Here is a 341,068-nt window from a genome sequence, read left to right on the forward strand (position 1 = left end):
CGCTCTTTCACATTATAATGCGTCACGGCATCACGCCCACCAGGCAGCACGGTCATTTTTACACGGTCAACAGGGTGACGTTTAATCGGTTCATCAATCGTGCCACCTGCAATAATGTTGCCATACACCACAAGGTCATAGACACGATAGACTGACTTGTCACCGAGTTGCTTGGTCAATGAAAACTGTGCTTCCAGATTTTTCGCAACTACCAGCAAACCACTGGTGTCTTTATCGATTCGATGTACCAGTCCTGCACGCGACAACTCTGCCGATTTTGGATAGTGATACAGTAAGGCATTGACCAGTGTTCCCGAGCCATTGCCCGCACCAGGATGCACCACCATACCAACGGGTTTATTAATGACAAGAATATCGTCATCTTCATAAACAATATCTAAAGGAATATTTTCAGGCTGGTTGTGCGTTTGTACCTCAAGCTCAACATCAAGCGTGAGCAATTCATGCCCTTCACAGCGATATTTCGGTTTAATTTTGTTACCGTCAACCAGCAGATGCCCATCTTTCATCCATTGTTTGAGTTTTTCTCGTGAAAAATCAGCCCAAACGGTTGCTGCAACCTGATCAATCCGCAGCCCAAGATATTGTTCATCCACCTGAAATTGCAACGATAAATGTGTTGCAGTTACGCTCGAAGTATGATTATCTGCATCCTCAGCATCTTCAAGTAAATTGAAATCTGTTTCAGTGGAATTAGAATGAGAAGATTGTGTTGAAGTCATTTGGCTCATTAAGACAATAATGGTTTAATAATGCCATTGTAGCTCATTGCCCGTATTAACTGAGGAATTTTTATGTCGCTACCACGTTATAAAGTTACTATGCTTGTGCTTTGTTTAGGCATTGCTGGTACATTTGTGGGCTGTAGCAGCAATCCATCAAAAAAAGAAGTTGTCGATCTTGGACCACAAAATAGCGAACAAGCCTACTTTGATTCGGCTGAACAAGCGCTCAATAAAGGTCAATATAATGAAGCGGCAAAAAATCTCCAAGCGATTGATACTTACTTTCCAACAGGCACACATGCTCAAAAAGCGCAGTTGGATTTAATTTATGTCAAATTCCAACAAAAAGACTATCCTGGAGTTGTCACAGCGGCTGATCGCTTTATTCGTTTAAACCCAGACCATCCAAATGTTGCTTATGCTTACTATGCACGTGGCGTTGCCAACATGGAACAAAATTATGATGGTCTTGTGCGTTATACTTCACTTAAGCAGTCACACCGTGATATCAACTACTTAAAATTGGCCTATCAGAACTTTGTTGATTTGATCCGTCGTTTCCCATCTAGCCAATATTCTGTCGATGCTGCACAGCGTATGAAATATATTGGTCAGGAACTGGCAGAACACGAAATGACCGCGGCTCGCTTCAACGTTGAACGTAAAGCATGGGTTGCTGCGATTGAACGTAGTCAATGGGTAGTTGAACATTATCCAAACACGCCACAAATTCCAGAAGCATTAGCAACGATTGCCTACAGCTATAACCAGTTGGGTGATCAGCAAAGCGCTCAGCAATATACCAATGTGCTAAAACTAAATTATCCAAATTTAGTCAAAGCCAATGGCAGTGTGAACCTTGCAGCAGCACGTAAAGAAGGCAGCTGGTGGAACAAGGCGACTTTAGGTATTTTTGGTCGTAGCTCAGAAAACAATGTGCGTGAGCAGAAAGCTAGCCATGATAATGCTACAGAAGAAAAACGTAGCTGGACCAATCGTCTAAGCTTCGGCATGCTCGACAAACCTGAAACAGAAGCGACTGCGACGCCGACTACTGCAACACCTTCGCCAGTGATCGCTTCTGAACCTGTTGCAACGCCTGTTAGCAATTCAAATGAAAAACCAAAACGCAGTTGGACAAACCGCTTAAGTTTTGGCTTGCTCGACAAACCTGAAAGCAACTAATTCAATCACCTCTTAATAAAAGGCAAGCCATATGCTTGCCTTTTATATTTTGTGTACCTTGAAAATTTGTTACACTGGTCAGCCAGCATTGTATTTGTACATCCCTGATTATGGCGATTCCACAACAGACCATTGACCAAATTCTTGACCGTACAGATCTCGTCGATCTGATCAGTCAACGTGTCAAACTAAAAAAAACGGGACGTACATACTCTGGCTGTTGCCCATTTCATCAGGAAAAAAGCCCGTCTTTTCACGTCTATAGAGACAAACAGTATTATCATTGCTTTGGTTGCCAAGCTAATGGGAATGCCATTAAATTCTTAATGGACATCGACAACCGCAGTTTTATCGATGTCATGAAAGACTTAGCCAGTCAGACAGGCATCGAACTTCCGAAAGACAATCAGGATAGTAAAAAACTTACCTATAAAAAAACAATTACGCCAGCACCAAGCATCAGTACTCCACCTGTTGCTCCCGCACCTACACCAGACCATATTCAGGACTTTGAACCCTACCCATTCCCACAGGATGATCCGTTTTTATTTGCAGACCAGCAGTTTACCGAGATTACCCAAGAAGGGAATTTGTATGATTTACTGGAAAATATTACCCAGTTTTATCAGCAGCAACTCCCCAAAAGTGCCTCTGCACAACGTTATTTTAAACAGCGCGGTTTAAGTCCTACAACCATTCAAGACTGGCGTTTGGGTTATGCACCCGAAGACTGGCAGCATCTGGAACAAGCATTTCCTCAAGATATTGATGGTTTAAAACAACTCGGTCTGATTCGCACCAGTGACAGCGGACGAGACTTTGACTTATTGCGTGATCGGGTGATTTTCCCGATTCGTGATCCGAAAGGTCGTGTTGTCGGTTTTGGTGGTCGTGCGCTAAATGATGAAATTAAACCCAAATACATCAACTCACCTGATTCTGAAGTCTTCCATAAAAACCAGTTGCTCTATGGGCTGTATGAAGGCACCAAATTTAAAGCCCAAGACTGGCTATTGGTCGAAGGTTATATGGATGTAATTGCCTTACATCAGGCAGGTATACATGGTGCCGTCGCGACACTCGGAACCGCCAGTAACACCGAACACCTCAACATTTTATTCAAACGCAATCATCGGATTACCATCGCTTTTGACGGCGATAGCGCAGGACAAAAAGCTGCACAGCGCACCTTAGAAATAGCCCTGCCCCTTCTCAATGATGGTCGCGAACTGAAATTCTTTATTTTACCCAATGACCATGACCCTGACTCTTTAATTCGCCAAGAAGGTGTAGAGAAATTCCAGCAGCTCTGGCAACAAGCACCGTTGCTGTCTGATTTTTTATTTGCTCTGCTGACCCAGCAGCACGATGTCAGTACACCCGAAGGAAAAAGTCAGGTGATGGGCGAACTGAAAAATATGACGCAATTACTGCCACCACAAGGCTCTTATCGTTATTTGCTCAATCAGGCTTTTCGGGAAAAACTGGGGCTAGGTAAACGCTTCACTCCTAAAATCAGCCATGATGCTTCACTCTCTTTCAATATTCGCACGCGTGATGAAGACTTTGCAGTTGCCTTGCTCATGAGTAATCCGTTTTTATATACACACTTTGAGCAATTACGCGCCTATATTCAGCAAGATGACTTATTGGCAGAAATTCTAGCGGTTCTCGATCAGGTCTTTGACAAACTGCCTGAAGATCAGGAGCGCGCAATTTATTATGTTTTAGGCGCTTGCTATGCGTATCGAAATGAAATTGCCGAATTATTACAACGCACCAACGTTTTAGATATTTTAAATTCGCCAGAACAGGCTTTTAATTTTGCCAAAGAAAATGCTTTAGCTTTACAAGAAAAGTTGCTGCGACAGCGTATGAAACGCCCTGCATCATTACAGGAATCGCAAAATTTACGAATGCAACTCAATGAACTGACCAAGAAAATCAGTTTAAGATTATTACACTAATCAAAACAGCAGGTGGAATTTATCTCACCTGCTTTGCATCACAACAATTAATTAAAAAATAAATGCTGATAAGCAGATTGAAAACACTTATGTACGCCAAGCTGCTGTAATTGTTGCTGGCGTGTCTGGGCATTTTCAAATTCACCATCAAAGACCCCAATCGAGATACTTTTTAAATCAGGGCAATACTGTGCAATTTGGCGCTTACCAAACTGCCACGGATGTAAACATACCTGTGGTAACCGAATATGTGACGATGCAGAACTCATACGATATTTCATGTCAATCTCCTACCGCTAAAAATGAAATGCGAGCAGTGAAAATCAACCAATATCCTTTTCGGAGATTTTACAGCGGAGACAGTATAATGCTTCTAAAGCCTAATAGAACAATGTTAAAATTTCTCAGTATCAGTTAAAAAATACACGACTTGACAACCAAGTACGCGTTAATCTTTTGAAGAATAATCATTATTTTTTTAATATCTGAATGGTTTCAAGCAAATGACTTTATAGTCATCAAATCTAAAATATTGCACACTCACGATGCAGAACACAAAAAACTAACTTTTGGGTTTTCGGCGATGCTGCAACACACGGTGTAAATGATCTTGAATCCATTCCAAATATTCAGGATCTTCAGTTTGAGCAGCTTCACGCAACAACATAGAGGTCGGGTGAAGTAGTTTATGTGTTAAACGATGTGCAAGTTCCTGAATCACTTTTTCAGGTGTTTCACCTTCTTTTAAGCATTGCAAAGCATGCTCAACTTCCTCTTGTTGCATCTGCTGTCCAGCTTCACGATAAGCACAAATTGAATGCCCTGCTTGCTTGACTTTTTCTTGAGTAAGTAACTGAGTTGCCAGCTGATTGACCATGACTTCAGCTTCAACCGCCGCTTGACGGCGCTGAGCCAGATTTTCATCAATCACGCTTTGTAAATCATCAACACCGTATAAATACACACCATCCAAACTTTCAACTTTTGGGTCTATATCGCGAGGAACAGCCAAATCCACCAGCAACATTTGCTGATAACGGCGCTTCTTTAAGGCTGCTTTGACATCCTGATAAGCAATGACTTGATGCAAACTGCCTGTACAGCTTGAAATCACATCGGCACGATGCAAATGCTGTGACAGTTCTTCAAATGGAATAATTTCAACTTCTACAAATGGTGTAATTTCATTGGCGAGCTTTTCAGCACGCTCGCGACCGCGGTTACAGATCAGGATTTTTGCCACACCTAGATCTGCCATATGCTTTGCAACAAGGCTGTTCATTTCCCCTGCTGCAACCATGAGCACCACCAGTTTTTCAGGATGGCTAAAAACTTGCTGTGCTAACTGAGCTACAGCATACCCCATAGATACAGCATGACTGCCGACGGCGGTTTCTGAGCGCACACGTTTAGCAGCATAGAACGCATATTCGAAGACACGGTTTAAATTTCCCGACACCGTGCCCGATTCTTTAGCTAGCGACAATGCCGATTTTACCTGCCCCAAAATTTGGGGTTCACCAAGCATCAGTGAATCAAGGCCGCTCGCAACCCGCATCAGGTGAGAAACTGCCTGAATATCCTCATAGCGATATACATGATTAAACAATTGGTTAACATCAATACCATTGGCTTGAGCGAGCCAATTTAATAGCATATCTGCTTCATCAGTCATCGCATAGACTTCTGTACGATTACAGGTTGACACCACCACTAAGTCATTGAATTGACTCTGATGACTTTGTTCAGTCAATAAAGTACGCAGTCGTTCTGCATTGAACGCAACACGTTCACGCAACTCAACTGAGGCTGTTTGATGGTTGACACCTAAAGCAATGAACGCCATGTCAGATCATCATTTCACTAAAATTATGCATGTGTTATTGTGCATCATCGGTGTCATAATAAGCATAAATATTTGGATAAAGAAATTTTGCAGCAAACAATTCGCCAACAATCATGTATGTTGATACGACGCTATTCTAGCACAATCTTATTGCTAGGAAGCATCACCTTATGTGCCTATAATTACACTTACGCGCAAAATACAGTGGCACACTATAATCCACTTCCGTTACAACAAACCATGATTGCAGAATTTGCTTTGCAATATCAACAAACTGCCACAGCATTACACAACTATACAGTTCTGGCAATTCATAACAGTTCCACCGCAGTTAAACAACGTGCGCTCGACATCGCGCTTGATGAAAATGACTTGCCCTCTGCACTCGATATTGCGACACACTGGGTCAATCAAGACCCAACAGATGTACCTGCTCTATTCTATTTAGCACACATTGCACTAAAAACACATAAATATGAGTTAACAGCTCAAACACTTGATAAAATTTTAAACATCGACCCCGATGCCGATCTGGCTGAAATTGTTGCGGGGATTGCACCAGATTCACAAGAAGATCGAACCACGTTGCTCAAAACTTTACGCAGTAGTAAAGCCCGAAGTAATCCATCCATTTTGGTCATGATTGCAAGCTTGGAAGCTCAAGATAACCAATTAGATCAAGCGTTAAAAGACATCCAGCGTGCTTTGCGTAAACGCCAAAATGTCACCAGTTTTATTTTACTTAAAGCAAATATCCTGGATGCATCGGGTAATCAGGATGCCACCATAAAATGGTATGCGAAATCGAGTCGTCAGCATCCTTACAATCTGGAAGTACGTCTTGCTGAAGCAAAATATCTAATCAAGATTGGTCAATCTGAACTTGGCTTAAAAAAGCTTGAAAGTGTTATTCGTAAATGGCCTTCTGCCGATGAACCTATTTTTATTGCAGGCTTAACCAGTATTGACTTAAAACGTTATGATCAAGCTGAAGGTTTCTTATTGCAACTTAAAAATTCTTCACAATATCAAAATGATGCATATTATTACCTCGCGATTAATGCTGAGCGTAAACAGCATTATGAAACGGCAAAAGCCTATTATCGCCTAGTCGATGGCAGCCTATACACGGTATCACGCCGAAGCCTCGTCACCATTTATGATAAAGAAAATAAGCTCAGCGATGCATTACGCTTTTTGACACAAGAACGAGTCAATTATCCGCAACACGCCAGTTTTTTATATCAACTGCAAGCAGAAATCCTGAAGAAACTTAACCATAAACTGGCAGCGATTGAACTGCTCGATGAAGCAATTCACAATTTGCCCGATGATCCTGATTTGATTTACGCACAAGTCTTATTGCTTGATCCTTATCAGGATAAAGACCGTTTAGAACAAGATTTAAACAAGTTACTGAGTATTGAACCCAATAGCCCTACATATCTGAATGCCTATGCCTATACACTGGCATTACAAAACCGCCGCTTGGGCGATGCACGCAAATATGTCGAACATGCTTTGGAGTACGCACCCGATCAAGCCTCCATTCTCGACACTTATGGCCTCATTACCTTTTTACAAAATGATCTTGCCACTGCGATCCCTGCCTTAGAAAATGCCTACCTGCTCAATGAAAATGTAGGTACAGGCGTTCGCCTAGCCAAGGCATTATATTTACGAGGGAACATGCAGAAATTTGCAGATTTGCTACAAGAACTCAAACAAAAACATCCGAACAATCCACAAGTAATTCAATTAAATTCCTTGTTATTATCACAACAGCAAAAAATGAGTTTAGTTCACCATGCATCTGTTCACTAAAATTGGTTTAGGACTACTGACTAGCAGTAGTTTAATTTTGACAGGCTGTCAGCAGTACAGAAAGCCCCAAGCGATGACCAATCAGCTGCCTACAACCAATACAATCGCACCGATACAAGAAACCAATTTTTCTCTGCAAGGTAAAATTGGAGTGCGTACACCAAAACAATCTGGCAGTGCTTTTTTTACATGGGAACAACAGCAGGACAATTTTAACATTGAGCTAAGTGGCGCACTGGGTATGGGCAAAACCCATATTCAAGGAATACCAGGACAAGTCACCCTCAATAGTGCAAAAACAGGCTTGATTCATGCAGAAACACCAGAAGAGCTTTTAGAAAAAGCGACCGGCTGGCAAGCTCCTATTACCGATTTGGTTCACTGGATTTTAGCGCAGCCCGCAACAGCTTCAGTTCAAATCGAAAAAGACCGACAGCAGCGCCCAACTCAATTTATTGAAGATGGCTGGATTGTCCATCTCAGTTACAACAACGCTGCAACCCTACCTAACAAATTAATTTTAAAACAACAGCTTGATGATGGTCAGGAAAATCGTATTACAATGATCATTCAAGACCGCTAACTAGATTCCAATTTATGATTCGCGTTCCTTCCCCAGCAAAACTTAATCTTTTTTTACATATCACTGGTCGACGAGCTGATGGTTACCATGAATTGCAAACCATTTTCCAACTCATCGATTTATATGACTGGCTTGAGTTTGAACCTAATGGTAATCAAAACATTTGCCTCGACGGGTTATCCAATGTTGAACAAACAGACAATCTGATTTTCAAGGCTGCTGAAAAACTCAAGCCTTTTGCTCAGCGCTTTTGTGGATTAAATATCCATTTAGACAAGCATATTCCTATGGGTGCAGGTCTAGGTGGTGGTTCATCCAACGCAGCAACGACGCTTTTGGTACTCAATCAGCTTTGGCAATGTAGCTTAAATATCCAGCAACTGGCAGAAATTGGGCAAAGCTTAGGTGCCGATGTACCTGTCTTTGTCTATGGTCACAATGCATGGGCAGAAGGCATCGGTGAACAAATTACATTCATCAATTTGCCTAAAAAACAGTTCATTGTGCTTAAACCTGATTGTTTTATCAGCACTCAACTGCTTTTTTCACAAAAAACATTGACAAGAGATTCCAAGACCTCTAAATTTTGCGCCTATCAGCGAAAGCCATCGGATTTCGGAAATAACTTTGAGCCAATCGCAAGAAGCCTATATCCAGAAGTTAATGAAGCAATGCAATATCTCGATCAGTTCGGCATTGCAAAGCTTACAGGAACAGGTGCCTGTGTTTTTGTTGAAGTAACTCCTGATATGCAAACAGAGCAGATTGTTCGCAATGCACCATGTAATGCTTACTTGGTACAAAGCTTGGATAAATCTCCTTTGTGTGACATACAGGTAGTGCTATAGGGGCGTCGCCAAGTGGTAAGGCAGCGGGTTTTGATCTCGCCATCCGTTGGTTCGAATCCAGCCGCCCCTGCCATTGCAATCATCGAATTTAGGGGCGTCGCCAAGTGGTAAGGCAGCGGGTTTTGATCTCGCCATCCGTTGGTTCGAATCCAGCCGCCCCTGCCATTGTTTGAAAAGACAGAAATTAAAGCCAAAGCTCTTGTCATTTTTCCTTGACAAAACAGAGTAAAAACTTTAAAGTTCTGCCACATATTAGGGGCGTCGCCAAGTGGTAAGGCAGCGGGTTTTGATCTCGCCATCCGTTGGTTCGAATCCAGCCGCCCCTGCCAGATTCTTCTAAACAACACATCAACCGCCAAGGGTGCTTCATGCCCAATCTTGTCGTTTTTAGTGGAAATGCTCATCCACAATTCGCTCAAAAAGTCGTAAGCCATTTACACATTCCTTTAGGCTCTGCTTCAATTAACCGCTTTTCTGATGGTGAAATTGCTGTAGAAATTACTGAAAATGTACGTGGTAAGGACGTTTTCATCGTTCAGCCTACTTGTGCCCCAACCAATGATAACCTGATGGAAATCTTGGTCATGGCTGACGCGCTTCGTCGTGCTAGTGCTGGACGTATTACTGCTGTTATTCCTTACTTTGGCTATGCTCGCCAAGACCGTCGCCCACGTTCTGCGCGTGTGCCGATTACAGCTAAAGTCGTTGCTGACATGCTCACTACCGTTGGTATTGACCGTGTTGTAATGATCGATTTGCATGCTGACCAAATTCAAGGTTTCTTCGATATTCCTGTCGACAACATTTATGGTACACCTGCTTTGCTTGCGGACTTACGTCAACAACAACATGACAACCTGATGGTCGTATCACCAGATGTTGGTGGTGTTGTTCGTGCACGTGCCGTTGCAAAACAGATGGGCGATATCGATTTAGCAATCATTGATAAACGTCGTCAAAAAGCGAATGAATCTCAAGTGATGCACTTGATCGGTGATGTCAAAAATCGTGACTGCGTCATCGTAGATGATATGGTCGATACAGCTGGTACTTTATGTAAAGCAGCCGATGCGCTTAAACAATTTGGTGCACGCCGTGTTGTTGCTTATGCAACTCACCCTGTACTTTCAGGTAAAGCGCTTGAAAATCTACGCAACTCTGTGATTGATGAATTGGTTGTAACTGACACCATTCCTTTATCACAAGAAGCGATTGATTTAGGTAAAATTCGTCAGGTTTCTGTTGCAAGCATGGTTGCTGAAACCATTCGTCGTATTAACAACGAAGAATCTATCAGCGCGATGTTTGACAGCTATTTATAATATAGCTGCACAATTTTCCTAAAGCCCTGCTATAATGCGGGGCTTTCTATTAGCCAGATTGGTCGCAAATCTGGCTGTTTCGTAACTTAATGAGGATATCTCATGGCTAATTTCGTATTAAACGCTCAAGCACGTGCTGAAGACAAACAAGGGAAAGGTTCGAGCCGCCGCCTTCGTCGTGAAGCATTAGTTCCTGCTATCATCTACGGTGGTGAAGCAGAACCTGTATCTGTAACTTTACAACTTCGTGAACTTGTTAAAGCTCTAGAAAGCAATGCTTTCTTTGCTGAAGTTGTAGAAATCAAAATTGGTGACAAAACTGAAAGCGTTAAAATCCAAGCGCTTCAACGTCACCCTGCAAAAAACACTCCTATGCACGCTGACTTCAAACGCGCGTAATGGTAAGTGAGAGCGTAGTTTCGTGACTAAAATTTCGCTCATTGTCGGTTTGGGCAATCCTGGTAAAGAATATGCCCAAACCCGACACAATGCTGGCTTTTGGTTTGTTGAGCAACTCGCAGACCATTATGGCATTAGTTTAAAACCAGATCCCAAATTTTACGGTATCAGCGGTCGAGGTAACATTGAAGGTCATGATGTCCGTTTGTTACTCCCTACCACATTCATGAACCGTTCTGGGCAAAGTGTCGTTCCTTTCACCAAATTTTATCAAATCCAGCCTGAAGCAATATTAATTGCACATGATGAACTGGATATGAATCCTGGTGTGATCCGCCTCAAAACAGGTGGTGGTCATGGTGGCCACAATGGTCTACGTGACATTGTTCCGCATATTGGTGCCAATTTTCATCGTTTACGTATTGGTATTGGACACCCTGGTGCTAAAGAACGTGTTTCTGGTCATGTTTTAGGTAAAGCACCTAAAAGTGAACAGGATCTTATAGATGCAGCAATTGATCACGCATTGTCGAAGACCCAACTTTTGGTTGACGGTCAGGTTTCGCAAGCCATGAATCAAATCAATGCCTATAAACCGTAAATTCAATCTCTGATGGCATCTTTATGCACATCTCTTAAGTCTTTGAATGCCTTTTTTCTAGCAAACTGAGCAAATCGAGGAGATATTTGCATGTTATCACGTTTATTAAAATGCAAAATCCATCGCGCAATTGTCACGCATGCTGAGCTTCACTATGAAGGTTCTTGTGCAATTGACGGCATTTTAATGGATTTGGCAGGCATTCGTGAATATGAAGAAATTCATGTTTGGAATGTCACCAATGGTAAGCGTTTTACAACTTATGCTATCCGTGGTGAAGATCATTCAGGCATCATTTCCGTCAATGGTGGCGCTGCGCATCAGGCTGAAGTGGGTGATATCGTGATTATTGCAACATTTGGTGACTTCAATGAGCAAGAAGCCAATGCTCATAAACCACGCCTTGTCTATGCCAATCCTGACAATACAGTTAACCACACAGCTAACTGTATTCCTGTACAGGTTGCTTAACTTTTTTGAGTTTGGTCATGAGCATATTTCGATATGCTCAGATTACTGTACATAGCAGATTATTTAATATTTATAGTACGAATCATTCTATAGAAAGGATGATTTTTCACAAAAAATAACGCTATAATTTTGTCACATCGCTTCAGGGCGGGGCGCAACTCCCCACCGGCGGTAAGCTCACTCTCGAGCAAGCCCGCGAGCCAATGACTGGTGTCATTTGCAGATTTGGTGCAAATCCAAAGCCGACGGTATAGTCCGGATGAAAGAAGTCGACGTTTCAGAAGATTCACTTTTCAAGCTTTTGTCACGACCCCATTTTTTCGATCAGTCCTGAAATGTTCCTGTATCTAAATTACGTGAGCGTTTCATTATGTCTATTTTAATTCAGCCCGAATTATTTTTTTCCAGCCTGTCCCCTGCTGAACAACGCATTCAACAAGCCTTAGAAGACATCCGTCAAGGCAAACCTGTTTTGGTCATGGATGATTTTGACCGTGAAAATGAGGCAGATTTAGTTGTTGCCGCAGAAACTCTCAATGTAGAAACCATGGCACGTATGATTCGTGATGGCTCAGGTATTGTATGTTTATGTTTAACTGAACAGCTTGCTGACCACCTTGAACTTCCACCCATGGTGAGCAACAACTCTAGTCATTTCCATACCGCATTTACTGTCACCATTGAAGCAGCTGAAGGTGTGACAACAGGCGTATCGGCAAAAGACCGTGTAACCACCATTCGTGCTGCAACCAAAGACGGTGCTGTGGCCAGCGACTTAAATCGCCCTGGACACGTATTTCCATTACGCGCGCGTGAAGGTGGCGTTTTAACTCGCCGTGGTCACACTGAAGCTACGATTGATTTGGCTCGACTTGCAGGTTTAAAAGCAGCAGGTGTGTTGTGTGAATTAACCAACCCAGACGGCACAATGGCAGCAGGCATTCAGGTGTTATCTTATGCTCAAACTCATCATTTAACAGTCATTACCATTGAAGAATTGGTTCAATATCGTTTAGCTCAACACGTTTAATTTTTTAGCATCATCATCACAACGATGGTGATGCATTTTTCTCGCCGTATTTCTCAAATCTTTGCTGCAAAACATGCATCAATTGAGCAATCACAACTAAAATAACCGCACCAGTCAGCACAGGGAAAATCAGAAAACCCCAGTTATAATGCACCGATGATGCACTCAGCAGAATTAATAATGGATTTGCCCCTGCAGGCGGATGTACACACCCCAAAAGTTGCATCGATACAATCGCCAAGCCCACTGCAAATGCTATCGTAGCAATGTTAATCGGAATGTAATGCGCAAATGCTAGGCCTATAGCCGCCGATACCATATGCCCGATAATCACATTTTTAGGCTGTGCCAAAGGTGACTGTGCCGCAGCATACAGCAGGACGCAACTTGCACCGAACGGCGCCATAATCCACAACTGATGAGAAAGCTGAGTCAAATACAATAAAATGGCAATACTCAAACTTGCCCCCACCAATGCCTTCATTAAATCGGACATTGAATACTGCAATGATTTCAACATCACGTTCCCCCTGAATTGATTTTTGTCGATTTGCACGTTAAAATCAAAATAGTACAGATCTGTACTATTTACAAGAGCAAAAAGCATGTCAAAATCCGCAGCCAAAATTTTAAGTACCGCAGAGCAGTTATTTAATCAGCACAGTTTTAACGCAGTTGGGGTAGATTTAATTCGGGATGAATCAGGCTGTTCCAAAACAACGCTGTACACATATTTTAAAAATAAACAGCAACTTGTTGCTTCCGTACTGAAAAAGCGAGATGTTCAGTTTCGACAAAGTTTGTGTGATTTTGTTGGAGAGGCTCAAGGTTTAGCCGCACTTGAACAGATTTTTGACTGGCACATTCAGTGGTTTCAGCAAGATCATTTTAAAGGTTGCCTATTTGTACGGGCCGCTGGAGAGTCTTCACAGCAAGATACTGAAATTCTTGATCTTGCTAAGCAGCATAAGCACTGGTTATACGGATTTATTGCGCAGTACGCACAACATCTCAAGCAACCTCAGGCCGTCACTGAATTGTGTTATAACTTTTTAGAAGGATTGATAAGCCGATTTTTGGTTGAAGGTTTTCACGCAAAAATTGCCGAACAGAACAAACAACTCATGATCAACCTGATAAAAAATTTACAGGCTTAATCATCTGCCATTTGTAACAAGCTATGATGAATCCCGTCGGCACGCATCCAGGCGAATTCATAACTGGCTTTAGCCAGTGCCAATACACGTCGCTCAAATTCATCCCACAATGGCTTGACTTGTGCCTGCTGAATACCCAACCCACTTTCTTCGGCAAACTGGCGATGTTTTTCACAAATTTTAAGCGCATGATACAGCTTGCGCCCAATAGAGGCATCAGGTAACAAGCGTGTACGTTTTGAAACAATAAAACCCTCAACGTGTTGCAGATTGGCATGAGGCAGCATCGGCACTAAAATTTGATCTAACTGGGAATCCAGACGCTTCCAAACAATATGTTGCTGTTCAAGTGTATAAGTATTCCATTGAATCACTTCATGATTAAAACGTCGGCAGCCTAGACAGACATGATCACCAAATACAGTGGAACAACGCCCTGCACATGGGGTGAGTGTCGCAATGCGACGATCTTTACTCAAACCAACTCTCCTTCACAAGAACCATTCTCGCTTAATTTTCAAAATCACGCTAAAATACGCGCCTTATTTTTCTATCTTAATACATTTGGAGTCCCGCATGAACGCTACTGTAGAACAGCTTGCACCTGTAGAACAGCAAGCGACCGCTGATTGGGTTGTTGCCGCACTATATCAATTCAAAGAAATTCAAGACCCTGTTGATTTGCAGCAACGTCTACTTGACTTGGTTAAAACCATCAACCTATGCGGAACTCTAATTGTAGCTGATGAAGGCATTAATGGTACAGTTGCTGGAGATCGTCAAGCGATTGATACGATTCATCAATTTTTGCTCAATGAAGGCTTTAACGCAATGGAATATAAAGAGTCTCATAGCTCTGACAAACCATTTCGTAAAATGAAAATCAAGCTAAAAAAAGAAATTGTAACTTTGGGTGTCAAAGTAAAACCACGTGATTTGGTGGGTCATTATTTAGATCCTAAAGAATGGAATGAACTGATTGCGCGTGATGATGTCATTCTCATCGACACTCGTAATGATTACGAATACAAGGCTGGCACATTCAAAGGTGCGATTGACCCTAAAACTGAAACTTTCCGCGAATTTCCAGAATACGTCAAAAAAGAACTTGAGCAGCATAAAGACAAGAAAATTGCCATGTTCTGTACAGGTGGTATTCGCTGTGAAAAATCAACCTCTTTGCTTTTACAAGAAGGTTTTGAAGAAGTTTATCACCTCAAAGGCGGTATCTTGAAATATCTTGAAGAAACCCCTGCAGAAGAAAGCATGTGGGAAGGCGAATGCTTCGTGTTTGATGGCCGTACTGCCGTAACACATGGTGTTGAAGAAGGTCAAAATATTAAATGTCACGCTTGCGGCTGGCCACTTACCCCTGAAGAATCAGCATTGCCAAGCTATGAACATGGCGTATCTTGTGTGTACTGCATCAACAAAACCACTGAAAAACAAAAAGCGGGATTCCGTATGCGCCAATCTCAAATTGCCGCAGCAAAAAGAAAACGCCTATAAAATTCAGCTTTATTCAAGATTAAGCCATCAACAAGATGGCTTTTTTATTACGAAGAATCTTAATTTTTGACTAAAATTTCTTTTAATCTGTATGCAAAATCCGCTAATGTTTTGCAAAATCAAGTAAGAATAAGGTTGCATCATGCAAGAACAATTTTGGCTAGATAAATGGAAAAACAATCAGATTGGTTTTCATCAACAGCAAGTAAATGAATTTTTAGCAAAATATATCGACAAATTATCCTTACAAAAAAATGCTCGGATTTTTGTTCCGCTTTGTGGCAAAAGTCTGGATATGCATTGGCTGCTGGATCAGGGATTTCGCGTGGTCGCGGTTGAGTTAAGTGAGTTGGCAGTTGAAGAATTAATCAAAAGCCTAAACTTGCCTTTTGAAGAAATACCAAATCAACACCTTCGACATTTTCATCATCCACAAATCGACATTTTTAATGGCGATATTTTTCAACTTACCCAGCCGCTACTCGGCGATGTCGATGCAATATATGATCGGGCAGCATTAGTCGCCTTACCTGAAAACATGCGAGTTCAGTATGCGCAGCATCTCAAGCAAGTGACAAACAATGCTCCGCAGCTTCTGATTAGCTATGAATATGATCAGGATACTTTTTCAGGCCCACCCTTTTCAGTTCCCGAAGCAAAAATCAAAGGTTTGTATGATGATGTTTACGATATTGAGCCATTGATTCGCATTGAAAGATCCGGAGCATTCCAACAACAGGATGCGATTGAAACTGCATGGTATCTGGCAAAAAAAGATTAATGATTAACGCACTGAACTCGCAGAAGTTTTATCGTCTCACAAAAAAGCCTGACCATTGCGACAATGATCAGGCTTTTGCTACAGCAACAATAATTGACTATGACACGCAGAATGCCATCACGGCATCGCCTGTCATATCATCATGATTGTGTATGATACATCAAGAAAAGTTCATTTAGATTATCTGGAATTTCTTCTGCGAGTTCATCCATTAACTGACCGTTGCGACGGAAAGATTCCATTTGTGCATCTTCTTCATCAACGCCGCTAAAGATCATCATTGGCAAAGTCAGATCAACCAATTGTTCTTCAAACTCAGGCGTAAACCATGCTTCTTCGTTCAGGAACATGGCATCGACAAAACCAACACTCCAGTCACCCAAACTTGAGTCTACATCGGCTTCTTCAATTTCAAAAGGAAACTCGATTCCTTCTTCATTGGCAAGGCTTTGACGTAACTGTTCAAGCCATAATTTGACCTGCACCACAATTTCACTCGGCACTTTATTTGGGTTTCCATCAAACAAAGCATCAAGCCAAGTATCAAATTTTGGTCCAACAGCAATGGCACATAAAAATCCATGAGTTGCCGCAAAATCTAGACCATATTCGTTTTGGTCACCATCTAAATAATCACTTAACTGATCTAAATTCAAAGAACTCATTTTGATTCCATCATTGGTTACTAGAGTATGAGCATAGCATTGATAGGGCTGATATTCTAAATGCTTTTATGCATCATCATCGCCCGCGTCATCATCGTCGAAATCATAATCAAAGTCTTTTAACTCGCGCTCCAAACGACGTTGCGCAAGTAAGTCATCAATTAAACGACGTTTTTCTAATGACTCTTTGGCACTGATTTTATTCGATGCCTCATCAAAGCTAACGTCATCATCGTAGTTATCATCTAGTTCAAAATCTGTAGAAGACACTCAAACTACCTCAACATAAAAATATAAATGTTTTACGCGCTATTTAGCGTAGTTATTTATTTTTGTCAAGATTTTTATGCATTTATATTTTTAGGATTCTGACTAAAATCTGCTTTTTTTCCGCGTTTTTTTTGTGTATTTATTAAGAATCTGGAGTTTTTCATCACAAAATTGCACGGACTTGAAAAAATTAAAAATGACACAATATTCATTCTACTTTAACAACACCAAAGATGTCATGAATTCGGCGCCTGCCCCATGATTTCTGAATTTTTTACACAAATTGTGCTATCATGCACGGTTTTTCACTGCCACAGATTCAACAAAGAGTAAGCAAAAGATGAGCGATATGCATTCCCCTACTTCTCAAGTAGCGGCTCTGATTAGCCGAGGCAAAGAGCAAGGTTACTTAACTTACGCTGAGGTTAACGATCATCTCCCAGACTCAATCACGGAAAGCGAACAGATTGAAGACATTATTCAAATGCTTCAAGATGTGGGTATTCCTGTTCATGAACGCGCGCCTGAATCTGACGATACTATGTTTGGCGAATCAACCGAAGCAGCCGATGAAGTTGCCGAAGAAGAAGCCGCTGCGGTACTTGCTTCAGTTGAAAACGAACCTGGTCGTACTACTGACCCAGTTCGTATGTATATGCGTGAAATGGGAACCGTTGAGCTGCTCACTCGCGAAGGTGAAATTAGCATTGCAAAACGAATCGAAGAAGGGATTCGTGATGTATTAAATGCGATTGCTTACTGGCCAAATGCGGTTGAAGTTGTCCTCCAAGAATATGAAGACTTTAACACGGGTGAACGCCGTTTAGCCGATATTTTATCAGGGTACCTTGACCCTGAAACCGACGATGACATTCCAGAAGTCCTCGAGGAAGAAGAAACCGAATTGGTCGATGACGAAGAAGATACATCGAAACCAGCCAAAGAGGTCAAACTTGACGACGACGACGAGGAAGAAGAGTCGGAAGGTGATGACGATTCTGAAGGCGATTCAGGCCCAGATCCAGAAGTTGCAAAAGTTCGTTTTGCAGAGCTAGAGCAAGCTTGGAGCAAAACCAAAGCAGCGATTCAACAACATGGTCGTAACTCGAAAGAAGCCGATGAAGCGTTGGTCACTCTTGCAACCGTGTTTATGATGTTCAAATTTACGCCTCGTTTGTTTGATATCATTTCTGAAATGATTCGTGGTACGCATGACCGTATTCGTACTGCTGAACGAGAAATTATGCGTTATGCTGTACGCCGTGGCCGTATGGATCGTAACCAGTTCCGCACTACATTCCCTAAACAGGAATCTAACCCTGCATGGCTTGATGCTCAGCTTGCTAAAGTTTCTCCAGACGTTAAACCGTATTTGGAAAAAGTTCGTCCAGATGTCTTGGCATTCCAGCAAAAAATTGCAGATATTGAAAATGAACTCGGTCTAAATGTTCAGGAAATCAAAGATATTTCTAAACGTATGGCGATTGGTGAAGCTAAAGCACGCCGCGCTAAAAAAGAAATGGTTGAAGCCAACTTACGTCTAGTAATTTCGATTGCGAAAAAATACACCAACCGTGGTTTGCAATTCCTTGACTTGATTCAAGAAGGTAACATCGGCTTGATGAAAGCGGTCGATAAGTTTGAGTATCGCCGCGGTTATAAATTCTCGACGTATGCAACGTGGTGGATTCGTCAGGCGATTACCCGTTCGATTGCTGACCAAGCACGTACCATTCGTATTCCAGTCCACATGATTGAAACGATCAACAAGATCAATCGTGTATCTCGCCAGCTTCTTCAAGAAATGGGTCGTGAACCAACGCCTGAAGAGTTAGGTGAACGTCTGGAAATGGATGAAGTTAAAGTTCGTAAAGTGCTGAAAATTGCCAAAGAACCGATTTCGATGGAAACTCCGATTGGTGATGATGAAGATTCGCATCTTGGTGACTTTATTGAAGATCAAAACATCACTTCACCAGTAGATGCAGCGACTTCAGAAGGCTTGAAAGAAGCAACTCGTGAAGTGCTTGAAAACTTGACTGAACGTGAAGCCAAAGTCTTGAAAATGCGTTTTGGTATTGATATGCCAACTGACCATACGCTTGAAGAAGTAGGTAAACAGTTTGATGTAACACGTGAACGTATCCGTCAGATTGAAGCCAAAGCGCTACGTAAATTGCGCCATCCTTCACGCTCAGAACACTTACGTTCATTCTTGGAAAATGATTAATCGGGATTCTTGATTTTTCAGGAAACTACCCCATTTTATCTTTAAAGAATTAAAAAACGCCTGCTCTTGCAGGCGTTTCAACTGCTGAGAGCACCTATGTTAGATCGCACACCTTCTCGTGAACTTCGTGAAGACCTTTGGGTATTCCCAATGGAATATCCTATTAAACTCATTGGCAATGCAGGTACAGAACTGCGCATTGCTGTGGTAGAAATCTTGATCAAACATTTCCCTGAGTTTGATGAAGCCACTTTGGCTGTACAACCTTCGCGTACAGGAAAATACCATTCGATTACTGCCCAGTTGCGTTTTGAGGAACTTGAGCAAGTTCACGCATTGTATGCAGACTTGGCAGCTTGCCCTCATATCCGAACTGCGCTTTAATCCTAAACCAGATGCCTAAAACATCTGGTTTTGTTTTTTATATAAGGTTTTTCATTCCATGGATGCATCTACTCTCCAGCAGTCACCGAAACTGATTATTCGTATTTTCGATAACTTACAAGATTATCAAGCCAAGTTTTCAGAAATGAAAACCTTCACTGAAACACGTGAAGCAGATACTCACGATGAGTTGTGGCTGTTGCAGCATCAAGATGTACTCACTCAAGGACAATCTGGAAAACCCGAACATATTTTGGTTAGCAGCGATATTCCCGTGGTACAGTCAGATCGCGGTGGTCAGGTGACATGGCATGGCCCAGGGCAAATGATTGCTTACTTCCTGTTTGACCTCAACCGCTTAAAATGGCATGTGCGTACACTGGTCAGCTTTGCCGAGCAACTGATGATAGACCTGCTCAATAAATACCAAATCGAAGCGTATGCCAAACCTGATGCACCAGGTGTCTATGTGGATGGTCGTAAAATCGGTTCTTTAGGTTTTAAAATTCGTCGTGGTCGCAGCTATCATGGTTTATCCCTGAATATTGACTGTGACCTGCACGGTTTTCAGACCATTAATCCATGTGGCTACGCTGGTTTGGAAATGGTGCGTATTCAGGATCTTGTCGAAAATCATCCTAAATTTACACAACTTAGCCAAGACGTGATTGAATATTTAACACAAACTCAGTACTTTAAAGAAATTGAGGTCATTCTGGAAAAATAACCTTTTTCTGGCTCTCTCTTTCAGATCAATAAATACAAAAAAGGACAAGTACGTGTTCACTAAGCCGTTAAAACCAGCAATGCAGCAAGCTTACGTCAAGCTCATGATGAGTGTTATTGGCAACGGCTTGGTGATTGCCAGCCAAGTTGACTCCGAAATTCAGCAAGAAATTGCTAAATTCCCTGAAAATTTCACGCTATCCATGAAAGTTTTTCCACATGGCCCAGCATTTACTGCGAGAGTCAATCAGCTTAAACAACTTGAATTGGTTGATGAACCAAGTGGTAAACCTGATCTATGCATTATCTTTAAGCATTTGGAACATGCTTTTCTGGTTTTTTCATTTCAGGAAAGTACCGCGCGTGCCTTTGCCAATGACCGCATGATTGCCGATGGTGACGTTTCTTATGCGATTCGCCTTGTGCGCTGTTTAAACAAAATGGAATCTCTGATTTTACCCAAACTGATCGCCTCACTTGCGGTCAAACAATACCCAGAACAACTTGGCTTTAAAGAAAAATTATCCAACGCCAGCCTGATCTATTTAAAACTTGCACAATCCTTTCTAAAACGGAGCGCATAAGCACATGACAAAAGCGTATTATGAATTTTTCTGTCCAGTCAAAGTCATTGCAGGTCACGCGGCTTTAGAACATATTCCTTTTGAACTCGCTACTTTAGGTGCAAAACGTCCACTGATTATTACTGATAAAGGCGTACGCACCAATGGTTTGCTTGAACCGATTGAAACAGCATTTAGCTCAACCGATGCTGAAATCGGCTTTATTTTTGATGAAGTGCCACCCGATTCAAGCTTAGAAACTGTAAAAAAAGCAGCAGCTTTTTATCGTGAACATCAATGTGATGCGCTTCTTGCAGTCGGTGGTGGCTCGGTGATTGATACGGCCAAAGCCACCAATATTTTAGTCACTGAAGGCGGTGATGATTTACTCAAATATTCAGGTGCACATAATTTACCTAAACCACTTAAACCTTTTTTTGTGATTCCAACCACATCAGGTACAGGCTCTGAAGTCACCATGGTGGCTGTGGTTTCTGATCCTGTCAAAAATGTCAAAATGGCATTTGCTTCTTACTACCTGATGCCACATGCTGCGATTCTTGATCCACGCATGACACAAACCTTACCTGCGCACCTGACTGCCATGACCGCCATGGATGCCATGACGCATGCCATTGAAGCTTATACGTGTATGGCAGCAAATCCACTGAGCGATGCTTATGCCACCGCAGCAATCAAGAAAATCAGCCAGAACCTGTTTAAAGTTCTGGATAATCCTAAAGATGCAGAGGCACGTTTAGAACTGGCACAAGCATCGACCATGGCAGGTATCGCCTTCTCTAACTCTATGGTTGGCTTGGTACATTCTCTTGGGCATGCGCTGGGTGCAGTTACACATTTACCTCATGGTCTATGCATGAACCTGTTCTTGCCTTATGTGCTTGAATACAATAAGTCAGTCAATGGCGATAAAATTGCAGAGCTGTTGTTACCTTTGGCGGGTGCAGATATTTATGCACAAACCCCAGCCGATCAACGTACTGACAAAACCATTGAAACCATCTACAGCATTCGTGACCATTTGTATGAACTTACCAAATTGCCACGTAATTTGCGCGAAACAGGCAAAGTCAGCGAAAGCCAGTTAGATGAGGTTGCAGAAAAAGCCTTAAATGATGGCTCGATTATTTATAACCCGAAAGAAGCCTCTTTAGCTCAGTTACGAGAAATCTTGCAAAAGGCGTGGTAAACCGACGAAATAAAAAAACGCCCATTGTCACTGGTACATTGGGCGTTTTTTGTTATATAAGAATTAACTACAATGCAAAGATCGTTGAATTGGCAGAAAAATTGCTAAAGGAATACTGCAATTAATTGCTGACAACAGATATCTATTTACGATAAAGTTGCGCTCTTTGTTAAAAATATGGGGGGATCGTTCGTCCTAAACGATCCTAAAAATTGATAGCTGATCCTTGATCAACGATTATGAGGATAACGCCGTTGACACATTCTCCTGGGACTCAATCGGCAGCAAAACTGCAAAAATCACTTCTGCTGGGACATGTCATTGTTATAGGTCTTGCCTATATTCAACCCATGACCTTGTTCGATACCTTCGGTATGGTATCTGAAGCCAGTGCCCAACATGTACCAACATCTTATTTCTTTGCCTTGCTGGCAGTGCTGTTCACTGCACTGAGCTATGGCTATATGATCAAACGTTATCCATCTTCAGGATCAGCATATACTTATGTGCAACGTGCGATTCATCCCAATGCAGGCTTTATGGTTGGCTGGTCTTCCCTGCTCGACTATATTCTTAGCCCGATGGTGAATATTTTACTTGCAGTCATCTATCTAACTAGTATGTTCCCCAGCGTGAATCAGTGGGTATGGGTCATTGGCCTGACTGGACTTATGACATGGGTCAACCTGCGCGGCATCAGATTTGTAGCCAACCTGAATGGCTTGATCGTATTTTTCCAGATGCTGGTGATTGCGATTTTTGTCTTTTTAATTATTAAAGACTTGGCACTTGGTCATACTGCACAAACTGCGATGGGTTTATCGACAGAAAATAATGGCACCTTGCTTTCATCTGCGCCGTTCTGGAGTGATCAAGCCAAACTAGGTGCCTTAATTTCCGGGGCAACCATTTTGTGCTTCTCTTTTACAGGTTTTGATGCCCTCAGTTCACTGGCAGAAGAAACCCATGAAACCGATAAAGTCTTACCCAAAGCTATTTTCCTGACTGCACTGATTGCGGGCGTTGTGTTTATTGCTGCGACCTACTTTATGCAACTGTATTTTCCAGGAAACCCTGCACAGTATTTCAAACACGTCGATGCTACCCAGCCTGATATTTTACGCATCGTTGGTGGTGAGATGTTCAAGTCTGTGATCTTGGCATTTGCGATTGTCACCGTCATGGCATCGGGTATTTCTGCACATGCGGGAGTGTCGCGCCTGATGTATGTCATGGGTCGTGATGGAGTATTTAACAAAAAATATTTTGGGCATCTGAGCTCACAAACTCATGCGCCCACTTTTAACATTATTTTAGTTGGTATCATTGCACTCTCTGCGGGTTTTACCGATCTTGAACACGTCATTAACCTGATTAGCTTCGGGGCGCTGACTGCATTTAGTTTTGTGAACCTGTGTGTGGTTTCACAATATGTATTGCGTGAAGGACGTACCAAAACCCCCGCAGATATTTTCCGCTACTTGGTGATTCCAATGCTCGGCTTTATCTCGATTGGTGCACTGTGGCTTCAAATTAACCACACCGCGTTGCAATGGGGAATTGTCTGGGCTGTGATTGGAGTTTTATTCCTTGGCTATAAAACCAAAGGCTTTAAAATTCCACCACCACAGTACAAACACGACTAAAGCACGCTCAATAAAAAAACCAGCGCGATGCTGGTTTTTTATTGCTTGTGTTTGCCAACTCAAGCTTTAAATTAGCCTGCCAATTTTTCAGTAATCGCTAGAACACGTTTTGCATAGGCTTTAGCCGTATCTAAATCACCTGATGGAATCTCATCGACACTTGCATCGGCAGGAGACTGTACCAACAGACCGACTGATCCGCCCAAGTTATTAATATCTTGGCGAGTCGCTGCTTTTGTATTCGCAGGCAATAATCCCAAGCTCACCCAGAGACCACCATGTTGTGAGGCCAAAGTTTGCAACTGAATGAGTGTTACCTGTTTGTCACCGTTAAAACTTGCGCTGTTGGTAAAACCTGCAAACACTTTATCTTTCCATGCTTGAGTGAACCATGCTTTTGAAGTTGCATCAGCAAATTTCTTAAATTGCCAAGGCGCTGTACCCATGTAAGTTGGTGCACCAAATACAATTGCATCAGCCTGATTTAAGGTTTCCCAATCAGCTTCTTGAATATCGCCATTTTGGTCAATTGCAATCAGTTGTGCTGCAATTTCATTTGCAAACGTCTCTGCAATCACTTTGGTATGACCATATCCAGAAAAATATACCACTGCTACTTTTGCCATGTTGAAACCCTATTTTTTCGTTTTAGAAAGGAATTGTTATATAATATATTTTAGAAACTAACTGTCAATTAGTTACCAAAAGGTAACTACGGGCATTTGATCAAACATAGCACGGAATATATTTCAAATATGACATCGTTACCGTCTTACAACATTTACAATCTGTATTGTCCAGCGCGCCTGTTTTTTGAAACACTTGCCAATAAATGGGTGTTACTGATCATGAATGTACTGGAATGTTCTCCACAACATTTCAATCTTTTGAAAAAAAACATTGAAGGTATTTCTCCCAAAGTCCTATCACAAACACTTAAAAACTTAGAACGTGATGGCTTTGTGAAAAGAACCGTGATCGATAGTAGCCCAATCCGAGTAGAATATGCTTTAACTCCACTCGGAACAGATTTCTCAAAAACAGCATATTTATTAAAAGAATGGGCAGAACAGAATATTGATCGTGTTTTAGATGCACAAAATGCTTATGATGCAAATCTGAAAAAAATACCAACTGACTAAGTCTTTGAATAATTTATGAATGATTAGTTGATAAGAAAATATATTTCAAGAAAGTACAAGAAAAATGAAATTGGCTGATGATCAAGCTCTATTTATAAAATAAAAAAAGTGCCCCCATAACGAGGACACTTTTTTTATGCGACTCTAATCATTACAGCACTTTAAAACCTTGTTGGCGCCAAGCTTCATACACGATGACTGCTGTAGCATTCGACAAATTCAAGCTGCGGGAGTTTTCTGCCATTGGCAGACGAATCCATTGTTCTTTTGGAAACATAAGGCGCACATGTTCTGGCAAGCCACGTGTTTCAGGCCCCATCAGCAATGCCACAGGGCGATTTAAATCAACAGTATGTGGAATTGCCGAACCTTTGGTCGTCAATGGAAAAATATGCTCAACGCCCTGACTTGCCAAGTTCTCAAGGCACTGCTCAAAATTGTCCCAGATTTTCATACGCGCATATTCGTGATAGTCCAACCCTGCACGCTTGAGCTTTTTGTCATCCAGTTCAAAACCTAAAGGCTTGATCAAATGTAACTGAGCGCCTGTATTGGCACATAAACGAATGATATTTCCCGTATTGCTTGGAATTTCAGGCTCGTACAAAACCACATGAATCACAACTTTTCTCGACTTTTTCTACAGAAGTTACCGCAACTACTGCCACTGTAACTGTTCACGTAAATGCACGACTTCACCAATAATGGTCAAAGTTGGTGCTTGAATTTGATATTCGGTGACTTTACTGGCAATATCCGCCAATGTTCCCACAACGACTTTCTGATCGGGGGTTGTTCCCTTAGAAATGAGTGCTACAGGCATATCTGGGCGCTGACCATGGGCAATCAGTTGCTGGCTAATTTTTTCCAATCCTACCAAGCCCATATACAGCACCAGCGTCTGGTTTTCATAGACCAGTTCATCCCAAGGCAATTCAGGCGAACCCTCCTTAAGATGTCCTGTCAGAAAACGTACACTTTGAGCATAGTCACGATGTGTTAATGGAATACCTGCATAAGCTGAACAGCCAGATGCCGCGGTAATCCCTGGTACAACCTGAAAAGGTACACCCGCTGCAAATAATTCCTGAATTTCTTCGCCACCACGTCCAAAAATAAACGGATCACCACCTTTTAGGCGACATACCCGTTTGCCCTGTTGTGCATATTCAACCAGTAAGGCATTGATACCATCTTGAGGGACACTATGATTGGAACGTGCTTTACCCACATACACCTTTTCAGCATCACGGCGGCATAAATCTAAAATAGGTGGAGAGACTAAACGGTCATAAATCACCACATCCGCCTGTTGCATGAGGCGTAAGGCCTTGAGCGTCAATAGTTCAGGATCACCTGGCCCTGCTCCGACCAAATACACTTCGCCTTTGGGTGCTGTCCACTCTGCCAATGCCTGTTGTAGCATCTGATTGGCTTTTTCCAAGTTGTCATTAAACACTTGTTCTTTGAGAGGACTTGCATAAAGCTCTTCCCAAAACACCCGACGCTGATCGGGATTGGGAATTTTTTCTTTCACAGCTTTGCGCCAATGCCCCGAAAATTGTGCCAGCTTGCCTAGACTATGCGGCAGCAAACTTTCAATCTGAGTACGTAACTGGCGGGACAGTACTGGAGATGTGCCATTTGAAGCAACAGAAACCACCAAAGGCGAACGATCAATAATCGCAGGCACCATAAAACGACAGTGCGGAATATCATCTACACTATTGACCAACAGGTTACGCTGCTCACACAAATCAAAAACCAGATGATTGACTTTAGGCTGATTTGTTGCGGCAATGACGAGACGATAAGGGTGCTCTAAATCAGTTTCAACAAATGCATGTTGCAGGAATTTCCCCGTTGATTTATGCACAATCTCAAGCAAATTTTCATCAATTTCAGGTGCAACCACATCAATGATTGCCCCTGCTTTATGTAACAAAATCGCTTTGCGGTAGGCAATATGCCCACCACCAACGATCAAACAACGCTGCTGCTGCAACTTGAGCGAGATTGGAAAAATTTCCACAACAACTCCCTAACTTTCAATCTGATCGTCTTTAAGCAAAAATCGTGCACAAAATTAATCGATGTACTCTAAACCACCCATATATGGGCGTAATACTTCAGGAATGGCGATTTTGCCATCTTTTTGCTGATAGTTTTCCATGACAGCAAGCAAGGTACGACCCACAGCCAAACCTGAACCATTTAAAGTATGTACCAGTTCAAGTTTCTTTTGATCAACGCGATAACGTGCTTTCATACGGCGCGCTTGGAAGTCACCCATATTTGAGCAGCTTGAAATTTCGCGATAAGTATTTTGGCTTGGCACCCAAACTTCCAAATCGTAAGTTTTGGTTGCACCAAAGCCCATGTCACCACCACAAAGGATAATCTTGCGGTATGGCAAACCCAGTGCCTGCAAAATGCCTTCTGCATGTGATGTCAACTCTTCCAAAGCCTGCATCGAGTCTTCAGGCTTCACGATTTGCACCATCTCAACCTTGTCGAACTGGTGCTGACGAATCAAACCACGCGTATCGCGTCCATAAGACCCAGCTTCACTACGGAAACATGGTGTATGTGCGGTGTATTTGAGTGGTAAACGATCCGCATCAATAATTTCATCACGCACAAAGTTAGTGATTGGCACTTCTGCTGTTGGAATCAGGTAATACTCTTTCTCGCCTTTTAATTTGAATAAATCTTCTTCAAATTTAGGAAGTTGACCTGTTCCACGCAAAGTATCGGCATTCACCAGATACGGTACGTACGCTTCGGTATAACCATTTTTCAATGTGTGCGTATCAAGCATGAATTGCGTAATTGCACGTTGTAAACGCGCAAGTGGGCCTTTTAAAACACTAAAGCGTGAACCTGTCAGTTTGGTTGCAGTTTCAAACTCCAAACCACCCATCCACTCGCCAAGGTCCGTATGATCTTTGATTTCAAAGTCAAATTCACGAGGCGTACCCCATTTGTACACTTCAACATTATCACTTTCATCTTTGCCATTCGGTACAGATTCATCTGGCAAGTTTGGAATCGACAAATATTTTTGTTCAATTTCGTTTTGCAATTCAGCCAGTTCAAGTTCTGCCGCTTTAATTTCATCGGCAATGGCTTGCATACGGGTCATAATTTCGGAGGCATCGCCACCTGCTTTTTTGATTTGCCCAACCTGTTTCGCTCCAGCATTACGTTCTGCTTGGAGATTTTCAGTTTTAGACTGAATTTCTTTACGACGAGATTCTAAAGCTGCCCATTCTTCAACGTTCAGTTGTACACCACGTTTGGCAAGCGCTGCATTTACCGCCTCAATATTATTTCTCAGTAATTTCGGGTCAATCATAACCAATCAAATTGCATAAAAAAGACTGGGTATAGTGTAAGCGCTTCATTCTAAAAAATACAGTCACCTGTGATGAATCCTGCAGCTGAGCTACAGGATCCACGACTATTTCGGCAAATATTCAGCACGAATCAAACCTTTTGCCATCGAATATGGCAAGGTCAGTTCTGTCATACCCTCAGCGTAAGAGGCCATTTCATATAGTGGGTACACAAAAACAATGCCATTTGCGCCATAATAAAAATTATCGGTAATCTCCAGTTTTTCTTTGGCAAATTGATGCTGCGTAAACCAGTTCTGATTGGCTTCATACAAGGCATTCAGAAGTTTTTGCTGCACTTGGGTTTGTAAAAGATCATCCACCATAATACGTTTCTTGGTTTTTAGATCAAAAATCACATATTCCTTATGGTACATGCCATGCGCCGCACCCTGATTATAAGTTTCCGACTCAATCACAAATGAGGCCAGATTGGCATTTTGCCCTAAATAACGCACCAGAGCGCTATTTGAACTTTGAGTTAAATGCTGTGCCTGACTGGCTGTTGGTTCAGATGCAGGCGGGTTAAATGCCAGTGGAAAATCTTTCTTGAAACGTTTCAAGAAGAATCCATCAATCCAGTCCACATTGGTTTGTACCGTTGCCAATTGATAAGATGTGCATTCGTCTTTTTCACAAACTTCAACTTTTGGCAAAATAATAGGCTGAGTTTTTGCCTGAATTAATGGAATACTTGCTGTTTGCGACAGGCTTTGGCTGGCTGACGAGGTTTCCTGAGTATGTTGAGATTGCTGGTTGTCATGGCAGGCACTTAATACGCTTACTAAGACTGCCCCAACACAGCAATTGAGTATTTTATGCTTATAATTCAACATATAATTCCCTTGGGTTCAGTAATATTTTTACTATAGGCGATTTGATTGCTCAACTATGTTGCATTATTGCTAAACAAAAAAAAGCCTGCATATCGCAGGCTCTTCGGATCAAAAAATCATTACTGATCAATAATATCTGTGCCTTTAGGCGGGGTAAAATTAAAAATCGATGCAGGAATGCTGACATTTTTTGCCGCATTGCTAAAACGTACTGTTGTGGTTTGCCCTAAAGAATCATTTAAGATCATAAACGTTGGCGTACCATTTGCAGAAAAACTGATACTCAAATTCTGAAATGCGCTGTCTTTGGCTTTTGGCGTCAAGGTATAGTAAGTTTTACTGTGGTCTGGCTGACTTACACGATAAGACTGCATAATCTGACTGGTGTTACCTGAAAGTAATAACGCAGGTGTATTCGCCACTTGGTCACTCAAACTTTGACGTACGGCTTGCTGCAAGTCAGGATCGTAAATCCATACTGTTTTACCTGTCGTCACGATGGTTTGTTTTGATGGTGCCGTTGTTTCCCAGAAGAATTTCCCTGGACGAGCGACTTTCATCACACCGCGGAATGTCTGGTTCAGGTGCTGTGCTGTTAACCCTTTCTTCTGTACTGTTTTTTTACCATTACTTTTAGTGGTCTGTTCAAAGTTCGCACTCAAGCTATGTAAATTGGTTAACTGTCTGACTAAATTTTGAGTCGCTTGCTGTTCTGAAGCGGCAACTGGCGCTGCGAAAACTGTTGTACTTACGACTGGAGCCAAAGTCACAGCACCAAGTACCGCAGCACAAAATGTTTTACGAAGCATATTCATTGATTCACCTTTTTCTTTATAAATGCAGTTGCATTGTTTGCCATACTACTCTAGATGAGAAAATCTAAGAATAGAGAATATAAGCCATTTTGTATTTGTTATAGCGGCAATTTGTGAGCATTTTCGCGATTCATGAATAAAATATGAAAATTTAAAGCATAAAAAAGCCTGCAAAAGCAGGCTTTCTCAAATCAAAACTTATACAGCTTCAATTTTTACGTAGCGACGGCCAAATTGACCTTTCACTTCGAATTTTACTACGCCGTCAGCAGTAGCAAATAGAGTATGGTCGCGGCCCATACCAACATTTGCACCAGCGTGGAATTCTGTACCACGTTGACGAACGATGATGCTTCCAGCAGTTACAGTTTGACCACCGTAAGCTTTAACACCTAGCATTTTTGGGTTTGAATCACGACCGTTACGTGTCGAACCACCGGCTTTCTTGTGAGCCATGTCTCTTACTCCTCGTGATTAGCCTGAAATACCAGTAATTTTCAACTCGGTAAACCATTGACGGTGACCTTGTTGTTTACGGTAATGTTTACGACGACGCATTTTTACAATACGGATTTTGTCGTGACGACCATGACCAACCACTTCTGCAGTTACTTTAGCGCCAGCAACAACTGGAGCACCGATTTGAATGCTTTCGCCGTTTACAACCATTAATACATCATCAAATGTAATAGTTGAACCAGTTTCAGCTTTTAACAATTCTACTTTAAGGGTTTCGCCCTCAACCACACGGTGCTGTTTACCACCGCTTTGGATTACTGCGTACATAATGTACTCCAAACCAAGCCCGTGTCGTCGTGTCGATAAAGGGATATATCGATCTTAAAACGAACGCCACTGGGGATATAAAGGGCTAGTATTTTAAGTAAAAAACATACAAACAACAAGTAGGCATATTTATTTTTACACATTAAAAGCAAAACAAATTTAAGTATTTGTTTTTTATTATTTTTTAATTATTACTCGCAAATAAAAAACCAAGAACTAAGAAAAACATCTATTTTATGGTATAAAACATGCTTTCAGTCACAATGCATTTGCTTGTGGCAGGCAGTATAAAAACGTTTTAAATAGATTTTAGGTTTTATGTTTATGGCCATCGATTTTAAGCAAGATATTCTCGCCCCTGTTGCTGCAGACTTTGCTGCAATGGATAAATTTATCAATGAAGGAATTAGCTCTAAAGTCGCACTGGTTATGTCTGTGAGCAAACATGTGGTTGAGGCAGGTGGCAAACGTATGCGCCCAATCATGTGTCTACTGGCTGCACAAGCCTGTGGTGAAAATGATCTCACCCAGACTCAGCGCTTAGCAGCTGTTATCGAGATGTTGCATACGGCAACATTGGTTCATGATGATGTGGTGGATGAGTCTAATTTACGTCGGGGTCGACCTACTGCCAATGCCACATGGAACAATCAAACTGCCGTTTTGGTGGGTGACTTCCTGATTGCTCGCTCTTTCGATTTGTTGGTTGATCTCAACAATATGACCTTGTTAAAAGAGTTTTCAACAGGAACTTGCGAGATCGCCGAGGGCGAAGTGTTACAGCTTCAGGCGCAGCATCAACCAGATACCACAGAAGAGACTTATCTCAGCATTATTCATGGTAAAACGTCACGCTTATTTCAGCTCGCGACTGAAGGTGCTGCAATTTTAGTCGGTAAACCTGAATATCGTCAGGCGCTGCAACAATATGCGGGACACTTTGGCAACGCCTTCCAGATTATTGATGATATTTTGGACTATACCTCGGACGCTGAGACATTGGGTAAAAATATTGGCGATGATCTAATGGAAGGTAAACCGACCTTGCCATTAATCTCGGCATTAAGTAAGACCTCAGGTACAGATCACGAGATTATCCGTAAAAGTATTGCCACAGGCGGCTTGACTGAACTTGATGACGTCATTCGTATCGTACAAAATTCCGGGGCTTTGGATTATTGTCGTTTACGTGCCCAACAAGAAACTCAGCTTGCAATTGATGCTTTAGCAATTTTACCAGAGAGTATTGCCCGTCAGGGATTATACAATTTAGCCATGCTGGCTCTGGATCGTATTCAATAATAGACCGTGGTGAGATGACTCAACAATCTATCAGCCAAATTCTGATTCATATCCAACAGCAGCTTGAATATCCTTCAACTGCTGTCGATGAACAAATCCTGATTGATCTCGTTCAGCAACTTCGTCCAGAAAATCCACGCAATGTGGAAGAAACCAGAAGCAAGTTTCATTGCCTGTTGCAAGCATTACGACAAACTCCGCATAGTATTGTGAGCTTGCAACAGTATCTGTTGTGCCTCATCACCCAATATCAGCAAACAAAACTGTATGCAGACATTGGGATTTTGTCTCTGGATGGTTTCTGGAATCAATTGGGACAGCGCTTTATGTCCCATATCTTGCCTCCGATTAATGACCAGACTCAGTTGCAAAACCTGCTGGAAAAAGTCTTTTTTTTACCGACCGACCATTACTGGCTTGAACAGATTGAGCTTGCTGAATGGCGAGCCCTATTTCAATTATTTTATCAAAGTCAAAATCAGAAGCAGCAAAAAAATCTGCTCAAACAAGATGTCATTAAAGCAATTAATGTTTTGAGTTATCGCATCAGTGGAATTGGTTTATTTCCAGAGCTGATTTATGCCGAACCAAAGCTCACCGAATACGAATCTCCATTTATCGCACAGAACCGCGAAATTATTGGTTTTATTCATAAATTCAATAACCTATTACTAAACAATCATCAGCCGAGCATCGAGCAGCCGCTGGATGCTGCACAGGCGTTTGTGATGATTGAACAATGTCAAACCATTGTCGGTAATATTCGCAAATCCACCAAACGGATTGGCGTCAGTTTGAATCTGACCTATTTGCTGACTGTTTTAGAACAGAGTCTTGAGCGGTTAGAGCTGCTATTGAAATTATTACAGGAATCTAAAGAGATTCGTGCCAATAGTATTCATAAACTGATCTGTGATTTGGTCACTGCCAACCATAATGAAAAAAGTGTTGGAGCATTACTTTCTGCCAACAGCGAATTGCTGGCTTTTCAAGTCACAGAAAATGCGAGCAAGACTGGCGAAAATTATGTCAGTACTGACAAACAAGGTTTTTTTAGTATGTACTGGGCAGCCGCAGGTGCAGGTTGCATTATTGCGTTGATGGCAACCCTGAAGATTCTGCTGTCTCGCCTAACACTTGCTCCATTTGCTCATGCATTAAGCTATAGCCTGAACTATGCTTTCGGGTTCGTATTTATTCACATCCTGCATTTCACGGTTGCAACCAAACAACCCGCCATGACGGCTGCAGCATTGGCCGCTACGGTTCAGCATCGTAAGGGCTCACGTACAGCACAGCTTGCAGAGCTGGCCGAGCTGATTGTCAATATTATACGTACACAGTTTATTGCGATTTTAGGTAATATTTCGATTGCTATTCCCACTGCTGCAATCATCACTTTTTTATGGGAAAGGATAACCAGTGAGCCCTTACTGAAGCACGCTAAGGCTTCAGACTTGCTACACAGTCTTGATCCGTTTACTTCTCTAGCAATTCCCCATGCCGCAATTGCAGGGGTATGTTTGTTTTTATCGGGCTTAATCGCAGGTTACTTCGACAACATGGCGGTTTACCGAAAAATTGGCCCACGTCTCAAAGCACATCAGCGCTTACGCGACTGGCTTGGAGAAAAAAGGCAAATTCAACTTGCTGATTATATTGAACGTAATTTAGGTGCTTTAGCAGGTAACTTCTTGTTTGGTTTTATGCTTGGCAGCATGGGAACAATTGGGTTTATCCTAGGATTACCGTTAGATATTCGGCATATTGCTTTTGCTTCTGCCAATCTCATCCAAGGGTTAATGTCAATCAATGAATCCCCTGATTTGGGGTTAATTCTCGTGTCTAGTTTTGGCGTCTTACTCATTGGGCTCACTAACCTGTTTGTCAGTTTTTCATTGACCATTCTTGTGGCATTACGCGCTCGACGAGTTCGTTTTGAACAATGGAAACCTTTGGCCAAGTTGGTACTCACCCATTTTGTAACACGACCAAGTGACTTTTTCTGGCCACCTGAAACAACATCTGAAACTTCTGAACATCCTGAAAAATAACATCAAATACAATGTCATAGCGATATGAAATCGAATGTATCCACAATAAAAACCATGCGGTTTTTTGTTATGTTTGTTTACTTAGTGTTAAAAAAAACTTGAAATAAAATTACTATAAATTTTCAGACTTGAAAAAAAGTGTACTGGAAAGTACACTTTACCTTCTTAAAAATACCGTTGTTCGGTGACCTAAATTACAAGGTTTATGCATGCCGTATCTAATGCTTTGTATTGGCTGTGTTTTTTTGATTTTCAGTGTCAGTCTACTGAATTTAATGAGCACTCAAATCTTAGATGAGCAAATTGTCAGAATATTGAGCCTGCATCGAATTGAGTGGTTAGATCTTGTTGCAAAAGGCTTATCTGATCTTGGTAGCATGCCTTTTGTATTGATATTTACGACACTTTGGTGTGTTTACTGGCTACGTATTCGACAGTATGTGATCGTCACAACCATTATTTTAGCAGTGAGTGGAAGCAGTATTATTGGCTGGAGTTTAAAGTGGTTTTTTAATCGTCCCCGCCCTGCCTCTATCTATCATATGGTCAATAGTTATGGTGCATCCTTTCCTAGTGGTCATAGTGTTTCTGCAGCAACGCTGGCATGCCTTGTAATCATGATTTACCGACGACACCCGCATTTCCGCAGCATTGCACCAATAGCATGTATCTGGTTCATATTGATGGGAATTTCTCGAGTATATCTAGGTGTACATTACCCAACAGATGTATTGGCAGGTTGGGGGATCGGCCTTTTATGGGTAGCCCTGATTTGGCTCGGATTCACGCGAATTCATATGAGTAAACAACAATTTAATTTTTAGAAAAAATCTAAAAGAGGTGTAAGAATGATGGCAGCTAAGCTTTGGGTTCCAACCCTTACTGCTTGCGCATTGGCAACAAGTATCGCACTTGTTGGTTGTAGCAATGACAAAAAGGATGCGCAGCAAGCTGCCGCTTCCCAGCAAGCACCTATGGTTGAAGTCGGTGTAATTGTTGCTCAGCCACAAAATGTGGAGAAAACAGTTGAACTCGCAGGTAGAACATCGCCTTATGAAGTCTCTGAGGTTCGCCCTCAGACAAGCGGTGTGATTTTAAAGCGTCTATTTGCTGAAGGTAGCTATGTCAAAGCAGGGCAACCTTTGTATCAAATCGACTCTCGTGCTAACCGTGCTAGTGTTGAAAATGCCCAAGCAAGTTTGTTACAGCAAGAAGCCAATCTCAATAGTTTAACCACCAAAATGAATCGTTATAACCAGCTGGTCGGCATTAATGCTGTCGCCAAGCAGGACTATGATGATTTGGTTGGCCAAGTCAAAGTTGCAAAAGCTCAGGTTGAAGCAGCACGCGCCGCATTAAACTCTGCACAAATCAATTTAGGCTACTCTACAATTCGTGCGCCTATTTCAGGTCAAACTGATCGTTCATCATTTACCGCAGGTGCTTTAGTCACTTCGGGACAAGCCGATGCACTGGTTAAAATTCAACGTTTAGATCCGATTTATGTCGATATTACCCAGTCAAGCAGTGACCTGTTGCGTTTGAGACAGGAACTGAAAAAAGGCAGTTTAGATAACAGCAACAATGCAAAAGTCAAACTTAAACTCGAAGATGGAAGCACATATGGCAATCAGGGTAACCTTGCCTTTGCCGATGCCAGTGTAGACACCAGTACAGGAAGTATTACCATTCGTGCTGTGTTCTCTAACCCAGATCGCTTGCTCCTTCCTGGTATGTACGTCACTGCTCAAATTGTGGAAGGTGTTGTTCCAAATGCTTATCTAGTGCCACAAATTGCTGTGTCTCGCACACCGACAGGTCAAGCAACGGTATTTATTGTTAACGCAAAAGGTATCGTAGAAACCCGTAATGTTCAGACTGCTGCTGCTCAAGGTCAAAACTGGATTGTAACCAGTGGTTTAAAACCAGGTGATAAAGTCATTGCCGATGGTGTTGCTAAAGTAAAAGAAGGCCAACAGGTGAAAACCACACCGTATCAGCCTGCTCCTGCTCAAGCAGCAACGCCAGCAAACCCTGTTGCTCCTGTCGCAAAACCAAATGCATCAGCACCTGCTCAAAGCTCATCTAAACAGCAAGCACAGCAACATGCTTAAGGGGTAGATTGAATGGCTCGCTTTTTTATTCATCGCCCGATTTTTGCATGGGTGATTGCATTGGTGATCATGTTGGCGGGGGTTATTACGCTGACACAGATGCCAATTGCACAATATCCAACAGTTGCCCCACCGAAAATTACAATTTCGGCGATGTATCCAGGGGCATCTGCTGAAACTGTTGAAAATACCGTTACACAGGTGATTGAACAACAATTAAATGGCTTGGATGGTTTGCGCTATATCAGCTCACAAAGCGCAGCCAACGGTTCTGTGTCGATTGCCGTGAACTTCAAGCAAGGGGTTGACCCGAACATGGCACAGGTTCAGGTGCAAAATAAGTTGCAGACCGCAACAGCATCTTTACCTCAAGCCGTACAGCGTCAAGGCGTAACCGTTAAAAAATCGGGTGCTAGCTTCTTGCAAGTCGTCGCATTCTATTCGCCTGATGACAGCTTAAGCGGTGCATACATCAAGGACTATGTGAACTCACATATTTCTGAACCGCTCAGCCGTGTTGCGGGTGTAGGTGAAGTTCAGGTCTTCGGTGGTCAATATGCGATGCGTATCTGGCTCGATCCTGCGAAACTGACCAATTATCAGCTCACACCAAGTGATGTGAGTAGTGCAATTCAAGCACAAAACACTCAGGTTTCTGTCGGTCAGCTCGGGGGATCACCTGCGGTCAATGGTCAGATGATCAATGCGACAGTCAATGCGCAAAGCTTATTGCAAACACCAGAGCAGTTTAAAAACATTATTCTGAAAAACACGACATCGGGCGCTCAAGTCCGCTTGGGTGATGTGGCGCGTGTAGAGCTTGGTGCTGAAGACTATCAGTATGATACTAAATATAATGGTAAAGCTGCTGGCGGTGTCGCGATTCGTCTGGCAACAGGCGCCAATGCACTCGATACTGCCAACAATGTACAGGCTGCTCTTGCAAAATTGCGTCCAAACTACCCTGCAGGGATGAAAGATACGATTGCATTTGACAGTACACCATTTATTAAACTATCGATTGAAAACGTGGTACATACTCTCGTTGAAGCAATCGTACTGGTGTTTATTGTCATGTTCCTGTTCTTGCAGAACTGGCGTGCAACCATCATTCCAACACTTGCAGTTCCTGTGGTGGTTTTAGGTACATTTGCAATCATTAACCTGTTCGGCTTCTCGATTAACACCTTAACCATGTTTGCGATGGTACTTGCAATTGGTTTGCTGGTAGACGATGCAATTGTGGTGGTAGAAAACGTCGAGCGACTGATGCAGCAAGAACACCTTGACCCTGTCACGGCCACCGAAAAATCGATGGGGCAAATTACAGGGGCATTGATTGGTATTACCAGTGTATTAACTGCCGTGTTTATTCCAATGTCATTTTTTAGCGGGACAACCGGGGTTATTTATCGACAATTCTCGATTACACTGGTCACTGCGATGGTCTTGTCATTGATTATTGCCCTGACCTTTACGCCTGCCCTTTGTGCCACCATTTTAAAACAGCATGATCCAAATAAAGCGCCAAGTAACCATGTTTTTGCGCGCTTCTTTAGAGGATTTAACAGCGGTTTCGACAAGTTATCTCAACGCTATCAAAACGGCGTCAATCGCATGACACACAATAAAGTGTTCTCTGCAACATTTTATGTGATCGTGATTGGTCTGTTAGGTTTCTTGTTTAAATCACTGCCAACGGCGTTCTTGCCCGATGAAGACCAAGGTGTGGTCATGGCATTGGTACAATTACCAACCAATGCTTCTTTGGAACGTACAGGCAAAACCCTAGACACCATGACCGATTATTTCATGAATAAAGAAAAATCGAGTGTTGCATCCGTGTTTAGTGTGGCGGGCTTCTCGTTCACAGGTGTTGGTCAAAACCAAGGTATTCAGTTCGTCAAACTCAAAGACTGGAGTGAACGTAAAACACCAGAAACCCAAATCGGCGCTCTGGTTGGGCGTGCAATGGCACTCAATGGCATGATCAAAGATGCGTCAATGATCTTCCCGTTACAATTACCATCTATGCCTGAACTAGGTACAAGTTCTGGTTTTGACTTCATGCTTAAAGATGTGAATGGTCAAGGACATGCCAAACTGCTTGAAGCACGTAATGCGATTTTGGGCATGGCCTCTCAAGACAAGCGCTTGATGGCTGTGCGTCCAAACGGCATGCAAGATACTTCACAGTATCAAATTCAGATTGACCAAGCCAAAGCAGGCGCTATGGGCATTAACCTGTCAGACATTAACAACACCATGAGTATTGCTTGGGGTGGTAGTTATGTAAATGACTTCCTTGATCATGGTCGTATTAAGAAAGTCTATGTACAAAGTGATGCACCAAGCCGTATGATGCCTGAAGACCTAAATAAATGGTATGTTCGTAACTCAACAGGTACGATGGTTCCATTCTCTAGTTTTGCTACAGGTTCTTGGACATATGGTTCACCGCGCTTAGAGCGTTATAATGGTGTATCGTCGATTAACATTCAGGGTGCGCCAGCACCGGGTGTGAGTTCAGGTGAAGCCATCAAGGCCATGCAGGAAATCATGCAAAAATTACCTGCGATGGGCTTAAAAGGCTTCGACTATGAATGGACAGGTCTGTCACTTGAAGAACAGGATTCAGGTAAACAAGGTCCTTACCTGTATGCCCTTTCGTTAATGATTGTCTTCTTGTGCTTGGCAGCATTATATGAAAGCTGGTCAGTTCCTTTCTCTGTATTGTTGGTTGTACCACTCGGTGTACTCGGTGCATTAGCACTCACCTTTGTTGGCTTGATGATCTTGAAGAATCCAAATCTTGCCAATAACATCTACTTCCAGGTGGCGATTATTGCGGTGATTGGTCTTTCGGCGAAAAACGCGATCTTGATTGTCGAATTCGCAAAAGAACTGCAAGAAAAAGGTGAAGAACTGTTTGAGGCCACCATGCATGCAGCAAAACTGCGGTTACGACCAATTATCATGACCACACTGGCATTTGGTTTTGGTGTATTGCCACTGGCGATTTCAACAGGCGCAGGTGCAGGTAGTCAGCACTCTGTTGGTTATGGTGTATTGGGTGGCGTACTCAGCTCAACATTACTTGGTATTTTCTTTATTCCTGTATTCTTTGTTTGGATTCGTAGTATCTTTAAATACAAACCAAAGAATACTCAAATTCAGGAGCATAAATCGTGATGCAAAACATATGGTCTCTTACAGGTCGTAGCATTGCCGTCTCCACACTTGCGCTTGCTTTGGCTGCCTGCCAAAGCATGCGCGGTCCAGAGCCTGTTGCAAAACCCGATATTCCAAATCAGTTTGCATCGCAAAATACTGCTGGATCTTCTGTTGCAGAGCAAGGTTACAAAGACTATTTCTCAGACCCACGTTTGTTAAAAGTCATTGAAATGAGTCTGGACAATAATCGTGATTTGCGTACTGCGGCATTGAATATTCAAAAAGCACAGTTGCAATATCATGTGACTGAACTTGATCAACTGCCTACTGTTGGTACACAAGCCGATTACGCTCGTGCCCAAACAGCCAGCTCCAACTGGAAACCATATTCTGCCTATCAGGTTTCTCTTGGGGTAACGTCTTATGAATTAGACTTCTGGGGACGTGTGCGCAGCCTAAAAGATGCAGCACTCGATAGTTACCTGTCGACACGTGCAGCGAAAGACTCAACTCAAATTAGTTTGATTAGTCAGGTGGCTGAGGCATGGGTGAGTTATTCTTATGCAAATGCAAACTTGCATCTGGCACAGCAAACGCTTAAAGCACAGCAAGAATCGTACAATCTCAACAAAAAACGCTTTGATGTCGGTATTGACAGTGAAGTTCCACTACGCCAATCGCAAATTTCTGTAGAAACTGCACGTAGTGACGTTGCCAATTATCAGACTAAACTTGAACAAGCCAAAAACCTGCTTGATCTTTTAGTCGGTAAAACTGTTCCAGCAGAGTTGCTACCAAAGGACACTGTGAAGCAGATTACCTCACAAAAAGTATTGGCAGCAGGCTTACCAAGTGACTTGCTCAACAACCGTCCAGATATTGTGTCGGCTGAATATCAGTTAAGTGCAGCAGGCGCTAATATTGGTGCAGCGAAAGCAGCCATGTTCCCAACCATTAGCTTAACTGCAAACGCAGGTTTTGCCAGCTACCAGTTGAGTGATCTGTTTAAATCGGGTTCAACTGTTTGGCAATTTGCACCGTCGATCAATCTGCCAATTTTTGACTGGGGAACACGTAAAACCAACGTCAAAATTTCAAAAGTTGATCAACAACTGTCTTTAACTACATATGAAAAGACGATTCAAACGGCTTTCCGTGAAGTCAATGACGTATTGGCAACCCGCGCTCATATCAATGAACGTTTGGCAGCACAACGTAGTTTGGTACAGGCAACCAACAAAAACTATCAACTATCAACTGCCCGTTTCCGCGCAGGAATTGATAATTACTTGACAGTTTTGGATGCACAGCGCTCAAACTACGCTGCAGCACAAGGTTTACTGACGCTTGAACAAACCAATCTGAACAACCAGATTGAATTGTATAAGACCTTAGGTGGTGGCGTGAAAGCCAACACTTCAGACCAAGTGCAGTACCCTGCCTCAAGTGCTGAACGCAATCAGAAAAAATAGACCAGACAAGAAAAAGCCCACTTCGGTGGGCTTTTTTTATTACTTCACTTGAGCTTTACGAATCTGTTTATACAGTATGGATGGTGACAAACGTGACAGCATTACACCCAGTTTTTCTTTGCGTCCACCAATCACAATATATTCCTGATTTTGCAGCAAGGCTTTGACTGTCTGCTGAGCAAATTCATCTGCATCCAAACCTTGTTCAATCGCTTCATCTTGGAAACCTTGTGCTTCGCCATTTCCTGTTAAAGCATTTAGCGACACATTGGTTTTGACAAAACCTGGGAATACGACTGCAACATGAATTCCCTGTGCGGCAACCTCGGCACGCAAACTGTTTGCCCACATATGAATCGCAGCTTTGGCAGCCGAATACGTGGCCCGATACTGAGTTCCGATCAGCCCTGCAACACTGGAAATAAACACCACACGTCCCGATTTTTGCTTGAGCAACGTTGGTAAAACAGCTTTGGTCATAGCGACTTGAGCAAAATAATCCACTTCCATAATCTTGCGTTCAGTGTCCATGGACGTGTCTTGAATTAAAGCACGCTGACTTAGACCTGCATTATTGATCAACCAGTCGATTCTGCCTTTTTCTGTCAAAACCTGCTGTAGCGCCTGCTCGATCTGCACGGCATTGGTAATATCCAGTGGAATACAAATATGCTTCTCTTGGTTTGCCAGCAAGGCTTTTACCCGTTGCAACTCACTGTCGCGACGTGCAGACAAAATCAGGTGCATACCTAACTCGGCAAAGACAATCGCCAAAGCCTGCCCAATTCCCGAAGACGCCCCTGTAATCCAAACCACCTGATCTTGCAAATTTTGTGTTTTCATAAACTGCCTTATTGTGTATGCCCATCACGAATCAAAAATTTCAGGAAATGATCGATATAATAAGGCGCAACGTGCAAATCAACTTCCTTGCCTAAGCCCTGTAAACGCTTATACCCCATATGAGTAGTCATTTGTATGACGCCATTTAAAGTTTTATCCACCACAAAATTAAAATGCAGCATTTCTTTGGGAACACGAATTAAATGCGTCACACCTTGATCAATAATTTCGGTCAATGCATGAAATGCAGGGCTAATCTGACTGGCATCGCCTGCCTGAATCTTTTGAACCAATGTTAAAATTTGATCAACCAAGGTATCACTTACAGGATAACGTAAAAATACCTGATCTTGTTCCAAGACAATACATTTCGCAAAATAATTAACAATACCAACCAAGCGCGTATTACTCAGCAATGCAACTGACCACGGCAAATATTTTTTTAAGGCATCCAGCACATGCTGTACGACTTTTTCGGACTCTTCAGCAATTTTATGCCCTTCAGGGCGTTGCACACGCTGCTTTTGTTGAACCAATAAATCGACAAACACTTGCTGAATAATTTGCACCGCAACATCAGCAAGTAATTGCCCCAATTCATGTGCCAGTTTTTGCTTGGTTGCGGCATTAAGTTGCTGTTGTAACGTTAAAAATTGTGCATAACTTTGCGGGTTGACCTGCAAACTGACCACATACCCCATAAAAAATCCTGCTTCAGGCATCCAATTTATCGCTTAACTGGATATTGTCGCATGATATGCCACAGATTGCCGACGCTTTGTAGCTTAATCTTGTGGATTTTTTTGCTACAATGGAGCCAATTTTTTTGCACTTTTGATCTGTTAACTATGACTGACGCAACTGCGAATTCCGCTCAGAATATTGCTACAACCTACGATCCTACCGAGATCGAGAAAAAATGGTATCAAACTTGGGAAGAGAAAGGCTACTTTAAGCCATCGGGTCAAGGTGACTCTTTCTGTATCGTGATTCCACCACCAAACGTCACAGGTAGTTTGCACATGGGGCATGGCTTTAACAACGCCATTATGGATGCCCTCACCCGTTACAATCGTATGATGGGTAAAAACACTTTGTGGCAACCAGGGACTGACCATGCAGGTATTGCAACGCAAATGGTGGTTGAACGTCAACTTGCCGCGCAAAACATTAGCCGCCATGACTTGGGTCGTGAACAGTTCATCGACAAAGTCTGGGAATGGAAAGAACAGTCTGGCGGTAACATTACCCGTCAAATCCGTCGTTTGGGTTCTTCTGTAGACTGGTCACGCGAACGCTTCACCATGGATGAAGGTTTGTCGAATGCGGTGAAAGAAGTGTTTGTTCAGTTACACGAACAAGGTCTGATTTACCGTGGCAAACGCTTGGTGAACTGGGATCCAAAACTTCAAACAGCATTGTCTGACCTTGAAGTTGAAAACCATGAAGAAAAAGGTTCATTGTGGCACTTCAAATACTTCTTTGAAGACAAAACCCTGAAAACCAAAGACGGTTTAGATTACTTGGTGGTGGCAACCACGCGTCCAGAAACCTTACTTGGCGATACCGCGGTTGCCGTTCACCCTGAAGATGAACGTTATGCACACCTGATTGGCAAAAACATCATTCTGCCAATTACAGGTCGTTTAGTGCCAGTGGTTGCTGACGAATACGTTGAAAAAGACTTCGGTACTGGGTGTGTAAAAATCACCCCTGCTCACGACTTCAACGACTATGAAGTGGGTAAACGCTGCAACTTGCCAATCATCAACATTTTCAACAAGAATGCAGAAGTGTTGGCTGAGTTTGAATACATTGCTAAAGCAGGCGAACAGATTTCTCAAACTATTGCTGCTCCTGCGGACTACGTTGGTTTAGAGCGTTTTGCTGCACGTAAAAAACTGGTTGCTCAGGCAGAAGCGGAAGGCTGGTTAGACCAAATCCAACCGTATGACTTGAAAGCACCACGCGGTGACCGTTCAGGCGTGATCGTTGAGCCATTATTGACCGATCAATGGTATGTAAAAATTGCACCATTGGCTGAACCTGCGATTGAAGCCGTGAAAGATGGTCGCATCAAGTTTGTGCCAGAGCAGTACACCAACATGTACATGGCGTGGATGAACAACATCCAAGACTGGTGTATTTCACGTCAGTTGTGGTGGGGTCACCGTATTCCAGCTTGGTACGATGCTGAAGGCAATGTCTATGTGGGTCGTGACGAAGAAGAAGTTCGTGCAAAACACAACATCGCAGACAGCATCAGCCTACAACAAGACGAAGACGTGCTTGATACATGGTTCTCGTCAGGTCTTTGGACATTCTCGACTTTAGGCTGGACTGGCGATGCGGCAAAAGATGCGGCAAATGACATTCTCAAAACTTTCCACCCAACTGATGTGTTAGTGACTGGTTTTGACATCATTTTCTTCTGGGTTGCCCGTATGATCATGATGACCATGCACTTCATGAAAAATGAAGATGGCACGCCACAAGTTCCGTTCAAAACTGTGTATGTACATGGTTTGGTACGTGATGGCGAAGGTCAGAAAATGTCGAAATCGAAAGGTAACGTGCTTGACCCACTGGACTTGATCGACGGTATTGATCTTGAAAGTCTGGTTGCAAAACGTACTTTTGGTTTGATGAACCCGAAACAAGCTGACAAGATCGAAAAAGCAACGCGCAAAGAATTCCCTGAAGGCATTAGCTCTTACGGCACTGACGCAGTACGTTTCACCTTCTGTGCGCTTGCCAATACAGGTCGTGACATTAAGTTCGATTTAAAACGTGTTGAAGGTTACCGTAACTTCTGTAACAAGATCTGGAACGCAACCCGTTTCGTGTTGATGAATGTTGAAGGTCAAGACGTTGCACAAGTGGCAAATCCTGAACTTTGGGAACTTCCAGAACAATGGATCATCAGCCGTTTACAAAAAGCAGAACAAGCGGTTCATCAAGCATTTGAAACCTATCGTTTAGACCTTGCAGCGCAAGCGATTTACGACTTCATCTGGAATGAATACTGTGACTGGTATGTTGAGCTGACTAAGCCTGTTCTGAACGATGCCAATGTATCAAATGAACGTAAAGCTGAAGTTCGTCGCGTATTACTTGCAGTCATGGAAGCGTCTTTACGTTTGGCGCATCCGCTTATGCCGTATTTGACTGAAGAAATCTGGCAAACCCTTGCGCCAATGGTTGGCAAAGGTGGCGACACGATTATGACGGCGCAGTACCCTGTGCCAGAAGCCGCGAAAATCAACGATCAAGCTGAAGCAGACATGCAGTGGTTGCAAGGTTTGATTGGTGCGGTACGTAACATTCGTGGTGAAATGGGCTTAGGTAATGCGCGTTTGTTGCCTGTTCTACTTCAAAACACTACCGATGCTGAAAAAGCACAAATCACACGTATTGAGGCATTGTTTAAAGCTTTGGCAAAAGTGGAAAGCATTACCTTCTTGGCAGATGCTGAGCAACCACCATTATCATCTTCTTCTGTTGTGGGCCATGTGTCTGTATTTGTTCCTATGAAAGGTTTGATCGACCCGAAAGCAGAGCTAGGTCGTTTGCAAAAAGACTTGGACAAAGTGCAAAAGCAGCATGACCAGATTGCCACTAAACTTGGCAATGAAGGTTTTGTGGCGAAAGCACCTGCGGCTGTGGTTGAAGGTGAACGTGCGAAGTTGGCTGAGTTTGCTGACCAGTTAGCGAAGATTAAAGCGAATATGGAGCAGATTGCAGCGCTTTAATGCTGTAATCTGACTACTATTTAATCTAAAATCCTCTTCAACCTTGAAGGGGATTTTTTATGAGTTTAAAACCAAGTAAAAATAAAATAATTGAATCTAATGATATTCAATGGGTATTAATCGAAGAAATTGCTAAAGGTGGAAATGGATCAATTTGGACAGCTTATGAACAGTCTACTCCGTCTAATATATGTGTATTTAAATTTTTACCTAAAACAAACCGTCAAATTGAATTTTCACGATTAAGAAGAGAATTTGAAGTCCATACCACTCTCTACCAATCTCAAGAAAAATATAGTGTATTGCCCATTTTTGATTATTCATTAAATGAAAATGATTACTCTTGGGTACGATTACCTTTAGCAAAAACATTTGATGAAGGTATTTCTGAAACAGCATTTTTACAAAAAATTCAGTTTCTTATTAAAATATGTAACGATATTAAAAACTTACATTCTAATAATTATTGTCACCGTGATATAAAGCCTAATAATCTTTTATTTTTAAACAATACATTATATTTAGCTGATTTTGGTTTAGTTACTGATCCACAGGAAACTACAGGGATTACTCCTCATGGAACACGTATGGGGAACTACCAAACAATTGCCCCTGAAATGCGAAAAACAGGTAAGGACTTAGAAACAGAAGATTATAAGAAATCAGACATCTATTCGCTTGGTGTAACAATTTGGATGATTTTAACCCAAGATGAACATGGATTTGATGGTGAGTATTCAATATCCCAACAAGAAAAATTAGAACAGATTTTATTTAAAGAAAAAATTATTCTAAATGATGTTCATACAATTATAGAAGGATGTACCAAAACTAATCCGACAGATCGAATAACATTAGATGAAATTATTTTTACACTAAACCAAGTAGAATCCTCACTACAAAATTATTCAAAGTACATAAATAGTAAATGGGAAGATGTATGTAATAAATTAAACCCTTACCAAGCTTCTAAAATCGAACTTACAGATATTCGAGCTATATATAATTTTCTGAATACATTTTATAGTTTTGAACCTGATTTACATCATGCTTTTTTCCCCGATGGTGGTGGACTTGATATTCATGGTATTGAACTACATGAGGTACAAGAACAAGAATTTATTATTATGAATATGAGTGGCTTTAAAACATGGATTAAGCCAAAAAGACTAATCTATCGAAATTTCTCAGCAGATATTTCGAATAATTACATATACTTGGAAAACCAAACAACACCCAATATTGAAAGTTATTCTCAATCAGAAACGTCTGAATACACTCTTATAAACAATCATTTTTTAACTGATTACAAACATTGGGAGTATAATTTATTCGAAGAACAACCGCTTTCGGAAAATTCATCAAGAATAACCTTTGTTCATAAAGGTAGTTTTTTATTTGTAAAAAATGATAGTTGGTATAATAAAATTAGCGCAACGTACGATGGTCGCCACAGTAAAAAATTTGTATGCTTTGAAGAATTTGATAATTATTTTTGTAGAAATTTCTTGAACTACTCAGAAATTCCTCAAACAAACACATTACCTTTTGAATTTAAATATGAACGATTAAATATTTCCCCCAAAGTAGACTTTTTATATCTAAATATACAAGAAATTCGTACCATTATTGATGGACTAAAATTTGAAAAATCCAATGATGAATTTGGAATAATTCCAAGCTCTGCCATTTTTGAACTTATGTTAAAACAAAACGAATTAGAAGCTAAAAATCAAATATTTTTACAAAATTATAGTATTGAAAAAATTAGAGAGTTTTGGTGCTTATTTAATTTAGGTAAAAAATATGGATGGACAATAGAAATGAGTGCTCAGTTCTATCATCAGTTTTATGAAAACTATGTCTCATATAATTGGGATAAGTTATCAGATAAAATTTCCTCAAGAAGTACAAGTGCACTTATCAACTTTATTAACAAAGCATTAAAAAACCTTAAACACACAGAGTTTTTGCCAGAGTTAATGCCTAATCCCATTCCTTAATTCGATAGTCTGAAATGCCCTCTCCTTTCAGGAGAGGGTTAGGGAGAGGTTATTTTTCCCATCAAAGCGCCCCATGCCCCAACAACATCTCCACCCCACTCACTTTTTTCATGTGTTTTAAACGCTCCTTTTCCCACTTCAACTGCTGCTTTAACTCAGCACAATCCGCATCTATGGCTTTATACACATCACTCATATGCACATGCTCGGCTTTCACCGTCTTCGCTAAATGAAAAGACTCTAAAATCTCACTAATTTGACTTTCAAGCTGCTGACTTTGTGCATCCAAAGCCAGTTGATAAAACTTTACTTGCTCAGGTGTGAGTTCTTTTGAAGTTACACCCTTGTTCTGCTCAAGCTGTAACTGCATTTTCAGCAAATAAAACAAATCCTGCTGTTCATAGGCATGACTTGCTTGCTGAAACAATTCAGTTTTCTGGGCTTTCTTAGTTTCATCTTGCTCACGGTCAGGGTGAATCATCGCGGCAATTTTTAAATACACGGTTTTGAGCGACTGTGCTGCCATTTGCTCGGCTTGCTCACGTTTTTGTTGCAGTCGTTGCTGCTTGGCTTGTTCGCGCGCCTGTTGCTGCTCGGCGGCATATTGCTCAAAGTCCTGCTCTATCTCAAACTCATCTTGTTGGGGAGTTTGCTGATTTTCTAGGCTGACATTCTGCGACTTTTTGCTTTTTTTAGCGTTCGATTGCGCTACAACTTGCTGATAAAACGTATTGATTTTAGCAACCTGAGTTTGCTGCTCAGCAGACAATGATTTGGAATGTTTTAATATTTTGTCCAGACTGGCAATTTTCTCATCGAGTTGCTGTATTTCGGCTTTGGAAAATTCGTGGCTGTGTAGCATGTTCCAAAGCTGCTGCATTTGCTGAAACAACACAGTATGTAGTTCGGCATAGACAGGGAAAAGTTTTTGGCGGGTATGCTGCTGAATCTCGGCTTGTGCATTTTTCCAACGAACAATGCTGATTTTTTGCTGTTCAATTTTGTCGATCAGTCGATTGAGCTTTTTCTGCTGCGGGGAAAATTCAGCTTTTTTCTGTATAGTTACTTTTAGATCAGAAGTCATCGCCAATCAAACTTGCAAAACCAGAACTATAGCAAGATTGCCAAGACAACGCAGTAGTATGACTCATTGTATTGGTTCATATCATTTCTTTATGGACGCTTCAAATGTCCCGATTACGATACCATTTTACGTCGTTTTAAGAGAAGATTTAAAATCCGTGAACACATTAACAATAAAAGTGCAATTCAGCATACCCAGCCATCGCTATACGAAAAAAATCACAAAGAGCATCGCTGCACATAAGATGTTAATCAAGCCTAACATTACGGGTAAATCTGTTCGATAACCAACAATCATTTCCGAAGGGTTTAACGACTTCAAAGCAACTTTATATTGGCGTATTGAAAAAAGGCTGATCACTACTGCCAAGAGGACAATCAATACAGAAAACCATTTGCTTAATGCAACTTTAGGCGAGTTTTGGGTCGATTCAAGCACGTGTATCAGCAAACTTGAGCGCTCCAATAAAAAACCAAACGCAATTAACCCCAAACTGCTTCTATTCCAAGCCAGTAAGGTGCGTTCTAAAGCTAAAAGCACACGTGGATCTTTTAAATCAGACATTTTATCCTTTGTTATATCTATAATTATGACTTATTTCACTTTATTCATTTCTAATATTCTTGTAAAGCGCCGCCGCCCTTTTCGCGAAGCATCTTCAATAAAGCACTATTTTTGTGCTTTTTTTCTGTTTTAGTGCAAAAACTGCTTTATATCGAGTCTTGGCTACTTTTGCATTGTTATCATTAGAATTTCCATCCAATCATTTCTATATTGGTGCAACAGGCATCGCTATACTTGTGCATATTTCCAAATTAGCACTATTTTTAAGCGATCATGATGCAAAATTTCGATATTTTATTTTTATTGCTCGGTGCTGTTCTGGTTCTTGCCATGCACGCTGGCTTTGCATTTCTAGAATTGGGTACAGTTCGACATAAAAATCAGGTCAATGCACTGAGTAAAATCTTGTCTGATTTTGCCATTTCTGCAATTGCTTATTTTTTTGTAGGTTACTACATCGCGTATGGTCAACATTTTTTCCATTCGGGTCAAATACTTGCAGAACAACATGGCTACAACCTAATGCGCTGTTTCTTTCTGCTGACATTTGCCGCTGCCATTCCAGCTATTATTTCAGGTGGGATTGCAGAGCGTGCAAAAATGCGCACACAAGCAATCGCCACTTTATTATTAGTCGGCTTAGTCTATCCATTTTTTGAAGGGCTCATCTGGAACGGCAATCTAGGCTTCCAAAACTGGTTACAACATACTTTTGGTGCGAGTTTTCATGACTTTGCAGGTTCAGTTGTTGTTCATGCCATGGGCGGCTGGATTGCCTTAGCTGCCGTGATTTTACTGGGCGCTCGTTATGGTCGCTACCGCAAAGATGGCGCGATTGCAGCTCACCCACCGTCTTCGATTCCATTTTTAGCACTCGGTTCATGGGTTTTAATGGTTGGCTGGTTTGGCTTTAACGTCATGAGCGCTCAGCGTTTAGATGCCATTTCAGGATTGGTTGCCATCAATTCACTCATGGCAATGGTTGGTGGCACAATTACCGCGAACTATATGGGTAAAAATGACCCGGGCTTCTTGCATAATGGTCCATTGGCAGGATTGGTTGCGATCTGTGCAGGGTCAGACATCGTGCATCCTGTCGGGGCACTATTGATTGGTGGGATTGCGGGAATAGTCTTTGTACAGCTATTTACCTATACCCAAAACAAACTCAGAGTCGATGATGTACTCGGTGTTTGGCCAATGCATGGTGTTTGTGGTGCACTTGGCGGCATTGCTGCAGGTGTTTTTGGGCAAACTGCTCTTGGTGGATTAGGTGGCGTATCTTTTATCGCACAGGTGATCGGTACACTACTGGCGATTGTGATTGCGCTGGCGGGTGGTTTTGGCGTCTATGGTTTACTTAAAGTCACCATGGGAATTCGCTTGACCCAAGAAGATGAATACCGCGGTGCGGATTTATCAATTCATAAAATTTCGGCAAATGCTGAAGAAAGTAAATTCTAAGTGTTTGGCAGGATGAACTTATTTTTAGGTTTATCCTGCCCTTTATTGTCAATCTAAAACAGAATATTTTAAAAGATATTCCTATACTTATTTTGCAAACTGAGCTACATTTTCATTCCAATTTGTTTTCGTATATCACCTAAATCAGGTGTCGTTTTTTGCATGCACAAATATCAAGAGTTCTTAGAGCATACTGCACCCACACAAAGTCAATCGATTCAACCCTATGTGATTGATGGTTTAAAAGTATGGCTCAAGAAGGCATCAAAACGTCATCCTTGGTGGCTCTACTTACCCGTGCAATGGCTTTCCAAATTGCTCAATATACAAATTTTAGCACCTGTGCCGAACTATGGTGGTGCAGATGCCATTCATTGTGAAGCAAAGCGTATTCGCCAACTCGAAAAAATTGGCGTTGCGGTTCCCAAAGTCCTTGCCGAATCCAATGCTGGATTGCTGATTCAAGATATTGCTAATCACGATCAGCAACTGATGCAACTTGATCACGCTCTGGCACGCGAATCTGACTTTAAAAAACGCAAGTCTTTGTTTGAAGTGACAATTCATGCTTTGAAACAGATCCACGCGCAAAATGGTTATTTAAGTGAGGCCTTCGCTCGTAATATTCTGATTGATAGCCAGCAAAATATTTCTTTTATTGACTTTGAAACTGACCCACGTACCATACTTGACCTTGAAATTTGTCAGGCGCGTGACTGGCTCTGCCTACTCTTTTCTACGGCATTTCGCTTCAATGAACAGGAACGCCCTGTGATGGAACAGTTGGTCAAGCAAGCACTCAAAGACCGTCAGGACATTTTATATCAACTCAGTAAAGTTGGGCGTCGTTTTGGATGGCTGAACAGCATCGGTGTAGAAAGAACAGGAAACGATGGTAAGCGCATGAAAATATTTTTGATTTTCTTAAAAAATCTCAACCCAAATTTATCATGAGTTCAGTGTTGGAAGGCGAATAGGCAGCTTGACCAAAACTCTTAAGCCGCCCAATTCTAAACTTTTGTCAAAGCTCAACGTTCCACCTACATGCTGAATCGCTTTTTGTACAATCGATAATCCTAGCCCACTCCCCACTTCCAGATGATGATGTACTCGATAAAATCGTTTGAGTACGTCTTCATACTGCTCTTGTGGAATCCCAGGGCCACTGTCTTCGATACAAATATACGCAACTTGCTGCTGCGGATCTGGATATACAGCAATATTAATCACGCCTTGTGTTGGAGTGTACTTAATGGCGTTATCAATCAGGTTATAAATAATCGAATGCACTGTCGGCTCATAACTTTGCAGAATAACTTCATCATTGCGTTCAAAGCCCAGATCAATGTCTTTTTCCATCGCCAGATTCATCAGCTGTTCGACACAATTTAATGCCACATCGTTTAAGCGAAATTTCTTCGACATTTCCAAAATATTGAGTGAGGCGTCCTGTTTGGCAAGTGCCAGTAACTGACTGACCAAATGTTGAATTCGCGCCAAGCCCTTACTTAAATTCAGCAATGCTGTATTTTCAGGAAAATCACGCAATAGAATTTTGGTTTGCAAATTCAATGCTGTAATCGGGGTGCGCAGTTCATGCGCAGCATCGGCAATAAACTGTTTCTGTTCCTGCTGAGTTTTAGAAATACGGTCAAACAAATAGTTAATTTCATGAATTGCAGGTAACAGTTCTATTGGATACTGTTCTTCCTGAATGTGAGTAAGCTCATTGGAATCGCGCTGTGCCAGTTCACTTTTCAAATCATCCAGTGGTTTCAAACTCCCCCGAATAATCCAGAAAATAATAAACAGCACAAATGGCATAATCAGAATATAAGGCAATACCATACTGCCCGCCAACTCTAACGCCAGAACCTGTCGGGTACGCTCATGCTGACTAACCTGAATTTGAAATTTCGGCGTTGGCAACACATAGGTATACCATGTGCCATTATCCGTTTCATGCTGATAAAAACCCGCCTTGCTAACTCGAGGGACAAGTAGCTGATTTGTTTTAGGTTGATTCACATCATCATACGACCAAATATCCATAAACAGCTCTTGACGCTCATATTCATGGTCAAGATTAAAACTGCTATGGGTACTTTTTAAATTAAATGTCGTCGCACGCGTTGCCAAGAACTGCATTTGGGTATCAAGTATTCGAGTCAGTTCTTTAATCGCAATATGATAAGTCGAAAACATCAAAATACATGCCATCACCACGCTCAGCAGCGATGTGAGAACAACCAGTTTTGACCCTAAAGACTTAGCTTTTTGCATTCTTGTATTTGAACTCAGTTATGCCCTAAACGGTAGCCCAAGCCACGGATCGTACGAATAAAATCTTTCCCGAGTTTGGCACGCAAATGGTGAATATAAACCTCAATGGTATTGCTAGAGACTTCACTATCAAAGTCATACAGCTTATCTTCCAAATTAGACTTGGAAAAGATCTTATTTGGATGGGTCATGAGTGGGGTTAAAATTGCCCATTCACGATTCGATAATTCAATGATTTGCCCATTGAGCTTGGCAATGTGCTGCTCGAGATCGAGCACCAAATCACCATTAATCAACACTTTATCATTGGTGTTTGTTTTTACACCAATACCCGCACGGCGCAATAACGCCTGAATACGCGCAAATAGCTCCTCAAATTCATAGGGCTTCACCAAATAATCGTCTGCACCTTGATTCAAACCATCCACACGATTTTCTAACTGATCCCGTGCCGAGATAATCAAAACTGGAATTTGTGTACGTTGGCGAATCTGCTTGAGAACCTGCATGCCATCCATCATCGGCAAGCCAAGATCAAGCAACACGATATCAAACGCTTGCTTAGACAATTCTGTCAGACCATCAACACCATTATTGACCCATTCAACATCAAAACCATGATATTTCAACAGGGTAATGGTGGACTCTGCGATCATAAAATCATCTTCAATTATTAAGATCTTCGACATTCGATGCACTCTAATTACAATTTACAGGTTGGCACACGACACCAACATATTTAATTCGGGGTGGATGACATAGCTGTCAATATCCAGCGACTTCAACAAAGTGGGAAGCATATGATCATGCTCACTTTTTGTTGCCGCTGTTATCACAAGCACACGACGTTGTTTCTGTGCCACTCTAGAAAAACCACATCATCCCGAAAATATGAATTTGCAGGAATGGCTCTAAAGTATATCGCGCACCATGCATATACAAACATTTTCAGCTGTGGCTCACTATAGTTCGATAATACCAAAAACCTGTTTGATACTTATCGCGATTAACGACAACATCAATCACTTCAAATATGATGAATATAAACAATACTATTATCATCACTATTGAGCAATTTTTCTCATTCACACTTCTACATCACCAGAATATTGCAATTTGAACTTATGTTGGGCAATCACTTCAATATGACTTGAAGCTCTATCTATATCTAATCGTTTGCATCCTGCGCCAAACCCGTTATTCAGAATAGAGGCTTAACTTCCGAGACTCACAAAACAATAAGTAAAGTGAAGATCATTTCAATCAACCACACTGCCTGCAATAATCAAGCCGATTACAATCCTTGTCTTTCTCCAGTCGACATCAAGTCTTTTTTCTTAATACATCATCGAAAATTATACCTATAGGTATAATCATCATAAAACTGAGTCACAGCAAATATATCCAAGAATAAGACAGTCGAGCATTTTCTATTCTACTATCCTAAAAATTTTTACTCCCTGCGGAATAATCAATCCTTAAAACGCAAACCAGCACGACTTCAAGCAGTTTAAGCTGATTGGCGAGAATTTGGCTTTAAACTGACCTGCAAATCAGCTTAGTTATTCTTCCGTATGGAAATTGCAATGTATAAGGACTAACTTAAAAAACACTTAAACAATAACTGTTAACATCTACCCTCGCTAAAGCAACAGAACTCTTCTTGTAAAATCTACACTCTCAGAAAAATATCTTTTCATCAAAATACTATCGCGCTGTGTTGATATTTCCATCGTGGAATGTAATAAATACGATACATCGTCATGTTCTTCTTCTAAAATCTGCTCTGCATTTGGAACTAGGCTATTAATTATTTTCAGCAGCATAAATACCAGTGAATGATATAAGTTTCATTAACTCCTTCGCCGCACGATCTCGTATTTCCACTAGAACACTGTTATTTATACCCAAAATATATATTCAAAACGGGTTTTACATTTTGATTGATAGCAGTTGCTTGGCACATAAATCAGTTAACAATAAATCAATACTGTATGATTCATCCACTGAGAACACTCGAATACAATGGGGCTTTTAAAATTAATTCAATTTTTGATTTTTATTCTTACTTCGAATATTTTCACACTTAAAATAGATCTGGTCTTTATTATCCAATACCTAGAAATGCAGGATCTAAAACCATGATTAAAACTATGCATAATTTTTTTGAATTTTAAAATACAAATTGTAGAGTTTCAGGGTAAAAGCAATCATGTAACCTAAAGTGACCATTTCAAACCTTGTGAATAGTCTAAAAAATCAAGTTACGTTCTGATTGGAAAATAGATTATGAGGTAATGCTGTATGCCCAACTCGCTATTTTTCTTCAAGTTATAGCGTATATAAGACCATAAGTTCAGTCACAAGAAATATATCCTTCAAACCAAGACCAGTCACTTATACCTTTGAGGCTAAACCAATAAATTTATGCACCCGAAAATAAAAAACCGCAGCCTTTCGGCTACGGTTTTAAAGCGTTACATCGTGTTCGTTAAATTAGAAGTTATAACGAGCCATCAAGCCTACACGAGAGTAATCACCCTTGTTGTCTACAAGCGCAGTTTTGCTTGCAAAAGTTTCACGTTGACCATAAGTGTATTCAACACCCAAATCTACGTCTTTAACAGGTGAGTAGAAGCTGTTAACAATAATGTTATACAAGTTCTTGTTCAAAGTTTGAGAAGCAGTTGTTTTTGCGTAGTTTGCATAAGTATTATCATTCTTATACCAGATTGCGCCAGCTGCTACAGTTGAACGGAATTTTGGTGACCATTTATGCGAGTAACCAAGCAAACCAGAATCGAACTCAGCTTCACCAATATAAAGATCTGTACCAACACGAGAAGCAACATATGCATCATTTTGGAAGAACATATAGCGGTTATCACCTTTTACGTGATAATAGTTCGCAAATACAGTATCGTTTGGTGTAAAGCTATATTTACCACCTACACCAACACCCCAACCCAACTTGGTTTCGTCAATGTTATAACCAGCATTAGTTGCTGCTGTTGCAGCAGAAATACGATTTTCATGCAACATACCATGAACTTGCAACAAACCTTTTTTATCAGCAGTAGCAATGTCATAACGTGCAGTTAACGCAGGTAAACGGTTACCGCCTGAAGATGTAGTAGTTGTTCCTGAAGCAAGTGCAGTACCAGCAGTACTTAACTTATCAACATCACCACCTTCCAACGCAACTAACACTTTTTGGTTAGCAGTGATTGGTTGAGTATAACGTACTTGAACATTACGTTTTGTACCACCACCCATTGCACCATTGTAGTCAACAGTTTCAGGCATAGTATCAACATTGACAAATGGAGATGTAGTTTGACCGACTAACCATTTACCCAAAGAAAGGTAAGCATGACGCACACGGAATGAACCATCGCCATTTGTGCTGCTGCTGCCCATAAAGTCAGCTTCGAGTTTACCAGTTAAGTCGCCATATTGTGTTGGACGAACAACATCAACTCCAAGACGTGAAGTTGCAGCAGTCACGTTCAGGTTATTTCGAGTACCATTTGCAGAATTTAAAGGTACTTTGTTGGTATTGTTGGTAATACTTGTAGTATCAGAGTTTCCACCTTTAGTGTCATAAGTGCTGTCTGCACGAACGCTACCATAAACTCTAAGCTGAGTTTGACCATCTGCAAGTGTGATCCAACCTGGTTTAGTGCTTGATGCTGTTGGTGCAACTGGCGCTGGTTTAGCTGCAGCAATTTGAGCTTGTTGTTGCAATTGAACTGCTTGTTGCTGTTGTTGGCTAGAAAGGCTTTGAACCATTTGCTGAAGTTCTGCAACTTGTGCTTTTAAGTCAGCAACTTGTTGTGTTGTTGTTGCTGCTTGAGCAGAACCCATTGCGCCCCACGCTAAAGCTGCGCTTACTGAAAGTGCTAATGTTTTTACCTTAACCACAGTATTCTCCATCCAATAAAAAACTTGTTGTTTTGAAAAGTATCGCTACTATTCCAAACTAAAGTAACAAAATTATGACAATCCCTTAATAAATTTAATCTTCCTTGCTTATTCAATATATTTCTATACAGCTTAAGTCGTAGAATTACACAAAAAATAACTTTAAATACTTTTTTTTCCAATACTCTGATCAAAAGAAAAATGTAATTTTTTAATTTTTTGTACATTTTTTAAACACTTACTCGTAATTAAAATCTTACCCCTGATTAATAAATGACAAATCCATCTAAAAAATCAATAATCATATTCTCGATACAACTCTACATATCACACTAAAACACTGCAAAAAAAGTAACAGCTACGCCTATGATTGAGAAAAATCATGACTAAAATGCATAAGGTGAAACTCTCTCAAGCTCCCCTGTCGTTAAAAATGCGCAAGTGAACGATTATTTTTCAACCGATCTACTACATATACCAAATGCTACGTGTAGTGGGATTAAAGGTAAAATTTACAATTTGTAAAACCATGATGGGCACATCAGTTTACAATGCGTTCTTGTCAAAATGGCATTCAACGATCAATATGCAAGCCAAAAATTTTCCGAATCTACCGCCCCAATTACCTGCACGTGGTACAGCACATAGTCGTGCTTGGTTTCGCCAATTGTTATTTTTACAAGGCTGGAGTTTTGAAGGAGAAATTCCTGACCTGCCCAAAGGGGTTGCGATTCTCATGCCGCATACCTCAAATTATGATGCTTGGTATGCTCTGATCGGGATTTTGGGTTTAGGGGTTAAAATATCAGTTTTAGGCAAGGCATCATTATTTAAAACACCGCTCAAACCATTACTTGAGCAAGTTGATGTCATTCCTATTCAGCGTAACAGCAAGAGTGGTTTTACTGAACAAGCTATTCAGATTATGCAATCCAGAGAAAAAATCTGGATTGGTCTGGCACCTGAAGGCACGCGTAAACACGCCCAAGACCTTAAAACTGGGTTTTACCGTATTGCTACAGGTGCAAATGTGCCGATTGTTATGTTTGCACTTGATTATCAAAAGAAAGTTTTACGCTGTTTGGGTGCGCTGCAACCAAGTGGTGACTACGAGCAGGATTTAGACAAAATATTAACTCACTACCAAGGGCAATTTTATCCAAAACGCCTTGAATGGCTGTCTGAACCCTTACGCAAACTTTTGTAAAAATACTGGTCAATATCTAAAAAATTTGCTGATATAAGCGCTCCCATTTTTTCATGCACATAACATTTGATTATATGATACTTAAAATAACACGCTGGTCCTGCATTGCCTTACTGGGTGCAGGACTACTGGGATGTGACACAACAGGTTCTAAAAAAACACTTCCAACACTTAAACCACGCGAACCCGTTATTGCAATTGCCCTAGGCGGTGGTGGAGCCAAGGGTTTTTCACATATTGGCGTGATTAAAGTACTCGAATCACACGGGATTAGACCCAAAATTGTCACAGGAACCAGTGCAGGCAGTTTTGTAGGTAGCCTATATGCCAGCGGCAAAACACCTTATCAATTACAACAACTGGCTTTTCAGCTCAAAGAGTCTGACTTACGTGATCTGACCTTTAACCGCCAAGGCGTGGTACTGGGACAAAAACTACAAGATTACGTTAATGCCAATGCTGGCAATAAGCCCATCCAGCAATTCCCGATCCGTTTTGCAGCCGTGGCAACACGTCTGGACAATGGCAAAAAAACCGAGTTTATTCGGGGCAATGTCGGTCAGGCTGTTCGCGCCTCTTGTAGTATTCCCAACGTATTTGTACCCGCAACCATTGCAGGCGTGAAATATGTCGACGGCGGATTAGTCAGCCCTATTCCCGTCAGTACCGCAAAAAGCATGGGCGCAGATATTGTGATTGCAGTTGATATTTCTGCACGCCCAAGTAAAACTGGTGCAGGTAACATGTTTGGCCTACTTGATCAAACCATTAACATTATGGGTCAACAAAGCATTCAACAGGAATTACAACAAGCGACTGTGGTGATTCAGCCTAAAGTCGGCAATTTGGGTGTGCTTGATTTGAGCTCCAGCCAAAATGCGATTTTAGAAGGCGAACAAGCGGCACAAGCGAAGATTCCTGCCATAGAAGCAGCAATTGCCAACTTTAAAAAATCACCTGCCGCTCTAAGGCCTGCTCCGCACCCGCGTTTCTAAAAACACCCAATAAACATATTTTTTAGCAATATCATCTGCTACATTAGTGAGTAACTAATGTGATTTTTGCACATAAAACCAATAAATAGAGACAACTTATGCAGATTGTGTTGGAACCTTGGCACTGGTTTGTTTTGGGCATTGGCTTGATGCTGATTGAACTGGTTATACCCACTTTTGCAGCGATTTGGTTTGGTCTCGCTGCGATCATGGTCAGTATTTTATATTGGATTTTTCCATGGATGGGCTTTGCTACCCAAGTCGTGACATGGACCATTTTATCAATTTTATGCACCATACTCTGGTTTAAATTTATTAAACCGTTATCGATTGATAAAACCAAGGCTGGCCTACCCCGTGAGGCGACCATTGGGCAAATTGGCATGGTCATTCAGACTGGACTTAATCATGAGCAAATCAAAGTCCGGTTTTCTTTACCAATACTCGGTGCAGATGAATGGGTATGCCGCACTGCATCCAGTGTACAGGTTGGTGATCGCGTGATTGTGACTGATATTTTAGGCAATGACCTGCTGGTACAACGCTATTCTTCAAATCCTTCTTCTCCACAACAAGGAAAATAATAATGAGCGCAAGTATTATTGTTTTAGCACTTCTTGCTTTTGTTGCAGTCACTATTTTTAAAGGTGTACGTATTGTTCCACAAGGCAACAAATGGATCGTGCAACGTTTAGGTAAATACCATACGACTCTTGGGCCAGGTTTAAGTATTATTATTCCGTATATTGATGATATTGCTTATAAAGTCACAACCAAAGATATTGTTCTCAACATTCCTTCTCAAGAAGTTATTACCCGTGACAATGCCGTTTTATTGATGAATGCTGTGGCATACATTAACCTGACCACGCCTGAAAAAGCAGTCTATGGTATTGAAAATTTTAATATCGCAATTCAAAACTTGGTGCAAACTTCCTTGCGTTCAATTGTTGGTGAAATGGATCTGGACGATGCCTTGTCGTCACGTGATCATATTAAAGCCAAGTTGAAAGCTGCAATTTCCGATGATATTGCCGACTGGGGCATTACCTTAAAAACGGTAGAAATTCAGGATATTCAACCATCTACGACGATGCAGGCTGCTATGGAAGCACAAGCTGCGGCAGAACGTCAGCGCCGTGCAACCGTCACCAAAGCCGATGGTGAAAAACAGGCTGCTATTTTAGAGGCGGATGGACGTTTAGAAGCGTCACGCCGTGATGCCGAAGCGCAAGTGGTTTTGGCAGAGGCTTCGCAAAAAGCGATTGCCATGGTGAGTTCAGCAATCGGCGATCAGGAAATTCCTGTATCTTATTTACTTGGTGAACAGTACATTAAAGCCATGCAGGATATGGCAAAATCCAACAATGCAAAAACTGTGGTACTACCAGCCGATGTGCTCAATACCATTCGTGGCATTATGGGACGTAATTTAAAGTAATTGATTTAAAAATAAAAAAAGCGGCTAAGCCGCTTTTTTTAATGTTGCCGCGCCAGTAAAAACTGGGTAATCGCATGCAATTGCTGTGCATCTTCCCCAAAATAACTCAAAGCTTGTAATGCCTGATCATGCAATTGCTGTGCATACGCTTGTGCGGCATCTAAACCTAAAAGCGCAGGATACGTTGATTTTTCAACTTCTAGATCTTTACCCGCCGTTTTACCCAAGACTTCAGTTTCAGCCGTGACATCTAAAATATCATCCTGTACCTGAAATGCCAGACCAATTGACTGTCCAAACTGACGTAACTGTGGAATAGCAGGATCTGTACCTTTAAAAATCGTCACCGCCGCCATCATGATTGCAGCCTGAATCAATGCACCTGTTTTGTTACGGTGAATATTTTCCAAGGCTTCTTGATTCACTTTTTTGCCTTCGGCTTGTAAATCAAGTACCTGACCGCAAACCATTTTCGAGCTAGCTGTTGCTAAAATCTGCATTTGCTTTAACACAATACCAGACTCAATCGCTACACCTGTATCAAACAAACGGCTGCCCAGCACTTCATATGCCATTGACTGCAACACATCACCTGCCAGTAAAGCCGTATCTTCCCCAAATGCAACATGGCACGTCGGTTGTCCACGGCGCAAAGAATCATTGTCCATACACGGCAAATCATCATGTGCCAACGAGTAACAATGGATCAATTCAACTGCAACTGCCGCACGACGTACTGCTGCCACATGCCTATGTGGTTGTAATGCCGCAGTTGCATAACAGAGTGCAGGTCGTACACGCTTCCCCCCCAACATCACAGCATGATATACCGCACCTTTTAAAGGCTCAGGCAGTGCAAAAGCATCTAATGCTTGTGTTAAATCCTGTTGAATTTGTTGCTGTGCAGATTTTAAAACGTCTGCAGATATTGATGCGATTATTGACACATCTGCCTCGAATATATTGAAATTACGCTTTTTTAACAAATTCTGATTTAAGCTTCATTGCGCCAATACCATTGATTTTACAGTCGATATTGTGACCATCACTCGCATCAGCAAGCAAACGGATGCCTTTCACTTTGGTACCCACTTTAACGACTAATGATGAGCCTTTGACTTTTAGATCTTTAATTACAGTGACGCTGTCACCATCTTGCAAGACTTGACCATGTGCATCGACAACTTGCTCAGCTTGTTCAGTGGCTACCTCGCCTTCTTTCCATTCATAAGAACATTCTGGGCAAATCAATAATTCACCATCGGCATAGGTATATTCAGATTGGCACTTTGGACAAGCAGGAATTGTCATATTAATCATCTCAAAATAAAAAGCATTATCACCTGATTGTTGTTTTTTTTCAAAAATATCTGAACGATCTCAGCAAAATACATCAGCCCGATTGAAAATCGAATAATTTTTAATCAAAAAATATTTATTATTTTCAAAAAGTTATCATACAAAAGTTGCACATCAACCAGTCATTCATAAGGCTAGGCTAAATTATAGCAATCTATTACAATACACAATCTTGTGGATTTACTGAGCATACCATTTTGAGTAACGAGTCATCGAAATTACAGCGTGGCTTAAAAAACAGACATATCCAACTGATTGCAATGGGTGGTGCAATTGGTACGGGTCTGTTTCTAGGTTCCGCACAAGTCATCCAATCTGCTGGGCCATCGATTATTTTAGGCTATGCAATTGGTGGTTTAATTGCATTTTTAATTATGCGTCAACTCGGGGAAATGATTGTTCATGAACCAACGACAGGTTCATTCAGTCATTTTGCGTATAAGTATTGGGGAAATTTTCCAGGGTTTTTAACAGGCTGGAATTACTGGATTTTATATATTTTAGTGGCAATGTCTGAATTAACGGCCGTTGCAAAATATATTAACTACTGGTGGCCATTTATTCCTGCGTGGGTGTCTGTGCTTTTCTTCTTTATTGTCATTACCTTAGTCAACTTAGGCAATGTCAAATTCTATGGCGAATCTGAGTTCTGGCTTGCAATTATTAAAGTTACAGCCGTAATTGCCATGATTATTTTCGGAATTGTATTATTAGTCACGGCTGACCCAAGCTCAGGTTCAACGATTACCAATCTATGGACACATGGTGGTTTCTTCCCGAAAGGCTTTAGTGGTCTATTTTACATGCTTGCCTTTATCATGTTTGCCTTCGGTGGAATTGAACTGATCGGTATGGCAGCGGCAGAAGCTGAGCAACCAGAAAAAACCATTCCGAAAGCGATTAATCAGGTGGTTTTTCGTGTTCTGATTTTCTATGTCGGTTCGCTCACGATTTTATTATCACTTGTGCCTTGGGACAAACTACAACTCGGTGGTTTAGATAAAAGCCCATTCGTAATGATTTTCAGTCAGTTAGGTATTGGCTGGGCTGCGAGTATTCTGAACTTCATTATTTTAACAGCGGCACTCTCTGTATATAATAGTGGAATGTATGCCAACAGCCGTATGTTGTTTGGTTTGGCAGAACAAGGCAATGCACCAAAAGTGTTCCTGAAAGTCAATAAACAAGGCACACCAATTCCTGCGGTGTTATTTTCAGCGCTACTGATTTTTGCCTGTGTATTATTGAACTACTTTGTCCCTGAAGGTGCTTTAGGTCATCTCATGTATATTGTCGTTGGGGCTTTGGTTCTGAACTGGGCAATGATTGCACTGACCCATTTGAACTTTAAAAAGGCAATGATTAGCGAAGGAATTAAAACTAAATATCCTTCATTGCTATACCCGATCACCAACTATATTGTTTTAGTTTTTATTGTGGTTGTGCTTTACATCATGTGGATGCAAGGCTTTAAAGAGTCTGTGATCATGATTCCAATTTGGATTGCACTGATGTTTATGCTCTTTAAAATGCTTGCTGCTAAAAAATCTTAAGGAGAATGGGTTAGAGATCATATTATCTGATCAAAACCTGATTTTCTGAGTATTTTTAAAAAGTTATTGCCCCGCAATAACTTTTTTTTTATGAATGTTTGAGGTAGAGTAACGCCTAAGCTGCGGTCTTAGCTTAACTGGATAGAGCAGTTGCCTCCTAAGCGACCGACGTGGGTTCGAGTCCCGCAGACCGCACCAATTTATAGTTTATTTTTAGCTTTTAGAGTCCAAACAAGATCTTAATTAAAAATAAAATCAGCAACTTAAATAAAAACACTATCTATCCAAGTATAAAATATCCTATTGGAATTTAGATTTTTTTGCGGTATTTTTTACGGTAAGACTACTGATCGCAAAAAGCTATACCGCAAAAATGCCAAAAATCGTCATTCCACTTACAGATACAAAGATTAAGACCCTCAAAGCTGATCCTGCAAAAGTTCAGAAATTAGCTGACGGTCATGGTCTATTCCTAATTATTTCTAAAACTGGTGAAAAAACTTGGCGGTTTGATTATTCACGCCCCTATAGTAAAAAAAGAAATTCCTTAAGCTTTGGCTCCTACCCTACAGTTACATTGGCTGAAGCACGAAGTCGACGTGAAGATGCTCGTACCTTACTTGCCCAAAATATTGATCCTTATTCTGAGAAAGTTAGAATTGAGAATGAGATTTTAAGTGCAAATAAGAATATCTTCTCAGAAATTGCAGCAGAATGGTTTGCCAAACAAGATTTTGCTGAATCCACAGTAAAGGGACAACAACGACTATTGGAAGTGATTAACCAACATATTGGGAAAATGCCCGTTCATGAGATTAAGCCAATGGATGTGCTCAAGGTTTGTCAGCTTTATGAAAAAGAAGGAAAGCTAGAAACTGCCAAGAAAGTTAAAGTGAAATGCGGTCAAATTCTACGTTACGCCGTATCCATTGGTTTATGTGAACGTGATCCAACTCAAGATTTACGAGGTGCTCTTAAAACACCCCGTGCGAAGCATATGGCAGCTCTGGTTGAACCGAAAGACTTTGCCTTACTTCTGCAAGATATTGATCACTATGAGGGCTCAGCAATTACACGCTATGCATTAAGAATTGCGCCGTTAGTGTTTGTACGACCGGGAGAGCTACGCCATGCCAAATGGCAAGATATTGATCTTGAAAAGGGTTTATGGTGCTATACCCCACCCAAAACAAAATTAAAGACAGGCGTACAACATATTGTTCCGCTATCTACGCAAGTAATTCATTTACTTTCTGAACTCTCTCAAATTACTCGGCATAAAAGTGAATATGTTTTTCCAGCAACAACATCCAACCTAAAACCAATGTCTGAGAACACGATTAATCAGGCTTTACGTCGCTTAGGCTATACCAGTGAACAAGCCTGTGGACATGGCTTTCGTGCTTCTGCACGTACAATTTTAGAAGAGGTTTTAGACTTTCCAATTGAACTGATTGAGCAGCAGCTTGCCCATCAGGTTAAAGACATGCATGGTCGCGCCTATAACCGTACCAAGCACTTAGAAAAGCGAAAGGTAATGATGCAAACATGGGCAGATTACTGTGATGAGCTAAAAAGCTCATCACAGTAATTGATATATGCTTAAAATTAAGATTCAGTTATGATTTACTTTAGATTTTTATAGTATTGCAGCAGAGCTATGTTTGAAGATATTGATATTTTAAAACAAAAATTGGATCAACATCGTCCTCTAGCCCCTTCTATTGTCAAAAATTTGCAGGAAGATCTAATCTTACGTTGGACATATCACTCTAATGCTATTGAAGGCAATACACTGACTTTGCTTGAGACTAAAGTTGTTCTAGAAGGTATTACTGTTGGTGGCAAAGCTCTACGTGAGCACTTTGAAGCCATCAATCATCGTGATGCAATTTACTACGTGGAAGATATCATCCGTAAAGATGAACCTTTTTCAGAGTGGCAAATTAGAAACATTCATCAACTCATTTTAAAAAATATTGATGATGACAATGCTGGGCGTTATAGACAGCAGAATGTGTTGATTTCAGGCGCAACATCAAATCCTCCTGACTATACTCTACTGAATGACAAAATGGCTCAGTTTGTAGACTGGTATAACGCTGAAGCCAATCAGCTACATCCAATTGAACGTGCTGCTAAAGTACATGCTGACTTTGTGGGAATCCATCCTTTCATTGATGGTAATGGACGTACTTCTCGGCTACTTATGAACTTAGAGCTAATGAAAGCAGGCTACCCACCATGCGTGATTACTGTTGAGAATCGCCTTGCCTACTATGAAGCACTAGATCAATGGATGGCTTTTGGTCAAACGGAAAAGTTCGTTCAATTGGTTGCAAATGCGGTACTAGAAGGTTTTAAGCCTTATCAGGTGGTTTTGGGGATTTAACAAAGATAAACTCCAAATTACCCATCTCACTGTATTTAGCAGCTCATTATTATTAGTTTATTTATCAATTTTTCAAAGCATTGTATTATATTCACAATAATTACAACCTATCACAATCATGCTTCTAAGAAACGAAAACTTTTATCATATTGAATACCTAGGTGAAAAAGGCATTACACAGAGATGCTTAGTTAGTCTCGGCAATTTGATTCAAACCAATCCCAACCTTACCTATGCCTTATTACTGACTAACAATCAAAGTCATGCATTAATTATTAAAGATATTTTTGAATCTTATTTTGTTATACGTTCAGGTTTTGCATCTGGTTACTCAGGCGAAGGAGCCAAAGGCTTAGCTACAGCTCTCAGCCTTTTAGAAAAACATCAAATTGAAACTGAAGAAATCTTAGTTAGTTCAAAAATCCTCAATAAATTAAACCATTCTTCACTTAGTGATGTAAATATTGACTCATTATTTAGTCAAGAAATTATTCGCCCAATACGTCTACACGACTATATTTATCCCTTCAGAACGGAAGTGTCAGAAGTTTATAATCCTAAACGCTACTATCCTCTCGAACTACCGTACTCAATCATTGATGACAGAATTTTTGATCTTGCTTTACTCTTTAAACAAGATCCAGACTCTGCTCTTCTAAAAGCTTATAAACGGCTAGAAGATATAGTGAGAACAAGAACTGGAATCAATGTGAATAGTAGTAGATTATTCTCTCAAGCACTACTTCCACCTAAAGGGTGTCTTACTTGGGATTTACCAGATAATTCAGAAATTGATGGTCGAGCCAATTTATTTATAAATACCTATAAAGCTTTTAGGAATGCACGCGCTCATCGAGAAAAAGATGAAAATTTTATTCACCAATATCGGGAGTTTTTACTAATTAACGAATTATATTTACTTGAAAGTGAAGCTATTCCCCTTAAAACAGAACAATAATTCTAAAGTCCGAGTTCAACTTCCAAAGCTTTATAAGTATACTTTGTTAAAATATAGATACTTATAAAGGGTAAACATGTCTCCAGAAGATAAAGCTCGGGTTATCATTGATCAAAAACTAGAATCTTCTGGCTGGCTTGTTGTCGATAAAAAAGATTTTAACCCTAGTGCAGCTTTAGGTATTGCTGTCCGTGAATTTCAAACCCAAACTGGTCCCGCCGATTACATTCTCTTTGTGAATCGCACTCCTGTCGGTGTGATAGAAGCGAAGCGTGATGAAGAAGGTGAAAATATCACCACACACGAACGCCAAACTAAAAGGTATGCAACATCGGGCTTTAAATCAAAGAAACCATATGATGACCTTCCCTTCCTTTTCCAAGCAACATCAAAAATTACTCGCTTTACAGATAGACGAGATCCTGAACCTCGCTCACGTGAACTTTTTTGGTTTTATAAACCTGAGTTTTTAAATGAGTTATTTAAAAAAGAGAAGACTTTACGCCAACGGCTTCTAGAGATGCCATCTTTGAATATTGACAACCTAAGGGAATGTCAAATCGATGCAATTACAGGACTCGAAAAGTCATTAGCTGTACAGCAACCTCGTTCACTCATTCATATGGCAACAGGTGCTGGCAAAACGTTCACGGCTATTTCCTCTGTCTATCGCCTGCTTAAATTTGCAAAAGCCAAACGTATTTTATTCTTAGTTGATACCCGAAACTTAGGTAAACAGGCTCATCAAGAATTTATGGCATTCACACCACCTGATGATAAGCGTAAATTCACTGAGCTCTATAATGTTCAACGTCTAATGTCTTCTACATTAGACACTAAAGCTGATGTATGCATTTCTACCATTCAACGCATGTACTCGATTTTGTCGGGTGAGAAGTTAGATGAGCAAGATGAAGACATAAATCTAAATGAACTGAATACAATAGAAGAAAATGCTCGCTTATCTAAAAAGCATATTCAGTACAACCCTAATGTACCTCTCGAATCATTTGATTTCATTATTATCGATGAGTGTCATCGCAGTATTTATAATTTATGGAAACAGGTCCTCGACTACTTTGATGCTTTTCTTATTGGCCTCAGTGCAACACCTGATAAACGTACCTACGGCTTCTTTAATGAAAATATTGTCGCTCAATATAGTTATGAGCAATCTGTGATCGATGGTGTCAATGTCGGCTATGACATTTATGAAATCGAAACCAAAATTACCAAGAAGGGTCAAACGATTCGAGCAAAGCAATTCATTGATCGCCGTAGTCGCCAAACACGTGCAAAACGTTTAGTCGAGGCTGATCAAGATATTGTTTATACACATAAAGACCTCGATAAGGATGTGGTAAACCCAAGTCAAATTCGTAACATTATTCGTGAAATGAAGCGAGCTGTTTGCCAAGAAATTTTCCCAGATCGTCAGGAAGTCCCTAAAACGTTAATCTTTGCCAAGTCAGATAGTCATGCAGATGACATTATTAATATCGTTCGTGAAGAGTATGGTAAAGGCAATGAGTTTTGTGAAAAAGTAACCTATAGCGCCAAAGATCCTGATGGTGTACTCAGCGATTTCCGTAACGAATATAACCCTCGTATTGCAGTGACTGTGGACATGATTGCCACGGGAACTGATGTAAAACCTTTAGAAGTTTTACTCTTTATGCGGGATGTTCGTTCTAAAGGCTATTACGAACAGATGAAAGGTCGTGGTGTTCGTAGTTTAGACGAAGATGGCTTAAAGAAAGTCTCACAAAGTGCTAGCGGAGCCAAAACTCGATTTGTGATCATCGATGCTGTGGGTGTAGAAAAATCACAAAAGACCGAGAGTCGCCAATTAGAGCGTAAACCAACCACAACCTTAAAGCAGCTTATGGATGGCATCATTATTGGTGATGTTGACGAAGATACAGCGCTGAGCTTAGCAAACCGACTCATTCGCCTGAATAAAAATTTAGACGCTGAAACTCAATCTAAAATTAGCCAAATCACAGACGGTAAAAGCCTAAAACAGATTACTGAATCGATTTTGAATGCGGTTGATCCTGATACGATTAATCAAGCCATTATCACTGATGCTACGTCCCAAGGTCTTGTTGTTGATGAAGATTCAATTGCAGAACAGCAATATTTAGACAAGATGAGTGAACTACTTGAGCAAGCTTACCGTGTATTTGATGATCCTGAACTTAGAAATTTACTGATAGAAAAGAAAGATGCTGAACAAATCATCGACACCGTAAATATTGATCAAGTCATTCATCGTGGTTTCTCTGCCAATGTCGAACAAAAAGCTCAGGAAGATATTGAGAAGTTTGAAGCATATTTAAAAGAACATCGTGAAGAAATTGAAGCCTTAAGTTTCTTTTATGATCAACCCTATCAACGCCGTGAACTGACTTTAAGCATGATTCAAGAGCTTCATGATAAACTCAGCCGTCCTCCGCTATTGCTTACAACTGAACGTCTTTGGTCTGCTTATGAAAGAGTGAAAGGCAGTCAAGTTAAAGGGGTAAATACTCAGCGTAAATTAACTGACTTATTGTCGTTAGTTCGTTTTGCTACTGGCTTAGATCAAGAGCTTTCACCTTTTAACGAAGACGTCGATAAACGATTTAAAAAGTGGGTCTTCAGACATAATGCTCAGAATGCAACGGCATTTACTGAAGAGCAAATGACTTGGTTGCGTTTGATGAAAGATCATATTGCAAATAGCTGTCAACTGACACCGAATGATTTTAAGTTAGGTTCATTGGCGAGTCATGGTGGGGCATTTAAAGCGGCAGAAGTTTTTGGTCGAGAAAAACTTATGCCATTAATGAAAGAATTAAATGAAGAGTTAGTGGCATGAGCAAAAGTTTACCTAAAGGTTGGTGTTGGGCAACAATTAACGATACAGGAACATATATTAATGGTTTTGCATTTAAACCATCTCATCGCACTGACTCTGGACGACCTATTATTCGTATCCAAAACTTAACAGATCCAAGTAAGCCCTTCAACTATACAGAATTAGAACTTCCTGACGATTACAAAGTTATCACAAACGATATTTTAGTAAGTTGGTCTGCAACCTTAGATGTTTTTTTATGGCATGGTCCAGATGCACTACTAAATCAACATATTTTTAAAGTTGTTCCTAATGAATCTTTAGTAGATAAGACTTTCTTGAGATACTCTTTAAAAAAATCTATTGAGGAATTATTAAATACGGAACATCTTCATGGAAGTACCATGAAGCATATTAATAGAGGCCCCTTTCTAGCACATCAAATTCCATTACCCCCTTTGAATGAGCAAATCCGTATCGCTGATAAAATCGATGAATTATTTAGCGAACTCGATAATGGTATTGAAGAACTTGAAACAGCTCAGAAAAAATTAGAACTTTATCGTCAGTCATTATTAAAATCAGCTGTTGATGGTGAACTCAGTAAAGAATGGCGTGAAACTCAAGCCGAAGTTTCTGAAACTGGCGAACAGCTATTAGCACGTATTTTAAAAGAGCGCCGTGAACGCTGGGAACAAGAGAAACTTAAAGAATTTGCAGAAAAAGGGAAAAATCCTCCTAAAGATTGGCAGGAAAAATATCCTGAGCCTGTTCAACCTGATACCGAAAATCTGCCTGAATTGCCTGAAGGTTGGGTGTGGTCAACTATCGACCAACTAACAATAGAACAGCGCTACGGCTCTTCTGCTAAAACCAATGATGATCAAAATGGAATTCCTGTTCTTAGAATGGGTAATATTCAAAATGGTGATATTGATTTTAATAATCTCAAATATTTACCTAAGACTCACGATGAATTTCCAGCTTTATTCCTTGAAAAAGGCGATCTTCTTTTTAATCGAACAAACAGTAGAGAATTAGTTGGTAAGACTGCAATATATAATGGTGAGCATACCCGTTGTTCTTATGCATCATACTTAATCAAAGTGAAATTTCATTCTGATTTTAATTCAAATCTTGCAGCTTATTATATTAATTCAGTTTTTGGGAAAATTTGGATCAATGATGTTGCTGTCCAACAAACAGGACAAGCTAATGTTAATGGTACTAAGCTCAGTCAATTATGTATTCCTTTAATGAATCAAGCAGAGCAAAGCTATATTGTTGAAAGATTCAACGAATTAAAAGATGCCTGTGAATGCTCTTTTATACAGATTGGAAATAATATTAAGCTTCTAACTATGCAAAAGCAAAATATTCTAAAAGATGCATTCACTGGTGTTTTAGTTCATCAAGATCCAAATGATGAACCAGCTCAAGTATTGTTAGAACGCATTCAACAGCAACGAGAAGCTGAAGCTTTAACAAAAAAAGCTACCCCAAAAAAACGCTCAACCCCAAAGGCAAAAAAGGAAGTTGGTATGTCTCAGACTATCCTCGAAATTTTACAACAACAGTCAGATTGGATTTCAGGTCAAGACTTGGCAACAGCTTTCGGACTAAATGCTAACAGTAGCATTGAGGATATTGAACAATTTTACGAGCAGCTTCGTACACTGAGTCTAGATGACAAAATCATGGTAAAACCAGACAAACAAAACAATAAAGAACAAGATCTAATTAAGCTAAAGGATAAAACTGATGCGTCTTGATTACTTAAAGATTGGTAGTGCTAAGGATAGCCCTACCCATCAATTTAAAAATTTAAAGAATGTCTGTATCGACTTCGATGAACATCAATCAATTACTATTGTTATCGGCTGGAATGGGACAGGAAAATCGAATGTATTAGAAGCACTTGCTATTATTTTCAGAGATTTAATCCAACCACCTAAAGATAAAATACCAGCTTTTGCTTATGAACTTAGATATGAAATTGGATCAGGTATAACCAAAAAATACGTCACTATTCAAGCCGATCCAGATTTAGAAAAAGATGAATATATTTTTTCGTATGTCCCTTTTCAACCAATTCTAGAACCATCAAATATAGATAAATCCCCTATCAATTTATTCGAGCTAAAACAATCTGATTTATTCTCAGAAAAAACAATCCCTAACACTGAAAATAAAGATGATGCTTCTGAATCAACTAAACCTATAAATGTCTCTTTTGCAAAATTTACAGCTGATAATAGTGAGTTTTTACCAAAATTTGTCTTTAGTTACTATTCTGGTTTAAGTACTAGAATGCAGGATATTTTTACACCATATATCGAACAATATGACAAAAAACTAAGGGGTGGTAAAACTTCAGAGGAAGTCGGTTTCAAACGCATGTTTTATGCACTTCCTATTCATAGTCAATTTGTCCTTTTAGCTTTTCTATTTAAACAAGATGAAACCATTCAATCTTTTTTAGAAAACCAGTTAGGTATCGATGCTAAGTCTGGAATCGAATCAATTCTCTTTGAGCTACGCCAACCATCTTGGACAAATAAAAATGAGGATGGTGATCCAAGACTTTGGGATGCAAAGGGAGTGGTTAAAGAGTTTCTCAGTGAACTGTACAACCTTTCGTTAGCACCGATTAGACTGACAAAAAGTTCAAAAAGCAGCTTGTGGAATAAGAAAACTCGTGAATATCAATATCTATTCCTTAAAGATATGGCGTCTTTTCAAAGACTCATGGAGCATAAAGAACCGCGAATTCTATTTCGTGATTTAGAAAGTACTTATGTTTCTGAATTAATTGAAGCTGTGCATATCCGCGTTAAATTAAAAAAGAATAATGGCACGGTCACTTTTAAAGAGTTAAGTGAAGGCGAGCAACAACTACTGACGGTTTTGGGTTTACTACGCTTTACAAATGAAGAGGAAAGTCTCTATCTGCTCGATGAACCTGACACACACCTAAATCCTAAGTGGTCTGTTGAATATTTAAAATATTTAGAAGCTTTCATGAAAGGTGAGACTAATGGGTCGAGAACAAATAGTCATGTTGTCTTAACTACTCATAACCCTATTGCGATTGCAGAGCTCAAAAAAGAACAAATTCAGATTTTGCATCGAGATTTAGATCAATCAATTAAATCCAAAGAACCTGATATCGATCCACGAGGTATGGGTTATGCCGGAATTATTACAAGTGATATGTTTGGCTTAAATTCTAGCCTAGATACATATACACAGAAATTACTCGAACGTAAAAATGTGTTTACAGTAAAAGATACCCCTTTAACCAATGCTGAAAGAACTGATTTGATGCAAATCAATAATGAACTTGAAGATCTCGGCTTTAGATTTTCTATGCGTGATTCACAATATGAACGATATCTCAAAGCGCTTCATAATCACGAAAAAAATAAATTAAATCAGAATAGTCAATCTTATAGTGATACGTCAGAGCAGCTTAAAATCGCTGAAGAAATAATTCAGACTCTATTAAAACAAAACAACGAGGATCAATCATGAGATGGATTGATCTGACAAAACTAAATGTATCAACTGAATGGAAAAACAAGGCTACTGCCGCACAAACAACAATAGATAGTGATCCTGATTTGAATTCATCAGAATACCCTAATATTTGGAGTGAATTAAAAGAAGAACTCAAAACATTATCTTATAATAAATGTTGGTATTGTGAAGCTCGAGAAAATCGATCGGATAATGCTGTGGATCACTTTAGACCAAAATCAAAATATAAATGGCTCACGTACAATCCTAATAATTTCAGATTTGCATGCACTTTTTGTAATTCAAGAAGAACTGACCATGCTACTGGCCAAACAGGTGGTAAAGGAAATTATTTCCCACTCCTTGACCCTACGACTGAGGCTAAAGATGATGCTGGATTAAGATCAGAAAAATATGTTCTTTTAGATCCTTGCGATCCATTAACTCCCTCTATCATTATTTACGATGATGAAGGAATACCAAAACCTAGCCTTCTAGCATCAGCGATAGACAAACAGCGATTGGAAACATCCATTCAATATTATCATCTAAACCATTCAGAATTAGTTGAAATGCGTAGACAACTTGGATTACAAATTAATGAGTGGGTCAATGAAGCAAATGATTATTTTTTAACAATAAATGAACCATCATCTAAGACTGCTTTCACAAATAAACTCAAAGACTTATGTAGACTAATTAAACCAGAAAGCCAATTATCAACCTTTGCTAGATGTATTATTCAAGGGCATAAGGACAAAGCTTGGATAGACTCTTTATTTCAAATGATGTGAGCAAAGCATTACTAATATCTATACAATACTGTAGCTTTTAAAACTGTGCTTGTAATTCATGAACGCAACAACTCTCATCTCTAAAATTTGGAATTTCTGTCATACCTTACGTGATGATGGTGTGGGCTATGGTGATTACCTAGAACAACTGACGTTCTTACTTTTCTTAAAAATGGCTCATGAACAAAAAACACTAAATCCATTTGAGTCAGTCGATGTTGGTATTCCAGCTGGTTACGACTGGGAAAGCCTGATTGTCCTGAAAGGCGCTGAATTAGAAGAACATTACCTCAAAGTATTGAATAAACTTGGTACGATGTCGGGCATGTTAGGTGCTATTTTCTTTAAAGCACAAAATAAAATTCAAGACCCTGCAAAACTGCATCGTTTAGTATCCCTGATCAACGAAGACACATGGAGTGGTATTGGTGCTGATGTAAAAGGTGACATGTATGAAGGTCTTTTACAAAAAAATGCAGAAGATACCAAAAGTGGTGCTGGTCAGTACTTCACCCCTCGCCCTGTGATTGATGCAATTGTTGAATGTGTACGACCAAAACCAATGAAAACAATTGCAGATCCTGCATGTGGTACAGGTGGTTTTTTCCTTGGTGCGCATAAATATTTACTATCCCAAAAACTAGATAACAAACAGGCTGAATTCTTAAAAGAAAAAACCTTCTTTGGTAATGAGATTGTCGCAAGTACACGCCGTTTATGTTTGATGAACTTGTATCTACATAACGTTGGTCATCTTACAGATGAACCACATATTGCCCGTGCCGATGCCTTAATCAGTGAACCTTCAGTAAAAGTAGATTACGTTTTAGCCAATCCTCCTTTTGGTAAAAAAAGTAGTATGACTTTGACCAATGAAGAAGGTGAAGAAGATAAAGAGTCCCTTACTTACGAGCGTCCTGACTTTTGGGTGACCACATCTAATAAACAATTAAATTTCTTACAACACATTGTCAGTATGCTGAAAGCAGACGGTAAAGCTGCTGTAGTTTTACCTGATAATGTACTGTTTGAAGGTGGTGTCGGTGAACGTGTACGTAAAAAGTTATTAACAGGATGTGATGTTCATACGATTTTGCGCTTACCTACTGGTATCTTCTATGCAAATGGCGTAAAAGCAAATGTGATTTTCTTTGATAACAAACCTAAATCAGAGCAAATCCAGACTAAAGGTATTTGGTTCTATGATCTTAGAACGAATAAGCGTTTTACACTGAAAACTCGCCAACTTCGTAAAGCTGATTTAGATGATTTCATCAAATGCTATAACCCTGAAAATCGTTTTGAACGTCAGGAAACAGAACGTTTTAAATATTTCAGCTTTGATGAAATTATTGCCCGCGATAAAACTAGCCTAGATATCTTCTGGTTAAAGGACAATAGCTTAGATAATCTCGATGACTTACCTTCACCAGATGTACTTCAGCAAGAAATCATTGAGCATTTAGAAGCAGCATTAGATGCTTTTAAATCAGTATCTTTAAGTTTGAAAAATTAATTATAAAGCTAGGCCAATTCTACTAGCCTAGCTTTAATTTCTTTCGCCTTTGATGAATAATTACCATAACTACTTTCTACTCCTTTAAACCATCAGCTGAACTGGGAAAACTTCTCTTAGCCATGGATACCGAATTTGATCCGAAATTATTGGTGATATAATTCAACAGACTTTTTACTCTTTACATAATCGACAATTACCTTTCAAATTAGGATATGACGAAAGTTATGAAAAAATAAAAAATGATCAAGAAAACTATTATATCGCTCACCGTTTAAATGGGATAACTGAATATTATTCAATCGAAGAAGTATTAGTATGATCAAGTTCAACTCAACAAGTAAATCAACCTCTAACCCAAGAAAATTTCAAACAAAACAGTCAAACTGGAATTAATGAAAAAAAGAGAACCAAAACTCCCATCTAAGTTAGCGGTTTGCTAACTTAGATTCAATCCATTGATTGATTTCCAATGCAGACCAACCAACACGTCCAACCGTTAAGTTCACTTGCTTCGGAAAAGTTGGATCGTATTGCTTATGTTTTTCATTCATGATGTTATAAATCGTTGCTCGACTCAAACCTGTGATCTGAATAACTTCTTTTAAGTTAATGATTTGATTCATGGTAAAAGTTTGACCAATAAATGTAGTCATGACGGGCGCTCCTAATATCAATAAAGCGAGCTGTGTGTTTCGCTCAAATGATGGGGCATCCTGTAAAAAGTTATTTTTAGAATACCCATTCACCTGCTCATGTCTAATTCACCACCCGAACACTGTGCTGCAAACCTTGTTGAATTTGCTGAAGCCCACTGATGTTCTGATTTAGATCAGCTGAGGATGTCTCAGTCGACGCTTCAGGATAAAACTCCTCTACAACATCCATTCCATCTCCTCCCTCATCCCGATCAAACACTGCATTGGCATAACCCTGCCGCGCCACCTGATCCAGTGACTCCTGTTGAAAGCCACAGGCTTGAGCCTCCTGCTGTAATTGCTTTGCTTCGACAATCGCTTGCTGCAAACTGATTCCTTCCCTGAGCGTTAGATCAACATAGTAGATCGGTGTGCCATAACTTTGACTGGTGCTTTTACCTCTTAAAGTGAGTTGTAAAGGCAGACAGGACAGTAAGCCATTCACTGCAGCATGGTAATAACGCAGGCGTGCGATCAAAGTGCGAATGCTGTTAAAGCTTGTGGTTCGGAGAACAAAGCTGCCGAGTTCATCCTGCTCATCCAGATTGACGTATAAACGGGCATAGGGCTTGCACTGTCCACCTTGGGCCAGTGGACACAGATCAGGCGATGGACAGGGATGCTGTTCAACCCCGTTGCCTGTGCGACGCTGACAGCTTTCACCATCACCAATACACACAGGTCGTCCCGTCTGACGGTCAAATAGAGTGTATTCAGCACGGAGATTAAGATCAGGGTCATCAAATAGCATCCGCACTGGAATGCTTCGGAGTTTCTGATTCGGGGCTTTGGCGCGAAGTTGCTCATCTAAAGGATGTTTCACCCAACCCTCTTTACTGTGAATCTGACTGGTAATGGTGAATTGATCATCTTTTTCTGGTAGGCGTTTGCCATTCTTTTCGACTACCTTGCCGATGCTAATGCGACCGAGTACGGGTGGAGTAATCACTAAACCTTTGATCATGTTGATATCCTCTTCATTAAATGGAATAAAAGTGCAATAAAAAATCCCATGGTATAAGTATGGGATTTCTTAAATTTGTTGAATGTGAATGCGGTCGAGCAAACCCACTCAGTTCAATCGTGATAAATCTGAAAACGTCGACTGCCCTGCTTGCTTTGTGGAAACTGCTGTAAATATTCAGGATGTTGTTTGAGTAGCGCCTTACTATCTAAACTGATTGAATCTTTGGAACGCTTCCACGTGACCGAGCCACCCTGAAATACCGCGCGTTCCGCATCCTGCATCTTGGCTTGTAGCTGATGTTTGAGTAGGTCAAATTGCTCCTGATGCTTCTCGATGTGCTGACGGGTTTGAATCAATTGCTCAAACTGTTGATTGGCTTCAGTATCTTCAGAGAGATCAGCAGTCATTAGGGGCACATGCTCGGGATAGAGCAGTTGTAGGGCTTTAGCAGCCGAGGCACTGGCATCGACTGAAGGCGGAATATCCTGCTCGACACAGTCCCAGAACTGACGCTCGGCTTGAATGATGTGACGAATCACCGATTCACTACGGGTGACTTTAAAGATTTTGGTCTCATGCCCACATAGCAACACACAGACATGCGCGGCTTGTTTGCCTGTCACCGCCAGTTGATGTTGTACCTGACAAAGTACATATAACGGTACGCCATCACGCCAGAGCTTTGCACCATGTTCCCCTGCGGTTTTACATTCCAGAATCTGCACTTCAGGAGTGCCCACCACTGCGTAATCCAAATTGGCGAGCATAAAATGCTTATCTGGATCAGGGTGCTGCAATACTGCATTCACGCGTCTGACTTTATGCTGGGTATGCAGGCTGTAGTATTCCGCCACCAGTGGTTCTAGCTGTTTGCCCCAATACAAAGGTGCATGCCCTTGATGATTATCTTCAAGGTTTTGCTGAATCCGTCCAGTTTTAATCATCCATAGCTCCAACATTGACATGTAGGGATTCAACCCACATGCTGCAGCACAATCACTGCTACCAATACCTTGCCGACGTACTTCCAGCCATTCGGCTTGGCTGAGTTTTTTGGTATCGACAAAGCGTTTGGCTGTAAACAGTTTCGGACGTTGCTTATTTATGGCAGCTTGAGTTGATGCCGATGGATTTAAAATTGAGAGTGCTGTATTCATAAGAATTTCCTGTAGGTGTTAAATTTTTGGCATAAAAAAAGCCGTGTCCGAAGACACAGCTTTGAATGCAATTTCATGTGTAAAAGAGCTTGAAGATCAGGATTGAAGAACTTGTACGCTAACTTGAGCGGTCGCTTGTACGGTGGGTAGCGATCAAGCTTAAGCAATCAGACGTAAAGCCTGCTCCAGTCCACGTTGTTTCAGGGCTGCACCTGCACCAAACCATGCCGAGTCCAGACGATGATCCTGACTCATGGCACGACGCTCATGGTCGGCAAACTCCGTGATACTGCACAGCAAGCCATAAGCCGTGTCTTTGGCAGAACTTAGTTCCGCACCACGTCCCTGACCGTTAAACATACTCATGACTTTGGACATGGCTCGTCCATTCGGTTCGGTTTTGGTCTCGGCTTTGTTCGTCGCAACATTGCGGTAGAACTGAATGATGCTGTCGTCCTGATCGGCAATGCTGAGACTGGTATTGTTAAACACGGCATCAAAATAAGCCGCTGCTTCAGTTTGGCTGACCTTACGTTGGCTGAGCTGTTTCATTTCGTACATATGCTCACCCCATGCACGGACTGAAATACCCAATTGCTGTTTCACCTTCTCGGCATCGAACTTAGTGCTATGTGGCACTTTGACCACCCCAGCACTGCTGCTTTGTCCTTTCAGGGCAATCGCCAAAGTGTTATTACACACTACACGAATGGAAGTGAATTGTGCCGTAGTGGCAAGCGTTCCATCACATGCGGTGGCGAGTAAGATATAGCCATTGCTGACATCCTTGCCTTTCAGGGCTGAGCTTTGCCTAGTCTTGGCGAGTGCCCAGAACTTCTTACCGCCTTTAAGTACCCCAGCGGTTTCCAGCTCAAAGCCTGCCTGTTCGGTTAAGTCACGGTAAAACTCCAAAATTTCAAGTGGCTGGACTTCCTGATAGCGTTGACTCACGACGGATAAGGGTGCATGAGTATCCGAACGATATAACACCCGTTGTTCCTCGAATGGCAAGATCAGGCTTTGCCCACGTTCATTCTGTGCCATATAGCTGACATTGGAGGATTCAATCCGCCAGTCCATCCCCGCCTGTTGTGCCCAGACTTCAATCGGTTGATTGGGTGTCAGTGGATTCCCCAGACCATGCCAAGGGGTTGCACCGACATAGGCCATATTTTCAATCAGATGTGCCATGGTTGTGTCCTCGCTTAGTTGTGGGAATGGGTAGATTTAGAAAATGGTGGAGTTTGTGGATGCTGTTGATGATCAATGATGGCGAGAACCACGCCACCAATCGCTGCACCCGCAACTGCGCCCACCCATGGGGAATAGCCCAAAGAGCGCGAGACATAGACCCCGAGCATGGCAAGGTTGTTCGGTGAAAGCAGCATTAACGGTTGGGGTGGTGTGAAAGATTGATCTTCGTAGAATGTGTTGGCATCTTCATGTTGTTGATATGGCATCGTGAGTACTCCCGAGATGAAATCCTAAAAATTAGAATAAGTCTGTGGAATGACCTGTATGCGCTGTGCCACAGGTCTGGTTTCATCTGGGTGATATGTATCTGAAAATGATTGGGATGAGATGCTAATCAATTGAATTTGACAGCAATTGACCTTTACAGATGTGCAGATTATCATGCAAGGGCTGACCTACATTGTCAGTCGGTTTTGACAGACCGAAGCGTATAGCACATCAGGTTAAGCTCGTTCTGAGCATGACCCGTATGTGAAACCTTCTCGTCCCCCTTTGCGGTAGAACGGGAGGGGGACGCGTTCGCGCGTGCTGGTTCTATATGCCCAGTCTGTCAACCCCTTTTCGTTCTGCCACCATAATCAATTGACAGTGATTCGGCAGAACTTCTTATGCATATAGGAGTCGCTATGACTGTTTCTCATTTTCTCTATTCTTCTTCTGTGCAGCTCAGGCATGGCGCGTCTTCGCTTGCTTTGATTTTGTCCCCGATCTAAATCGATTCATCTTTTTTGTTTTTTATGCACATTCAGACATCCCCTGTCTGAAACGTGTGCGATAAGGAGCATCTGCATGAAGGTTTTTGCACGCCTGATTTTAATCATTGGGCTGGTGATCTGGTTAGGCCCTGCCATTCTAGGCTTCTTTGCCCTCATGGTTGTGCTGTGGGCATTGCTGTCTTTAGCTGGCTGGGACAAACCCGATGATCGTTTCTAATCACACAATACATCATAAGGAAAAGCGCCATGTCGAAGTATGCAGGCTTTTCGGTTCTCGTCTTGCTGTTCTCAGGTCTGTTGTCTGGCTGTGAAAGTAAGTCCAAGCGTGATTTCAATGCAGGCTGTCAGTCTGGTGGACAGGATCGTTCGACCTGTTCATGTGTCTATGACCGCCTAGAAAAACACTATTCCCCTGAGTTTATGGAAAAGCTGGGAGAAATGACTCCAAGCACAATGCAGTTACCTGCGGATTTCAGTGATGCCATGGTCAGTGCCGTTCAGCATTGTCAGGCACGCTAAGGAGTACAGCATGAAGAATTATCTGATTGGGTTTTATTTGATGGTGATGTTGCTGTTTTCTTTTTACCTGAAAGGATGCAGTGCCACCGCAGATCGGAGCTATATGTACAACCTCGGTAAAGCCTTGGTTTGGCCGATTTCCATGTTTAATTAATGTGAACTACAGCAGAACAAACAGGATCATCATAATGAAAAAACTATTACTTGCCTTGAGCTGTACCCTATGCAGCTTGCCTGTACTGGCAAAAACTGAACATGTCACCGTCACCATCAAAAAGATCGAAGGTTATGGAGAATCTGGGGATGCCTATACCTTTAAAGCCACTTCGGGCAAACGCTATATGGTCTATAACGCAGGAGGCAGTCAGCCGATTACTGGAGAACGCCTGATCACCCAAGCAGTCAAGACCAAACAACCGATTTGCTTACAACTCGCTGCTGATGCTTCACAGCCACGCATGGTCGATGCAGTACATGCAGGGCGTTGCAAATAAATAATTTCAACATGATTCAACTTGCTGCTGACTAATGCAATCACCCTATCCAGACCAAGATTAGGAATGAAAGGAAACAGTGGCAAGTTGATCCACCCATTAAAATGAGAATAACAATATGCCGATTACACGTCTGAGCCTGATGACAGGCTTGCTCTGCTTGATCAGCCTCACGGGTTGCCAAGAGAAAAATGCTTCTCCAACATCATCCAATCCTGAAACTGCAAGTGATGCGGCTGAAGCTTCTGCCATGGTCAATAGCAGTGTTAATGATCTGGATCAGTTTAGCCATCCAGCATCTGAGGCCACAACAACACCATCAGCACAGGAGAATCAACAAGCCTCACCATCCGACGATAACACTCAAACAGAAACTGAATCCGTTCCTGAACAGTTTGATATTCGAGTCTATCGTGCAGAATCCCAAGGGACGATGAGTGGATATATCGACAAGATCGACATTACTTCACTGAATGATCCAGCCACCACTATTACTGGGATTAAAATCAATCGTGGTAATTGTGCTCTGGTGCGCCTGTATGATGCCAAGAATATGCGTTATGGTTCAGTGGCTTTAGCCTACCCACGTTGTAAAGCAGAATCCATTCGTGAAATCAGTATTAGTACAGTGAATGGAACATCCACTTATCAGATTCGTTAATGATGATTCTGATGAAAGAAATGCCCTAAAGCCTGAATCTTTAGGGCTTCCAACTAATGTATACCTCGGCGTCGAGTCACATCAAACTGTGCTGTTCTGAAGGTATGCATTGGGTATTTTCACCCTTATTTCTTGAGATCTTAAAAAATAATCAGCAGGCTTATTTAATCGGAATCATTAAATGTTGATAAGGTGTTCCAGACCACATCACATATGGAACCGAAGTATCGGGTTGTTTATGTTTAGGATACATATCGTAAAAGCTTTGAGGTGCACCAACAATCATGATATGTGGGCCCGTTTTAATCCAATGATTGCCAGCTGTTGGTTTAGTTGCATAAGGATCAACATTACTCGCATCTGTTCCACCTGCAAGCATATACATCAACCCCACTTTTCCTGTTGGAGGAATCTTGTGCATCATCCATGCTTCTGCCCATTCCATTGAAGCTGGATCCATACACATTGGATCTGGTCCAGGTGTTGTTGGGTTATCTGGCATACAAATAAAATTATTCTGTCCCTTACGCAAAGTCTGCATATGACCTTGAGCATCAATATAAACAATAGTTGCCATTGCACTGACTTTTTTGGGTGCGGCACTCATCGCACTCGCAATCATATGCTTTTTCTGCATTGAAGCTTTCCAACTCGACATATGTTTACTATGCATTGTTTCATCTGCATAAGTCACTGATGTTGCCAGCATCACACTAGCCGCAATAATCAATACTCTGGAAAAATTCATCACACACTCCTTGTATTGTGAATAGAACCACTTCATCAATAGCGTTAAATTGACAAAACATTGAATATGCAACAATCAAATTCCATATATAGCTGCATAAAACCTGTTGAGAACAGCGAATTCTACTTTTTATTTATGACCAAAAATAAATGCGATAGAAACGCCATATTCTGATTATTTTTTATTCTTTTTTATTTTCTCGTCAACTAAATGGACGATAAAACGTAACATCTATAACAAATAAAATTATTAACACACAATAGCTTACAAACCCCAATAAGCCTTATACTTCAAAAGTTAAGTGATATATAACTTAATATTTTTGCGATATAAAAAATGATTTAAAGATTTTATATGTATTTAACGGTCTTAAAATACGATTTTCTCTTCGATTTAAACACGTTAACTCTCTTTTAAATCATCCTTAAAATTTTAATCAACCACGTGACTTTATTAGTCAAATTTATATCCAATGAGATATAAATTTTAGATGCTTGGATCCTCACAAGCCACTTTCACCTTCTTTTTTCCGAGCCCACTTCATTTCACTTAAAATCACAACGAATACCACACACAATCCACCAAGTAATGTGATAATGCCCAAACGTACTTGCCAATCGCCCAAATAGCCAGCCCAGACAGGTGTAGCTTGAGCAGAGTCAACTGAACGTTGTGCCCAATTCATGGTGAGCTGAATCGCAGCACTTGCCAAGCCCATGCCAATAGCCGTAAGGCATAACGTCCAGCTAAAAGCAGGAATATACGGTTGAGTTTATGGAAAAGCTGGGAGAAATGACTCCAAGTACAATTAGTACAGTGAATGGAACACACACTTATCAGATTCGTTAATTGGTACATAGGATGTGTAATTCCGCAAAGAAATACACATCTCTCATCGCACTAATCACCTAACTGACAACGTCTTGATCAATCGAAGACTCCGTTAGCCCTCTACGCTTAGTATTTGCAAACAATCCACGTCCAAAGCTACGCATACCCGACACACTAACTCGAAGATATTGCCTATCCTTTTCAGGATTGACCAAGTACATAGCTGCTTGTATCGCATTTTGCACTTGCTCAGGCTGATTCCGATGAATCATTCCAATCCCTAGCGTACCTTGATCTTCGAACTTCTTCTTATACTCAGGCGCATTTGAAACAAAAGCATAGCCTTTCTGATCTGTTAATGCAGACCAACAATCCCTGACCTGTAAGCCAATCCAAAAGTCATTTTGACGCTGATGCCCATTGTAAATAAGTAAAACATGGCAGTGATAACCTTTCTCCTCACCTTGTTCAATTGCCCATGTATAACCCTCTAAGTCTTTAAAACAAGTATCCTGATTCTGAACTCGGCTTAAGAAGCATTGTACATATTGATTGAATTGCTGAATGTCGACTTGATGCTGATCTTTCATCTGAATCGCTAAATCGACACGAACGAACAATAGCTTTGCATAGTGCTGGGTAAGTTGCTGTAAGTACGACTGAAGGCTACGCTGATTTCGTTTTTCCTGAGCCTTAAACCTAATGAATTGAAGTGAAGCATTCAGCTTTAAAGCGGATAGAGTATCTGCCAACCTGATGAGTTGGCTATGATCAAAGTCTTGTATTAAAACAATGTCCTGACCATTCAACATTTCATCAACAACCTTTGCTAAAGAGTAAAATATCTGAATGCATTCAGAGTATTGCAGTGTGGGTTGATAAACTGCCTTGAATTGAGGGATGAGCTGAATTAATCCATGTTTAAAGCTTTCTTCAGTGTATGCTTCATAACACATGGAGATGATGAAGTTGTCTATATCAGTCAGTACCTTAGACTCATTGAGTATTGTAATCAAACTCGTCATTAGAATTTCCTTGTTGATGATTGAACTCATATCACTAGGAAATAATTCAAGTTTTACATAGAACACTTATGTTATGTAATAAACTGATTTATATATATTTACTTAAATAAATTCATTATATTAATAACCCATTAACCAACGTTCAAAACATCCCTGTACCACATACACAAAAAATTCAGCAACTTCCCCCAGACAAGAAGATTCATGCAGAAAACCATCAAGCTAAAGTTACGTTAGCGAGTAAGTTCATTTCATGTGAGATTTTTTACTCACTGTCCCCTTACTAAAAAGCTTGACCTTTTTGTCCTGCTGATCATACAACTTAGGTAAGTAGAAATGCCGATAGGTAAAATAAGGAAGCAACTTATCCAGTAACACCTTTTTCAACTTCTTATTTTTCTTTTCAAAAACTACAAATGTTGATCTCAAGGATTCTTCAGAATTCATGAGAACATCACTTTCAAAACCCCGAGTACAAAATGGATTTGGTTCTTCACCTATTAAAGATTTCTTACCTTGATATTTTTTCCATGCATTAAGGACATCTTTTTCGAATGATTGATAGCTGAATCCATACACAAACTGCATCACAAAAATCACATCCACATATGGTGTGGGCGATTTTCTCTCCCGAATACCTTTCCGGTGTCTTTCATCCAACCAAATTAAAAAGTAGCCATTTAAGTCCTTTAAGAAGCGACTTCTTTTGTGAATTCTTAAGAACTCAGTAAAATGTTGTGAGAAGACTTCCCTTTTATTTAGAAAAGATTCGCCCTCGACATCTGCATAAAATTTAAATCTACATATCAATTGATTACCCTGAAGCAACCTATCAAAATATTTATAGGCATCTGCTGTTCTTCTTTCAAATGCGACAAAGTCATCAGGAGTATATGGAGCGATATCTTCTCCATTAAATTCTGATATACGAGCACCTATGGGGTTTACTCGATAGTGACCACGTAGCTGGTCAAGACCATATAAAACACCTACATCTTCGATTGCAGTACTGCCTCTCTGTACTAAATTTTCTCGTATGATTTTCCATAACGAGCTATTCAAAAGTTTACTGAAGCGTTGATCTAGTCTTTGATCAAGCTCTTGGATTTCATTAATCAGTTCGGGTTGTTGAAGCAATAAGTTATAGAGATAGATTAGCTGACGACCTAATCGACTTGGCTTGATCCCAATGACGATATCTTTAAATTTCTCAATGTGAAAAAACGGTTCATGATCCAGCTCCAAGAATGTATAAAAAACTTGCAAACAATAAAGGATTCCACTCTTGCATGTATGCTCATAGTTAAGTTCATAAGGAAGTTCACACAGCATCGTTTTATCGATGATCAATCTCTTTTGAATATCTTGCGACAATATATTTGTAGACCACACTTCATCAACATCAGATATAGACGACATTAATTCAGAATAGATCCTACTCATGTCCTTACCCTGTATGCCCTTTGCAGATGCTTGCAAGCCTAAAGTCCAAGGAGTTGAAACTTGCTCATGGATGAACTTTTCATAATGTTCTAATGGATAGTGATAACAAAAAAATTCATCATGTCGATAAAATGCTCCCATCGCCCAATAACAGAAATTTTCCAACTTTTTAGTGTTATCAATACGTCCGACAACTTCTGTCTCGGAAATTTGCTTAAGCACACTCCCAAAATTTTTAAAGTTAATCTGGATGCCACTAGCACTAGCTTCTGAAATACCCTGCAACTGTGTTAAGCATTGATTAACATTTGAAAGGGCTTGAATGGGATAAATTAAAATACAATTTAATAAGCAGCCGTGAAGACCATCATCTTCGAGGTTAAAAAAAACTTTAACTAAACGACCATCCGATACAATTTTTTCTTCTATTACACGCAATTCCTGAAAGAATCTACAGATATCATCTTTAGAAGTAAGGTCTCTAGGTAGCTTCAGCTGATACATTACATTCAAGGTGTACAAATGCCCATATCGCTTGAAAAGCTCAAATACCTCTTTTTGTGCTTCAAAAAGTAATTGCTGATTTTGTGTCGAGTACGAGTAGTTCAGCCCTACGTCTTTTAAACGCAACTGTTCAGTAAAAATTGAACAGAAAAGTAAACATGCCTGAATAGGAAATGATGTTATCCCAAATTCTTTATAATTTCTTAATGCTCGAAAAAACTGATTTCTTTCACGTCCTACTACTCGTTGATCGTAGATTTCTAGGCTGCGTTGATAAATTTGGAACAGCTCAAAATGAATTTGATGTTTGTAAGAAAAAATTCTCTCATCGGTCAGCCATAGAGAAAGAAATAATTCACGCATCCGTTCTGAATGGTAAGAGTCTCCTTTGAAATCACTTTCATCAATTTGTCGCTCTGCCTGACAAAACTTCTCTAACTCACATAAAGAAGTAAACAACTCAATCCAATCTTTAAAAATTGAAGTTTCCTTATTTTTCTCTTCACCCAACTCATCAACAGCGTAGGGATACTTCTTTTTCAGAATTAAAAATAAATTCTTATTACTAATAATCATTGAATCATGCATAAATACACCATAAGTAGCTGTAATTTAATTGATTAAAAATTAAATTTCTTATTTTAAAAACATATTATTCCACAAATTTCAACATATTAATATAAACATAAAATTATAAAATTCAGCAAATAAAAATGTATTAATCCAATACCGAATTAGTCTATTTTTTAACCGAATTAGGATTTTAAGTGCTGAGCTAAATTAGCTATTCAGTACAGCTATTAAGATAGACATGGCTGGCTTCTGTAACACCATAAAAGTGACAAACACAAATGAGCTACCAATTTGAGTAGTAAATTTTGAAGAGGGGTGCTTGATGATCAACCATTATTGAAATGGTCAAAGATGGTTTTATTGCAAAATGCTAGACAGCAGCAAGTTTACTTATATGAAAAAATTCAGAGAGACTCCTATAATTACTAGGACTACTTAATAGCTGTCAGATGGCTCGACTTATCCTCCAACAGAGTGCATTTTTGTAAAACCTACAACTCAAAAAATCATACCCTAGCAACATTCTGTTTTAAGGAATTACAGCTAAAATATGAGCCAAACAAAGAACACATTCAACTCAAATAATGAGCCGAATATACATTTTATTTGACTCCCACCAATAGCTTTATCAGCAGAGTTCAAAATAAATGAATGGATTTGTCAGGCAAATAATTGGACAAATTTCACATCGGAAGATGAGATCATCTCACCCGAGACCCGAAAGATTCGTCAAAAATTGGAATTCTTCTTGGGCAAGGTCAACATAATTTAGCAAAAGAACTGTTCACACTAAACACCCTAAATGACAGCCTCGACACAACATTAAAACAAATTCAACGAACATTACTCAAAAGTCAATTTTGGTAAAGACTTTCAAACCTAGATTTGCATGAAGGACAGCGTAAGGTCTTGAACCGTTTATTAGACGGTGGTGCGAATGGTTTTGAACATGGCATTAGTGCGTCTCAATATCAGAAAGTTGCTAAAGTCAGTAAAGCAACTGCCACACGCCACCTAAGAGATTTGCTAGAAAAAGAGTGTATAATTAAACTAGATGGCGGAGGACGAAATACTCGCTATCAAATCAATACCAAATTTAAAAATACCAATTAGATAGCACTTTTCTTTTTTACGGTACATTATGCGGTACAAAAATTTGTAAATTTATTTATTTCGTTATACTTCAATAACATAAATAAAAAATTCGAGTCCCGCAGACCCGCACCAATTTATAATTTATTTTGATCTTCAATTATCCAAATAACTATAAAAATAACATTAAATTCAAAAATATAGAAAACACTAAATCTATATTCGTCTTATGAACGAATACGTTTACATTACAAACCTTAAAGACTGCACCATACATGCTAACTCCCTTGCGGGAATTCAAAGCAATTGTAACAACCATTCACTAGTCAAAATTAAAGTCTGGCACTCGCTACAAATAGAAGTGAATTCAACATTAATTAATTCACTTCTATTTGCCCACTGCGTTGATAGCCATCAACATAGCACTCCAGTTGTGTGAGTGCCCAATTGACATCCTGTTCAGTCGCTTTAATTTTTTCTAGAGATTTAAAGATCGGTTGCAATTCATCTAAAGGGAAATCTTTTTCAAAAGAGCGTAAAATTCGACTATGTTCAGTCACTTCAGTATCATCCTGATCAATCAATAGCTCTTCATAGAGTTTCTCACCAGGTCTTAGTCCTGTATAATGAATCTCAATATCACCGTATGTACTTCCAGCTTCCCTAATCTGTAAACCACTCAACATCACCATCTGCCGAGCAAGATCCTGAATTCGTACTGCATCCCCCATATCCAGTAAAAATACATCTCCTCCAGTACCTAGTGCTCCCGCCTGAATCACCAATTGTGATGCTTCTGGAATCGTCATAAAGTAACGTGTCACTTCTGGATGAGTAACCGTAATTGGGCCGCCTTTACTAATTTGCTGTTTAAATAAAGGAACGACTGAACCAGATGATCCGAGAACATTACCAAAACGGACAATACTAATCTGAGTTTGATGCTGTACTTTTGCCATGGCTTGACAGTAAAGTTCAGCCATACGTTTTGAAGCTCCCATCACATTGGTTGGGCGTACTGCCTTATCAGTTGAAATCAGTACAAAGGTTTCTACCCCTTTTTTCACAGCTGCATTTACACTAAACGCTGTTCCCAATGCATTATTTTTCAAACCGGCAATCGGATTACATTCTACCAAAGGTACATGTTTGTAAGCAGCAGCATGATAAACTGTTTGCACAGCATATTGTTCAATCACCCGTTCCAGTTTACCCTGTTCTAGTACACTACCCAAAATCGGGATAATGTCACAATCACTATTTAAACGTAGCTCTTTATCAATACTATAAAGTGCAAACTCGGTTAGTTCATAAATAATCAGTTGTTTCGGCTGGTTTTTCACAATCTGACGGCACAATTCAGAACCAATTGATCCACCAGCTCCAGTTACCATCACGACTTTATCTCGGATATTTTTGGTCAGTAATGGCTGAATTGGTGGAATCGGATCACGCCCCAACAGATCAATAATATCCACTTCTCGGATATCAGTAATTTTAATATCACCATCAACCAGTTGAGTCAGGCCTGGAAGCTCAGTTATTTTTAAATGTGCTGGTTCAAGAATGTGGATAATTTCACTTTTACGCGCACGACCTACCGACGGTAATGCAATTAAAATTTCATCAATTGCATATTTTTTAAAGGTACGAGCCAATGCTTCCTGAATCGAATAAACTTTTAAACCGCCTATGATCTGTTTCTGCAAAGTACTTTTATCATCAACAAAAAACAGGGGGATATGCTCATCTGAATGCAGTAAGGCTGCCATGATTTGCTGCCCAGCAAGACCAGCACCATATATAGCAACACGTTTTTTATTCATTTTGGATTTTAGTGCCATCTGCACAATACAACGGATCAATGCACGGCTAAACCACACCCAGCCAAACATGAAAAAACCATACATCAGCGGAATAGACATGGGAATAAAGGCTGAAGTGCTATAAGCTAAAATATATAAAATGACCACCATCAAACTTACTGCAAGAGCCAACTTGGCAATAAACAGCTCACTAAAGGTACGTACAATGAAATGGTACACGCCCATGAGCAACAGACTCATAACTGAAAGTACACTGACTAGAGCCCAACTAAACGCCATACCCGGCATGACTTCGATGTTCCAATCAAAGAGCCGGATGCCATAACACATCCATAACAGAATAGGAAAAACCAATAAATCCAACAGCAATAAACCTGACTGTTTGACCTTTCTAGAAATAGATGACAACTGAATAATCGTACGTTTCACGGAAATTCCTCAACTGACTTTATGTCATTTGCTAAATAACGACATAAAGAAAATCAGTTTTTCTAATTTTATGTATTGTTATGAATGTGGGTCATTACATAATGATTTACCCACAAAATTCAAAAAAATATAAATACTATACTTGCATAGCATAAATTACCTTCTGGATAGCACTTAAGGTCTTCTCTATATTCTCAGGGCTCAAAGTCGGATGTACCAAAAACATCAGACTACTTTCACCCAACTGCTTGGCATTGATCAAACGTTGCGCTGGACGCCAAGGTGTCCCATCAAACGCATGTTCCAAGTACACTTCTGAACAAGAACCACTAAAGCAAGGCACACCTTGAGCATTAATCTCTTGCATCACACGATCACGTGACCAACCATCTGGTAATGCTTCCAAATTAATCTGAACATAGCATTTATAATATGCATGTACATAATCATCTGAAGGGATGTGAGCTTTAAAAAAAGATGATTCTTCAAATATTTTTAAAATCTTTTCTGCATTTTGAGTACGTTTTACCGTCCATTCATGCATACGGGTGAGCTGAATCCGTCCAATCACCGCCTGCATTTCTATCATGCGCCAGTTTGTACCAAAAGAGTCGTGCAGCCAGCGAAACCCTGGTGGGTGCTGCTTGTTGTAGATATTGTCATAATTCTTGCCGTGGTCTTTATACGACCACATTTTTTTCCAAAGGCTTTCGTCATTGGTCGTGACCATTCCACCTTCACCACCAGTACTCATGATCTTATCCTGACAAAACGACCATGCACCAATATGCCCGATTGAACCCGCTGATTTTCCTTTATACTTTGCTCCATGAGCCTGAGCACAATCTTCAATCACATACACCCCTTTTTCTTCGGCCAGCTGCATAATCGGATCCATATCACACATCCAACCTGCCAGATGCACACAAAGAATCGCTTTGGTATTTGGGGTTAAGACTGCTTCAATAGTGCGGCGAGAAATATTTTGCGAGTCTAGCTCAACATCGGCAAATACTGGGTTGGCACCAGCCATAACAATCGAACTCGCCGAAGCCAAAAAGGTGCGTGAAGTGACGATCACGTCATCTCCAGCTCCAATACCTAGCGCTTTCAGTGCAACATCTAGCGCTACAGTACCATTGGCCAAAGCTACCGCATATCGAGTCCCAATAAAATCGGCAAATTCTTTTTCAAACTCACGGCACTCTTGCCCAGTCCAATAATTGACTTTATTTGAAAGTAGGACTTGGGAAACGGCATCAGCTTCTTGCTGAGTAAAGCTTGGCCATGGCTCAAATGCAGTGTTTAACATCATATTTCCTAAACTAAAATTGAAGTTTATCTTTTTTCTAAAATTCGTGCGGGATTACCCACCACAGTCACACCCGGTGGCACGCTTTTGGTGACTACTGCCCCCATACCCACGATAGCACCTTTTCCAATCACTAGCGGTTTATCTGGAGTACCTTGTTTAATAACTGCACCAGTACCAATATAAGCATGATCTTCAATATGAATATTGCCGTTGCATTTTACACTCGGTGCAAAAGTCACATAATCCCCAATCACGCAATCATGCTCGACATAGCTGTATAAATTAGCATGAAAACATTTACCAATTTTAATGTTTGAGGTTATGGTGACAAAAGGGCTCAATGCAGCACCTTCCGCCATGTCAACATGATCCATAATTATGGTGTTATTGGCCTGTACTGACCATAAATGCACACCATCATTTTCTAAGCGATGTGCTATTTTTTCACGAATTTGGCTATTGGCAATAGCAATCAACACAAACTTATTAGTATATGGCAGAGCTTTAAACATATGATAATTCACAGCCGGATGCCCATTCAGTTCAGTAACTTCAGTCAAACGATCATCAATAAAGTAAATACGTGACTGAATACCTAAACGAGTAAGGTGTTCTCTAGCAACAGGCATTAAACTACGACCGCAGCCTGAAGCTCCATAAATGGCATAGATCTTAGTCATTGGTTTTGTCTACTTTTGAACCTGTGAACTTACTCATAGTTGCTTCACCTTCAGCACTGATACCATCTTTTACAACCACTTTTTTTACTGTTTGTAATAAAATTTTAATATCTAACCAAAATGACTGATGCTCAACATACCATGTATCAAGTTTAAATTTGTCTTCCCAACCAATTGTATTGCGTCCGTTGACTTGAGCATACCCTGTGATACCAGGACGGACGTTATGACGCTTTGCTTGCTCGATACTGTAAAGCGGTAAATATTCCATGAGGAGTGGACGTGGTCCAACCAAACTCATATCACCTTTGAGTACATTCCATAGCTCAGGTAACTCGTCAAGACTGGTCGCTCGTAGCTTTTTACCGAAATCGGTCAAGCGCTCACTGTCGGGCAATTGGTTACCATCGTTATCAATAGCATCCTTCATGGTACGAAACTTAATCATTTCAAACGGCTGACCACGCAAACCTGGACGAGTTTGGCGAAATAGTACAGGTGAGCCGAGATTTTTTTTGACCTTATAGGCAATCATCGCATACACAGGCGCAAGGATAATTAAAGCGAAAGCCGAAGCAATGATATCAAAGGTGCGTTTTAGCATAAATAATTACCTACTATTTTTAAGCTAAAATACTTCGATAGTAATTTAATAAATATTGTGAAGATAAATCAGCATCAAATTTTTCTTTAATTCTTTGTAGACCAAACGAAGAAATTTTTTTGAGTTCATCAGGATGATCAATACAATAAATCATTTTGTATGCTAAATCTTCTGAATTACCAACTTGAAATAAATAACCACTTTTACCATCATCAATAGCATCTGTAATACCATAGATATTAGAGCCAATAGTTGGAGTACCACAGGCAGATGCTTCTACAATCACTGTACCAAACCCTTCTCTATATGAGGGTAAACACATAATATCTGCCATTGTCATGTAGTCTTCAGGAGACTTAGTGAATCCTTGGTAAAAAATAGCGCTATCGAACAGCTTATTCTCTTGTATCATAGGTAACAGATTCTCTTCATCAGGGCCTACGATGAGTAATTTGGCTCTTGGTCGTTGATTATGAACCATATCAAAACTTTTTAATAAGTCTTTGATGCCTTTATCAGCATTTAAACGACCAATGAATAGAAATACAAAATCACCTTCTACAAAACCCAGTTTTCTTCTTAGGGTCTCTGTATTTTTTGGATAGAATTTTTGGGTATTGACACCTGAAATTGACCCTTCTCCTAATACTTGAATTTTAGATTTCACAGGAATATTCTCAGAAATCAAAAAATCCATTTGGGATTTACTATCAGCCAATAAATGCGTTGATAATCTTGCGATTGTTCTATCAATTAATTTTAATACATCTTTTTTTATACCAGTCTTATTTGCCCATATTTGCCCAGTAAAAGTATGCAATCGGATTTTTCTACCCGATAAAAAACCTGCAATCTGAGTCACAAACCCTGCTTTGGGTGTAGTTGAGTGAACAATATCAAAGTTTTCTTCTTTGAATATAGCGGTTAATTTCATGAGATTTTTAAAATCATCTATAAGAGATGGTTTTCTGTCTAAATCTAACGAAATATGTTTAACATCAGGTAAAATTATTTCATTTTTTGCAAAGTTAGCAATCAAGGTAACATCATATAATGTTTTTAAAAATTTGATATGATTTAAGTAAAATGCATTAAATGTTCCAGGCGCTGATACAATTAGAGCAATTTTAGGTTTCAAGTGTTATCTCCTTGCGCAAGGTAAGATAGGTCTCTTTGCAATTGTTGAATGTAAACATTAGGTGTTTTGGATTGAACTCGTCTTTTATGTAGCAGGCCTTCTCGCTTAATCAAAAACAATATTCTTACTATTATTTTTTTTACCAAAAACTTATTAATAAATTTTCGTTTCGTTCGCTTATCGATATATTTGCTTGGTACTTTAGATATGATATCAACTTGACTATCATAAGCTGTTAGCAATTTTTTTAACTGAATGCTTTGATCTTCACGGTAGTAATATAAAGGCTTCTCGATAAATCCAACTTTTAAATCATTTTTTAGATAAGCCATTAGCCATAATTCATAATCTTCAGCAAGTCGATTGTTCTCATTATAAGGGTTTCTGAGGAACCAATCTTTTTTTGCCATAACTGAAGCATGGATAATGCCAGTTGTACCCATAATAGCATCAGCTATACTGATGGTCTTAGGGTTTATTGTTCCACGATAGCCTACTAGAGTTAAATCGTTTTTAAGCGATAGAATTCCCGTTGAAACAAGATCTATTTCAGGATGTGCTTTTAAAAAATCAACCTGTAACTCAAGTCTTTGTGGGCTTACTATATCATCAGCATCCATACGAGCAATATATTCACCAGAAGCTTCCTTAACAATTTGATTAAGTCTAGCTGGTAATCTTTTATTTTGACCGTCAGATATTACATGAATCCTACTATCTTTTTGAGCAAATGATTTAGCAATCGCTAATGATTTATCAATTGATCCATCATCTATTAAAATAAGTTCCCAATCTTGGTAACTTTGAACTAAAATTGAATTAATAGCATCAGCTAGATATGCTTGAGCATTTAAAAAAGGAATGCCAATCGAAATTCTCATTTCTCATCACTTATATACAGAAATAAAAGCAGGGTTAATATAACTAATTATTTAATTACACACGAAAAACCTTCTGAAAAAGATATTTAACTAAGCCAAAATAATTATGCAGTATGGTTTTTTAGAATTTAGCTGCATTTATCCTACAAAATGCCTCTAGAGCATACGCACGCTTTTATCTAATTTTTGAATTAGCCAAAACGTTTAAATCATAGGATTGTAACTTCTTAACTTTTGACTAATACAAGATCTTCAGCCGGTAATTATATTTCACAAATGCTAGTATTCCAATACGTTAAACAACTTCTTTTAGAAAAAGAAGATATTTGTTAGCAATCTGACTAGCGTCTAGATCATAAATTAGAGGTGTTGTATTTTTTGATAAATAGTCTCTTAATTCACTTGAGGTCATCAACTGCTTTAAACTTTCACTAAAGGCATCAACATCATAAGTATCAATAAGCAACCCATTAATTCTACTTACTATTAAATCTTTTGGCCCAGCAGTACAATCAAAACTTACACATGGAAGACCCGCAACCAATGCTTCTGCCAAAGCATTCGGAAAACCCTCTGAAATTGATGGAAATGCAAAAATAGATGACTTGTTTAACCAATAATCAACTTCTTTTGTAGCACCTTTAAAATCCACATATGCTTTTAGATTTAGAGATTCTACCAATTTCTCTAGTTCATCTCTTAAATAACCATCTCCAAGAATAACAATCCGCCAATCTCGTTTATCTTCAATTTTAGCGAAGGCTTGAAGCAAAAAAGACTGCCCTTTTTCCTTAATCAATCTACCAACATTTAAGATTATTTGTTCTTTTTCTACATCATATTTTTGTATTTCTCTGATAGGATTTGGAATAACAAGAACATTTTCATTTCCTATCTCCTGCATAATAAATTGTTTATATTCATGAGTTTGAGCAATAATTCCCGCGGCTTTTTTATATGTATACTTTCTAAGAAAGCTATAGATTTTAGAAATATTGGCATTTGGGCTATCTCTTTCAGAAATCACTACTTTAGTGTTGGTACGATTACATGCTAATAACGTAAAAATATTGGCTTCTCGTATAAAGGTCAACACTACATCAGGTTTCTCCCTAATTATTAATTGCTGTAATTTGATTATAGTCTTAAATAGGCCAATGCTCTTTTTCACAAGACCTAAACCACCTTCATAGTTTAATCTATAAATTTTTATTGAATTATCAATAGAGTAAAAATCTTCAGATTTATTTAACAATGTAATAGATAAGTCTAAATCTTTTTCATTTACCCATATATTAGCTAATGTAGATACAACTCTTTCAGCACCGCCAGACCCTAAAGTTGGAATTACAATCATTAATTTCATTTAATCACCTTTTAAATCTATAGATTTTACCTAGTAACAGATTATTAAGTAATAATAAAAATAATATCATCACAATAGCTTTAGTTCCTTCAAGGACAAATGACCTCGATATGTATATAGCATTCGAGAAATAAACTAAAGCTATAGTTAGCCATACAGTTGAAATCGATGATTTACCGTACATTTTCTCATCAACCACCCTCATAAAATAACCAAAGAATAACATCCCCAAAAAAACACCTAGAATACCAAACCCAAGATAAAAATCAGCAACTATTGATGCACCATTACCATAGGTAGAATTATCACCTTGAGCAATCCATGTAATAAATTCAGCAATTCCATTATATTTAGTATTATTATAGTTAATGAGTCCTAGCCTTCCAAAAATCGTTCCAGAAAATGGAATAGCATCTATCAATTGTCGTATTTGAAACATTCCATAAAAATAATCATGATTTTTATGGATATAACTAACAACATAATGAACTGTATTAACAGAACCTGAAAGTTCCTTTGTCATAGGAAATATTGAAGAAGATGCATTATCATTAAAAGCATTAACCCCCAGTTTCAATTTCTCAACAAGAGAATCTTCGGTAATCATCTTTCTTGCAAAACCAAGTAGGGTAAGAACTAGAGCGATGCTGACAGAATAAATAATGATAGTTAGAGAACTATACTTAGGTTTGTTAATGAATAGATACGAACCAAAAATGAGCATTGAATATGTTATGATTGGCCCTCTATCACCACTAAGTAAAACACTTATTAAATAGATGGTTACTAATAAAAATGACAGTAGACCAACATGTTTTATGAAATCATAAAAATTTTTAATTTTTATTTTATTATTAATTATATTTCTACTTTCCTGCACATAAATAGCAAAAATTGATGCATTGAATGCTAGTGCTAAATATTTAGCACTAGCACCCATATCAAAAAGAGCATACCCACCTTTTAAATATGCGGGATTAACAAAATAAAAATACAGCACAAGAAAGAATAATGACAATAATTTTAGAAATTTTGTTGGATAACAATAAATTTTAAAATTTCTTTCTGGAAAAGGTATAATTCTTTTTACAGAATAACCCAACAAAAAAGACAACAACCCAACAGAAGAAATGATTGCAGATTCATTTATAATAGTAATATCAACCCAAAGGTCAATATCATTTATAGATACTTTTTCGAAGATTAAATCAATATAAGCTTGAAAGTTAACGATTAAAAAACCAATAACAAAAATATAAGATGCTCTTATTTTTTGATTTTTTAGATTTTTATTTGTTTCAGGTTTCGAGAAAAATATCAATAATGAAACACCCATACCTATTAGCAAAATAGCAAGTGTATTAATATCCACCACATTAGGAACAAAAGCATATGCAACAATATAACCGCATAGCATAAATAATAAAAGAATGATTTGTTCCATAAAATTACACCATCAATGAGTTAATTTTAAAAATTAAAAGCATGGTAATTTGTTTCCTCAAAATTTTCGCCTCTTTAATAAAAATAGAATACTATTTAAAAGGTTTTTAAAAATCTTAAGCTCTCTATAACCAAGTAGCATCAAAAATAAACTATACAACCCCATCACAAGTAGTGAATTTAAAAACAACCTTATTACAGCAGATAAGAATGAAAAATTTGATGGTATAAATAATGAATTTTCAACAATATGCACAATAAAAATTGTAAGTAATGCACTACATAGTGGTTTTATAATTGATAAAAAAAATTGTATGACTTTAATTTTCAAAGCTTTACTTATAAGCAACAAGTATATCACAACATTTATCAGAGAAGCTAAGACCAACCCAAGCAAAATAAATTTTAATGATTGTAATAAAAATCCACATATACATAAAACAATCACAAGTAACAAAATCTTCAAAAAACCATAAAATAAAATAATATTTGATTTACCTTGTGATTTTAAAAAATTCCTCAATACAATTTCTATTATTTGACTAAAACCACAAAATGCAATAAGTTGTAAAATCCATGAAGATTCCACCCAATTAACACCCAACACGATTCTGACAATGCTATCTGATGATGTAATTAAAATAGCCAACATAAGATAAGAGAATAAACTTAGTAGCGTCAACAATTTAATTGATATAACCTTTAACTGATTCAAATCATGACTATATTGAACAAAAGTAGGTAGGGCGGCTTTATCAACTGTCATCATGATAACCCCCAAAAACAATTCATTAATACGAGAAACTTGTGTATATTTACCAACTATTGTAATGCCATTATTTCTCGTGATCTGATTGATAACAAAATTATTTGATAAAGAGTCAAGAAATGATGACAGAGTCAATTTAACACCAAAATCAAGGTGCTCTTTTAAAATATCAAAAGAAAAATTATATTTAACAATAAACGTTTGAGTATAAAATTTAACAAGAAAAAAAATTAAAATAGCTTCAATTATTTGCTGTGCAACCAAAGCATAATATTTAAAATCATAAATTGCTAGTACAATAGCAATAATACTAGATATAATAGTTGCAAATAAGTAAATAGCAGCTTGTTTTTTAAATTGCATATTTTTTATCATATAAGCAATATAAATTACACTTAAAGATCTAAAAAACAAACAAATAAGCATTAACTTCAGAATAATTATCAAACTAAGATCATTATAATAATTTGAGATAAGTGCGCCAAGTACAAATAAAATAGATATAACAACAATTGAACTTATTATCTGAAAAACATTAATGGTCGAGTAATCAATATTTTTAATATTTTTTTTTCTAATGATTGACCCTCCCAAACCAGAATCAATAACAACTGTAGCAGTGATAATAATATAATTGATAATAGCAAAACTACCAAAATCTTTTGGAAGTATAAATCTTGCCATTATTGCAGTAGTTATAAATTTTACTAGAATAACACTAAATTTCTCTACGAATACCCAAACATAATTTTTCATTACTAACAGCCAGTCTTTTTAATTAATTCTAAATGAGGTAAGAGTTAGTAGACTGTATATACCTCCTGAAAATAAAAATTGGTTAATAATCTAGCAAGTTTTTAATTTTACTCACATCTCACGATCGATATACAAAATCACCACACCATTATCTATTAAAACTAACTTAAATTAATTAAAACAAATCATTCAATAGATTGAATTACTACAACATTGTAGACTTGATTTTTTGCTCTCTCATTCTGAATGGTTGCAACCAAAATGTTGGCTTTACAGTATTTCAGATATAACAAAAATCAAGAGTAGCCACACCATCATTAATGGCAAATACATCATCATCTACATATAATTCACAATCACTCTCGCATAAGCCTTAAACTCCAAAATTTAATAAAAAATAATTTAAAACATAGCCTTTTGTTTGAACTTTAAAAACATCCAGTAAATTTGGACAAATTATAACTAGCCAAATTTTAGGACTTTACTATAGTTATTCACATATGTTTGCATTGGCTCAAACATTATTACTCTAAAAATTGATTAATAGTTTGGCAATTATAAGCGTAGGTCTGACTCTAACTGATCCCAAACATACTTCAAATCATACAGTACATGTTGATCTTTACCCAAAGCACGAATCTGAACCGTGTCCATATCTTTAAACTGCTGATGAGCAACGGCTAACACCACCGCATCATAGTAATGATTTTTCGGCTGCTCGGTTAGTTCCAAACCATATTCATGCTGCACTTCGGCAGCATCAACCCACGGATCATACACATCGGCCTGAATGTGGTATTCCTGCAATTCATGAATAATATCAATGATGCGGGTATTACGAATGTCAGGACAGTTTTCTTTAAAGCTTAAACCCAGTACCAAGACCTTAGCACCTTCAACTTGAATTTTCTTTTTTATCATCCCTTTTACAAGTTGAGTCACAACATAAGCACCCATACTGTCATTGAGACGGCGACCCGCCAAAATAATTTCAGGATGATAGCCAATCGCCTGCGCCTTATGGGTTAAATAGTACGGATCTACCCCGATACAGTGCCCACCCACCAGACCCGGACGGAATGGTAAGAAATTCCACTTGGTGCCTGCGGCTTTGAGCACATCTTCAGTGTCGATGCCCATTTTATTGAAAATCAACGCCAATTCATTGATGAGTGCAATATTCACATCACGCTGGGTATTTTCAATGACTTTTGCCGCTTCAGCGACTTTAATGCTTGGGGCTTTGTGCGTACCTGCGGTAATAATCAGGTTATAGACTTCATCGACATAATCGGCGATTTCAGGGGTTGAACCCGAAGTGATTTTTAAAATATTGGTAACGCGGTGTTCTTTGTCACCTGGGTTAATCCGCTCTGGGCTATAGCCTGCATAGAAATCCTGATTGAAAGTCAGACCTGAAACTTTTTCCAGTACAGGAATACAGACTTCTTCGGTCGCACCCGGATACACAGTCGACTCGTACACCACGATATCGCCTTTTTTCAGCACTCGACCAATGCTTTCCGAGGCTTTCACCAACGGGGTCAGGTCAGGCTGTTTATACTGGTCGATCGGGGTCGGGACTGTCACGATAAAGAAGTTACAATCCTGTAAATCATCAATCTGGGTGGTATAGCTTAAATGGCTTGCCTGTTGTAATTCTTCTGGCGAGGTTTCTAAAGTATGATCCTGACCGCTTCGAAGTTCATCAATACGCTTTTGCTGAATATCGAACCCGACTGTTGCGACCGTTTTACCAAATTCGACAGCCAGTGGCAGTCCCACATAGCCCAAGCCAATCACAGCAACTTTCAAATTGCATAAATGAAACACGATTATTCCTTATTTTTTGAGTGACCCTAGAGACAGTGCAAGTCTAACAGTGAAAATCTCATGTTTTAATGAAAATTATCTTGTTTGGTTAAAACTAGACCAAATTATAACAAATAGTATAACTTTAAATTTTGAAATGTTGATCTCCAACCAATATCCTTTGTACTAAAATCATTGCAGGTTATAGAATATAACGTGTAGAATTCGGGGCAATAAATATTTTTAACTGCATTTAAGTGTTTCAAAAAACATCTTAATTGTGATGAAAATAGGTATATATTACAAAAACGAATAAGGGTAAAACGTGAAATTTCGTTCAATTTTTGCAGTTACATCATTCAGTCTTGCAATCACGGGTTGTACAGTTATTTCTGGTTTACAAACCTATGACCTTCCTCGTCAAGGCGCATATACAACAAACTTGGGCGTACCAGTAAACATTATTGCTTTAAATCAGGATACACTTCCTGCAACACAAGATGCACAAGAGTTTTCACCGCAATATTACAACGCATTATTCCAATCAACAAAAAATACTTATAACTTAACATCAGGTGATATCTTATCGATTCAGCTATGGAACTATCCTGAAATTGCACCGCCTATTAGTAACATTACTTCTGATCAGTCAGCATTAGCAAGTGGTTATCACATCGACCAACAAGGCTATATTCAACTTCCTTTAGTAGGTCGATATAAAGCTTCTGGTAAAACTTTATCTCAAGTCAATACGGAATTAAAATCAGTTTTTTCGCGTTATCTAAAACAGCCTGATTTAGTCGTACGGATTATTTCTTATCAAGGTCAACGTTACTATGTGCAAGGCAATGTAACTAAAGGCGGTCAGTTTTTTTTAACAGACCAACCGACCAGTTTATATACAGCCTTAGGTATGGCAGGTGGTGTCACACAACTGGGCGATCCAACTTCGATTCAATTGATTCGTCACGGAAAAACCTTTAATATCAACACCATAGAGTTGGAAAAGCAAGGATTATCTTTACATAAATTGATGATTCAGCCGAACGATACAATTTATATCAATGCACGTGAAAACCAAAAGATCTATGTCATGGGAGAAGCTGGTAAAAACCAAGCTATACCTATGCGAGATCAAGGTATGAGTTTAAGTGATGTGATTGGTGAAAGCTTAGGAATTAACCCACTCTCAGCAAGTGCCGCACGTATTTACGTTCTGCGAAGCAATAATACCGATCATACAACTGCCATTTACCATCTCAATCTCAGCAGTATTGGTAATTTTGGTCTTGCTAACCAGTTTAAAATGCATAGCAATGATATTGTGTATTTCGATCCAACAGGCTTAACTCGCTGGCAACGTGTAGTCAATCAAATTCTACCTTTCTCAAATGTACTCTATAGCACTAAACAGTTAGGACAGTAACTCAACGATGAAGTTTCAAAAGCTTTTAGTGGTTTGTATCGGAAATATCTGCCGTAGCCCAATGGTCGAATATTTGCTTAAACGAGAGTTTCCTACGCTGGAGGTATCATCTGCAGGTATTCATGCGATGGTTGGACACCCTGCTGATGAAAAAGCCATACATGCTATGCAGCGCCTTACACAGATCGATATTTCCACTCATGTTGCTCGGCAACTTGACTCAACTATGCTTAAGCAGGCAGATTTAGTCTTAGTAATGACAATGAGCCAGCAACAACATATCGAAAAGACTTGGGCCTTTAGTAAAGGAAAAGTGTTCCGGCTTGGGCACTGGCAAAATAAAGATATTCTTGATCCTTATCAACAAGACCAAGCCTTTTTTGACCAAACTTGTAGCAGCGTTCAACACTGCTTAGCAGACTGGCACGAATATTTGTAATTTTAGAATGTGAAGATAATGAATACAACTCAACAGACCGATGATACCACTGATTTAAAAGAATTATTTTTTTCCTTGATTGCACAATGGAAGCTAATTGCTGTATGTGTACTACTCAGTCTTATTTGTGCAATACTTTACCTGCGTGTAACACCAGCAACTTATGCTGTAGATGGTCTAGTGCAAGTTGAATCAGGTAAAGGTGGTGCTTCTGCCGCACTTTTAGGTCAGCAGTTATCAAGTATCATGGATACAACAGGTCTCGGGCAGCAGCAGGCCCAAGCTGAGATCCAAATTTTACAATCACGTTTAGTCTTAGGCACAACTATTCAAACTTTAAACTTGGACATTCAAGTTAAGCCAACACAAAACTCTTTATTACAACGCATTATTACAAAACCAGATTTTCAAACCCAGTATTCTGCTGAAGGTATTGCGATACATAATGATAGCGATAATTTCACCATTCAAGAGTTAAAAGTTCCAGAAAGCTTTGAAGATAAAGCCCTCATTTTGCACATTTCTGGTGATCAGTTGACTCTCACGGATAAAAAAACAGATCTTGAAGTATTTAAAGGCAAACTGAATAAAAATAATATCATGTCAAATCCTTATGGTACATGGCGTATAGCAATCTTTAGCAAAGCTCCACTTCATCAGGATTATATTTTAACGAAGCAAGCATTACCGAGTGCTGTAAAATCTGTTTTAGATAACTTTTCAGCCACCGAAGCTGGTAAGCAAACAGGCGTTATTAATATTACATACCAAGGGGAAGATAGCTTACATATCACCCATGTACTTAATACTATTTTATCGACCTATAAAGCTCAAAATGTACAACAAAGTTCCGCAGAAAAAGAACAAACTTTAGCATTTTTAAATAAGCAGCTTCCTACACTTAAAGCAGATTTAGATGATGCTGAAAGAAAATTTAATGCATTCCGCGAAGCCAATAATACAGTAGATGTTAATCAAGAATCTGAGCTGTATTTAAAGCAAAGTATTGACCTTGAAACACAAAAAATTCAATTACAACAAAAACAAGCTGAACTGGCTGCTAAATATACCTCTGAACATCCAATGATGCAGGAGGTCAATGCACAGTTAGGTGCAATTAATAAAAAAATTGGTGAACTCGATACAACATTAAAACGTTTACCCGACATTCAGCGCAGATATTTGCAATTTTACCGTGATGTTGAAGTCAAAAATCAACTATATACCAACCTTTTAAACACTTACCAAACCATGAGTGTTGCAAAAGCTGGTGAAATTGGAAATGTTCGTATTGTCGATATGGCAATCGAGCCAGTAAAACCGATTCACCCCAAAAAACTAAATATTTTAATCTTATCGTTATTTTTAGGCGGCTTTATTGGGGTATTATTAGCGCTGCTTCGGAATATGATGCAAAGTGGTATTAAAGATGCATCACAAATTGAAGATGAATTTAATATCTCTGTTTATGCAACTGTACCTCGTTCAGACTTGCAATTGCGTCGCACTCATTTGCTGAAGAAAAAGCGTCAGTTACCAATTTTAGCAGTCAAAGACAGTGAAGATGGAGCAGTAGAAAGTTTAAGAAGTTTACGTACTGCAATTTATTTTGCACTGGGTAAAGAACATGGTAATCAGGTCATTCTCATTTCAGGGACTTCACCTGAAATTGGTAAATCCTTTATTTCGATTAACCTTGCCACAATTTTGGCGCAAAGTGGTAAACGTGTATTACTGATTGATGCAGATATGCGTCGTGGCTACTTACAACAGTATTTTGCTACCTCCAATAATCTTGGTCTTTCAAATTTACTCACTGATAATGTTACCGAACTAAATCAAGTCATTCAAAATACTCATGTTGAAAACTTAGCATTTATTAGTCGTGGTAAATCACCTAAAAACCCTGCTGAGCTACTCAATACAGGGAAATTCGTTGCTATTATTGAGCAACTAAAACAACAATATGACCATATTGTGATTGATACACCACCACTTCTTGCAGTGACCGATGCTGCGATCATTTCGCAATCTGTAGATTTAAACTTATTGGTGGTTCGTTTTGCAAAGTCTCACTTAAAAGAAGTTGATATCACCATCAACCGCTTTAAACAAAGTGGTCGTGAAGTACATGGTGTTATTCTTAACGATATTCATAAAACCAGCGGGGCTTACGGCTATGGTTATGACTATCAATATAGTTATGATTATAAATCCCGTAAATAACCAATTTGAGGAGCTTCGGCTCCTCTTTTTTATTCATTGCATGTCAGCACTCTGATATAGAATAATCTCAAGACGCCAATAGCCAGTACAAAACAGCTTAAAAATCCTCTAAAAAAGCTAAAAACACTTGTGGACAACATTTGATAAGAAAACCAGAAAACAGTTTCATAAGCATGATTTTCTACTAATTTTTCAACCTGTATTACGCCACAGATCATTGCACTTATAACACACAATATGATGAATAGTGAACATATCGACCTTGTCTGAAGCACATCTTTATGATTTTGATAATAGCGATGTAACATGTAAAAAATGATCGGAAGAGGAACTATCGAAAATAAAACCTGCATTAATATAGAAACTTTAGTCTGTATATTTAAAAATATAATTGGCTGACTCAAAAACTCCTTGAAAGCGATATTTTTAGCATCATCATGGCTAAAACCATCCCACAATAAATGGGTAATTGCCCCTAAAATAATTGCTATGGATAATTTAAGAAAGAAATCACAATAACCATCTATACCGACGATCTGTAACGGATCTCTAATTCTAAAATAGTCGTAAAATATAGGACGCCAAATCCAATACCAGACTGCTGCAAAGAATAAACCAACCAACAAATCGGGAAAAATCAGACTAGACCATTGGTGTGATTGCACGTTCGCACTGAATAGCCACGCAAGATCAGGCGCCATACATCCTATTGCAAGACCTGCCATAGACAGCTGATGTTTAAATAGTTTTGCAAGTGGTAAGGCAAGCACGGCATGTGAAATAGTAAATGGCATAACGAATAAAATCCAAACTTTAACCACTGAACAATTACAAAGATTACGACAATCAAAGCTGATGCTGCAAAAATTCAAAAACCAGCATAATCATGATGTATTTTTAATCATTTATAGATCAGCCAAATAAGCCGCTATTTCATCAACTGTTGCTTTTGCTGTCCTCGACCCACCAATTAATGTTGCTGAGGCTGTTCCCACCCATTCACCATAGCCAACCAGCCATAAGTTATTCACTTTTAAAGAATGTGTGCCTATGACTTTGACTGTATTATCTGGTTCCACGACGTTCAGGCTTTTTAAATGATTGAGAGATGCTTTAAATCCAGTACACCAAATCACAGCATCAACTTCTTCGCTTGTACCATCCGACCAGATCACTGCATTTGTTGTAAAAGATACAAAAGGAGCCCGACTCTTCAAAATGCCCCTACCCCTTGCCTCTTTAACACTGTCAATCATCACGATGTCACCCAATCCACCAATCGGCTGATCGATGACCCGACCTTCCTGTTGTGCTTTGAGCCGTTCTGTTGCTCTTAAAAAGAGTACACGACCATCGACATCGTCAGGTAAAAATTGTGGTGGATGGGGTGTGACCCAAATTGTTTTTGCAACTTTAGAGACCTCGGCCAGAATTTGTGCACCTGAATTCCCACCACCAACCACAATGACTTTTTTATTTTTAAATGAATCTGCGTTGATGTAATGAGCCGAATGCAACTGAATGCCCTGAAAGTTTTCATGACCAGCATAATCAGGAATATACGGTTGACTCCATGTCCCCGTTGCACTGACTACAGCTCGGGCTCTCCAATATTTTTCTCCCGCATAAACATCTAAATATGCGCCATTCGATTCAATATGATCCACATGTACTGGACGAATAATTGGGAATTGATAACGTTGTTCATACGCAGCCAAATATTGTATGACTTCATCACGTGTAGGATAGACCTCTGCGGTTTTGGGCATTAGCCAACCAGACAGCGAACTCCATGTATTGGGAGAAAAAAGGTGCAATGATTGCCAAGTATGCTGCCATGCCCCACCAGCCTGATTTTGATCATCTAGAATCACGAATGAAATTTTCTTACGGTTTAAAAAGTAAGCAGTAGAAAGAGCCGCTTGCCCACCCCCAATAATGACCACATCAATCTCAGCCTGTAGTTGAGTCAAAGCCTTTCTCCTCTATTGAATTATTCGTTTTATAATTAAAACCACAACAGTGCAATCATATTCAGGATTGCTTCTAAACAATCTAACCCACCACTAAAAATCAAGCTTAACAACCTGAATTATTAAGCTTGTTCTCTCTATTTTTAACAGCAGAAGCTTTTCAAAAATTGAATCGCCTTTACGTTGCTAGAGTTTACAAACTCCGCTGATTTACCCGCTTTGAAAGTTCTTCTGCAGATTCTTTACGTTCTGAGTAACGGTCGGTGAAGTAGTTCACCTGTCCACGAGTCAGTAAAGTGAACTTAAACAACTCTTCCATCACATCAACGATACGGTCATAGTAAGGCGATGGTTTCATTCGTCCATCCTCTTCAAACTCTAAAAATGCTTTAGGAATTGAGGACTGGTTTGGAATTGTAATCATCCGCATCCAGCGACCAAGAATTCGCATTTGATTTACGCTATTAAATGATTGTGAACCACCACTCACCTGCATCAGCGCCAGCGTTTTTCCTTGAGTTGCTCGAATCGCACCACTTGCAAGTGGAATCCAGTCAATCTGTGACTTAAAGATCGAACTCATCGCGCCATGGCGTTCTGGTGAACACCACACCATGCCTTCAGACCATGCCAATAATGCATGTAACTCTTTTACTTTTGGATGTTCAGCATCTGTATCTTCAGGTAAAGGGAGTCCTTTCGGGTGAAATATTTTTACTTCAGCACCAAAGTGTTCCAAAATTCGACCTGCCTCAAGTACTGCTAAACGACTGTATGATCGTTCACGATTTGAGCCATACAACAGTAAAATACGCGGCGGGTGATCCAATTCTTTCGCTTGAACCTTTTCCAAAGTTGGTTGTTCAAGCAGATTCATATCTACATTCGGGAGAGTCATCGTGTCTTGTTGCATCAGCATGCTCAAATTAAAGAATTCGTATTGCTATCAAGTTTAAGATATAAATTGAATATAAAGTCTGTCTAATGTCATAAATTTATTCAATACGATGCATCAAACATCCAGCTCATTCATATGACTTTTTAAATATCTCATAGAGAACTTATCTCCAGATAACTTTATGTAATGCATCTTCATTTCGACCAACTGTGTAAAACTCTGCAAAAGTCCGAGAGCATACTGAGTCGATCAAAATAAAATTTTAAGCATTCACAGCCCTGAATGCAGTATCTGAAAAATACAAGAAAAGCCTCAATTGAGGCTTTTCATTTAAACATTTTGGGAAATCGCTCCAACCGAAGCGTTATATTTAACGGAAGGATTCAAGCAAGGTTTGCTGAGCGTTATACAGTGGCTCACCTTGTTTTGGATGCGCACGTACCCAAGCCCCATCACCTTGCAACAACCACGCCTGCTGATTATCTTGTAAATAATTAAGCAAACCAAACTGATAAATACGTTTACGTAGTGCAGGATCTTCGATCGGGAAACAGGCTTCTACACGATTAAACAAGTTGCGGTTCATCCAGTCAGCACTTGAACAGTAAATGCGTGCATTGCCCTGATTGGCAAAATAATACACTCGCGTATGTTCAAGAAAACGTCCAACAATTGACCGTACCCGAATATTTTCTGACAAACCAGGTAGTCCTGGGCGTAAGCAACAAATTGAACGAATAATCAAGTCAATCTGTACACCTGCTTGTGAAGCTTCATACAGTTTGTTAATGAGCTGAACTTCAGTCAAAGCATTCACTTTAATGATGATTCTTGCTTCTTTACCCGCTTTTACAGCTGCAATTTCATCATCAATACAACTAACAAGATGGCTATGTAAGGTAAATGGCGCATGTAACAGCTTTTTCAGCTTTGCCATTTTCCCCATACCTGTCAACTCTTGGAAAATGCGATGCACATCTTCGCAAAGTTCTTTCTCTGTCGTCAGCAAGCCATAGTCGGTATAAATTCGTGCATTACCCGCATGATAGTTACCTGTACCCAAATGTGCATAACGTACCAATTTATTGTTTTCACGGCGTACGACCAAAATCATTTTGGCGTGGGTTTTATAACCCACAATGCCGTACACCACGACTGCTCCTGCCTCTTGCAACACATTAGCAACTTCGATATTAGACTCTTCATCAAAGCGGGCACGCAACTCAATTACCGCAGTCACTTCCTTGCCATTACGAGCGGCTTCTGCCAACACCTGTACAATCTCTGAGTTTGCTCCACTACGGTACAAAGTTTGCTTGATCGCCAAGACCTGTGGGTCACGCGCAGCTTCACGCAGAAATGAAATCACTGGCGCAAAAGATTCAAACGGATGGTGCAGTAAAATATCTTGCTTACGCATTGCAGCAAAGATATTTTCAGACTTGGTCAGCACTTTTGGAATCACTGGCGTAAACGCATCATATTTTAAATGTGGGCGTTTGAAATTCGACAACAAGCGTGCCAGATTAACAGGGCCATCAACTTTATAAAGCTGGTCTTCATCCAGCTCAAATTCGTTCAGCAAATACCCGTAAATTTGTTTCGGGCAGTTTTCTGTCACTTCCAAACGCACTGCACGACCAAAACGGCGCGAGCTAAGTTCACCTTTGAGCGCTTTTGCTAAATCATCAACATCTTCATTTAAAGCCAAGTCCGCATTTCGTGTGACACGGAACTGGTAACATCCCGTTGCAGTCATACCAGGGAATAAATCAGAAACGTGTTCATGAATAATCGCTGATAGCATGACATGGTGTTCTTTACCATCGGTCAATTCATCAGGCAAGCGAACTACTCTCGGCAATGAACGTGGCGCAGGTACAACCGCCAGATCGATTTGACGGCCAAAGGCATCTTTGCCTTCTAAAGTGACAATAAAGTTTAAGCTTTTATTGACCAAACGCGGAAATGGGTGCGCTGGGTCTAAACTAATTGGCGTGAGTACAGGCGCAACCTGTTCTTGAAAATATTTTTTCACCCATGCCGTTTGTGCAGGAGTTAACTCCCCACGGCGCAAGAAGCAAATATCCTCTTCACGTAAGCGTGCTAGAATTTCCTGATTTAAAATACGGTACTGACGTTCAATCGCGATATGCGCAGTTTTTGAAATCTGCTCTAAAACTTGCTTGGGAGTCAAACCATCTGGACTATGGCTTTCATTACCCAAAGTCAGTTGTTCCATGACACCCGCGACACGAATCTCAAAAAATTCATCGAGATTGCGTGAAAAAATGAGTAAAAAATTTAAGCATTCAAGTAATGGGTGTAATGGATCTACAGCTTGTTCAAGCACCCGTAAATGGAAATCTAAAATCGAGAGTTCACGATTAATATAACGGTCGTTATAAGCATAATCTGCGGCAGTCACATTTTTAGCAACAGGTGCTGGCGTCGGCGCAGGAGATACTTCGGTATTCATATGTCGTTCCATACGTATTTTTCATGTTATTTAAGCAGTATGCTGCATATTTATGACAATTTCATAAAGTTTGAACATAAACTATGCAAATGAATATGTCTATGTTGGAATTTGGCTATATCGAATGTATTTGGCAATAAAACGCTTACGGAATCTAAATTTTTCATCTTCAGGATGTTGTTGATAATAACGTGGATTCGGCAATAAAGCCGCCAAGAAGATCGCCTGTTCACGCGTCAGATTTTTGCTGCTTTTATGAAAATAATGACGTGATGCCGCTTCGACACCATAAATGTTAGCACCCAGTTCTACCGAGTTCATATACACTTCAAGGATACGCTGTTTTGACCACATACGTTCCATCATCCATGTAGCAATCGCTTCTTGCCCTTTGCGGACGAAAGAACGCTGATTAAACAAAAACAGGTTTTTAGCCAGTTGCTGAGAAATGGTCGAGCCGCCCGCCACAATTCCATCTGCTTTTTCGTTACGTTGTAAGGCAACCTGCATGCCTTCAAAGTCAAAACCATGATGGTGCAAAAACTTGCCATCTTCCGCGGCCACCACGGCGTGTTTAAACTGATTACTGATTTCATCATAATCGCGCCACTTATGTTGTAGCGTTTCATCAGGATACTGAAATGCATCGATACGCATAAACATGCTGCGGTCTACAGGGTGCGTTCGCCACCACAACAAACTGGCAAAGATCCAGAGTTGAACCACCATAAACAAAGTCATTAAAATCAAAAAAATACGCATGAACAATGTTTTCATGATGTGCAACTACTCCCAATCTCACCCGATATGTTAAGCTGAGTTTTTAAAAAATCGACACAGCATACCATGTCTGAGATGCAACAACCTCCGTTTTATCGCAGCAACCTTGATGTTCAGCTTTGGTGGGTGACAGCCGCCTTAATCAGTATCAATGTTGGGTTGTATTTATGGCAAATTGCAGTCGGTGTCAATCCAAGTCAGCCGGGCATTGATGCTGCATTGGCTTGGGGAGCAGACTTTGCACCATTGACCTTTTTGTCTGAGCCAGTGCGATTATTTACCAGCATGTTTTTTCATTTTGGTTTTCTGCATTTGGCACTCAACATGTGGGCGCTGTATATTTTTGGCAGTCTTGCCGAGCAAATTTTCGGACGTTTTTATTTTCTAGGTATGTATATCTGCTGTGGTTTAGCAGGCAGCTTGCTGAGTAGCTGGCTAAATATCCATCATAGTTACTTGTACTTAGAAACCGCCAATACTGCCCTGCTACCCAGCGTCAATGCGGGTGCATCGGGTGCAATTATGGGCTTGGGCAGTGCCCTGACTGTCTTGTCATTATTTCCTAACCTACCCAATGTGCCTTTTGTACTGGTGAAACGTAGTTTGTTGCTCATTATGGGCATTAACCTTACTCTGGGCATGCTGATTCCCAACATTAACAATGCCGCACATTTAGGCGGTGCAATCATGGGCGTCGTGCAAAGCCTGATCTGGTATCGCTGTACGGTTCACGGGCGCAATACCCTTGGCAGTTTGCTCGGACTGAGTGTAGGGATTGCGCTGTTAATTGCCAGTTATCTCTATTGTCAGCATCTTGTCCAAGCAGGCTTGCTCCCCTTATGGAACCTGATCCTGAAACAGTTTGATATGCCTGTCTAGCTTTGCTCGCGCAGGCTTTTTAATGGGCTAATCCGTGTCAGATAAGTTAGACGATAACGCCCGACCAATGCACACAAAATCACCATACCGACAGGCAAACTCAGCCATAAACCCACATGAAGTTGCAGGCTTAACTGCAACTTAGAACTGGCAATGGCACTGATGACCTCGGCAAACAAACAGGCAACCAGACCCGATAGCAGCCCCATCATGGCAAATTCACGGGTCAGCATATTTTTGATTTGTGCCTGAGAACTACCAAAAGCACGCATTAACGCCACTTCTTTCTTGCGTTCATCCATGAGTAAGTTCAGACACGCCAGCAACACCAAGATCCCAGACACCGCCACCAAAACTGCCAGTAGCGTAACAATTTGCACCATGACATTGAGCAGATGTTTAATTTGCTCCAAAATCATGCCGACATCAATAAATACGGTCGTATTATGTTGCTGAATTAACTGTAATAACTTGGCTTTGTCTTGGTCTGGCACATAAAAACTGGCAAGGTAGCTGCCTGCATTTTCATCCAAAGTTTTCGGTGCAAAAATAAAGAAAAAATTCGGACTGAAACTTTGCCAGTCAACCTGACGCAAATTCACCACTTTGGCATGTAGTTCACCTTCGGGCAATGCAAAAGTTAAGCGATCACCGACCCGAATGCCCAAACTTTCTGCTGTCTTTTCTTCTACGGAAACTTCACCAGCTTTTTGCAATTGCGCTGTGCCTTGCGTAATAACATTATCAGCAGGATAGCTCGCAGACTGGGTCAGATTAAGCTCACGGCGTAAACTGTTATTTTGTTCAATTTGCTGTGGGGTAAATGCCTGATCATTATGGGCAATCAAGCGACCACGCACATTGGGATACAGTGGTGTATTGCCCCAGCCATAGCGTTGCAGTTGTTGTTCAAAACTCGGCTTGTCCATGGGTGGCAAACCATAAATAAACTGGTTTGGCGTATTTGCGGGAAGCTGCTGCTGCCAACGCGATAACAAGTCTGTACGCAGTACCATCAACACCGAAATCAGACTAATTCCTAGTGCCAACGCTGTCATTTGCAACGCTGTTTGCGATGGTACACGCACATATATCGCCCAATTGCTCTGACTACGTTTGATCGCACGCAAAACCAGCCATAACATGCCATACATCAACAACCCTACGACACAAACACTGAGCAGTACGAGCAAGGTCAGTTGAATGGCATGTGTCAACAACACACTAAATAAAATCAGACTGGTTAGACCTGTAAAAAATGTCCAGACATAAACCCGCCCAAAAGCAGGCACTTGGCGAATCACCCGAATTGGAGGTGTCCGCAAGAGCTGGTAAATATTGGGGAAAATAAACCCAAGTAAGACGATCGCACTGGTCAGAAAACCAATCGGTAAAGGCTGTAAAATACTACCGAGAACTTCAATTTGAATCTGAAGACTCGGCACAAATTGCAGCATCAGTTGTAACAACCCGATCCCCAATAATCCACCTAGAACACCCCCAATGCCTGAAGCAATCAACATGACGATCAACAGTAAAATCATGATTGCACCAATAATCTGGCGTTGGCTTGCACCTAGACAACGCAATAGTGCAATCTGATCTTGCGTTTGTTGTACATAACGGCGACTGGACAAGGCAATCGCCACACCACACAGTAAAATGGTCAGCAAATTGGTGAGTTGCAGGAAAGTATCCAGATTTTCTAGCGGCTTGAGTAAACGAGTATTGCCCTGTTTTGCCGTACGTAATTGCAGATTATTATCGGCATTGGCAGGATCACGCTGTGCGTCACTGGCATGCGGATTTTTCAAGTTAAACCAGTGCTGATAATCCTGTGCTGCCTGAGGCTGACCTGCCAGTAACAAGCGGTATTCGATCCGACTGCCCGCCTGAATCGCATGCGTGCGTGCCACATCTTGCTGATTGATAATCACTGTTGGAGAGAAGCCCGAAAAGCCTGTTTCCTGATTGCTATCTTGCTCAATTATTCCTGTAAATTTAAATTCAGCATCGGCAATAAACACCGCATCGCCCAGTTTGACGTGCAACAAGTCTTGGGCACGCTGACTCAACCAGACCTCTCCCACCTGAATCTGTCGCGTAGCAGGGCGAATTTTTAAATTACCTCGCAACGGAAATGCTTGATCAATTGCTTTGACCGAGACCATCACAAACTGATCTTGTGTATGTACCATACTGCTAAAGACCGTCACCTGCGCTTGTTGCAACTGCTGTTGTCTTGCCTGCTGGGCATATTCGGCAGCAATCGGCTTGGTATCCGTGATCGCCATATCCCCACCCAGCAATTGTGCTGCCTGCAATAAAATCGCTTGCTGAATTTGTCCGTTACTAAACTTCAAGGCAGTTGTGGCACAAATCGCCAGACTGAGCGCCACAATCAACAGCCACACGCCTTGACTGCGAAAACTCTGCTGCAATAAGGGTTTAATCAAATGATTCATCGTTACCCCTGTTGTTCACAAAGCTGTCCATCGTGCAAAATAAAATGTCGCTGACATTGCGATGCCAAATTCATATCATGCGTCACCAGTACCAGTGTGACACCCATTTCCTGATTGAGATGAAACAGCAGTTGTTCCACTTCTAGCGCCGTTTGTTCATCCAGATTTCCTGTAGGTTCATCCGCAAAGATAATTTTCGGTTCTGCCACCAGTGCCCGAGCAATCGCAACACGCTGCTGCTCCCCACCCGACAAAACTTGCGGAGTTTGTTCAATCTGGCGTTCCAAGCCCACCTGTTGCAGCAGTTTTTTAGCTTTGGCAACTGCGCTGGCATAATGGAAATTGGGCTGTAGGCGTAAGGGTAACAGCACATTTTCCAGTGCTGACAAATGACTGAGTAACTGAAAAGACTGAAAAACAAACCCTGTGTATTGCAAGCGCAATTTTGCCCGCTGTTCTTCATTTAGCTCATGTACAGGTTGTTCACATAACCAGAGCTGCCCCGAACTGGCTTGATCCAGCGTTGCCAACAAACCCAATAAAGTTGACTTGCCTGAACCCGAACGCCCCGTAATCGCGACCTGCTCTCCTGCAAAAATTTCAAGCTGAATATCTTGTAAGATTTGCAGGGTTTTGTTTTGAACCTGAATTTGCTGGCTTAAATGCTGGGCGCGAAGAATCGGTTGTGGCATGATGCGAAACATCCATAAAAAATCATAGGACAAGCCAGATGCAAAATAACAAACACGCTCTCTATGTTTCAGTGCTTGCATTGATTGGCACAGGTATGTTGAGTATACATACAGCCACAGCAAAAACTGTGATGGTCTATGGTGATAGTATTAGTGCTGGTTATGGTTTGAACCCCGAACAAGGCTGGGTTCATTTATTACAGAAACGTCTTGAACAACAGTATCCGAAAAAACACAACGTGGTCAATGCCAGTGTCAGTGGTGAAACCACTTCAGGCGGTCTGGCACGTTTCCCTTTAGCCTTAAAAACTCATCATCCCGATGTTGTAGTTTTGGAGCTGGGTGGCAATGATGGTTTACGTGGCCAACCGCCACAAATGTTGCAGCAGAATTTGGCAAAAATGATTCAACTGAGCCAGCAGGCTCATGCCAAAGTCATTGTACTGGGCATGAAGATTCCACCCAACTATGGCACGGCGTACAGTAAAGCTTTTGAACAAAGTTACCGTACGGTGAGTCAACAATATAAAGTTCAGCTATTGCCATTTTTCATGCAAGGCATTGCAGGCAATAATCAACTCATGCAAAAAGATCTGGTTCATCCCAATGCAAAAGCACAGGGTATATTGCTGAACAATGTCTATCCACTGATTCAATCTGCTCTTAAATAAAAAATACAGATTGCCATGAATGTTCCATAGATTTTCTCTCATACATTTGATTTCTGTTGCGCTTTATTGAAATGAATTTCAATGTTACTCAGAGAGAATAACGGCGAGTAAAAATGATGAAAGAAGCCGCTGGTTTTAATAGCAAAATAATTTGGACTCAATCAAATGATCTACAACTGCTATACAGCCCTACTAAGTGCAGAGTCCTTAAAACAGCTTAATTTGTCGAACTATCGCAATATAAAACAACAATCCAGTTTGCCATCACATAGATGGTTTAAAATGCGATCACTCAATTTTAAATATCGTGGTGCAACAGTATTTTCATAAAATATTTCATAAGGTTTTTCGTGTGATACTGAATTCAATGATCCGCGATATTAGCTATGATCTTCATAAGCAACTTTAGAAGGCTTCTTTTTCCGACTCCACTTCATTTCACTTAAGATCACTCCAAAAACCACACATAATCCACCCAGCAATGCCATTGCTCCCAGACGCTCACCTGCCAAGCGTCCAAAGACACCAGCCCAAACAGGTTCACCCGCATAAATAATCGCAGCTTGTGAAGGGTCAACAGAACGTTGCGCCCAGTTCATGGTTAACTGAATCAGCGCACTGGCAAACCCTAATCCAGTGACCGTGAAGAATAAAGTCCAGCTAAAATGTGGAATGCTCATTTCCCCGACCATTGGCATACTGACAAATGCACAAAGTGAAGCAATCAATAACTGAATAACCGTGACGCATTGCGTATTGACCCGTTCTGCGAAGTAACCGATCAGAATAATTTCCATGGCAATCGCAATCGCCCCAAATAAAGTAATCATTTGCCCTGCATTCAACTGAATCTGTGAAAAACTATGATTTCCAGTCAATAAAATTAAGCCAATAAATGCAAAAGCTGCTGCACACCACATCATCGGTTTGGGTACTTTTTTAAAGATCAACAACTGTAAAATGGGAACCATCGGGACATAAAGCGCGGTTAAAAAGGCAGACTCACTACTCGAAATCGTTTGTAGACCAATGGTTTGTGCACCATAGCCAATTGCAATCATGATTCCGATACATCCTCCTGCGATAACATCATAGCGCGATATGCCAGCCAGCACTTTCCAAGACAATATCATCATAATGCCCGCCGCTGCTGCAAAGCGGCAACCCACAAAAAACATCGGCGAACTGGCACTCAATGCATGCTGGACGATGAGAAATGTACTGCCCCAAATCAAGGTGATCAAGATTAAGGAGAGCTGCGGCGCATAAGTATGCAAGAAAGTTTTAGGCATGATTTCTGGAGAATTGTGCAATATACTGCACATCATATAATCATTAAGTTTTGTGCGCAATATATTGCACAAATATGCTAATCTTCCCCACGATTAATTCGCAGTTTTATGGTGTTCATGCATGACTCAACAGGGAATTTTAGAATATGTCAGTGACAACCTGAAACGCTTACGCGAACACCATCAACTTAGCCAGCAACAATTGGCAGATCAGTCAGGGGTCAGTCGGCGTACAATTGCAGGCTTGGAATCAGGCGAAATGAATATTAGCCTAACTAAACTGGCCGCGGTTGCCAGTGTTTTACAGGTTTCTTTTGCCGAGTTAGTCAGTTCGCCTACTGCAAAAAATCCACATATTCATCGGGTTAAAACCTGGCAAAGTACAAATGGCAATAGCTTTGCCGAGCTACACTGCTCTGCCCCTGCCCAGCAACAGGTTGAATTATGGACATGGTCACTTGCCAGTGGTGATGTCTATCAGGCAGAAGCTGATCCCGAAGGCTGGAGCGAGCTGCTGTATGTTGTGCAAGGTTCATTGACCCTGACGCTAGATGGTGTGCAACATCAGCTCAGTGCGGGTTCATCTTTTGTCTATGCCAGCTCAGTTCCCTACAGCTATGCCAATCTCGGAACTGAACCGTTACTATTTACCCGTACAGTTGCTTATTAATTAATGTCGTGATTTTGGCATAAAATCAGGTCGTTTGATCATTAGGAAACAGATGACACAGCCGATTAAGCCCAAAACCCCACCAATCATTCCAATCGACTGCAAACCATAATGCAAACTGACAATGCTGCCAAGCAACGCGCCGCCGCCAATTCCGACATTGTACAGCCCTGAAAATAATGACATAGCAACATCTGTGGCATCAGGGGCTAATTGCAAAACTTTGGACTGTAATGCCAGACCAAAACTCATAATGGCTAGCCCCCAAAATACGGTGAGTGTCATTAAACCCATCACATGAGTTGCCAGCGGCAACAACAGCAACATTGAGATACTGATTCCCAGACTAGATGCCATCACAAAAGTTTTTGGTAATTTACGGCTAAATCGGCTAAACAAAACTGACGCCAAAATTCCTGAACCGCCATAAATCAACAAGAGTGATGTGGTTTGTTCTGATTGAAAATGTGCAATATGCAAGGTAAAGGGCTCAATATAACTGTAGCCAGTAAACTGCGCGGTAATCACCATAATCGTTGCCAAGTACAATAAAAGCAATGCGGGACGTTTGAGCAAGACAGGTAAACTACTCAATGAACCCGAGTTCTGACTGGGTAATTTGGGTAGCGTGGTCCAAAGAATAAGCATGGTCAACAGTGCCAAACCTGCAATTAGTGCAAAGGTATTCCGCCAGCCAAACCATTCACCAATCACCCGCCCAAACGGAATACCCAGTACCAGCGCCAACACCGTTCCTGTAGAAAGTAATCCAAGTGCCTGCACCCCTTTTTCTGCGGGGGCAACACGCACAGCTAATGATGCGGTAATTGACCAGAAAATAGCATGTGCAAAAGCAATCCCTATACGGCTGATCAACAGAATCATAAAATTACTGGCAATACTCGACAGCAAATGACTCATCATAAACAGTAAAAAAATCGACAATAATAATGCCTTGCGTTCCATATTGCGGGTCATCAACATCATCGGTAATGAAGTCAGCGCCACCACCCATGCATAAATCGTCAGCATAATGCCGACTTCTACAGCCTGCATATGAAAACTTTGTGCAATATCACTGAGCAATGCAACAGGCACAAATTCTGTGGTATTAAAAATAAAAGCGGCTAAAGCGAGTGCAATCACACTAATCCAGCTTCCTTGCTGCGCTGGTTGAGTAGATATAGACATAACCATCTTAACGTTGGGGAGAGAAAGAAAAACAACGCCACAATTATACTGCCCAGTAAAAAATGCTATGCGTCATTTCAATAAAAAATTGATGATTTTAGTTGGATTTTTGCAAAAGACGAACCAGACACAGATGCTCTGCACTTTCGCATTTTTCTCCAATACAAGACCTGCCTTAACTTTTCATCTACATAAATAACAAGAAATTAAGGAATCACACTATTGGAACACTTAACAAGCAATCATGTTGTTTTAAACTCTTTAAGTGCTGCATCATCCACATGTCCTGCTCTGGAATATCGCAAGTTATATACTTCTTATTGCTTAAATGCTATTTCCAATCAAATATCAAAATGTTAGGTAAATAATATGCTATTCAGGTCAAGGCAAATAATTTCTATCGATCTTTTCTCATATTGTTCGTTGTTCAAAAGTTGAGGATCATAGCGCCAGACCTGATGAATTTGATGATATTACTTAAATCGATTTTACTTATAAGTATTTACCTTTTATTTATCTCTTGATTTTATGCTTTACTTTATTTCATTTTGACTTTATCTCTGTCTTATTAATAAGCATCCAAGCTGACAGCCAGGAATAACCATGACCGACACCATTCCCTCTATTGATCTGATTGATGCACTTGCTGCCGAATATGCAGACAAATCACCAAGTGAAATTCTTGAGCTTGCTTTAAACCAACAGGGCGAAGTTGCCATTTCCTTCTCAGGTGCAGAAGACGTCGTGCTGATTGATATGGCTTATCGCCTGCGCAAACCGTTTCGCGTGTTTAGCTTAGATACGGGACGCTTACATCCAGAAACCTATCAGTTTTTAGAAGCCGTTCGCAAATTTTATAAAATCGATATTGAAATCTGCTTCCCAGAATCTGAAGCTGTACAAAAACTGGTGACTGAAAAAGGCATGTTTAGCTTTTTTGCAGATGGGCATCAGGAATGTTGTGGTGTGCGTAAAGTACAACCGCTTCGTAAAAAACTGGCAACGCTTGATGGCTGGATTACAGGTCAGCGCAAAGACCAAAGCCCTGGTACACGTAATGAAATTCCAGTGATTCAAGCCGATGCAGGCTTTTCAGGCCCAGGCAAACAACTCATCAAATACAACCCGCTGGCAAACTGGTCAAGTACCGATGTGTGGAATTATATTCGCATGATGGAAATTCCATATAACCCACTACACGAACGTGGTTTTATATCCATCGGCTGTGAACCTTGTACACGCGCTGTGTTACCCAACCAGCACGAACGTGAAGGTCGTTGGTGGTGGGAAGAAGCTACACATAAAGAATGCGGCTTGCATGCTGGCAACTTGAAAAAATAATTTGTTATAGACTTTTACAGATAACCACTGCTTTGCAGTGGTTATTTATTTATACTGGTAGTTTAGACGACTGATTTTTCAGTATATACTTATAACAAAAGTAAGCAAAAATAGAATGACAATCAGTCATATACTGGATAAATAGGCATAGGCAGTGAGGCACATCGTAATGCGACCATTACACCCAATCGACTTTATTTTTTTATCTCTAGAAAAAAGACAGCAGCCTATGCATGTAGGGGGATTGTTTCTATTTCAAATTCCAAAAAACTCTCCTTCGACCTTTATTCAGGACTTGGTTACTGATATTCGTAATTCAAAATGCAAGCCCGTTGCACCCTTCAATAACACCCTAAATGGCCTATTTTGGGATAAAGATGACGAATTTGATCTTGATCATCACTTTCGACATATTGCCTTGCCTCACCCTGGGCGTATTCGCGAGCTGCTGATTTACATTTCACAGGAACATGGCACGTTAATTGACCGTGCCAAACCACTGTGGACATGTACCATCATTGAAGGTATTGAAGGCAACCGTTTTGCAATGTACTTCAAAATTCATCACGCCATGGTCGATGGTGTTGCCAGTATGCGTCTGATGGAAAAATCCTTTGCCAAAGATCCGAATATTCACAGTATCGTACCGCCATGGTGCATTGAAAAGCGCCGCTCACAACCAGAAACAAAGAATCCCGTTCGCCGCTTGAGCAGTAAGCTGAGCCACTTAAAACAACAAATGAATATTGTGCCTGGCGTATATCATGAACTGACGCAGGCTCTACATGACCGCCGCCACGACCCTGACTATGTTTCAAGCTTTCAGGCCCCTGTCTGTATTTTAAACCAGCGCATTAGTGCATCTCGACGTTTTGCCGCACAATCTTTTAACCTGCAACGCTTCCGTCATATTGCCAAAGTCTTACAGATTACCTTAAATGATGTGATTCTTGCGGTCTGCTCAGGCGCTTTACGTGAATACTTGATGAGCTTGAACAGCCTGCCTGCCAAGCCACTGATTGCAATGGTGCCGACCTCAATCCGTTCAGATAATGACTCTGATACCAGCAATCGCATCACCATGATTCTTGCCAATCTGGCAACGCATATCAGTGACCCGATTGAACGTGCAAAAATTATTTCGCGTAGCGTCAGTAATGCCAAAACCCGCTTTAAGCGCATGACCCAAGACCAGATTTTAGGCTATAGCGCATTTGTATATGCTGCTGCTGGCTTGAATATTATTTCGGGGATGATGCCTAAGCATCAGGCATTTAACTTGGTGATTTCCAACGTGCCAGGTCCACGTGAACCTTTGTACTGGAATGGCGCGAAACTAGAAGCACTATATCCTGCATCTGTGGTCTTTGATGGGCAGGCATTGAATATTACGCTAACGAGTTATTTAGATAAACTTGAAGTGGGAATTGTGGCATGCCGTAATACTTTACCTAAAGTACAAAGTTTACTCACGCTGCTTGAACAAGAAATTCAAAATTATGAGCGCCATCTTGGAACGCTATATGTCTCTGAAGAGCAGAAAGCAGATTTAAAACACGTGGGTTAAACCCAACTTTTCAATTTTTTAACACAAATAAAAGGGCGTATGATTCGCCCTTTTATTTTAACTTTTAACTGTACGACATTGCTCAAGCAGCTTAATACAAATATCTTGTACCATGGACGTGGTGATCTGGACTTCTTTACCATGTTCATCAACCATATAACAATCGTTTTTAACGGGACGATGCTCTTTGTTCGTTTGAGTATGATTTGTCAAATTGTTATCTTCTCGCATATGCATATTTCAATTCCCCATCTGGCTAAGACTGACTAAAGGTCTTTGGCTACTCACTTAAGTTTATAGTATTGGGAAATGCTCAATGAAAGTAAACAGCGAGTTGTAACAAGGCTTATGCGAAATTCTGTTACAAAATCAACTAAGAATGATATCGTATTGCTCTTGCGTATAGAGGTTTTCCACCTGAAATTTGATTACTCGGTTAATAAAGTGCTCTAAATCTGCCACTGCTGGCGCTTCGGCAGTTAACAATCTGTCAATCACTAATGGGTTGGCAACCACCATAAATCCTGCCTGAGATTGATAAGCACGTGCATAGCGTAAAATTTCACGGAAAATTTCATAGCATACCGTTTCTGCTGTTTTTACAAAACCGCGCCCCTGACAGGTTGGACATGACTCACACAACAAGTGTTCAAGTGATTCACGGGTACGCTTACGCGTCATTTCGACAAGACCAAGCTCGGAAACCTGTGTAATTTTAGTTTTGGCATGATCACGCTCAAGCATGCGCTCAAACTGCTTCATGACTTCATCACGATGCATTGCTTCTTGCATATCAATAAAGTCAATAATAATAATGCCACCCAAATTACGTAAGCGTAACTGGCGAGCAATCACCTGTGTCGCTTCCATATTGGTTTTAAACACAGTGTCTTCAAGGCTACGTCCACCGACATAAGACCCTGTATTGACATCAATGGTGGTCATGGCTTCAGTCTGATCAATCATCAGATAGCCACCAGACTTCAAGGCCACACGGGTTTGCAAGGCTTTTTGAATGTCTTCTTCAACATTGTAAAGATCAAATAGCGGACGCTCACCTGGATAATGAATCAGGCGGCTTTGCATTTCTGGCATAAACTCATCAATAAAATCTTTGAGTTTTGCGTGAATTTCTCGTGAATCAATGCAAATCTTGCTGGTCGATTCAGATGCTAAATCACGTACGATACGCTGATGTAAGGGTAACTCTTCAAAAATAAGGGAAGGCACCGCAATAGTTTTTTGCTTGCGCTGGATATATTCCCAAAGTTTTGCAAGATAATTCATATCCTGTGCAATGGAGGCTTCATCAATTCCTTCAGCAGCCGTTCTCACAATCACACTACCTGGTAATTGATGCTCTTTCTGGATTTTTTCAATCAGTGTCCGCAAGCGATCACGCTCTTGTTCTGATTCAATACGCTGAGAAACCCCGATATGATTACCAAACGGCATGAGTACCAAATAACGCGAGGGAATTGAAAGATCGGTACTTAGACGTGCACCTTTGGTTCCCAGCATATCTTTCATCACCTGAACGGTCAGGATTTGCCCAGGTTGAAGGAGATCAAAAACATTTGGCGTTGGCTGGTTACGTGACCAGACCATATCGTTAATATGTAAAAATGCGGTTCTCGATAAACCAATATCCACAAAAGCAGCCTGCATACCAGGAAGTACACGCACAACTTTGCCTTTATAGATATTGCCAACCAAACCACGTTTTACCGTACGTTCGACAAAAAGCTCATTGACTGTTCCATTTTCAATTAATGCGACGCGGCATTCCATCGGCGTGACATTAATCAGCAATTCATCTGACATAATAAACTCAAAACATTATAAGAATTCTTGTAAAGCGATCAGTTTGATGCATTAACCGCTTTTAATAGCTTGATTGTTTCATGCAACGGCAATCCAACCACATTGGTGTAACTGCCTACAATACGGGGAATATACTGCGCTGCCTGCCCTTGTATGGCATAAGCACCTGCTTTCCCCACAGGCTCGCCTGTGGCCCAATAACTTTCCATATCATTCGGCGTAAGTGGCTGAAACTCAACCTGAGTCTGCACCACTTGATATAAAATTCGCTCAGCATTTGCAACACAAACGCCAGTCAATACATCGTGACAACGTCCTGACAGTTTTTGCCAAATGCTAAACGCATGTGCTTTTGACTCAGGTTTCCCGATAATTTCATCATCGACAGACAAACTGGTATCAGCGGCAATCACGGTTGCATCTGGAAACCTGCCTAATACTGCTTGAGCCTTGGCTTGTGCAAGCCGTGCAACATACTCAGAGGCCAACTCACCTTCCAAGATGCTTTCATCAATTTCAGGGCTAAAGACCTCAAACTGTAAACCAAGCTGTAAAAGCAGCTCACGACGACGTGGTGAGCTTGAAGCTAAAATCAAGCGCGCCATTTTTTCAAGCAATAATATAACACAGGCCAAGCAAAAACACTGCTGATTAATGGTGGCCAACGGCGCATGACAGGATAGTTAATACCCGCCATCACCTGTGTCACCCAAACGAAAATGACATAAGCTAAAATCGCAAGAATCGCAATAATCCATAAATTCAGAAAAGTGAGAACTCGACGCTCACGAATAAAGTAACGTGCCGCAAAAGTAATCACGACATAAATCAGCGCATTTTGACCAAGCGGTGCGTCAAGCAGCAAGTCGGTAAAAATACCCAGACTAAAAGCGAACCATACGCCGCACCATGTTGGCTGACACAGTACCCAAAACAGCATCACCAACAGCATGATACAAGGTCGCCATGCGGATGCATCATATGCCAATGGATAGACCATCAGCACAGAGGCCAACACTGTCGAAATCACAATCCAGATCAGCGGATCTCTAGGTTTCTGAGGGCGATAATTAGCGACTAGCATAAGGCTGCTCCTTTGCTAGTGAGTCAGAAAACAGCACGACAACATAATGTCCGCCCGCGAGTTGACCTGCTGGAGTGACATCAATCTGGGCAAATTCCCCCGAATTATGTCGCTGAATTTTCGACACTGTACCCACCAGATACCCTGCAGGGAAATGCTCGCCCAAACCTGAACTATAGACACGATCCCCAACAACAAGATCTGCACTGGTTGGAACATATTGCATCTGCAAGATTCCAGAATCACCTGTACCTGACACAATTGCACGCATACCTGTGCGCTCAATCCGGATGGATAGAGAGCTTTCTTTATCAGACAATAGGAGCACACGCGCACTATGTGGGTAGACATTAATAATCTGTCCCATAATCCCGTGGTCATCCAACACTGTTTGTCCCTGATAAAGACGGTCAGCTTTACCTCGGTTAATCACAATAATATGGCGTAATGGATCTACATCAGTCCCAATAACTTCAGCAATTTCCATACGGCCATCAATAATTAAAGGCGTGTCGAGCAGACCTCGTAAACGGGCGTTTTCGGCTGAAAGTTCAGAAAGTTTTTGCAGACGTACTTGCGCTTGTAACAACTCGGCATGCATTGCAGTATTTTCACGACGCAGTTGTTCTTCAGACTTGGTTTGTTGATTCAGCCACTCTCGCGACATGACTGGATAGCTTGCAAGCGCATAAATGGGATTATATGCTGCGTACAAGACATCCCTCGCAGGTTTCACTACATGAGGCATGCGCCAATCAAAGAAAAGCACCAACAAACACGTAATGACTGCAATAATAAATGAGCGAAAAGATGGCGGTTGTCTTGAAAAAATATTCGGTTGCACCGCCCTGTCCTATTTTATCCTACAAAAAGCATGTCATGGTTGGGGTTATCAAAGAACTCAAGGACTTTTCCACCACCGCGTGTCACGCAAGTTAAAGGATCTTCAGCCACAACCACTGGCAAACCAGTTTCTTGTGCCAATAATTTATCCAAGTTACGTAGTAATGCACCACCACCGGTCAAGACGATACCACGTTCGGCAATGTCTGAAGAAAGTTCAGGAGGCGTTTGCTCAAGTGCAGATTTTACCGCACTTACAATGCTTTGTAGAGGGTCTGCAATCGCTTGCATCACTTCCTCAGAAGTCACGGTAATTGAGCGAGGCACGCCTTCTGCCAGATTACGACCACGCACTTCAATTTCAAGTTTCTGGGTGTGTTCATCTTCAACAGCCATACCCACTTCTTTCTTAATGAGTTCAGCAGTCGTTTCACCAATCACACAGCCGTGTGCTTTACGAACATAATTAATGATCTGTTCATCAAAGACATCACCACCTATACGTAAAGAATCTGCGTATACACAACCTTGTAAAGAAATGATGGCGATTTCTGTCGTACCACCACCTACATCGACCACCATCGAACCACATGCTTGCTCAACTGGCAAACCAGCACCAATTGCTGCTGCCATAGGCTCTTCAATCAGGCGAACATCACGGGCACCCGCATTGTAAACTGCCTCACGAATCGCACGGCGTTCAACCAGTGTTGATTTGCATGGCACGCAGACGACAACACGCGGCGCTGGTGGGAATAAACGTTTTTCATGCACTTTACCAATAAATTGGTTTAACATGGTTTCGGTGACTTCAAAATCTGCAATCACACCATCTTTCATCGGACGAATTGCAGAAATATTGGCAGGGGTACGACCTAGCATTTGTTTCGCATCTAGACCAACGGCTGCAACAATTTTTTGTGAACCACTGTGGCGAATTGCCACCACCGTCGGTTCATTCAAGATAATGCCCCGTCCTGGTGCATAAATGAGTGTGTTAGCTGTACCTAAATCAATCGCAAGATCTGGCGAAAACAAGCCAATTAGTCGTTTTAAAATCACGGGTCGTACTCAGTTTTTACAAATGTGGACGCAAGGTCGCAACTTTAACTAAATGTGATGATTTGAACAAGTCAATCGCTTATCATATAGCACGATATTTTGAAATTTTTTGATACTGACAAGGTGATGTTATGTCTACATCGGATGCTCAGCATTCAGATCTAAATGCTCAAACCGTATCGCAAATTGCCAATCTTGCACGTTTATCGTTCAATGATACGCAATCTGCAGAGTACGCACAAAGTCTAAATAAAATTTTAGGCATGATGGAAACCTTAAAAGGCATTGATACTACTGGTATTGAGCCATTAAAAAGCCCATTTGACCATCCACAACCTTTACGCCCTGATGTGGTCACTGAAACAAACCACCGTGAAGAATATCAAGCTGTTGCACCTGCAACCCAAGATGGCTTGTATCTTGTACCACGTGTGATCGAATAATCTTTTGTTTCATTTTGTAAATACTCGCACTTTTGTCGTACTTTCCAACGAAATAACCAAATCGTGCTACTTTTTAGACCAGATTTTAAATTATGACTAATTTACATCGTCTCTCTATTCGCGAATTGTCAGAAGGTTTGCAACAAGGCAAATTTTCCTCTCGTGAACTGACACAACATTATTTAAAGCGTATTGAAAAAATTGACGCTCAGGTCAAAAGTTATGTCACCGTAACGCCTGAGCTTGCACTTAGCCAAGCCGATGCTGCCGATGCCGCGATCAAAGCAGGCAATGCAACTGCACTTGCAGGGATTCCGCTTGCGCATAAAGACATTTTCTGTACTCAAGGCGTGCGTACTTCTGCAGGCTCAAAAATGCTCGACAACTTCATTTCACCTTACGATGCCACTGTCGTGACCAAAGCCAAAGCAGCAGGTCTAGTAACTTTGGGTAAAGTGAACATGGACGAGTTTGCGATGGGTTCAACCTCTGAAAGTTCATACTACGGCGCAACCAAAAACCCGTGGAACTTGGACTATGTACCAGGTGGTTCTTCAGGTGGTTCAGCAGCGGTAGTTGCAGCAGACCTTGCACCGTTTGCCACAGGAACAGATACAGGTGGTTCAATCCGTCAACCTGCATCTTTTTGTGGTTTAACAGGTTTAAAACCGACTTATGGTCGTGTGTCTCGTTTCGGGATCATTGCGTTCGCTTCATCTTTAGACCAAGCAGGTCCAATGGCTCGTTCGGCTGAAGACTGTGCTTACCTGATGAATGTCATCGCAGGTCACGACGCAAAAGACTCAACTTCTGTAGATAAAGAAGTTGATGACTATGTTGCCAACCTGAATGCAACATCTGTAAAAGGTTTACGCATTGGTATTCCTAAACAGTACTTCAATGTTGCAGGTTTAGCCGCTGACGTTAAAGCACGTGTTGAAGAGTCTTTGAAGAAACTTGAAGACATGGGCGCAATTTTGGTCGAAGTTGACCTGAATATGGTTGAAGCTTATGTGCCAACCTATTACCTAATCGCGCCTGCTGAAGCGTCTTCAAACTTGTCACGTTATGACGGCGTGCGTTATGGCTACCGCTGTGAAAACCCTGTGGACTTGATGGACTTGTACAAACGTTCTCGTTCGGAAGGTTTTGGCGAAGAAGTTAAACGTCGTATCTTGATTGGTACTTATGCACTGTCTGCAGGTTATTACGATGCGTACTATGTCAAAGCACAAAAAGTTCGTCGTTTAATCCAGCAAGACTTCCTGAAAGCCTTTGAACAGGTTGATGTGATTGCTGCACCTTCTGCACCAACCACCGCCTATAAGATCGGTGCGAATCTCAGCCCAACAGAAATGTATTTGGGTGACGTGTACACCCTTGCGGTGAACTTGGCGGGTCTGCCAGCGATTAACGCACCTGTAGGTTTAGATGATCACAACTTGCCTGTCGGCTTACAGTTGATTGGTAACTACTGGTCAGAATCTCAATTGTTGTCGATTGTGCATCAATACCAACAAAACACCGACTTCCACACCCAACGTGCGGCAATTGCTGAGGAGAATGCATAATGGCACAAGCTCAAAAAAAGCCTAAATCAAACCTGATTGATGGTTGGGAAGTGGTGATCGGGATTGAGATTCACACTCAGCTTGCAACCAAATCTAAAATCTTCTCAGGTTCATCAACTGAGTTCGGTCAAGATCCAAACACACAAGCCAGTCTAGTTGACTTGGCAATGCCAGGGGTTTTGCCTGTTTTGAATGCTGAAGTGGTTGATCTGGCGATCCGTTTTGGTTTGGGGATTGATGCTTACATCGACCAAGCCTCTGTGTTTGCCCGTAAAAACTATTTCTACCCTGACTCTCCAAAAGGCTACCAGATTAGCCAGATGGACAACCCGATTGTGGGCTTGGGTCATATCGACATTCAGCTTGAAGATGGTACCGTAAAACGTATTGGCGTGACCCGTGCCCACCTTGAAGAAGATGCAGGTAAATCTGTTCATGACCAGTTTGAAGGCATGTCAGGCATCGACTTGAACCGTGCAGGCACACCTTTACTTGAAATCGTGTCTGAACCTGACATGCGTTCAGTTGAAGAAGCGGTTGCTTATATTAAAGCGATTCACACTTTAGTGCGTTGGCTCGGTATTTCTGACGGTAACATGGCAGAAGGTTCGTTCCGTGCCGACTGTAACGTGTCTTTACGTCGCCCAGGTCAGCCGTTTGGTACACGTTGTGAATTGAAAAACCTCAACTCATTCCGTTTCATTGAACAAGCGATCAATGTTGAAATTGAACGCCAAATGGAAATCTTGGAATGGGACGGTACAGTTGATCAAGAAACCCGTTTGTTCGACCCTGTGAAAATGGAAACGCGTTCAATGCGTTCCAAAGAAGAAGCGAACGATTACCGCTACTTCCCTGACCCTGACTTGTTGCCTGTGATTATTCCAGATGCGCAAATCGAAGCGATTAAAGCCACCATGCCTGAGTTACCTGCGGCACGTCGTGAACGTTTTGTCGCTAACTTTGGCGTGACTGAGTACGATGCGCATGTCCTTACACTTTCTCGTGAAATGTCTGACTTTTATGAGGCAGTCGTTGCAGCGGCAGGTGGTGCAGCTCAAGGTAAAGTGTCTGCAAACTGGGTGATGGGTGAATTCTCAGGTGCGTTAAACAAAGCAGGCTTGGACTTGGCTGACTCTCCTGTATCTGCTGAGCAACTTGGTGGCATGATTGCACGTATTGTGGACAACACCATTAACGGCAAAATTGCGAAGCAAGTGTTTGGCTTTATGTGGGAAGAAGGCAAAACTGCCGATGCCATTATTGCTGAAAAAGGCTTGAAGCAGGAAACTGACACAGGTGCGATTGAAGCGATTATTAAAGATGTGCTTGCAGCCAATGAAAAAATGGTTGAAGAATACAAGTCTGGTAAAGAGAAAGCCTTTAACGGCCTTGTCGGTCAAGTGATGAAAGCTGCAAAAGGCAAAGCTAACCCTGCACAAGTAAATGAATTGATGAAGAAATTGATTGGTTAAGCTGATCTTTTCTGAAAAAGAAAACCCGCTTTAGAGCGGGTTTTTTCAAAATTATCTTAGTCAATGAAATTTGTATATCATTGACTATTAAAACTAACTCTGAGAAAATCCAAATCTAATAAAAATACGGAATTTCTTTGTGACAACAACAGCTTATGATACACATTTTATAGCCTCTGACATTGCTTTTACTGATCAAGATGGAGTAGTTAACCTATCTATTCCTTTTCGAAAAGTAAAAAGAATCGGATCAATTGTTATTGGCATGGCTGGTTGCTTAAATTGTATGATTGATTTCTGTGAAATGGCTTTCCAATTCGTTTCGGGTCAAACAGATAAGTTTGATTTTCCAATACAAATTCAAGAAAGAACAAATAGAGACTTTATTGCGATGATTTATGTAAATGGCTCTTGCTTAAAATTATCAAAAATTATAGGGTCTTCTGAAGTTAGTATAGAAAATATTACGCAAATTCCGACAGTAATCGGTAGCGGAAGCCAATTCACTAGTAATATAATAGAAGAATGTCCAAACGCTGTTGTCGCTGTCTTAGAAGCTATCAAACACGATAAGTATACAGATGGTGAAGTAAAGTATTGCAGTATTCGTAACGACACTATTCATAATTTGGAATTACACCCTATGTCACAAACTCTAAAAATGCAGTTAACGGGTATGCAACAAGAGATACAAGAAACTCGGGCTTTCTTGGGTAGTGATGTTGCTAATGGGAAAAATTTTAGTGCTAGTACGGAAACTTACCATAAGACTGATCCTGCTACTATTAACAATCAAATAGGTATGAGTCTACTCCGTGAAGGATTCGAAAAAGTTAGAAATGATTTTAAGTAATCAAATAAAAAGGTGCTTTAAAAAGCACCTTTTTATTACATAAGTTTTACAATAAAAGCTCCAAAAATATCATCTATCATAAAACTCAAAGATTTAGGGCAAATCCTTTTTTATGCGTGACTTCTAAATACCCTCATCCCCCCTTGCGAAGCAGTGCTTCTCATCCCAGTGGGAGAAGGAGCTTTCATTACAAATTAAATGTCGTAATCAATTTAATAATGAATATCCCCTCTCCTTTAGGAGAGGGTTAGGGAGAGGTTACTTCCCTCGAATCACACCCAACTGATTCCAAATATCAGGCGTCAAAAATGTCACTACCAACTTATTCATATCCACATAACGCAACAAACCATTCAATTGCTGCTTCACCTCAGGGTTTTTAATAATTTCCTCACCCGTAATCTGTCCCAATTGCTGAAAACTCTCTCCGACCGCTTGCACGCCTTCCGCCTGAATCACGGCTTTGGTCTGAGTTGAACATTGATCAACCAAAATGCGCTGTAATACCTGCGCCACGTTTTTATCCAGTGCAGTTTTTTGCTCGTCTGTCACATGACTAAACTGTTTTAAATCGGGATGGTTCGATAAAGACACAAACGTCCACTGCAACACTGCGGTTTTATCGGTTGCAGTGGTCGATTTCATCAAGCAATCACTAAGCCGATCAACGGTTGGGCTTGCCATCGTGACTTGGGTAGTGCCAAAGACAGCGACTGCCATCAAAAGTGCTCGACTCAAAGATACATGTTTACGTTGTGTGGACATTCTAAAACTCCATTCAGTCATTGGCTTCTTTTTAGCATACGACATGATGCTTAGGTGTTATGACTCTGTATCGATCTGGCAGGTGCCGCCAGCAATTTCAGCACATGCTGTACCCGAACATTTGCATCTGACCGATACACCGCATAAATCGGGGCAATACACGGCGACTCGGCTTTAAGCGTCTTATATACAATTTGTTTATTCCAGAAATCCTGAATTGAAGCAGGAACAATCGACACACCAATGCCTGCGGCAATCAGATTTAGGCTCGAGGTTAAACGTGGCGCTTCCTGAACAATATTGGGGCTAAACCCGGCCTGATAACAATGCGCTAAAATATTATCGAATAAATCCTGTCCTGCCAGTCGCCGATATAAGACAAACTCATAGGGTTCTAAATCGAGCAAGCGAATTGCGCCACTTTTTTCTGCCAGAGGATGATTACTCGGCAGCGCCACAATTAATGGCTCATCCAGCACATGCACACTCTGCAACTCGGCACGAAGTGGCGCGGGCTTACGCAAAAAAATGAGATCCAGTTTTTCATTGAGGACAGCATCAATCAAATCCCGACTACTTTCTTCTTCTAGCTGAATCGTGACTTTAGGAAACTGTTCGCGAAACTGGCGAAGTAACGTGGGCAAAAAAGGATGCAAACCCACTGAGTGGGTAAATCCAATATGAAGCTGTCCTTCCAGACCCTGTGCGATATTGTGCACCCGTTTGGGAATCGCCTGTGCATGCGCCAAGATACTCACAGCCTCTTGATACAATACCCGCCCTGCCTCAGTCACTTCTACCCCACGCGGTAGGCGTTTAAACAATACCGTTCCGAGTTCTTGTTCCAGACTTTTAATCAGTCGTGTTAAAGGCGGTTGCTGCATATACAAACGATTTGCGGCTTTAGAAATATTACTTTCTTCAACCACGGCAACAAAGGCATTAAGTTTATGAATCTCAATCATTGCTATACTTTTTAGGCATGGTTTAAGGTAAAAATAGCATTTGTCAATATAGCATAAGCGCTGCATGCTATATACATCTTGGGACAGGTTAAGGTGATCTGGTGAGCGAACAAGTACTCAACATACCAACATGCAAAGCATTGTTTTTAGGTTTCTTGAAATTGGGATTGATGGGTTTTGGCGGTGTTCTGCCACTTGCACATCGTATGATTGTGGAAGAAAACCGCTGGTTAAGTACAGCTCAATTTACCGACCTGCTTGGGGTCTGCCAGATTTTACCAGGTGGCAATATTATTAATATGTCCGTGGCGATTGGCATGGAGTTTCATGGCGTCAAGGGTGCGCTCTGTGCGATTTTAGGCTTAATCTGTGCGCCGACCATTATCGTCTTGCTGATTTATCAGATTTATAGCCAGTTTCAAAATTTGCCTGCCGTACAGCATGCGATTCAAGGTTTGGCTGCAGCGGCAGCAGGCCTGTTATTTTCCACAGGTTTAAAAATGCTTAAACCGATTGCCAAAAGTTATTTGACGGCCAGCAGTATTGTGCTGACCTTTATGCTCATGGTCGTGGTGAAAATACCGTTGTTATTTACCCTGATGATTTTGCTGGGTCTAAATATGTGGGTTTTAAGTTTGGGAGCAAAACGCGCATGATCTGGGTGTTATGGTCACTGGCATTGGTATTTGCAGAATTATCCTTACTGGCATTTGGCGGTGGCAATGCAATTTTGCCTGAAATGCAGTATCAGGTGGTTTATGTCCACCATTGGCTGACTGCTGAAGAATTTAGTGCCCTGTTCGCAATGGCACAAGCAGCGCCTGGCCCAAATATGATGATTGTTCCTCTGATTGGTTGGCATGTTGCAGGGACAGCAGGTTTACTGGTGACTTCGATTGCCAAGTTTGCGCCATCTTCGGTGATTACGGTTTATGCACTCAAGTTCTGGCGACAAGTCAAAGATCATCCTTTACGTTCACGCTTTGAAAAAGCACTAAAACCTGTGACCGTTGGACTGGTCTTGGTCAGTGCATGGCTGATTGGTTCGGCATCAGCACAAAATCTTTTATTGGCTGTGATTATTTTGGCAACAGCAGGACTGGGTTTATTTAAAACAGTGCATCCGCTTTGGATTATGTTGCTGGGTGCAGTGTTGGGCGTGTGTTTTTTATAAGTTTATGTCACACTCATGAATATGATTTATCATCCTTAAAAAAACGATAATGATAATACTGTTTATTCTTCACGCATCATTTAGGTGATATTTATGCAAGAGTCAGAACGTGATAAAGATAGACCATCCTCTTTGATAGAGCTTCTGGTCGATATATGTTTTGAGTTTCTTCCCAATCTGGTGATGGGTATTTTTCGCCCGATCGCACATTTTTTAGGTGAAGTATTTCACCTTTAACGCATGCCAAATGCATCTGATTGATGGTCATAGCCTCTATAAAATACTAAAAAATATACTGACTACAAATCACCGATTCCCAAAAAAAAAGCCAGTCAATATTTTGCTTGACTGGCTTTTTTTCACGATAACTTTTTAATTATTTATGCAAAATCGACTCAAACGCTTTTAAACGCTTATAAATCGACAGTAGTTCAATAATGGTTTTCCATGAGCTAATCAAATACTGAAATGACTCACGGACTTTATCGAACACGTTGCCAATCTGGTTGAGTAAACCCAACGTCATTTTCCCTGCGGCAATCGAAGGAAATAGCACCACAAGGCTATACAAGACATCGAGCTGCATGTACCACGTACTCACCAAGTTAAAGTAAGTGTAGTGAAAATACAGACGGAAATAGTTTTTACGGACATGACCGAACAACTCTCTGAGTGTCGCAGGCTCTGCACGTTCAATATAGTCTTCACCGTACACCAGTTCTTTACGGTACGCGGCTTCAACCCTTTGATTATTAAATTCTAAACCAGGCAATTTAATACCGACAAACATTAACAGGAATGTACCAAAAGCCGCCCATACCACGGCTGCGTATACTAAAGAATGTTTAATTTCACCAATGATTGGCAATGCGGGAACATGCGCTGAAAGCTGAAATAAAATCGGTAAAAACGCGATCAGAATCATAATCGCTTTGACAAAGCGGACACCTAAATCTTCCATCGTGGTCGCAAAACGCATGGTATCTTCTTGTACCCGCTGTGATGCACCTTCTATATTGCGTAATTTTAACCAATGCTCGCTGTAATATTCATTCATGGCAGTACGCCAACGGAAAATATAATGACTCACCAAAAATGAGTTCAAAACTGCAAATGTTACCGCAACCATGGCAATGTATAAGAACGTTAATGTCCCCATATACAGCTCTTTAATGTCGCCACCGCCACTTCCCAGCATTTTCTGGATCATGTCCCAAAATGGACCATACCATGCATTGACCGCGACACTGACTTGCACACCAAACCAGATATTAAACAAAATGAGGGCTGATCCCCAGACTGACCAGCGTTGCCATTTGTTGTCTGAGAAAAAACGCCAAAAACCTGCAAAAATGGCAGTTGCAACAAAGAACCAGATATAAAACCATAAAAATGCAGGTGACCAAAAACGACTCACGCCAATCGCTGACGGTGCTTCTGCATAACCTTGTGCCCAGCCCAGTAAAGTGCCCCACGACTTTCCACCTGCGTACCACAAGATCAGGTTAAACGACAGCCATGCGACAACTGAAAGAAAAAATGCACGTGGTGCAGGAAAAAACGATTTAAACATGCTGTGGGGATATTCCATCTAATTTTGAAATTCTGCCTGAGCTGATTATAACTGTTTAAGCTGAGGGCCTGTTGCAAAAACAGTGTAAGTAACGCTTAGGCATGATGTTTTTATTTTTTGTAAACCTCAATCAAAAAAGTACAAATATGTTCATATTTATCCATGAGAAATCAAATACAGATGTGATATCAGATTGGCATGGCCTATCAAAAATAAGCCTAAAAAATGAAATCCATTTTTGTCATTCTGTCTCTTACTTGTCGCTTTATAACACAACATATCTTCACCTTGCTGCAAATGCCGTGTCATTTTTAGGACATTGTTTTGCAAGTTTATGGCTGCATTTAATTAAAAAATCGATTATTTTTTTACAATTTATCGATGATGATTCTGACGAATTCAGTTTAAAATCCGCCAACAACCTGATTCTGCTAGAATGAACTAAAATACAATCTGCATTGATTGTGATTATGGTGGTGATTCTTCTCTATGTACGCGATTATTATTGTAACGATTTTTGTGATTAGCTTGCTCTATACCTATTTTCGGGGGAAAGAGCGCCTAAAGCTGTCACGCCAACTATTTGATCATTCAACCTTCTTAGGTCCAGTCAATATGTTTATGACGGGTTTTTCCCGTTTGCCTGCCCAGCCGTTTTATCCAGTTGAAGATTTCCCTGAGCTGAAACCGCTACAGGATAACTGGCAGATCATTCGTGACGAAGCCATTGCATTACAAAGCCAAATTAAAGCAGCTTCAAGTAACAATGATGCAGGTTTTAATACTTTCTTTAAACGTGGCTGGAAGCGTTTTTACCTAAAATGGTATCAGGACAGTCATCCTTCAGCTCAACAACTTTGCCCCAAAACCGTCGCAATCTTAGAGAAAATTCCATCCGTCAAAGCCGCCATGTTTGCCGAATTACCTTCAGGCAGCTACTTGGGTAAACACCGTGACCCCTATGCAGGTTCAGTACGTTATCATTTGGGGTTAAGCACACCCAATAGTGATGAGTGTTTTATTGAAGTTGATCAGGAGCGTTATAGCTGGCGCGATGGTGAAGCGACTGTATTTGATGAAACCTATGTCCACTGGGCACAAAACAAGGCAGAGCAAACCCGTATTATTTTGTTTTGTGACATTGAACGTCCAATGAAATGGCAATGGGCACAAAACTTCAATCACTGGTTTGGTCGCAATGTGATGTCGGCATCAGCATCACCCAACGATGCACAAGACCAGACAGGCTTTATTAACCGTATTTTTAAATATTTTTATGCGATTCATGCCAAAGGCCGCGAGCTAAAAGCTAAAAACCGTCGTATGTATTATTTAATCAAATGGATTTTGTTTTTAGTGATTATTGGTGCCATTTTATTACCAAGTTTATTGTAAGTATTTAAAATACATAAATTTCAACCGCATTGAAAGATGCGGTTTTTTTATGCTTAATTTTCATAAAAATAACGCATCAAACGTGTTTCATAGATCACTTTAGATATATTATGATGAATTAATATACAATTTTAATAACAATGGAAAAATCATTATGCAAAAAATATTTTTAAATTTGACTTTACTCTTATCTGTAACGCTCACTGGCTGTGCTACGTCACGAGGACTAATTCAACTGCCAGCAACAACACCCCTTCCAGTCACAACGCCACAACAAAGAAATCAACATACCGCCGTGATTGCACTGGTTGAAGATGACCGTATTTTTCAGGAAGCCCCGAAAACCCCAGATATTCCGTCATTAAAAGGTGGTCTGGCACAAGCAACTCAAGATGAAAAAGCCCGTGCAGTCGCACGTAAGCGCAATGGTTACGGGCATGCTTTAGGCGATATTTTATTGCAAGATGGTAGTGTGACTCAGGTTATACAACAGCGCGTAGAACGTGCCTTAACCCAATCAGGTTATCAGGTCGTCCCAAATACCGATGCCAATAAAGCCACTGCAAACTTGGTTCTTACTGTAAAAATTAATAAGTTCTGGTCTTGGTTTCAACCAGGTTTTACCTCGATTAAAATTCACTCTGAAATTGACAGTGATGTGATCAACAATAAAACTTCTTCTCAACCCATTCATATTTATAGCAAAGTGACTAATTCTGGCCAAATTGCCAATCGCAGCAAATGGATTGCCAACATCAATCAGGTTCTAGATGATTATGAAGCCCAATTGATTCGTGAGCTAAAAAAACAACAACCTTAACTTAAAATAGAATGACAATGTGTTACGACAAAAAACAGGCTGCAATGCAGCCTGTTTTTCCAATCTGATCTTTTTCAAGATCGCTTTTAAATCCGAATTTCAGCACCAAGCAACTTCACAAATTGCGCCAACCAAGCAGGATGTGCAGGCCATGCAGGTGCAGTCACCAAGTGCCCATCGGTTACGGCGTCTGTCACTGCAATATCGGCATAGGTTCCACCTGCAAGTTTGACTTCTACAGAACAGGCTGGATACGCAGAACAGGTTTTACCTTGCAATACATTCGCAGCAGCCAATAACTGTGCCCCATGACAGACCGCTGCAATCGGTTTTTGCGCAGCATCAAATGCTTGTACAATTTCTACCACACGTGCGTTCATGCGTAAGTATTCAGGCGCACGTCCACCTGGAATGACTAAACCAACATAGTCTTCAGGATTGACTGCATCGAAGTCATAGTTAATGGCAAAATTATGCCCACGTTTTTCACTATAAGTCTGCTCACCTTCAAAGTCATGAATCGCGGTCGCGATATGATCTCCTGATTTTTTATCTGGGCAAACGGCATGCACCACATAACCAAGTCCTATCAAAAACTGAAAAGGCACCATGGTTTCATAATCTTCTGCATAATCGCCAACGAGCATGAGTAGCTGCTTGCTCATATTATTCTCCGTGTTGTTTTTGGATGATTTTTTAGACAATAGCATACTGCACTGAAAAATGGATTTTTGCCTGTATATCTTTATGTAATGTTGATCCTGTCCATTTTTCATACTGGTTCTTTTCCCGAGTTATTTACCGTATGCTATAAAAAATAGGAAAAATCACATAAATGCTGAGGGATAAGCAATGGCATCTGTAGAGCATTCACTGCGTTTTCAGGCTTATGGTTATATTGCTGCAGGGATTAGCAGTTTAATGCTCGTGCATGCTATTGGGCGTTTTGCCTTTACCCCGCTATTGCCTTATTTCATTCAGGATCATCTCATCAGTATTAATCAGGGTGCAGACCTCGCAACCAGTAATTATCTGGGTTATTTGATCGGGGCATTAATGGCGGTCTATTTAAACCGACCTGATCGACTGAAACGTTATGTCTGCTTTGGTTTAGTGATCAATGCCACACTCACCATACTGCAATGTTTGACCTCCGCTTACACACCGTTGTTATTGCTACGCCTTGCCAATGGCATGAGTAATGGCTTGGTGTTTGTGCTTGCGCCTGCCCTGATTTTGGAATGGCTCAGTGAACATCAACTGACGCGTTTAAGTGGTCTCGTGTACTTTGGTGTAGGTTTGGGATTAATCGTCAGCGGTATTTTGGTGGACTGGACAGCTCCGTTTTTTACGGGGCAATGGCGCTGGTTACCGATTGCCATCGCTTGCATTCCCCTGCTGATATTTAGCCTGTATCAAATCTCAAAAATCCAGATTCATCCGAAAGTTAAAACAGCACATGCAAGCCAAAAACTGTTTGATACCAACAGTACACCCCTGTTTATTTCTTATATTGGTGCAGGTTTGGGCTATATTTTACCGATGACCTTTTTGCCAGCATTGGCGCATCAGGTAGGTGGTGAGCATACCTTTTTGGTGAAAAATGTCTGGCTGATAACCTCGCTGTCCTGTTCGGTATTTATTCCCATCTGGAACAGTGTCGGTGCGCGTTGGGGAGATCGTCAGGCATTGCTCGGTTCATACTGGATACAAGCACTCGGCGTGTTACTGATTTTACTTATGCCAAATATTTGGGGTGTTTTAGGCTGTGCGGTCTTTGTCGGTGCTGGGTTTCTTGGGTCAGTCATGTGTACCCAGCGTTTGGCGCGTTTTTTCCAGCCACATCAAGGACCGAAACTTTCCGCAGCTATGATTACCATTTATGCAGGCGCGCAGTTATTTGGCCCGTGGTTAGCAAAACTCTGGATTGAACATGGCGGTTCATTGCAACAAAGTTTTGCAGTAGGTTTATTGGCTTTTATTTGGGGGCTGTTTTGGACATGGCGTACCCCAAAGAAAATAGCGATTTAACAATATTAGATATACAAAACAGCAGTTTGATTAATTAAAGCCTATTTTAAAGATCGCGCTGCCTCAAACAGTTTCGAATGATATTTCCATGCCACATTTGCCATCTTAAATATGAGAAATGCCAATCAATTTTCCAACTGATTGGCATCATAAATTAATGTTTTTTTGGTTTTTACACAGATTAACGTGTCAAAACTTTCGCAATTGATTCAGCAACGTAATACACATTTTTCTGGTTCAAACCTGCCACACAGATACGACCGCTGCGTAGCAAATAAATTGCAAATTCGTCACGTAAAATGTCAGCTTGCTCGCCCGTTAAGCCTGTATAGCTGAACATACCGCGTTGTTTCACCAAGTAGCTAAAGTCACGACCTGGTACACGTTGGGTTAACTCATCACGCAAGATGGTACGCATTTTGGTGATGCGGTCACACATTTCTTGCAATTCTTCTTGCCAGTCCAAACGTAGTGCATCATCACGTAATACAGTATCGACCAAAACCGCACCTGTTGTTGGTGGGCTTGAGTAGATTTTACGAACAGTCGCTTTGAACTGACCCAAAACATGTTCAGCCGACTCAGTTGATTCACAAATTGCAGTCAACCCACCAATACGCTCGCCATACAACGAGAAGATTTTTGAGAATGAGTTGCTAAGCAAGAATTTTGCACCTGCGCGGTCTAACGCACGAATTGCATAGGCATCTTTATCGAGATCTTCTGCAAAGCCTTGATACGCAATATCTAAAAATGGAATCAGGTTGCGTTCAAGTAATACGGCGATCACTTGATCCCATTGCTCAGAAGTTAAATCTGCACCTGTCGGGTTATGACAGCAAGGGTGCAACAATACAACGTCTTGCTCTGGAATTTGTTTTAAGCACGCCAGCATGTCGTCGAATGCCACACCGTTAGTGTTGGCATCGAAGTATGGATACTCTGCAACTTCAAAGCCTGAACCCTGGAAAATCGCAATGTGGTTTTCCCATGTTGGGCGGCTCACCCAGACTTTAGAGTTTGGGAAATATTTATGCAGGAAGTCTGCACCGACTTTCAATGCACCTGAACCACCCAAAGTCTGAATGGTCACCGCACGCTGTTCTGCACGCGCTTGGCTATCTGCACCCAATAACAATTCTTGGGTAATATCACAGTAAGATTTCAAGCCTGACATTGGCAAATACAGTTTGGCTTTATCCACGTCTTGATTGGTGCGCAGTGCAGCTTGTTTCACAGCATTTAACTGCGGCACAATCCCTTCTTCGGTGTAATACAAACCAATACTTAAATTGACTTTATTGTTGCGTTCGTCTTTTTGGAATTTTTCCATTAAAGTTAAAATCGGGTCGCCTGCATAAGGCTCAACATGCTGAAACATAGACTATCTATCCTGATGGTTGCCTTAGCATTATAAACACAGATCGCACCATTTTGGCGCTGATTTTTTAGCCAACCATTCAATCCTTTTGTCCATGTTCGATCTGTTCAAGAATCGGGCAATCTGCAGTTTCATTCCCCGCACAGCAATCTGCGGTGTGCTGCAAAATTTCAACCATGTTTTGCAATGCCGCAATACGCTGCTGTAACTGCTGAATATGTGCCAGTGCCAACTGTTTGACTTCAGCACTCTGTCGCGACTGATTGCGCCATAAACTGAGTAATTCCTTGATTTGCTCCACTGAAAAATCCAGTGTTCGGGCATGGCGAATAAAACGCAGGGCTTGAAGATCTTGCGCGGTATAAACTCGATAACCTGCACTGGTACGTTGAATATTGGGCAGCAGCCCAACTTCTTCGTAATAGCGAATCATCTTGCTCGACAGCCCTGTCTGTTTGGCAACTTGCCCAATGTTCATGCAAAAACTCCCCGAAAGCGTTTCAAACGCAAGGCATTCCCCAGTACAAACACGGAAGACATGCCCATGGCAAAGGCTGCAAACATGGGTGACAGTAAAATGCCATAGGTTGGGTACAATACCCCTGCTGCCACAGGAATCAGCGCTGCATTATAGACAAATGCCCAAAACAGGTTTTGGCGAATATTGCGAATGGTAGCTTGACTCAGGGCAATCGCATTACTCACCCCTTGCAGATTGCCAGACATCAGCACCACATCGGCAGATTCAATCGCAACATCCGTTCCTGTTCCCACGGCAATACCGATATCGGCTGCTGCCAAAGCAGGTGCATCATTAATACCGTCTCCGACAAAAGCCAATTTGCCATATTTCTGCTGCAAAGCCTGCACGGCGTTGACCTTACCTTCTGGCAACACTTCAGCAATCACTTCATCAATGCCCAACTGCTTGGCAATCGCCTGCGCTGTCACATGATGATCGCCAGTAATCATGGCAACTTTTAAACCTAATTGATGCAAATTCTGAATCGCGGTGTAACTGGTCGGTTTAATCGGGTCAGACACCACCAATATGGCAACCAGCTTATGATCAATCGCGGCATAAATTGGGGTTTTACCCTGTTCTGCCAACTGCTGTACCTGCTCGGAAAATACCTCGACATCTAAGCCCAACTGCTGCATTAAACGTGCTGCACCCAAATGAATCTGCTGCTGATTGACGGTTGCTTCAACGCCATAACCCGTCAACGCCTGAAACTGTTCAACAGCTAACAACGCTAGTCCTTGCTGCTGCGCATGTTGCACAATCGCCACTGCAATTGGGTGTTCTGATTTGGCTTCAACCGAAGCTACCACCTGTAAGATGTGTTGAGTCTGATCTGGATCAAGCGCTACAAAATCGGTCAGTGTCGGTTTGCCTTCGGTCACTGTGCCTGTTTTATCGACAGCGATAATCTGGGTTTCCTGCAATTGCTGCAAGGCTTGCCCTTGTTTAAACAATATTCCCAGTTCCGCACCACGTCCCGTACTGACCATGATCGAGGTTGGTGTTGCCAGTCCCATTGCGCATGGGCATGCAATAATCAGTACAGCCACAGCATTGACCAGACTCAAGCTTAGCGCAGGTTCAGGGCCAAAGAAAAACCACACAACAAAGGTCAGGAGTGCCAGACTCATCACCACAGGCACAAACCACATGGTGACACGATCCACCAAAGCCTGAATCGGTAATTTGGAACCTTGAGCCTGTTCGACCATACGAATGATTTGTGACAGCACGGTATTTGCACCAACGGCAGTCGCTTGAATGGTCAGCGAACCTTGCTGGTTAATCGTACCTGCCACCACAGTCATGCCGACATTTTTCGCTACGGGAATCGGCTCGCCCGTGATCATGGATTCATCGACAAAACTTTGACCTTCGATCACTGTTGCATCGACAGGGATTTTCTCCCCCGGTTGAATCAAGAGTTGCATCCCAAGTTGCACTTGAGCAATTTCGACCTCTTGCACTTGTCCATTGACAATAATGTGTGCAGTTTTTGGCTGTAAGCCGAGTAAGTGCTGAATGGCCTGTGAAGTCCGTCCTTTGGCTTTGGCTTCCAAATAACGACCAAGCAAAATCAAGGTCACAATCACCGCAGCCGATTCAAAGTACACATTGACATTGTTCTCAGGTAGCCACGTTGGAATAAAGGTCGCGACACAGGAAAATCCATAGGCTGCCAGCGTTCCCACCGCAACCAGCGAGTTCATATCGGGGGCAAAACGCAGTAAGGCAGGAATACCTTTTTGATAAAAACGCCGCCCCGGGAAAATTAGTACTAACGTGGTCAAGACAAATTGCAGCCACCAACTATTTTGCATGCCGATGTGCTGCATCACCCAATGATGAAACGCTGGAATCAAATGCCCACCCATTTCCAGAATAAACACAGGCAGGCTTAAACAAGCTGAAATCAATAAGTCACGCTTTAACTGACTGGCTTCCTGTTCACGGCGTTCGCTCAATTCATTGGTGGGTTGTAATACTTGTTGTGGTTGGAGTTGTGCTTCATAGCCTGCTTTATGTACGGCTGCCAGTAATGCACTCGCATCGGCTAAATGAGCATGGACAAGGGCTTTTTCAGTAGCCAGATTGACGGTGGCGTCACTCACCCCCTCCACTTTTTTCAGGGCCTTTTCTACCCGACCGACACAGGAAGCACAGGTCATCCCCTGAATATTCAGCTCAAATACTTGCTCAGGTTGAGTACGAACCTCATAGCCTGCACGCTCTACCGCATGCACTAAAGCTTCACGCGGTACAATCACATCACTCTGAATCACGGCTTTTTCGGTGGCAAGATTGACTGCAACCTCTGCGACACCATCCACTTTTTTTAATGCTTTCTCGACCCGCCCGACACATGAGGCACACGTCATGCCCTCAATCTCAAGCGTTTGATGATAAGGATGTTGTGACTGGCTCATGTCGCCTCCTTGTACCGCAACCAAGCAGTGCTTCTACAGTTCTGTTGATGATCGTTTATAGTGTTCAGCTTAAACCTTGACATAAGGGTAAGGTCAAGATACAGATTTAAAATATTCTGATTTAAAGCCACTTGACCTTACCATGAGGGTAAGCTTTACAATGCAATTCTCTTATTTAAATCAGGCAGCAATCATGAAATTTGAAATTGCCAATATGACTTGTGGCGGTTGTGCACGTAGCGTGACTGCAACCATTAAAGATCTTGATCCAGATGCTCAGGTCAATATCGATGTTGCAAGCAAACTGGTTGAAGTCCAAACCAGTGCCAGTGTTGAACAACTCACTGAAGCTTTAACAGAAGATGGTTTCCCCCCTGTTCTGAAAGCATAAGTTTTAAAGTTGATTTTTTGGGTATGACATGTTGCATGCCCAAAATATTTCATTTCAATCACGCCCTCATCTTAAATTCAACACTCTGTTTTCGCCCACCTTTTTATCTCACGATGCTTATGTTTTTTGTTTTGTGGCTCACCATAGAACTATCATCTAACGCCCAACAAATCATCTCAGCATATTCATTCTATATTTTAGGCTTGCCATTTAAAAAGCTGTTCATATCGCGTTCACTGCCATTCATCTGCATAAAAAAAACGGGCCGATCATCAAGATCAGCCCGTTTCTGTTTCATCTCTATTGTCGAGCTACATCTAACTCGACAACAGCACATCACTTATTTTTTCTCAGGTAACGCATAAGCCATCACGTAGTCACCATGGTCTGGTGATTGACGCGCACCACCCGCAGAAATCACGATGTATTGTTTTCCTGTTTTTGGTGAAATGTAGCTCATTGGCGTACCTTGGCTACCCACAGGCAAGCGGGCTTTCCAAAGTTCTTTCCCTGTTGATGAATCAAAGGCACGCAAGTAATAGTCTTGTGTTGCAGCAAAGAACACCAAGCCACCTTGAGTTGCCATTGAACCACCAATGGTTGGCATACCAATCGGCGCTTTCAAGCCCATTTTGAAGCCTAGAGGTCCAGTGTCTTGAACTGTACCCAATGGTACTTGCCATGCGATTTGACGAGTTTTCATGTCAATGGCAGTCATGGTACCAAATGGCGGTTTTTGACATGGAATACCCAAAGCCGACATGAAGCGGTTTTTGTTGACTTTGTACGGTGTACCTTTCATTGGTACAGCACCCATACCTGTGTTGACTTTCTCGCCACCACTCGCTTGGATTTTAATGTCTTCAGGTGTTTGTTTAATCAACTGAATCCATAAACCCAAACGCATGTCGTTCACGAACATATAACGATGTGTTGGGTCAAACGAGATGCTGCCCCAGTTCATGCCACCCAAAGAACCTGGAAAGCTGAGAGAAACATCAGTCCCTGGTGCAGTGAACAGACCATCGTAACGCATAGATTTAAAGTTAATACGGCACATCAACTGGTCAAATGGTGTTGCGCCCCACATGTCAGACTCTTTTAAAGTCTGATTGCCAAGTTGTGGCATTTCAACTGAACGCGGTTGGGTTTTTGAATATTGTTCGTCTGGAATGTCTGCAACTTTTACAGGTTGCTCAACCACTTTGGTCAGTGGTTTACCTGTAACACGGTCAAGGACAAAGAACTGACCAGATTTCGTACCAATCACCACCGCAGGCTTGGTTGTGCCATCTTTCATTGGGAAATCGACCAAGCTTGGTTGCATTGGTAAGTCAAAGTCCCAAAGGTCATTATGTACAGTTTGGTAAACCCATTTTTCTTTCCCTGTTGTCGCATCAAGCGCCAACACAGAAGTATTATATTTGTGATCTAGTGCATTACGGTTACCACCCCAAACATCTACCGAAGAACTGCCCATTGGCAAGAACACAATATTCATTTTCGGGTCATAAGACATTGGTGCCCAAGAGTTTGCTGAACTACGTTTATAAGTTTCGCCTGGTTTTAACACATAGTTTGGATTCGGGTTACGTGGATCAAATGCCCAGCGTAGTTTACCCGTAATCACATCATAACCACGGATCACACCCCCTGGCATGTCTGCTGCAACGTTATCGGCAACGCGACTCCCCACAACCAGTGTTGTACCTGCCAGTGTCGGAGCAGAAGTGACTTCAAAGCGAGGTGCTTTCGTACCACCTCCCATGCCTTCTAGCAAATTCACAGTACCATGATCACCAAAGTCTTCACAGCGTTGACCATTGTCGGCATTGATCGCAATTAAACGTCCATCTGGTGTATTTGTATAAACACGGCGTGGACAAGTTGTATTGTTTGCAACTGCGGTTACAGGTGTTGCACCTGCAAATTTTGGTTGTTCAATGGCTTGCGTTGAATCAAAATAAGCAACACCACGACAACGTTCCCATGCATCAGCATGTGAATTGACTTCTGCTTTCCACAACTGTTTACCCGTGTCTGCATCAACCGCAATCACGTTGTTATGTGGCGTACATAAAAATACTTTATTACCGACTTGTAAGGGCGTTTCCTGATCTTCAGCGCCATTCCCCGTACCTGTCGTCATGTCACCTGTGCGGTAAGTCCATGCCACTTTCAGGTCTTTAACGTTGTTGCGATTAATCTGATCTAATGCAGCAAAACGGCTACCGCCTGCATCATTTCCATAGTGATCCCAGTTTTTTGGCTGTTTTGTTGCATCTACAGGAACTAAAGGCAATGCCTGACCTGATGCTGCAACGGTCGGATGCGGTTGGAACATTTGATACAATGCCACCAACATCCCCACAAGAACGACCAAACCTGAACCATATGCAGGTGCTGTACACCGTGCTTTTTGCTCATAACAGCGTAAGCTCGGCAGCGTCAACATGATGGCAACAAATAACCCAGATGGGAACATGAGGTTAGAGAACAAGCCCCAGAAATCCCAACCTTTGTCGAACAAAGACCAAATCAACGTTACAACAAATACACCCGCATAAATAAACCCACTGAGTGCTTTTCTTCTCAACATGAGAATAGCCGCAAGGGTAATAAAAATCCCTGCGAGTAAGAAGTACCAAGAGCCACCCAGACCGATCAGCTTGCCACCACCAATCACATAAAATAAACCTGTAGCCAGCAATGCCAATCCTAAGATCGCACACCATATCTTAAATATGGGGTGTGGCTGAGTATATGAATCAGACATACAACTATCTCCAGTTTTGATGTCAAATCAGTTTTCCATCTGATACAGAACAGCATCTTGTGATGCTGCAACCGATTTGCACAATGCGCCAAAACAAAAACCAAAAAATCGCCTTTACACCACTTGGCATAAAAACGGCTTCACTCCTTCGTTATAGCCACGATGATTCCTTTCATCTTGATGAGACTGATAAGATTTTTTAGTAAAAATTTCATCAGCACAAAAAGTAGCGCAGTTTAAAAACAATCGTTTTGAATCTATACACAATCCAAAACTGAAAAAGAATGCGCGATCGTCGAAACCATGCTGAAATTCTGCTGGGCATTAACCTCTGAACACCCAGCAAGTTCTAAGTCCAGATTAGAAATTTACACGTACACTCAGACCTGCGACCCAAGCATCATCAACTTCTTTCACCCCTGCTGGCTGGTGGATATATTGCAAGTTCGGGCGGATCATGACCGCAGGTGACCATTGATAGGTATAGTTCAACTCGACATTCAACTCGCTGCGTTGTATTGGAACGTAGTTACTTGCGATCGGGTCATAAGAGAAATAACCACGACTGATGTCGGTTGCAATTTCTTTGTCACGGGCGCGGTTATTGACGTCATAGCGCGCAAAACCGAGTCCAATTTCATCGGCTGGTCGGCTGTCAAATGGGCCTTTATACCAAAATGCCAATTGCTGGGTGCTTTGGACAAATGTGGTGGCTTTATCATTGAATACGGCATTGAAACCAACATACAGACCACGTTTCGAGTCATCACCACGTTGGGTCAATTGTTGTTGTGAGTTAAACCAGAAACTGTGTTTGCCATCATGGACTTTACCTGCGGTTTTAATGTCTTTGGCTTCGGCGGTTGAGTACAATGCACCGATTTTATATTCACCAGGCAAACCGTTAAGTTTTGGTTTCCATGCCAACTCAACAGGAATCGTTGCCCCCTGAACATTGTTCATACCCAAGTTAAAACCATCGCTGGCGGACTGGGTTTTAATGTCATCTGGATTGACTTCATACACCCCGACGCCAATCGTCCATTCAGGTGCGAACTGATATTTGACGTTCGCTGCCCAAACACTGACTGGCCAGTTATACCAGATTGAACCAATCGACTTACCTAGCTGACCACCACAAAGCAGCAAGTTCTGGAACTCACATTGTGAGCTATTAAAGTCATCTGACATGCCCATACGACCGACTTTGACTTGAACCTTGTTGTCATCAAAGCCTTTTTTCACCCATGCCTGAGTTAAACGCCAAATCTTCCCACGCCCATAAATCTCTTGTGAATTACCTAGCGTGGTCGAACGAGGGTCTTTAATCCGTTCATTGGTCAGCGCATTACCATCGCGTTTGGTAATCATGATCGCTGCCGTTGTATCATTCCAACCCGCGATTTTGTTTAAATCGAAATTTGCCCCAAGGGTCAGCTGTGATGCAACCGTCGTTGTATTGTTATCATTGTAGCCACCATCAATATTGGTCGCAGCCTGACTCATGATCGATGCGGTAAACTTGTAGCCTTGATCTTCGAGTTGCTGACGCTTACCATTCCAGTCCCCAAATAGCCATTGACGATCTTGTGACCATGGCTCATTTGCCATAACACCTTGGCTAAATAAAATCGCGAGTGAAACTGCACTCATTTTCATTAAATTAACTTTTTTCATATTTGCTTATCCTTAGCCTAATCGGGTTAGGCACCCGAACCTGATGTCAAAGTGCCTATATTTCATCATTTTAGTTTTACGGGTTGGCTGAGTTCTGAACTTGCGCCGAGGTGATCTGTGATATTTGCGGTGTAATTGGCAAATTTCTCGGTTGGTTTCCAAGTCAAAGTGGCTTGACCTTGTGCGTTGGTTGCAACTGTTGCTGCACCTACAAATTGTTCTGCTTCTTTAGACTGTGCGTTGCGGTTACCAAAGAACTCCACGCGGTAACGCTGGTTCGCCTGACCTTTGAAACTCACCACAAGCTGCCCCTGATGTGCAGTCAGTTTAGGTGCCTGAATCCATTGGTTCGGCTGAGCATTACAACCTTGCTGAGTTGGCTCAGTACAGGTTTTTTGCAGGTTCTTCGGATCAATGACCACACCACCACCACGTGAACCAACAAAACCTTCATGTTCCAGTGCTGGCACACCAAATACGATCGCACCTAAACGCTGATTTGGCACACAAGTTCCACCCGCTTCACAGCGTTTGATGTCCTTGCCATTGTCCCAAATCTGGTTTTTGGTCAGGGTGATGTGTGAATTGGCATCTTTCTCTGAACGTACGGCAATCCCGATACGGTTACCATGGACTTTGTTACTATCAAAGATGTTGCCATCACCTGTCAGGTTGAACCCTGTTGAATTGGCAGTCAATTCGTTATATGCAATATAGTTACGCTTGCCCCAGTTAATTTGCAAACCATCTGAATAGTTTTCAAATTTGTTGCCGACAACCGCGTTGTCATTGCCCCACAAGATTTCAATGCCTTGTGATGGCTCTGGGTTGGCTTTGGTGTTGGTAAACAGGTTATTGGCAATCAGGTTAAACGCTGCGCCACGAGTCAGCTCTAAACCATCACCATTATCCTGAAGGATATTGTCCAAAAACTTGTTATTGTTGGTCGTGGTTGAGGTTGGATTACCCTTGCCATCATCTCCAGTAAACATCACCCCAGCACCACCGTAGTTATTGCTAATACGGTTATGCTGAATCAGGTTGTTGCTCGAACGGTTGACCAAAATACCAATACAGAAGCGATGAATATCCAGACCTTTGAGCACAACATGATGTGTATCACGTAGTACCAGACCCGGCAAAGTCATCGTGCGTACGTTAGTACCATATTGCCCAGGCATAGCACCTGGACAGGCTTTTGCCCCTTCACCCTGAATATAGTTAGAACCATCAATGGCAATAAACTCGCCCGTTTTGTCCCATTGTGTTCCAATGATTTTTACAGGGCCTTTAATTTCAGGAAGTGGTGAATTTACCTTAATGCTATAAGGCGCTTTACCCACTGCCTGAATCAAGATTTCGTTATCATCAGATGGATTGGCATTGGACTGTTCAATCGCCCAGCGCAATGATCCCTGATTCTGATCATCCTGATAACGATCAACCACGTAGGTTGAAGCAGCCGCCCAACCTGAAGCCAATAGTCCTAAACTTAGTGCGGTCACTCGCAAAGAAACTGCTTTCATTCCAGATATTCCTTTAATTCAGTTTTTATTATGGTGTAGGTTGTACAGTTTGTAAGAACTGGCGCAGCTGGGTCACATCAATTTGACCTGGTGCTGAAGCCTGACCAATCATGCCGAAACTTAAGCTCCCTCCTGAACTTGCGGTTGCGATTCGGGAAATGGTGCCCAAGCGTCCCATTGACATGGTTAACAATGGTTTTTTGCTTTGTTGACTCACTTTTAATGTTGCGTTCATCAAGGTAAACACATCTGCTTTAGACTGTGGCATGACTGCAATTTTTAAAATATCTGCGCCTATTTGGTCTTGTTTTAGCAGACGATCAACAATTTCCTGCTCGCTTGGTGTTTTGGCAAAATCATGATTCGACATCACCACCAACACATGTTTTTCATGCGCCAAATCCGTTACTTTACGCACGACTTTCGCATCACGGAACATTTCAATATCAAGCAATTGCATAAACGGTTTTTTCAAATACGCGCTATAGATTTTGCCGTATTCTTCATCGCTGACTTTCAGTTTACCGCCTTCATTGGCAGTACGGATTGTTGCAAGGAGTGGTTTATCTTTTAAGATTTGATTGAGCTGCTGTCCTAATGCAATCACCTGTTTGGTATCAGTTGCAAAGTTCAACAAATCAATACGGAATTCAGCAATATCTGCATTTGGGTTGCCAGCAATCACTTTTGCCTGAGCAATCGCCTCTTCAGCAGTTTGTGCGGTAATCGGCACGATGGTCTTTACTGGCATCACGCCAATATCGACATTTTTCACGACATAATGATCTGCCATCACTGGTTGTGCCAGTGCAACGGATGCTGCCCCCAACATGCTGCATGCTAGTGCCATCTGAAGTACTTTATGTTTAAGGTTTATCATTACCATTCCTTGTGTAATGTCGCTGTATGAAAAATCCATACAGCGCGCAGCTTAGATATCAAAAAATACGGTTTCATTTTCGCCTTGGATACGAATATCAAAGCGATAAACCACCTGACCATCACGCTCTTCACGTTTAGCCAGCAAAGTGTTGCGACGTGGCGCCCACTCAATACCTGTCAGGATCGGGTCTTTGGCATTCGCTTCAGCTTCATCTTCAAAATACACACGGGTATTGAGACCTAAGTTGATACCACGTGCAAAAATGATTAAAGCAATATGCGGTGCTTGCTGTGTACCTTTACGCCCTGGAACTGCACCTGGTTTAATGGTGTCAAAGTGCCATACGCCAGTCTGGAAATCAGCACCTGCACGTCCCCAGCCTTGAAAATGTGGGTCAGCAGTTTTGCCCTGAATGTCGGCTTGGCTTGGGTAAACGCCATTGGCATCGGCTTGCCAGATTTCAACCAGCACATCACGAAGCGGCAAACCCAGACCGTCAAAAACCTGACCTTCAAGGCGAATACGTTCGCCCTGAGTGTGTTCTTGCAAAAGATTGTTATTGAAATTGTTGTCAAACACTTCAATGTTGGCTTGTTTCGGCAACAGACCAATATGTACGTAAGGACCACCTGTTTGAGATGGGGTTTCTGCTAATTCTTGAAAATTCCAGCCATTCATTTTTTCTACTCCATCCATTAAGTTAAATCGTTTTCGAAGTACGTTGCACGGCGCCCACGCAAGGTGATATCGAAACGGTAGCAACGGCTATCTGCTTCAATAAAATTGCTCTTATCTTCTAAAGCAATCAGGGCACGACGTTGCTCTTCTAAAGGAATCGTTTTAATAATTGGACAAGAATCAATTAAGGTATCGCCTTCAAAATAAAGCTGTGAAATCAGGCGCTGTGCCCAACCATCTGCAATTAAAGAGAAATGAATATGCGCAGGACGCCATTCATTGATACGGTTACGCCACGGATATGGACCTGGCTTGATGGTACGGAAAACAAAGTAACCGTTTTCATCGGTCAACATACGGCCACAACCACCGAAGTTCGGATCAATCGCACCAATAAACTGATCATTTGGATGGCGATAACGACCTGAAGCATTGGCTTGCCAAACTTCAAGTAGTGCATTTTTTACAGGACGACCAAACTGATCGCGCACATAACCATGCACAATCACCCGTTCACCAATCGGTAAACCATCTTTTGCATAATTTAAGATTAAGTCGTTATCTTTAGGGCCAAACTGATTTGGGCTAAAATGTGGTGCTGTCACTTCAGTGAGTGTTTCCGCAATTGAAATCAATGCATTGCTTGGCGAACGTAACACACTGGTTTTATAGCCTGGTGTATGTGCTGGCGGATGATGATCTGTATTACGCTGTGCGTAGGCACCCCAAATGATCTGAGACATCATATTTCTCCTTTAAATTTTAAAAAAATTGCATCCATTACGTTTGCTGGCTAGGTGAAATTCCTAGCTCTTTAAATACCTCTTCTGCCATATGCATCGCAGCATTTGCTGCTGGCAAACCTGCATACAATGAACAGTGAAGAAATAATTCTTTAAGGTCGTCTTGAGTGACACCATTGTTAAAGCAGGCACGAATATGCATACGCAGTTCATCTTCACGCCCAAGTGACAATAAAATTGCAATCGTCACTAAACTACGGGTATGGCGTGGCATGCCAGGGCGAGACCACACTTCACCCCAAGCAAAACGGCTAATAAAGTTCTGAAAATCGCTGTTAAATTCATTCAGGTTTTCAATCGAACGGTTGACGTGCTTTTCGCCTAAAACTTCCGTGCGAACTTGAATACCTTGTTTGTAGCGTTCATCATCATTCATAAGAAAACCCTCATTAGGTTGCATCGGTATGTGCAACCAGTGATTTGACAAAAATAGACACTGCGGCAGCGGTCGCTGGGATTAGCAACATGCTCAGAATCGCAGTAAATGACCAGTGTTGACCGAGAAGTACTGCGCCAATCCACGCTCCAAACACCGCACCGAAACGCCCGATTCCTGACATCCACGCCACACCTGTTGCACGGCATTGGGTTGGGTAAAAACGCGCACTGAGTGCTGGCATAGAAGACTGTGCACCATTGATTGCAACACCTGCACAAAGCACCAAGACTGCAAGCAAGATCGGACTACTTAAACTTTGACCTACAGCGAAAGCGAAGATCCCTGCAACAAAATAGAAGCCCGCAATAATACGGTTCGGGTTGAAACGATCCATTGCCCAACCAATGAACAATGCACTAAGCACACCGCCAAACTGGAACAAGCCACCAATAAATGCTGCACGTTCCATACTTGCGCCCGTTTCACGCATCAAGGTTGGTAACCAGCTGGTAAGCAGGTAAATCATCACCAAGCCCATGAAATAGGTGAACCAAAGCAATAACGTGCCTTTGATGTAGGTTGGCGAAAAGAGCATCGAAAATACGTTTTGCTTTTTCTGCACTGCACTTTTTTCTTCAGGCACGTGAAACTCAGTCACGTTCTGAACTTGAGTAGGTGCAATACGGCTCAAGATCTTGCGTACTTTTTCGTTATTGCCACCACGAACAATCAAGAAGCGGTAAGACTCTGGTAAAACACCCACAACAAAGAAAGTCAGAATTAATGGGCTCCAGCCACCGAACAGAAATAAACTGTGCCAGCCAAAGTGTGGAATCATCCAGCTACTTAAAAAGCCACCAATCGCCATACCCAAGTTGTAACCACAGAACATACAGGTTACGAGTAAAGAACGAATACGGTTTGGACAGTACTCAGAAAACAGTGTGGTGGCGTTTGGCATGGCTGCCCCCAACCCGATTCCTGTCAAGAACCGCAAAACAACCAAAGTATCGAGGTTGTTGGCGTAGGCACAGCCAATGGTAAAACCACCAAAAATCAGCATCGACACAGATAAAACTGCTTTACGACCAAAACGGTCAGCTGTTGGCCCAGACACCAATGCACCGATGATCATGCCGCCAAGCGCAGCACTCATCACAGGACCCAACTGAGAACGGTCAAGCCCCCAGTCCTGTGCTAATGCAGGGGCAATAAAGCCCATGGCAGCAGTGTCGATACCATCTAGAAAAACAATGAAAAAACAAATTGCAGCAATCATCCACTGATAAGCACTTAATGGTGAATCATTAATCAGTGCTTGTGCATCCATGCTCATATTTGGGCGAGCAGTGTCCTGAGACGCCATAGTTGCCTCCTTAGGCGAAAATCCTTTTAAAACAGTGGGCTTTTATGAAATCACTTCAATAAAGCGCTGAAGAGCCTGAGTAAATCCTTCAGGTTGCTCAATATTTGACAAATGCGATGCTGGCAAAATACTGAGTTGGCTATGGGTAATGCGCTGCTGCATAAATTCAGCATCAGCAACAGTCGTGATCGGATCAAATTGACCTGCGATCAACAAGGTTGGAATCTGAATATTGGCAATCTGTTCACGCAAATCTTCATGTGCCAAAGCACGGCAGGCATTGGCATAACCCTGAGCAGGTGTATTGGCCAAACTTTGAATGGTTTGTTGCGCCAATGCATCTTGTAGATAGTCAAACTCACTGCTAAACCAGCGGCTATGGGTCGAAGCCACCAAATCAGCCAAGCCATTTTGTTCTACCGCATCAGCTCGGGTCAGCCATGCTTCTGCCGTACCAATTTTTGCTGCAGAGTTTGCAACTGTAATGCTGTTAAAACGCGCAGCATGGTGAATACCCAAATACAGCGCAGTCAATCCGCCCATTGAAATTCCACAAAAGTGTGCTTTTTCAATCTTCAACGCATCTAAAATATCAATCACATCTTCTGCAAGGTTTTGCACAGTTGTCTCTGCGATGACATCACTTTGACCATGTCCACGAGTATCATAAGTAATCACTTTGAACTGCTGTTTGAGTGAAGCAACTTGAGGTTGCCACATGGCATGATCAGTTCCCAAAGAATTGGAAAAAACAATGGCAGGCGCATTCTCAAGACCTTCCACATAAACCGATAAATGCTTGCCTTGACGATTGCTAATCGTGATCATCACTTTGCCACTCCTGTCTGTGCTTCCTGCAAAACTGCATCAATTTGTGCCTGAATATTGCCTAAATAAGATTCAGGTTTAAAAATCATCGAAATTTCTGCTGTAGAAAAATTATTTTTAATGTCATCCAGTTCAGAGATCACGTCTTTTAAATGTTTTTGCTCAGCGACTGCTGTTTTACATGCGGCTTCCACCAGATGATGCGCATTTAAACGCCCCAGTTTTGGTGCCAGTGCCATCATGACTGCTTCCGCCATAATCAAACCTTGCGTGCATTCCAGATTGCGCTGCATGTTTTCGGTGTTGACTTCCATCCCTTCTAAAACATCCAAGGTACGTGACAATGCACCTGCGCAAAGCTGGAAAATTTCAGGCAATGCCAACCATTCGGCATGCCATGCACCTAAACTACGTTCATGCTCCTGAACCATGCTCTGATACAGACTTGCCATCAGTACTGGAACGCGGTTTGCAGCTGCAAGTACCGATGCCGCTGCAACAGGGTTGCGTTTATGCGGCATGGTCGATGAGCCACCGCGACCTTTTGCGGTTGGTTCAAACACTTCAGCAATTTCGGTCTGCATCATCAAAGACCAGTCCCGCGCCATTTTGCCTGTGTTACCGACAATCATGGCCAATACACTGGCGATCTCAACGATACGGTCACGCTCACCATGCCATGTGCAACTTGGTGTCGCCAAATGGAGCTGTTGGGCAAATGCTTCGACAACTGCGGAACCCTGATCAAGCAGTGATGCCAATGAACCCGCTGCACCGCCGAGCTGAACAGCTAGTACGCGGGCTTTCATTGCCTGAATCCGATCCAAATCACGTTTAAACGCACTTGCCCAACGAGCAAACTTGTGACCCAGCGTAATTGGCAAAGCTTGTTGTAGCCATGTCCGTCCAATCATCACCTGATCACGATAAACTTGTGCCTGCGTCAATGCCGCTTGGTAGTTTTGCTGCACGCTCTGTTCAACATGCTGCAACGCATCACGGCACTGTAAAATACAGGCGGTATCTAAAATATCCTGACTGGTTGCCCCCCAGTGCACAAAACGTGAGGCAGCTTCATCTTGCTGTTTCACAATTGCAGTCAACTGTTTTACAAAAGGAATTGCGATATTGCCTGCAAGCCCTGTCGCGGTTGCTAACGCATCAAAATCGATCTGTTCCAATGCTACTTTTTGTGCAATCGCTTCGATCGAATCTGCGGCAGATTGAGGAATTACCCCAACCTGCGCCTGAGCTTTTGCCAGTGCCACTTCAGCTTGAATCATGTAAGAAATCAAAGACTGATCACTGAAAATTTCAGTCACATCATCCTGATAAAATAAGCTGGCATATAACTGGCTCATACTTAAACTCGCTCAATAATCAAAGCAATCCCCTGACCGACACCGATACACATTGAACATAAGGCGTACTTGCCGCCTGTCTGTTCAAGCTGGTTCAAAGCCGTAGTCACCAGACGCGCACCTGAGGCACCCAGTGGATGACCCAGTGCAATCGCACCGCCGTTTGGATTGACGCGTGCATCATCATCTGCCAAACCAAGGTCACGGGTACAAGCTAACGCTTGTGCAGCAAAGGCTTCGTTCAGTTCAATCACATCCATCTGTGCCAAAGTCAGGTTGGCCTGTTTCAGTAATTTCTTGATCGCAGGTGCTGGTGCAAAACCCATGATGCGTGGTTCAACACCCACGGTAGTTGCCGCAATAATTTTGGCACGGGCTTTCAGTTCGTATTTTGTGATGGCTTCATCTGACGCAATCAAGAGTGCTGCTGCACCATCGTTAATGCCTGACGCATTGCCCGCAGTTACCGTACCTTCGGCTTTCACCACAGGTTTGAGTTTGGTCAAGGTTTCCAGCGTGGTTGCACGTGGGTGTTCATCGGTATCGATAACAATCGGATCACCTTTGCGCTGTGGAATGGTGACAGGCACGATTTCGTTGGCAAAGTAGCCTTTGGCTTGTGCAGCAGCAGTACGTTGCTGGCTGGTTAAAGCAAACTTGTCCTGATCTTCACGGCTAATGTGGAACTGTGCTGCGACGTTTTCCGCAGTTTGTGGCATGGTGTCCACGCCATACATTTCTTTGAGTTTCGGATTGATAAAACGCCAGCCCATGGTGGTGTCTTCAATCTTCTGGGTACGTCCGTAAGCGGTTTCCGATTTGCCCATCACAAATGGCGCACGGCTCATGCTCTCTACACCACCCGCGATGATCAGATCTGCTTCACCCGCTTTGATGGTACGTGCTGCCATGGCAATCGCATCTAGAGATGAACCACAGAGACGGTTGATGGTAGTGGCTGGCACTTGGTACGGTAAGCCTGCAAGAAGCGATGACATGCGTCCGACATTACGGTTATCTTCACCAGCTTGGTTGGCACAGCCATAGATCACATCATCAACCTGTTGCCAGTCCACGCTTGGGTTACGCTGCATCAAGGCTTTGATCGGTAAAGCACCGAGGTCATCAGCACGAACTGAGGCTAGACCACCAGCATAACGACCAAACGGAGTACGGATGGCATCAACAATATAAGCATTTTTCATTCTTTAATCCTGTCCTGTTACATCACCTTTTCCCTCTCCTTTCAGGAGAGGGTTAGGGAGAGGTTTTATCCCTGAGTCGCATCAATCAGTGTTGCACCCGTCATTGCCTGTAGCTCGTCAAAGCTTAAGCCTTCGACTTTCTCCAGCACTTTCAAACCTTCAGGTGTGACATCAATCACACACAGGTCGGTATAGATCCGGTCTACACATTTCAGCCCTGTCGCAGGATAAGTCAGTTCCGCCACAATCTTTGGTTCACCCTGTTTGGTCACGTGATCCGTGGTGATAAAGACTTTCTTTGCACCCACAGCCAAGTCCATCGCCCCGCCTACAGCAGGAATGGCATTTGGCGCACCAGTATGCCAGTTGGCCAAATCACCATTGGCTGCAATCTGGAAGGCACCGAGAACTGCGATATCAAGGTGACCACCACGCATCATGGCAAAAGAGTCGCCATGATGGAAAAATGCGCCACCTTTAAGCATGGTCACAAATTCTTTACCAGCATTGATCAGTTCAGGATCTTCTTCACCTTCTGCTGGTGGTGGGCCAAATGCCAACAAGCCATTTTCAGAATGTAAAAACACATCTTTGTCTGCTGGCAGGTAGCTGGCAATCTTGGTCGGTAAGCCAATGCCAAGGTTGACATAAGCGCCATCAGGAATGTCTTGAGCGACACGTTCAGCAATTTGGTCACGGGTTAGTTTTTTATAGCTCATGTCAGTCTCCTTATGCGCTTGTCAGTGGTGAAGTGGGTTCAACCTGAACCACATGCTGCACAAAGATGCCTGGGGTAATGATGTGTTCAGGATCGAGTGCACCCAGTTCAACCACTTCAGAGACTTGTGCGATGGTGACTTTCGCTGCCATGGCCATGATTGGGCCAAAGTTACGGGCTGACTTACGGTAAACCAGATTGCCCCAGCGGTCGCCCTGCTGTGCCTTGATCAAGGCAAAATCGGCATGGATCGGATATTCCAGCACATAGTCTTTACCCTCGATATGACGGGTTTCTTTGCCTTCAGCCAGTAAAGTGCCATAACCAGTCGGCGTAAACACAGCACCAAGACCCATACCCGCCGCCTGAATACGACATGCAAGATTGCCTTGTGGCACCAGTTCCAACTCGATTTTGCCTGCGCGGTACAGTTCGTCGAACACCCAAGAGTCAGACTGACGTGGGAAAGAACAGATGACTTTTTTCACAGCGCCCGCTTTGAGCAACTTGGCAAGACCATAGTCGCCATTGCCTGCATTGTTGCTGACAATGGTCAGATCTTTGATGCCCAAATCCAGCAAGCCATCAATGAGTTCGGCAGGTTGTCCTGCGGTGCCAAAGCCACCAATCATGATGGTCGAGCCATCTTTAATTTGCGACAGAACCTCGCGAAATGAGGTCGCACTTTTATCTATCATTGGATAACTCCACTGTGCATCATAAAATGATTAATTGATTGGAACTAAAAATTAGGCAGGATGAAGTCCGTCACTTTCGACTTTGTTACCCAATCCCGAGTAATTTAATTAGATTTCCTTTGTCTGCTCATTTTTTATAATTTTCGCCTAAACATCTAGCAGTAAAATGCGTAATTGTTCGATAATCATTTATATTGTTCGACTATCGAACAATAGTTATTATTTTGAACATCCTAGAAAATAATGCTTGGTCAAGCACTTTGTATGGTGAATTAGATGGACAAAATAGAGCAAACCCCCAACAAAACGCTGCAAAACCCAGAAAATAAAAAAATAATTCGCCATGAAGATTTTATTGCAGGCATGGGCAAAGGACTGGCAATTTTGGAAAGTTTCGGGAATGATCGACATCGCTTAAATATTTCTATGGCAGCGGAACGTACAGGTTTGACCCGCGCTGCTGCACGTCGGCATTTACTGACCTTAGAGTATTTGGGCTATCTAGAATACGATGGACATTATTTTTATTTGGCTCCAAAAATTTTAAAATTTTCAGGTGCTTATTTAAGTGGTGCACCATTACCTAAAATTTCACAACCATTGCTTAATCTGCTGACTAACCAGACTTCTTTGATCTTTTCAGTCATGGTACTCGATGGTTACGAAGCGATTACCGTTGCCCGTAGTGCGGCACACCAGCAAACTGACCGAGTCAATCCGTATGGCTTACATTTGGGAAATCGCTTGCCCGCCCATGCAACCTCTGCAGGTAAAATCTTACTCGCACATTTGGAACCAGAGCAGCAACTTGAGTGGCTAGAAAAATATCCCCTCAAGCGTTTAACCAAATATACATGTGTCGATAATGCTGAATTTTTGCAATTACTAAGAGAGTTAAAAGAACAGGACTGGTGCTACTCCTGTGAAGAGCATGAGCTGGGCGTACATGCCTTGGCTGTTCCTATCTATAATGGTAACTCCAAAGCCGTTGCTGCACTCAATATTGTGTCACCGACCATGCGTACAACACGCGAGTATCTGATTCAGCATATTTTACCTTTGTTGCAAGAAACCGCACGGGAACTCCGCAATGTACTTTAAGTACATTGATATCTGGCTATCCGATCTATCCCACACGATTTTTGACTTCGTGGGTCTAGATAGAACCCTGCAAATTTAGCCATATCTTCACAATCAACTCCCCAAAACAACCCTGTTGCACTCGCAACAGGCATTTTTTGCTTACTTATAGACAGGTTTATTTTTATAAATTTACTTTTTTATTCTAAATAATGTACTTTTTAATAAAAATAAGTTTACTTTTTTTTAATTTAAAACTTACTTTTTTACATTAATACATTTACTTTTTAAATCATTTAAACTTACATTTTTATATTAATAACTTTACTTTTTAAATAGTTTAAACTTACATTTTTATTTTAAATAATTTACTTTTTTATTAAAAAAAATAAACGTTTTAACTTTTTAAATAGCACTATTTTCTCACAATTTATATTCATGCATAAAACCGACCACGACGACGGCGCAAGCCTAAAACATGAATTGCCCGCACTAAAACAGCATACGAAACGCTATAGCCAAACTCTTTTTCAAACAATGGAATAAGATCACTAATATTTTGAAATTTATTATTTTTTACAAAGCTTTGAAAGGCTTCCCAGTCTTGAATATGTGCAGGTGCTCCCCGTTTTTTACTTGGTTTAGGTTGCAGGCTTCCTGTCTCTTCCTCAAGCTTGATCCATGCATCCAGAGTGACTCTAGAGATATTAAACTGTTTACATACAGCCACTTTATAATCAGTTTTCTTATAAGCATCCAAGGCAGCTTTTCTGATTTCAATTGAATATTTCGGCATATTAACTCTCTCAAAAAAATATTAATGGCACACTTTATGCACAAATAAAAATATGTTTATATATTTCCCTACAGGGATTATTATTGTTACAAGGATTAGATTATGCTGCAAGATGATATTCATTTAAAAAAGTTATCGCTATGGCAAGTGATTGTGGTCGGGGTTGCTTATATGACACCAATGACCGTGTTTGATACTTTCGGCATTGTTTCTGGAACAACCGAAGGACATGTACCTCTAGCCTATTTGTTTGCATTGGTTGCCATGCTACTCACCGCTTTTAGCTATGCTCGCTTTAGCCGCGTATCTGAAAAGCCAGGCTCAGCTTATACCTACACAGCGGAAAGCTGTGGTTCATCTCTAGGTTTTTTTGTCGGATGGTGTGCTCTTTTAGACTACATCCTGTTACCCCTGATCAATGCTTTACTCTGTGGTATTTATCTGGAAGCAATTTTACCAGGTGTACCTTACTGGGCATGGGTGCTGATTGCCGCTAGTGTGGTTACTTTTATTAACCTTTTTAAAGTCAACTTGTTAGCTAACTTAAGCTTAATCTTTGTACTCGCACCTGTACTGTTAATGGTGTTCTTTGTTTACTTGGTCATTCATGGCGTGAGTAGCACTCAAGGCTCTGAACATGTTTTAACCCTTGCGCCACTGTTTCATGGAAATACTCATCTACTGCCTCTTGTTGCTGGGGCATCCATTTTGTGTTTTTCATTCTTGGGGTTTGATGCCGTTACAACCCTGTCTCATGAAACCAAAGATCCTAAACGCAATATTCCACGTGCCGTAATATTAACAACACTGATTGGTGGTGTGATTTTCTTTACCGCAGCGTGGTTTATCCAACTGTATTTCCCAACCAATGCACAATTTAAACACCCCGATGAAGCACTCCCTGAAATTGTACTGTATGTGGGTGGTGCGCTATTTCAATCTGTATTCCTAACAGGGCAAATCATGAACACCGTTGCTTCTGGCTTAGCCAGCCATGCTAGTGCTTCACGCCTGATTTACATCATGGGGCGTGATGGTATTTTCCATAAAAAAACCTTGGGCAGTATTCACCCACGCTTTGGAACACCGCTTTATGCAACCTTGTTTATTGGACTTGTCTCTTTAAGTGCAATTTTCCTTGATCTTGCTCAAGTGGTAAACCTGATTAGTTTTGGGGCTTTAGTTGCCTTTACTGCAGTTAATTTTTCAGTCTTTATGCAATTCTATGTGCGTAACAAGCAGCGCCAAGGACTAAAAAATAAATTTTTTAATGCCATACTCCCACTCATTTCTGTTGCCGCCATTGTGTGCTTATGGATGAACCTTGAAAAATCTGCACTGAGTTTTGGTGGCATATGGCTTGGGGTTGGCATTATGTTCTTTATCTATAAAAAAGCAAAGAAACAATCAATTGCGATTAGCAATGCTTATTAATTCAATCAAGTGAGTATCAAAATGCAAAAACTGGTTAACAAACCTAACTTGCTGGAAGATGTTGAATTTAAAGTCAGTATCAACCAGTTGAGTGGCAAAGACTGGAACTGGGTAAATCCCAATAAGGCACAAATCGAGAGCCCTGCCAACTACTACGAAAGCTCTTTGGCCGAATGGCAGACTTTCGATGCACTCAATAGCGATACAGAATGTGATGTTGTCGTGATTGGTGCTGGGCTTTTGGGCTCGTCGACTGCACTGCATCTGGCGGAACAAGGTGTTGAAACCATCCTGCTCGACAAAGACCGTATTGGCAGTGCCGCTTCTGGACGCAATGGCGGGCAACTTACTCCTGGACTTGCACGCTGGGAAGCTGAAGAAATGATTGAACACTTTAGCTATGAAGATGCAAAGCGTCTCTGGAACTTCACTTCTGTTGAAGCCATGCAATTAATTGACAATATCGCTGCCAAATACCAGCTAAATTTACAGCGCAAACGCGGCCATATTACCGCAGCTGTGCATGAAGGACATTTGGTTGCCTTAACTCAAGGCTCAGATGCACGCAAATACTTAGGTGAAAACCACACGCATGTTGTCGGAAAACATGAGCTATTCGATCATGTCAAATCAGAAAGTTATTTTGGTGGGCTAATTGACCGTTTAGGTGGGCATATCCATCCGCTGGCACTCAATCGAGGCATTGCTTACGGCTTCTTGCAAAATGGTGGCACCATCTACGAACGCACTGAAGTGACCGAAATTGAAGAACGTGATGACGGCATTTATGTACATACGGCTAATGGTACGATCAAGGCACGTAAAAGTGTGGTGATTGGGGTACATCATGCATCTTTCAAATTATTACCACAGCATAATCAAACCACGATTCCATTTTATACTTATGTGAGTACCACAGCACCACTCGAAATTGATTTAAGTGAACTATTACCAAGTGATCATCCTGTGTATGACACCCAGTTCCAAATTGACTACTATCGCGGAGTCAGCAAAAACCGTCTGCTCTTTGGAGGGCAAGGTACAGGAAGTTGCTGGAGCCCAGAAAAAACCTACCAATACCTGCTAGGACGCATTAATAGCGTTTTCCCGCAACTTAAGCAGGTTGAACTCGACTTTGTTTGGAGTGGTACAACTGATTTAACTGTAAATGGTGCAACTGACAGTCGTAAATTTGGCAATAAATTCCCGATTTATGCAGTGCATGGCTGGAGTGGTCATGGTGTCGCACAAACTGTTCGAATTGGTAAAGCGATTGCTGATGATTTTGTTGGACACGCCAAAGATTTCGAAATGCTCACGCAAATTCAGCACAAAGACATTACCTTTGGTCGGGCATTAGCGCCGCTGGTCATTCCTATGGCAAAAGGTGCTTATGGTTTAGGTGCAATCATGAACCCTGGCAAGATGGTTTCTTTCTAATTGCCAGTATTCTGTTTTACCCATAATAAAAAAGCCGCTATAAAAGCGGCCTTTTTATATCTACAACTTATTAACCAAGTTTTTTAGTAACGTAGTCAATTGCAGATTGAACAGTTGTGATTTCGTTTGAATCTTCATCAGGAATAGTGATGTCGAAGTCATTTTCGAAAGACATAACAAGTTCTACTAGATCTAAAGAGTCAGCACCCAAATCATCTGTGAAAGATGCTTCGTTTTTGATCTCTTCAGCACGTAAACCTAATTGTTCAGCGACTGCTTGCTTTACACGTTGTTCGATATCGCTCACAGGAATTCTCCTCATTGCTTGTGCTTGTGGCATTTTTTAATGCCGTTAGTTTAATTGAATATAAAAAATTTTAAAAGTTTAATAGCTTATGATTAAGCCATGTATAACCCACCATTTACATGTAACACAGTACCTGTAATGTAACTGGATTTTTCACCCGCAAGGAAGCTGACCGCATTTGCGATGTCTTGAGGTTCGCCTAGACGACCAAGTGCAACTTGCTCACTCATTTTCTTACGAATTTCTTCGCTCAACTGGTCAGTCATTTCAGTTGCAATAAAACCTGGCGCAACACAGTTCACCGTAATTTGACGGCTACCCATTTCTTTAGCTAGGCTACGACTGAATGCCTCAATCCCTGCTTTAGCAGCAGAATAGTTGGCTTGACCAGGGTTTGCAAAATGCGCAACCACTGAACTAATATTAATAATACGACCAAAACGTGCGCGGGTCATGCCCTTCAATACACGTTTAGATAAACGATAAACTGCTTTTAAGTGGATGTTTAAAATATCATCCCAGTCATCTTCTGACATACGCAATAATAAATTATCACGAGTAATACCAGCATTATTGACCAATACCAGCACTGAACCATATTTTTGTTCAATATCTGAAACCAATTGCTCAATTGCTTCAGCATTGCGCACATCAAGCACAGCACCTGCACCATTTTCGGCAAATTGCTGAGTTAATTTTTCTGCGCCAGCTTCAGAAGTCGCTGTACCTACCACAAAAAAACCATCTTGGATGAGTTGTTGAGCAATCGCAGCACCAATACCACGGCTTGCGCCTGTAACTAATGCAACTTTTCGTTCTTGTGTCATGCAATTTTTCCTTCAGCCACTAAAACAGCATTTAGGGCATCTTCAATGCGACTCTTACTATCAATCGCAAATGTTTTTTCAATGTTTGGTAAACGTTTTGCCAAATTGCTCAATACTGTACCCGGACCACATTCAACAATATAACCAATACCTTGATCTTGTAGATACTGCATGGTCTTCGTCCATTGTACAGATTGGTACAATTGCGCAGTTAAAGCTTGACGTAGCTGAGCAACATCGGTAGCTGCCTGAGCATTTACATTTTGTATTACAGGAATACGTGGTAGCTCAATGGCAGTTTGTTCCAAAGCCTCTGCAAATTGCTCAGCAGCAGGTTTCATCAATGAACAATGTGATGGCACAGACACAGGTAATGCAATTGCCTTGCCATTTTGAGCTTTTGCTTCAGCCATAACCGCTTGTACAAGCGCTGCTGTACCTGCAATCACGACCTGACCCTGTGAATTGTAGTTAGCCGCTTCAACTGAACCCTCAGCATTGGCACTTGCTTGTTGGCAAAGTGCAACGACCTGATCATCAGCCAGACCCAAGATAGCAGCCATCGCACCCTGACCTTGAGGTACTGCAGTTTGCATCAATTTACCGCGTAAATTAACCAATTTCACTGCATCTGCCAAGCTCATCGCTTCAGCCGCAACCAAGGCACTATATTCGCCTAGCGAGTGACCTGCCAAATATTTAGGCGCCACACCACCTAAATCCAACCAAGTACGCCATAACGCAACACTTGCAGTTAACAATACAGGCTGGGTATTTTCTGTTTGATCTAGCCCTTCACCTGTTTGGGCAATCTGCCACAAATCAAAACCTAATGCTTCAGAAGCTTCTGCAAAAGTGTTCTGAACACCACTAAACTGCTCTGCAATTTCGGCGAGCATGCCGACTTTTTGTGAGCCTTGACCAGGAAACACAAATGCAGTTTTAGTTGCTTGAACTACTTGATCGAGTCGTTTAGCAGACATATAAGAATCCTTTTTTGTCTTCTCTTGAAGTTCGGTAATGCAATTTAACATTAAATTTCACGATTTTTAATTGCCAAATACAACATTTCATTCAATAAAAAAAGGGAGCTTACGCTCCCCTTTTTGTCACTAAGCCAAGGCTTAATGCAAACCGATTATTCAGCAGATACTTTAGCGAATAATTGGCGACCACGGTATAAACCGTCTTTAGTTACGTGGTGACGACGATGAGTTTCACCAGTAGCTTGGTCTACAGTTAATGCATTCTCGGTTAAAGCGTCATGTGAACGGCGCATGTCACGGCGAGAGCGACTTTTACGGTTTTGCTGAACAGCCATGATGGCTCCTTACAGAAATCGAAAAAATGGATCAGAACAAATTCAGTTGCCTTGACTGGAAAGTATAACATACTTTATCAGTTAAGTTTACCCTTCAAACTTGCTAATACGTCAAACGGGTTGTCCCGTTTTTCTTCAACAACGTCCTGCACGGTCGGTCGGTGCTTATGCTCACAAACTGTATGTTTAGGAGACAATGGCACCAACAATAACAATTCATCTTCAAGTAAAGAAAGTAAATCAACAGTAGCAGGTTGATCAATCGACCCTTTTGTTGACGACTCACTTTCACCCAAAACGATGAAATCAGCATCCTCATCCAAGCGCTCTATCAGTGACTCATCATCGATTAGTGCTAAATGAACGTCTAAAACTAAATCAACTCCAACAGTATCCAAGCAACGTTGGCATTCCATTGGAAGTTGGGTCTCAACGTGTGCACTCAACCAAACTATTCGGTGATATGCATCCATTGATAGTTTACAGTCTACTTGAACCCATTGATTTTCAATCGATCCAGTGGATTCACGAGCGATTCGAACAAAGCTTGACAGGGGCAGTTTTCCTGACCATGTATAGCCTTGTTCAGCCCATTTAAACGGCTCAATTTTTGCCGGAAAGGTATTTGCTGACATAATTAAGGCGACAATTCTACAAATTCATCTGAACTCTGTCAAAGTTTAAGATACAATTTTGCACTTTGAAACAGAACTATCGGGTAAATTAAGTTATGCATTTGTTGCAGCCGCAACCTAAAGTTAACACGTCATCACTTGTTCACACCCTGCCTAACTTGGATTTCACTTTGTCTTTAGACCAAGTACAACGCTTGGCATGGTCAACATGTCAGAGTGAGGCATCGCAAGTAGATTGGCTTATATTACACTTTAATCAGTGGTTTTCCCATCACAATGTGATTTTATTCAAGGGCGAGAACGAACCCGAATATTTTCCTGCAACAGACCACGAACCTGCAAAAATCCAGTTTGCGCACGGTTTCTTTAATAGTGCATTGCATGAAATCAGTCACTGGACCATTGCTGGCGCCAAGCGTCGTTTATTGCCTGACTTAGGCTACTGGTATGCACCTGATGGCCGCACTCAGGAACAGCAGAATCTATTTGAACAGGTTGAAATCATTCCTCAAGCCATCGAATGGTTGTTTGCAGTTGCCTTTGGTCGGAAATTTCGTGTGTCTTTAGATAATCTCACTGGCGACGGTGGAGATGGAACGCTGTTTAAAGACAATGTATATGCACAAGTTCAGCAGTACTTCTCTGGCGAAGCACGTCTGCCTCGTGATGCAGCACATTTTATTTCATGTATCTGTTTATGCACGCGCAATGGCAAAAGTTTACATGCAGATGAGTTTTGTCGTGAAATGTTAGATTAAAAAAATCGTTTGATAATAAACAACATTGCACCTGTTTACCGAACCGTTTCATAATATAGCCATGCACAGCGCCTAGGAGAACAACAATGTTGCACTTACGAATCCACCCTGACAATCCACAACCCCGACTTATTCAACAGGCGGTTGAGCGTATTCGTGCAGGTGATGTTGTTGTGTATCCAACAGATGCTGCGTATGCCATCGGTTGCCAGATTGGAAATAAAAGCGCGATGGAGCGTATTGCTCAAATTCGTAATTTGGGCGACAAACACCAATACGCCATTATCTGTAGTGATTTATCTGACCTTGCGACCTTTGCCAAAGTCGATAATGCCACCTATCGTTTACTTAAAGCGAATACTCCAGCAGTAACCACCTATATTTTACAGGCAACCAGCGAAGTTCCACGCCGCCTGATGCACCCAAAGAAAAAAACCATTGGTTTACGTGTTCCAAGCAACCCGATCTGCCAAATGCTACTCAAAGAGCTTGGTGAACCATTATTGACCAGTACACTTATTCTTCCTGGTCAGAATGACCCGCTCGATGACCCTTATGAAATCGAGATGCAATTAGGTAAACGCATTGATGTGTTTATTGATGGTGGTTTTGGCACACTGACTACAACCAGTGTTGTCGATTTATCAGGTGATTCACCTGTTGTGATTCGTCGTGGTGTTGGCGATGTGAGCATGTTTGAGTAGCGAAAAATTTAACCTTTTATGATTTTTATCGGAAATATTGTGTATTTTCGTTTCATTCGAGGTGCGAATGTCATAAAATGGTAAACTTTCGAGGTGTTGAAAATTGTTTTCTTTTTCTTCCCCGTCATTTTACGCTGTAGACTCCTCATGCTTTTGAAAATTCGCGTGGCCTAATATTGTAATGAATCAAGTGCTTCACTCCACGATGGAATCTGCTCCACACATTCGTGTTCTGGATGAATGGCAAGAAACCATTCCTGAAGATTTATATATTCCTCCTGCCGCCTTTGAAATTTTACTCGAGCACTTCGAGGGACCACTCGACTTTTTAATTTATCTGATTCAAAAAAATGGCTTCGACTTGCTGCAACTCGATATTGCACCGATTGCCAGCCAATATTTACAGTATATGGATGCCATGAAGTCGCTCAATATTGAGCTCACTGCAGACTATATGGTTATGGCAGCATTATTGGCAGATTTAAAATCACGCCTGTTATTGCCAAAACCCAAAAATATTGAATTAGAAAAAGATCCTAAACAACAACTGATTGACCGTCTAGAAACCTATTTGCGTATTAAAAAGGCAGCTGAACGTCTTGGGCAATTTTCCATTCTTGAGCGTGATACCTTTAATATTAATGTCAATTTAGGACAAAGTACCGCTGTTTACGAAGGTTATAGTGTCGATTTGCTCAAAGATGCACTGTTTTGTGTCTTTAACCGCCCCGAACCCGTTGTTCATCAAGTGCAACAAGAGCCTGTTTTACTTGAAGAACGGATTGCTTATATTGAACTCATGCTTGAATCAGGGAAAGTTTTAAACTTTTCTGCCTTACTCAAACCAAGTCAAGGTAAAATGGGTATGGTCGTGACCTTTATGGCAATTTTAGAGCTTACCCGCCAGCAAAAAGTTCAGATTGTTGCAACAGGGATTGAAGCACCGCTTGCAATTCAGGGAGTCGCTGCATGAGTGTGAATAGCATGACCATGTCGATTGATGAGTTGCATCATGAAGTTTTAATGCAATTAGAAGCCATTATTTTTGCCAGCGATGCCCCTGTGTCGATTGCTCGTTTAAAAGAAGCTTTTCAAAATCAATATACCAAACAACAATTACATCAATATTTGCAGCAACTGGCCGTGTTACAGCATGGCCGCTCTATTGAGCTGATTGAAACCGCACAGGGCTTCCGTTTTCAAGTCCGCGCCAAATATCGACAGGTGATTACTCAGACTTGGCCAGAACGACCAACGCGATTATCACCTTCTCTACTCGAAACGCTGGCTGTGGTGGCTTATCACCAGCCAGTAACCCGTGCAGATATTGAACAAATTCGTGGAGTGAGCAACAACAGTCAAATTTTGCGCACATTATTTGACTTTAACTGGATTAAAGAATCTGGTTTTCGTGAACTCCCTGGACGACCGGCGCTGTTGATTACAACGCCCCAATTTTTGAATGCTTTTGGTTTAGCTTCGCTAAGCCAGTTGCCTCCCCTGCAGGATGCCAAGGAAGCTTTCATGACACTTGATGCCCAAGCAGCAAAGTCGTGAATAGGTGGACTGTTGATTGATTAATTCTAAGGTTATGCTGTCATGAGTGAAAAACTACAGAAGGTTTTAGCGCGTATTGGTTTGGGTTCTCGCCGTTATATGGAAGAAGTCATTGCCGCTGGTCGTGTAAGCGTGAATGGTAAAATTGCCCAAGTGGGTGAACGCATCGAACCAACCGATGAGCTACGTATTGATGGTCGTAAAGTTCAATTCCAGATTGAAGATGAAATTCGCCGCCGCGTACTGATTTATTACAAACCAGAAGGTGAAATCTGCTCACGTAATGATCCAGAAAAGCGCCCGACCGTGTTTGATAATTTGCCACAAATTAGCAATGATCGTTGGGTTATGGTTGGCCGCCTCGACATCAACAGTACAGGTTTATTGTTATTCACAAACGATGGTGAACTGGCAAACCGTTTAATGCACCCTTCAAATGAAATTGAACGTGAATATGCAGTGCGTGTTATGGGTGAAGTCACCAAAGAAATGCGCAACAATTTGCTTAAAGGCGTCACTCTTGACGATGGCCCAGCAAAATTTGAATCATTTTCTGACTTGGGTGGTGAAGGGATTAACCGCTGGTATCAAGTTGTAGTGAAAGAAGGACGTAACCGTGAAGTACGTCGTCTATTTGAATCTCAAGGTTTAAAAGTGAGCCGCTTGTTGCGTACTCGCTATGGCTCAGTCATGTTACCTCGTGAATTACGTACAGGACGCTGGATGGAACTGGATAAACAAGATATTGACAATCTGGTTAAACAGGTTGAATTGAAACCACGTCAAGGTACAGGTTTATATGGTATGGCAAAACGTCGTGCCGAGCGTATGACTGAAAAACCAATGGCAGCACGTCGTGGTGGTTTCCTCCGCCAACAGCGCCGTGATAGCGATACCCCACAGCAGCCACAACAGCAGGCGAATCCTTCTAGCAGCAATGGTGGACAACGTAAGCCAGCTGGTCAAGGTAAAAACTTCAAAAAATTCTAATTCGAACATTCACCTTTATGCCTTGATTTGAGGCATAAAGATCATGACTTGATCGAAATGCTAGCCATAAAAAAGATGAGTAACAATGCTCATCTTTTTTTTGATTTTTACAATTAAGCGACCAGAACAGGTACATCAATCCACACGGTATCAGGGAAATGTTCTGCCAAATAGGCTTTGAGCAACTGCCGTGTATCTTTGGCAATGATCTCATCTTGTGAGTCATCATTAAGATTATAGGCCAATGCATACAATGGAATCTGACGCGCTTTTAAGGCTTCAAGACTCAACAAGGTATGATTGATGCTACCCAAACGTCCTGAAGACACCAATACGACAGGATAACCCTGCTGTTTCACAAAATCGATAGTCAACAAACGACGGGTTAAAGGCACCATTAAACCACCTGCACCTTCCAGTAACACGACGTCATAGCGCTGTGCCAAAGTTTCAGTTGCGGCATTGATTTTTGCAAAATCAATCTCACGCCCATCCAGTTCACTGGCCAAATGTGGCGATGCAGGATAAGTAAAAATTTCTGGCATGGTCAGCTTTTCATGATCTTCTGGCAACCAACCTGTCGCCATGATTTCACGGTGCTTTTCCAAATCTTCAGACACATCAACATTGCCCGTCTGGATCAGTTTCTGGGTAATGACTTTTTGCTGTTGCTCTGCCAAGGTTTTCGCCAAAAATCCCGTGGCGAAGGTCTTCCCAATTCCTGTATCGATACCACTGATAAAATAAATTTGGGCGCTCATGTCAACCTCCGAGCAATGATATAAATAGGATGATAAGTCAGTGGATACTGCTGTTGTGACTGCACTGATTTGAGCTGTGCATAATCCGCATAAAACTGCTGCAAACGCTGCTTTGTCCATGCAAAGTCACGATTGGTTGCGGTGACACCTGTGGCTTTCAGATGTTTTAACACATCACGTGGCTGCGCAAACTCAAGTTCAATCAGTTCCTGTTCAGCATGCATCACTTCAAAACCTTGCTGTTCAAGCAAAGTTTGTAACTGTTCTAATGAATAGTAATCTAAGCCCTGACCAATCAATTGCTTGATTTGCCATAGGTTCTTTGAACCAAAGGTTGAAAAACACAACCAGCCTTGCGAGTTTAAAGCAGCATGGATTTTTGCAAAAACTGCCGATAAATCCTGCATCCATTGCAATGCGGAACTCGACACCACCGCCGCAAGTGCATTTGGAAAGGCAAGTTTTTCAGCATCACCGATACAGAACTCAACCTGCTGTTCAGGAAAAAATTCCATCACCTCAGCATACAAGTCATTGACGACATAATGCTGCACAGCAAACTGTTGCTGTAACAAGCGAGTCAGCGTACCTGAGCCACAACCGATTTCAAAAATTCGCGGCAACTGCTCAGGGCAAAACTGTTGTATCAACTGCGCTAGATGTTCACATATCTGCTGCTGTGCCACAGCTTGTAGCGTATAAGTTTCACGGGCTTTAGCAAAACGCTGCTGGATCACGCTTTTATCGAGTGAAGTCATCTGATTCACAACCATTGTACCAAGGCTTCAAGCGCATCCTGCTGGGTGTGTGCTGTTAGCGACACCCGTAACCGCGCAGCATTTTTCGGAACTGTTGGCGGGCGTACAGGCATGACATAAAAACCATGCTGCTGTAAGTCTTTTGCTTTTGCCACGGCTTGATCACTCGCACCAATCACAATCGGCACAATATGCGTGGTCGATGGACTATCATAACCACGTGCCAAGACTTGCTGTTGTAAGTAGTGACTGGTTTGTGCCAAATGTTGGCGCTCAGCCGTTAAACCTTGCATATGCTCAAAAATAAATTTTGTCCAAGCAATATTCACAGGTGGCAAGGCGGTACTGAAAATCAATGGGCGCATGCTATTGATCAAATAGGCTTTAATGATTGGATCACACAACAAATAGCCACCAACTGAAGCAATGGCTTTCCCAAATGTACCCACCAAGAAATCGATCTCTTCAATACATTGATGCTGCTCTGCACAGCCCAAGCCACGTTCACCACGCACCCCAATTGCATGAGCTTCATCAACATACAGCATGACTTTGGCAAACTGGCGTTTAATCGCCACCAATGCCGTTAGATCGGTTTCATCCCCATCCATACTGAAAATACTTTCAGTCACCACAATAATCCGATCAATCTCGGCATCGTCATGATATTTTTCGAGCAGGCTTTGCAAATGCTGCAAATCATTGTGCCGATAACGGACATACTTGGCAGCACTCAGACGAATCCCGTCAATCATACTGGCATGTACCAGTTTATCTGCCAAAATCAGGGTTTTACTGTCTGCCACCGCAGGTAAAATCCCGACATTCATATGATAGCCACTATTGAACAGTAATGCCGCACGCCCAGCAAACGCTTGAGAAAGGCTGTGCTCCAAGTCGGCATATTCAGGGAAATTTCCTGTCAACAAACGCGATGACGAGCTAGTCAAATAGCACTCTGCCACTGGGTATTGGGCAAAAAATTGCTCGCGTAAACTCACTTCTGCGGCAAGTCCCAAATAGTCATTGGATGACAGGTTCAGCATCTGCTGCCCTGCTATTTCGATGTACTGCCCATGCTGGCGGTTTTCGGTAAATTGGCGATAGTTGCCTTGTTGTTTTAACTGGTCAAGCTGTACTGCATAGTGTTCAAGCAGGGACATTCGCTTCTCCTGAGGTTATTTCTGCGACCACCGCTTTGAGTTCACGTAATAAAAATTCTAATTCTTCGGGACGAATCACATAAGGCGGCATGACATACACCAGTTTGCCAAATGGGCGTACCCAGATGCCACGCGCAACAAATTGCTGTTGCAAGCTCGCCATATTGACGGCTTCGGTTAGTTCCACTACACCAATTGCACCCAGTACACGGACATCAGCCACATGTTCCAAGTCAGCAAGTGGAGCCAAGCCTTGTTTTAAATGTTGTTCAATACGCTGAATATTGGCTTGCCAGTCCTGAGACAACAGCAACTTGGTACTCGCAACTGCCACTGCACATGCCAATGGGTTTGCCATAAAGGTCGGGCCGTGCATAAACACACCTGCCTCGCCTTTAGAAATGGTTTCTGCCACATGTCGCGTGGTCAAGGTTGCAGCCAGTGTCATATAACCGCCCGTTAGCCCTTTACCAATACACATAATGTCAGGCTCAACCCCGGCATGTTCCCAAGCAAAGAGCTTACCTGTACGTCCAAAACCTGTGGCGATTTCATCAAAAATCAGCAAAATATTATATTTCTGACAAAGCAGTTTGGCTTGGCGCAAATATTCAGGATGATAAAAACGCATCCCGCCTGCACCTTGTACAATCGGTTCAATAATCAGTGCCGCAATATTTTGGTGCTGTTGCTCCAAGGTTTTTGCCAGTTCAGCAATATCCTGAGCATCCCATTCACCATCAAAACGGCTTTGCGGTGCTGGAACAAAATAACGAATCGGTAAACATGAACCAAAAATCTGATGCATACCTGTCACTGGGTCACACACCGACATGGCATTCCATGTATCGCCGTGATAGCCCGAACGCGTGGTAATAAAATTGGTTTTTTGTGGCTTGCCTTGCGCTGTCCAGTACTGCACTGCCATTTTCAGTGCAACTTCAACTGACACCGAACCCGAGTCTGCATAGAAGATTTTATCGAGCGATGGCGGCACAATTTCAAGCAGTGCCTTACCCAGCTCAATCGCAGGGTCGTGGGTAAATCCACCAAACATGATATGTGACATGCGTTGTAACTGATCGGTGACCGCCTGATTCAGCACAGGATGATTGTAACCATGAATCGCACACCACCAAGAGGACATACCATCGATGAGTTGACGACCATCATCCAGTTCAATGGTCGATGCAAAAGCTTGCTTAACCTTAAATGTGGGTAATGGATTAATCATTGATGTATATGGATGCCATAAGTGTTGTGCATCAAATAAATCTGTCATCCAAAACCACCTTTTTTAACCTCAATGGCACTGATGTTAATCCGTTTCTGGCATGGATGCCATTGCCAGATCAGTCAAATTCAGGCAAACGACGCTTCAGTCAGAAATTGACAAATTTGTTCAGCGGCAAGCACTGGATGGGTCACAGGAAAGGCATGACTTAGTTCTGGCAACATCGTGATATGTGCTGCTTTAGCAGAAAAATCAGGGACTTTTTGTACAATCTGGTAAGGAACGACTGCATCCTGTTCGGTAAAGATAAAACAAGCCGAATTGGCATATTGCAACCATTTATCGACCAAGTTTAAATCCTGCAACAGAATCAAGCCTTGCAATAACAACTCATTTTCTGGGGGATTGGCAGTATTTTGTAAAGTGAGCCAGTGCTGTTTCGCCTGTGCATCGCCACGGCAAATATTCAGATAAAAACGTTTGAGTGTGGCTTGAGGATTTTGCTGAAAGGCTTGGAAAAACTGAGTAAATTCAGTTTCAGGCATGGCACAAGACCAGTTTTCCTGTGCCACAAAACAGGGATTACTGGCTAAGTTAATCAGTGTTTTTTGCTGTCCTGTGAGTTGTTGATAGGCATCAACCAGTAACAGTGCCAATTGTCCGCCCAGTGACCAGCCGATGACGACATCTACATCCGCAATACAGGCAAGCATCTGCTGTTTTTGAGTAGGGTCAAACCAGTCAAAAATATCGGCCAGTTCCACCCGATGCCCAACTTGCTGTAATGCCTGTTGCAATGGCATCAGGGGTGCAGTTCCTACACTCCAACCTGTAATCAGCAAGATTTTCTTTGGCATCGACCTGTTCTCATCTACAACGATATGCGTAGCAGTATAAGACAAAGCTTTTATGATCGATGTGCAAGATCTACCATTTTTAGCGTGACTAACACACTAAAGAAGTTACCTCTGGCTGTGGTACGGCTTGCTGTGCAGGCGCAGCAATCACGCTCATTTTTGCCTCAGCTAAGGTCTGTGGACAGTCGCGATTGAAATGTGTTCCGCGACTTTCCTGACGTTGCAGCGCGCTATGCACCATCAGCATTGCAGTCAAAAGCATTGGATATTGCTGCTCGGTCATTAGCCACCAGTGATTGAGCTGGGCATACAAATACTGCATACCTGCAAAGTCACGCTGAATACCAAAATACTGGGTCATTTTTTGCTGCAATGTTACAACATCAAAATCATCTTCCAGTTCAAACTGTGCAGAAACAGCTGTGAAATCTGGTTGCACCAGTTCCGCTTCAGCTTTCGGGACTTGCCACTCATCTTGTTGAACAATCGCGTGTGCAACATCACGCCCCATCACCATACATTCAAGCAATGAGTTACTGGCTAAACGGTTCGCACCATGTAAACCTGTACATGCCACTTCGCCAATCGCAAACAGGTTTTCAATATCGGTATGCCCAATCGCATCGGTTAACACACCACCACAAGCATAATGCGCGGCAGGTGCAACAGGAATTGGCTGCTGACTAATATCTAAACCTTGCTCAAGACAGTGCTGATAGATCGATGGGAAATGCTCGGTAATAAACGCTTTTTCCAAATGGGTCATATCCAGCAAAACTGGCTGTTGTTGCTGTTTCTGGATTTGATCGGCAATCGCACGCGCCACAATATCACGCGGAGCAAGTTCTAGACGCTCGTCATAGGCAGGCATAAAACGCTCGCCCTGCTGATTACGCAAGATACCGCCTTCACCACGCAACGCTTCAGAAATAAGGAATGTTTTACTACCTTTGAGCGCCAATGCCGTTGGATGAAACTGGATAAATTCCAGATTTGCCACACGACAACCTGCTTGCCATGCCAGTGCTACGCCATCGCCTGTTGAAGTTTCAGGATTGGTGGTGAGTTCAAATAGCTGACCTGTGCCGCCAGTCGCCAAAATCACATATTTGGCAAATACTTGTACCGACTGCTGAGTTGCATCTTTGAGTTCAGCCCCATAACAACGCTGATCTTCAACATACAACTGCTGTAAGCGGTGTTCAGTCAAACAGGTCACATTGCTTTTTGTCGCAAGCTGCTGTTGCAAAGTCTGCGTGACCGACCAGCCTGTATGATCGGCAGCATGCACGATACGACGGTGTCCATGCCCACCCTCACGAGTCAAATGTAAGCTTTGCTCATGGTAGGTAAATGGCACACCAGACTGACATAACCAGTCAATTGCAGCAGCGGCATTGGATAAAATATGTGTAGTATTCTCTACATGACAGAGTCCCGCACCTGCGACTAATGTATCTTGAACATGTTCAGCCACAGTGTCTTGCGGATCAAGTACTGCTGCGATACCACCTTGAGCCATATTGCTGGAACAGGTGTTTAAATCCTGTTTTGCGAGTAAGGCAATTTTGAACTGTTCAGGCAAGGACAGGGCAACGGTCAAACCCGCCAAACCTGCCCCAACAATTAAAACATCATAATGCTGAATATTTTGCTTCATGTTGCGTTGCCAGCCATTGTTGAAATTGGGCTAAACCCGCACCCAATTGTTGCTGTTGATGGTAGTTTTTGTAGGCTTCAGAGAAGTCTAGCATCCGTTGGATTGGTGCTCGTGCTTCTTCAATCAGCGCGGCATCAAGCTGAACTTGCTGGCTTTGATTGCGTAAAACTTCTGCACACGCCGCCAGACCATTCATTGCCATCCACGGGCAAAATGCACAGGATTTACAGGTTGCGCCGTTACCTGCAGTCGGTGCAGCAATAAAGGTTTTATGTGGGGCTTGTTTTTGCATTTCATGCACAATGCCCTGATCGGTTGCCACAATAAACTCATGTTCGGGACGCTGTACGGCAGCATTGAGTAATTTACTGGTTGAACCCACCACATCGGCTTGCGCCACAACTTCAGCAGGTGATTCTGGATGCACCAATACAATTGCTTCAGGATGCTGCTGTTTCAAATGAGTCAGCTCAATACCCTTAAACTCGTTATGGACGATACATGAACCTTGCCAGAGCAGCATGTCTGCGCCTGTTTTATTTTGGATATATTGTCCAAGGTGACGGTCAGGTCCCCAAATGATTTTTTTGCCCTGACTGTGCAAATACTCAACAATTTCAATCGCAATAGACGACGTTACCACCCAATCCGCATGCGCTTTGACTTCCGCACTGGTGTTGGCATAAACCACGACTGTACGGTCTGGATGCGCATCACAAAATTGTTTAAATTCATCGGCTGGGCAGCCCAAATCTAGCGAACAGGTCGCTTCCAGATCTGGCATGAGTACCGTTTTTTGTGGGCTGAGAATTTTGGCAGTTTCACCCATAAAGCGCACACCCACGACCAGCAAGGTATCGGCTGGGTGATTTTTACAGAATTTTGCCATTTCCAGTGAGTCACCCACCATGCCGCCTGTTGCCAAGGCTAAATCTTGCAACTCAGGTTCCACATAGTAATGTGCCACCATCACGGCATTGTGTTGTTTTAAAAGTTCACGGATTTCTTCTTGATATTGTTGGATTTCTGTTGCATTTAATGCTGCAGGCACCTTTGCCCACGCTTCATGCAAGGTACAGGCATTGCTTTGCTGCGCCTCAGTGGCAAACTCAATATGCGTTTGCATATAATCCAAGCTTGGCTTTTCATAAGGATAGCTAGCCAAATGTTCCTTCATAACGGCATTCCAACAATGAATATGCGCACAATTATGCTCACAATGAGTATATAAATTCAAATCCTTTTTGCTCAAAAAGAGTATAATTATTCGTAAATGGCTGTTGTTTATGTATTTATTTTTTATATAAGAAAACTGCTTAGAGAATATGCGTAAGGGTTTTGTTTCACCCAATATTTCTCATACAATGAACCCGATAGCAACAAACATAAGACCAAAGATGCAGTCACACGTCCATTTAGAACTTTCCACATCCCAGGAAACCGCAACTGAACTGGTTGCCGTTTTAATTGCGGTGACCAATTTTTCCGCGCGGGTACTCACTATTCAAGATGGCACTCTTTTACCTTTTGGACCATTAACCCCAATTCATCACTCATTACAAGCAGGCGCACGTGCTTGGGTTCAGCAACAAACTGAGCAACCTTTGGGTTATATGGAACAACTGTATACCTTTGTTGACATTAAACGCTCGCAAGACTCTGGGCATCCAGTGGTATACATTAGTTATTTAGGATTGGTTAAAGAGGTCGATGAACAAAACCTAAAACTCGCAGCAAAATGGCATGATTGGTACGAGTATTTCCCATGGGAAGATCGTCGTACCAAAGATGCTGAACAAGTTTGTCAGCAAATTTTGCCTAAAATTCAAAACTGGGTTGATTCTGCTGCCTCTGTATATCTGCGCCAAGCACGTCAACAACGTATGAATTTATGTTGGGGATTATCAAATTATGATTGGCTTGAAGAAAACACCTTACTCCGCTACGAGCTCATGTATGAAGTCGGGCTAATTGCCGAATCGCCATACTATGATGGTCGCCTGCCTGAATCGATTACAGGTAAAGCCATGCACAACCATCACCGTCGTGTTTTAGCCACAGCTATGTCACGTTTGCGCTCTAAATTACAATACCGCCCAGTGATTTTTGAGTTAATGCCACCCGAGTTTACTTTGTATCAATTACAACAAAGTATTCAAGCGCTCAGCGGTGTGGAATTACATAAACAGAATTTCCGCCGCCTGATACACAACCAAAACTTAGTTGAACCTACAGGCAAAGAAGCGATTCCAGAGCGTGGGCGCCCTGCACAACTTTACCGCTTTAAAGAAAATGTCTTACAAGAAAGTTTACTTTCAGGCTATAAGCTTCCCATTATGAACAACTAAGCTTGCAATTTTGATCACCAGTTAAATAGCAAACCCATAAAATTTGCTATTTAACTCAAAATTAGCATAAATCCCAAATTGTACAAATTCTCAGTTTAACTAAATAAACCTAAGACATTGAAATAAATTAATAAATTAATAAATATCACACTTTCACTTTTATCAACCATTCAAAAATCATGACTATTTTTGATAAAACTCAAAATTATGCGGTTTTTTAACCCTGAAAATTAATATTTGCGTGTTAGATAGTGAACAATATATACTCCGTTTGAGCATATATTGGAGAGATTCGTCATGCGTTATGCATTGCCAGATGTGTTAATTCAACCACTGGTTCAATCCGCATTAAGGGAAGACTTGGGACGACGCGGAGATATTACTTCCGAAGCCACAATTGATTCACAGCAAAATACTGAATTACATATTATTGCCCGTGAATCTGGAATTGTTTGCGGTGTTCAACTGGCTCGCCTTGCCTTTGCACTTATGAATCCAGACATTGAATTTACAGCACAACTGCAAGATGGAGATGCCTTGAGCAAAGGCAGCATCATTGCAAGTATTCGAGGTAATGCACGAGCAATTTTGAGTGCTGAACGTACCGCTTTAAATTTTCTGACTCATTTAAGTGGTATTGCCACTACAACACATGAACTGCAAAGCAGTATTTCACATACGGCCGCAAAAATTACTTGTACCCGTAAAACCATTCCTGGTTTGCGTGATGTACAAAAATATGCCGTGCGTGTCGGTGGCGGACGCAATCACCGTATGGGACTTGATGATGCGATTTTGATTAAAGACAACCACATTGCGCTGGCAGGTGGTGACATTATTCAAACTATTCAGCGTGCCAAAGCATATGCTGGACATTTAATTCCTGTTGAAGTTGAAGTGGATACACTTGAACAACTTGAGCAAGTCCTGCAAGAAGGTGTGTCTTTAGTACTGTTAGATAATATGAGTCTCGAACAGTTACGGACAGCCGTGGCAATGTGTCAAGGCAAAGCGCAAACAGAAGCCTCAGGCGGAATTACGCCAGAAACTGCACCAAGTGTTGCAGAAACAGGTGTCGATTTCTTGGCACTTGGCTATGTCACCCATAGTGCACGTTATTTGGATATTGGCTTAGACTACGTTTAAGTTAAGCCAAGATAGCTTGTAACAAAATTTAGGCATTACAAGCTATCGCATATCCTCTAGAATGAATGACATCATGTCATTTAGAGTGAGATTATGACCGTCTTGCGTACACTCTTTGCCAGCTGTACTGTTGTAGGTTTAATAACATTGAGTCCTTTCGTTCTTGCCAAAGAAAGTGACAATTTACTCACCGCAATTCAAAAACAATGGGTCGGACAAAAAGCGCCAGCCTTCAAATTACAAGATCAACAAGGCCAGTGGCATCAATTATCCCAGTATAAAGGTCAATGGGTCGTCCTGTATTTTTACCCGAAAGACAACTCACCTGGCTGCACTCAGGAAGCCAACCAGTTTAAAGCCCTTTATCCGCAGTTTATTAAAAATAATGCCGTGGTTTTAGGCGTGAGCCTTGATGATGTGAAATCACATCAGAAGTTTTCTGAAAAACTGAATTTGCCTTTTCCTATTTTGGCAGACCATCAACAAACTCTTGCCAAACAGTTCGGCATTATTCGGAATTTAGGTTTTATGCAGATTGCCAAGCGCGAAAGCTTCCTGATCGACCCGAAAGGTACAATTGTTTATCATTATACCAGTATCGATACGCAAACTCATGCCGCGCAGGTTTTGCAAGACATACAAAAATTTAACCCATAAAAAAGCAGCCATCGAGGCTGCTTTTTTATCGTTGAATCGTTTAAATCTGCGATTGAATATAATTTTGTAGCCCGATCAGTTCGATCAGGCGCATTTGTTTTTCCAGCCAGTAAGTATGGTCTTCTTCGGTATCTGACAACTGCTGACGCAACATGTCACGGCTAATATAATCGCCTTTCTCTTCGCAAAGTTTAATACCTTGAACCAATTTTTCACGCACATGATATTCGAGTGCAAGATCAGCTCTTAGGCAGCTCACCACATCGGTTCCAACATCAACCTCGTCTCGCTGCATATTGGGTGTGCCACCTAAAAATAGCACACGACGAATAATGGCATCCGCATGCGATGCTTCTTCATGCATTTCATGATCAATGCGTTCGTAGATTTTGCTTAAACCCCAGTCATCGTACATACGTGAATGGATCAGGTATTGATCACGAGCAGCCAGTTCGCCACCGATCAACATATTTAAATAGTCTATGACTTCTGGATTGCCACGCATGGTGAATTTCTCCTGTGAATATAAACTTTAGTATGCAAGGTTTATAGTAAAAAAGCAAAATTTAAGTTTTATAAGTATATGATTTTTCATAACATTAAAATGAGAAACATACGCATTTATATTTCAACTTGGCGTATTTTCTAATCTAAAAATAAGCCCTTAAGATATTTTAAGGGCTTATTTGTACAGCGGCTGAAATTACAAATTTCAACATTCTGGCATCAAAAACCAATCTGTTTTTTATTCAGGAATCACCTGTTGACCATATTCAGCCATTAAGGTTAGAAATTCAGATTCGCTCATGACCTGTATGCCCAGTTTTTCCGCTTTTTCCAGTTTAGAGCCCGCTTTTTCACCTGCAACTACACATTTTGTTTTACTTGACACACTACCACTCACACGCGCACCGAGTGCCTGTAGCATTTGAGTGGCTTGATCACGCGTAAATTGCTGCAATGTTCCTGTCAGTACCCAACTCTCACCATTTAAGGGTTGGCGTGTCGGTGCAGTAGGTGCATCCCATGTCAAACCTGCATCCAGCAAGCGCTCCACGACTTCAATATTATGCTGTGCCTGAAAGAAATCCACGATCCATTCTGCGGTAATATCACCAACATCAGGAGTTTTCTTTAGGGTTTCAATATCGGCTTGACGCAGAGCATCAAAAGTCTGGAAGGTGTTGGCAAGCATCCGTGCAGTAGTTTCCCCCACTCCACGAATTCCTAGCGCATAAATAAAACGCGCGAGTGTGGTTTTCTTGCTGGCATCAATCGCATCAAACAGATTTTGAACTGATTTCTCACCCATTTTTTCAATACCAAGCATCGTCTCGCGGTGCTGATGCAGCTGGTAAATATCAGACACATCATTCAGCAAATTCAGATGCAGTAAGGACTCAACCCAACGATCCCCCAAGCCTTCAATATCCAGCGCCTTACGCGAAACAAAGTGACGAATGGCTTCAATACGCTGTGCCGCACAGTACAAACCACCTGAACAACGCGCCAAAGCCTCACCTTCAGGCATGACTACAGGCGAATCACAGACTGGACACTGGCTTGGCAGCACAATTTCTACAGCATCATTTGGGCGAAACTCAGGCCAGACCTTCTCAACTTTGGGAATAACGTCTCCTGTACGATAGACACTCACGGTATCGCCCACACGAACATCCAGACGGTGAATTTCACCAATGTTGTGCAAGGTGACATTGGATACCGTTACACCACCCACAAATACAGGATTTAAACGTGCAACTGGAGTCAGTATGCCTGTACGTCCAACTTGCCAGTCAATTTGATCAACTGTCGTCAGTGCAGCAACCGCAGGAAATTTATAGGCAGTTGCCCAGCGAGGTTCACGACTTAAAAAACCCAATTGCTGTTGCTGTTTCAGGCTATCGACTTTAATGACCATGCCATCAATTTCAACAGATAAATCAGGGCGCTCCTGCTGAATCTGCTGATATTTTTCTTGAACTTCCTGAATCGACTGGCATAAAAATTGACGTTCTGCGATTTCAAAGCCTATTTTGGTCAACCATATCAAGCTTTCATGCATGGACACCAAATTATGTTGTGGTTCGCACTGCGCAATTCCATACGCATAAAACGCCAATGGGCGAGATGCCGCAATTTCAGGATCAAGCTGGCGCAAACTTCCTGCTGCCGCATTACGCGGATTGGCAAAAGTTTTTTCACCACGCGCCTGCTGATCGGCGTTGAGTTTTTCAAAACCCGATTTTGGCATCAACACTTCGCCACGGACTTCGAGCAACTCTGGAATTTTTATGTCTGTGCTATATAAGAATTTAGGCAGATTACGAATGGTTTTAACATTTTGGGTAATATCTTCACCTGTTTCGCCATCACCACGCGTTACGCCGCGGACTAAAACTCCATGTTCATACCATAGAGAAATGGCAAGACCATCCAGTTTTAACTCTACATCATACAAAATTTCCTGATTTGGCAACCGCTCTTCAACACGGCGGGCAAAAGCGAACAAATCTTCCTGATTAAATACGTTGCCAAGCGACAGCATCGGTACGGCGTGGGTCACACTTTCAAATTTGCTCAGTGCTTGCCCGCCAACTTTCTGAGTTGGAGTATCTTGCTGAACCAGTTCAGGATATTGTTGTTCTAATGCTTTTAACTGATGAAAAAGATGATCATATTCACTGTCAGAAATGGTCGGTTGATCCATCACATAATAGGCATGGTTATGCTTTGCCAGAATTTGAATCAGTTGTCGCATCTGCGCAATGACTGCGGTTGTATCCACCATAAAAATTCACCATATAAAAGGGCGGACATCGTCCACCCTAAAGTCTAAACTCAGCGCTTTAAATTAGTTGCTCTGTGCCGCTTGCGGTTTGTAATCAATAATTTGATGACGCCAGTGTTCCTTGAGTTGCTGAGTCAGTTCACAGCTGTTTTCATCGAAGACTTTCCCATCGATGTCACGGGCAATCAGATTGGCAATACTGACCATCATATCAAAACCTGCCTGCGCATGCGGGTTTGGCAAGGTCAAGAAAAAGGCAAAGCCCTGTACTTGCTCAGCAGATAAAGTTTCCAAGTCAAAACCTGCTGGGCCTTCATCGGTAACACGCAATACCGAAAACATCAGTGGACTTTCTTCTTCGGTATTTTCATAGCGATGGAAGCAAGATAGCTCACCAAAACGCAGACCGTATTTGAGTAAAACTTTCAAGGCACGATCACCTGACAATACACGGCGTGGGTTCGGATACACATTTAAGGCAAAAATATATTCGGCATTTGACAATGCACTTTCATCATCATAACGCTGCTGTTCATGCAAATGCATGTCCAAAATCGAGCTCTCTTCGTCAAACTCTGCAATCGCAACGGTTTCAATGTCTGGGTTCAAGCTGAGTACTGGAGCAGGTTCAGCTTTTTTCTCATCATTATTGATCGCTGGATCAGTCTCAGTCTGCTCTACCGTTTCGGGCTGCTTTTGTTCTTGCTCTTGTGCAGGCTTCTCTATTTTTTCCAGAACAAGCTGGCTTGGTTCAGGCTCTGCTTTTTTTGCTGGCTCAGCTTCAGGAGCTGCGCTGGTTTCCTCTGAATCATCGGCATCTAAATGTGGCTCAATGCGTTGCTCTAACGCCTGTGCAGCCGAAAGCTGATCACGCACAAAACGAGGAATCACAGGCTGATGGGTTTCAGGGTTAATGTGTAATTCCGATTCGAGCGAAGGCACATATTCTTTCGGCTTTCGTAACAGCAAAAACAACCCCAATAAAATAATCGCAACCGCGATCACAATACCTACGATTGTGGTGATTTCCATACTATGACTCCGCAACTAACCCGTATTCTTTCGCTTCTTCTAAATTCACAGTGACCAATTTTGATGTTCCTGGCTCAGGCATTGTAACACCCAATAAATCCGTCGCCATGGTCATTGCCAGTTTATTATGTGTGATGTAAACAAATTGTACCTGTTCGGACAATTCTTTGACCAAATTACAAAAACGCTGCACGTTAGCATCATCTAATGGGGCATCGACTTCATCCAGTACACAAAACGGTGCTGGATTGAGACGAAAAATGGCAAATACCAATGCCAACGCTGTCAGGGCTTTTTCTCCACCCGACAATAATGCCAGAGAACTGTTACGTTTCCCTGGCGGTCGAGCCATCAGTTTGACACCCGATTGCCAGTCATCTTCCAGACTTAAACTGGCTTCACCACCATTAAACACTTTTGGAAATAAATCCTGCAACTCATGATTGATCTGTTCAAAGGTCTGCATAAATAACTTACGCGTTTCCTGATCAATACTTTTCATGGCCTGTTGCAACTGCTCAACGGTATTTTGCAGATCCTGCATCTGGTGGGTCAGCTCTTCATAACGCCCGGCAACTTCTTCATATTCCTGTGACGCTGCCAGATTCACCGCCCCGATTTTATCAAACTGTTGTTGGGCTTTTTGTAATTGTGCCTGATGCGCCACCAGTTCGATTTCAACGCTTTTCAGTGGTTCGGCATTTAACTGTTCTAACTGCTCGGTATAATGTGTCAGGTCAGATTTTGCAGCTTGCCATGCCAGTCGTTTTTGTTCAAGCAATTCGCGTACTTGTTCATCCTGCTGTTGTAGCTGATGACGCTGCTGCGTCAAATGCTGCTGCTTTTCCTGCACAGTATTCAGTTCCAGCTGCCATTCTTTCCACTGTTTTTCCAGCACGGCCGTTTGTTGTTGCTGCTCTTCAAGCTGCGCTTGCAAGCTCGGTAATTCAAGCTGTATCGGTTGTAACACACTTTGAGCTTGCTGAAGCTGCTGCACACACTGTGCATATTGGCTTTTGAGAAAACTTAAATCTTTTTCAAGCAGTTCAATCTGTTGCTGTTGCTGTTGCAACTGCTGCTTGCTGTCTTGCAACTGGCTTTGTACCTGCTGACGTTGACGCTGCTGCTGTTCACATTGCTCAGCCAGTTCATCCACCTGATATTGCAAGGTTTTATAGTATGGTAATGCCTGTTCCAGCTTGATTGCCAGTGCATGCAGATCAATCTCCAGATCATCTTTTTGCATGGCATCTTCTTCGATTTGCAAATCCAACTGCTGTAACTGCGCTTGCAATTGCGACTGCTGCACCGCGAAAGCCTGCTGGGCACTATGTAATTTAGCAACCTGCACATCCAGTTGTTGTTGCTGTTGACGTAAAGTTTTGCTGTGCTGCTGTTGTGCCTGAATCTGCTGCTGGGTTGCTTTTAACGTCTGTTCTGCCAAAGTGCTGTGCTGTTGCAGTTGCTGTAATTGCTGCTGAACTTCTGCCAGTTCTTGCTCAATTTCCTGCAAGCGAATGCGATGGCTCAACGCGCCTTGTGCTGCTTGACTCTGTTCGTCATACAACAGTCCGATCACCCAGTCTTGCCCAAGCAAATAACCATCCAGACTGAGTAAAGTCTGACCTGCCTGTAATTGTTTCTGCAAAGCAAGTGCCTGAGTAAAATCAGCAGCAATAGCAACTTGTTGCCATAGTGAGTTTTGTGGATAGGCAATCCAGCTCGCCAGTGTTGGCAAACCTAGAAGTTCAGTCTGCAGATTCGTTTCAGTGATGTGTAGTTGCCGTGCCTGTTCAGGCTGAAATGGCATTTCGTCTGACAACACATGAGCCGATAACCACTGTGCCAGATATTTTTCCACCAGTCCTGCATGCGCTTTAGCAACATCTTGCAACTGTAAAACCTGCATCAACTGCTGCGCTGCTGACTGCTGTTTTGGCTGTTGCTTGGTCATGAGTTTTTGCAGGTTACTTTGTTCTGCTTGCAAAATTTTAAGCTGTGACTGCTGGGCAGAAAGCTGTTGTTGCTGCTGTTGAACGGCTTGTTGCTGCTGTTGTTTTTGCTGTTCAAGGATCTGTAACTGTTGTTCGGTTTGCTGCACTTGCTCGGCAACGCTGTGCTGTTGCTCGGTAAAATCGTCCAGTTCAGGCTGAGTAACTTGGGCTTTGACTTGCTGATATTGCTGTGCCAGCGTTTCTTTTTGGTGTTCTAAACGTAAAAGATTTTTATTGAGCTGTTCCAGTTGCGACTGCATTTGTGCATGTTTTTGCTGTTGCTGCTCAACTTGGCTTTTGACCTGCTGATACTGTTGCAACGCAGTTTGATACTGTGCAGATAAGTCTGAATTTTGCTGCTGTTGCTGCTGATCATTCTGCTCAGCCTGTTGTAGGCTTTCCGCCAATTGCTCACACTGTTCATGCAAGGTATCCAGTTGCATTTCGGTCAGTTGCAACTGCTCTTTCAACTGCGTTTTTTGTTGCTCGAGCTGAGAGATTTGTTGACTATTTTGCTGCTGTAAAGCTTGTTTTTGTTCAACATTAAGTTGAAGTTCAGACAGTTTTTTCTCGGCGGTTTGCCATGCTTGTTGTAACGGGGTGGATTGCTGAATCAGACGTTGAAACAAACCACTGGTTTCGGTCAGGTCATGCTCAACCGTGTTCAGTTCCGAACGTACCAGTTTAAACTGCTCACCGAACTCGGTCATTTGTGCAGTATATTCCTGTTGCAAACGCTGGCTTTGCTGACACTGGAACGAGAGAATTTCAATTTTTAAGGTACGGACTTGCTGTTCAAGCTGTTTGTATTGAACTGCGGCTTCTGACTGACGTTTCAGGGTTTTCAACTGGGCTTTCAGTTCGTGGGCAATATCTTCCAGACGTTCCAAGTTCTGCGTGGTATGCTCCAGATGTTGCAGGGTTTCACGGCGGCGTGCCTGATAACGTGACACCCCTGCCGCTTCCTCCACAAACACGCGCATTTCTTCAGGTTTGGCATCCACCAAACGGTTAATCATGCCCTGTTCAATAATCGCATAAGAACGTGGCCCTAAGCCTGTTCCCAAGAAAATATCGGTAATATCTCGGCGGCGGCAACGCGTACCATTGAGAAAATATTCAGATTTTCCCTCTCGTGTCACCTGACGGCGCACCGCCAGTTCATTGTAGGCATTGTACATGCCACCGAGTTTGCCATAGGTATTTTCAAAGCGTAACTCGACGCTCGCCACCCCGACAGGCTTGCGTTTGACGGTTCCCGTAAAAATCACGTCCTGCATGCTACCACCACGCAACTGGCGGGCACTCGATTCGCCCATGACCCAGCGAATGGCATCAATGACATTGGATTTACCACAACCATTAGGCCCTACAATCGCACTACGGTTTGCTTTAAAATGTAATGTGGTACTGTCGGCAAACGATTTGAAGCCTGAGAGTTTTAAACTGCTTAAACGCATACTGTCCTAATTTAATGACGTGAGCGACGTGCCCATGCCAACTCAATCTGTTTCATTCGTGTCAGGGAGTCCAACACAAGCCCTCGCAAGTGTCGGCAAAAATCATGCATAAATAAAGTGGCTTGTTGCAAATTTTGGGTCAAAATAGCATCAATCATCCATTTTATGCGATTAAAGGTTTCTTCCAAATCCCGCCGTGAGGTATTCAGGATTAAAAAATAACAACGGCGCAGTGCAGGAAATAAGTCATGAAAAAATTGAGTAAAATATAAATTATGAAACTGCCCAGCATGATTCAACAGAAAATAAAACCATAAATCATAAAATTGTTCAGACTGCATCTGTTTGACATGCAATGCTAACTGTTGCTCAAGCTGCTGAATTTTTTGTTTTTCACTGGATAGATCATGGTAAATAAAACACTGGATCAATCGGCTCAGCAGCATGTCACAGCTTTCAAATAACTGATTAACCTGTTCTGTGCTCATTTCGGTCACAATGGCACCACGACGCGGATAAATCTCGATTAGATGTGTACGTTGTAATAATAACAATGCTTCACGTACCGAACCGCGACTCACGTGCATATCTTTGGCAATCTTCAGTTCAGGAATTCGCTCGCCTTCAAGTAACTCACCTGAAATAATTTGCTGTGCAATTTGATCGGCAATCTGTTCGGCAAGACATTGTGCGGGTTGCTGCAGCATGATTCACCTGTTTCATTTTTTGATTTTGTTTTTAATGCGCGTTGTGTAGCACTTGTATCACACCCTGATAAATAAAATAACTCCCCACACTAAAAAGCAAACCACTAAAACATTTTTTCAACATGGCAGGTGACAAGGCATGTGCCACTTTGGCACCAAATCTGGCAGTCACAAAACTCATGACGCTAATGCCAGTAAACGCATAAAGATGCACATAACCAATTGCATGCGGAATCTGAATGCTCTGTTTTGCTCCAAACCACATAAAACCCAGCGCGCCTGCCACTGCAATCGGGAAACCACAGGCCGCCGAGGTCGCCACCGCCTTTTGCATCACCACACCATGCTTGTTTAAATAAGGCACAGTCAGTGAACCGCCACCAATCCCAAAAATCGCAGAAGCCACCCCAATACCAGAACCAGCAAGTGCCTGTTGCCAGGCTGTTGGTAGATGCTTTGAGGTATCCACCTGTTGTTTTGCACCAAAGAACATACGCTGTGACACCCAAAGCGCAAATACGCCAATAATCAGTTGCAAACTATGCCCAGATAAAACATCGGCAACGCCTGCCCCTAAAAATGAGCCAATCACCAAACCTGGAGCAATATTCCGCACCACCGGCCACATCACTGCGCCTTTTTGATGATGTGCCATAATCGAACTTAAAGAAGTAACCATAATAGTCGCCAGTGACGTCCCAAGTGCCATGTGCATAATCACATCAGGGGCATAATGCTGCTGGGTAAACACTATATATAAAATTGGAACAATAATCAGACCACCCCCCACACCAAACAACCCTGCGGCAAAACCTGCAATTGCACCAATCAGTAAATATATGATTAACTCCATCTTATGTTTTCCCATGAATTGTTGATTATGGATGCGGATACTCGCCAATTACAGCAGCTACTCGAACTGTCGAACTGTACCCCTGATATTGTCTTGCTAAAACATAGCACCACATCGACCAATGATGATGTGCGCGCACTTGCCCAGCAAGGCATGCATACTGCCCTTGTTTGCAGCGAAATACAAACCCAAGGTCGTGGGCAGCATCAAAGACAATGGCTGTCTCCCCAAGGCAACATCTATTTAAGCACACTCATCAACACCGAAACAGCGATTGATGGGCGCTTGGCACTGGAAGTTGCACTCAACCTGCTTCACATGCCCATACTGAAAGACTTTAATTTACAAATCAAATGGCCCAATGATCTATATAGTCATCAGGGCAAATGGGGTGGCATTTTAGTCGAACCACTTTCTGCTCGTCAGGCGATTATCGGGGTTGGCATCAATATTATTACGCCACCTGACCTGCAAAATCTGGATCAGGCCGTGACCTCATTGAGCGAACTGGGACTGCACAATCGTAGTCGGATTGAGTTAATTCACGACATTTATGTAGCGATTCAACAGGCAGGCGCATGGTTCAATCATGGCTGTTACAATCTGGCCGAGCGCTTTAACCATGTGGCAATGTTTAAAGGTCAATCGGTCAGCTTCGAGCATCAACAAGGTGTTGCTGAAGGAATATTCCTCGGGATTCAAAATGATGGCGGGATTGTGCTTGATACAGTACAGGGGCAGACCGTGTATTATCAGGGACGTTTGCGCCCACTTTCTTCAATACAGTAATCCGAGAATATAATGCAAAATTTATGGCTCGATATTGGTAACACACGCCTAAAATACTGGATTACCCAAGGTCAAGAGGTCATTGAACATGGTGCAGAGCTGCATTTGCAATCGCCTGCCGACTTGCTGCTGGGTTTAGTTCATCACTTTAAAGCGATGCAGATTAGCCGAATTGGGATTTCTTCAGTTCTGGATAAAAAAAATAATGATCGGATTAGCCGTATTTTAAAACGTCTCAATGCGCCATTGGTGATTGCCAAAGTACAGCACGAATATGCAGGCTTGCACTGTGGTTATGACGATATTCAGCAACTTGGGATTGACCGATGGCTACAGCTTCTGGCAGTAGCTGCACCAGAGCAAGACCTGTGTGTGATTGGTTGTGGAACTGCACTGACGATTGACCTGACCCAAGGCATGCAGCACTTGGGCGGCTATATTTTACCTAATCTATATTTACAACGTGATTCACTGATTCAAAATACCAAAGGCATTAAAATTCCAGATTCGGCATTTGAGCATTTGGAACCTGGGCGAACAACCGTGGATTGCGTACATCATGGTATTTTGCTTGGACTCATTAGCACTATTCAGAAAATTCTGGAACAATCACCGCGCAAGCTGATTTTAACAGGCGGTGATGCTGTATTATTCGCGCGTTTTTTACAAGAGCATCAGCCTGTTGTAGAAACAGACTTGTTGTTAAAAGGGCTGCAACATTATATTTCACACCACAAGAACAATGAATCAGTTGAGGGATCATGATGAAAAGTAATTATAAAATTTTGTCTATACTGGCCTGCGGTCTCGCATTATCCGCTTGCCAAAGCACGACAGCACCCTCTGCACCAGCTCCAACCAGTTTAGGGAGTGCAGCCTCCGAGCAATCAGTAATTGCCTACTTTTCTTCGATGCAGACAGGCGGCATTTTGCTACTCAATGGCCGCTCTGCCGATGTATATCGGGTGTTAATCAAACATGACGAGCGCGGTTATTGGATACAGGACTTTTATCAGGCATCACACCGCCCACAGTCTAGCCCAGTCTTGCTGACCAACCCTGCCGATTTAAACAAGATTTCTCCGACATCGGTTGTTGGTGATTTAATTCTGTATTACCGTAACGGGCAGGTCTACCAACGTGCAACGTATAATGCCCAACATCAACCAACAGGTCAGACAACCACTTATAATCCTCAAGGTAAGCTGATCGTACAGGAAGAAAACCGTGCTGATGGTTCGTATTCGGGGCGTTTCTGGTATCCAGAAACGCTGCATCAGGCGCTCAGTTTTGAAATGAATAGTAAGCATCAGGTGACTATGGCAAAAGGTTGGGACCAACAACAGCATGCAATCCCGAGCAATCAGTGCTTTGCTGAAAAAACCTTAAATCCTAAAAACCAGCAAGATCAATGCTATCAGTTGCTGATGCAGATTTATCAAACAAGTGCCACTATGGCAGATTAAAGCTGTTCTTGCTCAAGTCAGATTTGGCTTGGGCATTCTTTTCTGACATTTAAAATGATGAACAACAATGAAAAAAATAATTTTAACTGCCCTATTGGCATGTACTTTGGTCACTCCTGCAGCAGCGTCGGCAAAAACCTCCAACAGTACACTACCCACATCCAGTTCAATTCAAAAAAACCTGATTATTGCCTATTTTTCACCGATTCAATTTGGTAATGAATATTCAGCCAAAGCCTTAAGCACAGGTTATTATCGTGTTTTATTAGACAAAAATGCACAGGGTCAGTATCTGGTACAGGATTTTTATACCCAAACTAAAACTCCTCAGTCCGCTCCTTTTTGGTTGAGTAAGTCTGAAGACTTGCATAGTTTCGATCCGAATTCGGTCACGGGTGAACTCAAGCTTTATTATGCGACAGGTGAAGTTTATTTTACGACTCAATACAATCAGCAGCAGCAACTCATTGGACCTAGCCAACTCTTGAATCGTCAAGGTCAACTGCTTTCACAAGAAACCATGTCTGCTGATGGTTCAACACAAAGCGATTACTGGTACCATCCCAATGTACCCGCTTTAAAAGTAAAGTTTGATTCAGACGGGCAGATTTTACAGGCGCAAGGCTGGGACACTGAAGGTAAAGCCATTGCAGCCAACGAATGTTTTGCTGAAAAAACGCTAGAGCCAAAAAACCAATTAGATACCTGTTATTTGATCATGAACTTACTGAATGATCGCAACCAGACACTGATTGAAGAGCCATAAAAAAGAGGCGCAATATGCGCCTCTTTTTTATAAAGAAAATTTTATTTTTTCTGGTCGTTGCCACCAAATAATGGCCCCATACCACCGCCACCACCACCGAACTGCTTTTGCATACCGCTGAGTGAACGCATCATTTTGCCCAAACCTGACGGATTGGCAAATTTCTTCATCATTTTCGCCATTTGCGCATGTTGCTTGATCAATTTATTGACTTCGGCGACATCCATACCACAGCCTGCTGCAATACGTTTCTTACGGCTTGGGTTCATCAAGTCTGGGTTACGGCGCTCTTTGAGCGTCATCGACAAAATGATGGCTTCCATCTTCTTGACTTGCTTTTCAGGGTTGGCTTGCTGAATCGCTTGCTGCAAACCTGCACCGCTCATGCCAGGCAACTTGTCCAAGAAGCCCATCATACCGCCCATTTTGCTCATTTGCTCAAATTGCGTCAGCATATCTTCAAAGTTGAAGCTGCCACCTTTTTGCAATTTTTTCGCCATTTTTTCGGCTTTTTCTTTGTCGAGTTTGCGTTCAACTTCCTCAACCAAAGACAGCACGTCACCCATACCCAAAATACGCTGGGCAATACGTTCAGGGTGGAATGGTTCAAGCGCATCGAGTTTTTCACCCATACCCAAGAACTTGATTGGCTTGCCAGTAATGGCACGCACTGAAAGCGCCGCACCACCGCGTGCATCACCATCAGTTTTGGTCAAAATCACACCTGTCAGTGGCAAGGCATCGTTAAAGGCTTTTGCAGTATTTGCCGCATCCTGACCCGTCATGGCATCGACCACGAACAAAGTTTCGGTTGGTTTAACTGCAGCGTGCAATTCTTTAATTTCATCCATCATGTCTTCATCGACATGTAAACGACCTGCCGTATCGACAATCAATACATCGGCAAACTTGATTTTTGCCTGTTCGATGGCACGATTGACAATATCAATCGGTTTTTCATCTGCACTCGATGAAATAAATTCTGCACCAACTTCGCCTGAAACCGTTTCTAACTGTTTAATCGCCGCAGGACGGTAAACGTCAGCAGAAACCGTCATGACTTTTTTCTTTTGGCGTTCTTTTAAGAAGCGCGCCAATTTTGCCGCAGTGGTGGTTTTACCCGCACCCTGCAAACCTGCCAATAATACAACCACTGGCGGTTTCGCTGCCAAATCCAGGCTTTGGTTTTCCTCGCCCATCATTTTGGTCAGTTCATCATGAACAATCTTGACAAAAGCCTGTCCTGGAGACAGTTGGCTCATGACTTCTTGTCCAAGTGCCTGTTCCTTAACTTTCGCGATAAACTCACGGGTTACAGGTAAGGCAACATCCGCCTCTAGAAGTGCCATACGCACTTCTCGCAGGGTGTCTTTAATATTGTCTTCGGTCAGTTGTCCTGTACCGGTAACATTTCTTAAACTCTGTGAGAGTCGTTCTGTTAAGGTGTCAAACATTGCAAATTCCGCTTAAAATGGTCTGTTGCAAAAAAATCTTTCTCAAAAATAGAAAATTTATGCATGAAATGCTATAGGATACTTGAGTTCACATCGAAATTATATCGCATAGCATGAATATTCATTATTCCAACAAAGGTTTGACATGATCAGTCTCCCCTTGGTGTACACGATACTGGCTTTAATCGCTTATACCACTGGTTTTTGGTACTCCTTTATGCACTTATTGGCGAAGCGTGAGCCAAACCGTTGGTTTATTGGCGTCATTCTGAGCATAGGTCTGTTGTTACATGGCTATATTTTAGAACATGACATGTTAACAACACATGGGGTCAATTACGACGTTTTCAACTTAATGTCGTTTACTTCTGGTTTAATGCTGCTATTAAGTGCAGTATACAGCACCTATCGTCCCGTGATTGCCCTGAATTTACTGGGCATTCCTGTCGCTGCGACAGGGCTTATTTTTGGTTTTGCATTTAGCCATCCCGATCAGTTTACTGAAGAACACTCTCTCGGGTTGGATATTCACATCATTTTATCGCTGTCAGCGTATGCTGTATTGCTCATGGCCACCATTCAAGCAGTACTGATGTGGTTCCAAGACCGCGAACTCAAGAAAAAACAAAAACGCCTCTGGGTGAATCTGTTACCTCCATTTCAAGTCATGGAGTCACTGTTATTTGACATGCTCATAACAGGTTTTGTGGTGCTCACCATTGCTTTGGGCTTTGGGTTCTTCACCGTAGACAGTTTCTTAGCGCAGCATTTAGCCCATAAAACCGTGTTTAGCCTAATTTCATGGGTTGTTTATGGCGTGCTTCTGATTGGTCACTTCAAATTTGGCTGGCGTGGACAAAAAGCGATTCGCTTTACCCTGATCGGCTTTTCCCTTCTTGCGGTCGGCTTTATCGGCAGTAAATTTATTTTAGAAATGATTTTAGGGAAATAAAGGCATTTATTCAGTTTTTTCTTATTTAAAATGTGCAGCATTCATCCATAAGCGAGTGTGGAACATGAAAATTTAATAGAAAGCCCATTTTTATAAACTGGGCTTTTCTATTATCATTAACATATTGATTTTAAGTAATTTATTTAGTCTTATAAGTAAGTTTCGTATAAGCCATATTATATTAAATAAGAATAAGAAATCAGTGATTTCCAAAAAACTAAAAAGACTTTTCTGATTGGATATTAATCGTTTTGTTACCTTTTTAAGGTAGGAGTATTTCTGTATAACGTTTTTTCATTAAAGAAAGTTCTTGAGCTTTATGCTGTGACGCTCAAAATTTAGAATTAGAAACAGTTCTTAATTCCATATCGTTAATACTAACCACTTGATTATTTTCATTAACAAGTTTCAATCTAAGTGCGACATCTTGATCTTTTTGAAAAATTTTAACGACAGGCTCTTCTTTTGATAAAAAATCACTACCAGATTCTAACATAGCAAGTAATACCACATTCAAACTTCTCCCCTTTGATGTAAGCAAGTATTCTTGACGTTCTCTTACCCCCATTTCTTTGTATAAAGACAACTTTAATATATTTAATTCAACAAGATGCTTTAATCGATTAGATAGGATTTGCTTAGATATACCTGTATTTTTCATAAAATCATTGAATTTAGTCACCCCATAAAAGGCTTCCCTTAACAAGAGAATAGTCCATCTGTCATTTAGAATTTCTGCAATTTTAACAATTCCACACGCTTCGGAAGAAAACTTGTGACTAAAAGATATTTGATTTGACATTTAAGTGAACTCCGCCTATCTTGGGTCTAAATTAAAGACCCAGATTAAATTGAGATAATAATATGCCATTCATTCATGTACAAACAATAGAAGGTTTGCTTGATAAAGATAGTAAAGCTGAGCTTTTTAAACGTTTAACAGATTTATTTGTGGAAATTGAAGGTAAAGGAAGAGCTGCTTTTAGAGAGCATATTTGGATTCGTATTGATGAACATCCACCTGAACAATGGCAGCTAGGTCATTTAAAGCCGACAAAAGAAATGATTCAGATTCTCAATGAAATTGATAAATAAAAATTAAGCCCTTACACAAAACTTAGAACAGTCCCGACTGACCGTAGTAGGTTGTGATGATTTTAATCATCACAACCTTATTGAATAAACTCACAGAACCAAGCGGATTTCTAGCGATAATCTTCCAAAGCCCATCGCCTAGACAATCGGCACAAAAAAACGTATAACACCGTTTCTCAAACTTAACTGGTGACCTAAAACCGTGAAACTCATCCTTGCACCCATGGAAGGCTTAACCGATCCGATTATGCGTGATGTGCTAACGCATGTGGGCAGTTTTGACTGGTGTGTCACAGAGTTCATTCGCGTTACCGATAGTCTGTTACCCGAACATGTTTATGACAGCTACTGCCCTGAACTAAAAAATGGTGGTAAAACTGCTGCGGGGACACCTGTACATGTGCAGTTTTTGGGAAATAATCCCGAAATGCTGGCAGCCAATGCCGTGCGCGCTGTTGAACTCGGCGCGCCTGCGATTGACCTGAATTTTGGCTGTCCTGCCAAAACTGTCAACCGTCACCGTGGCGGTTCTATTCTGTTAGATGAACCTGATGTCGTGCATATTTTGGTGAAAGCAGTTCGCGACGCCGTGCCTGCTCACATTCCTGTGTCTGCCAAAATGCGTTTGGGTTATCTGGATGAAAACCACACCATGGACAATGCTCATGCGATTGAAGATGCAGGTGCAAGCTGGCTCACAGTACATGCGCGTACTAAAGCCGATGGTTATACCCCACCCGCCTACTGGGAAAAAATTCGACCCATTCGCGAAGCGCTAAAAATCAATGTCATTGCCAATGGAGAAATCTGGAATTACCAGCATGCAAAAGCATGTCAAGCCCAGTCAGGCTGTGAAGATTTAATGCTTGGACGCGGTGCAGTGACTACCCCTGATTTAACTCAGTGTATTCGCCAGAAATCTGATCAGGCTTTGCTGTCTTGGCAGGAGTTGGTCGAGCTACAAATTCGCTTCTTGAATGGCCCAAGTAAAACTGAAATTGGCATGGTAGGGCGTTACAAACAATGGCTCGGCATGATGAGCAAAGCCTACCCTGAAGCCAAGCAACTTTGGGATGAAGTCAAACGTATTAAAGTGCTAGAGGATGTCATCCAGCAATTACAACGCAGTATCGCACCCTAAATCATTTTCATAAATCTGCACCTGCTGCTTGAGCCAGTCTAAAAACAGACTGGTTTCAGGTTGCAAAGTCTGCCCTTCAGGTATCACACTCCAGTACGCCCACGGATATGCCACCACAGTATTGGAAATTCTTTTAAGGATACCTTGCTGTACCAAATCAAACACCACACTTTTACGCTCCAAGGCGACGCCTAAACCACGACGCAACATTTCAATCACCACATTGGAGTCATTGACTTGCAATAAGCTCTGCTCAGGGAATGCCACATCTGCCTTTTCACACCACCAGTTCCATGTTTCCAGTGATGAAATAACAGGGGTTTCAATAATCTGCTGATCAGAAAAATACAGTCGTCCCTGTTGGAAATCGGTAGCTGCGACTACCCATAACTCATCATAGAACAAGAGCTCTTTCTGCGCTGCCGCCCGCCAGTCGCCATTGCCCATACGAATCGCAACATCAAACTGTTGCTCACTGAGATCTCCGACTGCCAAATCGACCAATAATTTCAAATGGATCTGTGGGTACAATTGACGAAAATCCATTAGCCGAGGTGCAAGCCAATGTGCGGCAAAGGACGGTAAAGTGGCAATCACCAGTTCAGCCTGACGCGGATTAGTTTTGAGCTGAAAGGTGGCATCTTCCAAAGTTTTTAGTGCATCGCGAATTTGAATCGCATATAAACGTCCATCTTCGGAAACCGTGACTTTCTTGGTTTGGCGTTGTAGCAACTGACGCCCCAAATAAGCTTCCAATGCCTTGATCTGCTGACTAATGGCCGAATGTGAAACATGCAGTTCTGCGGCAGCTTGGGTAAAACTTCCTAGCCGACTGACTGCTTCAAAGCTCTTAAGCATCTGTAATGATGGCAATTGTGCCATGTAAGCCTTCCTTACAGCCTGTGTTAGAAATACGAAAACCAACGCTGCATGATTTGTGTATGCTGATAAAAAACATCATGAGACACAGAGATTTGCCATGAAACTTTACGGAATGCTCGATTCACCTTTTGTACGACGTGTTGCCATTAGCCTAGCCAGCCATCAGGTCAAATTTGAACTGGTTCAATTATCGGTCTTTTCCACTTTTAATGAATTTTCCCAAATCAATCCTGTAGTCAAAGCACCGACCTTATTGCTCGATGATGGTACATACCTGATGGATTCGACCCTGATTTTGCAATGTCTTGAGCATCAACAAAAACTCAACTGCTTTGCACTCTCAGTTCAAGGTTATCAACTTTTGGGTCTGATTTTAGCTTTAGCAGAAAAAGCCGTGCAATATGTTTATGAAACCCAACTACGTGCAGAAGAACTGCAAAACCCTGCATGGAAACAACGGGTTCTACTTCAGGCTGAAAAAGCCTGCCAAGCCATCGAACAGCAAATTCAAGGCTATCCATTTCATCCAGCAGATCAGGTCTGTATCAGCCTTGCGATTGTATGGACATTTGTCGAGAAAAAACTCTCGGGACTGATTGCTGAAGTGAACTATCCGCACATCACCCAACTACAGCAACAGATGGAACAGACTGAAGTTTTTCAGCACTATGCCTATCCACAGGATTAACTGATAGAGGGATGCTTTTTTTCGCATCCTTCGTGCTTATTTCACCTGACTGACATAACTCGGCAAATCCCAAGCACCACCCAATAAAATCATACGACACATGCCCGTAGTCGCATCTAAGCTTTTCACGAAGTTCTGACCATTCCAGACCCACTGAGCATGCCACCAACAGTCTCCCAAGCCACGACCTTTTTGTGCTGCATCAATCACACCATTCTCATAGCCTGAAGCACTCACCGTCACCAATTGCGGTTTATACGGTTTTTGCTGTTGAATCACCCAGTAGCCATAACCTTCGTTATACGCGCCACGCCAGCATAAACCACTGACCAGCAAGCGTTTATTCGGTAAGACTGCTTCGACTTGTGGCTCAAACTTGGTGTATTCATTATTTTCGGTTAGGCTTGAACATTCCTGATCATCGGATTTGTTTTTTGCTTGCTGCACTTTCAAGTTTTGGGTCAGAAGACTCCAATCCACTTGTTTTTGCCAAAGCTTTAAATTGGCGACTGGAATTTTCTGTTGATGAATAATAGGCATCGGCAAGGCAGGTAAAACCGACTTCTCGGACTGGTTACCCACACGAATCAACGCAGATGGCGTATTTAACCGACCTTGCTGTTCATCAACTTTGAGTAAGACTGCATTTGCCCCTGCACTTGACACATCCCAGCGCGACTTACCTAAAGCAAAATAAATATGTTGACTGCCTTTTAACGCGTTTAACAATGCACGTGTTTGCATCGCATTTAAATCACCGCCTGCATCTTTGAGGAGAATTCTGCCTAAATTTTGCTGACCCACCCAGAAATCGACCGCTTTAGGAATGGTTGGATCTCCCTCTTCCCCCACATCGGCAAGTTGAACTTGTGCAGTAACAGGTTGATTTACCCCTGCTTTACGGGTCAGTAATACCGACACCCTTGCTTGGGCTTCATCAGCAGAATACCCCGCAGCACGGCAGGTTCGGGTGTTATCACAGACCATTTGCCAGTCTTTATATTGAAATGACTGTTCCCCTGCATGTGCAAACATTGTCACACTGCTACCCAGTAAAATACCAACCGCTATACTTTTTTTCATTTTCACTATTTTTATCAGATACAAAAAAGCTGATTATGCCGAAAACGATTACTTTTATGCTGTAACAAAATTGCAAATCGCTTGAGAATAAATCATGTTACCCATTTTAAAAACAAGCTTCATTTCAGGCTGCTTATACCTTGCCATAAACTCTACCACACATGCAGATTGGTCTGAAAACGAAACCCAGCAACTTAAATTTTGTACCACACTCGCAACCATAAATAGCCAAGCCGAACAGCACTATAAAAAAGCCCAATATCTACAAGCACGAAAAATTTGGACTGAACAAGTAGGCTATCTGGAAAGCTGTTTACGTTTAAAAGAAGACCCGAGTGACTTAGCCAAACAGATATTTACTGCGAAAAATTCAGCCTATTTGAGCCAAAACAGCCTAGATACCTTATACAACAGCATTGCCCTGACCTATATCAAAACACAGGATTATGGCAAAGCCAAAGCATGGCTGGGTCTTGCCCCGAAATCGGCAAAAACTGCATTTAATTTAAAACTGATTCCACAACACGCTACAACAAAGAGCCCTGCAGGTGAATACTGGATGTACGCAGGTTTAGGTGCTTGGCAAACTTATATCGTCAAGGCTCAAACAAACCAGCAATATTACATTCATTTTGAAGGTTTATATTTTGGTTTAAATGGGCTGCTGTATGGCCCCAATCTGGGAGAATATGACTATCAAACCAAGATTCAACAACAGCAATCCATATGGACTTATCCTGACGCCCTTGAGCATGAATTTTGCCGAATCCAGCTCAAATTTCAAGGAGATCGGCTTCGTGCCACCACCTCAACCAATGGTTCACCCGACAGCAGTTGTGGTTTTGGACACAATGTCACAGCCGATGGTGAGTATATAAAAGTTTCCTAAAAATACCCTAACAATAACAGTGAACTAATTTTAATTCTGAACAGTAAAGACAAGTTGATCATCTGCAACGTATAATTTTATCTGGGTAAAAATATTCGTATACACTGTACATTTTTGATCACAAGGCATTTTTTGACTAGGGAAAATACAACTTGAATCTTGGGCTACATCGCATTCGCCGAGTCACTTACAATGCATCACTGATGTATAACTTTCGTATGGCTATTGCTTTTATCGGAACAGCTTTCGTGCCTTATTTCCTGCATTTCCAACTCGCGACCATTCCCCTGACTTTAGGTGTGGTTGCAGCAGGTTTAAGTGATATCGATGACCGCTTTACCGTACGGATTTTAAACCAGTTTTATACCTATTTTGGCTTTTTCGTCGCTGCCAGCTCAGTACAGTTGCTGTTTCCCCATCCTGTATTTTTTGCCCTTGGTCTGATTGCGGCTTGTATTGTGCTGATTTTACTGGGTTCACTGGGGCGGCGTTATTCTACCATTTCATATGGCTGTCTGGTGGTGTCCGTCTATGCCATGCTTGGCGTGCATCTGTTCGATGAATGGTATATGCAGCCGTTGTTACTGGTTATAGGTGCAATTTGGTATGGAATTCTCTCCACCATCAGTTTTTTGCTGTTTCCGATTCGCCCAGTCCAAGTCAAACTGGCACAAAGTTATGCCTGTCTTGGTGATTTTCTATTTGCCAAATCCAACTTGTTTGATGTTGATATGACGCCAGAGAGCTATCGGCAAAGCATGATTGACCTGTCGATGGAAAATGGCAAGTTAATCGCTCTCTTTAACGATATGAAAACTGCGTTGCTGACTCGGCTCAAAGGTGACCGTGGACAAAAAGATACCCGACGCAGCCTGCAATATTATTTTGTAGCGCAAGATATTCATGAACGTGCCGATTCTGCACATATTGACTATCAACAACTGGCAGATAACTTTAAACACAGCGATGTGTTATTTCGCTTTCAGCGTATTTTGTCATTACAAGGCAAAGCTTGTAAGGATTTAAGCGATAACATCATCAAGCAGACTCCCTATCGGCACAGTACACGCTTTAAACATGCATTCGAAAACTTACGTTTATCGCTAAAAAAACTGCCCGAGCAATATCCAGATGACCCGATTTGGGTTAATGCACTGATGTCACTCTATCAAAATCTCAAAGCGATTGATGGGCAGCTGCGCAATTTGGAAGCTGAACGTGCGATGAGCATGGATCTTAGCAAACGACAAGACCAACAACTGAAGGATGACGATCTCAAAGGCTGGGTAGATATCAAAGTGCGGATCATGCAAAATCTGACCCCAGAATCTGTTTTATTTCGCCATGCCATCCGTTTATCTATCGTATTGTTCTTTGCTTATGTTTTTGTACAGCTGACGCATGACCATATTCAATATGGTTACTGGATTCTGCTTACAGCATTATTCGTCAGTCAACCCAACTTTAACGCGACCAAACGCCGCTTACGCTTAAGAATCTGGGGGACTTTACTGGGTATTCTGATTGGTCTTTTGATCTTAAAATTTATTCCGTCAACTGAGGGGCAACTCATTGTGCTAATTCTCAGCGGGATTTTGTTTTTTGAACTTCGTAGTAAGCAATATGCTCAAGCCACAGCATTTATCACGATTCTAGCTTTAATCAATTTTAATCTTGATGGGATGGGCACAACAGCAGCTTTCCCACGCATGATTGACACGCTGATTGGTTGTGGCTTTGCATGGTTTGGCGTCACCTTTATTTTCCCTGACTGGAAATTCCGTCGCCTACCCCATAGTATTCGCCGTGCATTCAATGCCCAATGCGACTATTTAGCTGAAGTCGTACTCCAATACCGCCAAGGTCGAAACAACGGGCTAGATTATCGGGTTAAACGCCGTACTGCACACAATCGCGATGCTGAACTTGCTTCACTGATTTCTACACTCGCAACCGAACCCGATTTCGATCCAAGCCAAAAAACCGCAGCTTTTGATTTACTTTGCCTGAGTCATACTTTTTTAAGCTATATTGCAGCACTTGGTGCACATCGGGAACAACTATTCGATCAGGAGATTTTGACCCTGCTCGATTCGGCACTGGACGATATTCAAGGCGTATTATTGCGTGATGAGCACCCAGATTTGAACTCCAAAAATATGCTGCAAACCATTCGCCAACGCTTATCACAAAACAATCAAAATGATCAAAAAGCACTGATTATTTTACAGCAACTCTCCCTGATGTTTGGTGTGCTGGAGCAATTAATGACGCTCAAACAAAACCTGAGTAATGAACACAATACTGATGCCAGTGAATTGGCATCACTTTAAAAGCTGAGATTTTGGTGTAATATGTTGACGTTTCGCCAATGTTTAATGCTAAACTTTTTGAGTATCTATTTGTAACTATTCGCTATGACCGCTAAAACCTTATATGCATATACTTTGCAACCCGTAAATTATGAAGTTTCTGAAGCCGAACAGCGTAATGCGCAGTTGATGATTTGGCGGAGTACCAATAAAATCAGCCTTAAAGCTTGGGCAATTATGGGCGCTGTGGTAGTACTGGCGCTTTTGGGGATTGCGCTGATCAAAAACTATTCTACGATTTTTTGTTGGGTTGCGATTGTCTGTGTCATCGTTTATCTACTCATTCGCAAATTTGGTTTAGAATGGTATGTGAAACGCAAAATGAACGAATTTCCAACTCAAGAAATTAAAGGAATTCGTTTAGGTGTACAACCTCATGGTCTAGTCATGCGCCAACAAATGGGTGCACAAGAAGGTGTTGGAACTGTAGGCTGGAAAGATATGTACGAATGGTACAATACGCCTGAATTTCTGCTCATCAACTTTAAAGTTAAAGATCAACAAGGCGCATATATTTTGCCAAAACGCATGGATTCAAGAAACTTTCCTTTTGAAACCATTCGCAAACACTTACGAGAAAGTGTGGGTGAACCTAAACAAATCTAAAACATACTAAAATAAAATTAAAAAACCTCCCAAGCGGAGGTTTTTTATTGCTCAGCAATCAGCAATCAGCAATCAGCAATCAGCAATCAGCAATCAGCAATCAGCAATCAGCAATCAGCAATCAGCAATCAGCAATCAGCAATCAGAGCTTAAAGCAAAGTATGAAATATAGAATATTTAAATAATGAAATAGAATATTTTTGAAAAATATGGTGGGCGCTGACGGGATCGAACCGCCGACATTCTGCTTGTAAGGCAGACGCTCTACCAACTGAGCTAAGCGCCCTATATAGGGAGTGGACTTAAGAGATGGCGCAGCGGACGGGGCTCGAACCCGCGACCCCCGGCGTGACAGGCCGGTATTCTAACCAACTGAACTACCGCTGCACGGTAAACCTAAAAGTTAAGTCGCTAAAACTTTTAAGTTGAATATGGTGGGCGCTGACGGGATCGAACCGCCGACATTCTGCTTGTAAGGCAGACGCTCTACCAACTGAGCTAAGCGCCCTCATAGGGTTTGGACTTTAAATGGCGCAGCGGACGGGGCTCGAACCCGCGACCCCCGGCGTGACAGGCCGGTATTCTAACCAACTGAACTACCGCTGCACGGTAAACTTAAAAGTTAAGTCGCTAAAACTTTTAAGCAAATATGGTGGGCGCTGACGGGATCGAACCGCCGACATTCTGCTTGTAAGGCAGACGCTCTACCAACTGAGCTAAGCGCCCCAAAAGCGGTTATGTAAATGGCGCAGCGGACGGGGCTCGAACCCGCGACCCCCGGCGTGACAGGCCGGTATTCTAACCAACTGAACTACCGCTGCACTTACACAATATCGCATTTGTGGTACAAACAATGATTAAACTCTACAAGTGGCGCAGCGGACGGGGCTCGAACCCGCGACCCCCGGCGTGACAGGCCGGTATTCTAACCAACTGAACTACCGCTGCACTGAGAGTTTAACGTAAAGGCTTGGTGGGCGCTGACGGGATCGAACCGCCGACATTCTGCTTGTAAGGCAGACGCTCTACCAACTGAGCTAAGCGCCCTTAACGTCTTTATCGTTTGTGAGGTGCATTATAGAGAATCTTGATCTACTGTCAAACGCTTTTCGAGGCATTTCGTTATTTTTGTATCTGAATGATTAAAAAATAAGTCATTTTTCACCAAATGCTGTAAATCTCAGTAAAATGAGGCGTTATTTTGGCTTAAACCTCAAGTGAATCATAAATTTGTTGATCAATTTTACACTCGGACAAATACACTAAAGCATCCGTAGAAATAGATTCAAACAGCTCAATCACATCCTGATTCCGCATGCGGATACAACCATGCGAAGCCGCAATTCCCATTGGTTGATTATCTGGCGTACCATGAATATAAATGTAACGGCGATAAGTGTCACAACCTTCACCAAGGTTAAAGCCCTGTTCTAGACCTTGTAACCATAAAATACGAGATAAAATCCAGTCACGTTCAGGAAACTGTGCAGCATAATCTGCCGAATAAGTTTCGCCAGTTGCTTGCCGAGCAATAAAAACACTGTTAGCAGGTAAATTATCACCAAATTTTTCTGCAACTCGATGCCAGCCTCTAGGAGTTTTACCACTATTTTCAGCTTCGCCAATGCCATTTTTTCCAGAGGAAATCGGATATTTCTTCTTGAGTTTAGGCAATATCAGGGTTTGAGTCTCAAGATCTATTAAAATATCAGCATCTAGCAAGGAAGTTGGAAGCATCATTATTTTCTCAAATCATAGGCAGCAGGTTCAGGTCGTTGCCACAGCCAGATAGCAACGATCAACATTGTGATATCGGTAAATACCTTAACAAGGAGTGGCGCTCGGGTAAACAACATGATCATCGCGCTGACGAACATCATGCCAGATGCCCAATATTTGGCTTTGCGTGGTACTGTGCCATGCTCACGCCAATTGCGTAATGTTGCGCCGTATTTAGGATGATTGAGTAGCCATGCATCCATCTGTGGCCAGCCTTTCGATGCAGCCCAAGCAGCTAAAATCAAAAAAATGGTGGTTGGCATTCCAGGTAAAATAGCGCCTATCATTGCCAATATGACAAAAATACTCACTAGAATGCGCCAAAACAATGTTTTCATTCAACAACCTGCTCAGATGAACAGTGCTAGTATAAGGTCTTCATGGTAATTGGTGTAATTTTAATGACTCACCACATACTGCCTTTACACCAAAACGATTATTTTGAGCCTTGGCTGATTTTCACGCAACCCTGTGTACGACAACTGGCTTTTGCAATTGCCAGCCCAAATTTACTATGTGAGTTGCCTTTGGAACTGGAGATTCGATACCGTTTTCAGTTACATGATGCTGCCACATGGCAACAATATTATCTGCAATATCAATCTCGCCTAAAACAACTGGATCAAGACCCTGCTCCATTGCAGCAATTTCTAGCACAACTCAAAAGCACGCGCCTAGGGTTACGCTTTGAAATGCTATTGTGGTTCTGGTTACAAGATAATCCTGAACAGCGTTATCACCCCTATGAGCTATTAGGGCATAGCCTGCAACAAATTGATGGCGCAAGAACCTTGGGTGAACTTGATTTTGTGGTATTTAATCATCAAAGCCAGCAAGTTGAACATTGGGAAGTGGCATTAAAGTATTACTTGGCAGAACGTGATTACAGCTTACCTTTTTGGTATAGCTTAAACCGTGATGATACCTTCTTAAAAAAACTGCGCCATTTTACCGAACGCCAATTCCAGTTCGATGAGGTTTTGGGACGCCGTATTCAGCAAAAATTCGCTGTAGTCAAAGGACAACTTTTTCTTCCTGAGCATCAATTATTTGCAACTCCATCATGGATCGCAACACAACGTCGATTAGGGTTTTGGGGAACTTCCATTCCGAAACAGCCCATGCAGCATTTAACACGCCATGAATGGATTTGTCCTAATCTTCAGTCAACTTCAACTGCTGTGCAATGGTGGTCTAACGGCTTATATTATGATGCAAACACACAACTTACTTATATGTATCGCCAGCCTGATTTGATTGATTCTGTATACAAATGCTACAAAGTGATTACATTTTAAATGTCAAACATCAATACTTTTTTAAATACGGCTTGTTTATGCTTGATTGTACAGTAACAAAAAATGACATACTGGAGCGTCTTAATGAAAAAAATTTTATTTGTCTCAATCGCATTAGCAGTTGTTCTTACAGGTTGTAATACCATACGCGGCATGGGTCAGGATGTATCCAAAGCGGGGAGTGCTGTATCAGATACCGCAACAAAAACCCAAGATAAAATGTAATAACACAATGATGTCAAAAAAACCTTATCTTTCTGATAAGGTTTTTTTATTGCTGACTTTCCCCTATCATAATCAACAAATTTTATCCTGCTAGATTTTTGCTGCTTATGTCTACCTCCGAAACTCTTGATCTTAGTCTAGAACTTTTACGTCAGCCCTCTGTGACACCTGTTGATCATAACTGCCAAACCATAATGGCAGAGCGCTTGGCAAAAGCTGGCTTTCATATTGAGCCAATGCGTTTTGGAGAAGTTGATAACCTTTGGGCACGCCGAGGTACAACTGAACCTGTGTTCTGCTTTGCAGGTCATACTGATGTAGTACCAACGGGTAATCTAGAGGACTGGAAAACCCAGCCATTCCAACCAGAAATTAAAGACGGTAAATTGTATGGCCGTGGTAGTGCGGATATGAAAACAGCACTCGCTGCCATGGTGGTTGCAACCGAGCGTTTTGTTGCCAAGCACCCAAACCACAAAGGCTCTATTGCTTATTTAATTACTTCGGATGAGGAAGGCCCTGCAATTAATGGCACAGTCAAAGTAATCGAAACTTTAGAAGCCCGTCAGGAAAAACTAACCTGGTGTCTTGTAGGTGAACCATCAAGCACTCATCGCCTTGGTGATATTGTCAAAAATGGACGCCGCGGATCTCTCAATGCTGTTTTAACTATTCAAGGCAAACAAGGTCATGTTGCCTACCCTCATCTTGCCAACAACCCGATTCATCAGGCATCTGCTGCACTGAACGAACTTTGTAACACGGTATGGGATCAGGGCAATGAATATTTTCCAGCGACGTCATTCCAGATTTCAAATATCCATGCAGGCACAGGCGCAACCAATGTCATTCCTGGAACACTCAGCGTAACTTTTAATTTCCGTTACTGCACAGAAGTCACCGCCGAACAATTACAAGCACGTGTGATTGAAATTCTCAACAAGCACAAATTAAATTTTGAAATTCAATGGACACTCTCAGGTTTACCATTCCTTACGCCTGTGGGTGAACTCGTTAAAGCAACTCAGCATGCAATTCGCGAAGTTTGTGGAATTGAAACCGAATTATCGACCAGTGGCGGAACTTCAGATGGTCGTTTTATTGCACCAACTGGCGCGCAAGTCCTTGAATTAGGCGTGCTCAATGCAACAATTCATCAGGTCAATGAGCACGTCAATGTCGACGAGCTTGAGCCTTTAGCCCGTATTTATGAAGAAATTCTGGTACAGCTACTTGCCTAACTTAAGCCCAATAAAAAAGCCTTCATGATCGAAGGCTTTTTTATTTTTTCAATTCAAATTAAACAGGAATTCCCAGTTCACGTTGAATTTCTACCAAATTAGGAATCTGATACTGTTTACCCTCAGCCACAACATATTGGAAAACTTTAGGGTCATCAATCAGCCGATCATCATCAACAACCTCAGAGATACGTAAGCGGATACCTCGTGGCATTTCATTGCATAACAAAGCAAACCGCTGAGTAGTTTCTTCGCCTTCAATGACCAAGGCAATTCCCTCTTTCATATCAGGATGATGAATCGCATAAACTGGCAAATCAACCTCATGCCAAGTGAGTACATCGGCTTGCGTGCCTGCATTTTGTGCTGACAATACAATATTTTGAGGGATCAGCATGGGTACTTGGTTATAACACTCAATAATATAAGCATCAATAAAACCCGTAGATACTGAAATTAGATGTTGCAGCTCTTGCTGGTCAATATTATGTACACGTTCGGTATTCATATGCTATTCCTCAAGCCTCTGCCAAGATTTGCTCAATATGGTGCAACAAATCTGCTTCCTGGAATGGTTTACCCATATAGTGAGTTACACCTAGACTAAATGCACGCTCACGATGTTTTTCACCTGTACGCGATGTAATCATGATGATTGGTAAATCACGGTAAACTGCATGATGACGCAATGTATTGGTGACTTCGAAACCGTCCATGCGAGGCATTTCGATATCGAGCAACATCACATCTGGCTTGATATGCTCAATTTGTTCAATCGCATCTACACCATCTTTTGCCGTCACTACATCATAACCATGACGTTCTAATAAGCGCGATGTTACTTTACGTACTGTCACCGAGTCATCGACAATCATCACTAATCGGCGAGCACGAGTAACTTTGGCAACATCACGGCGCTGTTCAGATAGAGCAGCTGTACGCTGAGTGCTTTGGATACGGCGCGCAATATTATGACCATCAAGAATCAGACAAACTTGACCATCACCCAAAATCGTTGCACCACCAATCACATCAATTTTTGCCAATTGCTGACCCAGTGGTTTCACTACAATTTGTGCACGAGAGCCAATCAACTGATCAACCAACAAGGCAACTGTCTGGTTATTATGACCTTTAATTAGCAGTACAGGTAACGAATGCCCCACACCACTTAAACGAGGTACTGGCTGATGCCCGACAAATTCAGAGACATAACGCAGTTTATACTTTTGCCCATCAATACCGAAGGCTTCATCATTCCCTGCAAAGTAATCTGCTAGAGCTTGTGGAGAAATTCGTACAATACGCTCAATCTGAGTCAATGGAATTGCAAACTGTTGATCCGCAACTTTCACCATCAAGGCATCGCTGACCGCAACCGTTGTTGGAACACGGATAATAAACGTAGTTCCCCGACCTTGCTCAGATTGAATAGAAACGTGTCCACCGAGGGTTTTAATTTCACTTTGTACAACATCCAGCCCAACACCACGACCAGAAATCTGTGTAACTTCTTTTGCTGTCGTGAAACCAGAATGGAAGATGTATTGTAAAATTTCCTGCTGACTTAAATTATGATCAGCACTAATCAAACCTAGCTGGCGGGCTTTGTTTTCGATCTTACTCGGATTAATTCCTCGCCCATCGTCACGCACCTCAACCACAATATCAGAACCCTGACGGCTGATTTCAATCTCAATACGTCCTGCTTCAGGCTTATGCTGTGCTAAACGTTCTTCTGCCGACTCAATCCCATGGTCAATCGCGTTACGCATCATGTGTTCCAACGGCGTAACCAATCGCTCCAAAATACTTCGGTCAAGTTCAACATCTTGATTGACAATATTTAAATTGACGGCACGATTCAAGGTTGATGAGGTTTGGCGAACCAGACGTTGTAAACGACTTAAAATACGCGAGAATGGTACGAGACGTACACGCATCAAGCCATCTTGCATTTCTGCCTGAATACGGGACTGTTGCAACAGTAACGCTTCTGCATCACGAACTTTATCAGCTAATGTCACTTTAAAGTCGATCAAATCCGATGCAGATTCCGCCAATGATTTAGACAATTGATTCAAAGATGAATATTGGTCCATCTCCAAAGGGTCAAAATCAGCATAGCGAGAATTTTCCATTCCATGCTTGGCAATAATCTGAGTTTCAAGTTCGCCTTCCATTCGACGCAACTGATCAGACAAACGCTGAATTGCCAGTTCCATTTCATTGAGCGTGGTAGTGAACTGGCTGATTCCCATTTCAATACGCGAACGGTTAATCGCATTTTCACCTGTCAAGTTGATCATTGTCTCAACTAGACTTGCTGAAATACGAATCATCTCATTATTTTGATCTGTAGTATTTTCAGTATCCCACTCACCCAGCATTGAAGGAGGTTCTGTACCATCCCCTTCAATAAAGCCAGCAAATGGATTATTGGCAAAATCAAGATGACTAGAAGCTTGTTGCGGTAATTGTGCAGAGACATCAATAAACTCGATCGAAGTCAACTGCTGTTTCAGCGTTTCTAGACCATCATATTGATTCGATTGAATCGCCTGCTGCAACCATGCAACGATATTGAGCAATAAGCCATCATATACATTTGAACTAAACTGGCGTAATGCAAATTGTTCGAATGTATTTTCCAATGCCGTTGTAATATCGATGACAGGTTGAACCCCCGCCATACGTGCAGCACCCTTGATAGTGTGCGTATCACGTTGCAATTCAAGCAGCAAACTACGATTGGTACGCTGATCAAACCAACGCTGCAACTGCGTCTGAATTTTTTGAATAAGCTCTTGAGTTTCTTCAATAAAGCTTTGCTGAATCAATTCTTGTAATTCAACCGCTTGATCCGTATCTTCAGACTGATCAACTATAGGCTCAAGAATAACTGATTGTGCAGCTGCTTTCTCTTCAACAGTAGCAAGTTCATGTAAAACTTGTAGAATCGCCGTTGCTGGATAATCAATTCCTTTTTGCTGAATCACTTCAACACGTTCAGCGATCTGATCTTGTGCCAGACGTAAGACTGCAAGTAAATATTCGGTTGGCTGCAATTGCTGATAAATCAGTTTCTCATAAACGGTTTCTAGTTCATGCGCAATTAAACCGATCTGAGTCGCCTGAATCATATTTGCACCACCTTTAAGGGTATGCAAATGGCGCATCAAGACATTCAGATATTCAGGCTTATAATTTTCATGCAAATATGCATTAAAGTCATGATCAAGTTGTACCAGCAAATCTTCTGCTTCATCTAGGAAAATCAGATTCAGGTCAGTATCTGGCAAGCGAGTGACTTGTGCGCTTTCAACTGCAAGATGATCACTAAAGATACGCTGCGCGACACGGCTGATTGGATCATTTACATTGATCTCTGGTTCAGCTAAGACTGGTGCAGGAGTTTTAACCACAATTGGCTCAACAGGTGCACTGTTGACTTGAGTCTGCTCAGCACGACGACTGATACTCGGCTTCAATAACTCATGCAAGACTTGTACTGTTGCCACTGCAGAATAATCAATTCGTGATTGACGTACCAAATCTATACGATCCGCAATCGCATCAAGAACCAAACGCAATACTGCTACCAGTTTCGGTGATGTTTGCAATTGTCGATTAATCAGACGTTCAAAAATTGTTTCCAGATCATGCGCAATCAAACCAATATTTTTCGCCTGAATCATATTTGCACCACCCTTTAAGGTATGCAAATAACGCATCAAATGATTCAATGCCTTAATGTGTTCAGGTTCTTGCTGATACACATTAAATGAGTGATCAACCTGTGCCAGCAGGTCATCAGCCTCATCAAGGAATACATCTATAAGCTCTTGATCATCAAGAACCGTTACTGCACCTTGATCCAAAGCCTGTTGATCTTTCGCTAATCGTTGTACATAAGTTGATATATCAAAGCTGGTTTCAGTCTCTGTTGCATGCTCTGGCTGCTGTTGCTGTAACCAATCCAACAAATCATTCAGGACATGCTCTGTCTGGCTCGACAAATAAACCATTTGTCCCGTTGCAAGTAAGTCAAAGTAATGAATCAACTCTTGATGGGCATCATCAAATAGCTCAAAAGTATAGTCAGAATCCAGTAACCATGTTTTATCTAAAACAACCTGATAGCAAGATTTCAACTTATCTGCCAACTGAGGCAATGCAAGTGTTGAAAATTGATCAGTATACTCGCCAAGAATAGTGGCTTCTTGAATTAAAGTTGCAAGATAGTGTGTTGGATCATCTTTAACAGATTTTTCAAAATCATGCTCAGCATCCAGCAAATGGTCAATATTCAATGCCATAATGTCATTGATTAAACCACTAATATTTAATGCATCTTTAGTATGTTGCTGATTTTCCTGATACTCATGCCAAGTACGTTCAAACTCTTCAGCTGCACCAAGGCTTTGTTCAGTCGTTTCTTGTTTCAGATCGGCCAGATACGTGTTGATAAACTTAGAGAAGTTCACCAGTAGATCCGTTTCCGCATCTGTCAAAGATTGCTCTTTTTGTAAATGTGCCTTTAAAGCATGTTCAACATTCGCACTCGCTTGAAAAATTGGTTCAATATGTGCCATGCCCGAACTACCTTTTAAGGTATGTAAAGCACGAATTAACGCATCAATCTGTTTTGCAGATGGATCAAGTTGTTGAACAAACTGATTAATCGTATCTAAATGCTCTAATGCCTCTTCCAAATAAATTGTTAAGGTCTCAGAAAATACGATTTCTTCTTTAGCCTGTACAGAAGCGGGTTGATCAACCAAATCAACATCGACTAATTGCTCAACAGGCAAGGCAATATCAACCACAACATCTTTGGTTTCAGATTGCTTAGCATCACTAGCATCAACCAACTCAAGCCCTGTAATATCGGCTTCACTCTGCAAGTTCGCAGTGACAGTCAAAAGATCTTGTAAAGCAGTATCTGGGGTTTGCTGTTGCTGTAACTGTTGTCCAAGCAATACCATTGGGCGCAAGTCTAAGGTTAAAGCCTGCTGCTGTTGCAATAATGGATAAAGCTTATATTGAAAAACCCGAAAGCATGCCAAAGCAAATTGCTGAATCTGAGAAGACAAATCGACACTTTTCGCCATGACTCGATTGAGTAGATCTTCAGTTGTCCAAGCCAGCTCACCCGCTTGATAAGCCCCAACCATTCGCCCAGATCCTTTTAAGGTATGGAAATGACGGCGAATGTCTTTTAAATACTCTTCATTATTAGCATCTGCTAACCACAATGGAAATAGATGCTCAAATTCAGCCAAGATTTCCTGAAGCTCTTCAACAAAGATCTCTAAAATCTCAGCATCCTGTTCTAAATAGCCATCTTCAGGCAACGAGATCGTTGTTACCAAATTTTTTAGTATTTCTTTCATCGCTCAAACTTCTTCTGTTTAGCTTGATATTGTTGAGCGCAAGCTAGAGACATCTAGCTACTGCGGTTGCTCCAAGGGTTTCTCATTCGTAAACAAGAAACCCTTTCAACAGACAAAAGTTATTTATTCAGGTAACTTAAAGTCTGTTACAGATTCACGGAGTGACTCCGCCATATTTGCCAACTCAGAAACAGATCGTGCTGTATCAAAACTTGAAGTCGTTGTTTGCGATGTAATGTCTTGTACAACGTTCATCGTATTGGCAATGTGACTTGCAGATGCTGACTGCAATTGTGCAGCATTTGAAATGTTGTCAATCAACTGTGCCAATGCTTTCGATACGTTTTGAATCTCATCCAAGGCAACCCCTGCATCTTTCGCCAAGTTCGCACCACGTACAACCTCGGCAGTCGTATGTTCCATGGAGATAACGGCTTCGTTGGTATCGGCCTGAATGGTTTTTACAAGGTTTTCAATCTGTTTGGTTGCAGATGCTGAACGTTCCGCAAGACGCTGGACTTCATCGGCAACCACCGCGAAACCACGACCTGCTTCACCTGCCATAGATGCCTGAATTGCAGCATTCAAAGCCAAGATGTTCGTTTGGTCGGCAATATCGTTAATCAGAGAGACGATGTTCCCAATCTCTTGAGAAGATTCACCCAAACGTTTAATACGTTTTGAGGTTTCTTGAATCTGCTCACGAATATTATCCATACCTTCGATCGAACGGTTTACAACATCCGCGCCATTCGCCGCGATGACAACCGAACGCTGCGCAACCTCTGCAGATTCTGTTGCGTTGGTAGATACCTGGTCAATAGACAATGCCATTTCATTCATTGCAGCTGAGGCACCAGCAATCTCTTGCGCCTGATGTTCTGCTGCTTCAGCAAGCTGGTTGGTAATGTGCTGTGTACCTTGAGAATAACGCGCAACTTCTTGAGACGTATCATTAATTCGAGATACCAAGTCACGTAACTGGTCAATCGCAAAGTTAATAGAGTCAGCAATCGCACCAGTAAAGTCTTCCGATACTGTTGCGTAACTACGCAAGTCACCATCTGCCAAATCGGCGATTTCGTCAAGTAAACGTAAAATCGCATTCTGGTTACGGTCATATTCTTCTTGCAAGCTTTCCATACGGACTTTATCTGCTTCACCACGTAGGCTTAAAAGGCGATATGCACAGTATAAGAATCCAACAAAGCTCATAATTAACATGAATGAGAAGTAAATTGTTGCAGATGCTGTAGTTGATAATTTATTTAATGATGCAAGCAAATCACCAGACTGGTTAAAGATTTGTGCTGTTGATTTCTGTACAGCTGCAACTTTAGCAGAGTTATTGAAAAGTACTGTCGCACCAGTTTTGATTACCTGATTATACTCAGTCTGAATTTCAGTAAGCTCATCGCGTAAATCTGGATCATCAATACGTGCTACACCTAACTCTGCACTACCATTTAATTGTGCATTGAGATACTTACCAAAAGTATCGGCATCTGTTTTAAAGTCATCTGCTGATTCTTTCGAGGTGTCTGATACTGATAAAATTGCATCAATTGAACGTAAAATACGTTCAGCAATCAACACTTGGTTTTTTGCAATAACAACCTGACTACTCGGCATATTGCTGTGTACCATTTGGTCGACTACAGCATTATATTGCGCCTGCATACCAGGAACAACCTGACCAATTGCAACATTGGTATCGTACAATTTGTTCAGGATTTTTTCATTTTGAACGATGGTATCAATATTTTTCGAAGTTTGCGCCCATTGGTCTTCAACTTTCTTTAAATTGTCGACACGGCTATGAACTGTTTTTAAACTTGCCAAACTTGCATTGAATTGTTGTTGTAAGTTTTTAAGTTTTTTAACCGAGTCCTCAGAACCCGATGCTGTTGCATCAGTTGCTTGACGGGAAATCATCTGAGATAACAAACGTAACTCACCCAAACTTTCAGTCTGGGTTTTGTTACGCGGTACGCTATATGCCAGAACCAATAAAAGTACAAAAGAAACGACCGCACACACCAACCCCATCTGAATAAATGGTTTTGCACGCTCACGGTCACCAAATGTGTCCGAAGTCGCATCAAGCGTGTCTTTTATCTTACGAACAAAGCCTTCATCACTATTTAAACTGATTTGGTCTGTTGTTGTACCTTTTAATTTATCAAAAAAGCCCATCCAGCTTCTCCCCAGAATCGCAATATTTAAGCGATGTAATCATTTATTACTTTATCGCGGCATTCATATATTCAGTATCTTTCAGCATTCGGCTGAATAAGAAAATATTCCAGTCTCGTTGGTGTTGGCTAAAATAGCCTTGACAGTATTTTTGGAGTCGTTGATCTAAAGATCTATTACTTGAAAAGAAGCTTCTTTTATTGAAATGTTGAATACCAAGCACTTGATCTACAGCCAAGCCTAAATATTGGTCTTGATGACTAATACATAATACTTTTTGTTGGCTTGGATTACGACTCGGTTCACCTGAAAAGTATTCAGGCAAATCTGTAATTGAAAGAAGTCGACCACGAATATTTGCCAATCCCTTTAGCCATGAATGGCTATTGGGAATCAGCGTATAATGTGGATAATAAATGACTTCTGATACTTCCCCAAGTGGGGCAACGAAGAACTGCCCCAACATTTCAAACGCAATACCTGACCATCGATTTACTTCATTTTCACTTGAGGTATAGTTCTTATTTCCTCGTTTTGCTAGGCGAAGTAATTCGATAAAACCATTTGCTGCCATAGTTTATCCCGCATTAAGATATTGTTTTATTACTTCGATTAATGCTTCTTCTTCCACAGGTTTTGTTAAATAATCACGAGCACCCTGACGTTTACCCCAAACACGGTCAGTTGCCTGATCTTTAGTACTCACAATAATAATCGGAATATGTTTGGTTTTCTCAGCACGCGTAATTTGACGGGTCGCCTGAAAACCATTAACACCAGGCATAACCACATCCATCAAAATTAAATCTGGAAGTGCGGCCTCAGCCAAGGTAACACCATCGGCGCCATTGCTTGCATCAAGTACTTCATAGCCATGCTTAGTCAAAATCTCTTTAAAACGAAAAGTTTCTGTAGGAGAATCATCTACGATTAAAATACGTGCCATTATTTAATTTTCCCAAAACTCTTATGCAACATGTGTACGAATTGCATCAATCAATTCATCTTTACTAAAAGGTTTAGTCAGATATTGATCTGAACCCACAATACGACCTTTTGCCTGATCAAACAAGCTATCTTTACTCGACAACATGATAATTGGAATATTTTGATATTGTTGTGAATTTTTGATTAAAGCACAAGTTTGGTAGCCATCTAAGCGAGGCATCATAATATCAACGAATACAATATCTGGATTTGTTTCAGCAATTTTTGACAATGCCTCAAATCCATCTACTGCGGTCACAACCTCATATCCTTCACGTTGTAAAAGCGTTTCAGCTGTACGGCGAATGGTTTTTGAATCATCAATTACCATAACTTTTAAATTTTTTGGGTTATCTTCTTGCATTTAATGATCCCTTCCCATTGGAACAATGAAAATCAGCAGTATGTATATGGGTTTTCACAGTTATTTACAGATATTAAACATCTATTTTATTGCTTTTTCAACGAAGCTTTTCTGCTAGTTTGCCGACTTTTGGTGATACAGCCAACAAATTATTAACTTTTAGCTGATTAGTCTACCTTTTTTTCATTAAAAACTTAAATTTAGTCTTGAGTCAGATAAAAGCCTTAGCCGATAATATGATCTGTATGAATAAAAATTTGATTATCTTTTTCAATTTTCGGGAACATCATGACATTTAACCAGCTAAAATTGCTAAAAATAATCATCTATTTTTTTATACCATTTTCAATTTCCTCTCTCACGCTTGCCGATAACTTACCCACGCCTGCCTGGTATCGTTATTATGATCGCAATGGCGTTGCCACGATTAGCTCTTCCGTTTCTTCAGCTCATATTAAACAGGGCTACGATGTTCTTGACCGAAGAATGCAGATCATTCGTCATGTCCCTGCTTTTAACGCTGAACGATCACAACAAAACGCCCAATCCTATGGCATACAATCCAAACAGCGTGAAACCGATCTTCGACTCAAACAAGCATATACTTCCAGTCGAACAGCCGAGTTAAAAAAACTAGACGCGTTAAAAGCAATTAAAATTCAAATCAGTATTCAACAGCGACACACCCAAGATACTTATCAGGACCAAGTATCACTACGTCGTGAAGAAATGCAATATATACGTCAAGGCAAGTCTGTCCCTGCTTCACTCAAAGAGCGCATTCAACAAAATGATCAGGCGATCAACCACAGCAAAAATGCGATTCTAGATTTGCAAAATAATTATCGGGATACTCAGCTTAAATATGACAAGATTATCTCTCGTTTAAAATTAATGGAATAATCCTGTAAAATTCATGTCATAATTTTTCAATTCAAATGCTTCGCTCATTTTGAGCCGTTTTTATCGTATAATTTTTTCACCTTAAAGTATCAGGATAACCTCCATGCGCGCGAGTCGCTTTTTATTTGCAACGTTAAGAGAAACCCCAAACGATGCGGAAGTTATTTCGCACCAGTTAATGCTTCGAGCTGGCATGATTCGTAAATTGGCATCAGGTTTATATACTTGGCTGCCAATGGGTAAACGTGTGCTAAATAAAGTTGAAGCAATTGTGCGCGAAGAAATGAACCGTTCTCATGCGTTAGAAGTGTTTATGCCGGTGACTCAGCCTGCCAGCCTTTGGGAAGAATCTGGCCGCTATGTGCAATATGGTCCTGAATTACTCCGTTTTAAAGATCGTCATGGCAATCCGTTTGTACTTGGCCCAACGCACGAAGAAGTCATTACCGACTTGGCTCGTAATGAATTAAAAAGCTACAAACAACTGCCGATCAATTTCTATCAGATTCAAACTAAGTTTCGTGATGAAATACGTCCCCGCTTTGGTGTAATGCGTTCACGCGAATTTGTGATGAAAGATGCGTATTCGTTCCATATCGATCAAGCTTCTTTACAAGAAACTTATGATGTGATGTATGACACTTATTGCCGTATCTTCACGCGCTTAGGCTTAAATTTCCGCCCAGTACAAGCAGATACTGGCTCAATCGGCGGTTCAGGCTCACATGAATTCCATGTACTTGCAGAAAGTGGTGAAGACGATATCGTATTTTCAACTGAATCTGATTACGCTGCTAACGTGGAAAAAGCCGAAGCTGTATTGGTTGGTGAACGCCAAGCACCTGCTCAAGAACTTCAAGTTGTAGAAACACCTAATACTAAAACTATCGCTGATGTTTGTGCATTCTTAAAGTCAGATCCGAAACAGTCTGTAAAAGCGCTTTTGGTTCAAGGTATTGCACAAGAAGATGGAAATGTTCCTGTCGTGGCACTGTTCCTGCGTGGCGATCATGAGCTGAATGAAATCAAAGCTGAAAAGCATCCACTAATTGCTGCTCCACTGACTTTTGCCACTGAAGCTCAATTGCAACAATATGGTTTAACTGCTGGTTTCACAGGTCCACAAGGTTTAGTTGAAAAAGGTTTAACTGTCATTGTTGACCGTGCTGCATCAGTGTTGTCTGACTTTGTTGCAGGTGCGAATCAGGTTGATCGACATGCTACTGGTGTGAACTGGGAACGTGACGCTCAAATCAGTGAAGTTTATGACTTACGCAATGTCGTAGACGGCGACCCATCTCCAGATGGCAAAGGCGTTTTACAAATTAAACGTGGTATTGAAGTCGGTCATATCTTCCAGTTGGGTCAAAAATACTCTGAAGCTTTAGGCTGTAAGGTTCTAGGTGAAGATGGTAAACCTCTCACCGTGACTATGGGCTGTTACGGTATTGGGGTGACCCGTGTGGTGGCTTCTGCAATCGAGCAAAACTACGATGACAAAGGGATTATTTGGCCATCAGCGATTGCACCATTTGAAGTGGCAATCGTACCAATGAATGCACACAAATCACCGCGCACTTTAGAAGCTGCTGAAGCACTCTATGCAGAATTACAAGCGCAAGGTTTTGATGTATTGCTAGATGATCGTAACGAGCGCCCAGGCGTAAAATTCTCCGATCTTGAGCTAGTGGGTATTCCACATCGTATTGTTATTGGTGAAAAAGGCTTAGACGCAGGTACTTTTGAATATAAAGGTCGCCGCGATGCTGAATCTGTCAATATCAGTAAAGATGAGCTTCTTGCAAAACTAAAAGGCTAATTTTAGCCGCATAAAAAAATCCCGCAAATTTGCGGGATTTTTTATGTCTTGCCATCAGTCCACTGAATTAAGCTTTTGGCAATGTTACACCTTGCTGACCTTGGTACTTACCACCACGGTCTTTATAAGACGTTTCGCACACTTCATCAGATTCGAAGAACAACATTTGTGCAACACCTTCACCCGCATAAATACGTGCAGGCAAGTTTGTAGTATTTGAAAATTCTAAAGTGACATGCCCTTCCCATTCAGGTTCAAGCGGTGTCACATTCACAATAATACCGCAACGTGCATAGGTTGACTTGCCTAGACACACAGTCAGAACATTACGTGGAATGCGGAAATACTCAACGGTACGTGCTAGAGCAAACGAATTTGGCGGGATAATACATACATCGGATTCAATGTCGATAAAGCTTTTATCATCAAAGTTTTTAGGGTCGACAATTGCAGAATGTACATTGGTAAAGACTTTAAATTCAGGTGCACAGCGAACATCATAACCGTAACTAGAGACACCGTAAGAAATTAACTTCTCACCTTGTTCATTAAAGCGAACCTGATTGGGTGCAAACGGTTCGATCATACCGTGTTGCTCACTCATTTCGCGAATCCAACGATCAGACTTAATGGCCATGTAGCTATTCCAAAATCATAAATCAATCTTTAATTGGGCTGTACTTTAACTGAAATTCGGCTTTTTGACCATGATCAAAACTCAATATAAACGAATCAGGGCTGAATAACTCAGGGGAACAGAAAAAGACATCAGAATTAAAGAAGCAGTTCGCTGCAAATTACACGGGTTTAACCAAGAAATTTTATTTTTAGTGAGATAGGTGCCTAACAGAATCCAGCAAAAAGCGATCGGAACGATGAGTAATAAAAATACCCCAATATGTAGCAAGTAAAGCGCTGCGCTCTGCCAAACCATTTTAGGAAAAATGACCGATGCAAACACCAAACCTTTAGGGTTAAATAAAGTTGCAACAAATAATTCTCTCGGCTGAATCACGGATTGTTGCAGATCTAAATCATGGTTCGCAGTTTTCCAAAGCTTAACTGCCAAATACAACATATAACTCGCGCTCAAAAGCTGGAGCAATTTCGGTAATAGTGGTAAACACTGTTCGACAAAACTAATCAGAATGCCCCACAAGGTAATCGCAATTAGATAACCCAATGTTTCTGCTGGAATAAGTTTTAATGATGTTTTTAGTCCTGTTCGAATACCTGAAGAAGCCAATAAAGTGTTGGTTGGACCAGGTGTAAATAAAATTGTAATTACAGAACCGAGAAATAACCAAGATATCATCCACTGACCTCCAAAGTTGATCGTCGCCAAAGTATGGCATTTTGCCAATCAAGGCAAAAAAGTAATTGTAACAATTTTTAAATAAATAAAATAAAATACATATTTTCAGTATCTTAAATAATTCAAATTAGACCATGGGCGACTATACAGGGCAACTGAAATGATCAAAATAGCCAATACAGGCAGATTCTATGCTATTTTATAATGCATGTTACACATCGTTTTGGCAGCGCAATGTAAAAGTGCAGACAATTAAGCTCCCGCTAAGTTTGCTTGCATAAAGTGGAAATGACCCAATATATATTGAGTGATGTTGAATCGATTAAATTTGAGCATGTATGGTTAAACAACTATTGCAATCTTGGTTGCCTTCGCCCGAACAAGTTTCCTCTATGAAAATGATGAAATTGTTTGGTAAGCATACAGCCAACCCTTTGCTGTGGTATGTCAACCGAAAATCGATCTGCAAAGCGATTTTTATCGGTTCATTCTTCGGTCTGCTTCCTATTCCTTTTCATAGTATATTCATCGTTCTTGCGGTATTACTCCTCGAAATTAACCTGCCCGTCAGCTTGGCTTTGGCATGGTTGAGTAATCCATTTACGTTAGTTCCCATTTTATATATCGGATTTTGGTTCGGGACTAAAATCTATCAGGTCCACATGATCGACAAGGCCATGCTGATGGGTGTCATGCACCAGATAGTGAACTGGATTGAACATTTTGGACATGGGCATATTGATTTTAGTCTAGCCAAAATCCTTCTGACGGGTTTGATTGTTGAAGCATTACTGGTCGCTATAGTTCTCTATATCGTAACGCTGGTACTTTGGCGTTGGAGTGTGATTCGCACCTGGCATAAGCGCCATCATCAATTCCCACTTTAATTTTTCGACAATTCTGCAAAATAATGCTGCACAACTTTAAATACAAAGTCCTGACATACCTGCCCTGTTTTCGCATTATACGCTTGTTGATTGGTTAAATTATTGGAAATGACTCGTATCGCCAAAAAAGGCACCTGAAACTGGGCAGCAACTTGTGCGACAGAAGCACCTTCCATTTCTTCGGTGACTGTGCCATAAACCTCTCGAAAAAAAGCAATTCGATCCAGTTCATTATTCCAGACATCTGCCGAGCCAATGATACCTTCCACCACTTGCCCCACCGTATAGTCGTGTCGAACATACTGTGCTGCAGCGAGTAATGCAGGGTCTGCATAAAAATGTCGAATCGCAATCGGTTCAGGATCTGTTTCATCTTCTGCTAACATATCAAAGGCTTCTCGCCATGCTAAAGCATCAGCACCTTCCCCAAGTGCTTTTTTGGGTGTTTTAAATGCTCCAATATTACAAACTGCACGCCCAAGCACGAGATCAAATACATTTAATGCGGGATCATGCCCACCCGATGTTCCCTGATTAATAATCGCACAGGGCTGATATTTCAAAATCGCAATTGCCGTTGCAGCAGCAGAATTGGTCATTCCCATACGGGTTTTGGAAATAATCACTGGAAAGCCCTGATACTGCCCCTTCCAAAACACCCAGCCGCCAATAGTTTCCATTTCAACATTGGTTAATTGGCTTGCCAGATGTTCACATTCAACAGGAAGAGCGCCTTGAATAATCAGCGGCCGCATCGTGAATCCCTCCATTAAAAAAGCCCGATGCAAAACATCGGGCTCAATCATTAAAAAATACGATTTTGATCTTTATCAGTTTTTGGTAACTTTTCAATACACTTTAAAAGTTGTTCGGCAATTGCCATATAACTGTCATGAGCATCATCCATCGCGACCACACTTGGTTCACCTTTATCGGCATTTTCACGAATTTGTGCATTTAAAGGTAAACGCCCCAAGAGTGGAATATGATATTGCTCAGAAATTTTATCACCGCCACCAACCCCAAAAATCCGCTCTTCAAAACCACAGTTTGAACAGATATGCGTTGACATATTTTCAACCACGCCCAATACAGGAATCTGCATACGATTGAATAACTCAATTCCTTTGGTCGCATCGAGTAATGCCACATTTTGCGGAGTGGTCACAATGACTGCGCCAGAAACAGGAATGCGCTGCGCTAAAGTCAGTTGAATATCACCTGTTCCTGGTGGCATATCAATCATCAATACATCAAGTTCAGGCCACAAGGTTTGGTTAAACAGTTGCATCAAAGCACCCGTTGCTTTTGGCCCACGCCAAGCGACAGGCGTATTGTTGTCCCCTGTTAAATGCCCGATGGATAACACAGGCATACCATAGGCTTCCAAAGGCACAAACTGTTCATTTTCAATCAGTGGAGTTTGCCCAGCATTGCCTAGCATGGTTGGAATACTTGGACCATAGATATCTGCATCCAGCACGCCTACTTTTAAGCCCAGTTTTTGTAGCCCCAACGCCAGATTGACCGTTGTCGTTGATTTACCGACACCACCTTTACCCGAAGACACCAAAATCACATGTTGAATGCGTGGGTGCTTTGGTACATCACGCTGCTGTGGTGCAGCTTTTTGAATCGGTGGATTATTTGGGTCTGCTTCTACTGGCTCAGGTTTTGCCGAGGCATCAACTACAGGGGGTAAATTGTTCGCTTCCGCTTTCGGCTTTGATGAACAGCTATGCCCTGCTTCACCATGCTGCTGGCTGCCACAACCACCCGATGTTGCTTGCCCTGTTTTTTGCTGAATCACATGTAAATTCAGTTCCTGAATGCCACATTTTTCCAAGGCATCGGCAAGTTCATCGTGAATCTGCTGTAATTGTTCAGCTTCACTTGGGTGCGTATTGATGGTGAGCTGTAAAATCTGACCCTGTAAATTGACCTGACTAATGCGGTCTTTGAGTAAATTTTCAGAATTAGGCAAACAGTAACTTTGGAGGACTTTCTGGATTTCTTCTTCTTTGACCTCCTGTGATGGGGCAAATTTTGCTTTTAAGGAAGAAAACCAAGACATATTTGACTCCAACAGGAAAGATAATGGGTTTAGTTTAACTGTAATTGCAGATAAGTTTAAGTCAACTTTATTGATAGCCATGATCAATATGACTGGTAAAAATACCCAGATTTTATTTTGGTCTGAATGTGAAGATTCCGCTTAATCTTTAATTTGAAAAGAATTCACCGCTTAAATCAGCAAAGTTCGATATACTCAGCGCAGCCCTCGCCAAATGCGCAGACAAAGCGTTGCTTTGTTTTCCCGCGCTCAGGTACAATCTTTTGCTTGTAAATACGAATGAGAGAACAACTTCCGTGCGTAAAATTTTAGTCACAAATGCCCTTCCTTATGCCAATGGTCCAATTCACATGGGTCACTTACTCGGTTATATCCAAGCAGATATATGGGTTCGTGCCATGCGTGCATTAGGTCATGAAGTGACTTATGTCTGTGCGGATGATGCTCATGGTACTGCCATCATGCTACGTGCCGAAGCCAATGGCATTAGCCCAGAACAGCAGATTGCCAATGTTCAAAAAGAACATGAACGTGATTTTGCAGGTTTTGGAATTAGCTTTGACCACTATGACTCAACCCATAGCGACACCAACAAAGCACGTTCTCAAGAAATTTATGTCAAAAACCGTGAAGCAGGCAACATCGCGATTCGCCCTGTCACTCAGTTGTTTGACCCTGAAAAACAAATGTTCCTGTCTGACCGCTTCATTAAAGGCACATGCCCGAAATGTAAAGCTGAAGACCAATACGGCGACTCTTGTGAAGTCTGCGGAACAACCTATAACGCAACTGAATTGTTAAATCCGCGCTCTACACTGAGCGGTGCAACGCCTGTTGAGAAATCATCTGACCATTATTTCTTTAAGCTGCCAAACTTCTCAGAATACCTACAAAAATGGACGCGTGACCAAGGTCGTCTGCCTGTTTCGATTGCCAACAAGCTCGATGAATGGTTCGATGCAGGCTTGGCAGACTGGGATATTTCACGTGATGCGCCATATTTCGGTTTTGAAATTCCAGATGCGCCAAACAAATATTTTTATGTTTGGGTTGATGCACCGATTGGTTATATGTCGAGTTTTGAAAACTACATTAAAACCAAACGCCCAGATTTGAACTTTGATGATTACTGGAAAAAAGACAGTGAAAATGAAGTTTATCACTTCATTGGTAAAGACATTGTTTACTTCCACGCACTGTTCTGGCCTGCAATGCTTGAAGGTGCAAACTACCGCACGCCAACAGGTTTATTCGTAAACGGCTTCTTGACTGTAAATGGTCAGAAAATGTCGAAATCACGCGGTACATTCATTAAAGCTGAAACTTATTTACAGCACTTGAACCCTGAATATTTGCGTTATTACTTCGCGTCTAAACTTTCAGACAAAGTTGAAGATTCAGACTTAAACTTGGATGATTTCATTCAAAAAGTGAACTCTGACCTTGTGGGTAAAGTGGTGAATATCGCCAGCCGTTGTGCCAAGTTCATTAACACCAAATTTAACGATACCTTATCGAACGAATGTGCTGAAGCAGAATTGGTTCAAAGCTTTATTGACGCGGGTGATTCGATTACTCAAGCCTATGAAGATCGTGAATTTTCTGCGGCGATTCGTGAAATCATGGCATTGGCTGACCGTGCCAACCAATACATCGATGAGAAAAAACCGTGGGCGCTTGCAAAGCAAGAAGGTCAAGAACAACAAGTGCATGACGTCTGCTCTGTCGGGATTAACCTGTTCCGCCAATTGGCAGTTTACCTTGCACCAGTCTTGCCTGAATTGGCGAATCAAGTTCAAGCTTTCTTAAAACTTGACAGCTTCAACTTTGAATCACGTAAAACGATTTTAACGGGTCATGAAATTGCCGCTTTCCAACCACTCATGCAACGTGTTGATCCCAAAGCAGTTGCAGCAATGGTGGATGAATCTAAAGAATCTTTAGGTGCACCTGCGGCTGAACCTGCAAAAGCGGAAAAGAAAAAAGAAAAAGCCAAAGAGAAAAAAGCTGAACCGAAAATTGGTGAAGCTGAGATCATCGGCATTGAAGATTTTATCAAAATCGACCTGCGTGTTGCGAAAGTATTGGAAGCTGCGACTGTTGAAGGTTCGGATAAACTTCTTCAACTGACTTTAGATGCGGGCGAAGCTGAACCACGTAATGTATTTAGCGGTATTCGTGAGTTCTACGCGCCAGAAGACCTGAAAGATAAGCTGGTTGTGTTGGTTGCTAACCTTGCGCCACGCAAAATGCGTTTTGGTATTTCAAACGGTATGGTGCTAGCAGCGGGTAATGGCGAAGGTGTTTGGGTGATTTCACCTGAATCTGGTGCTAAACCAGGTGATAAAGTGTCTTAAGATTCAATTCTTAAAAGAAAAGCCTCTACTGATGTAGGGGCTTTTTTTATTGTCTTTACCTCTCCCTAGCCCTCTCCTATAAGGAGAGGGAAAAAATCCATTACAGGTCTTATGACCCTATAAAATCAATTGACCTGCGACATGGATGTCGCCCGTTCGTTAGGGGCACACGGACGTGCTCTCTAACGAACAACTGGGTTTTGTTACTTTTGCCCAGTCAAAAGTAAGGGGGAAGGAACTTCTACTTAAAATAATCAATCACCTTTTTATAAGATAAGAAATACTGTGTTTTTAGATTCATACGCATTTTCACTTCATTTATACAAACTAAAAAAGATGAAAAATCTTGCCCTACATGCTAAAAAATAAACACTATAAATCAATAAATACACTCAAATGAAAAAACTACTCACCTCAGCTCTACTCTGCTCTAGCTTCGTCAGTCTACCAACCTTCGCCACTTCCCCCACCGCTCCAATCGAGCAACAAAAACAAGTGGCAGGTTACTACCAATATCAGTCAGGGCAAACCCAAATTACTGCCCTGCTCGATGGCACAAACTATATATCACCCAACTTATTTAAAGGACTTTCAGAACAACAAATCCATGCAAGCCTAAAGAAATACTATGCTGACCAAGCCAAAGGCGTACAAACCTCCATCAACGCATTTCTAGTCAATACAGGTCATTCTCTGGTGTTAGTCGATAGCGGTGCTGCCAGTTGTTTTGGGTCACATTTAGGTTCAGTTTTAAGCAATTTAAAGGCATCGGGTTACAAACCTGAACAGGTCAATACGATTTTGCTGACTCACCTTCACCCCGATCATGTCTGTGGGATTAGTAAAAATGGCATCGCCAATTTCCCAAATGCAACCGTCTATGTCTCAAGTACTGAAGCCAATTACTGGCTTAATCCTGAACAGATCAAAAAACTTCCGCAAACACAACAGGCAGGCTATTTAGCCACCGTTGAAAAAATTAAACAGGCAATCGCCCCTTATCAAGCCAAACAGCGCTTTAAAACCTACAAACTGGGTGATCAGATTCAGGGATTTAACGTGATTAGTACTCCTGGACATACGCTAGGGCATTTTAGTTATGAACTCAAAACAGCAAATGAAACTATTGTTTTTATTGGTGATATTGTACATTCACACAGCATACAGTTTGATCATCCTGCAACGGCGATTGGCTATGATGTCGACCCTAAACAAGCTGTCGCAACACGCTTAAAACAGTTTGCCGAATATGCCAAACATGGGGAAACCATTGCTGCACCACATTTGCCTTTCCCGGGAATTGGACATATTTATTCTGCTGATGGGAAAAGTTATCAGTGGATTCCCGTGCATTTTAAAGATTAAGACAAATCTCTTCGTCCTGAAATAGGTTGATCCTTATTTCAGGACTGAGCAAATAAATTTACGGTTTGTTGGCTGCACTTAACTGATAGTCTTGCTGATACACAGGAGTACCTGCAATGCTTCGTGCATAGTAATTAGGCTGAGTTTTAATCGGCTGTTTTAGCTCACATCCTGTAAGCACAAATAAACTCATGGCTACGCAGAGTATGGATATTGTCTTCATGAGCATATCCTCTTTGTTGTTTTATTCTAAATTAGCACTTTATTTGCAAAATGTTTAAAAAAATATATTTCAATTTGTGAAGAAACTTATTCCAAGATGATCAAAATCGGCAATAAAAAGATCAGCTTATTTTTAATATGAAATATCTTTAAGAACAGCTTATATATTTCATAAAGTCTTTGATATTATCTTGATGACGATGACGGATGCATTCACCTGACGCGCTGAAAATAAATTTAATATAGTGCCAATCCAAAATGATTAGACATAAAAAAACCTATTGATGAACAATAGGCTTTTTTAAAATTCTTTAAACTACTTCATCCCAAAAATCAGTTTCAGCCCAAGCAAAGTCATCACGCCACCCGCTACACGGTCAAAAATCGCTTTGGATTTTAAATACACTTTACGCGGTACTTCAGCCGAAAGCACCATAGCGACCAGTGAATACCAACCTGCATCAATAAAAAAGCACAGTATCGGCAAAACCACGTAGTAATAACTCGGGATTTCCTTTGGCAGTAAAGCGGTAAAAATACTGGCGAGGACAATCGCAATTTTCGGGTTGCTGAGTTGTGTGATCAGCCCTAAACGATAGGCTTGCGCATAGCTCATTTTCTGGGTGGTATCTTGCTCGGTCTGCATTGGCTCTTTTGCATGTCGAATAATTTTAAATGCGAGCCATAGCAAATACAGACCACCACACACTTTTAACATCAAATATGCGGATGGGACAGCGAGTAAAATTGCCTGTAACCCCATGACTGCAAGTAAACCAAATAGTGCTGCACCTGTGCCAGTGCCCAAGGCAGTAAATAAGCCATGCTTCCGTGAAATTGCAATGGAGTTTTTTGCCACATAAATAAAGGTTGGGCCTGGGCTAATTGCACCTAGCATTAATGCGACTGCAATCGGAAAAAGCGACCACAAACTATTCACGACAGTACCCATTTACTGACCAACAAAGGCGGCTATTTTAGCAGAACTTAAGCTGTTTTTCCCAATACTAAATACATCACATCACTTTGAAATGAGCCATCTGCCTGTATCTGGAAATGTTGCTTGACGGCATCAGAGACTTTGCCTTGCAAACCACGAATCGTTTCGACACTACTTGCCGAAGTTTGCATGCGGCAGACCCAACTGTCAAAGTCCAAATGCAATACTTGTTTTTCTACTTGCTCAACCTGAAAACCCGCATATTCAGCAAATTGCATCCATTCTTGCAAGTTGTAATTTCGCACATGACTTGGATCACGAATCATTTCAATCGTTTGCAAAAAGGTGTCTAAAACAGGCTGACCATTTCCCAAAATATCCACAAAAATCACTTTGCCGTGTGGTTGCAAAACACGATAAATTTCCTGCATGGCTTGCCCGACATGCTGCCAGTGATGTGCTGAATAGCGGCTAATAATGCAGTCAAAGGATTGATCCGCAAAAGGCAATTGCTCGGCTGTACCCTGTTGCCCCTGAATTTGGGTTAAACCCTTCTCTTTTGCTTGCTGGCAAACCAATTCCACCATTTCCGGGGTGACATCATAAGCAATCACCTGCTCGGTATATGGTGCGACCTGATAACTGACATGCCCCGCCCCACAGCCCAAGTCCAATATGCGTTTGAACTGGTGCTGCTCGATACATTGCTGCATTTTGGCAAATTCTGCACCTTGAGCATGTACGCTACTGTTCAAATAAGCATTTGATTTATCTTGGTATTGATGTTGATTAACTTGATGTTGTGTATTCATTTTTTCTTCCTTCTGACTAATATAAAACACAGCATAAAGAAGATTTAATAAAATAAATAATGATGATTTATAAGCATATACATAAAATAAAGTTATTAATTTACAAAACTATAAACACCTATTCCAATACAAACGGACAAATTTGTCCGTAAAATACCAACAGATTTTGAATGACTTGGCAATCATGAGCAAACACTTACAACGTGCAGCACAAAACCGTGAAGAGCTTTTAAATGCTGCGGCAGAAATGATTAAAGCACATGGTATCCATGTGCCTTTACAGATGATTATTGATTATGCCGGGGTTGGCCGTGCCACGTTTTATCGTAATTTTGCTGACCGCAAACACTTGATTTATGCCTTATTGCAACAGTCCATTGAAAATCTGGAAACACGTGCCAAATATTATGGGCAGTTTGAAAATGGCTTGTTTTTATTGATTTACAGTCATATTGACAATCTGCCACACTTATCTGCACTAAAAGAATACTGGCGTGTTCTCGATAGCAATGAAGCACAGCTACAAGAGCTCATCCAGCAACATCAGCAGATTATTCAACCTCTGATTGATCAAGCCATTGCAGCAAAGGTTTGTCGTCCGGATCTGACTTTTGAAGATTACCGTAGCATTATTTCGATTTTAACTGCATCGTTTCGTGGACATACCGAACAAGAACAAATACGCCTTGCCAAACGTGCGATTGAATTGTTACTGACAGGGATTCAGGTATCACACGAGGCACGTTATGGATAAACAGCCACGTTATCTGGAGACACCGCCCGACTGGACTGCCGATGAACGCCCAATCTTGCCAGGCTCTCCTCCTACAATTGAGCACCCACGTGGCAAGCGCTATTTATATTTTTTTATCGGTATATTTATTGCACTTTCCGCAGGGCTGAGTAACGGTTTTATTAGCGCCAATTTACCTCAGCTACAAGGTGAATACGGCTTAACCCCTATCGAAGGAGCATGGTTACCTGCCGTATATGTCATGGCAAATGTCAGTTCCAACCTGATTTTGTTTAAAGCCCGACAGCAGTATGGACTGCGTTTGTTTAGTGAAATTGGCTTGTTGGCATTTATTGCCGTCATGGTCATGCATATTTTGGTCAATAACTATCAATCTGCGCTATTTGCCCGCTTTATTAGTGGTTTGGCAGCAGCGCCTCTTAGCTCGCTGGGCATGTATTACATCATGCAAGGCTTTAGCAAAGAACATCGCATTAAAGGACTGTATCTGGGAATTGGGATTGGACAATTGGGCGTACCGCTAGCATGGATTATTTCTCCACTTCTGGTGAACGTCAACAACTGGACGGTGCTGTATACCTTTGAACTTGGTCTGAGCATTTGCTGTTTTGCGATGGTGGTTTCACTCAAGTTGCCGCGTAGCTTACGTATTGCTGTCTTTGAAAAAGGGGATTTCCTGACCTTTGCCTTACTTGCCCCAGGCTTTGCCTGTTTATGTGCAGTTCTGGTACAAGGGCCGCTACGCTGGTGGTTTGACTCACCGTGGATTGCTTATGTGCTGATCTGTGGTTTTACCTTGCTGGTTTTGGGGTTTTTCTATGAGCATCAGCGTACTAACCCACTGATTATGACGCGCTGGTTAGGCACTTGGCCAACACTACGTTTTATTATTGCGGCATTCGCCCTGCGTCTACTGATGTCAGAGCAAACCTATGCAGCCGTTAACTTTCTAAAAACAGTCGGTATGGGACCTGACCAGTTTGTCAGCCTCTACACAGTGATTTTTTTTGGCATGCTTGCAGGCGCTATTTTCAGTGCACTGACCTTTACCCGTGAACGGATTGTCTTGCAATTGGTCTTTGCCGAATTTTTGGTACTTATCGCCTGTGGTCTGGACTTTCATTTGACCAGTGATGTGCGACCCGCCAATTTTTATCATAGTCAGTTTTTAGTGGCATTTGCAGGCGGTCTGTTTATTGGCCCACTGGTGCTGGTGGGTTTTGGTCGTGCCTTGCAACAAGGTGCAGGTCATGTTGTGACTTATCTGGTGCTGTTTTCGGCAACCCAGAGTTTTGGTGGCTTGGTCGGGTCTTCATTTTTTTCCACTTACCAAAAAGAACGCACTCAAGTTTATCAACTCACCATTAACAATGCCCTGGAAGCTACCGATCCTAACGTGACGCAGCGCCTCAGCCAGTATCAAAGCAAGTACGCTTCTTATATTACCGATAACAGCAAAGCCCTAGTACAGGCAAAAGCCAGCCTGTCACAAGTTACTACTCGTGAAGCACAGGTACGAGCCTATAACGATGTGATTTATTTAAATGGTATTTTTGCCGTAATTTTACTGGTTTGGGGCTTTAGCAACATTGCATCGACACACTACAATGCCCGCCGCCAACCTCAATCCTCTTAATTTTAGAGAAATGCTATGAGTGAACAGCCAAAAACCGATGATCGCCCAGCTGAACAAGAAGCCACATCGACAGCACAGCAACAACCGCATTTAAAGGCAGTGCCTCGGGTCAGCAAGCTGATTGAAACCAAAAAATCAACCTTGATCCTGATGTTCTTTGTGCTATTGCTTGGGATTAGTGTGATTATGTGGGCATGGCAGATTGGCCCATTCAATACCCCAATCCAGCAGACAGATAACAGTTATATTAAAGGTAAAACCACTGTTTTATCTTCTCAAATCAATGGCTATATTCAGGATGTTTTAGTCAGTGACTTTGATCATGTCAAAAAAGGACAAATTCTGATTCGAATTGACCCGACAACGTATAATCAAAAAGTGTCACAAGCCCAATCCAGTGTCGAGCAAGCTGCAAATAACTTTAACAATCAAAAACAAACCATTGCCCAGCGTCAAGCCGATATTGCGGCAGCACAGGCTAAAGTTGCTCAGATCGAAGCCCAATATCAGCTTTCCTTACAACAGCTGCATCGTTATCAGGCTTTAGGTGATACAGGTGCGGTTTCCAAAACAGATCTGGATCAAAGCCGAGCCAATGTTGCCAACAATCTGGCCTTACTCAATGAAGCCAAAGCCAACGTCAAAGTCGCCGAAGAAGCTTTAAAAACCGCACAAATTGCTACAGTAGGCTTACAGGCACAAGTTAAAAATGCAACAGCACAACTCGATCAAGCCAATACCACCAAAGATTACAGCATCATCACCGCCCCTATGGATGGGCAACTGGGTGAAGTTTCTCCGCGGATAGGACAATATGTTGCAGCAGGCTCGCAATTACTGTATCTCATTCCTCAAACTACTTGGGTGGTTGCCAACTTTAAGGAAACCCAGATTGCCAATATGCAGATCGGGCAAAAAGCTTCGTTTACCGTAGATGCGTTGAATCACAAAAAATTTACAGGACGGGTTGAGGAAATTTCTCCTGCCGCAGGCTCTGAGTTTAGTGTTTTAAAAACCGATAATGCGACAGGCAACTTTACCAAAGTGGTGCAGCGTATTGCGGTAAAAATTGCAATTGACCCCAATCAACCTGAATTGGAACGCCTCAGACCTGGAATGTCGGTCATTAGCTCGGTTGATACTTCGACACAAGGAACAGGCACACGCTAATGCAGATTCAAGCCCAGTTGCCTCAAATTCCTGTACAAACTTTAATACAACGCAACGAGATTCAACTTGATCTGAAACGGCTGGATTTGGTTCATCCCCAAATTTCAGGCAACAAATTTTATAAACTCAAATACAACCTACAACAGGCACAGCAACAAGGCAAAACGGCTGTGCTCACTTTCGGGGGCGCATATTCCAATCATATTGCAGCAACGGCATACGCTGCTCAAATGCTTGGCCTAGAAAGTATTGGTATCATTCGGGGAGAAGAACTAGCACAGCGTCCACTCAACCCAACTTTACAAACTGCACACGAGATGGGGATGCAACTTGAATTTATTTCACGGCAAACCTATCAACAACGTCATGAACCAGACTTTTTACAGCAGTTACACTCGCAATTCCCCGACTGTTATCTGATTCCTGAAGGAGGAACCAATGCACTTGCCATTCAAGGCTGTCAGGAAATTCTAACTTCGGAAGATTTAAATCATTATGATGTGTTCTGCTGTGCAGTTGGTACTGGCGGTACACTATCAGGTTTAATCCAAGCCAGTGATTCACGTCATCAGTTACTGGGTTTTTCTGCACTTAAAGGTGAGTTTCTGACACAAGAGGTGAAGCAATTTACCGACAAAAGTAACTGGAAAATTCTCGATGATTACTGTTGTGGTGGTTATGCCAAAATATCACCTGAACTGATCCAATTTATTCAAACATTTGAACAGCAATATCAGATTCCACTTGAACAGGTGTATACAGGCAAAATGCTGATGGGAATTTTTGACCTGATTCAACAAGGTTTTTTTCAGTCAGGTACACGAATTCTCGCCATTCACACAGGTGGTTTACAAGGGCGGGCACAAGAGTTAGGCGACATGCCAAAAATTTCAGTATAATGCGCGGTTTTTAACATTCGGAGAACTCACATGGCTGCTCTACAGTATGATGTCATCGTATTAGGCGCAGGCGCATCAGGCTTGATGTTGGCAGCATGTGCAGCCAAACGCGGACGCTCCGTATTGGTACTGGAAAAAGCCAATAAAGTCGGCAAAAAAATCCTGATGTCAGGCGGTGGTAAATGTAACTTCACCAATCTGGATGTCGAACCTGAAAATTATCTTTGCCATAACCCTCATTTTGTCAAATCGGCACTTTCACGTTATAACCAGTGGGATTTTATTGGTCTGGTCTGTGAATATGGAATTGCCTACGAAGAACGCAAGCACGGGCAACTGTTTACTTTAAACGGCGCCAAAGATATTTTAAATATGTTGCTTGCGGAATGTAGCAAAACAGATTTGGTCGACATCCAAACTTCAGCAGAGGTTACCCAAGTCCAAGCGCTTGCAGAGCATCAGTTTAGTGTTAAAACCTCTACTCAAAGCTATCAGACTGAATCGGTTGTGGTCGCAACAGGCGGTTTGTCTATTCCAACACTCGGCGGTTCAGATTTTGGTTATAAACTGGCACAACAATTCGGGCATCGAGTTTATCCGACTCGTGCAGGTTTGGTTCCTTTTACTTTTTCCGATCAATTTAAAGAAGTCACAAGTCGTTTAAGTGGCAATGCTTTAGAAGCAACTTTAAGCAATGCGGATGCTGCCTTTACCGAAGCATTACTCTTCACTCATCGTGGTTTGAGTGGTCCAAGTTCATTGCAACTATCTAACTATTGGCAGGTTGGCGAAAGTTTCCAGATCAACTTTTTCCCAACGCATGATCTTTGTGCATGGCTAAAACAGAAAAAACTGAGCCAACCGAAAAGTTTATTGCGCACATTACTGAGTGAACTTGCAGCAAAGTCTGTGATCATTGAACTGCAGCAACTGATTTGGTCAAGCGACAGTGAAACCGCAATTGGTCAATTCAGCGATCAAAAACTGGAAAATATTGCGACTCAGCTACAAAACTTTCAGGTCAAGCCATCGGGTACTGAAGGCTACCGCACAGCAGAAGTGACTTTAGGCGGGGTTGATACGGATGAGGTTTCATCTAAAACCATGGAAAGTAAAAAGCAGAAAGGTTTATTCTTTTTAGGAGAAGTACTGGATGTAACGGGACACTTGGGCGGATACAATTTTCAATGGGCATGGTCATCTGCCGTTGCAGCAGCAGAATATGTGTAACTGCCGAAGGAACACTATTCCTTCAGCAGTATATATGTTTAATTTTTCACGACTTTTGTCACTTGAGGATGCCCTGTATAAGCATCTTTGGCACTTGGGCTGCTGTAACTGAACATGTAGGCCACAACTGCTACATAAAATAAAACAATCATGGCAAACATAAAACGCACGAGACGTTTATTTTCTTTTACATACATCTCATGAAGTGACCGACTTAGATGGCGTAACATAGTCATCTCCTCCTTTCTATCACGTCAATTCGACTATTTTTTATACTACATCAAGTTTGTGTTGTGTTGTGTGAAGAAGCATTATCATCACGTATACATTGTTTATCTGCTGTAGCCTAAAAATAGGCTATACTATGTGCCACTTTTTCAATGCACCACGATTATGTCGTATAGCCTGCAATCCACTTCCCTTGAACTCGACACTGATGTGACGCATCAATGCTATTTACATTATACGCGAGATCAGCATCTGATCGGCGTGATTGAGTTTAGCAAGCCAAGCTATGTACTCAAGTGGGGTGATTTGGAATATTTTCGTCGCCGTACAGAAGAATTTTCTGTCATGCCATTTCCTGACTTTATCAGTGCAATAGTGATCGATTTACGTAATATCGAAGCATTTCTCGATCAGGATACACTCATTGTTCCTTGGCGTTTAGTCGATGAAGAATGTCCTATTCGCTTGGTCGTACCACAAGATCGACTCGAATATTATGCAGGTTTTTTTGAACCGACCTGGCTCAGTTCCGATGTTGAAACTGCAATTAGTGAAATCCGTACCTTTATGGATATGTTTGTGCATTAAGCTGCGGCAAACATATCCAGAGTTATTTTTACCAGTAATTCTCTACAGCAATATTGCCTTCACCACGACGATTCATGCTCAAGCCACGCTGCTTTAAGGCTTCTTTGGTATCTTCCACCATTTGTGGATTACCACAGAGCATAATATGACTGGTTTCTGGGTTAAATTGCTGTCCGACCACAGCTTCCAGTTGCCCATTTTCAATTAAAACTGGCAAACGCTGATGCAATATTGCCTGTGGATCACGCGTAATAATCGGAACAAATTGAAACCCTGTATGTCCTTCGCCAAAAGTTGCAGCAATCTCCTGAATACGTTCGACATATGCCAGCTCTGCTTGTGTCCGTACACTATAAACCAGATTGATTTTTTGATAATTTTGCCATGTCTCAAAATCCTGCAACATAGACAAAAATGGTGCCAAGCCTGTACCCGTTGCCAATAACCATAAATCATGTGGTAACGGTTGCTGATAGCGTGCCAGAGTCAAAAATCCATAGGGAATTTTTTCCAGATACAGCTCATCCCCCACCTGTAAGTCTTTTAGACGTGAAGTAAAAGCACCATCAGGCACAACAATCGAAAAAAACTCCAAGGTTTCATCATAAGGCGATGAAACTACCGAATATGCCCGCACGATGAGTTCGCCATCGACCTGTAAACCAATGCGTGCAAACTGCCCTGCGGTGAATTTAAAGTGAGCTGGTCGTGTCATGCTAAAGCTGAATAAATTATCGGCCCAACGTTGAATAGATAAGACTTTTTCTACAGTAAATTTCTCAGATGTCATGATTTCAAGGTGCAAGAATTCGTCGGCTCATGTTAGCATGGCGAGGCAAATATTGATAATTTTACTCATTTAAGGCTTCAACTATGCGCATGACCTTACGCCAATTGGCTGTTTTTGTAGCCGTAGCCCAAGAAGGGACTGTGACCAAAGCCAGTGATGCTGTCAAGCTGACTCAAAGTGCAGCCAGTATGGCATTGGCTGATTTAGAGGATGGATTAGGTGCGCCACTATTTGATCGCTTAGGAAAACGCCTCCAACTCAATGACCTTGGACGTTTTTTGCTACCTCAGGCACTGGAAATTTTAGGGCGCTGTGAAGCATTTGAACAAGTCGCCAAAGGTGAATTGCAAAGTATTGATTTACGCCTTGGTGCAACATTAACAATTAGTGATTATTTAATGCCAGATTTAATGGCAGGTTTTCTACAATTACAGCCTCAAGCTCACTTGCAATTACAGGTTGGTAATACTCGCCAGATGATTGAAGCTGTCAATCAATTCCAGCTTGATCTAGCGCTGATTGAAGGTTCCTGCCATATTCCACAATTACAAAGCATCCATTGGCGAGATGATGAACTGGCAGTATGTTGTGCTCCAAGCCATCCTCTAGCAAAGCTAAACCGTCCTTTAACCCCACAAGATTTTGCTGATGTAGAATGGATTTTGCGTGAAGAAGGTTCAGGCACACGCGAGGTTTTTGATACAGCCATTTTAAATCATTTAGAAGATGCCAATATCCGCCTGACACTTGGACACAATGAAGCCATTTTAAAAATTATTTCAGGCGGTTTGGGTATTTCGTGTATTTCTAAACTCGCATTGCTCCCAATGCTCAATTCTGGGCAACTGGTTATTTTAGATACGCCATTTTGGGAACTAAAACGCCCACTTTATATGCTCGTTCATCGCCAGAAATATCAAGGACCTGGACTTAAAGCCTTTATGCGTTTTTGTGACGAACAGCCAGACTAATTTTAATTTTATTGCCAATTTGGGTCTGTTTTTCGACGAGAGTCTTTTTCACAAGGCTCTCCATCTGCATTGCCATCCATTTTAGTATTTGGACAATTGTGAACAAACCAACGTGCTTCAGCCAAAGAATGCATTTGTGAACAATATTGCCGTCCATCGCATTTAAAGTATCCTAATGGGCTTGGCATCGGCTTTTGTGCTGGTGCAGGTCGACTCACAATACTTGGTGCAACATTCACTTGTGTTTTTTGTTCAGGCAATTGATCTGGTACATGCCCTAGTTTTTTGCGTTGCTCATCAATCAACTGTTTTTGTTCTTGAATCAATTGTTGCGTATATTGTCCACGCATTTGCTCATGTTGTTGCAGTCTTAAGTAAGTGATATAAATCCCGATACCAGCCAATACAACAACGACAAATAAAAACATCGCTGCTTTCTTCATCATTCTTGTCTCATAAAAAAATACCTGTTATTTAGAGATTTAACAGGTATTTTTTTAAATTGACATTAGTCTTTTTGTACACTACCAAAAATTTTATCACCCGCATCACCAAGACCAGGAACAATGTAACCATGATCATTCAACCCATCATCAATCGATGCGGTAAAAATACGAATATCAGGGTGTAAGGCTTCAACTTTGGCAATACCCTCTGGCGCTGCAACCAATACCATGACACGGATATCTTTACAGCCACTTTGTTTGAGTACATCAATTGCTGCGATTAATGAGCTTCCCGTTGCCAACATCGGATCAATAATCATGGCTATACGGTTAGCTACATCTGGAACCAATTTTTTATAATAAGTTCGAGCTTGTAAAGTTTCTTCATCACGCTCAAGACCCAAAACACTGACTTTAGCACTTGGAATCAAATTAAGCACACCATCCAACATCCCAATTCCTGCTCGTAAAATTGGAACAATGGTAATTTTCTTACCTGCGATGCGCTGTGTAGTCACCTCACCTGCCCAACCTTGAATTTCATGATCAACCACAGGTAAATCTTTAGTTGCTTCATAAGTCAGCAACATGGTTACTTCTTGCGCAAGTTCACGAAAGTTTTTGGTACTAATATCGGCACGACGCAACAAGCCTAATTTGTGGCGAATCAATGGGTGACGAATTTCTTGAATAGGCACGGGGAGAACACCTGACAGATTTAAGTTGCGCCTAGTATATCGCTTTTCGATCAGAAATAAAAAAGCCCTCATCAATGAGGGCTTTTTTAGACCACTAAAATTAGTGGTTGAACAATATTTGTTGAATTGGCGCTAGAACTTGTGACATTGCAGAAATTTTAAGTACAGGATCTGGATAAACACCGATCAACAATACCAATGCTGCAGCACCAAGCACCATGATTCCACCCACTTTCTGACCCCAATGTTTTTCAGCGTCAATACGTGGAATTTCTGGTGGTGTAAGGTACATCACAACCATAACACGTAAGTAATAGTATAAACCGATACCACTACCCACAATAATCATGGCAGCCAAGAACCAGTGACCTGCATCAACCGCAGCTTTAATTACCATGAACTTACCGATAAAGCCTGCAGTCAACGGAATCCCTGCCAACGACAATAACATAACTGTCAATGTCGCAGTTAAAACAGGACGACGCCAGAACAGACCACGATAGTCTGCAACACTTTCAGCTTCATCAGTATTGTTGTATGGGCTAGACATTAGCGTCACAACACCAAACGCACCAATGGTTGTTAATACGTAAGCAATCACATACATATTTACACTGTCGAGGCTGAAGTAGTTTTTGCTAACCAAAGCCACAAGCAAATAACCGAAATGTGCAATAGATGAATACGCAAGAACACGTTTGAGGTTGACCTGACGTACTGCAAGCAAGTTACCCACAATAATTGAGAGTACCGCAATAATGCTGATGATCAGGCTGATTGATGGAATCAATGCACCTGCTGCAAGTAAATAGCGGACAAACAAACCAATGGTTGCAACTTTCGCAGCAGTTGCCAAAAAGGTTGCCAATGGCGCTGGTGCACCTTGATAAACATCTGGCGTCCATTTGTGGAATGGTGCTAACGATAGTTTGAACGCAATTGCGAAGATGATCAGACCAAGACCCAAAATCACCATTGGGTTGCCCATTTTCACCATTTGCAGCAACGATGCAAAGCCTGTATAGAATGATAATGTACCTGTATACGCATAAATATATGCCATACCCATCAACAACATTGCAGAAGCCGTTGCTGATAACACTAGGTATTTCATTCCTGCTTCTAAAGACTTCTCACGTTCATGCGTATATGCCAACAGACCATATACAGGAACTGACATCAACTCCAAGCTAATGAAGAATGATGCATAGTGAGAGCTTGCCACCATCAACATTGCCCCAGCAACAGAAGACAATAACAGCAAGTACAACTCTTCACGGTTGTCTTTATAGCTTTCAATATAAGCGTGTGACAAAGTACAGCATGCCAAGGCAGAAACCAGAATCAGCAATTGATAAAGCATGGTAAATGGATCAACCATAAACATGTTCATCACATTAGCAGGTCTGAACTGCCCACCCATCATTTGCAAAATGATATTGAATGCTGCCAAGTTCAAACCAATAACGGATGCTGTTGCAATCAGATTATGATTACGTTTGATCGCCGTTAAGATCATGACCAGCACGATTGTCAAAGAGACAATCATGACTGGAGCAAGTGGCATAAGATCTGAAAATTGGATTGTGAAGTTCATGACTTATTGGATCTCCACATTATCAAGTTGGCTGACTGCTTGTTGCATCAAATCTACACCATTATGAACAGGAATATAGCTATTCGCTAACCACTGCATACTTGAATGAGACACATCAAGGAAGGTTTGTGGGTAGATACCAAGCCACACTAGACCAATCACACAGATCATTAGAATCGCAATCTCACGTGCTGACAAATCTTTCAGTGGGTTTGCATAATGCTGTTTTTGTTCAGGGTTTGGAGTACCAAACAATGAACGATGAATCAAAATCAAGCCGTAAAGACCAGCCAATACCAAACTGATCGCAGCAATAATAGTAAATGTTGGGTATTTACCAAATGAACCCATCAAAATCAGGAATTCACCAATAAAGTTACCTAGACCAGGAATACCAACCAACGCAGCAACAAAGAACATCAAGAAGAATGGCAAGTAACGGAACTGACCGCGCATACCACCCATCAAACGCATATCACGTGTATGTAGGCGCTCGTAAATCTGACCACACATGATAAACAGTGCAGCAGAAGATAAACCGTGTGCCAACATCATGATCATCAAACCTTGATAAGTAATGATGTTGCCTGCATAAATTGCCAGTAACACAAAGCCCATGTGCGAAATAGAGCTATATGCCAACAAACGTTTCATATCGGTTTGCTGATAAGCACACCATGCACCGTAGAATACGCCGATCAGACCTAACACAATCGCAATATCAGCAAACTGTGCCGATGCTGCCGGGAAGAATGGAATAACGAAACGCAATAAACCGTAAGCAGCAGTTTTGATCAAGATACCTGCCAAGTCTACAGAACCTGCTGTAGGTGCTTGAGCATGTGCATCTGGTAACCAGCCGTGCAATGGAAATACAGGAAGTTTTACTGCAAAACCAATGAACATACAAACCATGAAACCATACGCAAAACTTGGTGGTAAATGATTTGCAACTGCCAACAAGAAGTTGTAATCAAAGTTAATCACACCATTGGTCATGATATAACCCCAGACTACCAGTCCAAGAATACCAATCAGCATGATCAAGCCTGAAACTTGCGTATAGATGAAGAATTTAGTTGCAGCGTAAACGCGCGAATGACCATTCGAACCCGCATGCCCCCAAAGTGCAATCAAGAAATAGATTGGTACCAGCATCATCTCCCAGAAGAAGAAGAACAGGAACATGTCTATCGCAAGGAATACACCGATTACCCCACCTAAACTCCAAAGTAAGTTTAAATGGAAGAAACCAACATTCTTCTGAATTTCACCCCAAGAACAGCCTACTGCCAAAATACCCAAAAGTGCAGTCAAACCGACCATGAGCAATGACAAGCCATCTACAGCAAGGTGAATACTAATCCCCAGTGAACTAATCCACGGTAGATAAAATTGTGCTGCGAAAGTTGGCGCTTGCGAACCCAACTCGTAGTGATAATTACCATGGCTCCATAAGATTACAGTTAAGCCAAGGGTAATCACCATCCCGATCAGGGCAATCCAGCGTGGAAGGTGCTGGTCGAGTTTATCGACCAACCAGCATACAAAACCTGCAATGAAAGGAACTAGAATCAGCGCGGGTAAAATTAAATTGTTTTCCATTTTATTTCCCCACTACCTGAACAACGATCAGGATCATCAGTAACACCACAATACCCAGTGACATACTTGATGCGTATTCACGCAATGATCCAGTTTGACGTGAACTTGTGAAACTGTTACCACCTTTCACTAAAGCTGGTAATACAAGCCACAAACTATCAATCGGATCACGACCTAAAATCTTCGCGATTAGTAAATAAGGTTGTACGAAAACGAGGTTATATAAAGCATCAAAACCGAACGCATTACGCCAGATGTGAGCAATACCTGCAACCAATGAAGTTTGAGCAAAAGCTTTAACCGCACCATAAGCAAAGGCGAATAGCACCACACCAATCACTAGACCGACCAAAGCAACGCCAACAGCAGTATGCTCTGCACCTTTAACCAGCACTTCAACATTTTCAGGAACTTCAAATGCTGGAATACGTGCTGAAGTCAGTAATTTTTCAACAGGTGCTTTCAGTAATGCACCTACACCTGTAGACAGTACCAATAGAATTGATAATGGTCCCCAATACGTAACACCCTTGATCTCGTGCGCATGAGTTTTTTCTTCGCCAAAGAATACAACCCAGATTAAGCGGAATGTATAAATTGAAGTTAAGAATGCACCTGCGACACCGACCCAGTACAAGCTGTTATAAAGTGGAAGATTTGCCAACATGCCGTGTGCATAAACTTCACCCAAGATCGCATCTTTAGAGAAGAAGCCCACAGTAAGGAATGGAATTGCTGCTAACGCGCCACCACCTACAACGAAACATGCAAATACGAATGGAATCTTTTTCCAAAGACCACCCATCTTGAAAATGTTTTGTTCGTGATGGCATGCCAAGATCACCGCACCAGAAGACAAGAATAATAATGCCTTAAAGAATGCGTGAGCCAACATGTGGAACAGACCAGCTTGGTATGCTTCAGCACCTACAGCCATAAACATATAACCTAACTGACTCATGGTTGAGTAAGCCAAGATACGTTTGATATCGGTTTGTACCAATGCTGCAAAACCAGCTACCAACAAGGTAATTGCACCTGTTACAGAAATAAACTGCATCACTTCAGGTGCCATTTCAAACACAGTGTGAGTACGGCAAGTTAAGTACACACCTGCGGTAACCATAGTCGCAGCATGGATCAATGCAGAAACAGGTGTCGGACCTGCCATCGCATCGGCTAACCAAGTTTGTAGTGGAATCTGTGCAGATTTACCCGCAGCACCCAAGAACAACATCAATGCTGTCCAGATCGCAAGTGAGTGATTTCCTGCAAGAACAAGGTGTGCATTTGCCACAATCGTTGCAGTATGCAAAGTACCAAATTGCTGATAAAGCAAGAATAACGCGATCAATAAGAAAACGTCACCCACACGTGTAACGGTAAATGCTTTGATTGCAGCCCAACCATTGTCTGGATTTGAATAATAAAAACCAATCAATAAGTATGAGCAAAGACCTACGCCTTCCCAGCCTAGGAACAATAACGCAAGGTTATCGCCAAGAACCAATACCAACATGCTCGCAACGAACAGGTTGAAGTAAGAGAAGAAACGCGCATAGCCATCTTCACCACGCATATACCATGATGCAAAGATGTGAATCAGGAAACCTACACCTGTGATCATGCCTGTCATTAATAATGATAAGCCATCAAGATGTAGACTTACTTCTGGTGCCAATGTACCAACACTGAACCATGTCCATAGATGTTGTACTACAGCCGTTGAACCGCTGTTGACAAACTCTAGCCCCGCAATCAATGCAAATAATGCAGACAGCCCCACTGAACCTACGCCAATAATCGCAGCAATATTTTCAGAAAGTTTATCGCGACCCGCCGCTAATAAAATAAAGCCGATTAGCGGAAATAAGATTGTTAAATATAAATAACTCATCCGCGCATCTCACTCGCAGCATCCACATCCAAATGATGGAAGCGATGATAAAACTGAAGGACGATCGCTAGACCAATACAAGCCTCGGCAGCTGCCAATGTCAAAATTAAGATAAACATAATCTGACCGTCAGCTTGTCCCCAAACACTTCCTGCCAGCACAAAGGCCAATGCAGCAGCGTTCATCATGATCTCAAGACTCATCAATATAAATAGAAAGTTGCGACGCACCATTACACCGTAGAACCCAAGTGCAAAAAGAACGGTTGCAACAATCAAACCGTGTTCCAAAGGGATGTTACCCATCAGTCTTGTTCCTCTTCACCTGGTTCACGTTTACCTAAATGGAATGCTGCAACAAGTGCTGCGAGCAATAGCATTGCGGCAATTTCAACCAACAATAAATATTGGGTAAATAACGCTTGACCCACTGCTTTTGGTCCAATCACTGCTTTACCTAGCAATGCACCTGCTGGTGTGTAATCACTACTGATCATCCACACCAAGGTCAAGCCCAATAAGAAGCTCAACAATGCAGGTACAGCCCAAGCATCGGACGTTAACCATTTACGTTCTTGCTCGACCGTGTGTTGCCCCAAGTTCAGCATCATCACCACGAAAACGAACAAAACCATAATTGCGCCAGCATACACAATCACTTCGAGTGCGCCTGCAAACGGCGCACCCACGATCATGAAAATGCCTGCAACAGCAAGTAAAGAAATAATAAGGTTTAAAAGTGCATGCACAGGGTTCGAGTTAGTCACAACACGAACTGTAGAAACAATGGCCACAAGAGCCATTAAATAAAATGGCCACATCATGGTAATAAGCTCCGTACATCAACAGGTGCGCTTTCTTTTTGCGCTTGTCCTTTTTCTTTACCGTTAATTGCCATACCTGTTACACGATAGAAGTTGTAATCAGGGTATTTACCTGGGCCAGAAATCAGTAAGTTTTCTTTTTCATAAACAAGATCTTGACGCACATATTCAGCCAACTCAAAGTCTGGTGTTAACTGAATTGCAGTCGTTGGGCATGCTTCTTCACACATACCGCAGAAAATACAACGTGAAAAGTTGATACGGAAAAATTCTGGATACCAACGACCATCTTCTTTTTCTGCTTTTTGTAATGAAATACAACCTACAGGGCAAGCAACCGCACACAAGTTACACGCAACACAGCGCTCTTCGCCATCTGGGTCACGTGTCAGAACGATACGACCACGATAACGTGGCGGTACGATCTGCTCGGCGGGTACTTCTGGATATAAAATGGTGTCACGTTTGCGCGTTGCATGGCTAAATACCATCCACAACGAGCGAACGACAGACCCTACACCAGCTAGAATTTTAAACATAATGTTCTCCCTGCTGTCTTAGGCCGCATGCTTCAATAGAATAACAGCACCAGTTACCAATAAGTTAACCAACGCCAATGGCAAGCAGATTTTCCATCCGAAGTTCATGACTTGGTCATAACGTGGACGAATTAAAGCACCACGTGCCAAGATGAACATCATGACAAAGAAAGCAGTTTTGATAATGAACCAGAAACCTGCTGGAATAAATGGAATATCCAAATTAAATGGTGCAAGCCATCCACCGAAGAATAACGTTACGATTAAAGATGAAATTAGAATGATATTCACGTATTCAGCAACGAAGAACATCCCCCATTTCATACCACCGTATTCAACATGGTAACCTTCTGACAATTCTTGCTCTGCTTCAGGTTGGTCAAATGGATGACGGTGAGTCACCGCAACACCTGCAACTACAAACACCAAGAAACCAACAAACTGAGGAATGATGTTCCACATATCGCGTTGTGATTCAACGATCTCACGCATGTTGAAGGAACCTGCAATTGCCACCACACCCATTAGGGAAATCCCCAAGAACACTTCATAAGAAATGGTCTGTGCAGAAGAACGTAGCGCACCGAGTAAGGCATATTTGTTGTTAGAAGACCAACCACCAAACAATACTGCATAAACCGCAATACCTGCCATTGCCATAAAGAACAATAGCCCGATGCTCATGTCTGCTACACCCATAAACGGGCTTACAGGAATCACCATGTAAGACAGCACAGCTGTTGCCATAGCGACAGCAGGCGCTAAACGGAATGTTAATTTATCTGCAAACTTTGGTGTCCAGTCTTCTTTGAACATGATTTTCAGCATGTCGGCAACAATTTGTAGTGAACCAAATGGACCTACACGGTTTGGACCATAACGGTCTTGCCACAAACCTAAAAGACGTCGTTCAACAAAAGACATGAGCGCTGCAAAAACCACAACGACCAATAAAATCAGAATTGCTTGCACAACCATATAGGCGATTGGCCAATCTGTTGCCCATACAGGTAGAGCGCGTAAATTTTCGTGCATGATTACACTCCTACCGACACAGCAACAGGTTCAGCCAAAGATACGGTTGGCGCTAAACCAATCGGATAACCAATATAGCCTGTTGGCAAGTACTCAATCACTTGCACAGGTAAGCTAATGCTGGTTTCCCCTGCTTTTACGGTAATTTTTTGACCATCTTGAAGATTTAAACGAGATGCATCTTGTTCACCAACAGCAAAAACTGCTTCTGGAATGCGTGACTGCATTGCAGGTGTCTTGATGGTAAATTCACCTGAAGCAAAAATATGATGCATTGGAACCAAACGGAAGCTATCTGGGTTGGTCAGAACCGCAGAAGGAGCAACATAGCTACGTGCTGGACGTTTTGGTAAACGATCAAATAGACGGATACCTGCGTCACCACCTTTCAAGTGACCACCCACTTCATCTTGGTATTTGTTCCAAGATTGTGGAGAGTTCCAACCTGGTGCCCATGCAAATGGTACCAGCGATGCCGCTTTTTGTGACCCTACATAACCTTCCATTGAGAAAGTTAATGCTGAGTCAACGTCAACAGGTTGTTTTGGTTCATGCACAGAGATTTGCGCACGTAATGCTGTACGACCTGAATAACGGCGTGGTTCGCGCGCAATTTTCAAACCATGAACACGATAGCCTGCATCTGGTGCAACATCTTGAATTGCTTCAAGTACTGGTACATTTTTCACGACAGATTCAATCACGTCATCAAGTAATGTCCAGTCAATCGCTTTACCGCGTAGACCTGTTTCAATCGCATGCAACCAGCGCCATGATTCTTTAATCGCGTATTCTGGTTTGTAGTAGCTTGGATCGTAAACTTGATAGAAACGTTGCGCACGACCTTCTTGGCTGACCACTGTACCATCGCCTTCAGCAAAGCTTGCTGCTGACAATACAATGTTAGCTGCTTTCACAGTTTCAGTTTCGCTATGATCTAACACAATAACATCTTGCGCTTTTGCCAAAGCTGCCTGAACTTGAGTTACAGGTAAGCGACGGAACAGATCATTTTCAACGATCACAACAGCATCATAGTCTTGTGCAAAGGCTTGCTCTAAGCTTAAACCACCAAACAGCGCTAGACCCATTGAGTTCACTTCAGGAACAACCAAAGTTAAACCTGCTGTTGCACCCAAGTTTTGCGTTAACTGTGCAGCCGCTTCCATAATTGCTGGATCTTGTAGGCTTGTACCCGCAATTACCAATGGTTTTTTCGCAGCTTTCAGCGTATCTGCAATCGTTTGTGCAAATGCTTTGGTATCATCATCTAGACCCAGAACATTTTCACCTTTGACTGCTGCTGCAACTGCAAAGCCTAAACGAGCGATGTCATTTGGAGAAGCAACCACTTCACCTGTCGCTACATCAGCTAAACGTGTTTGTGTCGCTGCCAAGATATAAATCGGAGATTTTTCATCTTGACCAATACGCGCAACAGGCTCAGCTAACCAGTCTGGTGTACGACGATCTGCTGCCATTTGTTTCGCTTTGTTTTTCGCCGCTTGACGAACAGACAGTGCCATACGCGGTGCAGTTTGAGTTAAATCTTCACCCAAAATGAGTACCGCATCATAACTTTCAACTTCACGTAAAGTTGGGTTATAGATACCTTCGGTTTGCATGATTGATGCAGCAAGTTCAACCAATGACTGCTCTTTTTGCGTCATCCCTGTTGAATAATTGTCTGAACCCACCAATTCACGTAGCGCATAGTTAGATTCAAGGCTGGCACGTGGAGAACCGATACCCAAGACTTTTTTGCCTTGTAATTTAGCAATCACAGCATCAAGTGCCTGATCAACTGAAACAGTTGTCACTTCAGCTTGATTACGCAATTGTGGCTGACGTGGGCGATCTGCACGGTTGACATAACCTGTACCGAAACGACCTTTGTCACACAAAAAGTATTGGTTCACGTCACCGTTGAAACGGTTTTCTACACGACGCAATTCACCATAACGCTCGCCTGGAGAAATGTTACAGCCAGAAGAACAACCTTGGCATACGCTTGGCGCATACTGCATGTCCCACTTACGGTTATAACGTTCTGAGTGAGTTTTATCGGTAAATACACCTGTTGGACACACTTCAGTCAAGTTACCAGAGAACTCAGACTCTAAAGTACCTGATTCTGGGCGACCGAAGTACACACGTGATGCATTGGCATATACGCCAAAGTCCGTACCACCTGCGTAGTCTTTATAGTAACGAACACAACGATAACACGCGATACAACGGTTCATTTCATGTGCAATAAATGAACCCAATTCTTGGTTGTGGTGTGTACGTTTGGTGAAACGGTAACGACGACGGTCATGACCTGTCATCACAGTCATATCTTGTAAATGACAGTGACCACCTTCTTCACAGACTGGACAGTCATGTGGGTGGTTTGTCATCAAGAATTCAACCACAGACTCACGGAAACTTACCGCTTCTTTGTCTTCGATTGAAATATAGGTATTGTCGGAAGCAGGCGTCATACAAGACATCACAAGACGTCCGCGTGTATCCTCAGGATTTGCATACTGAGTGACAGCACATTGACGGCAAGAACCAACAGAACCTAAGGATGGGTGCCAGCAAAAATATGGGATATCAATCCCCAGAGACAAACATGCTTGCAGCAAGTTCTCTGACCCATTAACTTCGTACTGTTTTCCATCGACATGAATTGTAGCCATAGTCGAATTCCTTAAGCTTGTGCTACGTTGCTAGTTTGAGCTACAGGACGATCTGTCACTTTTGCTTCAAACTCGCTACGGAAATGTTTGAGTGCGCCCATTAATGGCTCCATCGCACCAGGTGCGTGAGCACAGAAAGTTTTGCCAATCCACAACTTACGGGTCAGTTCCTGAAGATGTTGGATGTCCTCCATCTTCCCTTCACCGTTTTCAAGTGCTTTAAGCGCTTTCACTGCCCAAGGCAAGCCATCACGGCAAGGTGTACACCAGCCACATGATTCACGTGCAAAGAACTCTTCTAGGTTACGTGTTGCTGAAACCATACACTGCGTTTCATCTACGACCATGAGCAAACAAGTTCCTAAACGTGAACCTGCTTTCATGATGCTTTCAGCATCCATTGGAAGATCAATGTGTTCAGCAGCCAAGAAGTCTGTAGACGCACCGCCTGGCAACCACGCTTTGAGTTTAAGACCATCACGCATACCACCAGCATGATCTTCGATCACTTCTCGTGCGGTTGTACCAAATGGCAACTCCCAAAGACCAGGGAACTTGACTTTACCCGATGCACCGTAGATTTTCGTACCAGGATCTTTCGATTTACCTGCTGACAAACCGATATACCATTCTGGACCACGCAGCATAATTGCTGGCAAGTTATTGTAGGTCTCAACGTTGTTGACAATCGTTGGACGACCCCAAGCCCCTGCAACTTGTGGGAATGGTGGTTTGGTACGTGGGTTAGCACGGCGACCTTCTAAAGAGTTAATCAATGCAGTTTCTTCACCACAGATATAACGCCCTGCACCTGTGTGCACATACAGCTCGAAATTCCAACCTGTATCTAGAATGTTGTCACCCAAATAACCTTTAGCACGAACTTGTTCTAAGGCTTCGTTCAGGTACTGTGCAGCTTCGATGTATTCGCCACGAATAAAGATATAACCTTGAGTCGCTTCTAAGGTATATGCTGCAATCAGCATGCCTTCGATCAACTGATGAGGAAGTCTTTCCATCAACAGGCGGTCTTTAAACGTACCAGGTTCCATCTCATCGGCATTACAGATCAGGTAACGAGGACCACCATCATTTGGTGCCATCAATGACCATTTAATCCCTGCTGGGAAACCTGCACCACCACGCCCTTTTACGGTTGCTGCTTTAATGACTTCCAGCACATCTTTCGGTGGCATGGTAATCGCTTTTTTAAAGCCCGCATAACCTTCTAGCGCTTCGTAATCATCCGCATTACGCACATGTTCTTGTTTGCTTAAGCGCCAAGTCAGTGGATGCGTTTCTGGGTTACCGTCGCCATAAATTGGTTTTGGTTCAGTATTCATACATACTTCTCCAATAACTGTTTGATTGAAGTCACTTCAACCAATCCATGAGTATCTTCATCAATCATCAAGGTTGGACCTTTATCGCAGTTGCCCAAACAGCAAATCGGCAATAAAGTAAAACGGTTATCTGCCGTCGTTTGTCCAAACTGAATACCTAATTCGCGCTGAAATGCTTCAGCCAAGGTTTCAGCGCCCATCAAGAAACACGCGATTGAATCACAGAGTAAAATGACGTGGCGACCTACAGGTTGGCGATAGATACGGTTATAGAATGTTGCTACACCTTCTAAATCGGCAACACTGATCGTGAGGAGCTGCGCAATTGCATTTAATTGTGCATCATCTACCCAGCCATTACGGCGTTGTACACACTTCAAGGCATCAAGTGATGCTGCACGTGGGTATGGATAGTGGTCAATGTGATGTTCAATTTCATGGATTTCGTCCGCAGTCAAAATCCCTTCAACATTCACACGTGGCTTTTTATCAGTCAAAATCATCATAATGCGTTACCCCTTAGCGATCCACATCAGCCATAACCACATCAATGGTTGCCAAGTAAATGATCAAGTCAGACACCAAACTGCCATTAATCACCGAAGGAATTTGCTGTAGGTGAGTAAATGTTGGTGTACGAATACGCGTACGATAACTCATGGTTGCTTTGTCAGAGGTTAAGTAATAGTTACTTGCACCTTTCACCACTTCTGCCATTACAGATGCCTCACCAGCTGGCATCACAGGACCCCAAGAAACGCTCAAGAAGTGCGTAATCAAGGTTTCAATATCTTGTAATGTTTTGTCTTTCGGTGGTGGAACAGCCAGTGGATGATCCGCTTTGTATGGACCAGATGGCATGTTGTCTAAACATTGCTTCACGATTTTCAATGATTCACGAATTTCATGGAAGTGAACCATCACACGTGCATAAGCATCGCCTTCGTACTCAACAGGCACTTCAAAGTCGTAATTTTCATAGCCGCTATATGGACGGTATTTACGAACGTCAAAGTCAATCCCTGTTGCACGCAGACCTGTACCTGTCACACCCCAAGCCAATGCAGATTTCGCATCGTACTGAGCAACATTACGGGTACGACCAATAAACACAGAGTTCTTTAACGCTGCTTTATGGTATTCATCCAAACGCTTAGGCATCCAGTCCAGAATTTCACGAATCAGATGTTGCCAGTTGTTTGGAAGGTCATGCGCAGTACCGCCGATACGGAACCAAGCCGGGTGCATACGGAAACCAGTAATGGCTTCAATCGCATCATAAATTTTTTGACGGTCAGCAAACATATAGAATACTGGTGTCATACCACCGGTATCCTGAATCGCTGTACCGATGTAGAGCAAGTGGTTATTGATACGGAATAATTCCGACATCATGACACGGATACACTGTGCACGATCAGGAACTTTAATTCCTGCAAGCTGTTCCACACCCATGACATAAGGCATGTTTTGCGCACAACCACCCAAGTAGTCTACACGGTCAGTGTAAGGAATAAATGAGTGCCATGTTTGACGTTCAGCCATCTTTTCCACACCGCGGTGGTGATAACCAATATCAGGAACACAGTCTTTCACTTCTTCGCCATCGAGCTGCAAGATCACACGGAATGCACCATGCGCAGATGGATGGTTAGGACCCAAGTTCAAGAACATGAAGTCCTCGTCCTTGTTACCACGTTTCAGTCCCCAATCTTCAGGAACAAAACGCAAGTGTTCTTGTTCGAAATCTTGTTTCGCCTTGTTTTGCATATAAGGCGTATATTCCGTTGCACGTGCAGAATATTCTTTACGTAGCGGATGCCCTTCCCAATAGGTTGGCAACAAGATACGACGCAACATTGGATGACCGTCAAACTTGACACCGAACATGTCATAAACTTCACGTTCGTACCAGTTAGCATTTGGCCAAATGTTGGTTGCGGTTGGAATATTCAGATCACTCTCGTTTAAAGCGACTTTTACACGAATATCGGCATTACGCTCTAGCGATAGCAAATGATAGAACACTGTGAAATCTGATGCTGGCAACCCTTCACGATGTTGACGCAAACGCTCATCAACAGCAGAGAGGTCAAAAAGCATCACGTATGGGCGTGATACGGTACGCAAGAACATTAAGACTTCTTGCACACGTGCACGCTCAACCCAAACCGTTGGAAAATCTTCACAAGTCGGTTGCACGTAGAAGTTTTCACCGAATTTGGTTTTCAGCTCTTCTACAATTGCAAATGCTGGGCGCGAATCAATTTGAGTCGATTCTTCTGGCATAGCAATTTCAGTTTCAGCCATTGGCTTGGCTTCCTTTTTAATACAAATTCTTTTTAACCCTAACGACAAATCACCCATAAGCGGGTGATGAACAGTCCATCGTTAAAATTATTTAATCTCATCCATAGAGCGTAAGTTTTTCACTGCAATACGTTCTGCGTTTTTGCGATCACGTTCTGGCATCATCTTTGGCTTATATACAGGCTTAAGATCATCACCAATCACCGCAGATAACGGACGGCGCTCTAGCTGAATTTGGTCTTGCAACAGCATTAATGCTTGGATTAATGCCTCTGGACGTGGTGGGCAACCTGGAATATAAACATCTACGGGAATGATTTTATCGACACCTTGTACAACCGAATAAATATCGTACATACCGCCAGAGTTGGCGCAGGCACCCATAGAAATTACCCATTTAGGTTCAAGCATTTGTTCATACAAACGTTGAATAACAGGCGCCATTTTCACAAAGCAAGTCCCAGCCACAATCATCAAGTCAGCCTGACGTGGTGAAGCACGAATAACTTCGGCACCGAAACGTGACAAGTCATGCACACCTGTCAAGGTGGTCGCATACTCAACGTAGCAGCAAGACGTACCAAAGTTAAATGGCCAAACAGAGTTTTTACGCCCCCAGTTGACCACATTATGCATTACGTCTTCCAAACGCGTCATAAATACGTTTTTATTGACTTCTTCCTGAAGAGGATCTGTGACAATTTGACGCTCTTGAAGGGGGTATTGGTCAGCCTGTGGATTGGCACGGGTTAAGGTATATTTCATCCCGTATTACTCCTTGTCAGAAGTTGCTGTGGTCTTTTTGACTCGAGATTGAGCCGGAACATGACCCGTAGGGTCTTTAACCAACTCATCAATTGAATTAAAGCGTGTGATCTCTGCGATATCCATATTTGGAGAGCCAATTTTTGGTAATATGCCTGCCGCTTTACGACGGTCAAATGGCGACCAGTTCAACGCACCTACAGAAAGCGCATAAACAAGACCAATCAACAAATCGATAATAAAGATGGTTGCAGTTGAAAAACCCAACCAGCCTACTTCACGCACAGCACCAGACCATGCATAAAGATAAAGTGCTTCGATATCAAAAATGACAAAGAAGATAGCGACAAGATAAAATTTTGCAGACAGGCGAATGCGGGCACCACCAGCACCAACAATACCTGACTCAAACTGCTCTTGTTTTGAACGACCCCATGACTTACCTCCTAGGAGTAACGGAACTGTAAGCATAAAGACGCAAAGGAATGTAACGCCGATCACGAAGGCAATCGTTGCCCAATCGTATGGAGTAATGGCACTCATGCGGGGATAACTCCTGGCAGGCCTAATTTTAACAAAAAGGATGTATGTATTGGCCTAAAAATACACCAAACACAAAATTAAACACTTCAATTGTACCTGATTTATGATTTACGTTGCTAGGCTAATCTCTCTTGTTATCTCTAGCCTTTGGCATAATACTCTGTGTGGTTTTTACGCAAAAAGACGACTAAAACTGTGGTAATCCATACTTATCGATTAATACTATTATCTTTTTAAAAAGTCACTTTTTTTTCAATTATTGTATTTTTCATGCCATTTTTTGCAAAAAATTGGCTTTTTTCTCTAGCAAAATACTCCAAAAATTTTACTAAATTTTATAGAAAACAAGAATAATTATCTATTATAAAGTCATGATCTACGCTTTAATTTATTACAACCTTACAACAAATTCTTTAAATGATTTTTTACACACTCTCCTTGAAGAAAGTCATCATTTAACAGTTTTTTGATCTTAACGCACCACGCAACATTTATAAAAAATTTATGATGACGCAACATTCTAAAAATAGACTCTAGACATCTTCTACAAAAATTGTATGAGAAAGCTTACGCTTACAACACAAATTTGGAAAACTATGCTATATAAATAAAAAACACATAGAAATATCAATTAAATCAAATATAAGGATTCAACAATGAGCTTAGACATCTCACATAAACCAAACTACTTCATGTTTGCACAATTATTGGTGCGCTTTATTGAAAGTCACCTGCCTGTTCATCCAAACACCCAGCTCAAAATTCCTTTTGATCAATTGCAGCACCTGTTTCAGAATGATCTTGCTGCAACGAGTATCAATTTGGAAGGTATACTCAATATCACCAATGAATATAAGGTTGAAACATTATCCGGCGATCAAAAACTTATTGAGTTTTATCAGATTGATCACGAACAATTAAACTTGACCCTTGACCTGAATGCTCAGGCAATTTCTGAGCTGCTGCAAGGCAAACCGTTAATTATTCCTGATGCAACACTACAAGAATAAAATCACCAATAAAAAAACCACCATAAATGGTGGTTTTTTTATTTAAGCAACAATTAGCTTATTTTGCTTCATAAATACTGATTTCAACACGGCGGTTTTGTTCACGACCACTCGCTGTACTATTTGATGCGATCGGGTTAGATGCACCATGCCCTTCAGAATTTACACGGCTTGATGGAACACCCTGATTAATCAAATACTGAGCGACAGCATTCGCGCGGTTTTTAGACAACGGAATATTAATTGAATCATTACCTGTGTTGTCAGTATAACCAGTGACTAAAATCGCACTCTTGTTATCTTCAGTCAAAGTTTGTGAAACTTTATTTAGAGTTGAATAGAAGTTTGGTTTGATATTATAAGAATTGGTATCAAAAGTGATGTTACCTGGCATCACCAAACCAACCGAACCATCTGGATTACGGTTTACTTCAACCCCTGTACCTGCCATTTGCTGGCGAAGTTTTTGCTCTTTTTTATCAAGATACAAACCACCTGCAGCACCAATAATGGCACCAATCGCAGCAGCACGGTTATTTTGTGCACTTGAATTCGCCCCAGCTCGTGATAAGCCATAACCTGCAAGTGCACCTAAACCTGCACCAATCGCAGTTTTGTCATAATCTCGGATACCACCAGTACCAGAAGCACCAGTATTCATACTTTGACAACCTGAAAGTGCCAAAGCCCCGATGACTGTAGAAATAACCAATGCACGCATCGCATGCCTCCTTGTTGTGTTTATTTACATGTAAAAAATTATGAAAGAATATACTTTCGTAAAATACTAATTTTTTGTTAAAAAACGAGGGTTTTTTAACAAAACAACAGTATTCAAACCAGTTTACGCATAAGCTCTCCTTATTTTCTACAGAGTAGATACAATTTGAAAGATTTATTTTGACTCTCTTCAGGTCGATCGTTATCTTTACTATGCGAGATTTAGGCTAGGAATTTTTATGACATCTCATCGAGCCAAACAAAGTTTATTCAAAAAGATTACACGTGGCATGACTGTCGGCTCTGTGATTACAGGCAGCACATTTTTACATGGCCCTCCTGTTTTAGCCTTGGGGCTCACCAAACTTTTTAAACAATCACGCAAGGTGGATGAGACCAATATTCAGATTACCAATAGCTGGTTAAGTGTAAACAACTGGCTGATTGATCATGTTTTGCCAAACACCCAATGGGATATTCATATCGATGAGGATCTTGACCTGAACTTGCAAGGGCGTTATCTCATGCTCTGTAATCATCAAAGCTGGGTCGATACCACGGTTAATCAATATTTTGGTTTAACCCGTATGCCATTAACGCGTTTTTTTACCAAATGGGAACTCATCTTTATTCCTTTTGTGGGGCAGGCATTTAAAATTTTGGGTTTTCCTATGATGAAGCGTCATAGCAAATCTGAGATCGCTAAAAACCCGGCTCTAAAACATCGTGATATTTTAGAAGCGCGCAAATCTTGTGAACAACTGCTCAGTCAACCGTTTACTTTACTGAATTATGTCGAAGGTACCCGTTTTACGCCTGAAAAACATGCTCAGCAAAAATCCCCTTATCAACATTTACTCAAACCTAAAGCGGGTGGTCTAGCATTAGCACTGAATATTTTGGGAAATCAGGTTGATGCCCTGGTGGATATGACGATTGTCTATCCTGATGGTATTCCAGATTATAGTGAGTTCTGGCTGGGTGAAGTGCCTCGTATTGCCATACATTTGCGTAAAATTGACATTCCAGCATGGATTTTAGCTGGCAGCTATGAAGATGATCGCGAATTTAGGTCCAAATTCCACCAGTGGCTAGCACAAATCTGGAAAGAAAAAGATCAGTTAATCAGTGACATTAAAGCCAAGTATTCCGCTTAAATAAAGACAATGCATCATGCAAAATTCAAAACAAGTTCCGAGTTTCCAAGCGATTAGCCACAACTCTTTGCAGTGGAAAATCTATTTGGGTTATGACATTTTCATGATGTTCATTATCGTCTTTAATTTATTTTGCCTTGGCACAAATGCAATCCTGATGAGTAACTTTGCGAGTTGGTTCACTGAACACTTGCATATTACTCATCTCCTGAATTTTTATAAAAGTGCATTACATCCTTGGGTCAATAAAACAGAAGGCTGGTTTATTTGCTTTCTTGTGTTTGAATTCACAATACGCTGGGTTCTGGCAATTACGCAACGTCATCATCAACGCTGGTTTTTCTTTCCATTTATTCATTGGTATGAAGTTCTTGCCATTATTCCCATGTTACGCTTTTTGCGTTTGTTTCGCGTGGGGATTATTGCCTATCGTTTGCATGAATTGGGCTATGAAGTTATTCCTGAAGCATGGCTTAAGACTGCAAAATTTTATTATCAAGTGGTTATGGAAGAATTGTCGGATCGGGTTGTGATTACGGTGATTGACGGTATTCGTTATGAACTTGACACCAGTTCTACGCACAAGAAAATTATTCATGAGCTGGTGAACAGTCACCGCGAAATGTTTGCAAAAACGGTGGCTGATCTGCTGCAAGAAAATATTGCAACAGAACTGCAACGCCAACAACAAGATTTAGCGCAGCATGTTGGGAAAGTTGTTGAAAAAGCGGTGATAGATACACCAGAACTGCACCAGTTATTACGTTTATTTCCAATTATTGGCAGTCGTTTAGAAGAACAGATTCAAAGTATAGGCAAACGTCTAGGTGAAAATATTACTCAAGGGCTTATTGAACCTTGGGCACAACCTCAAAGCCCTGCATCCAATACTCCATATCAGCAGATCGCAGACAAAATTAGTGAGATTGATCTGAATAACGCACAACTTGAGCAATTGGTTGAATCTGCTGTTTATGAAAGTTTGGCTGCAATTCGCAAACAGGTCAAAATCAAGCAATGGCAAAATATCTTGATCGCTGCCGATCAAAATAAATAACAAATATGAACATGCCTGATTTTTCCCGACAAATATTCATGATTTTTTGTTGCTGGTGCTAGAGAATTACAGCAAATTGATCTAGGATTTGAGCTATTTACAACATACTTTGACTTATTACTTATTTGGTCAAAAGCCTCTAAGGAAATATCATGGCTGATATACGCATTACCGGAAGAATGGTTAATTTTACCCGATTAACCTTCGATACAAATGATCATGATGCTATTCGCCAACAACTTACCCAAATGCTCGAAGACACTGGTTCTCACGGCGCAGCGGTCATTTTAGACAGTACAGTCGAACAAGAGCTAATCGAATTAATTCAAATACTGATTAGCCTCGATTTACAACCAATGGCCGTTATTGATGGGTTACTTGGTGATGAAGCGCGTAGTATCCAGTTCCCTGTTCTTCCTGCAGATCGTCCTTTACAAAGAATCAAGCCAACGCACGAACAAGTGATTGAACAAAAGGATGATAAAGATCAAAATAGCGACAACAGTAAACAAAAATCAAACGCTGTAAATCATGTGACTTCATATCATAATGAAATGTTGCGTACGGGTCAGTGCTTAATCCAAGAGCATGGCGATGTGATCTTAAATGCCAGTATGAATAGTGGTTCAGAAGTGATTGCTTCGGGCAATATTTATATTTATGGTACAACACAAGGGCGCGTCATTGCCGGTGCCAGCGGTGATTCAACAGCACGTATTTTTTGTCAGTGCTTAAATGCCGAATTGGTCTCGATTGCGGGGACTTATTGTGTCGCAGACGACATTCCCGCGCATGTTGCGAAAAAAGCGGTACACATTTATTTAAATGATGAGCATGAACTTGAGTTCGAAGCATTAGAAATCTAAGGTATGATTCATCTTATTGCTTAACCATTGAACATTTTATTTTAATTGCAAATGACCATAACAGGAGTGGATTCGGTGGCCAAAATTGTTGTCGTAACATCAGGCAAAGGTGGTGTAGGTAAAACTACAACAAGCGCATCATTTGCAACAGGCTTAGCCTTACGTGGTCACAAAACTGTAGTCATCGATTTTGATGTCGGTTTACGTAACTTAGACCTCATTATGGGCTGTGAACGCCGTGTTGTTTATGACTTTGTTAATGTCATCAATCATGAAGCTCGTCTACAACAAGCATTAATTCGCGATAAAGACATTGAAAACCTTTATATTTTACCTGCATCACAGACCCGTGACAAAGATGCTCTTACCGATGATGGTGTTGAGCGTGTAATGAATGAGCTTGCTCAGGAATTTGACTATATTGTCTGTGACTCCCCTGCAGGTATTGAACGTGGTGCGATTTTGGCAATGTATCATGCCGATGAAGCCATTATTGTGACTAACCCAGAAATTTCCTCAGTACGAGATTCTGACCGTATTATTGGCATGCTCGATAGCAAAACTAAAAAAGTTGAGCACAATGAAGGTCGTATCCGTAAACATTTATGTATTACCCGCTTTAACCCTGAACGTGCCGATCGTCAGGAAATGCTGACAATTGATGATATTTCTAAAGATATTTTGCGTATTCCAACGCTGGGGGTAATTCCTGAATGCCCAAGCGTATTGCAAGCGTCCAACGAAGGTAAACCTGTCATTTTGTATACAGAATCGTATGCTGGGCAAGCTTATGATGATTTAGTTGCCCGCTTTCTTGGAGAAGATCGTCCGTATCGTCATATTACGGTAAAACCTAAAGGCTGGCTGGCACGTTTGTTTGGAGCATAATCATGGCAGGATTTTGGAGCAAGTTATTTGGTAGTGACGATAAAACCCCAAGCGCACAGATGGCAAAAGACCGTTTAAAGGTTATTGTTGCTTCTGAGCAAGGCTTAGGTCGTCGCTTGAGTCAAGACAAAATTGATCAGATGAAAAAAGAGATTATGCAAGTGGTTAGCCGCTATGTTCGGGGTGTCGATGAACAGCATATCCAGATGCAAGTACGTTCAGAAGCCAATATTGAAATGCTTGAGATGAATATCAATTTACCTGAAGATCATTAATTTCAATTCTGATTAGCTAAATATAATAATTCAAGGCAAAATATGGGGCTGGATAAGCAAACGAACGCTTTATCCAGTCGCAAAATATTTTGCCTTTTATTTTCAATGTCGAGGAGTGAGCTATGGCATTATCACAGCCAGCAACTTTCAATGAAGAATGGTCAGATGAGCGTGTGTTTGCCTACTTGAATCATTTGCCTCCTGAAGGAAGCAGCGCGGACTTTCATGTACTTTATAATGCCTATAAACACATGCGTCCACATGATTTCGAGCGCCTACTGACTCAATTTACTGCTGATGGCCGCGATATCAATGCAACCAATCCTCAAGGTCAGCGTATTCACGATGTGATTGCACAGTTCCCTCGCCATTCGACTGAGTTTCTTAACGTTCTGGCAAAATTTGCCTAATTATAGCCTGTTAAGCACTATCGATATTTAGCCTGCTCTGTGCAGGCTATTTTATTGCACGAGGTAAAACCAGTACGGTGCTTGCCTCACCATGCTGCAGTAATTGCAGCCATGTCCCTTGTGGTTTTTCAATACACTCAAAGATTTTAGGCTCTGTCTGAGTAATCTTATAGCTTTGCTGCAATCGATAATATAACAGTATTCCCTGCTTTCCCTGCTGAGTCGTCACTAGATGATAAGCTTCTACAGCCTGAGTATTAAGATAACCCTCTGCCAACCTTTGACAGGTCGCAAAATTTTCCTGCTTAAATTGAGTACAGCCAAACAGGCTTAGGCATATCAAGATAGTGATTAGATTTTTCATAAATTCTCCCCCATAGCCAATCAAATATTGGTCAATCATAGGAAGATTCTGTTAAGGTATACAGATACACTTTTTTCTAAAAAAGCAGTACAGATATGCAATTTCGTTATCAGGATATTGCCAGTCAGCTTCGACATAAAATTCTGGCGGGTGAACTTAGCCCACATTGCAAGCTGCCCTCGCTACGCAACTTTGCCAAGCAACAAAATATCAGCATGACAACTGCTCAAGCGTGTTATGAACTACTAGAAGCGCAGGGACATATCTATGTCAAACCCAAGTCTGGTTTTTTTGTACAAGCACCTAAAATAACTCTAAGTTCGCAGCAGCACGACTATATTGATTTCCCTTCAGTCAGCCGAGAAGTTTCTAGTTTTGACCTGCATAACCAGATTCAAGAAGCCTCCAGTCAGGCACAAATGATTCACCTTGGCGCAATTCAACTGGGTAGCCCACTTATTCCAATTGAAGGCTTACGGCGTTCGATTCAAAGAAGTCTTAAGCATAGCCACCCTGAAGATTTTTTATATTGTGATCGGCAAGGACACCCTCGTTTACGTAAGGCATTGCTGCAACACTGGGCGGAAGATGCTATTCATGTCGCTTACGATGATATTTTTATCACCAATGGCTGTATGGCTGCGCTTATGCTCGTGATTCAATCTCTTACTGAGATTGGTGACAGTATTATCTTGCCAACGCCAACATTTAATGGGCAATTACTGTTACTTGCGAGCTTAAACCGCAAAGTCATCGAAATTCCATCTCATACTCAAGGTATTGATTTACAACGCCTCGAACAGGTTTTACAAACGGGTCAAGCCAAAGCCTGCCTATTGACTGCCAATTATCAGAATCCTCTAGGTTACTGCCTGACACATCAGGAAAAAGCACAGATTGCAGCACTGGCTGCCAAATATCAGTGTTTCATCATCGAAGATGATATTTATGGCGAATGTGGGTATGACTTGCAGCGCCCGTTACCGATCAAGCACTGGGATCAGGCAGGTTATGTCATTTGGGTAGGCTCAGTGTCGAAAAGTTTATCCAGTGCATATCGGATTGGCTGGCTATGTCTGCCTAAAACCTTGCAAGATTTAAAGCCCAAGTTACTAGCGCATAATATTATTGTGAATACACCACTACAACTTGGCTTAGCTGACTTTATTTTTAGTGGCGGTTATCGTCGGCATCTCAATCAGTTACGCCCCTGCCTATGGGAACAGGTACAGCAGTATCTACAGTATTTACAACAGCTTTTTACTCCGCAGATGTTATCGCTAAATATGCCTCAAGGCGGTTATGCATTATGGATGAAACTGCCGCAGCATTTAAGCGCTTTTGCACTCTATCAATTTGCATTAAGTCAAAGTATTAGTATTGTCCCTGGTGGTATTTTTGGGGAAGACAATAAATATCATGACTATATTCGGATTAATGCAGGTCATCCTTTGACAGCGCCTATTCAGGCAGCTTTGCAACAGCTTGCGACATGGGTCAGGCAGCAAGCTGAGAATGGATAAGGATTATTTATTGGTGATTAAGAATGCACCAAATAACGTAAAAATACCACCCGAGATGCCATCAATCCATTTTACCGAACGCTGGTAAAATGCCTTACAAGCTGGTAATGAAAATACAAAGGTGACGAACAGGAACCAAATCGCCGTTTCTGCACTAATCACCAAAAACAGGACAGCATGTAAATGCTCTAGCGCAGGATTGGTCAAAAATAATGAAAAGACACTGCCAAAATAAATCACTGCTTTCGGGTTCGACAAATTGGTGAGCATACCTTTCATAAAGCAGCTAAACATACTTTTAGATACTTGCACGCTTGGAGAAATAGTCGTTGCCTGTTGTTTGGAAAATGCTGAACGCAACATTTGCACGCCTAACCAACATAAATATAACCCGCCACAAACCAGCAAAACATGCTTCAGCCATGCCATTTTTTCAAACAGTATGTTTAAACCCAATAACGCCAGCAGCGACCAGAACATAACACCAACCGTAATACCACCAACCACAGCCACTGCTTCTTTATGAGAACGGCTGATTGCTGTTTGTGATACTAAAAAGAAATCTGGCCCAGGTGTAATCAACGCACAGAAGTGAATAAATATCAGCATTGCAAAGGCAGCAAACATGCAGATCTCCAATTAACTGAATAAGCAAAACATGTAATATTACACTGCATTGTGTCATATTTAAATGCAGTGTATGCCAATGCCATTGATGCTACACTGGTTATCGTGTTTTGCGACAACAAACAAAAATAGAGTTTAGAGAAATATGAGTTCACCCCATCAACTACAACCAAGCGAAGACGTCTCCACGGCTGAGCAGGAATTAATTAAAGATTTACCTGTTTTTTCTAAAACAGTTTTGGACTATCAGGGGAAAGTAACTTCGGAAGATTCAAGTTCAGCGGAGTTACCAACAAGTTACCCATATCGGACTCGACTCTCTCGTAAAGCCTATGAAGCAGAGAAAAAATTGCTACAGATTGAACTACTCAAAGTTCAGTCTTGGGTCAAAGATACAGGGCAACGTATTGTTTGTTTGTTTGAAGGTCGGGATGCCGCAGGCAAAGGCGGCACGATCAAGCGTTTCATGGAACATTTAAATCCACGTGGAGCACGCGTGGTTGCCCTAGAGAAACCAACTCCAACCGAAAGTGGTCAATGGTATTTCCAGCGCTATATCGAGCATTTTCCGAGTAAAGGTGAAATGGTGTTTTTTGACCGCTCTTGGTACAATCGTGCAGGTGTGGAACGAGTCATGGGATTTTGTGAGCCACAAGAGTATTTGCAATTCATGCGCCAAACGCCTGAACTTGAGCGTATGCTCGTTAACAGTGGCATTCACCTGTTTAAATTCTGGTTTTCTGTCAGTCGTGAAGAACAGTTACGTCGCTTTATTTCACGCCGCGATGATCCACTGAAACACTGGAAACTCTCTCCAATCGACATCCAGTCTTTAGATCGTTGGGATGATTATACCCAAGCCAAAAACCATATGTTTTTTCACACACATACAGGTGATGCGCCTTGGACAATCATCAAATCTGATGATAAAAAACGCGCACGTTTGAATTGTATTCGTTACTTTTTATCCAAACTGGATTATCCAGATAAAAATCAGAAACTAACCCGCAAAGTAGATGAACAAATTGTGCTTGTTCCAAATCCTCAATTTCAAGAGCACATTTTAAGTACTGCCGATGAGTAATAAAAAAAACCTAACCATGACGGTTAGGTTTTTTTGAATCTAAACGAGAATATCTCGTTTACCATTTGCCCCCATTGAGCTGACGATCCCATTTTCTTCCATAGTATCAATCAGTCTCGCTGCGCGATTATACCCCAAGCTAAATTTACGCTGTAAAGATGAAGTCGATGCCTTACGCGTTTCCAATACAAACGCTACTGCCTGATCATACAGTACATCACGGTCAGGACTCGCATCGCCTTCTTCAAAACCACGACTCGTTGATTCTTCATCGTATGGCGTCAAGATTTCATCAACATAATTTGGTGAAGCACGCTCACGCCATGCGTCACAAATACGGTTGACTTCATCATCACTAATAAATGCGCCATGTACACGTTCAGGTTCAATTTTACCTGGGCCAAGAAACAGCATATCACCGTGACCCAGCAAGTCTTCTGCACCACCTGCATCTAAAATGGTACGTGAGTCAATTTTAGAGTTCACGCGTAATGCAACACGGGTTGGGATGTTCGCCTTAATCAGACCTGTAATGACATCTACAGATGGACGCTGTGTTGCAAGTAGTAAGTGAATACCCGCAGCACGTGATTTTTGCGCCAGACGAGTAATCATTTCTTCCGCTTTTTTACCCACTTGCATAATCATATCGGCAAATTCATCTGCCACAATCACAATCATCGGTAAAGGCTGCAAGCGCGGTGCACGCTCTTGTGTTGCTGAATCGCTTGGCTTCCAAGTTGGATCAATCAGGTCTTCCCCGCGCTCCAAAGCTTCTTCAACCTTACGGTTATAATCGGTAATTTTACGAATTTTGAGGAATGACATCAGTTTATAACGACGTTCCATTTCGTTGACACACCAATTCAAGGCACTGACCGCATCTTTCATATCGGTCACTACAGGCGTCAATAAATGCGGAATATCATTATAATTGGCCAGTTCTAATTGTTTCGGGTCGATCAATATAAAGCGTAACTGCTCAGGTTTATATTTCAGTAGCATCGACAAAATCATCGAATTGACCGCGACTGATTTACCTGAACCTGTTGTACCTGCAACCAACATATGCGGTGCTTTGGCAAGGTCGGTCAAAACAGGATTCCCTGAAATATCTTTACCCATTGCCATACTAATCAAGTTATTTGGATCACGATAAGCAGGTGTTTCCAAAAGCTCAATTAAACGCACCATTTCTCGTGCGCTATTTGGAACCTCGATCCCAATATACGGTTTACCTGGAATCACCTCAACCACACGAACCGAAGCCATTGACATAGAACGTGCCAAATCCCGTGAAATGTTGGTGACTTTAGAGGCTTTGACACCAGGTGCCAAATCTAGCTCGAATCGGGTGACTACAGGACCTGGCTGTGCTTCAATCACTTTTGCCTTGACATTAAACTCTTGTAATTTAATTTCCAAAAGTTCGGACAAACGTTCCAGTTGCTCAGCTGTAAAATTAATTTTTTTATTTGGATCAACCCGATCAAGTAAGTCTTCACTTGGTAAAGGCGATAAATCACGGCGCTTTTGAGCCACTTGCATGGCGCGCGATAATGGGCGACCTGCCGCATCAGTTAGAGGTGCATCAAAATCAAAATCGTCTTCTGGCTGAGGTTTGCCTGCTGTTTCATGCCATGCCTCAATAAACTCTTCCTTTGATAAACTAGGCTGTGTTTCAAGTGTGGTTTTAATTTCAGCTTTTACAAATGCTGATGACTGTGCATAGCTTTCTGCCCGACGTGGCGGTTGTACAGATGGTATATCTGTATCCATTGCTAAAAGCTTTTCAATATCGGCAATCTCATCATGCTTAAGTAAATGCTGTACTGTGGTATCAACTGATGCAGGCGTTTCTACCACATCATTGGTTAGACTGGTTTTAACAAGCTCATCAAATGCCAGATCATCTTTCCAATCCATTTTTTCATGCAAGTCAACTGGCACATTCGAGTGCGTAACCTGCTGCTGAACGTATTGCTGTGTATCGTGAGTTTCTTCGGCAGCTTGCAGTAATGCATCTATTTCTTGCTGTTGTTCATCATTCTTATCTAGTTCCAGAGCGCGCCAAACCTCACCTGTTGGCACAATACGATCTTGCTGTTTGGTCAACTGATGCGCCTTTTGCAATGTTTTTTCAAACTCAACATCATTCAGTACAGGACTATTTGCTGCTTTTTCTGCCTGTTGGTCTTTACCTGCCAAATCATCTAACAAACGCTCTGCAACAGGATCTGCTGTCAGATGCTGTGCTGTCATGATCGGCTGTGCTTCTATTTTTTGTTCTGCCGAAGGTGCTTGTGCAACCGTAGTTTTTTTAATTGTTGGCTGTGGCGGGTTAGTGGTTAAATCATAATCTGCTTCACTTTCAGGCACATTACGATAAAACAAATCTTCCAAATATTTTGGTGTTGCTTTTAATGTCGCCCATGTTCGATTCCAGCGCACACCAAAAGCAAACGTAAACAGCATACTCCATAAAATGATCAGGAAAGCACTTGCACCATAAAGGGTTAGCAATTGTGATAGGCTAGATCCCAGTTCGTAGCCAATAATTCCACCCGAAGCATTATCCAGTGCATCACTTGGTACTTGCCAAAACATATACAGTAAACTGGCTGTAGTCAGCATGAGGAAAAACTGGGCTGCATAACGAAAAGGACGATCTAGAAAGCTATATGGCCACCATACTTGTATAGCTTCCATAAACAGGAAGACAGGCAACAATAAACTTGCCCAGCCTAAAAAACCAAAGAGCAAATCAGCAATCCACGCCCCTGCTACCCCACTGGCATTTGATACTTGTTGGGTGTCGCTTGAGATATGCATCCAGCCTGGATCAAATGGTGTGTATGTGACTGTCGCTAAAAACAGATAAATCCCAAATGAGACCAAAAATAATGTAATGAGTAAGCGCTGTGCATAAGCACTCGACACCGCGGTCATATACTGTCCTGTATCAGAAAAATCATAGCCAGTTGAAAATCAGCAATAAACTTTTTTTCAATTCATAAATATCTGTATTATGCACTTGTTTAGCAAAAAAAGATGCAACGTAATACAGCATGTTTGTAGTCTTCTATATAGCTCAAATCGATTTAGATGATCAATATTATCGACATTGATCGAACACACAATAACAGCACTTTCACGTATAATTTTTTCAGTTTTTTAATTATAAAAGGAAATCTGCAATGACAGCTCGCCATTCGCGATTAATTATTTTAGGTTCTGGCCCTGCTGGCTATAGCGCTGCGGTCTATGCAGCACGTGCAAACTTAAAACCGACCTTGATTGCAGGCTTACAGCTTGGTGGGCAATTAACAACAACGACAGAAGTTGACAACTGGCCAGGCGACCCTGAAGGTCTGACAGGCCCTGTACTGATGGAGCGTATGCAGGCACATGCTGAGCGTTTCGGTACAGAAATTGTGTATGACCATATCAATGAAGTAGACTTGAATGTACGCCCATTTGTTCTCAAAGGCGATATGGAAGAATACACCTGTGATGCTTTAATTTTAGCAACAGGCGCAACAGCGCAATACTTGGGTCTTGAATCTGAACAAAAATTTATGGGTCAAGGCGTAAGCGCTTGTGCAACCTGTGATGGGTTCTTCTATAAAAACCAACATGTCATGGTGGTTGGTGGTGGTAACACTGCAGTTGAAGAAGCACTGTATTTGTCAAACATTGCAGCACATGTGACTTTGGTTCACCGTCGTGACAGTGTGCGTTCAGAGAAAATTTTGCAAGACCATCTTTTTGAAAAAGAAAAAGAAGGTAAAATTTCAATTATCTGGAATCACCAAGTCGATGAAGTGTTGGGTGATAAAACAGGTGTGACAGGTGTACGCCTAAAATCAACACAAGATGATTCAACCCAGCAAATCGACATTCAAGGTTTGTTTATTGCCATTGGTCACAAGCCAAATACCACGATGTTTGAAGGTCAGTTACAGCTTCGTAACGGCTATATTCAAGTCCAAAGTGGCACAGCAGGCAATGCGACTGCAACTTCAGTTGAAGGTGTATTTGCTGCAGGTGACGTTGCAGACAGCGTTTATCGCCAAGCGATTACCTCAGCGGGTTCAGGTTGTATGGCAGCGCTAGATGCTGAAAAATATCTTGATAACTTGGCTTAATTTTAACTGATGAATTAAAAAGCCGTAGTCATACGGCTTTTTTTATGTCAGTGTTTTTTTAAGTGCCTTTGAAACTCATGAATACGATATGCAACAACAACTTCCAGCTTCAAAATACATTTTCCCAAGCCCTTGTGAACAAGATCCCGATGGTCATGGCTTGATTTGTATTGGGGCTGACCTCAGCCCATCAACACTATATGAAGCTTATAGTCATGGGTTATTTCCCTGGTTTAATGAAGATGATCCAATTTGCTGGTGGAGCCCTGAACCTCGCTGCATTATTCGACCAGAAGACTATCATCCGAGTAAGTCCTTATTGCGCAATATGAAAAAGCACGATTATAAGATCACAATCAATCATGCTTTTGAACAAGTGATTCGACGTTGCTCCTTACCTCGCCAATATGCCAATGAAACATGGATTAGTGAGGATATTATTCAAGGCTACTGCGAAATGTTTGATGCAGGTTATGGCTATAGCATTGAAGTATGGACAGCTGAACAACAATTGGTCGGCGGTTTATATGGTATACATATTGGGCACGGTTGTTTTGGTGAATCCATGTTTAGCCAGGCGACTGATGTTTCTAAAATGGCTTTTTTTGCGCTCATGCTCATCGGACGCGAACAGAACCTGCCATGGATTGACTGTCAATTGGTTAATGATCACTTGATTAGTTTAGGCGCGAGTACACTTTCTCGCCAAGACTACTTAAAATCGTTACAAGATGTTATAAAACAGCCTAATATCGATTGGAAAAGTTATCAAGACAGTGTATTTTCATCTAGAGAGGTTGCTGTAAATCAACAATTATTAAAGAAATAACTATGTTCAGGAGGGACGCCTGATATGAATTCGTACCATCCAAAGTCACCTTTAAATGAACTACAATATTATATTACACCGCCACATGACTGTAGTTATCTGGATCACAAATCTGCACGCATGGTATTTTTAGACCCAGCGCAGCGCATTGATGTCGTAACATTATCAGAATTATCACGTTCAGGTTTTCGGCGTAGCGGTGATTTTGTCTATCGTCCCGAATGCCATTTATGTCGGCAATGCTTATCTTGTCGCATTCCTGTGAATGATTTCGTCATGAATAGCGCTCAAAAAAAAGCATGGAAGCACAATCAAGATCTGCACCTACGCATTGTACGTACCGAAAATGCAACATCCATTCATTACGATCTGTACGAACGCTACATTAACTTACGCCACCACGATGGTGACATGTTTCCAGCGAGTATTGATCAGTTCGACAAATTTCTGATGCATAGTTGTACTGACAGCTTTTTTTTGGAACTTTGGCAAGACCAGCAACTGATGTGTGTCTCAACATGCGATATGCTCGATGATGGTCTATCGGCAGTGTATACCTTTTTCGAACCTGAAGAGCATCGTCGGTCTCTTGGAGTCTTCGCCATTTTAAAACAGATCGAATACGCCAAAGCGCTAAATCTGGATTACGTTTATTTAGGTTATTGGGTTCCTCACTCGAAAAAAATGAACTACAAATCCCAGTACATTCCTTTTGAGGTTCTGATTGATGGACAATGGCGACGTTTAAATAGACAGCTCAGCGATCAGGAGATCCAGAGTTTAGGCACATCCTTAATGACCACGCTGTCTTCGGACTGGAATCGGGTAATTAAATAGAAAATAGCTTTGCAAAATCATCAGTGCAGCTTTTCACCATGATGATTGCGTGTTCACGCCCACCACCAGCAAGCGGATAATAATTTTTACGTAGATCAATTTGATGAAAGCCTGATTTTTCATACAGTTTGATTGCTGCAATATTACTTTCACGCACTTCAAGAAAAATTTGTATAGGGTTATTGCGCAATTGCTCAATTGAATAACTCAATAACTCAAACCCTAGACCCTGCCCTTGCATTTTCGGGTCAATCGCCATCAACAACAAATTTGCTTCATCAAGAACAGGTTGTAAAATACAAAAACCGACAACCTTACCTTGCTGCTCAATGACTGTAGATTGATAGTTTTCAAGTGCTTCCTGAAACTGCTTTTCTGACCATGGATGGCTTTGCACAGCCACTTCAATTTGGTAAACCTGTGCAATATCAGCAGGCTGCATTAAACGCATCATTCTAGAAAAACTCATCGATTTTTTTGAATTATACGCGACTCATAAAACCTACAGGCATAAAAAAACGCTCCAAAGGAGCGTTTTTTTACTTTTCAGTGATTATGCAGTTACTTTCGCAACAACACCAGCACCTACAGTACGACCACCTTCACGGATCGCGAAGCGTAAACCAGCGTCCATTGCGATTGGGTGGATCAATTCTACTGACATTTCTACGTTGTCACCAGGCATAACCATTTCAACGCCTTCTTTAAGAGAGATAGCGCCAGTTACGTCAGTTGTACGGAAGTAGAACTGTGGACGGTAACCGTTTAGGAATGGAGTGTGACGACCACCTTCGTCTTTAGAAAGTACGTATACTTCTGCGTCGAATTTAGTGTGTGGCTTGATTGTACCTGGTTTAGCAAGTACTTGACCACGTTGTACGTCTTCACGTTTAGTACCACGTAGAAGAACACCACAGTTCTCGCCCGCACGACCTTCGTCTAGAAGTTTACGGAACATTTCTACGCCAGTTACAGTTGTTTTAACTGTATCTTTAATACCAACGATTTCTACTTCTTCGCCTACTTTAACGATACCAGACTCAACACGGCCTGTTACTACAGTACCACGACCAGAAATTGAGAATACGTCTTCGATTGGCATCAAGAATGCTTTGTCGATAGCACGTTCTGGTTCTGGGATGTAAGAGTCAAGTGCTGCAACTAGATCAAGAACTGATTGCTCGCCGTAAGGACCAGCTTCACCGTTAAGAGCAGCAAGCGCTGAACCACGGATTACAGGAGTGTCATCACCAGGGAAGTTATAAGCAGAAAGAAGTTCACGAACTTCCATTTCTACCAATTCAAGTAATTCTTCGTCATCTACAAGGTCGCATTTGTTCAAGAATACGATGATGTAAGGTACACCTACCTGACGAGAAAGAAGGATGTGTTCACGAGTTTGTGGCATTGGACCATCAGTCGCTGCACATACAAGGATCGCACCGTCCATCTGAGCAGCACCAGTAATCATGTTTTTAACATAATCGGCGTGTCCTGGGCAGTCAACGTGCGCGTAGTGACGAATTGGAGAATCGTATTCTACGTGTGAAGTATTAATTGTAATACCACGTGCTTTTTCTTCTGGAGCTGAGTCGATTTGCGAGTAATCTTTCGCTTCGCCGCCGTAAGTTTTCGCACAGATCGTTGCGATTGCAGCAGTAAGAGTTGTTTTACCATGGTCAACGTGACCAATTGTGCCCACGTTTACGTGTGGCTTATTACGTTCAAACTTGGCTTTAGCCATGATGATCTTCCTTTTTAAACTACTCATGCAGGGTCACTGCATGAGCACTTGGTTTTTAACTAAGAATTAGTTTGGGCTTATAGTAATCGAAAGATTACTCGTCGTCACCTTTTTTACCGCCAGATTGGAATTTAGAAATAATGCCTTCAGCCACGTTACGTGGAGTTTCAGCATATTTAGCAAATTCCATAGAGTAAGTCGCACGACCTTGAGACATAGAACGCATTTGAGTTGCATAACCAAACATCTCAGCCAATGGAACTTCAGCACGAATTGCTTTAGTACCACCAGGTAAATCGTCCATACCTTGAACCATACCACGACGACGGTTTAAGTCACCCATGATATCGCCCATGTAGTCTTCTGGAGTTTCTACTTCAACTTTCATGATAGGTTCAAGCAAGATAGGATCTGCTTTCATGAAACCATCACGGAAGGCATAAGAACCTGCCATTTTGAACGATAATTCGTCAGAGTCGACATCATGGTAAGAACCATCGAATAATGTCGCTTTAATACCCACAACAGGGTAACCAGCCAAGACACCATTCTTCATACGTTCTTGAATACCTTTGTCAACTGCACCGAAGAATTCTTTAGGTACAACACCACCAACAACTTCTTCAACGAATTGGTATTCTTTACCAGCTTCTTCAACGTCAAGCGGTTCAAGGCGGACATATACATGACCGAATTTACCTTTACCACCTGTTTGACGTACGAATTTACCTTCTTGTTCAACCGATTTTTTGATCGTTTCACGGTAAGCTACCATTGGTTTACCAATGTTCGCTTCAACACCGAATTCACGTTTCATACGGTCAACAATAATGTCAAGGTGAAGCTCACCCATACCCGCAATAATGGTTTGACCTGATTCTTCGTCTGTACGAACGCGGAACGATGGATCTTCTTTCGCCAAACGGCCTAAAGCGATTGACATTTTTTCTTGGTCAGCTTTAGTTTTTGGTTCAACAGCCAATGAAATTACTGGCTCTGGGAATTCCATACGTTCAAGTGTAATGATGTTTTTCTCATCACACAGTGTATCACCAGTGGTTACGTCTTTAAGACCTACACACGCAGCGATATCACCCGCACGGATTTCGTCAAGATCTTGACGTTCGTTTGCGTGCATTTGCACGATACGACCGATACGTTCACGTTTAGATTTAACTGGGTTATATACTGGGTCACCTTGTTTAAGAACACCAGAATAAACACGTACGAATGTCAAGTTACCTACGAATTTGTCGTTCATGATTTTGAACGCAAGTGCAGAGAACGGAGCTTCGTCAGATGCTTCACGAGTTGCTTTAGTTTCAGCTTTATCGTCAAGGATACCTTCGATTGCTTTAACTTCTGTTGGAGATGGCAAGAATTCAATTACAGCATCCAACATACGTTGAACACCTTTGTTTTTGAACGCAGAACCACAAAGCATTACTTGAATTTCAGAAGCCAATGTACGGGCACGTAAACCTGCGATGATGTCTTCTTTAGAAAGATCACCTTCTTCTAGGTATTTGTCCATCAACTCTTCAGAAGCTTCAGCTGCTGCTTCAACCATGTTAGTACGCCATTCGTTAGCAGTATCAACTAGGTCAGCAGGGATCTCGCCGTATTCAAACTTCATACCTTGAGATGCTTCATCCCAAATGATCGCTTTCATTTCGATCAGGTCAACAACACCTGCGAAAGTATCTTCTGCACCGATTGGCACAACGATAGGCACAGGGTTCGCGCCAAGGCGAGTTTTCATTTGCTCAACAACACGGAAGAAGTTTGCACCAGTACGGTCCATCTTGTTCACGAATGCCAAACGAGGTACTTGGTATTTGTTTGCTTGACGCCATACAGTTTCAGACTGAGGCTGTACACCACCTACCGCACAGTAAACCATGCACGCACCGTCAAGAACACGCATAGAACGTTCAACTTCGATGGTGAAGTCTACGTGTCCCGGGGTGTCAATTACGTTGATACGGTGTTGTTGGAATTGGTTAGCCATACCAGACCAGAAACAAGTTGTTGCAGCAGAAGTAATGGTAATACCACGTTCTTGCTCTTGTTCCATCCAGTCCATTGTAGCTGCACCATCATGTACCTCACCAATTTTGTGAGAAACACCTGTGTAGTACAAAATACGTTCTGTAGTAGTTGTTTTACCTGCGTCAATGTGCGCAGAAATACCGATGTTACGGTAACGAGAAATCGGAGTTTGACGAGCCATGATGTCTGACATTCCTAAATGTGATCTTTAAAACAGGACGCACCAATAAAAATTGATGCGTACGAATACTCAAACTGTTGGGCAACTTAAATACCCGCGAAAGCTCCACTTTGGTAGAGAGCCACGTTAAATCGAGCTGCGGTACGCATGAGTATTCTCCTGATAAGGGACTGTCTTAACCGCTTAGAAACGGTAATGAGAGAAGGCTTTGTTAGCTTCAGCCATACGGTGCACGTCTTCACGTTTTTTGATCGCAGCACCTTTGCCTTCAGCTGCATCAAGCAACTCGCCAGCAAGACGTAAAGCCATAGTTTTTTCAGAACGCTTAGCAGCAGCATCTACTAACCAACGCATAGCCAAGGCAGTACGACGGGATGGGCGCACTTCCATAGGTACTTGATAAGTAGCACCACCCACACGGCGTGCTTTTACTTCGACCATAGGACGAACTTTTTCAAGCGTAGCTTCAAAGAATTCAACTGGGTCTACTTTGTTTTTTTCTTGAACGCGGTCTAAAGCACCGTAAACGATACTTTCTGCAATCGATTTTTTACCATCTTGCATAACGTGGTTCATGAATTTAGCGATTGTTTGGCTACTGAATTTCGGATCCGGAAGGATTTCACGAGCAGCGACTACGCGACGTCTTGGCATTTTAATACACCTAATAATATGACACTTCAGGGTGATCCAGCAGTGTGTGCAAGTGTCATGCACGCTTCGCTGGCCTTACTATACGTCGCTTGAATTACAAATCTATGAAGAATTCAAACAAGCGAAACGCTAAAGGATTTTTTGGTCTTAACGACTAAGATTATTTCTTAGGACGTTTAGCACCGTATTTAGAACGTGACTGGTTACGATCTTTAACGCCAGCACAGTCTAAAGAACCACGAACGGTATGGTAACGTACACCTGGTAAGTCTTTAACACGACCACCACGGATAAGAACAACACTGTGCTCTTGTAGGTTATGGCCTTCACCACCGATGTAGCTAGAAACTTCAAAACCAGAAGTTAAGCGAACACGGCAAACTTTACGCATTGCTGAGTTAGGTTTTTTAGGTGTAGTTGTGTAAACACGTGTACAAACACCACGGCGTTGTGGACAAGCCTTCAACGCAGGAACTTTGGATTTTTCAACCAAAGTAGTACGACCCTTGCGGATCAACTGATTTGTTGTTGCCATCTGGCAAGTCTCCCGTAAATAAAAAACCTCAAAAAGAAAGTACCGCTTTTTGAGGGCAAACAATTGTAAGCAAAAACGCCATATTGGTCAATATTCATCGCATACTACAACAGTATGCCGTGCATTTATGACCTGACTATGAAGGATCATCTGGATTTATGGCTATTTTAGGGTGGGATGCCTTGCTTTTAGGCTCAGATTCGGACACTGCTACAACCATTTTTTCAGGTTGTTTTTCTGTTACTGTTTGAGACTGAGTACGACGTGGACGACGTTGAGGCTTAGGCTTAGAAACCTCAACCTCTTCAGAATTAATGCTTTTAAATTCAAGCTGATGTGTAGATTCTTTTGCCTGATTAAATTGTTCAACTGCAGCATAATAAGCCGCTAGTGTTGATATTTTTTGATCAGGATGTTGCAGTAAATAATCTCGGGCAACTGAAAAAATGTGCTGTGCCTTTTGACCGATATCTTCAATAAACTGCCAGCTATACATTGCACTGACACTTGCCGCAATCAAAGGTGTAATGAGATGTAAGGCACTGACTTTAGGTAAAGTATTCATCCATTGCCATTTAAATTCATGATTTTCATCCAGCAATAATTCTTTAAGCCACTCATCATCGTTATTTGAACCGAGCAAATGCTGTACAGCAGTTAAATCATTTTGCTCCAATAAACCATCTAGTGTTCGTAGTCCAAGCAATACACTTTGTTTTTCTAGCATCTGCTGTAAATTAATTTGCTGAAAAATATATTGCACAACATCATGATCTTGCTCAGTTAATGCAAAACCATGTGCCCGCCCTGTCTGGTAAATCGTGCGTAGCGCCAGCACCAGCGATGCTGGGATATCTACTCCAAGCCCAAACAAGCCTGTCGCACCAGAAAGTGCACCTTGCACGCCTGCAATCCATTTATTTTGTTCAGTCAATGCCTGACTAATCCGACCTGAACGTGAAATATCTTGCGACAACTCATGTAGAGATTCTGCCCCTGTTTGCTCCAAAATACTTTGTGTGGCGCTCAGTTTGTCTGAAAATATATGTAATTTTTGGAAACAATATTCTGAAATCTCGTCCATAGTCATCGGTGAAAGAAATTCAGCCACCTGACTGACTCGATCATAATGTTTGCCAAAAAATTGCTTGGAAATATTAGGAAAATAAACACGGATTAACTGCTGCGGGTCTTGAACACCAAAACCCAATAGTGCAGGTTTTGACGCAGCTTCATTGACAACTTTTGAGGGGTTTTGTGAGCGCTGTAGTTGTTGACTATTCATCTGATTTAAAACTTTTAAACCTGATGTGCTGAGCTTTTTAGCCACTCCCAAAACCTGATTAAATTTACTTTGTGGATGCTGATTAACCTCTTTTGGCATTCACATCTCCTCGTTGTTTTTCTTTAAATATTTAATAAATACTAGAAGCAGGAGCACTTTATCTCAACTCGTTTGTGTATCTTTTAGTTAAGTAAACTCTGTTCTGCATATAATCTGTTCTATTTCCAAATACTCATAGGATTTGCCATAAGATTTAAAAAAGCTTTCTGTTATGATGAGAAGCATTATAAACATGAGTGGTGCAGGCATTAACGCTTACATTTCAGGCTTTTGTCCATAAATGTGGTCTGCGCTAGCTCTCAATATCATTACCATATTAAGGGATCTTATAGATGAGACGTGTTGTAATCACTGGTATGGGCATCAACTCATGCATTGGTAATACCCTTGAGCAAGTGACTGAATCATTAAAAAATGGTATTTCAGGCACTCGTTTCAATCAAACTTACGCTGATCTTAACTTTAAAAGCCATGTCAGTGCTGCTGCTGAACAAGATTTCGACAACATTGACCGTAAATTAAAACGCTTTATGGGTGTATGTGCGATGTACGCATACAACTCTGCGGTTGATGCAGTGAAACACGCAGGCTTAACAGCTGAAGATCTTGCGGGTAACCCACGTTACGGTATCGTTGGTGGTAGTGGTGGCGGTTCAACAGCTTCTGTTGTTGAAATGACTGAACTGCTTGAAACTAAAGGCGCACGTAAAGTTGGTCCTTTCTTCGTTCCACGTAACATGACCAACACGATTACCGCAAACGTTGGTGTTGCGTTCAAATTACAAGGCGTGTCTCACTCAATTGCAAGCGCATGTGCAACTTCAGCCGATGCGATTGGTTATGCATACAACCTGATCCAGCTTGGTAAACAAGATCTAATTCTTGCAGGTGGTGGTGAAGAAGATCACTGGTCTCAAAGCTTACTGTTTGATGCAATGGGTGCTCTTTGCTCTAAATACAATGACACTCCAGAAACTGCATCTCGCCCATACTCAGCAGACCGTGACGGTTTCGTCATTGCTGGTGGTGGTGGTTTCTTGGTACTTGAGTCTCTTGAACATGCTCAAGCACGTGGTGCCAACATTATTGCTGAAATCGTGGCTTATGCAGCGAACAGTGATGGTGCAGACATGGTTGCGCCAAGTGGTGAAGGTGCAACTCGTTGTATCCTCATGGCACTTGATGAAGCCAAACAACACGGCGTAGAAAAACTTGACTACATCAACACACACGGTACTTCAACTCCAGCAGGCGACATCACTGAGCTTAAAGCGATGGAACGTGCTTTTGGTGAAGGCAATGTCCCAGCATTTAGCTCAACCAAATCAATGACTGGTCATAGCTTGGGTGCTGCGGGTGTACACGAAGCGATCTACTCTGTACTCATGATGCAAAATGACTTTATTGCACCAAACATCAACGTGACTGAACTTGATGAAGGCGCAAAAGGCTTTGATCTTGTACTTGAAAAACGTGATGCAAAACTGAATACTGTCATGAGTAACAGTTTTGGATTTGGCGGTGTAAATGCCTGCCTGATCTTCAAGAAATGGGCGAATGCCTAACGAGATCGTAAATGAATGCACCTTCTGATGCTTTTCTATGGGTAAAAGCATTACACATTATTGCCGTGGTTTGCTGGTTCGCTGCTTTGTTCTACTTACCACGACTTTATGTCTACCATGCCATGAGTGACGATGCGATTAGCCATCAACGCTTTCAGGTCATGGAGCGTAAACTCTACCGCGGCATTATGTGGCCTGCGATGATTGCAACGCTGATTACAGCACACTTTTTAGTGGCTTGGGGCGATGCAACGCAGCATTATCATTTGGCACATTGGTTTTATGTCAAAGTTGCATTGGTTGGGTTGCTGGTCATTTACCATTTTGTTTGTGGTTATTACCGCAAAAAATTGATTGAAAATGCCCACTATAAATCACACAAGTTCTGGCGTTTCTTTAATGAAATGCCAACGGTCATCTTACTGGCCGTGGTGATTTTAGTGGTTGTAAAGCCTCAGTTTTAACTGGGGCTTTTTTCTGCTTTAAAATGACAATAGACCATCACTGGTTACTTCATTTAAAACAAAAAATGTTCTGACCTGCCGTACTCCAGGCAAAGCAATAATTTTTTCACTATGAAAGCGGTTAAATGCTGCCAGATCCTTGACCCTAATTTTCAGAAAATAGTCCACTTCCCCTGCTACCAAATAACATTCCAAGACGTTATTTAACTGCTTCGCTGCACGCTCAAATTCAGAAAAACTCTCTGGGGTTGAACGATCTAACACCACACCCACAAGTACCACCGTTTCACGCTGCACCATGCTGGGGTTAATCCGTGCGCGCACATCTAAAATTGCCCTGATCTTAAATAGCCGCTGAGTATGATTCCAGCAGGAAGATGGGCTGATACCAATCAGTTTTGCCAATTCTGCATTACTTAAGCGTCCATCTTGTTGTAAAGCGCGCATAATTTTTAAATCAATTGCGCTTAATTCCTCGTGATTTTCCAACATAAATATTCTTTACTTCAATTTGTTTTTTTTGAGAAGAATTTATTCTAAATAATTCAAAATAGAAAATCTTATGTATTTTTTAAACAATAATTAAAAAGCACCTTCTTTTTAAAAATTGCTAAATTGATGCTACGTCTTTAAGACACATTTACGTCTAAAATCGTCGCTAGATTTCATTATGCAAAAATTGATTCAAGATTTTTCTGTTCCTGCCGTATTTGCAGGATTTATTACTTTCCTCATCGGGATTAGTGTATCCGCTGTTTTGGTCATCCAAGGTGCTCAAACTCTCGGTGCAACCCCCGAACAAATTTCTTCGTGGCTTTGGGCACTAGGTTTATCCATCGGGGTTTCAGGTTTAGTACTGTCATGGAAATACCGTTACCCTGTTGCGACCGCATGGTCAACGCCAGGAATTGCCTTAATTATTGCGACAGGTAGCCATTACAGCTTATCTGCGGCGATTGGGGCTTTTATTGTCTGTGGGATACTGACTGCATTTGTGGGTTTCTCAGGAGTTTTTCAGCGCTTGCTGTCTAAAATTCCCATGAGCCTGAGCTGTGCGATGCTAGCAGGGATACTGTTAAAATTTGGGATTCAACTGTTTATTGGGCTAGAGCAAAGTTGGGCATTCATTCTGACTTTACTGGCAATTTATTTGATTGCCAAACGTCTTTGGCCGCGTTACTGCATCGTGTTGACTGTGGTCGCCGCGATGATTCTCTGCCCTGTGTTTATGCCATTTCAATTTCCACATCTGTCTTGGTCATTGGCTAAACCTGTCTGGATCAGTCCTGAATTTTCGGCTTCAACCATTTTGGGTTTGGCACTTCCACTATTTATCATCAATATGTCTTCACAGTTTTTACCTGGGATTGGCATGATTAAAAGCTATGGTTATCAGCCACATACCAATTCACTGGTCGGCTGGATCGGGATATCGCAAACGTTACTTGCACCCTTTGGTGCATTCTCAGTCTGTCTGGCCGCAATTAGTGCTGCAGTAAGTTTGGATGATCAAGTCCATCCTGACCCGAAACGGCGTTATATCGCGGGAATGAGCTGTGGGTTGTTCTATATATTAATGGGGCTATTTGCGACCACACTGACTGGCTTACTCATGGCATTTCCGAAGATTTTTATTGTCACGCTGGCAGGAATTGCCTTATTGGGGACAATTAGCCATAACATTGCGATCGCTTTTAAAGAACCACAAGACCGTGAGCCTGCGCTTTTAACCTTTTTGATGAGTGCCTCAGGAGTACAGTTTTTCGGAATTGGCTCGGCTTTTTGGGGATTGTTACTGGGGATTGTTGTTGCGATTATCTTGAATCATCGTAAAGTGGATTAACTGACAAAAAATCAAAAGCCAGTGTAAACACTGGCTTTTTTCTGCTGTACTCATTTGAATTGATTAGCTGTTAACAGGTTGATATAGCGCAAAACCTAAATTAAATGCTTGTTCTTGTTGTTTCTGATCAATCGTAAAAATTGCAATTCGCCCATCGGGTGCGCCACAGACTTGCGGATAGAGTCGACCATCTGAAGCCACAGTTTGAGCGTAGACCTGAATTTTTTGCTCTTCAAGTTGCGTTTTTAACTGATCCACACTCATACCTGTATCACCACACTGATGGCCAAATAAAGATTTGGAGATCTGAACTTTACCTGATGCTTGTTGTTGTTCAACTTGTAAAGTACTACAACCCACCAAGCTCAGCAAAGCAAAACCCACTGCCAATAAACCTGAAAAACGCATACAAACCCCAATATTTTTATTGATTTAAGTAAGCATAACCAGATTTTTTCAATGACTTGATCTGTTTTAGCAAAAACCCAACAAATTCGATGAATTAATTAAAGTAATTCAAAAGTTCTGCAAACTGCTGAATTTTCAGTTTTGGCGCTGCCTGAGTCAATTCCTGCATCGTACCGTAGCCATATTCGACCGCAATCGTATCAATCCCATTTCTGCGCGCACCCAAAATGTCATATTCCCGATCACCCACCATCATGCAGCTTTCAGGCGGTAACTGTTCCTGCTGCAAAATGTATTGAATCAGGTCACCCTTATTGGTTCGTTCGCCAGTCAACTCACTGCCATAAGGTTTGGTAAAATAATCAATCAATTCAAAATGCTGTAAAATCCGCACAGCAAATACTTCGGGTTTAGCCGTTGCCAAATACAAGTTATAACCACGTTCGACCAGTTCTGCCAAAGTGTCATGAACCTGCGGATATAGCTCATTTTCATACAGACCAATAGTTGAAAAACGCTCACGATAGTAATCCAGTGCCTGCTCGGCAAGATCATCCTGAGTGGTATCGAGTAACTTAAAAAATGAGGCTTTCAATGGTGGTCCAATGGTCCAGTCCAGATCAGTATCTGGTGTCAGGGGTTGTCCAATTTTTTCCATCGCATAACGAATGCAGGTATGAATGCCAATTTTTGGGTCGGTCAATGTCCCATCAAGATCTAATAAAATATTTTCAACTGTCACAACGAAACCTAATCAATTCGTCTAATCAAAGACTCGGAAGTTAAATAAAACTTGCCTATACTAGCGTAAATTTAGATAAGAAGGATATCGTACTGTGCGCCCTACAGTTTTATGTTTTTCGGGTCTTGACCCTTCTGGTGGAGCTGGTTTACAGGCAGATATTGAAGCAATTGGTCAAAGTGGTGCACATGCAGCAATTGCCTGCACCGCGTTGACAATTCAAAACTCTCAGCAAGTGTTTGGTTTTGAAGCAACCTCAAAAGAACTTTTACTCGCACAAGCCAATGCTGTCGTGGGGGATTTGCCTATTCGCTGTGTAAAATCTGGCATGCTGGGCACAACCGACAACATCGCAGCGTTAGCTGAATTTTTACAACAACATCCAGATTATCTGTATGTGCTTGACCCCGTTTTGGTTGCCAACAGCGGCGGTTCACTGGGTGATCAGGCAACACTGGTCAAAGCATTTGTAAAGCTGATTCCACTGGCGACGATCATTACCCCGAACACTGTGGAACTGCGAGCTTTAACAGGTCTGGAAGATATTGAACAAGCCACTGCTCAATTGTTTAACATGGGCGCAAAAGCGGTTCTGGTCAAAGGTGGACACGAAGATACACCTGAACATATCCGTAATGCTTTATACATTGAAGGTGAGCTGGTCTCAGAAACCACTTGTGCGCGCCTTGAAGGTGAATATCATGGTTCGGGCTGTTCACTTGCCAGTTTTATCGCAGGGCGTTTAGCTCAAGGCGATAATATTCAGCAAGCAGTAAATCATGCCGAAACATGGCTATTTCATGTGTTACAGCAAGCTGAAAGCCCAACGCCGAATGGACAAAAAATCCCAAAACGCTTCTAAGTGGATGAGCCTGACCTTGCATCGGTCAGGTTACTTCGAGTGATATTTTTTCAGGTTACGCACATGTTCAACGTCGGTTTTTCGAGACTTCGCCAATGCCTGTTTTTCTAATGTGTTACAAATACGCTGCATTTTTACGGCGCTCATCACTTCTTCATGAAAGCTTTTGACATAGTTAATCCATGCCTGACCTTGTAAAACATTGTTTGGCATGGCCGTTTTAAACGTGCTTTCTCCTACGAAAACCACCACTGAATGTAAATCTTCAGGTTCAATCACATCACTCAATAGATGTTGCAATGTTTTGATATGACGATAGTTTTGATGTAATGGATTTTGAAATTGATAGCTTTTTTGATACAGTTTTTGTGTCCACATCTTCTGATGTTCATTGCCAAAAATCCAGCCCTGATAGTTTTTAGTTTCAATCACAAATACCCCAAAACGACTCACGACAATATGGTCAATCTGGGTAGTCAGCTGTTCATTAATTTTAAAAGTATAATTATTTAAAATGGTATAATTTTTCTCATCCAGATGTTTCTCTGCATGAGCAATAACGCGTTTTTCACCCCTTTTTCCCTTAGTTTTGGCAGATGGATTAAATACAAATACAGCCAGTAGTACGGCAATAATCAAAAATAAAATCAGAAGCAACATTACAACGGCAAACAAAAAAACGCATTGTATTACAGATATTTATATTTAAGAAATTTTATCTAATAAAATTTTATGGCGATGCAATTTTCATTAGCACTAGCCCCGCAACAATCATCACGGCCGCCAGCATCCTCATCGCATTGACAGGTTCTTGTAAAATAACAATCCCTACAATAAAAGAACCCACTGCCCCAATCCCTGTCCAGACTGTGTAAGCTGTCCCCAAAGGTAGGCTTTTCATTGCCCATGACAGCAAGGCAAAACTCAGTAACATGAATACAATCGTAATCACACTCGGAGTCAAAAGCGTAAAACCTTCCGATTTTTTCATGGCAAATGCCCAGACCACCTCAAATAAACCTGCTAAAACCAATACCAGCCATGCCATATCTTCATCCCCAAGCACAGTCAGGTCGTCCTGACATTTTTCCCAGTCTGGGGGAGGTCGTTCCTCCAAAAACGGGATGCCAGAAGCATCCCGAAAAGGTTTAAAATTTCAACAATACCCCGAGTGCATAAACCAGACCATACTCATTTGGAGTTACCTCCTGCAATGCTGTTGCCTTCTGACCGAGGTCAGATTCATATGCCACTTCAAAAAATGGCATCACGGTTTTATTTATTTCATAGCGGGTTTGCACCCCCACTTCTGCATGACTCAAACCTGTTTTTTGCGCAGCTTTCGAGTCATCTCTCAACAGCACCGTCGCTTTCACAAACGGTTCGCTAATTAGCTTTTGCGTCCAGAGTAAATCACGCTTAGCTTCCAGTGACATTGAGACATGCTGATGCTCTCCGACATATAAATAAGCCTGCGTTTCAAAAAAATACGGCGCCAAACCATGAATACCAACCACAGCATCTACAGCGTGTTTATCTGCAAGCAAATTATTGTTTTGCCGATAACGCAACCCCGTCTGAGCATCCCAAAAGGTGCTGATGTTGCGGCTATACAAGGCCATCACGCTGGCATCGAGCTGTTCAGATTCGGCTTGCTTGCCATCAGCCTTAATAAAAAGCTTGTTGTCATCTGAACCGATCCAGCTTTCCAGTTCAGATTGCCAGCTACCCACACCATGTCGGTCAACGACCCATTTATTTTCCAGAGAATTTGCGGCGTAAATTTGTCCACCATGTTCATGCTGCATCTGCATGTTTGAATTGTCAGATGTCGCTGTCATATCCATGTCTGTAGCCGCCCAAAGCGGTTGTCCCGCAAAACCTGCCATGAATAACACAGAAGGTAAAAACTTAGTGATGTGCATGTACATTTCCTCCTTGAGCAGGCATTGGCATAAGCATTTGACTGTCTTGTGGTTTCACTTTTGCCACAACCAATTTGTTCATCATGCCTGCGCTCATGTGGTACAGCAGATGGCAATGAATCGCCCATTCTCCCAATTCATCGGCAGTCAGAAGCACGCTGACTTTTTGCCTAGGTGGCACAATGATTGTATGTTTGTTAGGTAAATTGGCAAGTGACTGACCATTTTCAAGCTGGACGAACATACCATGCAAATGCATCGGGTGTGCCATCATGCTGTCATTGACAAAGGTCAGGCGTACACGTTCGCCATATTGCACCTGTATCGGGCTGGCCTGATTAAATTTCTTGCCATTCATGGTCCAGATATAACGCTCCATATTCCCTCCCAAGTGCAACACGATGTCTTGCTGGGCAGGTCGGGTATCGGTTTGTGGGAACAGTGGACGCAGGTCGGCATAACTTAAGGCTTTTAAACCCGCAGGTGTCGAGGCGTTCGCCCAACCTTCCACCACAGTTTTTTCTGATGGCGTTGGCATTTGCTGCGCGGTCTGGTTTTGAGTCATGTGATCTGACTCAGACTTCGACATTTGTTGCATCATCTGTTGATGCTGTTCAGGCGTCATGCCCTGCATTTTAGACATATCCATGTCTTGCATATCTGACATTTTGTGCTCTGAGGACATTGAAGGATGACTCATCTGCTGCATCATTTTCTGATGCTGCTCAGCGGTCATACCCTGCATTTTCGACATGTCCATTTCTGACATATCTGACATTTTGTGCTCTGAGGACATTGAAGAATGGTTCATCTGCTGCATCATTTTCTGGTGCTGTTCAGGCGTCATACCCTGCATTTTCGACATGTCCATATCTTGCATATTTGACATATCATGTTGAGTTGAAGATGAATGTTCAGAATCATCATGCATCATGCCCATATCCTGCATATTGAGTAAGGCACGTGGACGATGTTGTGGTTCAGGTAGCGGTTGCACGGTAGCATCCTGATTACGTAAGGTCGCCAAAGCAAAACCACTTCGATCAATCGACTCCGCCTGTATTTGGTATTGTGGCTGTTTCGGCTCAACAATCACGTCATAGGTTTCCCCTGCTCCAAAACGGAATTCATCTACGGTAACAGGTTGTACAGGCTGTCCATCGGCACTAACTACAGTCATTTTCAGGTTCGGAATCCGTACATCAAAAAATGACATGGCAGAAGCATTGATCATGCGTAAACGGATTTTTTCGCCTGCTTTAAATGTGGTTGTCCAGTTTTGCTGTGGCGTTTTACCATTCACCAAGAAATGATAGCCTGTGACATCACTCAAATCAGTTCTGAGCATACGCATCTGATTCCACATACGGCGGTCTTGCCATGTGGCTTTTAGTCCTTGCTGTTTGGTTTGCTTCCAGACATCTGCCAAAGTTTCGCGCTGATTTTGATAATAGTCCGAGGACTTTTTCAGATTCTTCATGATCTGCTCGCTGGAAGACTCATGAAAGTCAGAGAACATGATCACTTCATCATGGTCAGTTTTTTCTGCTGGAGTAATGGGCTGATGGTTTTTCGGGTAAATAATTAATGCCCCATATAACCCATCCTGTTCCTGCCCTGCACTATGTGCGTGATACCAGTAAGTGCCCGTTTGCCGAATCTTAAAGCGATAAACAAAATCACCATTCGGGGCAATGCCCTGAAAACCGTTAAATCCTGGAACACCATCCATCACGGCTGGCAGCAGCACACCATGCCAGTGCAATGCAGTTGACTGTTTTTTCAACTGATTATGCACATAAATGACCGCGTCATCACCATCCTCAAAAGTTAAGGTCGGTGCTGGGAACTGACCATTAACCGTCAGTTTTTTGGTTGGTTTTCCAGTGACATTGATAGTTTGTTCACTGATATTGAGATGATATTCGCGCACAGCCGCAAAAACGCTCTGTGGAATAACTAGACATGCTGCAACAATACAAGCATGTAGGGAAAATTTAGACATGACTCGCCCTCTTTAAAAAATGAAAATGACAATTTTTTAAAGTTCAGGCTTTGGGAGGACGCAGAATTTCTTGCCAATATCCAGCTAAATTAGTCCGATGATCTGACCAATACTGCATGGTTTCAAGCTCAGTACTGAGTTGTTTAGTCAAATGAACACTGGCTTGAGGAAGATCGGCATTGATACTCTGACAGTGCAAAATTTGACAATCGGGGCAATTGAGATGCTGCTGATGCTGTGACGAACTGACCTGATCCTGACAATCGTCACTCATCTTCATCGGCATACTCGGTTGATGACAATGTTCAGACATTGTATGTTGTGGCATACTGCTCATGTCTGACTGCATCGACATTTTCCAATGCATACTTTGTGCTGACGCGTTGGCAACACCCATCCAGCCAATACAAAAAATGATCAGCAAGATAAAGCTTTGCGAAAACACAGTTATGCGTCGATGCTGCATCTTATGATAAATACAATGGAAAATTTAAGTTAAAAGCATAGCCAACTCTAACGCAAGATACAAATAAAAAAGCGTTACACCCTGTGGCATAACGCTTTTTAAAGGCTTCAAGCAAAAGCTTAAACTTCAACTGAACCCACTTGGCTGAGTTCTGCACGCATTTGGTCAATTACGGCTTTATAGTCAGGCTGACCGAAAATTGCCGAGCCTGCCACGAACATGTCTGCACCTGCTTCGGCAATTTCACGAATATTGGCAGGACCTACACCACCATCGACTTCAAGACGAATGTCACGACCGCTAGCATCAATAATTTTGCGAGCTTCACGCAATTTTTGTAAGGTCATTGGAATGAATTTCTGTCCACCAAAACCTGGGTTAACGCTCATTAACAGAATTTGATCGACTTTATCCAATACATAATCCAGATAATGTAACGGCGTTGCCGGGTTAAATACCAAGCCCGCTTTGGCACCACCTGATTTAATCAGTTGCAATGAACGGTCAATATGATCGGATGCTTCTGGGTGGAACGTAATAATGTCCGCGCCTGCTTCCAAAAAATCCCCAATCATGCGGTCAACGGGAGATACCATTAAATGCACATCAATCGGTGCTTTAATCCCATATTTTTTCAGCGCCTTACACACCCCTGCACCAAAGGTCAGGTTGGGTACATAGTGGTTGTCCATCACATCAAAATGCACAACATCTGCACCTGCTGCCAAGACATTCTCAACTTCTTCACCAAGACGGGCAAAATCAGCAGATAAAATCGAAGGTGCAATCAGAAAGGGCTTGGACATAAATCTAACCTAGCAAAATTTTAAAATCTGCGAGCAGTATACCAAAATCCGAAGCGACGCAGGCAACGAAGCAGCATAACGCAACGCATTGTTCCGATTTCATTCTCTTTTTTCAAATTTATGTCTGTTAGACTGCCAAACAAACAACAAGGAATTTGATCTATGTATAGTCAGACACAACTGGTAACCACCGAAGCTGCCCGTATTGCGAAACGGCTGTTTAACCACTGGAAACACAAATTCGAGGTGGTCGAAACCGAGCAACATTTTCAGATTTTAATGCCGACTGCGACCGTGACGCTCATCCCACAAGACAATACACTGGATGTCAGTATTCAAAGTCAGCTTGAACCAGCAGAACAAACTCGTCTTGAAGGTGTCGTAATTGATCACTTAAATCGCATGGCACAGCAAGAATTTCAAGTGACTTGGCAGCAACAGGCGTAAAAGTAAACAGAATCACCATCGTGATTCTGTTTAGGCTACTGAGTCAATTCTGCAGCATGAAACTGCAAATGATCATCAATAAAGCTTTGAATAAAATAATAACCGTGATCGTAGTGCTGATGTTGGCGCAGCGTCAGTTTTTGCCCCACCTCAGCACAAGCTTTCTGTAACAACTGTGGGTTGAGCTGATGATAAAACTGATCAGCAAAACCCTGATCGACCAAAACTTCACTAAACAGTGCGCCTTTGCTATAAACTAGAGCGACTGCATCATGCGCCAACCATGTATCGCGTGCTTCCCCCAAATAATGGGTAAAGGCTTTTTCACCCCACGGACACTGGCTTGGTGCGCAAATCGGGGCAAATGCTGAGACTGACTTGAATTTTTCAGGATATTTCCATGCCAAGGTCAATGCCCCATGCCCACCCATCGAATGTCCCATAATCCCGATTCGGCCATGTTGAATCGGGAAATGGCTTTGTACGGCGTTATATAGTTCATCGACAATATAACTTTCCATACGGTAATGTTCCGCCCACGGCGCTTGTGTGGCATTGATATAAAAGCCTGCACCCAGACCCAAATCCCAAGAATCACCCTGTGCAACTGACTCTCCACGCGGAGAAGTATCAGGCATCACCAAAATTAAACCCAACTGTGCAGCAAAACGCTGAGCATGAGCTTTAATCGCAAAAGTTTCTTCAGTACACGTCAAACCTGCCAAATAAAATACTGCAGGACATGCTTCACCCAACAGTGCCTGTTCAGGCAAATAAATTGAAAATTTGGCATCATTTTGTAATTGATCTGAATGCCATTGATACGTGCGCTGTTCCCCATCAAAACAGAAATTTTTTTGTATTTGCTGCATGGCTACTGCTCCTGATTATGGTGACGCTGTTGTTGGCAACATGGCTGGATTATTGGCAGGTAAATTATTTGGGCTTGGGAATAAATGTTTTTCAAGTTGCGGTAGCATAAGCTCCATATTTTTACCAAGTGACCACTGTGGTTCAGATGACTCAAAACCTTGAGCTGTTTCCCATCGTGACACTGTCGCTTTAGCATCACCAAACGCATCTTTTAGAGAACTTTTTTCACGCATCGCCTGATCAAAGAACGCCCGACCAAAATAAGTATAATCAGCTTCATTGTTACAACCAAACGATGAACGATCTGCTGCAGAAGCGGTAATCACCAAGGTATTATCCGATTGCAGGGCTGGCACAAAGCTGCCCGAATAGCAGGATGAAACTACAATAACGCGCCAGCGGATACCCGACTTGTCGAGCGCTTCACGTAACCATTTCGGGTCGATCTGTTTGAGATCAATCGGAGCATTTTCCAGTTCAAAATGGTTTGGCTCACCATGCGATGCCATATATAAAAACAGCACATCGCTTTCTTTATTCATTTGCTGACCAATACGGTTTAATGCCTGTTGAATACTGGTGCGTGATGCAATCGGCAATGTAGTTCGAGTGTTAGGATCATTGACCAGTTCCACTGAACGTCCAAAAGTTCCAAAGCGGGTATCAAACTGCGATTTAATTCGTTGAATCTCCGAACTAAACACCGAGTCATAACTGTCGCCAGCAACCCCTAAAAAGTACCAGTGCGTTTGTGAAAAATCCCCAAACTGCACTTGCTCCAAAGCTTTGTTGAGTAAATCTCCCTGGGCATATAAAGCATCTTCTGACAATGTTGGTTGTACATCATCAACTTTCCAGATCGGTTGCTCTTTGACCGACATTTGCCACACCACGAGCGTACAAATGGTCGCGAACATGATTAAACCACGCTCCCACCACGGCCATTTCAACTGACGAGAAAAAACCCAGATGACCGCCAGACTCTGCCATACAAACAAAATCAAGAACAAATTTGGCAAAGTGTTATAAATACGGTCAGGTAAAAAATCCAAGTAGCCCTGATCGCCCAGATACTGTAATAAGCACTGAATCAGCAAAATACTGGCATCAAGTACTAACCACAACAAAGCTGGCACCAACATCAAGCGTGGATTATTCGTCCGTTGTGATAGAAAAATTCCGACAATCAAGGCAATAAACGGCCAAAGCGCATAACTGACCAAACCTTGCGAATTAAAATGCCCTGCCTGTCCTGCCACCATCCAGCTAAACAGCGTATTAACCCCAGCCGCAATTGCTCCCCAGAAAATCAACTGAAAAATGGAAGGATGAACAATTTCTAAAGAACGGCGAGAACCGAGGAACAACCATAAACCAGCGATTTGGTTACTTTTAAGATCATGCCAAAAGTTGATGGAAGGTTTCAGGTCTATCATAAAATTCTGCTGGTCAGCGGTGGATTTATTTATGCACCCCTTAGTTTATGCCTGCATTTTTTTTTATCAATGTGATTTTGAATGAATTAACAAAACTTTGCTATTTTCTAAACTATTGGTCATCAACACATTAAGGACGAAAATAACCGTCAAAACGGCAAGCATCGCCAAGCCACTGGTGCTGAGGAACTTGGTTATCTAAATATACGGCATGACGTGGGCGTTTGACGATGACTCTTTGTGCCAGTTGTCGCGCCAGTGCCAACAAGTTTTCACCCAAATCCATTTCGCCATCTTCAGGCAACAGCAAGTGCAACAATTGCATTTGTTTTTTGACTTGAGCCTGTTTTTTAACGGCTTGCTGGTTTTGGTCGCGCTGAGGAAACATCGGGTCCAGATAAATCACATCAACCTGTTGTCCTGCCTGAATCTGCTGTTCAAGGTAATGAGCAGAATCAGCATGTACCAGTTGAATATTGGCCACCACTGGTGCTAAAAAGACATCCTGCTGGGCTGTTTGATGTGCCGCTTCAAGTAAACTATATAAAATCGGATGACGCTCAATCAGGGTAATTTTCGCCCCAAGTTTTGCCATGAGCAAACTGTCATGCCCCAGACCTGCGGTAGCATCAATCAGATTTGGCTGTTCATTGACCTGACAGGCACGCGCCAGCATTTCCGATTTCATACCCGCACGTTTTAAACGTGGAATTTCAGCTTGCCAATCAGGCTGCATTTTCATGCCATTTGCGGCAAGACTTAAACCGTCCTGATCGAGAATTAGCGCCAACTCAGGGTGCAGACGTAAAAACTTGGCATTAATTTTTTCTACCACATGTCCCGTCAGCTCAACCTGTAATTGGGCTAAACGTGTTTGAAGCGCAACAAACTGCGCTTCAAATTCAGGGCTATACCAACAATCAAACTGCATTACCAATGTACCCAGCCTGTGCCCCAAGTCAGTAAAATAAACAAACCAAAAATAATACGGTAGTAAGCAAAGGCACTAAAGTCATGCTTAGACACATAACGGATCAAGGCACGAATCACCACAAGCGCTGAAATAAAGGCAACGACAATCCCCACGCCTAAAACTTCCATATCTTGGGTATGTAGCTCATGACGCATTTTGTACATGTCGAGTAGACCTGCTCCCATGAGTACAGGAATCCCCAAGAAGAAAGAAAACTCGGCAGCAGCTTTACGTGATACGCCCATAAATAGCGAACCAATGATGGTCGAGCCTGAACGTGAAGTTCCTGGAATCAACGCCAAGCATTGAATCAAACCAATAAATACGGCTTGCTTAAAGCTGATATCATCGACCTCTTGGCAAGCAATAATATGTTGACGGCGTTCGGCCCACAAAATAACCAAACCACCCACGATCAGTGCTAAAGCTACAGTCACAGCATTAAATAAATACGCTTTAACCGTTTCACCAATCGTCAAGCCAATCAGCATAATCGGAATCGTCGCCACGATGAGGTTGAGACTTAAACGGCGACCTTCAGGGTCTCCTGTCAGTGCCCCAATCAACGCACCCCACAACTTACCCCAATATTGATAAATAACAGCAGCAATCGCCCCGATCTGCACTGAGACTGCAAACATCTCACGTTTTTCTAGCGTCCAGAAGTCAAGCAACTGTCCTGTCAGAATCAAATGTCCAGTACTGGAAATGGGCAGGAATTCGGTAATCCCCTCAACCAAGCCCATAATTGCAGCTTTTAAAAGCAGTATAAGATCCATGTTTTGTCCTAGTTAAGGTTTACCTTGCTCTGGAATCTTTTTCCAGGCATTGTCACGTAAATACACAGGCAGTGCATACTCGGCGCTCACCCAGTGTTGTTGTTGTGCTTGAGGTATGGCGATTGTGGCGATATCTTGTGCGTTTGGGCAAAGTGTATTGTATTGACTTGCAGCATCTAAAAGATGGCTACCTGAACCAACCAGCGTAAAACGCTGCGCTTGAACAGCAGTTGCATAATCAAGTAACTGTTCCTGATCAACAGGTTGCATAATGTTGTCTGCATCCAGTTGAAAACTAGCAATGTAGACTTCTTTCATCCGTGCATCTAAAACCGCAGTCACTTCACGCAGTCCATAGACCCGATAAGCTGCCTGAGCCAAGGCTTGCAAAGTCGATACAGCAATAACGGGAAGATCATTTGCCCATGCCAGCGCTTGTGTCACTGCTGCATTAATTCGCACACCGCTAAATGAGCCTGGCCCACGACTAAATGCAATCACATCGAGTTGTGACGTTGTTAAGCCCTGTTGACTCAAACCTTGTTCAATCATTGGGAGCAAAGTTTGCGTTTGTGCTTTGGCTTGTTCATTCAGTGCAAAAAAAACAGAATGTGAATCTTCGACCAGACAAACTGAACAGTGTTCATTTGCTGTTTCGAGTGCTAGCAGTTTCATGCATGCCCTACATTACAAAATACAAAACGCACGTATGATACTCTAGTCGTCCATACTTCGCGAATATAAAAATACCCAGTACAAACTTAGCATTGTTTTATGATTTGCAGCTTAAGCCTGCTTTATTTAATCCTGATGAAACCAATACGGCTCTAGATTCAAATACTTTTTAAAATGTTCAGCATAATGCAAAGCGCTTTGTTTGAGTTTTTCCTCGCCTGCAGCATCAACAGTTTTCACTACTTTTCCAGGTGAACCCATGACCACAGAATTATCTGGAATGACTTTGCCTTCAGGAATGAGAGCATTCGCACCGATAATACAGTTTTTACCAATCACGGCATGATTCAAAATCACGGCATTGATGCCAATTAAGGTGTTATCACCAATACTACAACCATGCAGCATGGCTTTATGTCCAATCGTGACATATTTGCCAATGCTTAAATCAATTCCTGCATCGGTATGCAGTACTGCATTGTCCTGCACATTACTAAAATCACCAATCCGAATAAGACTGTTGTCACCCCGAATCACCGCACCAAACCAGATGCTGACCTGACGCCCCAATTCAACCCGACCAATCACGGTTGCGCTTTCTGCAATCCAGCCATTCCACGGCTGCTGTGTAGTTGTTGGCGTATATCCCTGAAACTTATACATCATAATTCTGATTTCCTTATTGTTGTGACATTGAATTTTGTCACTTTGTCATTGCGTGTAAATCGACTGAAAGTGGCGCCATGTTCAGCAAAAATGGCCATTCCTTATCGTACTTTAAACCATATTTGAATAAGCTGACCAGCATCCGTGCGGTGAGTCCCCAAACAATCTCTTCTTCAATATGCATACTCGGAAAATATAACGTTTGCTGCTGATACTGTACTGCATGCGGTTGCGTCGGTGTTTCCATCAACTCTCGTAGTGAAGCAAAAAAAATCCGATCAATTTCAGTAGGCTGTGCCACCAGTTCAATCTGGGCAGGAATGAGTCCGACCACAGGTTTAACCGTCAGACCACTTTTGGATTGCTGCATCGGCAAATCACCAATTAACTCAACATCATAAGGGTTTAATGCCGTTTCCTCATGTGCTTCACGCAGTGCAACCGCAATATTACTACTGTCTTCAGGATCGCGTTTTCCCCCAGGAAAAGACACTTCTCCTGCATGTTGATTCAGATGTTTAGAACGACGAGTCAGCAGAACTTTAGGATCATCTTCTTTGGTAATGGCGATCAGTACCGCTGCCTGTGCAGGCTCTACATGTCGGGCAAAACGTAACTGTTGCTGTAAATGATCAATCAATGTTTTCGTACTCATGTCATCACCTATTTTTTGCTGTTCCCTGTTCAACGCTCATGCAAATGATGCGAAAGCTCGATTTTTCAGTTATGCTGAACCATCTCTTTTTTCACCGATCATTCATTATGAACTGCTGCGTAAAATGTGGACACCCTACAGCCGATCAAATCCCCTTGGGCGATAGTAAATTTCGTCAAGTCTGTACACATTGTGGCAATATTCATTATGAAAACCCAAAGGTTATTTGTGGTGCTTTAGTGACTTGGCAGGATAAAGTCTTACTATGTCGCCGTGCGATTGAACCACGTTATGGCTTGTGGACATTGCCCGCGGGTTACATGGAACTGTTTGAAACCATGGAACAAGGTGCTGCACGCGAAACCTTTGAAGAAGCTGAAGCCGAAATTGATATTGAAAAACTGTACTGTATGTACAACATTCCCCGTATCGGGCAAATTTATGTGCTGTTCAAAGCCTCACTAAAAGATGGGAAATTTGGTGCAGGCCCTGAAACCATCGAATGTCGCCTTTTTGCCGAAAATGAGATTCCATGGGATGATTTAGCCTTCCCAAGTGTGCAACACACCTTGCAGCATTATTTTGCTGATCGTAAATCTGACCAGTTTCCAATGCATATGGAAACCATTGGTACGCGGATTGACGAAACAGGCTAAAACCAGTTACCTCATTATGCCTAGCCCCGACTAGGCATTGATTATCTGCGTTAATTGCTTCACTATTTGCCTTTCTTTTTTGCAACCTATTGTTATATGTCCAGTTGCTATTCCCTGCAAAAAGCACTATCACAATTTGACTTTTCCACAGCCGATCTATTGCTGCGTTTACAACAGCTCACAGGTTTGATTTATCTGAATGATGATGATCATCCTGTCATTGCGTTTTTACCGCAACAATACCAGTTGATTCAACATCAACACACCCAGCATTTTGTGCGCGATACACAATTTGGTTATGAAGCTCAGGCGCAACATTTGTCACTTGAAGACTGGATTCAGTGTCAGTCCAATCCAGTAGAGTCAACTGCAACCCAGTTTCAAGGGGGATGGATGGGTTTTATCGGTTACGACTACGCAGCTCGCCAAGATATTGAAGCACCGTTACATGCCCAGCCTGCATTATATCTAGGGCAATATTTGTCTTTTCTAAAATATGAAAATACACAAGGCTGGGTATTTTATAGTTTAGAAAAAGCTGAAATCGCTGAGCAAATTTTTCAAAAAATACACAACTTGATTTGCATCGATGTACCTCAAACAGCATTTCAACTGACTCAGGCCTGTCAGGCACGTTGGTCAAAAACTGAATATATTCAGGCATTCAATCACATCATTGACTATATTCGTGCGGGTGACTGTTATCAGATTAATCTGACCCAGCAATTTATTGGGCAGGCACAAGGTTTATTGCTTAAAACTGCTGAGCAGTTCTGGCAACTGACCAATGCGCCTTATGCAGGTTATCTGAAAATTGGTGCATTTGAATTGCTCAGTTGTTCGCCTGAACTGTTTATTGATTTTCAGGCACAGCAACAGATTGTTACTCGTCCAATCAAAGGCACCATGCCCCGTTATAGCGACCCAGTACTCGATGTTGAGTCGAAACAGCGCTTGAGCCAGTCTGAAAAAGATCAGGCTGAAAACCTGATGATTGTGGATTTACTGCGTAATGACCTGAGTGTCTATGCTGAAATTGGCACAGTCAAAACCAACAAACTGTTTGAAATTGAAAGTTTTGAACAAGTACATCATATGGTCAGCGAGATTCAGGCGAATTTGAAGTCTGAAATTCAACCTATGCAAATGCTGCTCAAAGCCTTGCCAGGCGGTTCAATTACAGGCGCACCGAAAATTCGTGCCATGCAAATTATTGCCGAACTGGAACAGCAACCACGCGGTGCTTATTGTGGTTCGTTGGGCTATTTTAACCAAGATGGTACGGGACGCTGGAATATTCTGATCCGTTCAGTACAAAAGTATCAGCAGGAAATATCGATGTGGGCAGGCGGCGGCATTACCATTGCCTCACAAGCGGAAGCGGAATATCAGGAATGTTTTGACAAAATTTCTGCCATGCTCAATTTACTCAATACATGGCAAAGTTAAACCTATTTTGAGGTTTAACCTATAAAAAACTCGCAGCCGAAACTGCGAGTTTTTTTGAATAAAATTAGACTTTTCTCATCATGATTTACACCCTCTTTGCCTTTCTCCCTGAGCTGAATTGAAATATATTTCAATTTAGTGCAAGAGAAACATAATAGATGGATGGAAAAGTCTATTACAAAATCTGATTTTTCAAGGTATCAACCAAACGCTGATTTTGCTCAGTCGTGCCAACCGTTATACGCAAGTATTGATTAATACGTGGCTTATTGAAATAACGCACGATAATACCTTGCGCTCGTAACTCAGTCGCCAACTCGCCTGCATCACGTTCAGGGTGTGTTGCAAAAATAAAGTTGGCTTTCGATGGCAATACCTTAAAACCAACGCTGGTCAAATCTGCAACCAACTGCTCACGGCAATCAATCACTTTTTGGCAGTGTTCGGCAAAGTACGCTTGATCTTCAAACGAAGCAACCGCGGCCGCAATCGCAAAACGGTCAATCGGATACGAGTTAAAGCTGTTTTTGACTGCTTCGAGTGCCGCAATCAAATGTGGTTGTGCAATCGCAAACCCAACCCGTAAACCTGCAAGAGAACGCGACTTTGAGGTCGTTTGACACACCACCAGATTTTCGTATTTGTTAACCAATGCCACCGCTGACTCTGCACCAAAGTCCACATAAGCTTCGTCTATCACCACAACACGGTCAGGATTGCCTTGCAATAACTGTTCGATTTTATCGAGTGATAAGGCAATACTGGTCGGTGCATTTGGATTGGCAATAATAATCCCGCCATTTGTCTGCTGATAATCAGCAACCTCCACTTCAAACTGCTCATTTAATGGCACAGTTTTCGTGTTTACACCAAAGAACTGGCTATACACGGGGTAAAAACTATAAGAAATATCAGGCGATAAAATTGGCTGATCCTGCAGGAAAAAAGCCTTAAAAATATGCGCCAAAACTTCATCTGAACCATTCCCCACAAAAACCTGTGAAGCATCGACATGCTGCTGTGTTGCAATGGCTTGCTTTAAAGCACTTGCATCAGGGTCTGGGTACAGGCGTAACGCATCCGCTCCGTCTGCCAATACCGCTTGTACTGCAGCGACAACTTTTGGTGATGGTGGGTATGGGTTTTCATTGGTATTCAGTTTGAGTAAATTTTGAATTTTCGGCTGTTCGCCTGGAACATAAGGCTCAAGCTCGCGAACTTCTGGACTCCAGAAGCGCATTTGCTGATTTGAAATATTCATAGTGCAATCTCAAAAAAGGGCTGAAAAAGAACAGCCCTTGATACATATTTAGATGGTTAAGCAGGCTGATAGCGGTAACGTGCAGAACGGGCATGCGCATCCAGATTTTCTTCTTGCGCCAAAATGTCTGCCGTTTTCGCCAGCGTTTTTACACCCTGCTCAGAACACATAATCAAGCTTGAGCGTTTTTGGAAATCATAAACACCCAGTGGTGACGAGAAGCGTGCTGTACCTGATGTTGGCAAAACGTGGTTTGGCCCTGCACAGTAATCCCCAATCGCTTCAGGGGTAAAACGTCCCATAAAGATCGCACCCGCATGACGAATGTCTTGGCTCATAGCTTCTGCATCATCCAGACAAAGCTCCAAATGCTCAGGTGCAACCTGATTAATCAGTTCAACTGCCTCTGCGCGATCCTTGACCAACACCAATGCACCACGGTTGGCAATTGAAGTACGCGCAATCTCTGCCTTTGGCAATGCAGCCAAATGTTCTTCAATCGCTTCAGCCACTTCGTTTAAGAAATCTTCATCTGGCGTGATCAAAATCGCTTGCGCCACGGTGTCATGTTCTGCCTGTGATAACACATCCATCGCGATCCATTTGGCATTGTTTTGACCTTCGGCATACACCAGAATTTCAGATGGCCCTGCAATCATGTCAATACCAACCTGACCAAACACCGCACGTTTTGCCGCAGCCACGAAACGGTTCCCTGGCCCAGTGATTTTATCAACACGAGGAATGGTTTCTGTACCGTATGCCAATGCTGCAACCGCTTGCGCACCACCAATGGTAAACACGCGATGTACCCCTGCCAAATAGGCAGCAGCTAACACTAGCGGATTCAATTCACCATTCGGTGCAGGCACTACCATGATAATTTCAGGGACACCCGCAACATGTGCAGGTACGGCATTCATCAGCACTGACGATGGATAAGACGCCAAACCACCTGGCACATAAATCCCAACACGATCTAATGGAGTGACTTTCTGACCCAAGGTATTACCCAGATCATCCACATAGCTCCAGCCATCTTGCTTTTGTGCCTGATGAAAAGAACGGATACGATTGGCAGCCAGTTCCAACGCTTCACGCACTTCTGCGTTTAAACCCTCAAATGCAGCTTTAAGCTGAGCTTGAGACAATTCAAGATCTGAAAATTGATGCGCTGGATGTCGATCGAACTGCTGAGTTAATTTAAGTACATGTGCATCGCCATGTTGGCGCACATCGGCAATAATCTGGTCTACAGTTTTGAGCAGTTCTGGATCATTGACTGTTTCAAAAGCCAATAAATCAGCGAAGGCTTGCTTGAAGTCCTGCGCTTGAGTCGATAAACGTCGCATCAATTTACCCACAAGGTGTTTAAACAAAAATGAGGTTTTAGTTTACCCTGTTTCAGCTGACTTGTGGATAACATCTCAACATCTATCACAAAAGCTTGATGGAAAATTACTTTTATGAAGATAGATAAAAATGGAGCACGATAAAAATTCGTTCAATGACAAGAATCTTCACGCTCTAAGCGCCATATTATTTTGAGCATAAAAAACCCGCCAAAATTTGGCGGGTTTTTCATTCACAAGCAATTATTTTTGCTTTTGACGCTCATTCACGGCAATTTCAAGCTGCGAAATAATTGGATTCAACAAGGCTTGTTTACGTTTAAAGCTGGCTTTATTCACAATCAGGCGAGAAGATACTTTACAGATTTCTTCAAGTGGCTCTAAACCATTGGCACGCAAAGTGTTTCCAGTATCCACCACGTCAACAATATAATCACCCAAACCAACCAATGGTGCTAATTCCATAGAACCATACAGTTTGATCACGTCGACTTGCTCGCCCAAGCTTGCATAGTATTGACGAGTTAAGTTGACATATTTGGTGGCAATCTTGAGACGACCTTGCGGGTGAACCATTCCCACTTTGGCAGCAGTCATTAAACGGCAATTGGCAATTTTCAAGTCCAATGGCTCATAGACATTTTGAGCACCATGTTCCATCAATACGTCTTTACCAGCAACACCCAAATCTGCCGCACCATTTTCCACGTACGTTGGCACATCTGAAGCACGTAAAATCAAAATACGAACCAGTTTATGCGTCGTTGGGAAAATCAATTTGCGTGATTTTTCTGGGTCTTCAAGCAGATTAATGCCTGCAGTTTCCAGTAAAGGTAAAGTTTCTTTTAAAATTCGACCTTTACTGAGTGCTAAAGTTAAACCATGATCAAAATTACCCATGACGTTAAAATTTGGATCATCGTTTCTAAACTCGTTCATTTCTTATCCACTTACTCGTTTAATTTTTGCGCCAATACCTTGCAGTTTCGCCTCAATATGCTCATAACCACGATCGATATGATAAATACGATCGATCAGGGTTTCACCTTCTGCGGCAAGCGCTGCCAATACCAGTGAAAATGACGCGCGTAAATCAGTTGCCATGACAGGTGCTGCAGAAAGTTTCTCAACCCCTGTGACCACCGCATCATTGCCTTCCACCTGAATATTAGCGCCCATACGTGACAATTCAGGAACATGCATAAAACGGTTTTCAAAAATGGTTTCTGAAATTGTTGCAAAACCACGACCAATCGCATTGACTGCCATGAGCTGAGCTTGCATGTCCGTTGGAAAATCTGGATGCGGTAAAGTGCGGAAGCTGACGGCTTTAGGGCGTTTGCCTTGCATGTCTAATTCGATCCAGTCCTCACCACGGGTAACTTCTGCACCCATTTCTTCAAACTTGTCGAGGACACATTCCAACAAGGCAGGATCGGTATGTGTCGTTCTGACACGCCCACCTGTAATTGCAGCCGCAGCCAAGTATGAACCTGTTTCAATACGGTCAGCGACCACGGCATAGTCACAGCCATGTAAACTCTCAACACCTGTCACAACCAAGGTGTCAGTGTCTAGACCTTCAATTTTAGCGCCCATTTTAATCAACATGTTTGCTAAATCGGTAATTTCAGGCTCACGTGCAGCATTGCGAATAGTCGTTACACCATCAGCCAGTGTAGCAGCCATCAAAATGTTTTCCGTACCACCGACCGTCACCATATCAAAGATGACTTCGCCACCTTTTAAGCGCCCGTCAACTTTGGCATGTACATAACCATTCTCAACTTCGATATGTGCGCCCAAAGCTTCAAGTGCTTTTAAATGTTGATCTACAGGACGTGAACCAATGGCACAACCACCCGGTAAAGATACTTTCGCTTCACCGTAACGCGCAACCAATGGGCCAAGCACCAAAATCGATGCACGCATGGTTTTGACCAAATCATACGGTGCAAACTGGTTGTTGAGTGTTGAAGTATCGGCTGTAACTGTATCACCAGCATATTCAATGGCAACACCCAAGCCTGCAATCAGCTTCACTAGTGTATTGACATCGCGTAGGTTTGGCATGTTAGAAATGCGAATCGGTGAATCGGCTAAAATGGTAGCAGCCAATAGCGGTAATGCCGCATTTTTTGCCCCAGAAATCCGTACTTCACCTTCTAGCTTTTGACCACCCTGGATCAGAAATTTATCCATAAATCCTTAAGCTCCAAACAAGCTAGCTTTGCGCCATTCTTCTTTTGTCATTGCGCGAATGGTTACGGCATGCACTTCGCCACTGGCAATGTAATCATTCAATGGTGCATAAACGACTTGTTGACGAGCAACTGGACGTTTACCTTCAAACTGATCATCGACAATACGTAGGTCAAACTTTCCCGCTTGTCCACTCACAACAACTTCCGCATGTGGAAAAGTTGCTTTCAAAATTTCAGTGAGCTGTTCACTATTCATGGTTAAAAGACCTCGTGTAAGACCTACGTTGTAAAAGCTGGTTATTTTACTATATCTGAAAAAAATTATTCATTAGGCAATCGTAAAATTGCCATAAAAAAAGAGGTTTATAAAAAACCTCTTTTCCTTAAGTTAAAAATTAAACTGGAACAATAACTTGTGGAAAAATCGTTTGCATTTTACGATGCTTTTCCAGTTGTTTTTTCATTTTCTCAGTTAATTTCTGAATGGAAGTATACATATCATCAGCACAGGCTTGTGCAAAAAATTCCACACCAGGTAAACGAACAATCGCTTCAGCAATATGATTGGCACTGCCTTTACGAGAGCGTTTATCCAGTTGATGATCTCTAGAGAGTTTCACCTGCATACTATTAACCTGATCAAGATGTTTGGTCATCTGGTCAAACTTGGTGCGAATATTTTCTTCTATCGCAGGTGTAATTGTTAAATGATGTCCACGAATTGTTAATTGCATACCACTATCCCTCATTAATGCTCAGGATAAAGATCGTCACGGCTCATGATGAATGCAATCTCAGTTCATTTGACTATCATTCGATCATGTTGAGCCACTCCAAGAAAACAAATTCATCATGTTGTCATAATGAATCTTTAGAATTAACAAATTCACCTGTTTAAATCAATACTTTTCTGTCAGAAGATGACGGAATGTTCAGTGATTCACGATATTTGGCAACCGTACGCCGTGCAACATCAATTCCATCTTCTTTCAACAAATTTGCAATTGCGTTATCAGACAATGGCTTACGTGGGTTTTCCACCGAGATCATTTTCTTAATCATGGCACGAATCGCTGTTGACGAACATTCCCCACCTGCTGTTGTGCCGACATGACTTGAAAAGAAATATTTCAGCTCAAACAAACCGCGCGGCGTCAAAATATATTTATTGGTCGTCACCCGAGATACTGTAGATTCATGTAACTCAACTTCTTCAGCAACATCCCGCAGTACCAAAGGCTTCATCGCTTCTGGGCCTTGCTCTAAAAAGGCTTTCTGATGCCTTACAATACAACTTGCCACTTTCAGCAAAGTTTTATGGCGCTCATCAATACTCTTAATAAAATTTTTGGCTTCTAGCATCTGATTACGTAAATACTGATTATCCGAGCTTTGGTCAGCGCGGCGAATCATACTCGAGTAAAACGAGTTAATGCGTAATTTTGGCATGACATCTGGATTCAACTGAACTTGCCAATGATCCTGTTTTTTCATCACGACGACATCAGGAATCTGGTATTCAGACTCTCCTGAATCAAAATCACTACCTGGATACGGTTTTAAAGTTTTAACCAAATTAATGGCAGCTTTTAATTGCTCTGCATTTAATCCAGTTTGTTTCATCAGTTTGTTAATATCATTCGCAACCAGTAATGGATAATACTCAAGCATTTTCAAAGCTTCATAACGTGAAGCCGTCGTTGCTGGCAGATATTCCAACTGGATTTTTAGACACTCTGCTAAATTACGTGAGCCAATTCCAATCGGATCAAGATGTTGCAAATGCTTTAAAACAACCAGAACTTCGTCATCTTCAATAATGTCATCGTAATCTAGTTCTTGTAATAAATGCTGTGATGACGCTGTAATTTCTTCAATCTCAGCATCCAGAAAACCTTTTTCATCCAATGAGTCGATAATACAATAGGCAATCAATTGATCAATTTTAGAGAAATGCAATAAATTGACCTGATTCAGCATGTGTTCTTGCAAGCTCAAATGGCTTTGGCGATTATCTTCACGCTCTTCAAATTCTGCTGCGCCCAATGCTGTCGATTGATGGGTATAGACCTCATCCCAGTCGGTATCAACAGGTAAATCATCAGGTAAATAGTCGGCATTTAACTCTTGGGTTAAATCCTTATTTTCATACTCATGCTCTGCCTCACTGTTACTATCGGCATCGGCACTCGACAACTCTTCGACTTTTTCAAGTAATGGATTACTTTCTAACTGAATTTGAATTTCTTGTTCTAATTCAAGGCTAGAAAGCTGTAAAAGTCGGATAGCCTGTTGCAATTGTGGCGTGAGCGACAATGAGTTGGCAATTTTTAATCCTACAGACAACTTCATAAAGATTTCTATCCCAAGAGACCCAAGCAATTTTTATGCCGTTCTTATGGTTATAGCATATAGTTAATAAAAAACATACAAGAAAACGTAAATTATGCCTGACTCTGAAAATCAGAAAAAATAAATACTCACTGCTATCAATTTTAAATAGATTTAAATAAGCCTACAGCACTGAAGCGCATAAAAGACCAACCATTTGAATTGATATAAAAGAGTTATCGATGCTTGACCGTATAAATTGAAGAAAATTAATATCTTCGTATTCTCAATACACTTAGGATTTAAATTTTGCTTACTCAAAATAAAAAAATTTTTTATTTCAATAACATTTTACCAATAACATTACTTTCAACATTAGTAGGCTGCACCAGTCTTGGACCACATAGTGGCTCGGTTGCCTCTCGTTCTGTACGTCTATCTTCAGGGCTACAAAAGGCCTATACAGTATCGCCATCCAAAGCACAGCGACTTTCTCCAATGATTATTCAAAGTGCCGACCAATACCAAGTCCCTCCATTACTGGTTGCTGCACTTATTAAACAAGAATCTAACTACAATAGTGCAGCACACTCAGCAACTGGTGCAGTTGGTCTTACACAAATTATTCCAAGCTATTGGCAAGAAAAATGTGTGGGAAATTTATACAATGAAGCGACTAATATTCAATGCAGTGCCTATATTTTAAATCACTACCATGAATTATCTGGAAGTTGGTTTAAAGCCACAGCTTATTATAATGTTGGACCAACAGGCTATGAATCCAGTTTTTGGACACGACATAAAGCCAAGAAATATGCACGTCAGGTTAGACGTCACGAAAAAGAGTTAAAGGCAGCATTATAAATTTCAAACGAAATAGATTTAAGCCCAATCAAGAGATTAGGCTTATGTATTATTAAATGAGTTATAAGGATTTTAAAAATGCGACAACATCTGTATTTCCAGCCATTTCCGCAAGTTCAAGTGCCGTATATTTAACTCGATGATCGATTCTTGCACCTTTACTGACCAACAATCTGACCACATCTAAATGGTCATTTTCAGCAGCAGCTTGTAACGCACTATACCCTTCATCATCCGTCTGATTTGGATCTGAACCATCTAGCAATAATTGTTCAACTTGTTCTATATCACCTAAAGATGACCAATAAACAAGCTCAGGTAGATGAAGTTCTTCATCATCTTCAGGAATCGGAGTAAAAGAATTGAGTTTCATATGATTTAACCAGTTTTTGTTTTGGCTCTATTAATACAATTAAAACCTAAATTGCATGGCACATCTAGATAAAAATTTGACGAGAATCTAATGTAGAATGCCGAACAAACTGACTTTCTAGCTTTAATATATCAACATTAGATGGCTTTTATTTCTTTGCAATCACTTGTGCAAGTACAATTCGCCCCTCTTCTAGGTTCCGGCGCTGATTTTGAGCCATCAATTGAAAATCATTTCCGAGCAGAATATGAAATCCAAGAGGTGGCAAACCTTGGTTTTTAATCTTTTCTGCAAGCCTCACAAACCATTCACGTGCCACTTCCGTTGTGTCTGTCCAATCCGTAATCGTAAATCCTGTATTAACAAGAAGCTGATGCAATTCAGCAGGTTGAACAAGGAAACTCGTATCGGCTGTTCGTGCCCATGGCACTGGAAAAATAACTGATTCCGATGAGCCAGCAAGAACATCGTAGATAGCAAGTGTACCGCCCGACTTTAATACCCGATACATCTCTTTATATAATTGAGCCTTATCAGAAATGTTCATGGCAGCATGTTCCGTCCATACGACATCAAATGTCTGATCATCAAATGGTAGTTGTGTTGCATCAGCCTGTTGAAAATCTACTAGGTTCAAAAGATCAGTCTTAGCAGTGAGTATTTTAGCTACTTTGCAATAATCATCTGTTAAGTCAATACCTGTAACACGGCAGCCAAATTCTTTAGCAAGACAACGTGATGTTCCGCCTACTCCACTACCTACGTCGAGTACATACTTTGTTGCATCTAGCCCAGCTGCTCGGGCCAGTTCGAGCATCGCTACTCTTCCTCGGATATGAAACTCATCAATTGGTGCTAGATCTTCAAGTGTTAAACAGCTTAAATCCTTTCCTGATTTTTCAAGTGCAGCCAATATGACCTCACTTAAATCGTGGTGAGTTTGATGATAATGCGTTTGGATTGCTTCGTTAATCGTAGTTTGCATACACAAGTTCCTTCTTATGTGGCTTAACTTTATGAGTTAAATTTTATTGTGAACCAACTTTAATTTAAGTAAACCACTTATTCAGCCATCCAAATTTGTGGCTCTTCTCTACTAAAAATACTAGCACAGCCATTTTTTCCAAGAATTAGATACTCATGTGGCCTTTCACTTCCACCCTTGGCTAACTGTCCCTGAAGAAAGCCATCACGTTCAGACTTCTGGTCAAACTAGCCACCAGAATTTATCCTCCATATCCATCCTGGAACACAACTTTCATCATCCCAATAATTTAGCAAATCTCCTTCATCAAGAATGTGAAGGCCAATTGAAGAAAAACTAACATAAACAGGAATTGATTGATCAGGAAAAATCAGTGTTATTTCTAGCTTCCACTATGTATTTATAAAAATTATGATTAGAGTATTTTTAATATAGAAAGTTTTAAACATTACCTTTAAATAGCTTTAATTTAAACAATAGGCAATAGCATGATTCAAAAATAAAAATTTAAACGAATTTTATAAAAAATGCTCCAATAAAAAAGCACCCCCTGCTCTATTGAGTCAGGGGGTGCTTAGAATAATGAGCTGGCGATGACTTACTCTCACATGGGTAACCCCACACTACCATCAGCGCTAAGAGGTTTCACTTCTGAGTTCGGGAAGGGATCAGGTGGTTCACTCTTGCTATGGTCGCCAGCACAACTGTTTATGGACATTTTCGGGTTTTATGCTCAGATCATGTTGATCTTGTTGCTACCGTACTGTGTACCAAATGAGTTATTAACAAATTGGTTAACTGAGTCGAATTTTATGTTCTAGCGTTTACTAAATCAAGTTCTTTGTTTCAGATCAGATTTAACTGATCTTTTATGAATCGATTTAAGCTTTATATACAACTGCTTGGGTGTTGTATAGTCAAGCCTCACGAGCAATTAGTATTGGTCAGCTTCACATATCACTATGCTTCCACACCCAACCTATCAACGTCCTAGTCTCGAACGGCTCTTTAGAGGAATAAATTCCTAGGGAAATCTTATCTTGAGGTAGGCTTCCCGCTTAGATGCTTTCAGCGGTTATCCCTTCCGAACATAGCTACCCGGCGATGCGACTGGCGTCACAACCGGTACACCAGAGGTTCGTCCACTCTGGTCCTCTCGTACTAGGAGCAGATCCTCTCAAATTTCCAGCGCCCACGGTAGATAGGGACCGAACTGTCTCACGACGTTCTAAACCCAGCTCGCGTACCTCTTTAAATGGCGAACAGCCATACCCTTGGGACCTGCTTCAGCCCCAGGATGAGATGAGCCGACATCGAGGTGCCAAACACCGCCGTCGATATGAACTCTTGGGCGGTATCAGCCTGTTATCCCCAGAGTACCTTTTATCCGTTGAGCGATGGCCCTTCCATACAGAACCACCGGATCACTAAGACCTACTTTCGTACCTGCTCGACTTGTGGGTCTCGCAGTTAAGCGCGCTTTTGCCTTTATACTCTACGCGTGATTTCCGACCACGCTGAGCGCACCTTCGTACTCCTCCGTTACTCTTTAGGAGGAGACCGCCCCAGTCAAACTACCCACCAGACATGGTCCTCGTCCCGGATCACGGGACAGAGTTAGAACCTCAATATTACCAGGGTGGTATTTCAAGGATGGCTCCATTGGAACTGGCGTCCCAACTTCAAAGCCTCCCACCTATCCTACACAAGTAAGATCAAAGTTCAATGTCAAGCTGCAGTAAAGGTTCACGGGGTCTTTCCGTCTAGCCGCGGGTACACCGCATCTTCACGGCGAATTCGATTTCACTGAGCCTCTGCTGGAGACAGCGCCGCCATCATTATGCCATTCGTGCAGGTCGGAACTTACCCGACAAGGAATTTCGCTACCTTAGGACCGTTATAGTTACGGCCGCCGTTTACTGGGGCTTCGATCAAGAGCTTCGCTTACGCTAACCCCATCAATTAACCTTCCAGCACCGGGCAGGCATCACACCCTATACGTCCACTTTCGTGTTTGCAGAGTGCTATGTTTTTAATAAACAGTTGCAGCGGCCTGGTTTCTGTGGCTGCCAATAGCTCATCCCGCAAGGGGAATCACCGTCAGCAGCGTACCTTCTCCCGAAGTTACGGTACCATTTTGCCTAGTTCCTTCAGCAGAGTTCTCTCAAGCGCTTTGGTCTACTCGACCTGACCACCTGTGTCGGTTTAGGGTACGATTCCTGTGTAACTGAAGCTTAGAGACTTTTCTTGGAAGCATGGTATCAGCCACTTCACTGTACAAGTACAGCTTGCTATCAACTCTCAGCATAGAGCACCCCGGATTTGCCTAAGATGCATGCCTACTGTCTTTCACCTGGACAACCAACGCCAGGCTGACCTAACCTTCTCCGTCCTCTCATCGCATTACACAGAAGTATTGGAATATTAACCAATTTCCCATCGACTACGCCTTTCGGCCTCGCCTTAGGGGTCGACTCACCCAGCCCCGATTAACGTTGGACTGGAACCCTTGGTCTTTCAGCGAACGGGTTTTTCACCCGTTTTGTCGTTACTCACGTCAGCATTCGCACTTCTGATACCTCCAGCAGACTTCTCAATCCACCTTCATCGGCTTACAGAACGCTCCCCTACCACTTGACTAATGTCAAATCCGCAGCTTCGGCACATAGTTTTAGCCCCGTTACATCTTCCGCGCAGGCCGACTCGACTAGTGAGCTATTACGCTTTCTTTAAAGGGTGGCTGCTTCTAAGCCAACCTCCTAGCTGTCTATGCCTTCCCACATCGTTTCCCACTTAACTATGATTTTGGGGCCTTAGCTGGCGGTCTGGATTGTTTTCCTCTTGACTACGGACGTTAGCACCCGCAGTCTGTCTCCCGGATAGTACTCATAGGTATTCGGAGTTTGCATCGGTTTGGTAAGTCGGGATGACCCCCTAGCCGAAACAGTGCTCTACCCCCTATGGTATTCGTCCGAGGCGCTACCTAAATAGCTTTCGGGGAGAACCAGCTATCACCGAGTTTGATTAGCCTTTCACCCCTATCCACAAGTCATCCCCCGGCTTTTCAACGACGGTGGGTTCGGTCCTCCAGTTAGTGTTACCCAACCTTCAACCTGCTCATGGATAGATCACCCGGTTTCGGGTCTATACCCAGCGACTAAAACGCCCTATTAAGACTCGATTTCTCTACGGCTCCCCTATACGGTTAACCTCGCCACTGAATATAAGTCGCTGACCCATTATACAAAAGGTACGCAGTCACACCACGAAGGTGCTCCCACTGCTTGTATGCATGCGGTTTCAGGATCTATTTCACTCCCCTCACAGGGGTTCTTTTCGCCTTTCCCTCACGGTACTGGTTCACTATCGGTCAGTCAGGAGTATTTAGCCTTGGAGGATGGTCCCCCCATATTCAGACAAGGTTTCACGTGCCTCGCCTTACTCGTCATCATTATATGTGCCCTTTCGTGTACGGGACTATCACCCTCTACGGTTGCACTTCCCAGAGCATTCCGCTAAAACACATATAACTTAATGGGCTGATCCCCGTTCGCTCGCCGCTACTGAGGGAATCTCAATTGATTTCTTTTCCTAAGGGTACTGAGATGTTTCACTTCCCCTCGTTCGCCTTGCAACACTATGTATTCATGTTGCAATACCTACCTTATGGTAAGTGGGTTCCCCCATTCAGACATCTCCGGATCACAGGATATTTGCCGCCTCCCCGAAGCTTTTCGCAGGCTATCACGTCTTTCATCGCCTCTGACTGCCAAGGCATCCACCACATGCACTTAATTACTTGACTATACAACCCCAAACAGTCGTTATTACCTACAAGTAGTAATAAGACATGATCAATGATTTCTCATCAATCTCTTACAGTTTGAAGTACTGTGTATCTAAACACTGTACAGCTTCAATCTAATTCATATACCAAAACGCTTGATTCAGTTAATTTGCTAGTTCTCATTTCATTCTTTCGAATGAATGAGTTGAACAATTTATTTCAGACTCAATTTTACCAATCTGTTAATGAGTTAATGTGCCCTCGTCGGATCACACTAATACCGTGATACTTAAATCACAGAAGTTAATAAAATAAAACCTTCAGGTTTTTCTCTTACTAAATTCTGTAATCTTTAGCTCGAACTCTAATCTTCAGAATTCGTGGTGGAGACTAGGAGAGTCGAACTCCTGACCTCCTGCGTGCAAAGCAGGCGCTCTACCAACTAAGCTAAGTCCCCAGCTTATATCATCAATTTATATCGAATTGTCTTTGGTGGGTCTGACAAGACTTGAACTTGTGACCCCACGCTTATCAAGCGTGTGCTCTAACCAACTGAGCTACAGACCCATTCGATATACCAGAAGAACAACTTGTTGTGGATTCTTACCAATCAATCCGTCTTTTCGTTAAGGAGGTGATCCAGCCGCAGGTTCCCCTACGGCTACCTTGTTACGACTTCACCCCAGTCATCGGCCACACCGTGGTAACCGCCCTCATTGCTGTTAGGCTAGCTACTTCTGGTGCAACAAACTCCCATGGTGTGACGGGCGGTGTGTACAAGGCCCGGGAACGTATTCACCGCGGCATTCTGATCCGCGATTACTAGCGATTCCGACTTCATGGAGTCGAGTTGCAGACTCCAATCCGGACTACGATCGGCTTTTTGAGATTAGCATCCTATCGCTAGGTAGCAACCCTTTGTACCGACCATTGTAGCACGTGTGTAGCCCTGGCCGTAAGGGCCATGATGACTTGACGTCGTCCCCGCCTTCCTCCAGTTTGTCACTGGCAGTATCCTTAAAGTTCCCGACATTACTCGCTGGCAAATAAGGAAAAGGGTTGCGCTCGTTGCGGGACTTAACCCAACATCTCACGACACGAGCTGACGACAGCCATGCAGCACCTGTATCTAAGTTCCCGAAGGCACCAATCCATCTCTGGAAAGTTCTTAGTATGTCAAGGCCAGGTAAGGTTCTTCGCGTTGCATCGAATTAAACCACATGCTCCACCGCTTGTGCGGGCCCCCGTCAATTCATTTGAGTTTTAGTCTTGCGACCGTACTCCCCAGGCGGTCTACTTATCGCGTTAGCTGCGCCACTAAGGTCTCAAAGACCCCAACGGCTAGTAGACATCGTTTACGGCATGGACTACCAGGGTATCTAATCCTGTTTGCTCCCCATGCTTTCGTACCTCAGCGTCAGTATTAGGCCAGATGGCTGCCTTCGCCATCGGTATTCCTCCAGATCTCTACGCATTTCACCGCTACACCTGGAATTCTACCATCCTCTCCCATACTCTAGCTAACCAGTATCGAATGCAATTCCCAAGTTAAGCTCGGGGATTTCACATTTGACTTAATTAGCCGCCTACGCACGCTTTACGCCCAGTAAATCCGATTAACGCTTGCACCCTCTGTATTACCGCGGCTGCTGGCACAGAGTTAGCCGGTGCTTATTCTGCGAGTAACGTCCACTTACTTTGGGTATTAACCAAAGAAGCCTCCTCCTCGCTTAAAGTGCTTTACAACCAAAAGGCCTTCTTCACACACGCGGCATGGCTGGATCAGGCTTTCGCCCATTGTCCAATATTCCCCACTGCTGCCTCCCGTAGGAGTCTGGGCCGTGTCTCAGTCCCAGTGTGGCGGATCATCCTCTCAGACCCGCTACAGATCGTCGCCTTGGTAGGCCTTTACCCCACCAACTAGCTAATCCGACTTAGGCTCATCTATTAGCACAAGGTCCGAAGATCCCCTGCTTTCTCCCGTAGGACGTATGCGGTATTAGCGTTCCTTTCGAAACGTTGTCCCCCACTAATAGGCAGATTCCTAAGCATTACTCACCCGTCCGCCGCTAAGCTAAGGTGCAAGCACCTTCGCTCCGCTCGACTTGCATGTGTTAAGCCTGCCGCCAGCGTTCAATCTGAGCCATGATCAAACTCTTCAGTTTAAAATCATTGCACTTTACTAAAAGTGCTAAATCTGGCTCATTAATCTTACTGACTAAAAATTCGCTCAAATAAACTTCGAGAAATTTCTACCAATTCAATCAATGAAATATATATTCGACTGATCAACTGATAAAAATCCACACAAGTTGTTCTTCCAATTCTCTTAATGATCTTCTCGATGATTCGTCATCATCAAGCTAGGTCGGCTATGTTACTCTATTTTAAAACAAAGTCAACAGGTAATTTCGATATTTTTTAAAACTCATTCAATCAACTAAAAACTTATCTATCTAGCTAAGCCCTTGTTAATCAACAAGTTTTTATCTGCATCACCGCCGATGGATACGCATTATAGACCATAACCATTCTAACGCAACCCCATTCTTCAATATTTCTATTCACCTGCCTCTTTTTTAGCCTATTTCGGGGTTTTTCTGCATTTTTTGCTTAATTATACAGCTGTTTTGATAAATTAGTTTCTTTTTTTCATATTGTGATAATCACATTTCAATTTTATTCATGCTATATAATGGTTAAAATTAAATTATCTAACTAAAATGTCGGAAATGCGTATGCGTAGTCAGTTTTCTGTATTGTGGGTTTCTTTAGTTGCGCTGAGTGTCAGTGGTTCTGTTCTGGCAGCAGAATCAGATGCTTCTACCTCTGTAAATGAAACTCAGGCTCAATCGACTGCTGCAAAAGGCTCTCGTATTGATAAAATTAAGGCATTTTCCGAAAAAACAATTAAAGACTTAAAAGTCGATGCCAATGCAACTCAGCCTGATGAAGTTAAAGACCCTTTTCAACCACTCAACCGTAAGATCTTTGTCTTTAATGACTATATAGATCGCTATGCCCTACGACCTATAGCTGTACAGTATCAGGCGAAGATTCCTGTCGAAGTACGTGGTTCGTATCGTCAATTTCGGGGCAATTTAGCTGAACCTTGGAATGCAACCAACCAAGTTATTCAATGGAAACCTAAGCGCGCACTTCAAACGGTGGGACGGTTTTTAATTAATAGTATTACAACATTAGGCTTAGCAGATCCAGCAAGTCGTCTAGGCCTAGATGAAGAAGAAGAAAGCTTGGGCACGACATTGGGTTATTATGGTGTTTCTTCAGGCCCATACTTGATGGTGCCATTTCTTGGTCCAAGCACTTTACGTGATGGCTTTGGTTTTATTGTTGATAGTCAGGCAAGCCCACAAAAGTATATTTTGCAAGAGAATTACCCTGGATTATATTGGGGAGATTGGGCGCTCTATGCAATTGATGTCCGTAGTTCACTGTTAGATGTTGATCAGGGTTTGCAAGGTGACCGTTACGCAGCAATCCGAGATGCCTACTTACAGCGAAAACGCTTTGTCATTGCAGAGAAAAAAGGAGATTCGAGTCAGGAAACTTCTTTTATTGATGAGAATGATGGAGTAGATAGTAGTACACCAGCCGATTCTCAGCCTAATAATAAATAATGATTTGTGATTAGCATTATTTATTATATTTTGAATCAACCATTGATGTAAAAGGACTGTTCTCTCATTTATGTATTTCATTCAACCTACTCGAACAATACCTCATTTAGAGCGTGTGTTAAGTGCTTTACCGAGCCTACAAATGATTCATATAGAGGACATTTCCCTTTACGATCAAAGCATTATTGCAATTGCTGACGTACAAGATTTTTTGGAACATCAATGGGAATTACCAACAATTGTACTTGCTTTTGAAAATGAAGGTTCTGCGCTTGCGCAAGCATGGCAAGCAGGTGCTTTAGCAGGATGGATTTGGTATCAACTCCCTGAAAAGCCGACTGAAGCGCTTGCTAAAATTGATGCCCAATATAAACGTAATCAGGATAGCCGCGACTTACCCTCTGCTGCCATTTTGCAAAAAAAACTGCTTCCAACCCCGCTTGAATTGCCTAACTATAAAATAGAATCATTTTTCAAACCATCTGCCTATTTGTCGGGAGACTGGTACGATTACTGGAAAATCAGCGATAAAGAAATTATTTTTTATCTTGCTGATGTTTCAGGTCACGGCGTGACCAGCAGTTTACTGACTTCATGGATGGCTGCTTTTCATGGTCGCTCTAAAACCCCCCGTGAGCTAATTAAAAAGCTCAATGGTATGTTAGTTCAAGAAAATATTGAAAAACATATCACGATGATTACGGGAATTTTAAATTTTGAGACCCATCATTTACGCTGGTCCAGTGCAGGACATTACCCTCCAGCAATCTTATTTGAACCAAATCAGCCCCCGAAAATTTTAAATACCAGCAGCTTTCCACTAGGCCTAACTGAAGACTTAGAAGTTGAGGAATTTGAATGTATTTTAAGCAAACAAGCACGTTTCATTGTGTGTTCGGACGGGGCACTAGAACCATTTGACGGCGGTTTAAATGAACAATTTCAAAAACTTGTCGAACATTTGCAAAATCACACATTTGAAGCACCTGCGCATGTCGCTGATGATATTGCAATTCTAAGTTTGTGCCGAGTAAAGTAGCAAAAAAACCTATATCGTAGTTTTTTGTAATTAATTTTCACTGCTCAACCACTTGAGTATGTCCCCCCCCTATGTGATAATTTTCTAATCCTTCTCAAAAAATGGCATATATATGTCAACAGGTCATGTTGAATATGCAAGTTTGAATGGCACGCATTTTTTCAAGATTATTGGAGAAGTTCGCGCACAATCTTGTATTAGTTTAGACAAACTTTTGAGTAAGATTGAACAGCAAAGCAACGTTAAAGGTGCGGTTGTCGATTTAACTCAAACTACATTTATCGATAGTACAGTTCTCGGGATTTTAGCAAAACTCGGGATCAAGCTGAAACAGGCACACCAGATTCAGGCCGTGATGCTATCGACGAACCCAGATATCACTACTCTCGCAAATAGCATGGGCTTAGGGCAGGTTTTTATCATGCTCAACTGTGGTGATAACAATGTCTGTACGCGCACGCTTGTTGATGAAAATATTACCCACAAGGCAATGCTCAATACTGTCTTAGATGCTCACCGCACTTTGATGGAATTGAATGATAGTAATCAAAATATTTTTGAACCTTTAGTGAAACAACTCGAAAAAGAACAAGATCAATTTGAAGAAGAAGTTGTTAATCCTCATAATGCTTAATAAAAAATAGCAAAGGAACGCTTGCCATGACTTTACTCTCTGTTGCCCAAATGAACTCACAAAATAGCATTGAAGATAACTTCAAGCAGGTTGAGTTACTGATTCAGCAGAGTAAAGCACAAGGGGCATCTTTGATTACTTTTCCTGAAAATTTTATTTGTTTTGCCGCAGGTAAACAGCGCGAAACAGCTGAACAATTTGAAAGTATTCAACAGCGTTTAGAACAGCTTGCACATCAGTATCAAATTTGGATTATTGCAGGAACTTTGCCTTGCCCGTTTCGTCCTGATGGTTCAATTGTGCCTGATGGTCGTGTGCGCACCAGCAGTTTATGTATCAGCCCAGAAGGAACTGAAGCACGTTATGACAAAATTCATTTGTTTGATGTGCAGGTAGCGGATGGCGTAGGTGGTTATCAGGAATCCAAGTTTTTTGAACCTGGCGATGAAGTGGTGGTTGCATCAACTCCGTTTGGTCAGATTGGTTTAATGGTCTGCTATGATCTGCGTTTCCCGGAGTTGGCGCTGACGTTAAGACAACGTGGTGCGGATATTTTAACAGCGCCCGCAGCGTTTACTTACACGACAGGACAAATGCACTGGCAGCTTTTACTACAAGCTCGAGCAATGGACAGTCAATGCTATGTCCTTGGCGCGGCTCAGCAAGGTTGGCATGGAGAAAAACGCCAGACTTGGGGACATGCCGGAATCACCAATAGCCGCGGTCAGTTACTCGCACTGGTGGAAGATGAAGGTGCACAATTAATTACGGTTGCTTTTGACCACAATGAGCATCAACAAGTTCAGGCAGCCATGCCTTTAATACAACACCGCCGCTTATTACAATTTTAATTTTTTGGTTTTTATTGAATACAATCACGCCTGTAATTGTACTGTTGCCCTCTATACTCCTGACTTTTAACCCATTAAAGTGATAGGCAAAGCTTATCATCTAAGGAAATGTTGTGTCGGATTTAGATCTCATGGATGATCACTGGGAAAAACATATTAAATGGTGGGGTGAATATCATTTTGAGTTACACCAAACTCGTACTTGGCAATTTGGTTCATTACTATTTCGCTTAACCCGTGGCGCTCAGGAATGGCGTATGGAATATCATCGTCCGACGATCCAGTTTGACTATGAACAGCAATGGAAAGAAATTTTAGAGCCTGATTTTCCTTTTCCACTGCCTGTCCATGTCGAGCGCTATATGTTTCGTAAAATGGGCAATACCTTCCAACTGTTACCACGGCTTGCCGATCGTTCCGTAGTGATTCGCCCTGTCGACCCAATGTACATTCCTGCAGGGCAACGTGGCTTGCTGTATATTAGCACCCCGCTTTGGATTACAGGATTCGCCGAAGGACAACGCGAACCGCTGTTTGATATTCCAGTTATTCGTCCAAAAGATACTTGGTTTGGCCCAGACAAACTTTCTGGTGAACTCTGCTATGCCACAGCAGTTGATGGTCGTACCGAATTAGAACAACTTAAGCCACGCGCCTTTCGCGCAGTTACCCCGATTATTTTTCATAACAGTAGTCACGAACAGCTACGCTTTGACCGTATGAATGTGCCTGTGCCTGCCCTACCTCTATTTTATAGTGAAAGCACAGGACGCTTATGGACATCGCACATTAAAGTGGTTCATGAATCTTCCGATCGTCCACCTCGGGTACGGATTGAAAATCGGACTCCACCGAAAGCGGGTGAGGTGGTTTATGTGCATGCACCGCGTTCACCTGGTGGTGCATTGTTTAATATGTTTGACTCATTTTTTTAGGATCGTGAATGGAAAAATCGCAAATTCCTCAGGGACTGCTTTCCAGTTTCAAAGATGTGTTTACCAACATCCATATTAATGTCGAACGCATTTCCGATATGTTTGTGGCAGCCACGCTATGCCTGATTGGCTTTGCACTTGCCCGTTTGGTCTCAAATACATTTATACGTACACTTGGTGCGAAGTTTAATGCCCATCAGCGTATGGTGTGGCGGCGCGGGATTTTCTACACGATTTTCCTGTTTTTTGTCATGGCAGGCTTACGGGAAGCAGGCTTTAAAGTCAGTGTTTTTTTGGGTGCGGCAGGAATTCTGACCGTTGCTTTAGGCTTTGCCTCACAAACTTCGGCAACCAACCTCATCAGTGGTCTGTTTCTGATCGGTGAAGGTTCTTTTGAAGTCGGTGATACCATTCAGCTGACTTTACTCCGAGGTCAATTGATAGAAGGAGAAGTGATTTCAATTGATTTACTCTCAGTCAAACTTCTGACTCTGGATAATATTTATATTCGCCTACCCAATGAACAGCTGATCAAGACCCCTGTTTATAACCTGTCAAAATACCCGATTCGGCGTATTCCAATTACCCTTGCAGTCAACTTTCATGAAAATCTCGCTAAAGTGCGTGAAGTGCTCCTGACCACTGCCAAGCATCATGTTCTGGTACTGGATGACCCTAAACCTGCAATGACGGTCACGGCTTTTGGAGAATCCTCGATTGAGCTGCTATTTGCCATTTGGTGTCAGCAAGAAAATTATCTGCTGGTCAAAGATGAAATGCAGGAACGGGTTCGCGATGCCTTTGTAAAAAACAATATCGAGATTCCTGTACCAAAAATCGGTTTTGTGGGCGGCAGCAATCATCTGCCACCACTCTAACTAGGTTTGTTTAAACTACTCAAAAGCAATCATCAGCTCAGTCGGCTGATGATTCTGGTTGTTGGGATGCAGGTGGTAACGGCGCCAGATAAGCAATAATCAGCATCATGCCCCCTGCTCCAATAAATGAAATCACCCGTGTCAACGTCGCACTTTGTGATAAATCCAGCAATGCCAGTTTAAACACTACAATCGCCAGAATACACGCTCCCATATACCAGACTTCACGCATGGCTTTACGACTCGCAACAGTCATACCCACGCATGCCAGTAATGTCCATAGCAAGGTCAGGCTAAGTTGAACCGCACCATTGTGCCAGATGTCCACACTCCATAACGGCGTATTTAACAGATGATGTAAGGCACGTACCATCACACTGCTCAGTACCCAAAGCAGCATAAAAAACAGGCTCGCTTTCAAGAAGCGTTGCCAAAGCAGTGAAGGTAACTGAATCTGCTGTAGCCAGAGCATGCCACACAGCATGGCAAGACTGAGTACATCAATCGGGTTGAATAAAGGGATGACATAGTATGCCTGTATCGCATCTTGATCGACATTGACCAGCAACAACCAAAGCAGATTACAAAACCATATTTCAGGATGTTGTAGCCATGCTTTGTTGTTTTGGATAACCGCAGTCCACAACCAGACTGTAGGTAACGCCCCCAAGGCCATGATCGGTGCCTGCACCCATAGGCCTAGACCTGCCAGTGCCAGACTCGCCCACAGCAACAGCGCAAGTAAACGGTTCGAATCATGCTGGCGCTGTGTCCAGTACAACAATCCACTCTGTAATACTGCAGCAACTGCACAAAACAATGCAAAGCCGCTATTTTTCCAGTGCTGCAAACCCTGCCAAATCTGTAGTTGCTCCAAGGCGATTATCAGCCCGATCAGGATTATTGTACTGATGATCAGCTGCTCGGCTATCCATTCTATCGACTGTTTCAGAGTAACAACCACATAAAAAACCGCATATAACAGCGATGCAACTGCCAGCTTTGCCAATAAACCATAGGCTTGCCAGTGGAAAATTTCCACGCTGGCGGCACTGCCACTATATAAGGCAAATACCAAAAAGAAGCTGATGGGCGGAATCGCTGCAACACGGCGCTCTGGTGTACGCGTATCTTGCAAGAGAAAATACACAGCAACGGACTGCACTAGAGTATAAATACAGGCACTTAGGATTGGAAAAACTTCATCTGACCAGATCTGAAAAAATAGCGCGCCTGCACTACAAAACAATAAGGCTTCACCAATAATACGACTAAAACGATAACGCTCAGTGACACCCCATACAATCAGTGCAGTACCTTGAATCACCCAGCCTAGACTGGTCCAGTGTGCGCCTTTTGCCAGTGGAAAAATCAGGGCAAAAAATGCGGTTGCCAAAATCATAAAGCTCTTGCCAAGCAATGAAAGTTCGGCTTGTCGCTGACGAATCCACACAGTCAGCCCGAAATACACTGCAGCCAAACCTGCCGCAGCCAAGGTCAAGGCATGACTGGACTGGTGCATGAGACTGGCATGCAAGGTAAATCCAAACACAGGGACACTAAAAATCAGCCCAACATCTAAAATAGACACATAGCGCTGTAATTCCAATTTTTGCCGCAGCATTAATTGGCTATAGCGGATGCTCAGCCAAATAAAGAGTGCCAAATGCAGCCACAACAACATATCTAGATAATTGCGCTGACTATCGACATCGTGCGTGAACAGGCTCATGCCTGCCAGACCCATCGTGGCAAAAAATGCCAGATGATTGAGCAACTTCCACGACTGCACAAAATTAATTGCGGCAACCGCCAAATTTACCACCAAATAGTATTCCCATAAAAATACGGGATCAGGGCGATATTGCGGAATCAGTAACGGTGCCAGATACGCCATCCCCAACGCCAAAATCGCCAGTGAAATTTCTTTTTGTTTCAGGCTCAGCCATGTCGTGATGCATAGCAATCCAGCCAACACCACACTTGCCATAATCACACTGTTAATCAACAGAAAATGATAGGCAAAAATCAGGGTCAGAAAAATCACCGCCAACCCGACGCCCTGTACCGCTACGGCAAAGCGCAGATTACGATTTCCAAGCCAGTAGCCGATTGCAGTAGTGATGGCACCCGCTACCCCGATCGACAGTAAACGCATGCCCAGACTGACTTGCCAATATTCACTGGCAAAGCGCAGTAACAACACTACCCCGATCAGCAGCAAGACCACAGCAACTTTCAAAATCGGATTACCTTTCACCAGCCACTGTAAAACAGCTTGCCAATGAGGATTGCTTTGACTGGAAAATGCTATTTGCGGCTCTACTGGCTGTGGTGGAGTAGCGATTGAGACAGGAATTGGGGGTGGAACAACCTGAACGGGTGCCGATGCAGATTGATATGGCATTTGCTGCCTTTCCAGATCAGATAATCGTTGTTCCAGTCGATCTACCTGATTTTGCAGTCGAAGAATCAGCACAATAAAAAAACCAAATCCTGCCAGTAATAGCAAATACAGCCATTGCGACTTCCCGAATACATAGGCAAAGCACGCCAGCATCACCGAGAAGATCAAAACAAGGCTCATCATGACCGCTGATTTTTTCTGCAACATAGATTTCCTGATTGGTGCAGCCGTTTTATTGATGTTAACCGATCATCTGACCGAGATAAAACTCCCTTAATCCGATCTACTTCTGCATCAAAGTTAAAATTCACGTAAAATAGCCCGCAGATTAGATTGAGGAAATTGTGTAATGCCACCATTTGTTTTGGTTGATGGGTCTTATTTTTTGTTTCGTGCCTTCCATGCGATACCACCTCTCACCACTTCGACAGGACTACATACCAACGCTGTACGTGGCGCAATTTCTGCAATCCAGAAACTGATTCGTCGTACTCAACCCACCCATATGGCAGTGATTTTTGATACGCCTGAACCAACTTTCCGCCATCAATTATCGCCGATTTATAAAGGTGACCGCCCAAGTATGCCCAATGAACTGGCGGAGCAGATTCCGTATCTGCATGCCCTGATTCGTGCATTAGGTCTACCCTTACACATGCTTCCAGGTGCAGAAGCCGATGATATTATTGGAACGCTAGCAAAACGCGCTGTCAGTGAAGGTCATCATGTCCTGATTTCGACAGGCGATAAAGACATGGCGCAACTGGTCACCGAACACATTAAACTGGAAGACAGCTTTAAAGAGCGTTCACTCGATGTAGACGGTGTGTTTGAAAAATTTGGCGTTTGGCCACATCAGATCGTGGATTATCTGACTCTGATGGGTGATGCGTCTGACGGGATTATGGGAGTTGCAGGTGTGGGGGCAAAAACCGCTGCCAAACTGCTGAACGAGTACCAAACCCTCGATAATATTTTAGCCAATGCGGCCAATATCAAAGGCAAAGTCGGTAAAACCTTACAAGAAAGCGTCGAAAGCATCAAGATTGACCATCAACTGGCAAGCATTGTCTGCGATCTAGAGCTGAATCTGGACTGGCATGAACTTAAACTCAGCCATCCAAATACCGATGAATTACGTCGACTGTATACTGAACTGGAATTTCGTAACCAGTTACAGTCGCTTGATCACCCGAATAACCCGGATAATCCAAGCTATAAGCAAAGTCAGCCAAAGGTGGCACCAACAGCAACAACAACGCCAAGTCTAAAAACCGAAGATCTCGCACATAGCAGCAGTAGCGACGATCAACTGGGCCAGGCGCACTACCATACCGTACTGACCGATGCCGCTTGGCAACAATTATGGCAGCGCTTCCAAACAGCCGAGCGCTTTGCCATCGATACTGAAACCACCAGTCTGGATTACCGTGCTGCGGAAATGGTTGGTTTTTCAGTCGCGTTTGATGCCCAAGATGCCTATTACGTTCCATTTACTCACGACTATGAAGGCGCGCCACAACAGCTTAATCGTGAACAGATTTTGGCGCAGCTTAAACCGATTCTGGAAAACCCTGCGGTAGAGAAAATCGGTCATCATTTGAAATATGATGCGCATATTTTTGCCAATCACGGGATTCACTTACGAGGCTGGTTCTTTGACACCATGCTGGCATCTTATGTACTCAATGCCTCAGCCACCCGTCATGGCATGGATGATGTTGCACGTTTGTACTTAAGCCATCTGACCACAACGTTTGAACAGATTGCGGGTAAAGGCGCTAAACAAAAAACCTTTAACCAGATTGAACTGGAAACGGCAGCACATTATGCAGCCGAAGATGCGCATGTCACTTATCGCCTATACGAAGTGTTGTCGGAAAAGCTGGCACCATTCCCAGCACTGGTTAACATTCTGCACAACATTGAAATGCCTGTGGCTGAAGTACTCACCGAAATGGAAGAAAATGGCATTCAGCTTGATCCTGAGTTTTTAAAACAGCTCAGCGATGAATTCTCCCAAGCCATGCATAAGCTAGAACAACAGGCAGAAACTCTGGCAGGTGAAAGTTTCAATATTGCCTCACCAAAACAGGTTGGTGAGATTCTGTTTGATAAACTGGGCGTTAAAGGGGGTAAAAAAACCGCAACGGGGCAATACAGTACCAGCGAAAGCATTCTGGAAAAAATCGAACATCCGATTGCCGAAGTGATTTTAGAGCATCGCGGGCTCGCCAAACTGAAAAGCACCTATACCGATCGTCTTGTAGAACAAGCCAACCCTGCCACCATGCGCGTGCATACCAGCTATCATCAGGCAGTAACGGCGACAGGGCGACTATCGTCATCTGACCCAAACCTGCAAAATATTCCCGTGCGTGGTGAAATCGGACGCCAGATTCGTCAGGCATTTGTTGCACCCGAAGGTCGTGTGTTACTGGCTGCCGATTACTCACAGATCGAATTGCGTTTAATGGCACATTTCTCTCAGGATGAAGCCCTGCTACATGCGTTCCACCATGGACAAGATGTGCATCGTCGTACGGCATCTGAAGTGCTGGGTATTCCACTTGATCAAATCACCAGTGATCAACGCCGCCAAGCCAAAGCCGTGAATTTCGGGTTGTTATATGGCATGTCAGAATTTGGTCTGATTCGTCAACTCGGTTTCACCCGTGAAGAATCCCAAAACTATATCAAGCAGTATTTCCACCGTTACCCTGGTGTCTATGAATATATGCAAAGCACCCGTCAAATTGCGGCTGAACAAGGTTTTGTCGAGACCGTTTTAGGGCGCCGTTTATATACGCCAGATATTCATGCACGTAACGTCATGGTGCGTAAAGCGGCTGAACGTGCTGCGATTAATGCACCATTACAAGGAAGTGCTGCCGATATTATTAAACTGGCGATGATTGCCGTGAAGAAAATGCTGCCTGCTCAACACGCCAAATTATTATTGCAAGTGCACGATGAATTGGTGTTGGAAGTCGATCAAGATTACGCAGCAGAGCTTGCTCCTCAGATTAGTGAAGTGATGCAATCGGTGATGCAACTGTCCGTGCCATTGCTGGTTGAAGTTGGGCAAGGACATAACTGGGATCAAGCCCACTAAACCCACCCGATAAAAAAGCGCTCAAATCTGAGCGCTTTTTTTAAATCAATTCGATCATATCGACTGTGGGCGGTACACGAAAGCGAAAAGGCACCCCCACCATGCCAGTTCCCACAGTCACATAGACATCGGCATGCTCATGCTGATACAAACCCTGTTTATGCCCCGAAATTGAAACATGCTTCATAATATAACTGGTCAACCATGGCAACTCGATCTGCCCACCATGCGTATGCCCAGATAGCATCAGTGGATGACATGGCAGTTCAGGCACCATATCCACAGTGTCAGGATTATGCGACACAATCACCCATGGTTTGTCTTGTGGTAAATCAGGCATAAACCGCATATCGGTCTTACCTGCCCATAAGTCACCCACCCCGATCAGGCGAAATTCATCAAATTCAATCACTTCACCTTCAATATCCATAATCTGATTGGCATCTAAAGCCTGCTGGAGCAACTGGCGAATCGGCGGTCCCGGATACTGTTCGTCATGATTACCCAAAACCGAATATACAGGCGCATGAATCTGCTTGAGAATGGCAAGTTCCTCGACCAGTGTATCTTCAGGCTCATAAGTCCAGTCTCCTGCCACCACCACAATATCCGGCTGCTGCTGATTAATTTTTTTGACAATCGTCTTGAGCTGGCGTTCGTTACCTGAAAATAGCCCGACATGCAAATCGGCAATCAGGGCAATTTTAAATGGATGATGAAAACTGTGTGGTTCATTGATTTGATACTGTGTCGTTTTGACCCGAATCAGATTTGGCTCAATAAAACGAGCATAAATTAAAATCGTACTGAGCAATCCGCTAAAAATGGCTTGTTGAATCGAATAATAACCTGTGATTCCCGCATAAATACTGAACAATAAAAGCGGTGGCAATAAATAACAGGCATAAAAAACCCATAAATGGATAAATGCTTTAAATGGATGAATTGTTTGTGTTTTAGACTGACTGCGCCATGCGTGTGCTGTCGCCCATAATGCAACAGTAAAGAAAATAATATAGAAGATTGAAATAATTGAATTAGAATTCCACATACTTTTTCTCGGATCAATACAAAACGAGCATGACAAGTCGTGCAATAATTGATCTATAGGTTTTTCGTGAGATCTGATAACCAACATGAGCCACTTATCACAACAACAGTTTACGCCAGCTTTTTCAAGCTTAGCAGTGGCTCTTTGTATCGCATTGAGTGTCACGGCGTGTAGCACCTTGCCACATCAACAGGTACAGACTCCGAGTTATGCCCATGATGTCGATACTTCACAAACCACACTGGCGCATCGAATTACGCCATTAAGACAAGCCAATCCGGGCTTGACAGGGTATCACATTTTATATGACCCGCTAGAAGCGATTTCAACCCGCCTCAACCTGATTAACAAAGCACAAAAAACGTTGGATTTACAATATTATATCTGGGATAACGATAAAATTGGTGCATTGGCACTCTATGATATTATTCAGGCCGCCGATCGTGGGGTCAAAGTGCGCCTACTCATTGATGACAACAATGCCAAAGGCATGGAAGGCGCATTTTTAGCATTGGATCAGCATCAAAATATTCAGGTCAAACTCTATAACCCTTATCGCTTTCGTCAGTTTCGCGCTATGGATATGGTGCTCGACTTAAAACGTATCAACCGCCGTATGCACAACAAGAGCTTCATTGTTGACAATGAAATTGCGTTGATTGGCGGGCGCAACATGAGTGATCAATACTACAATGTCAGCGACAACTACCAGTTTTCAGATATTGATGTCATGCTGGTCGGGCAAGCTGTCGATGATATTTCCAATTCTTTTGATGAATACTGGAATGACAGCTACGCCTATCCTGTACGGCAAATTGTGAATCCAGAAAAACATCGTCTGCGCTATGAAGGTCTAAAGCAACAGCTTACCGAACACTATCAGAAAGCTACGGTACAAAACTATCTGGGACTTGCCAACCGCACCTATATGTTTGATGAATGGATGAATCATCAAATTCACTTCGAATGGGTCAAAGCGAAAGTCGTTAAAGACTCTCCTGCCAAAATCCGTGATCAGGCGCAAGGCGATGATTATTTAAGAGCGCAGCTCCAGAAGGAGTTAATCTCGCCACAGCATAATGTCGATATTATTTCTGCTTATTTCGTTCCTGAAAAATCAGGCGCACGCGCGCTGAATAGCATGGCACAAAATGGGATTCAGGTACGCGTACTGACCAACTCATTTAAAGCCAATGACGTTTGGCTAGTCCATGCTTTTTATAGCAATTACCGTGAAGATCTGCTGAAAAACAATGTCAAACTGTATGAATTTTTACCCGCACTCTCGGGCAAAAGTCTCAACCCACAAACCGAAGAAATTTCAAAGAAAACTAAAATCAGTTTAAAAGGCTTAAGCCGCTCCAGCTTACATGCCAAGCTCATGGAACTGGATCAGCAGCAAGTCTTTATTGGTTCTTTTAACCTCGATCCACGTTCAGCGAAACTCAATACCGAGATTGGCGTGGTGCTTGATAGCCCAAGTCTTGCCAAAGCCATTCATGACACCATGGATCAAAACCTGGGGCTCTACAGCTATACCCTGTTCCTCACCCCACAGCAACAGATTCACTGGGAGCGTAACACCCAGTATTTCCGCAAAGTTTACCCGCATGAACCAGACATGAAATGGTGGCAAAAAATTGGCTTAAAACTGATTTCATGGCTCCCGATTGAAGGCATGATGTAATTTATTGCTCAACCTGATGCAAAACATGTTGTTGCAACTCTTGTAACCCCTTATACATTTTATGTTGTACTTCTGAGGTCAGTGAGTCGAGATCATGCCCTGTTACATCAATGCGTGGTAAAAACATCAAATGTGCAGTTACTCTCGGCATTTCTAAAACTTGTTTAACATGATCGCTAAAAGAAATCTCGCCGACATATGGCGCAATATGATCCAGCTCACCTTGCTGGTTAACATAGCAAATCAGGGCAATCTGTACAGGTTTTTGCGCTTCGAGTGCCGCGCCCAACAAACGACCATGAACCCGTTTGATCGTTGTACCATCGGAAGTCGTGGCTTCTGGAAAAAATAACACAGGAATATTTTGGGACAGAAAATCCGCAATTTGTTGGCGAATACGTACCGAATCCCCCGAACCACGTTTAATAAATAATGTCCCGCCACCTTTTGCCAGTTTTCCAACCACAGGCCAATCCTCGATTTCAGCCTTTGCCAGAAAAAATACCCGTGCCGCAGAACCGAGCGTTGGGATATCTAACCACGAGATATGATTACTTACCCACAATGCAGGCTCAGTCGATGCAGACTCACCATACAAACGTACTTCGATATTAAAAACATCACATAAACGGCGGCAAAACCATTGTACATAGCGCGTATTGTCTGGGTTATTTGGCTGTTTATACAATTGGTGACGATACACCACATAAAACCCCTGCCCAACAGCCGCTACTCCATGACTAATTTTTTTGCCAAAATGAATAAAACGGGCCAATCCTTTCTTTTTTACTACTGTTGTTGAATTTTGATGCGTCATAGACATGCATAAATCATGATGAAATTCGTAGCAGCATTATAAATGAGCACAGTGTCAATTCTGCAAAAAAGTTACAATCTTGATCTGAATAACCGAAGTTAACAATAACAATATCCAATTTCTTCTAAAATTGATTTTCCACTATGCTGTATATGGAAATCAGCAAAAGGAGAAGGCCATGAATCACATGTTCAATCTTCATCATTCCATCCCTCACCATAAACACATTCTTCAATAGCTACAATGGATCGTGGGCTGTAGTATTTTATGTGCTGGGCTTTTGATTTTACTCAACAAACTCTTCATGTTACTGCACTAACAGATTTCAGACTCGCCTAGCCGCCAAGTTTTCTCTACAATAGATTTTTTACTTGGCGAGTTAGGTTATTAGTGGAATATTTTGAGCGACATCAAGGCGGCGAACGTGCCATATTGGTCAGTGTTTCAGTCAATATGCTGAATGATCTTGATGACGAAGAGTTCAGCCTGTTGGCAAAATCAGCAGGTGCTGAAATTTTACATCACATGACTGCTCAACGCGTAAAACCAGACCCTAAACTATTTGTAGGTTCGGGAAAAGCAGAAGAAATTGCAGCATTGGTCGCAGAACTTGAAGCAGAACTGGTTATTTTCGATCATTCACTCTCGCCCGCTCAAGAACGTAACTTAGAGCGCATTTTAAAATGCCGCGTGATTGACCGTACTGGTTTAATTTTAGACATCTTTGCACAACGCGCTCGTACCCACGAAGGTAAATTACAAGTTGAACTGGCACAGCTTGAGCATTTATCGAGCCGTCTCGTGCGCGGCTGGACGCATCTAGAACGGCAAAAAGGCGGGATTGGTTTACGTGGACCAGGTGAATCTCAGCTTGAAACAGACCGTCGCTTATTACGAATTCGTATGGGGCAGCTCAAGGAAAAACTCGAGAAAGTCCGCCAAACCCGTAGTCAAGGTCGTGCTGCCCGCCAAAAGGCCGCGATTCCAACCGTGTCATTGGTAGGTTATACCAACGCCGGAAAATCCACATTATTTAATATTCTGGCTGAGAGTGAGGTTTATGCAGCTGACCAACTGTTTGCCACACTCGATCCAACCTTACGGCGTTTAAACTGGGATGGAATTGGCGCTCTGGTACTGGCTGATACCGTAGGTTTTGTTCGTGACCTGCCTCATTCTTTAGTCGAATCCTTTAAAGCCACTTTAGAAGAAACTCTGGAAGCGACCTTACTGCTACATGTCATCGATAGTAGTAGCCCAGACATGCTTGAACAAATTGATGCTGTTGAATCCGTGCTAAAAGAAATCGGGGCTGATGTGCCTGTACTACGAGTTTATAACAAAATTGACTTAAGCGGTGACGAGGCAAAAATTATCTATGCCAAACCACACCAGCCAGAGCGAGTTTATGTCTCAGCCCATAGCCAGCAAGGATTAGCGCTATTACGTCAAGCGGTACAAGAGTGCCTAATGGGGCAAATTCAAAACTTTCAGCTCAGTTTAAAACCTGCTTATGGCAAACTCCGCACCCAGCTTTATGCACTCAATGTGATTCAATCAGAACATTATGATGATCACGGCAACTTGCTGCTTGATGTGATTATTGCACCGCACAAACTTGAAGAACTGATTAAAAAATTGCATTTACCTTTACATGAAATTTTAGGTGAACGTGCCGTTCAGTTTCAGGCACCGCTCGAAGAGTTTGAAATTAAACCTTAGATCGGTTAAAACTGGAAAAATAACGTTTTCTAGCCAAGGGCTGTGCGATCTTGACAGCCCCCAAACCACGAAGATCTCACCATGAATGGAATAAAAACCATCGACTGGCAAGCTTGGATTGCCAATATTTCGCTCATCATTTTATTTCGTGAAGCTGCGTTATGGATCATGACGCAACTGCATTTCCCTGAACTGGGCAATCTGACTGGCTTATTGGCGCTCCTTCTGGTTCTCAGTATCTGGCGCAAGTTCCGCCCGATTTCACTACGCCTGATCGACAGCAACAACAAAATCATGCGGGAAAGTGCCTTCGCCTTTTTACCCGTCTGTGCTGGCTCATTGATTACCCTTGTACATATGGGCAAAGAAATTCCACTATTTCTTGTGGTCTTGGTGGTAAGTACCCTGATTCCACTTTGGGTTTACGCCAAAATGGCCAAACGCTGGCTATAAGGAGCAATTCATGAATATTGTACTGTTTAGCTTTGCAATCACCTTGGTCGCCTATCTGATTGCAAAATTGATTAGCCGCTATGTACCGCGCGTTCCCGTTTTAGTGATTGGTATGTTTTGTGTTGTGGGGCTTCTGGCTGTCGTGGGCTTACCTTATGAACAATATATGCAAGGCACACATGATGTTTTTGGGCGATTGCTCGGTTATGTGACGGTTGCACTCGCGATACCACTGGCCACCATGCGCTACGATGATTTACCTCTCAAATCTTTAACAGGTATTTTGGTCTTTGCCAGCGTCAGTGCGGTTGCCCTCCCCATGAGCCTTGCTTATCTGCTACATATGGCACAGCCTACAATTTTGGCATTTGCCACTCGTGCAGTGACGACACCGATTGCAATTAATATTGCGACCTTACTCGGCTCACCGATTGGTTTAGTGATTTTGATTGTGATTTTATCAGGGCTGATCGGCGCAAGTTTCTCGGGGCTAATTTTGCGCCATATTCATGATGAACGTGCTTCAGGATTGGCTTTAGGACTCGCAGCACATGCCATTGGTACCGTACAGGCATGGCAGCGCGGTTCAGTTGCGGGTCGCTATGCTGCTTTTGGCATGGCAGTGAATGGGGTATTTACCGCAATTTGGCTACCTATTGTGATCCATTTATTACATTAACTCATGAGTTCTCACTTCGGGAGTGAGTGTGATTGTTATTGCTTTACTTCTCTTTTAGAATAATTTTTGCTCATTCAATAGGGAAATTACAGAGGAGCGTTGAGCATGTGGAAATTACCACTCATTTTAATTTTGTCAGCCTGTAGCAGTCTGAGTTTTGCAACGGATATTCGTGGAACTTGGAAACAAATCGATGATAAAACTGGATCGCCTAAAGCATTTATTCAGATTCGTCAGGAAAAAGACGGCAATTATATCGGGAAAATCATCAAGGTTACCCCACGACCAGGTTATGTACCCAAAGAAACCTGTATCAATTGTCCTGCACCATATAACAACAAACCCATTTTAGGTTTAGATATTATTCATGACTTAAAGTCTATGGGTAATGACAGCTATGGCGGAGGGAAAATCCTTGATCCTCTAACTGGCAAAATCTACAGTCTCAAAGGCAAGTTGCTCTCAAACGGACGTCTGTTACAGTTACGTGGCTATTTGGGTATTTCAACACTTGGACGCACTCAGGTCTGGATTCGAGAAAATTAAATTCTAATCAAAGCGATCATCATACAATGACCGCTTTGAGATTTAGATGAGAACAGGATTCTCTACAGCGAACAACTTTCGGTCTTCCAGGCGATATGCCAATAATGTTCCACCCCACACACAACCACCATCCACACTTTGTACCTGTGCACTGATGGTTTTGCCTGCCAACGCTGCCCAGTGTCCAAATACAATCTGGTGCGTACGGGTAGTCAGACCATCAAACTCAAACCACGGTAAAAAGCCTTTTGGCATCGGAGCATCTAGACTATCTTTAAAAGAAAACTCCAGACGACCTTCGGCATTGGTCAGACGCATACGGGTCAAATAGTTGGTAATGGTGCGCAGCCGCTCATGTCCTTGCAGATGATCTTCCCACAAGTCAGGCATTGCCCCATACATTTGCGCCAAAAAAGCATCAACAACAGCAAAGTCTTCATGCCCAATCACTGCCTGAACTTCCTGTGCCAGCTCTGCTGTTTGCTCGGCTGACCAAATACACGGAATACCCGCATGGGTCAAAATCGTCTTTTCATTTGGAAACAGGCAAAGCGGTTGGCGACGCAACCAGTCAATCAGCTCATCACTATCAATGGCATCAATAATGTCTTGAGTCAGGTCTTTGGCTTTGGTTTTTTTGATATTACGCGCACATGCCAGCAAGTTCAGGTCATGATTACCCAAAACTGTTGCCGCACTACCACGCTCTACCAGTTTCTTGACAAAACGTAGCGCTCCTAAAGAATTTTCACCACGTGCCACCAAGTCACCCGTGAACCAGAGAAAATCTTGATCAGGATCAAACTGAATTTGTTTGAGTAACTGTTTTAATGCTTCAAAGCAGCCTTGCAGATCACCAATTACGTAGTTATAGCGTGTTGTCATTTCAAGCAACCATTTGATCGGAAAGTGCAACAAACTGTGCCAATGTCAAGGTTTCTGGGCGCGCCATCGGGTCAACACCTGCCTGTTCGAAACCATCTTCACGCAGCATGCCTTTTAAGCTGTTACGTAGCGTTTTTCGGCGCTGAGTAAACACATGAGAAACCAATCGTGTCAAAGCCTGTTCATTTTTTGCCACAATCGGTTTTTCAACATAAGGAACTAGACGGAACACAGCACTGGTCACTTTTGGCGGTGGATTAAATGAACCTGGTGGTACTTCAAACAAGAAGGTCGGCTGGCAATAATACTGAATCATCACCGACAAACGCCCGTATTCCTTGGTATTCGGTACAGCCGTGATGCGATCCACCACTTCTTTTTGCAACATAAAATGCATGTCTTTGACTTTGCCGCCAAATTCCAAGAGATGAAACAACAAAGGAGTCGAAATGTTATACGGCAAATTCCCCACCACACGCAGTGGGCGACCTTCCTGAAAAAGCTGACTAAAATCAAACTTTAATGCATCGGCTTCAACAATAGTCAAACGCTCAGGATGCGGTACACGATTCGGCAAACCTGCTGCCAAATCACGGTCTAATTCAACCACCGTCAAGGCATCACATTCACCAATCAACGGTGAAGTCAACGCTGCTAAACCTGGGCCAATTTCAACAATATTGTCACCTGTACGTGGATTGACAGAGCGTACAATTTTGGCAATCACGCGCTGATCATGCAAAAAGTTCTGCCCGAAGCGTTTCCGCGCCTGATGCCCTTCTTCTTTCGGGTTTAGGGCATTAATTTGATACATAGACAATTTCCAAGAAAAATTATAACGAGTGAGCGAGGCTTAGTGCCAAATCGACCGCGACATGCAAGCTAGAACTTTTTGCCTGCCCTGTACCTGCGAGTGACAGCGCTGTGCCATGGTCAACCGAAGTCCGAATAAATGGCAGACCTAAAGTAATATTGATCGCTTCACCAAAACCTTGTGATTTTAACACAGGTAAGCCCTGATCATGGTACATGGCAAGTACAGCATCAGCATGTTGCAAATGTTCAGGAGTAAATAAAGTATCGGCTGGCAAACATAAACTGAGCTGTTCACCCTGTGCGCGATACTGTTCTAAAACAGGATTGATCACGTCGATTTCTTCATGGCCCAAATAACCACCTTCCCCTGCATGCGGGTTTAAACCGCAAACCAGAACACGTGGCTTTGCAATTTGAAATTTACTTTTTAAATCATGCAGTAAGATATCAATCACTTGCTGTAAACGGGTTGCGGTAATAGCATCAGCAACCTCACGCAGAGGCAAATGAGTCGTGGCTAAAGCGACACGCAGGGTTTTAGTAGCGAGCATCATCACCACACGCTCTACACCTGCAAACTCCTGATAATATTCGGTATGTCCACTAAAATGGATTCCCGCATCATTAATTACCGATTTTTGCACAGGTGCAGTTGCAACCCCAACACTTTTACCTTGCATGGCATATGCAGCCGAACGACGCAATTGTTCCAAAACATAAGCTGCATTTTGAGGATTCAATTCACCCAAAACCACATCTGTATTTAAAGGTACATGTTCAACATATAGTTGCCCTTGTGGCAAAACCTCAATTTGTCCTTTATATTCAATCAGTTCGATTTTTTTTTGCAGAACATTAGCGCGATCTTTCAACATTTGAAGATCAGCCAGCACCACAATCGGGCGCTCATCTGTTCGATCAGCCAAACTTAAACAAATATCTGGGCCAATTCCTGCAGGTTCACCACTGGTGACATATAAAGGGAGCATGGCTTTCTCTTACTTTTTCGAAAATTTTACCTATTATAAAATTTCTGCCATCAAAGTTCAGTGTCTATATTGGCAAAAGCCTTAAAAAATACTCCGTACTGACAATACAAATTCAGCGTTTTTGCCTATAACCCACGACATTGCAATATAAAAGCTACTTTAGCCCTTACTCATTTCAACAAAGCGAATACCATCTTTTCAATCAGCTCGCTTAATTTTATCAGCTACAACATAAGTTTTTATTTATCTTCATTATTTTTGAGTTTAAATATCAATTTTCCCATAACACGCAAATATACAAAAAATACTGCACGAAAAGCTTTTTATTTGTCTGCAGTTGACTTAAAATACAGCGCTTGAAATTCGTATTTTCATTTGTGATTCTTAACGTTTTCGTTTAGAATCGCGTCTCCTTTTGTTTGGACAGATTCCATAGTCCAAACCAACTATAATAGGTAGTGGTTTAATGAAAACTCTCAGCGCTAAGCCTGCTGAAGTTCAACACGACTGGTACGTTGTTGATGCTTCTGGCAAAACTTTAGGTCGCCTTGCGACTGAAATCGCTCGTCGTTTACGCGGTAAGCATAAAACATCTTATACTCCTCACGTTGACACTGGCGACTATATCGTTGTTATCAATGCTGAAGAAATTCAAGTGACTGGTAAAAAAGCACTTGATAAGAAATACTATCGCCATACTGGTTTCCCTGGTGGTATCCGTGAGACTAACTTCGAGAAGTTAATTGCTCACAAACCTGAAGCTGTTCTTGAAAAAGCAGTAAAAGGTATGTTGCCAAAAGGTCCTCTTGGTTATGCAATGATCAAAAAAATGAAAGTGTACGCTGGTACTGAGCATCCACACGCTGCTCAACAGCCACAAGTTTTGGACATCTAAGGGATACAGCACATGGCTACTAATTATGGTACAGGTCGCCGTAAGACCGCAACTGCACGTGTTTTCTTGTCAGCTGGTACAGGTAAACTCGTTATCAACAACCGTACTTTAGAGCAATATTTCGGTCGTGAAACTGCTCGTATGGTTGTACGTCAACCTTTAGAGCTTTTAGAAGCTACTGAAAAATTTGACCTTTACATCACTGTTGCTGGTGGTGGTATCGGTGGTCAAGCTGGCGCGATCCGTCACGGTATTACTCGTGCATTAATCGCTGCTGACGAAACTTTAAAACCTGTTCTTCGTCAAGCTGGTTTCGTTACTCGTGATGCTCGTGAAGTTGAACGTAAGAAACTTGGTTTACGTAAAGCACGTAAACGTCCTCAATTCTCTAAACGTTAATTCGTTTTCCGAATTGGACAAAAGACCTCGGTTTTACCGAGGTTTTTTTATGCCCGATATAATGTACGAACTGTGTCAAAACCATGACATGATGCAACAAAAATCGGTATAGTAATCTGTGTACTAAGAAATATTTAGAGCTTTGTTATGTCTGATCAAGAAATTAATTTAACCCCTACACGCCCATATTTGGCACGCGCAATTTATGAATGGATTTGCGACAATCAGCTTACGCCTTATCTCTTGGTCGATGCGACTCAACCGAACACCAATGTTCCTGCACAATTTGTAAAAGATGGGCAAATTGTCCTAAATACCGCACCGCATGCCGTACATCAACTACACATGGACAATCAAGCCATTAGCTTTTCTGCTCGTTTTGGTGGTGTAGCACAAAATATTTATGTGCCATTTGCAGCGCTTATTGGAATTTATGCACGTGAAAATGGTCAAGGACTCTTTTTTGATGCCAGCGAATATGCAAATATAAACCCAACAACAGAACAACCAGAACCAGAAACACCAAAGAAAAAATCAAGTTTAAGAATAGTCGATTAGTGCCTTTAAGGAGGAGTTTATGGCTTTTGATTTATTTCATTATTTTGCTGAGCAAACACGAATTCAAAAGCCTCAGCTTCTCAGTCAATTTTCTCCAGAAGAACGACAAGCCCTGTTGCTCGAGTTAAATGCTTTAGCCTTAGGCAAACTGATCACCGAATGGCAGCAAAATGCCAGTCATGTCTATCTGGAATTACAGCAGCAAGATCAACTGTATATTCAGCAAGTCGCACGGCACATGACCACATCGATACATAATAAATCGACGCTGAGTAAACTCGACTTTGAACAAGGCCTCAAAGAAGTATTGTCACTACAACTTGCTGAGCTCAAACAACTGGATGATACAGGACATTTAGGGCAAAAAGGACTCAATGAATTACTACTTGGGCAAATCAGCTATTTATCTGGGCAAGCTGAAGACTGGGTTTGGACAACAAATACCTTGATTCAACTGATTGGCTCTAAACCTGTTGAGACAAAACAGGTATCATTAGACGAAACAATCAAGGAGTTTAATCACATGGTTTCTCATGCTGACCATCACGACGATCATCAAGTTGCCGAGCCTACTGTTGCAACGATTCCTACTTGGGCAAAAATTCTAGAACCCGCTGTCGGTCTAGTGATTATCGGTTATTTATACTGTGCTTATCAGCAAATTGTTGGTTAAATAATTGACCCATAAAAAAAGCCAAGATCAACTTGGCTTTTTTTATTTTTAGACTTTAAGCACGGGGTTTCTGTTTCGACTTATTGAAAGGGCGTTTTCGGTCGCTTGTTTCACGCGGAGGTAAGCCTGTATGCTGGGTCAAAATCTGCCCTTTTTTCGGTTGCTGACGTTGTGAATTTTGACGTGCTGTATTTTCACCTGTACGTTTTTGCGAATCACCTGCCACACTCGAATTTTTCTTACGTGCAGCTTTATATTCACCATCAGCAGCTTTCGGCTGGAAAGTTGGAATCAGGTGATGCTTGGAGTTACCAATCAGGTCAGCGCGTCCCATTTCTTTTAAGGCTTCACGTAGTAAAGGCCAGTTGTTTGGATCATGATAACGCAAGAACGCTTTATGCAGACGACGACGTTTTTCACCTTTGACAATATCCACATCTTCAGTATAACGCGCCACTTTCGCCAGCGGGTTTTTCGCCGAATAATACATGGTGGTGGCAGTTGCCATTGGTGAAGGATAGAAAGTTTGTACCTGATCGGCACGGAAACCATTTTTCTTCAACCAAATCGCCAGATTCATCATGTCATAATCAGTTGTACCTGGATGCGCTGCAATAAAGTACGGAATCAGATATTGCTCTTTACCGACTTCCTTACTGAAACGATCAAACATTTGTTTGAAGCGGTCATACGTTCCAATCCCCGGTTTCATCATCTTCGATAATGGACCTTGCTCGGTATGCTCAGGCGCAATCTTCAGATAACCACCGACGTGATGCTGTACCAGTTCTTTGACATATTCAGGATTGAGTACCGCCAAGTCATAACGCAGACCAGAACCAATCAGAATCTTCTTGATGCCTTTAATTTCACGGGCTTTACGATATAACTGTACCAATGGTGCATGGTCGGTATGCAGGTTTTGACAAACACCAGGATACACACAGGATGGTTTACGGCAGTTTTTCTCGATTTCTGGGTCTTTACAATGCAAACGGTACATGTTGGCTGTTGGGCCACCCAAGTCCGAAATAATGCCTGTAAATTGTGGTGCAGTATCCCGAATCTTTTCAATCTCACGCAGAATAGAATCTTCTGAGCGGTTTTGGATAATCCGCCCTTCATGTTCAGTAATCGAACAGAAAGTACAGCCACCAAAACAGCCACGCATGATATTGACCGAGAATTTAATCATGTCAAAAGCAGGGAAACGTGCATTGCCATACACTGGATGCGGTAAACGTGCATAAGGCAAGTCAAACACGTAGTCCATTTCTTCAGTGGTTAATGGAATCGGTGGCGGATTAATCCAGACATCGCGCTCACCATGGCGTTGCACCAATGCACGAGCATTCCCCGGATTGGTTTCCAAATGCAAAATACGGTTGGCATGGGCATACAAAACACGGTCATTTGCCACTTGCTCAAACGATGGCAAACGAATTACTGCTAATTCACGCGGTGGCAATTTATGCTTGATAGCTTTAGATGCGACTTGCAACTGAACAACTTGGGTATGTTCATCCAACTTGTCACCTTCGCGAACAATCGGATTGGCAACCAGTTCTTTTTGGAAGTTTTGATATTGCGCTAAAGAATTGCCTTTTTCCTTTTCGACTTCACAACCATCAATATCTTCCGTCATCACATACGGGTTGATGATCGGGTCAACACGCCCGATGGTATCCACATCGTTACTGGCGATTTCAACAAACTTTGCTTTAGAGGCTTTGTTGTTTTTATTAATAATAAAAGCTGTACCACGCACATCAGTAATCTGATGAATTTTTTCACCTTTTGCCAAACGATGCATCACATCAATAATGGCACGTTCACCATTACCATACATCAACATGTCTGCTTTTGAGTCCATCAAAATCGAGCGGCGGACTTTATCAGACCAGTAATCATAATGTGCAATACGACGTAAACTGCCTTCAATGCCACCTAACAGCACAGGAACATCAGGAAATGCTTCACGACAACGCTGACTGTAAACGGTTGCGGCACGGTCTGGACGCTTGTTTGGAACATTGTCAGGAGAATAAGCATCATCCGAACGGATTTTACGATCTGCCGTATAACGGTTAATCATTGAATCCATATTGCCAGCGGTAACTCCCCAAGCGAGAGTCGGTTTGCCTAAAACACGAAAACTTTCAGCATTAGTCCAGTCAGGCTGAGAAATAATGCCAACACGAAAACCTTGTGCTTCTAAAACACGCCCAATCACACCAGACACAAAAGATGGATGGTCAATATAGGCATCACCACAGACTAAAATAAAATCACATGCGTCCCAGCCCAGTTGATCCATTTCTTCGCGTGACATCGGCAAAAATGGTGCGGGTTCAAAACATGACGCCCAATATTTGTCGTAATCAAACAACGCTTTTGGCGCAGTCTGCATAGTATAAGCAGTAGACATGGCTAGCAATTCTCGGCTGGCAGATGGAAGATCAAAAATAGATCAAAGATGAAAGCCGATCATTTTACCATGAATTCCATTCAGTTTTGTAAATTTAAGAATTGCAAAAACAAAGAGATAAAAAATAATTCGCTTAAAGTTTAATCAAATTAAAAACTTGAATCTTGATTAAACCCGTCCAAAACCTAAGTATTACTTTGATTTCCATAAATTTGTCATATCTATCTACAAAAGATCGCATAACAAACTTAAATTGAATTAAACAGCCATACTTTTATAAGCAGGATAATTTTGAATTCGCTGACACCATGCCTGAATATTGGGGTAAAGACTTAAATCGAAACCACCTTCATCTGCCACATGGGTATAAGCATAGAGAGAAATATCTGCCAATGTCAGTTCATTTCCCACTAAATAATCATGCCGCCCCAATGCCTGCTCCATAATCGCCAAGGCTTTATGCCCTTTTGGCTGCAAAGCATGATATTCATCAATACGAGCTTTAGGTAAACCCAAGTATTTATTGATAAAACGTGCAACAGCAATAAAAGGTTCATGGCTATACTGTTCAAAGAACATCCATTCATACATTTTGGCTTTGGCATAACGATCTGTTGGAATGAACTTAGATTCTTCTGCTAGATAACCCAAAATCGCATTGGATTCCATCAAAACTCGCCCATCATCGAGTACTAGAACAGGAATTTTTCCATTTGGATTCATTTGTAAAAATTCGGGCGTATGACTCTCTGCTTTCAGTACATTGATATGTAACCACTCATGCTCAATGCCTAAAAATTCAAGAAGCAGCTTCACTTTATAGCAATTTCCAGACAGCAGATCTCCATAGACTTTCAATATTTATTCTCCATATTGGTTTAAACTTATATTTTTCGATATTAAATTTAAGGCTTAGTTAGAAAGTTAAGTAATTAAGAACTATATGAAAAAATACTTTTAGTAACTAATTAGCAACTAGAATAACTGTGTTGCCTTAACTAACATTGCTATTTCAGCATCATTACCAGTAAAAGTACCATATTTTCTACGCCCAACGTTCAAGTGTCGCTGAGAAGGGTGAGTTAATGCAATGACGTTAGAAATGACATCACCTCCACAAAATCTAGCACCAGTAATAAATTGCTTATTAATTGAATCAAGTTGACTAATCTTATCAACGGTCAGCCATTCTTGAAGATCAATACTCAATCTTGCAATTAAAGGTGGAACAAAACCTCCAAGAGTCAAAATAATATTTGGACGCTGTTCTGAAATTTGATATTCAAGTAATTTAATACATTGTTGTTTAAATATTTCAGATTTAGAGCCAGGGAAAACACCAACATTACTTTCAGAGTCCATCAATCCAACATAAACATTTGTAAAAAAACAATCTTCTATATTAATTTCCGAATCTGATAAAAGCTTTCTTATATTTCTCCATGTAGGACAAGTAATTGGTTCCGTACCCATGCTTAATGATTTTTTAAATCCAGATATATTGTCAAAGTTATGACCAACAATCATTACTCCACCAATTTTTAGATCCTCATTTACATGTCCATGCTTCCATAGTCCATCTCCTCCAGGAAAAAATGATGTTCCTGTTATACGTTCATATACAGGAACAACACCATCTGGATAGTCATCTATCAATTTGAGTTTCGTATGAAATTTATCAATTATTCTCACTTCAGCACCTGTTAATTCATGAATATCCATAATGAATTTTATTTAAAATAAACAATATAAGCAGAAGCGACTCTAATATTTTTTAATTTTTTCATTTCCCCAATAAAAAAGCACCCCCTGCTCTATTGAGTCAGGGGGTGCTTAGAATAATGAGCTGGCGATGACTTACTCTCACATGGGTAACCCCACACTAC

General features: G+C 41.9%; 317 protein-coding genes, 14 tRNA genes, 3 rRNA genes, 1 pseudogene and 1 riboswitch (1 of these 336 cut by a window edge). Of the genes and pseudogenes, 145 read left to right on the forward strand and 190 right to left on the reverse strand.

Features of this window, described 5'->3' with window-relative positions:
- On the reverse strand, positions 1-743 hold the 5' portion of the coding sequence (gene rluD, locus P255_RS09195; protein ID WP_035365153.1) for a 23S rRNA pseudouridine(1911/1915/1917) synthase RluD. Its footprint begins 310 nt before the window's first position; only the first 743 of its 1,053 coding nucleotides appear in the window; it begins with the start codon at positions 741-743; its stop codon lies off the left edge, out of view.
- Between the two features lie 72 nt (positions 744-815).
- On the opposite strand from rluD, the gene P255_RS09200 reads away from it, so the two are divergent.
- Together P255_RS09200 and P255_RS09205 are read left to right on the forward strand one after the other, a co-directional pair.
- Positions 816-1,931: an outer membrane protein assembly factor BamD gene (locus P255_RS09200; protein ID WP_004900018.1), complete on the forward strand. Its 1,116-nt coding sequence runs from the start codon at positions 816-818 to the stop codon at positions 1,929-1,931.
- 110 nt (positions 1,932-2,041) lie between these two features.
- Positions 2,042-3,898, forward strand: coding sequence for a DNA primase (locus P255_RS09205; protein WP_004900013.1), 1,857 nt, complete (start codon positions 2,042-2,044; stop codon positions 3,896-3,898).
- Positions 3,899-3,945: 47 nt separating this feature from the next.
- Here P255_RS09205 and P255_RS09210 read toward each other — a convergent pair whose 3' ends face one another.
- Together P255_RS09210 and hemA are read right to left on the reverse strand one after the other, a co-directional pair.
- On the reverse strand, positions 3,946-4,179 hold the full coding sequence (locus P255_RS09210; RefSeq protein ID WP_004900008.1) for a hypothetical protein: 234 nt from the start codon (positions 4,177-4,179) through the stop codon (positions 3,946-3,948).
- A 281-nt stretch (positions 4,180-4,460) separates the two neighbouring features.
- Positions 4,461-5,744: a glutamyl-tRNA reductase gene (gene hemA / locus P255_RS09215; protein WP_004900005.1), complete on the reverse strand. Its 1,284-nt coding sequence runs from the start codon at positions 5,742-5,744 to the stop codon at positions 4,461-4,463.
- Between the two features lie 117 nt (positions 5,745-5,861).
- Between hemA and P255_RS09220 the strand changes: the two genes are divergently transcribed.
- The 11 genes from P255_RS09220 (at position 5,862) to ribB (ending at position 12,822) form a co-directional block, all read left to right on the forward strand.
- Complete coding sequence (locus P255_RS09220; RefSeq protein WP_035365155.1) at positions 5,862-7,568, forward strand: tetratricopeptide repeat protein; 1,707 nt, start codon at positions 5,862-5,864, stop codon at positions 7,566-7,568.
- On the forward strand, positions 7,552-8,151 hold the full coding sequence (gene lolB / locus P255_RS09225; protein WP_004900000.1) for a lipoprotein insertase outer membrane protein LolB: 600 nt from the start codon (positions 7,552-7,554) through the stop codon (positions 8,149-8,151). Before P255_RS09220 ends, lolB begins: the two co-directional genes overlap by 17 nt.
- 14 nt (positions 8,152-8,165) lie before the next feature.
- Positions 8,166-8,999 carry a 4-(cytidine 5'-diphospho)-2-C-methyl-D-erythritol kinase gene (gene ispE / locus P255_RS09230; protein WP_004899996.1) on the forward strand — a complete coding sequence of 278 codons (834 nt, stop codon included), beginning with the start codon at positions 8,166-8,168 and terminating at the stop codon, positions 8,997-8,999.
- A tRNA-Gln gene (locus P255_RS09235) sits at positions 8,998-9,072 on the forward strand. Before ispE ends, P255_RS09235 begins: the two co-directional genes overlap by 2 nt.
- 17 nt (positions 9,073-9,089) lie before the next feature.
- Positions 9,090-9,164: transfer RNA gene (locus tag P255_RS09240), tRNA-Gln, on the forward strand.
- Between the two features lie 89 nt (positions 9,165-9,253).
- Positions 9,254-9,328 (forward strand) — tRNA-Gln (locus tag P255_RS09245).
- Between the two features lie 39 nt (positions 9,329-9,367).
- Positions 9,368-10,321, forward strand: a complete 954-nt coding sequence (locus tag P255_RS09250) for a ribose-phosphate pyrophosphokinase (RefSeq protein ID WP_004751091.1) — start codon at positions 9,368-9,370, stop codon at positions 10,319-10,321.
- A gap of 102 nt (positions 10,322-10,423) precedes the next feature.
- Positions 10,424-10,720: a 50S ribosomal protein L25 gene (gene rplY, locus P255_RS09255; RefSeq protein ID WP_004899990.1), complete on the forward strand. Its 297-nt coding sequence runs from the start codon at positions 10,424-10,426 to the stop codon at positions 10,718-10,720.
- Positions 10,721-10,742: 22 nt separating this feature from the next.
- Positions 10,743-11,321, forward strand: a complete 579-nt coding sequence (pth, locus tag P255_RS09260; RefSeq protein ID WP_004899988.1) for an aminoacyl-tRNA hydrolase — start codon at positions 10,743-10,745, stop codon at positions 11,319-11,321.
- Between the two features lie 90 nt (positions 11,322-11,411).
- Positions 11,412-11,792: an aspartate 1-decarboxylase gene (panD, locus tag P255_RS09265; protein ID WP_004899985.1), complete on the forward strand. Its 381-nt coding sequence runs from the start codon at positions 11,412-11,414 to the stop codon at positions 11,790-11,792.
- 135 nt (positions 11,793-11,927) lie between these two features.
- A riboswitch (FMN riboswitch) is annotated at positions 11,928-12,067 on the forward strand.
- A 95-nt stretch (positions 12,068-12,162) separates the two neighbouring features.
- On the forward strand, positions 12,163-12,822 hold the full coding sequence (ribB, locus tag P255_RS09270) for a 3,4-dihydroxy-2-butanone-4-phosphate synthase (RefSeq protein ID WP_004751085.1): 660 nt from the start codon (positions 12,163-12,165) through the stop codon (positions 12,820-12,822).
- A 16-nt stretch (positions 12,823-12,838) separates the two neighbouring features.
- Here ribB and P255_RS09275 read toward each other — a convergent pair whose 3' ends face one another.
- Positions 12,839-13,342, reverse strand: coding sequence for an HPP family protein (locus P255_RS09275; protein ID WP_004899983.1), 504 nt, complete (start codon positions 13,340-13,342; stop codon positions 12,839-12,841).
- An 85-nt stretch (positions 13,343-13,427) separates the two neighbouring features.
- Here P255_RS09275 and P255_RS09280 point away from each other — a divergent pair, with 85 nt between their 5' ends.
- On the forward strand, positions 13,428-13,979 hold the full coding sequence (locus P255_RS09280; protein WP_004899981.1) for a TetR/AcrR family transcriptional regulator: 552 nt from the start codon (positions 13,428-13,430) through the stop codon (positions 13,977-13,979).
- On the opposite strand, the gene P255_RS09285 is transcribed toward P255_RS09280, so the two are convergent.
- Positions 13,976-14,458 carry a DUF1289 domain-containing protein gene (locus P255_RS09285; protein ID WP_004899980.1) on the reverse strand — a complete coding sequence of 161 codons (483 nt, stop codon included), beginning with the start codon at positions 14,456-14,458 and terminating at the stop codon, positions 13,976-13,978. The genes P255_RS09280 and P255_RS09285 overlap by 4 nt on opposite strands.
- Before the next feature lie 97 nt (positions 14,459-14,555).
- Here P255_RS09285 and trhO point away from each other — a divergent pair, with 97 nt between their 5' ends.
- Positions 14,556-15,488: an oxygen-dependent tRNA uridine(34) hydroxylase TrhO gene (gene trhO / locus P255_RS09290; protein WP_004899978.1), complete on the forward strand. Its 933-nt coding sequence runs from the start codon at positions 14,556-14,558 to the stop codon at positions 15,486-15,488.
- Between the two features lie 142 nt (positions 15,489-15,630).
- Positions 15,631-16,269, forward strand: a complete 639-nt coding sequence (tmpT, locus tag P255_RS09295; protein WP_004899976.1) for a thiopurine S-methyltransferase — start codon at positions 15,631-15,633, stop codon at positions 16,267-16,269.
- Between the two features lie 140 nt (positions 16,270-16,409).
- Here the strand turns inward: tmpT and P255_RS09300 are convergent, their stop codons facing one another.
- Entirely contained in the window at positions 16,410-16,934 is a 525-nt protein-coding gene (locus P255_RS09300; RefSeq protein WP_004751073.1) for a YecA/YgfB family protein, read from the reverse strand.
- Positions 16,935-17,000: 66 nt separating this feature from the next.
- Positions 17,001-17,204 (reverse strand): PA3496 family putative envelope integrity protein, encoded by a 204-nt coding sequence (locus P255_RS09305; protein WP_004899974.1) that lies wholly within the window; start codon positions 17,202-17,204, stop codon positions 17,001-17,003.
- Between the two features lie 283 nt (positions 17,205-17,487).
- Here P255_RS09305 and rpoD point away from each other — a divergent pair, with 283 nt between their 5' ends.
- From rpoD to P255_RS09335, 6 genes are all read left to right on the forward strand, one after another.
- A complete protein-coding gene (gene rpoD / locus P255_RS09310) occupies positions 17,488-19,434 on the forward strand; it encodes an RNA polymerase sigma factor RpoD (RefSeq protein ID WP_228127506.1) in 1,947 nt (648 codons plus the stop codon).
- Positions 19,435-19,530: 96 nt separating this feature from the next.
- Entirely contained in the window at positions 19,531-19,818 is a 288-nt protein-coding gene (locus P255_RS09315) for a YbeD family protein (RefSeq protein WP_004899971.1), read from the forward strand.
- 58 nt (positions 19,819-19,876) lie between these two features.
- A complete protein-coding gene (gene lipB / locus P255_RS09320; protein ID WP_004899970.1) occupies positions 19,877-20,545 on the forward strand; it encodes a lipoyl(octanoyl) transferase LipB in 669 nt (222 codons plus the stop codon).
- A gap of 79 nt (positions 20,546-20,624) precedes the next feature.
- Complete coding sequence (locus P255_RS09325; protein WP_035365158.1) at positions 20,625-21,128, forward strand: hypothetical protein; 504 nt, start codon at positions 20,625-20,627, stop codon at positions 21,126-21,128.
- A 4-nt stretch (positions 21,129-21,132) separates the two neighbouring features.
- Positions 21,133-22,317, forward strand: coding sequence for an iron-containing alcohol dehydrogenase (locus P255_RS09330; protein ID WP_004899966.1), 1,185 nt, complete (start codon positions 21,133-21,135; stop codon positions 22,315-22,317).
- 239 nt (positions 22,318-22,556) lie between these two features.
- A complete protein-coding gene (locus P255_RS09335) occupies positions 22,557-23,963 on the forward strand; it encodes an APC family permease (RefSeq protein ID WP_004899964.1) in 1,407 nt (468 codons plus the stop codon).
- Between the two features lie 71 nt (positions 23,964-24,034).
- Here the strand turns inward: P255_RS09335 and P255_RS09340 are convergent, their stop codons facing one another.
- A complete protein-coding gene (locus tag P255_RS09340; protein WP_004899962.1) occupies positions 24,035-24,589 on the reverse strand; it encodes a flavodoxin family protein in 555 nt (184 codons plus the stop codon).
- Positions 24,590-24,718: 129 nt separating this feature from the next.
- On the opposite strand from P255_RS09340, the gene P255_RS09345 reads away from it, so the two are divergent.
- Positions 24,719-25,105, forward strand: a complete 387-nt coding sequence (locus P255_RS09345) for a winged helix-turn-helix transcriptional regulator (protein WP_004899959.1) — start codon at positions 24,719-24,721, stop codon at positions 25,103-25,105.
- A gap of 151 nt (positions 25,106-25,256) precedes the next feature.
- On the opposite strand, the gene P255_RS09350 is transcribed toward P255_RS09345, so the two are convergent.
- From P255_RS09350 to rplU, 7 genes are all read right to left on the reverse strand, one after another.
- Positions 25,257-25,727: a tRNA (cytidine(34)-2'-O)-methyltransferase gene (locus P255_RS09350; RefSeq protein ID WP_004751054.1), complete on the reverse strand. Its 471-nt coding sequence runs from the start codon at positions 25,725-25,727 to the stop codon at positions 25,257-25,259.
- Positions 25,728-25,763: 36 nt separating this feature from the next.
- On the reverse strand, positions 25,764-27,137 hold the full coding sequence (gene cysG, locus P255_RS09355) for a siroheme synthase CysG (RefSeq protein WP_004899956.1): 1,374 nt from the start codon (positions 27,135-27,137) through the stop codon (positions 25,764-25,766).
- A gap of 54 nt (positions 27,138-27,191) precedes the next feature.
- The gene (gene serS, locus P255_RS09360; RefSeq protein WP_004899954.1) at positions 27,192-28,463 is read right to left on the reverse strand and encodes a serine--tRNA ligase; all 1,272 of its coding nucleotides are present in this window, start codon (positions 28,461-28,463) and stop codon (positions 27,192-27,194) included.
- Positions 28,464-28,568: 105 nt separating this feature from the next.
- Positions 28,569-29,339 carry an RsiV family protein gene (locus P255_RS09365; RefSeq protein WP_004899953.1) on the reverse strand — a complete coding sequence of 257 codons (771 nt, stop codon included), beginning with the start codon at positions 29,337-29,339 and terminating at the stop codon, positions 28,569-28,571.
- 119 nt (positions 29,340-29,458) lie between these two features.
- Positions 29,459-30,154, reverse strand: a complete 696-nt coding sequence (gene lolA, locus P255_RS09370) for an outer membrane lipoprotein periplasmic chaperone LolA (protein WP_004899950.1) — start codon at positions 30,152-30,154, stop codon at positions 29,459-29,461.
- 198 nt (positions 30,155-30,352) lie between these two features.
- Positions 30,353-30,610: a 50S ribosomal protein L27 gene (gene rpmA, locus P255_RS09375; protein WP_004899948.1), complete on the reverse strand. Its 258-nt coding sequence runs from the start codon at positions 30,608-30,610 to the stop codon at positions 30,353-30,355.
- An 18-nt stretch (positions 30,611-30,628) separates the two neighbouring features.
- A complete protein-coding gene (gene rplU, locus P255_RS09380; protein ID WP_004751043.1) occupies positions 30,629-30,940 on the reverse strand; it encodes a 50S ribosomal protein L21 in 312 nt (103 codons plus the stop codon).
- 324 nt (positions 30,941-31,264) lie between these two features.
- On the opposite strand from rplU, the gene sdsA reads away from it, so the two are divergent.
- The 6 genes from sdsA to adeC all read left to right on the forward strand — a co-directional run bounded on the left by sdsA (position 31,265) and on the right by adeC (position 41,056).
- The gene (sdsA, locus tag P255_RS09385) at positions 31,265-32,242 is read left to right on the forward strand and encodes an All-trans-nonaprenyl-diphosphate synthase (protein WP_004751041.1); all 978 of its coding nucleotides are present in this window, start codon (positions 31,265-31,267) and stop codon (positions 32,240-32,242) included.
- 14 nt (positions 32,243-32,256) lie between these two features.
- Complete coding sequence (locus P255_RS09390; RefSeq protein WP_004899945.1) at positions 32,257-34,296, forward strand: site-specific recombinase; 2,040 nt, start codon at positions 32,257-32,259, stop codon at positions 34,294-34,296.
- Between the two features lie 209 nt (positions 34,297-34,505).
- Positions 34,506-35,120, forward strand: a complete 615-nt coding sequence (locus P255_RS09395) for a phosphatase PAP2 family protein (RefSeq protein ID WP_004899943.1) — start codon at positions 34,506-34,508, stop codon at positions 35,118-35,120.
- 24 nt (positions 35,121-35,144) lie between these two features.
- Positions 35,145-36,410, forward strand: a complete 1,266-nt coding sequence (locus P255_RS09400; protein ID WP_171063620.1) for an efflux RND transporter periplasmic adaptor subunit — start codon at positions 35,145-35,147, stop codon at positions 36,408-36,410.
- Between the two features lie 12 nt (positions 36,411-36,422).
- Positions 36,423-39,602: an efflux RND transporter permease subunit gene (locus P255_RS09405; RefSeq protein ID WP_004899937.1), complete on the forward strand. Its 3,180-nt coding sequence runs from the start codon at positions 36,423-36,425 to the stop codon at positions 39,600-39,602.
- Positions 39,602-41,056 (forward strand): AdeC/AdeK/OprM family multidrug efflux complex outer membrane factor, encoded by a 1,455-nt coding sequence (gene adeC, locus P255_RS09410; protein ID WP_004899934.1) that lies wholly within the window; start codon positions 39,602-39,604, stop codon positions 41,054-41,056. Before P255_RS09405 ends, adeC begins: the two co-directional genes overlap by 1 nt.
- A 39-nt stretch (positions 41,057-41,095) precedes the next feature.
- Here adeC and P255_RS09415 read toward each other — a convergent pair whose 3' ends face one another.
- Positions 41,096-41,899 (reverse strand): SDR family oxidoreductase, encoded by an 804-nt coding sequence (locus P255_RS09415; RefSeq protein ID WP_004899932.1) that lies wholly within the window; start codon positions 41,897-41,899, stop codon positions 41,096-41,098.
- Positions 41,900-41,907: 8 nt separating this feature from the next.
- On the reverse strand, positions 41,908-42,600 hold the full coding sequence (locus P255_RS09420) for a hypothetical protein (RefSeq protein ID WP_004899930.1): 693 nt from the start codon (positions 42,598-42,600) through the stop codon (positions 41,908-41,910).
- Positions 42,601-42,747: 147 nt separating this feature from the next.
- Here P255_RS09420 and P255_RS09425 point away from each other — a divergent pair, with 147 nt between their 5' ends.
- A complete protein-coding gene (locus P255_RS09425; RefSeq protein WP_035365164.1) occupies positions 42,748-45,651 on the forward strand; it encodes a valine--tRNA ligase in 2,904 nt (967 codons plus the stop codon).
- A gap of 59 nt (positions 45,652-45,710) precedes the next feature.
- Positions 45,711-47,654 carry a protein kinase domain-containing protein gene (locus P255_RS09430; RefSeq protein WP_004899925.1) on the forward strand — a complete coding sequence of 648 codons (1,944 nt, stop codon included), beginning with the start codon at positions 45,711-45,713 and terminating at the stop codon, positions 47,652-47,654.
- Between the two features lie 61 nt (positions 47,655-47,715).
- Here P255_RS09430 and P255_RS09435 read toward each other — a convergent pair whose 3' ends face one another.
- Both P255_RS09435 and P255_RS09440 read right to left on the reverse strand, forming a co-directional pair.
- Positions 47,716-48,738 carry a coiled-coil domain-containing protein gene (locus P255_RS09435; protein WP_004899923.1) on the reverse strand — a complete coding sequence of 341 codons (1,023 nt, stop codon included), beginning with the start codon at positions 48,736-48,738 and terminating at the stop codon, positions 47,716-47,718.
- Positions 48,739-48,942: 204 nt separating this feature from the next.
- Positions 48,943-49,302, reverse strand: coding sequence for a YidH family protein (locus P255_RS09440; RefSeq protein WP_004899922.1), 360 nt, complete (start codon positions 49,300-49,302; stop codon positions 48,943-48,945).
- Positions 49,303-49,578: 276 nt separating this feature from the next.
- Here P255_RS09440 and P255_RS09445 point away from each other — a divergent pair, with 276 nt between their 5' ends.
- Positions 49,579-50,766: an ammonium transporter gene (locus P255_RS09445; protein WP_035365165.1), complete on the forward strand. Its 1,188-nt coding sequence runs from the start codon at positions 49,579-49,581 to the stop codon at positions 50,764-50,766.
- Positions 50,767-50,928: 162 nt separating this feature from the next.
- Positions 50,929-51,720 (forward strand): BUD32 family EKC/KEOPS complex subunit, encoded by a 792-nt coding sequence (locus tag P255_RS09450; RefSeq protein ID WP_004899917.1) that lies wholly within the window; start codon positions 50,929-50,931, stop codon positions 51,718-51,720.
- On the opposite strand, the gene P255_RS09455 is transcribed toward P255_RS09450, so the two are convergent.
- From P255_RS09455 to P255_RS09470, 3 genes are all read right to left on the reverse strand, one after another.
- Complete coding sequence (locus P255_RS09455; protein WP_035365168.1) at positions 51,715-53,049, reverse strand: ATP-binding protein; 1,335 nt, start codon at positions 53,047-53,049, stop codon at positions 51,715-51,717. The genes P255_RS09450 and P255_RS09455 overlap by 6 nt on opposite strands.
- A gap of 14 nt (positions 53,050-53,063) precedes the next feature.
- Positions 53,064-53,738 carry a DNA-binding response regulator PmrA gene (locus P255_RS09460; protein ID WP_004899913.1) on the reverse strand — a complete coding sequence of 225 codons (675 nt, stop codon included), beginning with the start codon at positions 53,736-53,738 and terminating at the stop codon, positions 53,064-53,066.
- 1,807 nt (positions 53,739-55,545) lie between these two features.
- Complete coding sequence (locus tag P255_RS09470) at positions 55,546-56,973, reverse strand: DcaP family trimeric outer membrane transporter (RefSeq protein WP_004899911.1); 1,428 nt, start codon at positions 56,971-56,973, stop codon at positions 55,546-55,548.
- Positions 56,974-57,559: 586 nt separating this feature from the next.
- Here P255_RS09470 and P255_RS09475 point away from each other — a divergent pair.
- The 4 genes from P255_RS09475 (at position 57,560) to P255_RS09490 (ending at position 60,616) form a co-directional block, all read left to right on the forward strand.
- Positions 57,560-58,180 (forward strand): 1-acyl-sn-glycerol-3-phosphate acyltransferase, encoded by a 621-nt coding sequence (locus P255_RS09475; protein WP_035365353.1) that lies wholly within the window; start codon positions 57,560-57,562, stop codon positions 58,178-58,180.
- A 74-nt stretch (positions 58,181-58,254) separates the two neighbouring features.
- A complete protein-coding gene (locus P255_RS09480) occupies positions 58,255-59,175 on the forward strand; it encodes a patatin-like phospholipase family protein (protein WP_035365172.1) in 921 nt (306 codons plus the stop codon).
- A gap of 98 nt (positions 59,176-59,273) precedes the next feature.
- A complete protein-coding gene (locus tag P255_RS09485; protein ID WP_004899900.1) occupies positions 59,274-59,759 on the forward strand; it encodes an NfeD family protein in 486 nt (161 codons plus the stop codon).
- A 2-nt stretch (positions 59,760-59,761) separates the two neighbouring features.
- A complete protein-coding gene (locus P255_RS09490; protein ID WP_004899899.1) occupies positions 59,762-60,616 on the forward strand; it encodes an SPFH domain-containing protein in 855 nt (284 codons plus the stop codon).
- A 38-nt stretch (positions 60,617-60,654) separates the two neighbouring features.
- Here the strand turns inward: P255_RS09490 and P255_RS09495 are convergent, their stop codons facing one another.
- Complete coding sequence (locus P255_RS09495) at positions 60,655-61,563, reverse strand: polyprenyl synthetase family protein (RefSeq protein ID WP_004899898.1); 909 nt, start codon at positions 61,561-61,563, stop codon at positions 60,655-60,657.
- Positions 61,564-61,585: 22 nt separating this feature from the next.
- Complete coding sequence (locus tag P255_RS09500) at positions 61,586-61,927, reverse strand: zinc ribbon domain-containing protein YjdM (protein WP_004899896.1); 342 nt, start codon at positions 61,925-61,927, stop codon at positions 61,586-61,588.
- A 245-nt stretch (positions 61,928-62,172) separates the two neighbouring features.
- Between P255_RS09500 and P255_RS09505 the strand changes: the two genes are divergently transcribed.
- The 10 genes from P255_RS09505 (at position 62,173) to P255_RS09550 (ending at position 75,549) form a co-directional block, all read left to right on the forward strand.
- A complete protein-coding gene (locus tag P255_RS09505) occupies positions 62,173-63,528 on the forward strand; it encodes an amino acid permease (protein ID WP_004899895.1) in 1,356 nt (451 codons plus the stop codon).
- Positions 63,529-63,650: 122 nt separating this feature from the next.
- Positions 63,651-63,726 (forward strand) — tRNA-Arg (locus tag P255_RS09510).
- 175 nt (positions 63,727-63,901) lie between these two features.
- Positions 63,902-65,119: a tyrosine-type recombinase/integrase gene (locus P255_RS09515; RefSeq protein ID WP_004899893.1), complete on the forward strand. Its 1,218-nt coding sequence runs from the start codon at positions 63,902-63,904 to the stop codon at positions 65,117-65,119.
- A 69-nt stretch (positions 65,120-65,188) separates the two neighbouring features.
- A complete protein-coding gene (locus P255_RS09520) occupies positions 65,189-65,920 on the forward strand; it encodes a Fic family protein (RefSeq protein WP_004899890.1) in 732 nt (243 codons plus the stop codon).
- A gap of 118 nt (positions 65,921-66,038) precedes the next feature.
- A complete protein-coding gene (locus P255_RS09525; RefSeq protein ID WP_004899888.1) occupies positions 66,039-66,878 on the forward strand; it encodes a TIGR02391 family protein in 840 nt (279 codons plus the stop codon).
- Between the two features lie 76 nt (positions 66,879-66,954).
- A complete protein-coding gene (locus P255_RS09530) occupies positions 66,955-69,741 on the forward strand; it encodes a type I restriction endonuclease subunit R (RefSeq protein ID WP_004899885.1) in 2,787 nt (928 codons plus the stop codon).
- Positions 69,738-71,492: a restriction endonuclease subunit S gene (locus tag P255_RS09535; RefSeq protein WP_004899883.1), complete on the forward strand. Its 1,755-nt coding sequence runs from the start codon at positions 69,738-69,740 to the stop codon at positions 71,490-71,492. The genes P255_RS09530 and P255_RS09535 overlap by 4 nt, the downstream gene beginning before the upstream one ends.
- Positions 71,482-73,254 (forward strand): AAA family ATPase, encoded by a 1,773-nt coding sequence (locus P255_RS09540; protein ID WP_004899881.1) that lies wholly within the window; start codon positions 71,482-71,484, stop codon positions 73,252-73,254. The genes P255_RS09535 and P255_RS09540 overlap by 11 nt, the downstream gene beginning before the upstream one ends.
- The gene (locus P255_RS09545; RefSeq protein ID WP_004899878.1) at positions 73,251-74,033 is read left to right on the forward strand and encodes an HNH endonuclease; all 783 of its coding nucleotides are present in this window, start codon (positions 73,251-73,253) and stop codon (positions 74,031-74,033) included. Before P255_RS09540 ends, P255_RS09545 begins: the two co-directional genes overlap by 4 nt.
- A gap of 58 nt (positions 74,034-74,091) precedes the next feature.
- Positions 74,092-75,549 (forward strand): class I SAM-dependent DNA methyltransferase, encoded by a 1,458-nt coding sequence (locus tag P255_RS09550; RefSeq protein WP_004899875.1) that lies wholly within the window; start codon positions 74,092-74,094, stop codon positions 75,547-75,549.
- A gap of 428 nt (positions 75,550-75,977) precedes the next feature.
- Here the strand turns inward: P255_RS09550 and P255_RS09555 are convergent, their stop codons facing one another.
- The 5 genes from P255_RS09555 to P255_RS09575 all read right to left on the reverse strand — a co-directional run bounded on the left by P255_RS09555 (position 75,978) and on the right by P255_RS09575 (position 79,831).
- On the reverse strand, positions 75,978-76,205 hold the full coding sequence (locus tag P255_RS09555) for an AlpA family phage regulatory protein (protein WP_004899872.1): 228 nt from the start codon (positions 76,203-76,205) through the stop codon (positions 75,978-75,980).
- A gap of 103 nt (positions 76,206-76,308) precedes the next feature.
- On the reverse strand, positions 76,309-77,211 hold the full coding sequence (locus P255_RS09560; RefSeq protein ID WP_004899869.1) for a recombination directionality factor: 903 nt from the start codon (positions 77,209-77,211) through the stop codon (positions 76,309-76,311).
- Positions 77,212-77,324: 113 nt separating this feature from the next.
- Positions 77,325-78,371, reverse strand: a complete 1,047-nt coding sequence (locus tag P255_RS09565) for a YqaJ viral recombinase family nuclease (protein WP_004899866.1) — start codon at positions 78,369-78,371, stop codon at positions 77,325-77,327.
- Positions 78,372-78,530: 159 nt separating this feature from the next.
- Positions 78,531-79,562 carry a DUF932 domain-containing protein gene (locus P255_RS09570; protein ID WP_004899863.1) on the reverse strand — a complete coding sequence of 344 codons (1,032 nt, stop codon included), beginning with the start codon at positions 79,560-79,562 and terminating at the stop codon, positions 78,531-78,533.
- Positions 79,563-79,576: 14 nt separating this feature from the next.
- Positions 79,577-79,831, reverse strand: coding sequence for a hypothetical protein (locus P255_RS09575; protein ID WP_004899861.1), 255 nt, complete (start codon positions 79,829-79,831; stop codon positions 79,577-79,579).
- Between the two features lie 583 nt (positions 79,832-80,414).
- Between P255_RS09575 and P255_RS15485 the strand changes: the two genes are divergently transcribed.
- The 5 genes from P255_RS15485 to P255_RS09590 all read left to right on the forward strand — a co-directional run bounded on the left by P255_RS15485 (position 80,415) and on the right by P255_RS09590 (position 82,015).
- Entirely contained in the window at positions 80,415-80,558 is a 144-nt protein-coding gene (locus P255_RS15485; protein WP_004899858.1) for a hypothetical protein, read from the forward strand.
- Positions 80,559-80,587: 29 nt separating this feature from the next.
- Positions 80,588-80,860, forward strand: coding sequence for a hypothetical protein (locus P255_RS09580; protein ID WP_004899854.1), 273 nt, complete (start codon positions 80,588-80,590; stop codon positions 80,858-80,860).
- Positions 80,861-80,870: 10 nt separating this feature from the next.
- A complete protein-coding gene (locus P255_RS15490) occupies positions 80,871-81,014 on the forward strand; it encodes a hypothetical protein (RefSeq protein ID WP_167539621.1) in 144 nt (47 codons plus the stop codon).
- A gap of 34 nt (positions 81,015-81,048) precedes the next feature.
- Positions 81,049-81,354, forward strand: a complete 306-nt coding sequence (locus P255_RS09585; RefSeq protein ID WP_004899853.1) for a hypothetical protein — start codon at positions 81,049-81,051, stop codon at positions 81,352-81,354.
- 118 nt (positions 81,355-81,472) lie between these two features.
- Complete coding sequence (locus P255_RS09590; RefSeq protein ID WP_004899850.1) at positions 81,473-82,015, forward strand: superantigen-like protein SSL4; 543 nt, start codon at positions 81,473-81,475, stop codon at positions 82,013-82,015.
- Between the two features lie 160 nt (positions 82,016-82,175).
- Here the strand turns inward: P255_RS09590 and P255_RS09595 are convergent, their stop codons facing one another.
- The 4 genes from P255_RS09595 to P255_RS09610 all read right to left on the reverse strand — a co-directional run bounded on the left by P255_RS09595 (position 82,176) and on the right by P255_RS09610 (position 87,154).
- A complete protein-coding gene (locus P255_RS09595) occupies positions 82,176-82,763 on the reverse strand; it encodes a hypothetical protein (protein ID WP_004899848.1) in 588 nt (195 codons plus the stop codon).
- Positions 82,764-83,265: 502 nt separating this feature from the next.
- Complete coding sequence (locus P255_RS09600) at positions 83,266-83,481, reverse strand: hypothetical protein (RefSeq protein ID WP_004899847.1); 216 nt, start codon at positions 83,479-83,481, stop codon at positions 83,266-83,268.
- A 190-nt stretch (positions 83,482-83,671) separates the two neighbouring features.
- Positions 83,672-84,619 carry a YagK/YfjJ domain-containing protein gene (locus P255_RS09605; RefSeq protein ID WP_004899845.1) on the reverse strand — a complete coding sequence of 316 codons (948 nt, stop codon included), beginning with the start codon at positions 84,617-84,619 and terminating at the stop codon, positions 83,672-83,674.
- Between the two features lie 246 nt (positions 84,620-84,865).
- The gene (locus P255_RS09610; RefSeq protein WP_004899843.1) at positions 84,866-87,154 is read right to left on the reverse strand and encodes a hypothetical protein; all 2,289 of its coding nucleotides are present in this window, start codon (positions 87,152-87,154) and stop codon (positions 84,866-84,868) included.
- A gap of 774 nt (positions 87,155-87,928) precedes the next feature.
- Here P255_RS09610 and P255_RS09615 point away from each other — a divergent pair.
- Positions 87,929-88,252 (forward strand): annotated as a pseudogene (locus P255_RS09615) (DUF4172 domain-containing protein); the annotation flags it as partial.
- Between the two features lie 356 nt (positions 88,253-88,608).
- On the opposite strand, the gene P255_RS09620 reads toward P255_RS09615, so the two are convergent.
- The 10 genes from P255_RS09620 to tviB form a co-directional block, all read right to left on the reverse strand.
- Positions 88,609-90,486, reverse strand: a complete 1,878-nt coding sequence (locus tag P255_RS09620; protein ID WP_004899836.1) for a polysaccharide biosynthesis protein — start codon at positions 90,484-90,486, stop codon at positions 88,609-88,611.
- Positions 90,487-90,622: 136 nt separating this feature from the next.
- A complete protein-coding gene (locus P255_RS09625) occupies positions 90,623-91,798 on the reverse strand; it encodes a DegT/DnrJ/EryC1/StrS family aminotransferase (RefSeq protein ID WP_004899834.1) in 1,176 nt (391 codons plus the stop codon).
- A 26-nt stretch (positions 91,799-91,824) separates the two neighbouring features.
- Complete coding sequence (locus tag P255_RS09630; protein WP_004899832.1) at positions 91,825-92,481, reverse strand: NeuD/PglB/VioB family sugar acetyltransferase; 657 nt, start codon at positions 92,479-92,481, stop codon at positions 91,825-91,827.
- Positions 92,474-93,085, reverse strand: coding sequence for a sugar transferase (locus P255_RS09635; RefSeq protein WP_004899830.1), 612 nt, complete (start codon positions 93,083-93,085; stop codon positions 92,474-92,476). The genes P255_RS09630 and P255_RS09635 overlap by 8 nt, the downstream gene beginning before the upstream one ends.
- Before the next feature lie 19 nt (positions 93,086-93,104).
- Positions 93,105-94,223, reverse strand: coding sequence for a glycosyltransferase family 4 protein (locus P255_RS09640; protein ID WP_004899826.1), 1,119 nt, complete (start codon positions 94,221-94,223; stop codon positions 93,105-93,107).
- The gene (locus P255_RS09645; RefSeq protein ID WP_004899823.1) at positions 94,220-95,104 is read right to left on the reverse strand and encodes a glycosyltransferase family 2 protein; all 885 of its coding nucleotides are present in this window, start codon (positions 95,102-95,104) and stop codon (positions 94,220-94,222) included. Before P255_RS09645 ends, P255_RS09640 begins: the two co-directional genes overlap by 4 nt.
- Before the next feature lie 295 nt (positions 95,105-95,399).
- Positions 95,400-96,470, reverse strand: coding sequence for a glycosyltransferase (locus P255_RS09650; RefSeq protein ID WP_004899820.1), 1,071 nt, complete (start codon positions 96,468-96,470; stop codon positions 95,400-95,402).
- A 4-nt stretch (positions 96,471-96,474) separates the two neighbouring features.
- Entirely contained in the window at positions 96,475-97,914 is a 1,440-nt protein-coding gene (locus P255_RS09655; protein ID WP_004899818.1) for an O-antigen polymerase, read from the reverse strand.
- A gap of 57 nt (positions 97,915-97,971) precedes the next feature.
- Entirely contained in the window at positions 97,972-99,438 is a 1,467-nt protein-coding gene (locus P255_RS09660; RefSeq protein WP_004899816.1) for an oligosaccharide flippase family protein, read from the reverse strand.
- Positions 99,439-99,993: 555 nt separating this feature from the next.
- Complete coding sequence (gene tviB / locus P255_RS09665) at positions 99,994-101,271, reverse strand: Vi polysaccharide biosynthesis UDP-N-acetylglucosamine C-6 dehydrogenase TviB (RefSeq protein ID WP_004899813.1); 1,278 nt, start codon at positions 101,269-101,271, stop codon at positions 99,994-99,996.
- 304 nt (positions 101,272-101,575) lie between these two features.
- On the opposite strand from tviB, the gene P255_RS09670 reads away from it, so the two are divergent.
- The 3 genes from P255_RS09670 to P255_RS09680 are packed head-to-tail and all read left to right on the forward strand — an operon-like array spanning position 101,576 to position 105,341.
- Positions 101,576-102,676, forward strand: a complete 1,101-nt coding sequence (locus P255_RS09670) for a polysaccharide biosynthesis/export family protein (protein WP_004899811.1) — start codon at positions 101,576-101,578, stop codon at positions 102,674-102,676.
- A 7-nt stretch (positions 102,677-102,683) separates the two neighbouring features.
- Positions 102,684-103,115 (forward strand): low molecular weight protein-tyrosine-phosphatase, encoded by a 432-nt coding sequence (locus tag P255_RS09675; protein WP_004899808.1) that lies wholly within the window; start codon positions 102,684-102,686, stop codon positions 103,113-103,115.
- Between the two features lie 18 nt (positions 103,116-103,133).
- Entirely contained in the window at positions 103,134-105,341 is a 2,208-nt protein-coding gene (locus P255_RS09680) for a polysaccharide biosynthesis tyrosine autokinase (RefSeq protein ID WP_004899806.1), read from the forward strand.
- A 29-nt stretch (positions 105,342-105,370) separates the two neighbouring features.
- Here the strand turns inward: P255_RS09680 and P255_RS09685 are convergent, their stop codons facing one another.
- The 5 genes from P255_RS09685 to mtgA all read right to left on the reverse strand — a co-directional run bounded on the left by P255_RS09685 (position 105,371) and on the right by mtgA (position 111,468).
- A complete protein-coding gene (locus P255_RS09685) occupies positions 105,371-106,135 on the reverse strand; it encodes a DUF4184 family protein (RefSeq protein ID WP_004899804.1) in 765 nt (254 codons plus the stop codon).
- Positions 106,136-106,246: 111 nt separating this feature from the next.
- Positions 106,247-107,314, reverse strand: coding sequence for an ArsO family NAD(P)H-dependent flavin-containing monooxygenase (locus P255_RS09690; RefSeq protein WP_004899801.1), 1,068 nt, complete (start codon positions 107,312-107,314; stop codon positions 106,247-106,249).
- Between the two features lie 193 nt (positions 107,315-107,507).
- Positions 107,508-108,212, reverse strand: a complete 705-nt coding sequence (arsH, locus tag P255_RS09695) for an arsenical resistance protein ArsH (protein ID WP_035365357.1) — start codon at positions 108,210-108,212, stop codon at positions 107,508-107,510.
- Positions 108,213-108,582: 370 nt separating this feature from the next.
- Complete coding sequence (ppk1, locus tag P255_RS09700; RefSeq protein WP_004899796.1) at positions 108,583-110,691, reverse strand: polyphosphate kinase 1; 2,109 nt, start codon at positions 110,689-110,691, stop codon at positions 108,583-108,585.
- A 99-nt stretch (positions 110,692-110,790) separates the two neighbouring features.
- Positions 110,791-111,468: a monofunctional biosynthetic peptidoglycan transglycosylase gene (gene mtgA, locus P255_RS09705; RefSeq protein ID WP_004899794.1), complete on the reverse strand. Its 678-nt coding sequence runs from the start codon at positions 111,466-111,468 to the stop codon at positions 110,791-110,793.
- Between the two features lie 69 nt (positions 111,469-111,537).
- Here mtgA and P255_RS09710 point away from each other — a divergent pair, with 69 nt between their 5' ends.
- Positions 111,538-112,350 (forward strand): rhomboid family intramembrane serine protease, encoded by an 813-nt coding sequence (locus P255_RS09710; protein WP_004899790.1) that lies wholly within the window; start codon positions 111,538-111,540, stop codon positions 112,348-112,350.
- Here P255_RS09710 and P255_RS09715 read toward each other — a convergent pair.
- The gene (locus P255_RS09715) at positions 112,347-114,815 is read right to left on the reverse strand and encodes an ABC transporter permease (RefSeq protein ID WP_004899789.1); all 2,469 of its coding nucleotides are present in this window, start codon (positions 114,813-114,815) and stop codon (positions 112,347-112,349) included. The two genes, P255_RS09710 and P255_RS09715, sit on opposite strands and share 4 nt — an antisense overlap.
- A gap of 2 nt (positions 114,816-114,817) precedes the next feature.
- Complete coding sequence (locus P255_RS09720; protein WP_004899784.1) at positions 114,818-115,507, reverse strand: ABC transporter ATP-binding protein; 690 nt, start codon at positions 115,505-115,507, stop codon at positions 114,818-114,820.
- A 95-nt stretch (positions 115,508-115,602) separates the two neighbouring features.
- Here P255_RS09720 and P255_RS09725 point away from each other — a divergent pair, with 95 nt between their 5' ends.
- Positions 115,603-116,178 carry an arylesterase gene (locus tag P255_RS09725; RefSeq protein WP_044450278.1) on the forward strand — a complete coding sequence of 192 codons (576 nt, stop codon included), beginning with the start codon at positions 115,603-115,605 and terminating at the stop codon, positions 116,176-116,178.
- A gap of 380 nt (positions 116,179-116,558) precedes the next feature.
- Here the strand turns inward: P255_RS09725 and P255_RS09730 are convergent, their stop codons facing one another.
- On the reverse strand, positions 116,559-117,470 hold the full coding sequence (locus tag P255_RS09730) for a DMT family transporter (RefSeq protein ID WP_004899781.1): 912 nt from the start codon (positions 117,468-117,470) through the stop codon (positions 116,559-116,561).
- Positions 117,471-117,591: 121 nt separating this feature from the next.
- On the opposite strand from P255_RS09730, the gene P255_RS09735 reads away from it, so the two are divergent.
- Positions 117,592-118,140, forward strand: a complete 549-nt coding sequence (locus tag P255_RS09735; RefSeq protein WP_004899777.1) for a helix-turn-helix domain-containing protein — start codon at positions 117,592-117,594, stop codon at positions 118,138-118,140.
- Here the strand turns inward: P255_RS09735 and P255_RS09740 are convergent, their stop codons facing one another.
- Positions 118,141-119,331, reverse strand: a complete 1,191-nt coding sequence (locus P255_RS09740) for a sugar transporter (protein WP_004899773.1) — start codon at positions 119,329-119,331, stop codon at positions 118,141-118,143.
- A 603-nt stretch (positions 119,332-119,934) separates the two neighbouring features.
- Here P255_RS09740 and P255_RS09745 point away from each other — a divergent pair.
- Both P255_RS09745 and P255_RS09750 read left to right on the forward strand, forming a co-directional pair.
- Entirely contained in the window at positions 119,935-120,672 is a 738-nt protein-coding gene (locus P255_RS09745) for a phosphoadenylyl-sulfate reductase (protein WP_004899772.1), read from the forward strand.
- Positions 120,673-120,841: 169 nt separating this feature from the next.
- Positions 120,842-122,239, forward strand: a complete 1,398-nt coding sequence (locus P255_RS09750) for a WS/DGAT/MGAT family O-acyltransferase (RefSeq protein ID WP_004899768.1) — start codon at positions 120,842-120,844, stop codon at positions 122,237-122,239.
- A gap of 57 nt (positions 122,240-122,296) precedes the next feature.
- Here P255_RS09750 and P255_RS09755 read toward each other — a convergent pair whose 3' ends face one another.
- The 6 genes from P255_RS09755 to P255_RS09780 all read right to left on the reverse strand — a co-directional run bounded on the left by P255_RS09755 (position 122,297) and on the right by P255_RS09780 (position 127,052).
- Positions 122,297-122,476, reverse strand: coding sequence for a PA1571 family protein (locus tag P255_RS09755; protein ID WP_004899765.1), 180 nt, complete (start codon positions 122,474-122,476; stop codon positions 122,297-122,299).
- A gap of 132 nt (positions 122,477-122,608) precedes the next feature.
- Positions 122,609-124,063: a ribonuclease G gene (gene rng, locus P255_RS09760; RefSeq protein WP_004899763.1), complete on the reverse strand. Its 1,455-nt coding sequence runs from the start codon at positions 124,061-124,063 to the stop codon at positions 122,609-122,611.
- Between the two features lie 38 nt (positions 124,064-124,101).
- Positions 124,102-124,668 (reverse strand): Maf family nucleotide pyrophosphatase, encoded by a 567-nt coding sequence (locus tag P255_RS09765; RefSeq protein WP_004899761.1) that lies wholly within the window; start codon positions 124,666-124,668, stop codon positions 124,102-124,104.
- On the reverse strand, positions 124,656-125,147 hold the full coding sequence (gene mreD / locus P255_RS09770) for a rod shape-determining protein MreD (protein ID WP_004899758.1): 492 nt from the start codon (positions 125,145-125,147) through the stop codon (positions 124,656-124,658). Before mreD ends, P255_RS09765 begins: the two co-directional genes overlap by 13 nt.
- Complete coding sequence (gene mreC / locus P255_RS09775) at positions 125,134-125,991, reverse strand: rod shape-determining protein MreC (protein WP_004899756.1); 858 nt, start codon at positions 125,989-125,991, stop codon at positions 125,134-125,136. The genes mreD and mreC overlap by 14 nt, the downstream gene beginning before the upstream one ends.
- Before the next feature lie 14 nt (positions 125,992-126,005).
- Positions 126,006-127,052 (reverse strand): rod shape-determining protein, encoded by a 1,047-nt coding sequence (locus P255_RS09780; RefSeq protein WP_004899752.1) that lies wholly within the window; start codon positions 127,050-127,052, stop codon positions 126,006-126,008.
- A 131-nt stretch (positions 127,053-127,183) separates the two neighbouring features.
- Between P255_RS09780 and gatC the strand changes: the two genes are divergently transcribed.
- From gatC to P255_RS09800, 4 genes are all read left to right on the forward strand, one after another.
- Positions 127,184-127,495, forward strand: coding sequence for an Asp-tRNA(Asn)/Glu-tRNA(Gln) amidotransferase subunit GatC (gene gatC, locus P255_RS09785; RefSeq protein ID WP_004750883.1), 312 nt, complete (start codon positions 127,184-127,186; stop codon positions 127,493-127,495).
- Positions 127,496-127,587: 92 nt separating this feature from the next.
- On the forward strand, positions 127,588-129,066 hold the full coding sequence (gene gatA / locus P255_RS09790; protein WP_004899749.1) for an Asp-tRNA(Asn)/Glu-tRNA(Gln) amidotransferase subunit GatA: 1,479 nt from the start codon (positions 127,588-127,590) through the stop codon (positions 129,064-129,066).
- A complete protein-coding gene (gene gatB, locus P255_RS09795; RefSeq protein WP_004899748.1) occupies positions 129,066-130,541 on the forward strand; it encodes an Asp-tRNA(Asn)/Glu-tRNA(Gln) amidotransferase subunit GatB in 1,476 nt (491 codons plus the stop codon). The genes gatA and gatB overlap by 1 nt, the downstream gene beginning before the upstream one ends.
- 139 nt (positions 130,542-130,680) lie before the next feature.
- The gene (locus P255_RS09800; RefSeq protein WP_004899746.1) at positions 130,681-131,394 is read left to right on the forward strand and encodes a hypothetical protein; all 714 of its coding nucleotides are present in this window, start codon (positions 130,681-130,683) and stop codon (positions 131,392-131,394) included.
- 258 nt (positions 131,395-131,652) lie between these two features.
- On the opposite strand, the gene P255_RS09805 is transcribed toward P255_RS09800, so the two are convergent.
- Positions 131,653-132,159 carry a hypothetical protein gene (locus P255_RS09805; protein ID WP_004899743.1) on the reverse strand — a complete coding sequence of 169 codons (507 nt, stop codon included), beginning with the start codon at positions 132,157-132,159 and terminating at the stop codon, positions 131,653-131,655.
- 50 nt (positions 132,160-132,209) lie between these two features.
- The gene (locus P255_RS09810) at positions 132,210-133,124 is read right to left on the reverse strand and encodes a LysR family transcriptional regulator (RefSeq protein ID WP_004899741.1); all 915 of its coding nucleotides are present in this window, start codon (positions 133,122-133,124) and stop codon (positions 132,210-132,212) included.
- A 101-nt stretch (positions 133,125-133,225) separates the two neighbouring features.
- Here P255_RS09810 and P255_RS09815 point away from each other — a divergent pair, with 101 nt between their 5' ends.
- From P255_RS09815 to P255_RS15495, 3 genes are all read left to right on the forward strand, one after another.
- Positions 133,226-133,780 (forward strand): chromate transporter, encoded by a 555-nt coding sequence (locus tag P255_RS09815; RefSeq protein WP_004899739.1) that lies wholly within the window; start codon positions 133,226-133,228, stop codon positions 133,778-133,780.
- Positions 133,777-134,298, forward strand: coding sequence for a chromate transporter (locus P255_RS09820; protein WP_004899737.1), 522 nt, complete (start codon positions 133,777-133,779; stop codon positions 134,296-134,298). Before P255_RS09815 ends, P255_RS09820 begins: the two co-directional genes overlap by 4 nt.
- A 93-nt stretch (positions 134,299-134,391) precedes the next feature.
- Positions 134,392-134,535, forward strand: a complete 144-nt coding sequence (locus tag P255_RS15495; protein WP_004899736.1) for a hypothetical protein — start codon at positions 134,392-134,394, stop codon at positions 134,533-134,535.
- 139 nt (positions 134,536-134,674) lie between these two features.
- On the opposite strand, the gene sbmA is transcribed toward P255_RS15495, so the two are convergent.
- Complete coding sequence (gene sbmA / locus P255_RS09825) at positions 134,675-135,871, reverse strand: peptide antibiotic transporter SbmA (protein ID WP_004899735.1); 1,197 nt, start codon at positions 135,869-135,871, stop codon at positions 134,675-134,677.
- Positions 135,872-136,360: 489 nt separating this feature from the next.
- Between sbmA and lpxO the strand changes: the two genes are divergently transcribed.
- Both lpxO and P255_RS09840 read left to right on the forward strand, forming a co-directional pair.
- Complete coding sequence (lpxO, locus tag P255_RS09835; RefSeq protein ID WP_004899734.1) at positions 136,361-137,266, forward strand: lipid A hydroxylase LpxO; 906 nt, start codon at positions 136,361-136,363, stop codon at positions 137,264-137,266.
- A gap of 154 nt (positions 137,267-137,420) precedes the next feature.
- Complete coding sequence (locus P255_RS09840; RefSeq protein WP_004899732.1) at positions 137,421-138,086, forward strand: YajG family lipoprotein; 666 nt, start codon at positions 137,421-137,423, stop codon at positions 138,084-138,086.
- A gap of 86 nt (positions 138,087-138,172) precedes the next feature.
- Here the strand turns inward: P255_RS09840 and P255_RS09845 are convergent, their stop codons facing one another.
- Entirely contained in the window at positions 138,173-138,751 is a 579-nt protein-coding gene (locus P255_RS09845; RefSeq protein ID WP_004899730.1) for a DJ-1/PfpI family protein, read from the reverse strand.
- 187 nt (positions 138,752-138,938) lie between these two features.
- On the opposite strand from P255_RS09845, the gene P255_RS09850 reads away from it, so the two are divergent.
- A complete protein-coding gene (locus P255_RS09850; protein WP_004899727.1) occupies positions 138,939-140,117 on the forward strand; it encodes a YbfB/YjiJ family MFS transporter in 1,179 nt (392 codons plus the stop codon).
- A gap of 181 nt (positions 140,118-140,298) precedes the next feature.
- Here the strand turns inward: P255_RS09850 and P255_RS09855 are convergent, their stop codons facing one another.
- From P255_RS09855 to P255_RS09865, 3 genes are all read right to left on the reverse strand, one after another.
- Entirely contained in the window at positions 140,299-141,498 is a 1,200-nt protein-coding gene (locus P255_RS09855) for an amino acid aminotransferase (protein WP_004899725.1), read from the reverse strand.
- A 79-nt stretch (positions 141,499-141,577) separates the two neighbouring features.
- On the reverse strand, positions 141,578-141,976 hold the full coding sequence (gene cueR / locus P255_RS09860) for a Cu(I)-responsive transcriptional regulator (RefSeq protein WP_004899722.1): 399 nt from the start codon (positions 141,974-141,976) through the stop codon (positions 141,578-141,580).
- Positions 141,973-144,450, reverse strand: a complete 2,478-nt coding sequence (locus P255_RS09865; RefSeq protein WP_004899717.1) for a heavy metal translocating P-type ATPase — start codon at positions 144,448-144,450, stop codon at positions 141,973-141,975. Before P255_RS09865 ends, cueR begins: the two co-directional genes overlap by 4 nt.
- A 193-nt stretch (positions 144,451-144,643) precedes the next feature.
- On the opposite strand from P255_RS09865, the gene P255_RS09870 reads away from it, so the two are divergent.
- Positions 144,644-144,841, forward strand: coding sequence for a heavy-metal-associated domain-containing protein (locus tag P255_RS09870; protein WP_035365361.1), 198 nt, complete (start codon positions 144,644-144,646; stop codon positions 144,839-144,841).
- 340 nt (positions 144,842-145,181) lie between these two features.
- On the opposite strand, the gene P255_RS09875 is transcribed toward P255_RS09870, so the two are convergent.
- The 13 genes from P255_RS09875 to P255_RS09935 all read right to left on the reverse strand — a co-directional run bounded on the left by P255_RS09875 (position 145,182) and on the right by P255_RS09935 (position 159,739).
- Complete coding sequence (locus P255_RS09875) at positions 145,182-147,617, reverse strand: glucose/quinate/shikimate family membrane-bound PQQ-dependent dehydrogenase (RefSeq protein WP_004899713.1); 2,436 nt, start codon at positions 147,615-147,617, stop codon at positions 145,182-145,184.
- Positions 147,618-147,977: 360 nt separating this feature from the next.
- Positions 147,978-149,294 carry a carbohydrate porin gene (locus tag P255_RS09880; RefSeq protein WP_004899711.1) on the reverse strand — a complete coding sequence of 439 codons (1,317 nt, stop codon included), beginning with the start codon at positions 149,292-149,294 and terminating at the stop codon, positions 147,978-147,980.
- A 65-nt stretch (positions 149,295-149,359) separates the two neighbouring features.
- Positions 149,360-150,820, reverse strand: a complete 1,461-nt coding sequence (locus P255_RS09885; RefSeq protein ID WP_004899708.1) for a right-handed parallel beta-helix repeat-containing protein — start codon at positions 150,818-150,820, stop codon at positions 149,360-149,362.
- A gap of 28 nt (positions 150,821-150,848) precedes the next feature.
- Entirely contained in the window at positions 150,849-151,652 is an 804-nt protein-coding gene (gene aroD / locus P255_RS09890) for a type I 3-dehydroquinate dehydratase (RefSeq protein ID WP_370664278.1), read from the reverse strand.
- Between the two features lie 99 nt (positions 151,653-151,751).
- Positions 151,752-152,381 (reverse strand): protocatechuate 3,4-dioxygenase subunit alpha, encoded by a 630-nt coding sequence (gene pcaG, locus P255_RS09895; RefSeq protein WP_004899703.1) that lies wholly within the window; start codon positions 152,379-152,381, stop codon positions 151,752-151,754.
- A gap of 17 nt (positions 152,382-152,398) precedes the next feature.
- Positions 152,399-153,124, reverse strand: coding sequence for a protocatechuate 3,4-dioxygenase subunit beta (pcaH, locus tag P255_RS09900; protein WP_004750839.1), 726 nt, complete (start codon positions 153,122-153,124; stop codon positions 152,399-152,401).
- Between the two features lie 37 nt (positions 153,125-153,161).
- The gene (pcaC, locus tag P255_RS09905) at positions 153,162-153,560 is read right to left on the reverse strand and encodes a 4-carboxymuconolactone decarboxylase (RefSeq protein ID WP_004899700.1); all 399 of its coding nucleotides are present in this window, start codon (positions 153,558-153,560) and stop codon (positions 153,162-153,164) included.
- Positions 153,561-153,573: 13 nt separating this feature from the next.
- On the reverse strand, positions 153,574-154,929 hold the full coding sequence (locus P255_RS09910; protein WP_004899699.1) for a 4-hydroxybenzoate transporter PcaK: 1,356 nt from the start codon (positions 154,927-154,929) through the stop codon (positions 153,574-153,576).
- Positions 154,930-154,971: 42 nt separating this feature from the next.
- A complete protein-coding gene (gene pcaD / locus P255_RS09915) occupies positions 154,972-155,757 on the reverse strand; it encodes a 3-oxoadipate enol-lactonase (RefSeq protein WP_004899696.1) in 786 nt (261 codons plus the stop codon).
- Positions 155,757-157,118 carry a 3-carboxy-cis,cis-muconate cycloisomerase gene (locus P255_RS09920; protein WP_004899694.1) on the reverse strand — a complete coding sequence of 454 codons (1,362 nt, stop codon included), beginning with the start codon at positions 157,116-157,118 and terminating at the stop codon, positions 155,757-155,759. The genes pcaD and P255_RS09920 overlap by 1 nt, the downstream gene beginning before the upstream one ends.
- Before the next feature lie 2 nt (positions 157,119-157,120).
- Positions 157,121-158,323, reverse strand: a complete 1,203-nt coding sequence (gene pcaF, locus P255_RS09925; protein ID WP_004899690.1) for a 3-oxoadipyl-CoA thiolase — start codon at positions 158,321-158,323, stop codon at positions 157,121-157,123.
- Positions 158,324-158,388: 65 nt separating this feature from the next.
- Positions 158,389-159,042, reverse strand: coding sequence for a 3-oxoacid CoA-transferase subunit B (locus P255_RS09930; RefSeq protein WP_004750828.1), 654 nt, complete (start codon positions 159,040-159,042; stop codon positions 158,389-158,391).
- 10 nt (positions 159,043-159,052) lie between these two features.
- On the reverse strand, positions 159,053-159,739 hold the full coding sequence (locus tag P255_RS09935) for a 3-oxoacid CoA-transferase subunit A (RefSeq protein ID WP_004901732.1): 687 nt from the start codon (positions 159,737-159,739) through the stop codon (positions 159,053-159,055).
- A 276-nt stretch (positions 159,740-160,015) separates the two neighbouring features.
- On the opposite strand from P255_RS09935, the gene pcaU reads away from it, so the two are divergent.
- Positions 160,016-160,840: an IclR family transcriptional regulator PcaU gene (gene pcaU / locus P255_RS09940; protein ID WP_004901733.1), complete on the forward strand. Its 825-nt coding sequence runs from the start codon at positions 160,016-160,018 to the stop codon at positions 160,838-160,840.
- Positions 160,841-161,255: 415 nt separating this feature from the next.
- Here pcaU and P255_RS09945 read toward each other — a convergent pair whose 3' ends face one another.
- Entirely contained in the window at positions 161,256-161,615 is a 360-nt protein-coding gene (locus P255_RS09945; protein WP_004901734.1) for a COG3415 family protein, read from the reverse strand.
- Between the two features lie 102 nt (positions 161,616-161,717).
- Here P255_RS09945 and P255_RS09950 point away from each other — a divergent pair, with 102 nt between their 5' ends.
- Together P255_RS09950 and P255_RS09955 are read left to right on the forward strand one after the other, a co-directional pair.
- A complete protein-coding gene (locus tag P255_RS09950) occupies positions 161,718-163,049 on the forward strand; it encodes an APC family permease (protein ID WP_004901738.1) in 1,332 nt (443 codons plus the stop codon).
- A 21-nt stretch (positions 163,050-163,070) separates the two neighbouring features.
- Positions 163,071-164,489, forward strand: a complete 1,419-nt coding sequence (locus tag P255_RS09955) for an NAD(P)/FAD-dependent oxidoreductase (protein ID WP_004901741.1) — start codon at positions 163,071-163,073, stop codon at positions 164,487-164,489.
- A gap of 70 nt (positions 164,490-164,559) precedes the next feature.
- On the opposite strand, the gene acpP is transcribed toward P255_RS09955, so the two are convergent.
- From acpP to P255_RS09980, 5 genes are all read right to left on the reverse strand, one after another.
- Positions 164,560-164,796, reverse strand: a complete 237-nt coding sequence (gene acpP / locus P255_RS09960) for an acyl carrier protein (RefSeq protein ID WP_004750816.1) — start codon at positions 164,794-164,796, stop codon at positions 164,560-164,562.
- 92 nt (positions 164,797-164,888) lie between these two features.
- A complete protein-coding gene (gene fabG / locus P255_RS09965) occupies positions 164,889-165,623 on the reverse strand; it encodes a 3-oxoacyl-ACP reductase FabG (RefSeq protein ID WP_004750814.1) in 735 nt (244 codons plus the stop codon).
- On the reverse strand, positions 165,620-166,606 hold the full coding sequence (fabD, locus tag P255_RS09970; RefSeq protein WP_004901747.1) for an ACP S-malonyltransferase: 987 nt from the start codon (positions 166,604-166,606) through the stop codon (positions 165,620-165,622). Before fabD ends, fabG begins: the two co-directional genes overlap by 4 nt.
- A gap of 155 nt (positions 166,607-166,761) precedes the next feature.
- A complete protein-coding gene (rpmF, locus tag P255_RS09975; protein WP_004750811.1) occupies positions 166,762-166,944 on the reverse strand; it encodes a 50S ribosomal protein L32 in 183 nt (60 codons plus the stop codon).
- A 77-nt stretch (positions 166,945-167,021) separates the two neighbouring features.
- Positions 167,022-167,579: a YceD family protein gene (locus tag P255_RS09980; protein WP_004901751.1), complete on the reverse strand. Its 558-nt coding sequence runs from the start codon at positions 167,577-167,579 to the stop codon at positions 167,022-167,024.
- Between the two features lie 95 nt (positions 167,580-167,674).
- Here P255_RS09980 and P255_RS09985 point away from each other — a divergent pair, with 95 nt between their 5' ends.
- The 5 genes from P255_RS09985 to rluB all read left to right on the forward strand — a co-directional run bounded on the left by P255_RS09985 (position 167,675) and on the right by rluB (position 171,588).
- Positions 167,675-168,337 carry an elongation factor P hydroxylase gene (locus tag P255_RS09985; RefSeq protein WP_004901755.1) on the forward strand — a complete coding sequence of 221 codons (663 nt, stop codon included), beginning with the start codon at positions 167,675-167,677 and terminating at the stop codon, positions 168,335-168,337.
- 86 nt (positions 168,338-168,423) lie between these two features.
- Positions 168,424-169,041, forward strand: coding sequence for an L-threonylcarbamoyladenylate synthase (locus tag P255_RS09990; RefSeq protein ID WP_004901758.1), 618 nt, complete (start codon positions 168,424-168,426; stop codon positions 169,039-169,041).
- Positions 169,042-169,222: 181 nt separating this feature from the next.
- The gene (locus P255_RS09995; protein ID WP_035365182.1) at positions 169,223-170,014 is read left to right on the forward strand and encodes a segregation and condensation protein A; all 792 of its coding nucleotides are present in this window, start codon (positions 169,223-169,225) and stop codon (positions 170,012-170,014) included.
- Complete coding sequence (gene scpB / locus P255_RS10000; RefSeq protein ID WP_004901766.1) at positions 170,011-170,598, forward strand: SMC-Scp complex subunit ScpB; 588 nt, start codon at positions 170,011-170,013, stop codon at positions 170,596-170,598. The genes P255_RS09995 and scpB overlap by 4 nt, the downstream gene beginning before the upstream one ends.
- A 42-nt stretch (positions 170,599-170,640) precedes the next feature.
- Positions 170,641-171,588 carry a 23S rRNA pseudouridine(2605) synthase RluB gene (gene rluB, locus P255_RS10005; RefSeq protein WP_004901770.1) on the forward strand — a complete coding sequence of 316 codons (948 nt, stop codon included), beginning with the start codon at positions 170,641-170,643 and terminating at the stop codon, positions 171,586-171,588.
- 113 nt (positions 171,589-171,701) lie between these two features.
- On the opposite strand, the gene bioD is transcribed toward rluB, so the two are convergent.
- The 7 genes from bioD to nadA form a co-directional block, all read right to left on the reverse strand.
- Positions 171,702-172,349 carry a dethiobiotin synthase gene (gene bioD, locus P255_RS10010; protein ID WP_004901772.1) on the reverse strand — a complete coding sequence of 216 codons (648 nt, stop codon included), beginning with the start codon at positions 172,347-172,349 and terminating at the stop codon, positions 171,702-171,704.
- Positions 172,346-173,122, reverse strand: a complete 777-nt coding sequence (bioC, locus tag P255_RS10015) for a malonyl-ACP O-methyltransferase BioC (protein ID WP_004901774.1) — start codon at positions 173,120-173,122, stop codon at positions 172,346-172,348. Before bioC ends, bioD begins: the two co-directional genes overlap by 4 nt.
- Complete coding sequence (locus P255_RS10020; RefSeq protein WP_004901775.1) at positions 173,113-174,270, reverse strand: 8-amino-7-oxononanoate synthase; 1,158 nt, start codon at positions 174,268-174,270, stop codon at positions 173,113-173,115. Before P255_RS10020 ends, bioC begins: the two co-directional genes overlap by 10 nt.
- A complete protein-coding gene (gene bioA, locus P255_RS10025; protein ID WP_004901776.1) occupies positions 174,257-175,552 on the reverse strand; it encodes an adenosylmethionine--8-amino-7-oxononanoate transaminase in 1,296 nt (431 codons plus the stop codon). The genes P255_RS10020 and bioA overlap by 14 nt, the downstream gene beginning before the upstream one ends.
- Positions 175,553-175,632: 80 nt before the next feature.
- Entirely contained in the window at positions 175,633-176,361 is a 729-nt protein-coding gene (locus P255_RS10030) for an alpha/beta fold hydrolase (protein ID WP_004901778.1), read from the reverse strand.
- Positions 176,362-176,449: 88 nt separating this feature from the next.
- Positions 176,450-178,021, reverse strand: coding sequence for an L-aspartate oxidase (nadB, locus tag P255_RS10035; protein ID WP_004901780.1), 1,572 nt, complete (start codon positions 178,019-178,021; stop codon positions 176,450-176,452).
- Entirely contained in the window at positions 177,996-179,147 is a 1,152-nt protein-coding gene (gene nadA / locus P255_RS10040) for a quinolinate synthase NadA (protein ID WP_081402002.1), read from the reverse strand. Before nadA ends, nadB begins: the two co-directional genes overlap by 26 nt.
- A gap of 271 nt (positions 179,148-179,418) precedes the next feature.
- Between nadA and P255_RS10045 the strand changes: the two genes are divergently transcribed.
- The 3 genes from P255_RS10045 to P255_RS10055 all read left to right on the forward strand — a co-directional run bounded on the left by P255_RS10045 (position 179,419) and on the right by P255_RS10055 (position 182,172).
- Complete coding sequence (locus P255_RS10045) at positions 179,419-180,369, forward strand: NUDIX hydrolase (RefSeq protein ID WP_035365184.1); 951 nt, start codon at positions 179,419-179,421, stop codon at positions 180,367-180,369.
- Positions 180,370-180,666: 297 nt separating this feature from the next.
- A complete protein-coding gene (gene nadC, locus P255_RS10050; RefSeq protein WP_004901787.1) occupies positions 180,667-181,515 on the forward strand; it encodes a carboxylating nicotinate-nucleotide diphosphorylase in 849 nt (282 codons plus the stop codon).
- A gap of 93 nt (positions 181,516-181,608) precedes the next feature.
- A complete protein-coding gene (locus P255_RS10055) occupies positions 181,609-182,172 on the forward strand; it encodes a peroxiredoxin (RefSeq protein ID WP_004901790.1) in 564 nt (187 codons plus the stop codon).
- A gap of 40 nt (positions 182,173-182,212) precedes the next feature.
- Here the strand turns inward: P255_RS10055 and ftn are convergent, their stop codons facing one another.
- The 6 genes from ftn to P255_RS10085 all read right to left on the reverse strand — a co-directional run bounded on the left by ftn (position 182,213) and on the right by P255_RS10085 (position 191,009).
- Positions 182,213-182,677 (reverse strand): heteropolymeric bacterioferritin subunit Ftn, encoded by a 465-nt coding sequence (gene ftn / locus P255_RS10060; RefSeq protein WP_004901792.1) that lies wholly within the window; start codon positions 182,675-182,677, stop codon positions 182,213-182,215.
- Between the two features lie 240 nt (positions 182,678-182,917).
- Positions 182,918-184,963 carry an NAD-dependent DNA ligase LigA gene (gene ligA, locus P255_RS10065; protein WP_004901794.1) on the reverse strand — a complete coding sequence of 682 codons (2,046 nt, stop codon included), beginning with the start codon at positions 184,961-184,963 and terminating at the stop codon, positions 182,918-182,920.
- Between the two features lie 63 nt (positions 184,964-185,026).
- Positions 185,027-185,995: a cell division protein ZipA C-terminal FtsZ-binding domain-containing protein gene (locus tag P255_RS10070; protein WP_004901796.1), complete on the reverse strand. Its 969-nt coding sequence runs from the start codon at positions 185,993-185,995 to the stop codon at positions 185,027-185,029.
- Position 185,996: 1 nt separating this feature from the next.
- Positions 185,997-189,449, reverse strand: coding sequence for a chromosome segregation protein SMC (gene smc, locus P255_RS10075; protein ID WP_004901798.1), 3,453 nt, complete (start codon positions 189,447-189,449; stop codon positions 185,997-185,999).
- Positions 189,450-189,460: 11 nt separating this feature from the next.
- The gene (locus P255_RS10080) at positions 189,461-190,156 is read right to left on the reverse strand and encodes a GntR family transcriptional regulator (RefSeq protein WP_004901800.1); all 696 of its coding nucleotides are present in this window, start codon (positions 190,154-190,156) and stop codon (positions 189,461-189,463) included.
- 31 nt (positions 190,157-190,187) lie between these two features.
- Positions 190,188-191,009 carry a sulfite exporter TauE/SafE family protein gene (locus P255_RS10085; RefSeq protein WP_004901803.1) on the reverse strand — a complete coding sequence of 274 codons (822 nt, stop codon included), beginning with the start codon at positions 191,007-191,009 and terminating at the stop codon, positions 190,188-190,190.
- 27 nt (positions 191,010-191,036) lie between these two features.
- On the opposite strand from P255_RS10085, the gene P255_RS10090 reads away from it, so the two are divergent.
- The 4 genes from P255_RS10090 to P255_RS10105 all read left to right on the forward strand — a co-directional run bounded on the left by P255_RS10090 (position 191,037) and on the right by P255_RS10105 (position 194,030).
- Entirely contained in the window at positions 191,037-191,798 is a 762-nt protein-coding gene (locus P255_RS10090; protein ID WP_035365365.1) for a biotin--[acetyl-CoA-carboxylase] ligase, read from the forward strand.
- A 12-nt stretch (positions 191,799-191,810) separates the two neighbouring features.
- Positions 191,811-192,563, forward strand: coding sequence for a type III pantothenate kinase (locus P255_RS10095; RefSeq protein ID WP_004901807.1), 753 nt, complete (start codon positions 191,811-191,813; stop codon positions 192,561-192,563).
- Positions 192,560-193,264: a hypothetical protein gene (locus P255_RS10100; RefSeq protein ID WP_228127513.1), complete on the forward strand. Its 705-nt coding sequence runs from the start codon at positions 192,560-192,562 to the stop codon at positions 193,262-193,264. Before P255_RS10095 ends, P255_RS10100 begins: the two co-directional genes overlap by 4 nt.
- 67 nt (positions 193,265-193,331) lie before the next feature.
- Positions 193,332-194,030: a hypothetical protein gene (locus tag P255_RS10105; protein WP_004901809.1), complete on the forward strand. Its 699-nt coding sequence runs from the start codon at positions 193,332-193,334 to the stop codon at positions 194,028-194,030.
- A 41-nt stretch (positions 194,031-194,071) separates the two neighbouring features.
- Here P255_RS10105 and ffh read toward each other — a convergent pair whose 3' ends face one another.
- Positions 194,072-195,484, reverse strand: a complete 1,413-nt coding sequence (gene ffh / locus P255_RS10110; protein ID WP_004901810.1) for a signal recognition particle protein — start codon at positions 195,482-195,484, stop codon at positions 194,072-194,074.
- A gap of 145 nt (positions 195,485-195,629) precedes the next feature.
- On the opposite strand from ffh, the gene P255_RS10115 reads away from it, so the two are divergent.
- On the forward strand, positions 195,630-196,436 hold the full coding sequence (locus tag P255_RS10115) for a cytochrome C assembly family protein (RefSeq protein ID WP_004901811.1): 807 nt from the start codon (positions 195,630-195,632) through the stop codon (positions 196,434-196,436).
- 331 nt (positions 196,437-196,767) lie between these two features.
- Here P255_RS10115 and P255_RS10120 read toward each other — a convergent pair whose 3' ends face one another.
- Positions 196,768-197,238 carry a winged helix-turn-helix transcriptional regulator gene (locus P255_RS10120; protein WP_004901812.1) on the reverse strand — a complete coding sequence of 157 codons (471 nt, stop codon included), beginning with the start codon at positions 197,236-197,238 and terminating at the stop codon, positions 196,768-196,770.
- A 62-nt stretch (positions 197,239-197,300) separates the two neighbouring features.
- Here P255_RS10120 and P255_RS10125 point away from each other — a divergent pair, with 62 nt between their 5' ends.
- Together P255_RS10125 and P255_RS10130 are read left to right on the forward strand one after the other, a co-directional pair.
- Positions 197,301-197,531, forward strand: coding sequence for a tautomerase family protein (locus P255_RS10125; protein WP_004901813.1), 231 nt, complete (start codon positions 197,301-197,303; stop codon positions 197,529-197,531).
- A 202-nt stretch (positions 197,532-197,733) separates the two neighbouring features.
- Positions 197,734-198,672, forward strand: a complete 939-nt coding sequence (locus P255_RS10130) for a tRNA-dihydrouridine synthase (RefSeq protein WP_035365187.1) — start codon at positions 197,734-197,736, stop codon at positions 198,670-198,672.
- Here P255_RS10130 and P255_RS10135 read toward each other — a convergent pair.
- Positions 198,649-199,554 carry a LysR substrate-binding domain-containing protein gene (locus tag P255_RS10135; RefSeq protein ID WP_004901821.1) on the reverse strand — a complete coding sequence of 302 codons (906 nt, stop codon included), beginning with the start codon at positions 199,552-199,554 and terminating at the stop codon, positions 198,649-198,651. The two genes, P255_RS10130 and P255_RS10135, sit on opposite strands and share 24 nt — an antisense overlap.
- 97 nt (positions 199,555-199,651) lie before the next feature.
- Here P255_RS10135 and P255_RS10140 point away from each other — a divergent pair, with 97 nt between their 5' ends.
- The gene (locus P255_RS10140; protein ID WP_004901822.1) at positions 199,652-200,242 is read left to right on the forward strand and encodes a glutathione S-transferase; all 591 of its coding nucleotides are present in this window, start codon (positions 199,652-199,654) and stop codon (positions 200,240-200,242) included.
- 36 nt (positions 200,243-200,278) lie between these two features.
- Here P255_RS10140 and P255_RS10145 read toward each other — a convergent pair whose 3' ends face one another.
- On the reverse strand, positions 200,279-201,325 hold the full coding sequence (locus tag P255_RS10145; protein WP_004901825.1) for a DUF1176 domain-containing protein: 1,047 nt from the start codon (positions 201,323-201,325) through the stop codon (positions 200,279-200,281).
- A gap of 94 nt (positions 201,326-201,419) precedes the next feature.
- On the opposite strand from P255_RS10145, the gene P255_RS10150 reads away from it, so the two are divergent.
- The 3 genes from P255_RS10150 (at position 201,420) to P255_RS10160 (ending at position 205,192) form a co-directional block, all read left to right on the forward strand.
- Entirely contained in the window at positions 201,420-202,214 is a 795-nt protein-coding gene (locus tag P255_RS10150; protein ID WP_004901829.1) for a hypothetical protein, read from the forward strand.
- A gap of 152 nt (positions 202,215-202,366) precedes the next feature.
- A complete protein-coding gene (gene yccS / locus P255_RS10155) occupies positions 202,367-204,547 on the forward strand; it encodes a YccS family putative transporter (protein WP_004901830.1) in 2,181 nt (726 codons plus the stop codon).
- An 84-nt stretch (positions 204,548-204,631) separates the two neighbouring features.
- Positions 204,632-205,192: a hypothetical protein gene (locus P255_RS10160; protein ID WP_004901834.1), complete on the forward strand. Its 561-nt coding sequence runs from the start codon at positions 204,632-204,634 to the stop codon at positions 205,190-205,192.
- A gap of 210 nt (positions 205,193-205,402) precedes the next feature.
- Here P255_RS10160 and P255_RS10165 read toward each other — a convergent pair.
- The 10 genes from P255_RS10165 to P255_RS10210 all read right to left on the reverse strand — a co-directional run bounded on the left by P255_RS10165 (position 205,403) and on the right by P255_RS10210 (position 207,309).
- Positions 205,403-205,478: transfer RNA gene (locus P255_RS10165), tRNA-Val, on the reverse strand.
- Positions 205,479-205,502: 24 nt separating this feature from the next.
- Positions 205,503-205,579, reverse strand: a tRNA-Asp gene (locus P255_RS10170).
- Between the two features lie 45 nt (positions 205,580-205,624).
- A tRNA-Val gene (locus P255_RS10175) sits at positions 205,625-205,700 on the reverse strand.
- A gap of 21 nt (positions 205,701-205,721) precedes the next feature.
- Positions 205,722-205,798, reverse strand: a tRNA-Asp gene (locus tag P255_RS10180).
- A 44-nt stretch (positions 205,799-205,842) separates the two neighbouring features.
- Positions 205,843-205,918, reverse strand: a tRNA-Val gene (locus P255_RS10185).
- A gap of 18 nt (positions 205,919-205,936) precedes the next feature.
- Positions 205,937-206,013: transfer RNA gene (locus P255_RS10190), tRNA-Asp, on the reverse strand.
- Positions 206,014-206,063: 50 nt separating this feature from the next.
- A tRNA-Asp gene (locus P255_RS10195) sits at positions 206,064-206,140 on the reverse strand.
- 23 nt (positions 206,141-206,163) lie between these two features.
- Positions 206,164-206,239: transfer RNA gene (locus P255_RS10200), tRNA-Val, on the reverse strand.
- A gap of 159 nt (positions 206,240-206,398) precedes the next feature.
- Positions 206,399-206,932, reverse strand: coding sequence for a cell wall-recycling L,D-carboxypeptidase ElsL (gene elsL, locus P255_RS10205; RefSeq protein ID WP_004901837.1), 534 nt, complete (start codon positions 206,930-206,932; stop codon positions 206,399-206,401).
- Positions 206,932-207,309: a YbaN family protein gene (locus tag P255_RS10210; protein WP_004901838.1), complete on the reverse strand. Its 378-nt coding sequence runs from the start codon at positions 207,307-207,309 to the stop codon at positions 206,932-206,934. The genes elsL and P255_RS10210 overlap by 1 nt, the downstream gene beginning before the upstream one ends.
- Before the next feature lie 42 nt (positions 207,310-207,351).
- On the opposite strand from P255_RS10210, the gene P255_RS10215 reads away from it, so the two are divergent.
- The 3 genes from P255_RS10215 to dapE all read left to right on the forward strand — a co-directional run bounded on the left by P255_RS10215 (position 207,352) and on the right by dapE (position 209,735).
- On the forward strand, positions 207,352-208,269 hold the full coding sequence (locus P255_RS10215) for a DUF1853 family protein (RefSeq protein WP_004901840.1): 918 nt from the start codon (positions 207,352-207,354) through the stop codon (positions 208,267-208,269).
- An 84-nt stretch (positions 208,270-208,353) separates the two neighbouring features.
- Positions 208,354-208,494 carry an entericidin A/B family lipoprotein gene (locus P255_RS10220; protein WP_004901842.1) on the forward strand — a complete coding sequence of 47 codons (141 nt, stop codon included), beginning with the start codon at positions 208,354-208,356 and terminating at the stop codon, positions 208,492-208,494.
- Between the two features lie 107 nt (positions 208,495-208,601).
- The gene (gene dapE, locus P255_RS10225) at positions 208,602-209,735 is read left to right on the forward strand and encodes a succinyl-diaminopimelate desuccinylase (protein WP_004901844.1); all 1,134 of its coding nucleotides are present in this window, start codon (positions 208,602-208,604) and stop codon (positions 209,733-209,735) included.
- 58 nt (positions 209,736-209,793) lie between these two features.
- On the opposite strand, the gene P255_RS10230 is transcribed toward dapE, so the two are convergent.
- The 6 genes from P255_RS10230 to pilG all read right to left on the reverse strand — a co-directional run bounded on the left by P255_RS10230 (position 209,794) and on the right by pilG (position 218,678).
- Positions 209,794-210,243 (reverse strand): hypothetical protein, encoded by a 450-nt coding sequence (locus tag P255_RS10230; protein ID WP_004901846.1) that lies wholly within the window; start codon positions 210,241-210,243, stop codon positions 209,794-209,796.
- A gap of 10 nt (positions 210,244-210,253) precedes the next feature.
- Positions 210,254-215,131 (reverse strand): Hpt domain-containing protein, encoded by a 4,878-nt coding sequence (locus P255_RS10235; protein WP_004901849.1) that lies wholly within the window; start codon positions 215,129-215,131, stop codon positions 210,254-210,256.
- A gap of 123 nt (positions 215,132-215,254) precedes the next feature.
- On the reverse strand, positions 215,255-217,327 hold the full coding sequence (locus P255_RS10240; RefSeq protein ID WP_004901851.1) for a methyl-accepting chemotaxis protein: 2,073 nt from the start codon (positions 217,325-217,327) through the stop codon (positions 215,255-215,257).
- Between the two features lie 46 nt (positions 217,328-217,373).
- A complete protein-coding gene (locus P255_RS10245) occupies positions 217,374-217,901 on the reverse strand; it encodes a chemotaxis protein CheW (protein WP_004901852.1) in 528 nt (175 codons plus the stop codon).
- A 3-nt stretch (positions 217,902-217,904) separates the two neighbouring features.
- The gene (locus tag P255_RS10250) at positions 217,905-218,273 is read right to left on the reverse strand and encodes a response regulator (protein WP_004901857.1); all 369 of its coding nucleotides are present in this window, start codon (positions 218,271-218,273) and stop codon (positions 217,905-217,907) included.
- A gap of 21 nt (positions 218,274-218,294) precedes the next feature.
- A complete protein-coding gene (gene pilG, locus P255_RS10255; protein WP_004901860.1) occupies positions 218,295-218,678 on the reverse strand; it encodes a twitching motility response regulator PilG in 384 nt (127 codons plus the stop codon).
- Between the two features lie 288 nt (positions 218,679-218,966).
- Here pilG and P255_RS10260 point away from each other — a divergent pair, with 288 nt between their 5' ends.
- Both P255_RS10260 and P255_RS10265 read left to right on the forward strand, forming a co-directional pair.
- Complete coding sequence (locus P255_RS10260; protein WP_004901863.1) at positions 218,967-219,581, forward strand: hypothetical protein; 615 nt, start codon at positions 218,967-218,969, stop codon at positions 219,579-219,581.
- A 103-nt stretch (positions 219,582-219,684) separates the two neighbouring features.
- A complete protein-coding gene (locus P255_RS10265) occupies positions 219,685-221,400 on the forward strand; it encodes a proline--tRNA ligase (RefSeq protein ID WP_004901865.1) in 1,716 nt (571 codons plus the stop codon).
- Between the two features lie 67 nt (positions 221,401-221,467).
- Here P255_RS10265 and dcd read toward each other — a convergent pair whose 3' ends face one another.
- Together dcd and P255_RS10275 are read right to left on the reverse strand one after the other, a co-directional pair.
- A complete protein-coding gene (gene dcd / locus P255_RS10270) occupies positions 221,468-222,037 on the reverse strand; it encodes a dCTP deaminase (protein WP_004901867.1) in 570 nt (189 codons plus the stop codon).
- An 81-nt stretch (positions 222,038-222,118) separates the two neighbouring features.
- Positions 222,119-222,715 carry a LysE family translocator gene (locus P255_RS10275; protein WP_004901870.1) on the reverse strand — a complete coding sequence of 199 codons (597 nt, stop codon included), beginning with the start codon at positions 222,713-222,715 and terminating at the stop codon, positions 222,119-222,121.
- Positions 222,716-223,053: 338 nt separating this feature from the next.
- On the opposite strand from P255_RS10275, the gene P255_RS10280 reads away from it, so the two are divergent.
- Positions 223,054-223,602, forward strand: a complete 549-nt coding sequence (locus P255_RS10280) for a DUF2062 domain-containing protein (protein ID WP_004901871.1) — start codon at positions 223,054-223,056, stop codon at positions 223,600-223,602.
- Here P255_RS10280 and P255_RS10285 read toward each other — a convergent pair.
- Entirely contained in the window at positions 223,599-224,357 is a 759-nt protein-coding gene (locus P255_RS10285; RefSeq protein ID WP_004901873.1) for a 5'-methylthioadenosine/S-adenosylhomocysteine nucleosidase, read from the reverse strand. The genes P255_RS10280 and P255_RS10285 overlap by 4 nt on opposite strands.
- A gap of 50 nt (positions 224,358-224,407) precedes the next feature.
- On the reverse strand, positions 224,408-225,676 hold the full coding sequence (gene apbC / locus P255_RS10290) for an iron-sulfur cluster carrier protein ApbC (protein WP_004901875.1): 1,269 nt from the start codon (positions 225,674-225,676) through the stop codon (positions 224,408-224,410).
- Positions 225,677-225,972: 296 nt separating this feature from the next.
- On the opposite strand from apbC, the gene metG reads away from it, so the two are divergent.
- Positions 225,973-228,033, forward strand: coding sequence for a methionine--tRNA ligase (gene metG / locus P255_RS10295; RefSeq protein ID WP_004901877.1), 2,061 nt, complete (start codon positions 225,973-225,975; stop codon positions 228,031-228,033).
- Positions 228,034-228,429: 396 nt separating this feature from the next.
- Positions 228,430-229,398, forward strand: a complete 969-nt coding sequence (locus P255_RS10300; RefSeq protein ID WP_004901878.1) for an MBL fold metallo-hydrolase — start codon at positions 228,430-228,432, stop codon at positions 229,396-229,398.
- A gap of 58 nt (positions 229,399-229,456) precedes the next feature.
- On the opposite strand, the gene P255_RS15500 is transcribed toward P255_RS10300, so the two are convergent.
- From P255_RS15500 to P255_RS10310, 3 genes are all read right to left on the reverse strand, one after another.
- Positions 229,457-229,621, reverse strand: coding sequence for an NF038215 family lipoprotein (locus P255_RS15500; RefSeq protein WP_004901880.1), 165 nt, complete (start codon positions 229,619-229,621; stop codon positions 229,457-229,459).
- Between the two features lie 315 nt (positions 229,622-229,936).
- Positions 229,937-230,518: a LysE family translocator gene (locus tag P255_RS10305; protein WP_228127532.1), complete on the reverse strand. Its 582-nt coding sequence runs from the start codon at positions 230,516-230,518 to the stop codon at positions 229,937-229,939.
- A gap of 89 nt (positions 230,519-230,607) precedes the next feature.
- Positions 230,608-231,372 carry a class I SAM-dependent methyltransferase gene (locus tag P255_RS10310; protein WP_004901886.1) on the reverse strand — a complete coding sequence of 255 codons (765 nt, stop codon included), beginning with the start codon at positions 231,370-231,372 and terminating at the stop codon, positions 230,608-230,610.
- 184 nt (positions 231,373-231,556) lie between these two features.
- Here P255_RS10310 and P255_RS10315 point away from each other — a divergent pair, with 184 nt between their 5' ends.
- The 5 genes from P255_RS10315 to P255_RS10335 are packed head-to-tail and all read left to right on the forward strand — an operon-like array spanning position 231,557 to position 237,061.
- A complete protein-coding gene (locus tag P255_RS10315; RefSeq protein WP_035365190.1) occupies positions 231,557-232,126 on the forward strand; it encodes a TetR/AcrR family transcriptional regulator in 570 nt (189 codons plus the stop codon).
- Positions 232,119-233,762, forward strand: a complete 1,644-nt coding sequence (locus P255_RS10320; protein ID WP_004901891.1) for an MFS transporter — start codon at positions 232,119-232,121, stop codon at positions 233,760-233,762. The genes P255_RS10315 and P255_RS10320 overlap by 8 nt, the downstream gene beginning before the upstream one ends.
- 15 nt (positions 233,763-233,777) lie before the next feature.
- Positions 233,778-234,932, forward strand: coding sequence for an HlyD family secretion protein (locus tag P255_RS10325; protein ID WP_004901893.1), 1,155 nt, complete (start codon positions 233,778-233,780; stop codon positions 234,930-234,932).
- Positions 234,932-235,831 carry a 1-aminocyclopropane-1-carboxylate deaminase/D-cysteine desulfhydrase gene (locus P255_RS10330; protein WP_004901895.1) on the forward strand — a complete coding sequence of 300 codons (900 nt, stop codon included), beginning with the start codon at positions 234,932-234,934 and terminating at the stop codon, positions 235,829-235,831. Before P255_RS10325 ends, P255_RS10330 begins: the two co-directional genes overlap by 1 nt.
- 30 nt (positions 235,832-235,861) lie before the next feature.
- Positions 235,862-237,061: a BaiN/RdsA family NAD(P)/FAD-dependent oxidoreductase gene (locus P255_RS10335; RefSeq protein ID WP_004901896.1), complete on the forward strand. Its 1,200-nt coding sequence runs from the start codon at positions 235,862-235,864 to the stop codon at positions 237,059-237,061.
- A gap of 38 nt (positions 237,062-237,099) precedes the next feature.
- On the opposite strand, the gene P255_RS10340 is transcribed toward P255_RS10335, so the two are convergent.
- A complete protein-coding gene (locus P255_RS10340) occupies positions 237,100-237,291 on the reverse strand; it encodes a hypothetical protein (RefSeq protein WP_004901898.1) in 192 nt (63 codons plus the stop codon).
- Between the two features lie 163 nt (positions 237,292-237,454).
- Between P255_RS10340 and P255_RS10345 the strand changes: the two genes are divergently transcribed.
- Positions 237,455-237,877, forward strand: coding sequence for a hypothetical protein (locus P255_RS10345; RefSeq protein WP_004901901.1), 423 nt, complete (start codon positions 237,455-237,457; stop codon positions 237,875-237,877).
- Between the two features lie 28 nt (positions 237,878-237,905).
- Here the strand turns inward: P255_RS10345 and P255_RS10350 are convergent, their stop codons facing one another.
- Positions 237,906-238,667 (reverse strand): ferredoxin--NADP reductase, encoded by a 762-nt coding sequence (locus P255_RS10350; protein ID WP_004901904.1) that lies wholly within the window; start codon positions 238,665-238,667, stop codon positions 237,906-237,908.
- Positions 238,668-238,750: 83 nt separating this feature from the next.
- On the opposite strand from P255_RS10350, the gene gigC reads away from it, so the two are divergent.
- Positions 238,751-239,638: a LysR family transcriptional regulator GigC gene (gene gigC / locus P255_RS10355; RefSeq protein ID WP_004901906.1), complete on the forward strand. Its 888-nt coding sequence runs from the start codon at positions 238,751-238,753 to the stop codon at positions 239,636-239,638.
- Between the two features lie 8 nt (positions 239,639-239,646).
- Here the strand turns inward: gigC and P255_RS10360 are convergent, their stop codons facing one another.
- From P255_RS10360 to ndhC, 15 genes are all read right to left on the reverse strand, one after another.
- On the reverse strand, positions 239,647-240,081 hold the full coding sequence (locus P255_RS10360; protein WP_004901911.1) for an excalibur calcium-binding domain-containing protein: 435 nt from the start codon (positions 240,079-240,081) through the stop codon (positions 239,647-239,649).
- 65 nt (positions 240,082-240,146) lie between these two features.
- Positions 240,147-240,782, reverse strand: coding sequence for a uracil phosphoribosyltransferase (gene upp / locus P255_RS10365; RefSeq protein ID WP_004901912.1), 636 nt, complete (start codon positions 240,780-240,782; stop codon positions 240,147-240,149).
- A 100-nt stretch (positions 240,783-240,882) separates the two neighbouring features.
- A complete protein-coding gene (gene nuoN, locus P255_RS10370) occupies positions 240,883-242,379 on the reverse strand; it encodes an NADH-quinone oxidoreductase subunit NuoN (protein WP_004901915.1) in 1,497 nt (498 codons plus the stop codon).
- Positions 242,380-242,382: 3 nt separating this feature from the next.
- A complete protein-coding gene (nuoM, locus tag P255_RS10375; protein ID WP_004901916.1) occupies positions 242,383-243,984 on the reverse strand; it encodes an NADH-quinone oxidoreductase subunit M in 1,602 nt (533 codons plus the stop codon).
- A 1-nt stretch (position 243,985) separates the two neighbouring features.
- Positions 243,986-245,881, reverse strand: a complete 1,896-nt coding sequence (gene nuoL / locus P255_RS10380; RefSeq protein ID WP_004901918.1) for an NADH-quinone oxidoreductase subunit L — start codon at positions 245,879-245,881, stop codon at positions 243,986-243,988.
- Entirely contained in the window at positions 245,878-246,186 is a 309-nt protein-coding gene (gene nuoK, locus P255_RS10385; protein ID WP_004750668.1) for an NADH-quinone oxidoreductase subunit NuoK, read from the reverse strand. Before nuoK ends, nuoL begins: the two co-directional genes overlap by 4 nt.
- Complete coding sequence (nuoJ, locus tag P255_RS10390) at positions 246,186-246,701, reverse strand: NADH-quinone oxidoreductase subunit J (RefSeq protein WP_171063155.1); 516 nt, start codon at positions 246,699-246,701, stop codon at positions 246,186-246,188. The genes nuoK and nuoJ overlap by 1 nt, the downstream gene beginning before the upstream one ends.
- Complete coding sequence (nuoI, locus tag P255_RS10395) at positions 246,701-247,243, reverse strand: NADH-quinone oxidoreductase subunit NuoI (RefSeq protein WP_004750662.1); 543 nt, start codon at positions 247,241-247,243, stop codon at positions 246,701-246,703. Before nuoI ends, nuoJ begins: the two co-directional genes overlap by 1 nt.
- An 18-nt stretch (positions 247,244-247,261) precedes the next feature.
- Positions 247,262-248,278, reverse strand: a complete 1,017-nt coding sequence (gene nuoH / locus P255_RS10400) for an NADH-quinone oxidoreductase subunit NuoH (protein ID WP_004901923.1) — start codon at positions 248,276-248,278, stop codon at positions 247,262-247,264.
- Between the two features lie 2 nt (positions 248,279-248,280).
- Entirely contained in the window at positions 248,281-250,965 is a 2,685-nt protein-coding gene (gene nuoG, locus P255_RS10405; RefSeq protein ID WP_004901925.1) for an NADH-quinone oxidoreductase subunit NuoG, read from the reverse strand.
- An 11-nt stretch (positions 250,966-250,976) separates the two neighbouring features.
- A complete protein-coding gene (nuoF, locus tag P255_RS10410; protein ID WP_004901927.1) occupies positions 250,977-252,308 on the reverse strand; it encodes an NADH-quinone oxidoreductase subunit NuoF in 1,332 nt (443 codons plus the stop codon).
- Complete coding sequence (gene nuoE / locus P255_RS10415) at positions 252,305-252,814, reverse strand: NADH-quinone oxidoreductase subunit NuoE (protein ID WP_004750654.1); 510 nt, start codon at positions 252,812-252,814, stop codon at positions 252,305-252,307. The genes nuoF and nuoE overlap by 4 nt, the downstream gene beginning before the upstream one ends.
- Positions 252,815-252,827: 13 nt before the next feature.
- Positions 252,828-254,618 carry an NADH-quinone oxidoreductase subunit C/D gene (gene nuoC, locus P255_RS10420; protein ID WP_004750652.1) on the reverse strand — a complete coding sequence of 597 codons (1,791 nt, stop codon included), beginning with the start codon at positions 254,616-254,618 and terminating at the stop codon, positions 252,828-252,830.
- Positions 254,619-254,705: 87 nt separating this feature from the next.
- Positions 254,706-255,383, reverse strand: coding sequence for a NuoB/complex I 20 kDa subunit family protein (locus tag P255_RS10425; RefSeq protein WP_004750650.1), 678 nt, complete (start codon positions 255,381-255,383; stop codon positions 254,706-254,708).
- A 6-nt stretch (positions 255,384-255,389) separates the two neighbouring features.
- Positions 255,390-255,926 carry an NADH-quinone oxidoreductase subunit A gene (gene ndhC, locus P255_RS10430; protein ID WP_004901929.1) on the reverse strand — a complete coding sequence of 179 codons (537 nt, stop codon included), beginning with the start codon at positions 255,924-255,926 and terminating at the stop codon, positions 255,390-255,392.
- Positions 255,927-256,582: 656 nt separating this feature from the next.
- On the opposite strand from ndhC, the gene P255_RS10435 reads away from it, so the two are divergent.
- Positions 256,583-256,936 carry a hypothetical protein gene (locus P255_RS10435; protein ID WP_004901931.1) on the forward strand — a complete coding sequence of 118 codons (354 nt, stop codon included), beginning with the start codon at positions 256,583-256,585 and terminating at the stop codon, positions 256,934-256,936.
- 58 nt (positions 256,937-256,994) lie between these two features.
- Here P255_RS10435 and P255_RS10440 read toward each other — a convergent pair whose 3' ends face one another.
- Positions 256,995-257,657 (reverse strand): YiaD family glycine zipper/OmpA-like lipoprotein, encoded by a 663-nt coding sequence (locus P255_RS10440; RefSeq protein ID WP_004901933.1) that lies wholly within the window; start codon positions 257,655-257,657, stop codon positions 256,995-256,997.
- Between the two features lie 238 nt (positions 257,658-257,895).
- On the opposite strand from P255_RS10440, the gene P255_RS10445 reads away from it, so the two are divergent.
- The 6 genes from P255_RS10445 to P255_RS10470 all read left to right on the forward strand — a co-directional run bounded on the left by P255_RS10445 (position 257,896) and on the right by P255_RS10470 (position 262,309).
- Entirely contained in the window at positions 257,896-258,813 is a 918-nt protein-coding gene (locus P255_RS10445; RefSeq protein WP_004901936.1) for a 1-acylglycerol-3-phosphate O-acyltransferase, YihG family, read from the forward strand.
- Positions 258,814-258,829: 16 nt separating this feature from the next.
- Complete coding sequence (locus P255_RS10450; protein WP_004901939.1) at positions 258,830-259,870, forward strand: hypothetical protein; 1,041 nt, start codon at positions 258,830-258,832, stop codon at positions 259,868-259,870.
- Positions 259,871-260,022: 152 nt separating this feature from the next.
- Complete coding sequence (gene minC / locus P255_RS10455) at positions 260,023-260,736, forward strand: septum site-determining protein MinC (protein ID WP_004901941.1); 714 nt, start codon at positions 260,023-260,025, stop codon at positions 260,734-260,736.
- A 75-nt stretch (positions 260,737-260,811) separates the two neighbouring features.
- Positions 260,812-261,624: a septum site-determining protein MinD gene (gene minD / locus P255_RS10460; RefSeq protein WP_004750636.1), complete on the forward strand. Its 813-nt coding sequence runs from the start codon at positions 260,812-260,814 to the stop codon at positions 261,622-261,624.
- Positions 261,625-261,626: 2 nt separating this feature from the next.
- Positions 261,627-261,899 (forward strand): cell division topological specificity factor MinE, encoded by a 273-nt coding sequence (minE, locus tag P255_RS10465; RefSeq protein WP_004750634.1) that lies wholly within the window; start codon positions 261,627-261,629, stop codon positions 261,897-261,899.
- Between the two features lie 122 nt (positions 261,900-262,021).
- Entirely contained in the window at positions 262,022-262,309 is a 288-nt protein-coding gene (locus tag P255_RS10470; RefSeq protein WP_004901944.1) for a PA4642 family protein, read from the forward strand.
- A 46-nt stretch (positions 262,310-262,355) separates the two neighbouring features.
- Here the strand turns inward: P255_RS10470 and P255_RS10475 are convergent, their stop codons facing one another.
- Positions 262,356-262,673, reverse strand: coding sequence for a hypothetical protein (locus P255_RS10475; RefSeq protein ID WP_004901947.1), 318 nt, complete (start codon positions 262,671-262,673; stop codon positions 262,356-262,358).
- Positions 262,674-262,768: 95 nt separating this feature from the next.
- Here P255_RS10475 and P255_RS10480 point away from each other — a divergent pair, with 95 nt between their 5' ends.
- Entirely contained in the window at positions 262,769-264,196 is a 1,428-nt protein-coding gene (locus P255_RS10480; RefSeq protein WP_004901949.1) for an aminotransferase-like domain-containing protein, read from the forward strand.
- Positions 264,197-264,199: 3 nt separating this feature from the next.
- Here the strand turns inward: P255_RS10480 and P255_RS10485 are convergent, their stop codons facing one another.
- Entirely contained in the window at positions 264,200-264,823 is a 624-nt protein-coding gene (locus P255_RS10485) for a LysE family transporter (protein WP_004901950.1), read from the reverse strand.
- 145 nt (positions 264,824-264,968) lie between these two features.
- On the opposite strand from P255_RS10485, the gene ppk2 reads away from it, so the two are divergent.
- Positions 264,969-265,907 (forward strand): polyphosphate kinase 2, encoded by a 939-nt coding sequence (ppk2, locus tag P255_RS10490; RefSeq protein ID WP_004901952.1) that lies wholly within the window; start codon positions 264,969-264,971, stop codon positions 265,905-265,907.
- 39 nt (positions 265,908-265,946) lie between these two features.
- On the opposite strand, the gene P255_RS10495 is transcribed toward ppk2, so the two are convergent.
- Positions 265,947-268,856, reverse strand: a complete 2,910-nt coding sequence (locus P255_RS10495; protein WP_004901953.1) for a DNA translocase FtsK — start codon at positions 268,854-268,856, stop codon at positions 265,947-265,949.
- Positions 268,857-269,104: 248 nt separating this feature from the next.
- On the opposite strand from P255_RS10495, the gene trxB reads away from it, so the two are divergent.
- The 3 genes from trxB to P255_RS10510 all read left to right on the forward strand — a co-directional run bounded on the left by trxB (position 269,105) and on the right by P255_RS10510 (position 271,721).
- Positions 269,105-270,055, forward strand: coding sequence for a thioredoxin-disulfide reductase (gene trxB, locus P255_RS10500; protein WP_004901955.1), 951 nt, complete (start codon positions 269,105-269,107; stop codon positions 270,053-270,055).
- 88 nt (positions 270,056-270,143) lie between these two features.
- Positions 270,144-270,884 carry a leucyl/phenylalanyl-tRNA--protein transferase gene (aat, locus tag P255_RS10505; RefSeq protein WP_004901957.1) on the forward strand — a complete coding sequence of 247 codons (741 nt, stop codon included), beginning with the start codon at positions 270,144-270,146 and terminating at the stop codon, positions 270,882-270,884.
- Positions 270,885-270,908: 24 nt separating this feature from the next.
- Positions 270,909-271,721, forward strand: a complete 813-nt coding sequence (locus P255_RS10510) for an arginyltransferase (RefSeq protein WP_004901959.1) — start codon at positions 270,909-270,911, stop codon at positions 271,719-271,721.
- On the opposite strand, the gene rimI is transcribed toward P255_RS10510, so the two are convergent.
- The 6 genes from rimI to P255_RS10540 all read right to left on the reverse strand — a co-directional run bounded on the left by rimI (position 271,714) and on the right by P255_RS10540 (position 278,271).
- Positions 271,714-272,175 (reverse strand): ribosomal protein S18-alanine N-acetyltransferase, encoded by a 462-nt coding sequence (gene rimI, locus P255_RS10515; protein ID WP_004901962.1) that lies wholly within the window; start codon positions 272,173-272,175, stop codon positions 271,714-271,716. The genes P255_RS10510 and rimI overlap by 8 nt on opposite strands.
- A 99-nt stretch (positions 272,176-272,274) precedes the next feature.
- A complete protein-coding gene (gene tuf / locus P255_RS10520) occupies positions 272,275-273,465 on the reverse strand; it encodes an elongation factor Tu (protein ID WP_004901964.1) in 1,191 nt (396 codons plus the stop codon).
- 94 nt (positions 273,466-273,559) lie between these two features.
- Entirely contained in the window at positions 273,560-275,698 is a 2,139-nt protein-coding gene (fusA, locus tag P255_RS10525) for an elongation factor G (RefSeq protein WP_004901966.1), read from the reverse strand.
- A 183-nt stretch (positions 275,699-275,881) separates the two neighbouring features.
- Entirely contained in the window at positions 275,882-276,352 is a 471-nt protein-coding gene (gene rpsG / locus P255_RS10530) for a 30S ribosomal protein S7 (protein ID WP_004901967.1), read from the reverse strand.
- Between the two features lie 160 nt (positions 276,353-276,512).
- Complete coding sequence (rpsL, locus tag P255_RS10535; RefSeq protein WP_000246374.1) at positions 276,513-276,887, reverse strand: 30S ribosomal protein S12; 375 nt, start codon at positions 276,885-276,887, stop codon at positions 276,513-276,515.
- A gap of 136 nt (positions 276,888-277,023) precedes the next feature.
- The gene (locus P255_RS10540) at positions 277,024-278,271 is read right to left on the reverse strand and encodes an EcsC family protein (protein WP_004901969.1); all 1,248 of its coding nucleotides are present in this window, start codon (positions 278,269-278,271) and stop codon (positions 277,024-277,026) included.
- A gap of 293 nt (positions 278,272-278,564) precedes the next feature.
- On the opposite strand from P255_RS10540, the gene P255_RS10545 reads away from it, so the two are divergent.
- The gene (locus P255_RS10545; protein ID WP_004901971.1) at positions 278,565-279,797 is read left to right on the forward strand and encodes a beta-ketoacyl synthase N-terminal-like domain-containing protein; all 1,233 of its coding nucleotides are present in this window, start codon (positions 278,565-278,567) and stop codon (positions 279,795-279,797) included.
- 11 nt (positions 279,798-279,808) lie between these two features.
- Complete coding sequence (hemJ, locus tag P255_RS10550; protein WP_004901972.1) at positions 279,809-280,261, forward strand: protoporphyrinogen oxidase HemJ; 453 nt, start codon at positions 279,809-279,811, stop codon at positions 280,259-280,261.
- Between the two features lie 18 nt (positions 280,262-280,279).
- Here the strand turns inward: hemJ and P255_RS10555 are convergent, their stop codons facing one another.
- A complete protein-coding gene (locus P255_RS10555) occupies positions 280,280-280,753 on the reverse strand; it encodes an Lrp/AsnC family transcriptional regulator (protein WP_004901975.1) in 474 nt (157 codons plus the stop codon).
- Between the two features lie 178 nt (positions 280,754-280,931).
- Between P255_RS10555 and P255_RS10560 the strand changes: the two genes are divergently transcribed.
- On the forward strand, positions 280,932-282,104 hold the full coding sequence (locus P255_RS10560) for a benzoate/H(+) symporter BenE family transporter (protein ID WP_004901977.1): 1,173 nt from the start codon (positions 280,932-280,934) through the stop codon (positions 282,102-282,104).
- Between the two features lie 63 nt (positions 282,105-282,167).
- Here P255_RS10560 and P255_RS10565 read toward each other — a convergent pair whose 3' ends face one another.
- Positions 282,168-282,512 carry a hypothetical protein gene (locus P255_RS10565; protein WP_004901981.1) on the reverse strand — a complete coding sequence of 115 codons (345 nt, stop codon included), beginning with the start codon at positions 282,510-282,512 and terminating at the stop codon, positions 282,168-282,170.
- A gap of 94 nt (positions 282,513-282,606) precedes the next feature.
- The gene (locus P255_RS10570) at positions 282,607-283,254 is read right to left on the reverse strand and encodes an HAD-IA family hydrolase (protein ID WP_004901983.1); all 648 of its coding nucleotides are present in this window, start codon (positions 283,252-283,254) and stop codon (positions 282,607-282,609) included.
- Positions 283,255-283,348: 94 nt separating this feature from the next.
- On the opposite strand from P255_RS10570, the gene P255_RS10575 reads away from it, so the two are divergent.
- The gene (locus tag P255_RS10575) at positions 283,349-284,116 is read left to right on the forward strand and encodes a hydroxymethylpyrimidine/phosphomethylpyrimidine kinase (RefSeq protein ID WP_004901985.1); all 768 of its coding nucleotides are present in this window, start codon (positions 283,349-283,351) and stop codon (positions 284,114-284,116) included.
- 30 nt (positions 284,117-284,146) lie between these two features.
- Here P255_RS10575 and P255_RS10580 read toward each other — a convergent pair whose 3' ends face one another.
- The 6 genes from P255_RS10580 to rpe form a co-directional block, all read right to left on the reverse strand.
- Positions 284,147-284,776 carry a nuclease-related domain-containing protein gene (locus P255_RS10580; protein ID WP_004901986.1) on the reverse strand — a complete coding sequence of 210 codons (630 nt, stop codon included), beginning with the start codon at positions 284,774-284,776 and terminating at the stop codon, positions 284,147-284,149.
- Between the two features lie 70 nt (positions 284,777-284,846).
- Positions 284,847-285,164 (reverse strand): quaternary ammonium compound efflux SMR transporter SugE, encoded by a 318-nt coding sequence (sugE, locus tag P255_RS10585; protein WP_035365196.1) that lies wholly within the window; start codon positions 285,162-285,164, stop codon positions 284,847-284,849.
- Positions 285,165-285,264: 100 nt separating this feature from the next.
- Positions 285,265-286,041: a copper resistance protein B gene (locus tag P255_RS10590; RefSeq protein ID WP_004901990.1), complete on the reverse strand. Its 777-nt coding sequence runs from the start codon at positions 286,039-286,041 to the stop codon at positions 285,265-285,267.
- Complete coding sequence (locus P255_RS10595; RefSeq protein ID WP_004901991.1) at positions 286,028-288,046, reverse strand: multicopper oxidase domain-containing protein; 2,019 nt, start codon at positions 288,044-288,046, stop codon at positions 286,028-286,030. Before P255_RS10595 ends, P255_RS10590 begins: the two co-directional genes overlap by 14 nt.
- A gap of 43 nt (positions 288,047-288,089) precedes the next feature.
- Complete coding sequence (locus P255_RS10600) at positions 288,090-288,512, reverse strand: hypothetical protein (protein WP_004901993.1); 423 nt, start codon at positions 288,510-288,512, stop codon at positions 288,090-288,092.
- Positions 288,513-288,631: 119 nt separating this feature from the next.
- Positions 288,632-289,318, reverse strand: a complete 687-nt coding sequence (gene rpe, locus P255_RS10605) for a ribulose-phosphate 3-epimerase (protein ID WP_004901996.1) — start codon at positions 289,316-289,318, stop codon at positions 288,632-288,634.
- A gap of 162 nt (positions 289,319-289,480) precedes the next feature.
- Between rpe and P255_RS10610 the strand changes: the two genes are divergently transcribed.
- On the forward strand, positions 289,481-289,765 hold the full coding sequence (locus P255_RS10610) for a DUF2218 domain-containing protein (protein ID WP_004901998.1): 285 nt from the start codon (positions 289,481-289,483) through the stop codon (positions 289,763-289,765).
- A 35-nt stretch (positions 289,766-289,800) separates the two neighbouring features.
- On the opposite strand, the gene fghA is transcribed toward P255_RS10610, so the two are convergent.
- The 7 genes from fghA to P255_RS10645 all read right to left on the reverse strand — a co-directional run bounded on the left by fghA (position 289,801) and on the right by P255_RS10645 (position 295,822).
- Positions 289,801-290,637 carry an S-formylglutathione hydrolase gene (gene fghA, locus P255_RS10615; protein WP_004902000.1) on the reverse strand — a complete coding sequence of 279 codons (837 nt, stop codon included), beginning with the start codon at positions 290,635-290,637 and terminating at the stop codon, positions 289,801-289,803.
- A 15-nt stretch (positions 290,638-290,652) separates the two neighbouring features.
- Positions 290,653-292,074: a C13 family peptidase gene (locus P255_RS10620; RefSeq protein WP_004902002.1), complete on the reverse strand. Its 1,422-nt coding sequence runs from the start codon at positions 292,072-292,074 to the stop codon at positions 290,653-290,655.
- A gap of 130 nt (positions 292,075-292,204) precedes the next feature.
- Positions 292,205-293,005: a class I SAM-dependent methyltransferase gene (locus tag P255_RS10625; protein ID WP_004902004.1), complete on the reverse strand. Its 801-nt coding sequence runs from the start codon at positions 293,003-293,005 to the stop codon at positions 292,205-292,207.
- Positions 293,005-293,826, reverse strand: a complete 822-nt coding sequence (locus P255_RS10630) for an undecaprenyl-diphosphate phosphatase (protein ID WP_004902006.1) — start codon at positions 293,824-293,826, stop codon at positions 293,005-293,007. The genes P255_RS10625 and P255_RS10630 overlap by 1 nt, the downstream gene beginning before the upstream one ends.
- A 12-nt stretch (positions 293,827-293,838) precedes the next feature.
- The gene (tsaB, locus tag P255_RS10635) at positions 293,839-294,501 is read right to left on the reverse strand and encodes a tRNA (adenosine(37)-N6)-threonylcarbamoyltransferase complex dimerization subunit type 1 TsaB (protein ID WP_004902009.1); all 663 of its coding nucleotides are present in this window, start codon (positions 294,499-294,501) and stop codon (positions 293,839-293,841) included.
- Positions 294,502-294,627: 126 nt separating this feature from the next.
- On the reverse strand, positions 294,628-295,167 hold the full coding sequence (locus P255_RS10640) for a gamma carbonic anhydrase family protein (protein WP_004902010.1): 540 nt from the start codon (positions 295,165-295,167) through the stop codon (positions 294,628-294,630).
- A gap of 37 nt (positions 295,168-295,204) precedes the next feature.
- Positions 295,205-295,822, reverse strand: coding sequence for a CoA pyrophosphatase (locus tag P255_RS10645; protein WP_004902011.1), 618 nt, complete (start codon positions 295,820-295,822; stop codon positions 295,205-295,207).
- A gap of 107 nt (positions 295,823-295,929) precedes the next feature.
- Here P255_RS10645 and P255_RS10650 point away from each other — a divergent pair, with 107 nt between their 5' ends.
- Together P255_RS10650 and P255_RS10655 are read left to right on the forward strand one after the other, a co-directional pair.
- Positions 295,930-296,478 (forward strand): NUDIX hydrolase, encoded by a 549-nt coding sequence (locus P255_RS10650; protein WP_004902012.1) that lies wholly within the window; start codon positions 295,930-295,932, stop codon positions 296,476-296,478.
- A gap of 96 nt (positions 296,479-296,574) precedes the next feature.
- The gene (locus tag P255_RS10655; protein WP_004902013.1) at positions 296,575-297,927 is read left to right on the forward strand and encodes an anthranilate synthase component I family protein; all 1,353 of its coding nucleotides are present in this window, start codon (positions 296,575-296,577) and stop codon (positions 297,925-297,927) included.
- Between the two features lie 175 nt (positions 297,928-298,102).
- Here P255_RS10655 and hisC read toward each other — a convergent pair whose 3' ends face one another.
- The 7 genes from hisC to P255_RS10690 form a co-directional block, all read right to left on the reverse strand.
- Complete coding sequence (hisC, locus tag P255_RS10660) at positions 298,103-299,188, reverse strand: histidinol-phosphate transaminase (protein ID WP_004902014.1); 1,086 nt, start codon at positions 299,186-299,188, stop codon at positions 298,103-298,105.
- Between the two features lie 56 nt (positions 299,189-299,244).
- Positions 299,245-300,552: a histidinol dehydrogenase gene (gene hisD, locus P255_RS10665; protein WP_162183195.1), complete on the reverse strand. Its 1,308-nt coding sequence runs from the start codon at positions 300,550-300,552 to the stop codon at positions 299,245-299,247.
- Positions 300,553-300,783: 231 nt separating this feature from the next.
- The gene (hisG, locus tag P255_RS10670; RefSeq protein ID WP_004902016.1) at positions 300,784-301,479 is read right to left on the reverse strand and encodes an ATP phosphoribosyltransferase; all 696 of its coding nucleotides are present in this window, start codon (positions 301,477-301,479) and stop codon (positions 300,784-300,786) included.
- A gap of 3 nt (positions 301,480-301,482) precedes the next feature.
- Positions 301,483-302,742: a UDP-N-acetylglucosamine 1-carboxyvinyltransferase gene (gene murA, locus P255_RS10675; RefSeq protein WP_004902017.1), complete on the reverse strand. Its 1,260-nt coding sequence runs from the start codon at positions 302,740-302,742 to the stop codon at positions 301,483-301,485.
- Between the two features lie 6 nt (positions 302,743-302,748).
- Entirely contained in the window at positions 302,749-303,000 is a 252-nt protein-coding gene (gene ibaG, locus P255_RS10680) for a BolA family iron metabolism protein IbaG (RefSeq protein WP_004750547.1), read from the reverse strand.
- Positions 303,001-303,139: 139 nt separating this feature from the next.
- Positions 303,140-303,478 carry a ribosome hibernation-promoting factor, HPF/YfiA family gene (gene hpf, locus P255_RS10685; protein ID WP_004902018.1) on the reverse strand — a complete coding sequence of 113 codons (339 nt, stop codon included), beginning with the start codon at positions 303,476-303,478 and terminating at the stop codon, positions 303,140-303,142.
- A 160-nt stretch (positions 303,479-303,638) separates the two neighbouring features.
- A complete protein-coding gene (locus P255_RS10690; protein ID WP_004902020.1) occupies positions 303,639-305,096 on the reverse strand; it encodes an RNA polymerase factor sigma-54 in 1,458 nt (485 codons plus the stop codon).
- A 309-nt stretch (positions 305,097-305,405) separates the two neighbouring features.
- Between P255_RS10690 and P255_RS10695 the strand changes: the two genes are divergently transcribed.
- Complete coding sequence (locus tag P255_RS10695) at positions 305,406-305,939, forward strand: lytic transglycosylase domain-containing protein (protein WP_044450661.1); 534 nt, start codon at positions 305,406-305,408, stop codon at positions 305,937-305,939.
- Positions 305,940-306,000: 61 nt separating this feature from the next.
- Here the strand turns inward: P255_RS10695 and P255_RS10700 are convergent, their stop codons facing one another.
- From P255_RS10700 to P255_RS10730, 7 genes are all read right to left on the reverse strand, one after another.
- On the reverse strand, positions 306,001-306,312 hold the full coding sequence (locus P255_RS10700; RefSeq protein ID WP_004902024.1) for an ankyrin repeat domain-containing protein: 312 nt from the start codon (positions 306,310-306,312) through the stop codon (positions 306,001-306,003).
- A gap of 148 nt (positions 306,313-306,460) precedes the next feature.
- Positions 306,461-307,297 (reverse strand): methyltransferase domain-containing protein, encoded by an 837-nt coding sequence (locus tag P255_RS10705; protein WP_004902026.1) that lies wholly within the window; start codon positions 307,295-307,297, stop codon positions 306,461-306,463.
- 585 nt (positions 307,298-307,882) lie between these two features.
- A 5S ribosomal RNA gene (rrf, locus tag P255_RS10710) occupies positions 307,883-307,997 on the reverse strand.
- A gap of 213 nt (positions 307,998-308,210) precedes the next feature.
- Positions 308,211-311,102: ribosomal RNA gene (locus tag P255_RS10715) — 23S ribosomal RNA — on the reverse strand.
- A gap of 363 nt (positions 311,103-311,465) precedes the next feature.
- Positions 311,466-311,541: transfer RNA gene (locus P255_RS10720), tRNA-Ala, on the reverse strand.
- A 33-nt stretch (positions 311,542-311,574) separates the two neighbouring features.
- A tRNA-Ile gene (locus P255_RS10725) sits at positions 311,575-311,651 on the reverse strand.
- 60 nt (positions 311,652-311,711) lie between these two features.
- Positions 311,712-313,249: ribosomal RNA gene (locus tag P255_RS10730) — 16S ribosomal RNA — on the reverse strand.
- Together the 16S, 23S and 5S rRNA genes with 2 tRNA genes alongside form the textbook arrangement of a ribosomal RNA operon.
- A 573-nt stretch (positions 313,250-313,822) precedes the next feature.
- Here P255_RS10730 and P255_RS10735 point away from each other — a divergent pair.
- The 6 genes from P255_RS10735 (at position 313,823) to P255_RS10760 (ending at position 319,062) form a co-directional block, all read left to right on the forward strand.
- Positions 313,823-314,725: an MlaA family lipoprotein gene (locus tag P255_RS10735; protein WP_004902028.1), complete on the forward strand. Its 903-nt coding sequence runs from the start codon at positions 313,823-313,825 to the stop codon at positions 314,723-314,725.
- A gap of 70 nt (positions 314,726-314,795) precedes the next feature.
- The gene (gene gigA / locus P255_RS10740; protein ID WP_004902030.1) at positions 314,796-315,764 is read left to right on the forward strand and encodes an RsbU family protein phosphatase GigA; all 969 of its coding nucleotides are present in this window, start codon (positions 314,796-314,798) and stop codon (positions 315,762-315,764) included.
- A gap of 112 nt (positions 315,765-315,876) precedes the next feature.
- Positions 315,877-316,398 (forward strand): anti-anti-sigma factor GigB, encoded by a 522-nt coding sequence (gigB, locus tag P255_RS10745; RefSeq protein ID WP_004902032.1) that lies wholly within the window; start codon positions 315,877-315,879, stop codon positions 316,396-316,398.
- Positions 316,399-316,424: 26 nt separating this feature from the next.
- Positions 316,425-317,249: a carbon-nitrogen hydrolase family protein gene (locus P255_RS10750; RefSeq protein WP_004902034.1), complete on the forward strand. Its 825-nt coding sequence runs from the start codon at positions 316,425-316,427 to the stop codon at positions 317,247-317,249.
- Between the two features lie 131 nt (positions 317,250-317,380).
- Complete coding sequence (locus P255_RS10755; protein ID WP_035365200.1) at positions 317,381-318,184, forward strand: DUF432 domain-containing protein; 804 nt, start codon at positions 317,381-317,383, stop codon at positions 318,182-318,184.
- A gap of 8 nt (positions 318,185-318,192) precedes the next feature.
- The gene (locus P255_RS10760) at positions 318,193-319,062 is read left to right on the forward strand and encodes a mechanosensitive ion channel family protein (protein ID WP_004902037.1); all 870 of its coding nucleotides are present in this window, start codon (positions 318,193-318,195) and stop codon (positions 319,060-319,062) included.
- Between the two features lie 37 nt (positions 319,063-319,099).
- Here the strand turns inward: P255_RS10760 and P255_RS10765 are convergent, their stop codons facing one another.
- Positions 319,100-321,676, reverse strand: coding sequence for a DUF2339 domain-containing protein (locus P255_RS10765; RefSeq protein ID WP_004902039.1), 2,577 nt, complete (start codon positions 321,674-321,676; stop codon positions 319,100-319,102).
- A 142-nt stretch (positions 321,677-321,818) separates the two neighbouring features.
- Between P255_RS10765 and polA the strand changes: the two genes are divergently transcribed.
- Complete coding sequence (gene polA, locus P255_RS10770) at positions 321,819-324,584, forward strand: DNA polymerase I (RefSeq protein ID WP_004902040.1); 2,766 nt, start codon at positions 321,819-321,821, stop codon at positions 324,582-324,584.
- Between the two features lie 40 nt (positions 324,585-324,624).
- Here the strand turns inward: polA and P255_RS10775 are convergent, their stop codons facing one another.
- Positions 324,625-325,635, reverse strand: a complete 1,011-nt coding sequence (locus tag P255_RS10775; protein ID WP_004902042.1) for a metallophosphoesterase — start codon at positions 325,633-325,635, stop codon at positions 324,625-324,627.
- A gap of 85 nt (positions 325,636-325,720) precedes the next feature.
- On the opposite strand from P255_RS10775, the gene P255_RS10780 reads away from it, so the two are divergent.
- Positions 325,721-327,322: a phospholipase D-like domain-containing protein gene (locus P255_RS10780; RefSeq protein ID WP_004902044.1), complete on the forward strand. Its 1,602-nt coding sequence runs from the start codon at positions 325,721-325,723 to the stop codon at positions 327,320-327,322.
- Position 327,323: 1 nt separating this feature from the next.
- Here P255_RS10780 and P255_RS10785 read toward each other — a convergent pair whose 3' ends face one another.
- Positions 327,324-328,145: a lysophospholipid acyltransferase family protein gene (locus P255_RS10785; protein WP_035365202.1), complete on the reverse strand. Its 822-nt coding sequence runs from the start codon at positions 328,143-328,145 to the stop codon at positions 327,324-327,326.
- Between the two features lie 384 nt (positions 328,146-328,529).
- Here P255_RS10785 and hflX point away from each other — a divergent pair, with 384 nt between their 5' ends.
- The 4 genes from hflX to P255_RS10805 all read left to right on the forward strand — a co-directional run bounded on the left by hflX (position 328,530) and on the right by P255_RS10805 (position 331,539).
- On the forward strand, positions 328,530-329,861 hold the full coding sequence (hflX, locus tag P255_RS10790) for a ribosome rescue GTPase HflX (RefSeq protein WP_004902049.1): 1,332 nt from the start codon (positions 328,530-328,532) through the stop codon (positions 329,859-329,861).
- Positions 329,862-329,942: 81 nt separating this feature from the next.
- Entirely contained in the window at positions 329,943-330,314 is a 372-nt protein-coding gene (locus P255_RS10795) for a hypothetical protein (RefSeq protein ID WP_004902051.1), read from the forward strand.
- 10 nt (positions 330,315-330,324) lie between these two features.
- On the forward strand, positions 330,325-330,993 hold the full coding sequence (locus P255_RS10800; protein ID WP_004902053.1) for an LrgB family protein: 669 nt from the start codon (positions 330,325-330,327) through the stop codon (positions 330,991-330,993).
- Between the two features lie 105 nt (positions 330,994-331,098).
- Positions 331,099-331,539, forward strand: a complete 441-nt coding sequence (locus P255_RS10805; RefSeq protein WP_004902055.1) for a DUF2147 domain-containing protein — start codon at positions 331,099-331,101, stop codon at positions 331,537-331,539.
- A 42-nt stretch (positions 331,540-331,581) separates the two neighbouring features.
- Here the strand turns inward: P255_RS10805 and P255_RS10810 are convergent, their stop codons facing one another.
- Genes P255_RS10810 through pdxA form a run of 3 tightly spaced genes read right to left on the reverse strand, consistent with a single transcriptional unit; the run spans position 331,582 to position 334,229 of the window.
- Positions 331,582-332,424, reverse strand: a complete 843-nt coding sequence (locus P255_RS10810; RefSeq protein ID WP_004902057.1) for a symmetrical bis(5'-nucleosyl)-tetraphosphatase — start codon at positions 332,422-332,424, stop codon at positions 331,582-331,584.
- A gap of 1 nt (position 332,425) precedes the next feature.
- The gene (rsmA, locus tag P255_RS10815; protein WP_004902059.1) at positions 332,426-333,238 is read right to left on the reverse strand and encodes a 16S rRNA (adenine(1518)-N(6)/adenine(1519)-N(6))-dimethyltransferase RsmA; all 813 of its coding nucleotides are present in this window, start codon (positions 333,236-333,238) and stop codon (positions 332,426-332,428) included.
- Between the two features lie 19 nt (positions 333,239-333,257).
- Positions 333,258-334,229, reverse strand: a complete 972-nt coding sequence (pdxA, locus tag P255_RS10820) for a 4-hydroxythreonine-4-phosphate dehydrogenase PdxA (protein WP_004902061.1) — start codon at positions 334,227-334,229, stop codon at positions 333,258-333,260.
- 466 nt (positions 334,230-334,695) lie between these two features.
- Here pdxA and rplM point away from each other — a divergent pair, with 466 nt between their 5' ends.
- From rplM to P255_RS10840, 4 genes are all read left to right on the forward strand, one after another.
- A complete protein-coding gene (gene rplM, locus P255_RS10825; RefSeq protein WP_004695096.1) occupies positions 334,696-335,124 on the forward strand; it encodes a 50S ribosomal protein L13 in 429 nt (142 codons plus the stop codon).
- A gap of 12 nt (positions 335,125-335,136) precedes the next feature.
- Positions 335,137-335,523, forward strand: coding sequence for a 30S ribosomal protein S9 (rpsI, locus tag P255_RS10830; RefSeq protein ID WP_004750500.1), 387 nt, complete (start codon positions 335,137-335,139; stop codon positions 335,521-335,523).
- 147 nt (positions 335,524-335,670) lie between these two features.
- On the forward strand, positions 335,671-336,081 hold the full coding sequence (locus P255_RS10835; protein ID WP_004902063.1) for a ClpXP protease specificity-enhancing factor: 411 nt from the start codon (positions 335,671-335,673) through the stop codon (positions 336,079-336,081).
- A gap of 19 nt (positions 336,082-336,100) precedes the next feature.
- The gene (locus P255_RS10840) at positions 336,101-336,754 is read left to right on the forward strand and encodes a hypothetical protein (protein WP_004902065.1); all 654 of its coding nucleotides are present in this window, start codon (positions 336,101-336,103) and stop codon (positions 336,752-336,754) included.
- A 55-nt stretch (positions 336,755-336,809) separates the two neighbouring features.
- On the opposite strand, the gene P255_RS10845 is transcribed toward P255_RS10840, so the two are convergent.
- From P255_RS10845 to P255_RS10855, 3 genes are all read right to left on the reverse strand, one after another.
- A complete protein-coding gene (locus tag P255_RS10845; RefSeq protein ID WP_004902067.1) occupies positions 336,810-339,182 on the reverse strand; it encodes a YgiQ family radical SAM protein in 2,373 nt (790 codons plus the stop codon).
- A 258-nt stretch (positions 339,183-339,440) separates the two neighbouring features.
- Positions 339,441-340,040, reverse strand: a complete 600-nt coding sequence (locus tag P255_RS10850) for a glutathione S-transferase family protein (RefSeq protein ID WP_004902069.1) — start codon at positions 340,038-340,040, stop codon at positions 339,441-339,443.
- 117 nt (positions 340,041-340,157) lie between these two features.
- Positions 340,158-340,904, reverse strand: a complete 747-nt coding sequence (locus P255_RS10855; protein WP_004902071.1) for a hypothetical protein — start codon at positions 340,902-340,904, stop codon at positions 340,158-340,160.
- Between the last annotated feature and the right edge of the window lie 164 nt (positions 340,905-341,068).

Origin of the sequence: Acinetobacter brisouii CIP 110357, from assembly GCF_000488275.1 — a bacterium.
GTDB classification, from domain to species: Bacteria; Pseudomonadota; Gammaproteobacteria; order Pseudomonadales; family Moraxellaceae; genus Acinetobacter; species Acinetobacter brisouii.

What these genes read in the sequence shown, in the direction of transcription:
- P255_RS09200 (WP_004900018.1), top strand. Translation starts at nt 816, where the DNA reads ATGTCGCTACCACGTTATAAAGTTACTATGCTTGTGCTTTGTTTAGGC.
- P255_RS09205 (WP_004900013.1), top strand. Translation starts at nt 2,042, where the DNA reads ATGGCGATTCCACAACAGACCATTGACCAAATTCTTGACCGTACAGAT.
- P255_RS09210 (WP_004900008.1), bottom strand. Translation starts at nt 4,179, where the DNA reads ATGAAATATCGTATGAGTTCTGCATCGTCACATATTCGGTTACCACAG.
- hemA (WP_004900005.1), bottom strand. Translation starts at nt 5,744, where the DNA reads ATGGCGTTCATTGCTTTAGGTGTCAACCATCAAACAGCCTCAGTTGAG.
- P255_RS09220 (WP_035365155.1), top strand. Translation starts at nt 5,862, where the DNA reads ATGTTGATACGACGCTATTCTAGCACAATCTTATTGCTAGGAAGCATC.
- lolB (WP_004900000.1), top strand. Translation starts at nt 7,552, where the DNA reads ATGCATCTGTTCACTAAAATTGGTTTAGGACTACTGACTAGCAGTAGT.
- ispE (WP_004899996.1), top strand. Translation starts at nt 8,166, where the DNA reads ATGATTCGCGTTCCTTCCCCAGCAAAACTTAATCTTTTTTTACATATC.
- P255_RS09250 (WP_004751091.1), top strand. Translation starts at nt 9,368, where the DNA reads ATGCCCAATCTTGTCGTTTTTAGTGGAAATGCTCATCCACAATTCGCT.
- rplY (WP_004899990.1), top strand. Translation starts at nt 10,424, where the DNA reads ATGGCTAATTTCGTATTAAACGCTCAAGCACGTGCTGAAGACAAACAA.
- panD (WP_004899985.1), top strand. Translation starts at nt 11,412, where the DNA reads ATGTTATCACGTTTATTAAAATGCAAAATCCATCGCGCAATTGTCACG.
- ribB (WP_004751085.1), top strand. Translation starts at nt 12,163, where the DNA reads ATGTCTATTTTAATTCAGCCCGAATTATTTTTTTCCAGCCTGTCCCCT.
- P255_RS09275 (WP_004899983.1), bottom strand. Translation starts at nt 13,342, where the DNA reads ATGTTGAAATCATTGCAGTATTCAATGTCCGATTTAATGAAGGCATTG.
- P255_RS09280 (WP_004899981.1), top strand. Translation starts at nt 13,428, where the DNA reads ATGTCAAAATCCGCAGCCAAAATTTTAAGTACCGCAGAGCAGTTATTT.
- trhO (WP_004899978.1), top strand. Translation starts at nt 14,556, where the DNA reads ATGAACGCTACTGTAGAACAGCTTGCACCTGTAGAACAGCAAGCGACC.
- tmpT (WP_004899976.1), top strand. Translation starts at nt 15,631, where the DNA reads ATGCAAGAACAATTTTGGCTAGATAAATGGAAAAACAATCAGATTGGT.
- P255_RS09300 (WP_004751073.1), bottom strand. Translation starts at nt 16,934, where the DNA reads ATGAGTTCTTTGAATTTAGATCAGTTAAGTGATTATTTAGATGGTGAC.
- P255_RS09315 (WP_004899971.1), top strand. Translation starts at nt 19,531, where the DNA reads ATGTTAGATCGCACACCTTCTCGTGAACTTCGTGAAGACCTTTGGGTA.
- lipB (WP_004899970.1), top strand. Translation starts at nt 19,877, where the DNA reads ATGGATGCATCTACTCTCCAGCAGTCACCGAAACTGATTATTCGTATT.
- P255_RS09325 (WP_035365158.1), top strand. Translation starts at nt 20,625, where the DNA reads ATGCAGCAAGCTTACGTCAAGCTCATGATGAGTGTTATTGGCAACGGC.
- P255_RS09330 (WP_004899966.1), top strand. Translation starts at nt 21,133, where the DNA reads ATGACAAAAGCGTATTATGAATTTTTCTGTCCAGTCAAAGTCATTGCA.
- P255_RS09335 (WP_004899964.1), top strand. Translation starts at nt 22,557, where the DNA reads ATGAGGATAACGCCGTTGACACATTCTCCTGGGACTCAATCGGCAGCA.
- P255_RS09340 (WP_004899962.1), bottom strand. Translation starts at nt 24,589, where the DNA reads ATGGCAAAAGTAGCAGTGGTATATTTTTCTGGATATGGTCATACCAAA.
- P255_RS09345 (WP_004899959.1), top strand. Translation starts at nt 24,719, where the DNA reads ATGACATCGTTACCGTCTTACAACATTTACAATCTGTATTGTCCAGCG.
- serS (WP_004899954.1), bottom strand. Translation starts at nt 28,463, where the DNA reads ATGATTGACCCGAAATTACTGAGAAATAATATTGAGGCGGTAAATGCA.
- P255_RS09365 (WP_004899953.1), bottom strand. Translation starts at nt 29,339, where the DNA reads ATGTTGAATTATAAGCATAAAATACTCAATTGCTGTGTTGGGGCAGTC.
- lolA (WP_004899950.1), bottom strand. Translation starts at nt 30,154, where the DNA reads ATGAATATGCTTCGTAAAACATTTTGTGCTGCGGTACTTGGTGCTGTG.
- rpmA (WP_004899948.1), bottom strand. Translation starts at nt 30,610, where the DNA reads ATGGCTCACAAGAAAGCCGGTGGTTCGACACGTAACGGTCGTGATTCA.
- rplU (WP_004751043.1), bottom strand. Translation starts at nt 30,940, where the DNA reads ATGTACGCAGTAATCCAAAGCGGTGGTAAACAGCACCGTGTGGTTGAG.
- sdsA (WP_004751041.1), top strand. Translation starts at nt 31,265, where the DNA reads ATGGCCATCGATTTTAAGCAAGATATTCTCGCCCCTGTTGCTGCAGAC.
- P255_RS09390 (WP_004899945.1), top strand. Translation starts at nt 32,257, where the DNA reads ATGACTCAACAATCTATCAGCCAAATTCTGATTCATATCCAACAGCAG.
- P255_RS09395 (WP_004899943.1), top strand. Translation starts at nt 34,506, where the DNA reads ATGCCGTATCTAATGCTTTGTATTGGCTGTGTTTTTTTGATTTTCAGT.
- P255_RS09400 (WP_171063620.1), top strand. Translation starts at nt 35,145, where the DNA reads ATGATGGCAGCTAAGCTTTGGGTTCCAACCCTTACTGCTTGCGCATTG.
- P255_RS09405 (WP_004899937.1), top strand. Translation starts at nt 36,423, where the DNA reads ATGGCTCGCTTTTTTATTCATCGCCCGATTTTTGCATGGGTGATTGCA.
- adeC (WP_004899934.1), top strand. Translation starts at nt 39,602, where the DNA reads ATGCAAAACATATGGTCTCTTACAGGTCGTAGCATTGCCGTCTCCACA.
- P255_RS09415 (WP_004899932.1), bottom strand. Translation starts at nt 41,899, where the DNA reads ATGAAAACACAAAATTTGCAAGATCAGGTGGTTTGGATTACAGGGGCG.
- P255_RS09420 (WP_004899930.1), bottom strand. Translation starts at nt 42,600, where the DNA reads ATGGGGTATGTGGTCAGTTTGCAGGTCAACCCGCAAAGTTATGCACAA.
- P255_RS09425 (WP_035365164.1), top strand. Translation starts at nt 42,748, where the DNA reads ATGACTGACGCAACTGCGAATTCCGCTCAGAATATTGCTACAACCTAC.
- P255_RS09430 (WP_004899925.1), top strand. Translation starts at nt 45,711, where the DNA reads ATGAGTTTAAAACCAAGTAAAAATAAAATAATTGAATCTAATGATATT.
- P255_RS09435 (WP_004899923.1), bottom strand. Translation starts at nt 48,738, where the DNA reads ATGACTTCTGATCTAAAAGTAACTATACAGAAAAAAGCTGAATTTTCC.
- P255_RS09440 (WP_004899922.1), bottom strand. Translation starts at nt 49,302, where the DNA reads ATGTCTGATTTAAAAGATCCACGTGTGCTTTTAGCTTTAGAACGCACC.
- P255_RS09445 (WP_035365165.1), top strand. Translation starts at nt 49,579, where the DNA reads ATGCAAAATTTCGATATTTTATTTTTATTGCTCGGTGCTGTTCTGGTT.
- P255_RS09450 (WP_004899917.1), top strand. Translation starts at nt 50,929, where the DNA reads ATGCACAAATATCAAGAGTTCTTAGAGCATACTGCACCCACACAAAGT.
- P255_RS09455 (WP_035365168.1), bottom strand. Translation starts at nt 53,049, where the DNA reads ATGCAAAAAGCTAAGTCTTTAGGGTCAAAACTGGTTGTTCTCACATCG.
- P255_RS09460 (WP_004899913.1), bottom strand. Translation starts at nt 53,738, where the DNA reads ATGTCGAAGATCTTAATAATTGAAGATGATTTTATGATCGCAGAGTCC.
- P255_RS09475 (WP_035365353.1), top strand. Translation starts at nt 57,560, where the DNA reads ATGCAAGCCAAAAATTTTCCGAATCTACCGCCCCAATTACCTGCACGT.
- P255_RS09480 (WP_035365172.1), top strand. Translation starts at nt 58,255, where the DNA reads ATGATACTTAAAATAACACGCTGGTCCTGCATTGCCTTACTGGGTGCA.
- P255_RS09485 (WP_004899900.1), top strand. Translation starts at nt 59,274, where the DNA reads ATGCAGATTGTGTTGGAACCTTGGCACTGGTTTGTTTTGGGCATTGGC.
- P255_RS09490 (WP_004899899.1), top strand. Translation starts at nt 59,762, where the DNA reads ATGAGCGCAAGTATTATTGTTTTAGCACTTCTTGCTTTTGTTGCAGTC.
- P255_RS09500 (WP_004899896.1), bottom strand. Translation starts at nt 61,927, where the DNA reads ATGACAATTCCTGCTTGTCCAAAGTGCCAATCTGAATATACCTATGCC.
- P255_RS09515 (WP_004899893.1), top strand. Translation starts at nt 63,902, where the DNA reads ATGCCAAAAATCGTCATTCCACTTACAGATACAAAGATTAAGACCCTC.
- P255_RS09520 (WP_004899890.1), top strand. Translation starts at nt 65,189, where the DNA reads ATGTTTGAAGATATTGATATTTTAAAACAAAAATTGGATCAACATCGT.
- P255_RS09525 (WP_004899888.1), top strand. Translation starts at nt 66,039, where the DNA reads ATGCTTCTAAGAAACGAAAACTTTTATCATATTGAATACCTAGGTGAA.
- P255_RS09530 (WP_004899885.1), top strand. Translation starts at nt 66,955, where the DNA reads ATGTCTCCAGAAGATAAAGCTCGGGTTATCATTGATCAAAAACTAGAA.
- P255_RS09535 (WP_004899883.1), top strand. Translation starts at nt 69,738, where the DNA reads ATGAGCAAAAGTTTACCTAAAGGTTGGTGTTGGGCAACAATTAACGAT.
- P255_RS09540 (WP_004899881.1), top strand. Translation starts at nt 71,482, where the DNA reads ATGCGTCTTGATTACTTAAAGATTGGTAGTGCTAAGGATAGCCCTACC.
- P255_RS09545 (WP_004899878.1), top strand. Translation starts at nt 73,251, where the DNA reads ATGAGATGGATTGATCTGACAAAACTAAATGTATCAACTGAATGGAAA.
- P255_RS09550 (WP_004899875.1), top strand. Translation starts at nt 74,092, where the DNA reads ATGAACGCAACAACTCTCATCTCTAAAATTTGGAATTTCTGTCATACC.
- P255_RS09555 (WP_004899872.1), bottom strand. Translation starts at nt 76,205, where the DNA reads ATGACTACATTTATTGGTCAAACTTTTACCATGAATCAAATCATTAAC.
- P255_RS09560 (WP_004899869.1), bottom strand. Translation starts at nt 77,211, where the DNA reads ATGATCAAAGGTTTAGTGATTACTCCACCCGTACTCGGTCGCATTAGC.
- P255_RS09565 (WP_004899866.1), bottom strand. Translation starts at nt 78,371, where the DNA reads ATGAATACAGCACTCTCAATTTTAAATCCATCGGCATCAACTCAAGCT.
- P255_RS09570 (WP_004899863.1), bottom strand. Translation starts at nt 79,562, where the DNA reads ATGGCACATCTGATTGAAAATATGGCCTATGTCGGTGCAACCCCTTGG.
- P255_RS09575 (WP_004899861.1), bottom strand. Translation starts at nt 79,831, where the DNA reads ATGCCATATCAACAACATGAAGATGCCAACACATTCTACGAAGATCAA.
- P255_RS15485 (WP_004899858.1), top strand. Translation starts at nt 80,415, where the DNA reads ATGAAGGTTTTTGCACGCCTGATTTTAATCATTGGGCTGGTGATCTGG.
- P255_RS09580 (WP_004899854.1), top strand. Translation starts at nt 80,588, where the DNA reads ATGTCGAAGTATGCAGGCTTTTCGGTTCTCGTCTTGCTGTTCTCAGGT.
- P255_RS15490 (WP_167539621.1), top strand. Translation starts at nt 80,871, where the DNA reads ATGAAGAATTATCTGATTGGGTTTTATTTGATGGTGATGTTGCTGTTT.
- P255_RS09585 (WP_004899853.1), top strand. Translation starts at nt 81,049, where the DNA reads ATGAAAAAACTATTACTTGCCTTGAGCTGTACCCTATGCAGCTTGCCT.
- P255_RS09590 (WP_004899850.1), top strand. Translation starts at nt 81,473, where the DNA reads ATGCCGATTACACGTCTGAGCCTGATGACAGGCTTGCTCTGCTTGATC.
- P255_RS09595 (WP_004899848.1), bottom strand. Translation starts at nt 82,763, where the DNA reads ATGAATTTTTCCAGAGTATTGATTATTGCGGCTAGTGTGATGCTGGCA.
- P255_RS09600 (WP_004899847.1), bottom strand. Translation starts at nt 83,481, where the DNA reads ATGGGCTTGGCAAGTGCTGCGATTCAGCTCACCATGAATTGGGCACAA.
- P255_RS09605 (WP_004899845.1), bottom strand. Translation starts at nt 84,619, where the DNA reads ATGACGAGTTTGATTACAATACTCAATGAGTCTAAGGTACTGACTGAT.
- P255_RS09610 (WP_004899843.1), bottom strand. Translation starts at nt 87,154, where the DNA reads ATGCATGATTCAATGATTATTAGTAATAAGAATTTATTTTTAATTCTG.
- P255_RS09625 (WP_004899834.1), bottom strand. Translation starts at nt 91,798, where the DNA reads ATGTTAAACACTGCATTTGAGCCATGGCCAAGCTTTACTCAGCAAGAA.
- P255_RS09630 (WP_004899832.1), bottom strand. Translation starts at nt 92,481, where the DNA reads ATGACTAAGATCTATGCCATTTATGGAGCTTCAGGCTGCGGTCGTAGT.
- P255_RS09635 (WP_004899830.1), bottom strand. Translation starts at nt 93,085, where the DNA reads ATGCTAAAACGCACCTTTGATATCATTGCTTCGGCTTTCGCTTTAATT.
- P255_RS09645 (WP_004899823.1), bottom strand. Translation starts at nt 95,104, where the DNA reads ATGAGAATTTCGATTGGCATTCCTTTTTTAAATGCTCAAGCATATCTA.
- P255_RS09650 (WP_004899820.1), bottom strand. Translation starts at nt 96,470, where the DNA reads ATGAAATTAATGATTGTAATTCCAACTTTAGGGTCTGGCGGTGCTGAA.
- P255_RS09655 (WP_004899818.1), bottom strand. Translation starts at nt 97,914, where the DNA reads ATGGAACAAATCATTCTTTTATTATTTATGCTATGCGGTTATATTGTT.
- P255_RS09660 (WP_004899816.1), bottom strand. Translation starts at nt 99,438, where the DNA reads ATGAAAAATTATGTTTGGGTATTCGTAGAGAAATTTAGTGTTATTCTA.
- P255_RS09675 (WP_004899808.1), top strand. Translation starts at nt 102,684, where the DNA reads ATGAAGTTTCAAAAGCTTTTAGTGGTTTGTATCGGAAATATCTGCCGT.
- P255_RS09680 (WP_004899806.1), top strand. Translation starts at nt 103,134, where the DNA reads ATGAATACAACTCAACAGACCGATGATACCACTGATTTAAAAGAATTA.
- P255_RS09685 (WP_004899804.1), bottom strand. Translation starts at nt 106,135, where the DNA reads ATGCCATTTACTATTTCACATGCCGTGCTTGCCTTACCACTTGCAAAA.
- arsH (WP_035365357.1), bottom strand. Translation starts at nt 108,212, where the DNA reads ATGACTCTCCCGAATGTAGATATGAATCTGCTTGAACAACCAACTTTG.
- ppk1 (WP_004899796.1), bottom strand. Translation starts at nt 110,691, where the DNA reads ATGAATACCGAAGTATCTCCTGCGCCGACGCCAGCACCTGTTGCTAAA.
- mtgA (WP_004899794.1), bottom strand. Translation starts at nt 111,468, where the DNA reads ATGAAAACATTGTTCATGCGTATTTTTTTGATTTTAATGACTTTGTTT.
- P255_RS09710 (WP_004899790.1), top strand. Translation starts at nt 111,538, where the DNA reads ATGTCTGAGATGCAACAACCTCCGTTTTATCGCAGCAACCTTGATGTT.
- P255_RS09715 (WP_004899789.1), bottom strand. Translation starts at nt 114,815, where the DNA reads ATGAATCATTTGATTAAACCCTTATTGCAGCAGAGTTTTCGCAGTCAA.
- P255_RS09720 (WP_004899784.1), bottom strand. Translation starts at nt 115,507, where the DNA reads ATGCCACAACCGATTCTTCGCGCCCAGCATTTAAGCCAGCAAATTCAG.
- P255_RS09725 (WP_044450278.1), top strand. Translation starts at nt 115,603, where the DNA reads ATGTTGAGTATACATACAGCCACAGCAAAAACTGTGATGGTCTATGGT.
- P255_RS09730 (WP_004899781.1), bottom strand. Translation starts at nt 117,470, where the DNA reads ATGCCTAAAACTTTCTTGCATACTTATGCGCCGCAGCTCTCCTTAATC.
- P255_RS09735 (WP_004899777.1), top strand. Translation starts at nt 117,592, where the DNA reads ATGACTCAACAGGGAATTTTAGAATATGTCAGTGACAACCTGAAACGC.
- P255_RS09740 (WP_004899773.1), bottom strand. Translation starts at nt 119,331, where the DNA reads ATGTCTATATCTACTCAACCAGCGCAGCAAGGAAGCTGGATTAGTGTG.
- P255_RS09745 (WP_004899772.1), top strand. Translation starts at nt 119,935, where the DNA reads ATGACCGACACCATTCCCTCTATTGATCTGATTGATGCACTTGCTGCC.
- P255_RS09750 (WP_004899768.1), top strand. Translation starts at nt 120,842, where the DNA reads ATGCGACCATTACACCCAATCGACTTTATTTTTTTATCTCTAGAAAAA.
- P255_RS09755 (WP_004899765.1), bottom strand. Translation starts at nt 122,476, where the DNA reads ATGCATATGCGAGAAGATAACAATTTGACAAATCATACTCAAACGAAC.
- rng (WP_004899763.1), bottom strand. Translation starts at nt 124,063, where the DNA reads ATGTCAGATGAATTGCTGATTAATGTCACGCCGATGGAATGCCGCGTC.
- P255_RS09765 (WP_004899761.1), bottom strand. Translation starts at nt 124,668, where the DNA reads ATGGCGCGCTTGATTTTAGCTTCAAGCTCACCACGTCGTCGTGAGCTG.
- mreD (WP_004899758.1), bottom strand. Translation starts at nt 125,147, where the DNA reads ATGCTAGTCGCTAATTATCGCCCTCAGAAACCTAGAGATCCGCTGATC.
- gatC (WP_004750883.1), top strand. Translation starts at nt 127,184, where the DNA reads ATGTCTACATCGGATGCTCAGCATTCAGATCTAAATGCTCAAACCGTA.
- gatA (WP_004899749.1), top strand. Translation starts at nt 127,588, where the DNA reads ATGACTAATTTACATCGTCTCTCTATTCGCGAATTGTCAGAAGGTTTG.
- gatB (WP_004899748.1), top strand. Translation starts at nt 129,066, where the DNA reads ATGGCACAAGCTCAAAAAAAGCCTAAATCAAACCTGATTGATGGTTGG.
- P255_RS09805 (WP_004899743.1), bottom strand. Translation starts at nt 132,159, where the DNA reads ATGTCCACACAACGTAAACATGTATCTTTGAGTCGAGCACTTTTGATG.
- P255_RS09810 (WP_004899741.1), bottom strand. Translation starts at nt 133,124, where the DNA reads ATGATTGAGATTCATAAACTTAATGCCTTTGTTGCCGTGGTTGAAGAA.
- P255_RS09820 (WP_004899737.1), top strand. Translation starts at nt 133,777, where the DNA reads ATGATCTGGGTGTTATGGTCACTGGCATTGGTATTTGCAGAATTATCC.
- P255_RS15495 (WP_004899736.1), top strand. Translation starts at nt 134,392, where the DNA reads ATGCAAGAGTCAGAACGTGATAAAGATAGACCATCCTCTTTGATAGAG.
- sbmA (WP_004899735.1), bottom strand. Translation starts at nt 135,871, where the DNA reads ATGTTTAAATCGTTTTTTCCTGCACCACGTGCATTTTTTCTTTCAGTT.
- lpxO (WP_004899734.1), top strand. Translation starts at nt 136,361, where the DNA reads ATGTACGCGATTATTATTGTAACGATTTTTGTGATTAGCTTGCTCTAT.
- P255_RS09840 (WP_004899732.1), top strand. Translation starts at nt 137,421, where the DNA reads ATGCAAAAAATATTTTTAAATTTGACTTTACTCTTATCTGTAACGCTC.
- P255_RS09845 (WP_004899730.1), bottom strand. Translation starts at nt 138,751, where the DNA reads ATGAGCAAGCAGCTACTCATGCTCGTTGGCGATTATGCAGAAGATTAT.
- P255_RS09850 (WP_004899727.1), top strand. Translation starts at nt 138,939, where the DNA reads ATGGCATCTGTAGAGCATTCACTGCGTTTTCAGGCTTATGGTTATATT.
- P255_RS09855 (WP_004899725.1), bottom strand. Translation starts at nt 141,498, where the DNA reads ATGTTTCAGCATGTTGAGCCTTATGCAGGCGACCCGATTTTAACTTTA.
- cueR (WP_004899722.1), bottom strand. Translation starts at nt 141,976, where the DNA reads ATGAACATTGGGCAAGTTGCCAAACAGACAGGGCTGTCGAGCAAGATG.
- P255_RS09865 (WP_004899717.1), bottom strand. Translation starts at nt 144,450, where the DNA reads ATGAGCCAGTCACAACATCCTTATCATCAAACGCTTGAGATTGAGGGC.
- P255_RS09870 (WP_035365361.1), top strand. Translation starts at nt 144,644, where the DNA reads ATGAAATTTGAAATTGCCAATATGACTTGTGGCGGTTGTGCACGTAGC.
- P255_RS09875 (WP_004899713.1), bottom strand. Translation starts at nt 147,617, where the DNA reads ATGTCTGATTCATATACTCAGCCACACCCCATATTTAAGATATGGTGT.
- P255_RS09880 (WP_004899711.1), bottom strand. Translation starts at nt 149,294, where the DNA reads ATGAAAAAAGTTAATTTAATGAAAATGAGTGCAGTTTCACTCGCGATT.
- P255_RS09885 (WP_004899708.1), bottom strand. Translation starts at nt 150,820, where the DNA reads ATGAAAGCAGTTTCTTTGCGAGTGACCGCACTAAGTTTAGGACTATTG.
- aroD (WP_370664278.1), bottom strand. Translation starts at nt 151,652, where the DNA reads ATGTTGGGGGCAGCATCCGTTGCACTGGCACAACCAGTGATGGCAGAT.
- pcaG (WP_004899703.1), bottom strand. Translation starts at nt 152,381, where the DNA reads ATGAATGGCTGGAATTTTCAAGAATTAGCAGAAACCCCATCTCAAACA.
- pcaH (WP_004750839.1), bottom strand. Translation starts at nt 153,124, where the DNA reads ATGTCTCAGATCATTTGGGGTGCCTACGCACAGCGTAATACAGATCAT.
- pcaC (WP_004899700.1), bottom strand. Translation starts at nt 153,560, where the DNA reads ATGAATGATGATGAACGCTACAAACAAGGTATTCAAGTTCGCACGGAA.
- P255_RS09910 (WP_004899699.1), bottom strand. Translation starts at nt 154,929, where the DNA reads ATGGCGTCTCAGGACACTGCTCGCCCAAATATGAGCATGGATGCACAA.
- pcaD (WP_004899696.1), bottom strand. Translation starts at nt 155,757, where the DNA reads ATGATCACGATTAGCAATCGTCAAGGCAAGCATTTATCGGTTTATGTG.
- P255_RS09920 (WP_004899694.1), bottom strand. Translation starts at nt 157,118, where the DNA reads ATGAGCCAGTTATATGCCAGCTTATTTTATCAGGATGATGTGACTGAA.
- pcaF (WP_004899690.1), bottom strand. Translation starts at nt 158,323, where the DNA reads ATGAAAAATGCTTATATTGTTGATGCCATCCGTACTCCGTTTGGTCGT.
- P255_RS09930 (WP_004750828.1), bottom strand. Translation starts at nt 159,042, where the DNA reads ATGAGCTATAAAAAACTAACCCGTGACCAAATTGCTGAACGTGTCGCT.
- P255_RS09935 (WP_004901732.1), bottom strand. Translation starts at nt 159,739, where the DNA reads ATGATAGATAAAAGTGCGACCTCATTTCGCGAGGTTCTGTCGCAAATT.
- pcaU (WP_004901733.1), top strand. Translation starts at nt 160,016, where the DNA reads ATGGACAAAATAGAGCAAACCCCCAACAAAACGCTGCAAAACCCAGAA.
- P255_RS09945 (WP_004901734.1), bottom strand. Translation starts at nt 161,615, where the DNA reads ATGCCGAAATATTCAATTGAAATCAGAAAAGCTGCCTTGGATGCTTAT.
- P255_RS09950 (WP_004901738.1), top strand. Translation starts at nt 161,718, where the DNA reads ATGCTGCAAGATGATATTCATTTAAAAAAGTTATCGCTATGGCAAGTG.
- P255_RS09955 (WP_004901741.1), top strand. Translation starts at nt 163,071, where the DNA reads ATGCAAAAACTGGTTAACAAACCTAACTTGCTGGAAGATGTTGAATTT.
- fabG (WP_004750814.1), bottom strand. Translation starts at nt 165,623, where the DNA reads ATGACACAAGAACGAAAAGTTGCATTAGTTACAGGCGCAAGCCGTGGT.
- fabD (WP_004901747.1), bottom strand. Translation starts at nt 166,606, where the DNA reads ATGTCTGCTAAACGACTCGATCAAGTAGTTCAAGCAACTAAAACTGCA.
- rpmF (WP_004750811.1), bottom strand. Translation starts at nt 166,944, where the DNA reads ATGGCTGTTCAGCAAAACCGTAAAAGTCGCTCTCGCCGTGACATGCGC.
- P255_RS09980 (WP_004901751.1), bottom strand. Translation starts at nt 167,579, where the DNA reads ATGTCAGCAAATACCTTTCCGGCAAAAATTGAGCCGTTTAAATGGGCT.
- P255_RS09985 (WP_004901755.1), top strand. Translation starts at nt 167,675, where the DNA reads ATGCATTTGTTGCAGCCGCAACCTAAAGTTAACACGTCATCACTTGTT.
- P255_RS09990 (WP_004901758.1), top strand. Translation starts at nt 168,424, where the DNA reads ATGTTGCACTTACGAATCCACCCTGACAATCCACAACCCCGACTTATT.
- P255_RS09995 (WP_035365182.1), top strand. Translation starts at nt 169,223, where the DNA reads ATGAATCAAGTGCTTCACTCCACGATGGAATCTGCTCCACACATTCGT.
- scpB (WP_004901766.1), top strand. Translation starts at nt 170,011, where the DNA reads ATGAGTGTGAATAGCATGACCATGTCGATTGATGAGTTGCATCATGAA.
- rluB (WP_004901770.1), top strand. Translation starts at nt 170,641, where the DNA reads ATGAGTGAAAAACTACAGAAGGTTTTAGCGCGTATTGGTTTGGGTTCT.
- bioD (WP_004901772.1), bottom strand. Translation starts at nt 172,349, where the DNA reads ATGAGCGCCCAAATTTATTTTATCAGTGGTATCGATACAGGAATTGGG.
- bioC (WP_004901774.1), bottom strand. Translation starts at nt 173,122, where the DNA reads ATGGTTGTGAATCAGATGACTTCACTCGATAAAAGCGTGATCCAGCAG.
- P255_RS10020 (WP_004901775.1), bottom strand. Translation starts at nt 174,270, where the DNA reads ATGTCCCTGCTTGAACACTATGCAGTACAGCTTGACCAGTTAAAACAA.
- bioA (WP_004901776.1), bottom strand. Translation starts at nt 175,552, where the DNA reads ATGACAGATTTATTTGATGCACAACACTTATGGCATCCATATACATCA.
- P255_RS10030 (WP_004901778.1), bottom strand. Translation starts at nt 176,361, where the DNA reads ATGCCAAAGAAAATCTTGCTGATTACAGGTTGGAGTGTAGGAACTGCA.
- nadB (WP_004901780.1), bottom strand. Translation starts at nt 178,021, where the DNA reads ATGAAGCAAAATATTCAGCATTATGATGTTTTAATTGTTGGGGCAGGT.
- nadA (WP_081402002.1), bottom strand. Translation starts at nt 179,147, where the DNA reads ATGCAAACGCATATTGAGTTTGCCACTGAGGCGCAGCAAAGCAATGCC.
- P255_RS10045 (WP_035365184.1), top strand. Translation starts at nt 179,419, where the DNA reads ATGCAGTCACACGTCCATTTAGAACTTTCCACATCCCAGGAAACCGCA.
- nadC (WP_004901787.1), top strand. Translation starts at nt 180,667, where the DNA reads ATGCGTTATGCATTGCCAGATGTGTTAATTCAACCACTGGTTCAATCC.
- P255_RS10055 (WP_004901790.1), top strand. Translation starts at nt 181,609, where the DNA reads ATGACCGTCTTGCGTACACTCTTTGCCAGCTGTACTGTTGTAGGTTTA.
- ftn (WP_004901792.1), bottom strand. Translation starts at nt 182,677, where the DNA reads ATGCGTGGCAATCCAGAAGTCATAGACTATTTAAATATGTTGATCGGT.
- ligA (WP_004901794.1), bottom strand. Translation starts at nt 184,963, where the DNA reads ATGGTGGATACAACCGCAGTCATTGCGCAGATGCGACAACTGATTCAA.
- P255_RS10070 (WP_004901796.1), bottom strand. Translation starts at nt 185,995, where the DNA reads ATGGAAATCACCACAATCGTAGGTATTGTGATCGCGGTTGCGATTATT.
- smc (WP_004901798.1), bottom strand. Translation starts at nt 189,449, where the DNA reads ATGCGTTTAAGCAGTTTAAAACTCTCAGGCTTCAAATCGTTTGCCGAC.
- P255_RS10080 (WP_004901800.1), bottom strand. Translation starts at nt 190,156, where the DNA reads ATGCTGCAGCAACCCGCACAATGTCTTGCCGAACAGATTGCCGATCAA.
- P255_RS10085 (WP_004901803.1), bottom strand. Translation starts at nt 191,009, where the DNA reads ATGGAGTTAATCATATATTTACTGATTGGTGCAATTGCAGGTTTTGCC.
- P255_RS10090 (WP_035365365.1), top strand. Translation starts at nt 191,037, where the DNA reads ATGGATGCGGATACTCGCCAATTACAGCAGCTACTCGAACTGTCGAAC.
- P255_RS10095 (WP_004901807.1), top strand. Translation starts at nt 191,811, where the DNA reads ATGCAAAATTTATGGCTCGATATTGGTAACACACGCCTAAAATACTGG.
- P255_RS10100 (WP_228127513.1), top strand. Translation starts at nt 192,560, where the DNA reads ATGATGAAAAGTAATTATAAAATTTTGTCTATACTGGCCTGCGGTCTC.
- P255_RS10105 (WP_004901809.1), top strand. Translation starts at nt 193,332, where the DNA reads ATGAAAAAAATAATTTTAACTGCCCTATTGGCATGTACTTTGGTCACT.
- ffh (WP_004901810.1), bottom strand. Translation starts at nt 195,484, where the DNA reads ATGTTTGACACCTTAACAGAACGACTCTCACAGAGTTTAAGAAATGTT.
- P255_RS10115 (WP_004901811.1), top strand. Translation starts at nt 195,630, where the DNA reads ATGATCAGTCTCCCCTTGGTGTACACGATACTGGCTTTAATCGCTTAT.
- P255_RS10120 (WP_004901812.1), bottom strand. Translation starts at nt 197,238, where the DNA reads ATGTCAAATCAAATATCTTTTAGTCACAAGTTTTCTTCCGAAGCGTGT.
- P255_RS10125 (WP_004901813.1), top strand. Translation starts at nt 197,301, where the DNA reads ATGCCATTCATTCATGTACAAACAATAGAAGGTTTGCTTGATAAAGAT.
- P255_RS10135 (WP_004901821.1), bottom strand. Translation starts at nt 199,554, where the DNA reads ATGGCACAATTGCCATCATTACAGATGCTTAAGAGCTTTGAAGCAGTC.
- P255_RS10140 (WP_004901822.1), top strand. Translation starts at nt 199,652, where the DNA reads ATGAAACTTTACGGAATGCTCGATTCACCTTTTGTACGACGTGTTGCC.
- P255_RS10145 (WP_004901825.1), bottom strand. Translation starts at nt 201,325, where the DNA reads ATGAAAAAAAGTATAGCGGTTGGTATTTTACTGGGTAGCAGTGTGACA.
- P255_RS10150 (WP_004901829.1), top strand. Translation starts at nt 201,420, where the DNA reads ATGTTACCCATTTTAAAAACAAGCTTCATTTCAGGCTGCTTATACCTT.
- P255_RS10160 (WP_004901834.1), top strand. Translation starts at nt 204,632, where the DNA reads ATGACCGCTAAAACCTTATATGCATATACTTTGCAACCCGTAAATTAT.
- elsL (WP_004901837.1), bottom strand. Translation starts at nt 206,932, where the DNA reads ATGATGCTTCCAACTTCCTTGCTAGATGCTGATATTTTAATAGATCTT.
- P255_RS10210 (WP_004901838.1), bottom strand. Translation starts at nt 207,309, where the DNA reads ATGAAAACATTGTTTTGGCGCATTCTAGTGAGTATTTTTGTCATATTG.
- P255_RS10215 (WP_004901840.1), top strand. Translation starts at nt 207,352, where the DNA reads ATGGTAATTGGTGTAATTTTAATGACTCACCACATACTGCCTTTACAC.
- P255_RS10220 (WP_004901842.1), top strand. Translation starts at nt 208,354, where the DNA reads ATGAAAAAAATTTTATTTGTCTCAATCGCATTAGCAGTTGTTCTTACA.
- dapE (WP_004901844.1), top strand. Translation starts at nt 208,602, where the DNA reads ATGTCTACCTCCGAAACTCTTGATCTTAGTCTAGAACTTTTACGTCAG.
- P255_RS10230 (WP_004901846.1), bottom strand. Translation starts at nt 210,243, where the DNA reads ATGAATACCGAACGTGTACATAATATTGACCAGCAAGAGCTGCAACAT.
- P255_RS10235 (WP_004901849.1), bottom strand. Translation starts at nt 215,131, where the DNA reads ATGAAAGAAATACTAAAAAATTTGGTAACAACGATCTCGTTGCCTGAA.
- P255_RS10240 (WP_004901851.1), bottom strand. Translation starts at nt 217,327, where the DNA reads ATGGGCTTTTTTGATAAATTAAAAGGTACAACAACAGACCAAATCAGT.
- P255_RS10245 (WP_004901852.1), bottom strand. Translation starts at nt 217,901, where the DNA reads ATGGCAGCAAATGGTTTTATCGAATTACTTCGCCTAGCAAAACGAGGA.
- P255_RS10250 (WP_004901857.1), bottom strand. Translation starts at nt 218,273, where the DNA reads ATGGCACGTATTTTAATCGTAGATGATTCTCCTACAGAAACTTTTCGT.
- pilG (WP_004901860.1), bottom strand. Translation starts at nt 218,678, where the DNA reads ATGCAAGAAGATAACCCAAAAAATTTAAAAGTTATGGTAATTGATGAT.
- P255_RS10260 (WP_004901863.1), top strand. Translation starts at nt 218,967, where the DNA reads ATGACATTTAACCAGCTAAAATTGCTAAAAATAATCATCTATTTTTTT.
- P255_RS10265 (WP_004901865.1), top strand. Translation starts at nt 219,685, where the DNA reads ATGCGCGCGAGTCGCTTTTTATTTGCAACGTTAAGAGAAACCCCAAAC.
- dcd (WP_004901867.1), bottom strand. Translation starts at nt 222,037, where the DNA reads ATGGCCATTAAGTCTGATCGTTGGATTCGCGAAATGAGTGAGCAACAC.
- P255_RS10275 (WP_004901870.1), bottom strand. Translation starts at nt 222,715, where the DNA reads ATGATATCTTGGTTATTTCTCGGTTCTGTAATTACAATTTTATTTACA.
- P255_RS10280 (WP_004901871.1), top strand. Translation starts at nt 223,054, where the DNA reads ATGGTTAAACAACTATTGCAATCTTGGTTGCCTTCGCCCGAACAAGTT.
- P255_RS10285 (WP_004901873.1), bottom strand. Translation starts at nt 224,357, where the DNA reads ATGCGGCCGCTGATTATTCAAGGCGCTCTTCCTGTTGAATGTGAACAT.
- apbC (WP_004901875.1), bottom strand. Translation starts at nt 225,676, where the DNA reads ATGTCTTGGTTTTCTTCCTTAAAAGCAAAATTTGCCCCATCACAGGAG.
- P255_RS10300 (WP_004901878.1), top strand. Translation starts at nt 228,430, where the DNA reads ATGAAAAAACTACTCACCTCAGCTCTACTCTGCTCTAGCTTCGTCAGT.
- P255_RS15500 (WP_004901880.1), bottom strand. Translation starts at nt 229,621, where the DNA reads ATGAAGACAATATCCATACTCTGCGTAGCCATGAGTTTATTTGTGCTT.
- P255_RS10305 (WP_228127532.1), bottom strand. Translation starts at nt 230,518, where the DNA reads ATGCTAGGTGCAATTAGCCCAGGCCCAACCTTTATTTATGTGGCAAAA.
- P255_RS10310 (WP_004901886.1), bottom strand. Translation starts at nt 231,372, where the DNA reads ATGAATACACAACATCAAGTTAATCAACATCAATACCAAGATAAATCA.
- P255_RS10315 (WP_035365190.1), top strand. Translation starts at nt 231,557, where the DNA reads ATGAGCAAACACTTACAACGTGCAGCACAAAACCGTGAAGAGCTTTTA.
- P255_RS10320 (WP_004901891.1), top strand. Translation starts at nt 232,119, where the DNA reads ATGGATAAACAGCCACGTTATCTGGAGACACCGCCCGACTGGACTGCC.
- P255_RS10325 (WP_004901893.1), top strand. Translation starts at nt 233,778, where the DNA reads ATGAGTGAACAGCCAAAAACCGATGATCGCCCAGCTGAACAAGAAGCC.
- P255_RS10330 (WP_004901895.1), top strand. Translation starts at nt 234,932, where the DNA reads ATGCAGATTCAAGCCCAGTTGCCTCAAATTCCTGTACAAACTTTAATA.
- P255_RS10335 (WP_004901896.1), top strand. Translation starts at nt 235,862, where the DNA reads ATGGCTGCTCTACAGTATGATGTCATCGTATTAGGCGCAGGCGCATCA.
- P255_RS10340 (WP_004901898.1), bottom strand. Translation starts at nt 237,291, where the DNA reads ATGTTACGCCATCTAAGTCGGTCACTTCATGAGATGTATGTAAAAGAA.
- P255_RS10345 (WP_004901901.1), top strand. Translation starts at nt 237,455, where the DNA reads ATGTCGTATAGCCTGCAATCCACTTCCCTTGAACTCGACACTGATGTG.
- P255_RS10350 (WP_004901904.1), bottom strand. Translation starts at nt 238,667, where the DNA reads ATGACATCTGAGAAATTTACTGTAGAAAAAGTCTTATCTATTCAACGT.
- gigC (WP_004901906.1), top strand. Translation starts at nt 238,751, where the DNA reads ATGCGCATGACCTTACGCCAATTGGCTGTTTTTGTAGCCGTAGCCCAA.
- P255_RS10360 (WP_004901911.1), bottom strand. Translation starts at nt 240,081, where the DNA reads ATGAAGAAAGCAGCGATGTTTTTATTTGTCGTTGTTGTATTGGCTGGT.
- nuoN (WP_004901915.1), bottom strand. Translation starts at nt 242,379, where the DNA reads ATGAACTTCACAATCCAATTTTCAGATCTTATGCCACTTGCTCCAGTC.
- nuoM (WP_004901916.1), bottom strand. Translation starts at nt 243,984, where the DNA reads ATGGAAAACAATTTAATTTTACCCGCGCTGATTCTAGTTCCTTTCATT.
- nuoL (WP_004901918.1), bottom strand. Translation starts at nt 245,881, where the DNA reads ATGAGTTATTTATATTTAACAATCTTATTTCCGCTAATCGGCTTTATT.
- nuoK (WP_004750668.1), bottom strand. Translation starts at nt 246,186, where the DNA reads ATGGGTAACATCCCTTTGGAACACGGTTTGATTGTTGCAACCGTTCTT.
- nuoJ (WP_171063155.1), bottom strand. Translation starts at nt 246,701, where the DNA reads ATGTGGCCATTTTATTTAATGGCTCTTGTGGCCATTGTTTCTACAGTT.
- nuoI (WP_004750662.1), bottom strand. Translation starts at nt 247,243, where the DNA reads ATGTTTAAAATTCTAGCTGGTGTAGGGTCTGTCGTTCGCTCGTTGTGG.
- nuoH (WP_004901923.1), bottom strand. Translation starts at nt 248,278, where the DNA reads ATGCACGAAAATTTACGCGCTCTACCTGTATGGGCAACAGATTGGCCA.
- nuoG (WP_004901925.1), bottom strand. Translation starts at nt 250,965, where the DNA reads ATGGCTACAATTCATGTCGATGGAAAACAGTACGAAGTTAATGGGTCA.
- nuoF (WP_004901927.1), bottom strand. Translation starts at nt 252,308, where the DNA reads ATGAATACTGAACCAAAACCAATTTATGGCGACGGTAACCCAGAAACG.
- nuoE (WP_004750654.1), bottom strand. Translation starts at nt 252,814, where the DNA reads ATGATGATTTTGACTGATAAAAAGCCACGTGTGAATGTTGAAGGGATT.
- nuoC (WP_004750652.1), bottom strand. Translation starts at nt 254,618, where the DNA reads ATGGCTGAAACTGAAATTGCTATGCCAGAAGAATCGACTCAAATTGAT.
- P255_RS10425 (WP_004750650.1), bottom strand. Translation starts at nt 255,383, where the DNA reads ATGAAATATACCTTAACCCGTGCCAATCCACAGGCTGACCAATACCCC.
- ndhC (WP_004901929.1), bottom strand. Translation starts at nt 255,926, where the DNA reads ATGAGTGCCATTACTCCATACGATTGGGCAACGATTGCCTTCGTGATC.
- P255_RS10435 (WP_004901931.1), top strand. Translation starts at nt 256,583, where the DNA reads ATGAGCTTAGACATCTCACATAAACCAAACTACTTCATGTTTGCACAA.
- P255_RS10440 (WP_004901933.1), bottom strand. Translation starts at nt 257,657, where the DNA reads ATGCGTGCATTGGTTATTTCTACAGTCATCGGGGCTTTGGCACTTTCA.
- P255_RS10445 (WP_004901936.1), top strand. Translation starts at nt 257,896, where the DNA reads ATGACATCTCATCGAGCCAAACAAAGTTTATTCAAAAAGATTACACGT.
- P255_RS10450 (WP_004901939.1), top strand. Translation starts at nt 258,830, where the DNA reads ATGCAAAATTCAAAACAAGTTCCGAGTTTCCAAGCGATTAGCCACAAC.
- minC (WP_004901941.1), top strand. Translation starts at nt 260,023, where the DNA reads ATGGCTGATATACGCATTACCGGAAGAATGGTTAATTTTACCCGATTA.
- minE (WP_004750634.1), top strand. Translation starts at nt 261,627, where the DNA reads ATGGCAGGATTTTGGAGCAAGTTATTTGGTAGTGACGATAAAACCCCA.
- P255_RS10470 (WP_004901944.1), top strand. Translation starts at nt 262,022, where the DNA reads ATGGCATTATCACAGCCAGCAACTTTCAATGAAGAATGGTCAGATGAG.
- P255_RS10475 (WP_004901947.1), bottom strand. Translation starts at nt 262,673, where the DNA reads ATGAAAAATCTAATCACTATCTTGATATGCCTAAGCCTGTTTGGCTGT.
- P255_RS10480 (WP_004901949.1), top strand. Translation starts at nt 262,769, where the DNA reads ATGCAATTTCGTTATCAGGATATTGCCAGTCAGCTTCGACATAAAATT.
- P255_RS10485 (WP_004901950.1), bottom strand. Translation starts at nt 264,823, where the DNA reads ATGTTTGCTGCCTTTGCAATGCTGATATTTATTCACTTCTGTGCGTTG.
- ppk2 (WP_004901952.1), top strand. Translation starts at nt 264,969, where the DNA reads ATGAGTTCACCCCATCAACTACAACCAAGCGAAGACGTCTCCACGGCT.
- P255_RS10495 (WP_004901953.1), bottom strand. Translation starts at nt 268,856, where the DNA reads ATGACCGCGGTGTCGAGTGCTTATGCACAGCGCTTACTCATTACATTA.
- trxB (WP_004901955.1), top strand. Translation starts at nt 269,105, where the DNA reads ATGACAGCTCGCCATTCGCGATTAATTATTTTAGGTTCTGGCCCTGCT.
- aat (WP_004901957.1), top strand. Translation starts at nt 270,144, where the DNA reads ATGCAACAACAACTTCCAGCTTCAAAATACATTTTCCCAAGCCCTTGT.
- P255_RS10510 (WP_004901959.1), top strand. Translation starts at nt 270,909, where the DNA reads ATGAATTCGTACCATCCAAAGTCACCTTTAAATGAACTACAATATTAT.
- rimI (WP_004901962.1), bottom strand. Translation starts at nt 272,175, where the DNA reads ATGATGCGTTTAATGCAGCCTGCTGATATTGCACAGGTTTACCAAATT.
- tuf (WP_004901964.1), bottom strand. Translation starts at nt 273,465, where the DNA reads ATGGCTAAAGCCAAGTTTGAACGTAATAAGCCACACGTAAACGTGGGC.
- fusA (WP_004901966.1), bottom strand. Translation starts at nt 275,698, where the DNA reads ATGGCTCGTCAAACTCCGATTTCTCGTTACCGTAACATCGGTATTTCT.
- rpsG (WP_004901967.1), bottom strand. Translation starts at nt 276,352, where the DNA reads ATGCCAAGACGTCGCGTAGTCGCTGCTCGTGAAATCCTTCCGGATCCG.
- rpsL (WP_000246374.1), bottom strand. Translation starts at nt 276,887, where the DNA reads ATGGCAACAACAAATCAGTTGATCCGCAAGGGTCGTACTACTTTGGTT.
- P255_RS10540 (WP_004901969.1), bottom strand. Translation starts at nt 278,271, where the DNA reads ATGCCAAAAGAGGTTAATCAGCATCCACAAAGTAAATTTAATCAGGTT.
- P255_RS10545 (WP_004901971.1), top strand. Translation starts at nt 278,565, where the DNA reads ATGAGACGTGTTGTAATCACTGGTATGGGCATCAACTCATGCATTGGT.
- hemJ (WP_004901972.1), top strand. Translation starts at nt 279,809, where the DNA reads ATGAATGCACCTTCTGATGCTTTTCTATGGGTAAAAGCATTACACATT.
- P255_RS10555 (WP_004901975.1), bottom strand. Translation starts at nt 280,753, where the DNA reads ATGTTGGAAAATCACGAGGAATTAAGCGCAATTGATTTAAAAATTATG.
- P255_RS10560 (WP_004901977.1), top strand. Translation starts at nt 280,932, where the DNA reads ATGCAAAAATTGATTCAAGATTTTTCTGTTCCTGCCGTATTTGCAGGA.
- P255_RS10565 (WP_004901981.1), bottom strand. Translation starts at nt 282,512, where the DNA reads ATGCGTTTTTCAGGTTTATTGGCAGTGGGTTTTGCTTTGCTGAGCTTG.
- P255_RS10580 (WP_004901986.1), bottom strand. Translation starts at nt 284,776, where the DNA reads ATGTTGCTTCTGATTTTATTTTTGATTATTGCCGTACTACTGGCTGTA.
- sugE (WP_035365196.1), bottom strand. Translation starts at nt 285,164, where the DNA reads ATGGCATGGCTGGTATTGGTTTTAGCAGGTTTATTTGAGGTGGTCTGG.
- P255_RS10590 (WP_004901990.1), bottom strand. Translation starts at nt 286,041, where the DNA reads ATGCACATCACTAAGTTTTTACCTTCTGTGTTATTCATGGCAGGTTTT.
- P255_RS10595 (WP_004901991.1), bottom strand. Translation starts at nt 288,046, where the DNA reads ATGTCTAAATTTTCCCTACATGCTTGTATTGTTGCAGCATGTCTAGTT.
- P255_RS10600 (WP_004901993.1), bottom strand. Translation starts at nt 288,512, where the DNA reads ATGCAGCATCGACGCATAACTGTGTTTTCGCAAAGCTTTATCTTGCTG.
- rpe (WP_004901996.1), bottom strand. Translation starts at nt 289,318, where the DNA reads ATGTCCAAGCCCTTTCTGATTGCACCTTCGATTTTATCTGCTGATTTT.
- P255_RS10610 (WP_004901998.1), top strand. Translation starts at nt 289,481, where the DNA reads ATGTATAGTCAGACACAACTGGTAACCACCGAAGCTGCCCGTATTGCG.
- fghA (WP_004902000.1), bottom strand. Translation starts at nt 290,637, where the DNA reads ATGCAGCAAATACAAAAAAATTTCTGTTTTGATGGGGAACAGCGCACG.
- P255_RS10620 (WP_004902002.1), bottom strand. Translation starts at nt 292,074, where the DNA reads ATGATAGACCTGAAACCTTCCATCAACTTTTGGCATGATCTTAAAAGT.
- P255_RS10625 (WP_004902004.1), bottom strand. Translation starts at nt 293,005, where the DNA reads ATGCAGTTTGATTGTTGGTATAGCCCTGAATTTGAAGCGCAGTTTGTT.
- P255_RS10630 (WP_004902006.1), bottom strand. Translation starts at nt 293,826, where the DNA reads ATGGATCTTATACTGCTTTTAAAAGCTGCAATTATGGGCTTGGTTGAG.
- tsaB (WP_004902009.1), bottom strand. Translation starts at nt 294,501, where the DNA reads ATGAAACTGCTAGCACTCGAAACAGCAAATGAACACTGTTCAGTTTGT.
- P255_RS10640 (WP_004902010.1), bottom strand. Translation starts at nt 295,167, where the DNA reads ATGATGTATAAGTTTCAGGGATATACGCCAACAACTACACAGCAGCCG.
- P255_RS10645 (WP_004902011.1), bottom strand. Translation starts at nt 295,822, where the DNA reads ATGAGTACGAAAACATTGATTGATCATTTACAGCAACAGTTACGTTTT.
- P255_RS10650 (WP_004902012.1), top strand. Translation starts at nt 295,930, where the DNA reads ATGAACTGCTGCGTAAAATGTGGACACCCTACAGCCGATCAAATCCCC.
- P255_RS10655 (WP_004902013.1), top strand. Translation starts at nt 296,575, where the DNA reads ATGTCCAGTTGCTATTCCCTGCAAAAAGCACTATCACAATTTGACTTT.
- hisC (WP_004902014.1), bottom strand. Translation starts at nt 299,188, where the DNA reads ATGAATATTTCAAATCAGCAAATGCGCTTCTGGAGTCCAGAAGTTCGC.
- hisG (WP_004902016.1), bottom strand. Translation starts at nt 301,479, where the DNA reads ATGAACGAGTTTAGAAACGATGATCCAAATTTTAACGTCATGGGTAAT.
- murA (WP_004902017.1), bottom strand. Translation starts at nt 302,742, where the DNA reads ATGGATAAATTTCTGATCCAGGGTGGTCAAAAGCTAGAAGGTGAAGTA.
- ibaG (WP_004750547.1), bottom strand. Translation starts at nt 303,000, where the DNA reads ATGAATAGTGAACAGCTCACTGAAATTTTGAAAGCAACTTTTCCACAT.
- hpf (WP_004902018.1), bottom strand. Translation starts at nt 303,478, where the DNA reads ATGCAATTAACAATTCGTGGACATCATTTAACAATTACACCTGCGATA.
- P255_RS10690 (WP_004902020.1), bottom strand. Translation starts at nt 305,096, where the DNA reads ATGAAGTTGTCTGTAGGATTAAAAATTGCCAACTCATTGTCGCTCACG.
- P255_RS10700 (WP_004902024.1), bottom strand. Translation starts at nt 306,312, where the DNA reads ATGAAACTCAATTCTTTTACTCCGATTCCTGAAGATGATGAAGAACTT.
- P255_RS10705 (WP_004902026.1), bottom strand. Translation starts at nt 307,297, where the DNA reads ATGCAAACTACGATTAACGAAGCAATCCAAACGCATTATCATCAAACT.
- P255_RS10735 (WP_004902028.1), top strand. Translation starts at nt 313,823, where the DNA reads ATGCGTAGTCAGTTTTCTGTATTGTGGGTTTCTTTAGTTGCGCTGAGT.
- gigA (WP_004902030.1), top strand. Translation starts at nt 314,796, where the DNA reads ATGTATTTCATTCAACCTACTCGAACAATACCTCATTTAGAGCGTGTG.
- gigB (WP_004902032.1), top strand. Translation starts at nt 315,877, where the DNA reads ATGTCAACAGGTCATGTTGAATATGCAAGTTTGAATGGCACGCATTTT.
- P255_RS10750 (WP_004902034.1), top strand. Translation starts at nt 316,425, where the DNA reads ATGACTTTACTCTCTGTTGCCCAAATGAACTCACAAAATAGCATTGAA.
- P255_RS10755 (WP_035365200.1), top strand. Translation starts at nt 317,381, where the DNA reads ATGGATGATCACTGGGAAAAACATATTAAATGGTGGGGTGAATATCAT.
- P255_RS10760 (WP_004902037.1), top strand. Translation starts at nt 318,193, where the DNA reads ATGGAAAAATCGCAAATTCCTCAGGGACTGCTTTCCAGTTTCAAAGAT.
- P255_RS10765 (WP_004902039.1), bottom strand. Translation starts at nt 321,676, where the DNA reads ATGTTGCAGAAAAAATCAGCGGTCATGATGAGCCTTGTTTTGATCTTC.
- polA (WP_004902040.1), top strand. Translation starts at nt 321,819, where the DNA reads ATGCCACCATTTGTTTTGGTTGATGGGTCTTATTTTTTGTTTCGTGCC.
- P255_RS10775 (WP_004902042.1), bottom strand. Translation starts at nt 325,635, where the DNA reads ATGTGGAATTCTAATTCAATTATTTCAATCTTCTATATTATTTTCTTT.
- P255_RS10780 (WP_004902044.1), top strand. Translation starts at nt 325,721, where the DNA reads ATGAGCCACTTATCACAACAACAGTTTACGCCAGCTTTTTCAAGCTTA.
- P255_RS10785 (WP_035365202.1), bottom strand. Translation starts at nt 328,145, where the DNA reads ATGTCTATGACGCATCAAAATTCAACAACAGTAGTAAAAAAGAAAGGA.
- P255_RS10795 (WP_004902051.1), top strand. Translation starts at nt 329,943, where the DNA reads ATGAATGGAATAAAAACCATCGACTGGCAAGCTTGGATTGCCAATATT.
- P255_RS10800 (WP_004902053.1), top strand. Translation starts at nt 330,325, where the DNA reads ATGAATATTGTACTGTTTAGCTTTGCAATCACCTTGGTCGCCTATCTG.
- P255_RS10805 (WP_004902055.1), top strand. Translation starts at nt 331,099, where the DNA reads ATGTGGAAATTACCACTCATTTTAATTTTGTCAGCCTGTAGCAGTCTG.
- P255_RS10810 (WP_004902057.1), bottom strand. Translation starts at nt 332,424, where the DNA reads ATGACAACACGCTATAACTACGTAATTGGTGATCTGCAAGGCTGCTTT.
- rsmA (WP_004902059.1), bottom strand. Translation starts at nt 333,238, where the DNA reads ATGTATCAAATTAATGCCCTAAACCCGAAAGAAGAAGGGCATCAGGCG.
- pdxA (WP_004902061.1), bottom strand. Translation starts at nt 334,229, where the DNA reads ATGCTCCCTTTATATGTCACCAGTGGTGAACCTGCAGGAATTGGCCCA.
- rplM (WP_004695096.1), top strand. Translation starts at nt 334,696, where the DNA reads ATGAAAACTCTCAGCGCTAAGCCTGCTGAAGTTCAACACGACTGGTAC.
- rpsI (WP_004750500.1), top strand. Translation starts at nt 335,137, where the DNA reads ATGGCTACTAATTATGGTACAGGTCGCCGTAAGACCGCAACTGCACGT.
- P255_RS10835 (WP_004902063.1), top strand. Translation starts at nt 335,671, where the DNA reads ATGTCTGATCAAGAAATTAATTTAACCCCTACACGCCCATATTTGGCA.
- P255_RS10840 (WP_004902065.1), top strand. Translation starts at nt 336,101, where the DNA reads ATGGCTTTTGATTTATTTCATTATTTTGCTGAGCAAACACGAATTCAA.
- P255_RS10845 (WP_004902067.1), bottom strand. Translation starts at nt 339,182, where the DNA reads ATGTCTACTGCTTATACTATGCAGACTGCGCCAAAAGCGTTGTTTGAT.
- P255_RS10855 (WP_004902071.1), bottom strand. Translation starts at nt 340,904, where the DNA reads ATGGATATTCATGAATTAACAGGTGCTGAAGTGAGAATAATTGATAAA.